The sequence below is a fragment of the Kaistia nematophila genome (genome assembly GCF_026343855.1).
GTDB lineage: Bacteria > Pseudomonadota > Alphaproteobacteria > Rhizobiales > Kaistiaceae > Kaistia > Kaistia nematophila.
Window position 1 is genome coordinate 396,138 of sequence record NZ_JAPKNK010000002.1, and the last position, 454,162, is coordinate 850,299.

The 454,162-nt window shown below is 66.7% G+C and carries 430 protein-coding genes, 3 tRNA genes, 2 riboswitches and 1 other annotated feature (1 of these 436 running past the window's edge); of the genes, 190 read left to right on the forward strand and 243 right to left on the reverse strand.

Features of this window, described 5'->3' with window-relative positions; all coding sequences use genetic code 11:
- Positions 1-253: 253 nt before the first annotated feature.
- The 4 genes from kdsA to tpiA all read right to left on the reverse strand — a co-directional run bounded on the left by kdsA (position 254) and on the right by tpiA (position 4,504).
- Positions 254-1,087, reverse strand: a complete 834-nt coding sequence (kdsA, locus tag OSH07_RS06145; RefSeq protein ID WP_266337734.1) for a 3-deoxy-8-phosphooctulonate synthase — start codon at positions 1,085-1,087, stop codon at positions 254-256.
- A 247-nt stretch (positions 1,088-1,334) separates the two neighbouring features.
- Positions 1,335-2,963, reverse strand: coding sequence for a CTP synthase (locus tag OSH07_RS06150; RefSeq protein WP_266337735.1), 1,629 nt, complete (start codon positions 2,961-2,963; stop codon positions 1,335-1,337).
- Between the two features lie 162 nt (positions 2,964-3,125).
- Positions 3,126-3,614 carry a preprotein translocase subunit SecG gene (gene secG, locus OSH07_RS06155; RefSeq protein WP_266337736.1) on the reverse strand — a complete coding sequence of 163 codons (489 nt, stop codon included), beginning with the start codon at positions 3,612-3,614 and terminating at the stop codon, positions 3,126-3,128.
- Positions 3,615-3,733: 119 nt separating this feature from the next.
- On the reverse strand, positions 3,734-4,504 hold the full coding sequence (gene tpiA, locus OSH07_RS06160; protein ID WP_266337737.1) for a triose-phosphate isomerase: 771 nt from the start codon (positions 4,502-4,504) through the stop codon (positions 3,734-3,736).
- A gap of 243 nt (positions 4,505-4,747) precedes the next feature.
- Here tpiA and OSH07_RS06165 point away from each other — a divergent pair, with 243 nt between their 5' ends.
- From OSH07_RS06165 to OSH07_RS06205, 9 genes are all read left to right on the forward strand, one after another.
- Positions 4,748-6,637: a SurA N-terminal domain-containing protein gene (locus tag OSH07_RS06165; protein WP_266337738.1), complete on the forward strand. Its 1,890-nt coding sequence runs from the start codon at positions 4,748-4,750 to the stop codon at positions 6,635-6,637.
- Positions 6,638-6,927: 290 nt separating this feature from the next.
- Positions 6,928-8,442, forward strand: a complete 1,515-nt coding sequence (gene trpE, locus OSH07_RS06170) for an anthranilate synthase component I (RefSeq protein ID WP_266337739.1) — start codon at positions 6,928-6,930, stop codon at positions 8,440-8,442.
- A gap of 23 nt (positions 8,443-8,465) precedes the next feature.
- Positions 8,466-9,077: an anthranilate synthase component II gene (locus OSH07_RS06175; RefSeq protein WP_266337740.1), complete on the forward strand. Its 612-nt coding sequence runs from the start codon at positions 8,466-8,468 to the stop codon at positions 9,075-9,077.
- Positions 9,078-9,090: 13 nt separating this feature from the next.
- Positions 9,091-10,104 (forward strand): anthranilate phosphoribosyltransferase, encoded by a 1,014-nt coding sequence (gene trpD, locus OSH07_RS06180; RefSeq protein WP_266337741.1) that lies wholly within the window; start codon positions 9,091-9,093, stop codon positions 10,102-10,104.
- 4 nt (positions 10,105-10,108) lie between these two features.
- A complete protein-coding gene (gene trpC / locus OSH07_RS06185; RefSeq protein WP_266337742.1) occupies positions 10,109-10,909 on the forward strand; it encodes an indole-3-glycerol phosphate synthase TrpC in 801 nt (266 codons plus the stop codon).
- Between the two features lie 2 nt (positions 10,910-10,911).
- Positions 10,912-11,427, forward strand: coding sequence for a GNAT family N-acetyltransferase (locus OSH07_RS06190; protein ID WP_266337743.1), 516 nt, complete (start codon positions 10,912-10,914; stop codon positions 11,425-11,427).
- Positions 11,427-11,921 carry a cyclic pyranopterin monophosphate synthase MoaC gene (moaC, locus tag OSH07_RS06195; RefSeq protein WP_266337744.1) on the forward strand — a complete coding sequence of 165 codons (495 nt, stop codon included), beginning with the start codon at positions 11,427-11,429 and terminating at the stop codon, positions 11,919-11,921. Before OSH07_RS06190 ends, moaC begins: the two co-directional genes overlap by 1 nt.
- Positions 11,921-13,135, forward strand: a complete 1,215-nt coding sequence (locus tag OSH07_RS06200; protein WP_266337745.1) for a molybdopterin molybdotransferase MoeA — start codon at positions 11,921-11,923, stop codon at positions 13,133-13,135. The genes moaC and OSH07_RS06200 overlap by 1 nt, the downstream gene beginning before the upstream one ends.
- Before the next feature lie 165 nt (positions 13,136-13,300).
- Positions 13,301-13,543 carry a hypothetical protein gene (locus OSH07_RS06205; RefSeq protein ID WP_266337746.1) on the forward strand — a complete coding sequence of 81 codons (243 nt, stop codon included), beginning with the start codon at positions 13,301-13,303 and terminating at the stop codon, positions 13,541-13,543.
- Positions 13,544-13,609: 66 nt separating this feature from the next.
- Here the strand turns inward: OSH07_RS06205 and OSH07_RS06210 are convergent, their stop codons facing one another.
- The 3 genes from OSH07_RS06210 to OSH07_RS06220 all read right to left on the reverse strand — a co-directional run bounded on the left by OSH07_RS06210 (position 13,610) and on the right by OSH07_RS06220 (position 16,281).
- The gene (locus tag OSH07_RS06210) at positions 13,610-14,395 is read right to left on the reverse strand and encodes an endonuclease/exonuclease/phosphatase family protein (protein ID WP_266337747.1); all 786 of its coding nucleotides are present in this window, start codon (positions 14,393-14,395) and stop codon (positions 13,610-13,612) included.
- 103 nt (positions 14,396-14,498) lie between these two features.
- Positions 14,499-14,861, reverse strand: coding sequence for a hypothetical protein (locus tag OSH07_RS06215; RefSeq protein ID WP_266337748.1), 363 nt, complete (start codon positions 14,859-14,861; stop codon positions 14,499-14,501).
- Between the two features lie 76 nt (positions 14,862-14,937).
- Complete coding sequence (locus OSH07_RS06220) at positions 14,938-16,281, reverse strand: UDP-glucose dehydrogenase family protein (RefSeq protein WP_266337749.1); 1,344 nt, start codon at positions 16,279-16,281, stop codon at positions 14,938-14,940.
- A 225-nt stretch (positions 16,282-16,506) separates the two neighbouring features.
- Between OSH07_RS06220 and OSH07_RS06225 the strand changes: the two genes are divergently transcribed.
- Together OSH07_RS06225 and OSH07_RS06230 are read left to right on the forward strand one after the other, a co-directional pair.
- Positions 16,507-16,582: transfer RNA gene (locus OSH07_RS06225), tRNA-Lys, on the forward strand.
- Positions 16,583-16,706: 124 nt separating this feature from the next.
- Positions 16,707-17,030 (forward strand): YnfA family protein, encoded by a 324-nt coding sequence (locus OSH07_RS06230; RefSeq protein ID WP_266337750.1) that lies wholly within the window; start codon positions 16,707-16,709, stop codon positions 17,028-17,030.
- A gap of 6 nt (positions 17,031-17,036) precedes the next feature.
- Here OSH07_RS06230 and OSH07_RS06235 read toward each other — a convergent pair whose 3' ends face one another.
- Entirely contained in the window at positions 17,037-17,519 is a 483-nt protein-coding gene (locus OSH07_RS06235) for a hypothetical protein (protein ID WP_266337751.1), read from the reverse strand.
- Positions 17,520-17,657: 138 nt separating this feature from the next.
- On the reverse strand, positions 17,658-17,894 hold the full coding sequence (locus tag OSH07_RS06240) for an Lrp/AsnC ligand binding domain-containing protein (protein WP_018184528.1): 237 nt from the start codon (positions 17,892-17,894) through the stop codon (positions 17,658-17,660).
- A 509-nt stretch (positions 17,895-18,403) separates the two neighbouring features.
- Between OSH07_RS06240 and OSH07_RS06245 the strand changes: the two genes are divergently transcribed.
- Positions 18,404-19,039, forward strand: coding sequence for a MarC family protein (locus tag OSH07_RS06245; RefSeq protein WP_266337752.1), 636 nt, complete (start codon positions 18,404-18,406; stop codon positions 19,037-19,039).
- 126 nt (positions 19,040-19,165) lie between these two features.
- Here the strand turns inward: OSH07_RS06245 and tgt are convergent, their stop codons facing one another.
- From tgt to coaD, 6 genes are all read right to left on the reverse strand, one after another.
- On the reverse strand, positions 19,166-20,296 hold the full coding sequence (gene tgt / locus OSH07_RS06250) for a tRNA guanosine(34) transglycosylase Tgt (RefSeq protein WP_266337753.1): 1,131 nt from the start codon (positions 20,294-20,296) through the stop codon (positions 19,166-19,168).
- Positions 20,293-21,375: a tRNA preQ1(34) S-adenosylmethionine ribosyltransferase-isomerase QueA gene (queA, locus tag OSH07_RS06255; RefSeq protein WP_266337754.1), complete on the reverse strand. Its 1,083-nt coding sequence runs from the start codon at positions 21,373-21,375 to the stop codon at positions 20,293-20,295. Before queA ends, tgt begins: the two co-directional genes overlap by 4 nt.
- 73 nt (positions 21,376-21,448) lie before the next feature.
- The gene (yddG, locus tag OSH07_RS06260) at positions 21,449-22,357 is read right to left on the reverse strand and encodes an aromatic amino acid DMT transporter YddG (protein ID WP_266337755.1); all 909 of its coding nucleotides are present in this window, start codon (positions 22,355-22,357) and stop codon (positions 21,449-21,451) included.
- Between the two features lie 182 nt (positions 22,358-22,539).
- A complete protein-coding gene (locus tag OSH07_RS06265) occupies positions 22,540-23,013 on the reverse strand; it encodes a peptidylprolyl isomerase (protein WP_420909602.1) in 474 nt (157 codons plus the stop codon).
- A gap of 54 nt (positions 23,014-23,067) precedes the next feature.
- Entirely contained in the window at positions 23,068-23,616 is a 549-nt protein-coding gene (locus OSH07_RS06270) for a peptidylprolyl isomerase (protein ID WP_478293582.1), read from the reverse strand.
- Between the two features lie 43 nt (positions 23,617-23,659).
- Positions 23,660-24,154 carry a pantetheine-phosphate adenylyltransferase gene (gene coaD, locus OSH07_RS06275; protein ID WP_266338184.1) on the reverse strand — a complete coding sequence of 165 codons (495 nt, stop codon included), beginning with the start codon at positions 24,152-24,154 and terminating at the stop codon, positions 23,660-23,662.
- 203 nt (positions 24,155-24,357) lie between these two features.
- On the opposite strand from coaD, the gene OSH07_RS06280 reads away from it, so the two are divergent.
- A complete protein-coding gene (locus OSH07_RS06280; protein WP_266337756.1) occupies positions 24,358-24,588 on the forward strand; it encodes a hypothetical protein in 231 nt (76 codons plus the stop codon).
- A gap of 99 nt (positions 24,589-24,687) precedes the next feature.
- On the opposite strand, the gene gyrA is transcribed toward OSH07_RS06280, so the two are convergent.
- A complete protein-coding gene (gene gyrA / locus OSH07_RS06285; RefSeq protein ID WP_277614170.1) occupies positions 24,688-27,459 on the reverse strand; it encodes a DNA gyrase subunit A in 2,772 nt (923 codons plus the stop codon).
- A gap of 179 nt (positions 27,460-27,638) precedes the next feature.
- Complete coding sequence (locus tag OSH07_RS06290) at positions 27,639-28,508, reverse strand: porin family protein (RefSeq protein ID WP_266337757.1); 870 nt, start codon at positions 28,506-28,508, stop codon at positions 27,639-27,641.
- Positions 28,509-28,703: 195 nt separating this feature from the next.
- On the opposite strand from OSH07_RS06290, the gene OSH07_RS06295 reads away from it, so the two are divergent.
- The 3 genes from OSH07_RS06295 to OSH07_RS06305 all read left to right on the forward strand — a co-directional run bounded on the left by OSH07_RS06295 (position 28,704) and on the right by OSH07_RS06305 (position 30,788).
- Positions 28,704-29,357, forward strand: coding sequence for a MarC family protein (locus tag OSH07_RS06295; RefSeq protein WP_266337758.1), 654 nt, complete (start codon positions 28,704-28,706; stop codon positions 29,355-29,357).
- A gap of 68 nt (positions 29,358-29,425) precedes the next feature.
- Positions 29,426-30,349, forward strand: a complete 924-nt coding sequence (locus OSH07_RS06300; RefSeq protein WP_266337759.1) for a CHAD domain-containing protein — start codon at positions 29,426-29,428, stop codon at positions 30,347-30,349.
- Positions 30,350-30,470: 121 nt separating this feature from the next.
- Positions 30,471-30,788 (forward strand): hypothetical protein, encoded by a 318-nt coding sequence (locus OSH07_RS06305; protein WP_266337760.1) that lies wholly within the window; start codon positions 30,471-30,473, stop codon positions 30,786-30,788.
- A gap of 7 nt (positions 30,789-30,795) precedes the next feature.
- On the opposite strand, the gene OSH07_RS06310 is transcribed toward OSH07_RS06305, so the two are convergent.
- The 3 genes from OSH07_RS06310 to OSH07_RS06320 form a co-directional block, all read right to left on the reverse strand.
- A complete protein-coding gene (locus OSH07_RS06310) occupies positions 30,796-31,572 on the reverse strand; it encodes a glycosyltransferase family 25 protein (protein ID WP_266337761.1) in 777 nt (258 codons plus the stop codon).
- Positions 31,573-31,592: 20 nt separating this feature from the next.
- Entirely contained in the window at positions 31,593-32,360 is a 768-nt protein-coding gene (locus OSH07_RS06315; protein ID WP_266337762.1) for an MOSC domain-containing protein, read from the reverse strand.
- A 63-nt stretch (positions 32,361-32,423) separates the two neighbouring features.
- Complete coding sequence (locus tag OSH07_RS06320; RefSeq protein WP_266337763.1) at positions 32,424-32,954, reverse strand: mismatch-specific DNA-glycosylase; 531 nt, start codon at positions 32,952-32,954, stop codon at positions 32,424-32,426.
- A gap of 137 nt (positions 32,955-33,091) precedes the next feature.
- Here OSH07_RS06320 and OSH07_RS06325 point away from each other — a divergent pair, with 137 nt between their 5' ends.
- Positions 33,092-34,219: an iron-containing alcohol dehydrogenase gene (locus OSH07_RS06325; protein ID WP_266337764.1), complete on the forward strand. Its 1,128-nt coding sequence runs from the start codon at positions 33,092-33,094 to the stop codon at positions 34,217-34,219.
- A 238-nt stretch (positions 34,220-34,457) separates the two neighbouring features.
- On the opposite strand, the gene OSH07_RS06330 is transcribed toward OSH07_RS06325, so the two are convergent.
- Positions 34,458-34,958, reverse strand: a complete 501-nt coding sequence (locus OSH07_RS06330) for a single-stranded DNA-binding protein (protein WP_266337765.1) — start codon at positions 34,956-34,958, stop codon at positions 34,458-34,460.
- Between the two features lie 288 nt (positions 34,959-35,246).
- On the opposite strand from OSH07_RS06330, the gene uvrA reads away from it, so the two are divergent.
- Positions 35,247-38,174 carry an excinuclease ABC subunit UvrA gene (gene uvrA, locus OSH07_RS06335; protein ID WP_266337766.1) on the forward strand — a complete coding sequence of 976 codons (2,928 nt, stop codon included), beginning with the start codon at positions 35,247-35,249 and terminating at the stop codon, positions 38,172-38,174.
- A gap of 257 nt (positions 38,175-38,431) precedes the next feature.
- On the opposite strand, the gene OSH07_RS06340 is transcribed toward uvrA, so the two are convergent.
- The 6 genes from OSH07_RS06340 to OSH07_RS06365 form a co-directional block, all read right to left on the reverse strand.
- Entirely contained in the window at positions 38,432-38,758 is a 327-nt protein-coding gene (locus OSH07_RS06340) for a hypothetical protein (RefSeq protein ID WP_266337767.1), read from the reverse strand.
- Positions 38,755-39,642, reverse strand: coding sequence for a DUF2092 domain-containing protein (locus OSH07_RS06345; RefSeq protein WP_266337768.1), 888 nt, complete (start codon positions 39,640-39,642; stop codon positions 38,755-38,757). The genes OSH07_RS06340 and OSH07_RS06345 overlap by 4 nt, the downstream gene beginning before the upstream one ends.
- Positions 39,643-39,813: 171 nt before the next feature.
- Entirely contained in the window at positions 39,814-40,833 is a 1,020-nt protein-coding gene (locus tag OSH07_RS06350; RefSeq protein ID WP_266337769.1) for an ABC transporter permease, read from the reverse strand.
- A gap of 19 nt (positions 40,834-40,852) precedes the next feature.
- Positions 40,853-42,415 (reverse strand): sugar ABC transporter ATP-binding protein, encoded by a 1,563-nt coding sequence (locus OSH07_RS06355; RefSeq protein WP_266337770.1) that lies wholly within the window; start codon positions 42,413-42,415, stop codon positions 40,853-40,855.
- Positions 42,416-42,771: 356 nt separating this feature from the next.
- Complete coding sequence (locus OSH07_RS06360; RefSeq protein WP_266337771.1) at positions 42,772-43,731, reverse strand: substrate-binding domain-containing protein; 960 nt, start codon at positions 43,729-43,731, stop codon at positions 42,772-42,774.
- Between the two features lie 225 nt (positions 43,732-43,956).
- On the reverse strand, positions 43,957-44,790 hold the full coding sequence (locus OSH07_RS06365; protein ID WP_266337773.1) for an aminoglycoside phosphotransferase family protein: 834 nt from the start codon (positions 44,788-44,790) through the stop codon (positions 43,957-43,959).
- A 131-nt stretch (positions 44,791-44,921) separates the two neighbouring features.
- On the opposite strand from OSH07_RS06365, the gene OSH07_RS06370 reads away from it, so the two are divergent.
- From OSH07_RS06370 to OSH07_RS06380, 3 genes are all read left to right on the forward strand, one after another.
- Complete coding sequence (locus OSH07_RS06370; protein ID WP_266337774.1) at positions 44,922-45,704, forward strand: LOG family protein; 783 nt, start codon at positions 44,922-44,924, stop codon at positions 45,702-45,704.
- 101 nt (positions 45,705-45,805) lie between these two features.
- Entirely contained in the window at positions 45,806-46,432 is a 627-nt protein-coding gene (locus OSH07_RS06375) for a LysE family translocator (protein WP_266337775.1), read from the forward strand.
- A 43-nt stretch (positions 46,433-46,475) separates the two neighbouring features.
- A complete protein-coding gene (locus tag OSH07_RS06380; RefSeq protein WP_266337776.1) occupies positions 46,476-47,594 on the forward strand; it encodes a winged helix DNA-binding domain-containing protein in 1,119 nt (372 codons plus the stop codon).
- A 30-nt stretch (positions 47,595-47,624) separates the two neighbouring features.
- Here OSH07_RS06380 and OSH07_RS06385 read toward each other — a convergent pair whose 3' ends face one another.
- Together OSH07_RS06385 and OSH07_RS06390 are read right to left on the reverse strand one after the other, a co-directional pair.
- Entirely contained in the window at positions 47,625-47,960 is a 336-nt protein-coding gene (locus OSH07_RS06385) for a hypothetical protein (RefSeq protein WP_266337777.1), read from the reverse strand.
- 134 nt (positions 47,961-48,094) lie between these two features.
- Positions 48,095-49,576 (reverse strand): SulP family inorganic anion transporter, encoded by a 1,482-nt coding sequence (locus OSH07_RS06390; protein ID WP_266337778.1) that lies wholly within the window; start codon positions 49,574-49,576, stop codon positions 48,095-48,097.
- A gap of 75 nt (positions 49,577-49,651) precedes the next feature.
- Positions 49,652-49,707: a sequence feature (sul1 is cis-regulatory element that is thought to sense ions involved in sulfur or methionine metabolism; They are found in Alphaproteobacteria), on the reverse strand.
- A 184-nt stretch (positions 49,708-49,891) separates the two neighbouring features.
- Between OSH07_RS06390 and OSH07_RS06395 the strand changes: the two genes are divergently transcribed.
- A complete protein-coding gene (locus OSH07_RS06395) occupies positions 49,892-50,662 on the forward strand; it encodes a VOC family protein (RefSeq protein ID WP_266338186.1) in 771 nt (256 codons plus the stop codon).
- 7 nt (positions 50,663-50,669) lie between these two features.
- On the opposite strand, the gene OSH07_RS06400 is transcribed toward OSH07_RS06395, so the two are convergent.
- The 3 genes from OSH07_RS06400 to OSH07_RS06410 are packed head-to-tail and all read right to left on the reverse strand — an operon-like array spanning position 50,670 to position 53,280.
- On the reverse strand, positions 50,670-51,074 hold the full coding sequence (locus OSH07_RS06400; protein WP_266337779.1) for a VOC family protein: 405 nt from the start codon (positions 51,072-51,074) through the stop codon (positions 50,670-50,672).
- A 35-nt stretch (positions 51,075-51,109) separates the two neighbouring features.
- The gene (locus tag OSH07_RS06405; protein WP_266337780.1) at positions 51,110-51,871 is read right to left on the reverse strand and encodes a slipin family protein; all 762 of its coding nucleotides are present in this window, start codon (positions 51,869-51,871) and stop codon (positions 51,110-51,112) included.
- Positions 51,868-53,280: an NfeD family protein gene (locus OSH07_RS06410; protein WP_420909603.1), complete on the reverse strand. Its 1,413-nt coding sequence runs from the start codon at positions 53,278-53,280 to the stop codon at positions 51,868-51,870. The genes OSH07_RS06405 and OSH07_RS06410 overlap by 4 nt, the downstream gene beginning before the upstream one ends.
- 333 nt (positions 53,281-53,613) lie before the next feature.
- Here OSH07_RS06410 and OSH07_RS06415 point away from each other — a divergent pair, with 333 nt between their 5' ends.
- Positions 53,614-54,360, forward strand: coding sequence for a DUF2189 domain-containing protein (locus OSH07_RS06415; protein ID WP_266338188.1), 747 nt, complete (start codon positions 53,614-53,616; stop codon positions 54,358-54,360).
- A gap of 396 nt (positions 54,361-54,756) precedes the next feature.
- Here the strand turns inward: OSH07_RS06415 and OSH07_RS06420 are convergent, their stop codons facing one another.
- Positions 54,757-55,347 (reverse strand): hypothetical protein, encoded by a 591-nt coding sequence (locus OSH07_RS06420; RefSeq protein ID WP_266337781.1) that lies wholly within the window; start codon positions 55,345-55,347, stop codon positions 54,757-54,759.
- A gap of 262 nt (positions 55,348-55,609) precedes the next feature.
- On the opposite strand from OSH07_RS06420, the gene OSH07_RS06425 reads away from it, so the two are divergent.
- The 3 genes from OSH07_RS06425 (at position 55,610) to OSH07_RS06435 (ending at position 59,295) form a co-directional block, all read left to right on the forward strand.
- Positions 55,610-55,768, forward strand: coding sequence for a DUF1127 domain-containing protein (locus tag OSH07_RS06425; RefSeq protein ID WP_277614172.1), 159 nt, complete (start codon positions 55,610-55,612; stop codon positions 55,766-55,768).
- Positions 55,769-55,965: 197 nt separating this feature from the next.
- Entirely contained in the window at positions 55,966-57,378 is a 1,413-nt protein-coding gene (gene trmFO / locus OSH07_RS06430) for a methylenetetrahydrofolate--tRNA-(uracil(54)-C(5))-methyltransferase (FADH(2)-oxidizing) TrmFO (RefSeq protein WP_266337782.1), read from the forward strand.
- Positions 57,379-57,540: 162 nt separating this feature from the next.
- On the forward strand, positions 57,541-59,295 hold the full coding sequence (locus tag OSH07_RS06435) for a B12-binding domain-containing radical SAM protein (RefSeq protein ID WP_266337783.1): 1,755 nt from the start codon (positions 57,541-57,543) through the stop codon (positions 59,293-59,295).
- Between the two features lie 290 nt (positions 59,296-59,585).
- On the opposite strand, the gene OSH07_RS06440 is transcribed toward OSH07_RS06435, so the two are convergent.
- From OSH07_RS06440 to yajC, 5 genes are all read right to left on the reverse strand, one after another.
- Positions 59,586-60,428: a phytoene/squalene synthase family protein gene (locus OSH07_RS06440; protein WP_266337784.1), complete on the reverse strand. Its 843-nt coding sequence runs from the start codon at positions 60,426-60,428 to the stop codon at positions 59,586-59,588.
- 13 nt (positions 60,429-60,441) lie between these two features.
- Positions 60,442-60,840 (reverse strand): Mth938-like domain-containing protein, encoded by a 399-nt coding sequence (locus OSH07_RS06445; protein ID WP_266337785.1) that lies wholly within the window; start codon positions 60,838-60,840, stop codon positions 60,442-60,444.
- Positions 60,841-60,846: 6 nt separating this feature from the next.
- The gene (secF, locus tag OSH07_RS06450; protein WP_266337786.1) at positions 60,847-61,785 is read right to left on the reverse strand and encodes a protein translocase subunit SecF; all 939 of its coding nucleotides are present in this window, start codon (positions 61,783-61,785) and stop codon (positions 60,847-60,849) included.
- Positions 61,786-61,806: 21 nt separating this feature from the next.
- The gene (secD, locus tag OSH07_RS06455) at positions 61,807-63,408 is read right to left on the reverse strand and encodes a protein translocase subunit SecD (protein WP_266337787.1); all 1,602 of its coding nucleotides are present in this window, start codon (positions 63,406-63,408) and stop codon (positions 61,807-61,809) included.
- Between the two features lie 64 nt (positions 63,409-63,472).
- Entirely contained in the window at positions 63,473-63,811 is a 339-nt protein-coding gene (gene yajC, locus OSH07_RS06460) for a preprotein translocase subunit YajC (RefSeq protein WP_266337788.1), read from the reverse strand.
- A 328-nt stretch (positions 63,812-64,139) separates the two neighbouring features.
- Here yajC and OSH07_RS06465 point away from each other — a divergent pair, with 328 nt between their 5' ends.
- Positions 64,140-65,024, forward strand: coding sequence for an ATP-binding protein (locus tag OSH07_RS06465; RefSeq protein WP_266337789.1), 885 nt, complete (start codon positions 64,140-64,142; stop codon positions 65,022-65,024).
- Between the two features lie 171 nt (positions 65,025-65,195).
- Here the strand turns inward: OSH07_RS06465 and OSH07_RS06470 are convergent, their stop codons facing one another.
- The 15 genes from OSH07_RS06470 to OSH07_RS06540 all read right to left on the reverse strand — a co-directional run bounded on the left by OSH07_RS06470 (position 65,196) and on the right by OSH07_RS06540 (position 81,859).
- Positions 65,196-66,623 (reverse strand): peptidoglycan DD-metalloendopeptidase family protein, encoded by a 1,428-nt coding sequence (locus OSH07_RS06470; protein WP_266337790.1) that lies wholly within the window; start codon positions 66,621-66,623, stop codon positions 65,196-65,198.
- Between the two features lie 442 nt (positions 66,624-67,065).
- Positions 67,066-67,758 carry a protein-L-isoaspartate(D-aspartate) O-methyltransferase gene (locus OSH07_RS06475; protein ID WP_266337791.1) on the reverse strand — a complete coding sequence of 231 codons (693 nt, stop codon included), beginning with the start codon at positions 67,756-67,758 and terminating at the stop codon, positions 67,066-67,068.
- A 154-nt stretch (positions 67,759-67,912) separates the two neighbouring features.
- Positions 67,913-68,671 (reverse strand): 5'/3'-nucleotidase SurE, encoded by a 759-nt coding sequence (surE, locus tag OSH07_RS06480; RefSeq protein WP_266337792.1) that lies wholly within the window; start codon positions 68,669-68,671, stop codon positions 67,913-67,915.
- A gap of 78 nt (positions 68,672-68,749) precedes the next feature.
- The gene (gene serS / locus OSH07_RS06485; RefSeq protein ID WP_266337793.1) at positions 68,750-70,060 is read right to left on the reverse strand and encodes a serine--tRNA ligase; all 1,311 of its coding nucleotides are present in this window, start codon (positions 70,058-70,060) and stop codon (positions 68,750-68,752) included.
- Positions 70,061-70,282: 222 nt separating this feature from the next.
- Positions 70,283-71,095: a twin-arginine translocase subunit TatC gene (tatC, locus tag OSH07_RS06490; protein ID WP_266337794.1), complete on the reverse strand. Its 813-nt coding sequence runs from the start codon at positions 71,093-71,095 to the stop codon at positions 70,283-70,285.
- The gene (gene tatB / locus OSH07_RS06495; protein WP_266337795.1) at positions 71,092-71,742 is read right to left on the reverse strand and encodes a Sec-independent protein translocase protein TatB; all 651 of its coding nucleotides are present in this window, start codon (positions 71,740-71,742) and stop codon (positions 71,092-71,094) included. The genes tatC and tatB overlap by 4 nt, the downstream gene beginning before the upstream one ends.
- A gap of 81 nt (positions 71,743-71,823) precedes the next feature.
- Entirely contained in the window at positions 71,824-72,048 is a 225-nt protein-coding gene (locus OSH07_RS06500; RefSeq protein WP_266337796.1) for a twin-arginine translocase TatA/TatE family subunit, read from the reverse strand.
- Between the two features lie 99 nt (positions 72,049-72,147).
- On the reverse strand, positions 72,148-73,263 hold the full coding sequence (locus tag OSH07_RS06505; protein WP_266337797.1) for an ABC transporter ATP-binding protein: 1,116 nt from the start codon (positions 73,261-73,263) through the stop codon (positions 72,148-72,150).
- 73 nt (positions 73,264-73,336) lie between these two features.
- Entirely contained in the window at positions 73,337-74,317 is a 981-nt protein-coding gene (locus tag OSH07_RS06510) for a TAXI family TRAP transporter solute-binding subunit (protein WP_266337798.1), read from the reverse strand.
- Between the two features lie 104 nt (positions 74,318-74,421).
- Positions 74,422-75,096, reverse strand: coding sequence for an SMC-Scp complex subunit ScpB (gene scpB / locus OSH07_RS06515; RefSeq protein WP_266337799.1), 675 nt, complete (start codon positions 75,094-75,096; stop codon positions 74,422-74,424).
- Positions 75,089-75,910: a segregation and condensation protein A gene (locus tag OSH07_RS06520; RefSeq protein ID WP_266337800.1), complete on the reverse strand. Its 822-nt coding sequence runs from the start codon at positions 75,908-75,910 to the stop codon at positions 75,089-75,091. The genes scpB and OSH07_RS06520 overlap by 8 nt, the downstream gene beginning before the upstream one ends.
- Before the next feature lie 17 nt (positions 75,911-75,927).
- Positions 75,928-76,962: a beta-N-acetylhexosaminidase gene (nagZ, locus tag OSH07_RS06525; RefSeq protein ID WP_266337801.1), complete on the reverse strand. Its 1,035-nt coding sequence runs from the start codon at positions 76,960-76,962 to the stop codon at positions 75,928-75,930.
- A gap of 69 nt (positions 76,963-77,031) precedes the next feature.
- The gene (locus OSH07_RS06530; RefSeq protein WP_266337802.1) at positions 77,032-78,777 is read right to left on the reverse strand and encodes an SPOR domain-containing protein; all 1,746 of its coding nucleotides are present in this window, start codon (positions 78,775-78,777) and stop codon (positions 77,032-77,034) included.
- A 63-nt stretch (positions 78,778-78,840) separates the two neighbouring features.
- The gene (argS, locus tag OSH07_RS06535; RefSeq protein ID WP_266337803.1) at positions 78,841-80,595 is read right to left on the reverse strand and encodes an arginine--tRNA ligase; all 1,755 of its coding nucleotides are present in this window, start codon (positions 80,593-80,595) and stop codon (positions 78,841-78,843) included.
- Between the two features lie 46 nt (positions 80,596-80,641).
- Positions 80,642-81,859 (reverse strand): deoxyguanosinetriphosphate triphosphohydrolase, encoded by a 1,218-nt coding sequence (locus OSH07_RS06540; RefSeq protein ID WP_266337804.1) that lies wholly within the window; start codon positions 81,857-81,859, stop codon positions 80,642-80,644.
- 110 nt (positions 81,860-81,969) lie between these two features.
- Between OSH07_RS06540 and erpA the strand changes: the two genes are divergently transcribed.
- Positions 81,970-82,308: an iron-sulfur cluster insertion protein ErpA gene (erpA, locus tag OSH07_RS06545; RefSeq protein WP_266337805.1), complete on the forward strand. Its 339-nt coding sequence runs from the start codon at positions 81,970-81,972 to the stop codon at positions 82,306-82,308.
- Positions 82,309-82,312: 4 nt separating this feature from the next.
- Here erpA and OSH07_RS06550 read toward each other — a convergent pair whose 3' ends face one another.
- The 4 genes from OSH07_RS06550 to OSH07_RS06565 all read right to left on the reverse strand — a co-directional run bounded on the left by OSH07_RS06550 (position 82,313) and on the right by OSH07_RS06565 (position 85,084).
- Positions 82,313-82,735 (reverse strand): type II toxin-antitoxin system VapC family toxin, encoded by a 423-nt coding sequence (locus OSH07_RS06550; RefSeq protein WP_266337806.1) that lies wholly within the window; start codon positions 82,733-82,735, stop codon positions 82,313-82,315.
- The gene (locus OSH07_RS06555; RefSeq protein WP_266337807.1) at positions 82,735-82,995 is read right to left on the reverse strand and encodes a type II toxin-antitoxin system Phd/YefM family antitoxin; all 261 of its coding nucleotides are present in this window, start codon (positions 82,993-82,995) and stop codon (positions 82,735-82,737) included. The genes OSH07_RS06550 and OSH07_RS06555 overlap by 1 nt, the downstream gene beginning before the upstream one ends.
- Before the next feature lie 84 nt (positions 82,996-83,079).
- Positions 83,080-84,567, reverse strand: a complete 1,488-nt coding sequence (locus OSH07_RS06560; protein WP_266337808.1) for an AMP nucleosidase — start codon at positions 84,565-84,567, stop codon at positions 83,080-83,082.
- A gap of 91 nt (positions 84,568-84,658) precedes the next feature.
- A complete protein-coding gene (locus OSH07_RS06565; protein WP_266337809.1) occupies positions 84,659-85,084 on the reverse strand; it encodes an OsmC family protein in 426 nt (141 codons plus the stop codon).
- A 135-nt stretch (positions 85,085-85,219) separates the two neighbouring features.
- Between OSH07_RS06565 and xth the strand changes: the two genes are divergently transcribed.
- The 6 genes from xth to OSH07_RS06595 all read left to right on the forward strand — a co-directional run bounded on the left by xth (position 85,220) and on the right by OSH07_RS06595 (position 88,843).
- Positions 85,220-86,002 carry an exodeoxyribonuclease III gene (gene xth, locus OSH07_RS06570; RefSeq protein ID WP_266337810.1) on the forward strand — a complete coding sequence of 261 codons (783 nt, stop codon included), beginning with the start codon at positions 85,220-85,222 and terminating at the stop codon, positions 86,000-86,002.
- Positions 86,003-86,007: 5 nt separating this feature from the next.
- Positions 86,008-86,421, forward strand: coding sequence for a GFA family protein (locus OSH07_RS06575; protein WP_266338190.1), 414 nt, complete (start codon positions 86,008-86,010; stop codon positions 86,419-86,421).
- Positions 86,422-86,431: 10 nt separating this feature from the next.
- On the forward strand, positions 86,432-87,481 hold the full coding sequence (locus tag OSH07_RS06580; protein ID WP_266337811.1) for a DUF2332 domain-containing protein: 1,050 nt from the start codon (positions 86,432-86,434) through the stop codon (positions 87,479-87,481).
- A gap of 87 nt (positions 87,482-87,568) precedes the next feature.
- Complete coding sequence (locus OSH07_RS06585) at positions 87,569-87,871, forward strand: hypothetical protein (RefSeq protein WP_266337812.1); 303 nt, start codon at positions 87,569-87,571, stop codon at positions 87,869-87,871.
- Positions 87,872-87,875: 4 nt separating this feature from the next.
- Positions 87,876-88,580 carry a helix-turn-helix transcriptional regulator gene (locus OSH07_RS06590; protein WP_266337813.1) on the forward strand — a complete coding sequence of 235 codons (705 nt, stop codon included), beginning with the start codon at positions 87,876-87,878 and terminating at the stop codon, positions 88,578-88,580.
- Entirely contained in the window at positions 88,577-88,843 is a 267-nt protein-coding gene (locus tag OSH07_RS06595; protein ID WP_266337814.1) for a TfoX/Sxy family DNA transformation protein, read from the forward strand. Before OSH07_RS06590 ends, OSH07_RS06595 begins: the two co-directional genes overlap by 4 nt.
- On the opposite strand, the gene era is transcribed toward OSH07_RS06595, so the two are convergent.
- The 9 genes from era to rpoZ form a co-directional block, all read right to left on the reverse strand.
- Positions 88,840-89,763: a GTPase Era gene (gene era / locus OSH07_RS06600; protein WP_266337815.1), complete on the reverse strand. Its 924-nt coding sequence runs from the start codon at positions 89,761-89,763 to the stop codon at positions 88,840-88,842. The genes OSH07_RS06595 and era overlap by 4 nt on opposite strands.
- The gene (gene rnc, locus OSH07_RS06605) at positions 89,753-90,451 is read right to left on the reverse strand and encodes a ribonuclease III (protein WP_266338191.1); all 699 of its coding nucleotides are present in this window, start codon (positions 90,449-90,451) and stop codon (positions 89,753-89,755) included. Before rnc ends, era begins: the two co-directional genes overlap by 11 nt.
- Positions 90,452-90,471: 20 nt before the next feature.
- Entirely contained in the window at positions 90,472-91,227 is a 756-nt protein-coding gene (gene lepB, locus OSH07_RS06610; protein ID WP_266337816.1) for a signal peptidase I, read from the reverse strand.
- 154 nt (positions 91,228-91,381) lie between these two features.
- Positions 91,382-91,786 (reverse strand): holo-ACP synthase, encoded by a 405-nt coding sequence (gene acpS / locus OSH07_RS06615; protein WP_266337817.1) that lies wholly within the window; start codon positions 91,784-91,786, stop codon positions 91,382-91,384.
- Positions 91,783-92,547 (reverse strand): pyridoxine 5'-phosphate synthase, encoded by a 765-nt coding sequence (locus tag OSH07_RS06620; RefSeq protein WP_266337818.1) that lies wholly within the window; start codon positions 92,545-92,547, stop codon positions 91,783-91,785. Before OSH07_RS06620 ends, acpS begins: the two co-directional genes overlap by 4 nt.
- A 27-nt stretch (positions 92,548-92,574) precedes the next feature.
- Complete coding sequence (locus OSH07_RS06625) at positions 92,575-93,141, reverse strand: DUF2062 domain-containing protein (RefSeq protein ID WP_266337819.1); 567 nt, start codon at positions 93,139-93,141, stop codon at positions 92,575-92,577.
- Positions 93,142-93,171: 30 nt separating this feature from the next.
- Positions 93,172-93,750, reverse strand: a complete 579-nt coding sequence (gene pyrE, locus OSH07_RS06630; protein WP_266337820.1) for an orotate phosphoribosyltransferase — start codon at positions 93,748-93,750, stop codon at positions 93,172-93,174.
- A 37-nt stretch (positions 93,751-93,787) separates the two neighbouring features.
- Positions 93,788-95,995: a RelA/SpoT family protein gene (locus tag OSH07_RS06635; protein ID WP_266337821.1), complete on the reverse strand. Its 2,208-nt coding sequence runs from the start codon at positions 95,993-95,995 to the stop codon at positions 93,788-93,790.
- Positions 95,996-96,118: 123 nt separating this feature from the next.
- Positions 96,119-96,493 carry a DNA-directed RNA polymerase subunit omega gene (rpoZ, locus tag OSH07_RS06640; RefSeq protein WP_266337822.1) on the reverse strand — a complete coding sequence of 125 codons (375 nt, stop codon included), beginning with the start codon at positions 96,491-96,493 and terminating at the stop codon, positions 96,119-96,121.
- Between the two features lie 259 nt (positions 96,494-96,752).
- Here rpoZ and OSH07_RS06645 point away from each other — a divergent pair, with 259 nt between their 5' ends.
- From OSH07_RS06645 to OSH07_RS06655, 3 genes are all read left to right on the forward strand, one after another.
- A complete protein-coding gene (locus tag OSH07_RS06645) occupies positions 96,753-97,355 on the forward strand; it encodes a LabA-like NYN domain-containing protein (protein ID WP_266337823.1) in 603 nt (200 codons plus the stop codon).
- An 8-nt stretch (positions 97,356-97,363) separates the two neighbouring features.
- Entirely contained in the window at positions 97,364-98,014 is a 651-nt protein-coding gene (locus OSH07_RS06650) for a uracil-DNA glycosylase (RefSeq protein ID WP_266337824.1), read from the forward strand.
- 574 nt (positions 98,015-98,588) lie between these two features.
- Positions 98,589-99,794, forward strand: coding sequence for a porin (locus OSH07_RS06655; protein ID WP_266337825.1), 1,206 nt, complete (start codon positions 98,589-98,591; stop codon positions 99,792-99,794).
- Positions 99,795-99,983: 189 nt separating this feature from the next.
- On the opposite strand, the gene smpB is transcribed toward OSH07_RS06655, so the two are convergent.
- Positions 99,984-100,460: an SsrA-binding protein SmpB gene (gene smpB, locus OSH07_RS06660; protein ID WP_266337826.1), complete on the reverse strand. Its 477-nt coding sequence runs from the start codon at positions 100,458-100,460 to the stop codon at positions 99,984-99,986.
- A gap of 12 nt (positions 100,461-100,472) precedes the next feature.
- Positions 100,473-101,348: a 4-hydroxy-tetrahydrodipicolinate synthase gene (gene dapA, locus OSH07_RS06665; protein ID WP_266337827.1), complete on the reverse strand. Its 876-nt coding sequence runs from the start codon at positions 101,346-101,348 to the stop codon at positions 100,473-100,475.
- A gap of 325 nt (positions 101,349-101,673) precedes the next feature.
- On the opposite strand from dapA, the gene OSH07_RS06670 reads away from it, so the two are divergent.
- Complete coding sequence (locus OSH07_RS06670) at positions 101,674-103,800, forward strand: lytic transglycosylase domain-containing protein (protein ID WP_266337828.1); 2,127 nt, start codon at positions 101,674-101,676, stop codon at positions 103,798-103,800.
- Between the two features lie 119 nt (positions 103,801-103,919).
- Here the strand turns inward: OSH07_RS06670 and OSH07_RS06675 are convergent, their stop codons facing one another.
- The 4 genes from OSH07_RS06675 to OSH07_RS06690 all read right to left on the reverse strand — a co-directional run bounded on the left by OSH07_RS06675 (position 103,920) and on the right by OSH07_RS06690 (position 108,200).
- Positions 103,920-104,813 (reverse strand): hypothetical protein, encoded by an 894-nt coding sequence (locus OSH07_RS06675; protein WP_266337829.1) that lies wholly within the window; start codon positions 104,811-104,813, stop codon positions 103,920-103,922.
- A complete protein-coding gene (locus OSH07_RS06680) occupies positions 104,810-104,947 on the reverse strand; it encodes a hypothetical protein (RefSeq protein ID WP_266337830.1) in 138 nt (45 codons plus the stop codon). Before OSH07_RS06680 ends, OSH07_RS06675 begins: the two co-directional genes overlap by 4 nt.
- Before the next feature lie 10 nt (positions 104,948-104,957).
- On the reverse strand, positions 104,958-107,093 hold the full coding sequence (locus tag OSH07_RS06685) for an OmpA family protein (RefSeq protein ID WP_266337831.1): 2,136 nt from the start codon (positions 107,091-107,093) through the stop codon (positions 104,958-104,960).
- Between the two features lie 282 nt (positions 107,094-107,375).
- Positions 107,376-108,200: a tetratricopeptide repeat protein gene (locus OSH07_RS06690; RefSeq protein ID WP_478293583.1), complete on the reverse strand. Its 825-nt coding sequence runs from the start codon at positions 108,198-108,200 to the stop codon at positions 107,376-107,378.
- A gap of 560 nt (positions 108,201-108,760) precedes the next feature.
- On the opposite strand from OSH07_RS06690, the gene parE reads away from it, so the two are divergent.
- The 3 genes from parE (at position 108,761) to OSH07_RS06705 (ending at position 112,984) form a co-directional block, all read left to right on the forward strand.
- Positions 108,761-110,809, forward strand: coding sequence for a DNA topoisomerase IV subunit B (parE, locus tag OSH07_RS06695; protein WP_266337833.1), 2,049 nt, complete (start codon positions 108,761-108,763; stop codon positions 110,807-110,809).
- A gap of 100 nt (positions 110,810-110,909) precedes the next feature.
- Positions 110,910-111,350 carry a hypothetical protein gene (locus OSH07_RS06700; RefSeq protein WP_266337834.1) on the forward strand — a complete coding sequence of 147 codons (441 nt, stop codon included), beginning with the start codon at positions 110,910-110,912 and terminating at the stop codon, positions 111,348-111,350.
- 146 nt (positions 111,351-111,496) lie between these two features.
- Positions 111,497-112,984 (forward strand): DEAD/DEAH box helicase, encoded by a 1,488-nt coding sequence (locus OSH07_RS06705; protein WP_266337835.1) that lies wholly within the window; start codon positions 111,497-111,499, stop codon positions 112,982-112,984.
- Between the two features lie 252 nt (positions 112,985-113,236).
- Here the strand turns inward: OSH07_RS06705 and OSH07_RS06710 are convergent, their stop codons facing one another.
- The 4 genes from OSH07_RS06710 to OSH07_RS06725 are packed head-to-tail and all read right to left on the reverse strand — an operon-like array spanning position 113,237 to position 117,177.
- Positions 113,237-113,851 (reverse strand): ABC-type transport auxiliary lipoprotein family protein, encoded by a 615-nt coding sequence (locus OSH07_RS06710; protein ID WP_266337836.1) that lies wholly within the window; start codon positions 113,849-113,851, stop codon positions 113,237-113,239.
- 23 nt (positions 113,852-113,874) lie between these two features.
- The gene (locus OSH07_RS06715; protein ID WP_266337837.1) at positions 113,875-115,245 is read right to left on the reverse strand and encodes an MlaD family protein; all 1,371 of its coding nucleotides are present in this window, start codon (positions 115,243-115,245) and stop codon (positions 113,875-113,877) included.
- The gene (locus OSH07_RS06720; RefSeq protein WP_266337838.1) at positions 115,245-116,039 is read right to left on the reverse strand and encodes an ABC transporter ATP-binding protein; all 795 of its coding nucleotides are present in this window, start codon (positions 116,037-116,039) and stop codon (positions 115,245-115,247) included. Before OSH07_RS06720 ends, OSH07_RS06715 begins: the two co-directional genes overlap by 1 nt.
- A gap of 1 nt (position 116,040) precedes the next feature.
- Entirely contained in the window at positions 116,041-117,177 is a 1,137-nt protein-coding gene (locus OSH07_RS06725; protein WP_266337839.1) for an ABC transporter permease, read from the reverse strand.
- 150 nt (positions 117,178-117,327) lie between these two features.
- Here OSH07_RS06725 and dgcN point away from each other — a divergent pair, with 150 nt between their 5' ends.
- Complete coding sequence (gene dgcN / locus OSH07_RS06730; RefSeq protein WP_266337840.1) at positions 117,328-118,341, forward strand: N-acetyltransferase DgcN; 1,014 nt, start codon at positions 117,328-117,330, stop codon at positions 118,339-118,341.
- Positions 118,338-119,321 carry an N-acetyl-D-Glu racemase DgcA gene (dgcA, locus tag OSH07_RS06735; RefSeq protein WP_266337841.1) on the forward strand — a complete coding sequence of 328 codons (984 nt, stop codon included), beginning with the start codon at positions 118,338-118,340 and terminating at the stop codon, positions 119,319-119,321. The genes dgcN and dgcA overlap by 4 nt, the downstream gene beginning before the upstream one ends.
- Here dgcA and OSH07_RS06740 read toward each other — a convergent pair.
- From OSH07_RS06740 to OSH07_RS06760, 5 genes are all read right to left on the reverse strand, one after another.
- Positions 119,290-120,477: an MFS transporter gene (locus tag OSH07_RS06740; RefSeq protein WP_266337842.1), complete on the reverse strand. Its 1,188-nt coding sequence runs from the start codon at positions 120,475-120,477 to the stop codon at positions 119,290-119,292. The genes dgcA and OSH07_RS06740 overlap by 32 nt on opposite strands.
- Before the next feature lie 107 nt (positions 120,478-120,584).
- The gene (locus OSH07_RS06745; RefSeq protein ID WP_266337843.1) at positions 120,585-121,556 is read right to left on the reverse strand and encodes a threonine ammonia-lyase; all 972 of its coding nucleotides are present in this window, start codon (positions 121,554-121,556) and stop codon (positions 120,585-120,587) included.
- 34 nt (positions 121,557-121,590) lie between these two features.
- Positions 121,591-122,625 (reverse strand): glycosyltransferase family 4 protein, encoded by a 1,035-nt coding sequence (locus tag OSH07_RS06750; protein WP_266337844.1) that lies wholly within the window; start codon positions 122,623-122,625, stop codon positions 121,591-121,593.
- Positions 122,622-123,431: a UDP-2,3-diacylglucosamine diphosphatase gene (locus OSH07_RS06755; RefSeq protein ID WP_266337845.1), complete on the reverse strand. Its 810-nt coding sequence runs from the start codon at positions 123,429-123,431 to the stop codon at positions 122,622-122,624. Before OSH07_RS06755 ends, OSH07_RS06750 begins: the two co-directional genes overlap by 4 nt.
- 76 nt (positions 123,432-123,507) lie before the next feature.
- Positions 123,508-124,101, reverse strand: a complete 594-nt coding sequence (locus tag OSH07_RS06760) for a LysE family translocator (RefSeq protein WP_266337846.1) — start codon at positions 124,099-124,101, stop codon at positions 123,508-123,510.
- 197 nt (positions 124,102-124,298) lie between these two features.
- Here OSH07_RS06760 and OSH07_RS06765 point away from each other — a divergent pair, with 197 nt between their 5' ends.
- On the forward strand, positions 124,299-125,147 hold the full coding sequence (locus tag OSH07_RS06765) for a fumarylacetoacetate hydrolase family protein (RefSeq protein WP_266337847.1): 849 nt from the start codon (positions 124,299-124,301) through the stop codon (positions 125,145-125,147).
- A 370-nt stretch (positions 125,148-125,517) separates the two neighbouring features.
- Positions 125,518-126,771: a mechanosensitive ion channel family protein gene (locus OSH07_RS06770; protein WP_266338192.1), complete on the forward strand. Its 1,254-nt coding sequence runs from the start codon at positions 125,518-125,520 to the stop codon at positions 126,769-126,771.
- 10 nt (positions 126,772-126,781) lie between these two features.
- Here OSH07_RS06770 and thiD read toward each other — a convergent pair whose 3' ends face one another.
- From thiD to OSH07_RS06785, 3 genes are all read right to left on the reverse strand, one after another.
- Positions 126,782-127,579 carry a bifunctional hydroxymethylpyrimidine kinase/phosphomethylpyrimidine kinase gene (gene thiD, locus OSH07_RS06775; protein ID WP_266337848.1) on the reverse strand — a complete coding sequence of 266 codons (798 nt, stop codon included), beginning with the start codon at positions 127,577-127,579 and terminating at the stop codon, positions 126,782-126,784.
- 19 nt (positions 127,580-127,598) lie between these two features.
- Positions 127,599-128,540, reverse strand: a complete 942-nt coding sequence (locus OSH07_RS06780) for a DMT family transporter (protein WP_266337849.1) — start codon at positions 128,538-128,540, stop codon at positions 127,599-127,601.
- A gap of 219 nt (positions 128,541-128,759) precedes the next feature.
- Positions 128,760-131,081, reverse strand: a complete 2,322-nt coding sequence (locus OSH07_RS06785; RefSeq protein WP_266338193.1) for a xanthine dehydrogenase family protein molybdopterin-binding subunit — start codon at positions 131,079-131,081, stop codon at positions 128,760-128,762.
- 230 nt (positions 131,082-131,311) lie between these two features.
- Between OSH07_RS06785 and OSH07_RS06790 the strand changes: the two genes are divergently transcribed.
- A complete protein-coding gene (locus OSH07_RS06790) occupies positions 131,312-131,734 on the forward strand; it encodes a DUF2155 domain-containing protein (RefSeq protein WP_266337850.1) in 423 nt (140 codons plus the stop codon).
- Here the strand turns inward: OSH07_RS06790 and aat are convergent.
- The 6 genes from aat to OSH07_RS06820 all read right to left on the reverse strand — a co-directional run bounded on the left by aat (position 131,671) and on the right by OSH07_RS06820 (position 137,151).
- On the reverse strand, positions 131,671-132,348 hold the full coding sequence (aat, locus tag OSH07_RS06795; protein WP_266337851.1) for a leucyl/phenylalanyl-tRNA--protein transferase: 678 nt from the start codon (positions 132,346-132,348) through the stop codon (positions 131,671-131,673). The genes OSH07_RS06790 and aat overlap by 64 nt on opposite strands.
- A 156-nt stretch (positions 132,349-132,504) precedes the next feature.
- Positions 132,505-133,848, reverse strand: coding sequence for an acetyl-CoA carboxylase biotin carboxylase subunit (accC, locus tag OSH07_RS06800; RefSeq protein ID WP_266338194.1), 1,344 nt, complete (start codon positions 133,846-133,848; stop codon positions 132,505-132,507).
- Positions 133,849-133,862: 14 nt separating this feature from the next.
- Entirely contained in the window at positions 133,863-134,330 is a 468-nt protein-coding gene (gene accB / locus OSH07_RS06805) for an acetyl-CoA carboxylase biotin carboxyl carrier protein (protein ID WP_266337852.1), read from the reverse strand.
- Positions 134,331-134,364: 34 nt separating this feature from the next.
- Positions 134,365-134,802: a type II 3-dehydroquinate dehydratase gene (aroQ, locus tag OSH07_RS06810; RefSeq protein ID WP_266337853.1), complete on the reverse strand. Its 438-nt coding sequence runs from the start codon at positions 134,800-134,802 to the stop codon at positions 134,365-134,367.
- Between the two features lie 140 nt (positions 134,803-134,942).
- Positions 134,943-135,710: a DsbA family protein gene (locus OSH07_RS06815; RefSeq protein WP_266337854.1), complete on the reverse strand. Its 768-nt coding sequence runs from the start codon at positions 135,708-135,710 to the stop codon at positions 134,943-134,945.
- Between the two features lie 52 nt (positions 135,711-135,762).
- Positions 135,763-137,151 (reverse strand): M48 family metalloprotease, encoded by a 1,389-nt coding sequence (locus tag OSH07_RS06820; protein WP_266337855.1) that lies wholly within the window; start codon positions 137,149-137,151, stop codon positions 135,763-135,765.
- Positions 137,152-137,302: 151 nt separating this feature from the next.
- Here OSH07_RS06820 and OSH07_RS06825 point away from each other — a divergent pair, with 151 nt between their 5' ends.
- A complete protein-coding gene (locus OSH07_RS06825; RefSeq protein WP_266338195.1) occupies positions 137,303-138,463 on the forward strand; it encodes a pyridoxal phosphate-dependent aminotransferase in 1,161 nt (386 codons plus the stop codon).
- Between the two features lie 4 nt (positions 138,464-138,467).
- Here the strand turns inward: OSH07_RS06825 and OSH07_RS06830 are convergent, their stop codons facing one another.
- On the reverse strand, positions 138,468-139,742 hold the full coding sequence (locus OSH07_RS06830; protein ID WP_266337856.1) for an ROK family protein: 1,275 nt from the start codon (positions 139,740-139,742) through the stop codon (positions 138,468-138,470).
- A 215-nt stretch (positions 139,743-139,957) separates the two neighbouring features.
- Here OSH07_RS06830 and pgi point away from each other — a divergent pair, with 215 nt between their 5' ends.
- From pgi to OSH07_RS06855, 5 genes are all read left to right on the forward strand, one after another.
- Entirely contained in the window at positions 139,958-141,610 is a 1,653-nt protein-coding gene (gene pgi, locus OSH07_RS06835; RefSeq protein WP_266337857.1) for a glucose-6-phosphate isomerase, read from the forward strand.
- Between the two features lie 660 nt (positions 141,611-142,270).
- On the forward strand, positions 142,271-143,326 hold the full coding sequence (locus OSH07_RS06840; RefSeq protein WP_266337858.1) for an ABC transporter permease: 1,056 nt from the start codon (positions 142,271-142,273) through the stop codon (positions 143,324-143,326).
- 99 nt (positions 143,327-143,425) lie between these two features.
- Complete coding sequence (locus OSH07_RS06845) at positions 143,426-144,403, forward strand: sugar ABC transporter substrate-binding protein (RefSeq protein WP_266337859.1); 978 nt, start codon at positions 143,426-143,428, stop codon at positions 144,401-144,403.
- 139 nt (positions 144,404-144,542) lie between these two features.
- A complete protein-coding gene (locus tag OSH07_RS06850) occupies positions 144,543-146,117 on the forward strand; it encodes a sugar ABC transporter ATP-binding protein (protein ID WP_266337860.1) in 1,575 nt (524 codons plus the stop codon).
- Complete coding sequence (locus OSH07_RS06855) at positions 146,114-146,893, forward strand: SDR family NAD(P)-dependent oxidoreductase (RefSeq protein ID WP_266337861.1); 780 nt, start codon at positions 146,114-146,116, stop codon at positions 146,891-146,893. Before OSH07_RS06850 ends, OSH07_RS06855 begins: the two co-directional genes overlap by 4 nt.
- Positions 146,894-147,079: 186 nt before the next feature.
- Here OSH07_RS06855 and OSH07_RS06860 read toward each other — a convergent pair whose 3' ends face one another.
- The 3 genes from OSH07_RS06860 to OSH07_RS06870 all read right to left on the reverse strand — a co-directional run bounded on the left by OSH07_RS06860 (position 147,080) and on the right by OSH07_RS06870 (position 149,744).
- Positions 147,080-147,976 (reverse strand): hypothetical protein, encoded by an 897-nt coding sequence (locus OSH07_RS06860; protein ID WP_266337862.1) that lies wholly within the window; start codon positions 147,974-147,976, stop codon positions 147,080-147,082.
- 98 nt (positions 147,977-148,074) lie between these two features.
- A complete protein-coding gene (locus tag OSH07_RS06865; protein WP_266337863.1) occupies positions 148,075-148,944 on the reverse strand; it encodes an aldose 1-epimerase in 870 nt (289 codons plus the stop codon).
- Positions 148,945-149,141: 197 nt separating this feature from the next.
- Entirely contained in the window at positions 149,142-149,744 is a 603-nt protein-coding gene (locus tag OSH07_RS06870; RefSeq protein WP_266337864.1) for an SDR family NAD(P)-dependent oxidoreductase, read from the reverse strand.
- Between the two features lie 207 nt (positions 149,745-149,951).
- Between OSH07_RS06870 and OSH07_RS06875 the strand changes: the two genes are divergently transcribed.
- Positions 149,952-152,411, forward strand: a complete 2,460-nt coding sequence (locus OSH07_RS06875) for a thiamine pyrophosphate-dependent enzyme (protein ID WP_266337865.1) — start codon at positions 149,952-149,954, stop codon at positions 152,409-152,411.
- A gap of 11 nt (positions 152,412-152,422) precedes the next feature.
- A complete protein-coding gene (locus tag OSH07_RS06880; RefSeq protein ID WP_266337866.1) occupies positions 152,423-153,130 on the forward strand; it encodes an E3 binding domain-containing protein in 708 nt (235 codons plus the stop codon).
- Positions 153,131-153,212: 82 nt separating this feature from the next.
- Here the strand turns inward: OSH07_RS06880 and OSH07_RS06885 are convergent, their stop codons facing one another.
- The gene (locus OSH07_RS06885) at positions 153,213-153,992 is read right to left on the reverse strand and encodes an SDR family NAD(P)-dependent oxidoreductase (RefSeq protein ID WP_266337867.1); all 780 of its coding nucleotides are present in this window, start codon (positions 153,990-153,992) and stop codon (positions 153,213-153,215) included.
- 187 nt (positions 153,993-154,179) lie between these two features.
- Here OSH07_RS06885 and OSH07_RS06890 point away from each other — a divergent pair, with 187 nt between their 5' ends.
- The 7 genes from OSH07_RS06890 (at position 154,180) to OSH07_RS06920 (ending at position 164,275) form a co-directional block, all read left to right on the forward strand.
- Positions 154,180-154,992 carry a GntR family transcriptional regulator gene (locus OSH07_RS06890; protein WP_266337868.1) on the forward strand — a complete coding sequence of 271 codons (813 nt, stop codon included), beginning with the start codon at positions 154,180-154,182 and terminating at the stop codon, positions 154,990-154,992.
- Between the two features lie 193 nt (positions 154,993-155,185).
- Positions 155,186-156,244 carry a sugar ABC transporter substrate-binding protein gene (locus OSH07_RS06895; protein WP_266337869.1) on the forward strand — a complete coding sequence of 353 codons (1,059 nt, stop codon included), beginning with the start codon at positions 155,186-155,188 and terminating at the stop codon, positions 156,242-156,244.
- Between the two features lie 193 nt (positions 156,245-156,437).
- Positions 156,438-157,943, forward strand: coding sequence for a sugar ABC transporter ATP-binding protein (locus OSH07_RS06900; protein WP_266337871.1), 1,506 nt, complete (start codon positions 156,438-156,440; stop codon positions 157,941-157,943).
- Positions 157,940-158,980: an ABC transporter permease gene (locus OSH07_RS06905; protein ID WP_266337872.1), complete on the forward strand. Its 1,041-nt coding sequence runs from the start codon at positions 157,940-157,942 to the stop codon at positions 158,978-158,980. Before OSH07_RS06900 ends, OSH07_RS06905 begins: the two co-directional genes overlap by 4 nt.
- Complete coding sequence (locus tag OSH07_RS06910; protein WP_266337873.1) at positions 158,977-159,957, forward strand: ABC transporter permease; 981 nt, start codon at positions 158,977-158,979, stop codon at positions 159,955-159,957. Before OSH07_RS06905 ends, OSH07_RS06910 begins: the two co-directional genes overlap by 4 nt.
- Before the next feature lie 8 nt (positions 159,958-159,965).
- The gene (locus OSH07_RS06915; RefSeq protein ID WP_266337874.1) at positions 159,966-160,847 is read left to right on the forward strand and encodes an SMP-30/gluconolactonase/LRE family protein; all 882 of its coding nucleotides are present in this window, start codon (positions 159,966-159,968) and stop codon (positions 160,845-160,847) included.
- Between the two features lie 209 nt (positions 160,848-161,056).
- Positions 161,057-164,275, forward strand: coding sequence for a cellobiose phosphorylase (locus OSH07_RS06920; RefSeq protein WP_266337875.1), 3,219 nt, complete (start codon positions 161,057-161,059; stop codon positions 164,273-164,275).
- 3 nt (positions 164,276-164,278) lie between these two features.
- Here the strand turns inward: OSH07_RS06920 and OSH07_RS06925 are convergent, their stop codons facing one another.
- The 3 genes from OSH07_RS06925 to OSH07_RS06935 are packed head-to-tail and all read right to left on the reverse strand — an operon-like array spanning position 164,279 to position 166,706.
- Positions 164,279-164,815, reverse strand: coding sequence for a P-loop nucleotide/nucleoside kinase family protein (locus tag OSH07_RS06925; protein ID WP_266337876.1), 537 nt, complete (start codon positions 164,813-164,815; stop codon positions 164,279-164,281).
- A 4-nt stretch (positions 164,816-164,819) separates the two neighbouring features.
- Positions 164,820-165,761 (reverse strand): ROK family protein, encoded by a 942-nt coding sequence (locus OSH07_RS06930; RefSeq protein ID WP_266337877.1) that lies wholly within the window; start codon positions 165,759-165,761, stop codon positions 164,820-164,822.
- A 30-nt stretch (positions 165,762-165,791) separates the two neighbouring features.
- Positions 165,792-166,706, reverse strand: coding sequence for a tagatose-bisphosphate aldolase (locus OSH07_RS06935; protein WP_266337878.1), 915 nt, complete (start codon positions 166,704-166,706; stop codon positions 165,792-165,794).
- Between the two features lie 294 nt (positions 166,707-167,000).
- Here OSH07_RS06935 and OSH07_RS06940 point away from each other — a divergent pair, with 294 nt between their 5' ends.
- Positions 167,001-167,891, forward strand: coding sequence for a sugar-binding transcriptional regulator (locus OSH07_RS06940; protein WP_266337879.1), 891 nt, complete (start codon positions 167,001-167,003; stop codon positions 167,889-167,891).
- An 80-nt stretch (positions 167,892-167,971) separates the two neighbouring features.
- Here OSH07_RS06940 and OSH07_RS06945 read toward each other — a convergent pair whose 3' ends face one another.
- The 4 genes from OSH07_RS06945 to OSH07_RS06960 form a co-directional block, all read right to left on the reverse strand.
- Positions 167,972-168,736: an ATP-binding cassette domain-containing protein gene (locus OSH07_RS06945; protein WP_266337880.1), complete on the reverse strand. Its 765-nt coding sequence runs from the start codon at positions 168,734-168,736 to the stop codon at positions 167,972-167,974.
- Complete coding sequence (locus OSH07_RS06950; RefSeq protein WP_266337881.1) at positions 168,737-169,771, reverse strand: ABC transporter permease subunit; 1,035 nt, start codon at positions 169,769-169,771, stop codon at positions 168,737-168,739.
- 71 nt (positions 169,772-169,842) lie between these two features.
- A complete protein-coding gene (locus OSH07_RS06955) occupies positions 169,843-170,826 on the reverse strand; it encodes an ABC transporter substrate-binding protein (RefSeq protein WP_266337882.1) in 984 nt (327 codons plus the stop codon).
- Between the two features lie 509 nt (positions 170,827-171,335).
- Positions 171,336-172,067, reverse strand: coding sequence for an SDR family oxidoreductase (locus tag OSH07_RS06960; protein ID WP_266337883.1), 732 nt, complete (start codon positions 172,065-172,067; stop codon positions 171,336-171,338).
- A 340-nt stretch (positions 172,068-172,407) separates the two neighbouring features.
- Between OSH07_RS06960 and OSH07_RS06965 the strand changes: the two genes are divergently transcribed.
- Complete coding sequence (locus OSH07_RS06965; protein ID WP_266337884.1) at positions 172,408-173,445, forward strand: LacI family DNA-binding transcriptional regulator; 1,038 nt, start codon at positions 172,408-172,410, stop codon at positions 173,443-173,445.
- A 10-nt stretch (positions 173,446-173,455) separates the two neighbouring features.
- Here the strand turns inward: OSH07_RS06965 and OSH07_RS06970 are convergent, their stop codons facing one another.
- The 16 genes from OSH07_RS06970 to OSH07_RS07045 form a co-directional block, all read right to left on the reverse strand.
- Positions 173,456-174,124, reverse strand: a complete 669-nt coding sequence (locus OSH07_RS06970; protein WP_266337885.1) for an HAD-IA family hydrolase — start codon at positions 174,122-174,124, stop codon at positions 173,456-173,458.
- Between the two features lie 82 nt (positions 174,125-174,206).
- The gene (locus tag OSH07_RS06975; RefSeq protein WP_266337886.1) at positions 174,207-175,142 is read right to left on the reverse strand and encodes a sensor domain-containing diguanylate cyclase; all 936 of its coding nucleotides are present in this window, start codon (positions 175,140-175,142) and stop codon (positions 174,207-174,209) included.
- Positions 175,143-175,305: 163 nt separating this feature from the next.
- Positions 175,306-176,796: a sugar ABC transporter ATP-binding protein gene (locus tag OSH07_RS06980; RefSeq protein WP_266337887.1), complete on the reverse strand. Its 1,491-nt coding sequence runs from the start codon at positions 176,794-176,796 to the stop codon at positions 175,306-175,308.
- Positions 176,797-176,875: 79 nt separating this feature from the next.
- Complete coding sequence (locus OSH07_RS06985; protein ID WP_266337888.1) at positions 176,876-177,880, reverse strand: sugar ABC transporter substrate-binding protein; 1,005 nt, start codon at positions 177,878-177,880, stop codon at positions 176,876-176,878.
- A gap of 49 nt (positions 177,881-177,929) precedes the next feature.
- Positions 177,930-178,883: an ABC transporter permease gene (locus OSH07_RS06990; RefSeq protein ID WP_266337889.1), complete on the reverse strand. Its 954-nt coding sequence runs from the start codon at positions 178,881-178,883 to the stop codon at positions 177,930-177,932.
- Between the two features lie 3 nt (positions 178,884-178,886).
- Positions 178,887-179,657 carry an enoyl-CoA hydratase/isomerase family protein gene (locus OSH07_RS06995; RefSeq protein ID WP_266337890.1) on the reverse strand — a complete coding sequence of 257 codons (771 nt, stop codon included), beginning with the start codon at positions 179,655-179,657 and terminating at the stop codon, positions 178,887-178,889.
- Entirely contained in the window at positions 179,654-180,847 is a 1,194-nt protein-coding gene (locus OSH07_RS07000; protein ID WP_266337891.1) for a CaiB/BaiF CoA transferase family protein, read from the reverse strand. The genes OSH07_RS06995 and OSH07_RS07000 overlap by 4 nt, the downstream gene beginning before the upstream one ends.
- A gap of 139 nt (positions 180,848-180,986) precedes the next feature.
- The gene (locus OSH07_RS07005; RefSeq protein ID WP_266337892.1) at positions 180,987-181,739 is read right to left on the reverse strand and encodes an SDR family NAD(P)-dependent oxidoreductase; all 753 of its coding nucleotides are present in this window, start codon (positions 181,737-181,739) and stop codon (positions 180,987-180,989) included.
- 176 nt (positions 181,740-181,915) lie between these two features.
- Positions 181,916-183,094 (reverse strand): aldose 1-epimerase family protein, encoded by a 1,179-nt coding sequence (locus OSH07_RS07010; RefSeq protein WP_266337893.1) that lies wholly within the window; start codon positions 183,092-183,094, stop codon positions 181,916-181,918.
- A 115-nt stretch (positions 183,095-183,209) separates the two neighbouring features.
- The gene (locus OSH07_RS07015; protein WP_266337894.1) at positions 183,210-184,124 is read right to left on the reverse strand and encodes a sugar phosphate isomerase/epimerase family protein; all 915 of its coding nucleotides are present in this window, start codon (positions 184,122-184,124) and stop codon (positions 183,210-183,212) included.
- Between the two features lie 21 nt (positions 184,125-184,145).
- On the reverse strand, positions 184,146-185,234 hold the full coding sequence (locus OSH07_RS07020) for a Gfo/Idh/MocA family protein (RefSeq protein WP_266337895.1): 1,089 nt from the start codon (positions 185,232-185,234) through the stop codon (positions 184,146-184,148).
- 19 nt (positions 185,235-185,253) lie between these two features.
- Positions 185,254-186,321 carry an ABC transporter ATP-binding protein gene (locus OSH07_RS07025; RefSeq protein WP_266337896.1) on the reverse strand — a complete coding sequence of 356 codons (1,068 nt, stop codon included), beginning with the start codon at positions 186,319-186,321 and terminating at the stop codon, positions 185,254-185,256.
- Positions 186,322-186,323: 2 nt separating this feature from the next.
- Entirely contained in the window at positions 186,324-187,415 is a 1,092-nt protein-coding gene (locus OSH07_RS07030; protein ID WP_266337897.1) for an ABC transporter ATP-binding protein, read from the reverse strand.
- Positions 187,412-188,374 (reverse strand): carbohydrate ABC transporter permease, encoded by a 963-nt coding sequence (locus tag OSH07_RS07035; RefSeq protein WP_266337898.1) that lies wholly within the window; start codon positions 188,372-188,374, stop codon positions 187,412-187,414. Before OSH07_RS07035 ends, OSH07_RS07030 begins: the two co-directional genes overlap by 4 nt.
- The gene (locus tag OSH07_RS07040) at positions 188,371-189,231 is read right to left on the reverse strand and encodes a carbohydrate ABC transporter permease (RefSeq protein ID WP_266337899.1); all 861 of its coding nucleotides are present in this window, start codon (positions 189,229-189,231) and stop codon (positions 188,371-188,373) included. The genes OSH07_RS07035 and OSH07_RS07040 overlap by 4 nt, the downstream gene beginning before the upstream one ends.
- Positions 189,232-189,542: 311 nt before the next feature.
- Complete coding sequence (locus OSH07_RS07045; protein WP_338149874.1) at positions 189,543-191,165, reverse strand: extracellular solute-binding protein; 1,623 nt, start codon at positions 191,163-191,165, stop codon at positions 189,543-189,545.
- A gap of 417 nt (positions 191,166-191,582) precedes the next feature.
- Between OSH07_RS07045 and OSH07_RS07050 the strand changes: the two genes are divergently transcribed.
- The 3 genes from OSH07_RS07050 to OSH07_RS07060 all read left to right on the forward strand — a co-directional run bounded on the left by OSH07_RS07050 (position 191,583) and on the right by OSH07_RS07060 (position 195,714).
- Positions 191,583-192,623, forward strand: a complete 1,041-nt coding sequence (locus tag OSH07_RS07050; RefSeq protein WP_266337901.1) for a LacI family DNA-binding transcriptional regulator — start codon at positions 191,583-191,585, stop codon at positions 192,621-192,623.
- A gap of 233 nt (positions 192,624-192,856) precedes the next feature.
- A complete protein-coding gene (locus OSH07_RS07055; protein WP_266337902.1) occupies positions 192,857-193,954 on the forward strand; it encodes an alcohol dehydrogenase catalytic domain-containing protein in 1,098 nt (365 codons plus the stop codon).
- Positions 193,955-194,079: 125 nt separating this feature from the next.
- Positions 194,080-195,714, forward strand: coding sequence for an FGGY-family carbohydrate kinase (locus OSH07_RS07060; RefSeq protein ID WP_266337903.1), 1,635 nt, complete (start codon positions 194,080-194,082; stop codon positions 195,712-195,714).
- Between the two features lie 1,020 nt (positions 195,715-196,734).
- Here the strand turns inward: OSH07_RS07060 and OSH07_RS07065 are convergent.
- From OSH07_RS07065 to OSH07_RS07085, 5 genes are read right to left on the reverse strand one after another with little or no spacing between them, the layout of a single operon-like run.
- Positions 196,735-198,537: an adenine deaminase gene (locus OSH07_RS07065; protein WP_266337904.1), complete on the reverse strand. Its 1,803-nt coding sequence runs from the start codon at positions 198,535-198,537 to the stop codon at positions 196,735-196,737.
- A gap of 20 nt (positions 198,538-198,557) precedes the next feature.
- The gene (locus OSH07_RS07070; RefSeq protein WP_266337905.1) at positions 198,558-199,187 is read right to left on the reverse strand and encodes a glutathione S-transferase family protein; all 630 of its coding nucleotides are present in this window, start codon (positions 199,185-199,187) and stop codon (positions 198,558-198,560) included.
- On the reverse strand, positions 199,184-199,873 hold the full coding sequence (locus tag OSH07_RS07075) for a Rieske (2Fe-2S) protein (RefSeq protein ID WP_266337906.1): 690 nt from the start codon (positions 199,871-199,873) through the stop codon (positions 199,184-199,186). The genes OSH07_RS07070 and OSH07_RS07075 overlap by 4 nt, the downstream gene beginning before the upstream one ends.
- Before the next feature lie 38 nt (positions 199,874-199,911).
- Positions 199,912-200,172: a hypothetical protein gene (locus OSH07_RS07080; RefSeq protein WP_266337907.1), complete on the reverse strand. Its 261-nt coding sequence runs from the start codon at positions 200,170-200,172 to the stop codon at positions 199,912-199,914.
- Entirely contained in the window at positions 200,169-201,134 is a 966-nt protein-coding gene (locus OSH07_RS07085; protein ID WP_266337908.1) for a helix-turn-helix domain-containing protein, read from the reverse strand. Before OSH07_RS07085 ends, OSH07_RS07080 begins: the two co-directional genes overlap by 4 nt.
- A gap of 287 nt (positions 201,135-201,421) precedes the next feature.
- Here OSH07_RS07085 and add point away from each other — a divergent pair, with 287 nt between their 5' ends.
- The 12 genes from add to OSH07_RS07145 all read left to right on the forward strand — a co-directional run bounded on the left by add (position 201,422) and on the right by OSH07_RS07145 (position 216,325).
- Positions 201,422-202,486, forward strand: a complete 1,065-nt coding sequence (gene add, locus OSH07_RS07090; RefSeq protein WP_266337909.1) for an adenosine deaminase — start codon at positions 201,422-201,424, stop codon at positions 202,484-202,486.
- Positions 202,487-202,512: 26 nt separating this feature from the next.
- Positions 202,513-203,637 carry a BMP family ABC transporter substrate-binding protein gene (locus tag OSH07_RS07095; protein ID WP_266337910.1) on the forward strand — a complete coding sequence of 375 codons (1,125 nt, stop codon included), beginning with the start codon at positions 202,513-202,515 and terminating at the stop codon, positions 203,635-203,637.
- 75 nt (positions 203,638-203,712) lie between these two features.
- On the forward strand, positions 203,713-205,290 hold the full coding sequence (locus tag OSH07_RS07100) for an ABC transporter ATP-binding protein (RefSeq protein ID WP_266337911.1): 1,578 nt from the start codon (positions 203,713-203,715) through the stop codon (positions 205,288-205,290).
- Between the two features lies 1 nt (position 205,291).
- Positions 205,292-206,374 carry an ABC transporter permease gene (locus OSH07_RS07105; RefSeq protein ID WP_266337912.1) on the forward strand — a complete coding sequence of 361 codons (1,083 nt, stop codon included), beginning with the start codon at positions 205,292-205,294 and terminating at the stop codon, positions 206,372-206,374.
- Positions 206,375-206,383: 9 nt separating this feature from the next.
- Positions 206,384-207,319 (forward strand): ABC transporter permease, encoded by a 936-nt coding sequence (locus OSH07_RS07110; RefSeq protein WP_266337913.1) that lies wholly within the window; start codon positions 206,384-206,386, stop codon positions 207,317-207,319.
- Positions 207,320-207,395: 76 nt separating this feature from the next.
- The gene (locus OSH07_RS07115; protein WP_266337914.1) at positions 207,396-208,265 is read left to right on the forward strand and encodes an aromatic ring-hydroxylating oxygenase subunit alpha; all 870 of its coding nucleotides are present in this window, start codon (positions 207,396-207,398) and stop codon (positions 208,263-208,265) included.
- Positions 208,266-208,327: 62 nt separating this feature from the next.
- Entirely contained in the window at positions 208,328-209,656 is a 1,329-nt protein-coding gene (locus tag OSH07_RS07120) for an amidohydrolase family protein (protein ID WP_266337915.1), read from the forward strand.
- Between the two features lie 22 nt (positions 209,657-209,678).
- Positions 209,679-211,046 (forward strand): guanine deaminase, encoded by a 1,368-nt coding sequence (gene guaD, locus OSH07_RS07125; RefSeq protein ID WP_266337916.1) that lies wholly within the window; start codon positions 209,679-209,681, stop codon positions 211,044-211,046.
- Between the two features lie 216 nt (positions 211,047-211,262).
- Positions 211,263-212,303, forward strand: coding sequence for a substrate-binding domain-containing protein (locus tag OSH07_RS07130; protein ID WP_266337917.1), 1,041 nt, complete (start codon positions 211,263-211,265; stop codon positions 212,301-212,303).
- A gap of 208 nt (positions 212,304-212,511) precedes the next feature.
- Positions 212,512-213,768: an LVIVD repeat-containing protein gene (locus OSH07_RS07135; protein ID WP_266337918.1), complete on the forward strand. Its 1,257-nt coding sequence runs from the start codon at positions 212,512-212,514 to the stop codon at positions 213,766-213,768.
- Positions 213,765-215,309, forward strand: coding sequence for a sugar ABC transporter ATP-binding protein (locus OSH07_RS07140; RefSeq protein WP_266337919.1), 1,545 nt, complete (start codon positions 213,765-213,767; stop codon positions 215,307-215,309). The genes OSH07_RS07135 and OSH07_RS07140 overlap by 4 nt, the downstream gene beginning before the upstream one ends.
- Positions 215,309-216,325 (forward strand): ABC transporter permease, encoded by a 1,017-nt coding sequence (locus tag OSH07_RS07145; protein WP_266337920.1) that lies wholly within the window; start codon positions 215,309-215,311, stop codon positions 216,323-216,325. The genes OSH07_RS07140 and OSH07_RS07145 overlap by 1 nt, the downstream gene beginning before the upstream one ends.
- Positions 216,326-216,678: 353 nt before the next feature.
- Here OSH07_RS07145 and mtnK read toward each other — a convergent pair whose 3' ends face one another.
- Together mtnK and OSH07_RS07155 are read right to left on the reverse strand one after the other, a co-directional pair.
- Positions 216,679-217,941 (reverse strand): S-methyl-5-thioribose kinase, encoded by a 1,263-nt coding sequence (gene mtnK / locus OSH07_RS07150; RefSeq protein WP_266337921.1) that lies wholly within the window; start codon positions 217,939-217,941, stop codon positions 216,679-216,681.
- A gap of 154 nt (positions 217,942-218,095) precedes the next feature.
- On the reverse strand, positions 218,096-219,142 hold the full coding sequence (locus OSH07_RS07155) for a substrate-binding domain-containing protein (RefSeq protein WP_266337922.1): 1,047 nt from the start codon (positions 219,140-219,142) through the stop codon (positions 218,096-218,098).
- Positions 219,143-219,383: 241 nt separating this feature from the next.
- On the opposite strand from OSH07_RS07155, the gene mtnB reads away from it, so the two are divergent.
- Positions 219,384-220,052 (forward strand): methylthioribulose 1-phosphate dehydratase, encoded by a 669-nt coding sequence (gene mtnB, locus OSH07_RS07160; RefSeq protein WP_266337923.1) that lies wholly within the window; start codon positions 219,384-219,386, stop codon positions 220,050-220,052.
- On the forward strand, positions 220,049-220,606 hold the full coding sequence (locus OSH07_RS07165; RefSeq protein ID WP_266337924.1) for a 1,2-dihydroxy-3-keto-5-methylthiopentene dioxygenase: 558 nt from the start codon (positions 220,049-220,051) through the stop codon (positions 220,604-220,606). The genes mtnB and OSH07_RS07165 overlap by 4 nt, the downstream gene beginning before the upstream one ends.
- A gap of 47 nt (positions 220,607-220,653) precedes the next feature.
- Here the strand turns inward: OSH07_RS07165 and cdd are convergent, their stop codons facing one another.
- Positions 220,654-221,628, reverse strand: a complete 975-nt coding sequence (gene cdd / locus OSH07_RS07170; RefSeq protein ID WP_266337925.1) for a cytidine deaminase — start codon at positions 221,626-221,628, stop codon at positions 220,654-220,656.
- Positions 221,629-221,967: 339 nt separating this feature from the next.
- On the opposite strand from cdd, the gene OSH07_RS07175 reads away from it, so the two are divergent.
- Together OSH07_RS07175 and OSH07_RS07180 are read left to right on the forward strand one after the other, a co-directional pair.
- The gene (locus tag OSH07_RS07175; protein ID WP_266337926.1) at positions 221,968-223,005 is read left to right on the forward strand and encodes a LacI family DNA-binding transcriptional regulator; all 1,038 of its coding nucleotides are present in this window, start codon (positions 221,968-221,970) and stop codon (positions 223,003-223,005) included.
- A 22-nt stretch (positions 223,006-223,027) separates the two neighbouring features.
- The gene (locus OSH07_RS07180) at positions 223,028-223,804 is read left to right on the forward strand and encodes a glutamine amidotransferase (RefSeq protein WP_266337927.1); all 777 of its coding nucleotides are present in this window, start codon (positions 223,028-223,030) and stop codon (positions 223,802-223,804) included.
- Positions 223,805-223,979: 175 nt separating this feature from the next.
- Here OSH07_RS07180 and OSH07_RS07185 read toward each other — a convergent pair whose 3' ends face one another.
- A complete protein-coding gene (locus OSH07_RS07185; RefSeq protein WP_266337928.1) occupies positions 223,980-224,714 on the reverse strand; it encodes a GntR family transcriptional regulator in 735 nt (244 codons plus the stop codon).
- A 37-nt stretch (positions 224,715-224,751) separates the two neighbouring features.
- On the opposite strand from OSH07_RS07185, the gene OSH07_RS07190 reads away from it, so the two are divergent.
- The 10 genes from OSH07_RS07190 to OSH07_RS07235 all read left to right on the forward strand — a co-directional run bounded on the left by OSH07_RS07190 (position 224,752) and on the right by OSH07_RS07235 (position 235,825).
- On the forward strand, positions 224,752-225,888 hold the full coding sequence (locus OSH07_RS07190; protein ID WP_266337929.1) for a mandelate racemase/muconate lactonizing enzyme family protein: 1,137 nt from the start codon (positions 224,752-224,754) through the stop codon (positions 225,886-225,888).
- A gap of 69 nt (positions 225,889-225,957) precedes the next feature.
- On the forward strand, positions 225,958-227,232 hold the full coding sequence (locus OSH07_RS07195) for an ABC transporter substrate-binding protein (RefSeq protein WP_266337930.1): 1,275 nt from the start codon (positions 225,958-225,960) through the stop codon (positions 227,230-227,232).
- 273 nt (positions 227,233-227,505) lie between these two features.
- Complete coding sequence (locus OSH07_RS07200; RefSeq protein WP_266337931.1) at positions 227,506-228,435, forward strand: carbohydrate ABC transporter permease; 930 nt, start codon at positions 227,506-227,508, stop codon at positions 228,433-228,435.
- 7 nt (positions 228,436-228,442) lie between these two features.
- The gene (locus tag OSH07_RS07205) at positions 228,443-229,276 is read left to right on the forward strand and encodes a carbohydrate ABC transporter permease (protein WP_266337932.1); all 834 of its coding nucleotides are present in this window, start codon (positions 228,443-228,445) and stop codon (positions 229,274-229,276) included.
- A 215-nt stretch (positions 229,277-229,491) separates the two neighbouring features.
- Positions 229,492-229,821: an L-rhamnose mutarotase gene (locus OSH07_RS07210; protein ID WP_266337933.1), complete on the forward strand. Its 330-nt coding sequence runs from the start codon at positions 229,492-229,494 to the stop codon at positions 229,819-229,821.
- 388 nt (positions 229,822-230,209) lie between these two features.
- On the forward strand, positions 230,210-230,452 hold the full coding sequence (locus OSH07_RS07215) for a hypothetical protein (RefSeq protein ID WP_266337934.1): 243 nt from the start codon (positions 230,210-230,212) through the stop codon (positions 230,450-230,452).
- Positions 230,453-230,486: 34 nt separating this feature from the next.
- Positions 230,487-233,333: a hybrid sensor histidine kinase/response regulator gene (locus tag OSH07_RS07220; protein ID WP_266337935.1), complete on the forward strand. Its 2,847-nt coding sequence runs from the start codon at positions 230,487-230,489 to the stop codon at positions 233,331-233,333.
- Complete coding sequence (locus OSH07_RS07225; protein WP_266337936.1) at positions 233,330-234,271, forward strand: diguanylate cyclase; 942 nt, start codon at positions 233,330-233,332, stop codon at positions 234,269-234,271. Before OSH07_RS07220 ends, OSH07_RS07225 begins: the two co-directional genes overlap by 4 nt.
- Before the next feature lie 106 nt (positions 234,272-234,377).
- Positions 234,378-235,121: an SDR family oxidoreductase gene (locus tag OSH07_RS07230; RefSeq protein ID WP_266337937.1), complete on the forward strand. Its 744-nt coding sequence runs from the start codon at positions 234,378-234,380 to the stop codon at positions 235,119-235,121.
- Positions 235,122-235,192: 71 nt separating this feature from the next.
- Complete coding sequence (locus tag OSH07_RS07235) at positions 235,193-235,825, forward strand: GNAT family N-acetyltransferase (protein WP_266337938.1); 633 nt, start codon at positions 235,193-235,195, stop codon at positions 235,823-235,825.
- Positions 235,826-235,911: 86 nt separating this feature from the next.
- Here OSH07_RS07235 and OSH07_RS07240 read toward each other — a convergent pair whose 3' ends face one another.
- From OSH07_RS07240 to OSH07_RS07255, 4 genes are read right to left on the reverse strand one after another with little or no spacing between them, the layout of a single operon-like run.
- A complete protein-coding gene (locus tag OSH07_RS07240; RefSeq protein ID WP_266337939.1) occupies positions 235,912-236,874 on the reverse strand; it encodes an alpha/beta hydrolase in 963 nt (320 codons plus the stop codon).
- Entirely contained in the window at positions 236,861-237,508 is a 648-nt protein-coding gene (locus OSH07_RS07245) for an RraA family protein (protein WP_266337940.1), read from the reverse strand. The genes OSH07_RS07240 and OSH07_RS07245 overlap by 14 nt, the downstream gene beginning before the upstream one ends.
- A gap of 30 nt (positions 237,509-237,538) precedes the next feature.
- Positions 237,539-238,789 (reverse strand): UxaA family hydrolase, encoded by a 1,251-nt coding sequence (locus OSH07_RS07250; RefSeq protein WP_266337941.1) that lies wholly within the window; start codon positions 238,787-238,789, stop codon positions 237,539-237,541.
- Entirely contained in the window at positions 238,786-239,148 is a 363-nt protein-coding gene (locus tag OSH07_RS07255; RefSeq protein WP_266337942.1) for a UxaA family hydrolase, read from the reverse strand. The genes OSH07_RS07250 and OSH07_RS07255 overlap by 4 nt, the downstream gene beginning before the upstream one ends.
- Before the next feature lie 119 nt (positions 239,149-239,267).
- Between OSH07_RS07255 and OSH07_RS07260 the strand changes: the two genes are divergently transcribed.
- From OSH07_RS07260 to OSH07_RS07275, 4 genes are all read left to right on the forward strand, one after another.
- Positions 239,268-239,948 carry a GntR family transcriptional regulator gene (locus OSH07_RS07260; RefSeq protein ID WP_266337943.1) on the forward strand — a complete coding sequence of 227 codons (681 nt, stop codon included), beginning with the start codon at positions 239,268-239,270 and terminating at the stop codon, positions 239,946-239,948.
- Positions 239,949-240,070: 122 nt separating this feature from the next.
- Complete coding sequence (locus tag OSH07_RS07265) at positions 240,071-241,087, forward strand: sugar ABC transporter substrate-binding protein (protein WP_266337944.1); 1,017 nt, start codon at positions 240,071-240,073, stop codon at positions 241,085-241,087.
- 157 nt (positions 241,088-241,244) lie between these two features.
- Entirely contained in the window at positions 241,245-242,756 is a 1,512-nt protein-coding gene (locus OSH07_RS07270) for a sugar ABC transporter ATP-binding protein (RefSeq protein ID WP_266337945.1), read from the forward strand.
- Positions 242,753-243,775, forward strand: coding sequence for an ABC transporter permease (locus OSH07_RS07275; protein WP_266337946.1), 1,023 nt, complete (start codon positions 242,753-242,755; stop codon positions 243,773-243,775). The genes OSH07_RS07270 and OSH07_RS07275 overlap by 4 nt, the downstream gene beginning before the upstream one ends.
- A 79-nt stretch (positions 243,776-243,854) precedes the next feature.
- Here OSH07_RS07275 and OSH07_RS07280 read toward each other — a convergent pair whose 3' ends face one another.
- Positions 243,855-244,916 carry a hypothetical protein gene (locus OSH07_RS07280; RefSeq protein WP_266337947.1) on the reverse strand — a complete coding sequence of 354 codons (1,062 nt, stop codon included), beginning with the start codon at positions 244,914-244,916 and terminating at the stop codon, positions 243,855-243,857.
- A gap of 746 nt (positions 244,917-245,662) precedes the next feature.
- Here OSH07_RS07280 and OSH07_RS07285 point away from each other — a divergent pair.
- Entirely contained in the window at positions 245,663-246,931 is a 1,269-nt protein-coding gene (locus tag OSH07_RS07285; protein WP_266337948.1) for a porin, read from the forward strand.
- A gap of 72 nt (positions 246,932-247,003) precedes the next feature.
- On the opposite strand, the gene OSH07_RS07290 is transcribed toward OSH07_RS07285, so the two are convergent.
- Positions 247,004-247,312, reverse strand: coding sequence for a hypothetical protein (locus OSH07_RS07290; RefSeq protein WP_266337949.1), 309 nt, complete (start codon positions 247,310-247,312; stop codon positions 247,004-247,006).
- Between the two features lie 262 nt (positions 247,313-247,574).
- Here OSH07_RS07290 and OSH07_RS07295 point away from each other — a divergent pair, with 262 nt between their 5' ends.
- Positions 247,575-247,832, forward strand: coding sequence for a YjhX family toxin (locus OSH07_RS07295; RefSeq protein WP_266337950.1), 258 nt, complete (start codon positions 247,575-247,577; stop codon positions 247,830-247,832).
- 43 nt (positions 247,833-247,875) lie between these two features.
- Here OSH07_RS07295 and OSH07_RS07300 read toward each other — a convergent pair whose 3' ends face one another.
- The 3 genes from OSH07_RS07300 to gatC all read right to left on the reverse strand — a co-directional run bounded on the left by OSH07_RS07300 (position 247,876) and on the right by gatC (position 250,056).
- Entirely contained in the window at positions 247,876-248,226 is a 351-nt protein-coding gene (locus OSH07_RS07300; RefSeq protein WP_266337951.1) for a chorismate mutase, read from the reverse strand.
- Entirely contained in the window at positions 248,189-249,670 is a 1,482-nt protein-coding gene (gene gatA, locus OSH07_RS07305) for an Asp-tRNA(Asn)/Glu-tRNA(Gln) amidotransferase subunit GatA (protein WP_266337952.1), read from the reverse strand. The genes OSH07_RS07300 and gatA overlap by 38 nt, the downstream gene beginning before the upstream one ends.
- A gap of 98 nt (positions 249,671-249,768) precedes the next feature.
- Complete coding sequence (gene gatC / locus OSH07_RS07310; protein WP_266337953.1) at positions 249,769-250,056, reverse strand: Asp-tRNA(Asn)/Glu-tRNA(Gln) amidotransferase subunit GatC; 288 nt, start codon at positions 250,054-250,056, stop codon at positions 249,769-249,771.
- Between the two features lie 212 nt (positions 250,057-250,268).
- On the opposite strand from gatC, the gene OSH07_RS07315 reads away from it, so the two are divergent.
- From OSH07_RS07315 to pgm, 4 genes are all read left to right on the forward strand, one after another.
- A complete protein-coding gene (locus OSH07_RS07315) occupies positions 250,269-251,546 on the forward strand; it encodes a DNA polymerase IV (protein WP_266337954.1) in 1,278 nt (425 codons plus the stop codon).
- An 87-nt stretch (positions 251,547-251,633) separates the two neighbouring features.
- The gene (locus tag OSH07_RS07320; RefSeq protein ID WP_266337955.1) at positions 251,634-252,098 is read left to right on the forward strand and encodes a DUF1801 domain-containing protein; all 465 of its coding nucleotides are present in this window, start codon (positions 251,634-251,636) and stop codon (positions 252,096-252,098) included.
- 13 nt (positions 252,099-252,111) lie between these two features.
- Positions 252,112-252,534 (forward strand): DUF1801 domain-containing protein, encoded by a 423-nt coding sequence (locus OSH07_RS07325; protein WP_266337956.1) that lies wholly within the window; start codon positions 252,112-252,114, stop codon positions 252,532-252,534.
- A 119-nt stretch (positions 252,535-252,653) separates the two neighbouring features.
- Positions 252,654-254,309: a phosphoglucomutase (alpha-D-glucose-1,6-bisphosphate-dependent) gene (gene pgm / locus OSH07_RS07330; protein WP_266337957.1), complete on the forward strand. Its 1,656-nt coding sequence runs from the start codon at positions 252,654-252,656 to the stop codon at positions 254,307-254,309.
- Between the two features lie 178 nt (positions 254,310-254,487).
- Here pgm and OSH07_RS07335 read toward each other — a convergent pair whose 3' ends face one another.
- The 5 genes from OSH07_RS07335 to OSH07_RS07355 all read right to left on the reverse strand — a co-directional run bounded on the left by OSH07_RS07335 (position 254,488) and on the right by OSH07_RS07355 (position 259,252).
- Positions 254,488-254,976 (reverse strand): hypothetical protein, encoded by a 489-nt coding sequence (locus OSH07_RS07335; protein ID WP_266337958.1) that lies wholly within the window; start codon positions 254,974-254,976, stop codon positions 254,488-254,490.
- A 57-nt stretch (positions 254,977-255,033) separates the two neighbouring features.
- Entirely contained in the window at positions 255,034-255,480 is a 447-nt protein-coding gene (locus OSH07_RS07340; RefSeq protein WP_266337959.1) for a hypothetical protein, read from the reverse strand.
- Positions 255,467-257,809: a hypothetical protein gene (locus tag OSH07_RS07345; protein WP_266337960.1), complete on the reverse strand. Its 2,343-nt coding sequence runs from the start codon at positions 257,807-257,809 to the stop codon at positions 255,467-255,469. Before OSH07_RS07345 ends, OSH07_RS07340 begins: the two co-directional genes overlap by 14 nt.
- 602 nt (positions 257,810-258,411) lie before the next feature.
- Positions 258,412-258,915: a hypothetical protein gene (locus tag OSH07_RS07350; RefSeq protein ID WP_266337961.1), complete on the reverse strand. Its 504-nt coding sequence runs from the start codon at positions 258,913-258,915 to the stop codon at positions 258,412-258,414.
- Between the two features lie 10 nt (positions 258,916-258,925).
- On the reverse strand, positions 258,926-259,252 hold the full coding sequence (locus OSH07_RS07355) for a YcgJ family protein (RefSeq protein ID WP_266337962.1): 327 nt from the start codon (positions 259,250-259,252) through the stop codon (positions 258,926-258,928).
- A 233-nt stretch (positions 259,253-259,485) separates the two neighbouring features.
- Here OSH07_RS07355 and ada point away from each other — a divergent pair, with 233 nt between their 5' ends.
- Genes ada through OSH07_RS07370 form a run of 3 tightly spaced genes read left to right on the forward strand, consistent with a single transcriptional unit; the run spans position 259,486 to position 261,917 of the window.
- Positions 259,486-260,649, forward strand: coding sequence for a bifunctional DNA-binding transcriptional regulator/O6-methylguanine-DNA methyltransferase Ada (ada, locus tag OSH07_RS07360; protein WP_266337963.1), 1,164 nt, complete (start codon positions 259,486-259,488; stop codon positions 260,647-260,649).
- Positions 260,646-261,389 carry a 2OG-Fe(II) oxygenase gene (locus OSH07_RS07365; RefSeq protein ID WP_266337964.1) on the forward strand — a complete coding sequence of 248 codons (744 nt, stop codon included), beginning with the start codon at positions 260,646-260,648 and terminating at the stop codon, positions 261,387-261,389. Before ada ends, OSH07_RS07365 begins: the two co-directional genes overlap by 4 nt.
- A gap of 3 nt (positions 261,390-261,392) precedes the next feature.
- Complete coding sequence (locus tag OSH07_RS07370; protein WP_266337965.1) at positions 261,393-261,917, forward strand: methylated-DNA--[protein]-cysteine S-methyltransferase; 525 nt, start codon at positions 261,393-261,395, stop codon at positions 261,915-261,917.
- Here OSH07_RS07370 and OSH07_RS07375 read toward each other — a convergent pair.
- Positions 261,909-262,406, reverse strand: coding sequence for a MarR family winged helix-turn-helix transcriptional regulator (locus OSH07_RS07375; protein ID WP_266337966.1), 498 nt, complete (start codon positions 262,404-262,406; stop codon positions 261,909-261,911). The two genes, OSH07_RS07370 and OSH07_RS07375, sit on opposite strands and share 9 nt — an antisense overlap.
- An 84-nt stretch (positions 262,407-262,490) precedes the next feature.
- Between OSH07_RS07375 and OSH07_RS07380 the strand changes: the two genes are divergently transcribed.
- The 3 genes from OSH07_RS07380 to OSH07_RS07390 all read left to right on the forward strand — a co-directional run bounded on the left by OSH07_RS07380 (position 262,491) and on the right by OSH07_RS07390 (position 265,752).
- Positions 262,491-263,369, forward strand: coding sequence for an EamA family transporter (locus tag OSH07_RS07380; protein WP_266337967.1), 879 nt, complete (start codon positions 262,491-262,493; stop codon positions 263,367-263,369).
- Positions 263,370-263,419: 50 nt separating this feature from the next.
- On the forward strand, positions 263,420-263,785 hold the full coding sequence (locus OSH07_RS07385) for a DUF488 domain-containing protein (RefSeq protein ID WP_266337968.1): 366 nt from the start codon (positions 263,420-263,422) through the stop codon (positions 263,783-263,785).
- A 164-nt stretch (positions 263,786-263,949) separates the two neighbouring features.
- Complete coding sequence (locus tag OSH07_RS07390; protein ID WP_266337969.1) at positions 263,950-265,752, forward strand: heavy metal translocating P-type ATPase; 1,803 nt, start codon at positions 263,950-263,952, stop codon at positions 265,750-265,752.
- Between the two features lie 88 nt (positions 265,753-265,840).
- Here the strand turns inward: OSH07_RS07390 and metE are convergent, their stop codons facing one another.
- Positions 265,841-268,201 (reverse strand): 5-methyltetrahydropteroyltriglutamate--homocysteine S-methyltransferase, encoded by a 2,361-nt coding sequence (gene metE, locus OSH07_RS07395; protein WP_266337970.1) that lies wholly within the window; start codon positions 268,199-268,201, stop codon positions 265,841-265,843.
- Positions 268,202-268,306: 105 nt separating this feature from the next.
- A riboswitch (cobalamin riboswitch) is annotated at positions 268,307-268,529 on the reverse strand.
- A 58-nt stretch (positions 268,530-268,587) separates the two neighbouring features.
- Positions 268,588-268,938 (reverse strand): ArsC family reductase, encoded by a 351-nt coding sequence (locus OSH07_RS07400; RefSeq protein ID WP_266337971.1) that lies wholly within the window; start codon positions 268,936-268,938, stop codon positions 268,588-268,590.
- Positions 268,939-269,268: 330 nt separating this feature from the next.
- Between OSH07_RS07400 and OSH07_RS07405 the strand changes: the two genes are divergently transcribed.
- From OSH07_RS07405 to OSH07_RS07515, 23 genes are all read left to right on the forward strand, one after another.
- Positions 269,269-270,696 carry an efflux transporter outer membrane subunit gene (locus OSH07_RS07405; RefSeq protein WP_420909610.1) on the forward strand — a complete coding sequence of 476 codons (1,428 nt, stop codon included), beginning with the start codon at positions 269,269-269,271 and terminating at the stop codon, positions 270,694-270,696.
- Between the two features lie 111 nt (positions 270,697-270,807).
- Positions 270,808-272,034: an efflux RND transporter periplasmic adaptor subunit gene (locus OSH07_RS07410; protein ID WP_266337972.1), complete on the forward strand. Its 1,227-nt coding sequence runs from the start codon at positions 270,808-270,810 to the stop codon at positions 272,032-272,034.
- A 4-nt stretch (positions 272,035-272,038) separates the two neighbouring features.
- Positions 272,039-274,015, forward strand: a complete 1,977-nt coding sequence (locus OSH07_RS07415) for a MacB family efflux pump subunit (RefSeq protein ID WP_266337973.1) — start codon at positions 272,039-272,041, stop codon at positions 274,013-274,015.
- 346 nt (positions 274,016-274,361) lie between these two features.
- The gene (locus OSH07_RS07420) at positions 274,362-275,843 is read left to right on the forward strand and encodes a 4-hydroxyphenylacetate 3-hydroxylase family protein (protein ID WP_266337974.1); all 1,482 of its coding nucleotides are present in this window, start codon (positions 274,362-274,364) and stop codon (positions 275,841-275,843) included.
- A 6-nt stretch (positions 275,844-275,849) separates the two neighbouring features.
- Positions 275,850-277,055 carry an amidase gene (locus OSH07_RS07425; protein ID WP_266337975.1) on the forward strand — a complete coding sequence of 402 codons (1,206 nt, stop codon included), beginning with the start codon at positions 275,850-275,852 and terminating at the stop codon, positions 277,053-277,055.
- Positions 277,052-277,975: a polysaccharide deacetylase family protein gene (locus OSH07_RS07430; RefSeq protein WP_266337976.1), complete on the forward strand. Its 924-nt coding sequence runs from the start codon at positions 277,052-277,054 to the stop codon at positions 277,973-277,975. The genes OSH07_RS07425 and OSH07_RS07430 overlap by 4 nt, the downstream gene beginning before the upstream one ends.
- A complete protein-coding gene (locus OSH07_RS07435; RefSeq protein ID WP_266337977.1) occupies positions 277,972-279,480 on the forward strand; it encodes an amidohydrolase family protein in 1,509 nt (502 codons plus the stop codon). Before OSH07_RS07430 ends, OSH07_RS07435 begins: the two co-directional genes overlap by 4 nt.
- Complete coding sequence (locus tag OSH07_RS07440; RefSeq protein ID WP_266337978.1) at positions 279,477-279,989, forward strand: flavin reductase family protein; 513 nt, start codon at positions 279,477-279,479, stop codon at positions 279,987-279,989. The genes OSH07_RS07435 and OSH07_RS07440 overlap by 4 nt, the downstream gene beginning before the upstream one ends.
- Complete coding sequence (locus tag OSH07_RS07445) at positions 279,986-280,708, forward strand: maleate cis-trans isomerase family protein (RefSeq protein ID WP_266337979.1); 723 nt, start codon at positions 279,986-279,988, stop codon at positions 280,706-280,708. Before OSH07_RS07440 ends, OSH07_RS07445 begins: the two co-directional genes overlap by 4 nt.
- 245 nt (positions 280,709-280,953) lie before the next feature.
- Positions 280,954-282,408 carry an FAD-dependent oxidoreductase gene (locus OSH07_RS07450; protein ID WP_266337980.1) on the forward strand — a complete coding sequence of 485 codons (1,455 nt, stop codon included), beginning with the start codon at positions 280,954-280,956 and terminating at the stop codon, positions 282,406-282,408.
- A gap of 24 nt (positions 282,409-282,432) precedes the next feature.
- On the forward strand, positions 282,433-283,449 hold the full coding sequence (locus OSH07_RS07455; protein WP_266337981.1) for a hypothetical protein: 1,017 nt from the start codon (positions 282,433-282,435) through the stop codon (positions 283,447-283,449).
- Positions 283,450-283,469: 20 nt separating this feature from the next.
- Positions 283,470-284,447 carry a hypothetical protein gene (locus tag OSH07_RS07460; RefSeq protein ID WP_266337982.1) on the forward strand — a complete coding sequence of 326 codons (978 nt, stop codon included), beginning with the start codon at positions 283,470-283,472 and terminating at the stop codon, positions 284,445-284,447.
- 19 nt (positions 284,448-284,466) lie between these two features.
- On the forward strand, positions 284,467-285,432 hold the full coding sequence (locus OSH07_RS07465) for an AraC-like ligand-binding domain-containing protein (protein ID WP_266337983.1): 966 nt from the start codon (positions 284,467-284,469) through the stop codon (positions 285,430-285,432).
- A 127-nt stretch (positions 285,433-285,559) separates the two neighbouring features.
- Positions 285,560-286,936 carry an aminotransferase gene (locus OSH07_RS07470; RefSeq protein ID WP_266337984.1) on the forward strand — a complete coding sequence of 459 codons (1,377 nt, stop codon included), beginning with the start codon at positions 285,560-285,562 and terminating at the stop codon, positions 286,934-286,936.
- Positions 286,936-288,057 carry a class II histone deacetylase gene (locus OSH07_RS07475; protein WP_266337985.1) on the forward strand — a complete coding sequence of 374 codons (1,122 nt, stop codon included), beginning with the start codon at positions 286,936-286,938 and terminating at the stop codon, positions 288,055-288,057. The genes OSH07_RS07470 and OSH07_RS07475 overlap by 1 nt, the downstream gene beginning before the upstream one ends.
- Before the next feature lie 15 nt (positions 288,058-288,072).
- A complete protein-coding gene (locus tag OSH07_RS07480; protein ID WP_266337986.1) occupies positions 288,073-289,500 on the forward strand; it encodes an aldehyde dehydrogenase family protein in 1,428 nt (475 codons plus the stop codon).
- Between the two features lie 11 nt (positions 289,501-289,511).
- Entirely contained in the window at positions 289,512-290,870 is a 1,359-nt protein-coding gene (locus OSH07_RS07485) for an 8-oxoguanine deaminase (RefSeq protein ID WP_266337987.1), read from the forward strand.
- 33 nt (positions 290,871-290,903) lie between these two features.
- Positions 290,904-291,749, forward strand: a complete 846-nt coding sequence (locus OSH07_RS07490; RefSeq protein WP_266337988.1) for an ABC transporter ATP-binding protein — start codon at positions 290,904-290,906, stop codon at positions 291,747-291,749.
- Positions 291,746-293,299: an ABC transporter permease gene (locus OSH07_RS07495; RefSeq protein WP_266337989.1), complete on the forward strand. Its 1,554-nt coding sequence runs from the start codon at positions 291,746-291,748 to the stop codon at positions 293,297-293,299. Before OSH07_RS07490 ends, OSH07_RS07495 begins: the two co-directional genes overlap by 4 nt.
- A complete protein-coding gene (locus OSH07_RS07500) occupies positions 293,296-293,754 on the forward strand; it encodes a VOC family protein (RefSeq protein ID WP_266337990.1) in 459 nt (152 codons plus the stop codon). Before OSH07_RS07495 ends, OSH07_RS07500 begins: the two co-directional genes overlap by 4 nt.
- Before the next feature lie 330 nt (positions 293,755-294,084).
- A complete protein-coding gene (locus OSH07_RS07505; RefSeq protein ID WP_266337991.1) occupies positions 294,085-295,071 on the forward strand; it encodes an ABC transporter substrate-binding protein in 987 nt (328 codons plus the stop codon).
- Between the two features lie 23 nt (positions 295,072-295,094).
- Positions 295,095-296,198, forward strand: coding sequence for an NADH:flavin oxidoreductase/NADH oxidase (locus OSH07_RS07510; RefSeq protein ID WP_266337992.1), 1,104 nt, complete (start codon positions 295,095-295,097; stop codon positions 296,196-296,198).
- On the forward strand, positions 296,195-297,226 hold the full coding sequence (locus tag OSH07_RS07515) for an aldo/keto reductase (RefSeq protein WP_266337993.1): 1,032 nt from the start codon (positions 296,195-296,197) through the stop codon (positions 297,224-297,226). Before OSH07_RS07510 ends, OSH07_RS07515 begins: the two co-directional genes overlap by 4 nt.
- 4 nt (positions 297,227-297,230) lie before the next feature.
- Here the strand turns inward: OSH07_RS07515 and OSH07_RS07520 are convergent, their stop codons facing one another.
- From OSH07_RS07520 to OSH07_RS07555, 8 genes are all read right to left on the reverse strand, one after another.
- Positions 297,231-298,859 carry an ABC-F family ATP-binding cassette domain-containing protein gene (locus tag OSH07_RS07520; protein ID WP_266337994.1) on the reverse strand — a complete coding sequence of 543 codons (1,629 nt, stop codon included), beginning with the start codon at positions 298,857-298,859 and terminating at the stop codon, positions 297,231-297,233.
- A gap of 146 nt (positions 298,860-299,005) precedes the next feature.
- Positions 299,006-300,487 (reverse strand): MFS transporter, encoded by a 1,482-nt coding sequence (locus tag OSH07_RS07525; RefSeq protein ID WP_266337995.1) that lies wholly within the window; start codon positions 300,485-300,487, stop codon positions 299,006-299,008.
- Between the two features lie 69 nt (positions 300,488-300,556).
- A complete protein-coding gene (soxR, locus tag OSH07_RS07530) occupies positions 300,557-301,024 on the reverse strand; it encodes a redox-sensitive transcriptional activator SoxR (RefSeq protein ID WP_266337996.1) in 468 nt (155 codons plus the stop codon).
- A 61-nt stretch (positions 301,025-301,085) separates the two neighbouring features.
- Positions 301,086-301,502, reverse strand: coding sequence for a GFA family protein (locus tag OSH07_RS07535; RefSeq protein WP_266337997.1), 417 nt, complete (start codon positions 301,500-301,502; stop codon positions 301,086-301,088).
- A gap of 25 nt (positions 301,503-301,527) precedes the next feature.
- Positions 301,528-302,007: an SRPBCC family protein gene (locus OSH07_RS07540; protein ID WP_266337998.1), complete on the reverse strand. Its 480-nt coding sequence runs from the start codon at positions 302,005-302,007 to the stop codon at positions 301,528-301,530.
- Between the two features lies 1 nt (position 302,008).
- Complete coding sequence (locus OSH07_RS07545; RefSeq protein WP_266337999.1) at positions 302,009-302,323, reverse strand: ArsR/SmtB family transcription factor; 315 nt, start codon at positions 302,321-302,323, stop codon at positions 302,009-302,011.
- Positions 302,324-302,420: 97 nt separating this feature from the next.
- Positions 302,421-302,939, reverse strand: coding sequence for a VIT1/CCC1 transporter family protein (locus OSH07_RS07550; protein ID WP_266338000.1), 519 nt, complete (start codon positions 302,937-302,939; stop codon positions 302,421-302,423).
- Positions 302,940-303,073: 134 nt separating this feature from the next.
- The gene (locus OSH07_RS07555) at positions 303,074-303,958 is read right to left on the reverse strand and encodes a LysR family transcriptional regulator (RefSeq protein ID WP_266338001.1); all 885 of its coding nucleotides are present in this window, start codon (positions 303,956-303,958) and stop codon (positions 303,074-303,076) included.
- A gap of 92 nt (positions 303,959-304,050) precedes the next feature.
- Between OSH07_RS07555 and OSH07_RS07560 the strand changes: the two genes are divergently transcribed.
- The 4 genes from OSH07_RS07560 to poxB all read left to right on the forward strand — a co-directional run bounded on the left by OSH07_RS07560 (position 304,051) and on the right by poxB (position 307,813).
- Complete coding sequence (locus tag OSH07_RS07560) at positions 304,051-304,464, forward strand: CidA/LrgA family protein (protein WP_266338002.1); 414 nt, start codon at positions 304,051-304,053, stop codon at positions 304,462-304,464.
- Positions 304,436-305,149: an LrgB family protein gene (locus tag OSH07_RS07565; RefSeq protein ID WP_266338003.1), complete on the forward strand. Its 714-nt coding sequence runs from the start codon at positions 304,436-304,438 to the stop codon at positions 305,147-305,149. The genes OSH07_RS07560 and OSH07_RS07565 overlap by 29 nt, the downstream gene beginning before the upstream one ends.
- Positions 305,150-305,215: 66 nt before the next feature.
- Positions 305,216-305,995 carry an acetoin reductase gene (locus OSH07_RS07570; RefSeq protein WP_266338004.1) on the forward strand — a complete coding sequence of 260 codons (780 nt, stop codon included), beginning with the start codon at positions 305,216-305,218 and terminating at the stop codon, positions 305,993-305,995.
- Between the two features lie 90 nt (positions 305,996-306,085).
- Positions 306,086-307,813: a ubiquinone-dependent pyruvate dehydrogenase gene (gene poxB / locus OSH07_RS07575; protein ID WP_266338005.1), complete on the forward strand. Its 1,728-nt coding sequence runs from the start codon at positions 306,086-306,088 to the stop codon at positions 307,811-307,813.
- 26 nt (positions 307,814-307,839) lie between these two features.
- On the opposite strand, the gene OSH07_RS07580 is transcribed toward poxB, so the two are convergent.
- Genes OSH07_RS07580 through OSH07_RS07590 form a run of 3 tightly spaced genes read right to left on the reverse strand, consistent with a single transcriptional unit; the run spans position 307,840 to position 309,104 of the window.
- Complete coding sequence (locus tag OSH07_RS07580) at positions 307,840-308,253, reverse strand: hypothetical protein (RefSeq protein WP_266338006.1); 414 nt, start codon at positions 308,251-308,253, stop codon at positions 307,840-307,842.
- Positions 308,254-308,265: 12 nt separating this feature from the next.
- On the reverse strand, positions 308,266-308,631 hold the full coding sequence (locus OSH07_RS07585; RefSeq protein WP_266338204.1) for a hypothetical protein: 366 nt from the start codon (positions 308,629-308,631) through the stop codon (positions 308,266-308,268).
- Positions 308,628-309,104, reverse strand: a complete 477-nt coding sequence (locus OSH07_RS07590; protein WP_338149870.1) for a DoxX family protein — start codon at positions 309,102-309,104, stop codon at positions 308,628-308,630. The genes OSH07_RS07585 and OSH07_RS07590 overlap by 4 nt, the downstream gene beginning before the upstream one ends.
- 543 nt (positions 309,105-309,647) lie before the next feature.
- On the opposite strand from OSH07_RS07590, the gene OSH07_RS07595 reads away from it, so the two are divergent.
- Positions 309,648-310,154 carry a helix-turn-helix domain-containing protein gene (locus OSH07_RS07595; protein WP_266338007.1) on the forward strand — a complete coding sequence of 169 codons (507 nt, stop codon included), beginning with the start codon at positions 309,648-309,650 and terminating at the stop codon, positions 310,152-310,154.
- Between the two features lie 41 nt (positions 310,155-310,195).
- Here the strand turns inward: OSH07_RS07595 and OSH07_RS07600 are convergent, their stop codons facing one another.
- Positions 310,196-311,005 (reverse strand): bestrophin-like domain, encoded by an 810-nt coding sequence (locus OSH07_RS07600; RefSeq protein ID WP_266338008.1) that lies wholly within the window; start codon positions 311,003-311,005, stop codon positions 310,196-310,198.
- A gap of 425 nt (positions 311,006-311,430) precedes the next feature.
- Positions 311,431-312,240, reverse strand: coding sequence for a SphA family protein (locus OSH07_RS07605; protein ID WP_266338009.1), 810 nt, complete (start codon positions 312,238-312,240; stop codon positions 311,431-311,433).
- 345 nt (positions 312,241-312,585) lie between these two features.
- On the opposite strand from OSH07_RS07605, the gene OSH07_RS07610 reads away from it, so the two are divergent.
- Complete coding sequence (locus tag OSH07_RS07610; RefSeq protein WP_266338010.1) at positions 312,586-313,668, forward strand: hypothetical protein; 1,083 nt, start codon at positions 312,586-312,588, stop codon at positions 313,666-313,668.
- A gap of 106 nt (positions 313,669-313,774) precedes the next feature.
- Here the strand turns inward: OSH07_RS07610 and OSH07_RS07615 are convergent, their stop codons facing one another.
- From OSH07_RS07615 to guaB, 6 genes are all read right to left on the reverse strand, one after another.
- Complete coding sequence (locus tag OSH07_RS07615; RefSeq protein WP_266338011.1) at positions 313,775-314,230, reverse strand: hypothetical protein; 456 nt, start codon at positions 314,228-314,230, stop codon at positions 313,775-313,777.
- 270 nt (positions 314,231-314,500) lie between these two features.
- On the reverse strand, positions 314,501-316,063 hold the full coding sequence (gene guaA / locus OSH07_RS07620) for a glutamine-hydrolyzing GMP synthase (protein WP_266338012.1): 1,563 nt from the start codon (positions 316,061-316,063) through the stop codon (positions 314,501-314,503).
- A 138-nt stretch (positions 316,064-316,201) separates the two neighbouring features.
- On the reverse strand, positions 316,202-316,660 hold the full coding sequence (locus OSH07_RS07625; protein ID WP_266338013.1) for a hypothetical protein: 459 nt from the start codon (positions 316,658-316,660) through the stop codon (positions 316,202-316,204).
- Between the two features lie 111 nt (positions 316,661-316,771).
- A complete protein-coding gene (locus tag OSH07_RS07630; protein ID WP_266338014.1) occupies positions 316,772-318,085 on the reverse strand; it encodes an RsmB/NOP family class I SAM-dependent RNA methyltransferase in 1,314 nt (437 codons plus the stop codon).
- A 12-nt stretch (positions 318,086-318,097) separates the two neighbouring features.
- On the reverse strand, positions 318,098-318,505 hold the full coding sequence (locus tag OSH07_RS07635) for an MAPEG family protein (RefSeq protein ID WP_266338015.1): 408 nt from the start codon (positions 318,503-318,505) through the stop codon (positions 318,098-318,100).
- Between the two features lie 283 nt (positions 318,506-318,788).
- Positions 318,789-320,279, reverse strand: a complete 1,491-nt coding sequence (gene guaB, locus OSH07_RS07640) for an IMP dehydrogenase (RefSeq protein WP_266338016.1) — start codon at positions 320,277-320,279, stop codon at positions 318,789-318,791.
- Positions 320,280-320,675: 396 nt separating this feature from the next.
- Between guaB and OSH07_RS07645 the strand changes: the two genes are divergently transcribed.
- From OSH07_RS07645 to OSH07_RS07660, 4 genes are all read left to right on the forward strand, one after another.
- A complete protein-coding gene (locus OSH07_RS07645) occupies positions 320,676-321,503 on the forward strand; it encodes an ATP-grasp fold amidoligase family protein (protein WP_266338017.1) in 828 nt (275 codons plus the stop codon).
- Between the two features lie 139 nt (positions 321,504-321,642).
- On the forward strand, positions 321,643-322,674 hold the full coding sequence (locus tag OSH07_RS07650) for an ATP-grasp fold amidoligase family protein (protein ID WP_266338018.1): 1,032 nt from the start codon (positions 321,643-321,645) through the stop codon (positions 322,672-322,674).
- The gene (locus OSH07_RS07655; protein ID WP_266338019.1) at positions 322,671-323,684 is read left to right on the forward strand and encodes an ATP-grasp fold amidoligase family protein; all 1,014 of its coding nucleotides are present in this window, start codon (positions 322,671-322,673) and stop codon (positions 323,682-323,684) included. The genes OSH07_RS07650 and OSH07_RS07655 overlap by 4 nt, the downstream gene beginning before the upstream one ends.
- Before the next feature lie 78 nt (positions 323,685-323,762).
- A complete protein-coding gene (locus OSH07_RS07660) occupies positions 323,763-325,214 on the forward strand; it encodes an MFS transporter (protein ID WP_266338020.1) in 1,452 nt (483 codons plus the stop codon).
- Positions 325,215-325,269: 55 nt separating this feature from the next.
- Here the strand turns inward: OSH07_RS07660 and OSH07_RS07665 are convergent, their stop codons facing one another.
- From OSH07_RS07665 to OSH07_RS07690, 6 genes are all read right to left on the reverse strand, one after another.
- Positions 325,270-326,019: a proteasome-type protease gene (locus OSH07_RS07665; protein ID WP_266338021.1), complete on the reverse strand. Its 750-nt coding sequence runs from the start codon at positions 326,017-326,019 to the stop codon at positions 325,270-325,272.
- Positions 326,020-326,037: 18 nt separating this feature from the next.
- Positions 326,038-326,877: a transglutaminase family protein gene (locus OSH07_RS07670; RefSeq protein ID WP_266338022.1), complete on the reverse strand. Its 840-nt coding sequence runs from the start codon at positions 326,875-326,877 to the stop codon at positions 326,038-326,040.
- 1 nt (position 326,878) lies between these two features.
- Complete coding sequence (locus tag OSH07_RS07675; RefSeq protein ID WP_266338023.1) at positions 326,879-327,814, reverse strand: alpha-E domain-containing protein; 936 nt, start codon at positions 327,812-327,814, stop codon at positions 326,879-326,881.
- Between the two features lies 1 nt (position 327,815).
- Positions 327,816-329,225 (reverse strand): circularly permuted type 2 ATP-grasp protein, encoded by a 1,410-nt coding sequence (locus OSH07_RS07680; RefSeq protein ID WP_266338024.1) that lies wholly within the window; start codon positions 329,223-329,225, stop codon positions 327,816-327,818.
- Between the two features lie 229 nt (positions 329,226-329,454).
- Positions 329,455-330,219, reverse strand: coding sequence for an RlmE family RNA methyltransferase (locus tag OSH07_RS07685; protein WP_266338025.1), 765 nt, complete (start codon positions 330,217-330,219; stop codon positions 329,455-329,457).
- Positions 330,216-331,631, reverse strand: coding sequence for a Ppx/GppA phosphatase family protein (locus tag OSH07_RS07690; protein ID WP_266338026.1), 1,416 nt, complete (start codon positions 331,629-331,631; stop codon positions 330,216-330,218). Before OSH07_RS07690 ends, OSH07_RS07685 begins: the two co-directional genes overlap by 4 nt.
- A 427-nt stretch (positions 331,632-332,058) precedes the next feature.
- On the opposite strand from OSH07_RS07690, the gene OSH07_RS24510 reads away from it, so the two are divergent.
- The 3 genes from OSH07_RS24510 (at position 332,059) to acuI (ending at position 334,861) form a co-directional block, all read left to right on the forward strand.
- Positions 332,059-333,204, forward strand: coding sequence for a transglycosylase SLT domain-containing protein (locus tag OSH07_RS24510; RefSeq protein ID WP_420909604.1), 1,146 nt, complete (start codon positions 332,059-332,061; stop codon positions 333,202-333,204).
- A gap of 79 nt (positions 333,205-333,283) precedes the next feature.
- Complete coding sequence (locus OSH07_RS07700) at positions 333,284-333,769, forward strand: VOC family protein (RefSeq protein ID WP_266338027.1); 486 nt, start codon at positions 333,284-333,286, stop codon at positions 333,767-333,769.
- A 105-nt stretch (positions 333,770-333,874) separates the two neighbouring features.
- On the forward strand, positions 333,875-334,861 hold the full coding sequence (acuI, locus tag OSH07_RS07705; RefSeq protein WP_266338028.1) for an acrylyl-CoA reductase (NADPH): 987 nt from the start codon (positions 333,875-333,877) through the stop codon (positions 334,859-334,861).
- A gap of 48 nt (positions 334,862-334,909) precedes the next feature.
- Here acuI and OSH07_RS07710 read toward each other — a convergent pair whose 3' ends face one another.
- Complete coding sequence (locus OSH07_RS07710) at positions 334,910-335,803, reverse strand: LysR family transcriptional regulator (RefSeq protein ID WP_266338029.1); 894 nt, start codon at positions 335,801-335,803, stop codon at positions 334,910-334,912.
- Between the two features lie 150 nt (positions 335,804-335,953).
- Between OSH07_RS07710 and OSH07_RS07715 the strand changes: the two genes are divergently transcribed.
- The 4 genes from OSH07_RS07715 to OSH07_RS07730 are packed head-to-tail and all read left to right on the forward strand — an operon-like array spanning position 335,954 to position 339,877.
- Positions 335,954-337,144, forward strand: coding sequence for an MFS transporter (locus OSH07_RS07715; protein ID WP_266338030.1), 1,191 nt, complete (start codon positions 335,954-335,956; stop codon positions 337,142-337,144).
- On the forward strand, positions 337,141-337,611 hold the full coding sequence (locus tag OSH07_RS07720; protein ID WP_266338031.1) for a cyclophilin-like fold protein: 471 nt from the start codon (positions 337,141-337,143) through the stop codon (positions 337,609-337,611). Before OSH07_RS07715 ends, OSH07_RS07720 begins: the two co-directional genes overlap by 4 nt.
- A 26-nt stretch (positions 337,612-337,637) precedes the next feature.
- A complete protein-coding gene (locus tag OSH07_RS07725) occupies positions 337,638-338,654 on the forward strand; it encodes a zinc-dependent alcohol dehydrogenase family protein (RefSeq protein ID WP_266338032.1) in 1,017 nt (338 codons plus the stop codon).
- Positions 338,655-338,674: 20 nt separating this feature from the next.
- Positions 338,675-339,877: a (R)-mandelonitrile lyase gene (locus OSH07_RS07730; protein ID WP_266338033.1), complete on the forward strand. Its 1,203-nt coding sequence runs from the start codon at positions 338,675-338,677 to the stop codon at positions 339,875-339,877.
- 27 nt (positions 339,878-339,904) lie between these two features.
- On the opposite strand, the gene OSH07_RS07735 is transcribed toward OSH07_RS07730, so the two are convergent.
- The 11 genes from OSH07_RS07735 to OSH07_RS07785 all read right to left on the reverse strand — a co-directional run bounded on the left by OSH07_RS07735 (position 339,905) and on the right by OSH07_RS07785 (position 351,683).
- A complete protein-coding gene (locus tag OSH07_RS07735) occupies positions 339,905-340,636 on the reverse strand; it encodes a creatininase family protein (RefSeq protein ID WP_266338034.1) in 732 nt (243 codons plus the stop codon).
- A gap of 5 nt (positions 340,637-340,641) precedes the next feature.
- Positions 340,642-341,595, reverse strand: coding sequence for an ABC transporter permease (locus tag OSH07_RS07740; protein ID WP_266338035.1), 954 nt, complete (start codon positions 341,593-341,595; stop codon positions 340,642-340,644).
- On the reverse strand, positions 341,592-342,662 hold the full coding sequence (locus tag OSH07_RS07745) for an ABC transporter permease (RefSeq protein WP_266338036.1): 1,071 nt from the start codon (positions 342,660-342,662) through the stop codon (positions 341,592-341,594). The genes OSH07_RS07740 and OSH07_RS07745 overlap by 4 nt, the downstream gene beginning before the upstream one ends.
- The gene (locus OSH07_RS07750) at positions 342,659-344,230 is read right to left on the reverse strand and encodes an ABC transporter ATP-binding protein (RefSeq protein ID WP_266338037.1); all 1,572 of its coding nucleotides are present in this window, start codon (positions 344,228-344,230) and stop codon (positions 342,659-342,661) included. Before OSH07_RS07750 ends, OSH07_RS07745 begins: the two co-directional genes overlap by 4 nt.
- Before the next feature lie 231 nt (positions 344,231-344,461).
- Positions 344,462-345,442: a BMP family protein gene (locus OSH07_RS07755; RefSeq protein WP_266338038.1), complete on the reverse strand. Its 981-nt coding sequence runs from the start codon at positions 345,440-345,442 to the stop codon at positions 344,462-344,464.
- A gap of 126 nt (positions 345,443-345,568) precedes the next feature.
- The gene (locus tag OSH07_RS07760) at positions 345,569-347,446 is read right to left on the reverse strand and encodes an adenine deaminase (RefSeq protein WP_266338039.1); all 1,878 of its coding nucleotides are present in this window, start codon (positions 347,444-347,446) and stop codon (positions 345,569-345,571) included.
- A gap of 120 nt (positions 347,447-347,566) precedes the next feature.
- Positions 347,567-347,851: a hypothetical protein gene (locus OSH07_RS07765; protein ID WP_266338040.1), complete on the reverse strand. Its 285-nt coding sequence runs from the start codon at positions 347,849-347,851 to the stop codon at positions 347,567-347,569.
- 2 nt (positions 347,852-347,853) lie between these two features.
- Positions 347,854-349,086: a zinc metallochaperone GTPase ZigA gene (zigA, locus tag OSH07_RS07770; RefSeq protein WP_266338041.1), complete on the reverse strand. Its 1,233-nt coding sequence runs from the start codon at positions 349,084-349,086 to the stop codon at positions 347,854-347,856.
- Positions 349,087-349,159: 73 nt separating this feature from the next.
- Positions 349,160-349,888, reverse strand: a complete 729-nt coding sequence (locus OSH07_RS07775; protein WP_266338042.1) for a DUF4198 domain-containing protein — start codon at positions 349,886-349,888, stop codon at positions 349,160-349,162.
- Between the two features lie 243 nt (positions 349,889-350,131).
- Complete coding sequence (locus OSH07_RS07780) at positions 350,132-350,638, reverse strand: L-2-amino-thiazoline-4-carboxylic acid hydrolase (protein ID WP_266338043.1); 507 nt, start codon at positions 350,636-350,638, stop codon at positions 350,132-350,134.
- A 187-nt stretch (positions 350,639-350,825) separates the two neighbouring features.
- A complete protein-coding gene (locus OSH07_RS07785) occupies positions 350,826-351,683 on the reverse strand; it encodes a class I SAM-dependent methyltransferase (protein ID WP_420909605.1) in 858 nt (285 codons plus the stop codon).
- Between the two features lie 436 nt (positions 351,684-352,119).
- Between OSH07_RS07785 and OSH07_RS07790 the strand changes: the two genes are divergently transcribed.
- Positions 352,120-353,112 (forward strand): AraC family transcriptional regulator, encoded by a 993-nt coding sequence (locus tag OSH07_RS07790; protein WP_266338044.1) that lies wholly within the window; start codon positions 352,120-352,122, stop codon positions 353,110-353,112.
- On the opposite strand, the gene OSH07_RS07795 is transcribed toward OSH07_RS07790, so the two are convergent.
- The 5 genes from OSH07_RS07795 to OSH07_RS07815 all read right to left on the reverse strand — a co-directional run bounded on the left by OSH07_RS07795 (position 353,113) and on the right by OSH07_RS07815 (position 359,139).
- Positions 353,113-354,708, reverse strand: a complete 1,596-nt coding sequence (locus OSH07_RS07795) for an FAD-dependent monooxygenase (protein WP_266338045.1) — start codon at positions 354,706-354,708, stop codon at positions 353,113-353,115.
- Positions 354,709-354,956: 248 nt separating this feature from the next.
- Positions 354,957-356,054 carry an ABC transporter ATP-binding protein gene (locus OSH07_RS07800; protein WP_266338046.1) on the reverse strand — a complete coding sequence of 366 codons (1,098 nt, stop codon included), beginning with the start codon at positions 356,052-356,054 and terminating at the stop codon, positions 354,957-354,959.
- A gap of 25 nt (positions 356,055-356,079) precedes the next feature.
- Positions 356,080-356,940: a carbohydrate ABC transporter permease gene (locus OSH07_RS07805; RefSeq protein ID WP_266338047.1), complete on the reverse strand. Its 861-nt coding sequence runs from the start codon at positions 356,938-356,940 to the stop codon at positions 356,080-356,082.
- The gene (locus OSH07_RS07810; RefSeq protein WP_266338048.1) at positions 356,937-357,791 is read right to left on the reverse strand and encodes a carbohydrate ABC transporter permease; all 855 of its coding nucleotides are present in this window, start codon (positions 357,789-357,791) and stop codon (positions 356,937-356,939) included. Before OSH07_RS07810 ends, OSH07_RS07805 begins: the two co-directional genes overlap by 4 nt.
- 55 nt (positions 357,792-357,846) lie before the next feature.
- Positions 357,847-359,139 (reverse strand): ABC transporter substrate-binding protein, encoded by a 1,293-nt coding sequence (locus OSH07_RS07815; protein ID WP_266338049.1) that lies wholly within the window; start codon positions 359,137-359,139, stop codon positions 357,847-357,849.
- Positions 359,140-359,632: 493 nt separating this feature from the next.
- Here OSH07_RS07815 and OSH07_RS07820 point away from each other — a divergent pair, with 493 nt between their 5' ends.
- Entirely contained in the window at positions 359,633-360,721 is a 1,089-nt protein-coding gene (locus tag OSH07_RS07820) for a LacI family DNA-binding transcriptional regulator (RefSeq protein WP_266338050.1), read from the forward strand.
- A gap of 6 nt (positions 360,722-360,727) precedes the next feature.
- Here the strand turns inward: OSH07_RS07820 and OSH07_RS07825 are convergent, their stop codons facing one another.
- Positions 360,728-361,492, reverse strand: a complete 765-nt coding sequence (locus OSH07_RS07825) for an enoyl-CoA hydratase-related protein (protein ID WP_266338051.1) — start codon at positions 361,490-361,492, stop codon at positions 360,728-360,730.
- Positions 361,493-361,660: 168 nt separating this feature from the next.
- Between OSH07_RS07825 and OSH07_RS07830 the strand changes: the two genes are divergently transcribed.
- A complete protein-coding gene (locus OSH07_RS07830; protein WP_266338052.1) occupies positions 361,661-362,839 on the forward strand; it encodes a glycoside hydrolase family 88 protein in 1,179 nt (392 codons plus the stop codon).
- Positions 362,840-362,887: 48 nt separating this feature from the next.
- On the opposite strand, the gene OSH07_RS07835 is transcribed toward OSH07_RS07830, so the two are convergent.
- The 8 genes from OSH07_RS07835 to OSH07_RS07870 form a co-directional block, all read right to left on the reverse strand.
- On the reverse strand, positions 362,888-363,796 hold the full coding sequence (locus OSH07_RS07835; protein ID WP_266338053.1) for an NAD-dependent epimerase/dehydratase family protein: 909 nt from the start codon (positions 363,794-363,796) through the stop codon (positions 362,888-362,890).
- 25 nt (positions 363,797-363,821) lie between these two features.
- Positions 363,822-364,910, reverse strand: a complete 1,089-nt coding sequence (locus OSH07_RS07840; RefSeq protein ID WP_266338054.1) for an ABC transporter ATP-binding protein — start codon at positions 364,908-364,910, stop codon at positions 363,822-363,824.
- A gap of 86 nt (positions 364,911-364,996) precedes the next feature.
- Positions 364,997-366,232, reverse strand: coding sequence for an ABC transporter substrate-binding protein (locus OSH07_RS07845; RefSeq protein ID WP_266338055.1), 1,236 nt, complete (start codon positions 366,230-366,232; stop codon positions 364,997-364,999).
- Positions 366,233-366,358: 126 nt separating this feature from the next.
- Positions 366,359-367,207 (reverse strand): ABC transporter permease, encoded by an 849-nt coding sequence (locus OSH07_RS07850; RefSeq protein WP_266338056.1) that lies wholly within the window; start codon positions 367,205-367,207, stop codon positions 366,359-366,361.
- Positions 367,208-367,213: 6 nt separating this feature from the next.
- Positions 367,214-368,122, reverse strand: a complete 909-nt coding sequence (locus OSH07_RS07855) for an ABC transporter permease (protein WP_266338057.1) — start codon at positions 368,120-368,122, stop codon at positions 367,214-367,216.
- 29 nt (positions 368,123-368,151) lie between these two features.
- Positions 368,152-369,228: an ABC transporter ATP-binding protein gene (locus OSH07_RS07860; RefSeq protein WP_266338058.1), complete on the reverse strand. Its 1,077-nt coding sequence runs from the start codon at positions 369,226-369,228 to the stop codon at positions 368,152-368,154.
- Positions 369,229-369,380: 152 nt separating this feature from the next.
- Positions 369,381-370,352 carry a cyclase family protein gene (locus tag OSH07_RS07865; RefSeq protein ID WP_266338059.1) on the reverse strand — a complete coding sequence of 324 codons (972 nt, stop codon included), beginning with the start codon at positions 370,350-370,352 and terminating at the stop codon, positions 369,381-369,383.
- Between the two features lie 31 nt (positions 370,353-370,383).
- The gene (locus OSH07_RS07870) at positions 370,384-371,193 is read right to left on the reverse strand and encodes a carbon-nitrogen hydrolase family protein (RefSeq protein ID WP_266338060.1); all 810 of its coding nucleotides are present in this window, start codon (positions 371,191-371,193) and stop codon (positions 370,384-370,386) included.
- 263 nt (positions 371,194-371,456) lie between these two features.
- Between OSH07_RS07870 and OSH07_RS07875 the strand changes: the two genes are divergently transcribed.
- Both OSH07_RS07875 and OSH07_RS07880 read left to right on the forward strand, forming a co-directional pair.
- Positions 371,457-372,185: a GntR family transcriptional regulator gene (locus OSH07_RS07875; RefSeq protein WP_266338061.1), complete on the forward strand. Its 729-nt coding sequence runs from the start codon at positions 371,457-371,459 to the stop codon at positions 372,183-372,185.
- 249 nt (positions 372,186-372,434) lie between these two features.
- Entirely contained in the window at positions 372,435-372,695 is a 261-nt protein-coding gene (locus OSH07_RS07880; protein ID WP_266338062.1) for a BrnA antitoxin family protein, read from the forward strand.
- A 424-nt stretch (positions 372,696-373,119) separates the two neighbouring features.
- Here OSH07_RS07880 and OSH07_RS07885 read toward each other — a convergent pair whose 3' ends face one another.
- Positions 373,120-373,824 (reverse strand): hypothetical protein, encoded by a 705-nt coding sequence (locus tag OSH07_RS07885; RefSeq protein ID WP_266338063.1) that lies wholly within the window; start codon positions 373,822-373,824, stop codon positions 373,120-373,122.
- A 375-nt stretch (positions 373,825-374,199) separates the two neighbouring features.
- Here OSH07_RS07885 and OSH07_RS07890 point away from each other — a divergent pair, with 375 nt between their 5' ends.
- From OSH07_RS07890 to OSH07_RS07900, 3 genes are all read left to right on the forward strand, one after another.
- A complete protein-coding gene (locus OSH07_RS07890; RefSeq protein WP_266338064.1) occupies positions 374,200-374,475 on the forward strand; it encodes a BrnA antitoxin family protein in 276 nt (91 codons plus the stop codon).
- A gap of 146 nt (positions 374,476-374,621) precedes the next feature.
- A complete protein-coding gene (locus OSH07_RS07895) occupies positions 374,622-375,062 on the forward strand; it encodes a hypothetical protein (RefSeq protein ID WP_266338065.1) in 441 nt (146 codons plus the stop codon).
- Positions 375,063-375,386: 324 nt separating this feature from the next.
- Positions 375,387-375,686 carry an HdeA/HdeB family chaperone gene (locus OSH07_RS07900; RefSeq protein WP_266338066.1) on the forward strand — a complete coding sequence of 100 codons (300 nt, stop codon included), beginning with the start codon at positions 375,387-375,389 and terminating at the stop codon, positions 375,684-375,686.
- A 315-nt stretch (positions 375,687-376,001) separates the two neighbouring features.
- On the opposite strand, the gene OSH07_RS07905 is transcribed toward OSH07_RS07900, so the two are convergent.
- Both OSH07_RS07905 and OSH07_RS07910 read right to left on the reverse strand, forming a co-directional pair.
- Positions 376,002-376,430: an invasion associated locus B family protein gene (locus tag OSH07_RS07905; RefSeq protein WP_266338067.1), complete on the reverse strand. Its 429-nt coding sequence runs from the start codon at positions 376,428-376,430 to the stop codon at positions 376,002-376,004.
- Between the two features lie 421 nt (positions 376,431-376,851).
- Positions 376,852-376,925, reverse strand: a tRNA-Gln gene (locus OSH07_RS07910).
- A gap of 754 nt (positions 376,926-377,679) precedes the next feature.
- On the opposite strand from OSH07_RS07910, the gene OSH07_RS07915 reads away from it, so the two are divergent.
- From OSH07_RS07915 to OSH07_RS07930, 4 genes are all read left to right on the forward strand, one after another.
- Positions 377,680-378,762: an ABC transporter substrate-binding protein gene (locus OSH07_RS07915; RefSeq protein WP_420909611.1), complete on the forward strand. Its 1,083-nt coding sequence runs from the start codon at positions 377,680-377,682 to the stop codon at positions 378,760-378,762.
- Between the two features lie 188 nt (positions 378,763-378,950).
- A complete protein-coding gene (locus OSH07_RS07920; RefSeq protein ID WP_266338069.1) occupies positions 378,951-379,835 on the forward strand; it encodes an ABC transporter permease in 885 nt (294 codons plus the stop codon).
- Complete coding sequence (locus OSH07_RS07925; protein ID WP_266338070.1) at positions 379,832-380,617, forward strand: ABC transporter permease; 786 nt, start codon at positions 379,832-379,834, stop codon at positions 380,615-380,617. The genes OSH07_RS07920 and OSH07_RS07925 overlap by 4 nt, the downstream gene beginning before the upstream one ends.
- A gap of 22 nt (positions 380,618-380,639) precedes the next feature.
- Entirely contained in the window at positions 380,640-381,710 is a 1,071-nt protein-coding gene (locus OSH07_RS07930; RefSeq protein ID WP_266338071.1) for an ABC transporter ATP-binding protein, read from the forward strand.
- Positions 381,711-381,859: 149 nt separating this feature from the next.
- On the opposite strand, the gene OSH07_RS07935 is transcribed toward OSH07_RS07930, so the two are convergent.
- The 8 genes from OSH07_RS07935 to OSH07_RS07970 all read right to left on the reverse strand — a co-directional run bounded on the left by OSH07_RS07935 (position 381,860) and on the right by OSH07_RS07970 (position 390,358).
- On the reverse strand, positions 381,860-383,296 hold the full coding sequence (locus tag OSH07_RS07935) for an aldehyde dehydrogenase family protein (protein ID WP_266338072.1): 1,437 nt from the start codon (positions 383,294-383,296) through the stop codon (positions 381,860-381,862).
- A gap of 118 nt (positions 383,297-383,414) precedes the next feature.
- Entirely contained in the window at positions 383,415-384,419 is a 1,005-nt protein-coding gene (araD1, locus tag OSH07_RS07940; RefSeq protein WP_266338073.1) for an AraD1 family protein, read from the reverse strand.
- Between the two features lie 75 nt (positions 384,420-384,494).
- Positions 384,495-385,274, reverse strand: a complete 780-nt coding sequence (locus tag OSH07_RS07945; RefSeq protein ID WP_266338074.1) for a FadR/GntR family transcriptional regulator — start codon at positions 385,272-385,274, stop codon at positions 384,495-384,497.
- Positions 385,275-385,554: 280 nt separating this feature from the next.
- The gene (locus OSH07_RS07950) at positions 385,555-386,265 is read right to left on the reverse strand and encodes a glutathione S-transferase N-terminal domain-containing protein (RefSeq protein WP_266338075.1); all 711 of its coding nucleotides are present in this window, start codon (positions 386,263-386,265) and stop codon (positions 385,555-385,557) included.
- Between the two features lie 171 nt (positions 386,266-386,436).
- Positions 386,437-386,685, reverse strand: coding sequence for a hypothetical protein (locus OSH07_RS07955; protein ID WP_266338076.1), 249 nt, complete (start codon positions 386,683-386,685; stop codon positions 386,437-386,439).
- Between the two features lie 35 nt (positions 386,686-386,720).
- The gene (gene gatB / locus OSH07_RS07960) at positions 386,721-388,202 is read right to left on the reverse strand and encodes an Asp-tRNA(Asn)/Glu-tRNA(Gln) amidotransferase subunit GatB (RefSeq protein WP_266338077.1); all 1,482 of its coding nucleotides are present in this window, start codon (positions 388,200-388,202) and stop codon (positions 386,721-386,723) included.
- Positions 388,203-388,320: 118 nt separating this feature from the next.
- On the reverse strand, positions 388,321-388,839 hold the full coding sequence (locus OSH07_RS07965) for a CreA family protein (RefSeq protein WP_266338078.1): 519 nt from the start codon (positions 388,837-388,839) through the stop codon (positions 388,321-388,323).
- 82 nt (positions 388,840-388,921) lie between these two features.
- Positions 388,922-390,358, reverse strand: a complete 1,437-nt coding sequence (locus OSH07_RS07970; RefSeq protein WP_420909612.1) for an MATE family efflux transporter — start codon at positions 390,356-390,358, stop codon at positions 388,922-388,924.
- A 290-nt stretch (positions 390,359-390,648) separates the two neighbouring features.
- Here OSH07_RS07970 and OSH07_RS07975 point away from each other — a divergent pair, with 290 nt between their 5' ends.
- Positions 390,649-391,728, forward strand: coding sequence for a DUF2865 domain-containing protein (locus tag OSH07_RS07975; protein ID WP_266338080.1), 1,080 nt, complete (start codon positions 390,649-390,651; stop codon positions 391,726-391,728).
- Positions 391,729-391,932: 204 nt separating this feature from the next.
- Entirely contained in the window at positions 391,933-393,171 is a 1,239-nt protein-coding gene (locus tag OSH07_RS07980; protein ID WP_266338081.1) for an AGE family epimerase/isomerase, read from the forward strand.
- A gap of 61 nt (positions 393,172-393,232) precedes the next feature.
- Here the strand turns inward: OSH07_RS07980 and gltX are convergent, their stop codons facing one another.
- Positions 393,233-394,615, reverse strand: a complete 1,383-nt coding sequence (gltX, locus tag OSH07_RS07985; protein WP_266338082.1) for a glutamate--tRNA ligase — start codon at positions 394,613-394,615, stop codon at positions 393,233-393,235.
- Positions 394,616-394,658: 43 nt separating this feature from the next.
- Positions 394,659-395,756 carry an ATP-dependent DNA helicase gene (locus OSH07_RS07990; protein ID WP_266338083.1) on the reverse strand — a complete coding sequence of 366 codons (1,098 nt, stop codon included), beginning with the start codon at positions 395,754-395,756 and terminating at the stop codon, positions 394,659-394,661.
- Positions 395,757-396,167: 411 nt separating this feature from the next.
- Between OSH07_RS07990 and OSH07_RS07995 the strand changes: the two genes are divergently transcribed.
- Positions 396,168-396,983 (forward strand): L,D-transpeptidase, encoded by an 816-nt coding sequence (locus tag OSH07_RS07995; RefSeq protein WP_266338084.1) that lies wholly within the window; start codon positions 396,168-396,170, stop codon positions 396,981-396,983.
- Positions 396,984-397,084: 101 nt separating this feature from the next.
- On the opposite strand, the gene OSH07_RS08000 is transcribed toward OSH07_RS07995, so the two are convergent.
- The 3 genes from OSH07_RS08000 to OSH07_RS08010 all read right to left on the reverse strand — a co-directional run bounded on the left by OSH07_RS08000 (position 397,085) and on the right by OSH07_RS08010 (position 400,422).
- A complete protein-coding gene (locus OSH07_RS08000; RefSeq protein ID WP_266338085.1) occupies positions 397,085-398,752 on the reverse strand; it encodes an NAD+ synthase in 1,668 nt (555 codons plus the stop codon).
- Between the two features lie 88 nt (positions 398,753-398,840).
- Positions 398,841-399,635 carry a DODA-type extradiol aromatic ring-opening family dioxygenase gene (locus OSH07_RS08005; RefSeq protein ID WP_266338086.1) on the reverse strand — a complete coding sequence of 265 codons (795 nt, stop codon included), beginning with the start codon at positions 399,633-399,635 and terminating at the stop codon, positions 398,841-398,843.
- Between the two features lie 109 nt (positions 399,636-399,744).
- Positions 399,745-400,422 (reverse strand): TetR/AcrR family transcriptional regulator, encoded by a 678-nt coding sequence (locus OSH07_RS08010; RefSeq protein ID WP_420909606.1) that lies wholly within the window; start codon positions 400,420-400,422, stop codon positions 399,745-399,747.
- 23 nt (positions 400,423-400,445) lie between these two features.
- On the opposite strand from OSH07_RS08010, the gene OSH07_RS08015 reads away from it, so the two are divergent.
- On the forward strand, positions 400,446-401,720 hold the full coding sequence (locus OSH07_RS08015; RefSeq protein ID WP_266338087.1) for an MFS transporter: 1,275 nt from the start codon (positions 400,446-400,448) through the stop codon (positions 401,718-401,720).
- A 124-nt stretch (positions 401,721-401,844) separates the two neighbouring features.
- Positions 401,845-402,333 (forward strand): DUF992 domain-containing protein, encoded by a 489-nt coding sequence (locus tag OSH07_RS08020; RefSeq protein WP_266338088.1) that lies wholly within the window; start codon positions 401,845-401,847, stop codon positions 402,331-402,333.
- Between the two features lie 53 nt (positions 402,334-402,386).
- Here OSH07_RS08020 and OSH07_RS08025 read toward each other — a convergent pair whose 3' ends face one another.
- The 4 genes from OSH07_RS08025 to OSH07_RS08040 form a co-directional block, all read right to left on the reverse strand.
- Positions 402,387-402,803: a GFA family protein gene (locus OSH07_RS08025; protein ID WP_442907399.1), complete on the reverse strand. Its 417-nt coding sequence runs from the start codon at positions 402,801-402,803 to the stop codon at positions 402,387-402,389.
- A gap of 10 nt (positions 402,804-402,813) precedes the next feature.
- Positions 402,814-404,199 (reverse strand): class II 3-deoxy-7-phosphoheptulonate synthase, encoded by a 1,386-nt coding sequence (locus tag OSH07_RS08030; RefSeq protein ID WP_266338090.1) that lies wholly within the window; start codon positions 404,197-404,199, stop codon positions 402,814-402,816.
- Between the two features lie 134 nt (positions 404,200-404,333).
- Positions 404,334-405,152: an LssY C-terminal domain-containing protein gene (locus OSH07_RS08035; RefSeq protein ID WP_266338091.1), complete on the reverse strand. Its 819-nt coding sequence runs from the start codon at positions 405,150-405,152 to the stop codon at positions 404,334-404,336.
- Between the two features lie 26 nt (positions 405,153-405,178).
- Positions 405,179-405,979 carry a helix-turn-helix domain-containing protein gene (locus OSH07_RS08040; RefSeq protein ID WP_266338092.1) on the reverse strand — a complete coding sequence of 267 codons (801 nt, stop codon included), beginning with the start codon at positions 405,977-405,979 and terminating at the stop codon, positions 405,179-405,181.
- Between the two features lie 117 nt (positions 405,980-406,096).
- On the opposite strand from OSH07_RS08040, the gene OSH07_RS08045 reads away from it, so the two are divergent.
- Positions 406,097-406,498: a hypothetical protein gene (locus OSH07_RS08045; RefSeq protein WP_266338093.1), complete on the forward strand. Its 402-nt coding sequence runs from the start codon at positions 406,097-406,099 to the stop codon at positions 406,496-406,498.
- A 68-nt stretch (positions 406,499-406,566) separates the two neighbouring features.
- Positions 406,567-406,929: a nuclear transport factor 2 family protein gene (locus tag OSH07_RS08050; RefSeq protein WP_266338094.1), complete on the forward strand. Its 363-nt coding sequence runs from the start codon at positions 406,567-406,569 to the stop codon at positions 406,927-406,929.
- Here the strand turns inward: OSH07_RS08050 and OSH07_RS08055 are convergent.
- The 4 genes from OSH07_RS08055 to rpiA form a co-directional block, all read right to left on the reverse strand.
- The gene (locus OSH07_RS08055) at positions 406,926-407,816 is read right to left on the reverse strand and encodes a DNA-3-methyladenine glycosylase 2 (RefSeq protein WP_266338095.1); all 891 of its coding nucleotides are present in this window, start codon (positions 407,814-407,816) and stop codon (positions 406,926-406,928) included. The genes OSH07_RS08050 and OSH07_RS08055 overlap by 4 nt on opposite strands.
- A gap of 130 nt (positions 407,817-407,946) precedes the next feature.
- Complete coding sequence (gene gor, locus OSH07_RS08060) at positions 407,947-409,326, reverse strand: glutathione-disulfide reductase (protein ID WP_266338096.1); 1,380 nt, start codon at positions 409,324-409,326, stop codon at positions 407,947-407,949.
- A 29-nt stretch (positions 409,327-409,355) separates the two neighbouring features.
- A complete protein-coding gene (locus OSH07_RS08065) occupies positions 409,356-409,862 on the reverse strand; it encodes a DUF2059 domain-containing protein (RefSeq protein WP_266338097.1) in 507 nt (168 codons plus the stop codon).
- A 28-nt stretch (positions 409,863-409,890) separates the two neighbouring features.
- A complete protein-coding gene (gene rpiA / locus OSH07_RS08070; protein ID WP_266338098.1) occupies positions 409,891-410,589 on the reverse strand; it encodes a ribose-5-phosphate isomerase RpiA in 699 nt (232 codons plus the stop codon).
- Between the two features lie 154 nt (positions 410,590-410,743).
- Here rpiA and gph point away from each other — a divergent pair, with 154 nt between their 5' ends.
- On the forward strand, positions 410,744-411,415 hold the full coding sequence (gph, locus tag OSH07_RS08075) for a phosphoglycolate phosphatase (protein WP_266338099.1): 672 nt from the start codon (positions 410,744-410,746) through the stop codon (positions 411,413-411,415).
- A gap of 76 nt (positions 411,416-411,491) precedes the next feature.
- Here gph and OSH07_RS08080 read toward each other — a convergent pair whose 3' ends face one another.
- Positions 411,492-412,367 carry a cell envelope integrity EipB family protein gene (locus OSH07_RS08080; protein WP_266338100.1) on the reverse strand — a complete coding sequence of 292 codons (876 nt, stop codon included), beginning with the start codon at positions 412,365-412,367 and terminating at the stop codon, positions 411,492-411,494.
- A gap of 182 nt (positions 412,368-412,549) precedes the next feature.
- Between OSH07_RS08080 and OSH07_RS08085 the strand changes: the two genes are divergently transcribed.
- The 7 genes from OSH07_RS08085 to sigJ all read left to right on the forward strand — a co-directional run bounded on the left by OSH07_RS08085 (position 412,550) and on the right by sigJ (position 418,862).
- Positions 412,550-413,014 (forward strand): RidA family protein, encoded by a 465-nt coding sequence (locus tag OSH07_RS08085; RefSeq protein WP_266338101.1) that lies wholly within the window; start codon positions 412,550-412,552, stop codon positions 413,012-413,014.
- Positions 413,015-413,020: 6 nt separating this feature from the next.
- Positions 413,021-413,791, forward strand: coding sequence for a glycerophosphodiester phosphodiesterase family protein (locus tag OSH07_RS08090; protein WP_266338102.1), 771 nt, complete (start codon positions 413,021-413,023; stop codon positions 413,789-413,791).
- Between the two features lie 142 nt (positions 413,792-413,933).
- A complete protein-coding gene (locus OSH07_RS08095) occupies positions 413,934-415,208 on the forward strand; it encodes a GNAT family N-acetyltransferase (protein ID WP_266338103.1) in 1,275 nt (424 codons plus the stop codon).
- A gap of 5 nt (positions 415,209-415,213) precedes the next feature.
- Positions 415,214-416,896, forward strand: coding sequence for a sulfatase-like hydrolase/transferase (locus tag OSH07_RS08100; protein ID WP_266338104.1), 1,683 nt, complete (start codon positions 415,214-415,216; stop codon positions 416,894-416,896).
- A gap of 21 nt (positions 416,897-416,917) precedes the next feature.
- Positions 416,918-417,346 carry an HIT family protein gene (locus tag OSH07_RS08105; protein ID WP_266338105.1) on the forward strand — a complete coding sequence of 143 codons (429 nt, stop codon included), beginning with the start codon at positions 416,918-416,920 and terminating at the stop codon, positions 417,344-417,346.
- A 76-nt stretch (positions 417,347-417,422) separates the two neighbouring features.
- Complete coding sequence (locus OSH07_RS08110; RefSeq protein WP_266338106.1) at positions 417,423-417,893, forward strand: carboxymuconolactone decarboxylase family protein; 471 nt, start codon at positions 417,423-417,425, stop codon at positions 417,891-417,893.
- A 66-nt stretch (positions 417,894-417,959) separates the two neighbouring features.
- The gene (gene sigJ / locus OSH07_RS08115) at positions 417,960-418,862 is read left to right on the forward strand and encodes an RNA polymerase sigma factor SigJ (RefSeq protein ID WP_266338107.1); all 903 of its coding nucleotides are present in this window, start codon (positions 417,960-417,962) and stop codon (positions 418,860-418,862) included.
- Between the two features lie 72 nt (positions 418,863-418,934).
- On the opposite strand, the gene clpA is transcribed toward sigJ, so the two are convergent.
- From clpA to OSH07_RS08130, 3 genes are all read right to left on the reverse strand, one after another.
- Positions 418,935-421,370 carry an ATP-dependent Clp protease ATP-binding subunit ClpA gene (clpA, locus tag OSH07_RS08120; RefSeq protein WP_266338108.1) on the reverse strand — a complete coding sequence of 812 codons (2,436 nt, stop codon included), beginning with the start codon at positions 421,368-421,370 and terminating at the stop codon, positions 418,935-418,937.
- Positions 421,371-421,379: 9 nt separating this feature from the next.
- On the reverse strand, positions 421,380-421,709 hold the full coding sequence (gene clpS / locus OSH07_RS08125; RefSeq protein WP_266338109.1) for an ATP-dependent Clp protease adapter ClpS: 330 nt from the start codon (positions 421,707-421,709) through the stop codon (positions 421,380-421,382).
- Between the two features lie 404 nt (positions 421,710-422,113).
- A complete protein-coding gene (locus OSH07_RS08130) occupies positions 422,114-422,425 on the reverse strand; it encodes a phasin family protein (protein ID WP_277614177.1) in 312 nt (103 codons plus the stop codon).
- 506 nt (positions 422,426-422,931) lie between these two features.
- Between OSH07_RS08130 and OSH07_RS08135 the strand changes: the two genes are divergently transcribed.
- Positions 422,932-424,428, forward strand: a complete 1,497-nt coding sequence (locus tag OSH07_RS08135) for a D-alanyl-D-alanine carboxypeptidase (RefSeq protein WP_266338110.1) — start codon at positions 422,932-422,934, stop codon at positions 424,426-424,428.
- A 54-nt stretch (positions 424,429-424,482) separates the two neighbouring features.
- On the opposite strand, the gene OSH07_RS08140 is transcribed toward OSH07_RS08135, so the two are convergent.
- Complete coding sequence (locus tag OSH07_RS08140) at positions 424,483-425,115, reverse strand: DnaJ domain-containing protein (protein ID WP_266338111.1); 633 nt, start codon at positions 425,113-425,115, stop codon at positions 424,483-424,485.
- A 192-nt stretch (positions 425,116-425,307) separates the two neighbouring features.
- On the opposite strand from OSH07_RS08140, the gene panC reads away from it, so the two are divergent.
- Positions 425,308-426,156, forward strand: a complete 849-nt coding sequence (panC, locus tag OSH07_RS08145) for a pantoate--beta-alanine ligase (protein ID WP_266338112.1) — start codon at positions 425,308-425,310, stop codon at positions 426,154-426,156.
- A 5-nt stretch (positions 426,157-426,161) separates the two neighbouring features.
- Here panC and OSH07_RS08150 read toward each other — a convergent pair whose 3' ends face one another.
- The gene (locus tag OSH07_RS08150) at positions 426,162-426,599 is read right to left on the reverse strand and encodes a DUF1489 family protein (RefSeq protein WP_266338113.1); all 438 of its coding nucleotides are present in this window, start codon (positions 426,597-426,599) and stop codon (positions 426,162-426,164) included.
- Positions 426,600-426,830: 231 nt separating this feature from the next.
- On the opposite strand from OSH07_RS08150, the gene OSH07_RS08155 reads away from it, so the two are divergent.
- The 3 genes from OSH07_RS08155 (at position 426,831) to OSH07_RS08165 (ending at position 428,090) form a co-directional block, all read left to right on the forward strand.
- Positions 426,831-427,022: a hypothetical protein gene (locus OSH07_RS08155; RefSeq protein WP_266338114.1), complete on the forward strand. Its 192-nt coding sequence runs from the start codon at positions 426,831-426,833 to the stop codon at positions 427,020-427,022.
- 73 nt (positions 427,023-427,095) lie between these two features.
- Positions 427,096-427,800 (forward strand): DUF599 family protein, encoded by a 705-nt coding sequence (locus OSH07_RS08160; protein ID WP_266338115.1) that lies wholly within the window; start codon positions 427,096-427,098, stop codon positions 427,798-427,800.
- The gene (locus tag OSH07_RS08165) at positions 427,797-428,090 is read left to right on the forward strand and encodes a DUF3253 domain-containing protein (protein WP_266338116.1); all 294 of its coding nucleotides are present in this window, start codon (positions 427,797-427,799) and stop codon (positions 428,088-428,090) included. The genes OSH07_RS08160 and OSH07_RS08165 overlap by 4 nt, the downstream gene beginning before the upstream one ends.
- Here OSH07_RS08165 and OSH07_RS08170 read toward each other — a convergent pair.
- The 5 genes from OSH07_RS08170 to OSH07_RS08190 all read right to left on the reverse strand — a co-directional run bounded on the left by OSH07_RS08170 (position 428,087) and on the right by OSH07_RS08190 (position 433,151).
- A complete protein-coding gene (locus tag OSH07_RS08170) occupies positions 428,087-428,878 on the reverse strand; it encodes a YdcF family protein (protein ID WP_266338117.1) in 792 nt (263 codons plus the stop codon). The two genes, OSH07_RS08165 and OSH07_RS08170, sit on opposite strands and share 4 nt — an antisense overlap.
- Positions 428,879-428,895: 17 nt before the next feature.
- Positions 428,896-429,714 (reverse strand): aldo/keto reductase, encoded by an 819-nt coding sequence (locus OSH07_RS08175; protein ID WP_266338118.1) that lies wholly within the window; start codon positions 429,712-429,714, stop codon positions 428,896-428,898.
- Positions 429,715-429,775: 61 nt separating this feature from the next.
- Complete coding sequence (locus tag OSH07_RS08180) at positions 429,776-430,927, reverse strand: GGDEF domain-containing protein (protein WP_266338119.1); 1,152 nt, start codon at positions 430,925-430,927, stop codon at positions 429,776-429,778.
- A gap of 107 nt (positions 430,928-431,034) precedes the next feature.
- Positions 431,035-432,189 (reverse strand): DegT/DnrJ/EryC1/StrS family aminotransferase, encoded by a 1,155-nt coding sequence (locus tag OSH07_RS08185; RefSeq protein WP_266338120.1) that lies wholly within the window; start codon positions 432,187-432,189, stop codon positions 431,035-431,037.
- Positions 432,189-433,151 carry a Gfo/Idh/MocA family protein gene (locus OSH07_RS08190; RefSeq protein ID WP_266338121.1) on the reverse strand — a complete coding sequence of 321 codons (963 nt, stop codon included), beginning with the start codon at positions 433,149-433,151 and terminating at the stop codon, positions 432,189-432,191. Before OSH07_RS08190 ends, OSH07_RS08185 begins: the two co-directional genes overlap by 1 nt.
- A gap of 257 nt (positions 433,152-433,408) precedes the next feature.
- On the opposite strand from OSH07_RS08190, the gene OSH07_RS08195 reads away from it, so the two are divergent.
- Positions 433,409-434,380 carry an alpha/beta hydrolase gene (locus OSH07_RS08195; RefSeq protein ID WP_266338122.1) on the forward strand — a complete coding sequence of 324 codons (972 nt, stop codon included), beginning with the start codon at positions 433,409-433,411 and terminating at the stop codon, positions 434,378-434,380.
- Here the strand turns inward: OSH07_RS08195 and mgtE are convergent.
- Together mgtE and OSH07_RS08205 are read right to left on the reverse strand one after the other, a co-directional pair.
- Positions 434,339-435,754, reverse strand: a complete 1,416-nt coding sequence (gene mgtE, locus OSH07_RS08200; protein ID WP_266338123.1) for a magnesium transporter — start codon at positions 435,752-435,754, stop codon at positions 434,339-434,341. The two genes, OSH07_RS08195 and mgtE, sit on opposite strands and share 42 nt — an antisense overlap.
- A gap of 210 nt (positions 435,755-435,964) precedes the next feature.
- Positions 435,965-436,049, reverse strand: a tRNA-Leu gene (locus OSH07_RS08205).
- A 225-nt stretch (positions 436,050-436,274) separates the two neighbouring features.
- Here OSH07_RS08205 and lipB point away from each other — a divergent pair.
- Positions 436,275-436,973, forward strand: a complete 699-nt coding sequence (gene lipB / locus OSH07_RS08210; protein ID WP_266338124.1) for a lipoyl(octanoyl) transferase LipB — start codon at positions 436,275-436,277, stop codon at positions 436,971-436,973.
- A gap of 285 nt (positions 436,974-437,258) precedes the next feature.
- Here the strand turns inward: lipB and OSH07_RS08215 are convergent, their stop codons facing one another.
- Both OSH07_RS08215 and OSH07_RS08220 read right to left on the reverse strand, forming a co-directional pair.
- Entirely contained in the window at positions 437,259-437,540 is a 282-nt protein-coding gene (locus tag OSH07_RS08215) for an acylphosphatase (RefSeq protein WP_266338125.1), read from the reverse strand.
- Between the two features lie 12 nt (positions 437,541-437,552).
- The gene (locus OSH07_RS08220; RefSeq protein WP_266338126.1) at positions 437,553-438,215 is read right to left on the reverse strand and encodes an HAD hydrolase-like protein; all 663 of its coding nucleotides are present in this window, start codon (positions 438,213-438,215) and stop codon (positions 437,553-437,555) included.
- Positions 438,216-438,466: 251 nt separating this feature from the next.
- Between OSH07_RS08220 and OSH07_RS08225 the strand changes: the two genes are divergently transcribed.
- Entirely contained in the window at positions 438,467-439,609 is a 1,143-nt protein-coding gene (locus OSH07_RS08225; protein ID WP_266338127.1) for a ceramide glucosyltransferase, read from the forward strand.
- A 21-nt stretch (positions 439,610-439,630) separates the two neighbouring features.
- Here OSH07_RS08225 and OSH07_RS08230 read toward each other — a convergent pair whose 3' ends face one another.
- Positions 439,631-441,646 carry an acetyl-CoA carboxylase biotin carboxylase subunit gene (locus OSH07_RS08230; RefSeq protein WP_266338128.1) on the reverse strand — a complete coding sequence of 672 codons (2,016 nt, stop codon included), beginning with the start codon at positions 441,644-441,646 and terminating at the stop codon, positions 439,631-439,633.
- Between the two features lie 247 nt (positions 441,647-441,893).
- On the opposite strand from OSH07_RS08230, the gene folP reads away from it, so the two are divergent.
- The 5 genes from folP (at position 441,894) to OSH07_RS08255 (ending at position 444,285) form a co-directional block, all read left to right on the forward strand.
- Complete coding sequence (gene folP, locus OSH07_RS08235) at positions 441,894-442,733, forward strand: dihydropteroate synthase (RefSeq protein ID WP_266338129.1); 840 nt, start codon at positions 441,894-441,896, stop codon at positions 442,731-442,733.
- Positions 442,730-443,101, forward strand: a complete 372-nt coding sequence (gene folB, locus OSH07_RS08240) for a dihydroneopterin aldolase (protein ID WP_266338130.1) — start codon at positions 442,730-442,732, stop codon at positions 443,099-443,101. Before folP ends, folB begins: the two co-directional genes overlap by 4 nt.
- A complete protein-coding gene (gene folK, locus OSH07_RS08245) occupies positions 443,094-443,576 on the forward strand; it encodes a 2-amino-4-hydroxy-6-hydroxymethyldihydropteridine diphosphokinase (protein ID WP_266338131.1) in 483 nt (160 codons plus the stop codon). Before folB ends, folK begins: the two co-directional genes overlap by 8 nt.
- A gap of 81 nt (positions 443,577-443,657) precedes the next feature.
- A complete protein-coding gene (locus tag OSH07_RS08250; protein WP_266338132.1) occupies positions 443,658-443,900 on the forward strand; it encodes a FitA-like ribbon-helix-helix domain-containing protein in 243 nt (80 codons plus the stop codon).
- Positions 443,887-444,285 (forward strand): type II toxin-antitoxin system VapC family toxin, encoded by a 399-nt coding sequence (locus tag OSH07_RS08255; RefSeq protein ID WP_266338133.1) that lies wholly within the window; start codon positions 443,887-443,889, stop codon positions 444,283-444,285. Before OSH07_RS08250 ends, OSH07_RS08255 begins: the two co-directional genes overlap by 14 nt.
- A 20-nt stretch (positions 444,286-444,305) precedes the next feature.
- Here the strand turns inward: OSH07_RS08255 and OSH07_RS08260 are convergent, their stop codons facing one another.
- The 7 genes from OSH07_RS08260 to OSH07_RS08290 form a co-directional block, all read right to left on the reverse strand.
- The gene (locus tag OSH07_RS08260; protein ID WP_266338134.1) at positions 444,306-445,838 is read right to left on the reverse strand and encodes an acyl-CoA carboxylase subunit beta; all 1,533 of its coding nucleotides are present in this window, start codon (positions 445,836-445,838) and stop codon (positions 444,306-444,308) included.
- A gap of 9 nt (positions 445,839-445,847) precedes the next feature.
- Positions 445,848-446,666 carry an ATP12 family chaperone protein gene (locus OSH07_RS08265; protein WP_266338135.1) on the reverse strand — a complete coding sequence of 273 codons (819 nt, stop codon included), beginning with the start codon at positions 446,664-446,666 and terminating at the stop codon, positions 445,848-445,850.
- The gene (locus OSH07_RS08270; protein ID WP_266338136.1) at positions 446,659-447,660 is read right to left on the reverse strand and encodes an RluA family pseudouridine synthase; all 1,002 of its coding nucleotides are present in this window, start codon (positions 447,658-447,660) and stop codon (positions 446,659-446,661) included. The genes OSH07_RS08265 and OSH07_RS08270 overlap by 8 nt, the downstream gene beginning before the upstream one ends.
- A 32-nt stretch (positions 447,661-447,692) precedes the next feature.
- Positions 447,693-448,079, reverse strand: coding sequence for a fluoride efflux transporter CrcB (gene crcB, locus OSH07_RS08275; RefSeq protein WP_266338137.1), 387 nt, complete (start codon positions 448,077-448,079; stop codon positions 447,693-447,695).
- Positions 448,080-448,173: 94 nt separating this feature from the next.
- Positions 448,174-448,249, reverse strand: a riboswitch (Fluoride riboswitch).
- 45 nt (positions 448,250-448,294) lie between these two features.
- Positions 448,295-449,308 carry a 2-hydroxyacid dehydrogenase gene (locus tag OSH07_RS08280; protein WP_266338138.1) on the reverse strand — a complete coding sequence of 338 codons (1,014 nt, stop codon included), beginning with the start codon at positions 449,306-449,308 and terminating at the stop codon, positions 448,295-448,297.
- A 3-nt stretch (positions 449,309-449,311) separates the two neighbouring features.
- Entirely contained in the window at positions 449,312-450,424 is a 1,113-nt protein-coding gene (locus OSH07_RS08285; protein ID WP_266338201.1) for an AAA family ATPase, read from the reverse strand.
- 75 nt (positions 450,425-450,499) lie between these two features.
- Positions 450,500-451,612 (reverse strand): S-(hydroxymethyl)glutathione dehydrogenase/class III alcohol dehydrogenase, encoded by a 1,113-nt coding sequence (locus tag OSH07_RS08290; protein WP_266338139.1) that lies wholly within the window; start codon positions 451,610-451,612, stop codon positions 450,500-450,502.
- Positions 451,613-451,786: 174 nt separating this feature from the next.
- On the opposite strand from OSH07_RS08290, the gene OSH07_RS08295 reads away from it, so the two are divergent.
- Together OSH07_RS08295 and OSH07_RS08300 are read left to right on the forward strand one after the other, a co-directional pair.
- Entirely contained in the window at positions 451,787-453,310 is a 1,524-nt protein-coding gene (locus OSH07_RS08295) for a DHA2 family efflux MFS transporter permease subunit (RefSeq protein ID WP_266338140.1), read from the forward strand.
- Between the two features lie 95 nt (positions 453,311-453,405).
- Positions 453,406-453,975, forward strand: a complete 570-nt coding sequence (locus OSH07_RS08300) for a nucleoside 2-deoxyribosyltransferase (RefSeq protein ID WP_266338141.1) — start codon at positions 453,406-453,408, stop codon at positions 453,973-453,975.
- A gap of 34 nt (positions 453,976-454,009) precedes the next feature.
- Here OSH07_RS08300 and OSH07_RS08305 read toward each other — a convergent pair whose 3' ends face one another.
- On the reverse strand, positions 454,010-454,162 hold the 3' portion of the coding sequence (locus tag OSH07_RS08305; protein ID WP_266338142.1) for a glutathione S-transferase family protein. The gene runs 477 nt beyond the window's last position; the window shows 153 of its 630 coding nt (coding positions 478-630); the start codon falls outside the window, past its right edge; it ends in the stop codon at positions 454,010-454,012.

The following is a 454,162-nucleotide window of genomic DNA, read 5'->3' on the forward strand; positions in this document are numbered from 1 at the left end:
CGCCTGATAGCGCTCCATGTCCATCTCGCCGCCCTCGGGCGTGCAAGTGGCTCGGATCGTGCGCTCGACCCTCTCATAGACGCGTCGACGCCCATCGGCGGACGGATCCGGAAGGTTGGAGATCGCCCGATCGAGAATGACTACGAGTTCGTTCGGGTCCATCGGGCTGGGCTCTTCCAGAGTGGGCGCAGGAGAACATCCTGCGTTCGTTTCACATCATCCCGCAAGTCGCTTCGAAACGACGGGGCGAGCCCTATCCCTTCGCAAGCCGGTCAAAGGCCATCAGGCGCTCCAGCAGCGCCGGCAGGTCGTCGATCTGGATCATGTTCGGGCCGTCGGACGGTGCGTTGTCCGGATCCTGGTGCGTCTCGATGAAAACGCCGGCGACACCGACCGCGACGGCGGCGCGCGCCAGAACCGAGACAAATTCGCGCTGGCCGCCCGAGGACGAACCCTGCCCGCCCGGCTGCTGCACCGAATGGGTGGCATCAAAGACGACCGGCGCGCCCATGGCAGCCATGATCGGCAGCGAACGCATGTCGCTGACGAGCGTGTTGTAACCGAAGCTGGCGCCGCGCTCGGTCAGGAGCACGTTCGGATTGCCGCTGTTGACCAGCTTGGCAAGGACATTCTTCATGTCCCAGGGCGCCAGAAACTGGCCCTTCTTGACGTTGATCACCCGGCCCGTCTCGGCTGCTGCGACTAGAAGGTCGGTCTGGCGGGACAGGAAGGCCGGGATCTGCAGGATGTCGACGACTTCGGCGACCACGGCGCACTGTTCGCGCTCATGGATATCGGTCAGCACGGGAACGTCGAATTCCTTCTTGATATCGGCGAAGATCGGCAGCGCCGCATCGAGGCCGGCGCCGCGCTTTCCGGAAATGCTGGTGCGATTCGCCTTGTCGAAAGACGACTTGTAGACGAAGCCAATACCGAGTCTGGTGGTCATCTCCTTGAGACGGCCGGCCATGTCGAAGGCATGCTGCCGGCTTTCCAGCTGGCAGGGGCCGGCGATCAGCGTCAGCGGCAAGTCATTGCCGAAGGTCGCCTTGCCGGCGGAGACATGCGAATTGGTTTCAGTCGTCATTCTTCACCGTGCCTGGAGGTCTGGCGTGCGCGGCCAGACCCTTACAACGTAAGCGTCGGCGATGCGACCCTTGATCCGCCAGCGTCGAGCGACCTTCGAGGACGCTTAGCCGGACAGCGCGGGATCGCGACCTGCCAGGCGAGAAGACACGCCGAGATCGCGGCGGATCCAAGGCCATCGCACGGAAGCCGAACGGCAATTCTGCGGGGCGAAACGGGTCGCCGTCCCCGGCGACCCGGAATCGGCCTCAGACGAGGCGCGACTGTTCGATGGCTGCCGCAATGAACGAGGCGAACAGCGGATGCGGATCGAGCGGCCGCGACTTCAGCTCGGGATGATACTGAACGCCGATGAACCACGGGTGATCGCGCAGTTCGACCGTCTCCGGCAGCACGCCATCCGGCGACATGCCGGCGAAATGCATGCCGCAGGCCTCGAGCCGGTCCTTGTAGTCGATATTGACCTCGTAGCGGTGGCGATGCCGCTCGAACACGGTCGTGTCGCCATAGATGCCGGCAATCTTCGAGCCGGGCTCGAAATGCGCCTCATAGGCGCCGAGGCGCATCGTACCGCCGAGATCGCCGGCCGAATGGCGCTTCTCGAGCATGTTGCCCTTGAGCCATTCGGTCATCAGGCCGACAACCGGCTCGTCGGTCGGGCCGAACTCGGTCGAGCTCGCCTTCTGGACGCCGGCCAGGCTGCGCGCCGCCTCGATGACGGCCATCTGCATGCCGAAGCAGATGCCGAAATAGGGCACGTTGCGACGACGGGCGAAACCGGCAGCCTTGATCTTGCCTTCCGAGCCGCGCTCGCCGAATCCGCCGGGCACCAGGATGCCGTTGACGCGCTCCAGATAAGGCGCGGGATCTTCCTTCTCGAAGATCTCGCTCTCGATCCAGTCGATGTTGACCTTGACCGTGTTGGCGATGCCGCCGTGCTGTAGCGCCTCGATCAGCGACTTGTAGGCGTCCTTGAGGCCCGTGTACTTGCCGACGACCGCGATCGTGACCTCACCCTCGGGATGGCGGATCTTGTTGGTCAACGCCTTCCACTTGTCGAGGACGGGCGGCTGCGCGTCGGTGATGCCGAACGCGGCCAGCACTTCGTCGTCGAGGCCTTCGGCGTGGTAGCTCGTCGGCACGTCGTAGATGTGGGCGACGTCGAGCGCCTGGATGACGGCCGATTCGCGCACATTGCAGAACAGCGACAGCTTGCGGCGCTCTTCCTTGGGGATCGGGCGGTCACTACGGCAGAGCAGGATGTCGGGCTGGATGCCGATCGAGCGGAGTTCCTTGACCGAGTGCTGCGTCGGCTTGGTCTTCAGCTCGCCCGCGCTCGGGATGTAGGGCATCAGCGTCAGGTGGATATAGACGACATTGCCGCGCGGTAGGTCGTTGCCGAGCTGCCGGATCGCCTCGAGGAACGGCATCGCCTCGATGTCGCCGACCGTGCCGCCGATCTCGCAGAGCACGAAGTCGACATCGTCGTTGCCGGAGAGCACGAACGACTTGATCGCGTCGGTGACGTGCGGAATCACCTGCACGGTGCCGCCGAGATAATCGCCACGGCGCTCCTTGGCGATGATCTCCTGGTAGATCTTGCCGGTGGTGACCGAATCGGCCTTCGAGGCCGGGCGCCCAGTGAAGCGCTCATAGTGGCCGAGGTCGAGGTCCGTCTCGGCGCCGTCGTCGGTGACGAAGACTTCACCGTGCTGATACGGACTCATCGTGCCCGGATCGACGTTCAGGTAGGGATCGAGTTTCCTCAGGCGGACCTTGTATCCACGCGACTGGAGCATTGCTCCGAGCGCCGCGGACGCGATGCCCTTGCCAAGCGAGGAAACCACACCGCCGGTTATGAATACGTACCGCGCCATGGGCCTCTACCTCAGTTTCCGATCGAACGTTTCATACGACAAAGGCTAGCCGTCGCGCCAGAACGACGACCCAGCCTCCATTCACCAAACTCCCCTTCCCCAAATAAAACGTCGCCGCACGGGACCGCGCGGCGACGCGAAGGAAAAGGGCCTTTACGCGCTTTACTGCGAACTCGGCACCGCCGGAGCGGCAGGCTCGGCCGGAGCCGGTGCAGCCGGGGCCGGGGTTGCCGGAGCGGCTTCCGTCGCGGCCGGTGCCGCAGCGCCGGCCGGAGCGGCCTCGCCAGCAGGAGCCGGCGTCGAAGCCGCAGGCGTCGCCGCCGGCTTCTGGCCGGGCAGCTGATCCAGGATGCCCTGACCCGAGCCGCCCGGAACGGCCGGCGCCGAGGTCGACTGACCCTGGATCTGGTCGAGGATCGAGGCCGGCCGCTCACCATAGCGGCTGAGCAGGGCAAGGCCCATCGACGTGACGAAGAAGATCGCCGCCAGGATGGCCGTCGTACGGGTCAGCACGTTGGCCGAGCCGCGCGCCGTCATGAAGCCGCCGCCGCCGCCGATACCGAGCGCGCCACCTTCGGAGCGCTGCAGCAAAACAACGGCGACGAGCGCGACGACCACCATGAGGTGGATCACGATGATGACTGTCTGCATCGATGTCTCTGATCAGAATTCAAAAAAGCTGGCGGCCTTGTACACGATCGTTTTGGCGGTTTCCAGTGCCGCGCCCCTGATATGGAGAGTGGAACGCCGGAGACAAGCCGCACGCCGTGTCACGCATAGGCCGCGGCGATACCGAGAAAGTCAGCGGCCTTCAGGCTGGCGCCGCCGACGAGCGCGCCGTCGACATCGGCAATCTTGAGTATTTCGCCGGCGTTGGAAGGCTTTACCGAACCGCCATAGAGAATGCGGACGCGCGCGCCTTCAGCGCCAAAGCGCGCCACGAGACGCTGGCGGATATGGCCGTGCACCTCGGCGATGTCGGCGTTGGACGGCGTGAGACCCGTGCCGATGGCCCAGACCGGCTCATAGGCGATAACCAGATTGGCGGCCGTCGCACCGTCGGGAATCGACCCGGCGAGCTGCGTGTCGACCACGGCGAGCGTGGTGCCGCCGCGCCGCTCGGCTTCGGTCTCTCCGATGCAGAGGATCGCCACCAGATCGGCCCGCCAGGCGGCTTCCGTCTTGGAACGGACGATCGCGTCCGTCTCGGAATGGTCCGTCCGGCGCTCCGAATGACCGACGATCACATGGGTCGCGCCGGTATCGGCGATCATCTCGGCCGAGATGTCGCCGGTATGCGCTCCGCTCGCCTTGACGTGGCAATCCTGCCCGCCGATCGAGATGCGGCTTCCGAGCGCGACGACCGCGAAAGGCACAAGCTGCGTCGCGGGCGGGCAGATGGCCAGATCGACCTTGCCCCGAAGCTCCGCACCATAGCCCGCGACGATATTGCCGAACTCGCTCGCCGAGGCCTTCAGTCCATTCATCTTCCAATTGCCGGCGATCAGCGGCTTCGGACGCGGGGATTGGGTGCTGGACATGAACGCTTCCTGATTTCCGGTGTTTGGATTCTTGTTGGCTCTTTTGCATAGCGACGGCGCGCCGAAGTCAAGGACCTGCCCGAATCGCACCCGCGGTCAGACGGCTGTCGGGGGCCGCGGAATCCCGGACGGAAGGTATGCTCGATGTTCCGTCACCGCGCGCCTTGCCCCGGCGAGGGGTCCTTTCTATGATCGCGCGCCCGAAGCGGGGCCGGTAAAGCCCCCGCGCGTTAGAGGACGTCGATGCTCAATACGATGCGCAAATACGCTGCCGGCTGGGTAGCGCAGATCTTGCTCGGCCTGCTCGTGCTGAGTTTCGCTGTCTGGGGCATCGCTGATGTCTTCAATGGTGTCAGCAAGCATTCCGTCGCCCGCGTCGGCGGCACGGATATCTCGTCGGTTAATTTCGATCGCGCCTATCGCCGCGAGCTGCAGGCGATGAGCCAGCGCGTCGGCCAGCAGATCACGCCGGACCAGGCCAAGATGCTCGGCATTCCGAACCAGGTGCTCGGCCGCCTCGTCACCGAGGCTTCGCTCGACGACCAGGCCAAGGACCTGTCGATCGGCGTTTCGCGCGACATGCTGATCCGCGAGATCGCCCAGGACCCCGCCTTCAAGGGCGCCGGCGGCACCTTCGACCGCAACTATTTCGTCTCTCTGCTGCGCAACAACGGCATGACCGAGGACGCCTACGTCCTGGAGCGCCGCGCGCAGGAGAAGCGCCAGCAGATCGCCGAGTCGATCTCGGGCGGCGCCACCGCGCCGGAAGCGCTCGCCAAGGCCCTGCACGAATACCAGACCGAGCAGCGGGACATCCGCTACCTCGTCCTCCCCGCCTCTTTGGTCGGCGAGATCCCGGCGCCGAACGCCGACGAGCTCACCAGCTATTACAATGACAACAAGGCGGACTGGCGCGCGCCGGAAGTGCGCTCGATCTCGCTGATCAAGCTCGGTCCCGACGAGGTCGCGCGGCCGGACGACATCACCGATGCCGACGCCCAGAAGGCCTATGACGCCGAAAAGGCGCGCTTCACGACGCCTGAAACCCGCCATGTCTTCCAGGCGGTGTTCGCGGACGAGAGCAGCGCCCAAACTGCGGCCGACCAGCTCAAGGCCGGCGAATCGTTCGAATCAATGCTCGAAGGCATCGGCAAGAAGCTTGGCGACAGCGATCTCGGCGTCATCACCCGCGACAAGCTGATCGACCCCAAGGTCGCCGAGGCCGCCTTCTCGCTTCCGGCGAACGGTTCCAGCGACGTCGTCAAGGGCAGCTTCGGCCCGGTCGTCATCCATGTCTCGGACATCGTTCCGGCGACGGTTAAGGCGTTTGACGAGGTCAAGGCAGATCTGAAGAAGGAACTGGCCCTGAATGCCGCCAAGGCGGACATCAACGGCCTGCGCGATTCGATTGAGGACGCCCGCGCTGGCGGAGCTTCGCTCGACGAGATCGCCACCAACAACAAACTGACGGTGAAGAAAATCGCCGTCGACCAGACCGGCAAGGACGCCGCTGGCAACGCGGTCGCCGACATCCCGGCACAGGCGCAGCTGCTGAAGGATGCCTTCGCCAGCGATGTCGGCATCGACAACGCCGCGATCCCGACTGAGGATGGCGGCTATGTCTGGTTCAGCGTCACCGACATCAACGAAGCCCATGACCGCCCGCTCGACGAGGTCAAGGATAAGGTAATCGAGGCCTGGAAGAAGCAGGCCACGACCGACAAGCTGATCGCCAAGGCCAAGGACACTAAGGATCGCCTCGGCAAGGGCGAGACTCTCGACCAGATCGCCACCTCGCTGAACCTGCCCGTGCAGACGCTCGACAAGCAGACCCGCAGTTCGCGTCCGGCCGACAGCTTCTCGACCGAAGCGCTCAAGGCCGCGTTCGCCGGCCCGAAGGGCTCGGCCGACGTCGCTCCGGGCGCCCAGGACGGCGAGCAGATCGTGTTGCAGGTCGCGGACGTCACCGAAACCCCGTACACTGAGGGCAGTGGCGACAGCGGCCAGATCACGCAGCAGCTTGCCGACGCCATGCAGAACGATCTTCTGCAGCAATATGTAGCCGAGTTGCAGCGCCAGCTCGGCGTGACGGTCAATCAGAGCGTCCTGCAACAGATCACAAGCGCCATCTGAGGGTTGATTGGAAACAATGTCGCCAAGCCATTTGCCCGATACGCAGTTCCGTCGGCCCTGCCCCGCGCAGGCCGCCGGCGCCGCTTTCGACGGAACGCAGGCCCTCGCCGGGGCCCGCGTCTGGCCGTCCTCGGGAAATGAGGCCGCGGCGACATGGTGGCGGCGCACGCAAACCTGGCGATGGCGTTGATCGCCTCCGGCTGACGCCGGGACGAGGAATGTCATCGCCGCGACCGCGTCGCGCACCAATCAAGGCTCCAGGAGCCTTCCCGAACTGATGGACTGAAACCATGTTGATCGAGCCGTCGCTGGAGACGATTTCGCCTGCCTACGAACAAGGGCGCGCGCAGGTCGTCTGGACCCGAATGGTTGCCGATTTGGAGACGCCCGTCTCCGCCATGCTCAAGCTCTCGGCCGGAAGGTCGAACACCTTCCTGCTCGAATCGGTCGAGGGCGGCGCCGTCCGCGGCCGTTACTCGATGATCGGCATCGAGCCGGACCTGCTCTTCCGCGCCTTCGGTGACCGCGCCGAAATCAACGTCACGCCGGCCGCCGATCCAGAGGCATACGCACCGCTGGAAGGCCGCTCGCTCGATGCGCTGCGCGACCTGATCGCCCGGTCGCATATCGACCTTCCGAAGACGCTGCCGCCGATGTCGGCCGGCATCTTCGGCTATCTCGGCTACGACATGGTCCGCCAGATGGAAGAGCTCGGCGCACCCAATCCCGACGCGCTCGGCGTTCCCGACGCGATCATGATGCGCCCGACGGTCATGGTGATCTTCGACGCGATCAAGGACGAGATCACCCTCGTCACCCCGATCCGGCCGGCGGCCGGCGTCACCGCCGCCCAGGCTCATGCCCGGGCGATCGAGCGGCTGACGGCGGCGGTCGACACGCTGGAAGGCCCGCTCAATCGCGGCGCCTCCCATTCGGACATCGATCTCGACGTGCCGGTCGTCTCCAACACGACGCATGAGCGCTATCTGGAGATGGTCGCCAAGGCTAAGGAGTACATTGCTGCCGGCGACATCTTCCAGGTCGTGCTGTCGCAACGCTTCGAGGCGCCGTTCAGCCTGCCGCCCTTCGCGCTCTACCGCGCGTTGCGCCGGACCAACCCGTCGCCCTTCCTGTATTTCCTCGATTTCGGCGGCTTCGCGGTCGCCGGATCGAGCCCGGAGATCCTCGTCCGCGTGCGAGATGGCGAGGTCACCATCCGCCCGATCGCGGGCACGCGCCGTCGCGGCGCCACTCCGGAGGCCGACAAGGCGCTGGCGGCGGAACTCCTCGCCGACCCGAAGGAACTTGCCGAGCACCTGATGCTGCTCGACCTCGGTCGTAACGATGTCGGCCGCGTCGCCGAGATCGGCACGGTGAAGGTCACCGACAAGTTCTTCCTCGAATATTACAGCCAGGTCATGCACATCGTCTCGAATGTGATCGGCCGGCTGTCGTCCGAATATGACATGCTGGACGCGCTCGCAGCCGGCTTCCCGGCCGGCACCGTCTCGGGAGCGCCGAAGGTCCGCGCCATGCAGATCATCGACGAGCTCGAGTGCGAGAAGCGCGGCATCTATGCCGGCTGCGTCGGCTATTTCTCCGCCGACGGCGCGATGGACACCTGCATCGTGCTCAGGACCTCGATCGTCAAGGACGGCAAGATGTACGCGCAGGCTGGCGCGGGCATCGTGGCGGACTCGGTGCCCGAGAGCGAACACCAGGAATGCGTCGCCAAGGCGAGCGCGCTCTTCCGTGCGGCTGAGGAAGCGGTAAAGTTCGCTTCTCAGGCTGGTCGCGGACAGTAGTCGAAGCGGAGGGACACGACATCATGGCCTTTCTCGTCATCGATAACTACGACAGCTTCACCTACAACCTCGTCCACTATCTGGGGGAGCTTGGCGCGAAGCTGATCATCAAGCGCAACGACAAGATCACCGTCGAGGAAGTGATCGCCCTCGATCCCGAGGGGATCGTGCTTTCACCCGGCCCCTGCACGCCAAACGAGGCCGGCATCTGCCTCGACCTGATCGAGCGGGTCGGCGACACCATTCCGATCTTCGGCGTCTGCCTCGGGCACCAGGCGATCGGCCAGGCGATGGGTGGCGATGTCATCCGCGCGCCAAGCCAGATGCACGGCAAGATCTCGACCATCACTCACACTGGCAAGAGCGTGTTCCGGGGCATCAACGGTCCGTTCAAGGCCACCCGCTACCACTCGCTGACGGTGAAGCGCGAGACCATGCCGGCGGTGCTGGAGATCACGGCAGAGTCGGAAGACGGCGTTGTCATGGGCGCCATGCACAAGACCCTGCCGATGCATGGCGTTCAGTTCCACCCGGAGAGCATCGCCTCCGAACATGGGCACCTGATGCTGAAGAACTTCCTCGACATGGCGGCCGAGTGGAATGCGAAGAACCGCACTCCCCGGTCGGTCGCGTGAGGTAGATCGCAGAATGACCGACCTCAAATCCCATATCGCCAAGATCGCCGCGGGCAAGTCGCTAGAGCGGGCCGAGGCGGAATCGGCCTTCGACGTGATCATGTCGGGGTCGGCGACGCCAGCGCAGATCGGCGGCTTCCTGATCGGACTGCGCGTACGCGGCGAGACTGTCGACGAGATCGCCGGCGCGGTCGCGACCATGCGATCCAAGATGCTGCCGGTTGACGCGCCGGCCGACGCGATCGACATCGTCGGCACGGGCGGCGACGGAGCTCATACCTACAATATCTCGACCGCCTCGGCTTTTGTCGTGGCGGGCGCGGGCGTGCCGGTCGCCAAGCATGGCAACCGGGCTGTCTCGTCGAAATCCGGCGCCGCCGACGTGCTGGCGGCGCTCGGCGTGAACGTTGACATCCAGCCGGAGAAGATCGGCCGAGCCATCCGCGAGGCCGGCATCGGCTTCATGTTCGCACCGATGCATCATTCGGCGATGAAGCATGTCGGCCCTGCCCGTGTCGAACTCGGCACGCGGACAATCTTCAACCTGCTCGGGCCGCTCTCCAATCCCGGCGGGGTCAAGCGGCAGCTGGTCGGCGTCTATTCGGCAGAATGGGTTGAACCGGTGGCGCAGGTGCTGGCGGCGCTCGGATCGGAAAGCGCCTGGGTGGTACATGGCGCCGGCGGCGTCGACGAGATCACGACGGCCGGCGCGACGAAGGTCGCCGCGCTCAAGAACGGCAAGGTGGAGACCTTCACGGTCGAGCCCGGCTCGGTCGGCCTTCCCGTCTCGCCCGTCGAGGCGATCCGCGGCGGCGACGCCGAACATAACGCGGCGGCGCTGCGCGCCCTGCTCGAAGGCGAGCCCGGCGCCTATCGCGACACGGTGCTGATGAATGCCGGCGCGGCGCTGATCGTCGCCGGCCGCGCCGCCTCGCTGGCCGATGGGGTGGCGCTCGCCGCCGCCTCGATCGACGAGGGCCGCGCCCACGAACGCCTCGATCGCCTGGTCGCGATCACCAACGGATAAGCCGATGACCGATATCCTGCAGAAGATCGAAGCGACCAAGCGCGAAGAGATCGCCGCCGCCAAGGCGGCGGTGCCGATGGCCGAGATCGTCGCCCGCGCCAAGGACCAGCCGCCGGCGCGCGGCTTCGCCGACGCCATCCGCAGAAAGCTCGCCGCCAGCGAGCCGGCGCTGATCGCCGAAATCAAGAAGGCCAGCCCCTCCAAGGGCCTGATCCGGCCGGATTTCGACCCGCCGTCGCTGGCGCGCGCCTACAAGGCAGGCGGCGCCGCCTGCCTGTCGGTCCTGACAGACATGCCTTATTTCCAGGGTTCGCCGGATTATCTTGTCGCAGCCCGCGAGGCGGTCGATCTGCCGGCGCTGCGCAAGGATTTCCTCTACGAGGACTATCAGGTCTACGAGGCGCGGGCCTGGGGCGCCGACTGCATCCTGATCATCCTCGCCGGCGTCTCGGACGATGTCGCGAAATCACTCGAGGATACGGCGCTGTCGCTCGGCATGGACGTCCTGCTCGAGGTCCATGACCAGGACGAGCTGGAACGGGCGCTGAAGCTCGCCTCGCCGCTGCTCGGCATCAACAACCGCAACCTGCGCACCTTCGAAGTATCGCTAGAGACCTCGGAACGGCTGGCGCCGCTGGTGCCGGACGACCGCATTCTTGTCGGCGAGAGCGGCATATTCACGCCGGACGACATCGCGCGCATGCGCCGGGCGCGCATCGGCACCTATCTCGTCGGCGAAAGCCTGATGCGGCAGGAGGATGTGGCGGCGGCCACCGCGCATCTTCTGGGCCGCGCATCGGCCTGATCATGACCATCTCCATCCGTCCGGCCCACCCGGACGAATGCCCGTCGCTGCGTACGGTCGAACGCGACGCCGGCCAGCGCTTTCGCGAGGTCGGCCTCGCAGCGGTCGCCGACAGCGACACCACCAGCGAAGCCTTCCTGCGCTCGCTCTTCGCGCATGGCGTCGTGCTCTGCGCGGCCGAGGGCGACGATGCGCCGGTCGGCTTCCTTCTGGCCGGGCGGCTCGACGACGCGCTGCATATCTACGAGCTCTCCGTCGCTACCGCTTATGGCGGCCAGGGCGTCGGCAGCGCGCTGCTGGCCGCTGCCGAGCACGAAGCCCGCCGGCGCGACCTGTCGCGGCTGACGCTCGCCACCTTCCGCGACGTGCCGTGGAACCGTCCCTTCTACGAGCGGCGCGGCTTCCTCGAAGTGCTGCCGGACGATTGGACGCCGGCTTTCTTTCTGTTGCATGCTGGCGAGGAACTCTCGGGTCTGCCGCTCGAAAACCGCCTGTTCATGCGCAAGGAGCTTGGCTGATGCCCCCTCGCCTCACTCATCTGGACGAGACCGGCGCCGCGCACATGGTCGATGTCTCGGCCAAGGCGATCACTGAGCGCACGGCGGTCGCCGAAGGCACAGTGACGATGCAGCCGGCGACGCTCGACCTCATCCGCTCCGGCACGGCCGCCAAGGGCGATGTCATCGCGACCGCCCGGATCGCCGGCATCATGGCGGCGAAGAAGACGCATGAGCTGATCCCGCTCTGCCATCCGATCATGCTGTCGAAGGTGAAGATCGAGATCGAGTTCGAGGACACGCTGCCAGGCCTTCGCATCCGCGCGACGACCAAGGTGGCCGAGCGCACCGGCGTCGAGATGGAGGCGCTGACCGCCGTTTCCGTCGCCTGCCTCACCATCTACGACATGGCCAAGGCCGTCGACCGTGGCATGACGATCGGCGGCATCCGCCTGATCGAAAAGACGGGCGGTCGGTCCGGCGACTGGACCGCAGAATCCGAAAGCGCCGGCTGATGGCGGGTGATCTTCTCCCGGTCGGGGACGCGATTGCCCGCGTCACGCAGGACGTCGAACCGACCTCGGCCGAGACCGTGCCCCTGGGCGCGGCGCTGAACCGTGTCCTGGCGGAGCCCCTGGCCGCAAGGCGTACGCAGCCACCGTTCGATGTCTCCGCGATGGATGGCTATGCCGTGCGCGCCGCCGACGTCGCCGCCCTGCCCGTTTTGCTGACCCAGATCGGCGCGGCGCCGGCCGGCCACGCCTTCGCCGGCACGGTCGGCCCGGACCAGACGGTGCGCATCTTCACCGGCGCGCCGGTTCCCGACGGCGCCGACGCCATCCTGCTGCAGGAAGATGCCGTCGTCGAAGCGGATGGCCGCATCCGCGCGACAGAAACAGTTCGTCCGCGTCAGCATATCCGCGCCAAAGGCCTCGATTTCGTCGAGGGCGATATCCTGCTCCCGCCTGGCGCCCGGCTCGGCATGCGCCAACTGACGCTGGCCGCCGCGCTTAACCACGGCGAAGTTCCGGTCCGCAGCCGCCCGCGCGTCGCCATCATCGCCACCGGCGACGAATTGGTGGCGCCCGGCTCTGAACTCGGCCCGCACCAGATCGTCGCTTCCAACAGCTTCGGCATCGCGGCCCTGGTCGAACTCCTGGGCGGCACGGCGATCGACCTCGGAATCGTGCCGGACGACCGTGCCAAACTCGCCGCCACCATCAATCGCGCCACGGCCAGCGGCGCCGACATTCTGGTGACGCTGGGCGGCGCCTCGGTCGGCGAGCACGACTTCGTGCGCGAGGTGCTGGTCGAACGTGGCATGAAGCTCGATTTCTGGAAGATCGCCATGCGCCCCGGCAAGCCGCTGATGTTCGGCCGGCTCGGCCCCATGCGTGTGCTGGGCCTGCCCGGCAACCCGGTCTCCAGCCTCGTCTGCGGACTGCTGTTCCTGAAGCCGCTGATCCAGAGACTGCTCGGGCTGCCGCTCGTCGACGAGAGCGAAATGGCAGAACTCGGCGGCGCCATCGCCGCCAACGACCGCCGTCAGGACTATGTCCGCGCCAGCCTTGTGGACCTGCCGGATGGACGCCACATCGCGACGCCGCTGCCGCGCCAGGACAGTTCGATGCTGTCGACCTTCGCGCAGGCCCTTTGCTTGATCATCCGCCCACCTTTCGCGCCAGAGGCGGCCAAGGGAGCGCCCTGCCGGATCCTGCGTTTGCCCTGAAATTCGGCGATTCGACAAATCGCCGATTTTTTTCGCAAAAGGTCAAGACTCTTTCTTCACACGGCCGGATTCTGCTCTAATATGTCGCCGTTCCATCCTCGGCCGAGGAACCACGCGCCGGTGCAATAGTTGCACTGGAGCGGTTAGGGCCGTGGGAGGTGTTCTATGGCCAACTCGATCATGAAGCTGCCCTTGAGCAAGCGTACGCTGCAGTTCGGCTCGAGCTTCGCCGCAGGCGCCATGATGCTGTCGCGCATGAATCGATCCGAGCTGTCCCGCTACGACGACCTCGTCACCGACCTCTGCTGCCTGCCGACATCGGCAAGCGGGTCGTCGCATCATCGCAAGGCGCCCGTGGACAAGAGGCGCACGCGCTGGACGATCTGGACGCTTGCGGCCGGCAAGTAGAAGTCGCGAACTCAGAAACACCGGAAGCCGGGCTCTTATTCGATCGGCTCGCTCTTCGCGATAGCGTCAGGCAGCGCCCATGGCGGCATGCGGCGCGGCGGGCTTGGCGTGCGCGCGAAAATCGAGGTCGACCACCAGCGGCAGATGATCCGAGGCGACACGGGCAAGCGGCGTGCGCACGACCTCGACGTTCTTGACCGCCGCCCGGCCGCGCAGCCACACATGGTCGATCCGGAGCGTCGGCAGTCGTCCCGGAAAGGTCGGCTTCGCCTTCCGCTCGCCCCAGACCTTCTGCACATCGACAAACTCCGACGCGAGCCGACGATATGGCGAAAGTCCGGGAGGCGCGTTGAAATCACCGAGAAAGACGACCGGCTCTCGGCATTCGGGATGACCGAGCCATTCCGGCCCGAGGAGCGTGGAAAGCTGCAGCATCTGCTCATGCGGCCAGACGCCGAGATGGGTATTCACCACCTGTACCTCGACTCCGCCGACCTGCACCGAGGCCCAGAGCGCCCCGCGCGGCTCGACCTTGATCCGGTCATGGAAGCCCGGCAGCACACCCATCTTCTTCATCGAATAGGGCAGCCGGGTCAGAATGGCGTCGCCATAATGCTCGTCCGGACCGATCCGGGTCGAGGGGTGGAAGCGCACCTCCATGCCGAGCATTTCGGCCAGCACCTGCGCCTGGTCGACCCGGCCGCTGCGCGGTCTCCCCACATCGATCTCCTGCAGCGCGACGATATCCGGCGCACAGTCCTGGATGACGTGGGCGATGCGCTCCGGCGACAACTTCTTGTCGATCCCGACGCAGGCATGGACGTTGTAGGAGAGGATGCGGGCGGTGCTCATGAGAACCAAGTTAGCGAAGGCCGTCGGGAACACAATTCAACTTAGTCCAAATCCGTAGACATCCCGCGAGTTCCCTCGCCCGGCCTGCGACCACCGGCTCGGCTCAGGAGCGACGGCGGTGGACCGAGGCGCCGAGAGCCGCCACCCAGGTGCGAGCGGGCTTGAAATCCGGCTCGCGCTGCCCGGCCTCGAGCTCGGCGATCAGCGTGGCCAGCTTGCCGGCCAGCACGTCCAGCGTCTCGATGTCGTACTTGTCGGTCTTGGGATCGGCTTCCATCTCGCGGCGAATGACGGTGAATGCCTGCATCCAGCTCTCGGTATCCTCGACCGAGGCGCCGGGTTGAAGGGCATTGTGCAATGCGCCCAAAAGCTCGAGAACGTCCATGTGACCCATGCCCACTGCTTGTGATGGCCCCTTATCCATCGCAAGCAGCCCGCCATCAAGGGCCGCACCGTTCTCAATCAAGTGCACATCTGCGTGCGCCCGCCATGCCGGGCGCGCCGGCATGGCGCCAGGCGATCGGTCCGGAGAGCCGGCGGCGCTATTCGGCGGCGACGTCAAGGTGGAACGCGGCATCGTCGCCGGGACGGCCAACGCTGAAATAGCGGAAGCCTTCGCGAACGACATCCTCGCGACGATAGATGTTGCGCAGGTCGACCATCAACGGCGTGCGCATAGTCGCCTTCAGCCGCTTCAGGTCGAGCGCCCGGAAGATATCCCACTCCGTCACGATGACGAGGACATCGGCATCCTGTGCAGCGTCATAGGCATCCGTGGCGTAATGGACGTCGGCAAGGACCTGGCGAGCCGGCTCGATGCCTTCGGGGTCGAACGCCGAAACCCGCGCGCCCGCATCCTGCAGCGCCTGGATGATCGAAAGCGACGGCGCTTCGCGCATGTCATCGGTATTCGGCTTGAAGGTCAGGCCGAGGACGGCGACCTTCTTGCCGCGGATCTCGCCCCCCGAGGCCTGGATCACCTTGCGCGCCATGGCACGCTTGCGCTGGTCGTTGATCGAGACGGTGGTTTCGATCAGCCGGAGCGGCGTTCCCTGGTCCTGAGCCGTCTTGACGAGGGCCAGCGTATCCTTTGGGAAGCACGAACCGCCATAGCCGGGGCCGGCATGCAGGAATTTCGAACCGATGCGGTTGTCGAGGCCGATGCCGCGCGACACCGCCTGGACGTCGGCGCCGACGCTCTCGCAGAGATCGGCCATCTCGTTGATGAAGGTGATCTTCATCGCCAGGAAGGCGTTGGCGGCGTACTTGATCAGTTCGGAGGAGCGGCGAGATGTGAACAGGATCGGCGCCTGGTTCAGGTAGAGCGGCCGATACACGCCCGCCATCACATCCTTGCCACGCTCGCCTTCGACGCCGACGACGATTCGGTCGGGCCGCTTGAAATCGGCGATCGCCGCGCCCTCGCGCAGGAACTCGGGATTGGATACCACCGCCACGTCCGCATCCGGATTGGTCTCCCGGATGATCCGCTCTACCTCGTCGCCGGTGCCGACAGGCACGGTCGACTTGGTAACGACGACGGTGAAGCCCTTGACCGCCTGGGCGATCTCGCGCGCCGCTGCATAGACATAGGAGAGATCGGCATGGCCATCGCCGCGCCGCGACGGCGTGCCGACCGCGATGAAGACGACATCCGCCTCGCCGACAGGGCCCGCCAGTTCGGTGGTGAAGGAGAGGCGGCCGGCCCGGACGTTGGAAGCGACCAGCGCTTCGAGCCCGGGCTCGAAGATCGGGATATGGTTCTGCTTCAGAGCCTCGATCTTGGCCGCGTCCTTGTCGATGCAGGTGACGTCGTGGCCGAAATCCGCGAGACATGCGCCGGAGACGAGGCCGACATAACCAGAACCGATCATCGCTATGCGCATGCTGACGCCTTCACTTTTGCCGTGATCCCGAACCTGGAACCATTGTAACGGACGAATATGGCGGCTTGATACCCTATCCCGGCGCAGCAATCGCCCGCAAACATGCAGGCGCCGGCCGACGATCGACGAAATCCGTGGACCGTTGGCCATACTCGGCCAGTGGGACTATTGACCCATCCGCCCGCGACGACTAGGTTCCGCCCCAATTCGAGGCACTGCCTCGATGAGCCCGTAGCTCAGCCGGTAGAGCACGTGACTTTTAATCATGGGGTCTCGGGTTCGAATCCCGACGGGCTCACCACTCCCCTGCTTCGTCCCATTCGACAAGACTGACCACCCAAGGCGATCCCGCCTTGCGGGGGCCGAGCGGATGGGATCCGCCCACATGTCGGCGGCCGCGCCGAAATGATCCATACGGGGCTGCCATGGTTTCGATCGCGATCTACGTCGCAGCCGGGCTGGCGGAAATCGCCGGTTGCTTCGCCTTCTGGGCGTGGCTGAAGCTCGATCGCTCCCCCTTGTGGCTCGTGCCAGGCGCCCTGTCGCTCGCCCTCTTCGCCTATCTGCTGACATGGATCGACAGCGCTGCCGCCGGCCGCGCCTATGCGGCCTATGGCGGCATCTATATCGCGCTGTCGATCCTGTGGCTCTGGATCGTCGAGGGCGCCCGGCCCGATCGCTGGGATTTCGCCGGCGCCGCCATCTGCATCGCCGGCGCGTCGGTCATCCTGTTCGCGCCGCGCGGCTGAAGCCGCTTATTGCTGCGCCTTGGGCGGCTTGCCGTTCGACTTGAACGAGCCCGTGAAGGTGCCTTCCGCCGTCTTGGCCGTGCAGGTGACGATCGCCGGCTTGCCGGAATAGGGATCGCTGAACTTGCAGAGCCCCTCGGTCGCGTGAAGGATCTTCGGCTCCTTGCCGGAGCGGATATTGACGTCGACCACCGGCAATCCGGCAATGCCCGTCTTCTTGTCGCCCGAAAGCTTGGTCGCGTCGCCGGTAAAACCGATCAGCGTCTTGCCCTGCGTGAAGATGAACATGACGGCGCCGCCCGGCATGGGCTGGCTTGCCACCTCGTTGCGGCACTGCTTCGTGGCGTCCTTGCCGGCGACGACGAGCTTGTCGCACTTGCCGGCGCTGACCATCAGCGGCGGCGCGACCGGCTTGTTCTGCGCCTGCGCCGCCGGCGGCGCCAGCATCAGTGCGGATGCGATCAGGCTCGTCTTCATCATCGTCGTCATGTCGTCTCGCTTCAGCTCGTCTCGCGTCAGGACTACCCGCTCCTTCCTGAGGCAAGAAGCAGGCGAAAGATGGATGCGACTCTCCTTACGCGGGCCCGGCTGATTTGCACAGCACCTGATGATCTGGCTGGCCTGACCCTAGAAGGCCCGGAACGTCATGATCGTGCGCGTATCGCGAATGCCGTCGAAACGCTGCACCGATTCGGTGACGAAATGGCCGGGATCGGCGTCGTCCGGCAGATAGAACTTCACCAGGAGGTCGAATTCGCCGGCGGTCGAATAGATCTCCGAGGCGATCTCCGCGTCGGCGATGGCATTCGCCACCTCATAGGCACGCCCGAGATGGCATTTGATCTGGACGAAAAGGGCTCGCATCAGGGCCTCCGGCAGGGCGTCATGTGAGGGATGGGGATATCAGGTCCGTCCCCCTCCCGGCAATCCACTCCGCTCCGGCGGCATCGGCGCCTGGCCGTCCCTCCGGCCGCGCGCGAACCTCGCCGGAAGCGCCAGGCAGGCGCAAAACCTTGCCATTCTGCCGCGGGCGGCTAGTTCAAGCGATGGATCCACGAGATCCGACGCGTTGCCGGAGTGCATGATGTCCCGCATTGCCTTCACGACGATCGTCTTCCTGCTGGCCGCCTCGCTGTTTTCGACCGCCGCCATCGCCGCGGAATCGGCTGCCGACAGCACCAAGGCGATCCGACTGTTTCCATAGTCCTCCCAGCCTCCCTCCCCATCCGACCGGTCGAAAACAGCGTCATCGGAATGCAGTCTCGGCATGCGACGGGACGGCACGCCTGAATAGGCGGTGATCCTCTTGACCAACCCTGAAGCGAAGGAAAGGATGCACCGCAACAAGCGGATGCACAGGAGACCGGGGGCCGATGGACGTCACATTTGCGATCAAGATTTTTTCGGCATTGTTTGCGATCATCAACCCGATCGCGGGTGTACCCATATTCCTCTCGCTGACAGCGGGCATGGCCCCGGGTGAGCAGCGCCGGACCGCCATCCTCGTCACGATTACCGTCGCAATCGGCAGCGTCGTTTCCGCGCTTGCCGGAACCGCGATTCTGGAATTCTTCGGTCTGACGGTGAATAATTTCCGCCTCGCCGGAGGCCTCGTCGTCCTCCTGCTGGCCCTATCCCTGCTCAACGGCGAGGACAGCCCCGCACATGCCGGATCGGCTGCGGAACAAAAGACCTACAAGACCGCAAGCAATGTCGCGTTCTATCCGATGAGCATTCCGCTCCTGCTTGGCCCGGGTTCCATCGCAACCCTGGTGGTCTATGCCCACGAGGGAAGATCGACCGGCCAGGAGATGGCGTTCTGGATTGGCCTCGCCGCTTTCCTCATCGTCCTCGCCGCAATGATGATAACGGCCCCGTTCATCGGACGCGTCGTTTCGCCGACGGTCATGAGCGTGACCAAGCGCCTCATGGGGATGATCCTCGCCGCGATCGGCGTGGAAATGATGGTTACGAGTCTGACGGCGCTGTTCCCGGGCTGGACGCACTGACGGCGCCAACAGCCGGAGCCCTTCGCCTCCCTCCGCCCGGCGGAGGGAGAGGGTCGATCGAAGCTGCGGGGGCAGGATCAAAGACCATTTAAAGAGCGCGCCCGCGACCGCGGCGAGAGGAAGCCCTCAGAGCGCGGGGATGTCGCCCCGCGCCCAGCCTTCCTTGGTCGCCAGGCGGAATTCCTCGAACCGGCCCTCGTCGATCGCGGCGCGGATGCCGGCCATCAGGCTCTGGTAATAGGCGAGGTTGTTCCAGGTCAGCAGCATCGACGCCAGCGTCTCGCCCGACTTGAAGAGGTGATGCAGGTAGGCGCGCGAATAATCGCGGCTCGCCGGACAGTCCGACGCCTCGTCGAGCGGACGATGATCTTCCGCATGGCGGGCGTTCTTGAGGTTGACCTTGCCGAAGCGGGTGAAGGCGAGGCCGTGCCGGCCGGCGCGCGTCGGCATCACGCAGTCGAACATGTCGATGCCGCGCGCCACCGATTCGAGGATATCGTCCGGCGTGCCGACGCCCATCAGGTAGCGCGGCTTCAACTCCGGCATTTCCGGCGTGGTGATCGACAGGATGTCGAGCATCACTTCCTGCGGTTCGCCGACGGCGAGGCCGCCAACCGAATAGCCCTTGAAATCCATGGCGGCGAGCGCCCTGGCGCTCTCGATCCGCAGGCGCGGATTGTCGCCGCCCTGGACGATGCCGAAGATCGCCTTGCCCGGCTGGTCGCCGAAGGCGGCCTTGGAGCGCTCGGCCCAGCGCAGCGACAGGTTCATCGCCCGCTCGATTTCCTTCTCGGTCGTCGGCAGGCCGACGCATTCGTCGAGCTGCATCTGGATGTCGCTACCGAGCAGGCCCTGGATCTCGACCGAGCGTTCGGGCGTCAGCTCATAGCGGCGGCCGTCGACATGGCTCTGGAAGGTGACGCCCTTCTCGTTCAGCTTGCGCAGCTTGGAGAGCGACATCACCTGGAAGCCGCCGGAATCGGTCAGGATCGGGTGCGGCCACTGCGCGAAGGTGTGCAGGCCGCCGAGCTTCGCCACCCGTTCCGCGCCGGGGCGCAGCATCAGGTGATAGGTGTTGCCGAGGATCACGTCGGCGCCGAGGTCGCGCACCTGACCCGGATACATCGCCTTGACGGTGCCGGCCGTGCCGACCGGCATGAAGGCTGGCGTGCGGATGGTCCCGCGCGGCATGGAGATCTCGCCGCGTCGCGCCATGCCGTCCTTGGCGAGCAGCTTGAAGGTGAATTGCTCGGTCATGGTGTCTCGTTCGGGAAAAGCAGCGACGCATCGCCGTAGGAATAGAAGCGGTAGCCGGTGGCGATCGCATGCTCATAGGCCGCCCGCATCGTCTCCAGCCCGGCAAAGGCCGAGACGAGCATGAACAGGGTCGAGCGCGGCAGGTGGAAATTGGTCATCAAGAGGTCGATCGCCCGGAAGCGGTAGCCCGGCGTGATGAAGATGCTGGTCGGGCCGCGGAACGGCCGGATGATCTTGTCTTCGCCGGCGGCGCTCTCGAGCAGTCGCAGGGACGTCGTGCCGACGGCGATGACGCGGTTGCCGCGCGCCCGCACCGCATTGAGCGCATCCGCCGTCGCGGCCGAGACCTCGCCGATCTCGGCGTGCATCTTGTGCTCTTCAGTATCGTCGGCCTTAACCGGCAGGAAGGTGCCGGCGCCGACATGCAGCGTCACGAAATGCCGCTCGACGCCCAGCGCGTCGAGACGCGCGAACAGGTTCGGCGTGAAATGCAGGCCGGCGGTCGGCGCGGCGACGGCGCCCTCCTCGCGGGCATAGATCGTCTGGTAGTCCTGCCGGTCCTCGTCGTCCTCGTGGCGCTTCGAGGCGATGTAGGGCGGCAGCGGGATATGGCCGACAGAGGCGATCGCCTCGTCGAGCGCCGGACCGCTGAGGTCGAAGGCGAGCACGACTTCGCCCGCATCGCCCTTTTCGGCGACGGTCGCGGCGAGGCCCGCAAGCAGGCAGGCGCGATCGGCGCTCTCGCCGAACTGGATACGGTCGCCGAGCTGCAGCTTCTTGGCCGGACGCACGAAAGCCCGCCAGCGGTCCGCCGCCTCGCGCATGTGCAGCGTCACGCCGATCCGCGCCGCGACGCCATCACGCACCCGCTCGCCAAAGAGCTGGGCCGGGATCACCTTGGTGTCGTTGAACACGAGCGCATCGCCCGCGCGCAGCATGTCCGGCAGCTCGCGCACGATGCGGTCCTCAAGCGGCTCACCCTGGCGGACGACGAGCAGACGCGCGGCATCGCGCGGCCGGGCAGGCCGCAGGGCGATATTCTCCTCGGGGAGCTCAAAATCGAATAGGTCGACGCGCATTCTCTCGTTCCGCTGCGTATGCGCGCCCTTCCTAACGGGCGAAGGCCCCGATCTCAACCTTCGCCGGCAAGGCTTATTGCCGCGAGGCGAACCAGCAGACGAGCGAGCCGCCGGTGACGAGCAGCGCGCCGCCCCAGAAATTCATGCCCGGCATCATGTTGAGCAGGATGCTGGACAGCATCACCGACAGCAGCGGCGTGAAGTAGGAGGCCGTCGCCATAAGGGTGAGGTTGCCGTGGGAGACGCCATGGGTCCAGGCGGAATAGGCGAGCGTCGTCAGCACGCCGAACAGGAGTGTCATGGTGAGGCCGCGCAGATCAAAATGCAGCGGCGGCTGGTTGCTGGCGAAATAATAGACCCACAGCAAAGCCGCCGTCATCAGCAGGAAAGGCGGCACGGCGCTCTTTCCGCCCGACAGGCGCCGGGTGAAGATGGTGTAGAGCGGCCAGGTGATCGCGGCGACGAGCGCCAGGAAATAGGGCAGCGGGTTGCCGGCGACGTTATCGAGCATCGAATGCAGCGAAAAGCCGGAGCCGGACGACGCCAGCAGCACGCCGGCGAGCGAGAGCATCACCCCCGGCACCAGCAGAAGATCCGCCCTCGCCTGCCCGACCATGACGGCGAGCGCGATGGTGAAGCACGGCCAGAGATAGTTGATCATGCCCACTTCGACCGTCTGGGTCCGGTCCTGGGCGAGGCCGACGGCGAGCGCCAGCGCGATCTCGTAGGTGACGAACATCGCGCCGCCGACGAGCAGGTAGAGGCGCGAATGACCGCGGAAGGCGGCGCGGCCGCCATAGAGCGTCGCGACGATGCCGCTGAAGGTGAAGATCAGGGCGGAGCCGCCGACGGCGCCGAAGGTCTCCGAGATGTTGCGATAGAGGCCGATGGTGGCGCTCCACATCAACACCGCGCTGATACCGATGAGCGTGGGCGGCTCGATCCGCGCACGAGGAAAGCCCGCCACCGAGACGCCGAGCATGATCCGTTCCTGTGAAATTCAGCTTGGCGCGAGGGATGGTCGGCCAGACGGTTGCGCCGCAATAAGGTCAGGAAGGCACGCGGCATGGCCCCCGACTACAAGAAAGCGCGCCCCGGCGATGGCCGGGACGCGCTGCATTTCAACCTGGGCGGCCGGAAAGACCAGCCGCGAACCGCGACGGCTTACGCCGCGTCGGCGGCAACCTTCATCGAGACGATCTTGTCCGGGTTCTGGACGGGCTCGCCGCGCTTGATCTTGTCGATGTTCTCCATGCCCTCGATCACCTGGCCCCAGACGGTGTACTGGCCGTCGAGGAAGCGCGCATCGCCGAAGCAGAGGAAGAACTGGCTATCGCCCGAATCCGGGTTCTGGGCGCGGGCCATCGAGGCGGTGCCGCGGACATGCGGCTCACGCGAGAACTCGGCCTTCAGCTTCTTGCCCGAACCGCCCATGCCGGTGCCGGTCGGATCGCCGGTCTGCGCCATGAAGCCGTCGATCACGCGATGGAAGACGATGCCGTCATAAAAGCCCTCGCGGGCCAGTTCCTTGATGCGCGCGACGTGGTTGGGAGCGAGGTCCGGACGCAGAGCGATGATCGCCGTGCCCTGGGTGGTCTCGAGGATGAGGGTGTTCTCCGGGTCCTTGATTTCGGCCACGGTTATCTCCTTCTGTAGGGCCGCGCCGGAAGACGGCGCAGCGAACGTGCCGACTTACTTGGCGTCGGCGGCGATCTGCATCTTGACGATCTTATCGGGGTTTGCCGGCGGCTCGCCCTTCGCGATCTTGTCCACATACTGCATGCCGTCGACGACTTCACCCCAGACGGTGTACTGGCCGTCGAGGAAGCCACCATCGGCGAACATGATGAAGAACTGCGAGTTGGCCGAATCCGGGTTCTGCGCGCGCGCCATGCCGAGCGTGCCGCGGGCGAAATGCGCCTTCGAGAACTCGGCCTTGAGGTCGGGCTCCTTCGAGCCGCCCATGCCGGTGCCGGTCGGGTCGCCGGTCTGCGCCATGAAGCCGTCGATCACGCGGTGGAAGACGATGCCGTTGTAGAAGCCCTCGCGCGTCAGCTTCTTGATCTGCGCGACATGGTTCGGCGCCAGGTCCGGGCGCAGCTTGATCACGACGCGACCATCCTTCAGGTCGAGATAGATCGTGTTCTCGGGGTCGAGCTTCTCGCTCGCGGCCTGGGCGGGCGCGGCAATGAAGAGAAACGCAGCGGCGATCGCCGCGAACAGGCCAAGGAAACGGGTCACAGAGACCTCCGGTCGGTGGACGGTACCGCCCTTTGCGGCGACGTCAGGAACTGAATTTTTGTGTCAGCTTTCGGGCAACGGCCGCCGGAACGAAGGCAGAAACGTCGCCGCCCATCTTCGCAATCTGGCGCACCAGCGTCGCCGTTATATGACGCGTCGCGGACGTTGCCGGCAGGAAAACAGTCTGGATATCGGCTGCCATGCCGTCATTCATGCCCGCGAGCTGCATCTCATAATCGAGATCGGTGCCGTCGCGAAGCCCGCGGATCATCACCGAAGCGCCGCAATCGCGCGCCGCATCAATGGTCAGCCCATCGAAGGACATCACCTCGATTCGCCCCGCCCCGCCCTCGATCTGGTCCGCCAGCTCGCGGATCAGCGCCACGCGCTCATCGAAAGAAAAGAGCGGCGTCTTGCCGGGATGGACGCCGATCGCCACCACCAGCCGATCGACCACCGCCAGCGCCGCGCGCAGCATGTCGAGATGGCCGTTGGTCGGCGGATCGAAGGAGCCCGGATACAGTCCAACACGCGCCATGTTCACGTCCCGCTCCCGGAATGACACCGGATTCTCACGCAAGGTTTACGAAGGAAAGAAAGACTTCATCAAGGAACCAACTTCACAAACCCGCATTGCTTCCCCAGATGAATAGTCAATGAACAGCCAGTTGTGATGCGGTTCATAGGCAGAAGAGCAGGTTGCGTCCACATATCGGCGCAACAGCACACGGAGGGCAAGCCATGACATCGTGGTTCCACACCGCCATTCTCGCAACTTGCGCCGCAGCCACCATTGCGGTTGGTTTCGCCAGCGCAGCCGCCTATTCCGACCGGGACGTTCCCGCAGCCAAGAAGGGCGATCGCCTTTCCGTCTCGGCCATGGACAATGCCGGAGCCCCGATGATCGCCGTCGTCGAGCGGCAGGAGGGCTACTCCGTCATCACTCGCGTTCCCCTCCCGGGCGCGAACTGAGGGTTTCCCCTCACACCCTGACGACCTCCAAAACCTAGCCTCCCCCGAAATGACGCCGGCCTGACCCCTGAGGCCGGCGTCACTCATTTGGAGAACCGGCTAGCCTTCCGTCGGCGCCTGCGGCGCGGATTCCGCTTCCGGACCGTCTTCCTCGACATCGGTGAGGCGGTCGACCGAAACGACCTTCTCCGTGTCATTGGTGTTGAAGACGATGACACCCTGCGAACCGCGGCCGACGATGCGGATCGGCTTGTCGCCGCCGACCGGCATGCGGATCATCTGGCCGCCATCGGTGACCAACATGATCTGGTCCGCATCCTCGACCGGGAACGAGGCGATCAGATCGCCGTTCCGCTCGTTGACGGCCATGGCGACGATGCCCTTACCGCCGCGACCGGTGATGCGGTACTCGAAGGACGAGGTCCGCTTGCCGTAACCGTTCTCGGAGATGGTGAGGACGAACTGCTCGGCGGCGCTCATCTCGGCGTAGCGCGCCTGCGGCAGCGTGGCGCTGCCCGGCGTCTCGTCGGCATCGTGCTCGATGACCGTCGCGTCCTCGACCTCGCCGCGCACGGCGCGGCTCATCTTCAGATAGGCCGCGCGCTCGTCGCCATTGGCGTCGAAGTGATGCAGGATCGCCATCGAGATGATGCGGTCGCCTTCGGCCAGCGAGATGCCGCGCACGCCGGTCGAGTCACGGCCCTTGAAGACGCGGACATCGGTGACGGCGAAGCGGATGCACTGGCCCTTGGCTGTCGTCAGCAAGACGTCGTCATGCTCGGAGCAGAGCTGGACGTCGACGATCGCGTCGCCCTCTTCGTCGAACTTCATGGCGATCTTGCCATTGCGGTTCACCTGGACGAAGTCGGACAGCTTGTTGCGGCGGACCGTGCCGCGCGTCGTCGCGAACATCACGTCGAGCGTCGACCAGCTGTCCTCGTCCTCCGGCAGCAGCAGGATCGAGGTGATGCGCTCGCCGTCCTGCAACGGCAGCAGGTTGTTCAGGAACTTGCCGCGAGCCTGGGGCGCCGCGAGCGGCAGGCGCCAGACCTTCATCTTGTAGGCGATGCCGCGCGAGGAGAAGAACACGACCGGTGTGTGCGTATTGGTGACGAACAGGCGGGTAACGAAATCCTCGTCCTTCGTCGCCATGCCGGCGCGACCCTTGCCGCCGCGATGCTGGGCCCGGTAGGTCACCAGCGGCACGCGCTTGATGTAGCCCTCGTGGCTGACGGTGACGACCATGTCCTCGCGCTGGATCAGGTCTTCATCTTCGAAATCGACGCCGCCGTCGAGGATCTCGGTCTTGCGCGGGGTGCCGAACTCGTCGCGAACGGCGATCAGTTCCTCGCGGACGATCGCGACGATGCGGGCGCGCGAGCGCAGGATGTCGAGGTAGTCGGCGATCTCGGCGCCCAACTTGTTCAGCTCGTCGGCGATTTCGTCGCGACCGAGGGCTGTCAGGCGCTGCAGGCGCAGGTCGAGGATGGCGCGGGCCTGCGCTTCCGACAGCTGGTAGGTGCTGTCGTCGGCGAGCCTGTGGCGCGGATCGTCGATCAGAGCGACCAGCGGCGCGATGTCGGCCGCCGGCCAGTGCCGCTCCATCAGCCGCTCGCGCGCGGTCGACGGATCGGGCGCGGTGCGGATCAGGTGGATGACCTCGTCGATATTGGCGACAGCGATGCCGAGGCCGACCAATATATGCGCGCGGTCACGCGCCTTGGCGAGCAGGAAGCGCGTGCGCCGCGCGACCACTTCCTCGCGGAAGACGACGAAGGCCTGGATCAGGTCCTTCAGATTCATCAGCTGCGGCTTGCCGCCCGTCAGCGCCACCATGTTGACGCCGAAGGACGTCTGGAGCGGCGAGTAGCGGTAGACCTGGTTTAGCACGACGTCGGCAACGGCATCGCGCTTCAGCTCGATGACGACGCGCATGCCCTGGCGATCGGACTCGTCGCGGATGTCGGAGATGCCCTCGATCCGCTTGTCGCGGACGAGTTCGGCGATCTTCTCGATCATCGTAGCCTTGTTCACCTGGTACGGGATCTCATGGATGATGAGAGCCTCGCGTTCCTTGCGGATCGTCTCGACCGTCACGCGGCCGCGCATCAGCACGGAGCCGCGGCCTTCGTGATAGGCGGCACGGATGCCGGCTCGGCCGATGATCAGGCCGGCGGTCGGGAAATCCGGACCCGGAATGATCTCCATCAACTCATCGATGCTGATTCCGGGGTTTTCGAGATAAGCGACGCAGCCGTCGATGACTTCGCTGAGATTGTGCGACGGGATGTTGGTCGCCATGCCGACGGCGATGCCGCCGGCGCCATTGACGAGCAAGTTCGGGAAGCGCGCCGGCAGGACGACCGGCTCGCGCTCCGAATTGTCGTAGTTGTCCTGGAAGTCGACCGTATCCTTGTCGATGTCCTCCAGCAGCGAGTGCGCCGGCTTGGCGAGGCGGACCTCGGTATAACGCATGGCGGCCGGGCTATCGCCATCGACCGAGCCGAAGTTGCCCTGGCCGTCGGCCAGCATGACGCGCATCGAGAAGTCCTGCGCCATGCGCACCAGCGCCATGTACACGGACTGATCGCCATGCGGGTGGTACTTACCGATCACGTCACCGACGATACGGGCCGACTTGCGATACGACTTGTTCCAGTCGTAGCCGTTCTCGTTCATCGAATAGAGGATGCGGCGGTGCACCGGCTTGAGGCCGTCACGCGCATCCGGAAGCGCGCGGCTCACGATCACGCTCATCGCGTAATCGAGATAGCTCCGCTTCATCTCATCGGTGATCGAGATCGTTTCGAAGTCGGAAGGGCGGCCATCACCCGGCTCGTCGGGGCTTGGCGGCTCGTGGGTATCGGACAAGTTATTTTCCGGAATCAGTTTCGATTGCCGACATCATAGAGGCCGCATGTGGCAGACTCAAGGAATCGCGCCGAAATGCCGGATTTCCCTGCATTTCGGCGTGGTCGGGATCGGCAATGCGCAACGCCGGCAAAAGGCGACCCGCCGGCCCCGCCAGAGTGCGCTGCGGCAGCGCCGGGCTAGAAGCGAACCGACGCGCCGATGACTGGGCCGTGCTGGGTGACGTCCCAGTCGAATCCGCCCTTGGTGTAGTCTTGGTAGAGCGCGCGATAGCCGATCCGCCACATCGTCTCGTGGCCCAGGATCTGGGTGCGATAGCCGAGATAGGCCTGCCCATTAAGGCTGATGCGCGAGCCGATGTCGAAGCCGCCGACATCGCCTTCGATCGCCAGGTTCCAGCGCGGGGTCAGGTCGATGTCGACGCGCGCACCGACGAACGGATCGACCCACTGCACGCTGTCGGAAACGTCGCGAGAGGCCACGTCCGGCACCTCCACGCTGAGGTTGCCTTCGAGCCGGGTCCAGCGCAGGCCGGCGAGCGGCGAGATGGCAAGGACGCGTGCCCCGCCGAATGCGTTGTCGCCGCCGAGCGGCGCTTCGAAGGCCCGGTAATAGGCGCCGGCGGAGACGATGGTGGTCGTCGTGCCCGCCCCAACATTCACTTCGGTCTGGCCGATGACGGGAAGCTTGGGACGGAACGTCTTCTCGCTGGTGACGTCGACATACTCGCCGTTGACGAAGACGCCGAACGCGCCGTTCGTTACCTCGACGACGCCCATCAGGCCGATGTCGAGATTCTTGAAGGTCTCGCTGAAGGGCACGTCGACATTGACCGGAATACCGCGCAGCGCGCCCTCGCCCTGCAACGACGCGGCCCAGAGATAGGGGCTGACGATCACCGACCAATCGCTCTGGCGCGCCGGCGCCGTCTCCTGCGACACGCCAAGATCCGCGGCCGAGGCAGAAGCGCCGGACGCAGCGACGATGGCGAGCAGGACGGCGGTCGCCACCGCATGGCGCAGGCGGCGGCCCGAATGCGACGAATTCAAGGTTTGATTCCCCCGGAAGTCCAAAGTCGGCGACAAGCTGGCGTCGTGGCGAGCCGGCGTCAACAACCCAAGGCCGCCGACGCCGCATCTGTCGCACGCGGCCGGCGACTGCCCCCTAGGGAACGAGCGGCGGGCCGGATGACAGCCACCGGCCTACACTGCTATGACCAGATCAGCTTGGCGGGGCGTAGAAACGTGCTCGACTACCTTCTCAACGCGCTTGTCACCCTGTTCGTCACGATCGACCCGATCGGCCTCGCGCCGATATTCGTCGGGCTGACGCGCGGCATGACATCCGGCCAGCGCCGGCAGACGGCCGTCCGCGCCACCCTCACCGCCATCGCCATTCTCTACGCCTTCGCGCTCGTCGGCGAAGGCCTGCTCAATTTCCTCGGCATCTCGCTCGCGGCCTTCCGCATCGCAGGCGGTCTGCTGCTGTTCTGGATCGGCTTCGAAATGGTGTTCGAGCGGCGCGACCAGCGCAAGCTCGCCAACGCGACCCGCGCCATTGAGGAAGAGCAGCAGCACGACCCCACCGACGTGCACCATCTCGCCGTGTTCCCGCTCGCCATTCCGCTTATGGCCGGGCCGGGCGCGATTTCGGCGACGATCCTGATCTCCGCCTCGGCGCCGAGCACCATCGGGCTGCTCGGGCTGCTGGTGATCATCGCCATGCTGATCGGATGCTGTCTGCTCGTCTTTCTGCTCGCCGGCCCGCTCGATCGCATGCTGGGCAATACGGGGCGGATCGTGCTGACCCGCCTTCTCGGCGTGCTGCTCTCGGCGCTGGCCGTGCAGTTCGTCGCGGATGGCGTCACCGCCATCGCCCGCGCAGCAATCGGCAGCTGAGGTCCCTTCCGGCCAGCGCCGGAACGATCTAGAGAGACCCGGAAATCCCGTTCCGCCGGACGCCCGCCATGCCGAAACGCAAATCCCCCGAGGGTAACGCCCTGCTCGCCGCCGGCATGACTGCCGACGCGGCCATCGCCGCGATCCTGACGACGGGCCAGGCGGAGCTGGTGACGGCGGTGCGCGCGGCGCTCGACCGGCCGCGACCGGACACGGTGCACGCGCTCCGAATGGCGCTGCAGCGGCTCGGCGCCGGGCTGGAGCTCTGCGCCGGCTTCGCGGCGGAAGCTCCGTTCGAGACGGCGCGCCGCGATGCGCGCGCCCTCTCCGACGGCCTCGGCGAAGCCCGCAACTGGGACATCTTCATCTCCGAAACCCTGGCCCGGCGGATCGAGGAACTGGCCGGTACGGCCGATATCGCGGCGCTCACCGAAGGCGCGGCCGCCGCACGCCATGAGAGCTATCGACGGACCGGCGACCTGCTCGCCGGGCCGCTGCCGCAGAAGGCGCTGCTCGGCGTCGCCTTGCTGCTGTCTCAGACGCCCTGGCGCGAAGCCGACGGCCGCATGCCGAAGCGCCTTGCCGCCCGGATCGACGGACGCGCGCGCCGCGAGATCGCCCGCGCGGACCGTCGCCTGCGCGGGAGCGGCAAGCGGCTGTCGCGCCTTTCGGACGAGGAGCGACGCGAGGTGGACCGGGCCGTGCGGCAGTTCGCCCATGCGCTCGAATGCCTGGCGCCGCTCTGGCCACGTTCGGCCCGCCTGAAACGCTATCGCGACCGGGTCCTTGGCCTACGGGCGGAACTCGACGAACTCGCCGTCATGGCCACGACGCAGCGCCTGCTCGAGCATGTCGCCGCCGACGATTTTTCGCCGGGGGTGCAGCGCGCCGCCGGCGCCATGACCGGCTGGGCGGCGCGCGACAAGATCGACCGCCTTGCCGCCCTCGACGCGCGCTGGCGCGACTTTCGAAACGCCAAGCGATTCTGGTAGTCGCGCGTCCGGTAGTCGCGCTGGCCGCGCCACACAGACGTGAAGTTCGGCCCCTCCTTCCGCATGGTAACCTCGGGTTGCCGTCATGGCGGACGGCGATTTCCGCTTCGGAGGACCGGTCATGTTCATTGCACGCTGGCAGATCGACGCTCGCTTCGGACACAAGCAGGAAGCCCTCGAACTGATGAAAGAATGGGAGCGGGAAATCGGCGCCAAGGTCGGCGTGGATCCGGGCCGCTCGTCCGTCGTCACCGGTTCGATCGGCGCGCTGGAGGCCACGATCGAGAACAATCTTACGGTCGAGAACCTGGCGGAGCTGGAACGACTGTTCGAGGCGATCTCGAAAATCCCCGCCCATGTCGAATGGGGTAAGAAGCTGGAGCCGCACGTCGTTTCCGGCACCTCGCGCTGGAGCATCCTGCGCGTCGTGCCGATGTAGGAAGCGCTCAAGCCTCGAGGAACGGCACCACCAGCCGGCGAGAGCGCAGGATGGCCTCCCGCGACGCGTTCACCCGCCCGGCGATCTGCCGTCCCACGCGCAGGATCTCGCGCGAAAGCCTCTGTCGCTGCGTTGCCGGCGGCGGCCGAACCAGAGCCGACGAATGCTCGATCAGGCTCGGATGCAGGGGCGCGCTACCGGCGCGCGCCGCCAGCAGATGCTCCTGGATGCAGAGCGCCGGCACCGCCTGGTGAATGCGCAGGCCACGGACAGCTTCGTCGCGGGGATCGAACACCACCACGTCGATCGGCCGCCTGAACCCTTCCGTCCGCTGCAGGAGACGAATGGCCGCGCGGCGCGAGATGACATAACCCGCCGATCCCCGGTGCCGCGACCGCATCCTGTGCAGCGCGAAGCCGTCGAACGCCAGCGCGCGTGGCGCGATGGTGACCGTATCCGGAAAGGCCTCCAGCTTGATCAGGTCCGCCCTGGCCGGAAACCGCCCCGGCGCCGCGAGGAAGCCGGTGACGGCAGCCGCGAGCACCACATCGTCCTCGAACACCGCAAGCCACGGATCGCCGCTCTCCACCAGGTATCGCCAGGCCGCACGGTGGCTCTCGAAACAGCCGACCTCGCCGGCTGTCAGCCGACCATGCCGCGCGGCGTTCGCCTGCGTCTCCACCGCCACCAGCCGCTCGAATGCAAGACCGATCCGCTCCGCCTCGACGCGAAAGGTCGCCAGGCGCTCGGGCGAACGATCGAGGTTGATGACGACGACGCGCATTTCGCCCCCCCCCCCCCCGATCAGCCGGTCTCGATCTCGTGCAGATGCAGCGTGTCCCCGATGGCGACGTCGCCACCGGCAATCACCTCGGCATAGATGCCGCAATCCGTGTGGTCGAGGTTGCGCAGCAGCGTGCCGGGAATGTCGAGGTCCCGCGCCGCCGTCGCGGGATTCACATTGGTCGCGGCGCAGCGCTGGGTGCGCTTGGCGAAGCGCACCCGCGCGCCGCCTAGCGTCGCTTCCCTGCCGACGAGTTCGAACTCCTGCCAGGGCTCCAACCCGTCCAGATAGAGGTTGGCGCGAAACCGCAGGGGATCGACATCCTCGCCCACCAGGTCAGCGACCGCCGCCACAGAGGAAAGGTTGATGAAGGAGATGTAGGGCTTGCCGACATCGGTGAAGGCGTGTCCCGGCGCCGAGAGCACCTTGAGTGGCCCGCGCCGTTCGTCGCCCATGAAGCCTGTCAGGAACGCCTCCGTCGCCGCCCGGCCTGCCGGGTCGGAGAGGTCGGCGGCAAATGGCGCTCCATGCCCGTCGATCGACCACACATGCGTCGCCGGATCGAAGCGGGTCTCAAGCCCCGCCAGCCGTGCATTCTTCATGAGGCAGAGGAACTTGGCCTTGGGCTGATAGCTCGGTGCGGCCGGATCGAAGCCGGATGGTCCGTTCTCGATGGCATAGATGCGGTCGGCGTCGAAGCGGCGATGCGGATGAAGCGCCGTGCCGCCAAGCGCCTCGGCGGAGAATCCCTTGACCGGATAGCGATAGAGCGAGGCGATCGACGCCATGGATGTTCCCTCGCCGTCGTCTCGCCGCGCCACCCCGGCCGGCGCCGCCCTCGGCGTTCCCGGCTATTGAGCGGCGAAACCGGCCGCTTGTCCAGCGTCCCGGCCGGCGGCCCGGGCGAGCGCCCGCCACGGCTCGATCGACCAGTGCGGACCGGCCTGGCCGGAAGGCGACGTCAGCACATGCAACCGCGTCAACCCGATCGGCGACGCCTGCTCGCCATAGGGAAGGTGAGCGGTCGGGAGGCCGAGGAACAGGCTCGCCGCACGCTTGCTGGTGAAGGCGAAATGGCGCGGCTGGAACCGCTCGATCTTGTCGCGCAGCGCCGCCGCATCGACCCTCTCGAGGTCGATCTCGGTATCCTGGCCGACATGCTCCTTGGCGACGTCGGTCAGGCCGATGCCGAAGGCCAGCACGTCCTGAAAATCGGCCGGCGAGATCCGGCGCGGCGTCAGCCCGACGGCGTGAAGCGTCGGCCAGAACTTGTTGCCCGGATTGGCGTAATAGGCGCCCACTCGCGCCGACCAGGCGCCGGCGCCGGTGCCGCAGAAGACGATATCCAGCCCGGGCGCCAGTACATCCGGCAAGATCGGCATCGATCGGTTCCCTTTCACGCACGGGCGGCGGACGGTGAATGCACCCGGCCGGCAAAAACCATCTGTCGCTCGCCGGCCAGACCTGCCACTCTCCCGCCGGGCCGCCGGCCCGCGCGACCATACGGGAAGAGAGACGGATGAGTACGATAAACTACCTGACGCAAATCGAATTCGGAGCCGGCGTCGTTTCGGAGCTGCCTGGCGCCCTCGCCGCGCTCGGCGTAACAAAGCCGCTCGTCGTCAGCGATCGCGGATTGCAGGCCTCCGGACTGCTCGGCCGCGTCACCGCCCTCCTTCCCGCCGGCGCACCGGTCTTCCTGGACATACCGACCAACCCGACAGAGGCCGCCGTGCTCGCGGCGCTGGAAGCCTACAAGGCCGAGGGCTGCGACGGTGTCGTCGCCGTCGGCGGCGGCTCGCCGATCGACCTCGCCAAGGGAGTCGCGCTGCTTGCGACGCATGAAGGCCCGCTCGAACCCTACGCCGCCATCCTCGGCGGCATCGCCCGCATCAGCGCCAAGGTCGCGCCGATCATCGCCGTGCCGACCACGGCCGGCACAGGCGCCGAGGTCGGCCGCGCCGCGCTGCTGACGCTGAACGACGGCCGCAAGCTCGGCTTCATCAGCCCGCACCTGATTCCGAAGCGCGCGATCTGCGATCCCGAACTGACCCTGGGCCTGCCGCGCGGGCTCACCGCCGCGACCGGGCTCGATGGCCTGTCGCATTGCATCGAGACCTTCCTGTCGCCGCGCGTGAACCCCGTCGCCGACGCGATCGGCCTCGATGGCGCGCGCCGGATCTGGGACCATCTCGAACGCGCCTTCAACGACGGCAGCGACCTCGAAGCGCGCAGCGAGATGATGATGGGCGCGCTGCAGGGCGGCCTCGCCTTCCAGAAGGGCCTCGGCGCCGTGCATGCGTTGAGCCACGCGCTCGGCGGCCTCAAGAGCCCGAGCCTGCACCACGGCACGCTCAACGCCATCCTGATGCCGTCGATCCTGCGCTTCAACCGCGAGACGGTGCCGGCCAAGATCGATCGCCTGGCCGCCGCGATGGGACTGCCCGCATCGGCCGATCTCGCCGACGAGCTCGATGCTCTGAACCGCCGTCTCGGCATCCCGGCCGGCCTGAAGACGCTCGGCGTCACCGACGAGGTGTTGCCGTGGGTGGTGGAGCGGGCGCTCGCCGACCATTCCTACGCCACCAACCCGCGCGCCGCGACGGCAGAGGAATTCCGCGCCATCCTCGACGGCGTGATGGTCTGATCGGCGCCATCCCGGCGCCAAAAACAGAAGACCCGGGAAGCGGCCGCTTCCCGGGTCTTTCCATTTCTCATCCAAGACGATCTGGGTTCTTCACCTCTCGCTGAGGGAGAGGTCGGCTCGAAGAGCCGGGTGAGGGTTTACGACCTCACCGGATGGTTCCCTGCGCCCTCACCCGCCGGCCTTCGGCCGTCGACCTCTCCCCACGGGAGAGGTGAAGTGCGCCGGACGATCCAAAATCCTAGAACGGGATGTCGTCGTCGAGGTCGGCCGCGTAGGAGGACGAAGCGGCCGGCTGGCGCGACATGCCGCCGCCGCGCGGCGCTTCCAGCGGGCTCGAACGGCCGAAATCGCCGCCGCCCTGGTAGTCCGACTGCTCGCTACCACCGGCGCGACCGTCGAGCAGGGTCAGCTCACCACGGAAACGCTGCAGCACGACTTCGGTCGTGAACTTCTCGGCGCCCGACTGGTCGGTCCACTTGCGGGTCTGCAGCTGGCCCTCGACATAAACCTTCGAGCCCTTCTTCAGATACTGCTCGGCGACCTTGGCGAGGTTCTCGTTGAAGATCACCACGCGGTGCCACTCGGTCTTTTCCTTGCGCTCGCCGCTCTGCTTGTCGCGCCAGGTCTCCGACGTGGCGATGTTCAGATTGACGACCGACTCGCCTGAATTCATGCGCCGCACTTCCGGGTCGCGCCCGAGATTGCCGACGAGAATGACCTTGTTGACGCTTCCGGCCATGGTCTGTTCCTTCTTGCCTCTTTGCTGGCCCCAAACTATCCCGAAATGACACGGCCCGCGCGCGACAATCAGGCCTTGTCCACCAGAACAATCCAGCCGGGGCCATCCGGATCCCCGGCGTTCTCTTTTTGTTCTAGACAATTCCGGCCGAACTGGCAAGATCCCGTCAGGTGAATCAGCCGAAGACCGCGACAATCCCAGCCTGCTCCTTGTATGGAGAGGCCGATAGCCTAAATTTGGGCCTTGGTGTCTCCGGACGCCAGCCCCTTCCATTTGGACAGACGACACATGGCTCAGCATGATGACGCGCGGCTTTCCGGCGCGACCGCCGGCAAGTTCATTTCGGTGCGGGGCGCGCGCGAGCATAATCTGAAGAATATCGATATCGACATCCCGCGCGACAAGCTCGTGGTGCTGACCGGCCTGTCCGGCTCGGGCAAGTCGTCGCTCGCCTTCGACACCATCTATGCCGAGGGACAGCGCCGCTATGTCGAGAGCCTGTCCGCCTATGCGCGCCAGTTCCTGGAGATGATGCAGAAGCCGGACGTCGACCAGATCGACGGCCTGTCGCCCGCCATCTCGATCGAGCAGAAGACGACCTCGAAGAACCCGCGCTCGACGGTCGGCACCGTCACCGAGATCTACGACTACATGCGCCTGCTGTTCGCGCGCGTCGGTGTCCCCTATTCGCCGGCGACGGGCCTGCCGATCGAGAGCCAGACGGTGAGCCAGATGGTCGACCGCGTCATGGCGCTGCCGGAGGGCACCCGGCTCTATCTGCTGGCGCCGATGATCCGCGGCCGCAAGGGCGAGTACAAGAAGGAGCTGGCCGAGCTCCAGAAGAAGGGCTTCCAGCGCATCAAGCTCGACGGCGTCTTCTTCGAGATCTCGGAAGCCCCCGTTCTCGACAAGAAGCTGAAGCACGACATCGACGTGGTGATCGATCGCATCGTCGTCCGCGGCGACATCACCTCGCGTCTTGCCGACAGTTTCCAGACAGCGCTCGAACTCGCGGATGGCATCGCCGTCGCCGAATTCGCCGACGAAAAGGACGAGAAGGGCAACGAGCGGCGGATCCTGTTCTCGGAGAAGTTCGCCTGCCCCGTCTCCGGCTTCACCATCGCCGAGATCGAGCCGCGCCTGTTCTCGTTCAACAACCCGTTCGGCGCCTGCCCGGAATGCGACGGCCTCGGCTCGGAAAAGAAGATCGACCCGGATCTGGTCGTGCCGGACGGCTCCGTCTCGCTCAAGCAGGGCGCGGTGGCGCCCTGGGCCAAGTCGTCCTCGCCCTATTACGCGCAGACGCTGGAAGCGATCGCCCGCCACTACGACTTCTCGATGAACGAGCCCTGGGACAAGATCCCGGAGGCGGCGCAGAACGCCATCCTGTTCGGCACCGGCAAGGGCGAGATCGAGTTCGTCTACAATGACGGCACCCGCTCCTATCGCACGCAGAAGAGCTTCGAGGGCGTCGTCACCAATCTGGAGCGGCGCTGGCGCGAGACGGAATCGAACTGGGCCCGCGAGGAAATCGAGCGCTACCAGGCCTCGACGCCGTGCAAGGCCTGCGGCGGCGCACGCCTGAAGCCGGAAGCGCTGGCGGTCAAGATCGCCGGCAACCACATCGCCCAGGTCTCGCAGATGTCGATCCGCAACGCGGCGACGTGGTTCGAGGGCCTGCCGGCCCAGTTGAACGAGAAGCAGAACGAAATCGCCGTCCGCATCCTGAAGGAGATCCGCGAGCGGCTTTCCTTCCTGGTCGATGTCGGCCTCGACTACCTGATGCTGTCACGCAATTCCGGCACGCTTTCGGGCGGCGAGAGCCAGCGCATCCGCCTCGCCTCGCAGATCGGCTCCGGCCTGACCGGCGTGCTCTACGTGCTGGACGAGCCGTCGATCGGCCTGCATCAGCGCGACAATGAGCGGCTGCTGGAGACGCTGCGCCACTTGCGCGACATCGGCAACACCGTCCTCGTCGTCGAGCATGACGAGGACGCGATCATGACCGCCGACTATGTCGTCGACGTCGGGCCGGAAGCGGGCCTGCATGGCGGCCAGATCATCGCCAAGGGGACACCTGCCCAGGTGATGGCCAATCCGAACTCGCTGACAGGCAAGTATCTGACCGGCGAACTCTCGGTCGAGATGCCGGAGACCCGCCGCGCCATTTCCAAGTCGCGAAAGATCAGCGTGGTCGGCGCGCGCGGCAACAATCTGAAGAATGTCTCGGCCGACATCCCGCTCGGCACCTTCACCTGCGTGACCGGCGTTTCCGGCGGCGGCAAGTCGACCTTCCTGATCGACACGCTCTATGCCGCCGTGGCGCGGCGGCTGAACGGCGCCCATCTCCATCCCGCCCCGCATGACCGGATCGAGGGGCTGGAACTGATCGACAAGATCATCGACATCGACCAGTCGCCGATCGGGCGCACGCCGCGTTCCAACCCGGCCACCTATACCGGCGCATTCACGCCGATCCGCGAATGGTTCGCCGGCCTGCCGGAGGCGAAGGTGCGCGGCTACGGTCCCGGCCGCTTCTCGTTCAACGTCAAGGGCGGCCGCTGCGAGGCCTGCCAGGGCGACGGCGTCATCAAGATCGAGATGCACTTCCTGCCCGACGTCTACGTGACCTGCGAGGTCTGCAAGGGCAAGCGCTACAGCCGCGAGACGCTGGACGTGAAGTTCAAGGGCAAGTCGATCGCCGACGTGCTCGACATGACCGTCGAGGAGGCGAAGGAGTTCTTCCAGGCCGTGCCCGGCATTCGCGACAAGATGGCGACGCTGGAGGAAGTCGGCCTCGGCTACGTCAAGGTCGGCCAGCAGGCGACGACGCTCTCCGGCGGCGAGGCGCAGCGCGTCAAGCTCGCCAAGGAACTGTCGCGCCGCGCCACCGGCAAGACGCTATACATCCTCGACGAACCGACGACCGGCCTGCATTTCCACGACGTCGCCAAGCTGATGGAAGTGCTGCACTCGCTGGTCGACCAGGGCAACACAGTCGTCGTCATCGAGCACAATCTCGAGGTGATCAAGACGGCCGACTGGATCATCGACATCGGCCCGGAAGGCGGCGATGGCGGCGGCGAGATCGTCGCGGTCGGCACCCCGGAGCAGATCGCGAAGGAGCCGCGCAGCTATACCGGCCAGTTCCTGAAGCCCGTGCTGGAGAAGGCCCGTGCCACCGGCCGCAAGCGCAAGGCCGTCGCGGCCGAATAGTAGACTGCCTGCTTCCGCGGCGAGGGCTGTTTCAGGCTGATATGCCGGGAAGCAAGGCCCTCACCCTACCCTCTGCCGCAGGCGGGCGAGGGTTTCGGCCGGCATTGATCGGGAGCCCCGTGCTTTGCCGGCATCGATGGCGAGTTCCATGGGACAGACGCTGCGCTCCCCCTCTCCCGCGAGCGGGAGAGGGTTGGGGTGAGGGTCTTTCTCGGACCACCACGTCCGGCATGCAAGCGCGCCAGCCGGATCGCCCCCTACACGCAGCGCCAGTAGACCCGGCCATAGGCATCGACGACGCGGACGCAGCCGGCGCGGGGCGCCACCGCATAGGGCGCGGCGACATAGGCGCCACCGACATAGGCCCCGCCGACGACGGCGCGGCGCGTGGTCCGGCGCGCAACGCCCGCATAGCTGAGCGGCGTCAGCGGCCGGCCGATGATTGCCTCGGCGCGGCTGAACAGGCCAAAGCCCGACATCTGCGGCGCCGGCGTCTCCGAAAGGGAGAGCGCGCCAAGTCCCAGAATGACGGCCGCGAGCCGGATGGCGGCGCGGCGCGGCGGATGCGAATGAATCGGGATCATTTGCTGTCTCCTGACGCGGGCGTGGTCGAGGCGCCGCTGGCGGATTTCACGTCATTGGGCATGGCGCCCGCCGCCGGAATCTCGTCGATGTCGGCCAGTTGCGAGAAATCGACCTTCCTGGCGCCCTCCGGCGGCTTGAAGGCGAAGGTGCCGGCCGGGAACTGCGTGCCGCTGTGCCAGTCGGTGAAGCGGATCGTATATTGCGGCGCGCCACCAACGGTCTTGCTGGTGATCACCATCTTGCAGGGGATCGGCTGCTCGCCGACCTCGACCCAGAGCTGCCAGTCGGTGTCGTGATTGCGAAACGCGACATGCTCGCAGGCGATGCCGTTGATGACGCCGCGGCCGATATGCTTGGCCTCGACCACATCGGCCATCAGCGCGTTGAACGAGTCGGCGATCATCAGGTCGGCGGCCGGCATGTCGAGCATAAGGTCGCCGCGCAGCTTGTCGACGACGCTGTCCATCGAGCCGCTCATCGGCTCGCTCGCATAGGTCTTGGCGCTCTTGTCGTAAACCGTGACGCTCTTGCCGTCATAGAGCAGTTCGACATCGGCATAGCCGCCGGTGCGGCTGACGCGGAACTCGTCCGGCCGGTGGATCTGCGCCTTGCCGGAGCTGTTGAACTGCAGCTTCTCCATCTGCGGCGTGACGACTTCGAGCTCGCTGTCGAAGGCGAGCGTGATATCGGTCTGGCCGCCGACATAGCGCGCCATCCCCTTGACGATCTCGATCGCGTCCTGCCGGTTCTGCTCGGCGGCCGCGCTGGCGTCCTGCGCCCGGGCTGGCTCGCCGAAGGCCAGCGCCGTCGCGACGCCGACCACCAGGACGCCCGCCCGACGCCATCCCGCCCGCGCCAACGGGCTCAATGCATGCATCCGCATCGCGTCCTCCTCTCGACCGATGAAGTGCCTGAAGCGCGCGGATGCTACCACGGGCCCCGCGGGCGTCCCGTTCGCGATCCCGTGATGCGGAGAGGCGAGCACCGATCCCGGGTGGCCAAATGAAAATGGCCGCGCGAGGCGCGGCCATCTTGCCGGTTCGGTCCAGGGCGATCAGGCCTTGCGGCGACGCGACTTGGCGAAGGTGTCGAAGGCCACCGCCAGCACGATGATCACGCCGATGATGATCTGCTGGATGTAGGACGACACGTTCATCAGCACGAGGCCGTTCAGGAGCACGCCGATCAGGAACGAGCCGATCACCGTACCGAAGATCGTGCCGACGCCGCCGAACAGCGACGTGCCGCCGATGACGACCGAGGCGATGACGGTGAGCTCATAGCCCGTGCCCGCAACGGCCTCGGCCGAGTTCAGCCGCGCCGACAGCACGAAGGCGCCGAGGCCGGCGAAGAAGCCCATGATCACATAGACGCTGCAGATCACCCAGTTGACGTTCAGGCCGGATAGTCGCGCCGCCTCCGGATTGCCGCCGACCGCGTAGACCTGCCTTCCGTAGCGCATATAGCGAAGCGCGATATGGGCCAGCAGCGCCGCGACCAGGAAGATGATGACCGGAACCGGCACCGGGCCAATCTTGCCCTGGCCCCACCAGGTGAAGTCGGGCTGAAAGCCGGAGATCGGGCCGCCGGCTGCGAACAGCAGCGCCGCGCCGCGGAACACCGACATGCCGCCGAGCGTCACCACGAAGGGCGGCACCTTGAGGCGGGTGATGGCGAGGCCCTGCAGCAGGCCGCCGCAGACGCCGACGGCGATCGCCGCCAGAGCCGCGAGTTCCCAGCCATAGCCGATCGCCCCCTCGCCCACCGTGAAGCGGTCCTGCATGCCGCCCTTGGCGACAGCGGCGGCGACGAGGCCGGCAAAGGCGAGCAGCGAGCCGACCGAAAGGTCAATGCCGGCCGTCAGGATGACGAAGGTCATGCCGATGGCGAGCAGGCCGGTGATCGAGACCTGCCGCATCACGTTGAACAGATTGATCGACGACATGAAGCGCGGCTCGAGCACCGCGAATATGATCATCAGCGCGATCAGGAATATCAGCGGCGCAAACCGGGCCAGGGTGCCGAACAGGTCGAACCCCTTCTCCTCCGCCGCTTCTCGTCTCACGTCCGTCATTACCGTATCCCTTGTCTGGTCACGCAGCTCGGCCGGCGGCGCTGAGCGTCATCATCGTCATCAGTTTTTCCTGGGTCGCGTCGGCGCGCATCGTCTCGCCGGTGACGCGCCCTTCGCGCATCGTGACGATCCGGTCGGCGACCGCGAGAACCTCGGGAAGCTCAGAGGAAATGGCGATCACGGCGATCCCGGACCGGGCCATCTCGAACAGAAGATTGTGGACCTCGACCTTGGCGCCGATGTCGATGCCGCGGGTCGGCTCGTCGACGATCAGCACCTTGGGCCGCAACGCCAGCCAGCGCGCCAGCACGACCTTCTGCTGGTTGCCGCCGGAGAGGTTGCCGACGGCCTGGTCCGGGCTCGCCATGCGGATATTGAGCAGCTTGCGATATTCCTCGACGAGGTCGCGCTCCTTGCGCTCGTCGACGAACAGGCCAAGGCGGTCGATTCGGTCGAGCGCCGCGATCGAAAGATTGGTGCGGATCGCCTGGGCCAGGAACAGCGCCTGCTGCTTACGATCCTCCGGCACCAGCCCGATCCCGTATTTGATGGCGTCGCGCGGCGAACGGATGTCGACGGGCTGGCCGTCCACCAGCACGCGGCCGGAATCGAACGGGTCGGCTCCGAAGATCGCTCGCGCCGTCTCGGTCCGCCCGGCGCCGACCAGACCGGCGATGCCGAGGATCTCGCCACGCCGCACATTCAGGGTGACGTCCTGCAATTCTGTCGCGTGAGGATCATGCGCCGAGCGGCGGCGCGTCAGCCCCTCGACCGCCAGCGCCACCTCGCCAGCATCGCTCGCCTCGCGGTGCGAGAACAGCGCATTGACCTCGCGGCCGACCATAAGGCGGATGATGCCGTCGATCGTCGTCTCGCTGACCTTGCCGGCGCCGACATTGCGTCCGTCGCGCAGCACAGTGAGCCGATCGCAGATCTCGACGACCTCCTCGAGACGGTGCGTCACGAAGATGATCGAAATGCCTTCCGCCTTGAGCTGGCGGACGATGCGGAACAGCTTTTCCACCTCGGCGAGGCTGAGTGCCGAGGTCGGCTCGTCCATGATGATGATGCGCGATTGCATGGAAAGCGCGCGGGCGATCTCGACCATCTGCTGCTCGGCGACCGAGAGATCGCGCACCAGCGTCATGGGGCTGCGCTCCAGGCCGATGCGACGGATCAGCTTCAGCGTCTCCGCCTCCATCTTCGCCCAGTTGACGAAGAAGCGCGGGCCCGGCTCGCGGCCGATGAAGACGTTCTCGGCGATCGTCATGTCGGGGGCGAGGGTGAATTCCTGGTAGATCGTGACGATGCCGAGCTTCTGCGCGTCCTGCGGCGTCGCGAGCGTCACTTCACGGCCATCGATCGCGATGGTGCCGCGGTCGGGCGACTGCGCGCCAGCCAGGATCTTCAGCAGGGTCGACTTGCCGGCCCCGTTCTCGCCGAGCAGCGCATGGATCTCGGCCGGTGCGACCTCGAGATCGACGCCGTCGAGCGCCTTGACGCCGGGAAAGCTCTTGGCGATGCCGGTCATCTTCAGAAGGGGATGCGGATCGTTCATCGGTGTTCGCTTGCGATGGAGCACGGGAGCATCCGCCCTCGCCGATAACGGGTGAGGACGAAACGGATAGATCGGCGGGAAAAGGAGCGCCAGCGGCCGGACCTTTCCCGTCCATTCGGGATCCTCGGCCCCAAGACCGGGATCGGCTGCGCGTCGAACCAGGGACCGGAGCCCTCGGCGGGCGCACGCCTTTCCTGCCGGCTCGAAATCCAAGAATTCGCTACGTCGAGTTGCTTGGACAGAGGCAGCCATCCGGCCGCGACGATCGACCGGGATGCCGCGTCGGCAAGGGTGCGTCCCGTTTCGGGATCCCAGAGAGGCCGGAGACGGCGAAGGCGTTCCGCGCCAATGGCACGGAACGCCTTGCCCGGAGTTTCAGACTACTTCAGCTCGCCGAGACGCTCGGCGATGTTGAGGTTGTCCTTGGTGATCGCCACCGGAGTCAGCAGGGTGACCGCCTCGGCCGGCTTCTTGCCGTCCTTGATGAAGGCGACCAGCGTGTCGACGCCCATGGCGCTCTGCTTGCCCGGGAACTGCTCGATCGTGGCGGTCAGGCCGCCGTCACGAACCTGGCCAAGCGCTTCCGGCAGGGCGTCGAAGCCGATGATGGCGATGCCCGACAGATTGCGGGCCTTCACCGCTTCCATCGCGCCGAGCGCCATGTCGTCGTTCGCGGCGACAATCACCTTCGGAGCTTCCGGCAGAGCGGCGAGAGCGGCTTCCGTCACCGAAAGGCCCTTGGCGCGGTCGAAGCCGGCGGTCTGCTCGAACACGATCTTGTACTTGTCGGCGGCCTTGTCGAGGATGTTGTGCAGGCCCTTGTTGCGGTCGATCGCCGGCGAAGCGCCCGACTGGCCCTGCAGGTTCACGATGGTCGCGCCATCGGGATAGAGCTTCTGGATCAGCTCGGCCTGGGCCTCGCCGCCCTTGACGTTGTCGGCGCCGATATGGGCGAGGATGCCCTCGACCTGCGCGACGCGACGGTCGACCGTGACGACCGGGATGCCGGCCTCGACGGCCTGCGCCAGAGCCGGCGCCATGGCGTCGACTTCGTTCGGGCTGATGACGATGCCCTTCACGCCGCGGGCGATGGCGGCTTCGACGTCAGCGGTCTGCTTCGGCGACGAAACCTGGCCGTCGCTCTCGATCGCGGTGACGCCCTGCTTCTCGGCCTCGGCCTTGAAGGCGTTCATCATGTGCACGAAGAACGGGAAAGTCAGACCCGGGACCGAGGTCAGGATCTCGATCTTTTCGTCGGCGACGGCCGGAGCGGGCGCCGTGGACATGGCCGCAAGCGCAAGCGCGCCGGCAGCAAGGACAGACCTTGCGATATTCGACATTTCAGTTCCCTCCCATGCCCTCTTTAAGATGGGGCTGGAGCGGAGCATGCCGCAGGTCGCTCCGTCATTCAAACGGAATTATGAACTTTGCACGCGTCGTCCATAAAATGTGCAACGTCAGCTGCGTCAAGGCAGGCAACCCCGCCCCGGCCGACAGTCCATCCGGCTCGCCTTCTTCGACAAAGGCCGTTCCATTTCGTTGAACGCTACGTCAGAGCGGCGGCGTCATCCGACCGGAATCTCGGCCGCCGCGAGCTCGGCGACGGCGAGCGCCAGGGCCGGATCGCCGTCGCCAGCGAGGTGCCAGGCGGCGGAAAGCCCGGCATAGGCGAGGATCCATCGCAGTAGCCGCGAACGGTCGAGACCGGCCGCCTCCGCCACCATATGAGCTTGACGCGCGAGCCGCCCGGGCGCAAGCGCGACCGCCGCGTCCGGATTGCAGAAGATGTTGGCGAAGTCGAATGCCCGCTCGCCACGCAGGCGCTTCGGATCGATGGCGAGGAAGCCACGCGGCCCGCCGTCGAGGACATTGCCGTGATGAAGGTCGCCATGCAGGATGCGAACGTCGCGGGGATCGTCGAGCAGATTTCGCGCTGTCGCGGTAGCGGCGACCAGCACGCCGCCATGCCGGGCCGCCGCCGGCGGGAGGTCACGGAACCAGAGTTCGAGCGGTGTCGCTTCCGGCTCGGGGCTGCCGCGCGGCGCATGCAGCCGCCCGGCGACGTCGCAGAGTGTCCCGCTCGCCGCGTCGTCCTCGCCGGAACGCGCCATGTCGGCGAGCGAACGCGGTCCCGCAGCGCGCTCCATCAGCATCGCTTCGTCGTCATGATCGAGCACGCGCACGGCGCCATCGCCGTTCCACCACAGCATCAACTGCCCGCCATAGCGTTCCTCCGCCGCGTGCGAGAGCTTCAGCATCAGCAGGGCCCCGTCGCGCCGGACCGGAAGCAGGCGGCTGGTATGCGTTGTCATCGGCGCGCCGTCCACCACGAGTGACCAGCGCCGCAGATAGGACGCGAAATCGTCCAGCCGTCCCGCCTCGGCGTCGACCCGGTCCATTCTGCCCTGCCTCCTGCTGCTCAGGTTCTGCCACGAGACGAGGCCCGCGACGACCCTACGCACCCCGCAAGCTACCCGATGCCATCGTCGCGCTGCATAATCCGGCCTCGATTCAGAAAACGATGGCGTTCATGACCGATACCAAGCCCAATTCCCCGCAGATGGCCTCCCCATCCTATCGCCTGCCGGCGCTCGACCAGGATTTCCTGCTCAGCGATTCGATGCGCGGCGTGCGGTTCCTGCTGGAATATGCCAAGGCCGAGATGGCGCTGCGCAAGTGGGGCGTCCGTTCCACCATCGTCGTCTTCGGCAGCGCCCGGATCGGCGAGAATGGCGGGGGCCATCACGCGCATTGGTATGACGAGGCGCGGGCCGTCGGCCGCATCGTCTCCGAGCGCGGCGGTGCGCTGGTCTCGAACGGCACCTTCCGCGACAATGTCATCGCGACCGGCGGCGGCCCCGGCATCATGGCGGCCGCCAACCGCGGCGCCGCCGATGTCGGCGCGCCCTCGATCGGCTTCAACATCACGCTCCCGCATGAGCAGGAGCCGAACCCCTATTCGACACCGGAACTGACTTTCCGCTTCCACTATTTCGCCATGCGCAAGATGCATCTCGCCATGCGCGCCAACGCGCTCATCGTCTTTCCCGGCGGCTTCGGCACCTTCGACGAGATGTTCGAGCTGCTGACGCTGCGCCAGACCGGCAAGTCGCCGGCGATCCCGATCGTGCTGTTCGACAGCGCCTACTGGAAGCGGGTGATCAATTTCGATGCGCTGGTCGAGGAAGGGATGATTGCCCGCAAGGATCTCGATCTCTTCGAATTCGCCGAGAGCGCCGACGAAGTCTGGCAGAAGCTGACCAAGGCGGGCGTCGGTCTGCACGAGGGCGAGCAGAGCGGCGCCGGTCGTTAGCACGGCATGGCCGGCGGCACGTATCTTGTCGGGCCGCCGGCTGCCGGCTTAGTGTCGCCAGGCGCGGCCGGATCCGCGCGTTTTCGCAATCGGAACCCATCATGACGCCGCTTGCCGCGCTCTTCGCCATTCTCGGCGCCCTCCTCATCGGCGCCATCAGCCCCGGCCCGAGCTTCGTCTTCGTCGTGCGCACAGCCGTCGCCCGATCGCGCGCCGATGGGCTCGCGGCCGCCCTCGGCATGGGTGTCGGCGCGGCCCTGTTCGGCGCGCTCGCCCTGCTCGGGCTACGGACGCTGATGAACGAGGCGGCCGGCCTCTATCTCATCCTGAAGATTGCCGGCGGCCTCTATCTGGTCTACCTCGCCTATCGAATCTGGCGCGGCGCCAGCGAACCGGTCGAAGTCGCTCGCGACGGTGCCAGCGGCCGCACCAGCCTCGGCCGTTCCTTCGGCCTGGCACTCGCCACCCAATTGAGCAATCCGAAGATCGTCGCCGTCTTCGGCGCGGTATTCGCCGCCCTGCTGCCGGCCGATCCGCCGCTCTGGCTCGACCTGACCTTGCCCGTGCTGATCTTCATCCAGGAAACGGCCTGGTATGCGTTGGTCGCCTTCGCCTTCTCGTCCGCCCGCCCCCGCGCCGTCTATCTCGGCGCCAAAAGCTGGATCGACCGCTTCGCCGGCGCCGTCATCGGCGCGCTCGGCATCCGCCTGATCCTCGAGGCGGGCTGACGAACTGGAAGCGGGAGGCCAACAGGGAGGCCGGCCAGACAGAATGACCGCCGACGCCGCTCCGATCCTCTCGACAAGGGCGCTGAACCGCGCCCTGCTCGCACGACAGATGTTGCTGAAGCGCGTGGGGATGCCCGCCGAAACCGCGATCGAGCATCTGGTCGGGCTGCAATCGCAGGTCCCCGCCAATTCCTACACCGCGCTCTGGTCCCGGCTCGAGGGCTTCCGCCCCGAGGATGTCTCGGAGCTGACGGCATCTCGAAAACTGGTTCGGATCGCTCTGATGCGCGGCACGCTGCATCTGGTCACCGTCGCCGATGCGGTGGCGCTCCGGCCCGTCGTGCAGAGGGTCTTTGAGCACACGATGACGCCGGGCAGCGCCTACGGACGCGCACTGGCCGGGATCGATATGGCGGAGCTGATCGCGGCAGGCGAAAGGCTGCTTCGCGAAAAGCCCCTCACCAACAAAGAGTTGGAGGCGGAACTTGCACCACAATTTCCCGGTAGGAATGGCCATGCGCTTTCCCATGCCGTGCGGGCGCTGCTGCCGCTGGTGCAGGTGACGCCGCGCGGCCTCTGGCAGCAGGGCGGCCTGGCGATGTCGACGACGCTCGACAGCTGGACGGGCCGGACGATCTCGGCGGACGAGACGCCGAATACGATGATCCGCCGCTACCTCGCCGCCTTCGGCCCGGCATCGGTGGCGGACCTGCAGGCCTGGTCCGGCCTGACCCGGCTCGGCGACGCGGTCGCGGGGCTGCGGCAAGAGCTGCTGGAGTTTCGCGACGAGGGCGGCAGGGTTCTGTTCGACCTGCCCGACGCGCCGCGACCGCCGGAGGACACGCCCGCGCCGCCGCGGCTGCTGCCGGACTACGACAATGTCGTGCTCGGCCACGCCGAACGCAGCCGGATCGTCCATGACGACCACCGCGATCACTTCAAGAAGGAAAACGGCATGATACCGGCGTTCCTGATCGACGGCTTCGCTGGCGGAAGCTGGCGGATCGACCGGGAGCGCGGCCGGGCGACGCTCACGATCACGCCGCTGATCCGGCTCAACAGCCGGGACCGGCAGGCCCTGTTGCGCGAAGCCGAAGCCTTGCTGGCATTCCAGGAACCGAACGCCAGGATGCGCGAAGTTGTCTTCGCCGACGGAGCCTGAACGCCGCCGGCGAAGGCGATCCGGACAGGCTTAGTAGCCGGCCGCGCGGCGATACTGCGCGGCGCGGGCCGCTGCCTGCGACGCCGGCACCAGCGCGTAGCCGCGATTGCCCATGCAGGCCTCGGCTTCGCGGAGCGCTGCGTTGTCGCCGGGAGCGCGGACGCAATCGGCGCGGTCGGCGGCGAACTGGTCGGCGAGCGCCGGATTGGCCCGGCCGCTCTGGCCGTCCTTGCGCACCCAGGTCAGCGGCTCGGAAGACGGCGTCGAAAGTCCCGGAGGCGGCGCAACCTGAACGGGCCGCGACACGCAGCCAGCCAGCGCGACAGCAGCCAGCACGGCGACCAATGCGGGGATTCTATGATTCATGGGGGAGAGTTCTCTGTTCAAAGCGTTTCGTTCGGGTGCCCACGCCGGACGCGACGTTGCAAGGACGGCGAAGCTTAGCAGGATTGTGACGAAGATGCGACCGATCAACCCCGCGCAGGGCGGCGTTCATCGGGTCAATGAGCCGAAACCGCCACAGTTCCCTCCTTGTCGTGCTTGCCGAAGCGCTCGACCATGGTGGAACTGGCCTCGTTGAGACCGATCACCTCGACGACACGCCCGCGCGACCGCGCCTTCAGCACGACCTTGTCGAGCGCCGCCACGGCCGAGATGTCCCAGAAATGGGCGGCATGCACGTCGAAGACGATGCGCTCGACCTCTTCCTGCAGGTCGATCGAGTCGGCGAAGGTGCCGGCGGAGGCGAAGAACACCTGGCCCTCGACGACATAGGTCCGCGTCTTCCCGTCTTCGGAAAGACTGGACGTGACCCGGCTCAGGCGCGCCACCTTGCCGGCGAAGAAGACGCCGGACAGCAGCACGCCGACCAGCACGCCCTTGGCGAGGTCGTGGGTCGCGAACACCGTCGCGACCGTCGCCAGCATGACGACGGAGGACTGCCACGGATTGCTCCTGAGCTTGACGACCGAGCGCCAGTTGAAGGTGTTGATCGACACCATGATCATGACGGCGGTGAGCGCCGCGACCGGCACGATGGCCAGCAGGTCCTGCAGCGCGACCAGCAGCACCAGCAGGAACGAGCCGGCGACCAGCGTCGACAGGCGACCGCGCGCGCCGGAGGAGACATTGATCACCGACTGGCCGATCATGGCACAGCCGCCCATGCCGCCGAACAGCGCCGACGCCATGTTGGCGAGGCCCTGGCCGGCGCATTCGCGGTTCTTGTTGCTGCGCGTGTCGGTCATGTCGTCGAGAAGCTGCGCCGTCAGCAGCGATTCCAGCAGGCCGACGGCGGCGAGCGTCAGCGACACCGGCATCAGGATGCGCAACGTCTCCAGCGTGAACGGCACGTCCGGGATGCCGAAGCTCGGCAGCGCGGTCGGCAGTTCGCCGAGATGAGCGACCGTGCGCACGTCGATCTTGAAGACGGCGGCGACCGCGGTGACGACGACGATCGCCACCAACGGCGACGGAACGGCCCGTGTCACGCGCGGCAGCAGGTAGATGATGGCGAGGCCGAGCGCGATCAGCCCATAGGTGGCCTTGGGCACGTTCACGAGTTCCGGCAGCTGCGCCATGAAGATCAGGACCGCGAGCGCATTGACGAAGCCGGTCATCACCGATTGCGACACGAAGCGCATCAGCCGGCCGAGCCGGAGCAGCGCAGCGAGAATCTGGAACACGCCCATAAGGATGGTCGCGGCGAAGAGATACTGGATGCCGTGATCGCGGACGAGCCCGCTCATCAGCACGGCGGTCGCCGCCGTGGCGGCGGAAATCATGGCGGGCCGACCGCCGGTGAAGGCGATGACGCAGGCAATCACGACGGAGGCATAGAGCCCGATCTTCGGATCGACGCCGGCGATCACCGAAAAGCCGATCGCCTCGGGGATCAGGGCGAGCGCGACGACCATGCCGGAAAGGATGTCGCCGCGCAGGTTGGAGAACCATTCGCGACGGATGGAGGAAAAGCTGATCATGATGTGGGGTGCTTCGCGGCAGATGCGGAGGTACGCAGCGCTTTCGCGGCGAGAACCGTCCGTTGCTTCAATCTGCGTTGTCCGGCGGATCGGCGGCCGGAAGAGCCACCCGGATTTTCACCGGGTCCAGTCGAATACTTCCCTCTTACCCCCAGTCATCCGCGCCATGCAACAGCATCGGCGCTCAAACATTGTCCCGACACGACGCTGTTGCGTCGAGAGCACTATTCGGGACACGTCGTCGTGAAATTCCGCCATGGCGACATCTCGTGTAGGGTGAAAATTCCCTAACGGAAGGAGTCTGGAATGACCGATCTGGCAAGCCGCTTCGTCTGGTACGAGCTGATGACGACCGACACGGCGAGCGCGCGGCTCTTCTATGGCTCGGTCGTGGGCTGGGGAACGCGCGACGCCTCGATGCCGCAGATGGCCTATACGCTCTTCACGATCGGCGAGCGGCCGGTCGGCGGCTTGATGGATCTGCCGGAACAGGCCCGCCGCATGGGCGCGCCATCGAGCTGGATCGGCTACATCTCGGTCGCGGACGTCGATGCGGCGGCAATGAAGGTCAAGAGCCTCGGCGGCCAGGAGTTCGTGCCGCCGACCGACATTCCGGAAGTCGGCCGCTTCGCGGTCGTCGCCGATCCGCAGCAGGCCGCCTTCGTGCTGTTCCGCCCCCTGCCCGGCCAAGCCGCGCCGGACGATCCAGCCCCCGGAACCGCCGGCCATATCGGCTGGCACGAGCTCTATGCGGTCGACTGGCAGAAGGCGTTCGACTTCTACTCGACGATGTTCGGCTGGCAGAAGGGCGATCCCTTCGACATGGGCGAGATGGGCGTCTACCAGCTGTTCACGGCGGGCGGCCCCGCCATTGGCGGCATGTTCAACAAGCCGCGTTCCATGCCGACCCCGTTCTGGCTGTTCTATTTCAATGTCGACGACATCGACGCGGCGCTGGGGCGGGTCGAAAGCGGCGGCGGCAAGCTGCTGAACGGGCCGATGCAGGTGCCCGGCGGCGACTGGATCGTGCAATGCAAGGATCCGCAGGGCGCCATGTTCGCGCTCGTGGGCAAGCGCGCCGCCTGATCCCCGCTCAGCCGGCCGCGCCGGAAGCGCGGCTGGCATTCGAGATCTCGATCAGGTTGCCATCGGGATCGCGGACATAGACGGAAAGGATCGCACCCATCGCGCCCGTCCGCGAGACCGGCCCGACTTCGACGGCGACGCCCGCGCGCGCCAGATGCGCCTCGACGTCCTCCAGCGGCGTGCTGGTCAGGAAGCAGAGATCGGCGGATCCGGCCGTCGCGAGCCGCGCCTTCGGCTCGAACTCATGCCCGGCCAGATGCAGATTGATCTTCTGCCGACCGAAGCGCAGCGCCACCCGGCCGGTATCGAAAGTTTCGACGGTCATGCCGAGCGCCTTCTCGTAGAAGGCACAGGTGCTGGCGATATCCGCCACCGTAAGCACCAGATGATCCAGGCGATCGATCGTGATCATGGCCGTCCCCTCGGTTCGCTCGTCGCCGCAGCGTCTCACGCCCCGGGCACGGGCGGAAGACGCCTGAACAGATCCAGGAGTTCCGTCGGCAGCGGAAACACGATGGTCGAGGTCCGTTCGCTGGCGACGTCGTGCAGCGCGGCGAAATAGCGAAGCTGCATCGCCTGCGGCTCCAGCGCCAGGATGCGGCCGGCCTCGACCAGCTTCTCCGCCGCCTGATGCTCGCCCTCGGCATTGATCACCTTGGCGCGGCGCAACCGCTCCGCCTCGGCCTGCTTGGCGATGGCGCGCACCATGTTGTCGTTGAGGTCGATATCCTTGATCTCGACATTGGCGACCTTGATGCCCCAGGTATCAGTCTGCTTGTCGAGGATCGACTGGATATCGGCATTGAGACGGTCGCGCTCGACCAGCATCTCGTCCAGTTCGTGCTTGCCGAGAACCGAGCGCAGCGTCGTCTGCGCCAGTTGGCTGGTCGCGGCCATGAAATCCTCGACTCGGATGATGGCGCGCTCGGGATCGATCACCCGGAAATACAGCACCGCATTGACCTTCACCGGCACGTTGTCGCGCGAAATCACGTCCTGCGGCGGCACGTTGTGGACGATGACGCGGAGATCGACCCGCACCATCTGTTGCGCGAACGGGATCAGGAGGATCAGGCCCGGCCCCTTCACGCCGGTGAAGCGGCCGAGCGTGAAGACGACGCCGCGCTCGTATTCGCGCAGCACCCGGATCGCCGCCAGCAGGCAGATGATCAGGATGAGCAGCACAACCAGATAGGGCACAAGGATCATGGACGTTCTCCATCGGGTTCGGCGCGCTTTTCGGGCGGGCGCCGCACGGTCAGGGTGAGACCGTCGATCGCCGCCACCTCGACCGCCTCGCCGGGAAGGAAGCCTTCCGCGCCCCTCGCCTGCCAGCGCTCGCCCTGGGCGAAGACGTGCCCCTCGTCGCCGCGCCAGTCGATGACCTCGGCCGTGGCGCCCCGCATCGCCTCGCCGCCGACCCGGGCCGGATGGCGGCGGATGCGCCAGAGCGCGCGGGCGGTGAGCAGCGAGAGGCCGAAGACGAGGATGGCGACACCGCCGATCACCGGGCGCGACAGGGTGAAGCCGGGCTGCTCGGCGCGCAGAAGCATCGCGGAACCGAGCAGGAAGGCGGCGAGCCCGCCTAGGCCGAGCACCACGGTCGGATTGAACGCCTCGACGGCGAGGAAGGTGAGACCGAGCAGCATCAGCGCGAGCCCGGCATAGTCGATCGGCAACAGGTTCAGCGCATAGAAGCCCAGCAGCAGGCAGATCGTGCCGACGACGCCAGGGGCGACCAGCCCCGGGCTCATGAACTCGAACAGCAGGCCGTAGACGCCGGCCAGCATCAGCAGGACGGCGATGTTCGGATCGGTGATGACAGAGAGCAGGCGGATCAGCCAGCCCGGATCGAAGGTCGCGACCGCGATGCCGCGCGTGGCGAGCGTCCGCTGCGAACCATCGGCCAGCTCGACCTTGCGGCCGTCGATCCGGCCGGTCAGGTCCGGAACGTCCCGGGCGATCAGGTCGATCACCCTCGCCTCGAGCGCGGCATTGGCGGAGAGGCTGGCCGCCTCGCGCACGGCCTTCTCTCCCCAGTCGGCATTGCGGCCGCGCAGCTCGGCCAGGCTGCGAATGAGCGCGACGGCGTCGTTGGTCGCCTTCGCCGTCATCGCGTCGCCACCCGCATTCGGCGCCGGACCTTTCGACGGCTCTCCGCCTTCGCCGCCGCCCGGCAGGCCGGGGATCGGCGCGCCGAGTTCAACCGGCGTCGCGGCGCCAAGATTGGTGCCGGGCGCCATGGCGGCGATGTGGGTGGCGTAGAGGATATAGGTGCCGGCGCTCGCCGCGTGCGCGCCCGGAGGCGCGACATAGCCGACGACCGGCACGGGCGAGGCAACGATGGCGCTGCTGATGGCGCGCATGCTGGAGGCGAGGCCGCCGGGCGTGTTCAGGCGCAGGATCACGATTTCGGCCCGTCGCGCCGCGGCCTCCGCCAGCCCTTCCTGCACGGCCCGCTCGGTCGCCGGGCCGATCGCGCCGTCGATCCCAACCATCAGGGCGAGAGGCGAAGACGGCGCACTCGTCGAGGGTGCCGGCGAAGAGGAGGCCGCCGCCAGCGACGTCAAGATCACAGCCGAGACGGCTGCGAGAAGGGCCACGCGCGCAGGTTTCACGCCCAAAGCTCCTTCCACAACATATGGGTGCCCCGGCGCCGCGCTTCCACAGCATCAATGCGAAAACGGCTGCGAACCGCATCCGCCGTCCTCTGGGAACGACAGGCGATCGACGGCGCCGGACCCGAAATCGTGATCGCCCTTGGCCCGCTTCTGCGCTATTCTGACGCGGGGTGTATCGTGGTGCTGGCGCCTGCGATCGACTGCGATTCATGGCGGGCCTTACGAACGCTCTGCGGGGGCAGACTGGGAGCGCACGTCATGGCGACGCATATGAGCGACTACTCCACCCATTCCCATCTCATCACCGGCTCGACCTCACCCGAGACCGCGATGCCCGTCGTGCGGCGGATCACCGTCGCCGACCTTAGAGACGCCATCCGGCTCGGCTGGGAGGATTTCTCCGCCATGCCGACCCACGCGATCTTCCTGGTCGTGATCTATCCGGTGGTCGGCCTGCTCATCGGCCGCGCCGTGTTCGGGGCGGATATCCTGCCCCTCCTCTTTCCGCTGATGGCAGGCTTCGCGCTGCTCGGGCCGTTCGCCGCGCTCGGCCTCTATGAATTGTCGCGCCGGCGCGAGCAGGGCCTCGACGTTTCGCTGCCGAAGATCCTCGAAGCGCGGCATTCGCCGTCGATGGGCGCGATCCTGATGCTCGGCGTCGGCCTGATGGTGATCTTCTTCGTGTGGATCGCCGTCGCAAACGCCATCTATGTCGCCAATTTCGGCTATGCGCCGGCGGCATCGATCCCCGACTTCCTGCACCGGGTACTGACGACGCGGGCGGGGTGGACGCTGATCTTGGTCGGCAACGGCGTCGGCTTCCTGTTCGCGCTGATGGTGCTGACGGTCAGCGTGGTGTCGTTTCCGCTACTGCTGGACCGCGATGTCGGCCTCGCCCCGGCCATCCTGACCTCGATCCGCGCCGTGATGACGAATCCGGGCGTCATGGCGCTCTGGGGCCTGATCGTCGCCGTGTCACTGGCGATCGGCTCGATCCCGCTGTTCTTCGGGCTCGCGGTGGTGATGCCGGTGCTCGGCCACACGACGTGGCATCTCTATAGGAAGCTGGTGGTCTAGCCGACCCGCTCAGGGACAGGATCCATCGGGATTTCAGGCGCGCGACCATGGCCGCGCGCCGGAAATGGAATTCCTCGCCATCGCGACGGCATGGCGAGGACGGGATGCGGGCAGCGTCCCAAGGGAATATCGGGTCTGGGACGCATCGGGTGGATCCTCACTCGAGGAATCCGTGATCCAGCAACAACATATCCGGCTTCCCTGCTTCTTCGCCGAAGCAGGGAGATGTCCTGGTGGGGAGCATCAGGGCAGGACTTGCGACGACAAGACGACCATGGACATGCGACCAAGACAGACAGGTGCGCCGGTCGGCGGGCGGACATGTCTTGTTGCGAACGGGCGCGGCGCAGCGGAGCCGCTACCGTCGCGGCGGATGGGCACCCGGCTGTAGCTCCCTCAGCCGCGCCGCCCGCCCTCCCGCTTCCAGACATCCAGCGGCTTGATGTCGGGCGGCTCGGCATTGGCGCGCACCCAGCTGTCGACCACCCACCGCTTGCCACCGGCCTTCTCGACGATCGTCGCGGTGTTGTGCGGATAGCGTCCGTCGATCAGGAAGCCCCGATTGGCCGGGCGGCCCGCCTTGTGGTGGCGCAGCCATCCCCGGCTGTCGACGAGTTCCAGCAACGTGGTGGTGTTGACGGTCTCGTCGACGCAGTCGATCTCCGACAGCGGCGTGAAAAGCTCATAGGTGTCCTTGGCGCCGTCATTCGACGTGCCGGTCGCGGCGCCCGCCTTGCGCTCGTACCACTGGTCGGCGCGCGAAATCGCGGCGCGCTCGGCCACCGGGCTACCCTTGCCGCTATCGAGGATGCGCTTCAGGTTGGCGAGATCGGCGCGGGAGAAGGTCACCGGCGATCGCATCTTGCAGCCATAGCCGTGGCAATAGCGGATCGTCACCGGCTGAAACGCGTCGGCGAAGGCCGGCCCCGCCAGGCCCAGCAACAACGGCAAGGCCATCCATCCGGCAAAGGCGCGCTTCCGTGACATGCGGCATCCCCCTTTGCGGAGCGACGAGCGGCCGCTCCGCGATTCCCCAAGCGTCTCATCGTGTCGGCCGCTGCCTCTTTAGGCAATATTGCAGCGCAACATTTAGTCACTTTCACATGCTGCTCTGCATCATCTGCAGCGCAGCCATGCGCATTTACGCAGTGCTCCTGCCAGTCGTCTTCCCCTACATTGAGATCAACAAGGACGGCAGACGAAACAGATTGAGCCGCCCGACCGAAAAGATCCGTTTGTCCGAAGGAATATGACCGTGGCCGTGAACATCCTCGCTTCCTACAAGAACTGGCGCAAGTACCGTGAGACCTACGGTGAGCTGATGCGCCTGACCAATCGCGAGCTCAATGATCTTGGCATCAACCGCGGCGACATCACCCAGATCGCCAAGCAGACGGCCGGTTACTGAGCCGAATACGGAATTCGACGGGAACGAACCTCCTCCCTCGTTCCCGCGATAAGGCGCCAGCGAACCTCCTCCCTCGCGAAGCGCCACCCAAAGAGAACGCCCGTCGACCTCCTCCCCGACGGGCGTTTTCTTTTGTCCGGCCCCAATCGCGAACTGCGCGGTTGTCCGATTGGCCCCGGCGCAATAATCTCCGCGCCATGAAAACAGATCCCATTCACATCATCGGCGGTGGCCTGGCCGGCTCTGAAGCGGCCTGGCAGATCGTCAATCGCGGCATTCCCGTCGTCCTGCACGAGATGCGCCCGGTCCGTGCGACGGACGCCCACAAGACGGACGGCCTTGCCGAGCTCGTCTGCTCCAACTCGTTCCGTTCCGACGATGCTGACACCAATGCGGTCGGTCTGCTGCACGCGGAAATGCGCATGGCGAACTCGCTCATCATGCGTATGGGCGATGCCAACCAGGTGCCCGCCGGCGGCGCGCTCGCCGTCGACCGCGAGGGTTTCTCGCAGGCCGTCACCAAGGCGCTCGAGGAGCACCCCCTCGTCACCATCGACCGCAACGAGATCGCCGGCCTGCCGCCAGCCGAGTGGGACAATGTCATCGTCGCCACCGGCCCCCTGACCTCGCCGGACCTCTCCGACGCGATCCGCGGCCTGACCGGCGCCGACGCGCTCGCCTTCTTCGACGCCATCGCGCCGATCGTCTATTTCGATTCGATCGACATGGACGTCGCCTGGTTCCAGTCGCGCTACGACAAGGTCGGCCCCGGCGGCAACGGCGCCGACTACATCAACTGCCCGATGGACGAGGCACAGTACAACGCCTTCCTCGACGCGCTGATCGCCGGCGACACCACCGACTTCAAGGACTGGGAAGCCTCGACGCCCTATTTCGACGGCTGCCTGCCGATCGAGATCATGGCGAACCGCGGTCGCGAGACGCTGCGCTTCGGCCCGATGAAGCCGGTCGGCCTCACCAATCCGCGCAACCCGACCGTCAAGCCGCACGCGATCGTCCAGCTCCGGCAGGACAATGCGCTCGGCACGCTCTACAACATGGTCGGCTTCCAGACGAAGCTGAAATATGGCGCCCAGACCGACGTGCTGCGCATGATCCCGGGCCTGGAGAACGCGCAGTTCGCCCGTCTCGGCGGCCTGCATCGCAACACCTTCCTGAACTCGCCCAAGCTGCTCGATCCGCTGCTTCGCCTCAGGGCGCAGCCGCGCCTGCGCTTCGCCGGCCAGATCACCGGCTGCGAGGGCTATGTCGAATCCGCCTCGATCGGCCTGCTGGCCGGCCGCTTCGCCGCCGCCGAGCGCCTCGGCGAGGTGCCGGTGACGCCGCCGGTCACGACCGCGTTCGGCGCCCTGCTCGGCCACATCACCGGCGGCCATCTCGTCGACGAGGACGCCGGCAGCCGCTCGTTCCAGCCGATGAACGTCAATTTCGGCCTGTTCCCGCCGGTCGAGATCCCGCGCGAGCCCGGCGTGAAGCTGCGCGGCAACGACAAGGCGATTGCCAAGAAGAAGGCGCTCACCGCCCGCGCCCGCGCCGATGCCTCGGCCTGGCTGAACGGCCCGGCCTCGGTCGCCGCCGCCGCCGAGTAGACCCGCCAGAAGGGCCGGCGCGCGGCATTGCCGAACGCGCCGGCCTTCCGTAAAGTCACTGCACAATCTGATTTGATGCCCAGTCCGAGAATTCGCATGCGCTAATGCCACCGCAAGGGGGAAGCCAGACATGCAGTCCGACGTGCATTGCGGGGCGCTGCCATGAAGCGCCCCTTTCTCCTGGTCCTGATCAAGCCCTCGCACTACGACGACGACGGCTATGTGATCCGCTGGTTCCGGTCGTCGATCCCCTCCAACTCGCTCGCCAGCCTCTACGGCCTCGCCGCCGATTGTGACGCGCGCAAGGTTCTGGGCGACGATGTCATCCTCGACATCCGCGCCATCGACGAAACCAATACGCGCGTCCGGATCGACCGGCTGATCGAGGAATTCCGCCAGAACGGCAATTTCGGCCTGGTCGGGCTGGTCGGCGTCCAGTCGAACCAGTATCCGCATGCGCTCGATCTCGCGCGACCGCTGCGGGAAGCCGGCATCCCGGTGGCGATGGGCGGCTTCCACGTCTCGGGCTGCCTCGCCATGCTGCCGGACCTGCATGTCGACCTGCAGCAGGCACTCGACATCGGCGTCAGCCTGTTCGCCGGCGAGGCGGAGGAGCGGCTCGACCGCGTGCTGCTCGACGCCGCCGCCGGCACGCTGCAGCCGATCTACAACTACATGAAGGACCTGCCGAGCGTCGAAGGCACGCCACCTCCCTTCCTGCCGGCCGGCTACGTCGCCCGCACGCTCGGCGGCAACACCTCCTTCGACGCCGGCCGCGGCTGCCCGTTCCAGTGCTCGTTCTGCACCATCATCAACGTCCAGGGCCGCAAGTCCCGCCGCCGCTCGCCGGATGACGTCGAGAAGCTGATCCGCGAGAACCTGGCGCAGGGCATCCACAACTACTTCATCACAGACGACAATTTCGCCCGCAACAAGGACTGGGAGATCATCCTCGACCGCATCATCGCCCTGCGCGAGCGGGAGGGAATGCGCATCGGCCTGATGATCCAGGTCGACACGCTCTGCCACAAGATCCCCAACTTCATCACGAAGTGCAAACGGGCCGGCGTCACCCGCGTCTTCATCGGGCTGGAGAACATCAACCCAGACAACCTGATGGCGGCGAAGAAGCGCCAGAACAAGATCACCGAATATCGACGGATGCTGCTCGACTGGAAGCGGCAGGGCATCATCACCTATGCCGGCTACATCCTCGGCTTTCCGAACGACACGCCGGAGAGCATCCGCCGCGACATCGGCATTATCCAGCGCGAGCTGCCGCTCGATATCCTGGAGTTCTTCTTCCTGACGCCGCTCCCCGGCTCGGAGGACCACCAGTCCCTGCATCGCAAGGGCATCGCGATGGACGGCGACCTCAACAAATACGATCTCGAACATGCCGTGACCGGCCATGAGCGCATGTCGCAGCAGGAATGGGAAGGCATCTATCGCGACGCCTGGCGGCTGTTCTATTCACCGGAACACATGGTGACGATCCTGCGCCGCGCCGCCGCCACCGGGGTGAGGACGACCAGCATCATGAAGCTCTTGATGTGGTTCTCAACCTCCGTCGACGTCGAGCACGTCCATCCGCTGCAGGGCGGCGTCCTTCGCTTCAAGGACCGGCTCGACCGCCGCCCCGGGATGCCGATCGAGCCCGCCTGGCGCTTCTATCCGCGCGAGGCGCTCGAGACGGTCGCAAAAAGCGCCAGGCTACTGTGGCTGCTCGGCAAGCTCGAATGGAAGCGCCGCCGCATCGAGGCCAGTCCCGACAAGGCGCGCTACATGGACGCCGCGCTGATGCCAGTCGGCGAGGACGAGACCGAGACGCTGGAGATCTTCAACCAGAGCGAGGCCGCGCGCGGCGCCGTCCGCCATGCCCACAACATCGACATCCTGACGCACGGGGCGACGTGAACGGCACCGCCGCTGCTGCAGGACGACAACCGAAGGGCCGTCACGAAGTGTCGAAGGCACTCCATGAAATGGCCCCGTCGACCCGACCACGCGCTCGCCGTCATCCCGGACGCAGCGAAGCGGAGATCCGCGATCGATCTGGCCGATGCCCGCATGGCTGGGCCGCGTGATGGATCGCTGACCAGCCCGTTCGCCGGGCGCGGTGGGCGACCGATGCATGAATCCCTGCTTACGCAGGGATGACTGCGGAATGCGGAAACGCGAGGCTCGCCAAGCGCCAGCCGCCAGGCCTAGAACCGGGCCCGACGCGCCGCGCGCCACAGCCAAAGCTGCCGCTTCCATTGCGGCGGGTCGATCGCTGTCTTGAACGGATCATAATCGGCCCGGTCCATCAGCTTCAGCATCGGCTCGACGAGCGCGATCGGCTGGAACGCCGGCAACGCCACGCGGTCGGCATGCGATATCGCGACGCGACCGGCTTCGAGATGACGGCGGGCGGTGGCGCGCAGGTCGGCCAGCAGCGCCAGCAGTTCCGGCGTCGTCCGGCCCGCGAAGATGTCATCGGCCTTGACGCCATGGCGCTCCATGAGGTCGGCCGGCAGGAACAGTTGCTGCCGGCGGGCATGGAACGGCAGTGCGCGCATCAGCCCGGTCAGCGCCTGCGCGACGCCGGCATGGCCGGCCGCATCCGCCGTATGCGGATCCTCGCCGCCGGCGAGCACGAGCGCGGCCAGCTGGATCAGCACGGAGACCGTCTCGCCGGCATAGCCTTCGAGATCGCCGAGCGTCGGCATCGGATCGTTGTAGAGATCGAAGATGTGCGCCTCGATCAGGTTGTCGAAGGCGGCGCGCGGGAGATGGTGCAGGCCGATGGTTTCGAGCAGGGCGGCGGCGACCGGGTGTCCCGCCACCTCGCCCCTCGCCTCGCCGGCCAGGACATCACGCCACCATTGCAGGCGGATCTCGCCCGGCATCGGATCGCTGACGAGCTCCCGCACCCGCACGATCTCGAGGTTGAAGGCGTGGAGCGCGAAGAGATAGCGCCGCTTCGCTTCCGGGGCGAACAGATCGGCGAGATACCGATCGCGGTCATGCGCGCGCACTTCATCGGCGCAAAGGGCGAAGACGTCCATCAAACGAAACCAATCAGACGACGACGAGCGCCGCCGCGACGGGGCGGCCCTCGGCGAGCAGGATGTTGTAGGTGCGCACAGCCGGGCCCGTGGCCATCACCTCGACGCCGATGCCGGCCGCCTTGAGCTGCTCGCGCAGTTCCTTCGGCACCACCGCGATATCGCGGCCGCAACCGATCACCAGCAGCGCGACGTCGGCCGCCTCGGCGAACACATCCGAGAGCGTCTCGGCGGTGATCTCGGCGGCGCCGGCGACCGGCCATCCATAGATGCCGCTCGGCAGGCAGAGAAGCGAGCCGGAGTGCGACATCTCGGCGAAGCGGAAAACCCCTTCGCCGTAGACGTCGATCGGCGCCTGTCCAGGAAAGTGCTGGGGGCGCAGCGATTTGGATGGCCGCGTGAAGAGCGCCATGCCCGATCAGGCCTTGCCGGCCGCCTCCACGTCTTCCTTCTTCGTCATCTGGTCCGAGCGCACGCCGAAATAGATCAGGATCGGCGCGGCCACGCAGACCGACGAGAAGATCGCCGCGAGCACGCCGAAGATCATGGCGAGCGTGAACGCCTGGATGACCTCGCCACCGAACAGGTAGAGCGAGAACAGCGCGATCAGCGTCGTCACCGTCGTGATGACGGTACGGCCGAGCATGTCGTTGATGGCGCGGTCGATCAGGTCGCCGAGCGGGATCTTCTTGTACTTTCGCAGCGTTTCGCGAATTCGGTCATAGACCACGACCGTGTCGTTCAGCGAATAGCCGATCGTCGTCAGGATGGCAGCGAGCGAGGTCAGATTGAACTCGTGCTGCGTGACGACATAGAAGCCGAAGGTCATCACCACGACGTTGGCGGCCGAGATGATCGAGCCGACGGCGAACTGCCATTCGAAGCGGAACCACACATAGATGGCGATGGCGGCGAAGGTCACCAGCATCGCCATGGTGCCCTTGTAGGCCAGTTCGCCCGAAACGCGCGGGCCGACGATTTCGGTCCGGCGGAACTCCGCCTGATCGGCGAGTGCCGTGCGGATCTTGGCGATGGCGGCCTGCTGGGCCTCCTCGCCGCCGGTCTGCTGGCCGATGCGGATCAGGATCGAATTCTCGGCGCCGATCGTCTGCACCTGGACGTCGCCGAGACCGAGGCCGTTCAGGTTCGAACGCAGGCCGCCGAGATCCGGATGGTCGTCCTTGGTCTGGATCTCGATGACGGTGCCGCCGAGGAAGTCGATGCCGTAGTTGGGGCCGACGGCGAAGAACAGGATCACCGACATCACCGACAGGAAGGCGGCGAGCGGAAACGTCCACTTCCGCATCCGCATGAACGGGATGCTGGTGTTGTCAGGAACGATGCGAAGATGAGCCATGGTTTCTGTCCTCGCTTCGGTTCAGAGCGTGATCTTGGTCGGACGGCGCCAACGCACCCACATCGCGACCAGGAGGCGGGTGAAGGTGAACGCCGTGAACATCGTCGTCGCGACGCCGATGGCGTGCGTGACGGCGAAGCCGCGGATCGGGCCCGACCCCATGTAGAAGAGCACGAGGGCTGCGATCAGGGTGGTCACGTTCGCGTCGAGAATGGTGCCGAGCGCCTTGTGGAAGCCGGCGTCGATGGACGCGATCGCCGATCGCCCTGCGCGATATTCCTCGCGTATGCGCTCATAGATCAGAACGTTGGAGTCCACCGCGGTGCCGACTGTGATGATCACGCCGGCGATGCCGGGTAGCGACAGCGTCGCGCCCAGGATCGTCACGATGGAGAAGATCAGGATGACGTTCACGATCACCGCGATATTGGCGATCCAGCCCAGCACGCCATAGGTCATCACCATGAAGGCGCAGACCGCGGCGGTGCCGATGATGGCGGCGATCTTGCCGGAGCGGATCGAGTCGGCGCCGAGACCCGGGCCGACATTGCGCTCCTCGACGATCGTCAGCTTGGCGGGCAGCGAGCCGGCGCGCAGCAGGATGGCGAGGTCATTGGCCGACTGGATTGAGAAATTGCCGGAGATCTGGCCGGAACCGCCGAGAATGGGCTCGCGGATGACCGGGGCCGAGATCACCTTGTCGTCGAGGACGATGGCGAAGGGCCGGTTGACGTTCTTGGCGGTGACGTCGCCGAAGACGCGCGCGCCGGAGCTCGAAAGGCGGAACGACACGACCGGCTCGTTGGTGCGCTGGTCGAAGGTGGCCTGCGCGTCGGTCAGGTCCTCGCCGGTGAGGAGCGGCGCTTCCTCGAGCACGTAGGGAACCGGCGGGTTGTCGTTCGAGTTCAGGACGATGGTGCCCGGCTTGCGCGTGTCGGCCGTCGGCGAAACGCCGGTGTCGACGAGGTGGAAGGTCAGCTGCGCGGTCTGGCCGACGAGCGTCTTCAGGCGCTCGGGATCGTCGAGGCCGGGCGCCTCGACGAGGATGCGGTCCGAGCCCTGACGCTGGATCGACGGCTCGACGGTGCCAAGCTGGTCGATACGGCGGCCGATGACCTCGATCGACTGATCGACGATCTGGCGGATGCGCTGCTCAAGGCCGGCTTCCGAATAGGACATCTGGACCAGGCCGTCGCTGCCGACGTTCAGGTCGAATTCGTTGACGGCCGTGCCACCGAGCGCGGACGTGGAAAGCTGGTTGCGCAACGGCTCGAGGCGCTTGCGCACCTCGTCGAGCTGCGACAGGTCCCGGACGCGGAGCTGCACGCCCTGCCCCTGGACGCCGAGGCCCGAATAGCCGATGCGCGGCTCCTGCAGCATCGCCTTGCGGATGTCGCCCACGAGCGAACGCAGGCGCTTCTGCACGTAATCCTGCCGATCCACCTCATAGAGGAGATAGGCGCCCCCCTGGAGATCCAGGCCGAGGACCATTTGCCGTTTCGGCACCCAGCTCGGCCAGGATTGAACGGTTTCCTTCGAGAAGAGATTGGGAAGCGCCGCGAGGAGCCCGACCACCACGACGGCCAGGATCGCAATCATCTTCCAGCGTGTAAAGTGCAGCATGGAAACCGTTCCAGTCGATCTCGGCCCCGAGGGGCCGTTGTATCAGGGGGAGCTAAGCGGTGGCTTATTCGCCGTCCTTGGCCGGCTCGCCCTTGGCGCGCACGTCGGCGATGGCAGAGCGCGAGACACGAACGCGGACGCCCTCGGCCACTTCCAGCAGGACTTCGGAATCATCGACGACCTTGTTGATCTTGCCGATCAGGCCGCCCGACATCACGACCGTGTCGCCGCGGCGCGCACCCTTGATCATCTCCTGATGCGCCTTCTGCTTCTGCCGCTGCGGCCGAATCATCAGGAACCACATGATGGCGAAGACGAAGATGAACGGCACGAACTGGATGAGCAGGTCGGCACCACCAGCGGGTGCGCCGGCGGCCTGAGCGAAGGCGGGGGTAATGAACATGGAAATGGATGCTCCCTGTAGCGTTGGCGGGTCCGCTGGCGGCCCGTCGGATCAAGACGCGTGGTTTGCGCCGACCTTCACATAGGGAGAGACAGCGGTACGCGAAACGGCGCGGAATATAACGACGCGGCAGGCCTTTGCAAATGGCCGCACCGGCATGATAGTGGCGATTGTCGTCCGGAACCCTCGCTTGCATGCGGGAAGAGATCGCCCGGAGGGCCGGATGCGGCGTTTCGCCTTCGTCCGGGACGCCATTCACCCCACCCGCCGGCAGGTCCGCGCCCCCTCGACAGAACGAGAGGTAGGGACGGGCCCGAGGAAATGCACTGTGACAGAAGATACGCTGAAATCCGTCGCCGATCGTCTCGACCGGCTGATCGCCCTGATCGAGCGCGCCGTACCGCCGGCACGCCCTGCCTTCGACCCCGACGCCGCCGATGCCTTCGTCTGGCAGGCCTCGACCGGCACGCTGCAGCCGGTGCCGAAGGTCAATCGCGTCGAGATGGTGCTTCTGAAGGGCGTCGACCGCGTGCGCGACATCCTGGTCGACAACACCGATCGCTTCGCACGCGGCCTGCCGGCCAACAACGTCCTGCTCTGGGGCGCGCGCGGCATGGGCAAGAGCTCGCTGGTGAAGGCGGCGCATGCGACGATCAACAGCGACCCGTCCAAGCTGCCGGGCGGCCATCCGATGAAGCTGGTCGAGATCCACCGCGAGGACATAGACAGCCTGCCCGAGCTGATGACGCTGGTGCGCGGGCTCGACCGCCGCTTCATCCTGTTCTGCGACGATCTTTCCTTCGACAACGACGACACGTCCTACAAGTCGCTGAAGGCGGCGCTGGACGGCGGCGTCGAGGGCCGGCCCGAGAACGTCGTGTTCTACGCCACGTCGAACCGGCGCCACCTGCTGCCGCGCGACATGATGGAGAACGAGCGCTCGACGGCGATCAATCCCGGCGAGGCGGTCGAGGAGAAGGTTTCGCTTTCGGACCGTTTCGGTCTCTGGCTCGGCTTCCACAAGTGTAGCCAGGACGATTATCTCGCCATGGTCAACGGCTATGCCGAGCACTTCAAGCTGGATGTGGCCCCGGAGGTCCTGCGCGCCGAGGCCCTCGAGTGGTCGACGACGCGCGGCGCGCGGTCTGGCCGCGTCGCGTGGCAATATGTGCAGGATCTGGCGGGACGACTTGGGGTCGCTCTTACGGGCTGAAGCCGCCCCGCCAGAATGATGACCGGCTAACACCCACGAGACGAGGTCGTACCGGCCAGGACTAGAGCGTTTTCAAGCGAAGTGGATACCGGTTCGCGTGAAGAAAACGCGATCAGACAAGGGACCAAGGCCGTTCAGCGTTTACCAGAAACGATGAACGGCCTTGGTCGGTCAGCCCTGCAGGTAGTCCAGCGGGTTGACCGGCTTCGAGCCCCTGCGAAGCTCGAAATGAAGCTGGGGCGCATTCACCGAGCCGGACGCACCCGCCTGCGAGATGATCTGGCCGCGCCGCACGGAATCGCCGCGCTTGACCAGGATCTTGCTGTTGTGGGCGTAGGCCGAGACCCAGCCGTCGGCGTGACGGACGAGGACCAGGTTGCCGTAGCCCTCGAGTTCATTGCCGGCATAGATCACGGTGCCGGCCTCGGCGGCCTTGATCGAGGTGCCTTCCGGAACGGCAAGGTTGATGCCGTCGTTCTTTTCGCCCGTCGCCGAAGCACCGAAGCCGGTGATGATGCGGCCGCGCACCGGCCAGCGGAACGTCGTGCCGTTGGCGGAACCCGGATCGGCGCTGGCGTTGGTCGCGGCCGGCGCGTCCTCGGTCGGCGGCGCATAGGCCACCGGCTGGTTCGGCGTCGCGGGCTTGGCGATCGAAGCCGTCTCGACCGGCTTGGCGACGCTGGCCGTCGTTGCCGGCTCCTCCACCGACTTCTGCGGCGCGTTTGCGGCGACCGGCTTGGCGTTCGGATCCTCGCCCTGCGGCTTCTCCTCGCGGCGCGACGGATCGGTGCGAAGCGCGACGGCCTGCGGATTGCCGTTGTTGCCGGGAATGCGGAGCTTCTGGCCGGACTTCAGCTGGTTCGTCGAGGACAGGCTGTTGGCGGCCGCAAGGTCCTTGGCGCTGACACCATAGAGACGGGCGATCGAGGACAGCGTCTGACCGGGCGAAACCGTGTGCACACCATTCAACGAGCCCTCGGCGGAGGCGACCGGCTTGCGCTCGCCGGCCGGCGCGGGACCGGCAACCAGCTGGGTGCTGTCACGGCTCTGCGGCGACGAGGCGGCGGGCGCCTCGGCGACGGCGGCGCCGCCGCCCTGGCCATAGGTCGGGATCGTCAGGCGCGTGCCGGCGCCGACCTGCGAGGGATTGCCGATATTGTTGACGCGGGCCAGTTCCTTGATCGGAACGCCATAGCGACGCGAAACGGAAGAGAGCGTCTCGCCGGGGCCGAGCGTCACGACGGTGCCGCCCTCGGTCGACCAGGCGCCGTTGCGGCGCGGCGGCTGGGCAGCGGACGCAACCTGCATCGGCTGGGCGTCGGCCGGCGGCGTATAGCCACGCGGCGCGGGCGTTTCATAGGAAGGGGCTGCCGCCACGGCCTGCGGGTTCTGCTGGGTGCCTGGCAGCATCGGCGGCAGGTCCGAACGGCTCACGGCGCGCGACGGCGGCGGAACCGCAACGACGTCGCTGTTGCTGGCGCCGTAGTCCACCGGAGCGGGCATCGGCTGCGAACCGCCGATGATCTGCCGCTGATTGGCGGCACTGCCGGTGAAGATCGAGCCGTAGCGCGAACCGTCAGCGCTGCAGGCAGCGGTCAAGCCCGAAAGGAGCGCGATGACCGCAACCTGGGAGAGAGTCCGAGACCGAAAAGAGGAGACATTTCTGCACATCGAGCCAACTCGCAACGCCACACCACACATGAGGCCAATAAACGCCGGTAACGTTGATAAAGGCTTAAACGGGACGCAAAACTTCGTCGGCATTGCACAATCCCGCGAATTTTCCGCCGCAGGATGCCGCGCTTCCTGCCCTAGGGCGCCCTGCCGCCCGGTTAAGAATCGTCCGGCAAAACACGGCGGAAAGCCGGCCCCGGTGCGGTCGGCTCAGGCCAGAACATGAAGGCGGAGCGAAGCCGAACACCCGCACGCGGGACGGGAGACATCGGACGGAACCCTGCCTCTGCGAAGCCCGCGTCCGGCATCGCGATTGGGTGCCTACAGGGATATCCAAGAATGAAGGAGGGCGCAGCACCACGCCGAATCAGAGCCGGGCCGCCCTGCCCTTGATCAGCGGCACCATGCGAACCGGGCAAATCGGCGTCGCGACCAGCTGGCGATCGACGCGGATGAACCGGGTCAACGTCTGGATGCCCTCGTCGGGGCCGATCGGCATGACGAGCGTGCCGTTGGTGCTCAGCGCCTCGACGAAGGCCGGCGGCACGGCGGGAGCGGAAGCCGAGGAAACGATGCGGTCGAACGGCCCCTTCTCCGGCCAGCCGTCGAGGCCGTCGCCGAAGACGGCGGTGATGTTGGCGATCCGCAGCATCTCGAAGCGCGACTGCGCCGCCGAAACCAAGGTCCGGAAGCGATCGACCGTGTAGACGCGCCGCGACAGGCGCGACAGCACCGCCGCGAGATAGCCGGTGCCGGTGCCGACATCGAGCACGCGGCAACGGGTCGTCGGCGCGAGCGCCTCGATAATGCGGGCGGCGAGCAGCGGTGGGGTGTCGAGCTGGCCGCAATCGATCGGCTGCGGACGCTCGTTGAACAGCGGGCTGCGCTTTGCGTCCAACGGCTGGAAAGGCTGGCGCGGGATGGCCTCGAAGGCATCGACCATGCGCCGGTCCATGATGCCGAACTGGCGCAGACGCAGCAGGAACTGGGCGATCGGGACGAGATTATCGTCGAACGCCTCATAGTCCATCGGGTGAAACTGAACCGCCTCGAGTGCCATACGCTACGCGCCCTCGCCTTCCGAGACCTACACATGCGGCCGAGGTGGTAAACGGCGTCTTATTGCGCGCAGCGCTGGCGACGATTTTGCGTCATTTCGGGGCAGTTGGCGGATCGCGCCGGAAAGATGCGCGACCCGCGGCTGTCGCGATGCCTCAAGCGAAGAGCGCGTTCAGCTCGTGCGCCTGATCATAGGCGGTCATGTCGATGCGCAGCGGCGTGATCGAGATGACGCCGCGCCGGATGGCATGGACGTCGGTTCCGGCAGCGTGCTCCTCGGAGACACGGTGATGCTTCAGCCAGAAATACGGGTTGCCACGGCCGTCATGGCGCTCGTCGACGCTGAGGCCGTGCGTGACGACGCCCTGCGACGTCACCTCGACGCCGGCGACGAGGCCGGGCGCCGTGTTCGGGAAGTTCAGGTTGTAGAGCACGCCGCGCGGGCAGCCATGCGCCACCAGCTTCTTCAGGATGCGGGGCGCATGCGCCTCGACCGTCTCCCAGGGGATGATGCGGCGGCCGTCGGTGAAGTCATAGGCCTGGCTGAGCGCGATCGACGGAATGCCGAGCAGCGTGCCCTCGATGGCGCCGGCGACCGTGCCCGAATAGGTGACGTCGTCGGCGGCGTTCTGGCCGGAATTGACGCCGGAAAGGATCAGGTCCGGCGCGCGATCCATCACCTTGCGGACCGCCATGATGACGCAATCCGTCGGCGTGCCGCGAACGGCGAAGGTCTGCTCGGAAACCTGCCGCAGCCGCAGCGGATCGTTCAGGGTCAGTGAGTGCGCAAGGCCCGACTGATCGGTCTCCGGGGCGACCACCCAGACATCGTCGGAAAGCGTCCGCGCGATGCGCTCCAGCACGGCGAGGCCGGGAGCATGAATGCCGTCGTCATTGGTGATCAGAATGCGCATTGGGTCAGCCTTGCTATCTCGTCGGATGGCCTTCGCCGCGGTAGCCGCGTGCGAAGACATGAAGCCGGTTCGAGCGCCTCAGGCGTCCACCTTCTCGAGTCCGCCCATATAGGGCTTCAGCGCCGCCGGCACCGTGATGGAGCCGTCCTCGTTCTGGTAGTTCTCGATGACGGCGATCAGGGCGCGGCCGACCGCGGTGCCCGAGCCGTTCAGCGTGTGAACGAAGCGGGTGCCCTTCTCGGCGCCCTGGCGATAGCGCGCATTCATGCGCCGCGCCTGGAAATCGTCACAGACCGAAACCGAGGAGATCTCGCGATAGGTGTTCTGGCCCGGCAGCCAGACCTCGATGTCATAGGTTTTGCGCGAGCCGAAGCCCATGTCGCCGGTGCAGAGCGTCATGACGCGGTAATGCAGGTCGAGCTTCTGCAGCACGGCCTCCGCGCAGGAGAGCATGCGCTCATGCTCGTCGATCGAGGTCTCGGGCGTCGTGATCGAGACCAGCTCGACCTTGTTGAACTGGTGCTGGCGCAGCATGCCGCGCGTATCGCGGCCGGCCGAACCCGCCTCCGAGCGGAAGCAGGGGGTGAGCGCCGTGAAGCGGAGCGGCAGCTCCTTTTCGTCGAGGATCGACTCGCGCACCAGGTTGGTCAGCGGCACCTCGGCGGTCGGGATCAGCCAGTGCTGCTCGCCCGCCTTGAACAGGTCCTCGGCGAACTTCGGCAGCTGCGCCGTGCCGTAGAGCGCGTCGTCCTTGACCAGGAGCGGCGGCTGCACCTCGGTATAACCGTGCTCGTTGGTATGCAGGTCCAGCATGAACTGGCCGATGGCCCGCTCCATCCGGGCAAGCTGCCCCTTGAGGACGACGAAGCGACTGCCGGAAAGCTTGGCGGCTGCCTCGAAATCCATAAGATTCAGGGCTTCGCCGATCTCGAAATGTTCTTTGGCTGCAAAGGGATGCACGCGCTTCTTCGGACGCGCCACAGCGGCCTGCTCTTCGGTCTGGTAGCGGCCGAAATAGGGAACGTTGTCGTGCTCGTCGGCGCCGACCGGAACATCCTCCAGCGGCGCGTTCGGGATCACCGCCAACGCGTCATCCAGTTCCCTGTTGAGCTGGCGCTCGGTTTCCTCGGCATGCGCCAGGAATTCCTTGATCGTGGCGACCTCGGCCATCAGGCGCTGGGCGGTCTCCTCGTCCTTGGCGCCCTTGGCCTTACCAATCTCCTTGGAGGCGGCGTTGCGGCGCTCCTGCGCGGCCTGGACCTGGACGATATGGGCGCGGCGCGCCTCATCCAAGGCGATCAGCTTCGACGAGACCGGCTCAGCTCCACGACTGGCAAGCGCGCGGTCGAGCGCGTCAGGGTTGTCACGGATCCATTTGATGTCGAGCATGATCGTGCCTCGAAGAGAAGGCAGCCGGCGTTCCGGCCGCGGAAGGGCAAAGCATTCGCCGCATGACGGATAGTGTGAGACAGCCGCCGGATCAACCCGGCTACGCGCCCGGCATGGGGGGAAGGCTGCAAATCCGGTCGCTGCGAGCGCCGAAACGAAAGGAGCCACGCAATCCGCTCGGGATGGCGTGGCTCCGGAATACCGACAAGACGGGCGGCCAGGCTACTCGGCCGCCTCTTCCTCGTCCTCGGCGGTAGCTTCGCTGCGCTTGCGCTCGACCATGCGGACCGAGAAGATGGACAGTTCGTAGAGAAGCATCGCCGGAATGGCGAGCGAGATCTGGCTGACCATGTCCGGCGGCGTCAGCACGGCCGCCACCACGAAGGCGATGACGATGGCGTAGCGCCGCTTGTCCTTCAGCATCTGGCTGGTGACGATCCCGGCCCGGCCGAGCAGGGTCAGCACGACAGGCAGCTGGAAGACGATGCCGAAGGCGAGCGTCAGGGTCATGATCAGACCGAGATACTCATTGACCTTGAACAGCGCCTCGATCTGCGCCTTGTGCTCGCCACCCGTCTGCTGGAACGACAGGAAGAAGTGCAGCGCCAGCGGCAAGATCAGGAAATAAACGAGCGCCGCGCCGAGCAGGAACAGGATCGGCGTCGCGATCAGATAGGGAATGAACGCCCGCTTCTCGTGCTTGTAGAGGCCGGGCGCAGCAAACTTGTAGACCTGGATCGCGATCACCGGGAACGCGATGAAGACAGCGCCATAGAGCGCGAGCTTCATCTGCGTCAGGAAATATTCCTGCGGCGCGGTGTAGATCAGCTTCACGTCCTGGGCGGGGCCGACGGCCCACTCATACGGGATGACCAGGATGTTGTAGATGGTGCCGGCGAAATAGAAGCAGACCAAGAAGGCGGCGAGAACCGCCAGCAGGGCCTTGATCAGGCGCGAACGCAGCTCGATCAGGTGATCGAGAAGCGGCATGCGGCTGGCTTCGATCTCGTCTTCGGCCGAAGGCTTTTCGCTCATGTCTTGGGCTCTTCGGTCACGCTGGCGACAACCGGCTCAACAGCGGCGGGCGCGCTGGCGACGGGAACTTCGGCGGAAGATGCGGCGTCGACCGGCGGCTTCGGCTTGCGGGCGCGCGACGGCGCCTTGGCTTCGCCGGAAGCCGCCTCGGCGCCATTGGCCGGCTTGGCCCTGGCCCGCGGCTTCGGCTTGACCTCGCCCTCGCCTTCCTCGGCCGCAGCCTTCTTGGCGGGGCTGCGCTTGGCCTTCGGCTTCGCAGCGGCGGCCGGCTCGGCAGCGACCGGCGCTTCGAGCGGCTTGGCCGGCTCGACGTCGGCCGGCGCCAGCAACTGCGCCGGCTGATCGGCAGGCGGCGGCACCGGAGCCGGCGACGGCTTGGCGATCGGCCCCGAAAGCGGATTGAGGCTGTCCTTGATGTCGTTCAGCGGGTTCAAGCCGCGAAGCTCGTCGAACGACTTCTTGACGTCGTCGAGTTCGGCTTCCTTGAGCGCCTCGTTGAACTGCCCCTGAAACTCGCCCGCCATCTTGCGCATCTTGGAGACGGTTCGCCCCAATGCGCGCAACATGGGTGGCAGATCCTTGGGACCAACCACGACGATCGCCACCACGGCGATGACGAGAATTTCGCTCCAGCCGATATCCAGCATTCTCTCATACCGACCAGCCTACCTCCGACCCGCGCGAGAAATGCGCGGATCCAAGGCAGCTTCGCGGCCCTTTTTCAGGACTTAGCTGGCGCGGGTCTTCTCGTCGGTCGACGACGAAACGACATCGGAAGGCTTGCTGTCGATCGCGGGCTTGGCGACGGGTTCGTCATCGTCGGCGAGCCCCTTCTTGAAGCTCTTGACGCCCTTCGCCATGTCACCCATCACATCCGAAATCTTCCCCTTGCCGAAGAGCAGGAGGACGATCACCAGCACGATCAGCCAGTGCCAGATGCTGAAAGAACCCATCAACTCATCTCCACAAATTCACGCGCTATGCGTTCGGTTGGGGCGACTATCGCAGACGGACCCTGCGGCCGCAACCAACCATGTGACCCGCATGTAAGGTTATCCGGACGCTTTAGCAAACACCAGAACGTCGCGTGGATCTATGGTCAGCCAGACCGTGCTGCCCACGACGAACGGCTCGGCGTTGTCGCGGGTGCGCATGCGGATCGGCACGTCGATGCCGTCGATGGCGACGCTCAGGAGATCGACTTCGCCAAGGAACTGATGCCCGACGATCCGCCCCGGCACACCGTCGCCAGCGAGCGTGAAGCCCACGCCCTGCGGCCGGATACCGATCGAGAGCGGGGAGCCGTCGGCATGGCCGCGCGCACCGAAGGTTCCAAGCGGCGTCTCGACGCGGCCGTTCCTCGCCGTCGCCTCGAACTCGTTCAGTTCCGAGAAGAAGCGGGCGGCGTAGAGGTCGACGGGATGCTCGTAGAGATGCCGCGCCGTGCCGACCTGCAGAAGCTGGCCGCCGCGCATCAGTGCGATCCGGTCGCCCATGCGCATCGCCTCTTCCGGGTCGTGCGTGACGATGATGCAGGTCGCCCGCGTCTCACGGATGATCGCCATCGTCTCCTCGCGCACATGATCGCGCAGCCGCTTGTCCAGGCCGGAGAAGGGCTCGTCCATCAGCAGCATGGAGGGGCGCGGCGCTATGGCGCGGGCCAGCGCCACGCGCTGCTGCTCGCCGCCGGAAAGCGCATGCGGATGCGCGGCGGCATAGCCTTCCAGGCCAACGCGCCCCAGCGCATGAAGGCCCTGGCGCTCGGCCTCGGCGCGCGGCAGGTCGTTGAGGCCGTAGATGACGTTCTTGAGGATCGTCATGTGCGGGAAGAGCGCGTAGTCCTGGAACATCAGGCCGACGCCGCGCTTCTCGGGCGGCACGAAGACGGCGGGCCCCGCCATCTCGCGCCCATTGACCGTGACACGGCCGCCGGAGGGGCGCTCCAGCCCCGCCGTGACCCGCAGCAGCGTCGTCTTGCCACAGCCCGAGCGGCCGAGCAGGCAGACCACCTCCCCCGGCTCGACCTCCAGGCTGATGCCGCGCAGCGACGGCGCATCGCCGTAGTGGTGCGTGACGGCGTCGAAGCCGAGACGGGCGGCGATGGTGACACCGGCGGTGCCGCGACGGCCCCAGGCGGTGCGTTCAATCCATTGGGTGCTTGCGCTCATGCGAGCGGTTTAGCGCCTGATGCCGCCGCCGTCGAGTTCGCCATGCGCCCGGCTGGGCTGCAACCGGCGCGCGTCAGGTCCCTTTCGCCTTGTAGAAGGCCTCGGCGGCGGGATGGAACGGCACGGCGGTCGCCGCCGCAGCGCTTGCGAGAGAAAGCTTCGCCGCCTCGGGATGCAGCTTGTGAATGGCATCGAGGTTGTCGAAGATCCCTTCGAGCAACTCTGTCACCAAGGCGTCCTTCGCCTTGACCGAGACGATCAGCACATTGGCCACGCCGAGGCCCGACACGTCGGCGGCCATCCCGGCATAGGCTGATTTCGGCAGGGTGAGCGGGCGGTAGAGGCCGGGATACTTCTTGTCGATCGCCGCCTGCTCGGCAGCCGTCGAGAGGAACACGATCTCCGGCTTGCCGGCGGCCGCAAGCTCCTGCACGGCGGCGGTGGGCACGCCGCCTGCCCAGAAGAAGGCGTCGATCCTGCCGGCCTTGAGCGCCTCGGCGGATTCTGCCGCGCCGAGGTTGGATCGCTCGACGCCGTGGGCTGGATCGATGCCGGCGGCCTCGAGCACGCGCCCGGCGATCGTCTCGGCCGAAGAGCCGGGCGAGCCGACCGACACGCGCTTGCCCTTGAGGTCGGCAATGGAGGAAATGCCGGCATCCTTCCGCGCCACGACGTGCAGGTAGGAATCATAGAGCACCGCCAGGACGCGCAGTTCGAGCTTGCCGTCCTTGGCATAGGCGCCGGCGCCATGGACGGCGTCAAAGACGGAATCGAAGGTGGCGAAGCCGACATCGGCCTTGCCCGCATGGACGAGCCGCGCATTGTCGACCGAGCCCCCCGTGGCCTCCGCGGTGGCCTTGAGATTGCCGCCATGCGCCGAGAGCACCCGGGCCAGCCCCTCGCCATAAGGATAGAACACGCCGCCCTTGCCGCCGGTGACGATGCGGACCGGGATCGGCGACAAGGCGGACGAGACGCCCGGCAGGACAGCGATGGCGGCTGCCCCTGCCCCAATGGCGAACAATCGACGACGGCTGATCGAAATTTCGGACAAGGCGGCCTCCCCAGGCGGATCGCAGGCCACCTCCCCCGGCAGACCTTTCGCAACGTCAGCATAGGCGGGAGCCAAGCTGACGCAAGCGGAAGCGCTGGACAGGCTTAATCGTGGTCCGTCAGGCCGGCCGCGAGCAGATCCTCGGGATCGAGAGGATCCTCGTCGGCCGTGAGGGCATCGCCGTCGCGCGGCTCCGGCACGGTGAAGCCGGGCGGAATGCGGCCATCGAGCAGGCCCGCGCCTTTCAGTTCCTCCAGCCCCGGCAGGTCGCCGATTGCCTCGAGGCCGAAATGGACGAGGAAGCCCTCCGTCGTGCCATAGGTAACCGGGCGCCCCGGCGTCCGCCGCCGGCCGCGCATACGGATCCAGCCCGCCTCCATCAGCACGTCGAGCGTGCCCTTGGAAATCGAGACGCCGCGGATCTCCTCGATTTCGGCTCGCGTCACCGGCTGGTGATAGGCGATGATCGCCAGCGTTTCGAGCGCGGCGCGCGACAGCTTCTTCTGGTCGCCGGCGTCGCGCTGCAGCAGGAAAGCGAGATCGCTCGCGGTGCGGAACATGTACTTGCCCGCAACCTTCACCAGGTTGACCCCGCGCCCTGAATAGACATGCTCCAGCTCGCGGATCAGCCCGTCGACATCGCTGCCCTCCGGCAGGCGCGCGGCGATCTCGCTGGTGCCAAGCGGCTCGGCGCTGGCGAACAGCATGGCCTCGACCATGCGCAGCGCCATGCGGCGCTCCTCCGGCGCCAGCAAGGTGAGATTTCCGAGATCAGCCATCGTTCTTCACCTCCGCGCCATCGCGGTCCCTGTCGCGCATGTAGAGCGACGCGAAGGGGCCTGTCTGGCGCAATTCGACCTTGCCCTCGCGCACCAGCTCCAGGCTGGCGCTGAAGGAACTCGCGAGCACGGTCGCCCGCATTTCCGGCGTCTGCATCCACGGCGACAGGAACACGTCGACCGGCGTCCAGTCCGCGATGCTGCCGATCATCCGCGTCAGCACCTCGCGCGCCTCGGCGAGCGACCAGACCTGCCGCCGCCGGACATGCACGACCGAGACCATCTGGCGCTGGCGCTGCGAGGCATAGGCTGTCAGCAGGTCGTAGAGCGTCGCCGAATAATCGCTGCGCTGGATCACCTCGACCGGCTCCGGCATGCCGCGCGAAAAGACCTCGCGACCAAGGCGATCGCGGTTGACCAGCTTGGCGGCGGCATCGCGCATCGCTTCGAGCCGGCGCAGCCGGAAGGCCAGCGCCGCCGCCATCTCCTCGCCGCTCGGCTCTTCGTCCGGCGCCGGCGCCGGCAGCAGCAGGCGCGACTTCAGATAGGCGAGCCAGGCCGCCATGACGAGGTAGTCGGCCGCCAGCTCGAGACGGAGCTGACGCAGATGCTCGATATAGGCGAGATACTGCTCGGCCAGAGCCAGGATCGAGATTTTCGCGAGATCGACCTTCTGCGTACGCGCCAGCGCCAGCAGCAGGTCGAGCGGCCCTTCGAAGCCGTCGACGTCGACGACGAGCGCCGCATCGTCATCCTTGCGGTCGGTCGTCTCCCAGAGTTCGCTCTGGCCGTCGATGTCGCGGGTCGCGGCCATCGGGTCTCCCCTGCGCTTCAGGCGGCCGCAGGCGGCCAGCCGGCGCGCTCTGCGAGCGTCGCATATTCCGCCTCGGCAGCCTCGCGGTCCAGCGGATGCGGCGGCTTGCGCGCGCCGCGCGCCGCAGCAGCCCGCTCCGCCGCCCTGCCCGCCAGTTCCGGGACGGAGCGCGCGACGTCGGCCATCTCTTCCATGACGCCGTTGCAATGCAGGACCATGTCGCAGCCGGCGGAAAGCACCGCCGCCGCGCGGCTGGCATAATCGCCGCCGAGCGCCTTCATCGAGAGGTCGTCGCTCATCAGCAGGCCGTCGAACCCGATCCGGCCGCGAATGATCTCGTCGACAACAACCGGCGAGGTCGTCGCCGGACGGTCCGGATCGATGGCCGTGAAGACGATATGGGCCGTCATCGCCATGGGCAGGTCGTTCAGCGCCATGAACGGCACGAAGTCCGTCGTCTCCAGCGTGCGCAGGCTCGCCTCGACGACCGGCAGGCTCAGATGGCTGTCGACCGTGGCGCGGCCATGGCCGGGCATATGCTTCATCACCGGCAGGACGCCGCCGGCGGCGAGCCCGTCGGCCGTCGCGCGGCCCAGGATCGACACCAGTTCCGCCTGCTCGGCATAGGCACGGTTGCCGATCGCCGCATGCGTCTCTGGCCGGCCGACATCCAGCACCGGCACACAATCGACCGTGATGCCGAGATCGATCAGATCGGAGGCGATCAGGCGGCCATGCAGCCACGCCATGCGCCGACCTGCCGCCTGGTCTTCGGCATAGAGGTCGCCTGCGAAGCGCGCCGCCGGGCGATTGCGCCAGTGCGGCGGCGCGATGCGCTGAACCCGGCCGCCCTCCTGGTCGATCAGCACGGGCCGGTCCGGATCGTCGAGGATGTCGCGAAAGGTCGCGACGAGGTCGCAGACTTCTTCCGGCGTCCCGATATTGCGCTTGAAGAGGATGAGGCCCCAAGGCCGCTCGTCGCGGAAGAACGCGATCTCATCGGCCGAAAGACTGCGGCCGGCGCAGCCGGAAATGAATGCTTTGGCGGTCATGCTTCGGCCTTAGCCGCTTGCCGTAAGGACCGCAAGCGGCGGATCCGATCCGCCGCCTGCCAGTCACGGTCAGTTTTTCTGGACGATGCAGTCGCCGCCGGCGGAGCGCAGGCTTTCGCAGAACGAAACGGCCTGGTCGCGCGTCGCCATCGGGCCGACACGAGCGCGGTAGTAGATGCCCTTGGCGCCGAGATCGGCGCGCACGACGTTCGGCTCCTGCGAACCGAACACGCTCGGGAACTTGCGCTGCATCGCCCGATAAGAGGCGATCGCCGCTTCCTCGGTGCGCTGCGAGGCGACCTGGACGACGAAGCCGCCCGAAGCCGGAGCCCGCGTGGCAGCGGCCGGCGCCGCCGCTGGCTTCGGCTTGGCGGGAGCCACGGCAGGAGCCTCGAGTTGCGAGGCATCCTTCTGCGGCGCGGCCGGAGCGGCTGCGGCCGGAGCCGGAGCATCGCCATCGGCGTCATCCGACATCTGGATCGGGGCGTCGTCGGCAGGCGCGGCAGCCTGCGGCGCGGCCGCGACGGTAGCCGGGGCGGCGGCAGGCGCGGCCGGAGCCGCCTGCGCGCCGGTTCCGTTGCGAGGCTGCGCCTCGCTCGAGATGATCGTGCCGTCCGGCTTTACGACGACGGTGCGAACCTTGCGCGGGCCGGCATCGGCATCCGCCGAGGCGGCAGGAGCCGCGGCCGCGCCACCGGCGAGATCGTCGATCGACGACGGCGCGGCGGAATCGCCCGGCGCGCCCGGCAGGATGATGCGCGATATCTCGCGACTCGCTTGCGATTCGTTCGAGGCCGGAGCCTCGTCGATCGGCCCGTCATCCGGCAGCACGAGCTGTTCGTCGCCAGCCAGCTCCGGGCTGGCGCGGTCGTAGATCAACTTGTTCTGGGCGACGTCGTTCTCGGTCGTCGGCGCCGGCTGAACCTTGGTCGGCCCCTCGTCGGCGGCGATGACGCGCGGCGCGCCACTGGTGGCGACGCCGTCGCCGCCCTTCAGCGCGAGTGCGCCGAGGCCGCCCGCCAGCACGATGGCGAGAACGGACGCGGCGATGATCAGGCCCTTGCGCGAACGGCGCGGCTCCGCATAGCGCTCGGGATGCGCGTGGCGCTCCTCGTAGCCCTCGTCGTCATAGCCGCCATTCGCATCATCGCCATATTCGGCGTCGTAACCTGTGGAATGATCGTCGGCGCCGTTTTCCTGGCCGGAATAGTAGTGATCCTGCTGCGCATAGCCGGCGGCAGGAGCCGACTGGCCACGCGGATCGCGTCCATAGTCAGCCGCGCCGGCATAGGCGGTGCCGGCATAGGGATCGGCTTCCTCGACCGCAGGCTGCGCATAGGCTTCCTGCGCATAGCGCGGCTCCTGCGTGTAGCGGGAATCGACCGCGCGCTGCGCCTGGGCTGCCTGCCAGTTCGGCGGCGGCGCGGCGGGCGCGCCGGGTCGCAGGCGCATGTGATCGAATCCCTCGTCGCGCGGCGGAGCGGCGCGCGGCGGCTGCGGCTCGACCTGCAGCGGACGGCCCGCGGCGGCGCGCGTCGCCGGATCGAAGGACGACTGCAAGTCGTTCATCAGCTCGGATTCGAGATCGAACGAGGTATCGCGGACATTGGCCTGCTGCGCAGGCCGCACGACCGGCGCCGCGGGCTGCGCGCGGCCGCCCACGATGTCGTCGAAGCTGGAATTGCCCGAAACCATCCGGGCGAGCTCAACCAGGGGATCTTCCTCGGTAGGCGCAGGCTGCGCATTGCGCCGCGCCAAGTCCTCGCCGAGCGGCGGGGGCCGCCGCGAGAACGAATTATCGTAGCGATCTGCCATCGCGCTCCACTTTCCGCCTCAACCGGAACCTGGCGTCAGAATCGACGTCCAGTCCGAGAGACTTCACCGCATCTCTTCGGGCGCATCGACTCCGAGCACCAGCAAACCGGATGACAGCACCAGCTTTGTGGCATGAACAAGGGCGAGCCGGGCCGCGGTCAACTGTGGTTGCTCAAGGTTAATAAACCGTAATTGCGGCAGATCCTTGCCCCGGTTCCACTGCTGATGGAACTCTGCTGCAAGATCATAGAGGTAGAACGCGATCCGGTGCGGTTCGTGCGCCTCGGCCGCCGATTCGATGATTCGCGGGAATTCCGCCAGCCGCCGCTGCAGGCCGATTTCGCCGGCATCGTCGAGCAGCGAGAGGTCTGCGCCGGCGAGCGCCGAAGCCGAGAGATCGAGCGTCGGCAGCTCCTGCGCGGCGTTGCGCAGGATCGAAGCGGCGCGGGCATGGCCGTACTGGACGTAGAAGACCGGATTGTCCTTCGACTGCTCGGTCACCTTCTGGAAGTCGAAGTCGAGCGGCGCGTCGCTCTTGCGATAGAGCATCATGAAGCGCACCGCGTCGCGGCCGACTTCCTCGACGACGTCGCGCAGCGTGACGAAATCGCCCGAGCGCTTCGACATGCGGACCGGCTCGCCGGCGCGGAACAGCTTCACCAGCTGGCAGAGCAGCACGTCGACCGACGCGGTGCCGCCGGAAATGGCGCGACCAACGGCCTGCAGCCGCTTCACATAGCCGCCATGGTCGGCGCCCAGCACATAGATCATCTGCCGGAAGCCGCGGTCGAACTTGTCCTTGAAGTAGGCGACGTCGCCGGCGAAGTAGGTATAGCTGCCATCCGACTTCATCAGCGGCCGGTCGATGTCGTCACCGACATCGGTGGCGCGGAACAGAAGCTGCTCGCGATCCTCCCAGTCGTCAGGCAGCTGGCCCTTCGGCGGCGGCAGCGTGCCGCGATAGACGAAGCCCTTCTGCTCCATGTCGGCGATGGTCGCGCCGATCTTGCCGCCATTCTCGCCGCTCAGCGTCCGCTCCGAGAAGAAGACGTCATGGTGGACATTGAGCAGCGCGAGATCGTCGCGGATCATCAGCATCATGGCGCTGATCGCCGCGTCGCGGACGATCGGCAGCCATTCGGCGTCCGCCATCTCAAGCAGCCTGCGGCCATGCACATCGGCCAGCGCTGCGCCCACCGGCTTCAGGTAATCGCCGGGATAGAGCCCCTCGGGGATCGAGATCGTCTCGCCGAGCGCCTCGCGATAGCGCAGGAACGCCGAACGGGCGAGGACGTCGACCTGACCGCCGGCATCGTTGATGTAGTATTCCTTGGTGACGTTGTAGCCGCCCCAGTCGAGCAGGTTGGCCAGCGCGTCGCCGACAACGGCGCCGCGGCAATGGCCGACATGCATCGGTCCCGTCGGGTTGGCCGAGACATATTCGACATTGACCTTGAGACCGGCGCCGAGACGGCTGCGGCCATAGGTGCCGCCGGCCTGGATCAGGGCCTTCAGCGCATGGGCGCGATAGGGCGCGGCGAGCGTCAGGTTGATGAAGCCGGGACCGGCCACATCGACCGACGCGACGTCCTCGTCGTCGCGCAGCCGGCCGGCGATCGCCTCGGCCAGATCGCGCGGCTTGAGGCCGAGCGGCTTGGCCAGCACCATGGCGGCGTTGGTCGCCAGATCGCCATGGGCGGCGTCGCGCGGGGGCTCAACGACGATGCGGGAGAGATCGACCGGAGCGCTGTCGCGCGCCGCCAGGATGACCTCGACGGCAGAGGTGACGCGTGCGGTGAAGTCGCGGAAAATATTCATAGCGGGATACAGGCCTTCGGGCGGAAGGAAAATTCGTGCTGCGCGCCTAACCCAAATCGGGCGAAGCGTCAAACAGACGCTGATGCTCGCGCAATGCATAGCGGTCGGTCATGCCGGCGAGAAAGTCACAGATTCGCCGCGCCCGCCGCCAGGAATCGGCCGGGTCGAGCCCGCTCCGCCATTCCGGCGGCAGGGCTTGCGGATCGGTCCAGTAGCGCTCGAACAGCCGCTCGACGACGCCCTCCGCCGCCGTCATCACCTGCATGACGCGGGGATGGCGATAGACGTTGTGCCAGAGATGCGTCTTGATCGCCTTGTCCGCTTCCGCGAGCGCCGGCGAAAAGGCGATCATCGGCCGGCCGGCATGGCGCAGCGCGTCCGCCGAACCCGGCTTCGTCTCGTCGAGCCGGCTGAGAGCCTCGGCGATGACATCCTCGATCATGCGCGTGATGACGCGACGCACCACCTCGTTGACCAGGCGCGGCTTTTCCAGTCCGGGATGCTGGGCTTCGATCGCATCGAGAATCTCGCGGAGAAAATCGACCTCGCGCAGGCCGTCCACCGTCAGCAGGCCGGCCCTGAGCCCATCGTCGATATCGTGCGCGTCATAGGCGATGTCGTCGGCGATCGCAGCGGCCTGCGCCTCGGCCGAGGCATAGGTCGAAAGCCCCAGGTCCTGCTCGGCCGTATAGGCGAGAATCGCGGCTGGCAGTTCCTTGCCTGCATAGGCGCCGACGCCCCTGCCCCCGGCATCGACCAGCGGCCCGTTGTGCTTGACCAGCCCCTCCAGCGCTTCCCAGGAAAGGTTGAGCCCGTCGAAATGCGGATAGCGCCGCTCCAGCCGCGTGACGACGCGCAGGCTCTGGGCGTTGTGGTCGAAGCCGCCATGGCCCGCCATCATCCGGTCGAGCGCCCGCTCACCGGCATGGCCGAACGGCGTGTGGCCGAGATCGTGCGACAGCGCGATCGCCTCGGCGAGATCCTCGTCGAGACGCAGCGCGCGCGCCAGGGCGCGGGCGATCTGCGCCACCTCGATCGTGTGGGTCAGCCGGGTGCGGTAATGATCGCCCTCATCGAACAGAAAGACCTGCGTCTTGTCCTTCAGGCGGCGGAACGCCGTCGAATGGATGATGCGGTCGCGGTCGCGCTGATAGGGCGTGCGGGTCGGGCTCTCGGGCTCGGGATAAAGGCGTCCGCGACTCCCCGCCGGATCGACGGCAAAGACGGCGTGCGGACCGATTCCGAAGCCGATCAGGCCTTCCATTTCAGCTTCCCTCTCCCCATGCCCGGCGCGGCAACGATTGACACCGCCGATCGCATTCCTAACTATCGGGTTCGGGCACCTGCAAGGTACCCCAATTTTCGGAAGCTGCCATGACCACTGAAACGCTCGACGTGACCCTGTCCGACCGCGCTGCCAAGCGCATCGCCCGCATCCTTTCCAAGGAACCGAGCGGCACGGCCTTGCGGGTCTCCGTATCGGGCGGCGGCTGCTCCGGCTTCCAGTATGGCTTCGACCTCGACGCGACGCGCGCCGAAGACGACCTCGTCATCGAGAAGAACGGCGCCACCGTGCTGATCGACCAGATCTCCCTGCCCTATATGGACGGCTCCGAGATCGACTTCGTCGACGACCTGATCGGCCAGTCCTTCCAGATCCGCAATCCGCACGCCACCGCCTCCTGCGGCTGCGGCACCAGCTTCGCGATCTAGGACTTCATACCGGGCGTTCCTGCCAGGGATTGATCAGAGGGACACCTGTTCCCTCGAAATCGCTGATGTTGCGCGTCACCACTGTCATTCCATGGACCCGTGCGGTGGCCGCAATATAGGCATCACGGTCATTCCGGCGATCCGGCACGTGCAGCAGCGCGCAACGCCGTGCCACGGCTAGGTCGATCGGCAGAATTCGATCCGCGAAGAGCGGAAGTACCTGCCGCTCTATCCAGGAAAGTAGGATGCTGCCTTGTCGGCCATCCTTTCGCTCCATCCGCCGCGCTCCGATCTCGAGTTCGAGTATAGTTACGGCCGAAAGATAGAGTTCTGAGGGCGCCTGATCGGCAATCCAGGATTGCACGTTGGGATTGGACCGCTCGGGACGCCTGAGTTCCGAAACGACGTTCGTGTCGAGCACAAACATCAGTCGAAATCGACAGGCTTGAGCCAATTCCCGCCCATCTTCGGCGGATCAAACTCGAAGTCACTGCCGTCTTCCGTCTGCGCAAGCGCTTCCAGAAGCGACCTCCCCGTCCCGGTCAGTCGCCGGTATTCCTCAATGGAGAGCAGGACATGCGCCGGCCTGCCGCGATCGGTGATGATCACCGGACCGGCACTTGCCGCCTTCTTGGCGCGGCTGGTGTCCTGATTGAACTCGCGGCTAGTCAGCGTCGTGATACCCATCGCAAGGCTCCCGTCTTGTAGCGACGTTTCTACATCGCCAATATAGGAGCCTTGCCGACGGACGCCAAGAGACCGCAATCCTCGTTACTGGAACGCCGTCTCGGTAAAGCTCCGGAGCTTGCGGGAATGCAGCCGTTCCGGCGCCATTTCGCGCAGCATCTCCATCGCGCGGATACCGATCTCGAGATGCTGGCCGACTTGGCGGCGATAGAATTCCGACGCCATGCCCGGCAGCTTCAGTTCGCCATGCAGCGGCTTGTCGGAGACGCAGAGCAGCGTCCCGTAAGGCACGCGGAAGCGGAATCCGTTCGCCGCGATCGTCGCCGATTCCATGTCGAGCGCGATGGCGCGCGACTGCGAGAAACGCTGCACCGGCTCGCGGTGGTCGCGCAGTTCCCAGTTGCGGTTGTCGATCGTCGCGACGGTGCCCGTGCGCATGATCCGCTTCAGGTCGTAGCCCTCCAGGCCGGTCACGGCCTCGACGGCATCCTCCAGCGCCACCTGCACTTCGGCGAGCGGCGGGATCGGGATCCAGCTCGGCAGGTCGGCGTCGAGCACGTGGTCCTCGCGGACATAGCCATGCGCCAGCACATAGTCGCCGAGCGCCTGCGTGTTGCGGAGGCCCGCGCAGTGGCCGAGCATCAGCCAGGCATGCGGCCGCAGCACGGCGACATGGTCCGTGATCGTCTTGGCGTTGGAGGGGCCGACGCCGATATTGATCATCGTCAGCCCGGCATTGCCGGCGAACTTCAGGTGATAGGCCGGCATCTGCGGCAGGCGCGGCGGCGCCATGCCGGCGACCGGCTCGGTGGCGCCGGCCGGCGTGATGAGATTGCCGGGCTCGACGAATGCCTCGTAGCCGCCGCCGCCCTCGGCCATCAGCTTGCGGGCGCGGACGCAGAACTCGTCGATGTAGAACTGGTAGTTGGTGAACAGGACGAAGTTCTGGAAGTGCTCGGCATGCGTTGCCGTGTAATGCGCCAGCCGGAACAGCGAATAATCGATGCGCGGCGCGGTGAACGGCGCCAGCGGCAGCGGTTCGCCTGGAACCGGCTCATAGGTGCCGTTGACGATGGCGTCGTCGGTGACGGCGAGGTCCGGCACGTCGAACATGTCGCGCAGCGGCCGCTCGATCTTCTCGGCGAGCTGCCCTTCGACGTGGACACCGTTCGGAAAGGCGAAATGCAGCGGGATCGGCAGGTTCGATGGACCGACCGTTACCGGCAGGCCGTGATTGCGCACGAGCAGCTTGATCTGCTCCTTAAGGTAGTTCCGGAACAGCGAGGGCTGCGTCACCGTCGTGGCGTAGCTGCCCGGCCCCGACACGTGTCCATAGGACAGGCGCGAGTCGATCTTGGCGTAGCTGGTCGTGGTGAAGCGGATCTCGGGATAGGTGGCGCGGACCCGGCCGACGGGCGGATGCCCCTTCAGGAGCGCGTCGAAACGATCGCGCAGATGGGCCGTGTGGAGATCGTAGATCTCCTCCAGCCTGGCGATCGCCAGGTCCGGATCGGTGAAGGTTTCGCTGGCAATCGGCTTCGGCGTATCGAACAGCACGGGATCGGTCGTCATGGCACCCCACTTTCGGGGCGCGACTGTCGGCCAGCCGGCGCACGCGGTCAAGCCACGCGCCGGCTGAACGACACGAGCCCCGAAACCGGAATCAGACCAGCTTGGCGTCGAGCGAGATCGGCACGGCCTTCAGCGCCTTGGAGACCGGGCAGCCTTCCTTGGTCGCCGCGGCGATCTTTTCGAAGGCCTCCTTGTCGATCCCCGGCACCTTGGCCTCGGTGACAAGGTCGATCTTGGTGATCTCGAATCCACCCGCGACCGGCTCGACCTTCACCTTGGCCGAGGTAGCGATCGAATCGACGGTGAAGCCGGCCCCGGAAAGCCCGGCGGAAAGCGCCATCGAGAAGCAGGCCGCATGCGCCGCCGCGATCAGTTCCTCAGGGTTCGTGCCCTTGCCTTCCTCGAAACGCGACGAGAAATTGTACTGCCCTTCCCAGGCGCCGCTGCCCAGGTGAACGGTGCCCTTGCCGCTCTTGAGATCACCCTGCCACTTCGCGTCCGATGTCCTGACCGGCATTCAAGCCTCCTTTGCGCGTTCCTCTCCGGCGCTTGCCGGAGCCCTTAGAGTTAGGCAACGTCCGCAGGTGTGCAAGATGCGCGGCGAGGCGCACGGCCCGGTGGCATCTCCCGATGGATCGGCTAGTCTGCCCGCATGAAGATCGCGACCTGGAATATCAACGGCGTCAAAGCCCGAATCGACACCGCCCTCGCCTGGATCAAGGAGGCGTCGCCCGATATCGCCTGCCTGCAGGAGATCAAATCGGTCGATGAGGGCTTCCCGACCTCGGCCTTCGAGGATCTCGGCTACAACGTCGCGACCCACGGCCAGAAGGGTTTCAACGGCGTCGCGCTGCTGTCGAAGCTGCCCTTCGACGAGGTCAATCGCGGCCTGCCCGGCGACGACGCCGACGAACATGCCCGCTTCATCGAGGGCGTCTTCTCGGTCGAGAGCGGCGCGCTCCGCGTCGTCTCGCTGTACCTGCCGAACGGCAACCCGATCGACACCCCGAAATTCCCCTACAAGCTCGCCTGGATGGAGCGCCTGCGCGTCTGGGCGGCCGAGCGGCTGACCTATGAGGAGCCGCTGGTGCTCGCCGGCGACTACAACGTCATCGCCGAGCCGCGCGACGCCAAGGATCCCTCGCTCTGGCTCAATGACGCGCTCTACCAGCCGGAAACGCGCAAGGCGTTCCGCGCCATCGAGACTCTCGGCCTGACCGACGCGCTGCGCGCCACCACGGACGAGGACGGCCTCTACACCTTCTGGGACTACCAGGCCGGCGCCTTCCAGAAGAACAACGGCATCCGCATCGACCATCTGCTGCTGTCGCCGCAGGCCGCCGATCGCCTCGTCTCGGTCGGCATCGACAAGCATGTCCGCGGCTGGGACAAGCCGTCCGACCATGTCCCCGTCCATGTGGAGCTTCGCATTTGAGCCAGGTGATGAGCGCGGCGCCGATCACGGGCGGTTGCCTGTGCGGTCGCATCCATTACACGATCGACCGGCCGCCTCGCATCGTCTGCCACTGCCATTGCCGCATGTGCCAGCTGGCAGGCGGGGCGCTGTTCCTCACCTGGGCGACCTTCGACGCTTCCGCCTTCCAGCTGACGGCGGGCAGCCCGGCGATCAACGAATCATCCGCCACCGGACGTCGCCACTTCTGCGCCGATTGCGGCACGCCGCTGATGATGACGTCGACGGACGACCCGCTGAAGGTCGACGTCACGCTCGCCTCGCTGGACGAACCCGACCGTTTCCGGGTCGGGCACAATATCTGGGTCGGCAGCCGGCGCGACGCCAGCAAGGGCTTCGACGCCGAGCTTCCCTCGCATCTCGGCGAACCCGACGAATAGGAAAGCGCTCATGGCAGGCGACGGCGGCGAAGTGCTGAAAGCGTTTCGATCCCAGGCCGGCGCCTGCCGCAAGCTCGGCTCGCCCTTCACGGCCGAGGTCTGCGAGATCCTCGCGGAAGATCTCGACGAAAACAGCCGGTTCGGTCGTCGCATTCTCGATTGGCCGGGCGATCCCTTCGCCGATGCGTTGGCGCTCCGGGCAGCCGGCGGCTTCCATGCCCTGAAGCGGGCCGGCAGGTCGGCCGGGCTCGCCGCTGCCTATCCGCCGGCCCCGCCGAACCTCGCGACGCTGCGCGTGGCCATCTGCGACGCCATCGCCGCCGAAGACGACTTCCTGCACGACTGGCTCGACAGCCCGCCGCAGACCAACGAGGTCGCGCGCGCCTCGGTCCTGCTCGGCAGCGCCCTGCTCCTCGCCCGCGAGTTCGGCCTGCCGCTGGACTGGCACGAGATCGGCGCCAGCATGGGCCTCAATCTCGGCCTCGACCGCTATCGCTACGATTTCGGCACCGACCGCTGGGGCCACGCCGAATCGCCCGTGCTCGTCCGCTCGGGATGGCGTGGCGACCTGCCGGACACCTCGACGCCGTTTGCGATCCGCAGCCGCGCCGGCTGTGACCTGAACCCGCTCGATCCGGCCGCGACGCCGGATCGCGAGCGCCTGCTCGCCTATATCTGGGCCGATCAGGCGGAGCGTCTCTCCCGCGCCGGCGCCGCGCTGGATATGGCCGCCGCCGCGCCATGGCGTGTCGAGAAGGCGGACGCCGCCGCCTGGGTCGCAAACCGCTTCTCCGCACCACCGGCTGCCGGTGGCGTGCGCGTGCTCGTTCACACCATCGTCTGGCAGTATCTGCCGGAGGCGACGCGCGCCGCCATCACGGCATCGATCGACTCGGCCGGCCAGTCAGCAACGCTGGAATCCCCCGTCGCCTGGCTGCGTATGGAAGCGGATGGCAAGGAAACCGCTGCCGTTCGCCTGAAGTCCTGGCCCAACGGAGCCGACCGCGAAATCGCCCGCGCCGACTTTCACGGCCGCTTCGTCGAGTGGCAGGCACGATAGCGCGATCGGTGGAGGCAACTGACACAACGCTGTCAGTTGGGTATCCTTATGCTGACAGTATCGACACTGTCCCGCGAGGGTATCGCCATGAATCGCAACATTCTCGAGATCAGCTCCTATTCGCTGGTGCCGGGCATCGAGGAGAGCCAGTTTGTCCGCGCCGCGGACGACGCCATGAGCGTCCTGCGCCGGCAACGCGGCTTTCTCGCCCGCAGCATCGCGCAGGCAGAGGATGGCAGCTGGACGGAGATCGTCCACTGGCTGGATCGCGAATCCGCCCGCGCCGCCGGCGAGCGGCTGGCCGGCCATCCCGACGCCGCCGCCTTCTCCGCCCTGATCGACCGGCCATCCTTCCAGAGCGGCTATTATCCCGTCGCCTATTCCGGCTGACCGGATGCGGCGCGCCGACCGCCTGTTCGAGATCGTCCAGGTGCTGCGCGGCGCCCGCCTCCGCACGGCGCAGGAGATCGCCGACACGCTCGAGGTCTCCGTCCGCACCGTCTATCGCGACATCGACGCGCTGGTGGCGACGGGCGTGCCCATCGAGGGCGAGCGCGGCGTCGGCTATGTGTTGCGCGGCACGCTGCTGCTGCCGCCCCTCGCCTTCTCCCAGGCAGAACTGGAAGGACTGGCGCTAGGCGCCCGTTTCGTCGAGGCCTGGGCCGATCCGGAGCTCGCGGCCGCCGTGCGTGAGGCGCTGGTCAAGATCGACGCCGTGCTGCCGGAATCCCGCCGCGGCGAGATCTGGCGCGATGCGGTGCAGGTGAATTCCCCTGCCCTGATCGGCGCGGCCAACGCGCAGCTAGCCCTGTTCCGCAAGGCGATCCGCCAGAAGCGCAAGATGCAGCTCAACTATCGCAGCGCCAGCGAGGCGCTGACCGAGCGCACGATCCGGCCGCTGGCGATCGAGGCCTGGGGCCATGCCTGGACGGCGACGGCCTGGTGCGAACTGCGCGAGGATTTCCGCATGTTCCGCCTCGACCGCGTCATGGAGGCGAAGATGCTCGACGCCATCTTCCGGCCGGAGCCGGGCCGGACGCTGGCGGACTACCTGAAGCAGCTGCGCGAAGAGCGCAGCCATCAAGGAAAACCGTCATGAGCGACCGCCCAATCCGGCTGGTTCCGGGGATCGGCCCGACGACGGCCGGCTGGCTGGAAGCGGTCGATATCCGGTTCGAAAGCGATCTTCGCCGCATCGGCGCCGTCGAGGCCTATTGGCGCCTGAAGCATCGCGACCCGGACAGGGTCAGCCTCAATGCACTCTGGTGCCTGTACGCCGTCATCGAGGACATTCCGATGCGAGCTGTCGACGCGGAGAGCAAGTCTCGCCTCCGCGCCCAACTCGATTCCGGCAATCCCTAGCGCGGGAACTCGATTCCCATCTCGCGGTAGCGCTCGGGGTCGTCGCCCCAGTTCTCGCGCACCTTGACGAACAGGAACAGGTGGACCGGCCGCTCGGCCATCTCCTGGATCTCCGTGCGCGCCGCCATCGAGATCGCCTTGATCGTCTCGCCGCGGTGGCCGATCACGATCTTCTTCTGGCCTTCGCGCTCGACATAGATCGTCTGCTCGATGCGGGTCGTGCCGTCCGGCAGGTCCTTCCAGAGTTCCGTCTCGACGGTCGACTGGTAGGGCAGCTCGTCATGCAGGCGCAGGAACATCTTTTCGCGCGTGATCTCGGCGGCGAGGTTGCGCATCGGCAGGTCGGAGATCTGATCCTCCGGATAGAGCCATGGGCCCTCCGGCACGCGCTGGGCCAGATAAGCCATCAGGTCGGTGCAGCCATGCCCCTTCAGCGCCGAGATCATGAAGGTCTGCTCGAACTTCACCGTCTGGTTGGCCTTGGCGGCCATCTCCAGCAGCGCCGTGTGCGGCACGGTATCGATCTTGTTGATGACGAGGATCTTCGGCTGGCCGACGGCGGCCACCTTGTCGAGGATCTGGGCCGTCTCGCTCTTCTGGAAGCGCTCGGCGTCGACCAGCACGCAAACGAGATCAGCGTCCTTGGCGCCACCCCAGGCGGTCTCCACCATCGCGCGATCCAGCCGACGCTTCGGCTGGAAGATGCCGGGCGTGTCGACGAAGATGATCTGCGAGGCGCCTTCCAGCGCGATGCCGCGCATGATGGCGCGCGTCGTCTGCACCTTGTGCGTGACGATCGAAATCTTGGTGCCCACCAGCTGGTTGAGGAGCGTCGACTTGCCGGCGTTCGGCGCGCCGATCAGGGCGACAAAGCCGCAGCGGGTCGCGGTCTCCTCGGAATTCACCAGGTCAGACGGCATGCGTTTCTTCTCTCCATACGCCTTGGGCCAGCAGCACGGCGGTCGCCGCCTTCTGCTCCGCCTCGCGCCGCGAACGGCCCGAACCGAGGACGGTCGGCATGCCCTCGATCTTCACTTCAACGGTAAAATGCGGCGCGTGGTCAGGCCCGCTCCGCTCTGCGATTGCATATTTCGGGGCGGCGAGGCCGCGTCCCTGGACCCATTCCTGCAGGGTCGTCTTGGCGTCCCGCAGCGGCCCGGTCCAGTTCAGCATGCGCTTGCGCCAGTGCGTCTCGATGAAGGCGCGCGCCGCCGGCAGGCCGCCATCGACGAAGATAGCACCGATCACCGCCTCGCACACATCGCCGAGGATCGCCGCCTTGCGGCGACCGCCCGACTGAACCTCGCCGCCCCCGAGACGGATCCAGTGGCCAAGATCGATATCGAGCGCCACCTCGGCACAGCTCTCGTTGCGGACAAGGCCGGTCAGCCGGCGCGCCAGCTCGCCCTCGTCGGCGTCGGGGAAGGCGGAGAGCAGCATGTCGGCGATCGCCAGCGCCAGCACCCGGTCGCCGAGGAATTCAAGTCGCTGATAGCTCTCGCCATGCGCCAGATGGCTCTCTGCCACGGCGCTGGCATGGGTCAGGGCCCGAACCAGATGGCCGCGATCGACGAACCGGTGACCGATCCTTTCTTCGAGACGCTGCAGCGGTTCTTCGGAAGCCAAGCTCAGATCACCTTGAAAATGCGGTCGAAACGAACGGTCCAGGGCCATTCCCAGAACTGCCAGGCCTTCGCCCCCTCGTCGACGGAGAAGAAGACCATGCCGGCACGGCCGACGAAATTCTCGAACGGCACATAGCCGACCGCTCCGAGAACGCGGCTGTCCGTCGAATTGTCCCGGTTGTCGCCCATCATGAAATAGTGGTCGGGCGGCACTTCATAAACAGGGGTGTCGTCGGAAAAACTGCGCGGATCGAGATCGAGCACGGTGTAGCTCACGCCGTTCGGAAGCGTTTCCCTGTAACGCGGCACATGCGTCTCGGTTCCGAACTCGTCGGTCGTTACGTAATCCTCGATCCGCTCCTTCGGCACGGCAGTCCCGTTCAGGTAGAGGACGCCGTTGATCATCTGCACCTTGTCGCCCGGCAGGCCGATCACGCGCTTGATGTAATCGACCGAGGGATCGCGCGGCAGCTTGAACACGGCGACGTCGCCGCGCTCCGGCGGCGTAGCCCAGATTCGGCCCGAGAACAGGTCCGGCGCGAAGGGGATCGAGTACTTGCTGTAGCCATAGGCATATTTCGAGACGAACAGATAGTCGCCGACCAGCAAGGTCGGCTTCATCGATCCCGAAGGAATATTGAAGGGCTGGAACAGGAAGGTTCGAACGATCAGCGCCAGGATGAGCGCATTGACGACGATCTTGACAGTCTCGCCCGTGCCGCCGCGCTCGGCCTTGTACTTTTCGCCCGCCACGCTCATGCGTCCTTCCGATCGATCCCGATTGCAACTCGCCTTCCAGCGGAGGTTGGTTCATACAGAGTCGGTGGCATCTGCGCAACGAGTGCACCCGCCCGAGATGGAATTTGCCGGGGCATCACCGGGCATCATCCGGACGGCGCCGCCGCCGCGCCGATCATACCGGGTTCGGCAGCGCCTCGATGATCACGAACGCCTGCGCGAGCGGGTAGTCGTCGGTGATCGTCAGGTGGATCGCGGCATGGTGGTTTTCCGGCAGCATGCGCGCCAGCTGCGCCGCCGCCCCGCCCGTCAGCGCCATGGTAGGCTTGCCGCTCGGCAGGTTGACGACTCCCATGTCGCGCCAGAAGACGCCATGGTTGAGCCCGGTTCCGAGCGCCTTGGCGCAGGCCTCCTTGGCGGCGAAGCGCTTGGCATAGGAGGCGGCGCGCTGGGCGCGCCGGTCGGACTTCTTCTGCTCGATCTCGGTGAAGACGCGCTCGGTGAAGCGCGCGCCGAAGCGCTCCAGCGTCTTCTCGACGCGGCGGATATCGATCAGGTCGCTGCCGAGGCCGATGATCACGAGCGGGCATCCACGGCGTTGCGGGCCTCGTCCATCAGCGCGCGCATGGTGCGGATGGATTCGTCGAGGCCGACGAACACCGCCTCGCCGATCAGGAAATGGCCGATATTGAGCTCACGGATCACCGGGATCGCGGCGATCGGCTTGACCGTGTCGTAGGTGAGGCCGTGGCCGGCATGGATCTCGAGGCCAAGACCGGCGCCGTAATGCGCGGCGTCCTCGATCCGGGCGCGCTCGCGCTCGAACGCCTCGGGGCTCTCGTCGATGGCCTCGCAATAGGTGCCGGTGTGCAGTTCCACCACCGGCGCGCCGAGGGCGACGGCGGCGTCGATCTGGCGACGGTCGGCGGCGATGAACAGCGATACGCGGATGCCGGCGGCGCCGAGTTCGAGCACCATCGGCTGCAGATGCGCCAGTTGGCCGGCGGCGTCGAGCCCCCCCTCAGTCGTCCGCTCCTCGCGCCGCTCCGGCACGATGCAGACCGCATGCGGGCGCTGGCGCAGGGCGATCTCGACCATTTCGCGCGTCGCCGCCATCTCGAAGTTCAAAGGCAGGGCGATCTCGGCCCGCAACCGCTCGATGTCGCTGTCGATGATGTGGCGGCGATCTTCACGCAGATGCGCCGTGATGCCGTCGGCGCCGGCCGATACCGCTACCTTCGCCGCCCGCACCGGATCGGGATGCACGCCGCCCCGCGTATTGCGGATGGTCGCGACGTGATCGACGTTGATTCCAAGGCGCAGTTCATTGCGGACGGTCACGGCAGATTCCCCTCTCGACGATGATCGCTACTTACCATGCAGCGCCTGGCGACGCACGGCGAAGCGATGCCGGCGCGATGACTGGAAGCCCTGCGCGGCGAAATAGACGAGAACATAGGAGATTCCGCCCAGCACCAGGGCGAGCGGCACGGCGCCGACCAGCATCGGCTCCATGATCGGCCAGATTTCGCGCCATGATTCGGTCAGCAGCTTGTGGCGGAGGTCGTGGAAGCCGAGCCGCTCCGGCGACTGCCCGAACCAGCCGAGGACCAGGCTGCCGGTCTCGTAGGTGCCGACCCAGATCAGGGGAAAGGTCAGCGGATTGCCGATCGTCGTGCCGAGCACGGCCGCAAGCACATTGCCGCGAACGAGGAAGGCGACGGCGAAGCAGAGCAGATAGTGGAAGCCGATGAAAGGCGTCATCGCCAGCGCCACGCCGGCGGCGAAGCCCGCCGCGATCGAATGCGGCGAGCCCGAGAGGCGCAGCAGGCGCTTGACGTAATAGCGGATCGCGCGCTTCCAGCCGCCCTTCGGCCACATGAAGTGGTTCAGCTTCTGGTGAAACTTGAGCGGACGGCGACGACGAAAGAGCATGATCTAGGCTTAGACGCCTCGGGGGGAGACTCAGGCGAGACTGCGGCTGCCCGGCTTGACGGGCGGGATGGCGGCGAGTTCCGGCGGCAACTGATCGGCCGGATAGGCCGGAACCTTGTAGCGGGTCAGCGAGATCAGCGGCACGCCGACCTCGGCCTCGCCGTCGGAGCGGTCGATCAGGCAGGCGGCGGCGACGACATCGCCACCAATCGCGCGGATGGCGGTGATGGTCTCGCGGATCGACAGGCCGGTGCTGACGATGTCCTCGACGACCAGGATCTTCGCGTTCGCCGGCAGCTCGAAGCGGCGCAGGCGGAACTCGCCCTGCTCGCGCTCGACCCACATCGCCGGCACGCCCAGATGGCGCGCCGTCTCGTAACCCGGGATGAGACCGCCGAGGGCCGGCGACACGACGAGATCGAACTCGATGCCGGCCTCGCGGATCTTCGCCGCCAGCGCCTTGCACAAGCGCTCGGTCCGGTCCGGATACATGAAGACGCGGGCCTTCTGCAGGAAGATCGGGCTGCGCAGCCCGGAGCTCAGAATGAAATGCCCCTCGAGCAATGCGCCGGATTCGCGGAAGACATCGAGGATTTCGGCTTGGTTCATTCTATGTCCAGTCCAGGTCTTGTCGTGGCGGCGGCCGTCAGGCGTTGACGCGGCTCGCCGCGCTCACGACGTGGCGTTCGCGGAGGTCGCTCAAAAGGCGATTGAGGTGCTTCAGATCCCACACTTCGAGGTCGATGACCAGTTCCGAGAAGTCCGGCGCGCTCTTCACGATCCGCAGATTCGAGATGTTACCGTCATTGTCGGCGATGATCTGGGCGATCTGCGCCAACGTGCCGGGCTCGTTGATCGCCGTCACCTCGATGCGGGCCGGGAAGCGCTCGCGATGGGCGGCGTCGATGTCCCAGCGCACGTCGAGCCAGCGGTCCGGCTCGTCGTCGAACTCCTTCAGCGCCGGCGACTGGATTGGATAGATGGTGATCCCCTCGCCCGGCGTCATGATGCCGACGATACGGTCGCCCGGCACAGCTCCGGCATCGGGCGCGAAGCGGACCGGCATATCGCCATGCAGGCCGCGGATCGGGATCGCCGGCAGCTCCGCCTGCGTCTCGCCCGTCGGGACGCGGAACATCATTCCCGAGCCCTTCTTGAGGCCGAACCAGCCCGGCTCGCCGCCGGTGCCGTTGCCGCCCTTCGGCACGGCCGCGCGCTCTTCCTTGTGGTCGGGATAGACAGCCTTCAGGACGTTGACGGACGGGATCTCGCCGCGCCCGACAGAAGCGAGCATGTCCTCGATGTTCTGCTGCGCGAGGCGCGGCAGCGCCGCCTTCAGCCGGTCCTCGGAGAAGTCGCGGCCGGCGCGCTCGAAGGCGCGCTCGACGATCTTGCGGCCGAGGCCGGCATATTGCTTGCGGATCGCCGTGCGGGCGGCGCGGCGGATCGAGGCGCGCGCCTTGCCGGTGATGGCGATCGATTCCCAGGTCGGCGGCGGCACCTGCGCCTTGGAGCAGATGATCTCGACCTCGTCGCCATTGTGCAGCTCGGTCGTCAGCGGCATCATGCGGCCATTGATCTTGCAGCCGACGCAGGTATCGCCGATGTCGGTGTGCACCGCATAGGCGAAGTCGATCGGCGTCGCGCCACGCGGCAGCGCGATCAGGCGGCCCTTCGGCGTGAAGCAGAACACCTGATCGTGGAAGAGCTCCAGCTTGGTGTTCTCCAGGAACTCTTCCGGCGTGTCGCCCTCGGCCAGCATCTCGACGGTGCGGCGCAGCCAGGTATAGGCGCGGCTCTCGTCGGAGAGGTTGCCGTTGCCCTTGTCCTTGTAGAGGGCATGGGCGGCGATGCCGTATTCGGCGACGTCGTCCATCTCGCGCGTGCGGATCTGCAGCTCGACGCGCTGGCGGCCGGGGCCAACCACGGTGGTGTGGATCGAGCGATAGTCGTTCTGCTTCGGCGTCGAGATATAGTCCTTGAACCGGCCCGGCACGGTCGGCCAGGTGGTGTGGACGATGCCGAGCGCCGCATAGCACTCCGCCGTCGTGTCGAGGATGACGCGGAAGCCGATGATGTCGGAAAGCTGCTCGAACGAGATCGCCTTCCGCTCCATCTTGCGGAAGATCGAATAGGGGCGCTTGGTGCGGCCGAAGACCTTCGCCTTCATGCCGTGCTTCTCGAGCTTGTCGCGCAGGTCCTTCTCGATCGCCTCGATCAGGCTCTCGCTGCGCGAGCGCACTTCGGCGAGGCGACTGGTGACGGCGAGATGCGCCTCCGGGTTGACGACGGCGAAGGCGAGCTCCTCGAGCTCCTCGCGCATGTCGTGCATGCCCATGCGGCCGGCCAGCGGCGCATAGATCTCCAGCGTCTCCTCGGCGATCCGGCCGCGCTTCTCCTCCGGCATGAAGTGGAGCGTGCGCATGTTGTGAAGCCGGTCCGCGAGCTTCACCAGGAGGACGCGCACATCCTCGGAGATGGCGAGCAGCAGCTTGCGGAAATTCTCCGCCTGCGCCGCCTTCTTGGTCACCAGGTCGAGGCGCTTGATCTTGGTGAGGCCCTCGACCAGCCGGCCGATATCCTCGCCGAACATTCCGTCGATCTCGGAGCGCGTCGCGTCCGTGTCCTCGATGGTGTCATGCAGCAGCGCGACCGCGATGGTGGCGTCGTCGAGCTTCAGGTCGGTGAGGATGCCGGCGACTTCGAGCGGATGCGAGAAGTAAGGGTCGCCATTGGCGCGCCGCTGCGAGCCATGCTTCTGCATGGCGTACACATAGGCCTTGTTCAACAGCCCCTCGTCGGCCTGCGGATTGTACCGCTGGACTCGCTCGAGGAGTTCATACTGGCGCATCATGGCGCTATTTCCGAAGGCGCGCGAATAGGCCGGGCAGAACCCGGCCAGAAGACTATCCGTTCATATAGGATAGCGAACGCGGCCAAGCGACAAGCGCTTTGGCCGGATCCGGAGCGTCGGCTCTTAGAAATCGTCCTGCTTGTCGGGCGGGACCATGTTCTCGAGGCCGCGCAGCAGGTCTTCTTCCGACATGCGGTCGAAGGCGACGCCGTTGTCCTCCTCGGCCGAATCCTCGGCGAGAAGCTGCAGGTCCTGCTCGGGCTCGTCGACCTCGACATACTTCTGCAAGGAATGGATCAGGTCTTCCTTGAGATCGTCGGGGTGAACGGTCTCGTCGGCGATCTCGCGCAGCGCAACGACGGGGTTCTTGTCGTTGTCGCGGGCAACCGTCAGCGGCGAGCCGCTGGCGATCATGCGAGCGCGATGGCCGGCAAGGAGCACCAGTTCAAAGCGGTTCTCGACCTTGTCGACGCAATCTTCCACGGTGACGCGCGCCATGTCAGGTCTCCTGTTCGGGAAAGGCTGGGGTTCAAGCGCGCATGAATAAGAGCGCGGCCGATGGAATGCAAGAGAATATGCAGCCGGCCCGCCCCAAGCGCACGCCCGGGATGCCGTCAACAGGCGTCCGCAACCGCACACGCCGAATTGTTTACGCACCCGGCGACGACGATATATTGATGCGGAATTGCCTCCTTCGAGTCGGCCCGTTTGGGCCCTAGCATTCCGCATTTCATTTTCACCGACCGGATATTTTAAAATGTTTGACGCTCGCGAAAAGATCGCCCTGTTCATCGATGGCGCAAATCTCTACGCCACCGCCAAGTCCCTCGCCTTCGACATCGATTACAAGAAGCTGCTCGGCGAATTCCAGAGCAAGGGCTACCTGATGCGCGCCTATTATTATACGGCGCTGTCGGAGGACCAGGAATATTCGTCGATCCGGCCGCTGATCGACTGGCTCGACTACAACGGCTACACGGTCGTCACCAAGCCGACGAAGGAGTTCTTCGACGCCGCCGGCCGCCGCAAGGTCAAGGGCAACATGGATATCGAACTGGCCGTCCATGTCATGGAAGTGGCCGAATATGTCGACCATGTCGTGCTGTTCTCCGGCGACGGCGATTTCCGCTCGCTGGTCGAGGCGGTGCAGCGCAAGGGCCGCAAGGTTTCGGTCGTTTCGACGCTGGCCACCCAACCGCCGATGATCGCCGACGAACTGCGCCGGCAGGCGGACCATTTCATCGACCTCGTCACCCTGCAGAACCGCATCGGCCGCGACCCGGCCGAGCGCGCCCATCGCAGCGTCGAGCGCCAGCAGGTCAGCGGCGGCTTCGACGACGGCTTCGAGGACGAGATCTGAGCCGGACCGTGCCGCTCTCCGCAGCCGATCCCGGGCGCGATTGCCCGCTGTGCCCGCGCCTCGTCGCCTTCCGCGAGGAATGGCGATCGAAGGAGCCGGGCTGGAACAACGCGCCCGTCCCCTCCTTCGGCGTCGACGACGGCCGGCTGCTGATCGTAGGCCTGGCGCCGGGGCTTCGCGGCGCCAACCGGACCGGCCGGCCCTTCACCGGCGACTATGCCGGCGACCTGCTCTACCAGACCATGCTCGACTTCGGCTTCGCGCGCGGCGTCTTCGAGGCGCGGCCGGACGACAGCCTGACACCGATCGACACGGCGATCACCAACGCCGTCCGCTGCGTGCCGCCGGAGAACAAGCCGACCACGGGCGAGATCGGCGCCTGCCGCCCCTTCCTGACCGCGACGGTGGCGGCGATGCCCCGGCTGCGCGCCGTCATCGCCCTCGGCAAGATCGCGCATGACAGCGTCGTCGTTGCCCTCGGCGAACGCATGTCGCGCCATAAATTTGGGCATCGCGCGCGGCATAACATCGGCGCACTTAGTATTTTCGACAGCTACCACTGCTCGCGCTACAACACGAACACCGGCGTCCTCACGCCGGAGATGTTCCGGGACGTCTTCTCCGACGTACGCGAATTCCTCGATTCCGACGCGCGCTGACGCAACCGAAGCTTAGTCCTCCGCCCCATAGATCGCGCCCTCCCGGCAACGGACGGCACGGGCCTGACCTGCAGATGCGCGCCCCTTCCCTGTCGGAAATCCAAGCTTTCTGACGTTTCGGCTCGCCCCATCGCCGGCGTGCCTGGCGACGCAATCAGGCGTTGGCGCCCGCCGAAGCTTGTCCGAAGCGGCACCTCACCACCCTTGCGTGTCCGATCATTCGCAAGCCGGCTCTTATTCACACCCCGGCCGAAGCCGGGTTCCGCACGGGCCTCCGCGGCTTTCCAACCTCCCCAAACGCCCCTTGTCGCAAATTAGCAACTCAAGCTTACAATCATGACTCCATATCGGAGATCTGGCTGTTTTTGAGTTACGTGAATCATCTGCATCGGTAAGTTCAACTCACTTTCGACGAGTGATTTGGAGAAAGTCCTGTCCGTTTCCCATGGGGGGTCGCGGACAGCTCATTGGCTGGGGGAACGAGGCCCGGAAACGCCCGTTCGGCGCGCTGGCGACAGTGTGGACCGAGGGCAGGCTGGCGCCTTCCGATCCCCTGACAACTAGAGGTCAGGTTATGAACTTTAAGTCCCTTCTGCTCGGCTCGGCCGCAGCAATCGTGCTCGCCGGCGGCGCCCAGGCTGCCGATCTGACGATCGCCGAGCCGGTCGACTACGTGAAGGTCTGCGACGCGTTCGGCGCAGGCTTCTTCTACTCCCCCGGCACCGACACCTGCATCAAGGTCGGCGGTTACGTCGAGTTCGGCACCTCGTTCGGCGGCGGCGACTTCGGTGGCCTGAACAGCTCGAACAACAACTGGGGCAACTTCTACACCGAAGTCTCGATCCAGCTGACGGCTTCGTCGGTCACCGAATACGGTAACCTGACCGGCTTCATCGACATGCGCGCCAAGACGGCCAACAAGGGCGGCGAGACGGGCACGTTCTCCGACCTGGTCAACGAGTCGACCAACTCGGCTTACGTCGACAGCGCCTACCTCGAGCTGGGCCCGATCAAGGCTGGTTACTTCACCTCGCTGTTCGACTTCGGCCGCGGCTATGACGACACCGGCATGTTCGGTTCGGATTCGACCACCGACCACATCCAGCTGACCTACGCCGTCAACGGCTTCGGCCTGGCCCTGTCGATCGAAGACCAGCGTGATCGCGGCGCCTATGGCAACGCCATCATCAACGGCGTCGACGCCGGCAACGAGAACATCCCGGACATCATCGCAGCCCTGACCTATACCTCGGGCATCTTCAGCGCGAAGGTCGCCGGCGCCTACACGAACTCGGCGATCGACTACATCACGCTCGAGGGCCAGGACGGCTGGGCGATCGGCGGCGGTCTCGAGATCGCTCTCGACAGCTTCTCGGCAGGCGACCGCTTCTTCGTGTCGGCAGCCTACGGCGACAACGCCAACTCGTTCACCGGCATCTCCGGCGGCACCTCGGTCGCTGGCGCCATCGGCGACTTCGACAACAGCTTCGCATCCGGCACCGGCTCGAGCTGGAGCGCGCTGGCTTCGTACAAGCACGTCTGGACCCCGCAGCTGTGGTCGTCGCTCTCGGGCGGCTACGCGAGCTTCGACGGCTCCGACAGCCTGAACGACGTGTCGCTCGACGCATGGCGCGTTGGCTTCAACACCGCCTACACCCCGGTCAAGGGCCTCGACCTGGTCGCCGACGTCTTCTACACGGACGTCGACGTCAAGGACGCTGGCGTGAGCAATTCGGGCGACTCCTGGACTGCCAACCTGTTCCTGCAGCGCCACTGGTAATCCCAGGACGCCTCGGCGATTTCGTGTCCGGCGGTCTCTCCGCCGGACACACGAAAGCCCCGCTTCGGCGGGGCTTTTTGTTGGCCGCATCGCGGCTCCCGCGCCAGCGGACAAGAGGCCGACGACAAAAAGCCCGACCGCAGGGCGGCCGGGCTTTCGAATGTTCAGTCCGATGAGGGAAAGAGGGCTTCAGCCCTTGTCGCGCATCAGGCGGCCCTTCTCGCGGGTCCAGTCGCGTGCCTTCTCGCTCTGGCGCTTGTCGTGCAGCTTCTTGCCGCGCGCGAGCGCGATCTCGACCTTCGCCCGCCCCTTCTCGTTGAAGTAGATCTTGAGCGGCACGACGGTCATGCCCTCGCGCTGCACGGCCTGCGCCAGCCGTGCGATCTCCTTCTTGTGCAGCAACAGCTTTCGCGGCCGCCGGGTCTCGTGGTTGAACCGGTTCGCCTCGAGATATTCGGGGATATAGGCGTTGAACAGCCAGACCTCGCCGCCCTTCTCGGCCGCGTAGGATTCACCGATCGTGCTGCGCCCGCCGCGCAGCGACTTGATCTCCGTGCCGGTCAACTGGATGCCGGCCTCGTAGGTCTGGCCGATCTCGTAGTCGAAACGGGCGCGACGGTTGTCGGCGGCGAGCCGGTAGCGCGGATCGCCCGTGCCGCTGCTCATGGATTCAGTCCCTTAGTTGACCAGCCCCGCATGCGCCATCGCGCTGCGGATGATCGTCTTGGTCGATTCGGTAATGCCGACGAGCGGCAGGCGAACGCGATCCTCCATGCGGCCGAGCAGCGACAGCGCATACTTAACGCCGGTCGGGTTCGGCTCGACGAAGATGGCGCTGTGCAGCGGCATCAGGCGGTCCTGGTAGGCGAGCGCCTTGGCGAAGTCGCCGGCCATGCAGGCTTCCTGGAATTCGGCGCAGAGGCGCGGCGCGACATTCGACGCGACCGAGATGCAGCCATGGCCCCCATGCGCCATGAAGCCGAGCGCCGTGCCGTCCTCGCCCGAAAGCTGCAGGAAGTCCGGGCCCATGGCATGGCGCTGCAGACTGACGCGGTCGAGCTTGGCCGTCGCATCCTTGACGCCGACGATGTTCTTCAATTCGAACAGCCGCGCCATCGTCTCCACCGACATGTCGATGATCGAGCGCGGCGGGATGTTGTAGATGATGATCGGAATGCCGATGGCGTCATTGATCGCCTTGTAGTGCTGGTACAAGCCTTCCTGGTTGGGCTTGTTGTAGTAGGGCGTGACGACGAGCACGGCGTCCGCGCCGGCCTTCTCGGCGTGGCGGGCAAGGTCGATCGCCTCGGCGGTGTTGTTGGAACCCGCGCCGGCGATCACCGGCACGCGCCCGGCGGCGACCTCGATGGTCACCTCAACGACACGCTTGTGCTCGGCATGCGAAAGGGTCGGGCTCTCGCCGGTCGTGCCGACCGGAACGAGGCCGTGCGTGCCTTCGGCGATCTGCCAGTCGATGAAGGAACGCAACGCATCCTCGTCGACCGAGTCCTCCCGCATGGGGGTGACCATGGCCGTGATCGAACCCTTGAACATCGCGCGCTTCCACCTTTTGCCGTCAATTGGCCGAAATCCGCGCCGAATATGCTCGATGGCGGCCTCGTCCAACATGTTCCGTTTTGCCGTAGCTTGGGCGGCGAACATAATCGTTGCCCATGAGCAGGGCAAGAACCCGAACAGCGGTCCGGGCCTGCGTCAAGCCTTTGTTCACCATGGCGACCGTAAGGTCGAAATTGACGAAACGGGCGCCGCGCAAGGACGCCATTCATCGAGACGAAACTTGCCGGCCCGGATGCCTCCTGCAGGCGGGCGTGTAAAGACAACGAGTGAGGAAGACATGATCAGGAAAGCGGATCGCAGCTTGCAGCGTCGCATCGGAATGCTGACGCAGGTGGCAGCATGCGCCCTGATCAGTCTCGGGATCATGGGCGACGCGCTCGCCCAGTCGGTCCCGGTTCCGCGCTCCAATCCAAGCCGCGATGCCGCCACCGACGACATCACGACGGCAGCCATCACCCCGGTCGCAAAGCCCTCCCGCCCCTCGAAGGCGGGCGTCGCCTCGCCGGCGAACGACCTCGTCGAGAGCTTTTCTCCCAACCAGCTGGGCCTCGAGGCCGCGCTGAAGCTGATCGACAGCGGCCAGATCGGCAAGGCGCAGGCGCTGGCCCGCATGATGCCCGACCGCACCAACCAGAGCATCGTCTCCTGGCTGGTGGCGCAGAGCGGCAGCCCTGACGTCTCTGTCTCGCAGATCACCCAGGTGACGATGGAGCTGCCGGACTGGCCGGGCCAGGCGCTGCTGCGCCGGCGCGCCGAGCAGGCGCTGCTGCGGATGAAGGCTGACCCCGCAACCGTCATCGCGGCCTTCGGCGGCACCCAGCCGGGCTCGGACGAAGGCCTGCTGCTGCTGGCGCGCGCCTATGTGAACGCGGGCCGCACCGCCGACGCCGCTGCCCTCGTCCGCCCGAAATGGCGCAAGGATTCCTTCTCGCAGAGCACGGAAGCGACGTTGCTCTCCGAGTTCGGCTCGCTGCTTACGACGGCCGATCACAAGGCGAGGATGGACAAGTTCCTTTACGACAACGATGCCGACGAGGGCCTCGCCGTTTCCAAGCTCCTGGATGGCGATCAGCGCCAGCTGGCCGCTGCCCGCGCCGCCGTCATCCGCAAGTCGAAGAATGCCGGCGACCTGCTGGCGAAAGTCCCCGCCCGCCTCAAGAAGGATCCGGGCTACATCTATTCGAAGGTCCAGTACCTGCGCCGCGGCGAGAACTACAAGGAAGCCGCGGCCCTGATGCTGACCGCGCCGCGCGACGGCGCCGCGCTCGTCGATCCCGACGCGTGGTGGATCGAGCGCCGGGTGCTCTCGCGCGAATTGCTCGACCTCGGCAACGCCAAGCTCGCCTACAAGCTGGCGGCCGAGCACGCGGCGGAATCGAGCACCAACCAGGCCGACGCCGAATTCCACGCTGGCTGGTACGCGCTCCGCTTCCTGAACAATCCCGCCGTCGCCCGCCGCCATTTCCAGGCGATCCAGCAGGCGTCGACCATGCCGCTCAGCCAGTCGCGCGCCGAATACTGGCTCGGCCGCACGGCCGAGGCGCTCGGCGAACGGGGCGAGGCGCAGGCGCAGTACCGTCTTGCCGCCGCCTATCCGACCACCTTCTACGGCCAGCTCGCCTCGGCGAAGCTCGGCATGAAGCAGTTGGTCCTGTCGTCGCCGCCGGCCTCCGACAGCGCGACGCGCCAGCGCTTCAACAGCCGCCCGATGGTGCAGGCGGCCCAGCGCCTGGCCGCGGCCGGCTATCCGGATCGCGCCCGCCTGTTCTATGTCCGCCTGGCGGAGACGCTGACCAACCCGACCGAGGTAGCGCTCCTCGCCCAGATGGCCGAGAAGCGCGGCGATCACCAGCTGGCGCTGCAGGTCGGCAAGAAGGCCTATACGCGCGGCCTGCCGGTCGAAACGCTCGCCTTCCCGACCGCCGCCATCCCTCGGACGGTCAAGACGACGAGCATCGAGAAATCGATCGTCTACGCGATCGCCCGCCAGGAGAGCGCCTTCAATCCAGGCGCGGTCAGCCATGCCGGCGCGCGGGGCCTGCTCCAACTGATGCCGGCAACGGCGAAGGTAGTCGCCAAGGCGGCCGGCCTGCCCTATTCGCTCGACCGCCTGACCAGCGACGCCGGCTACAACGCCACCATCGGCGCGGCGCACCTGGCCGAGCTCGTCGGCGGCTTCAACGGCTCCTACATCATGTCGTTCGCAGCCTATAACGCGGGCCGCAGCCGCGTGACGCAATGGACCCGGCAATATGGCGACCCGCGCGACCCGAGCGTCGACGCGGTCGACTGGATCGAGCGGATCCCGTTCTCCGAGACCCGCAACTACGTCATGCGCTGCATGGAGAACCTGCAGGTCTATCGCGCCCGGCTGGGCGAACCGGCTCTCGTCATCAATCGCGACCTCAATCGCGGCGGCCGCGGCTAAACCTACGCCGCATTCCTGACACTGCAGGCGCTTGGCCCGTCGAACTGGCGGGCCGGTGCCCGCACGCCTTCAAGCCGCCTACGAAGCCCCCGCAGACACGCGGGCAGCCCGAAGGGGCTCTAGGATTCGGCGCCCTCTTCAGGAGCGATTGCAACGGCCTCAGGCGCCGGCGTGGATGCCTCGTCCGCCTTGACCTGCTGGCTCCCAGGAGCGCGCCTCGGCCTGCGGGCCGGAGATTTCTTGCGACGCAGCGGCGCGTCGCCGCCTTCTGTCCGCTTCACCTTGCTCGTGGACTTGCCCTTGGCCTTGGCAGGCGCCTTGACCGGCACCTCGATCGGCAGGTCCGAGCCGGCGAAATGAACCGCCTGGCCGACCCAGTCCTTGGCGGCGGGCCCATCGCCCGCGCCGAGATAGGCGGCGATCCAGGCAAGCTCCTGCGGCGTCCAGGAAGCAATCTGGCTGAAATGGAAGACACCGACCTGCCCGAGCTTCGCGGCATGGCGCTTGGTGACGCCGCGGATCAGGAAAAGCGGGTCGGCCCGGCCATTGCGCGGCGCGTACAGGGGGATCGGACGGAAACCGGCCGCATCGGCGCGCGCGATGGCCTCGGCCTGGTTCGGCGATGCGGCGGCCTCGGCCCGCGCCGGCTCAAGCCTTGCCGGCGCCGGCGCGTGAAGGACGGAAGGCAGCATGATCGGATCGATTTCGGCCACTTCGGCGCGCGGGGTCTCGTTCCGATAGGGCGCCGGTTCGTCGAGATCAATCAGGACGTGGCCGAAATCGGGCGGCGGCACGGGAACAGTCTGCGGCAGGACCACGGGCACCGCGCCTCGCCAGGGCAGCAGCCGCCATTCGAGCCAGCGGATGACGCGGTCGATGCCGCGGATCAGCCGCGCCTGCGGCCGGCCGAGCGCGGTCAGCGAAATGGCGCGCTGGGCGATCGAGCCGGCGAGCGCGCCGAGCACGAAGCAGGCCGCCAGCGTGAGCCAGACTTCGGCCGCGTGGAGGATCATGAGCCCGCCTCCCCCTCGCCGGCCGTGTCCGGCGAACGCCGGCGCGCCGACCCCATCGCCCACCAGCCGATCACGAAGCCGAGCAGGCCGGCCGCGACGAGGAAGGGGACGTAATGGACGATCACATAAGCCATTCCCGCCTCCTCACTGCCCGACGATGCCGAATTCGATACGGCGGTTCTGCGCGCGGCCCGACGCCTTCGAATTAGAGGCGATCGGACGGCTGCCGCCATAGCCGACCGGATTGAGGCGCTCGCGGCGGACGCCGTCAGCGACCAGATGGTTGACGACTGCATTGGCGCGCTCGACGCTCAGTGCCTGGTTCTTGCGGGTGCCGCCGGAGGAATCCGTGTGCGCGCCGATCTCGACGGTCGCCACGGGACAACGCTGGATGATGGCGGCGATGCGATCGAGCAGGCCATAGCTGCTCGGCAGGATGCGCGCCGTCGCACCGTCGAAATCCACCTTCTCGCGCTCGCTCTCGGTCCGGAGCGCCGCCTGGCATTCCGAACCCGAAAGCGGCTCTCCGCCGACGGCCACCATCAGCGACGGCGCCAGCTCGAACCCGTCGGGCAGATCCGCGCGCACCGTCGCCTCGATGGCGTTGCGCGCGCCCTCCGAGACCGCGACGCCGGAAAGCGAAAGCTTGCTGTCGACCAGGTCGAAGCGCCCCCCCTGCAACCGGCTGATCGCCTGCAGCGCCGTATCGACCGCGTCGACGAAACCGTCCGGCGCGCCGCCGGCGAGCAGCAGGCGCAGCTCGATCCGGTCCGGGCCGAATTTCGGCCGCGCCGCCGCGATGATCTTCTGCACCACCTCGTCGGTCGGGACGTAGCCGCTCAGCGTCAACACCTCCGGCGTGCGCGCCGCCGCGAAAACGAAGGGCGAGACCGCTCCGGGAGACACCGCCTGGCGCCGAAGCTCCATGCTGGCCGGCAGCGTCTTCTTCAGCGCCTCGAGCAGGTTGGAATAGGCCGAGGTCGAAATCGCCTCGCCGACGATGTCGTATTTGCGCCCGGTCAGCGCCACCGAGCCCTTCTCGAGCAGGGAGAGTTGCTCGAGCGCGTATTTGAGGGCGCCAATCCAGTCCATCTTGGGGTCGCCATCGGCGATCCGGACATGGTCGGTGATGGCGACATCCGGAAAAAGCCGCGTCGCCGCTCCCATCACGTCGTCATGCGCCTGCAGCGACGGGACATAGCCTGTGAGCACGAGGGCTTCCGGGGTCCGGTCTGCCCGCCAGACATACGGATCCACCCGCGCCGGCAGCAGGTCGACCGAGCCTATACCGACGCCGATCGCCCGCTTGCTGCGGCGCGCCTCGATCTCGGCGAGCGCCATCTCGTAATCGGCGACGGTCTTGGCCTTGCCCTCGATCGAGAGCTTCGATCCGTCAATCGTAACGGTGCCGGCGCTCAGCCGCGCCATCTGGTAGGCGGCGAAGACCGCCGCATAGGAGAAGCCGTCCGGCCCGCCCGAGGCGAGTTGCGTCAGGTCGATCATCGGCACGCCGGGCAGCGCCACCGCCAGCGCGTCGGAAATATCGCGCCGCACCGCGACGGACGGAACGAAGCCGGTCTGCTCGACCGACTTGCCGTCATAGGTGACGGTCCAGGTGAACGACCGGCTGAGCGGCGGCAGAACGCGGACATTGCGGAACTGGCCGCCGCCCGGCGCGCCGCCGGCGATCGCGCGCGCCGCCGACGCGAAGCGGGCATCGTCGGCCGCGGTTCCATCGATCGACAAGTTGTTGCCGGTCAGCGTCACGCTTCCCCCGGCGAGTTCCGCCACGCGGCGGAGCGCGAAATCCGTCAGCACGAGGAAGCCGACCGGCTGGCCGCGCGCCAGCACGAGATCGTCCTCGATGGCGAGTGTCGGCAGTTCGCGGCTCGCGGTCGCGAGCACGGCGATCTTTGCCTCTTCCGAGGGAACGAAACCGCTGATGCGAAGGCGGTCGGGCTCGCGCGTCGCCGACCAGGTGTAGGGCGCCTGCAGCGGGATGATGCCGCTGCCGTCGACGACGCGGGCGACGCCCCAGACGCGCTCGGCCGATTCGACCGCCAGTCGCTGGGCGAGAAGCGTCGGCGAGGTGCCCATGACGGTGACGGTGCGGCCGCTGATCCCTGCCGAGGCCCAGGGCTGGCCGTCGAGCGCAAGCTGCTGGTCGACGCGGGCGCCGATGTCCGATTCGACCTTTCCCGCCGTGCTGACGAGCGCGGAGATCGCCAGGATGGTCACCAGGACGAGGCCGGGGATGAAGCAGAGCCGCCAGGCGCTCATGGTGACGTACCGGCCGCAAAGCGGCAGCGAGCCGCGCGACGCAACCCAGACAACCAGCCAACCAGGGCCCGTTGAACCGAGCTGCGCGTCATAGCTTCTCCTTCCGGCCGCCCAAGCCGACCGCCCCTTGGGCGGTTGGGGCGACAGACGAATGCAGGAGACGATTCAGACCGCATTCGCGATCCCGCCGCAAGCAATCGAACGCCTAATCCCCGGCAAGCTGCCGGGGAATGACGAGGGAGATAGCGTGTGTTGCCGGAATGTCAGCGCCGGGCGGCGGCGCTACTGGACGAACTGGGGATTCTTGCCCATCCAATCCTCGGCCATGGCAAGCGCCGTGCGGCGCTCCGTCTCGGTCGCGACCGAGAAGGCCTGCTCCTGGAGCTTCATGATCCAGGGATCGGTGGTGCCGGAGCGATCGCGGGCAATGGTCAGGAACATGAGCCCGACGACCGGCTGGCGCTTGACGCCGTCGCCCTCGAACAGCATGTGGCCGAGCAGCGCCTGGGCGCCGACATTGCCCTTGTCGGCCGAGAGCTTGGCCCAGCGGGCCGCCTGGCGCGGATCGCGATCGCCGCCCTCGCCGTCATAGTACATGCGGGCGAGGTTGAGCTGGGCGTCCGAGTCGCCGAAATACGAGGCGGCGTAGGAGAACATCTGCCGGGCGCGGCTGAAATCCGGCTGGATCGAAGAATTGGGAATGCCGTCGCGATAGTAGGAACCGAGCGCCACGAAGGCGTTCGACACGAAGCGGGCGGACGGCGCGTCGGGATTGTCGTCGGCATGGGCGTCGGCAATCTCGCTGAACAGCTCGAACGCCTTCATATCGTCCTTGGTCAGGCCGTCGCCTTCGGCATACATGCGCCCGAGCTTCCACTGCGCGACGGCGTGGCCCTTGTCGGCCGCATAGGTCAGCGCCTCGACCGCGGTCGACTTGTCGCCTTGCTTGTAGGCGTTGAAGCCGAAGCGGAACGCCTCGCCCGGCGACGCGTTGCGGTCCAGCGTCCTGGCGTCGAGCGCCAGCGCCTGCCCCGACCAAGAACCAAGGCCGGCGAGCACGCTGATGCAGAAGAGGGCGGCGCCGCCGAGCGCGTTACACATTCGCATTGTACGCCACACATTCCTGACGCTCGCGCCCACCGGCGGCCGCTTGGCCGCCAGGGTCGTCGAAGCGAAGTTCCCAGCTTGATCCGCGACAGCGCGGAGATTTCGATTTCCCGAAATATGGAATTGGTTTCGGGCGAATCCGAGGCCGATACAGGCGCGTTCTACTATTCGCGCCATCACAGCTACGTGTGCCCTTGAAGACCAACGAGAATTTTTACCGACAATACGCAAGGTTTGTCCTATCCGCCCCCGGATGAAGGGGACGGTCGTTCGACTTTATGGCTGAAAGGCGGCAATTGGGGCCGCTGGCCGTCCCCGCCGGCGGGTTGGTTTCAGACTGTTGCCAGACCGCAACATGGAATCGTGAGGCCCCGGCCAGACTCGCAAAACGCGAATCTTCTCACCACCTTGGCTGCCATCGGCCGAAGCATCGCGGCGAGCCGGTGCCCAGTCGAACAAATGAGGAACACACTCGCGCCGGGTCCCGGGGCGTGGCAAAATTCGATCTTGATTCGCCGCCTCGACCGCGCCATTGAGCGACCTCACAGTTACGGATGACCATGGCAGAGACCGACGACCTTTTCGGATCCGGTGCAACCGCACGAGCGATCAAGCCCGAAGCCGCACCGCGCGAAGCCCCCGCCGCCCGGCGCGCCGCCGCGCCCGCGACGCCCTCCGAAACCAGCTATTCGGCCGCCGACATCGAGGTTCTCGAAGGACTCGAGCCGGTGCGCCGCCGCCCCGGCATGTATATTGGCGGCACCGACGAGAAGGCGCTGCACCATCTCTTCGCCGAGGTGATCGACAACTCGATGGACGAAGCCGTCGCCGGCCACGCGACCTTCATCGACGTCGAGCTCTCCGCCGATGGCAGCGTCACCGTGACCGACAATGGCCGCGGCATCCCGGTCGACCCGCATCCGAAGTTCAAGGACAAGTCCGCGCTCGAAGTCATCATGACGACGCTGCATTCGGGCGGAAAGTTCGACTCGAAGGTATACGAGACCTCGGGCGGCCTGCATGGCGTCGGCATCTCGGTCGTCAACGCGCTGTCGGAATCGCTCGAGGTGGAAGTCGCGCGCGGCAAGCGCCTCTACCGCCAGACCTTCTCGCGCGGCCATGCGACCTCGAAGCTGGAGATGGTCGGCGAGGTCCATAACCGCCGCGGCACCCGCACCCGCTTCAAGCCGGACGAGCAGATCTTCGGCGTCGGCGCGCATTTCCGCCCCGAGCGGATCTTCGCCATGACCCGCTCGAAGGCCTATCTGTTCGGCGGTGTCGAGATCCGGTGGTCCTGCGCGCCGGAGCTGCTCAAGCCGGATGCGGCGACCCCGCCCACGGCGGTGTTCCACTTCCCGGCCGGCCTCAAGGATTTCCTGGCGGCCGAACTCGACAACGAGAAGCTGATCACCAGCCAGATCTTCGCCGGCCGGACCGACAAGGCGAGCGGTCACGGCGCGGCGGAATGGGCGATCGCCTGGTATCCGGGCGACGGCTTCGTCCGCTCCTATTGCAACACCATTCCGACGGCCGAGGGCGGCACGCATGAACAGGGCCTGCGCATGGCCCTGCTGCGCGGCCTGAAGTCCTATGCCGAGTTGACCGGCAACAAGCGCGCCGCCGCGATCACCGCCGAGGACGTGATGACGTCCTGCGCGGCGATGCTCTCGGTGTTCGTGCGCGAGCCGGAATTCGTCGGCCAGACCAAGGACAAGCTCTCCACCGCCGAGGCGACGCGCATCGTCGAGAAGGCGATGGGCGATCCGTTCGACCATTGGCTGACGGCCGCCCCGCAGGAAGCGTCGCGTCTGCTCGACTGGGTGATCGAGCGCGCCGAGGAGCGACTGCGCCGCCGGCAGGAGAAGGAAGTCAACCGCAAGACGGCGGTGCGCAAGCTGCGCCTGCCCGGCAAACTCGCCGATTGCAGCCAGACCGCCGCACAGGGCAGCGAGATCTTCATCGTCGAGGGCGATTCCGCAGGCGGCTCCGCCAAGCAGGCACGCAACCGCACCAGCCAGGCCGTGCTGCCGCTGCGCGGCAAGATCCTGAACGTCGCCAATGCCGGCCGCGAGAAGATGGCGCAGAACCAGCAGCTCGCCGACCTGATGCAGGCGCTCGGCGTCGGCGCGCGCAGCCATTACCGCGACGACGACCTGCGCTATGACAAGGTCATCATCATGACCGACGCCGACGTCGACGGCGCGCACATCGCCTCGCTGCTGATCACCTTCTTCTATCGCGAGATGCCGGCCCTGATCGAAAAGGGCCATCTCTACCTCGCGGTGCCGCCGCTCTACCGCATCAGCCAGGGCGGCAAGACGCTCTATGCGCGCGACGACCGGCACAAGGAAGAGTTGCTGGCGACCGAGTTCAAGGCCAAGGGCAAGGTCGAGATCGGCCGTTTCAAGGGCCTCGGCGAGATGCTGCCCGGACAGCTCAAGGAAACGACGATGGAGCCCAGCAAGCGGACGCTGCTTAGGGTCGGCATCGTTGACGGCGAGATCGCGCTTACGCAGGATGTCGTCGAGCAACTGATGGGCAACAAGCCGGAAGAGCGCTTCCGCTTCATCCAGGAGCGCGCGGTCTTCGCCAAGGAACTCGACATCTGAACGGCCGCGCCGCCGCTCGGCAGATTGACCGGTCGATGGAGCCTGGCTCCATGCCTTGCGGTCCCGCCACGGCGGGGGCGCATCCCAGGGAGGTTCTCCGATGATCCGCACGCTTCTCGCCGCCTGCATCCTGACCGCGGCCGCCGTCGCACCGCTACGCGCCGACACGGTCGAGGACAGCATTTCGCAGCTTGCGCCCTCGGTGCAGGACGTGCGCACGGTCGGCGCCTGGGAGAAGGACGGCCACAAGGGCTTCTATCGGGTTGTCGTTCTGCGGAGCGGCCCCGAGCCGACGGCGCGGCTTTTCGTCCAGTGGCTGGAGCGCGGCGCCGACGGCGCCACCACGGTCGCGCGCAATGTCGACATCAAGGAGATGGCCGACCTCAAACGCAATATCGGCGATTTCGTCATCGAGACGGATGCTGACGGCCTCAGCATCTTCCTGGAGTTGCTGGATCCGGCGGCGAGCGGCGCCAAGGAGAGCTACGAACTCTTCATCGGCGACGACGAGAGCTACCGTTTCGGCCCCGCGAGCAACTAGAAACCGGGCCTCCGCGACGGCAGGATTCGGCCATTCGTCGCGAAACAATTGACAAGTCCATGCAAAAGCTCGTATTTGCGTGCATCTTTCATCGATGGTGACGGGCTTCTTGCCGTCCCGTCGGGCTTTGGGCCCCTTTTCAAAACATGACCTTCTCTACGCTCGGACTGAGCCCCAAAGTGTTGGCTGCCGTTGAGGCAAGCGGATACACCACGCCGACGCCGATCCAGGCCGAAGCCATCCCGCATGTGCTTTCGCGGCGCGACGTCCTGGGCATCGCCCAGACCGGCACGGGCAAGACGGCATCCTTCACGCTGCCGATGATCACGTTGCTCGAGCAGGGCCGCGCCCGTGCGCGCATGCCCCGCACGCTGATCCTCGAGCCGACCCGCGAACTGGCAGCGCAGGTCGAGGAAAACTTCAACAAGTACGGTCAGAACCACAAGCTGAACGTCGCCCTGCTGATCGGCGGCGTTTCGTTCGGCGACCAGGAAAAGAAGCTGGATCGCGGCGTCGACGTCCTGATCGCCACCCCCGGCCGCCTGCTCGACCATTGCGAGCGCGGCAAGCTGCTGATGACCGGCGTCGAGATCCTGGTGATCGACGAAGCCGACCGCATGCTGGACATGGGCTTCATCCCCGATATCGAGCGCATCGCCAAGCTGATCCCGTTCACGCGCCAGACGCTGTTCTTCTCGGCCACCATGCCGTCTGAAATCCAGCGCCTCGCCGACACCTTCCTGTCGAACCCGGTCCGCATCGAGGTCGCCAAGCCCGCCACCACGGCCAAGACGGTGACGCAGCGCTTCGTCCACACGGGGCGCGAATCCTTCGACAAGCGCGAGACGCTGCGCGAGCTGATCCGCGGCGCCGTCGACCTCAAGAACGCGATCATCTTCTGCAACCGCAAGCGTGACGTCGCGATCCTCGCCCGCTCGCTCGAGAAGCACGGCTTCTCCGTCGGCGCGCTGCATGGCGACATGGACCAGCGGGCCCGCATGGCGACGCTGGACGCGTTCAAGAACAACCGCCTGACGCTGCTGGTCGCCAGCGACGTCGCGGCGCGCGGCCTCGATATCCCGGATGTCAGCCACGTCTTCAACTACGATATCCCGACCCATGCGGACGACTATGTCCACCGCATCGGCCGCACCGGCCGCGCCGGCCGCTCCGGCGCCGCTTTCACGCTGGTTGCCCCTTCCGACCAGAAGTACCTGGCCGCGATCGAGAAGCTGACGGGCGATGGCGTCGAGTGGATCGGCGAGCCGGCGACGGCAGACGATTCCGCTCCCGCCGCCCGCCGTGGCCGCGGCAGCAAGGGCGACGAGACGTCGCGTGGCGGCGAGCGCAAGCCGCGCGCCCCGCGCTCGGGCCGCAAGCCGGAAAAGGTTGCCGACGAAGCCGCCGAGAGCGCACCCGTCGCCGCCGAGCCGGTCGAGGCCGAGGTCCGGCAGCCAAAGGCCGAGCCGGCGCCGCGCCGCCAGCAGGATGCGCCCCGCCGCGACCGCGACCGCCCTGCCCGCCAGGATCGCCGTGACCGCAACGAGCCGGACGACAAGGTCATCGGCCTCGGCGATCACGTGCCGCAGTTCCTGCTGCGCCCGGTGCGTATCCCGTCCTCTTCCTCGTCCTGATCGGATGCGGATGCCGCAAGCGGCATCCCGCCATGTCGCCGCCTCCGAGCGCCATGGCCTGTGCGGAGCGCGCCTATCGGCGCCCCGCCACACCGGCCGATGGCGGCCACCTCTCCCAAACCTGAACAATCATCGGATCGACGCGCGCGCGCCCGGCCTCCAGGCGCGCGAAAGTGACGCCGCGCGCCCGCCAGGGACGCAGCCTCAACCGGTCGCGCGTTTTCGCGCGCCGGCGACGGATTGCGAAGAAGCCTAGAGGCGGGGGACGGCCCAGGCGACCATTTCGCCCAGGATCTGGTCCAGTCCGGCATTGAGGCCGGCAACGGCGGCCGGGGCCGAATCCTCGGCGACCGGCACAGAAGCCGTGAACAGCTTCGCCTCGACCACCTTGCCTGTGCGGTCGTTCATGATCTGCGCGAAGATCTCGATCTCGGCGGAGCGGCTCGTCGGCGTCACGTTGAACGCGAAAGTGCGGATATTGGTCAGGAGCTGGTAGTCGATCGACAGCCCCTCGCCCGGCCGGCCGATGGCCCGGACGCCCTTCGACTTCTCGAAGGCCTGGATAACGCGGCTCTGCACCAGGCGCGGCAGCGTGTCGGGATACTGCGCGTTCGGATAGTAGGCGACAAGCGACCCGCGCGTGACGACGATGCGCTGGCTCGCCAGCGTCTGCAGCGCGAACGGCTCCGGCACCAGCACCTGCGCCGAAGCGCGGCGCTTGACCGACGGCGCCGACTCCACCCCGGCGAGGTCATAGGTCACCGGCGGCGGCGAGGTCAGCAGCTTGCTGACGCAGCCCGAAAGCAGCGTCGCGGCGAGGATCGCCGATACCAGCCCCACCGGCAGGGATCGACCTACGGAACGCATGGCTTGCCGTGCCCCAGACATCGTCATTTCCGGTTGTAGTCCTGTACGCTCGGATTGCCAAAGATGAAGCGCTGCGGATTGCTCTGGATCGAGTTCAGCGTCCGGTCGAACTGCGTCGTCGTGCGGCGGAGCTGGTCAACCAGGCCATCGACGTTGCGCAGGCCCGGGCCGGTGAAATTCGCGAGGTTGCTGGCGATCTGGCCGGCCTTGCCGGAGAACGCCTCGGCGACCTTGCGGATCGCGGCTGCGGCGGCGGTTGCCTCGGCGAAGAAGTTCTTGCCGTTCGGGTCGGTGACGAGGTCCTGCACCTTGCCGAGGATGCCATCGATGCGGGTCGAGGCGGCGTTCAGCTTCTGCACCATGTCGCGCGTGTTGTTGACGATCAGGTCGATGTCGCCCTGCTTCGCCTTCACGCCGGCGACGAAGTCCTTGGCGTCCGAGACGGTCTTGCCGGCGTCGGCGACAATCTTGTTGACGTCGACGGTGGCGTTCTGGACGCGGCGGGCGACCGTCGCGATGTCGTTGATCGTGCTCTTGACCGCCTCGACCTGGATCGCGGCGATGATCTGCTGCGCGCCATCCAGCGCCTTTTCGAGCTGCTCGGAGATCTGCCGTACATTGCCGATGATCTCGGGGAAGGCGTCCGAGGAGGCGGACAGCTTTTCCGTGACCTTGTCGATGTTGGCGAGCGTGTCGGCGACCTTGGTCGGGTCGATGGCCGAGATGATCTTGTCGGCCTTGCCGACGACGCCGGCCAGGCTTTCCGACAGCGAGCCGATCCGCTTGGAGAGGTCGCCAAAATTGTTCATGAACTCCTTCACGCCCTCGGAGTTCTGGGCGAGCGCGTCGGTGAAGGTCTGCACGTTCTTGACCGAGGTCGTCAGCGACGGCTCGGCGGTATCGATGAAACCGTTCACCCGGTCGACGGCCTGGTTGACCTTGGTGACCAGGTCCTGGGCGCTCGAGATCAGGTCCTGCAGGCCCGATCCCTGCGCCAGCAGCGTCGGAATCCCGGGCTGGTCGAGCAGGTTCGGCAGGTTGCCCGAGCCACCCTTGAGCTCGATATAGGCGAGGCCCGTCAGGCCCTGGATGCCCAGCGACGCCTTGGTGTCGGCCTTGATCGGCTGGTTCGGGTCGACCGAAACCATCGCCTCGACCTGGTTCGGGTTCTCGGCATTGATCCGGAGCGTGTTCACCTCGCCGACCTTGATGCCGTTGAACAGCACCTGGCTGCCCGAGGCGAGGCCGGCGACGGAACCCGGTATGAGGATGCGCAGCGGCTTGCGGATGCCGCTCTCGTCATAGCGCGCCAGCCAGTAGATGAAGACGAAACAGGCGACGATCACGCCCAGCGTGAACAGTCCGATCGTCGCATAGTTGGCGCGCGTTTCCATTAAGCTTCGTTCTCCACGCGACGCGCCCGCACGCCACGGAAATACTTCTGAACCCAGGGATCGTCGAAATCCAGCATATCCTGCATGGTTCCCTCGACCAGAACATGACGATTGCCCAATACCGCGATTCGGTCGCAGACCGTATGCAGGCTGTCGAGATCATGCGTCACCATGAACACGGTCAGCCCCAGAGTATCGCGCAACGTGGCAATCAGTTGATCGAATTCGTCGGCGCCGATCGGATCGAGGCCGGAAGTCGGCTCGTCGAGGAAGACGATGTCGGGATCGAGCGCGAGCGCGCGCGCCAGGCTGGCGCGCTTGATCATGCCGCCCGAAAGCTCGGACGGCATGCGGTCGGCCGCCTCCGGCGCGAGGCCGACCAGGTCGATCTTGACCCGTGCGAGTTCCGTCATCAGGCGCGGCGACAGCTTCAGATGCTCGCGCATCGGAAATTCGATGTTCTGCAGCACGGTCAGCGATGAGAACAGCGCCCCCTGCTGGAACAGCACGCCGAGCCGCCGGTCGATCGAGGCGCGGGTGTCGGAATCGGCGTCGTCATAGTCGGTGCCGAGGATCTCGACGGAGCCGGCGCGCTTCGCCTGCAGACCGAGGATCGTCCGCAGCAACACCGACTTGCCGGTGCCCGACGCGCCGACAACGCCGAGGATCTCGCCGCGATAGACGTCGATATCCAGGTTCTCGAGAATCAGCCGGTCGCCAAAGCCGACGGTTATGCCCCGCCCGCTGATGACGGCTTCCTTCTGGCTGCCATGGTCGTTCAAGGCCTGCACCATGTCAGTAGTTCACCGCGGCGAAGTAGAGTGCGAACAGGCCGTCGACCAGGATGACCGTGAAGATCGACTTCACCACGGCCGCCGTCGTGTGCTGGCCGAGCGAGGCGGCGCTGCCGCGCACGCTCAGTCCCTCGGAAGCGGCGATGATGCCGATGATCAGCGCCATGAACGGCGCCTTGATCAGGCCGACGAACAGCGTGTTGAGCGCCACGGCGTCGCGGACGCGATCGATGAAGGCTTCCGGCGCCAGCCCGATATAGGCCCAGCTCACCAGCCCCGCGCCGAACAGCGCCGCCATATCGGCGAGGAAGACCAGCAGCGGCAGGACGATCACGAGCGCCACGATGCGCGGCATGATCAGCACTTCGACGGGATCGACGCCGATGACGTTCAGCGCGTCGATCTCCTCACGCATCTTCATCGAGCCGATTTCGGCCGTGATGGCGCTGCCCGAGCGGCCGGCGATCATGATCGCGGTCAGGAGCACGCCGATTTCGCGCAGGACCAGGATGCCGACGAGGTCGACGGCGTAGATCTCGGCGCCGAAGGCGCGAAGCTGGAAGGCGCTCTGCTGCGCGATGATCGCGCCGATCAGGAGCGACATCAGCGCGATGATCGGCACGGCGCGCAGGCCGGTGCGATCGATATGGAAGACGATCGAGGTGAGGCGGAACCGCGCCGGGTCGGCCACCGCGCGGACAAGGCCGCGCGTGACGCCGCCCAGGATGTTGAGGCCCGCGAGGAAGTCCTGCCAGGAGAAGTACATCGTCCGGCCGATCGCCTCGACCAGCTCCTGCGCGACACCGATTTCCGGCGGCGGCGGCGGCACTTCGCGCTCGGTCGGATTGAGCGCCTCCAGCAGACGCTGCGCATTCTCGGAAGCGCCTTCGACAGAAACGCTGCTCTGCTTGGCGCTCAAGCCGCGCTGCAGGCGCGTCAGCAACCAGGCGCCGGCCGTGTCGATATGGTCTATGCCGGAAAGATCGAGGACGGCAGCGCCGGACACGTCGGCGATGGCCTTGTCGATCGACGGCTCGAGGTCGCCCACGGTGCGCACGGTCCAAGGGCCGACGGCCCGCAAGCGGGTCCCACCGTCGACATCCGAGAAGTCCAGTTGCGCCGCTGTTGCCGTTGCCACGACCGCTCCGCGTTCGAAGCTGCATTCCGGAAGCGGAGCACGGGAGCGGCCCTTGTGGCGCCGCCGGGCGCCTCCTAAGCTCCCTCACCTCGAAGGTGATCGCACGAGCGACGAAGCTCGGGCAAGCCCTTGGCCGGAAAGGATGACGGGATGGAGATCGCAACACCCTACCTGTTGTTTTTGGGTGACGTTCCGGACGCCCTGGCGGCGAAGACGGCGCTCGGAATCGTCGACTGGCGGCCGGAATGGTGCCTCGGCCAGTTGCGACTCGCCGGCTGCAAGGCCGATGCGAAAATCCCCGACATGACGGTCGCCGAAGCGAAGGCCGCCGGCGTGCGCACGATGATCGTCGGCGCCGTCAATGCCGGGGGCGTGCTGCCCGAGCATTGGATCGCGTCGATCGTCGAGGCCCTCGACGCCGGCTTCGACGTCGCCTCCGGCCTCCATTCGCGGCTTGGCGACCAGCCGGCGATTCGCGCCGCGGCCCAGCGTTCGGGCGGCAAGCTGCACGACGTCCGCCACTCGACCCAGCGCTTCGCCACCGGCAAGGGCACGAAGCGCGACGGGCTGCGCCTGCTCACCGTCGGCACGGATTGCTCGGTCGGCAAGAAATACACCGCCCTCGCCCTGGAACGCGGCATGCGCGCCGCCGGCTTCGACGCCGATTTCCGCGCCACCGGCCAGACCGGCGTGTTCATCTCCGGCCGCGGGGTCGCGATCGACGCCGTCGTTGCCGATTTCATCTCCGGCGCCGTCGAATGGCTGTCGCCGGCGGCCGATGCCGACCACTGGGACCTGATCGAGGGACAGGGTTCGCTGTTTCACCCCTCCTTCGCCGGGGTGACGCTGGGTCTGCTGCATGGCGCCCAGCCGGACGCCTTCGTCGTCTGCCACGAGCCGACGCGCACCACGATGCGCGGCGTCGCCCATCCGCTGCCGACGATCCGCGAGGTGATCGACCTCACCGTCGCCTGCGGCCGGCTCACCAACCCGGCGATCCGCTGCGTCGGCATCGCCATCAACACGGAGGCGCTCGACGACGAGGCCGCGCGCAAAGCGCTGGATGCAGCGGCGGCGGAACATGGCATTCCCGCCGTCGACCCGATCCGCACCGGCGTGCAGCCGATCGTCGACCGCATCGCGCAGGACTTCCCGAGACCATGACCTTCCCCTTCTCCGTCGAAGTCGAGAGCTGGCCGATCGCCGGCAGCTTCGTCATCTCGCGCGGCGCCCGCACCGAGGCCCATGTCGTCGTCGTCACGCTCGGCGATGGGCAGGCTACCGGGCGCGGCGAGTGCGTTCCCTATGCGCGCTATGGCGAGACCATCGACGGAGTCGTCGGCAGCATCCGTACGGCGCTCGACGGTTTCTCCGCCCCGCCGGACCGCGAGGCGCTGCGCGCAGCGATGCCGCCGGGCGCCGCCCGAAACGCCGTCGATTGCGCGCTCTGGGATCTCGAAGCGAAGACGAGCGGCGTCCCGGTCTCGGCAAGGCTCGGGCTCACCGCGCCGCGCGCGCTGGTCACCGCCTATACGCTCAGCCTCGGAACGCCCGACAGCATGGAAGAGGCGGCGCGGATCGCCGCCCACCGCCCTCTCCTCAAGGTGAAGCTCGGCGGCGACGGCGACCGCGAGCGGATCGCCGCCGTGCGGCGCGGCGCGCCGGAGAGCCGGATCATCGTCGACGCCAACGAAGCGTGGTCGCCGGAAAACTTCGACGCCAACATGGGCGCCTGCGTGGCGGCCGGTGTCGAATTGATCGAACAACCGCTGCCGGCCGGCGGCGACGAACTGCTGCGCCATGCCGACCGCCCGGTGCCGGTCTGCGCCGACGAGAGCCTGCATGTCGCCGACGATCTCGGCCGCCTCGCCGGCAGCTATGACGCGATCAACATCAAGCTCGACAAGACCGGCGGCCTGACCGAGGCGCTGCACCTACGCGCCGCCGCCGAGACGCATGGGTTCGCGCTGATGGTCGGCTGCATGGTCGGCACGTCGCTCGCCATGGCGCCGGCGGTGCTGCTCGCTCAGGACGCCGCCTTCGTCGACCTGGACGGGCCGCTGCTTCTGGCGCGCGACCGTTCGCCGGGCCTCGTCTACGAGGGAAGCCTCGTCAGCCCGCCCGCTCCGGCGCTGTGGGGCTGACCCGACGCCCCTTCGGCAGCATCAGAACCACCACGGCGACCACGCCGGCGATCGTCATCACGGGGAAAGCCGCTGCGCCCAGATGGCCGTAGAGCGGCCCCGCCATCAGCGTGGCCAGCGCCAGCGCCAGGCCGGAGCCGGTCTGCCAGATACCCTGCGCCGAGGCCGTCATCTCCTCCGGCACGTCGCGCGCGACCGCGAGCTGCATGCCGGCATAGACGGCGGCGAAAGTCAGCGCGTGCAGCATCTGCAGCGCCAGCGAGGTCCAGAGATTGGTCGCCAGCGGGAACAGCGACCACCGCACGATCGCGGCGATGGCGCCGAACAGAATCAGCCGCTCGGGCGCCACCTTGCGCAGCGCCCGGCCGGAAATGGCGAACATGCCGATCTCGGCGACGACGCCGGAGGCCCAGAGCAGGCCGATCTCGCCGCCCGTGAATCCGAGCTTCTCCCAGTGGATCGTGCCGAAACTGTAGAAGACGGCGTGGGTCGCGGTGATCAGGGAGGCCGAGATGATGACGACAAGGAAGCTGCGGCTGGTCAGGATCGAACGCGCCGAGACGACCTCCGGCTTCGCGGCGTCGTCGGCCGCCCGGATCTCGGGCGGCGTGACCGGCAGCAGGAAGGCGGAAAGCGTCGCGACGACATAGCTGCCGATCAGCAGCGGCGACAGCACGCCGTTGCCGAAATGGCCGATGATGACGCCGCCGACCAGGCTGACGACGATGAAGCTGATCGAGCCCCAGACCCGCATCTTGCCGTAGTCTAGCCCGAAGCGGCGCACGCCGGTCAGCGCCAGGGCGTCGATCGCCGGCATGGTCATGCCGAGCGTCGCGGTCGCCAGGCCGGTCAGGATCAGGATCGGCCAATAGCCGCTGACGAGCGTCGCCGGGATGAACAGCAGCAGTCCGAGCAACGCGAACAGGATGATGGCGAAGCGGCGATTCGGCGCGCGGTCGGCGAAGGCGCTGCCAAGCGGCATGAACACGAGACGCGCCGCGAGCGGAAACGCCAGGCAGACGCCGATCTGCTCCGGCGTCAGGCCGCGCAGGTGGAGCCAGACCGGAAAGAACGGCGTCACCAGGCCGCCGACGACGAAGAAGCCCGTGTAGAAGAGCGAGATGCGGGGGCCGAAATGGCGCGGCGCGGCAACCATGGATGCCTGTGGAGCTGAAAACCGCAGCAGGGGTTCGCGGCGGAAGATTGGGGGAGCGCGACCGGGGCGCCGGCGGACCGGCGCCTACCGGCGCGGGAGAGTGCCTATCACGCCGCGAGCGCGCGCTCCAGAACCACCGGATCGATATTGCCGCCGGAAAGCAGGATCACCACCGTCTTTCCGCGCGCGTCGATCCGCCCCGAGAGAAGGCCTGCCAGCGCCACCGCCCCGCCCGGCTCGACCACGAGCTTCAGCGTGCGGAAGGCAAACGCCACAGCGGCCAGCGCCTCGGCGTCAGAGACGGCGATCGCATGCGCGCCGGTGGCGCTGTTGATGGCGAAGCCGATCGCCCCCGGCTGCGGCGCCATCAGCGCGTCGCAGACCGAGCCGTCGGTGCGCGGATTGCGCTGGATCGCGCCCGCCGCGAGCGAGCGACCATAGTCGTCGAAGCCCTCCGGCTCGGCGAGATAGACTTCCGTTTCCGGGCTCTCGACGGAAATGGCGAGGCCGATGCCGGCCGACATGCCGCCGCCGCCGCAGGGAACCATGACGATATCGGCATGTTCGCCGCGCTTGGCGAGGTCCTCGGCGATCTCCAACCCGATCGTGCCCTGCCCCGCGATGACGCGGCCATCATTATAGGGGTGGATCAGCTCCGCGCCGGTGTCGGCGACGATCGAGGCGGTCATCGCGTCGCGGTCGTCGGTGGCGCGGTTGTATTCGACGATCGAGGCGCCGCGCCGGCGCGTGCCGTCGCGCTTCGCCGCCGGCGCGTCGGCCGGCATGACGATGGTGGCCGGCACGCCGAACAGCCGCGCCGCCTCGGCGAGCCCCTGCGCATGGTTGCCGGAGGACGAGGCGACGACGCCATGCGAACGCTCCTGATCGCTCAGCGAGGCGATGGCGTTGAAGGCGCCGCGGAACTTGAACGAGCCGGTGCGCTGCAAATTCTCGCATTTGAGGAAGACGCGACCGCCGGTGATCTCGTCGAGCGCGGCGTTCGAAAGAAGCGGCGTGCGGACGGCTTCGGCGGCGATGCGCTTCGCTGCCATGCGGATATCGTCGATGGTGGGTGTCATGACTCTGCCAACGGCCGGGGAGGACCAGGAGAGGTTACACGAAAGCGCGGCCGGTGCAGCTTTTTTGCGCGGCGATGACGTTATCGAGGAACTGCCGCGTCGCCGCCTGCCAGGAATGGCGCAGCGCCACGCTGCGGCAGTGGTCGCGCGGGATGTCGAGCGCCGCCAGCGCCGCCTTGCGCAGGTCCTCGTCGAGCACCCCCGCCCCCGTGCCGCCGACCACGTCGCGCGGCCCGGCGACCGGAAAGGCCGCCACCGGCAGGCCGGAGGCCATCGCCTCCAGCATGACGACGCCGAACGTGTCGGTCCGGCTCGGGAAGACGAAGCAGTCCGACGCCGCATAGACATCGGCCAGCGCCTCGCCGACCTTGGCGCCGAGGAAGGCGACTTCCGGATGGGCCCGCTTCAGCGCCTCGAGCGCCGGGCCGTCGCCGACGACCACCTTGCTGCCCGGCAGGTCGAGATCGAGGAAGGCGCCGATGTTCTTCTCGACGGCGACACGGCCGACATAGAGGAAGATCGGCCCCGGCAGGTCCAGCAGTTGGCGGCGGCGGCGGGCGGGATCGAAAAGCTCGGCGTCGACACCGCGCGACCATCGCATCAGATGGGTGAATCCCCGCCCTGCCAGTTCCTCCTGCAACGAGGCGGTCGCAACCATGCATCCGGCGCCGGAATTGTGGAAGGCGCGCAGCGCAGCATAGGTCCAGTCGACCGGCACCGGCAGACGGGCAGCGAGATATTCGGGGAAGCGGGTGTGGTAGCTGGTCGTGAAGATGCGGCCGCGCTTGCGGCACCAGCGACGCACGGCATATCCGATCGGCCCTTCGGTGGCGATGTGGACATGGTCGGGCGCCGCCTCATCGAGCCGCCGGCCGATCGCGCCCGGGGCCGCGATGGTCAGGCGGATCTCGGGATAGGTCGGGCACGGAACGGTGCGATAGCCTTCCGGCGTCAGCATGATCGCCTCGGCGCCAAACTCCGGCAGATGGCGCGACAACCGCTCCAGCGTGCGCACGACCCCGTTGATCTGCGGATGCCAGGCGTCGCTCGCGATCAGGATGCGGCTCATGCGGCGACCTTGTCGATCTCCGGCTCATCCTCGAACTCCACCGCATATTGGCTGGCAATATCGGCCCAGCGCACCATCTCGATGCGCCCGTCATGATGCTCGACGATCGCCGTGCAGCTTTCGACCCAGTCGCCCGTATTGATGTAGCGGATGCCGAGATCGTCGCGGATGGCGGCGTGGTGGATGTGGCCGCAGACGACGCCATCGGCGCCGACCCGCTTCGCCTCGGTGATCAGCGCCTGCTCGAAGGCGCCGATGAAGGAAACCGCGTTCTTGACCTTGAGCTTGGCCCAGGCCGACAGCGACCAGTATTCGAAGCCGAGCTTGCGGCGAACCTTGCCGACGACGGTGTTGAGCGCCAGCGCGAGGTTGTAGGCATGGTCGCCGAGGAAGGCGAGCCACTTGGCGTGGCGCACGACCACGTCGAACTGGTCGCCATGCATCACCAGCAGGCGCTTGCCGTCGGCCGTCTCGTGCACAACCCGGTCCATCAGCTCGACGCCGCCCATCTGCAGGCCGAGATAATCGCGCAGGAATTCGTCGTGATTGCCCGGTATATAGACCAGCCGGGCGCCCTTGCGGCCCTTGCGCAGCAACTTCTGCACGACATCATTGTGCGCCTGCGGCCAATACCAGCTCTTCTTCAGGCGCCAACCATCGACGATGTCGCCGACCAGATAGATCGTCTCGGCATCGTGCCACTTCAGGAAGTCGAGCAATAGTTCAGCCTGACTTCCGCGTGTGCCGAGATGAATATCCGACAGGAAGAGCGTGCGGAGATGACGGGGTGCGACGCCGCTCGACATGATATTGATTCGTCCTCATCCAAGAGACCGGTGCCGATTGCTTAGCCGACACACGCCACAGATTTGTGACAGTCTCTCAGAACAGGGTCGGCAGGGCCGAAACGACGAGGATCAGCGCCATCAGCGCGTTGAAGACCGCGATGCGGCGGTCGCTGTCGAGAAAACCGGAGATCGCCGTGCCGAACAGGCACCAGGCCGCCGCCGAGGGCAGCGACATCAGCGCGAACACCGCCACCAGCAGCAGCACGCCCGACAACATCGGACTACCGGCCGGCACGAACAGCGCCATCGCGGTGACCGCCATGATCCAGGCCTTCGGATTGACCCACTGGAAGAGGGCCGCCGCCAGGAAGCTCATCGGCCTGCCCTGCCGCGCGCCGTCGGCGTCGTGCCGCCCGGCCCGGGCCAGCTTCCAGGCGAGATAGAGCAGATAGACGAAGGAGACGTATTTCAGGATCTCGTGCAGGACCGGATAGGTCTGGAACAGGCCGCCGAGCCCCATGCCGACGGCGAACACCATCAGCGGAAAGCCAATCGTGATGCCGAGCATGTGCGGCACGCTGGGCAGCACGCCCCAGTTCGCGCCCGACACCATCAGCATCGTGTTGTTCGGCCCCGGGGTGAACGCCATCACCGCCGCGAAGCCAAGAATGGCCAGCAAATGTTCCATGAGGTCCTCCCGAGACCGTGCGATCCATCGCATGCCGGCCCGGATAGGTCAACAATGCTGACATTTATAGCGCGAAGCCGAGGCGCTCCCAGTTGTTCCCTGTGGGCCAAGCTGCATTGCTTCAGTTGTCCGACATCTGCTCTTGCAAGCCAGCGCCCCCTCGACCATGATCCGCGCGCCAACACGGAGAACTATCGATGAAACTCCTACGCTTCGGTGCCGCCGGCTCGGAGAAGCCCGGCCTTCTCGCCAAGGACGGCACGATTCGCGACCTGTCGGGTGTCGTTTCCGACATCACCCCCGAGACGCTCAAGAACGGCGCCATCGACGCGATCGCCAAGGTCGACCCGGCTTCGCTGCCGGTCGTTCCGGCCGGCACGCGCCTCGGCCCGGTCGTCAACGGCACGCGCAACTTCATCGCCGTCGGTCTGAACTATGTCGACCACGCGCATGAGACCAACATGCCGATCCCGGCAGAGCCGATCCTGTTCAACAAGGCTCCGAACTGCATCGTCGGCCCGAACGACAACGTCACGATCCCGAAGGGCTCGGAAAAGACCGACTGGGAAGTCGAGCTGGCGATCGTCATCGGCAAGACCGCGAGCTACGTCTCGGAAGCGGACGCGATCAACTACGTCGCCGGCTACGCCGTCTGCCACGACGTGTCGGAGCGCGCCTTCCAGACCGAGCGCGGCGGCCAGTGGATGAAGGGCAAGGGTTCGCCGACCTTCGGTCCGCTCGGCCCCTACCTGGTCACGCCGGACGAGGTCGCCGACATCCAGAACCTCGACATGTATCTCGACCTGAATGGCCAGCGCGTCCAGACCGGCAACACCAAGACGATGATCTTCGGCGTTGCGCACCTGGTCAGCTACATCAGCCAGTTCCTGCAGCTCGATCCGGGCGACGTCATCACCACCGGCACCCCTCCGGGCGTCGGCATGGGCATGAAGCCGCCGCGCTTCCTGAAGGCCGGCGACAAGGTCCGCCTCGGCATCCAGGGCCTGGGCGACCAGGAGCAGGAATTCGTCGCCTACAAGGGCTGATCGCCCGGCGATAGAGCCTGACGAATTGCAGAACGGCCGACGCCCCGCGCGTCGGCCGTTTTTGTTTGCATGGAGCCTTGATGCGACCCGAGCATTGACGCAGGCGGCTCGGGCAGGCACCCTGCCCCTGCTCGACGCGTCTCCAGGTTGCGCGCGGCTCAGCAAGGCTCGGTGAGCGGGCCTCCATCATGCGGTCGCGACCGGCCTTGTCCAGTCAGCCCGCCTCACCCTCCGGTATTGGCCTGCCCGCCTTGGCGCGCGGCTATGCCCTCTGGCGCCGATACCTCCAACCCGCGCATAGCCGTCCCGGCATAGGCCCTGCCCGGGACCATGCGCCTTTCACGCCTCCTGAGGAGTAACGGTGAACAGCATCAATCGAATTCTCGCGGAATATGTGTGGCTCAGTCCGCTGCTGGCCCTGTTCGCGCTGGTCTTGGCGGCGCTCTTCGCCAACTTTGTCGTCAAGGCGCTGCTGTTGCGCCTCTTCAATCACTTCATCGGTCTGACGGCATACGGCCGCGACCAGCAGATACGTCGCCATGGCGCGATCGAGCGCTTCGCCAACATCATGCCGGCCTTCGTCGTTTCCACGGGCATCGGCCTCATTCCGGACCTGCCGCACGGCGTCGTCACGATCGTTCAGAACGTCGCGACCGCGTTCATTATCCTGTCGCTGGCGCTATCGATCAGCGCGACGCTCAACATCGTCGACACGCTCTATCATCGCCGTCCCTCCGCCCGGCTGAAGCCGATCAAGGGCTACATCCAGGTCGTCAAGATCGCCGTCTATGTGATCGCGACACTGCTCATCATCGCGACGCTGATCGACAAGTCGCCGATCATCCTGTTGTCCGGCCTTGGCGCCATGGCCGCCGTCCTGATCCTCGTGTTCCAGGACACGCTGCTCTCGCTGGTAGCGGGCATCCAGATATCCTCGACGGACATGGTCCGCGTCGGTGACTGGATCGAAATGCCGGACCAGAACGCCGATGGCAACGTGATCGAAATCGCGCTTCACACGGTCAAGGTGCAGAACTGGGACAAGACGATCACGACGCTGCCGATCCGCACCCTGGTCACCGATCCATTCAAGAACTGGCGGGGCATGCAGGAATCAGGCGGCCGCCGCATCAAGCGCTCGCTGCACCTGGACCAGACCAGCATCCGGTTCCTGGATCCGGCCGAATACGCCAAGCTCGCCCAGTTCGGCATGCTGGAGACCTATCTCCAGAACAAGCGAGAGGAGCTGGACGCCTGGAACAGCAAGCTCGGCGAAGCAGCCAGGTTTGCCGCGAACCGCCGGCGTTCGACCAACATCGGCGTTTTCCGGGCCTATGTGGAGACCTATCTCCAGCGGCATCCCGGCATCCGCCAGGATATGACGATCCTCGTGCGCCAGATGGTGCCGGCCGCCGACGGATTGCCGATCGAGATCTACGCCTTCACCAATACGACGGCCTGGGCGGAATACGAAGGCATCCAGTCGGACATCTTCGATCACCTCTATGCGATCCTGCCCGAGTTCGATCTGCGCATCTTCCAGAATCCGAGCGGTCACGATCTCAAGACGCTGGCCCCGAGCCTGCGCCGCGTCGAGCGGGGTGCCGTGGCAGCCACGGCATGATCGACCTCGCTCACCACCATTTGTGAAAATGATGCACCGGTCCGTGGCCGCGGCCGATCTGCAGGCGGTCGGCGGCGGCGATGGCGTCGGTGATGTAGTGCTTCGCCTCGTCGATCGCCGCCTCCAGCGCCAGTCCGCGCGCCAGGCCCGCGGCGATGGCCGAGGACAGCGTGCAGCCGGTGCCGTGCGTGTTCAGCGTGGCGATGCGCGGCGCGTGGAACCAGTGCTTGCCGGACGCCGACAGCAGCAGGTCGGCGCTTTCCGGGCCGGCGCCGTGGCCGCCCTTGATCAGCACGGCGCGCGCGCCGAGGTTGAGGATCGCCTCGGCCTGACGCTCCATGCCGGCGTCGTCTTCCGCAACATCGGTCTGAAGCAGCCGCGCCGCCTCGCGCAGGTTCGGCGTGACGAGGGCCGAGCGTGGCAGAAGCTCGGAGATCAGCACGGCGACCGCTTCCTCGCGCAAAAGCATGTCGCCGCTGGTCGCCACCATGACCGGGTCAAGCACGACGTTTCGCTGCGCATAGCGATCGAGACCGGCGGCGACGACAGCGATCACGCTCGGCTGCGACAGCATGCCGATCTTCACGGCGTCGACGGCGAGATCCGAGAAGACGGCGTCGATCTGCGCGGCGACGAAATCAGCCGGCACGTCGTGGATGCCGGTGACGCCGAGCGTGTTCTGCGCCGTCAGCGCCGCGATCACAGAGGCGCCATAGACGCCGAGCGCCGAGAACGTCTTCAGATCGGCCTGGATGCCGGCGCCGCCGCCCGAATCCGAGCCGGCGATGGTTACGGCGATGGCTGTCATATCGGCATGTCCTCGTCTCTCAGGTGCCGGGCCCTGCCGGCGTCTTGGCGGCCCGCTCGCGGCTCCGCTTGAGGCCGAGCCGATGCTCGCGATAGATCACGAACATGCCGGATGCAATCACGATCCCCGATCCGATCAGCATGGTGGCGCTCGGCGTCGAGTGGAACAGCAGGTAACCGACGATGATCGCCCACAGCATCGAGATATATTCGAACGGCGCGATCAGCGACGCCTCGCCATAGCGATAGCTCTGCGTTAGCAGCACCTGGCCGATGCCACCGAAGATGCCGGCACCGACCAGAAACGGCAGATGCTCCCAGTTCGGCATCACCCAGCCGAACGGCGCCGTCGCCAGCATGAAGATCGCCGTGAAGGTCGAGAAATAGACGACGATCGTGCCCGGCGATTCGACCCAGGTGAGCCGCCGCGTCTGCGTCGCCGCGAGCGCGCCGAAGAAGGCGGCAAGCACCGAGAAGACAGCGCCGAGCGTGCTGCGCTCGGGCCCGCTCTCCGGTCCGACATAGTCCGACAGGATGACGAGCACGCCGATCAGCCCGATCACCACCGCCGTCCAGCGATAGACGCGGATCGCCTCCTTGAGCAGCACGGCGGCGAGCACCACGGTCAGGAGCGGCGAGGCATAGCCGATCGCCGTCGCGTCCGACAGCGGCAGCCGGGCCAGCGCCGAGAAGCCGAAGAACATCGAGGTGGCGCCGGCGACCGAGCGCAGGACGTGGCCGCCGATACGCGGCGTGATGAAGACGGCGGGGAAATTGCCCAGCCACGCCACCCAGATCAGCACGGGGATCAGCGCGAAGGCCGAACGGAAGAAGGCTACCTCGCCGGGCGGATAGAAGTCCGAGATATACTTGATCAGCGTGGCCATCGCGGTGAAGGCGATGGTCGAGATGATCTTGAGCAGCACGCCGAAAAGCGGCTGCCCCCGTTGTGGCGTTTCCATGGACCCGATCGGACCGGGGGGCGGTCCGTTTCTTCATTCGTGGGCCGCGGAAGTTGCGGCCGGCTTCTGGGCTTTGGTTGCGATGGTTCTGCCCGGTTCGAAGCAGGCAGTATCGCAGTCTAGATTGGATTCGCTCGAAGTGGATATGGCCTTGATCGAAGAAATCCGACCAAACTGCGAGTTAGGTTCCTTCCGCCCGCCAAGAAGCGGTCCGGCGCTCTAGTTGGCGTGCAGTGCCGCCCAGACCCGCTCCGGGGTTGCCGGCATGTCGATGTGGGTGATCCCCCTGGCGCGGGCCAGCGCATCGACGACGGCGTTCATCACCGCCGGCGTGGCGCCGATCGTGCCCGCTTCGCCCGCCCCCTTGATGCCCATCGCGTTGGTCGTCGACGGCACGTTGTGCGTGGCGAAGCGGATCTCCGGCAGATGGTCGGCCCGCGGCACGCAGTAATCGAGGAAACTGGCGGTCAGGAGCTGGCCGTCGCCGTCATGCACGGTGCGCTCGTAAAGCGCCTGCCCGATCCCCTGCACGACGCCGCCATGCAACTGGCCGGCGAGCAGGATCGGGTTCACCGTCACGCCGAAATCGTCGCAGATCGAGAAATCGACAACCCGCAGCACGCCCGTGTCCGGATCGATCTCGACCTCGGCGATATGCGTGCCGTTCGGATAGGTGCATTCGTCCTGCACGAACTCGCCGACCGCCGTCAGCAGCGCCGGATCCTTGGCGCGCCTGGCGATCTCGGCGAGCGTGATCGAATGGTCAGTGCCGGCGACGCGGATGGTGCCGTCCGCCACCTCGAGATCCTCGACGCCGACCTCGAGCTCGTCCGAGGCGATCTCCTTCAGTTGCCGCACCAGCCTGACCGAGGCGCGATCCACCGAGACCGCGCCGAGCGGGATCGAGCGCGAGCCGCCGGTGCCCTCGCCGGTCGGGACCTTGTCGGTGTCGCCCTGGATGACGGTGATCCGGTCCATCTCGACGCCGAGATGGGCGGCGATGAACTGCGAATAGGCGGTGGCGTGGCCCTGCCCGTTCGTCTGCGTGCCGATCAGGAGCGTCAGCGTGCCGTCGCCGTTCAGCGTCACCGTGGCCGGCTCGGAGCCCGGAAAGGCGCAGGCCTCGACATAGGTGGCGATGCCGAAGCCGCGCAGCCTGCCCTGCCGTTTCGACGCCTCGGCCCGGGCCGGAAAGCCGGCATAGTCCATGATCTGCAGGTTGCGATCGAGATGGCCGGCGAAATCGCCGGTGTCGTATTTCCGGCCGCCCTGGGTCAGGTAGGGCAATTGCTCGGGCCGGATGAAGTTGCGCTTGCGGATCTCGACCGGGCCGAGGCCGGTCTCGCGGCCGCAGAGGTCGACCAGCCGCTCGATCAGATAGGCCGCCTCCGGCCGCCCGGCGCCGCGATAGGCGTCCGTCGGCGTCGTCGTGGTGAGGACGCCGCGCACGGTCACGTCCATGGCCCGGATGTCGTAGAGCCCGGTCGACATGGTGACGCCGCCGACCGCGATGTCGGCGCCATATTGCGAAACATAGGCGCCGAGATCGGACAGGAGATCGACCCGGAGCGCCAGGAAGCGGCCCTCGGCGTCGAGCGCCATCTCGGCGGTGGTGACGTTGTCGCGCCCATGCGCGTCGATCTGGAAGTGCTCGGCCCGCTCCTGGACCCATTTCACCGGCCGGCCGAGCGTCTGCGCCGCCAGCGCCGCCAGCGGATATTCGTGATAGACGAAGGACTTGGTGCCGAATCCTCCACCAACGTCCGGCGTCACGACACGGATGCGGCCGGGATCGATGCCGAGAATGTCCTCGGCGATGATGTCGCGCATCTTGTGGCCGCCCTGCGTGCCGAGCGTCAGCGTGAAGCGCTCGGTCTCAGGGTCGTACTCGGCCACCACGCCGCGCGTTTCCATGTAGTTGGCGACGAGGCGCTGGTTGACGACCTCGATGCGGACGACGCGCGCCGCCCGCGCGAAGGCGGCGTCAGTGGCTTCCTTGCTGCCGCGATGATGGGTGAAGGCGACATTGGTGCCGAATTCGGGATAGACGAGCGGCGCGCCGGCCGCGACGGCCTCCCGCGCGCCGGTCACCGCCGGCAGGCCGTCATAGTCGATGTCGATCCGTTCCGCCGCCGCCTGCGCCGCCTCGACCGTATCGGCGACGACGAAGGCGACGGGGTCGCCGACATGGCGGGCGATATCGGCGACGAGCAGCGGCCGCGGCGGAAAGAGCCGCTCCGTGCCCGGCACGACGGGCGGGAACTCCTTCGGCGGCGGGCCGGGATAACGGGCGACGTCGGCGCCACCGAGGACCAGGCTCACGCCCGGCGCGGCCCGCGCCGCTTCGAGCCCTCCGACGGAAATGCGTGCATGCGCCATGGCCGAGCGCACGACAACGGCGTGCAACGTCCCGGACGGCGTGTAGTCATCGGTGAAATGACCGCGGCCTGTGATCAGCGCCGGGTCTTCCTTGCGCCGGACCGAGGCGCCCATGCCGAATTTGCGCGGCGCCGCATCCCGTCCTGTCGAGGCATCGCTCATGCCGATCCGGCCGCCCTGGGCCGCCTCCTCGATCGATCCCATGCAACGACGCGATCATAGGATCCGCCCCGAGCGGCGCGCAACCGCGTTGTGCCCCGCCGCGATGCAACGGCCGCGCGCTCAAGCCCGCCGCGACAATCGGAAGCCAGCTATGCGCGCAACGCCTTTTCCCCGCCGGAATCGCGTGTTAAGCACCCACTCGGCGGTGCAGAGGTCATCATCGGAATCCCATGACACGTTTCATTTCACGACGCAGCGGTCCGGCTCTTGCCGCGGCAGCCCTGGCCTCCCTCTTCGTCGGCACGCCCGCCCACGCGGAGCGGATCACGAATCCCGTCGCCGAGTTCGCCGGTCTCGACAAGATCACCGGCCGGATCATCACCTTCGACGTCTACATGGACGAGACGGTGCAGTTCGGCGCGCTGCAGGTGACGCCGCGGGTCTGCTATTCGCGCCCGCCCACCGAGCCGCCGCAGACCGATTCCTTCGTCGAGGTCGACGAGATCACGCTGAACCGCAAGGTGCGCCGGATCTTCACCGGCTGGATGTTCGCCGACAGCCCCGGCCTGCACGCCGTCGACCACGCCGTCTATGACGTCTGGCTCGCCAACTGCAAGACTTCGTCGACCGTCGCCAAGCCGTCCAAGCCATAGAACTCGCCGTCGCTTTCAAGCGCGTCATCGAGGCGGCGGTGATACTCGGCCCGGTCGACCTCGATCGCGCCGAACTGCGACAAATGCTCGGTGGTGAACTGGGCGTCGAGCAGCTTGAAGCCGCCGGCCTTCAGCCGCGCCACCAGATAGACGAGCGCGATCTTCGAGGCGTCACGGGCATGGCTGAACATGCTCTCGCCGAAGAACGCGCCGCGCAGGCGGACGCCATAGAGCCCGCCGACCAGCTTTCCATCCTGCCAGGCCTCGACCGTGTGGCAATATCCGAGCGTGAACAGCTCGTGATAGAGGGTGCGGATGCGCTGGTTGATCCAGGTCTTGTCGCGATAGGGCGTGTCGGCATTGCCGGCGCAGCCGGCGATCACGCCGTCGAAATCCGAATCGATGCGGATCTCGTAGGGCTGGTGGCGCATGGTGCGGGCCAGCCGGCGCGGAACGTGGAAGGTGTCGAGCGGAAAGATGCCCCGGCTTTCGGGCTCGATCCAGTAGAGGCCGGGATCATCGGCCGAGTCGGACATCGGGAAGATGCCGGACGCATACGCCTTGAGCAGGATCTGCGGCGTTATCTCAGGAAATCGATCTGACTTGCGGGCCATCAGGCAACACCGGGATCACGCCTCAGCCGAGCCGCTGCTGCAGCGTCTCTTTCCATCCTGGCCGATCGAATCTCCAGCATCGTGCCCCCTCCTCAGAAGAGCGTGGGAACATTGTCATGTTCCCACGCCGCCTCAAAGGGGGATGTGGCAGCGGACCTAGTGGTCCACAGCCAGCTTCTTCTCCAGCCAATGGATGTCATAGCGACCATCGGCGATGTCCTGATCGTCCACCAGCTGGCGGAAGAGCGGGATGGTCGTATGGATACCGTCGACGACGAACTCGTCGAGCGCGCGCCGCAGCCGCATCATGCACTCGACGCGGTTGCGTCCGTGCACGATCAGCTTGCCGATCAGGCTGTCGTAGTAGGGCGGGATCTTGTAGCCCTGATAGACGCCGGAATCGACGCGCACGCCGAGACCGCCCGGCGGATGGTAGTAGGTGATCTTGCCCGGCGATGGCGCGAAGGTGCGCGGGTCCTCGGCATTGATGCGGCATTCGATGGCATGGCCCTCGAACGTCACGTCCTCCTGCCGGAAGGACAGGCCGCTGCCGGCGGCGATGCGAATCTGTTCGTTGACGAGGTCGATGCCGGTGATCGCTTCCGTCACCGGATGCTCCACCTGCAGGCGCGTGTTCATCTCGATGAAATAGAACTCGCCGTCCTCGTAGAGGAACTCGATCGTGCCCGCGCCGGAATAGCCGAGATCGGCGACCGCCTTGGCGCAGATGGCGCCGATCTTGTCGCGCTCCTCGGCGTTGAGGGCCGGCGAACCCGCCTCCTCCCAGACCTTCTGGTGGCGTCGCTGCAGCGAGCAGTCGCGCTCGCCGAGATGCACCGCATAGCCCTTGCCGTCACCGAGAACCTGGATCTCGATGTGGCGCGGCTTCTCCAGATACTTCTCCATGTAGACGGCGTCGTCGCCGAAGGCGGCCTTCGCCTCGGAACGGGCCGTCGCAAAGGCGATCGCGACGTCCTCGGCCGAGCGCGCCACCTTCATGCCGCGTCCGCCGCCGCCGGCCGAAGCCTTGATCAGCACGGGATAGCCGATCTCGTTGCCGGTGCGGATGGCGTCGGCCTCGTCCTTGAGCGCGCCCGCCGAGCCCGGAACAACCGGAATGCCGAGACGCTGCGCGGTGCGCTTCGCCTCGATCTTGTCGCCCATGATGCGGATGTGCTCGGACTTCGGTCCGATGAAGGTGAGGTTGTGCGCCTCGAGGATCTCGGCGAAGCGGGCATTTTCCGAAAGGAAGCCGTAGCCGGGATGGATGGCGTCGGCGCCCGTGATCTCGCAGGCAGCCAAGAGCGAGGGAATGTTCAGATAGCTCTCGCGCGCGGGCGGCGGGCCGATGCAGACGCTCTCGTCGGCGAGGCGGACATGCATGGCGTCGGCATCCGCCGTCGAATGCGCGGCGACCGTCTGAATCCCGAGTTCCTTGCAGGCGCGGAGAATCCGGAGGGCGATTTCACCGCGATTGGCGATCAGGATCTTGTTGAACATCGGCACCACGACGCTCATTCGATGATCAGGAGCGGTTCGCCATACTCAACCGGCTGGCCGTCCTCGACCATGATGGCCTTGACGACGCCGGAGCGCGGCGCCGGGATCTGGTTCATCGTCTTCATGGCTTCGACGATGAGAAGGGTCTGGCCCTCGCGCACCGTGTCGCCGATCTCGATGAAGGGCTTCGCGCCCGGCTCGGGCGAGCGATAGGCGGTGCCGACCATCGGCGACGGCACCGTGCCGGGATGGTTGGCCAGGCTGACCTCGGCCGGGGCTGCGGCCGCGACGATCGCAGGCGCGGCGGCCAGGACGGGAGCAGCAGCCACCTGATAGCTGGCCGGGGCGACCGTGACGTTGCGCGCGACGCGGATCCGCAGATCCTCGTGCTCGACTTCGATCTCGGTGAGATCCGTCTCCGTCAGCAGCAGCGCCAGCTGCCGGATCAGGTCCTGATCGATCGTCGAATTTTTGCTCGTCATGCCCTTTTTTCTTTCATGGTCCGTTTCTCCTGGCTCACTCGACGAGCGGCTGCAGCGCTTGCAGCGCCAGCCCGTAGCCCGCGGCTCCGAAACCGCAGATCACGCCGGCGGCGACAGGAGAAACATAGGAATGATGTCGGAAATCTTCGCGCGCGAAGACATTGGAAAGATGCAGCTCGATCGTGGGAAGCCCCACGGCGCGGATCGCGTCATGCAGGGCGATCGAGGTATGCGTGTAGGCGCCGGGATTGATCACGATGCCCCGGAACCGTCCGAGCGCTTCGTGGATCCAATCGATCAGCATCCCCTCATGGTTGGATTGGCGGAAATCCACCGCCATGCCCAGCCGCTCGCCAGCAGCCTTGGTATCCGCCTCGATCTCGCCCAGCGTCTTGGAGCCGTAGACACCTGGCTCCCGCTTGCCGAGCATGTTGAGGTTGGGACCGTTGAGAACGAGAACTGCGACTGTCATCGATGATTTTCTACCGAAAGCCACGCAAGGACAAAGAGCCCTTGCGGCGAGGTTGGCAGGTTATAGGGACTCGGGGAATAAAGGAAAAGCCCCGAAACCGTCGCTCCGGGAATCCTCTCCCATGATTCTCGACCGCTCCGTCAGCAGGTCACGGAACCGCAGGCCCTTACCGATTTGATCTTCTCCTTCAGCGCATCATAGCCGACCGCGCCGACCACGACGTCGTTCTGCAGCACGTAGGAAGGCGTGCCGTTGATCCCGAGAACCTGCGCGAGCGCGTACGACTCATTGATCGTGGCGGCGACTTCCGGATCCTTGAGGTGCGCCTGGATTGCGGCCTTGTCGAGACCGATATCGGCGGCAACGGCCATGGCGCGCGCGCCATCGACGGCGCCGCGGCTCATCAGCAGCTCGTCGTAGAAAGCCTTGTATTTCTCAGGCGCCACCTTGTTGACGGCGACCGCAACCTGCGCCGCCTCCTCCGAGCCCTGGCCGAGCACCGGGAACTCCTTCAGGATCACGCGGAGGCCCTTGTCCTCGTCGAGCAGCTTCTGCATATCGGCATGGGCGCGCTTGCAGTAGCCGCAGTTGTAGTCGAAGAACTCGACCAGCGTGACATCGCCCTTCGGGTTGCCGAGCACGACATGGCGCGGCGAATTGAACAGCTGGTCGGCATACTTGGCGACGCCGGACTTGCGGGCCTCGGCCTCGGCCGCCTGCTCCTTGCGCTGGAGCTCTTCCATCGCGTCGCGGATCACTTCCGGATTCTTCATCAAATAATCTTTGACCAGCGCGCCGATCTCGGCCTGCTGGTCCTCGGAGAAGCTCGCGGCCTGGGCCGGCGCGGCGGCCACCAGGGTGATGGCGGCGAAGGCCGCGGCGAGGAAGGGTTTCGACAATGCGATCATTTCTGTGCGTCCGGTTTGGCGATCGCTGGAGGCGATCGGCCGGGTGAGCGGATCAATTGGTCTTTGAAGGCGGTGTATAGGACAGAATGTCGTCGGCACGAAGCCAGGCCGGCGATCCCTCCTTGAACTGCTTCTGCACGCGCCTGGCGCGCGACTTCGCTTCCTTGTAGCGGCCCTCGGCGAATTCGCCCTGCGCGGTTGCGAGATCGGCCATGGCGACGTCGCCCCTGAGCGCATAGGCGCGCGCCAGCGTGCGATGGCCGATCGGCATGTCCGGATCGGTCTGCAGACCGATGGTCAGGTTCTTCACCGCCTCGTCGACCGACTTGGGATCGCCGACCTCGACGAGGGCCTGGCCGAGCATGATGCGCAGCAGGCCGGATTTCGGCGCGGCCGCGACCGCCTTGCGCAGCGGCGCCACCGCCTCCTTCGCGCGGCCGCTTTCCAACAGCACCTGGCCCTGCAGCTCGTAGAAATAGGGGAAGTTCGGACGCGACTTGATCAGCGCGCCGACCTGGTCGATCGCGGCGCGCGAATTGCCGGTGCGATAGGCGAGGATCGCGCGGGCATAGCGCGCCGGCATCGAGGTGTCGCTCGGCGGATAGCGCCGCATCACCAGCATCGAATCCTCGGAGAAGGCGGAGAGCTTGGCGCGCACCATGTCATGGCGCGCCTGCAGCTCCGGCGAATCCTTGGTGTTGTAGAACTTGCTCTTCTTCGCGGCGTTCTCGATCAGGTCGATGCGCTCGTTCGGCATCGGATGGCTCTGCAGATAGGGATTGGCGCCCTGGCTGGAGAACAGCGTGTTGTCGGCGAAACGCTGGAAGGTGGTGATCATGCCCTTGGCCGACTGGCCGCTCTTGTCGAGATAGGTCAGCGCCAGGCGGTCGGCGGCCATTTCCTCCGAGCGCTGATAGGCGAGCAGGCCGCGCCGGATCAGCTCGTTCGAGCCCATCGCGATGCCGCCGCCGGCCCGCGCCGCGTCGCCGGAGCCGGATGCCGCGCCGGCGATCGCCGCGCCCATGCCGACGACGCTGCCGATCATGGCCATCGTCTTGGCGGTCTCGAGCTGCTGGCGGAGCTGGATCTGGTGGTTGCCGGCGAGATGGCCGGTCTCGTGCGCGAGCACGCCGATCAACTCGTTCGGGGTCTTCGAATCGATGATCGCGCCTGTGTTGACGAAGATCTTGTCACCGGCGGCGACGAAGGCGTTGAAGGACGGATTGTTGACGAGATAGAGCTCGACCGAAGTCGCTCGCAGCCCGGCCGCCTTGTAGATCGGGCGCAGGTAATCCTGGATCAGCGCCTCCGTCTCGGCGTCCCGCACCAGGTTCGGCCGCGACTGGGCGGCAGCGGGCTCGACCGCGAGCGGCGCCAGCAGGGCGATGCCGATCACGCCGCCGAGCAGGCCCCGCACCACGCGCTGTACTGAAGTCGTCACAGATCGCCCCTCCTCCAGCCTTTCCCTCGCGGCCGGCGAATTGTATGAAGCCGCCTCGCGCGCGCGCCAGCCGGCATCCCCCTTGGACGGATGCGCAGAAAATGGGGCGATAGCAAGACTTTTAATCCCGCGGACGGAACCCCTTGCCATGATGCCTCCCGATCGCCCCCCGTCGCGCCGCAGCGCCGTCGCCCCCTTCATCGCGATGGACGTGATGTCGGCCGCGTTCGAGCGAATCGCCCGCGGCGAGCGGATCATCCGCATGGAGATCGGCGAGCCCGGCGCGTCGGCGCCGAAGCCGGTGCTGGACGCCGCCCGCGCCGCCCTCGACCATGGCCGCATCGGATACACGGAAGCGCTCGGCTGGCGGCCGCTGCGCGAACGCATCGCGCAATATTATGCCGATACGCACGGCATCGCGGTGCCGGCGTCGCGGATCGCGATCACCACCGGCTCGTCGGCCGGCTTCAATCTCGCCTTCCTCGCCGCCTTCGATCCCGGCGAGCGGGTCGCCATCGCCTCGCCCGGCTATCCCGCCTATCGCAACATCCTCGCCGCGCTCGGGCTGGAAGTGGTCGAGATCGAGACGACGGCCGAAACCCGGCACGCCATCACCCCGGCGATGCTCGAGCGCGTCCATGCCGAGAAGCCGCTCGCCGGCATCCTCATCGCCAGCCCCGGCAACCCGACCGGCACGATGATGACGCCGGAGGCGCTCGCCGCCCTCGTCCGCGCCGCCGACGAGCTCGGCATCCGCTTCATCTCCGACGAGATCTATCACGGCCTCGTCTATGACGGCGTCGCCGAGACGGCGCTCGCGACGAGCGACCGCGCCATCGTCATCAACTCGTTCTCGAAATATTACTGCATGACCGGCTGGCGGATCGGCTGGATGGTGCTGCCGGAGACGCTGGTGCGCCCCGTCGAGCGGATCGCCCAGAGCCTCTACATATCGGCGCCCGACCTGTCGCAGCGCGCGGCGATCGCCGCCTTCGAGGCGACAGAGGAACTGGAGGCGATCAAGGCCGGCTATGCCGCCAACCGCCGGCTGCTGCTCGACCGGCTGCCGAAGATCGGCTTCGACGATTATTTCCCGGTCGATGGCGCCTTCTACATCTATGCGTCGGTGCGCCGCTTCTCGAACGATTCGGCCGATTTCGCGCAGAAGATGCTGGCCGAAGCGGGGATTTCGGCGACGCCGGGCGCGGATTTCGACCGCGTGCACGGCCCCGCGCATATCCGCTTCTCGTTCGCCGGCGCGACGGCGGAGATCGCCGAGGCGGCGGAGCGGCTGGAGCGCTGGCTGGCCTGAACGATCAGGCCTCGGCCGGCTCGCGGGCCGCGCTCGGCTTCGGCAGCACGACCGGATCATGGTCGGAGCTTGCGAACACCTCGCGGTCGAGCCGCTGCATGGCACCGGCCAGGATGCCGACATCGACCAGATCGTCCTCGGCCGAAAGCACCTCGACCTCCGTCATGCGCGCGAGCTCGCTGACAAGGCCCTCGTCGAGGCCGGCGCGGAAGCCCGCTTCCATCAGGTCGAAAGCGGCGACGCCGCGGCCGGTGAAGGCGACCCGCTGCGGATTGAGCAACGCGATCAGCCGCGACAGGCCATAGCCGAGCGCGAGGCCCGCCTGATGATAGGCCATCCGAACCCGATCCTCGCCGGCCCGCGCCCGCAGCTCCAGCGCATGCATGGTCTCGGGTTCCGGATCGATCTCGGTCGGCGACACGTCCGGCGGCAGGTTCTCCACCGCCCGGTAGATCGCATAGTCGGCGACATAGGCCTCGACGCAGCCGCGCCGGCCGCAGCGGCAGAGCGCGCCGCCCGGCATATGGTTGGCATGGCCGAACTCGGCGCCGGAGCCATAGGCGCCGGTGAACAGGCGGCCATTGATGTAGAGGCCCATGCCGACGCCATAGGCGATGAAGATCGTGGCAAAGGTGCCGCCGAACCGCACGGGATCGCGCGAATGCAGCGCCTGCGCCATCATGTTGACGTCGTTGGTCATCGAGGCGCGGATGCCGAGCGCCTCGGAGACCGGTCCTGGGACCGGCCCGACCTCGACCGCCACCACCGGACTCCAGAGCAGCGTTCCCGTGGTCTCGTCCGTGGTGCCGGGAATGGCGATGGAGATCTCGGCGACGCGCGACGGCGAAATGGCGCGCTCGACGAGATAGCCGCGGATGATCTCGATCAGCCGCGCCACGAAGCCGGTCGCCTCTGCTCCCATGGTCGCGACGGCGTAGTGATGGCTATGGCGCAGATGGCCGGAATAGTCGCTGAGCAGCAGCGTCACCGAATTCAGCGAGATCTTGACGCCGAGGACATAGGCGGCCTCGTCGTTCAGCGTCAGCGCCACGCGCGGACGGCCGCGGCCCAGCGGGCGTTCGGCCCGTTCGTCGATGTCGGCGGTGACGAGGATGTGCTCGGCCAGCAGGTCGCCGGTAATGGCGGAGATCGTCGCCGGACTGAGCCCGGTCTCCCGCCCGAGTTCGACGCGCGCCAGCGGCCCGGCGCGACGAAGCGCTCCGAGAACGAGGCCACGGTTCTGACGGCGCACCAGTTCGGTATCGGCTTTGCTCTGCACGATTCTCCTCCGCGCCGGCAGAATGGTCTATCGATAATTGATTTGCAAAGCGCAATTGATGGCTTCACATCAGCCGTGAATAGCAGAATTCGCGTGTGAACGTGGCGCAGTGATGTCCACACCCTGACGAAGGGTGCCGCGCTTGCCGCGCGGGGCCTGCCGTCGTATGTCGTCCTCTGCTCCCGTAGGCCCATCGCTTCGAAGGACGTCCACCCATGACCGTCGCCCGAACCGCCGCTACGGCGGCCGCCATCACAGACGCGTTCGCCACGCTTCGCGCAGAGCGCGACCGCGTGGAAGCGCATACCATGCGCGACATGTTCGCGGCCGATCCGTCCCGATTCAGCCGCCTTTCCGCCAGCGACGACGGCCTGCTGCTCGACTATTCCAAGAACCGGCTCGATACCGCCGCCATGGTGGCGCTGCTCGATCTGGCGCGCGTCGCCGGCGTCGAGGAACGCCGCGACGCCATGTTCGCCGGCGAGAAGATCAACGTCACCGAGAACCGCGCCGTCCTGCATGTCGCGCTCCGCGCCACGCAGAACGAGAGCTATGTCGTCGACGGCAAGAATGTCGTGGAAGACGTTCAGTCGGTCCTCGCCGCTATGTCGAAATTCGCCGAGGGCGTGCGCGACGGCTCGATCGCCGGCACCGGCGGCCGCTTCACCGACGTCGTCAATATCGGCATCGGCGGCTCGGATCTCGGCCCGGCCATGGTGACGCGCGCGCTCAGCCCCTATCACGACGGCCCGCGCCTGCATTTCGTCTCCAATGTCGACGGCGCCCACATCCACGACACGCTGGCCGACCTCGACCCGGCCACCACGCTCTTCCTCGTCGCGTCGAAGACCTTCACCACGATCGAGACGATGACCAACGCCGCCACCGCGCGCCGCTGGATCGTCGCGGCGCTGGGCGAGGAAGCTGTCGGCGCGCATTTCGCCGCCATGTCGACGGCGATCGACAAGGTCAATGCCTTCGGCATCGACGCGTCGCGCGCCTTCGGCTTCTGGGACTGGGTCGGCGGTCGCTATTCGGTCTGGTCGGCGATCGGCCTGGCGGTGATGATCGCGATCGGTACCAAGAACTTCCGCGACTTCCTGGCCGGCGCCCATGCGATGGACCAGCATTTCCGCACCGCGCCGCTCGACAGGAACCTGCCGGTGCTGCTGGCCCTCGTCGGCATCTGGAACCGCAACGTGCTCGGCTTCCCGGCCAAGGCGGTGCTGCCCTACGACCAGCGGCTGGAGCGATTCGCCGCCTATCTGCAGCAGCTCGACATGGAATCGAACGGCAAGCGCGTGACGCTCGAAGGCGCCCCGGTGACGATGCCGACCGGCCCCCTCGTCTGGGGCGAGCCCGGCACCAATGGCCAGCACGCCTTCTACCAGCTCATCCACCAGGGCACCGACGTCATCCCCTGCGATTTCCTGATCGCGGCGAAGGCGCATGAGACCGACGGCGTCCACCACGCGCTGCTGCTCGCCAACTGCTTCGCCCAGACCGAGGCGCTGATGCGTGGCCGCACCACCGACGAGGCGCGCGCCGAGCTCGCCGCCGAAGGCAAGGTGCCGGCGGAGGTCGAGCGCCTCGCCTCGCACAAGACCTTCCCGGGCAACCGTCCGTCCAACACGATCCTCTACAAGACGCTCGATCCCTACACGCTCGGCCGCCTGATCGCCCTCTACGAGCATCAGGTCTTCGTGCAGGGCGCGATCTGGGGCATCGATTCCTATGACCAGTGGGGCGTCGAGCTCGGCAAGCAGCTCGCGCTGCAATTGCTGCCGATGGTCGATGGCCGCGCCGACCCCGCCTCGCGCGATTCGTCGACGGCAGGCCTTATCAACGCGGCCGCCAGCCTGCGCTGACCGGCCTGCCTCGCCCTTGTCAAAGGCGAGGGCGGAACCAGACTTCGAGACGAAAGGTCCGGCGGGGACGCCCGCCGGGCTTTTTTGATTCTGGCGGCTTAGAGATGGTGGGGAAGTACCCTCACCCCAGCCCTCTCCCGCAGGCGGGAGAGGGAGCGGAACGAGCCCTTCGATGCAGAATCAACGGGCGATTCCGGATGAAGCCACGAACCCGACACCGCTTCGGCCCAAAGGCCCTCGCCCGCGCGCGGGAGAGGGTTGGGTGAGTGTCTTGCTTCCTGACCTGACCACCTCTGTTCCTGCAGCATCGTGCTTCCGGCCATGCGCCCTCAGCCCAGCCCTCGCCCGCTTGCGGGAGAGGGAGCGCATCCGGGATCGCCCGCCCCCAACCATCCACAGCCCGGCCACATCCCGTATTCGATCGGCGCGGGCCCAGCTGCCCCAGAAAAACCGCCGCGATCCGCCGGCTTCGATCGGCCTGACCCGCTCGGCCCTTGCGACGTCCGGACAGAGGGCGCTGAATATTTCCGGGGTCGCTCGATCCTGACATTGATAAAATTATAATAGCATGATGTTATGTGAGCCGGCCGCTTCGACGTTCTGAAGCGGCTCCGCCGAGTGCGCGTCGAGGAGGACGCCCCGGTGGCAAGGGAGGAAAACATGGAACGTACCGTTGAGCGGGATTCCGGCTTCGAGGGATCCGGCCGCGCGCTGCGCGATCGACTGACGCGGTTTGTCGCGGTGGGCGAAGTGGGTGTCCTGCTCGCGCTGATCGTGCTGGTCGCCTTTTTCTACATCATGGAGCCGGCGTTCCTTTCGGAGCGCAACATCCGCGCCATCCTGCGCGTCGTCTCGTTCATCGGCATCATCGCCATCGGCCAGACGATCCTGCTTGTCGGCGGCGAATTCGACCTGTCGGTCGGCGCGGTCGCCGGACTTTCCGCCGTCTGCAGCGCCAAGCTGATGACCGCGCTGGCCCTGCCCGTGCCGCTGGCGCTCCTCGGCGGCGTGCTGGTCGGCGCCGGTGTCGGCCTGATCAACGGGCTCGTCGTCGTCAAGCTGAAGATCCCGGCCTTCATCCAGACGCTCGGCATGCTGTTCATCGGCCAGGGCCTGATCCAGGTCGTCACCAACGGCTATCCGGTCTATCCGCTGCCGCCCGTGATCACCGACATCGGCTATGCCGATTTCGTGTTCGGCCTCGGCTGGAGCTTCGTCTTCTTCGTGTTCGCGGCGCTCGCCGCCGATTTCGTGCTGCGCCGGACCGTGCTCGGCCGCAACATGTATGCGACCGGAGGCAATCCGGAAGTCGCCCGCCTCGTCGGCATCGACACGGCCCACTACAAGATCGGCGCCTTCATGACCGTCGGCGCGCTCGCCGCCATCGCCGGCATGTTCGTCATGGCCGACCTCGCCTCGGGCACCACCTCGATCGGCAGCGGCTGGGAACTGAACGTCATCGCCGGCGTCGTCGTCGGCGGCGTCAGCCTGTTCGGCGGCGCCGGCACGATGGCGGGCGGCCTCCTCGGCGTGCTGCTGCTGCAGGTCGTCACCAGCGGCCTCGTCGTCGTCGGCGTCAACGCCAACTGGCAGCAGATCGCCGTCGGCGTGATCATGGTTCTCGCCGTCGGCCTCGACATCCTGCGCCGCCGCTACTTCATCGCCGGCTCCAGCGCCCAGCCGGCGGCCGCCGAGACCACCACCAAGGCATCCTGAGCGTTCCGATCCGCCGCGTCTCCGCCGGGACGCGGCGGGGCGCGGCGCGATCGATCAAAACGCCGGCACCAACGCCGGCACACCAGAGGGAGGACTACCATGAAGACACGTATCACCGGCCTTGCCAGGACGGCGCTGCTTGCGACCGTCACCATGACGGGCGGCCTGTTCGCCATGACCGATGCCGGCGTCGCCGCCGGCAAGAACATCCTCTGGGTCCAGCCGATGCGCGACCACCCGGTCCATCGCCTGATGCAGGCCGGCTTCCTGAACAAGTGCAAGGAGCTCGGCAACAACTGCGAGGTCGTCGGCAATCCGAGCGCGACCAATTACGACGTGCCGGGCTCGATCCCGCTCGCCGAGGCCGCCATGGCCCGCACCAAGTTCGACGCCATCGCCGTCTATGGCCCCGGCCCCGAGATCTATCCGTTCATCGGCAAGCTCGGCAAGGAAGGCTTCCCGGTCGTCACCTGGCACGTGCTGCCGCCGGAAGGCTCGGTTCCCGGCCTGAAGGCCGCGACCGGCGAGGACATCCCGTCGGCCGGCAAGGCGGCGGCGCTCTCGATGGGCGAGAAGCTCGGCGGCAAGGGCGTCATCGCGCTGACGCAGGGCTCGTCCAACGACACCGAGAACGTCATGTCGGACTCGTTCCGCAAGACGATGGCGGAAAAGTATCCGGACATCAAAATCCTCGAGACCCAGATGGAAGGCTTCGAGCCCTCCGCCGCCGAGGGCAAGGCCGTCGCGCTGCTGCAGGGCAATCCGGACGTCGTCGCCGCCTTCTCGACGACGGGCAACGGCGCCCAGACTTGGTCGGGCGCCGCCCGCAAGGCCGAGCGTCCGCTCGTCATCATCGGCATGGACTACATCCGCCAGAACCTCGACATCGTGAAGTCGGGCGCGGCCTATGGCGTCGTGGCGCAGCCGCTCTACGAGGAAAGCGCCCTCACCGCCCAGCTCGCCAACGACCTCGCCGAGGGCAAGGAAGTGGCCTACATGAACCCGCTGCCGGCCTCGGTCATCACCGCCGCCGACCTCGAGCCCTACTACAAGATGCTCGACAGCGCCGGCCAGTAAGCCAGCCCTCCTTCGGCCTCTCCCGCAAGCGGGAGGGGTACTTCCCTCGGCCCTCTCCCGCTTGCGGGAGAGGGTTGGGTGAGGGACTTTCTCCCCTCGCCCTTCGCGCGCAATGAATGGACCTTCGGGGACCGCCGACATGACCGAGACCAACGCCGCCCCGCCCGTCATCCAGACCCGCGCCATCGTCAAGAGCTTCGCCGGCGTGCAGGCGCTGCGCGGCGTCGATTTCGCCGTCCATCCGGGCGAGATCCACGCGCTGCTCGGCCAGAACGGCGCCGGCAAGTCCACCCTCGTCAAGATCCTGAACGGCGTCCACAAGGCCGGCTCCTATTCTGGCGAGATCCTCGTCGACGGCAGGCCGGCGCAGTTCGCCTCGACCTCGGAGGCGCGCGCCCATGGCGTCGGCTACGTGCCGCAGGAAATCGAGGTGCTCGACCAGTTGACCGTCGCCGAGAACGTCTTCGCCGGCCATACCGGCCTCGGCCGCGGCCCGATCATCAACCGCCGCCGCATGGAGGCAGAGACGCGCGCCCTGTTCCAGGAGCTCGGCCTCGCCATCGACCCGCGCATGCTGGTCGCGAGCCTGACCTCGGCGCAGCGCCATCTCGTCATGATCGCCCGCGCCCTCTCCTTCAAGCCCCGCGTGCTGATGCTGGACGAGCCGACCGCCTCGCTCTCCGGCGTCGAGGTCGAGCGACTGTTCTCCGTGCTGCGCCGCCTGAAGGCGCAGGGCAAGACGATGATCTTCATCACCCACCGCCTGCCCGAGGTGCTGGCCATCTGCGACCGCGCCACCGTGCTGCGCGACGGCCGCGTCGCCGCCGAGATCGACCGCGAGCATTTCGACGAGGAGCACTTCATCTTCGCCATGTCCGGGCAGAAGCTGCAGCGCCTCTATCCCGACCACGTGCCGCCGCCGGCCGATACGAAGCCGCTTCTCTCGGTGCGCGGGCTCCAGATCGCCGGCCGCTTCGGCGTCAATCGCGGCGTCAGCGACGTCTCCTTCGACGTCCGCCCGGGCGAGATCCTCGGCCTCGCCGGCCTGCTCGGCTCCGGCCGCACCGAAATCCTGCACGCCATCTATGGCCGCATCCCCTTCTCCGGCCGGATCGAGATCGACGGCCGGGAGGTCGCGATCGCGCGCTCCAGCGATGCGCGCGCCGCCGGCGTGGCGCTCCTGACCGAGGACCGCAAGCGCGACGGCCTGCTGTTCAACCTCCCCGTCGGCGCCAACATCACCATCGGCAACCTGGCGCCGCTGTCGAGCCACGGCATGGTGCGCGAGGGCCGCGAGAAGAGCGCCGTGCTCACCGCCATGCGCGCGCTCAACGTCAAGGCGCGCTCGCCGCAGGCCTCCGTCGCCCATCTCTCCGGTGGCAACCAGCAGAAGCTGCTCTTCGCCCGCGTGCTGATGAGCGCGCCGCGCGTGCTGCTGCTCGACGAGCCGACCAAGGGCGTCGACGCCGCCACCCGCCACGAGATCTACCGGCTGATCGTCGACCTCGCCGACAAGGGCGTGGCGCTCGTCGTCGTCGCCTCCGAGCTCGAAGAGGTGATCGGCATCGCCGACCGCTGCCTGGTGGTGGCGGACGGCCGCATCGTCGATGAATTCACCCGCGGCGAGGGCAGCGAGGACAAGGTGCTGCGCTCCATCACGGCGGCGCAGGCCGAGATGCAGCAACAGGCGCTGGCCAGCGCGGGGCGCGCATGATGGCGAAGCGTTTCGACGGCAAGGTCATCCTCGTCACCGGCGCCGCGACGGGCATCGGCCGCGCCACCGCCGAGCATCTCGTTTCCGAAGGCGCCATCGTGCACGGCATCGGCCTCGACGGCACGGACGGCCGCGCGCTCGCCGCCGACCATGCCGCGCGCCGCCTGCCGCTCTTCTTCACCGAAGTGGACCTAACCGACGACGCGGCGCTGCGCGCCGCCGTCGCGCAGGCGCACCAGGCGAGCGGCCGGCTCGACGCCGTGGTCAACTGCGCCGGTATCTACGCCACCGGCAAGCGGCTGGAGGACGTCACCGACGCCGAATGGGACCTGACCGTCGCGATCAACCTGACCGCGATTTTTCGCGTCTGCCGCGCCGCCCTGCCCCTGATCCGCGCCGCCGGCGGCGGCTCCGTCGTCAATCTCGCCTCGGTGCACGCGATCGCCACCGTGCCGGGCGTGCCGGCCTATGCCGCCACCAAGGCGGCCGTGGTCGGCCTCTCCAAGCAGATGGCGCTCGACTATGCGATCGACCGCATCCGCGTCAACGCGGTGGTCGTCGGCTCGGTGGCGACGCGCATGACGCTCGGCGACGCGCCGGACGCGCGCGAGCGGGTGGAAGCGGCCGGGCTCTATTTCGACGAACGAAAAGTACCGCGCGTCGCCGACCCGTCGGAACTTGCAAAAGCCATCGCCTTCCTGATCTCCGACGACGCCTCCTTCGTCACCGGCAGCGCCTTCACGGCCGATGGCGGCCTGACGGCGCTGCTGCTGTAGGGGATTTCGCATGACGCGGCGGAGACGACCGCGTTGCGCCCCCTTCCCCCTCGCGGGGAGGGTCGAGGTGGGGGTACCGGCGCCGGGCTTGGGTGCAAGCCGCCCCCTGTCAGAGTCCCCCAGCATTCAGCTAGAGGCGCCACCTTCTTCTCTACCGATTAGACAAAGAAACACCAAATTCACCAATCACGTCGAAAAGAAAATCTGCCTATCTCTATCATCATGAAGATTATAATAGGCAGCATGGGTTGGCTTGGCCTTAACATTTTCTGAATAGAGCGAGAACGGCATATCATCGAAGTTAACCTCAGCGACCAATCCGGAAAAATCCTTTTCGTAACAGTCCTTAAGTATATTTAGATTAGTAGAAGGAAAACTATTCTTAAACTCTAGATTGTACTGCGGCAAGAAATAGCGAATGAGAGCTGCCTCGTAGAGAGAAATTCTTTCCGCCTCATTCGTACTGAAAAGCTTGTCTAGTCCGGCACTGATGCGAGCGTCACCGCTCTTAGATTCTATCGCGCGCGGATTGAATGATGTAATTATTCTGTTACTTGGCTCTATAACGAGCATCAATATTTGCAGCTTGTGCCCATCCGGGCACCCCTTAATCGCAATCTCCTGCAACTTCTCGTGCTTAGAAAGTCGATCTAACGCGTTTCTTGAACCATTCTTACCATAAGCTTGACCGATATATTTGACGTGAAATCGAGAAACATCATATCTCAAATGCAACTGCAGCAGACACCAGTCTTCGCTAGGCAGGCTTTCGATATTCTCTCCGTCACTTATGTACCACAGATCGTCAATTAGGACGAGGTCATAATAATCCGGCAGATTCACAAGCAATTCATAGTTCTTGCTCAATATTTCGAAGGCCATAATTAGATTACGTCCGTCCTGTTTAGCGCTGATAAATTCAACAACAGGAATGAAACCCACAACGTAAATATGACTTTTATTAATAATATCTTTGTATTTTTCGAGCTCAGAGCGATCATATAAAGCATTGGCGGGCAAGGTGAAGAAATTCAGCGCATAAAGGCTCAAAGCATGCTCAATATCAAAGCGCTTTCTATCCATAAAACCATCCAATCATCAAATTAGACCCGAAATTCCACTTCGTACGACACCAAACACCAGCACTTCCGTAACCAGCACAATCAGTACACAGCGTCCAGTCACCTCACCCCGAACCTCACCACCCCATCCATCCCCTCGCCCGGCGCGAGCACCACCAGGCCCAGCCCTTCCTCGCCGGTTTCAAACTTATTCGCGGCGCAGGGGACGTTGGTTTGGGGTTCCAGGCAGAAGAAGCTCTGCTTCGGGTCGGCGTAGAGCATCAGGTTTTCGAAGATCGGATCGGCCTCGATCACGAGCGTCACGCCGCGCTTCGGGAAGCGCAGCGTGGCCCGGCCGTCCCAGCCGGAATAGTCGTTGTTGCGCCAGTGCGGCGGCAGTCCCGCGCCGTTCGAGAAATCGAGCTCGGGCGGCGTGGTGATGCGCGAACCGGCGACACCGTCCGGCGCCTCCAGCCAGAAGTTTCTGGCGGCAAAGGTCAGCTCGACATCGGCGTCGCGATCGAACCAGGGATGATGGCCGAAGCCGAACGGCATGCGGACGGGACCGATATTTTCGAGCGTCGTCGAAAGCGTCAGCCCCTCGGCCGAAAGCTCGAAGCGCTGCGTGGCGCGGTATTGATAGGGCTCGCCGGCGACGCGGCGCTCCAGCGTCATTTCGACTGTTGTATCGGAGAGCCGCTCGGCCTCCCAGGCGGAATGCCAGCCGGTGCCGTGCACGTTGAAGCGCTCGGCGCCGTTGTTGGCCTCAAAGCGATAGGTGACGCCTTCGAAGGTGAACCGATTGCCGTCGATGCGGTTGGCATAGGGCAGCATCGGGAAGGAGGCGACGCCGAGCACGTCACCTTTCGCCGCACGCTCCGGCGTCAGCGCCCGCATGACGTCTATGCCGCCTTTCCGGAAGGCGGCGATCGAGCCACCGATCTCCGGTGCGAGGACGAGAGTCAAATCTCCGGCGGCAAGTTCGATCATGCTGGCGTTTCCATGGGTCTTGTTGGTTGTTCGGATGTTAGCCAACCGCCGCGCGGGCGGAAGGTGGGGATCGAGATTTTTCAGTCGTGCGCCAGCGTCCCGGCTCTGTCGGGCTCGGCAGAAAGGTGGATCCCTGCTTTCGCAGGGATGACGGCCAGGGCGGACGGACGAGAGAGCCTTCGACGGGGAACGAAGACTCAGAAATTCCGCCCATACCCCGTGGTCCAGCCGCCGTCGACGGCGAGCGACTGGCCGGTGGTGTAGCTGTTCAGCGGGTCGACCAGGAACAGGACGGCATGGGCGACGTCCTCCGCCGTGCCGGCGCGGCCGAGCGGCACATGGGTGAGCATGGCGGCGTCGCCGGTCGCCTCGCCCGGCCCGTCCGGCTCGATGTGGCCGACAGCGACGGCGTTGACCTGCACGGCCGGGCCGCTCGCCATGGCGAGCCCCCGCATCGCCGCGATGGCGCCGGCATGCCTCGCCGACCAGGCCGGATGGCGGCGCATCGGCACGAGGCCGGCCGCCGAGACGAGATGGACGATGCGGCCGCTGCCGCGCGCCACCATGGCGGCGGCGCGCGCTTCGGCGAGCGCGGCGAGGTCATCGGGGCGGCCCGCGGCATCCGGATGGAGCGGGTGCGACAGGATCAGGATATCCGGCGCGCCCTCGCCCGCTTCCCGGCCGATGCCGGCGCGAAGAACCGCCGCGCCATTGGCGCCGAGCGCCGCGACGACGGCGGCGAGGATCGCGTTCTCCTCGCCGGCAATTTCAGCCGTCTGGCCGGCAATATCGACTTCCATGGAATTTCCCCCGAACCCAACCTATGCGGCAGCTGCCGTCGCCTGGCAACGCCGGTTTTCCGCTTCTGATTTGAGCCTGCCCCACGATTAGACCTTGGCAAGGCGCGGCTCGTTAACATAACATCATGCTATTATAATTTTTGATGCGATGTCCATCACCGGACGGAGGCCGCATCGACCCGCGACAAGCGGGATTTGGGAGGAACAATGAGCGCTCAAGTGATGAACCCGGCGATTCGCGCCGTGGAGATCCACAATCCTGTTTTTCGCAGCGCGGCCGGCAAGACGCTGCCGCGCGGGCTGACCGCTGCGGCGCTGCTCCAGCTCTATGAGCGGATGGTGCTGCTGCGCCGCTTCGAGAGCGTGGCGCAGACCGCGTGCCGCAAGGGCGAGACCCCCGGCTTCCTGCATCTCTATATCGGCGAGGAAGCGACCGCCGTCGGCGTCTGCGCGCATCTCCGTCCCTCCGACTGGATCACCTCGACCCATCGCGGCCATGGCCATGCACTCGCCAAGGGCATGGATCCGAACATCCTGATGGCGGAGCTGTTCGGCAAGCGCGACGGCTGCTGCGGCGGCCGCGGCGGCACCATGCATCTCTATGACCGCTCGACCGGCCTGTTCGGCACCAACGGCATCGTGGCGGCCGGCATCAGCCACGCCGTCGGCGCCGGCATGTCGGCTCGCACCCAGGGCCGCGACGATGTCGGCGTCGCCTTCTTCGGCGACGGCGCGACCAACCATGGCGGCTTCCACGAATCCCTGAACTTCGCCGGCATCCAGAAGGCGCCGGCCGTCTTCGTCTGCGAGAACAACCTCTATGCGACGGCGACGCCGCTCGCCTCCGCGACGCTGAACCCCGAGATCGCCAGCCGCGCCGCCGCCTATGGCATTCCGGGCGTCGCCGTCGACGGCAACGACGTCATCGCCGTCTGGCAGGTGATGTCGGAGGCGATCGCCCGCGCCCGCTCCGGCCAGGGCCCGACGCTGATCGAGGCGAAGACCTATCGCACCGTCGGCCACCACGAGGGCGACCCGGTGACGGGCACCTACCGCACCCAGGCGGAAGTGGACGAATGGGCGAAGCGCGACCCGATCAAGATGCTGCGCGCCCGCATCCTCGACGATTTTGCCGTCGCCTCGACGGCCGAACTCGACGCGATCGACGCGAAGATCGATGGCATCGTGCAGCAATCGCTGGAATTCGCCCGCAAGTCGCCGGAGCCGGACCCGGCGACGACGGCGCTGCATGTCTATGCCGAGCCGCTGAACCCGCCGGAGGCGCTTGTCCAGGCGGCGCCGACGGGCAGCCAGACGCAGAGCTGGCTCGACGCGGTGCGCGACGGCATCGCCGAGGAAATGCGCCGCAACCCGCATCTCCTCTATCTCGGCGAAGGCACGGGCGAGCGCGGCGGCACCTTCGCCCACACCAAGAACCTGTGGGCCGAGTTCGGCGCCCATCGCATGATCGATACGCCGATCTCCGAACAGGGCTTCACCGGCGCCGCGATCGGCGCCTCGGCGACCGGCACGCGGACGATCGCCGACCTGATGTTCGCCGATTTCGCCTTCGAGGCGGCCGGCCAGATCGTGCTGCAGGGCGCGAAGCTGCGCTACATGTCGAACGGCCAGATGAACGCGCCGATGGTGGTGCGCGTCGGTTCCGGCGCGGTGCGCTCGGCCGGCCCACATCATAGCGGCACCTATCATCCGAGCTGGGCCAACATTCCGGGCCTGATCGTCTGCATGCCGTCGACGCCCGCCGACGCCAAGGGCCTGATGAAGACGGCGCTGCGCGCCGGCGATCCGGTGATGATGCTGGAGCCGAAGGCGCTGTTCGCCTCCAAGGGCGAGGTACCGACCGGCGAACACCTGGTGCCGTTCGGCCTCGCTCGAATCGCCCGCGAGGGCAGCGACATCACCATCGTCGCCGCCGGCCAGCTGGTGCATCGCGCGCTGGAGGCGGCGGAGAAGCTCGCCGCCGAGGGCGTCTCGGCCGAGGTGATCGATCTCCGCACCATCATGCCGCTCGATGTCGGCACGGTGGCGAAGTCGATCGCCAAGACGCACCACCTGCTGATCGCCGACGAGGGCTGGGGCGCGTTCGGCGTCGGCGCCGAGGTGGCGCAGGCGATGAACGAGCTCGCCTTCGACGATCTCGACGCGCCGGTCGGCCGACTGCACACGGACGCGCAGCCGCATCCCCTCGCCCCCGCGCTCGAGCGCGCCATGCTGGTCGATGCCGATCGCATCGTCGCCGGCGCCAAGGGCGTGCTCGCCGGCAAGCCGCCGGTGCCGAAGCACTGGCGCTATCTGGGCGGCCAGCTTGCCGCCGCACCCGCTGCGCCGGCGCCGAAGCTCGCCGTCGCGCCGGCCCCGGCGCCTGCCCCTGCCGCCGCAGCGCCTGCGCCGGCAGCCTCGCCCGCCGGCGACGGCGAGCCGATCACCATGCCGTTCGGCGACCTGACCGTCTCCGAAGGCACGATCGTCGGGTGGCTGAAGGCGGAAGGCGACGCAGTCAAGGCCGGCGATGTCGTCGCCGAGATCGAGACCGACAAGGCAGTGGTCGAGATCGAGGCGCCGGTCGACGGCATCCTCGGCCCGATCGAGCAGCAGAAGGGCGCGGTCGTGCCGATGGGCGGCCGCATCGGCAGCGTCCGGCGCTGAAGGGGAAAAGCATGAACGCCCCCTTGAGAACCCTCGCCTCGCCCTATGCGAAAAGGCTCGCCCGCGAGCGCGGCGTGTCGCTGGCGCTCGTCGCCGGCTCCGGCCCGAACGGCCGCATCGTCGCCGGCGACGTGCCGCTGACCCCGGTCGCCGTCCCTGCGCCGGTTGCAGCTGAGGCGCCGGCTCCCGCCGTCGTCCCGGCTCCGGCGGCAGCGCCTGCCGTCGCCGTCGCGCCGGCGCGGTCGATCTCGGCCTTCGCCGCGACGATCGAGCTCGCGCCGCTTGCCGAGTTCATCGCCGCTTCCGGCTCCGAACTCACGATCGACGCCTTCCTGATCCGGGCGGCGGCGCGCACCGCCGGGGCTCATGGCGCGGCGATCCGCTGGATGAAGGCGGAAGGTGGCGCGGTGACGATCCCGCGCGCCGTCGCGCTGGCGCCGACGGAGATCGCAAGGCTGATCGGAACCGAAGGAGAAGCCGCACCGGCGTCGGACGCCGCGATGGTGGTGTCGCGCCTCGCCGTGAAGGGCGTCCGCCCGGTGGCGGGCGGCCTGCCCGCCGGCGTCACGCTGCGCATCCTCGTGGTCGCCGGCGACGACGCCGCCACCGCCGAGGCGCTCATCGTGCATGACGCCGATGCGATCGCCGAGGACGAGGCCGCCGGCATCATCACCCGCTTCCGCGATCTGATCGAGACGCCGCTGCGCCTGCTGGTCTGAGATCACCGCCTCCGGCAACGGATGGTTACCGCGACGCTAACAGAGGGGTTAACACGCGAACCGTGTTAACCCCTTCGTCGTTTCACATCATGTAGCCGGCCGTCCAGCCGCCATCGACGGCGAGGATCTGGCCGTTGATGTAGCCGGATTCCGGCGCGGAGAGGAACAGCACCGCCTCGCCGATCTCTTCCGGCGTGCCGGGCCGGCCGAGCGGGATGTGCTGCATGAAGGCCTGCGTCTTGGCCTGGAACTGGCCGTTCGCGCCATAGAACAGCGCCTTGGTGCCCTCGGTCATGATCGAGCCGGGCGCGATCGCATTGGCGACAACGCCCTTCGGCCCCAGCTCCAGCGCCATCGAGCGGGTCAGGTGGATGATGCCGGCCTTGGCCGCCACGAACGGGCTCTGCAACCGCATCGCGGCGAGGCCAACCACCGAGGCGATATTGACGACCCGCCCGCCCCGGCCGGCCGCCAGCATCGGCGCCAGCGCGCGCCGGGTCATGAAGAACAGGCCGTCGAGATCGATGCCGACGATGCGGTGCCATTCCTCGATCGGGAAGGCGTCGACATCGACGCGGTGGGCGTGGGTGTTGACGCCGGCATTGTTGACCAGGATGTCGAGCCGGCCATAGGCGGCGACCGTCGCGGCAACGGCCCGGTCGATCGATTCCGGATCGCGGATGTCGACCGCCACGGCCAGCGCGTCGGGCAGGGTCGCCGCCACTTGGCGCGCGCCTTCCTCGTTGATGTCGGCGACGACGATCGACGCGCCATTCGCCGCCAGCCGGCTGACGATGCCGCGGCCGATGCCGCCGGCGGCGCCCGTGACAAAGGCGACCTTCCCCGTTAGATCGCTACGCATGCACCCCTGCCCTCCCCGGCATTCGTCCGAACCGGTCGGACTTCATTTATCTATTATGATACTATAATCTATTGTGGAGAGCGGCAACCGTTTGCCCTGCGATACCGCCGCGATCGGCGATTGGTGCGAGGTCGGAAAAGCCGCTATTTTGGCGGCCAAACAAAAGCGATTCTGAGGAATGAGCAGGTTGAAAGCACGCAAGATGGAGCAAGCCGTCGACAGCGCACCCGATTCCGCCGGCACCGCCTCGCTCGAGAGCTTCCAGCCGCGCGCCCTCTCCCGCGACGACGGCCCGCTCTATCGCCAGCTCGTGACGATCCTGCGCGAGCCGATCGCCAACGGCACGCTGGTGCCCGGAACCTCGCTGCCGCGCGAGGCCGACATCGCCGAGCAGTTCGGCGTCAGCCTGATCACCGTGCGCCAGGCCCTGCGCGACCTCGAGAATGACGGCCTGATCAAGAAGCGCGCCGCCAAGCCGGCCGTCGTCTCGACGCCGGAATTGCCGGCCAAGCCGAGCTTCGCGTTCCGCAGCTTCGCCCAGATCGCCGAATCGACCAAGGACCGGGTGCTGACGATTCACTCCTACCGCAAGGAGCGCTCCGCCGCGGCGAGCGCCGCCTTCGGCCTGAAGCCGGACGAGACCTGCCACTGCCTGCGCGCGACGCTGCATCAAAAGGATGTGCCCGCCTGCCAGACGACCTTCTATTTTCCGCCGGCGATCGGCGCCCGGCTGAAGCGGACGGATTTCGACGATGTCGTCGTCTTCCGCGCCGTCCAGCGCCATCTCGGCATCCAGCTTTCCAGCGCGCGGATCACGGTTCGCGCCGATGTCGCCGACGACGTGCTGGCAGAAACGCTCGACTACAAGGTCGGCGGTCCGATCCTGATCATGGAAATGCTGTACTTCTCGGCCTCCGGCGAGCCGGTCGAACTGACCATCAACAAGAACCGCGCCGATCTCTTCAGCCTTTCCTACGACGCGCCGAACGACATGATCTGACGGCGGTCCGCCGTCTGGACAACCACAAGAGATTATAATAGCATATCTTTATTCGCCGCACGGAGGAGATGCGGCGGACCGTCGGTCCCTTGCAAGGCCGACAGCTTATGGTAGCGTTATCATGACGGATGCCGCCTGTCGGAAGAAGCATCCGCGCGCATGCTCGAAAGCATTCCTTGAGGGAGGAAACACCGTGAAGCGCACTGCCGCCGCACTCGCCGCCTTGTCGGCGATCGTTCTGACGTCGGGTCTCGTTCCCCAGGCCAAGGCCGAGGAAAAGAAGCCCTACAAGATCTATCTCTCCAACAATTTCGTCGGCAATGACTGGCGCCAGCAGATGCTGCGCATCGCCGACACCGTCGTGAAGAAGGCGCCGCTGGCCGGTCGCGTCGACCTGAAGGTCGAGAACGTCGAGACCACCACCCAGGCGCAGATCAACTCGCTCAACAACATCATCCGCACCAAGCCGGATGCGATCCTGATCGACGTCGGCTCGCCGACCGCGTTGAACCCGACGATCGAAAAGGCCTGCGCCGCGGGTATCCTGGTCATCACCTTCGACCAGGTCGCCACCGCCGACTGCGCCTACAAGGTGGAATCGGACTGGAGCATGCTGCCGGCCGTCCAGGCCGAGTGGATCGCCGAGAAGATCGGCGGCAAGGGCAAGGTGTTCGTCGATCGCGGCCTCGCAGGCGCGCCGATCTCCGAACAGCTGCAGTCCGGCTTCGAGAAGGTGCTGAAGAACTATCCCGGCATCGAGATCGTCGGCTACTTCAACGGCAACTACGCGCTCGGACCGGAGCAGGAAGGCGTCGCCTCGCTGCTCGCCGCCCACCCGCAGGTCGACGCCATCCTGACCCAGGGCTATGGCTCGGGCGCCATCAAGGCGCTGCAGGATGCCGGCCGTCCGCTCGTCCCGGTCGCCGGCGGCGGCTACAACACCGCCTCGCTCGTCTGCGCCCAGACCGAAGGCGCCCAGTGCATCCTGGAGACCAACCCGGCCTATCTCTCCGCCGAGGCGCTGAAGCTCGCGGTCGACATCCTCGACGGCAAGGAAGCCAAGGAGAAGCACGTCTTCGTCTACGGCCCCTTCCTGTCCACCGATCCGCAGCCGTCGAAGCTCTATCCGGACGTCAAAATGCAGAAAATCGAGGTCGGCACCAACGCCTTCCCGGATCTGGCCCCCGGCCTGTCGCTGCCGATCACGCCCGACTGGGTCGAGATCACGCCGCAGGAAGCTGCTGGCTCGTAAGGCTGGAACGTTTCCGGCAGGGCGAGGGACCCTCTCGCCCCCGCCCTCTCCCGCACGCGGGAGAGGGAGCAGACTGAGCTTGCCTTGCAGTCCTCGCCGCTTGCGGGAGAGGATTGGCTGAGGAGCTTGCTTGGCGCTCTCTGAACCAGGACGCGCCTCGTCCAGAAATTCCAGACTGAAGGTCCGGCCGCCCATGACCGAACTTCTGACTGCCGCCGCCATTCACAAGCGCTATGGCGGCATCACGGCGCTCAGCCGCGCCGACTTTTCCGCGCGCGCCGGCGAAGTCCACGCGCTGCTCGGCGAGAACGGCGCCGGCAAGAGCACCTTCATCCAGATTCTCGCCGGAGCGGTGCGTCCCGATGGTGGCGCGGTGACGCTGGGAGGCATCCCCTATCGCCCGCGCAATCCGCAAGAAGCGCAGCAATCCGGCATATCTCCGGTCTTCCAGGAGCTCTCGCTCGTCCCCGACCTGACGGTCGAGGAGAACATCTGGTTCCGGCGCGAGCCGCTTTCGGCCGTTCGCACGGTCCGGGCGCGCGCCATGCGCGAAGCGACGCTGGCGCTGTTCGCCCGCCATCATTTCCCCGCCATCCGCCCCGACCAGGAACTGCGCCGGCTGACGCTCGCCGAACGCCAGGTGATCGAGATCGCCAAGGCGCTGTCGCGCGATCCGAAGGTGCTCATCCTCGACGAGGCGACCTCCGCGCTGGGTCCGCAGGAGACGGAATGGCTACTCGGCCTCGCCAGGGGCCTCGCCGACGCCGGCTCGCTGGTGATCTACATCTCGCACCGGCTCGGCGAGGTCCGTCAGATCGCCGACCGCATCACGGTGTTCCGCAACGGCGCGACGGTCGCCGCCTACGAGACGAAGTCCGTCGACGACGAGACGATCATCGCCGACATGCTCGGCCGCCGCATGGACCGGCTCTATCCGGAGCTCAAGGCGACATCGACAGGAAAGGTGGCGCTCGGCCTCCGCGATTTCGGCGTCGACCACCGCCTTTCCGACATCGACCTCGACCTGCGCGAGGGCGAGGTGCTCGGCGTCGCCGGCATGCAGGGCCATGGCCAGCGCGAATTGTTCCAGGCGCTGTTCGGCATTGGCAGCGCGCGGGGCCGCGTCGAGGTCTGGGGCAAGCCGAAGACGATCCGTGGGCCGCGCCAGGCGCTGACCGGCCGCGACGGCCTGGCGCTGGTGCCGGAGGACCGCCGCAATCACGGCCTGCTGCTTTCCAAGAGCGTACGCGAGAACCTGACGCTCTCCGTCATCCAGCGCTTCACCCGCTTCGGCATCACCGATCCGAAGCGCGAGGGCGCGCTGGTCGACGAGATGATAGCAACGCTGAAGATCAAGGCCGGCACGCCGGAGCAGCCGGCCGGAACCCTTTCCGGCGGCAACCAGCAGAAGGTCATTTTCGGCAAGATGCTCCTGACCGAAGCGCGCATCCTGCTGCTCTACGACCCGACGCGCGGCATCGACGTCGGCACCAAGGGCGAGATCTTCCAGTTGATGCGCGACCTCGCGGCCAAGGGCTACGCCATCCTGTTCTATTCGAGCGACCTCGCCGAACTCGTGCATGTCGCCGACCGTGTCGCCGTGCTGCGCAACGGCCGCCTCGCCGCCATGCTCGAAGGCGAGGCCAACACCGAGCACCAGATCCTGCGGGCCGCCATGATCGAAACGAGGGCGGCATGAGCGTCGCGGACCCCATCACCCCGGTGAAAGGCCCGGGCGCGGCCATGGCCCGCGACGCCGCGCCGCGGCCGTCGCGCGCCTCCGCCTGGAAAGCGGCGCTGCTCGACCGCGCCTCGCTGATCATTCCCTGCGTGATGCTGGCGGCCCTGCTCGGCCTCTACGCGTCGCTGCGCGACGGCGTCTTCACCATCGACGAGTTGAACCTCGACACCGCGGCGGCGATGACGCTGCTGCTCGCCGCCACCGGACAGACCATCGTGCTGCTGCGCGGCGGCATCGACCTCTCGATCGGCGGCATGATCTCGCTCGGGACCGTGCTGGCCGCAACCCGCTTCGGCACGGATCCGGCGCAGGCCACCGCCTGGGCCTTCGGCATCGTCGCCATCGGCGCCCTCGTCGGCGCGCTGAATGGCATGCTGATCACGGTTCTGCGCCTGCAACCCTTCCTGGTCACCCTCGCCACCTGGTCGATCCTGTCGGGGACGGCGATGATCATCCTGCCGACCGATGGCGGCAGCCTGCCCACCGGCTGGACGATGTTCGGCGTCACCAGCTGGCTCGGCCTCTCGACCTCGGTCTGGTTGCTGGCGCTGCTGCTCGTCTTCTGGTTCTGGTTCAAGCGGACGCGGCTCGGCATCGCCATCCGCGCCACCGGCTCGAACGAGCGCTCGGCCTTCCTCTCCGGCGTCTCGCCGATCGGCATCAACATCACCACCTACGGCCTTTCGGGCCTCTTCGCGGCGCTCGCTGCGCTCTACCTCACCACGCAGACCGGCGCCGGCTCGCCCACCATCGGCAAGGACTACATCCTGCCTTCGGTGGCGGCGGCGGTGATCGGCGGCATCAGCCTGTTCGGCGGCCGCGGCGGCCTGGTCGGCACCGTCATCGGCGCCTTCATCCTGACCATCATCGGCAACCTCGTCTTTGTGCTCGAAGTGTCGAGCTACTGGCAGCCGATCGTCTCCGGCATCATCCTGCTCGTCGCCGTATTGGCGAGCTCGATCGCCGAAAAATCCGCGCGACGGAGCCTCTCATGAACATCCGCCGGCACCGCGCCATCCTGCTCGCCTATCTCGGCATGATCGTCCTGCTGCTTTTGACCAGCGTCGTCGCGCCGGGCTTCCTGTCGCCGACGCATCTGAGAAGCACCGCCGTGCTCGCGGCCTTCATCGGCATCGTCGCGCTCGGCCAGACCTTCGTCATCATCGGCGGCGGTATCGACCTGTCCGTGCCCTGGGTGCTGAATTCGGCCGCCGTGCTGATGACGCTGCTCGCCGGCAGCCAGGACGCGCCGCTCCTCTGGATCGTGCCGATGCTACTCGCCGCCGGCGCCCTGGTCGGCATGATCAACGGCCTCGGCGTTGCCATCTTCGGCGTGCCGCCGATCATCATGACGCTCGCCGTCAACGTCATCCTGCAGGGCGGCATCCTCGTCTATACGGGCGGCGCACCGACCTCGACCGCCCCGGCGGCGATCCAGTTCCTCGCCGTCGGCCGCATCGCCGGCTTTCCCGTCGTGCTGATCCTCTGGATCGTGCTCGCCGCGCTCGCCACCATCCTGCTGTCGAAGACCGCCTTCGGCCGCTATCTCTACGCCATCGGCACCAGCGCCACGGTGGCGGAGTTCTCCGGCGTGCCGACGCTGCGGACCACCGTGCTCGCCTATACGCTTTCGGGCTTCACGGCGGCGCTCGCCGGCATGCTTTTGACCGGCTACACGGCGCAGGCCTATCTCGGCATGGGCGATCCCTATCTCTTCACCTCGATCGCGGCGGTGGCGATCGGCGGCGCCTCGATCCTCGGCGGCAGCGGCCACTATATCGGCACCATCGCCGGCGCCCTCGTGCTGACCATCCTGACCGGATTGCTGCCGGCGCTGAACCTCTCCAGCGGCGCGCTGCTGATCGTCTATGGCGTCGTCATCCTCGTCACCGTCTCGCTCGCCAGCGAGGCGCTCTCCAGCCTCTTCACCTTCCTGCCCCGCTTCGGCCGGCCGCGCGGCCCATCTGCCTGAGGAACCACATGACCGATATCGAATGCGTCGTCGACGCCAAAGCGCAACTCGGCGAGAGCACCTATTGGGACCCCAAGGGCCAGCGGCTCTGGTGGATCGACATCTACGCCAAAGCGATCCACTGCTTCGATCCCGAGACGCGCCGGACCGAAACCTATTTCGCGCCGGAGAAGCTCGGCTGCATCGCGCTCCGCGAAAGGGGCGGCCTCGTGCTCTCGATGGCGAGCGGGTTCTATTTCTTCGATCCGGCGACGGGGAAATTCGACCCGATCGTCGACCCGGAAGCGGACCTGCCCGACAACCGCTTCAACGACGGCAAGACCGACCGGCAGGGCCGCTTCTGGTCGGGCTCGATGTTCGAGGCGCCGGGCAAGCCGGTGGTCAAGAATGCCTCGCTCTACCGGCTCGACACCGACCTCTCCGCGCACCGGATCGTCGGCGGCTTCGGCTGCTCCAACGGCCTCGCCTGGAGCCCGGACAGCCGGACGCTCTATTACACCGACAGCCACGGCCCGGTGGTCTGGGCCTGGGATTTCGATCCCGCGACGGGCGCGGTCGAGAACCAGCGCGCCTTCTTCGATCTTTCCGGGATGGGCGGGGTGGTCGACGGCTCGACGGTCGACGCCGAGGGCTGCTACTGGGCGACCGTTCCGTTCAAGGGCAAGGTGCTGCGCTACGACCCCGCCGGCAAGCTGATGCGGACGATCGAACTGCCGACCGACCTGCCGACCTGCTGCGAGTTCGGCGGACAAGATCTTGACGTCCTCTATGTGACGACGGCGATCTACAACCGCACGCCGGAGCAGCTCAAGGGACAGACCAATCCCGGCGGCCTGTTCGCGCTCGACGTCGGCGTCAAGGGCCTGCCGCTGGTGCCCTTCAAGGGCTGACCGCCGCCAACACCACCAAACAGGAACGGTCGGGCAATGCCCCGCCGTTTTCGTATTCGTCGCGGTCGAGCAGGCCAGAGCAGCGGAATCATAGCCCGCGAGTCGGGGGTAAGCCCTCCTTCGCGACCCCCCTCAGAAGAAATTCGGCAAGGCTGCGCCCGGCCGCTAAGATGGATTGCCGGACGACCGGCGATTCAGGTGAGGCGACGATGTCGGATGCAACAAGCCGCGAGTTCATGACACCGCGCGACGGAGAGCTCGGGCTGCGAACCCTCTCCAATCCGGCGGGCCTCGCGATCTCCGCCCTGCCGAATGGCGCGATCTTCTCGATCACCCATCGCCCGGAGAAGGGCGCGCCGGTGATGATCAACCAGGTGCTCGGCGCGCCGATCGAGGGCGGCATCGGCCGGATCTGGCTGCGCGTGGGAGGCGCGAACCCGTTCGTGGCTCAGTTGGTCGGCCCGCGCGCCAAGGTGGCGTTCGCGGCCGACGAGAACCAGTTCGCCTGGGACGGCGAAACCAACGGCATCGCGCACAGGGTATCGCTGCGCCTCGACGCCGAGACGACGCGCTGGTCTTGGCGGATCGAAGTCACCAACCTTGGCGACAGCGCCATCCCCTGCGACGTCGTACTGGCGCAGGATCTTGGCCTCGGCGGGCGCGGCTTCCTGATGGGGAGCGAGGCCTATGCCTCGCAATACATCGACCATCGCAAGATCGAGCACCCAACTTTCGGTCCGGTCGTGCTGAGCCGGCAGAACCTTTCGCAGGGCGGCCGCTTCCCCTGGCATGCGCTCGGCTGCATCGAGGGCGCCGTCGCCTTCGCCACCGACGCGATCCAGCTGTTCGGCCCCGGTTTCCGCAGCCGCGACGAGATCGGCAGCCCCTTCGGCACCGACCTGCCGGCAGAAATCTGGCAGCACGAGCTGGCCTGCCCGGCGCTGCAGTCGAAGCCGGCGACCCTGGCGTCGGGCGCGACGACGAGCTGGACCTTCTTCGGCCACTTCGTCGCCGACCATCCGCTCGCGTCGAGCGATGCCGATCTCGCCCGTCTCGATGGCATCGCCGCCACGGTCCCAGCCGTTTCACCGGCACCGGCGCCGCTCCCGACCGTGCGCAGCCTGTTGCAGGACGCACCGGTCCAGGCCGTCCTGCCGCTCGCCGGCGATTGGCTCGCAAGGCTCTATCCGGCGCGCCATCTGGAGGAGACGCGCGACGGCGCCCTGCTCTCCTTCTTCGTGGCCGATGGAATGCTGAACCGCCATGTCGTGCTCGCGGGCAAGGAAGACCAGGTGGCCCGCCGCCACGGCGCCATCGTCCGCAGCGGCCAGAGCCGGATGCCGGACGAGGCGACGCTGGCCGCGACCTGCTGGATGCATGGTGTGTTCGCGGCACAGCTCACCATCGGCAACACCTCGTTCCACAAGCTGTTTTCCGTTTCCCGCGATCCCTACAACATCACCCGCGCCAGCGGCCTGCGCATCCTGATCGATGCCGGCGAAGGCTGGCATCTTCTCTCGGTGCCATCCGCCTTCGACATGGGGCTCAGCGATTGCCGCTGGATCTACCGCCTCGCCGACCGCACCGTGACCGTCTCGGCCATCGCCTCCGGCGCCGAGGCCGCCATGCAATGGCGCGTCGCGATCGAGGGCGCCCCGGCGCGCTTCCTCGTCTTCGGCCAGGTCGTGCTCGGCGAGCGCGAATATGAGCAGAGCGGCCGGATCCGCATCGACGCGGCTGCGAAGCGCATCAGCTTCCAGCCCGGCAAGGACTGGCTCTGGGGCCAGAATTTTCCCGACGCCGTCTACCATCTCGTCACCAGCACGCCGGGTGCCATCGAGGCGATCGGCGGCGACGAACTGCTCTACGAGGACGGCACGGCGCGTGGCGGCGCCTATGTCGCTCTGCGGACACGCACGACGAGCGAGCTCGCCTTCGCCGTCGTCGGCTCGATGACCGACGCGACCGAGGCCGCTCGCCTTGCCGATCGCTTCGCCGCCGGCGTCGAGGACGCGGCGCTGCTCGAACCGGCCGGGGCCTCCTGGAGCGGCCTGTTGCGCACGCTGCCCGAGGCGACGGACACGGACCGACTTGCGGCGGAGGCAACGATACTCCCCTGGCTGGCGCATGACGCCATCGTTCATCTGACCGTTCCGCACGGACTGGAGCAGTATACGGGCGCTGCCTGGGGCACGCGCGATGTCTGCCAGGGACCGCTCGAATTCATGCTGGCGCTCCGCCAGGACGAAACCGCGCGCGAGATCCTGACAACGCTGTTTGCCGAGCAGTACAAGACGCGGGGCGACTGGCCGCAATGGTTCATGTTGCCGCCCTATTCCAACATCCGCGCCGGCGACGCGCATGGCGACATCGTCGTCTGGCCGCTGAAGGCGCTCTGCGACTATATCGAGGCAACCGGCGACCTCGCCATTCTCGACGTCCGCCTGCCCTGGCGCCGCGACGAAGACCTGAAGCCGACCGAGGAACAGGGTACGATCCGCGCGCATGTCGAGCTTCTGCTCGCCACCGTGCGGCAGCGCTTCATTCCCGGCACGCACCTGATCCGCTATGGCGAGGGCGACTGGAACGACTCGCTCCAGCCGGCCGATCCGCATCTGCGCGACTGGATGGTGTCGAGCTGGACGGTGGCGCTGCTCTACGAGCAGGTGAGCCGCTACGCCGCCATCCTGGAGAGAGCCGGCGACCCGGCGGAGGCGGCGGCGCTTGCCTCGCTCGCCGGCGTCATGCGCGGCGACGTCAACCACTACCTGATCCGCGACGGCGTCATCGCCGGCTATGGCCTGTTCGATCCGGGGCATGACCGGGTCGAACTGTTGCTGCACCCGACCGACCGGCGCACGGGGCTTTCCTATTCACTGATCCCGATGACGCAGGCGATCCTCGGCGGCCTGTTCACGGCCGCGCAGACCCGCAGTCACCTGGAGCTGATCCGCGAGCACCTGCTCGACCCGGACGGGGCGCGGCTGATGGACAAGCCCGTCGCCTATCATGGCGGCGTCGAGACGCTGTTCCGCCGCGCCGAATCCGCCGCCTTCTTCGGCCGCGAGATCGGTCTCATGTATGTGCACGCGCATCTGCGCTATGGCGAGGCGCTGGCCGTCAGCGGCGACGTTGAGGCAGCGCGCGCGGCGCTGGCGCTCGCCAATCCGATCACGGTGACGGAACGGCTGCCGCACGCCTCGCTCCGCCAGCGCAACACCTATTTCAGCTCGAGCGACGCCGCCTTCCGCGACCGCTACCACGCGAGCGCCGAATGGAGCCGGGTGCGCGAGGGCTCGATCGCCGTCGACGGCGGCTGGCGCACCTATTCGAGCGGACCCGGCCTCTACACGCAGATCTTCGTGCGGCGGATCCTGGGGATGCGGCGGGGGTTCGGCGTCGGGGTGGAGACGACTGGGGCAGCCTAGGGGCTACTCCAGCCTCAGCGCCGGCTCGAGCCAGGCGAGGATCGCCTCGATATCGGTCGGCTGCGTGGTGTCGACGTCGAAGCGCGGACCGCGATCAACCGGCGCGGCGCGCTTGGCGAGTTCGATCAACTCCGGAATGAACGCGGCGCCGGGATGGCCGGCATGGCGCTGGTCGAGCCGGTCGCCATAGCGCTTCGCCAGCACCTCGCCCGGCGCATGGCACCAGATCTCCGCCGTCGCCTCGACGCCGGCTCGCTCGATGTGCGCCTCCAGCACCTCGCGCGGCTGAAAGCCGAACCAGGCGTCAATAATGAAGCTCGAGCCATCCGGCGCGTCGCGGATGATCGACCAGATGGCGTGATAGCTCGCCCGCCCGAGCGCGCGATTGAATTCCCGGTCACCGACCCCGAGTTGATCGAAGAACGGCTCCTTGATGGTGTCGAGCGTCAGGATGATCCAGCCGGTCCGACCTGAAATGGCGCGGGCGACCGTGCTCTTTCCCGTGGCGGGGATGCCGTTGACGAGGACTGCGCGCTTCATGAAGTCACGCGGACCGCTCGAGCAGGTTCGGCGCAGCGGGCATTGCGAGCGCTGGCGGTGGGAGCGGCACGCGATGCTCGATCAGGGCGCAGACGGCGGCGCCGATGACGCCGGCATCGTCGCCGAGTTCGGCCGCCAGCACCGGATACTGATACCAGGGCGCCAGCGCCGGGATCTTGAGCAGCGCCTTGTGGGCAGCCTTGCCGAGACCACCGCCGAGAAGCACGAGGTCGGGATCGAAGGCGGCCGAGGCGCTGTCGATCGCCGCGCGGAGCGGGCCGGCCCAGGCGTCCAGCACCTGGCGGGCAGCCTGGCCGCCTTTCGCAGCACGGCGGAAAATGTCGTCGATCGTGGTATCGGCCGGTAGGCCGGCTTCCTGGATATGGCGGGCGAGCGCCGTGCCCGAACTGGTCGTCTCGACGCAGCCGCGACGGCCGCAGACGCAGGCCGCGCCATGGACATCGACGGTGATGTGGCCGAGCTGGCCGGCGGTGCCACGCCCGCGCAGGATCTGGCCTTCCTGGACGATGGCGCCGCCGATGCCGGTGCCGATCGTGAACATGACCACGTTCTCGCGGCCGCGTCCGGCGCCGACGGCGATCTCGGCGACGAGCGCCATATTGCAGTCATTGTCGATGATGACCGGCTTGCCGGTCGCCGCCTCGACCCTCTCGGCCAGCGCCGCGCCGGCGAGGTTCAGATAGCCGCCGGAAAGCACGGTTCGACGCCGGGCGTCGACGCGGCCCGGCACGCCGATGCCGATCGACGTGACGTCCGGACGATCGAGCTGGCGCACCAGTTCGATGATGCGGCCGATGGCGGTGTCGGCGTCGCGGTCGATCCGCTCGGACACCCGCTCCAGGATCTCACCCGCGGCGGAAACGCGGGCGGCCCGGAGGTTGGTCCCGCCGATGTCGATGCCGATGGCTGTTGACGTATCAGGCATGATGCACCCGGTCGCCGTGAGATGATTGGATCAGGCCGCCTTGCGCGCCTGGGCCGAATAGCGCGCCAGCACTTCCTGGATCTGGCGCAGGCGCGGCACGGCGATCGTCGTCAGCCGCTCGCGCTGGATGTCCCGGTCGAGATGGATGCAGTCCTTCCAGAGCGCACGGCCCGCGATCACGCCCGACGCGCCGTTCTGCATGGCGATCTCGACCTGGCCGAGGAAGGTCTCGTGGTCGACGCCGGCCGAGAGCACGGCCCAGGGCACGTCACCGGCCATGGCCGAGATCCTGGCGCAGGATTCCGCCGTGCCCGGATAGGGGATCTTCAGTACCTTGGCGCCGAGTTCCAGCGAGATGCGCACGCCTTCCTCGATCAGCCAGGGCGTCTTCGCCTTGTAGTCTTCCTTGCTCTCGCCCTCGAGCTGGTAGGTCAGGAACTCGACTACCAGCAGCAGGTCCTCGCGGGAAAAATCCTCGATCGACTGGCGCAGGATCTCGATATTGGCGGTGTTTGCCTCCGGCCTGTCGGCGCGGAGATAGACCATGATCTTGCCGCCCGTGCCGCCGAGTTCGCGGACGCGGCGGGCGGTGACGCCCGGCACCAGCGTCGACAGGCGATAGCCCTCGGGCGAGGTGTTCCAGCCGGAAGCATCAAGGCCGATCAGAAGCGCCGTATCGCGCGCCAGCGAGCCGTTCTCGATCACATGCGGCACGGCGCAGAGCGGGTCGAGCAGCACGCAGGAAGCCTCGTTGGCGAGATAGCGGGTGATGTCCGACTTGGTCTCGCCCAGCATGTCGTTGCTGATCTTCGCCTGTTCTTCCGGAGACGCCGCGAGCAGCGTGCGCATGCCGCCGCGCTGGTCACAGGCGATCACCATCATGGCGCCGTCGCGCCCGCAGATCTGCTGGTAGCCACGGAATTCCGATGTCGACATACGGGTCATGCTGCGCGGTCCGATTTTGGGCACCGGCCTTGCCGGGCGCTGGCGAAGTTCTTCAAGCCACCGAACCGGTCCATTCTACCGCAACTGGCGGCGAAATCCCGATCCCTTGCCGATGCCCGTCGCTTTTATGGACCGCCCCTGCCCGAATGGACTATGCACGGAAGGCTGGCGGTTCGAGCACGCGGCGTCTCTGCGGTGGCTCCCTCAAGCTGATGCGTGTATGTGTATCATCTTTCAGAAAGGAATTTCAAGCTGTCCTCTTCGTCATCCCAGGACACCGCTGCGACCCGCACGATGCTGCACACCGTCGCCAAGCTGCACTACGAGGCCGACCTCTCGCAGGTCGAGATCGCGCGTCGGCTGAACGTCTCGGCGGCGACGATCTCCCGGCTGTTGCGGCGCGCGCGCGACGAGGGGATCGTGCGGATCGAGATCCCCGACATCGCGACGCCGGAAGAGCTCAACCAGCGGCTGGTCGAGGCGCTCGGGCTGAAGCAGGCGGCGGTGGTCGATGCACCCGAGGCGGGCGTCATGGCGGCTCTCGCCGCCCCGGTCGGCAATCTTCTGCGCGATGCCGGGCTGAAACAGGACTCGGTGCTGGCGATCGGCTGGGGCCGCGCCATCCGCGAGGTGATCCAGGCCGGCCTGCCGGGCCTTCCCGGCGTCATCACCGTGCCGGCGACCGGCGGCATGCAGCAGTCGGCCGCGCACTTCCAGATCAACGAGTTCGTCCGCCTCGCCGCCGAGCAGATGGCCGGCACGCCACATTTCATCCATGCGCCCTACCTGCCCTCGCCGGAGACCCGCGACGCCTTCCTGAGCGATCCGATCATCCGCGAGAACGTCGCGCTCTGGGAAAGGCTCGACGCGGCGCTCGTCGGCATCGGCCTGACGCATACGGCCGAGGGCCCCTCCTCGGCGACGCCGCACGAGCAGGCGCTCGCCCACGCCGCCGGCGACGTCGTCCGCCACTATTTCGATGTCGAAGGCCATGCCCTGCCCTGGGAGGGTGAGGACCGCCTGATCGCCATCTCGCCGGACCAGTTGCGGGCGACCCCGCTGGTGATCGGTGTTGCTGTCTCGGCCGGCAAGGTGCCGGCGATCCTCGGCGCCGTCCGGGCCGGGCTCGTCAATGCGCTGGTGACCGACGTCCGCACGGCGCAGGCGGTGCTGGACAGCCTCTGACGCGATATCCGGACGAAAATGGCGGCCGCGCGAAGGCGGCCGCCACAGGCTGGAAGTCGAAACGGTGCTGGAGGTCGATTTCAGCCGCCGACCATCAGCTTGACGATCTCGTCCGGGTTGGTGTCGGCGATCTTGCGTTCTCCGGCGAGCGACCCGCGACGCAGGACGACGATGCGGTCGGCGACCGCGAAGATGTCCTGCAGATTGTGCGAGATGAAGATGATCGCCCGACCCTGCGCCTTCAGGTTCTGGATCAGCGACACGACCTTGCGCTGCTCGGGCACGCCGAGCGCCGCGGTCGGCTCGTCCATGATCAGGACACGGGCGTTCCAGTAGATCGCCCGCCCGATCGCCACCGCTTGCCGCTGCCCTCCCGAGAACCGTCCGACCGGCGCATCGAGCCGGTTCACATGGAAATCGAGCCGCGCCATCGTCTCCTTCGCGGCCTTGGCCATGGCCGGCCGGTCGAGAACCGGGATGAAGCCGAAGACGCGCTTCATCGGCTCGCGGCCGAGGAAGATGTTGGCGCCGATCGACAGGTTATCGGCGAGCGCGAGGTCCTGGTAGATCGTCTCGATGCCATGCGCGCGGGCGGCTTCAGGTGTGGCGAAGTTGACCACCTCGCCGCCGAAACGGATTTCGCCGCCATCGGGGCCATGCACGCCGGAGATCGTCTTGATCAGGGTCGACTTGCCGGCGCCGTTGTCACCGGCAAGCGCCACGACCTCGCCGGGGTAGAGCGACATCGAGACCCCCTTCAGGGCCTCCACGCCGCCGAACCGCTTGTAGACGGAGCGGACGTCGAGCACGGGCTCCTGGGACGGCAGTCTGGTTTGCACGGACATCTAGCGATCCCCACCGAGCTTGCGCTGCGTCTGGTCGACGAGCACGGAGATGATGATGACGACGCCGACGGCGACGAACTGCCAGAACGGCTCGACATTGATGAAGACGAGACCGTACTGGATCACCGCGATCACCAGGGCGCCGGCAACCGTGCCAAGGATGGTGCCCGAGCCGCCGAACAGGCTGGCGCCGCCGATCACGACCGCAGCGATCGAGTCGAGCAGCAATGGTTCGCCGGCCTGCGCCGCACCGGCCGTGAAGCGCGCCGCGTAGAGCACGCCGCCGAGGCCGGCGCAGAGCGCCGAGAGCAGGTAGAGCTTGCGGATATGGCGCGGCACGTTGATGCCGGAGCGGATCGCCGCCTGCTCGTTGGCGCCGATGGCATAGGTGTGCTGGCCGAAGCGGGTCTGCGACAGGACATAGTGCATCAGCAGCACGAACAGGATCGTGATGACGACGATGACGGGGATGCCGAAGATGCGGCCGTTGCCGAGCGAGGCGAACCAGGCATTGGCGACCGGGACCGTGGTGCCGCCGGCAAGCAGGAAGGCGACGCCGCGCGCCACGCCGAACATGCCGAGCGTGCCGATGAAGGGCGGCACCTTCAGCTTGGAGATCAGGAAGCCGTTGACGAAGCCCGGTCCGAGCGCGACCAGGAGGCCGGCCAGGATGCCGACCAGCATCGCCGCGAAGGGCGGCAGCGAATGGCCGGCGAGATTGGTGGCATGCGCCGCGATGACGGCGGCAAGGCCCATGATGAAGCCGACCGAAAGATCGATGCCGCCGGAAATGATGACAAAGGTCGATCCGAGCGCCAGAAGCAGGGGGGCGACGGCGAAGATCGCGATCGACTGGGCGTTATAGGCCGAGAACAGGAAGGTCTGGCCATAGCTGACCCGGGACCATGTCTCGAAGAAGATCAGCAGCAGAGCGAGGAACAGCCAGGCGCGCAGGGCCGCAATGCGAACGATCAGCTGACGTGACCGGGACTGGGTGGGGTCCGCGCGCGATTCCGTAGACGTATGGGCGGACATGCGCCACTCCGTAACAGGTATCGAACAGAAGGGGAGCGCCGCCGGACCGGTGGCCCGACGGCGCCGGCGGCTCAATCCTTGTAGATGAACTGCGCGATTTCCGGCTTGTCGACGTTATCCTTGTCCATCACGGTGAAGCCGGTGCCGATCGAGACCGGGATCGACTGGCCCGTGAGATGGGCGAAGGCGGAGATCAGGCCGTAGTAGCCGATTTCAGCCGGATGCTGGGCGATGGCGATATCGACCAGGCCCGACTTGATGTTGTCCACGATCGACGGCGGTGCGTCGAAGGCGACGACCTTGACCTTGCCGGTCTGGCCGGCCTGCTGGACGCCATTGGCCGCGCCGAGGGCCGAGAACAGGTTGGCGCCGAAGACGCCGGCGAGGTCGGGGTTGCGGGCGAAGACCGACTGCAGCTGCGAGGCAGCCTTGTTCGAGTCGTTGTCGTTGAACTGGGTTTCCAGGACTTCGATTCCCGGGAAGTTCTTCATCTCGTCCTTGAAGCCTTCTTCGCGCTGGTCGGTCGTCGAGACGCCCGGCTTGACGTTCGAAACGAAGACCTTGCCCTTTTCGCCGATTGCCTTGGCGAGCGAGCGGGCGGCGATGCGGCCGCCGAGCACGTTGTCCGAGGCGATGTAGGCGAGCGGGAAGTCGGCATCGCCGGCGCCGGTCTGATAATTGCCGGTGCCGATGAAGGTGTCGACGGTGATGACCGGAATGCCGGCCGCCTGGGCCTTCTTGAGCGGCTCGACCAGCTGGACCTTGTCGGTCGGGGCGATCAGGATCGCGTCGGGCTTGCGGGCGATGATGGCGTCAAGCACCGGAACCTGCAGGACGGGGTTGAATTCCGGCGCGCCCTGGAAGACGAGCTCGGCGCCGACCGCCTTGGCCGCAGCCTCGGCGCCCTTGCGCATGGTGATGTAGAAGCCGTCCGTCGTCAGGCCCGGGATCAGGGCGACGGTGAACTTCTTGTCCTGGGCGTGGGCCGCGATCGAGCTGGTCAGGACGGTCGCCCCGACAGCAAGAGCCGCAAGTGCAGTAACGATTCTCTTCATGGCGTTCCCTCGTGTTTGCCTTGAATTGCAAGCTGTTGCCTAGCAACGGTGGTTCATCCGCCGACGCCCTTCTTCGGGACTGTTCGTGCGGATGGTCTCGGCCGGCAACGGCGCCTGCGGCGACCGATGCGACCTTGATTGGGCGCTGGCGCGCCATGCGCGCCGGAACTGAAAATCGAATAGCGAAGAATTTCGGCAAGCAACGTCACAGACTGACGCATCAAACGTCAGACAAAATAATCCTGATCGCGCCCTATCACAGGCAACGCCGAGACTAATCCAGCAAATCCGGCTGATGGCTCCGCAGAGCCAAGCCCTCCCATTTCTTATTTGTTGAGGGAAGCCTAGATGCGCGCTTCGACGAGGTCAATCCGATATTTTACGCAAGCTAAGTTTGCACGCCTGCCTCTAGGGCATACCCAAGCGGAATTGGCAGATTCCCGCCAATTCCGAGCCGGCCACCTTGCGCGGCGAGCGTTGCCCACCGCGTCCCGGCCGCGAAAAGCGGGTCAGATGTCCTGGTTCTGCGGCAGGATGACCAAGTCGCGGATCGTGACATTGGCCGGCCTGGTCAACATGAACAGCACCGCGTCGGCGATGTCCTCGGACAGCAGTCCCTCCCGCGCCGCCGCCTTGGCGGCGATCACGCCCGGGTCGGAATAGCCCCAGAGCTCGTTCAGAACGACGCCCGGCGCGACGGCGCCAACCCGCACGCCGTGCGGCGCGACCTGGCGGCGCACGCCATGCACGAAGGCCTGCACCGCATGCTTCGTGGCGCTGTAGACCGGCTCCCACGGAATCGCCTGATGGCCGGCGACCGAGCTGGTGACGATCACCTCGCCCGAGCCGCGTTCGATCATGCCGGGCAAGACCGCGCGCACGGCGCGGAACACGGCGTTGATGTTGACGCCGATCACCTCGTCGAAATCGTCGGCCTTGCCGTCGACGAGATCGCCCGAGAGATAGAGGCCGGCATTGGCGAGCAGGATGTCGATCTGGCCGAAGCGGGCGACGGTCTCGGCGATGGTGCGCTCGACCTCGGCCGGCTTGGTCAGGTCGGCGGCAATGACAAGCGCCTCGGCATCCGGGAATTCGCTGCGAACCGCCTGAAGACGTTCCGCCGAACGGCCGACGAGCGCGAGACGCACCCCCTGCCCGGCCAACATGCGCGCCATGGCGCGGCCGATGCCTGAACTCGCGCCGGTAACCAGCGCGACTTTTCCCTTAAGATCACGGCTCATGCTGACCCTCCCCGGTCGCACGACGGAGCAGGCCGCCGGAACGTCCGTCCGTTTCGGCGCTTCGTCGATGATGCGTGCTGGCTTGGGCCCGCGCGCGAGACATTCAGTCCCGCGCCTCCTCCCGGTCCCGCAACCCTTCCCGGAGGCTAACATTCCGCCCCAGTACGTCAACTTGGAAATTTGCACGCGTAAAGCAGTCTGTTAGTCTGCCTTTACGTCTCCCGTCCGGCCTTGCCCGAAAATTCGGCAAGGCGTCACGACGCGTCGACGGGACGTCTATCTCGGCCGCCGTGAAGCACGGCTGCATGCCCCGCCAGAGCCTGAAGTTGAAAGAACGCGAATGACCGATCGCACCATCAAGAACATGGCGGAGTTCTCGGCGCTGAGCGGCATTTCGCGACCGACGGTCTCGAAATATTTCAACGACCCCGACAGCGTGCGCAAATCCACCCGCGCGCAGATCGAGAATGCGCTGGCGAAATACGAGTACCGCCCCAACCTCTTCGCGGTGAACCTGAACAAGAAGCGGCCGAAGATCGTCGGCCTGATCGTGCCGGACACGGCCGACACGTTCTTCTCCGAACTGGTGCGCCGGATCGAGATGCGCTGCGTCGAGCGCGGCTACCTCGCGATCGTGCTTTCGTCGCGCGGCGATGCGCAGCTGGAGGCCCGCTCGATCGAGACGCTGCTGTCGCTGAAGATCGCCGGCGCCATCGTAGCCCCGCTTGGCGTCCACTCCGACCAGCAGTTGATCCGCAGCCTCAGGGCGCGAATCCCGATGGTCTTCCTTGATTCGAGCCTCGACGAGGACACGCCCTTCGTCGGCACCAACAATTTCCAGAGCGTCCCGCTGATCACCGAGTATCTGTGCCGCAGCGGCGACGCGCCGACCTATTTCGACATGCCGGCGGTCAACCAGAACGGGCCAGAGCGCAAGCTGGCCTATGTCACGACCATGCAGCGCCTCGGCCTCAAGCCCGAGGTGGTGGCGGTGACGGCCAAGAATGACTGGCGCTTCGAGGATATAGCCTTCGAGGAAGCGCAGCGCGTCCTGCGGGGGCCGGGCTTCCCGACCCGCACGGTTCTCTGCGCCAATGACCGCTGCGCCGTCGGCGTCATGGCCGCGGCCTTCCAGCATGGTCTCCGCATCGGCCGCGAACCCGGCTGCGACATCCGCATTGCCGGCCATGACGACCAGCCGCACAGCCGCTATGGCTGCCCGCCGCTGACGACGGTGGCGCAGGATTTCGACCAGCTCGCCCAGAACGCCGTCTCGATCCTGCTGGAGCGCGTGGAGAGCGAGGATGCCGCCGTCGGCGATCGGCCGCCGCAGCAGCTACGTCTCGAGGGCAAGCTGGTGATGCGAGCCTCGGCCTGAAGCGGCTCGGTCAGGCCGGGACGCCCTCCAGACAGGCGGCGACGAACGGTCGGAGACGCGGATCGTCGAAATGCGGGATGGCGAGCCCCGCTCCCTCCTGCAGCAACCGTTCGGCCGGCAGGCCCGTCGTAAGGCCGACGACGGCAAGCCCCGCAGCCACGGCGGCGCGGATCCCGGAGATCGAATCCTCGAAGGCGACGCTGTGCGCGGCCGAGCCGCCTAGGCGCTCCAGCCCGACGAGATAGGGCAGCGGATGCGGCTTGGCGTGGGCAAGTTCATCACCGATCACCACCGTCGCGAACCGTTCGGCAAGGCCGATGCCGGCGAGTTCCTGCTCGGCATTCGGACGCGGCGCGTTGGTGACCACGCCGTAGCGCGCGCCGGTATTGTCGACCCAGCCGAGGAAATCGAGCAGCCCTTCGGCCGGCACGAGGTCGGTCGCCAGCGAGCGGAAGAGTACCTCTTTCGCCTCGACCAGCGCCGCTCCCTCCTCGCGGGAAAGCGCGGGCACGAGATCGGCGAGAATGGTTTCGTTCGGAAAGCCCATCACCTGTGTCCGGTAGCGCTGCGGGTCGAGCGCGACACCGAGACGGGCGACCTGTTGCCGCCAGGCCTCGTAGTGCAGGTGATCGATATCGAGCAGCGTCCCGTCGAGGTCGAACAAGAGAACACCGGACATCAGAAGCTCCATTTCGAGGCCGTGAAGATCAAGCCCTCAGCCGAAAGGCTAAAAATATCGGCGATTGTCTGGAAATTGCGGGCTAACGCGCTTCGGCCCAATCGATCGAGCCGTCCGAGGCCTGGACCTGGTTGCGCCCGGACACCTTGGCCCGGTAGAGCGCATCGTCGGCGCGCCGGTAGAAGTCGCTCAACACGTCGTCCGGACGGCTCGACGTGAGGCCGGCGGAGAAAGTGTAGGAAAAGTCGGGATAGTTGGCGAGCGGCTTCGACAGGCGCACAACGGTCAGCATCCGCTCCAGCATCAGCCTGGCGTGTTCCAGCGGCGTATCCGGGAAAGTCAGCGCAAACTCCTCGCCGCCCATGCGCCCGAAACAGTCCGACCGCCGCAGCTGGCCCTGGATCTTGCTGGCAAAGTCCTGCAGCACAAGGTCGCCGGTCTGGTGGCCGAAGCGGTCGTTGACCAATTTGAAATTGTCGAGGTCGATCACCGCGAGGCAGCCGGCATGCTGGGGCGAGACATGGTGATCGGCAAGGATCTGTTCGATCCGGGCGGTCAGGAATCGCCGGTTGGCGACGCCGGTCAGGTCGTCGGTGTAGGACGCCTTGATGGCGACGTCGCGCGCCTGGCGAACCGAGCGCTCGTCGGCGCGGATATGGCTGATGTCGCTGGCGATGCAGAGCATCCAGCCATCGCCTTCGACCGTCTCCGTCATCCAGAGCCAGCGTCCGTCATGCAGGTCCGTCTCGAAGGCGCGAAATCCCGTCTTGCCGCGACGCGACAGGGTGGAGGTCAGCCAGGACTCAAGATCCGGGACACGCAGAACCGTGCCGCGATCGAGCGCATGGTTGCGGCGCATGATCTCCGCCCAGGTCGGCGCCTCGTCCGCCTCGACGAAATAGGCGGCGCGAAAGGCCGGATTGGCATAGCGAAGCCGGTCGAAGCCGTCATAGACCGCGACCAGGACATCCGAAGCATCATAGAGTTGCGCAATCCTCGAGCAGATGCTCGCGTCCAACCAACCGTCTCCACCGCTCCACACGCCGCGCCGGCCTTCGAGAAGGCAGCTTCGGATGCGCGAACTTTGCCGCGCAAAGGTAGCGGAACTGGCAACGCTCTGCCAGCACCGCCGCGAGCGATGTTCGGGACTGCGGCGGGCTCTTCCCAGGCGAAGCTCGCGGTCAGGCCTGGGCGAAGGCGGCGGTCAGGACGTCGTTCTCGGTCAACCCTTGGTTGGCTGCGAGCATGGTCTGCCGGCCGCGCGACAGCACCATGACGGTCGAGGCGAGCGCCAGCACTTCCGGCAGCTCCGACGAGACGAAGACGACGCTCATGCCCTTCTTCGCCAGATCCTGGATCTGCCTGTAGATGTCCGCCTTGGTGCGGACGTCGACGCCATGCGTCGGTTCGTCGAGGAACAGGATATCCGGCTCGGAGGCGAGGCAGCGGGCGAAGATCACCTTCTGCTGGTTGCCGCCGGACAGACGCCGGATCGGCTGCTCCGGCCCCTCGCTGACGATGCCGAGCGCCTCGCGGAAGCGGGAAAACAGCGACTTTTCGGCGCCGAGGTCTAGGATACCGCTGCTCTTCTGCCGCTTCGCCACGGCGACGTTCTCGGCCAGCGACAGGCTGGGCAGGATGCCGTTGGTCTTGCGGCCTTCGGGGAGCAGCGCCAGGCCGCTTCGCCACGCCTCGGTGGCATTCCCCGGCACGACGCCGTCCGGTCGCGAGATCGAGCCAGCAGCGAGCGGCCGCATGCCGCAGAGCAATTCCAGGAGCTCCGTGCGCCCTGCCCCGACCAGGCCGAAAATGCCGAGGATCTCGCCCTTGCGAAGCGCGAACGAAACGGGTCCGACGCGGCCCTTGTCGGCGATCGCATCGGCCTTCAGCCGGATCGGCGCATCGGCCGCGATAGCGGGCGCATCGAGCGCATCGAAGGTGAAGGCGCGCCCGGTCATGTCGGCGATGATGCCGGCCCGGGTGGTCTCTGCCACCGGCCGATCGCCGACGACGCGGCCATCGCGCAGCACCACGACGCGATCGGAGATGGCAAACACCTCGTCGAAGCGGTGGCTGATGAAGATGATGGCGACGCCATGGTCGCGCAGATCGCGCACGATCGCGAAGAGCGCCTCGGCCTCGTGCGGCGTCAGCGAGGCGGTCGGCTCGTCGAGGATGAGCAGGCGGGCATTGCGCGCCAGCGCCTTGGCGATCTCGACGATCTGCTGCTCGGCGGTCGACAGCGAACCGGCCTCGACGCGCGGATCGATATGCGCGGCGCCCACCCGCGCCAGTAGCTCGCGCGCCTTGGCGGCCAGAGACTTGCGGTCGATGAAGCCGGACCTGCCGGTCCTGTAGTCGCCGATGAACAGGTTTTCCATCACCGACAGCGACGAGATCAGCGAGAGCTCCTGGTGGATATGGATGATGCCGGCATCGAGCGCCGAGCGAGTGTCGCGGAACACCGTCTCCGCGCCGTTCCAGGCGATCGTGCCACCGTCGCGCGGCAGCGCGCCGGAGAGGATGTTGACGAAGGTCGACTTGCCGGCCCCGTTCTCGCCGAGGAGCGCCACGACCTGCCCGGCCGAGATATCGAAATCGACCCCGTGCAGGACGCGGTTCTGGTCGAAGGACTTGGCGATGCCGCGGGCGGAAAGAAGGCAGTCGGTCATGGGGATCTCGGATTGGGGACTGGAACCCTCCCCCGCGTACGGGAGAGGGAGTTTGCGATGGGGCGAAAGCGCCGGAGGCTCAGGTCTTGGCGCCCTTGCCGAGCACGACCGGGGCGTCGATCGCGATCTCGGCCGGATAGGTGGCGCCGAAGCCCAGCATATTGTGCAGCATGACGATGCTGTCGAAGGCCTGGCGCGCCGGCGCCTGATCGATCAGCGCGAGGATCTCGCCGCCGTCCTTGTACTGCTGCTTCTCCGGCAGGTTGTCGTAGCCGACGACGCCGACCTTGCCGGTCGCCTTGGCGTCGCGCACCGCCTTGGCCGCCGCTTCCGAACCGCCCGCCGTCACGTAGATGATCGACAGGTCCGGGTTCGAGGTCATGACGTCGGTCGCCTGCGAATAGGCGGTGGCGTCGTCGTCCTTGCACTCGAACGGGCCGACGATGGTGATGTCGGGGTAGTTCTTCTTGATGAGGTCGAGCGCGCCGTTCATGCGGGCGTCGTGCTGGGCCGCGCCGAGATAGCCGGTGATGACGGCGATCTTGCCCTTGCCGCCGGTCTGCTTGGCGATGAACTCGCCCGCCTTCGCGCCGGCGTCATAGGCGAGCATGCCCATCGAGACGTTGCGGTTCGACTTCTCGGCCGAGTCGGCGATGAAGGAGATGAACGGCACGCCCTCGGCGACCACCTCGTTCACCTTGGCGACGGTGCCGTCGAAGATCGGCACGGCGGCGATGCCGTCATACTGCTTGGTCAGCGCGCCATCGATGCCGGCGACCATGACCTCGGCGGTCAGGCCGGTGCCGAGCTGGATGTAGTCGACCGTCGTGTTGAGCGGCTTCAGGTATTCCGTCGCCGCGACGATGCCCTTGTCGGCGGCTTCCCAGAAGGACGAGCCCTGGAACGACAGCACGGCGAGGCGGAGCGGCTTCGGCGCCGGGCCCTGGGCGACGATGGTGCCGCCAACGGCCTTGGCCGCTTCGGAAAGGGCTGCTTCCTCGGCCAGCGCCAGGCGCGGCACCAGCGGCAAGGCGAGGCCGGCTGCCGAGAGCATCAGGAAGCGGCGGCGATCGAATGTAGTCATGGTTTCCTCCAGAGTTGAACTTGGTGAGACGTCGGCGGTCGCGACCGCCTCAGTCTTCTTCGCTGCGGCGGTTCAGGCTGTCCGCGCCGACGGCGAGGATGACGACGAGACCGATGGTGATGGTCTGCCAGTAGCCCGAGACGTTGAGCAGGACGAATGCGTTGCGGAGCAGGCCGATCAGCGCCGCACCGATGACGACGCCGCCGATCGAGCCGCGACCGCCGGAAAGCGCGACACCACCGAGGATGACCGCGGCGATGACGTCGAGCTCGTAGCCGAGGCCGAGATTGGGATTGGCGTTGGTCAGCATGCCGCCGAGCAGCAGGCCGCCGAGACCGGCGAGGCTGCCCGAGACGGTGAAGACGAGAATGCGCGTCTTCGCCACGTCGATACCGGCGAGCCGCGCGGCGCGGGCATTGTCGCCGACCGCATAGACGTTGCGGCCCCAGCGCGTCCGCGTCGCGAACAGCCAGACGAGGATCGTCAGCACGACGAGCAGGATAAACTGCACCGGCAAGCCGCCGATCTTGCCGTAGCCGAGAAACGCCGCCCAGTTGTCGAAGCGCTGCGGATTGCCGTTGGTGATGAGCAACGCCGCGCCCCGCGCGATCGACAGCGTGCCGAGCGTGGTGATGAACGGATTGATCCGTAGCTTGGTGATCAACACGCCATTGGCGAAACCGATCGCCATGCCGATGCCGATCGCGCCGGCGATGCCGAGCGACGGCATGCCGGTTGTCGCCGAGACGATCGCGCCGGTGACGGCCGAAAGGCCGATCACCGAGCCGACCGACAGGTCGATGCCGCCGGCGATGATCACCAGAGCCTGGCCGAGCGCGACGATGCCGACGACAGAGATCTGGCGCGCGACATTGGAAAGGTTGCGCCCCGTCAGGAAGAACTCGCTGGCGAAGGTAAGGCCGATGAAGACGAGAACGAGCATCGCGAGAACGGTCGCCTCGCGGCGCGTCCGCACGAAGCGGACGACATTGGCAGCAGTCATGGATCAGCGTCTCTTGAAGGTGGGCTGGCGCTTTTCCTTGAAGGCGGCGCGGCCTTCCGCGGCGTCTTCGGTGGCGAAGCAGATGGTCTGCAGGTCGCGCTCGTAGTGGATCGCCTGCTCCTGCGGCATGGTGAAAGCCGCCTGCAGGTTAAGCTTCGCCGTCTCGGCCGCGATCGGCGCGCGACTGGCGATCACGTCGGCGATCGCCCGGGCGCGGGCCAACAGGTCCGCCTGCGGCACGACCTCCGACACCAGGCCCCAGGCCAGCGCCTTCTCGGCCGGGATCGGATCGCCGGTCATGATCATCAGCGCCGCATTGGACGGGCCGACCGAATGGGCGAGGAAGGTCGCCATGCCGCCGCCGCCGATCCAGCCGAGCTTGATCTCCGGGGCTGCGAACTGGGCGTTGTCCGAGGCGATGCGGATGTCGCAGGAGAGCGACGTCTCCAGACCGCCGCCAAAGGCGTAGCCGTTCACCGCCGCGATGGTCGGCTTCAGCAGCTTGCGGATCGCGTCGCAATAATCGGCGCGATTGCGGAACTGCCAGGGCGTCTCGTAAGTGTCGAGCTCCTTGATGTCGGAGCCGGCGCAGAACGCCCGCTCGCCGGCGCCGGTGACGATGACGACGCGGATCGTGTCGCTGTCGTTGCATTCCTTGACGGCGGCGACGATCGCCTTCGACATTTCCGGCGTGACGGCGTTGAGCTTCTGCGGCCGGTTCAGCGTGATGGTCGCGACGGGACCGTCGACGGTGAAGAGGATGTCGTCGCTCATGCTGCGCCCTCGCCCACTGCGCCCTTGGCGATCAGGTCGTTGATGGCGGCCTCGTCGAGGCCAGCTTCCGCCAGCACCGCCCGCGTGTGCTCGCCGGTCAGCGGCGCGCCGCGCTCGACGGTCGAGGGCGTCTTCGAGAACTTGATCGCGAAGCCCGGCGTCTTCACATGGCCTTCAGTCGGATGGTCGTATTCGACGAAGGTGCCGTTGTGCTTGATCTGCTCGTCCTCGACGAGATCGGCATAGCCATAGACCGGGCCGCACCAGATATCGGCAGCGCGCAACAGTTCCAGCCATTCGGCCGAGCTCTTGGTCTTTAGCTTCTCGCGCGTCTTGGCGAAGATCTCGTCGCGCTTCTCCCAGGTGTCGATCTCGTCGTCCATGGTGAGGAAGCTGTCCTCGCCGATCACCTGGCCGAGTGTCGCGAGCTTCGGGAACGACACGATGATGTAGCCGTCCGTCGTCGCGAAGGCGCCGTAGGGCGCGCGGATATAGACATGCGCATGCGGCTCGGCCGAGCGGGTCTGCGGCTTGCCGGCGACGGTGAAGACCGAGAGTTCCTGCATCTGGATCGTGGTGATCGCGTCCAGCATGTTGACCTGGACCAGCTGGCCCTCGCCCGTCCGCTCGCGATGCAGCAGCGCCGCCAGCGCGCCCTCGAAGGCGGTGTAGGCGGTGATCGCGTCGACCAGATACTGGCCGGCGGCGGTCGGCGGCTCGCCGTCGCGGCCGGCGGAAAGCATGGCGCCCGACATGCCCTGCAGCACGAGGTCCTGGCCCGGGCGGTGCAGATAGGGCCCGTCCTCGCCATAGCCGGAGATCGAGACGTAGATCAGCTTCGGGTTGATCTTCGACAGGCTCTCGTAGTCGACGCCGAGCCGCTTGGCGACGCCGGGACGATAGTTCTGCAGGAAGACGTCGGCCGTCTTCACCAGCTCCAGCAGCATCGCCTTGCCGTCAGGGTTCTTCAGGTCGATAGCGAGCGAGCGCTTGTTGCGGTTGAGCGACAGGAACGAGACGTTGACCTTATTGCCGCGCGCGCCGCCGGCCGCGACATGGCGCTGCCACTCGCCATTGATCGGCTCGACCTTGACGACGTCGGCGCCGAGATCACCCAGGCGCTGCGCCGCGAACGGCCCCGCCATGGCGATCGAGCAATCGAGCACGCGGTACCCGGAAAGAATGCCCATTTTCTAAAACCTCAAAGATCCGAACTATCCGTCATCCCTGCGAAAGCAGGAATCCATCCGGCCCGTTGGAGGAGGCCACATGGATCCAGGGTCTCCGCTTCGCTCCGCCCGGGATGACGGCGGCGCGCATGCGAATGGGTCACGTCATCCACCAGCCGCCATCGACGTTCAGCGTCTGTCCGGTGACGAAGCCGGAGCCTTCGGAGGCGAAGAAGATCAGCGCGTTGGCGATATCCGCCGGTTCGCCCCGGCGCTTGACCGCCTGATGGTCGAGGACGTGGCGGGTGTAGCCTTCGGGATCGGGATGGATCTTCTCGGCATCGGTCGGGAAGGCACCGGGCGAAATGGCGTTGACGGTGACGCCATAGGGGCCGAACTCGCGCGCCCAGGCCCGCGTCAGGCCGACCAGCGCGCCCTTCGACTGGATGTAGGGCGACAGGTTAGCCCAGCCGCCCGAGAGCGTCACGCTGGCGATGTTGATGATGCGGCCGAAGCCCTTGGCGCGCATCGAGGGCAGCGCGACCTGCACGCAGACGATGCCAGCGTCGACATTGATCCGCTGCACCGCCTGGTGCTCTTCGATCGTGTATTCCTCGAACGGCTTCGAGGGGTAGATCGCGGCGTTGTTGATGACGACGTCGAAGCCGCCGACCTCGGCGGAGATCGCCTCCAGCGCCGTCTTCAGCCCGGCGAGATCGGAAAGGTCGAGCGCCCGGAAGATGAGCCGGTCATGGCCCGCCTCGGCGGCGGCCGCCCGGAGCAGTTCTCCCTTGGCCGGGTCGTTGTCGATGGCGACCACGGTGGCGCCGGCCGCGAGGAACGCCAGCGTCGAGGGCAGGCCGAGCCCGCCTGCCGCGCCGGTATAGAGGATGGTCTTGTTCTGGATGGTCATCTGTCAGTTCCAAATATCGCAAACTCTGCCGTCATCCCGGGCAAGCGCAGCGCGACCCGGGATCCATTCAGCCGTATCGCCAACAGGAGAGGCGCCAGATTCACGACTGAGCAGCCGGATGGATCCCCGCTTTCGCGGGGATGACGGCGAGTTGGGGCGACGGGCAGAAGCGCGCATCAGCGTCCCTTGATCGGACGGTGGTTGCCCGTCGGCTCCGGGTATTCCTCGGTCGGCTGCACGGCGAGACCGGCAATGCGCTTCTCCAGCGCCGCCGTCGCTTCCTTGCCGGCATGGATGCGGAACGTCGTGTCGTAGCGGCGCTCGTCGCCATGCTCGAGCCAGATCAGTTCATTGTGCTCGCGCGCATAGGTCTGGCCGAGCACGTGGTTGGTCGACGGCTCCAGGCCGACGGCATACTGGCCGGCCTGCAGGTTCTGCCATTCGAACTGGCAGGGGAACTGGTCCTTGCGGGTCTCGACCTCGAAGGCGAGGCCCAGGCGGTCATTGACCAGCGCCACCGGCACCAGGCCATTGGCGTCGGCCTTCATCTCGTGCTGCCAGACCTGCTCATGGAAGTTCTTCTGCGGCGCGGGCAGCGTGCGGTAGCCGACACCCTGCTTGCGATAGTCGGCGCCGGCATGGGCTGCCCAGACCACTTCCTCGATCGGCGCGACATAGCGGGCGCCCTCTTCCAGCAGCGGCGCCGCCGGATTGATGTGGTAGCAGTACATGTGCGGCGTCTTGTAGAAGCCGTGATTGACGACGCGGTCGGTGAGTTTGATCTCGTTGGAGCCGACCTTCGCCTCGATGCGGCGGATCAGGTGCAGGTCTTCGCCGAAGACGGTCGACTGCTGCACGACGCCTTCCGCCCACAGCGTGCACTCGTCGCCGTCCCAGGCCTCGCCATAGCCGGTGAGGCGGGCCGGGATGGTGCCGACGCGGCCGTGCAGCGAATGCTTCACGGTCTTGCGCGGGCCGTAGACATAGCTGTCGGCCGGCGCCTCATGCATGAACAGGATGTGGTCGAGGCCGCAGGTGACGAGCAGGCCGGAGAAGGACCGCATCCAGCCGAGGCCGCCCTCGCCCTCATATTCGTGCAGGAAGGCGTTGCGGAAGCCGGCGGGCGAATGCCATCCGATCGAGGTTCCCTGATAGTCGAGATCGGCGATGTCCATCGCCCGGTCGACGAGCACGGTGAAGCGCAGGCCGGCGCCGGTGCGGAATTCGAGCATGCGGATGCCGCGTTCGACGCCGTCGCCAAGCGTCGTCAGCCGGACGCCCGCGAATTGCGACAGCATGCCGGAATGCTCCGCCAGTTCGCGTCGCGAAAAAGTCCGCCCGAAAAGTTGCACCATGGTCGTGTCCTGATTGTCCTGTTTCGTGGAGGGCAAGGAAGTCTCGCCCGCCCCTCCCCCGCGAGCGGGAGAGGGAATTTTTCTGTCTGGCGCCAGGCTCGACGAGCCCGCCGGATCAGAGACCGTTGGCGCGCAGCTTGCCGTCGAGGAACTTCTTGGCGCGCGGCACGTCGTCTTCCGACAGGTGCTCGATGATCACCGGGATGTTCGGGTGCTTTTCCGAGAGGCGCTGCAGGTAGAGGTCGTAGTTGAGCGAGCCGAGGCCCGGTGCCGGCAGTTCGATCTCGCCGACACCGCGGAAGGTGTGGCTCTCGAGCGCGTCGGAATCGCCGATATCGGCGTGCTTCTCGCTCTTGTCGTCGCCCGAACGCTTAACGTCCTTGGCATGGGCGATCTTGATCTTGTCCGTCAGCGTATCGAACACCTGGTTCAGGATCTGATCCATGCGGTCGATGTTGTGCGTCTCGAAGTAATTGGTCGGATCCATCAGCAGGCCGAGGCCGGGATGATCGACCTGCGCGAACATGCGGACGGTCTCCTCGACCGAGCCGACGACGTTGTTGACGTAGGTCTCGAGCAGGAAGACGGCGCCGTGGTCATAGGCCTCCTGCGACAGCTCGGCGATGACCTTGCGGCATTCCTCGAAGCCTTCCTCGGTCTTATTCTTCGGGTCGTGCACCCAGTCGGAGTCGGTGTTGTAGGTGCCGGTTTCCGAGATGACATAGGGGCTGCCGAGATCACGCGCGTTGCGGATGATCTCCTTCAGGTAGCCGACGCGGCGGGCGCGCTCGTCCTTGTCCGGATGGATGATGTTGGTGTAGCCGGAAATGCAGCAGATCGGCAGGTCGTGGTCACGGAACGTGTCCTTGACCTGCTTGGCCTTGGCCTTGGTGATCTGGCCGGCCGAGAGGTCGAGATCCTTGAAGTGCAGGTCGAGCTGGACGGTGTTGAAGCCGAGCCCCTTGATCTTCTTGGCGGTCTCGTCGAGGCCGTAGGGGAAATAGCCGGTGAAAATGCCGGTCTGCATCATGATAGAGTTCCTCCCTGAACTTCAGATAGCGATTTCGGAAAGCTTGACGGCGCGGCCCTCGACCATCGAGCGGTAGCCCGCCTCGATGAGCGCCACGGTCTTGACGTTGTCAGCGACGGTGAGCGCCGGGGCATCGCCCGTCTTCACCGCGTATTGCAGTTGCTCCATCACGCCCTTGAAGGCATGCGGGAACCACATCGTGTCCCATTCCGGCGTGACCCACTGGCCGCCGGTGGTGCGTTTCGAGGCATAGGACAGCGTCGAGGCGGCGCCGGTCGGCCAGCCGATCGTGCCCTGGGCGACGCCGTCCGTGCCCTCGACCCGCCACTTGATGTAGATGTCGCTGTCGAAGCCTTCCTCGCGCGGGCCGGACCAGACGTCCTCCAGCGACACGGCGAAGACGCCCGAGGCGAACTTGATCGTCGAGGCGGTGATGCCGTCCTTGTGTTCGAACTTCGTGCGCGGATCGGTGCGGGCGGCCGTGTAGATCTCGTCGACCTCTCCGAACAGAAAGCGAAGCACATCAAGGTGATGCACGCTCATGTTCGAGAGCGTCAGCCGGTCGTATTCTTCCAGGAAGGTCTGCCAGTGCGGGATGGCGCGCATCTCGATGGTGGCGATGACGGGCGTGCCGAGCTCGCCCTTGTCGAGGATCTGCTTCAGCACGCGCATCGACTGGTCGTAGCGCATGTTCTGGTTGACGGAGAGGATCTTGCCGGCGGCCATGGCCTCGTCGCGGAGCGCGATCGCCTCTTCCAGCGTCAGCGCCAGCGGCTTCTGCGCCAGGATGCCCTTGATGTGCTTCTGCTTCAGCGCATGGCGGATCAGCGCCGGCTGCTGGTCGGGTGGGAACGCAAGGTCGAGAATTTCGACGTTCTCGTCCTCGATCAGCGCTTCCGGCGTCTCGTGCACGGTCGGTATCGACCAGCGCTCGGCCACCTTGGCGGCGTTCGCCTTGGTGCGCGAGGCGATCGCGACGACCGGGAAGCCGGCCTCGTGATAGGCGGCCAGATGGCACTCGGCCATGATCATGCCGGCGCCGATGGCGCCGATCCTCAGATCCTTGACCCGGATCTCCGGATCGGGCGCGAAGCCCTTCGAGTCTGCCATGGGTTCCTCCGTCTTTTTATTAAGCGCGGGCGACGGCCGAGCCGTCCGCCGCGAAGAAGTGGATGTCGGCCGGATCGACCGAGAGGGTGATCTTCTCGTCGGCGGCGAATTTCGGCTGGCCGCGCAGCAGCGCCCGGAGCCGTTCCTCGCCGGCCGTCAGCGTCACCACGGTGAAGCCGCCAAGCGGCTCGACCTCGAAGATCGTCGCCGCCGCGCCGTCGCCGTCGCGCCAGGGCGCGAGCTTGAGGCTCTCGGGACGGATGCCGAAGGCGGTGGCGCGCTCGGGCACGCCGGCGAGCGGCAGGCGGATCACGCCATCCGCGGCTGTTAGCCTTCCGTTAACCGTATCGGCCGTTCCGGCGAGCAGGTTGATGGTCGGCGCACCGACGAGGCCGGCAACGTAGCGGCTGGCAGGACGATCGTAGATGGCGCGCGGCGCATCGACCTGGCGGATGACACCGCGCTCCAGGATCGCCATCCGGTCGGCGACCGACATCGCCTCTTCCTGGTCGTGCGTGACATAGACCAGCGTGTGGCCGAGCTCCTGCTGCAGGCGCTTCAGCTCGACGCGGGTCTCTTCCCGTAACCGCGCATCCAGCGCCGAGATCGGATCGTCCATCAGATAGGCGGCGGGATCGCGCACCAGGGCGCGGGCGATCGCCACGCGCTGGCGCTCGCCGCCGGAGAGCTGCGCCGGCGGCTTGTGCAGGATGTGGCCGATATGGAGCTTCTCGGCGACCGAGGCGAGCTTGGCCGCGATCTGCGCCTCTGGCACCTTCCGCTCGACCAGCGGGAAGCGGATGTTCTCGCGCGCGGTCATGTGCGGGAAGAGCGCCAGGTTCTGGAACACCATGGCGACATTGCGTTCCGCCGGCGTCACCTCGTTGACCCGCTTGCCGCCGATCCGGATCTCGCCCTCGTCCGGCGTCTCCAGCCCGAGGATCAGGCGCAGGATCGTCGTCTTGCCGGAAGATGGCGGGCCGAAGAAGCAGAAGAACTCGTTGTCGCGGATGGTGAAGGAAGCCCGGTCGAGCGCCAGCGTGTCGCCATAGCGCTTCGAGACGTTCTCGAAGGTGATCTCGGCCATGCTCAGCCTCCCCGGATCGCGGCAGTGGAAGCGGCGTCGAACAGGCGGACGGCCTGCGGCGCCGGCACGATCGAGACGACGTCGCCGACCGAGAAGCCGACATCGTTGCCGGCGACGATCTTGGCCGGCTGGCCGCTCTCGACATGCACGATGGTGCGGGCGCCGATCCGCTCGACGAAGGTGACGCGGGCGCGCAGCCCCTGCCCTTCGGCGGCAAGCGTCGCCTCTTCCGGCCGGAAGCCGTATTGCACCGCCCGGCTGCCGGCGGCGCGCGCCGCGGCGGCGAGATCGTCCGGCAACGGCGGCGAGACGCCCCAGGCCCCGAGATCGACGGCAAGGCCGCGATCGGTCTCGGCCAGTTCGCCGGCGATCAGGTTCATGCCCGGCGCGCCGATGAACTTCGCGACGAAGATGTTGGCCGGGTTGTTGTAGACCTCGAGCGGGGTTCCGACCTGCTGCAGCACGCCATGATCCATCACCGCAATGCGGTCGGCCATGGTCATCGCCTCGAGCTGGTCGTGCGTGACATAGACCATGGTCTGCCGGAACTGCTTCTGCAGATGCTTCAGCTCCGTCCGCATCACGGCGCGGAAGGCGGCGTCGACATTCGACAGCGGCTCGTCGAGTAGGAAGATCGCCGGCTCGACGATGGCCGAACGGCCGATGGCGAGGCGCTGCAGGATGTTGACCGAGAGCTTGGCGCTCTTCTGGTCGAGCAGCGGCGTCAGCTGGAGGAAATCGGCGATGTTCTTGACGCGGCGGTCGATCTCCGACCGGCTCATGCCGCGCATCTTCGGGCCGTAGGCGAGATTCTGGCGAACCGTCATATGGGTGAAGATGGCGTAGTTCTGGAACACGAAGCCAACGCCGCGCTTGCCCATCGGCACGCCGTTCATGTCGCGGCCGTCGAACAGGATACGGCCGCCGGACGGGTCCTCCATGCCGGCGATCATGTTCATGGTCGTCGACTTGCCGCAGCCGGAAGGCCCCAGCAGCGCCATGAACTCGCCGTCGCGGATCTCGAGATCCATCGTCTTCAGCGCGGTAAAGTCGCCGAAGCGCTTCACGAGGTTTTCGAGGCGGATGGTGGTCATGCCCGGCCCTCCTTTTTGGCGGCTTCCATCCGCTTCATGGCGAAGACGGCGAGCACGGAAAGGACGATCAGGATGACGAGCGCGATTGCCGCGACATAGCCCCAGATCAGGTCCTGGGTGGTGACCTTGTAGACGTAGACGGAGATCGTCTCGGTCGCGACGCCAGGGCCGCCGCCGGTCATGATGTAGAGCGTGTCGAAGATCTTGAAGATCTCGATGACGCGGATCGCCAGCGCGATCACCATGATCGTCTTGATGCGCGGCAGCATGATCGTGAAGAAGCGCTGCCGCCAGTTGGCGCCGAGCAGCGTCGCCGCCTTCAGCTGGTCCTCCGGCACGCCGACGAGGCCGGCGAGCAGGATCAGGAACATCAGCGGCGTCCACTGCCAGATGTCGGCGATCATGACGGCGACCAGCGCCAGCGTCGGATCGGACAGCCAGGCGATGCGGACATCCATGCCGGAAAGCGCCGAGAGGATGCCGTTGAGCGGCCCGCTCGACTGGAACAACATGAAGAACATGTAGCCGGCGACCGCAGGCACGACCATCATCGGCATCAGCAGGATCGAGTAGAAGATCCGCTTGCCGGGGAAGTCGTCCATGAACAGCGTGGCGAGGCCCAGCGCCAGCAGGAACTCGGCCGGCACGCAGACGGCCATGATGATGAAGGTGCGCCAGAGCGCGCCCCACCAGCGCCGGTCCTCCATGAGATCGGTATAGTTGGCGAAATTGTTCCAGGACTGCCAGGCCTTCCACCAGCTGACGCCGTCGAGCGGCGACCAGTCGGTCAGGCTGATGTAGAGCTGCATCAGCAGCGGGAACACGGCGATGAACAGCACGAGCAACTGGGTCGGCAGCGTCAGGCGGAAGCCGAGGCGGCGCGATTCCAGGTCGACGGGCTGGGCCGCGCGCGGCGGCGTCGCCGAGGCGGCGCTCGGGATGGTTTCGGTGGCGCTCATTGCTTCAGCGCTCCGAAGGTCAGGCCGCGGACCAGGTGCTTCTGGATGGCGATGCCGAGGATGACGGGCGGGATCGCCGCGAGCAGGCCGAGCGCCGCCTTGGCGCCATAGAGCTGGCCGGTCATCGAGGACGACAGGGACGCCATGTAGACCGGGATGGTGACCCAGTTCTTCGTCGTCAGCAGCAGCGCGATCAGATAGTCCGACCAGTTCAGGATGAAGACCAGCAGCGCCGAGGAGGCGAGCGGCGCGCGCATCATCGGCAGCGTGATCTTCATGAAGACGCGGAAGCGCGAGCAACCCTCGACCAGCGCCGCTTCCTCGATCTCGCGCGGCATCTCGTCGAAGAAGGTCTTCATCAGCCAGAAGGCGAAGGGCAGCGTGACGATGCCGTAGATCAGCGCCAGGCCCCACCAGGTATCGATCAGGCCGAGGAAGGCCCACATGATCATGATCGGGATCATCACCGCCATCGGCGGGAACAGGCGAAGCTGGATCAGCGCCAGCGGCAGGTTCTTGCCCGAGCCGAAGCGCGACAGGCCATAGGCGGCGGCGGTGCCGCAGCCCATGGCGATAACCGTGCCGAACACGGCCGAGAGCAGCGACGACAGGATCGGCCGCCAGGCGGTGCGCTCCAGCGCGACGATCAGGTCGGACGTGCTCTCGCCGAAGACGAAGCGGAAATTGTCGAGCGTCGGCGCGCGCGGAATCCAGGTCAGGTCCGCACCGGTCGCCGACCATTCCGGGATCGGCTTGAAGGCCATCGACACCATCCAGAGGATGGGCAGCAGCGTCAGCGCGAGCGCAAGCGCAATCGCGGCATAACGGAAGGTTTCAAAGGCGGGTGAACGCCGCATGGGTCGACTCGTTTCCTCGGCAGCGGCCCTCACCTCTCCCATGGGGAGAGGTCGGACCGCAGGTCCGGGTGAGGGGTTGAGCCCTCTCCGGAAAATTCCCTACCCCCTCACCCGTCGGCTTCGCCGCCGACCTCTCCCCGTGGGAGAGGTGAAAGGGTCCCCACATTCCTGGCCGCCAAGGCCCTCACCCCACCCTCTCCTCGAGGGAGAGGGCTTTCCGCCAGAGCGCTGCATCCGCCTCGCGGCCGGTGAGGAGCGCCCCCTCGCCCGCTGGCGGGAGAGGGTCGGGGTGAGGGTCTCGGCGCAGCGCCTTACGTCACGACCGGGTCCAGCACCGTCGGCCACGAAGCCTTGTTGCTGCGGATCGCATCGAGCAGCTTGTCCTCGCCGATGCGGCGGGCAATGCGCTTCCATTCGCGTTCGGTGTCGGCCATCGCCTGCTCCGGCGTCTTCGCCTTGGTGCAGGCGGCGACGAGGTTCTCGTCGAGCGCGTTGTGGAAGGCGGTCGCGCCCGGATAGTTGATGGTGGGCACCGTGCGGGCGACGACCTCGCGCAGATTGTCCATGTGGTAGGCGTGATACGTCTCGCGGACGAGCGGATCGGCGAAGTTCGCCAGCTGGAACGGGTCGAAATAGCCGCCCGGATTGGCCGTCATCCAGGAATAGATCCGGCTGGAGCCGAGCCACTGCAGCAGCAGGTAGCAGGCTTCGGGATGCTGGCTCTGGGCCGAGATCGAGGCCGACAGGTTGAGCCACAGCACGGAGCGGCGGACCAGCTTGTCGTCGATGACGCGGCCCGGCGGCAGCATCGAGCCGATCTTGCCGGTGACCTTCGAGCCGTCATTCGCCTTGTTGTCGAGGAACTTCGGCAGGTTGGAGAAGGCGCAAGTCATCGCCGCGCCGCCATTGCCGAAATTGCCGTACTGCTCCGGCCAGCCCCAGGAAATCGCGTCCGGCGAGTGATGGGCGAGGCTGTCGACATATTCGGTTGTCGCCAGGATGCCATTGGCCGAGTTGATCAGCGGCGCGCCATTGTCGTCGAACAGGAACTGGTTCGGCGAGGCGGTCGAGACGAAGCGCTGGTACCAGTTGGTGTAGCCCCAGCCCTGGTTGCGCAGGTCGGTCGAGCCGAACAGGCCCTTGTCGGGGCGATGGAAGAACGAGGCGATGTCGCTGTGCTGCTTCCAGGTCGAGGGCGGCGCCAGGTCGTAGCCGAACTTGTCCTTGAAGGCCGCCTGCTCGGCCGCGTCGCCGAACAGATCGGTGCGGTAGACCCAGCACTGATAGTCGCCGTCAAGCGAGACGCCGTAGACGGAGCCGCGATAGCGGTTGAACAGGCTGACGCCAGCGTCGCCGCCCGGATAGCCGCGCTCGGGATTGTCCCATTCCGGCTTATACTGGGCGACGAAATCGTCCATCTTGACGAGACCATTGGTCTCGGCGAGGTCGCCCAGGCGGTTCCACTCGACGGCGTAGATGTCGAACGCGCCGCCCTGGGTGGAGATGTCCTGCATCGCCTTGGTGAATTCCTGGCCGTTGGGCTGGCCGACGATCTCCAGGGTGACGCCGGTCTCCTTCTCCCAAAGGTCCTTGATCGACGGCGCGCCTTCCGGGAACGGCTTGGTCAGCTGGCCGATCGAGCCATCCGACAGGCCGAGCACGATCCTCGACGGCGCCTTGCCGGCGGCCTTCAGCGCCTTGATGCCCTCGATGGCGCGGCCTTCCGGCGTATCGGCGCCATACTGGTAGCGCTCGGCGCCGGCGAAGCCGGTCGGCCCGCCGATCATGCCCGGCGCCAGCGCCGTATCGGCGAAGGCCGGCCGCAGGAACTTCGGCGCGATGCCGACGGCGGCGGTGAGAGCGAAGGCCGAGCCGCCCGTCTTCAGCAGACGGCGGCGGGTGAAGCCGGACGAGCCGGCGGACGAACCGCGCATGGACATGATTTCCCCTCCCAAGGACAGCGGACCGTTTCCCGATCCGTCACATCGGCGGTGATGATTGATATTGATTTGTTTCGATGTCAACAGCCGATGCAATGCATCACAATATGCCCAATCGGATGATGCATTGCAGCAATGACAGGATTCCAACCGATCGCGTGGACCGACGACCGTGCCGGATTTTGCGACGATGCAGGCCATTTTCGGCCGAAATCAGCCGGACATGCTCCGCTGAGGCGTTGAAGCAGCACCGATATTCCGGCGAGAGATCAAAATGATCAAAACCGTCATTGACATCATTTTGCATCAAAGACATCATTTGCCGGCACGCAACCGCTGCCGCTTCCGGTTCCCCCGGCAAACGGCGTAGCTTGCGGTTTCCAAAGCCCTGAAACGACTCGGATAAACGGAATGCGGACGACACTGGCGGACATCGCGAAGGAGGCGGGGGTGTCGACCGCGACGGTCGACCGCGTCCTCAACAACCGCGATGGCGTCAAGGAACGCACGCGCGGCCATGTGCTCGCGATCGCGGGCAAGCTCGGCTACCTCGACGACATGCTGCGTCCCGGCGCGTCGGGCGCCGCGATCGGCGGCGTCCCGCTCGATATCGTCGACCTCGACATCGTGCTGCCGGGCGGCACCAACACCTTCATCAACAATCTCGCCGACCGCTTCGCCGACATCGCCGCCATCCGGCCCGACGTCAACCTGCGCATCCATTCGATAGAGGGCTTCGAGCCGGTGCTCCTGGCCGAGAAGCTGGAGGCGCTGCGCGGCAAGAGCCAGGGCGTCGGCCTGATCGGGCTCGATCATCCGGTGGTGCGCGAGGCGATCCGCTCGCTCGCCGGCTCGGGCGTGCCGGTGATGACGCTGGTCTCCGACATCAGCCATGTGCCGCGCGTCGGCTATGTCGGCATCGACAACCGCGCCGCCGGCAGGCTCGCCGGCTACCTGCTCGGCCGCTTCCTGAAGGCGGAGACCGGCAAGGTCGCCCTCTTCGCCGGTTCGCTCTCCTATCGCGGCCACGAGGAGCGCGAGATGGGCTTCCGCCACATGCTGCGCGAGGAATATCCGGGGCTTTCGATCGTCGAATTGCGCGAGATCCGCGACGACACCGAGCGCGCCTATAGCGAGGCGGTGGCGCTGCTCGCCCGCTATCCCGACCTCGCCGGCATCTACAATATCGGCGCCGGCAACCGCGGCATCTCGCGCGCCCTGCAGGAGGCGGGCCGGGAGAAGTCGGTCGTCTTCATCGGCCACGAGCTGACCGAGCACACGCGCCGCTTCCTGATCTCCGGCACGATGGACGCGGCGATCGACCAGAACCCGCGCGTCGAGGCGCGCGAAGCCGTCGACCGCCTCGCCCGCGCCGCCCGCGGCGAGGAAAACCCGACCGGCCCGGCGACGCGCCTGCAGGCGATCTTCAAGGAGAATATCCCGGAGGTGTGAGGCGGGCCCGGAGCCCCGGCTCGCCCCCCTCACCCGCCCTCGCCGCTGCCCGGACGCGGCGGAGCGGCGATCCGGGCTCCATCTCGCCCCGACCATCAGCGCCCTGTCAAAACCGTATCAGTCGGCGTGCAATTCGGCATTGGCGCGGGAGTCGAACAGCCCCTATCCTCCCGTCCCACCAATCAAAACAGCGCTGCCGCGATGGGCCGCGCCAATGCCCCGGGAGGCCCTCCATGTTTCAATCGCGCTCGATGACGGCGATCGTCTGCCACGGCCCGAAGGACTATCGCGTCGAGGCGGTCGGCAAGCCGGAGCCGCGCCGGCGCGAACTGGTGCTGAAGATCGACGCCTGCGGCATCTGCGCCAGCGACTGCAAGTGCTGGTCCGGCGCCAACATGTTCTGGGGCGGCCAGAATCCCTATGTGAAGCCGCCGGTGATCCCGGGCCACGAGTTCTTCGGCCGGGTCGAGGCGATCGGCGAGGACGCGGCCGAGCACTTCGGCGTCGCCGTCGGCGACCGCGTCATCGCCGAGCAGATCGTCCCCTGCGACAAGTGCCGCTACTGCCGCTCCGGCAGCTACTGGATGTGCGAGGTGCACAACATCTTCGGCTTCCAGAAGCAGGTCGCCGATGGCGGCATGGCGGAATACATGCGCATCCCCGAGACGGCGCGCCTGCACAAGATCCCGGAAGAGATCTCGCTCGAGGACGCGGCGATCATCGAGCCGCTCTCCTGCGCCATCCACACCGTCAATCGCGGCGACATCCAGCTCGACGATGTCGTGGTGATCGCCGGCGCCGGCCCGCTCGGGCTGTTCATGACGCAGATCGCCCATCTGAAGACGCCGAAGAAGCTCGTCGTCGTCGACCTCGTGCCGGAGCGGCTGGCGCTCGCCAAATCCTTCGGCGCCGACGTGGTGATCAACCCGCGCGAACAGGATCCGATCGAGATCGTCCGCGGCCTGACCGACGGCTATGGCTGCGACGTCTATATCGAGACGACGGGCGTGCCGGCCGGCGTCACCCAGGGCCTCGAAATGATCCGCAAGCTAGGCCGCTTCGTCGAGTTCTCCGTCTTCGGCGCCGAGACGACGGCCGACTGGTCGATCATCGGCGACCGCAAGGAGCTCGACATCCGCGGCGCCCATCTCGCGCCCTACTGCTATCCGATCGCCATCGACCTGCTCTCGCGCGGCCTCGTCACCTCGAAGGGCATCGTCACCCACCATTACGGCCTGAAGGACTGGACCACCGCCATCGACAAGGCCTATGGACTCGACTCGATCAAGGTGCTGCTGCGGCCCGGCTATGGAGCGGACGCCGCCGACTGAGACGCGTTTTCAAGCGAAGTGGTGGCCGGTTCGCGTGAAGAAAACGCGACCAGACAAAGAGTGAGAGCATTGCACCGTTTTTACGAAACGGTGCAATGCTCCAAGACGCGAACGGGGACGCTTCCATGAGCTATTTCATCGGCATCGATGTCGGCACGGGCAGCGCCCGCGCCGGCATCTTCGACGCGACCGGCGTGCTGAAGGCCTCGGCCAAGCGCGAGATCACGCTCTGGCACGATCCCGGCGACGTCGTCGAGCAGTCGTCGGAGAACATCTGGCAGGCGATCGCCGCCTCTGTGCGCGAGGCGATGGCGGCGGCCAAGATCCCGGCCGATCAGGTCGCCGGCATCGGCTTCGACGCCACCTGCTCGCTGGTGCTGATCGACGCCGACAACCGGCCCGTCACGGTCAGCCGTTCCGGCGATCCCGCCCGCAACATCATCGTCTGGATGGACCACCGCGCCACCGACCAGACGCGCCGCATCAACGCCACCAGCCATCCCGTGCTCGCCTATGTCGGCGGGGTCATCTCGCCCGAGATGGAGACGCCGAAACTGCTCTGGCTGAGCGAGAACCTTCCGGCAAGCTTCGCGAGCGCGAAGCATTTCTTCGACCTGTCCGACTGGCTGAGCTATCGCGCCACCGGCAGCCTCGCCCGCTCCGTCTGCACCGTCACCTGCAAGTGGACCTATCTCGCGCATGAGAAGCGCTGGGACGAGAGCTACTTCCGGCAGATCGGACTCGGCGCACTCGCCGACGAAGGCTTTGCCCGCATCGGCACGGAGGTGGTCGACCCCGGCACGCCGCTCGGCAACGGCCTGACGGCGCGCGCCGCCGAAGAGCTCGGCCTCAAGCCGGGAATCCCGGTCGGCGCCGCCATGATCGACGCGCATGCCGGCGGCGTCGGCTCGATCGGCGCGCGCGATACGTCGAACCAGCCGACCGACGCCAAGCGCCAGATGGCCTACATCTTCGGCACCTCGGCCTGCGCCATGACGACCACGGTCGAGCCGCGCTTCGTGCCCGGCGTCTGGGGTCCGTATTTCTCGGCCATGCTGCCCGGCCTCTGGCTGAACGAGGGCGGCCAGTCGGCGGCCGGCGCCGCGATCGACCATCTGGTCAAGCTGCATCCGGCCTATCCGCAGGCCGTCGCCAGCGCCAAGGCGGGCGGCAGATCGCTTCTCGGCCTCCTGGAAGCACGCGTCGCCGAACTGGCCTCGACGCCGGAGGCGATCGCCCGCCTCGCCGCTACCATCCAGGTCGTGCCGGAATTCCTGGGCAACCGCTCGCCCAACGCCGATCCCGCCGCCCGCGCCGTCATCGCCGGGCTCGACATGGACGAGGACCTCGACAGCCTCGCGCGACTTTATCTCGCCGGCGTCTGCGGGCTCGGCTATGGCGCGCGGCAGATCGTCGACGCGCTGGCGAAGCAGGGCGCGGAACTCGACACCATCGTCGTCTCAGGCGGCGCGGGCCAGAGCCCGCTAGTCCGGCAGGTCATGGCGGATGCGACCGGCCTCACCATCGCCGTGCCCGAATCAGCCGAGCCGGTCCTGCTGGGCGCCGCCATTCTCGGCGCCGTCGCGGCCGGCGCCTTCCCCGGCACGGTCGCGGCCATCGACGAGATGTCGCGCCTCGCCTCCGAGCATCACCCGGCCGGCGGCACGACGGCCGGCATCCACGACGCCAAGTATCACGTCTTCCTCGCCCTGCAGGACGCCGACCGCAAGGCGCGCGAACTGGTCGCCTCGGCTCTCTAGCCGGGGCCGCTGCCGCCTTCCGCGCCAACTGTGGCGCGCGCGTCACACGACGGCAAACTCGTCGGAAGCAACAGGTCGCCGCGACGTCCGGCAACGATTTCCGATTGCACGGAATCACGAAAGACGGGATGCGTCTCCCGCTTAGTGCATCGGCAAATGGGGGGCACCATGGCCAAGCGTACCTACGAGACTCCGGCACTCGTCAAGCGCGAGAAGCTCGACCGCATCGCGGCCGGCTGCGCCGGCTCGGACTGCAAGTAAAGTCGACAAGGCCTGCCGCGCCACGACCCGGGGGCTGGCCGCAGGCTTTTAAGACATTGGATGCCCCGGTCGCACTTGCGGCCGGGGCATTTTTTCTGTGCGTCGCAGCCTGCGAAGATAGCGTTACAAAACAGCAACTCTGGCGTCAGAACGACCGTGACCGATTTGAATTACTCTCACTAAACGCTTGCGTAGCTTCACCAAAATCAGAAACAATTCAGCCGTCACTATTATTGTGGGGGCTAACATGACCAAGCGTAGCTATGAGACTCCGGTTCTGACCAAGCGCGAGAAGATCGAGCGCATCGCGGCCGAGCCGATCGGCAGCCGGGTTACCTAAGCGCGACTCGCGACCAGCCAGTTGCAGCCATAAGTCGTTCGCGATCCCGTTCCGGGCGGTTCGACACCGTTATTTTCGGAGCGCAAGCTCCAATCAGATGATGAGGCCAAGAATGACCAAGCGCACCTATGAAGCTCCGGTTCTGACCAAGCGCGAGAAGATCGAGCGCGTCGCCGCTGCGCCGAGCAGCAACCCGGTCTAATGCGACCGCCGGCGCCCGATGCCTTGTGCACGGGCGCCGGACATCTCATACCGAATCTAGAGCGAGCACCATGACCAAGAAGACCTATGAAGCCCCGTCTCTGATCAAGCGCGAGAAGATCGAGCGCGTCGCGGCTGTCACCGGCAGCAACGTCGGCTAAAGGACGAGTTTCAACACCCCCGCCGTCACTAGACGTCGGGGGTGTTTTCATTTGGACTCAGGCCGGTTCGAACATCGGCGCGATTTCCATCTCCGGCACCAGCACCAGGCCCTTGTCGGTGATGCGGATCTCGGGGATGACGGAAAGCGGGATCAGGTTGAAGCCCATATAGGGGATCGAGCAGCCGGCCTTCTCCCACTCGATCTTCAGCGCCTTCGTCTCCTCCGCCACCTCGGTGACCCGCTTGTCGGAGAGAAGGCCCGCGATCGGCAGGTCGATCTTCGCCAGCACCTTGCCATCGGCGACGACGCAGACGCCGCCCTGGGTGGCGGCGACAGTCTCGAGCGCCAGCTGCATGTCCGGCTCGTTGGTGCCCGCGATGATGATATTGTGGCTGTCATGGCCGACCGACGAGGCGACGGCGCCATAGTTCAGCGTGAAATTCGACAGCACGCCATGCGCGACATTGCCGTTCGACTTGCCGTGCCGCTCGACCACGGTGACGAAGCAGAGCCCGTGCCGCTCGAACAGGGTCTCCCAGTCGTTCGCCGCGCCGATCTCGATCTTCTCATGGCCGAGCGTGATGCCCGGAAGCTCTGTGCGGATCGCATGCAGCGTACCGGGGCCTGACGGAAGGTCGGGCGTCAGCCTCAAGTTCTTCGGCAGCTTGACCGTCTGATAGGCCGATTTCGGATACTGGTAGCGATCGGAAAGCGCCGCGTCGAGCAGCGGCGTGATCTTGCCACCATCGACGACCAGCTCGCCGCCATACCAGGTCGACTGCGGATCGAGGCCGTCCCCCATCAGCACGAGGTCTGCACGGCGGCCGCCGCCCATGCCGCCGATCTCGCCATCCTGACCGAAGCGGGTGGCGCCATGCAGCGAGCCCATTGACCAGGCCTGCTCGGGCGACATGCCGGCCTTGACCGCCTCGCGCACCACCCAGTCGAGACCGAAATGCAGGAGGTCGTCGGCGTCGCGGTCGTCGGTGCAGACGGCAACACGCTTGTGCGAGGCGCCGAGCTCGGTGACCGTCTTGATCGCCTGCGGCAGGGAATGCCACGGCGTCGTCGGCGGGCCGCCGCGCAGGAACAGCCAGATGCCGGCCTCCAGCATGTCGTCGGCGATCTCGCGGTCGATCGCCTCATGCGTGTCGGTGACGCCGCTGGCGGCATAGGCGGCGACAAACTCGCGACCATAGACATGGCCCGAGACCGGACGGCCGCGCGACAGCGCCGCCGCCAGGATGGCGTGGCTGCGCTCGTCACCCATGGCGACGGGGACGAAATCCATCTTCTCGCCGAGCGCCACAGCCTCCGGCCACTTGTCGAACAGCGCCGCGATCTTCTCCGGCGTCAGGTCGCCGCCGGCCGTCTCAAGCTCGGGTGACGTCGCCGGGACGGTCGAGGGCACGGTCAGGAAGATCGAGAGCGGCGCCTGGCGCGCATCCTCCAGCATCGCCTCGACGCCGGCGACGTCCATGACATTGCCGATCTCGTGGCTGTCGCAGAAGATCGTCGTAGTGCCGTTCAAAAGCGCGGCCTCGGCATAGGCGCAGGCCGTCACCATCGAGGATTCGATGTGAATATGCGGATCGACGAGGCCCGGCGCGACGATGCCGCCCTTGGCGTCATAGATCGACCTGGCACCGCCCTTGTGGGTGCCGGACGGCTTCACGGCGGCGATGCGGCCACCGGAAATCCAGATCTCGCGCTCCGGCAGGATCCGCTCCGAATAGGTCGAGAGCACACGCGCGCCCCTGATGACGAGATCGGGAGCGGCGCGGCCGGAAGCGACGTCGGCGAGGCGCCGGGTCTGGGTGGCGAGCGGCGCGACGGAGAAGCGGGTGAGCCTGGTCATGAAGTGATCCTGCTACGCGATCAATGATAGTCGGGGATGCCCGGCATGGTGATGAAGCCCGGAATCGTACGAACCCGCCGCATCCAGCGCCGGAGAGCCGGATATTCGTCGTGATCGACGCCAAAGTCACGCGACAGCGCGATCGCCGGGAACAGGGCGATCTCGGCGAGTGTCGCATTCTCGCCGACGAACCATTCGAAGCCCTCCAGTTCGCGCCGGGTCATGTGGTCGTCCATGATGCGGAAGGCGCGTCGGGAAGCGGCGATGACCGCATCCCGGTCCGCCGGGACTTCGAGCATGTCATGCAGCCGCGCCAGCGTCGCGGGCGCCAGGTCCTGGCCGGCGAAGAACAGCCACATCATCACCTCGCCGAAGCGGACGGGATCGGCCGGCAGCCACTGGCCATCCCTGTCGTGCAGCCGGGAGAGATAGGCGAGGATGGCGCCGGCATCGCGCAGGGTGGTCGCGCCATCGACGAGGATCGGCAGGTTGCCGAGCGGATTGAGGCGGAGATAGGCCGGCGAACGCTGCTCGTGGCCGGGATGAACGTTGACCGCCACCTTGTCGTATTCGACGCCCAGCACGGAGAGCAGCAGGCGGACCTTGTAGCTGTCGGCGTCGAGTTCGTAGTCGTGCAGGACGAGGCTCATGCCGCCGCTCCCGCATGGCCGGCAACCGGCGCCGCAGCGCCTGCAGGCAGCGCCTCGAGCGCGGCGCGGAGATCCTCGGCCCAGACGGCGATATCCTTCAACGGCACGTCCCCGCCGGTACGGGCGATATGCAGCGCCGTGCGCCCGGCGCCATAGGGCTGCAGCGCCAGGAACACGGTCGCGCCGCCCGGCGTCGCGGCGAAGGTGCTCGGCGACAGCGCGTCGAAGGCACCGGCCAGGCCCGCTTCCAGCGCGTGGGCGACGGCTTCGGGGGCGCGGTCGATATAGAGGCTACGGACGGGCACGGCGGCGATATCCTGCGGCGGCGAACCGCCCGCGTCCGGCGCCGACTGGACCCAGATCATGCCGGCGGCCTCGACCGAGGCATAGGTCGGCACCTTGATCGTCTCCGGCACCTCCAGGCTCGGATGCGCCGGGATGTGGCGGCATTGACCGGCCTCGTCATACTGCCAGCCGTGATAGAGGCAAGCGATGTGGTTGCCACGCACGAAGCCGAAGGAAAGCCGCATGCCGCGATGCGGGCAGCGATCCTCCCAGACATGGCTGGCGCCCGATGCGTCGCGCCAGATCACCAGCTCCTTGCCGAAAAGCTGCGTGCCGGCCGAGGTCCCCACCTCCAGCCCTTTGCCAAGCCCAAGGGCATACCAGCCCGCTGCAAAACCCATAACTGCCGTTCCCCTGTCTTCTGGATATTCCGGAGCGGTCATTGCCGTTCCGTCTTGCGGTGGATGTCGAGCACGAGGCAATCGATCGGTCCGAGGCTGCACGCCATTTCGAACATGTCGACCAGATCGGCCGCCCCCTCGACGGCGACCTCGACCCTCTCGCGGCCGACCGCGCCGAGGCGCAGCACGAGCGACAGGCGAGTGGCGCGATGGCGCATGAATTCCGTGAAGCTCTCCGGCTGGAAATGGCCCAGGAAGGCCATCGTCACCGGCGCGTTCGTCTGCACGGGCTGGTTCATCCGACGCGCTCGTCCTCGAATTCCGCCAATTGCTGGCGGCGATAGTCACGCGGCGCGACGCCGAAGCGCGACTTGAAGGCGCGGCGGAAATGCGCGTCGTTGTTGAAGCCGGAACGCAGGCCGATCTCGTTCACGGTCAGCGCCCTCAGGTCGGCGCTCTCCAGCCCCTTGCGGCTGCGGTCGAGCCGGCGCTCGCGGATCCAGTCGGTGACGGACTGCCCGTCGCCCTGGAACAGATGGTGCAGATAGCGCACCGAGATGCCGTTGGCGCTGGCGATGCGATCGGGATTGAGGCCGTTATCGGCGAGCTCCGCATCGATGAAGGATTTGACCGCGTTCAGACGGCGGCGCTGGATCACCGAGCTCTGGTTCTCCTGCGATTCCGAAAGCATCGCCGCCAGCGCGCCGAGGCTGGCCACCACGCTCTCGGCGAAGGCGTCCCGCGCGCGCTCCGAGGCGATAGCGTGGATATTGGGAATGGCGCGCGCGCTGCCGAGCACGGCGCCGAGGACCGGATCGCTCGCGGCGATGCGCAGGGCGCAGATGTCTTCCAGGCAGGAGACATAGAGGCCGATGCGGTTCGACGGAAGTTGCAGGATGGCGACCGCGCCCTCCTCCGCCTGGACATATTCGAGCGGGCTGGTGGTCAGGTGAAAGGCCGCGTCGCCGGCCTCGAGCTGCACGGTGCGACCGAACTGCGAGAAGCTGCAGCGGCCGTCGAGCGGGATGGTCAGTACAAGCCGCTGGCGATGGGCGCGGTAGATCTCGTGCGGCGTCTGCAAGGCGACATAGCGCGGCGCGTTGAACAGGCGCAGGCCGAGGGTGCCGAGATCCCAGAGATCGAGGCTGGCGCGGAAGCTCGCGCGGTCGCCCGGAGCCACCGTCATCGGGCTGCAGCTCCGCCACATCATGGCTTCCCATTCCGGGTGGTCGAGAAGGGCGCGGGCAGCTGGCGGAAGCATGAAATCCCCTCATGGTCGGCAACGAATGCCGATCGCCTAACATTCAGGCATGTCTAACCTGTAGGCAATGCGACATCAATGCGCCTTCGCGCCGACCGGGCCGAAGCGACCCGCCGCCCAGCGCAAGACGACCGGCGCGAGAGCGCAACGCATCGCCCCCGAATGGCGCGGAAGCCCGGCAACACGCCGGATGGCCCGGGCTTCGGCGCCGACTGCCATGCGCGACGAACGCCGGCGCTGGCCTGAACATTGCTTCGAGAGGAGGCACGGCCCCAGGAGCAAGCCCGATGGACCTTACGAGTTTCGCGCGTCGCCTTCCCAAGATCGAACTGCACCTCCACCTCGAGGGCGCGGTGCGGCCGTCGACCTTTGTCGAACTGGCGCGGAAGAACGGCGTGGAACTGCCCTATTTCGACGAGATCGGCGAGCTCTACCGCTATGACAACCTGCCGGACTTCCTGAAGATCTACGACCTCGTCAGCCGCTCGATCCGCGATGCCGATGACTTCCGTCGCATCACCTACGAGATGCTGGAGAGCTGCGCCGCCAGCAACGCCCGCCATGTCGAGTTCTTCTTCTCGGCCCATGCCCACCAGGCGCATGGCGTCGACTATTTGACGATGCTCGACGGCATCCTGGCGGCGATGGCCGACATCGAGACGGACAAGGGCCTGACGTCGCGCCTGATCCCGGCGCACAGCCGAGAACTCGGCCTCAAGAGCGGCCTCGAATTCCTCGACATGGTGCTGGAGCATCGCAGCGACGCGATCATCGGCATCGGCCTCGACTACAACGAGGCGCCCTTCCCGCCCGCGCCGTTCCGGCCGCTGTTCGAGCGGGCGAAGCAGGCCGGACTGCACGTCACCGCGCATGCCGGCGAAAGCGGCCCCGCCGCCAACGTCCGGGATTCGCTGGAAATTCTCGGCGTCGAGCGGATCGACCACGGCTATCACGTCGTCGACGATCCCGCCCTCGTCGCGCAATGCCGCACGGCCGGCACCTTCTTCACCTGCTGCCCGAGCACGACCGAGGCGACGACGATCTGGCGCGACCTGTCGGCGCCGGACCACGCCATCCGCCGCATGCTCGACGCCGGACTGAACGTCACCATCCACTCCGACGATCCGCCCATGTTCGGCACGGATTTAGCCAATGAGTACGTTCTGGCCGCCGAAAAGCTGCACATGGACGCGCCAATGCTCAAGAAGTGTGCACTCGACAGTATCCGTGCCTCCTGGCTCGACGCCGACACCAAGCGCGACTGGCTCGGCGACTGGTCGAAGGAGATCGACGGGCTGATGGCGGAACTCGACGCCGCGCCCGCCGCGTCGCACCCGGAATTCACTTCCTGAACACCACCGAGAACCGAGGGGAACGAATGATCGACTTCAAGAACATGAACCGCCGCCGCTTCATGGGCCTCGCCGGCATGACGGCTGCGTCGTCGCTGATGCTGCCGCAGTTCGGCCGGCCGGCCTATGGCGCGACACCGCTCGCCGCCGTCAAGGAAGAGGATGCCGTGATCGGCTTCGGCCATGTCGGCCCGATCTCGGACGAGGGCTGGACCTGGAGCCACCACCAGGGCCTCGAGGCGGTCAAGGCCGCCTTCCCGAAGGCGAAGTATCTCGAAGTCGAGAACATCCCCTTCTCGGCCGATTGCACGCGCATCTATCGGCAGATGGTGTCCGACGGCGCCAACATGATCATCTCGACCTCCAACTATGGCGACCTGATCTACGAGGTTTCCGACCGCGCCACGGACGTCGCCTTCATGGAGTGCGACGGCCACCGCAAGGCCGACAACCTCTCCTATTATTACATCCAGCACTGGTTCCCGACCTATGTGGCGGGCGTCGCCGCCGGCCTGCTGTCGAAGACCGGCAAGCTCGGCTATGTCGCCTCCTTCCCGGTCCCGGCCGTGTTCTGCGGCACCAACGCCTTCCTGATGGGCGCGCGCACGGTCAATCCGGAAGCGACGTTGCAGACGGTGGTGATCAATTCCTGGTTCGACCCGCAGGGCGCCAAGCAGGCCGGCACCGCGCTGATCGACAATGGCTGCGACTTCCTGTTCGGCATCATGGACGAGGCCGCCTACCTGCAGGTCGCGCAGGAGCGCGGCGTCTGGGCGGCGATGTGGAACACCGACATCCGCCGCTACGGCCCGGATGCCTATGTCACGTCGATCGTCCTCGACTGGAACCAGTACTACGTCGACCAGGTGCGCAAGCGCCTCGCCGGCGAATGGACCGGCGGCGAGGGCACGCTGCTGCCGATGGGCAAGGGCATCGACCGCGACGCCTGGGGCGCCAAGGTCCCGGCCGAAGTCGCCGCCAAGGCGGACGCCGTGCGCGACCGCATCCTCAACGAAGGCTTCAATCCCTTCGTCGGCGAGATCAAGGACATCGACGGCAATGTCCGCGTCAAGGCCGGCGAGACCATGACTCCGGAAGCCCTCTACACCTGGGACTGGTCGATCGAAGGCGTGTCCGGCCTCAAGGTCTGACGCCCAATCCAAAGGCCCCTTCCCGGCGACGGGAGGGGCCGCTCTCCTGCATGCTGACGACGAGGACGCGCATCGATGCCTGAAGCTCCGGCACGCGACATTCCTGCCAGGCCGATCATCGCGCTGGAAGGCATCGGCAAGGTGTTTCCGGGCGTCATCGCCAATGCCGATATCGACTTCGACCTCCACCCCGGCGAAATCCATGCGCTGCTCGGCGAGAACGGCGCCGGCAAGTCGACGCTGATGAACATCCTGACCGGCATCTACCGGCCGGATTCCGGCCGCATCCTGCTCGATGGCGCGGTTCAGAGCTTCGGCTCGCCGGTCGAGGCGATCGCTGCCGGCATCGGCATGGTGCACCAGCATTTCAAGCTGGTGCGCGCCTTCACCGTCGCCGAGAACGTTCATCTCGGCTGGAAGGATACGCCCCGCTTCGCCTCGGCGCAGGTGCTGGAAGCGCGGACGCGGGAACTCTCCGAACGCTACGGCCTCGCCGTCCGACCCGACGCGCGCATCGACGAGCTTTCCGCCGGCGAGCAGCAGCGCGTCGAGATCCTGCGCGTGCTGGCGCGGCAGGCGCGCGTGCTGATCCTCGACGAGCCGACCGCCGTGCTGACGCCGAGCGAGGCGCGCACCCTTTTCAAGGCGCTGCGGGCCTTCCGCGCCGCCGGCAATTCCGTGATCTTCATCAGCCACAAGCTCGACGAGGTGCTGGAGATTTCCGACCGCGTCACGGTGCTGCGTGGCGGCCGCAAGGTCGTCACCGAACCGACGGCGAACTGCACCACGACGAAGCTGGCGCAGCTGATGGTCGGCCGCGAGATGGTGCTGGGCGGCCTGCGCGAGATGATGACGCCGCGCCACGAACCCGGCCGCATCGTCATCGCGCTCGAAAACGTCTCGGCCGCCGATGATCGCGGCCGTGCCGGCCTGATCGACGCCGATCTTGAGGTGCGCGCCGGCGAGATCCTCGGCATTGCCGGCGTCGCCGGCAACGGCCAGCGCGAGCTCTCCGAAATCCTGACCGGCGTGCGCAAGCCGACCGGCGGCCGGATCCTGATCGAAGGCGTTGCCGTCGACGACCCGTTGCCGGCCTTCTTCCTCGATATCGGCGTCGGCCATATCCCGGAGGACCGACTGCGCAGCGGCGTCGCTCCGAGCCTTTCGGTCGCCGACAACGCCGTGTTGCGCGCCTATGCCGAGCCCCCGATCGCCCAAGGCGCGCTGTTCAGGCCCGGCGCCGCCGACCGGCTCGCCAAGGAGATTGCCGCCGACGCGGAGGTGACGCTGCCCTCGCTGCGCACTCCGATCCGCAACCTTTCCGGCGGCAACCAGCAGCGCCTCGTCGCCCGACGCGAGATGCGCATCGCCAGACTCGCCATCGTCGCCGCCTATCCGAGCCGCGGCCTCGATGTCGGCGCCATCTCGACCCTGCTTCGCTACCTGATCGACCTGCGCAATTCCGGCGTCGCCGTCGTGCTGATTTCCGAGGAGCTGTCCGAATTGTTCGACGTCACCGACCGCATCGCCGTCATGTTCAAGGGGCGGGTGATGGGACTTTTCGAGACGCAGGACGCGGATCTCGAAACGGTCGGCCTGCTGATGGGCGGGCAGACGAAGCAGCCTGCCACCCAAGCCGTCGAGGCTGCCTGACATGAGCGGCTTCCCGTCCCTGCGCCTTGTCCGTAGCTCCACCGTTTCCGGCCGCCGTATCCTTGCCGCTCGCGCGATCGGCTTCATCGCGGCGCTCGCCGTCGGCGCCATCGTGCTCGCCGCATGCGGCTTCGATCCGCTGCATCTCGGCACCCAGATCATCAAGAAGAGCCTCGGCTCGCGCTTTGGCCTCGAAGATCTCGGCCTGCTTCTGACGCCGCTGATCCTGACCGGTCTCGCCGTCACCGTGATGATGAAGATCGGCCTCTGGAACATCGGCGCCGACGGCCAGTTCTATATCGGCGCCTTCGCGGCGACCGCGATCGGCCTGTTCGTCAAGGGACCCGAGCCCTTCATGCTGCTGCTTTGCTTCGCGGCCGGAGCGGCCGGCGGCGCGCTCTGGATCCTCGTGCCGACGCTGGCGCGCGCCTATGGCAAGGTCGACGAGATCATCACGACGCTTCTGCTGAACTTCGTCGCCTTGCTGCTGGTCTATTACGTCGCCACCGGTCCCTGGCGCGACCGCACCACGGGAACCGTCGCCTCGACCGGCCGCGTGCCCTACCAGATGCCGGATTTCTTCGGCTCGCTGCACTGGGGCTTCGTCATCGCGGTGGTCGCGCCGATCCTGTTCGGGCTGCTGCTGCGCTACACGAAATGGGGCTACGAGATTCGTCTGACCGGCGCCAATCCGGAGGCCGCGCACTATGCCGGCATCCCGGTCCGCCGCCGCATGATCACCATCATGCTGCTCTCCGGCGCCATCGCCGGCATTGCCGGCATGCTGGAAGTGACCGGCACGGTGCATCGCCTGCAGGGTGGCATCTCCAACAACTATGGCTATCTCGGCGTCATGGTCGCGGTGCTGGCGCGCGGCTCGCCGGTCGGCGTGATCGCCGGCGCGGCGCTGATGGCGATCATCCTGAACGCCGGCATCATCCTGCAGACGCAGGGCCTGACCACCGCCGCCGTTCTCGCCCTGACCGGCCTCATCATGATGTTCACCGCGGTCGCCGACCAGTTCGCCCATTACCGCCTCGTCCGCGCCCTGCCCCAGGCAGCGCCGGCAACGGCCGCGGGCTGAGGAAATCCCATGGAACTCATTACCGGCATCCTGACGACGGCGATCCTGGCGGGCGGCGTGCTGGCGCTGGCGGCGCTCGGCGAAGTGCTGGCCGAGCGCGTCGGCGTCTTCAACCTGGGCGTCGAGGGCCTGATGGCGCTCGGCGGCGTCACCGGCATCATCGCCGTGACGCTCTACCCCAATCCTTTCTTCGGCTTCGCCATGGCGCTTCTCGTCGGCCTCGGCTTCGGGGCGCTGTTCGCCTTAGCGACGGTCGTCTTCCGCGCCAACCAGGTGTTGTGCGGGCTGGCGCTGACCATGCTCGGCTCCGGCCTCGCCGTCACCATCGGCAAGAGCTATTCCGGCATGCCGGCCAAGGCGACCTTCGAGAAGATCGTCGTGCCCTATCTGAGCGACCTGCCGATCCTTGGCCGCGCCCTCTTCTCGCAGAACATCCTCGTCTATCTGATCTACCTGGTCATCCCGGCGGCGATCTCCTTCGTGCTGTTCCGCACCCGCCACGGCATGAATGTCCGCGCCGTCGGCGAGAATCCGGCAGCCGCCGACAGCGCCGGTATCCCGGTGACGCTGATCCGCTTCTGGTACGTCACCATCGGCGCGGCTCTCGGAGCGGGTGCCGGGGCCTATCTGACGCTCGCCTTCGTGCCCTCCTGGTCGGACGGCGTCGTCGCCGGGCGCGGCTGGATCGCGGTGGCGCTGGTGATCTTCGCCGGCTACCGGCCGTTCGGAGCGGTGTTCGGCGCGCTGCTCTTCGGCGTGATCACGGCGATCGGCTATGTGGGGCAGGCGCGCAACTGGCCGATCTCGCCCACATTCCTTTCCATGCTGCCCTATCTCGGCACCATGCTGGCGATGATCCTGCCGGTATTCCTGTGGCGTCGGCTGCGGCTCGGCTTCACCGCGCCGGCCGGCCTCGGCGTGCCGTTCTTCCGCGACGAACGATGACCCGGCTCGCTCGAAAAGCGAGTGTGTGCAACATTTGGCGGCCTGCCCGCCGCATCTGCCCCTGAGGAGAATGGCCATGGCAAGACCGGCTGAAAAAGCATCCCTCGACCAGTGGTATGTGATCGACATCGCGGCCGATATTCCGGCCGAGCCGAAGCCGAACCGGCTGCTCGGCCGCGACCTGATCGTCTCCCGCGATACGGCGGGAACGGTCGTCGTGCGGGAAAAGCTGGAAGGCGGCGTTCTCGGCGAGGCGCTGCCGACGCGCGATCGCTACGGCTTCATCTGGACGACCCTCGGCACGCCGGAGCGCGAGTTGTTCGATATCCCCGAAGCCGACGAGCCCGACCGGCGGCACGTCGTCTGCGGCGCGGTCGCCGTGCGCGCCTCGGGCCTGCGCATCGTCGAGAACTTCCTCGACATGGCGCATTTCCCCTTCGTCCACACCGATATCCTCGGCGCCGAGCCGCACACGGAAGTGCGCCACTACACGACCGAGATCCGCCGCGACGTCGACGAGGTCTGGGCCACCAATTGCGAGTTCTTCCAGCCGCAGGCAGCGCTTTCCGCCTCAGGCGGGATCATGACGCAGTACATGTACCGCGTCGCGGCGCCGTTTCAGACGCTGCTCTACAAGACCTGCCCGGCGGCGGCGAACCGCTGGGACGTGATCTGCCTGTTCGTGCAGCCGCTCGACCATGACCGCTGCCGCGCCCATCCGGTGATGTTCATCATCGACGACGAGAGCACGCTGACCAGCATGGTGCATTTCCAGCAGCTGATCTTCCTGCAGGACCGGATCATCCTGGAGAACCAGCGCCCGCGCCTGCTGCCGCTGGAGCCGCGCGCGGAGATTCCGACCCGCGCCGACATCTCCTCCGTCGCCTACCGGCGCTGGCTGAAGGAAAAGGGCGTCACCTTCGGCACCGCCGAACGCGCCGCCTGAACCTTCCCGCCGTTCCTTCGCCAAAGCCTTTTTCGAAGCCAGCATTTCGGGGCCGCATTGCCATGACCATCGATATCGCCATCATCAACGGCACCGTGCTTCCGATGGGCGGCGCCAAGCCGATCGAGAACGGCGTCGTCACCCTGACGGGGAGCACGATCACTGCCGTTGGCCCCGCCGACGAGGTCGATATCCGCGGCGCGCGCAAGGTAATCGACGCCTCGCTCTCGGCCGTCATGCCGGGCTTCTGCGACAGCCACACCCACATCGCCTCCAACATGCTGCTGCGCGGCCTGCTGGAGGACGTGAAGCTGTTCGAATGGCTTTCGACCATGTGGCAGCTGAAGCGCAACTTCGACCCCGAGACGCTCTACTGGGCGAGCCTGATGGGCCTCGTCGAAATGGTGAAGTCGGGCATCACCACCTTCAACGAGCACTTCGACGCCTATGCCGTCGAGCCGGAGATCGAGGCGTTGAAGCGGATTCCGCTGCGGGCGACGCTCGGCTACGGCTTCGCCGATCGCGGCCTCTATGCGCCGATTACCGACTGGTCGTGGAAGACGCTGAACAATTTCGGCGACCTCGTTTCCAAGCATCACAAGACACGCGACGGCCTGCTGCAGATCGGCCTGTCGCCGCATGCGCCCTATTCCTGCGGCGAGGAGATGTACCGGCTGACGCGCGAGGTGGCCGACGCCTACAGCGTGCCGATCCACACCCACCTCGCCGAGGGCACGCAGGAAATGGCCTACATGGCCGAGAATTACGGCACCTCGCCGGTGCGCTGGCTGGAGTCGCTCGGCTTCCTGAAGGGCGACATCACCGCCGCCCACTGCACCCAGCTCGACGCGGAAGACATGAAGATCCTGGCGGCGCATGACGTCAAGATCGGCCACTGCCCCTGCTGCAACGCCAAGCTCAACTCCGGCACCATGCCGCTCAAATGCGTGCTGGAGCACGGCATCACCGTCGGCCTCGCCACCGACGGCCCGGCCAGCCACAACACACTCGACATGTTCCAGGAGATGAAGTTCGCCGGCCTGATCCACAAGGACAAGACCAACGACGTCGAGTTCCTGAAGACGGCGGAAATCCTGGAGCTGGCGACCGCAGAGGGCGCGAAGGCGATGAACCGGCCGGAGACCGGCCGGCTCGCGCCCGGCATGGCCGCCGACGTCATCGTCGTGGATCTCGACAAGGCGCACAGCCTGCCCGTCTATGACGCGGCCGCCGCCCTCGTCTATTCGAGCCGGGCCGACGACGTCACCCACACCATTGTCAACGGGCGAATGCTGATGGAAAACCGCTTCGTCGCGGGTATAGACGAGGCGGAAATCCGCCGCGAATTCCGCACCCGCGCCCATGCGCTGCGCAAGCGCAGCCTGGGCTGAGACCACCAGACTGGAACCCGCCTTGACCGACCTGCGCAGCAAGACCATCGCCGGCACGTTCTGCCATGCTCCCGAACTCGGCTCGATCGAGATCCTGAGAGACGCGCTGGTCGAGATCGACGGTCGCGGCACCATCGTGGCGGTGACCCCGGCCGGCGATCCCGGCCATGCCGCGAAGCGCGCGCGGGCAGCGGAATCCGGCGCGCTCGTCGAGGCGCCGGCCGAGAGCTACATCCTGCCCGGCTTCGTCGACCTGCATATCCACGCGCCGCAATATCCGCAGCTCGGCAAGGCGCTCGACGTGCCGCTGGAAGTCTGGCTGCAGCAGCACACCTTCCCGCTCGAGGCGCGCTATGCCGACCTCGCCTTCGCCCGCCGCCACTATGAAGCGCTGGTCGAGGACCTGATCGCCAACGGCACGACGACGGCGCTCTATTTCGCCACGCAGCATGTCGAGGCGTCCAAACTGCTGGTCGACATCTGCCTGGAACAGGGCCAGCGCGCCCTGGTCGGCAAGGTGGCGATGGATAATCCGGCCGAATGCCCGGACTATTATCGCGACGCCTCGGCCGAGGAAGGCATCACGGGCACGAAGGCGCTGATCGACTATGTCGCCGCGCATCCGGAAAACCACGGCCTGGTCCATCCCGTGATCACGCCGCGCTTCGTTCCCTCCTGCACCGATCCCCTGCTGGAAGGGCTCGGCGAACTGGCGCGCCAATGCGGCTGCCATGTCCAGACGCATTGCTCGGAAAGCGACTGGGCACATGGCTATGTGCTCGACCGCTTCGGCCGCACCGACGCCGAGACGCTCGACCGCTTCGGCCTGATGACGCGCAGGACCGTGCTGGCGCATTCGAACTTCCTGACCGACGGCGACATGGAGCTGATCCATGCGCGCGGCGCCGGCGTCGCGCATTGCCCGCTCTCCAACGCCTATTTCGCCAATGCCGTCTTCCCGCTCCGGGCGGCGCTCGCCAAGGGCGTGCGCGTCGGCCTCGGCACCGACATTTCGGGCGGCCCGACCGCCTCGATGATCGAGGCGCAGCGGATGGCGATCGCTGCCTCGCGCATGCTGGAAACCGGCGTCGACCCGACGCTGCCGCAGGCGGAGCGCGGCCGGCCGGGTTCGCGCATCGATTTCGACGTCGCCTTCCATCTCGCCACCGCCGGCGGCGGCGACGTGCTGGACCTGCCGATCGGGCTGTTCCGTCCCGGCTTCCACTTCGATGCCATCCTCGTCGACCCGCATGCGCCGGGCGGAACGATGCGCGTCTGGGACGACATCGACAGCGACGCGGACGCGCTGCAGAAGATCGTCTACACCGCCTCGAAGGGCAATCTGGCCGCCGTCTGGATCGGCGGACGAGAGGTTGCCGGCACGCTTTAGCTGCTGCGACTCCGGCGCTAAGCCGGCTCGCCCCGCAACTCGGCCGATACCGGCAACAAACGACCACGATTCCAGCTTGAATTGAAATTGCTTTTCTTTATGCCCATCGGCGGAACGCTAGCTTGGCAACCAATTGCGAAAGCTTCGCCGGCGGACCCGTTTGACGGTCGCCCTTCGCTGACGCAAGCGACGTTCTGGAACTGACGGGGTATGGATATGGGCAAGAAGCTTCTTTCGCTCGCACTAGCTGCGAGCCTCACCGCGCTCTCCTCGGGCGCCTTCGCCGAAGGCATCGCCGGCGCGCCGGCGCCGTTCGACAAGGGCGGCGTCAAGATCGCCGTCATCTCGTTCCTCGGCTCGGGCGACTGGCTGCAGGCGTTCGAAGCCGGCGTGAAGCGCCAGGCCGACGCGCTCGGCATCGAGGCGAACATCTCGCAGGCCCGCAACGACATCAACGCCGAGCGCGAGCTGATCCAGCAGGCAATCAATCTCGGCGTGAAGGGCATCGTCATCAACAACGGCCAGCCGGAAGCGCTGAAGGACGTCGCGCAGGCGGCCCTCGACGCCGGCATCCCGGTCGTCGCCTATGACGTCAACCTCGACAACGCCAAGATCCCGCAGATCGAGCAGTCCGACGCCGACATGGCGCGCCTCGTTCTGGAGCAGGCGGTCAAGGAGCAGGGCGAGACCTTCGACGGCGGCGCCGTCTATGTCTCCGGCTTCGCGCCGCTCGACCGCCGCTATGCCGTCTGGAAGGAATTCGGCCAGAAGTATCCGGGCATCAAGGAAGTCGCGACCTGGGGCGTCGTCAACGACAGCGTGCCGGCCTCCGTCGCCGACCAGACCAAGGCCGTGCTCGCCGCCAACCCGACCCTCTCCGTCGTCTTCACCCCCTGGGACGAATTCGCCCGCGGCGTGAAGCTCGCCATCGACGAGGCCGGCGTCGCCGACAAGGTCAAGATCTACGGCGTCGACATCTCGACCTCGGACATCCAGGCCATGCGCGAGCCGAACAGCCCGTGGGTCGCCACCGCTGCCACCAACCCGGCCGTCGTTGGCGAGGTGTCGATCCGCGCCCTGGCGCAGCTGATCGCCGGCCAGGACCCCGGCCGCTCGGTCCTGATCCAGCCGACCCTCGTCACCAAGCAGACCCTGGTCGACAACGACATCAAGACGATCGAGGAACTGCAGGACAAGTTCCCGGCCTTCAAGGACAGCGACGCCGCCAAGAAGGACTGGATCCCGGCCGCGAAGTAAGGAAGGGCGCTCCGCCTGAACCCTCCCCTTGAGGGAGGGTCAAAAGTGCGCAGCACTTTTGGGGAGGGGTGCCTGAGATGTCGGGGAGAGGAACGCTTCGGCTTACCGAAGCTGCCCCCTCCCCAAATCCGCCAAGGCGGATTTGACCCTCCCTCAAGGGGAGGGTTTCGCTCGTGATTTCGGCTTCGGCCAAAGTAAAGAAAAGACCATGACCGCCCTCCCCACCCCCGACTATGCGAAGAATATCCGCCTGATCGGCCATTCCGACCAGGGCGGGCGGCCGGACGCGCTGCAGGTCATGGTGCATCGCGGCTTCGCCTATGTGGCTCATCCCTGGTCGCAGGGCTTCTCCATCATCGACGTGCGCGACCCGAAGAACCCGGGCGAGACGGTGTTCGTGCCGGCGCCGCCGAACACCTGGACCATCCACCTGCAGACGCATAACGACCTGCTGCTCGTCATCCATGCGCGCGACCTCTTCGCCGACGCCGCCTTCGCGGTGGACGAGAAGGTCTATTACACCAAGTCGGTCGGCGAGACGGTCGGCACGGCCGGTGGCGCGAAGACCGCCCGCAACTGGTCGGCCGGCATGGCGATCCACGACATCTCCAAGCCGGCGGAGCCGCGCCAGATCGGATTCTTCCCGGTCGAGGGCGTCGGCATCCATCGCATCTGGTATGTCGGCGGCCGCTACGCCTATGTCTCGGCGCTGGTCGACGGCTATAGCGACTACATCTTCATGATCGTCGATCTTCAGGATCCGACGAAGCCGGTCGAGGCCGGCCGCTGGTGGATCCCCGGCATGCATCTCGCAGGCGGCGAGCAGGCAACATGGGGCGAGGGCCGGCGTTATGCGCTGCATCACAGCCTCGTCGAAGGCGACACCGCCTATGCCTGCTGGCGCGACGGCGGCCTCACCATCCTCGACATCGCCGACAAGTCGGCGCCGAAGCTGATCACGCACAAGAACTGGTCGCCGCCCTTCGGCGGCGGCACCCATTCGCCGCTGCCGCTGCCGAAGCGCGACCTGCTGGTCGTCGCCGACGAGGCCGTGCTCGACCACGAGGAAGACGGCCGCAAGCGGACCTGGATCTTCGACATCAAGGACAAGGCGAACCCAATCTCGATCGCCACGCTGCCGACGCCGGCCGAGGCCGACTACACCGCCAAGGGCGGTCATTTCGGCCCGCATAATCTGCACGAGAACCGGCCCGGCAGCTTCGTCTCCGACACGTTGATCTTCGCGACCTACCAGAATGCCGGCGTGCGCGTGTTCGACATCTCCAACCCGTTCGAGCCAAAGGAGACCGGCGCGCTGGTCCCGGCCGCGCCCGAACGCATGGTCGACAAGCGCGGCAATCGCCCGCGCGTGATCCAGTCGGCCGATCTGTTCGTCGACGCCAACGGCATCATCTATTCCACCGACTACAATGCCGGTCTCGCCATCATGGAGTATGAAGGGTGAGCAACACGCCCTCCTCCGCCCGGATCGCCGTCTCCGTCACGGGGCTGGAAAAGTCATTCGGCCCGACGCGCGCGCTCGCCGGCGCGGATCTCGTCGTCGAGGCCGGCGAGATCGTCGCCCTGATGGGCGCCAACGGCGCCGGCAAGTCAACGCTGGTCAAGATCCTCTCCGGCTCTATCTCCGCCGATGCCGGGACGATCCTGCTCAACGGCAAGACCGTTTCCTTCGCCTCGCCGGCAGAGGCGCAGGCCGCCGGCATCGCCACCGTGCACCAGGCGACCGATCAGGCCGGCGCCGCCGGGCTGACCGTGGCCGAGAACCTGACGCTGAACGAGCTCTGCGGCACCGGCAGCTTCTTCGTCTCGCCACGCTCGACCCGCAAGCGGGCCGCCGAAATCGCCGCGCTGATCGACCTCGACCTGCCGCTCGACCGCGACTTCATCGACCTGCGCCCGGCCGAACGCCAGCTGATCGCCATCGCCCGCGCGGTCGCCGCCAAGGCATCCGTGCTGATCCTCGACGAGCCGACCTCCAGCCTGTCCTCGACCGAGGCCGAACGGCTGTTCTCCGTGCTGCGCCGCCTGAAGGCGAGCGGCATCGCCATCCTCTATATCTCGCACCGCACCGGCGACCTGGCGGCGATCGCCGATCGCGCCGTCGTGCTGCGGGGCGGCAAGGTCGTCGCGTCCTTCGCCAAGCCGATCGATTTTTCGGCCGCCGTCGCCGCCATGATCGGCCGCACGCTCGACGCCAGCGCCCATGCCGGCACGGTCTCGGCAGCTCCGATCCTCGCCTCCGTCAAGCGCGCGCGACTCATTCCGGGCTCGCGGCCGTTCGACCTCGACCTGCGCTCGGGCGAGGTCGTCGCGATCACCGGCACGCTCGGCTCGGGCAAGAGCCGGCTGCTGCGCGCCCTGTTCGGGCTCGAGACGCTCGCCGAAGGCTCGTTCACCCTCGACGGCAAGCCCTGGCTCTCCGACGGTCCCGCCCGCTCGATCGACAATGGCGTGTTCATGGTCGCCGAGGACCGTTGGGCCTCGTCTCTGCTGCCGCCCGAAATTCCCGGTGCCTCGATTGCCGGCACCATCGCGCTGCCGCATCTGCCGCGCTGGTTCCCGCTCGGCCTGCTGCGCGAAACGCGCGAGCGTCTCGTCGCCGCCGACGCGATCGGCCGGCTCGGCATCAAGGCGCGCGGTCCCGACGACACGCTCGACCAGCTCTCCGGCGGCAACCAGCAGAAGGTCGTGCTGGCGCGCTGGCAGGCGGCGCCCTGCCGGCTGCTGCTGCTCGACGAACCTTTCCAGGGCGTCGACGTCGGCGCCCGCGCCGACCTGATCGCGGCGATCCGCAATAGCCAGTCCGGCTCGGCGACCCTGATCGCCACCAGCGACACCGAAGAAGCGCTCGAGGTTGCCGACCGCATCCTTGTCATGCGCGACCACTCCCTTTACGAGGCCGACGGCCGCCATGAATCGCTCGCCGCCATGATCGGCCGCGTCGAGAGCGCCGAGACCCAGGCTGCCGGCACAGGACACCCATGATGACCGACCACGCTGCATCTTCGTCGAAGCCGGCTTCGACCTTCGCCGAAACGGCGCGCAAATACGCGCTGTTCGTCCTGCTGGCGGCGATGCTGGTCGGCTTCTGGTCGGCCCAGCCCGCCTTCATCAACTCGGCCAATCTGTTCTCGATCCTGCAGGCTGTCTCCGTCGTCGCCATCCTCGGCGTCGGCGTCTCGATCACCATGTCGGCCGGCGGCTTCGACCTCTCGGTCGGTAGCGTCGCCGCTTCATCCGTGATGGCGGCGAGCTACGCCATGGTCGTGCTGCAGTTGAACGCCTTCGAGACGCTCGGCCTCGTGCTGCTGATGGGCGCCTTCATCGGCCTGGTGAACGGCCTGCTGATCGTCCGCGTCGGCGTGCCCGACCTTCTGGCGACCCTCTCGACCATGTTCCTGCTCGCCGGCCTGCAGCTGATCCCGACCGGCGGCCGCTCGATCACCGCCGGCATGATGCTGCCGAACGGCACCACGGCGGCCGGTGCGTATGACCCGGCCTTCCTGATCCTCGGCCGCGCCCGGCTGTTCGATACCGTCCCCTATCCGGTCATCGTCATGGCCATCGTCGCCATCCTCGCCTGGTTCCTGATGGAGCGCACGCGCTGGGGCCGCGTGTTCTACGCCATCGGCGGCAACGAGACCGCCGCTCACCTCGCCGGCGCGCCGACCAAGGCCTACCGCCTCTGGGCCTATGTGCTTTCCGGCACGCTCGCCTCGCTCGGCGGCCTGATCGTCGCCTCGCGCGTCGGCCGCGGGGACGTCTCGGCCGGCAACTCGCTGCTGCTCGACGCCGTCGCCGCCTCGCTGATCGGCTTCGCCGTGCTCGACAAGCGCCGCCCGCATGTGCTCGGCACGGTGCTCGGCGCCATCTTCGTCGGCGTGCTGCTGAATGGCCTCACCATGCTGAACGCGCCCTATTACACGCAGGACTTCGTCAAGGGCGTCGTCCTCGTCGGCGCGCTGGCGCTCACCTTCGGCCTCGGCAAGAAGAAGCGGTAAGAGCGCTTTCGAGCGAAAGAGATGCCGGTCCGCCCGCCCCAGCCATGTCGACCTGTCTCCGGCCACGGGATGACGACGGAGTTGGACGCCTATCGCCTCGAATCCGGCGCCCAGATCCCGGCGCCACCGCCCGGCGGGACTTCAAGCGGCTGAGGGAGGACGGTGCCCGGGCTGGTTTTGACTGCGCCCGAAATACTGGCGCCGCGTCGCCTGCCGGATGCACCGCCAGGCGACCATCGCCGCCCCGCATATCCGGGCTGCGCACCAGAGCGGCTACGCTTCGCGGCGCCGCCCCCCTCCGGGCGATCATCTCCCGCGTCGTGAGCTGGCTCGAAGGCTACCCCCCCCTCGCCTCAGGCCGCCCTGGCGGCCGCGACGATATCTTCCGGGGTGCGGAAGCTGTGCGGCTCGAGCAGGAAGGTGCGGGCGAGGCGGGCCGCCTTGGTCTCCAGCGGCGCGCGGCGGGCCGGGTCGGCGATACGCTCGAAATCGGCATTGTGGGCGAAGCCAAGAATTCGGCGGATGGTCTTAACGCCGGCATAGCCGACCGCGTCGGCAAAGATGCGATCGAGGAAAGCCTCGCGCCGAGCCGCCAGGACGGCTGCATCCGCCGGGTTGGCGAACATCGTCGCCGGGTAGGCGTCGCCGCGGGCGCTGGTCTCCCAGAGCGCCAGGAAGCGGCGCTTGAACGTGTTCCAGAACACGGGCACCTGGTCGAGCACCCAGTCGGCCTGCGCGCGGCGGTCGTCGCCTGCCGTCGCATGGCCGGGCTGGGCCAGATAGTTCATGACGAGATTGGCCAGGAAGGCGCCGACATCGAAGCCGATCGGCCCGACGAAGGAGAATTCCGGGTCCATGACGCGGGTATCGGTCTCGGTCACCATCACCGAGCCGGTATGCAGATCGCCATGGATCAGCGCCTGCCCGCTGGTCAGGAAGCGCCAGCCGAAATCGGCGACGGCGCCCTTCAGGGCGGAATCGGCGCGGAAATCACGCGCCAGGCCATCCAGTTCCGGGCTGGTCCAGCGATTGCGCGGCGACTGGCTGAGCGGATCGGAGAACACGACCTCGGCCGTGATGCGGATCAGCGAGGTGTTCTTCGCGAAGGCGGCCGTCCACTCGGCCTTTTCCTCGATCGTCGCGCCGAGATCGGAGGTGGCGAAGGTGGAACGGGCGGCGAACTCGCCGACATGCTCGGCGACATGCGGGTAGCGCTTCCCCTCGATCAGGCCGCGCCGCAGGATGATGTGCGGCGACAGGCGCTCCATGACGAAGGCGTAGAGCTCGGGCTGGTAATGGTAGAAGCGCGGCGCCAGGCCTTCGACATGCTCGCCGACCGCCCGGTAATAGGACTGCTCGAAGAAGGCGCGATCGAGCGGCAGCGGCCAGCTCTCGCCGGCAGCGCGCACATAGGGCAGCGACTGCTTCACGCAGACCGAGCCATCCGGGCCATCGACCAGGAAGACGAGGTTCAGATTGCCGTCGCCGACTTCCTGCACCGTCCAGCCGTCCGGGGCGCCACCGAGCTTCTCCCGCATCGCCGGCAAGCCGTCGAGGAAGCTGCGGACGGAGTGGCTGTCGAGGGGATGGTAACCGGCGGGCACGTCGAGGGACATGAAGGCTGCTCTATCGTTCTCGCGCGGCGTCTTCGGGCGCATGGCGCGTCTGACAAGAAAGCGGCGCGGGAGCCAGTCCCGCGCCGCGTCGAAATCAATGGCGGTCAGCCCTAGCGCGTCTCGATCGCGCGCGCCAGAGCCGGCTTACGAGGCGTTACTTCGCCGCCGGGATCCAGGCGGCCGTCGCCGCGTCGCTCTTGCCGAAGGCCGGCAGCTTGGCGTCGAGGTCCTCGACCGTCTTGATCGCGTTGGCGCGCAGGTCCTTCTGCGTGATCAGCACCGGCTTGACGACGATGTTGTGGCCCGGATCCTCGCCGGCGATCAGCTTGGCGACGGCGCGCACCGAAACCTCGCCGACGACGGCGGGGTTGGTGGCGACGGTGGCGACCCACGGGCTGCCCTCGGCGGCGATCTCGGTGATGTCAGCGGTCGAAACGTCGGCCGAGTAGATCTTCACCTTGTCGGAGATGCCGAGTTCGTCAGTGGCGAGCTTCACGCCGCGGGCGAATTCGTCATAGGGCGCGAACACGACGGAGATGTCGGGATTGGCCTGGAAGGCGGCCTTGGTCTGGTCGGCGGTCGACGAGGCGGTGGTGTCGTTCACCGCGCCCCAGCGTGCCTTCTCGACGATGCCGGAATTTGCCTTCTTGGTCTCTTCCCAGACCTCGTTGCGGCGGTCGAGCGGCGCGAAGCCGGCGACATAGACATAGCCGGCGTTGAACGCCTTGCCATTGTCGGAGATCGCCTGCTCGAGCGCGGTCTTGGCCAGCTCGTGGTCCGACTGCTCGACCTGCGGGATAGCCGGATTGCCGAGATCGACATCGAAGGCGACGACCTTGATGCCGGCGTCGAGCGCCTTCTGCGCCACGTCCTTCAGCGATTCCGGCTGGCCGTGATCGATGATGATGCCCTGGACGCCGAGGTTGATCGCCTGCTCGACCTGCTCGCGCTGGGCGGCGGCGTCCTGGCGACCGGAGAAGATCTGCAGGTCGATGCCGAGGGCCTTGGCCTGCTTCTGCGCGCCAGCCTGGTAGGACTGGAAGAAGTCGCCGGCGGAAATGAACGTCACCAGCGCCACCTTGACGCCGCCCTTGTCGAAGGGAGCGGGAGCGCCGGCGAGGCCCTCGCCATAGGCGGGCGCGCCGAGGAGGCTGGTCGCCAGCAGGCCCGCGCCGGCCAGGCCGATTGCAAAACGCTTCATCTATTCTCTCCCATGCGTCCCCAAGGACGGCTACGATCCCGGCAACACGCAGCGCCCCGGCGGCGAAGTTGCAATTTCATTCTGATAGCGCGACGGCTGACGCGCACGGAACGAAGGATTTTCTCTTTATTCGGGACGGCTTGGGAAATTTGATCTACCCCACGCTTGCGCGCGCGTTTTAGTTAGTATGGTGGCGCCCGGCCCGCTTGCCGGGACCGTGCCTTTTAATGGAGTAGCGTGGTTGGCGCAGACGAGTTCCCTGAAATCCGAGCCGCTTGTCGCGGGAGGCGAGAGCGCCGAGGCGAAGGCCGTGGCCGGCGTCATCGCGGCCGGCCGAGCCAGCGCAGCGCGCCACTGGGTGCCGGCGACCTCCGGCAATTTTTCCGTCCGCATCAACGCCCGGACGATCGCGATTACGCGCTCGGGCGTCGACAAGGGCAACCTGCTCGCCTCCGACATCCTGATCCAGCCGCTCGGAGAAAAGCTGCTGCCGGGATCATCGGCCGAGGCGGAACTGCACACCGCGCTCTACAGCGAGCGGCCGGAGCTCGGAGCGATCTTCCACGTCCACAGCCCCGCCGCCACCGTGCTGTCGCGCCTGGCGCTGGCCGAGGGCAGCCTGCGGCTGACCGGCTGGGAACTGCAGAAGGCCCTTGTCGGCGTGCGCACGCATGAGGCGACGGTCGACGTTCCGGTCTTCGCCAACGACCAGGATATCAGCGCGCTTTCGGGCCGCGTACTCGCGCGGCTGGCGCAGCCGGCCGGTGACGCCATCGCCGCGCCCGGCTATCTTCTCGCCGGACACGGCGTCTACGCTTGGGGCGCCACGGAATCCGATGCCGCCCGCCATCTCGAAGCGCTCGAAACGCTATTCGCGTTCGAGCTTTCCTACAGGAGGTTCACGCCATGACCACGCTGACCATCTATCCGGACAAGGATCCGGCCAACCCCGTCGCCGTCACGTCCGACCCGGTGGAAATCGCCGCCGAGCTGAACAAGGTCGGCGTTCTGTTCGAGCGCTGGAAGGCCGGCGCGGAGCTGGCCGCCAATGCCAGCCATGAAGACATCCTCGCCGCCTACAAGGCCGAGGTCGATCGGCTCTCCGCCGCCGAGGGCTACCAGACCATCGACGTGATGCGCATCACGCCGGACAATCCGAACAAGCAGGCCATCCGCACCAAGTTCCTCGACGAGCATACGCATGACGAGGACGAGGTCCGCTTCTTCGTCGAGGGCTCCGGCGCGTTCTATCTGCATCTCGGCGACAAGGTGTACCGCGTCGTCTGCACGCGCGATGACCTGCTCTCGGTCCCGGCCGGCACGCTGCACTGGTTCGACATGGGCCCCGAGCCGAACTTCACCTGCATCCGCCTGTTCATCTCGCCGGATGGCTGGGTCGCGAACTTCACGGGCGACAAGATCGCTTCGACCATTCCCGCCTTCGGCGAACCCGTCGCGGCCTGATCCCGCTGAATATCCCTCTCCCCCGCCCGGCGGGAGAGGGCCTCCATTCAAGAGAGAACCTCCCAGGCCACCCGCCTGAAGGCGGCCTTCGGTGCCACGGTCGCCAGCAGGTTCGGCAGATCGGCCGCATAGTCGACCGCGCCGCGCTCGACGCCGCCCAGCACCGCCAGCTCGATATCCGCATAGGCCCGGCCGGCCGCGATCCAGTTGACCAAAGCCACCTGCAAGGGACCGAGGCTCGGGTTGAAGGCGGCATTTTCCAGCGCAGCCCCCGTGACGACCATTCCATCCGCCGATTTAAGGACGACCGCCGAAGGCGCTCGACTATAGGGAACATAGGCAAGCTGTCCGGCTGCCAGCAGCGCCGCCTCCATTTCCGGCGCATCGGAAATATCCGATCGCAGCACCCGCACCGCCTGTCGCCCCCCGCCCTGCCCGACCGGCGTCACCCCCGCCTCGCCGAGATCCGCCGGCGAGAAAGCCCAGGGCAGCAGGTGCCGCAGTTCGACGCGGTGGCCCTGCATGGTGGTGATCGCGAGATCGAGACCGCCGCTGAACTCCGCAAGGAACTGCCGGCAATGGCCGCAGGGCGGCGCCGCCTCCAGCGCGATCTCGGCGATCGACGTGCCGCGCGAAAAGGCGCGTGCCGACAGGAACTGCTCGCCATGGATCGCCTCGCCGAGATTGGCGCCGGGAAACTCGACATTGCCGCCGAGGATCAGATCGCCGGTCTCGCGTTCCAGCGCAACCGCGCCGATTGTAAAATGGGAGATCGGCGGCCGCGCCACGCCCCGCGCCAGGGGAACCAGCACGAGCATCAGCTCGGAAATGCCAGCGAGCCCGTGCCTCGCGACGAGATCCGCCGCCAGCGCGGCCGGCACGACTAGGCCGTCATGGGAATTTCGGCGCGCGGCGAGCGCATGCGTCACCTCGGCCGAGATCGCCGGCCCCTTGTCGCCAAGTAGCGACTGGCACCGCAGGCCAATGGCTGGATCCGGCTGAAACCGATCGACTGCGATCACCGCACGCTCCTTAGTAAAAATCGAGAATCGATAACAATAGCTTGAACAAAGCCGCCCGACCGTCCGGGAAACGCCGGAAAAACAGACGCATGGCCGTGCGAATCACGGACAAGTTTGCGTCATCGATCTTGCTGACACAGCCCCGAAGGGACTATCTCGCACTGTGCAATCAGGGCCGGGATCGGGCGGACCGGCTAGGTATAACCTGGAATTGTTCTCGCCTGACATACGCACCACGAGTATATATTTCGGCGCGACATCCGACGAATCCGCCATGGTTCCCAGGATCCAGCAGACGGGAATCCAACGCCGTCGGACAGGGGCGATCTCGGAGGCGCGATGAACGACAAGCCGGATCCACCGACGCGAAGGCATGCGACGCTGAAGGATGTCGCCGAGGCCTGCGGGCTGTCGGTCGCCACCGTCTCGCGCTACCTGAACCGGTCGATCAAGCTGCCGCCCGCCACGATCGGGCGGATCGACGCCGCGATCGCGGCCCTGAATTACCAGCCCAACCAGCACGCCCGCAGCCTCAGTCTCGGACGCTCCGAGACGATCGGGCTCGTGGTTCCCGATATCTCCAATCCCTATTTCGCGCATCTCGCCGCATCGGTCGAACAGGCCGCTTCCGAGTTCGGGCTCGGCCTGGTGCTCTGCCCGACACTGAGCCGGACCGACCGCGAGATCGACTATCTGGGCCGGCTGGCCCGCCGCCATGTCGATGGGCTGCTCTTCGCCACCAACAATGGCGACGATCCCGCGCTGGGCCGCGCACTGCAGGGCACCTCGACAGTCGTGCTGGTCGACGACGACATCATCGGCGCCCGCGCGCCGACGATCATGGCCGACAGCGACCAGGGCGGCTTCCTCGCCGCCCGTCACCTGATCGAAATGGGCCATCGCCGGCTCGGCTATGTCGGCGGGCCAGCAGGGCTTTCGAGCAGCCGGGGCCGCCTCGGCGGCTTTCGCCGCGCCGTGGCGGCCTCGGAACGGCCGGTGACGATCGCGGCCGAAATCCAGGGCCCCTATTCGTCCGAGCATGGCCGGCTCGCGGCGGGACAGATCCTGGCGCTCGATCCGGTGCCGAGCGCCGTCTTCGCCGCGAGCGACGAGATTGTGCTCGGGCTCTTGTCCGTGTTCAAACAGCGTGGGGTGAGAGTCGGCATCGACATCTCTGTCGTCGCCTTTGACGACGTCGGTCCGCTGCAACTGTTCGATCCGCCGCTGACGGCGATCCGCCAGCCCGTCGAAAGACTGGGCCGGCGCGCCGTGGAGATGGTGCTCGACCTGATCAAGGGCGAGATGCGGGAGCCCGTGAGCGAGGTGCTGCCGGTCGAACTGATCATCCGCGAATCCGTCAAGCCGCCTCGTTCTTGAGGCGGCACTACAGGGGGTAAGTATGACTGTGAAGAAGGTGCTGCTCGTCGGCGAAAGCTGGATGTCGAGCGCCACGCACTACAAGGGCTTCGACCAGTTCGGCAGCGTCACCTTCCATCTCGGCGCCGAGCCGCTGGTGAAAGCTCTGGCCGGCAGCGAGTTCGAGCTCACCTACATGCAGGCGCACCAGGTGCCGACCGAGCTGCCGCTGACGCTCGAAGGCCTCGACGCCTATGACGCGATCATCCTGTCCGACATTGGCTCCAACTCGATCCTGCTGCACCCCGACGTCTGGCTGCACGGCAAGCCGATGCCGAACCGGCTCAAGCTGCTGCGCGAATGGACGAAGAAGGGCGGCGGCCTCGTCATGATCGGCGGCTACCTGACCTTCCAGGGCATCGACGGACGCGGCCGCTGGTCGCGCACCGCGGTCGAGGACGCGCTGCCGGTCACCTGCCTGCCGCATGACGACCGCATCGAGGTTCCGGAGGGCTTCCGCGCCGAGATCGTCGGCAACCGGTCCCATCCGCTGCTGGCGGGCCTCGACGGCGAATGGCCGATTCTGCTCGGCGCCAACGAGGTGAAGCTGCGCGAGCGGCCGGATGTCGAGCTGCTCGCCCGCCTGCCGGACTCGGAGGGCGGCCATCCGCTGCTCGTCGCCGGCGAATACGGCGAAGGCCGCAGCGTCGCCTGGACCTCGGACATCGGCCCGCACTGGCTGCCGAACAGCTTCGTCGAATGGCCGGGCTATGCCCGCCTCTGGAAGAACGTGCTCGGCTGGGTCACCAAGGCGAGCTGATCCGCACAGCGGCAGGCAAGCCCCTCACCCACCCCTCTCCCGCAAGCGGGCGAGGGCTTTTCGGGCAGCGCCCTTCATTGCCATGGCGCTCTTTTGCGACCGGGTGCGATGCTCCCCTCTCCCGTCCGCGGGAGAGGGTTGGGGTGAGGGTCTCCTGCCCCAGCAACCGAACGTCTTAGAAAATCCCCAGCGTCCGCTGCAGCGCGTTTGAGAAATGCGCCTGCAGCGCCGTCTCGGCCGCGTCCGCGTCGCGTGCCTTGCAGGCCTCCAGCAGCGTCATGTGCTCGCGCAGCGTGCGCATGACGATCGGCGTCGACAGCGTGCGGTCGAGCCGGATCAGTTGCAGATAATTGTGGACACGGCGGTGCGTCGAGACGATCAGCGGATTGCCGAGCGCCGCGATGATCTCGACATGAAGCGCCGCGTCGATCGCGACGATCTCGGGCGCGATCGCCTGGGTGAAGCCGTCGCGCTCGAGCGCTTCGATCGCCCGTTCGTGGCGCGCGACGAGGGCGTCGAGCAGCGCCGGTTCCGCCGTCTCGGCGAAGACCCGCACGGCCGGCCGCTCCAGGATTGCACGCAGCTGGTAGGTATTCCGCGCCAGTTCGAAATCCGCCTTCAGGAAGCGGATGCCGGAGCGCGGATGGATCGTCAGCAATCCCTCCGTCTGCAGCACGCGCAGCGCATCGCGCAGAGGCGCCACCGGCACGCCGATCAGCTTGACCAGGTCGTTCTGCGACACGAAGGCGCCGGCCGGCAATTCCCGCCCGAACAGCATGTCGAGGATCCGCTCATAAGCGACCTCGCTCAGCGACACCGTGACGGTTTCGACGTCGCGTTCGGCTGGCTCGGCGGCGCCGGTGGCTTGCGATGCAATCGGATCTGATCTATCAGATCGCTTACGTGACATATCAACTCTCACTTTTGATCGATTAGGCGACTATAGCATGCGCATCGTGGATTTCCGAATTGTCCGTTTCCAGTTCGCCCGCGACCGTGTCATCGGCGACAGCCAGGTCCGCATCGCGCACGCCCATGTCGCGACCCTCGAGCTGATCGCCGACAACGGCATGGTCGGTCTCGGCTTCGTGCCGTCGCTGTTCAATCCGCTGCCGTCGCAGGCCGAGATCGAGCGCCTCTTCCGCGCTGAGATCTGGCCGGGCCTCGAAGGCCAGTCGCCGGCGGCCCTCGCCCACAAGCTCACCCGTCCGCGCGGCGGCAACATCCGCGGCGCCTCGCTGCCCTTCGGCGAAGGCCTCGACCAGGCACTGTGGGACCTCGCCGCCAAGCAGGTCGGCATGCCGCTTTGGAAGCTGCTCGGCGGCACCAAGAGCCGCGTCAAGGCCTATGCCAGCGGCCTCGACTTCCATCTCTCGGACGATGACTTCTGCGCGCTGTTCGATCACGCCGCGTCGATCGGCTACAAGTCGTTCAAGATCAAGGTCGGCCATCCCGACATCGAGCGCGACCTGCACCGCCTCGACCTCCTGGTGAAGACGGTCGGCAAGCCCGAGGCGATCATGATCGACGCCAACGAGGGCTGGTCGCCGCAGCAGACCGTCCGCAACATGAACAAGATCCGGGATGCCGGCTTCGACATCCTGTGGATCGAGGATCCCTGCCTGCGCTACGATTTCGAAGGCCTGAAGATGATCCGCCAGGGCTGCCCGTTCACCCTGGTCAATTCGGGCGAATATTTCGACGCGCATGGCAAGCGCCAGCTCATCGAGGCGCATGGCACCGACATGATCAACGTGCACGGCTGGGTGTCGCAGGTGATGCGCATCGGCTGGCTCGCGGCCGAGCACGGCATTCCGGTCAGCCTCGGCAATTCGTTCCTGGAAATCGGCGTCAACATGGCGCTCGCCCTGCCCGAGGTCGAATGGCTCGAATACTCGTTCCAGAACTTCGACCACCTGATCGAGAAGCCGTTCGAGATCCGCGACGGCTGGATCTATGCGCATGACCGCCCGGGCCACGGCCTGGTGCTGTCGGAGACGGCGCGCAGCGAATGGGCCGTGCCCGAAGTCGTTGCCAATGAGGATCTGCCGCCGGCGCCGGTGAACACGCGCCTGCCGCACTGAGATTGCAAGAGGGCCCACGGCCGCGCAGGCGGCCGGGGTGGAGAGAGATCTGCTAGGGAGGAAGACGAGATGAAGACGACGAACAGGGTCCTGCGCGCCGGCACGATGCTCGCCACCGCGCTTGTCATGACGCTCGGCGTGGCGGCATCGGCCAAGGCCGAGACGCTCACCGTGTGGGACTGGAAATCGGGCGACCCGACGACGGCGCCCTATTACGACAAGGTGAAGGCCGACTTCGAGGCGGCCCATCCCGGCGTGACGGTGAAGTTCGTCATGCAGCCGCATGACCAGTACTACACCCTGCTCGGCACGGCGATCGCCGCCAGCCAGGGTCCCGACGTGGTGCTCGTGCACGGCGGCTCGCAGGCGAAGGAGCGCATCGCGGCGTTCACCAAGCTCGACGACAAGGTCGCCGACATCAAGGCGCGCGTCGCCGGCTGGGACGAGTTCGCCGGCGCCGACGGCAGCGTCTACGCGGTGCCGATCTCGATCCAGGGCCTCGCCGTCTACTACAACAAGGAACTCTACAAGAAGGCCGGCCTCGATCCGGAAGCGACGCCCAAGACCTGGGCCGATCTGGAGGCTATCTGCGCCAAGCTGAAGGCGGCGGGCACCACCTGCTTCGCCCTCGGCAACAAGGAAGGCTACGGCGCCGACTTCTTCTACTCCGCCGCGGCCGCCAACGCGCTCACGGCAGAGCAGCAGGCTGCCTGGACGACCGGCGACCTCAAGTGGTCGAGCCCGGAAATCAAGGCGATCGTCCAGAAGTGGGTCGATACCCAGAAGGACGGCTGGTACGCCGAGGGTGCCAACTCGACCGCCAAGTTCATGGACGAATACCAGAGCTTCGAGCGCGGCGAGAGCGCCAACACGATCGGCCTGCTGTCGGACGTCGCCCACTGGAAGGAATTCGACGAATTCCTGGAGCCGCAGAATGTCGGCGTCTTCGTGCTGCCGCCGGTCACCCCGGCCGCCTATGACAAGCTGCGCATGCCGCTCGCCGGCGGCATCGGCTACGCCGTGACAAAGTTCTCGCCGAACCAGGACCTCGCCGTCGCGCTCGCCAAGAGCTTCGCAGACACCCCCAACATGCAGGTGTTCTTCGAGGCGGCCGGCGCGGTTCCCTCGGATACGGCCGTCGACACGTCGAAGGTCGAGAGCCCCTCGGCCAAGGTCGTGCTCGGCTCGCTCTCGGACGGCGTGCCGCTGCTGCACAACAACACCTCCACGGCCGAGACCGAGGAATGGCATCGCCAGAGCCAGATGCTCTTCACCGGCGAGACCACCGTCGACAAGGCCGTCGCCCGCCTCGACGAAGTCCAGGCCCAGGCCAAGAAGAAGTAAGCTCCGCCTTCGCCGATCGCAGGCTTCCGCCCTTCACCTCTCCCGTCGGGAGAGGTCGAAGGCGGGCCGGCGAGCGAGGGTTCGGGGAGCCATCCGGCGAGGGCCTGATCCCTCGCGCGACCATCGGTCCGACCTCTCCCTCCGGGGAAGGTCGAGGATGCGGCTCCGCCTCCCGACATCGAGCGTCGCCAGCGGGCGACGCCGCTTCCCCCGACAGAGTTGCGCCCACCTCCCCGCGAGATGAGGCCGCGTTGCATTGACCCGAGGCCCGCGATGACCGAGACCCTGACCGCAACGGACGCAAAGCGCCGGAAGGCCGCCGCCGCGCATGCCGATCCCGGCAGCCGCAGCGTCGAACGCTTCGCCTATCTGTTCGTGCTGCCGGCGCTGGCGCTCGTCGTCGTGTTCCGCATCATCCCGCTGATCTGGGGCCTCGGCTACTCCTTCACCGACTATGACGGCATGTCGGCGCCGCGCTTCGTCGGCCTCGACAACTATATCGGCATCGCCCACGACCCGGTCTTCCTCGACAGCCTGGTCAACATGCTGATCCTGCTCGCGACGCTGCCGATCTGGATCGGCCTGCCGCTGGTGCTGGCGATCCTGATCCACCAGGGCGTGCCGGGCGGCAAGCTGTTCCGCGCCGTCTATTTCTTCCCGGCCGTGCTCTCCTCGGTCATCGTCGGCGCCATCTTCAACGTGCTGCTGCGCTATGACGGGTCGTTCAACCTGTTCCTGAAGGCGCTCGGCTTCTCGGCCGTCGACTGGCTCGGCAATTCCTCTACGGCTCTGTTCAGCCTGATCGCCGTGCAGCTTTGGTCGACCTTCGGCATGAGCCTGCTGATCTTCATCGCCGGCCTGTCGACGGTGCCCTCCGACATGCTGGAGGCGGCGAAGCTCGACGGCGCCAAGCTGACGCAGACCTGGTGGTACATCGTCATCCCGTCGATCCGGCCGATCATCGAATTCGCCGCCGTCGTCACCACGATCGGCATGCTGACCTCGATGTTCGGGCTGATCTACGTGCTCACCGCCGGCGGCCCCGGCACCTCGACGATCCTGCCGGAATTCCTGATCTGGCTCGAACAGGGCAAGATGAACCGGCCCGGCTATGCGAGCGCGATCTCGATGGTGCTCTTCCTGATGATGGGGGGCCTCGCCGCCATCCAGATCCGCATCATGTCCCGCAACGCGAGCATCTGAGGGCGCCATGGCAGAAGTCAAAACCCGCGAGAGGCGCGTCCTCTGGATCATCTCGATCCCAATGGCCCTGCTCGCCCTTTCCGCCGTCTATCCCGTCTTCTTCGCCATCAACGCGGCGCTGAAGACGCGCAAGGGCTACGTGCTCAACCGCTTCGGCCTGACCACGGACCCGACCTTCGCCAATTTCGCCCAGGCCTGGAACCAGTCGCGGCTGTCGGAATATTTCTACAATTCCGTCGTCGTCACCGTCGGCGCCGTGCTGGTGCTGCTCGTCGTCGCCTCGATGGCCGGCTTCGCGCTGGCGATCCTGCGCTTCCGCGGCCGCAAGATCATCTTCATCACCATCCTCGTGTCGCTGATGATCCCGGTGCAGGTGGTGCTGGTGCCGTTCTACCGCACCATGATCGGCCTGCACCTGGTCGACAGCCGGCCGGGCCTGATCATCGCCTACACGGCATTCTTCCTGCCCTTCAGCGTCTACCTGATGACCGCCTTCTATGCCCGCCTGCCGCGCGAGCTGTTCGAGGCGGCGCAGATCGACGGCGCCAGCCTCGTGAAGGTCTGGTGGCACATCATGCTGCCGATGGGAAAACCGGCCCTGCTGACGCTCGGCATCCTCAACACGCTCTATTGCTGGAACGACGTGCTGATCTCGCTGCTCGTGCTGCAGGACCAGCGCACGCTGATGGTCGGAATCGCCGCGCTGCGGGGCGAATACACCACCAACGTGCCGCTGCTCGCGGCCGGCATCTGCCTCGCCGCTGCGCCGATCGTCATCATCTACGTCATCTTCCAGCGCCAGATCGTCAACGGCATCGCCGTCGGCGCCGTGAAGGGGTGAGCTAGCGGGCGCAGCCCACGCCCTGTGCTCCAAGCCAGCCCCTCACCCTACCCTCTCCCGCAAGCGGGCGAGGGCTACTGCTGGTGACACTCGTCAAGTCCGGGCCAATGCAAGAACCAGCGCTGGCCTGCTCCCTCACTCGCTTGCGGGAGAGGTTTGGGGTGAGGGCCGTCCAGCCGTAAGCAATAGCCTCAGCCTGAAGGAGTGAACGAAAAATGCAGCGCATGGGCATGGTGATCGGCGTCAAGCCGGAGGCGGTCGCCGAATACAGGCGGCTGCACGCCACGGGCTCGGCCGAGGTGAACGCCCTGCTCTCGGCCTGCGGCGTGAAGAACTACTCGATCTACCTGCGCGAGCCGGAGAACCTTCTCTTCGGCTACTGGGAATATCACGGCGCCGACTGGCCAGCCGACGCCGCCCGGCTCGACAAGGAGCCCGCGATCAAGGCCTGGCTCGGGCTGACCAGTCCCTGCCAGCAGCCCCTCGCCTCGGCTGCGCCCGGCGAATGGTGGTCCCTGATGGAGGAAGTCTTCCACCTCGACTGACGCCTCTAGCGACTGCAGGAGGACGCCCGCGCACGCATTGCGGGAACCTGCTCGAAGGCGCATCCGAATCGCTCCGACGCAAAGTCAGCCATCACAGCGGCGGTCAGCCTCCGGGGCACGGCGGCGATAGATACCATCCCGCGCACTACCCACAGGCCCACCATCCAGGGTTACGTGACGTCGATCACACCACGCCCGGAAACGCCTGGGCGCTGCGCTCCATCCCTATTGAAATATTATAGTTAACCGGGTTTGATGCCGTCAGCATTCTCATCGACGGGGGCATTGAATTTCTGGCAGGCCTATCGGGCAGACTACCGAACGCGGTAGCTGGACGGATCTGATTCCGGCTGGCCTGCTTCTGGTTGCCAGTGCCATCGCGATCTTTGTGAGCACGCTCACCGCGGACGCAGGCAGCGCGGAAGTCGCCGTGGTCGCGCCGCCTTGGGCAGATGCCGCCGACACGGCCGGCATCGTGGCTCGCTCGGGCGGCAGCATCGTTGCCGGTGGCGGGATTGCCAATGTGATCATCGCCCACTCGGACAGCCCCGACTTCATTTCCCGCCTCTACCACTCCGGCGCCTGGCTCGTGCTAGACGCCATCAAGTTGCGCGGTTGTTTCTCCGTCTGAGCGGTACGCCCAGATTTTTTTCAAGGATTGGCGCATGGCCGAGCTCGACAGGCTGCGACACAAGTTCGGTCTATTCCTCGTCTTCCTGATGTGGATCCACGTGCCGGTGATCGCGCTGGTCGCATGGTCGATCGGACGCAGCATGGTCGCGCCGACGCTGGTGGCGGCGCTGCTGGCCTTGGCGATGCAGGTCTCCTGGACGCTGCGTGGGCCCGCGCCGGTGACCCGCTATGTCTCGGCCGTCGCGCTGATGGGACAGCCGGCCCTGTTCGTCTTCATGTTCTCCGGCCATCCGTGGCAGATGGACATGCACATGTACTTCTTCGCCACGCTGGCGCTCGTCATCGGCTGGTGCGACTGGCGCCCGGTGATCGTCGCGGCCGTGACGGTGGCCGTGCATCACCTGATGCTGAACCTGGTCTTCCCCTATGCGGTATTCCCGCTGGGCGCCGACCTGGAGCGCGTCAGCCTGCACGCCGCCATCGTCGCCTTCCAGACCGTCGTGCTCGTCTGGCTCAGCATGCGGCTGGTCGCGAGCTTCCAGCGCATCGAGGCGATGAGCGCCGAAATCGTGCTCGCCAACGAGACGCTGGAGCAGAAGGTCGCCGACCGCACGCGCGAGGCCAACGCCGCGAACATCGCCAAGAGCCTGTTCCTGGCCAATATGAGCCACGAGATCCGTACGCCGATGAACGCCATCCTCGGCTTCAGCCACCTGGCGCTGCGCACCGACCTCACGCCGAAGCAGGCGGACTACATCAACAAGATCAAGTCGGCCAGCACCGCGCTTCTGGCGCTGATCAACGACATCCTCGACTTTTCCAAGATCGAGGCCGGCATGCTCTCGCTCGAGGGCACCCATTTCAAGATCCGCGAGACGATCGAGAACGCCACCACCATCTCCACCGTCAAAGCGGCCGAGAAGGGCGTCGATATCCGCATCAACATCGACGACAACGTGCCGGCGACCCTGCTCGGCGACGCGCTGCGACTGAACCAGATCATCCTGAACCTGGTCTCCAACGCGGTGAAGTTCACCGAGCGCGGCGCCGTCGTCCTGTCGATCCGCACGCTGGAGAAGGTCGACCGGCAGCTGTTGCTCGAAGTGTCGGTCCGCGATACCGGCATCGGCATGACGCCGGAACAACAGCAGATGCTGTTCCGCTCCTTCAGCCAGGCCGACAGCTCGATGACGCGCAAATTCGGCGGCACCGGGCTTGGGCTCGCCATCAGCAAGCAGCTGGTCGAGCTGATGGGCGGCACCATCCGCGTCGACAGCATCGCCGGCGCCGGCAGCACCTTCACCTTCACCGTCCGCCTGGAGGAAGGCGATACGCTGATGCTGGCCGAGGCGGCCGATGTCGAGAAGCTGCGCGGGCTCCGCGTGCTGATCGCCGACGACAATCCGGCCTCGCGCGAGATCCTGCACACCATATTCGAGGGCTGGTCCGTCCAGGCCGACCTGGTCGCCTCCGGCACCGAGGCGATCGCGCTGCTTGAAAACGCCCAGGCGCGCGGCGTCGCCTACGACCTGATGCTGATCGACTGGAAGATGCCCGGCATGGACGGCATCGAGGCCGTCGAGGCGATGCGCAGCAGCGAGACGTTGACCCGCCTGCCGACCATCATGATGGTCAGCGCCTATGCGCGCGAAGAGGCCATGCAAAACGCCAGCGAGGCCGGCATCTCCGCCTTCCTCGTCAAGCCGATCGACGCTTCGCTGCTGCTGACAGAAATTACCCAGCTCCTGGGGCAGCGGACGGGCCAGGAACGCGCCGCCGCACCCGCCGCGCACGCGATCCCGATGGTCGCGCCGGAGTATCGCGGCTCGCGCGTCCTGCTCGTCGAGGACAACGAGATCAACAGCGAAGTCGCCTCGGAGATTCTGAGCGACGGCGGCCTCGTCGTCGAACTGGCCGAGAATGGCCGCATCGCCTGCGATATGGTGCTCCGGTCCGGCCGCAGCTACGACGTGGTGCTGATGGACGTGCAGATGCCGGAAATGGATGGCATCGAAGCGACGAAGCGCATTCGCCAGGCGTTTCCCTCCGACAGGCTGCCGATCATCGCCATGACGGCGCACGCCTATGAGCAGGAGCGGCAGAACTGCTTCCAGGCCGGCATGAACGACCATGTCGCCAAGCCGGTCGATCCGGCGACGCTGATGCACGCGCTCGAGCGCTGGCTGAAGCCGCGCAGGGCGGAAGGCAGCGGGTCGACGGCGAAACCCGCCGAAGTCCCGGCGGCGGCCGATCTACCGGCCGAGCTGCCGCCCTTCGATCTTGCGACCGCGCTCGTCCGCGTCAACGGCAAGACCGCGCTGCTGCGCAAGCTGATCGTCAGCTTCGGGACCAACTATCGCGGTTTCGTCGCGACGCTGCGCGGCGAGATCGATGCCGGCGCCCTCGACGATGCGCGCCGGCTGGCGCATTCACTGAAGGGCGTTTCCGCCTCGCTGGAACTTCGCAGGGTGTCGGAGGCGTCCCGCCAGCTGGAAGACGCGATCGCCCATCGCGAGATGGCGAATGTCGACGAGCTGATCGAGCGCCTCGATGCCGTGCTTCAGCCGGCCATCGCGGCGGCGCGCACCCTGTCGCCGGCCGAGGAAGCATCCGCCGCCGCGCCGGCGGCAAGCCTCGACGCGGCCGCGCGGGACGAGGCGGCGAAGCTCCTCTATGAACTCCGCCAGCAACTGAGCAAGCGCAGCATGCGGGCCCGAAAGACGTTCGAGGCACTTGAGGCCAGGCTGCAGGGCACGCCCGAGGCCGGACGCCTGGCCGAGATCCGCGACCCGATCAGCCGACTTGATTTCAACAACGCCCTCGCCGGGCTCGACGCCATCGAGCGTCATTTCGTCGATACCAGGGAAGTACAGAATTGAGCGAACGGCCATCGATCCTCATTGTCGATGACGAGGTCAGCAACATCGAGATCCTGAGCGCGACGCTCGAGGAGGATCACGATATCTACTTCGCCACCACCGGAACCGAAGCCATCGAGATCGCCCGCACGACGTTGCCGGACCTGATCCTGCTCGACGTGCTCATGCCGGGTGTCGACGGCTACGAGGTCTGCGCGGCGATCAAGGCCGATCCGCTGATCGCCGACGTGCCGGTGATCTTCACCACGGCGCTGGGCGACCAGGAAGCCGAGGTGAAGGGCCTGATGCTCGGCGCCATCGACTACATCACCAAGCCGATCCTGCCGGTCGTGGTGCGGGCCCGGATACGCAACCATCTCGACATGAAGCGCATGCGTGACGAGCTGGCCGAAATGGCCGTCACGGATGCGCTGACCGGCCTCGGCAACCGCCGCCGGCTGGAAAAGGTGCTGAACCAAGAGACGTCGCGCCTGTCACGCAGCGGCGGCCTCCTCTCGGTCATCATCCTCGACATCGACTTCTTCAAGAAGTTCAACGACCTCTACGGCCACACGGCCGGCGACCGCTGCCTGACCATGGTGGCCGCCGCGCTGAACCGTGCCGTCCATCACGCCAACGACGTCACCATCCGCTATGGCGGCGAGGAATTCGCCTGTGTTCTGCCGGAAATCGAGCACCCCGAGGCCATGGAGATAGCGAACAGCATCCGCGATCGCGTGCAGGCGCTCGGCATCCCGCATTCCGGCTCCGACGCTTCGCCCTTCGTTTCGGTCAGCCTCGGCGTCGCGACGGCGCTGTGCATTCCCGGCAGCCAGCCCGACTCGTGGATCCGCGCCGCCGACGAGCAGCTTTATGTCGCCAAAGCCGCCGGCCGCAACCTGGTGGCGGGCATCGTTTTCGCGACCGACGGCGTCCTGCCCGTCGCGAGTTCCGGCTGAGCCGATCCGAAGCCGGCTTTCAGAAGTCGGAAGACAATCCCGACGGGCTGTGCTTCGATCGGTACAGCCCGCGTCGAATCCGAGAGACGGGCGTGATTTCGGGAGGATGATCGTGGGAGTAGTACTCGTCACGGGCGCGTCGCGCGGACTTGGGGCAGCGATCGCAAAGGGGGTGGGCGCCGCCGGCTGGACCGTCGCCGTCAACTTCGCGCATGACGATGTCGGCGCCGGCAGTGTCGTCGACACCATCACCAGCGCCGGCGGCAAGGCGGCCGCCTTCAAGTTCGACGTCACCGACAAGGCCAGCGTCCGCCACGGCATCGCCGAGATCGACCGCCATCTCGGCCCCGTCGACGTGATCGTCAACAACGCGACCGGCCCGCAGCCGCTGATCCCGATCGAGGAACAGACCTGGGACGACCATCTCGACCAGCTTCGCTTCTTCGTCAAGGCGCCGCTGCTGCTGCTCCAGGCCGTGCTGCCGGAATGGCGGGCCCGTCATGTCGGCCGCGTCATCCATATCGGCTCGGAAGTCGTCGACATGGGCAATCCGGAATTCGGCCACTACGTCGCCGCGAAAGCGGCCATGGTCGGCCTCACCCGCTCCTGGGCGCGCGAACTTGGCCCGGAGGGCATCACGGTCAACCTGGTGGCGCCGGGCTTCATTCCGGTCGAGCGCCATTCCGGCACCACGGCCGACGAGTTGGAAGACTATCGCCGCCTGGTGCCGCTCGGCCATCAGGGCACACCGGACGATATCGCCGGCATCGTTACCTTCCTCGCCTCGCCCGCGGCCGATTTCATCACCGGCCAGACGCTTGCCGTGAATGGCGGGCGGACCCTCGCCTGATCGATCGCCCGACAGGAAACCGGCCGGGACGACCGCTCCCGGCCGTATTCCGATCGCGCAACGGAAATGCCATGGCCTCCCCGAACCAAGCCGATTTTCGCCTGCGCAAGGCCGATCTCCCGGATATGCCCGCCGTCTACAGGGTGTGCCTCCGGACCGGCAATGCCGGGCAGGACGCCACCCAGCGCGAGGATGACCCCGACGCGCTCGGCCACATGTTCATCGGCCCCTATCTCGTGCTGGAGCCCGATTTCGCCTTCGTGCTGGAAGGGCCGAACGGCGTTGCCGGCTATGTCATGGGCGCGCTCGACACGCCGGATTTTTATGGCCGCATGGAACGCGACTGGCTGGCGAAGATCCGCCCCCGCCTGCGCGATCCCGGCGACGACGAGAACCGCTGGTCCGGCAGCGACTGGGTGCGCCGCCTGATCCACCGCCCGCCCTATCTCTATCCGCCGGCGCTGCATCCGTTCCCCTCGCACGGCCATGTCGATTTCCTGCCGGAGGCGCGCGGTCTCGGCTGGGGAAGGCGCAGCTTCGAGCACCTGATGGGGGCGCTCGCCGCCGCCGGTTCGCGCGGCATGCATCTCGACGTCAGCCCGCAGAACCACGCGGCGATCGCCTTCTACGAGAAGCTCGGCTTCGCGCCGGTCGTCTCGGACGAACTGCCGGCCGGCGGCCTGACGATGGCGCGGCGGTTCTGAGGATCCGGCGAGCCTCGCCTTCCGGCCGCCGCCGCTCCCCCTCTCCCGCGCGCGGAAGAGGGTTGGGGTGAGGGTCTTTCTACCCGTTACCCGAGCGACTTCATCCAGTCCGCGACCGCCTCGTAGGTGGAAAGCGTCGCGGGGGGCGGGTTGGGAGCCCCGATGAAGCCGTGGTTGACGCCCTCGACATGCAGATAGGTCGTGGCGACCTCGGCCGATCGGAGGCGAGCGGCGAGCAATGCGCCGTCCTCCGCCAGCACGTCATACGCGGCCGTGATCACCAGCGTCGGCGGCAATTCGCCGAGTTCGGCGAGTTCCGCCGTCAGCGGCGAACAGCGCGGATCGTTCCAGTCGGCAGGATCGGGCGCGTAGAGATCGCGGAACCAGATCATGTCTGCCTCAGACAGCCCAACGGAGCCATCGCCGAACGCCTCATAGGAAACGCCCGCGCCGATCGTCGTCATGTCAGTGACGGGATAGAAGGCGATCAGGCCGGCCAGCACCGGGCCGCGTCCATCCCGCCCGGACAGCGCCGCGGCGATGGCGAGCGTCGCGCCGGCGCTGTCGCCGGCAACGAAGATGCGGGCCGGATCGGCGCCGAGCGCTTCGGCGCGGGCGGCCAGATCGGCGACGGCCGCGGATGCATCAAGCGGACCGGCGGGAAAAGGATGCTCGGGCGCCAGCCGATAGTTGATGGAAACCACCAGCGCGCCTGCCGCATTGACGATGCGCCGCGCATTGCGGTCATGCGTGGCAAAGCTGCCGACGACGAAGCCACCACCATGGAAATAGACGACCAGCGGCGGAAGCGCCTGCGTGTCCGGCCGGTAGAGCCGCGCCTCGAGCGCCCCCTCCGCGCCGGCGACCGTCAGCGCCTCGACCTCGGCGACCGCCGGCAGCCCCTCCGGATTGGCCTGCATCTCCTCGAACAGGCGCTTCGCCGCTTCCGGGCCGATATCGGGAAAGGCCGGCCGCGCGCGCCGCGCCTTCACGCCTTCGGCGAGGATGGGGTGCAGCGGCTCGACCGCGGCGAGATCAGAATTTGCCATGCTTCAGATATGCCTGTTGGGGATCGGTTCCGGCGAGGATCGCCTTGCGGACGAGGTTCTCGGTCGAGATCGCAGTCTCGGCCCGCTCGACGACTTCGGCAAGATGCTCGGCCGGAATCCGGACCAATCCGTCGCGGTCGCCGAGGAAATAATCGCCCGGCCGGATGTCGATGCCGCCGATCACGATCGGCACGTCGGTGGCGACCGGCAACCAGTGGCCGACGATGTCGCGCGGGGTGAAGCCGCGGCACCAGGTCTGGAAGCCCATCTCCAGCAGGAAATTGGTGTCGCGGATGAAGCCGTCGACGATGGCGCCGCGCACGCCCTTGTTCTTCAGCGTCTCGGCCGAGAGTTCGCCCATATGCGCGACGATGCGATCGTTCGGCTGCGAAACCCAGATCGAGCCGGCGGGCGCCTTGGAGAGCAGTCCCGTCCAGGCGAGCAGCGTCTCGTGGCCGTCGGCGTCCGGATCGGCGCGGCCCTCGATGGTGAAGGCGGGGCCGGCGAGCGGGCGCTCCGGCAGGATCGGTCGCAATTCGGCCGGCAGCGTGAAATCGCGCAGGCCCATGGCACGCATGACGTCGTGCACCACGCCGGTGTAGCAGGCCTCCAGCCTGGCGGTCAGATCCGTCAAAACATCCTCCCCGATGTCCCTTCTTCCGTGTCAGACCGGCAGGCAGGCCGGCCCGATCGGCTCGAAGCTCTTGTAGCCGAGCACGAATTCCTGGTGCGCCAGTTCCTCCGACTTCGTGCGCCTGCCCCGCGCGAGATCGACGACCAGATCATGGATCTCGCGGCCGACCTCGTCGAGGCTGGCGCGGCCCTCGATGATGCGGCCGGCATCGACGTCCATGTCGTCCTCCATCCGGCGATAGGTCTCGGGATTGGCGCAGATCTTCACCACCGGCGAGATCGCCGAACCCACCACCGAGCCGCGCCCGGTGACGAAGAGGACCGCATGGCTGCCGCAGGCGATCAATTCGGCGATCTCGGCATTGTCGTTGATGTTGGGAAAGCCGAAGCGGACCTCGCCATCCGGCACGACGTCGAGCAGATAGAGCCCGCCATGCGGCGGCACGTCGCCCGGCTTGATCAGGCCGGAAATCGGCGAGGCGCCCGATTTCGCATAGGCGCCCATCGACTTCTCCTCGATGGTGGTGAGGCCGCCCTCGGCATTGCCGGCGGCGAACGAGCCATAACCGAGCGTCGCGTAGTAGCGCGCCGCCTTGGCGACCGACGCCTCCAGGATCCCGCCCAGCTCCGGCGTTACCGCCCGCGCCGCCATGATGTGCTCGCAGCCGATCAATTCGCCGGTCTCCTCGAAGATGCAGGCGGCGCCCTCGGCGACGAACTGGTCGAAGGCGCGGCCGGCGGCCGGGTTGCCGGAGATGCCGGACGTTCCGTCCGATCCGCCGCAGACGGTGCCGATGACCAGTTCGCTCGGCTCCATCGGCACGGTCGGCGCCTCGTCCAGCAAGGCGCGCTGCTCGGCGACGAAGGCCCTGCCCTCGTCCATCGACTTGCGGGTGCCGCCCGCCGCCTGGATGACGATGGTCTTCACCGGGCGGCCGCTGTCGCGCACCGTCTTCTCCAGCGCGTATTTGTTAAAGCTCTCGCAGCCGAGCGAGATCAGCAGCACCGCGCCGACATTCGGATGCGTGCAGAGCCGCTCCATCATCCGTTCGGCATAGGGGTTCGGATAGCAGCCGGGAAAGCCGATCACATGCACGTCGTGCTCGCGGAACGGGATCGCGATCTCGCGGGCGACGTGGTGGGCGCACTCGACGAGATAGGCGACCACGACCGTGTTGCGGATGCCCTTGCGGCCATCGCTGCGCAGCCAGCCGCGCATGGTTTCCGTCTGGGCCAGCCCCGGCGGAACGGAGGTGGTCCCTGTAGCGATGGCCATGCTCATGCGCCCGCTCCCGCTTTTGCCGCGTCCATCAGGTGATAGGTCGGCGTGTAGTCGCTTTTGACGTTGTGAACATGCACCGGGGTCCCGGCCGCGATCGCTTCCGTCGCCGTGCCGATCGGCGCGCCATATTTGACGATCTTCTCGCCGGCCGCGATCGTACGCCGCGCCAGCTTATGGCCGAGCGGCAGGTCGGCCGCGAGCGTCACCGCCGTCCCCTCGACGGAAACGGCCTCGCCGGCACGGATCCGCATCCGCGCGACCAGCACATTGTCGTCCTCGAAGAGAAGAAGCAGGCGACTGTCCGTGCCGGAAACGGCCGGCGCAAGGTCATGGGAAGGGTCAGGCGAAGGATTGGGCATGGCGATACGGCTCTGCTCAGAATGTCCCGGCTCTTCCTTCGAGCTAGCCCATCATCCGGCCAAAAGAAACAAAAAATTTTTTATTGCATGGCGAGTAAAACCGAGCCTATCGTTGCGGCATGCCCAAGCTGAAACGCGCCACACTCGCAGAACAGGCTTACGAGGAGCTACGGAGCCAGATCGTCTCCGGACGGCTGCCGGCCGGGCAACGATTGCTCGCCGACCAGCTGGCGGGCGAGCTGATGATCAGCCAGACGCCGGTCAAGGAAGCGCTCGCCATGCTGGCGCGCGACGGGCTCATCGAGGGCGCATCGCGCCGCGCCTCCGTCGTTCGCCGCTTCACGCCGGAGGCGATCCGCGAGATCTTCGAGGCGCGAATGCTTGTCGAGCTCGACGCGCTCGCCCGCGGCATCGCAGCCGGTCGCGCCACGCCGGAATTCATCGCCAGGCTGCGCGCGATTTTCGATGCGCACATGGCCGCGGTCTACAAGCAGAGCGACGAGGCGCTCGTCGACGCGATCCGCCTCGACCGCGAATTCCACGAGCTGATCGTCCAGCTCGGCGCCAACGACACGATCGCCAGCTGGCACCGCGTCATCCAGCGCCAGACCCAGACCATCCGCAACTTCACGCTGAAGAGCTACACGCCCGAACGGACGCGGCAGGAACATTCCGCGATCGTCGACGCCGTGGCCGAAGGCGATGCCGAACAGGCCGTTTCCGCGCTCAGGGCCCATCTGGCCGCGAGCCGGGACGCGATGATGTCGCGCGCACCGGAGGACTTTCCGGTCCGCGCGTAGGCGGGCCAAACGGTCAAGCGCGATGTCGGAGGAGGACGTCGCCGCGGGAACGACAGAACCGGGAAAACCGGACGTTTCCCTCGGCGCGGGACTGCGTGACTGAACCAGTGGGAGGAAACCACATGAACATGCTGAAGAAGACCGTGCCGGTTCTCGGCGCGGCGCTGCTTGCCACCATGCTCGGCGCCAGCGCATCGCGGGCCGATGGCGAGAAGGTCGCTGTCGACCTGACGACGCTGACCTCGCCGTTCTGGACCTCGTACAACAAGTACATCGTCGAGGAAGCGAAGAAGCAGGGCGTCGACCTGCTCGAACCCTTCAATTCCGAGTTCGACACGGCCAAGCAGATCACCGGCGTGCAGAACGCCCTGTCGCTCGGCGCCAAGGGCATCATCTTCTCGCCGTTCGAATCCGCCGCCGCCGGCTCCGTGCTGAAGGCGGCCGAGAAGGCCGGCGCCAAGGTCGTCGCCGTCGACGTCGCGCCGGATGCCGGCCCGGTGGCGATCGTCGTGCGCGCCAACAACCTCGCCTATGGCGAGAAGGCCTGCAAATTCATCGGCGACAACGTCAAGGAAGGCCCCGTCGTCCAGATCATGGGCGACCAGGCCTCGATCAACGGACGCGATCGCGGCAACGGCTTCCGCGAGTGCATCACCAAGAACTATCCGAACCTGAAGCTGCTCGAGATCCCGACCAAGGCCTGGTCGGGTGAAGACGCCGCAGCCGGTCTCGACGCGCTCCTCAATGCGCAGCCCGACCTGAAGGCGATCTACATGCATGCCGGCGGCGTGTTCCTCGCCCCCACCCTGCAAACGCTGAAGCGCAAGAACCTGCTGAAGCCGGCGGGCGAGGCAGGCCATATCGTCATCGTCTCGAATGACGGCATCCCGCAGGAATTCGACGCCATCCGCAAGGGCGAGATCGACGCCACCGTTTCGCAGCCGGCCGACCTCTATGCCAAGTACGGCATCCAGTATCTGAAGGAGGCGATCAACGGCACGACCTTCAAGCCGGGTCCGACCGACCACGACAGCAACATCGTCGAGGTCCGCCCGGGCGTGCTGGAAGACCAGCTCGCGGCGCCGCTCGTCACCAAGGAGAATGTCGACGACAAGGCCTTCTGGGGCAACCAGCTCTGATTGCCTGATCCCGGAAAGCGTCTCGCTTTCCCCGCTGGATCAAGCGCTTGGCGCAAGGTGTTGATAAACCGGATCCGTGCCGACGGCATGGATCCGGTCTCCCGAACTCCGGAGACCCCGATGCATTTCTTCTTTCCAGACGCAGGGCGGGGCCATCATGCAGCCGCCTGACACGAGAACGCCGATCGTCGAGGCGCGCGGCGTCTCCAAGCGCTACGGCCCGACCACGGCGCTGCACGAAGCGCATATCAAGGTATTCGCCGGCGAGTCGCACGCGCTGGTCGGCCGCAACGGCGCCGGCAAATCGACGCTGGTCGGCATCCTGACCGGACTGCGCGCGCCGGATTCCGGCCAGGTGCTGTTCTCGGGCGTCCCGGCCCCGGCCATCTCCGATCGCGAGGGCTGGCGCCGCAACGTCGCCTGCGTCTACCAGCATTCGACGATCATTCCCGACCTGACGGTCGCGGAGAACCTGTTCATCAACCGCCATCCGACCGAGCGTGGCTTCATCAGCTGGTCGACTTTGCGACGGCGCGCCCGCGAGGTGCTCGACCAGTGGGGCGTCAACGTCTCGGAGGACGCCCGCGCCGGCGACCTTCGCATCGAGGCGCGCCAGCTGGTCGAGATCGCCCGCGCGCTTTCCTATGGCGCTCGCTTCATCATCCTCGACGAGCCGACGGCGCAGCTCGACGGCGACGAGATCAAGCGTCTGTTCATCCGCATCCGCGAGCTGCAGGCGGCCGGCGTCACCTTCCTGTTCATCTCCCACCATCTGCAGGAGGTCTACGAGATCTGCCAGGCGGTGACGGTGCTGCGCGACGCGCGCCACATCATCACCGCGCCGGTCGCCGACCTGCCGAAGGACCGGCTGATCGAGGCGATGACCGGCGAGCACGTCCATCTCGGTGTCTCCGACGCCGCCGGCCGCACCGTGCCGGAGGGGGCCGCCGTCGCGCTCGAAATCGACCGCGTCTCGGGCGAGGACTTCCAGGACGTCAGCTTCAAGGTCCGTCGCGGCGAGGTCGTCGGCCTCTCCGGCCCGACCGGCGGCGGCCGCATCGGCCTCGCCGAGGCGGTGGCCGGGCTTTCGCCCTATACCGGCGGCACCATCCGCATCGACCAGAAGCCGCTGCCGTCCGGCGACGTGACGGCGGCGCTCGAACTCGGCGTCGGCTGCGTGCCGAAGAGCCGGCACGACCAGGGGCTGGTGCTGTCGCAATCGGTCGCCGACAACGCGATCATGACGGTGAACCGCCATATGGGGCCGTTCGGCTTCATCGCGCCGAGGCGACGGGCCGAATTGACCAACCGGACGATCACCTCGCTCGGCATCGTCACCCAGGGCCCGGACCAGCTCGTTTCCGGCCTTTCCGGCGGCAACCAGCAGAAGGTCGTGATGGGCCGCGCGCTCGCCAACGACCCTTCCGTGCTCGTGCTGATGGATCCGACCGCCGGCGTCGACGTGAAGTCGAAGGAGGCGCTCCTGACCGTCGTCGAGCGGATGCGGCAGGAGGGCAAGGCGATCCTCGTCGTCAGCGGCGAGATCGAGGATCTGAGAACCTGTGACCGCGTGCTGGTGATGCAGCACGGATCGGTCGTCGCGGAACACAAGGCAGGCTGGAGCGACAACGCGCTCGTCGCCTCCATCGAAGGGATCGAGCTCGCATGAACACGCAACCAACCGCCACCGCGGCGGCGCTCGGCAGCAGCGGCAAGCCCGCCCCGCGCCGCTCGCTGATCCGCCTGCACGACCTGGCCCTGCTGCCGGCGCTGGTCATCCTGATCATCATCGGCGCCTTCATCAGTCCGGCCTTCCTGACCCAGGGCAACATCAACACCATCCTCACCTCCTCCGCCGCGCTGGCGCTGGTGGTGCTGGCGGAATCGCTGATCATCATCACCGGCAAGTTCGACCTGTCGCTCGAATCGACCGCCGGCTTCGCGCCGGCGATCGGGGCCCTGCTCGTGCTGCCGGTCGCCAATAACGGGTTCGGCGTCGAGCTGCCGACCTTCGTCGGCATCCTGATCGTGCTCGGCGTCGGCGCGCTGATCGGCCTGATCAACGGCATCCTCGTCGTCCGCTTCACGCTGAACGCCTTCATCGTGACGCTCGCCATGCTGATCATCCTGCGCGGAATGCTGGTCGGCGCCACGAGCGGCCGCACCCTGTTCGACCTGCCCGACGCCTTCTACGCGCTGATGGTGATCACCTTCCTCGGCCTGCCGCTGGCGGTCTGGCTGGCGGCGCTCGCCTTCATCATCGCAGCGGTGGTGCTGCGCTATCACCGGCTGGGCCGCGCCCTCTATGCCATCGGCGGCAATCCGGAGGCGGCGCGCGCCGCCGGCATCCGCGTCGAGCGCGTCACCATCGGCGTCTACATCCTGGCGGGCATCCTGGCTGCCATCGGCGGCCTGGTGATCACCGGCTATGTCGGCGCCATCAGCGCCAACCAGGGCAACGGCATGATCTTCACCGTCTTCGCGGCGGCGGTGATCGGCGGCATCTCGCTCGACGGCGGGCGCGGCACGATGTTCGGCGCGCTCACCGGCGTGCTGCTCCTCGGCGTCGTGCAGAACCTGCTGACGCTGGCGCAGGTGCCGTCGTTCTGGATCCAGGCGATCTATGGCGCCATCATCCTCGGCGCGCTGATGATCGCCCGCATGGCCTCCGGCAAGGCGCAGACCTGAGCCCCGACGGATCACACACATGAAGAAGGCCGCCGCATCGGGGATGCGGCGGCCTTCTCTGTTTCTCGTGCCGACCGGACTAGATCCGGCGGGCCATCTTGCAGAGCTTGACCAGATCCGCATCGAACGAGAACGGATTGCGCAGGATGGTCGGGCACTTGTTGCGCAACGCCTGCTGGTCCGCACCGCTCAGGCCGCTGTCCGAGACGGAAGTCGGTCCGCCCGGATTGCCGGTGCCCGGTCCGCCGGGGCCTCCGGGACCTCCCGGACCGCCAGGGCCTCCCGGACCTCCCGGATTGCGCGTACCGCTGCCACAGGAGCCGCCCACGCTCAGGCAGAGATTGAGCAGCCGGCTCGGCTGCAGCACGGCCAACCGCGTATCGAGCAGGCCGAGAATCTGGTTGCGATCGCCATTGCCGCAGGCCGAACCGCCGCCCGCGTTCAGGCAGACCTTGACCAGGTCCTTCTTCGAAAGCACAGCTGCCTTGGCATTGATGCCGCCGATCAGGTCGGATTTGACCCGCGCATCGGCGAGACCGTTCTTGCCAAGAACATTGGCCGTAACCCGGGTGCCGCCCTTCGCGTTCGGACCGCCGCAGCTGGCGCCGACATTGACGCAGATATTGGCCAGTTGGTCCTTGGACAGCAGCTTGAGCCGCGCATCGATCAGCTTAGTCACCTGATCGCGGCTGCCGCCGCAGGAAGCCTGACCACCGAGGCCGAGGCAGAGGCGGATCAGCTCGCGCTTCGACAACAGGTCGATGCGCGCGTCGATACCCGACACCAGAGTTGACCGCGGCTCGGTGCGCAGGGTCGAGGTGGTGGTGCCGCTCGAATCCGTGCCCGTGGCGCTACTCACGACGCTGCCGACCGCGCCGGTGACGCCATTGGTGATGCTGCCGACTGCCGTCCCGGTATTCGACACCGTATTGCCCAGCGCGCTGCCTGTATTGGTCACGGTGTTGCCGAGGCCGCCGCCGACGGTATTGCCGACCGCCCCGGTGACACCGCTGACGGTGCCACCAACGGCGCCCGTGACGCCGCTAACAACGCCGCCAAGGCCGCCACCGGCATAGGCCGGCATCAGCATGGTTCCCATCAGCAAGGCTGCTGACGTGGCTGCAACTCGAATTCCGATCATGAAGCCCTCCATTGCCGTCTGCTATACGAACCCACCCTACGCTGTGATAACGGCAGCAGTTTTGAGAAAGTTTCATCGCAAATGCAATAATTCTAACGAAGGACCCCGATCGATTACTGCCTGGCGACTCGGACGCCAGAATCTACGACACCGATCGAGCCGAAATCGGGGCCTCTATTGCGATGCAATACGATTGTCTCGACTACACAACCCCATGGGATAGCGACGGTTTCCTGAGAGGGGCGCGAGCGCCTCTACGTCACCTGCGAGAGGACGAGCGATCCGCCGATTCGTATTTCGTCATCCGCCAGAATGAAAATATCCGGTGATAGCGGCAGAAGCTTCTCAACATTACCTTGACTATGACATCAGCTCTCGAACATCGATTGAGTCACGGCCTGATTTTTAGATTTATCCGGATATACTTATAATACATAATTGTGACAAGCCGGCAAATTACAATAACACCTAGCGCAATTAAGCCACTAGTGAAATTCATAAACCTGTAATACTTCAAATTCTGATCATTTTACATTGCAGCTTCCGACCGACCGACTAGGTTGCCGGTGCCTGCCGCGAGGGGTCGCAGCGGGCACCGCACGCAGTGTCCCGAACAGGGATGCGCGGCGGCCAACACGAAACGGGGGTCTGGGGCGCATTGCTGTCGCGACGAGCTGATCTGCGGGTCAGCCTGGGGCCGGAGCGGCTGCGCATTTTACCCTCCCACACTTTTTGGAAGGTCAGAAATGACGTTTAAGTCTCTTATTCTCGGCTCCGCGGCCGCGATGATGGTTGCCGGCGCCGCCAATGCTGCGGATCTCACCGTTGCCGAGCCGGTCGACTACGTGAAGGTCTGCGACGCCTTCGGCAAGGGCTTCTTCTACTCGCCCGGCACCGATACCTGCATCAAGGTCGGCGGCTACGTGAAGTTCGTCACCTCGTTCGGCGACAACGACTACAGCCCCTTCAACAAGCTCTACCGCGACAGCAACTGGAACAACTTCTACACGGAAGCCTCGATCCAGCTGACCGGCTCGACCATCACCGAGTACGGCAACCTCACCGGCTGGATCGACATGCGCGCCAAGACCGGCAACGAGCCGGGCACCGGCACGCTCGCCGACCTGGTCAACGCTTCGACCAACTCGGCCTATGTCGACACCGCCTGGCTTCAGTTCGGCCCGATCAAGGCCGGTCGCTTCGACTCGCTGTTCGATTTCGGCCAGGGCTTCGACGACACCGGCATGTTCGCGTCGGACACCAAGACCGACCACATCGAACTGACCTATTCGGTGAACGGTTTCGGCCTCTCGCTGTCGCTGGAAGACCCGCGTGACCGCGGCGGCGCCGGCTATGTCGACGGCCTCTACGACGTCAACAACAACCTGATCGCCAGCGGCGGCCAGGACAACATCCCCGACATCATCGGCGCCGTGACCTACGCCTCGGGCATCTTCAAGACGAAGGTTGCCGCGGCTTACGTCAAGCATGCCATCGACATCTCGGGCGCCGGCACCCCGTCCAACCCGTATGTCTTCGAAGACAAGAGCGGCTTCGCCGTCGGCGGCATCGTCGAGCTGGCGCTCGACAGCTTCTCGAAGGGCGACAAGTTCCAGATCTCGGCCAGCTACGCCCAGAACGCCAACTCGTTCACCGGCATCACCGGCGGCACCTCGGTGTCGAACCTGTCCGGCTCGCTGACCGGCATGTCGGCGCTCGACTTCGTCCCCGGCGACAGCTGGAGCGGCTTCGTCTCCTACAAGCACGTCTGGTCGGATCGCGTCTGGACGTCGCTTTCGGGCGGCTACGCCAAGTTCGAAGGCACCGCCGACTACGCCGCCTGGAACGACCGCGAGTTCGACGCCTGGCGCGTCGGTTCGACCACGAACTTCACGCCGGTCAAGGGTCTCGACTTCCTGGTCGACGTCTTCTACAGCTCCGTCTCCTCCGACACCTCCAAGGTCAAGGACGGCGACGCCTGGCAGTCGGTTCTCTGGCTGAAGCGTTCCTGGTAATCGATTTGGCTCCAGGCCAAGAGGCCCGGAACCCGAACCCGGCGGAGCGATCCGCCGGGTTTTTCATTGTCTTCAATCGCGCAGAAGGGCGACGACGATCGCCTCGCGCTCCAGAGCAACGTCGCCCTCGCCCGCCGCCCGGCCGGCCCGGCCATACCAGTAGCGCGCATTCCAGAGATCGCCCTCGATGCGATGAACATGCGCGTGGACCCAGGCGCCGGCGCGACTCTCGTCGTCCTGCACCAGAGCGTGCGCGGCGTCCCACTCTCCCTTTTCCAGATGCCAGAGCGCCTGAAGCGGGCCGGAGAGCGCAGATGGCGGCGCGGCATTCCCGAGCGTCGCACGAAAATCCGCCAGCGATCCGATTGGCGTCTGATCCATCTCTTCCTCCCGATGGCGTCGCCGTAAGGCAACGATGGGGTTCCTTCGGCATCCGTTTGCAACCTAGCATGCCAAACCGGCTTGCCCGCGCCAACGGATACCGCTAGAAAACCGGCGTCTCAGGAGTTTGGATGTCGACTACCTCGCAGTCCCGGTGATCCCCTGCCCCCGTTAGGCAGGGTCTGAAGCCCTCGCGCCATCGGCGCGCGGCCCGCGGAATCGCGGCTTCGATCACCCGACTACTTCTGAACGAAATCCCACCATGAATGTCTCGAAGGTCGAGCAGCGCATCCTGCATGCGCTCGCTCAGGGCGGCGTCATCCGCCATCACAAGGACGATTCCGGCCGCATCATCGCGGCCGACTGTGCAACCCGCGACGGCTGGATCCTGACGGATTGCTCGCTCGATCTGTTCCTGCGCCTGAAGCGGCGACGCCTGATCGCGTCGCAAAACGGCGCGCCCTATCGCATCACGCGGGCGGGCCTGGACGCAGTTCGCGCCCAGCTGGACAACCGCTGAAGAAAAAGGCCGGCGGACCTGGTGGTCCGCCGGCCTTCTTGCCTCACTGCCCGAGGCGGGCGGCGATGGTGCGCCGCTCGAATTCGATGTTCCATTCGATCAGCCTGCGCCAGAGATCGCGCGCCAGTTGCTCATCGAGACCGGCTTTGCTGGCCGCGACGGCCACCCGGTCGAGCACTTCATCGACCCGCTCGGGCACCAGCGCCTCGTCCGGCGAAGACTTGATCTCCGCCATCCGTTGCACATAGCCGAAGCGTTCGGCCAGCAGCGCGACCAGATCGGCATCCAGCCGGTCGATCTCGGAGCGGATATGCGCCTTGGTCGTGCAGTCGGCCGGCTTGCGGATGGTCACGGCCTCACCACCACTTCGACGGCGTGAACGTGCCGGCCGCATCCTCGATCACCTGCCCGAGGCGGAACAGCGTCTCCTCCTCGAACGGCCGGCCGATCAGCTGCAGGCCGAGCGGCAGCTTCGACTTGTCGAGGCCGGCCGGAACGGCGAGGCCCGGCAGGCCCGCCATGTTCACCGTCACGGTGAAGACGTCGTTCAGGTACATCTCGACCGGCGAGGCAAGCGCCATTTCCTCGAGGCCGAAGGCGGCCGAAGGGGTCGCGGGCGTCAGCACGGCGTCGACACCGGCGGCAAACGCCAGGTCGAAATCGCGCTTGATCAGGGTGCGGATGCGCTGAGCGCGGACGTAGTAGGCGTCGTAGTAGCCGGCCGACAACACATAGGTGCCGATCAGGATGCGGCGCTTCACCTCGCGGCCGAAGCCGGCGGAACGGGTGTTCTCGTACATCGAGGCGATGTCCTCGCCCGGCACGCGCAGGCCATAGCGAACACCGTCATAGCGGGCGAGATTGGACGAGGCCTCGGCCGGCGCCACGATGTAATAGGCCGGGAGCGCGTATTTCGTGTGCGGCAGCGAGATGTCAACGATCTCGGCGCCGGCCTCCTTCAGCCAGGCGATGCCCTGCTGCCAAAGCGCGTCGATCTCGGCCGACATGCCATCGAGCCGGTATTCGCGCGGAATGCCGATGCGGAGGCCCTTCACCGACTGGCCGACCGCGCCCTCATAGTCGCCGACCGGAACGTCGACCGAGGTGGTGTCCTTGGCGTCGACCGAGGCCATCGACTTCAGCAGGATGGCGGCGTCGCGCACGGTGCGGGCGATCGGGCCGGCCTGGTCGAGCGACGAAGCGAAGGCGACGGTGCCCCAGCGCGAGCAGCGGCCATAGGTCGGCTTGATGCCGACCGTGCCCGTGAAGGCGGCCGGCTGGCGGATCGAACCGCCGGTGTCGGTCGCGGTCGCGCCGGCGCAGAGGCGCGCGGCGACGGCGGCGGCCGAGCCGCCCGACGAACCGCCCGGCACCAGCGGGGCGTTGGAGCCCTCGCGGCGCCACGGATTGACGACCGGGCCGTAATAGGAGGTCTCGTTCGACGAGCCCATGGCGAACTCGTCCATGTTGAGCTTGCCGAGCATGACCGCGCCGTCGTTCCAGAGATTGGCCGTGACGGTCGATTCATAGGTGGGCTTGAACTTGTCGAGGATGTGCGACGCCGCCTGGGTATGCACGCCCTCGGTCGCAAACAGGTCCTTGACGCCGATCGGCACGCCTTCGAGCGCCTTCGCCTCGCCCTTCGCCAGCCGCTCGTCGGAAGCGGCGGCCATCGAGAGCGCCTGCTCCGGGGTCTCGACGATATAGGCATTGAGCGAACGGGCCGCCTCCATCGAGGCGAGATAGGCCTTGGTCAGCTCGGTGGCGGAAAAGGCCTTGTTCGACAGGCCATCGCGGATTTCGGCAATGGTCAGGCTGGTCAGATCGGTCGAGGACATCGGCATCTCGAAATTGGGGAAGCGGAGACGGTGAGCGGCGTCACCGGGATGAGGGCGCGCGCGCCCTCTTCGGAAAACTCGGAGCCCGGCTCAGGCCGTCACTCGACGACCTTCGGCACGACGAAGAAATCATCGTCAGAGACCGGCGCATTGGCGACCACGCGCTCGGCATAGAAGCCGTCGGTGACGACGTCGGCGCGCTTCTTCATCGTCTGCGCGACGACCGAGGTCAGCGGCTCGACGCCCTCGACATCGACCTCGTTCAACTGCTCGGCGAAACCGAGAATGGCGTTGATCTCGCCCTGGAAGGACGCGGCCTCTTCCTCGGTGACAGCGATCCGGGCGAGATGAGCGACCCGCTTGACGGTGGCGATGTCGACGGACATGGCGAGAACCCTTTGGCAAGAGCCGTTGGCAGAACCGGTCGAGCGACCCGGCTACGGCGAAAATGATCCGCTCGCTATATCACCCGCCCTTGCCGCATCGCAACTGAACAGGCCGAAACCGAAGCGGATTGCCGATCGGCGGAACGATTTGCGGCGATGCGGACGGGAGGCTAGTTTGCCCGTTCGCGGCATCGCGCCGCCGCCGGGCCGTCATGTCGATCTCCGCCGCCTCCCTCGCCGGCTTCTGCCGCGACTGCCTGACACCCGCTTCCGGCGCGCGTTGCCGCGCCTGCGGCAGCCCGCGCATCGCCTCGCATCCCGAACTGGGCTCGCTCGCCATCGCCCATGTCGATTGCGACGCCTTCTACGCCTCGATCGAGAAACGCGACGATCCTGATCTCGCCGACCTCCCCGTCATCATCGGCGGCCGCAAGCGCGGCGTCGTCTCGACGGCCTGCTACATCGCCCGCATCCATGGCGTCCGCTCCGCCATGCCGATGTTCAAGGCGCTCGAGCTGTGTCCGGAGGCCGTCGTGATTCGGCCGAACATGGAGAAATACGTCGCCGTTGGGCAACAGATCCGCACCCTGATGCAGGAACTGACGCCGCTGGTCGAGCCGATCTCGATCGACGAGGCCTTCCTCGATCTCTCCGGCACCGAGCGGCTGCATGGTGCCGTCCCGGCGCTGACAATCGCCCGCTTCGCCCGCCGTGTCGAACAGGAGATCGGCATCACCATCTCGGTCGGCCTCTCCTTCAACAAGTTCCTGGCCAAGCTCGCCTCCGACCTCGACAAGCCGCGCGGCTTTTCCGTCATTGGCCGCGCCGAGGCGCAGACCTTCCTCGCCGACAAGCCGGTCAGCATGATCTGGGGAGTCGGCAAGGCGCTGGAGGCGAAGCTGGCCGAGCAGGGCATCAAGACGATCGGCCAGCTGCAGCGAATGGAGGAAAGCGACCTCGCCAGGCGCTATGGCGTCATGGGGCTGCGGCTCGCCCGCCTCGCCCGCGCCGACGACCGCCGCACCGTCGAGCCGCGCCACGAGGCGAAGTCGATCGGCGCCGAGACCACCTTCGACCATGACCGCGCCGACCTCGCGAGCCTCCGGCCGATCCTGCGCCGGCTGGCGGAAAAGGTCTCCGCCCGGCTGAAACGGGCCGAGCTCGCCGCCTCCAACGTCACGCTCAAGCTGAAATCGGCCGATTTCAAGCTGCGCACCCGCTCGCGCCAGCTCGCCGACCCGACCCGCCTCGCCGACCGCATCTTCAGAACCGCCGAGCAGATGCTGGCGCATGAGACCGACGGCACGACTTATCGGCTGATCGGCGTCCAGGTCTCCGATTTCTCCGATCCGCAGCTGGCCGACCCCGACGACCTCGTCGATCCCGCCGCCGCCAAGCGTGCGAAGGCCGAGGAAGCGATCGATAAGGTCCGCGGCAAGTTCGGCAAGGCCGCCGTCGAACACGGCCTCACCTTCCGCAAGCCGGAATAGCCCCCCGCCCCGCCTTGGTCATGTCACGCCCCGCCGCTATGCTTCCCGGCAAGTGCTGGGTGGAACAGCCAGATCGGGAGGAAAACCATGGCCGGAAAGCCGGCGAAACAGCCCGCCAAGGCGAAATCCGCGACAAAAGCGGATCCGTCGCCGCCAAAACTCCTCGCCGGCGGCAATCCGCAGATCGCCAAGGGTTTTGGCGACGAGCCGGTGCAGGCCTATATCGCCGCGATGCCGGCGTGGAAGCATGACGTCGGCAAGCGGCTGGACGCCATCATCACCCGCGCCGTGCCGGATGTGCGCAAGGCGGTCAAATGGAACTCGCCGCTCTATGGCGCCGACGAGGACGGCTGGTTCCTCGGTCTTCACTGCATGACCAAATACGTCAAGGTCGCCTTCTTTCGCGGCGCCGCGCTCGATCCGCCGCCGCCCGGCGCCTCGAAGCAGGAGCATGTGCGCTATCTCGACGTCCATGCGGACAGGCCGTTCGACGAGGCCCGGTTCGAGGACTGGGTGAAGCAGGCGAGCCGCCTGCCCGGCGAGAGGATGTGAAGGGGCACCCATCATGACAGCAGCCGAAGAGGCAACCGAGGTCAGCGCCTCCGAGACCATTGACGCCAAGATCCGCGAACTGGCCGACTGGCGCGGCGAGACGCTGGCCCGCGTCCGCAAGTGGATCCACGAGGCCGATCCGGACGTGGTCGAGGAAGTTAAATGGCGCGGCGTGCCGGTCTGGTCGCATGACGGCATCCTCTGCACCGGCGAGACCTACAAGAAGGCGGTCAAGCTGACCTTCGCGCATGGCGCCGCGCTCGACGATCCCGCAGGCCTGTTCAATGCGAGCCTCGAGGGCAACACCCGCCGCGCGCTCGACATTCCCGAAGGCGCGCCGCTGGACGAGACCGCCTTCAAGGCGCTGATCCAGGCCGCCGTGGCGCTCAACCAGTCGCTCGCCGCCAGGCGGCGAAAGCCGAAAAGCCAATCGTAAACCAAGCGGCGCGGCTTTCCCCGCCCGCGTCGCGGGCCAGCCAAAACGCATATTGCCCGCGCCCGCGCCGCCCCTCATGATCGCCCAACATCAGCCCCGTGGAATCGCAGAGAAAACACATGTCGGAAGCAACGCTCCACCCTCTCGCCGGCAAGCCGGTTCCGCGCTCGGCCCTGACCAACATCCCGCGGCTGATGACCGCCTATTTCACGCTGCAACCCGACCCGGCGATCCCGACCCAGAAGGTCGCCTTCGGCACGTCCGGACATCGCGGCTCGGCCTTCGCCTCCGCCTTCAACGAATGGCACATCCTGGCGATCACCCAGGCCGTCTGCCTGTATCGCCAACACGCCGGCATCACCGGCCCGCTCTTCATCGGCATGGATTCCCACGCGCTCTCGGAAGCCGCGCTTGCCTCGGCGATCGAGGTGCTCGCCGCCAATGGCGTCGTGACCATGGTCGACGAGCATCTCGGCTACACGCCGACGCCGGTCATCTCGCACGCGATCCTCACCTACAATCGCGGCCGCACCGAAGGCCTCGCCGACGGCATCGTGATCAGCCCGTCGCACAATCCGCCCGATGACGGCGGCTTCAAGTACAACCCGACCAATGGCGGCCCGGCCGATGTCGACGTCACCTCCTGGATCGGCAAGGCGGCGAACGAGTTCCTGGCGGCCAAGCTTGCCGGCGTGAAGCGCCTGCCCTTCGCCCGGGCGCGCAAGGAAGCCTGCATCCGCTCCTATGACTACATCACCCCCTATGTCGCCGATCTCGACAGGGTCATCGACATGGACGCGATCCGCGCGGCCGGCGTGAAGATCGGCATCGACCCGCTCGGCGGCGCCGCCGTGCGCTACTGGCAGCCGATGATCGAGCGCTACAAGCTCGACGCCACGGTGGTGAACGACATCGTCGACCCGACCTTCTCCTTCATGACGGCGGACTGGGACGGCAAGATCCGCATGGACTGCTCGTCGCCCTACGCCATGGCGCCGCTGATCGCGCTGGCGGACAAATTCGACATCGCCTTTGCCAACGACACCGACGCCGACCGCCACGGCATCGTCACGCCCTCGGGCGGGCTGATGAACCCCAACCAGTTCCTCGCCGCCTCGATCGCCTATCTCTGCACCCATCGGCCGGACTGGAAGGCTTCGAGCGCCTTCGGCAAGACGGCCGTCTCCAGCGGCATGATCGATCGCGTCGTGGCGAAGATGGGCCGCAAGCTGGTCGAGGTGCCGGTCGGCTTCAAATGGTTCAGCGCCGGGCTGATCGACGGCTCGCTCGCCTTTGGCGGCGAGGAAAGCGCCGGCGCCTCGTTCCTGCGCCGCGACGGCGAGGTCTGGACCACAGACAAGGACGGCCTGATCATGGGCCTGCTGGCGGCCGAGATCACCGCCGTCACCGGCAGCGACCCGAACCAGCTCTACCAGTCGGTCACCGCCGATCTCGGCAAATCCTATTATGCGCGCATCGACGCCCCGGCGACCACGGAGCAGAAGGCGATCCTCGGCAAGCTCGACCCGTCAAAGATCTCGGCCGACGAACTGGCGGGCGAGAAGGTGACGGCGCGCCTGACCCGCGCGCCGGGCAACGACGCCTCGATCGGCGGCATCAAGGTGGTGGCGGAAAACGGCTGGTTCGCCGCCCGCCCCTCCGGCACGGAAGAAGTCTACAAGATCTACGCCGAGAGTTTTCTCAGCGCCGACCATTTGGCGCAGATCCAGGCGGACGCAAGGGCCGTGGTGGCGAAGGTGTTCGAGGGGGGATGAGGAAATCTGGTGCGAACCCGCCGCGTTCGTATCGACAACTGACGAGGACTGCCGTTCATCACAAAACGGCAACTCACGACCCGGTAGTCGCCGTCAGGGAAGTCTCCCGCGCCGCCACGAAGCCTGCTGTTCATCGGGCTTATAGAATGCTGCGATGCGGCGACCTAACACGGCCACTTCATCGCCCGAAGCAATAGTCAATGATTTCGGTGAAGCTCGCTTCTTCTCGGGTCAGTCTTGCTTCCAGTTCGTTGAGGTGTGCGACGCTGGGCAGCTTATCTGTTCTAGATATTTGTACGGAAAAATTGGCGTTGTAGCCCTTGCCCACCCTTGTGAGCCCTGCACTGAGCTGGCTCAGAATATCGTCTCTTAGCACAAGTTGGTTGCGCCGGAATCGGATCAACCGGTGACAATCGAAAAAATCGGAGCGCTTGGAAGAGTCGTACTTTCTGCCGTTCCAACCGGTGGCTCGCGTGGAGCGGTACAGAGCACGCTCTTGCGTATCTCGCCAAACGCTGAAATCAAAATGGTTGGTGGGGTTTGGATTCTCGTGCGAGGCCTGAGGTTGAAAGTCGACTACCCCAAACTGATGCTTGTCTAAGACAGCTAAAGTCCTGTTCTGTTTAGGACGCATGCGCCTGATTGCTTTGGGCATAACAAAGCGCATCACTTTGTCTGAATCGAGAATACGTATCTCTCTGGGAACCTCTTCGTCGTCACGATCTCAATGTCGTTCGGTGCGTCTTGGTACCCACTGAATTTGCGTGCCAAAGAGATGCACAACGCCACTCGAGCCGAACGAAGCTATGTGAATGTCACCACTTTCGGCGACATCCTTCAGGGAATAGTGGACTACACCGAACCAGACAAGCGATTGGGCAATGTCCTCTACCCACTCACAAACTGCTTCATCGGCAAGATGCGATCCGTAGCCGGTATGAACATTAGAGAGCAATCGCTTGGTTAGCTCTTCGTCATTCGAAGAAATGTCAAACAATCTTCCTCTATGTCGGTCGGCGTAGTTGAAAATTCTGGCGAAGTCCTCTTCAAACATTCGCCGATTAAATCCATCCCCCTCTGGTTCCACTTTGCAAAATAGCCGATCAAGAAACCCAGGATGAGCGCTGTCAGAGTGGTAGCGGCGCAGTGGTTCTGCCTTAAATATCTTCACGCGCAAACTCTTCAGGTTTATTATGCAATCGGCGAGCAAGATCAGTGATCTGATGATCTATATCAATGTCCGCGAATTCATTATCCAACAAAATATGCGCCGCAAAAAACAGATGAGACGCTTCAGAATGCGAGTTTAGGAATTCCCTCACGATCTTGTTCGGGTGCTTCTGCCGTCGCGTCATCCCCATTCGGTCCCCAAACCCGTCATGTCGCGCACGCTGTTCGAATGATATTTTCCAGTTGATCCTTATCAATCCACGCGGGGACGCACTCATACTAAAGTTGTGCGGATCAGAGAGCAGTAACATTCTTTTAAGATGCAGTTTCTTGTCCGTGACTTGCCCGATCCAGGCATCGAACCTGGCCAGCGCCGCGTCCGACAATTTCTCGTTGTCGAAGTATGCTCCGTAGAGAATCGCAAATCCTAAGACCGACGCCAAATCGTTGATCACAGTTGAAATGAGATGAAGCCGGAACTCGTCATTAATGTCGAGCAGTGGGTCCGCAAATTTTGAGTCCGACGCCAAAAAAGCAAGAGCCATAAACATCGGGAGAATTTTCTGAAGCTTATATTCGTCGTTTTGCTCAAGAGAACTAATACATGCTTCAGCTAGCTCAAAGTAAATCTGCCCAAAGTGATCTGGAATCTCTTCGTTGTGTTTTGGTTCGAAGATGTGTGCTACCGTCGCTCCGCTGCCGAGCGTTGCAAGTGCGACGTCTCGCGACGCTGCAATTTGCTTGGACATTGCGGTAACGTCGATGGTTGGTAGCAAGTATTGTGCTTCCGTGTAGTGACCGAACTCACGATATCGATCAATCAGCTTGGTCATGTCCTCGAGCCAACGTGAAAGTTTCCAGTGGCCATGCAAGCTTGCAAGGACGACTTGCGTAGCGGCCTCAGACATTTTCAGCTCTATCAATGTGGCCACGAACTCTGGAACCAACTTTTGGTAAAAGTCGCACACCTCCCGCAGGATTTTCGCATAGTGGTGCAAAAGTTTCTGGACCGCCAACTGCTGCACGTATTTTGGCTTGGAAAGACGATGCCCTTCTATCTGTCGCTCAAACTCAATGCGTTCAACGATGAATGCGAGTTCAATTTGTAGAAAAGCGGGTAAAGCACTTAGAGAATCGTTGCTCCAATCATCCGCATCGAAGAATCGCTTCAACTCCACCTCGAATGTAAAAATTCGACGAAGAGCTTCAAAGCATAGATTACTCCCCAACGCAGCCCATGCGTCAGCTATAGAGATCCTTGTCACTGCTAAATTTCTTCGTATCGAGACGCCTTCTGTCGCCAAATCTTGTTCAATGATCTCTTTAAATCTTTTGAGTTCCTGCATACCGAGATCGAACTGGAATTGTGTCGCATACGCAGAAGCTCGGGTCGAAAAGCGACCGAGGAGTTTCAATGCAAGGTCGAAGTTTCCGACCTTGAACGCAAGCTCGATGTGGCCTGCAAGCCGGTCGACGATCTCGTTTTCGAGCCACTGGTGGTCGGCTTTTTCCTCTACCAGCATTTGCTGACTGCTCGTTCGCAGCGCCATAGACGTCGCGGTGTCCCCAGCGAAGAACCATTGCTTGTGCTTGCTACGCCTCGGGAACCAGTAGCTGTCTCGGTCAATTTTATGTTTTTGCTGAAGATAGTGCAGAAGCAAAGCAGTATGGTCGCCGGTCAACGCGGGTAAGTTTTCCTCCAAACTGTCTTCGTTAGCCTTTATCCGGTCATCAATGTACGAGAGTTGTTCAAGAACATGTCGCGCAACCGTTGAATGATGGTTGGCCAACGAGATCGAATTTTTCCGGCTCGCAGCACCTTCGATGTGACGCACAATGCTGGGGAGTATTTCGCTGCGAACAAGTACATTGAGATTAAAGAAATTGAACAATCTCTGGCCCAACGGAAACAAGGCGAGAGAGCTCAACAACGTCAAAACTGTTCCGACGCTGTAGACAAACAGCCCGGGCACAAATCCAAATGAGGGCAAAGCCGTCGCTGCCAAACAGAACATCGCGGCAGCCACTAGGACCCGCGAATAGACACTGCCCACCTGCTCATTGGTAAGCATGTGGATGATGTCGCGGCGAAGTCGCGTGTAGCCAGCACCTAAGATAATGCCAATCGTAGCAAAGTATATTGAGAAAATTGTCGTAAGAAGCTGCGCGTACATTCGCAGTTGTTCAATATTGAATGATACTTCATCGACAGTCAGCGGTGAAAGCCAAGAATGATTATCTCTTGCATAGTTCTCTGCATAAATTAGCACCGCCAATCCCAAAACGATCCAGAATAGGCTCTTCACGCCGACCCAGGCGAAAGAGCCCAAGATGCGAGCGTTTACCTTTGCTACGGTTGCTGAGGCGCTCCTCCTATAGGCGAGACTCTCGAACACAAACCGGATCTTTCCAAGCCCCGCTCGGAATCTCCAAAACCAAGGCTTTGCACCCAACCATATATTCAGCCGATCAATCAAAGGGCGCGCTCTCATTGTTCCACGCAAAACAAGTAGCTGCATCTAATCATATTTACCGCATTCTCGGATCACGAATTCTCCGTCGACATTGCAGACCCTGTAGGTGACCACCTGGCACGTAGATGCCAACTTCTCGGCCTGCGCTTCTGCTGTGCTGAATCAGTGGCGAAGGTGGGCTTTCTACTCTTTCTGCACCTATGGGCCAGCCATAGCCATCATTCGCTGCTTTCGGGTCAGTGCGTGTCCTTCAAACGGCAGAGATTGAGGCGTTGCTGTCAAACTGCAGCGGCACCCGAAATGCCCGCGCTTCCAACCACGTCGCCAAAAGCGATCGAGCAGAAGACCACCAGAGAAGTCTTACACTGAACTCATCCAGTCACAGGTTGCTGTGAGACGTGGGACCTAGATCAAGGCGGCGCCCTACCGGACGCCGCCCCGCTCCTCGCCCAAATACCTTACTCCAGAAACACCGGCGTGCCGTCCGGCTCCGCCTTCAGCTTGGCGGCGGAGGCGCAGAAGTCGACCTTGTCGCCGTGGGCTTCGGCGATGAACAGGCCGTAGCGCGCGCCGAAGGCGACGAGGATCGCCGTTTTCCGCGCTTCGGCGTCGTCATCCGAAAGCTGCTTGTCGCCGCTCGCGATCACGTCGCCGATCGCCTTGCCGAAGGCTTCCTTGGCGAGGGCGTGGCCGTCGCAGACGCGGACCGCCGCCGCCTGGAAGGCGAGGTTGTTCAGCGCCGCGAACTGCGCATCGGCGAGGATGGCGCCCTCGGTCTCGAGAAAATCGGCCCAGGCGGCGTCGGCGCGGTCATTGTCGGCGTCGGGCGCGGGGGCCGTGGCGCCGGCCGGCGGCTGCGGCGCGATGTTGGCCGTCTCGGCGTTGGCCGAGGCGAGCGGGCCGCCGAAAAGGGTTGCGAAAGCGGCGGCGGCGAGCGCGGCGCGGATCGACGTTGCGAACATGATCTTCCCCTCAGCGGCCATAGACGCGCCAGGTCCAGTTGCCACTATAGGCGCCGCCATTGTTGTAGCAGGCGCGCTGTTCCGGATAGCAGATGACGCCGCCGGCCGGCGAGAACGGCGCCGGCGGACGATAGCTCGGCGGCGGCGGCGCGCCATAGATGTCGTTGTTGCGGTTGGCGCTGTCGGCAATCGCCGCGCCGACCGCGAGGCCGGCAATGCCGCCGATGATCGCCGCCGCGTTCTGGCCGTTCTTGGCGTAACTGGCCCCGCCTTGCGCCAGCAGCAGCGCCGGCGCCAGCAGCGCCGCGGCCGCGCAATTTCGAATCGTGTGGTTCATGTCCGCCCCCCAGGCTCCCGGCCTGTATTGAACAGCTCCGCGCCGCAGCGGTCAATTGACGAGGACCGACCCTGCAACCGGGGATTTCAGGCGGGCGAATGCCCGGGATCCGCGCCCTCCCCGCCACGTCGCGCTGGCGCTCCTGTCGCGGAAATTCGAAAGCAAGCGCCGGAGTGCGGGCCTGCCGGCCGGGGCCTACCTAGAGGGCACGATCCATGCGAAGGATGAATGTCATGGCCCAAGCGCTGCACGAGAACGCCCTGCCCCCGAACGCCCCGGCCCGCAACGCCACCGGAGCCGGGACCGAGACCAAGGCTGAAACCAAGGCCGGCCGCGCCGCCGCCGCGGCCCGCGCCGTCGAGCGCGACCCGCGCTGGCAGAAGGTGGTTGCGCGCGACCGCGCGGCGGATGGCGATTTCGTCTATGCGGTCCGGACGACCGGCGTCTATTGCCGACCCTCCTGCGCGGCGCGGCCGGCGAAGCCAGAAAACGTCGCCTTCTTCGCCGGTCCGGCCGAGGCGGAGGCGGCCGGGTTCCGCGCCTGCCGCCGCTGCACGCCGAACGCCGCCTCGCTCGCCGAGCAGCATGCGGCGACGGTGGCGAAGGCCTGCCGGGCGATCGAGACGGCCGAGGCGATGCCGTCGCTGAAGGCGCTCGCCGGCTCGGTCGGCATGAGCCCCTATCACTTCCACCGTGTCTTCAAGGCCGTGACCGGGCTGACGCCCAAGGCCTATGCGACCGCGCATCGGGATTCGCGCGCCAAGACGGAGCTCGCCCGCGCCGGCAGCGTCACCGAGGCGATCTATGATGCCGGCTTCCATTCGAGCGGCCGCTTCTATGCGACCTCGAACGCCGTGCTCGGCATGACGCCGACGGCCTATCGCGCCGGCGGGGTGGATACCGACATCCGCTTCGCGCTGGCGCAATGCTCGCTCGGCGCCATCCTGGTCGCGGCAAGCGACAGGGGCATCTGCGCCATCTCGCTCGGCGACGACCCGGACGCGCTGGCGCGCGAGCTGCAGGACCGCTTTCCGAACGCCAATCTGATCGGCGGCGACGCGGAATTCGAAGCCCTGGTGGCGCGGGTGGTCGGCTTCGTCGAGGCGCCGCAGCTCGGCCTCGACCTGCCGCTCGACGTGCGCGGCACGGCGTTCCAGCAGCGCGTCTGGCAGGCGCTGCGCGCGATCCCGGCCGGCGAGACGGCGAGCTATCGCGACATCGCCGAGCGGATCGGCGCGCCGACCGCCATGCGCGCCGTGGCGGGCGCCTGCGCCGCCAACGCCATCGCCGTGGCGATCCCCTGCCACCGGGTCGTCCGCAACGACGGCGCGCTTTCCGGCTATCGCTGGGGCGTCGAGCGCAAGCGCGCGCTGCTCGAGAAGGAGGCGCAGGCATGAACGCCGCCGCGCCCCGCCTGACCGGCATCGCCGACGCGGCCGAGACCCGCGTCGGCGGCCATGATTGGCAACGCCTCGCCGCCGATCTCGACGGCTACGGCAATGCCGTGCTGGAGGGCCTGCTTTCGGCGGAAGAGTGTCGGACGATCGCCGCGCTCTATGACGAGGAGGCGCATTTTCGCAGCCATATCCACATGGCGCGGCACGGCTTCGGCCGGGGCGAATATCGCTATTTCCGCTATCCGCTGCCGGATCTGGTGGCGAGCCTGCGCACCGCGCTCTATCCAAGGCTGGCGTCGGTCGCGAACGACTGGAACGCGCGGATGGGCGAGGACGCCCGCTATCCGGCGGAACATGCCGACTATCTCGCGCTCTGCCACGCCGCCGGGCAGGTTCGGCCGACGCCGCTGCTGCTTCGCTATGGGCCCGGCGATTTCAACTGCCTGCACCAGGATCTCTATGGCGACCTCGCCTTCCCGCTGCAGGTGGCGATCCTGCTTTCCGAGCCGGGCGCGGATTTTTCCGGCGGCGAGTTCGTGCTGACCGAGCAGCGGCCGCGCATGCAGAGCCGGGCCGAGGTGGTGCCGCTCCGCCAGGGCGACGCCGTCGCCTTCGCCGTGCACAACCGCCCGGTCCAGGGGACGAAGGGCAGCTACCGCGTCAACCTCCGCCATGGCGTCAGCCGCGTCCGCTCCGGCCGCCGACACACGCTTGGGCTCATCTTCCACGATGCGAGCTGAGCCATGCCGATCCGGCTGACTGTCGAGACGTTCCGGACGCCAATCGGCGACATGCTGCTCGCCGCCGACCGTGACGGATTCTTGCGCGCGACGGATTATGTCGGATGCGAGGACCGACTCGATCGCCTGCTGGCGCGCCGGCTCGGCAGGGACGGCTTTTCTCTGGAGCCGGGCGCCGCGCCGGTGGCGATCACGGATGCGATGCGGGCCTATTTCGCCGGGGAGATCGCGGCGCTCGAACGGATCGCGGTGAAGACGGACGGCACGCCGTTCCAGCAGCAGGTCTGGCAGGCGCTGCGCGAGGTGCCGCCGGGCGCGCCGCTCGCCTATGGCCGGCTGGCGGAGCAGCTGGGCAGGCCGCAGGCCCCCCGCGCCGTCGGCCATGCCAATGGCGCCAATCCGTTCTGCGTCGTCATCCCCTGCCACCGGCTGGTCGGCGCCGACGGGGCGCTGACCGGTTATAGCGGCGGCACGGAGCGCAAGCGCTGGCTGCTCGATCACGAGGCGAGGCACCCGGCCTCAACCTAGCTCGCGCGCCGCGATCCCGGCCAGGAAGCTCCGCAGCAGCGGATCGAGCGCCGCCTGCTCCTCGGGCGACAGGATCGAGATCAGCCGCTTCTGCGTCTCGACATGCGCGGTCACCGCCGCGTCGATCGTGGCGAAGCCCGCCTCGGTCAGGGAGATCAGCAGGCTGCGCCGATCGTCCGGGTTCGGCAGGCGCACCACCAGTCCGGCCTTCTCGAGCTGATCGATCCGGTTGGTCAGCGTGCCCGAGGTGACCATCATCGTCGCCAGGAGATCCCCGGGCGAAAGCCGGTAGGGCGGCCCGGAACGGCGCAGCGGCGCCAGCACGTCGAAACTCGCCGCCGTCAGCCCGAACTGGGCGAGATTTTTGTCCATCTCGCGGGTGAGGTAATGCACGATCCGGCCCAGCCGGCCGATCGGTCCCATCGCCTCGACATCGAGGTCGGGCCGATGGTGGTTCCATTGCTTCAGGATTTCGTCGACGGCATCCATGGGACGACCATCGCCTCTGCGATATCTTGACGTCAAGACAAACTGATTTATCTTGAAGTCGAGATATCCCGCGAAAGTGCCGTCATGTCCCGCAATCTCGACCTGCTCCTGACGGCAATCGCGCCGACGATCTGGGGCACGACCTATCTGGTAACGACGGAACTGCTGCCGCCGGGGATTCCGCTCACGGTCTCGGTGCTGCGCGCCCTCCCTGCCGGCCTGCTGCTGCTCGTGGCGGTGCGCAGGCTGCCGCACGGCATCTGGTGGCCACGCGTCTTCGTGCTCGGCGCGCTCAATTTCTCGATCTTCTGGGCGATGCTATTCGTCTCGGCCTATCGGCTTCCCGGCGGCGTCGCCGCGACGGTGGGCGCCGTGCAGCCGCTGATCGTCATCCTGCTCGCCCGCCTGCTGCTCGGCACGGCCGTGCGACCGCTGGCGGTGCTCGCCGCCATCGTCGGCATGGCCGGCGTGGCGCTGCTGATCCTGACGCCGCAGGCGGCGCTCGATCCGATCGGCATCCTCGCCGGGCTCGTCGGCGCCGTGTCGATGGCCTGCGGCAACGTGCTGACGCGGCGCTGGCAGCCGCCCGTCTCGCCCCTGACCTTCACGGCCTGGCAGCTGACCGCCGGCGGCATCCTGCTGCTGCCGCTCGCGCTGTGGCTGGAGCCGATGCCGGCAGAGCTGACCGGCGCCAATGTGCTGGGCCTCGCCTATCTCGGCCTGATCGGCGCGGCGCTGACCTACACGCTGTGGTTCCGCGGCATCGAGCGGCTGGGGCCGCCGACCGTGTCGCCGCTCGGCTTCCTGAGCCCGCTCACCGCCGTCATCCTCGGCTGGGCCGCGCTCGGCCAGACATTGAGCCCGGCGCAGCTGATCGGCATGGTCGCCGTGCTCGGCAGCATCTGGTACGGCCAGCGCGTGCAGCGGCAACCGGCGAAGGCCGTCGCGCCGGCCACCGGCTGACGACGCTCCCGCGCTCTGGACCGAATGCCGCATTCCGGCGATGATCCGGCATGATCCTGCTGAAACGCATCTATGAGCCCGCCTCTGCCGCCGACGGCTTTCGCGTGCTGGTCGACCGGCTCTGGCCGCGCGGGATCAGCAAGGCGCGCGCCGGCGTCGATCTCTGGGCCAAGGAACTGGCGCCCTCGACGGAGCTGCGCACCTGGTTCCACCACGAGGCAGCGAACTGGGACGAGTTCGTCATCCGCTATCGCGCCGAGCTGGCCGCACAGCCGGACGCCGTCGCCGCCCTCCGCGCCCAATGCGCCGGCCGCACGACGACACTGCTGTATGGCGCCAAGGACGAGACCCACAATCAGGCGGTGGTGCTGAAGGCGATCCTGGAATCCGGGGATGCAGCCGGAGAAGACCGCTAGCACCGCCCCTCGCCCATCGACAGCCGCGAGAAAATGCGCTGCTGTCGCCAGACAGGTGCAACCGGGAGCCGAGCGGCTTTCCCGGGGAAGCTGCGCCGAAGCGAACGGGGCTGGGGATTTCGGGCAAGATGGAGCAGACGCGGCGACCCATCTGGTCGAGCAACATGGCGCTTCTCGCCGCGGCGCTCGGCGGTCTCTCGGCCGGCGCGCTGCTTTATCTCGTCGGCGGCCGCGGCGCGGCGTCCTTCGTCTGGGGCCTGGCAACGCTGCCGGTCCTGCTCAGCCTGCTGATCCAGATCGTCACCTCGCTCCGGCGCGGCGATGCCGGGCTCGACATCATCGCAGCGCTTTCCATGTCGGCGGCGCTCGCCTTCGGCGAGCCGCTCGCCGGCAACGTCGTAGCCCTGATGTATGCAGGCGGCCAGTTTCTCGAAAACTTTGCCGAGCGTCGCGCCCGCCGCGAGATGACCGCGCTACTCGGCCGGGTCGCCCGCACGGCGATGAAGCATGGCCCGGACGGGCTGCAGGAGGTGGCGATCGAGAGCCTGGCGCCCGGCGACCGGCTGCTGATCCGGCAAGGCGAGGTGCTCCCCGTCGATGGCGTCGTCGCCAGCCGGAGCGCCACGATCGAAACCTCGGCGCTGACCGGCGAATCCCTGCCCGTCACGGTCGAAAGCGGCGGCGAGGCGCTGAGCGGCACGACGGCGATCGGCCCGCCTTTCGATCTCACCGTGCTGCGCCCCGCCGCCGACAGCGCCTATGCGGGCATCGTGCGGCTCGTCGAGTCGGCGCAGCAATCGAAGGCGCCCTCGGTCCGCCTCGCCGATCGCTACGCGCTCTGGTTCCTCGCGCTGACGCTGCTGCTCTCCGGCGGCGCGTGGATCTGGACCGGCGACCCGATTCGCGCGCTTGCCGTGCTGGTAGTGGCGACACCCTGCCCGCTCATCCTCGCCGTACCCGTCGCGATCATCGCCGGCATCTCGCGGGCGGCCGGCGTCGGCGTTCTGGTCAAGGGCGGCGGCGCGCTGGAAGCGCTGGGCCGCGCCCGCGTCGCCGTGCTCGACAAGACCGGCACGCTGACCCATGGCCGCGCCGGACTCTCCGACATCTGGGCCGCGCCCGGCTTCGAGGCCGACGAGATCCTACGCCTCGCCGCCTCGCTCGATCAGGCTTCGACCCATGTCATGGCCGAGGCGCTGATCGAGGCCGCGCGGGCGCGCTCGCTCCGCCTCTCAACGCCGCAGAACGTGCTGGAGACGGCGGGCGCCGGGCTCGCGGGCATCGTCGACGGCCGCAAGGTCGCCGTCGGCGGCTCGATCTATGCGCGCGACCATGTCGGCGACAATGGCAGGATCGGCAAGCCGGCCTTCGCAAGCGGCGCCGCTACCGTCGACGTGGTCGTGGACGGCACGCTGGCCGGCGTGCTGGTGCTAGCCGATCCGATGCGCGGCGACGCGGCGACCGTCATCCAGCGCCTGCGCAAGGCCGGCATCGACCGCATCGTGCTGGCGACGGGCGATCGCGCCGCCGTGGCGAGGCCGCTGGTCGAGGCCCTGCGCATCGACGCGCTCAAGGCCGACCTGACGCCGCAGGAAAAGGTCGATGTCGTGCTGGAGGCGCGCAAGATCGGCCCCGTCATGATGGTAGGCGACGGCGTCAATGACGCACCGGCGCTCGCGGTCGCCGACGTGGGCGTCGCCATGGGCGCGCGCGGCGCGGCCGCCTCGTCGGAATCGGCCGATGTCGTGCTGCTGGTCGACCGGCTCGACCGCCTCGCCGATGCGATCGGAATCTCGCATCGCTCGGCAAAGATCGCGATGCAGAGCGTGGTCGTCGGGCTCGGCCTTTCGATCCTCGCCATGATCGCCGCCGCGCTCGGCTACCTGCAGCCACTGCAGGGCGCACTTCTGCAGGAGGCGATCGACGTCGCCGTGATCCTGAACGCGCTGCGCGCCCTGCGAGGATAACCGCGCAAGCCGTTGGCCGGACTCGCCTTTGTCGGCCTCGCCTTTCGCCATGCCGGAGAGGGCTCCCCGGCATGGCTGACACCCGGAGTTACTCCGTGGCTTCGGCGAAGCGCGCCCGCAATTGCCGGGCGGCTGCCACCATGTTGACGAGCGCCGGGCGGACTTCCTCCCATTTGCGCGTCTTCAGCCCGCAATCCGGATTGACCCAGATCTGGCTCGCCCGCAGGCGCTCGACCGCCTTGTCGAGCAGGTCGGTCATCTCTGCTACCGCCGGCACGCGCGGCGAGTGGATGTCGTAGATGCCCGGCCCGATGTCGTTCGGATAATTGTCGCCGACGAAGGCTTCGAGCAGCTCCATCTTCGAGCGCGACGTCTCGATCGAGATCACGTCGGCATCCATCGCCGCGATGGCGTCGATGATGTCGTTGAACTCGGAATAGCACATGTGGGTGTGGATCTGGGTCCGGTCAGCGACGCCCGAGGCGCAGAGCCGGAAGCTCTCGACGGCCCAGGCGAGATAGGGACCCCATTCGCCGCGCCGGAGCGGCAGGCCCTCGCGCAGCGCCGCCTCGTCGATCTGGATCATGCACGCGCCGGCCTTCTCGAGATCCTGCACCTCGTCGCGGATGGCGAGCGCGATCTGCCGGCATGCGACACTGCGCGGAACGTCGTCGCGCACGAACGACCAGTTCAGGATCGTCACCGGTCCGGTCAGCATGCCCTTCATCGGCTTGCTCGTCACCGACTGGGCATAGCGCCACCATTCGACCGTCATCGGCTTCGGCCGCGACACGTCGCCGAACAGGATCGGCGGCCGCACATAGCGCGAGCCATAGCTCTGCACCCAGCCGGACTTGGTGAAGGCGAAGCCGGCGAGCTGTTCGCCGAAATACTGCACCATGTCGTTGCGCTCGAACTCGCCATGGACGAGCACGTCGAGCCCGATTTCCTCCTGCCAGCGGATCGCCGCCTCGGTCTCATGGCACAGGAACGCCTCATAGGCGGTGTCGTCCAGGGCGCCCTTGGCATGCGCGGCGCGCGCCTTGCGCACCTCTGACGTCTGCGGGAAGGAGCCGATCGTCGTCGTCGGGAAGGCCGGCAGGTCGAGCACGCCCTGCTGCAGCGCGTGCCGCTCGACAAACGGGCTCGCCCGCCGCGCTTGCTCGGCGGTGACGGCGGCGGAGCGGGCCGCCACGGCGGCGTCATGAACCCGGGGCGACGTCGAACGCGTGCCGACGGCAAGCACCGAGGCGGCGATCTCGGCGGCGACGCTCTCGCGCCCGCCCGCCAGCGCCCGGCCGAGGCTCGCCAGTTCGCCCATCTTCTGGACGGAGAAGGCCAGCCAGCTCTTCAGCTCGGCGTCGAGTTCGGTTTCCTGTTCCAGGTCGATCGGCACATGCAGCAGCGAACAGGACGAAGCGATCTGGATATGATCCGAACCCCGGCGCGCCACCACCGGCTCCAGCCGGTCGAGCAGGGTGGCGAGATTGGCGCGCCAGATGTTGCGGCCGTCGATGACACCAAGCGACAGCACGAGCCCGCGCGGCGCCTTCGCCAGCACGGCATCGAGCTGCTCCGGCGCGCGAACGAGATCGAGATGCAGGCCCGCGACGGGCAGCTCCAGCGCGGTGTCGAGATTGTCGCCGAGCGCGCCGAAATAGGGGGTGAGCATCAGCTTCAGCTTGGGCAGCGCATAGGCGAACATGCCGTAGGCGACGCGGAGCGCCTGCCGGCTCTTGTCGTCGAGGTCGAGGACGAGGCAGGGCTCGTCAATCTGCACCCATTCGGCGCCGTTCGCCGCCAGCCGGCGCAGCATCTCGACATAGGCCGGCAGCAGGCCGGGCAGCAGCGACAGCGGATCGAGCGAGGCATCCTTGCTCTTGCCGAGTTTCAGATAGCTGACGGGACCGAGCAGCACCGGCCGCGTCTCGTAGCCGAGCGCCTTCGCCTCCAGATATTCGTCAAGCGGCTTGGTCGCGGCGAGGCTGAAGCGCTGCCCGGCCGTGAATTCCGGCACCATGTAGTGGTAGTTGGTGTCGAACCACTTCGTCATTTCGAGCGCCGGCACGCCCTGCCCCGCGCCGTGATGATGATGCCCGCAATCCGCATGCGCGCCATCGCCCTGGCTGCCGCGCGCCATGGCGAAATAGGTGTCGAGCGGCACCGGGCCGCCGGTCCAGCCATAGATCTCCGGGATCGCCCCGACCATGAGGCTGGTGTCGAGCACATGGTCATAGAGCGAGAAATCGTTCGACGGGATGTTGGTGACGCCGAGCGCATGCTGGCGCGCCCAGTTGGAGGCGCGAAGCGCGGCGGCGCTGGCGAGCAGGTCATCGGAGCGGCTCTTGCCGGACCAGTAGCTTTCGAGGGCAGACTTGAGCTCGCGGCGCGGACCGATCCGCGGCGTACCGAGCGTGCTGACAGGCAGCGTGGAAGGAGAAGGAGACATCGGCTTACCCCAAATGTTTGGGGGCAAAGGCCGAGCGGACGCATGCGTAGAATCCCGGCGCGAAGAACGGCGGGCGCAAGCGCACCACCGGGACACCCCGCCCAGGGACGTTATGAGGTCGCGGCAGGTCTCCTGGCTCGCGGGTCGCCGCCCCGGCCCGGCCTTCCCGAAGCTCTCGCTTCAGTGACACGGAATGGACCCGGGCTCGCCGCTCACAGTTGCGGGGGCAGCTCCGGCATTGCCCGCCCCTTCGGACAGACGCACCGGATTCCCTCTTAGCCCTGGCGCCGCGCAGACGGCCCAGGGAACCACGACGCCCGACTCCTAGGCGTCGTGCCGCCCTCCGTCAAGCGGGATATAAAGATATCCTTATATCAACATGAGGCCTATTCGAACGCCGCCGCATAGATCTCCGGCTTGAAGCCGGCCAGCAGGCGACCGTCGCCGAGATCGAGGATCGGCCGCTTGATCATCGAGGGCTGCGCCTGCATCAGGCCGATCGCCTTGCTGGCGTCGAGATCCTGCTTGTCGGCGTCTTCGAGCTTGCGGAACGTCGTTCCCGCCCGGTTCAGCACCGTCTCCCAGCCCAGCTCGCCGACCCAGCGATCGAGATGGGCGCGATCGATGCCCTCGGCCTTGTAATCATGGAACGCATAGGAAATGCCATTGGCATCAAGCCACTGCCGGGCTTTCTTCATCGTGTCGCAGTTCTTGATGCCGTAGATCGTGACCGTCACGCCGTCTTTCTCCTGTGAGGCAGGCTGGCTGGATCCAGCCGCCCGCGATTCCCTGCGCCGATCATAGCGGCTGCCACGCCAGACATGCAGATCCGGCCTCCGCGAAGGCCGCGTGCAAGACGCCGCAGCGCAATCTGCATGCGGCCATGCGCCCTGCCGGGCGGCGTTGACGGGCCGTCGAGCCGACGAATATAGCTAGCCTTCATTATAATTAATTTGGATTCACACTTGCTTCTTCAAAGGCTTCCGGTCGCCCGGCAATTTGCGGAACCGCGCTCCGGACAGGCTCCATCCGGAGCATCCCAGCGCACGTCCGCCAGACTGTCCCGTCTGGGGCTGCTGCTTGCCCTGACGACGGCGCTCGGCGGCTGCGTCGTCGTCGGGCCGGATGTCGAGAAGCCGACAGTCTCGCTGCCGATGAAATGGAGCGCCGGCTCCGCGGTCAAGCCGTCGAAGCCGCCGGAGCTGTCGCAATGGTGGCAACACCTCGGCGACCCGATGCTCGATGATCTGGTGAACGAGGCCGTCGCCGGCAATCTCGACGTCGCCACCGCCAAGGCCAGCATCCGCGAAGCGCGCGCCAGCTACCGCCAGACGGTCGGCACGCTTCTGCCGTCGGCCAATGGCAGCGGCGCCGCCACGCGCAGCAAGAGCAATGGCGACGTCTCCAGCCAGTTCCAGGCCGGGCTCGACGCCAGCTGGGAGCTCGACCTCTTCGGCGGCAACAAGCGCGCCGTCGAGGCGGCCCGCTATGGCATGGATGCGGCCGAGGAAGAATTGCGCGCGGCTCTGCTCACCATGATCGGCGACGTCGCCAGCAACTATGTCACCGCCCGCGGCTACCAGGCCCGCATCGCGCTCGCCAGGCGCACGGCGGCATCGCAGCGCGAGACGGCGGCGATCACCCGCAACAAATTCGAGGCCGGCGGCGCCACCGCCGCCGACGTCGCAACGGCCGAGGGCCAGGCCAGCAGCACCGAGGCCGGCATCCCGTCGCTCGAAGCCGCCTATGCCGAGACCGTGCACCGCCTCTCCGTCCTGACCGGCCGCGCTCCCGGCGCCCTGGTCGAGCGGATGAAGAAGCCGAAACCGGTCCCGGCGCCGCGCCTGCCCATTCCGGCCGGCATCCCGGCCGATATCCTCACCGCCCGCCCGGATGTCCGCCTCGCCGAGGCGCAATATGCGAGCGCGACGGCGAAGATCGGCCAGGCCGAGGCGGCGCGCTATCCAAGCGCCAGCCTGACCGGCAACATCGCCACCAACGGTGCCAAGCTCGGCGATCTCGGCAAGAGCTCGTCGATCAGTTGGGCCTTCGGTCCCACCCTGACGGTGCCGATCTTCAACGGCGGCCAGCTGAAGGCCGCGGTCGAGGTGACGCAGGCCCAACGCGACCAGAGCTTCATCGCCTATCAGGCGGCGGTACTGACTGCGCTCGAAGACGTCGAGAACGCCATCGTCGCGCTGTCGCAGGAGCGCATCCGCTCCGGCAAGCTCGCCTCGGCCGCCCGCTCCTATGGCGAGGCCAACACCGTCGCCCGCACGCTGTTCCAGGCCGGCTCCTCCAGCTTCCTCGACGTGCTGACCGCCGAGCGTTCGCTCTATTCGGCCTCGGACGCCCTGATCGAAAGCCGCGTCGCCATCGCCACCGACTATATCGCGCTCAACAAGGCGCTCGGCGGCGGCTGGAGCGGCACGATCGACAGTTCGAAGCCGGTCATCGTCGACAAGCGAACGGGCCCGCATATTGCCCGGCAATAGTCGCCAGCGCCGCCGCTTTCTCCACCCCGACATCGCCTCGCCGACACCGTGCGCCGCTTCCCTGCGCACCCGGCCCAAGGCAGTCCAGCCCTATTTCGGAAAACGCCCCGCATGAGCACGAACCCCAAAGGCAGGCGCTCCCGCCTCCCCCTCCTGATCCTCGCGCTCATCGTGCTGGCGGGCGCCGGCTACGCCTTCCGCTCCAGCATCACCGGCGCCAAGGCACCGGCGATGATGACGGCAACCGTCTCGACCGGAAACGTCGAGGAGACGGTCCTGGCGACCGGTACGCTGAAGCCGTCCAAGCTCGTCGCCGTCGGCGCGCAGGTCTCCGGCCGCGTCACCGCGCTCAAGGTCGAGCTCGGCCAGCAGGTGAATAAGGGCGACCTGATCGCCGAGATCGACTCGGTCACGCAGGAGAACGCGCTCCGCACCTCCAAGGCCGCGCTCGCCAATATCCGGGCCCAGCGCGTCGAGAAGGAAGCCTCGCTGCTACTCGCCGAGCAGACGCTGGCGCGACAGAAATCCATGCTGGCGCAGAAGGCCGTCTCGCAGGCCGATTTCGAGACGGCGGACGCCAACGTCAAGACGACCCGCGCCCAGATCGAGGCGCTCGACGCTAGCATCATCGAGGCGGAAGTCGCGGTTTCGACCGCCGAGGCCAATCTCGGCTACACCCAGATCACCGCGCCGATCGACGGCACCGTGCTCGCCGTCGTCACCCAGGAAGGCCAGACGGTCAACGCCGCCCAGTCGGCGCCGACCATCGTCATCATGGGCCAGCTCGACGTGATGACGGTGCGCGCCGAAATCTCCGAGGCCGACATCGTCCGGGTCAGCGCCGGGCAGCCGATCTATTTCACCATCCTGAGCGATCCGGAGCGGCGCTACGAGGCGACGCTCGCCTCGATCGAGCCGGCGCCGGAATCGATCCGCAGCGACAGCAGCTTCTCGACCTCGTCGACGACGACCTCCTCCTCGTCGACCTCGTCGGCGATCTACTACAACGGCATCTTCAACGTCCCGAACGAGGACGGCCGGCTCCGCACCTACATGACGGCCGAAGTCCATATCGTGCTCGGCAAGGCCAACGATGTGCTGACGGTCCCGGCCGTGGCCCTCGGTCCGCGCAACGCCGATGGCAGCTACACCGTTCGTGTCGTCGAGGGCGACAAGATCACGCCGCGCAAGGTAGATATCGGCCTCAACGACAAGGTCATCGCCGAGGTCAAGTCGGGCCTCAAGGCCGGCGACAAGGTCGTCACCGGCGAGGGCTCCGCGACCGCCTCCGCCGCCGGTTCGCGCCGGATGGGCGGCCCGCCGCCGATGGGGTTCTGAGCGAATGCACGCCCCGAACACCGCCGAACCGCTGATCACGCTATCCGACCTGCGCCGGGAGTTTCCCTCCGGCGACGGCACGATCGCGGTGCTCAAGGACGTTGACCTCTCGATCGCCGCCGGCGAGATGGTGGCGATCGTCGGCGCGTCCGGCTCCGGCAAGTCGACGCTGATGAACATTCTTGGCTGCCTCGACCGGCCGACCTCCGGCAGCTATCGCATCTCCGGCCGCGAGACCTCGCTGCTGGAGCCGGACGAACTGGCGGCGCTGCGACGCGAGCATTTCGGCTTCATCTTCCAGCGCTATCACCTGCTCGCCGAACTGACCGCGCTCGGCAATGTCGAGATCCCGGCCGTCTATGCCGGCCAGTCGCCACAGGACCGGCAGGTCCGCGCCGCCGCCCTGCTCGGCCGCCTCGGCATGGCCGACCGCACCGACCACCGCCCCGGCCAGCTTTCCGGCGGCCAGCAGCAGCGCGTCTCGATCGCCCGCGCCCTGATGAACGGCGCCAACGTCATCCTCGCCGATGAGCCGACCGGCGCGCTCGACAAGCACAGCGGCGAGGAAGTGCTGAAGATCCTCGAGGAGCTGCACGCCGAGGGCAAGACGGTCATCATCGTCACCCATGACATGGCGGTCGCCGCGCGCGCCGAGCGCATCATCGAGATCAGCGACGGAGTCATCATCTCCGATACGCGCAAGCCGAAGGAGCCGCTCTCCCCGGCCATCGGCCACGCCGCGCCGAAGGCGCAGAGGAAAGGCAGCCGCTGGGGCTCGATCCTCGATCGCGGCCGCGAGGCGCTGCGCATGGCGCTGCTCTCCATGCGGGCCCACAAGCTGCGCACCTTCCTGACCATGCTCGGCATCATCATCGGCATCGCCTCGGTGGTCAGCGTCGTCGCGCTCGGCGAGGGATCGCGCCAGAAGGTGCTCGCCAACATCTCCGGGCTCGGCACCAACACGCTGGAGATCTTCGCCGGCAAGGATTTTGGCGACATGCGCTCGGGCAAGATCACCACGCTGGTGGTCGCCGACGCCAACGAGCTTGCAAAGCAGCCCTATGTCGCCGCCGTCACGCCGACCGTCTCCACCTCGAGCTCGGTGCGCTTCGGCTCCAAGGAGGCGAGCGCGCTCGTCAACGGCGTCAGCGAACAGTATTTCGCCGCCAAGGGCACGACGCTCGCGGCCGGCCAGTTCTTCGACGCCGCAAGCGTCCGCTCGATGGCGCAGGACGTCGTCATCGACGAGAACACCCGCAAGGCGCTGTTTTCCGACTTCGACGGCAGTCCCGTCGGCCAGGTGATCCTGATCGGCCAGGTCCCGGCGCGCATCGTCGGCATCGCCAAGCCGCAGCAGGGCGGCTTCGGATCGAGCCAGAACCTGTCGCTGTTCCTGCCCTACACCACCGTGCAGGCCCGCTTCCTCGGCAGCACGTCGCTGCGCAGCATCACGGTCCGCGTCGCCGACGATGTCGCGACGGACCTCGCCGAGGCCGCGGTCACCACCTTCCTGACCCAGCGCCATGGCACCAAGGACTTCTTCGTCCTCAATACCGACGACATCCGCCAGACCATCACCGCGACAACGGCGACGCTGACGTTGCTGGTCGCCTCGATCGCCGTGATCTCGCTGATCGTCGGCGGCATCGGCGTCATGAACATCATGCTGGTGTCGGTGTCGGAGCGCGTCTCGGAAATCGGCGTGCGCATGGCGGTCGGCGCGCGGCAGGGCGACATCCTGCAGCAATTCCTGATCGAGGCGATCCTGGTCTGCCTGATCGGCGGGCTGATCGGCATCGGCACGGCGCTCGGCTTCGGCGTCCTGTTCAGCATCTTCAGCTCGAATTTCAGCCTGATCTATTCGACCACCTCGATCGTCATGGCGTTCCTGTGCTCCAGCCTGATCGGCGTCGTCTTCGGCTATCTGCCGGCCCGCAACGCCTCGCAGCTCGATCCCGTCGTGGCGCTGGCGAAGGGTTAGTCCAGCCCGTCGCGGCCTGCGATTTGCTTGGCATGGATGAGGTTCGGATCTTCGCGTGCGCACCACGCGTCGATCCGGGCCGGTCACGATGCCCGCAGATCGGACGACACAATGCCCAGAAGCGCGCCCTGCCTGATAAAGCAGCAACTGCCTATCGCACCTGCTCGCTGCCGAGCTTGACGCGTGAGGCGGCCAGCGCATAGCTTTCGGGGAGCAGCGCCGAACCCGATATTGGGCGGCCAAGCTTCCTGCCTCGGCAGAGCGTCTTCTCCCCCTCTATCCGCTTACGATCGCGGAGGGCAAAAGCCCGGCATCGTGGCCTCCAGCTCGCTCAGCAGGAACAGCCATGGTCAAGAACGGCAAGACACACATCGAAAGCCTGCGCGACGGTCGCTCGATCTATATCGACGGACGGCGCGTCGCCGATGTGACGACGGATCCCGCCTTTGCAAACGCGGTCGCGACCGCCGGCAGCTTCTACGATTTCCAGGCGGCGCCGGAAAACATCGAGGCGATGACCTTCCGCTCGCCGAAGACCGGCGAACAGGTCAGCCGTGGCTGGCAACTGCCGAAGAACCATCGCGAGCTGGTGGAACGCCGCAAGGCGCTGGAGCAATGGGCCGGGCTGACCTGCGGCATGATCGGCCGCTCGCCCGACCACGTCGCCTCGACCTTCGCCGGCTTCCGCATGGGCCTCTCCGCCTTCCGCGACCATGACCCGGCCCGCGCCGACGCGCTCGAGGGCTATTACGACTACGCCCGCGACAACGACCTCTACCTCTCCTACGTCATCATCAACCCGCAGTCCGACAAGGCGAAGACGGCGAGCGGCCAGCCGGACCCGCACCTCGTCGCCTCGATCGTCGACGAGGACAGCACCGGCATCACCATCCGCGGCGCCAAGATGCTGGCGACCAGCGGCGTGATGGCGAACGAGATGATGGTCTCGGGCTTCAACGCGCTGCAGGCCGGCGACGAGGCCTATGCCTTCACCGCCGCGCTGCCGATCGGCGAGAAGGGCCTGACGCTGATGTCGCGCCGCAGCTACGAGCAATCGGCGACCTCGACCTTCGACTATCCGCTTTCGTCCCGCTTCGACGAAAACGACGCCGTCGTCCATTTCGACGATGTGAAGATCCCGTGGGACCGCGTCTTCGTCCACAAGGACCTGAAGATGGCGCAGGCGCAGTGGCACGACACGCGCGCGCACGTCTTCCAGAACTACCAGTGCATCATCCGGTTGATGGTGAAGGTGAAGTTCCTGCTCGGCCTCGCCCGCAAGATCGCCGAGCTCAACAACATCATCAACTATCCGCAGGTACGCGAAACGCTGGGCCTGCTCGCCGCCAAGGTCAACAACATCGAGGCGCTCATCATCGCGATGGAAGCCTCGGGCGAATATTTCAACGGCTACTACGTGCCGAACCGGACCATCCTCTGCACGGCGCAGGTGATCGCGCAGACGACCTATCCCGAGATCATCGAGGCGATCCGCACGCTCTCGGGCGGCGGCATGATCATGGTTCCCTCCTCGATCGCCGATTTCGAGACGCCCGAGACGCGCGCCATCATCGAGAAGACGCAGCGTTCCGTCGTCACCGACGCGGTCGGCCGGGTCAAGCTGATGAAGCTCGCCTGGGACGCGGTCGGATCCGAGTTCGGCTCGCGCCACCTGCAATACGAGATGTTCTATTCCGGCCCGACCTTCGTCACGCGCGGCAACGCCTTCCGCTTCTTCGACTGGGACGGCGTCAAGGGCTTCGTCGACGAGTTCCAGGCGACCTACGGCCTGCCGGAAAACCCGTCCCTGCTGTCGGCGGCCGAGTGACCGGCCATGAACGCACGTATTGCTGACCCGGCGGCGGAAATCCGTTCGCTCGCCTTCGTCGACCATGGACCGGCGCCGTTCCGGTTCTCCGAGACCGGGCCGCTCGCCGACCTGAGCTTCGCGGTCAAGGACCTGTTCGATGTCGCCGGCAGCGTCACCGCCTGCGGCAACCCCGACCGGCTGCGCGACGGCCAGCCAGCGGTGGCGACCGCGCCATCCGTGCTCGTCCCGCTCGTCGCCGGCGCAAGACTGGTCGGCAAAACCCATACCGACGAAGTCGCCTGCGGCATGTTCGGGATGAACCCGCATTTCGGCACACCGATCAACCCGAACGCGCCGGACCGCGCGCCCGGCGGCTCGTCGAGCGGCTCGGCTTCCGCCGTCGCGGCCGGCCTCGCCGATTTCGCGCTCGGCACCGACACGGGCGGCTCGATCCGCGTTCCAGCGAGCTTCTGCGGGCTCTATGGCCTGCGCACCACCTTCGGCCGCGTCTCGGTCGCCGGCATCATGGCGATGGCGCCGAGCTTCGACACGGTCGGCTGGCTGGCGCGTGATCCGAAGACGCTGCGACGTGTCAGCGAGGCCTATTTCGGCGCCATAGGACCGCAGGCCGCGCCACGCCTGATGATCGCCCGCGACGCCTTCGACATCCCCGTCAACGGCATAGGCGATGCCCTGCTGCCGATCGCCCGCTCGCTCGGCGCGGCGACCGAGATCCGCCTGTTCGAGGACGGCATCGCGCCCTGGCTCGATACCTTCCGGCCGCTGCAACTGCACGACCTTTGGTCGACCCTCGGCGCCTGGGGCACCGCGCCGGGCCGAAACCTGAGCCAGGCGGTCGAGGAGCGCATCGCGCTTTCGGCGACGGTTCCGGCCGAGGCGGTCGCCGCCGCGATCCCGCGCCGCGAGGCGCTGACCGACCGGCTGGTCGACTGGCTCGGCGACGACGGCATGATCGTCATCCCGACGGCGCACGACCTGCCGCCACGCCGCGATGCGCCCGTCTCGGCGCAGGTGGAATTCCGCGAGAAGACGCTTGCGCTGACCTGCGTCGCCAGCCTGACACGGCTGCCGCAGATCGCGATTCCCGCGACCGTGATCGACGGCTGCCCGGTTGGGCTCTCGCTTGTCGCCGGACCGCGCGGCGAGGCGCGCCTACTCGCCTTCGCCGAAGCGCTCGGCAACCTGCTCGCCGATCGGCCGCGCCCATGAGGCCCGTCCCGAACGGAGCGCGCGACTTCGTCGGCTATGGCCGCACCCCGCCCGACCCGAAATGGCCGGACGGCGCGCGCCTCGCCGTCGTCTTCGTGCTTAATGTCGAGGAAGGCGCCGAGCCGTCGATCGCCGATGGCGACGCCGGCTCCGAGACGGGCCTGACCGACGCCATTCCAGGCGAGGTCGCGGCCGGACGGCGCGACTTCGTCGCCGAGACGCTGTTCGAGTATGGCAGCCGCGTCGGCTTCTGGCGCCTGCACGATCTCTTCATCGACCTTGGCGTCCCCCTCACGATCAATGCCTGCTCGCAGGCGCTGGAGCGCAACGCGGAAATCGCGGGCGCCATCCGCGAGGGCGACCTGGACCTCTGCTGCCATGGCGAGCGCTTCGTCCGGCCCTACCGCATGGACGAGGCAGAGGAACGCGCGGCGATCACCCGCGCCGTCGCCAGCCTGAAACGGACGGTCGGCCGCGCTCCGCTCGGCTGGCAGAGCCGCTATTCGTCGAGCGAGAACACCCGCGCCCTGCTCGCCGAGCATGGCGGCTTCCTCTACGATTCCGACTCCTACGCCGACGACCTGCCCTACTGGGTCGAGGTATCGGGCGCGCCGCATCTCGTCGTGCCGCACAGCTTCACCCACAACGACAACCGCCTGGCGACGGCGAAGCTCGCGACGGCGGCCGAGTTCACCGATCATCTCTCCAGCGCCTTTCGCGTGCTCTACGCCGAAGGCGCGCGCCACCCGCGCATGATGACCGTCAGCCTGCATGGCCGCATCTCCGGCCAGCCGTCTCGCTTCGAGGGCATCCAACGCTTCCTCGATTTCGCGCTTGGCCACGACGACGTCTGGTTTGCCGGCCGCTCGGAGATCGCACGGCATTGGATCGCCAATCATCCGCCGGAGGTCGGTGCATGACCACCTCGCGCATCCTGATCACCAACGGCCTCGTCGCCGATCCAGCATCCGAGGCGGTCACCACCCGCGATTTGCTGATCGAGGACGGCCGCATCCGCGCCATCTCAGCGCCCGGCAGCATCGACGCCGGCGACGCGATCCGCCATGACGCGACCGACCGGCTGATCCTGCCCGGCCTCGTCAACGCCCACACCCATGGCCACGCCAATCTGATGAAGGGCGTCGCCGACCGCTGGACGCTGGAAGCCTCGCTCACCAACGGACCCTGGCTCGGCGGCGCGCGCGACCCGGAGACGATCTATCTCTCGACGCTGGTCGGCGCGCTCGACATGCTGTCGAAGGGCTGCACCGCCTGCTTCGATCTCGTCTACGAGTTTCCCCGGCCGACGCCGGAAGGCTTCATGGCGGTAGCGCGCGCCTATGCCGACGCCGGCATCCGGGCCGTGCTCGCGCCGATGGTGGCCGACAAGACGCTTTTCACCGCCATTCCGGGCCTGTTCGACTCCCTCCCAGACGATCTGCGCCAGGCGGTTGGCGGCTTCGCGCTCGGCTCCGGCGACGAGACCATCGCCGCCATCGAGGCGATCGCGGCGATGCGCAACCAGCTTCCCCTCGGCATCGAACTCGCCATAGCGCCGACCATCCCGCACCACTGCTCCGAGCGCTTTCTGCGCCAATGCGTCGATCTGGCCGATCGCCGCGACCTGCCGATCCACATGCACATCGCGGAATCGCGGTTGCAGGCGACGGTGGCGCGTGAGCTCTGGGGCGTCTCGCCGGTCCGCCGCCTCGCCGATCTCGGCGTGCTGCGCCCCGACTTCATCGCCGCGCATGCGGTCTGGCTCGACAATAGCGATCTCGACCTGCTGGCGACGCACCAATGCGCCGTGGCCCATATCCCGGCCAGCAACTTCCGGCTCGGCTCCGGCGTCGCCCATGTCCGGCCGATGCTCGAACGCGGCATTCCGGTCGGTCTCGCCACCGACGGCGCCAATTCCTCCGACGCGCTCAGCATGCTGCAGGCGATCCGGCTCGCCTCCTACGCCTCGCGCGCCTTCGACAGCCGGCGCGAGGACTGGCTCGGCGCAGCGGAAACGCTGCGGCTGGCGACCGCCGGCAGCGCCGGTCTGCTCGGGCACCACTCGGGCGGCCGGATCGCGACCGGTGCCAACGCCGATCTTGTCTTCTTCGATCTCGGCCATATCGACTTCATGCCGCTGACCGATCCGCTCAACCAGGTGGTGACGGCGGCGGACTCGGCCTCCGTCACGGACGTCATGGTCGCTGGCCGCTTCGTCGTCGCCGACCGACGTTCGACGACGATCGACCCGGCCTCGATCCGCGGCCGCGTCGCCGAGGCCGTCGCCCGGCTCGCGACCGACCTCGCCGGGGCCAGGGCGCTCGCCGGCCGCATCGAGCCGCACGCGGTCGCCTTTGCCCACGCTGCGCGCAGCCAGCCGCTTCCGATCTCCCGCCTGCTTCCGCTCGAAGGCGACAATCCATGACAGCCCTGACCCAGACCTTCGACACGACGCAGTTCCGCCAGGCCTGTTCGACCTTCCTGACGGGCGTCGCGGTCGTCACCACCGCGCTCGGCGAGGTGAAGACGGCGATGACGATCAACTCGTTCTCGTCCGTCTCGCTCGATCCGCCGCTGGTGCTCTGGAGCCTGCGCGACCGGGCCTGGTCGCGTCCGGTGTTCGAGGAAGCCGGCCACTTCGCCATCAACATCCTGGCCGCCGACCAGATCGAGACGGCCCGGCAGTTCGCCCGGCCCGGTCCCTATGCGCCGGACGGCCACGCAATCACGGACTCGCAACGCGGCCTGCCATTGCTGACCGACGCGCTCGCCCATCTCGAATGCGAGACCCGCCAGATCCTCGACGGCGGCGATCATCGCATCCTCATCGGCGAGGTCGTCGCGCTTTCCTGCCGCGACGGCGCGCCGCTCGCCTTCTACCAGGGCCGGATGACGGCCGGCCTTCCCGCCCTCGAAACTTCCGGATTGTCATGACCATCGCCCGCATCGGCCATATCACCCCCTCTTCCAATACGGCGCTGGAGCCCCTCACCTACGCGATGAACCGTCCGCTGGACGGCAAGCTCGCGCATCATTTCTCCCGCATCCGTGTCACCCATCTCGCGCTGGAGGCGAGTTCGGAGGCGCAGTTCCAGATGGAGCCGATGCTGGCCGGCGCGCGGCTGCTGGCCGATGCGCCGCTCGACGCCATCCTCTGGAACGGCACCTCGGCAAGCTGGCGCGGGCTCGAACACGACATCGCGCTCTGCCAGGCGATCACCGAAGAGACCGGCGTCGTCGCCTCGACCTCGACCATCGCCTTCTTCAAGGCGTTTCGCGAGAAGGGCTGGAGCCGCATCGCGCTCGCCGTGCCCTATACCGAGGACATCACCCGCCAGATCGCCGTCGAATATGGCCGTCAGGGCTTTCCGGTGGTCGGCTCGGCCCACCTCGGCGTGCGCGAGAACATCGAGATCGGCGCCACCGGCCCGGAGCCGATCCGTGCGCTCTTGCGCGAAGCGGCGAAGAGCAAGCCGGACTGCATCGCCGTCGTCTGCACCAATTTCAACGCCACCGAGCTCGTCGAGGAAATGGAGGCCGAGCTCGGCATACCGATCGTCGACTCGATCGCCGTGACTTTCTGGGAGGCGTGCCGGCTCGCCGGCATCTCGACACCAATCGCCGGCTGGGGGCGGCTTCTGGCCGAAGGCTAGGCAAGCGCCTCGGGTCGGCTGCGGCGGAAAGCGGCGAATGCCCAATCCGGCAGCATCGCCGGCAACCGCCCCCGCCAGCCGGCGGGACTTTGAACTGGTACGGCAATTGCTTCGCTGAAACTGGCCCGAGTGACCGGAAAACCGGATCGGTCCAACCCCATCCATCCGACGCCACCAGCGCCGCGACTTGCGGCGGCATGCGGATTTTCGGCCGGGGCCAGACGCAGGAAGTTGGAGCACAAGGCATGACACAGGAAGCCCGGGATCTCGACGAACTGGCGCAGCGCGCCCGTTTCGAGCTCGATTGCGTGAACTATCCGGCGCGCGAATGGGTGAGGCCGCGCGAGGCGGACGGCCGCCCGGTCCATGACGTCGTCATCGTCGGCGGCGGCCAGAACGGCCTGTCGCTCGCCTTCCGGCTTCTCCGGGACCGCGTCACCAATATCCGCGTGCTCGACCGCAGCCCCTCCGGCTTCTCCGGCCCGTGGGTGACCTATGCCCGCATGCACACGCTAAGGACGCCGAAGACCGTCTCCGGTCCCGAGCTCGGCATCGCGGCGCTCTCGGTCCGCGCCTGGTACGAAACGAAATACGGCAGGGAAGCCTGGGCGGCGCTCGGCAAGATCCCCCGCGGCGACTGGAACGACTATCTCGAATGGCTGCGACGGACGGCCGGGATCGACACCACCCATGATGCCGAGGTGGTCGGCATCCAGCCGCGCGACGACGGCTATCTGGCGATCGAGACCCGCATCGCCGGCACGGTCGAGACGATCCTGGCGCGCAATGTCGTGCTGGCGACCGGCATCGAAGGATCCGGACGCTGGGCGGTGCCCGCGATGATCGAGAAGGCGCTGCCGCGCGAGCGCTACGCCCACACCTCCGAGGCGATCGACTTCGAGGCGCTGCGCGGCAAGCGGGTCGCCGTTCTCGGCGCCGGCGCCTCGGCCTTCGACAACGCGGCGACCGCGCTGGAGCATGGCGCCGCCTCGGTCGATCTCTTCGCGCGCCGCCGCGCCCTGCCCCGGATCAACCCGAACCGCTGGATCGAATTCGCCGGCTTCATGCGCCATTTCGGCGATCTCGACGATGCGCGCCGATGGTCTTTCATGCGCCACTTCCTCGGCATGAACCAGCCGCCGCCGCAGGACACGTTCGAGCGCTGCGCCCGCTTCGACGAATTCGATCTCCATCTCGGCAGCCCGTTCGAGAGCGTCGATTTCGACGGCCGCTCGGTCCGCCTGAAGACGCCGCGCGGCGTGTTCGAGTGCGATTTCCTGATCGTCGGCACCGGCTTCGTCATCGACCTCGCCAACCGGCCGGAGACCGCCGGCTTCGCCGACAAGATCGCGCTCTGGTCCGATCGCTTTGAGCCCGAGCCGGGAGAGGCTGACGCGACACTGGCCGGCTACCCCTATCTGACGGGGAGCTTCCAGTTCACCGAGAAGGTGCCGGGCAGCGCCCCGTGGCTGAAGAACATCTATAGCCACACCTTCGGCGCCATGGCGAGCCTCGGCGGCGCCGCCGGCATCTCGCAGCTGAAATTCTCGACCGACCGGATCGCGCTCGGCATCACCCGCCAGCTCTTCCTCGACGACGCCGACGAGTACCTGCCGAGCCTCAAGGCCTATGACGTCGCCGAACTCGACACCTCCGCCTTCGACGCCGCGCGCGCCGTCCGCCAAACCAAAGTCGCCTGAACCCGCAATCGAGAAGAGTTCGCCATGGTCACCGTCACCGACCGCGCCCAGCGCATCCTGGAATCGGCAGAGAAGATCCAGAGCCCGTTCGAGCTGGATCCGTCGCTCTGCCTCTACAGCCCCCAGGACAATGTCGACTCGCTCGCGCATCCCCGCATCGCCGCCTGGCTGGACTTCATCCGCGACGAATACGAGCCGAAGCTTCCCGAGGCGAAGCGGCGGGTGCTGCTGTTCATGCCCTGCACCAAGACCAAGCCCTACCCGTTCTCGTCCGAGCACAAGGCGATCAACCAGCGCCTGATCGATTCCGGCTTCCGCCCGACCGAGCGGCTGGACCTGCCGCAGGAGCTTCAGGCCCGGCTGGAGCCGGAGTTCTCGAACGACGTGCTCAACCTGTCGCCGCTGATCGACGACGCCGGCACGGTGATCCACCGCATGGTGATCTCGGAGCCGATGGCGCTCGTGCCCTACGAGCACATCGTATCGTTCAAGGGCCTGCCGTCGCCGGCGACCGCCTATGACGATCCCGGCCTGTTCGAGAAGCGCGGCAATGCCGTGTCGCCCTGGCGCGCCAATTCGACCGCCATCGCCATTTCGGCGACGCGCTGGAAATGGGGCGACGAGGAGCGCCGGCACTATGCGCTGATGCACAACGCCATGTCCGAGGCGCTGGCGCATGTGATCGCCCGCATCGGCCATCACTACGATGACATCGTCGCCTGGGTCGCGCCGGGACTGACGCATCGCAGCTTCGTCATCGGCCGCGGCGAGCGCGCCGCCAACAACGTGCCGGCAGCGAAGAAGGTCGGCACCGGCCGCGTCGAGCTGGTCGGCGCCAACGACCACCTGCCGGCCGGACAGCCGATCGCCTGCCTGCCGACGCTCGACGACTGCAAGGACGCCGTCGAGCGCCTCGCCGCCCGGCTCGGCACCGACATCACCCAGGCGACCGGCATCTACGCACGCGGCGGCGCCAACGCGACGCCGCTGGCGCTGCCGGAACTGCTCGATGTGCTCGTAGCCCGCTTGCGCCCGCTCTGAACCAAGGAATGCCCAAGACGATGACTTCCCTGAAACTGAAGATCGGCGTCAGCGACAGCGACCGCACCCGCCCCCTCGCCTTCGGCGAGGCGAAGATCGCGGGCGTAGACGCCGATATCGAACTGATGGGCGTGCAGGCGCTGTTCAACAAGCAGTTGGCCGAGCACACCTATGACGTCTGCGAATTCCCGCTCGCGACCTATCTGCGCACGCTGGAAAGGCCCGACCGGCCCTATCTCGGCATCCCGATCTTCCCGTCGCGCCACTTCCGCTTTTCGAGCGTCTTCGTGAACAAGGCCGCCGGCATCACCAAGCCGGCCGATCTCGCCGGCAAGCGCATCGGCCTGATGGTGTTCGACATGGCCGCCGCCGTCTGGCAGCGCGGCATCTTCGAGGAGCATTACGGCCTGCCGCGCACGGCGCCGATCTATGTCACCGGCGGGCTGGAGGCGCCGCGTTCCGGCGACGAGCACCCTCAATATTATCCCGACCAGTTCACCATCGAGCACCGCACCGACAAGAGCCTGGCCGCGATGCTTTCGACCGGCGATATCGACGCGCTCTACACGGCGCGCGCGCCGAGCACCTGGCCGTCGGAGACGGTCGGAAGGCTGTTCGAGAACCCGATGCCGGTCGAGCTCGACTACTACCAGCGCACCGGCATCTATCCGCCGATGCATATCCTGGCGATCAAGCGGCCGATCGCCGAGGCCAATCCCGGCGTCACCAAGGCGCTCTACGACGCCTTCGTCGCCGCCCATGCCGTGGCGCGGGCCAAGATGTACGAGGCCGCCGCACTCTCGACCATCCTGCCCTGGCAGCTGGAGGCGCTGCTCGACGCCGAGGCGAAGCTGGGCAAGGACTACTGGCCGGCCGGCTTCGCCAGGAACAGGGCCATGCTCGAAGTGATCATCCGCTACCTGCGCGAGGACGCCCTGATCACCACCGACTTCAGGCCGGAAGACCTGTTCGACGGCGCCGACATTCTCGCAACCTGACGATGGAGCGGAAGCAGCCATGACGGCATCGGGATTCGCCTGGCAGGAGCTTCACACGGACGCGGTGGCGGCGTCCGACCGGCTAGACTATTGGTGCGAGGCGACCAACAGCCTGTTTCCGCCGACCCGGCTCAGCCGGGCCGATGCATCGGGCTTCTATGGCCAGGTCTCGTGGCTCCGGATCGGCGAGCTGACCGTCGCCGACATCCGCTCGACCAAGCTCGACGTCATCCGCACCGAAAAGGAGATCGGCGCCAGCGACGACCGCTGGTTCGAGCTGACCATCCAGCTCGACGGTCAATGCGCCTTCAGCCATGACGGCCGCGACCTCGTGACCGCGCCGCGCTCCATGGTGCTCTATGACAGCCGCAAGCCCTATCGCATGGGCTTCGACGGTCCCTACCGGCAGATCTCGCTGAAGGTGCCGCGCGACGCGCTGCGCGAGCGCGTGCCGGCGGTGGACCGGCTGGTGGCGCACGAGCTTTCCGCCGATGGCCTCGCCGGCCGCTTCATCTTCGATTTCGTCGCCGGCCTCTGCCTGCAGCCGATCGAGGTGCCGGCGGCCCTGGCCGGCCGGCTGGAGAGCCACATCGTCGAGCTGATGGCGACGGCGCTCATCGGCGCCGACGCGCAGGCGCCGCTGACCGCGAGCGGCCTCGCGCTCGTCGATCGCATCAAGGCTCATATCCTGTCGCGCCTCGACGACCCCGACCTCGCCCCCCGCGACATCGCCGCCGCGCAGAACATCTCGCTGCGCCGGCTCTACGAGCTGTTCGAGGCCGAGGGCCAGCAGGTCGCCCGCTGGATCCAGTGCCAGCGGCTCGACCGCATCCGCCGCGAACTGGCCGACCCGCTGCAGCGCGGCCTGCCGATCAACACGATCGCCCTCAGCCGCGGCTTCAAGGAATTCTCGCATTTCAGCCGCGCCTTCCGCCGCCAGTACGGCGTCAGCCCGCGCGACTACCGCAACGGGCAGCTCAACTGACCGGCGCACGCAGAGCCATGTTTTTGCGCCAGACCGGACCAGGCGCGGCGATGGCGCCCGCCCCGTCGGCGCGGTTCAATCAGGTCATGCCGCGGCGTGCGTTCGCCGTCCGAAATCCGAGGAAGACATGACCTATCAAGAGATGGATACGCAGGCCTGGCAGGTGCTCGACCGCGCCCATTATCTGCACCCGTTCACCGACCATGCCAGCCTGCGCCAGACGGGCTCGCGCGTCGCGGTGCGCGGCGAAGGCGTCTATGTCTGGGACACCGAGGGCGAGCGGATCATCGACGGCCTCTCCGGCCTCGGCTGCGTCAATGTCGGCTATGGCCGCCCCGAACTGGTCAAGGCCGCCGCCGACCAGATGTCCGAGCTTTCCTACTGCCAGTCCTTCTTCAAGACGACGCATCGCTCGGCCGTGACGCTCGCCGAGAAGCTGACCTCGATGCTGCCGGACAGCCTCAACCACGTCTTCTTCCAGTCGTCCGGCTCGGAGGCCAACGAGACCGCCGTGCGCCTGCTGCGCCGCTACTGGAACCTCGTCGGCAAGCCGCAGAAGCGCGTCATCATCGCCCGCGAGCTCGCCTATCACGGCAGCACGCATATGGCCGCCAGCCTCTCCGGCATCACGCCGATGCACTTCGCCGGCGGCGACCTGCCGCTGCCGACCGTCACCCACATCAAGACGCCCTACCAGTACCGCAACGGCTTCGGCATGGATCCCGAGGCGTTCGGCATCCTGGCTGCGAGCTGGCTGGAGGAGCGCATTTTGGAGATCGGCGCCGACAACGTCGCCGCCTTCTATGCCGAGCCGGCCCAGAGCGCCGGCGGCGCCATCTGCCCGCCGATGAGCTACTGGCCCGAGATCCAGCGCATCGGCCGGAAATACGACGTGCTGCTCGTCGTCGACGAGGTCGTCATGGGCTTCGGCCGCACCGGCAAGTGGTTCGGCCGCGACTTCTACGGCATCGTTCCGGACATCATGCAGGTCGGCAAGGGCCTGACCTCGGGCTACCTGCCGCTCTCCGCCACCATCATCTCCGACCGCGTCGCCGACGTGCTGATCGAACAGGGCGGCGAGTGGGCGCATGGCTACACCTATTCCGGCCATCCCGCCTGCTGCGCCGTCGCGCTGGAAAACATCCGCATCCTCGAAGAGGAAGGCATCGTCGAGAACGCCGGCAAGGTGCTCGCCCCCTATTTCAAGGCGAAGCTGGAGACCTTTGCCGACCACCCGCTGATCGGCGATGTCCGCAGCGTCGGCCTGATGGGCGGGCTGGAGATCGTCAAGAACAAGGCGACGCGCGAAGCCTATGACTACGAGGCGCATATCGGCGACCATTGCAGCGCCGAGGCGCTGAAGCGCGGCCTCGCCTTCCGCGCCAATGGCGACACGATGAGCCTGATGCCGCCGCTGGTCATCACCACCGAGCAGCTAGACACGGTGTTCGACATCGCCCGCGAAGCGCTCGACGCCACCGCCAAGCATTTCGGTGTGATCTGATGCCGCTTCCGACGGGCCTCGTCTGGCACGAACTGCTGATGTGGCACGACACGTCGGCCTTGGCCGGATTCCTGAAATCCGGCCGCGGCGTGATCGAGCCGGACGAGCCGTCGGAGAGCGCTGGCGGCAAGCGGCGCATCAAGAACCTGCTCGATGTCGCTGGCCTGACGGAAGAACTTCTTCTTATCAAGCCGAGGCCCGCGACCGACGCCGAGCTCACCCGCGTGCATGCGCCGGCCTATCTCGAAACGCTCAGGATGATGAGCGCCGGCGATGGCGGCGACGCCGCGCTCGGCCATGTCGGCGGCGAAACTCCGTTCGGGCCGGGCGGCTTCGAGATCGCGGCGCTGGCCGCCGGGGGCATCCTCGCAGCCGTCGACGCGGTGGTCGAACGGCGCGTCGCCAACGCCTATGCGCTCGTGCGCCCGCCCGGGCACCATGCCGAGGCGGAACACGGTTTCGGCTTCTGCATCTTCAACCACGGCGCACTCGCCGCCCGCCATGCGCAGCAGGCGCATGGGCTGAAGCGCGTCGCCATCCTCGACTGGGACGTCCACCACGGCAACGGCGCCGAGCACATCTTCTGGGAAGACCCTGATGTGCTGACGATCTCGATCCACCAGGACGGCTGCTATCCCGCCAACTCCGGCGCGATCGACGCGATCGGCGGCGGCGCGGGCGAGGGCAGCAACCTGAACATCCCGCTCCCGCCTGGCAGCGGCATCGGCGCCTATCTCGCCACGATGGAACGCGTCGTGCTGCCGGCGCTCCGGCGCTTCGCGCCCGACATGATCGTCGTCGCCTCTGGCCTCGACGCCGGCGCCTATGACCCGCAGGGCCGGATGATGCTTGCGGGCAGCACCTTCGCGTCGATGACGCGGATGCTCATGGCGGCCGCCGACGAACTCTGCGACGGACGCCTGCTGATGACGCATGAGGGCGGCTATCACCGCCCGTCCGTGCCCTTCCTGGGCATGGCCATCCTCGAAGCCCTCTCGGGCCTGAAGGGCACAGTCGAGGACCCGTTCGAGCCGCTCATCGCCGGCATGCCGCACCAGACCCTTCAACCCCACCAGGACGCCGTCATCCGCCTCGCGGAAACGCATGTCCCGCTGATCTGACACGAGGCGCCTCCCTTGGCCGATACGACGCATTTCTACATTGACGGCAGCTGGGTGGCGCCGGTATCGCCCGCGATTGCGGACGTGATCAATCCGGCCACCGAAGAGCCCGCCGGCCGGATCGGCCTCGGCAGCGCCGCCGACGTCGACAGGGCCGTCGCCGCCGCGCGCCGCGCCTTCCCCGCCTTCTCCGCTACGAGCCGCGAGGAGCGGCTCGCTTTGTTTACCCGCATCGTCGAGAGCTTCAAGGCGCGACGGGCCGACATGGCGAAGGCGGTCACCGCCGAGATGGGCGCCCCCGCCTGGCTCGCCTGGGAGATCCAGACCGCCTCCAGCATCATCTATTTCGAGGATGCCGCCGCCGTTCTACGGGACTTCGAATTCGACACGCTGAAGGGCAACACGCTGCTCACGCACGAGGCGATCGGCGTCTGCGGCCTGATCACGCCCTGGAACTGGCCGCTGAACCAGATCGTCACCAAGCTCGCGCCGGCGCTCGCCGCCGGCTGCACCGTGGTGCTGAAGCCATCGGAGCTGTCGCCGCTATCGGCTCACATCCTCGCCGAGGTGCTGCATGACGCCGGCGTGCCGAAGGGCGTCTTCAACCTCGTCAACGGCACCGGCCCGGTCGTCGGCGAGGCGATCGCCGCCCATCCCGACATCGACATGGTCTCTTTCACCGGCTCGACCCGCGCCGGCGTCCAGGTCGCCAAGGCGGCCGCCGATACGGTGAAGCGCGTGCACCAGGAACTCGGCGGCAAGTCCGCCAACATCATCCTGGCCGACGCCGATCTCGACCTCGCCGTCACCGATGGCGTCAATCGCTGCTTCATCAATTCCGGCCAGTCCTGCATCGCGCCGACGCGCATGCTGGTCCCCCGTGCTCTGCTCCCCGAGATCGTCGAACGCGCCCGCGCCATCGCCGAGACCGTCGTCGTCGGCGACCCGACGCTCGGCGAGACCGGCATGGGCCCGGTCGCCGGCATCGCCCAGTTCACCAAGGTGCAGGGCATGATCGAGACCGGCATCGCCGAGGGTGCGACGCTCGTCGCCGGCGGCCCCGGCCGGCCGGACGGCATCGAAAGCGGCTATTTCGTCCGCCCCACCATCTTCGCCGACGTCGATCCCGACATGACGATCGCCCGGCAGGAGATCTTCGGGCCGGTGCTCTCGATCCTCGCCTATGACGACGAGGAAGAAGCGATCCGGATCGCCAATGATTCCGTCTACGGTCTCGCCGGCTATGTCTATTCCCGTGACGAGGAGCACGCCCGCCGCACCGCCGCGCGCATCCGCGCCGGCCGCATCTTCATCAACAACCCGCCCTTCGACTTCAACGCGCCGTTCGGCGGCTACAAGCAGTCCGGCAATGGCCGCGAACTCGGCGACCACGGCATGCGCGAGTTCCTCGAAGTGAAGGCCGTCCTCGGCTATGCGCGATGAAGGGACAGACCATGGCTGACACGTCAGAGAAGCGCGTCTGGCTGCGCGACCCGATTGCCGTCTTTGCCGAGGGCGCTGAACGCGGCCTGGTGATTTCCGGCGGCAAAATCGTGGAGCTGGTCGGCAGCGAAGGCCCGACCGCGCCCTGCGACGAGATCGTCGACGCCAGCCGCCACGTCGTGCTGCCGGGCCTCGTCAACACGCATCACCACTTCTTCCAGACGCTGACCCGCGCCCATCCGGACGCGATCAACAAGGAACTGTTTCCCTGGCTGAAGGCGCTCTATCCGCGCTGGGGTGCGCATCTGAACCGCGACCGCTTCCGGCTCGGCGTCCGCCTCGCCCTCACCGAACTGCTGATGTCGGGCTGCACCACCGCCTCGGACCATCTGTTCGTCTTCGGCGTCGACATGCCGGATGCCGTCGACATCGAGGCCGAGGAAGCCGAGCGGCTCGGCATGCGCATCGCGCTGACGCGCGGCGCCATCAATTTCGGCTCGAAGAGCGGAGGCATCGCCGACGAACGGCTGATGCAGGACTACGACACCGTCATCGCCGACTGCGAGCGTGTGCTGTCGAAATATCATGACGCCTCGGAGGGCTCGTTCCGCTGCGTAGCGGTCGCGCCCTGCGCGCCGTTCAACGTCACCAAACAGCTGATGATCGACAGCGCGGCCCTGGCCGAGAAATATGATTGCCGGCTGCATACCCATCTCGGCGAGACGCTGGACGAGGACGAGTTCTGCCTCGCCCATTTCGGCTGCCGCCCGCTCGACTATCTCGAGGAAGTCGGCTGGCTGAACGAGCGCGTCTGGCTGGCGCATGGCATCCATTTCGACGACGACGAGATTCGCCGCCTCGGCAAGCACCGGATCGGCGTCTGCCACTGCCCGACGTCCAACATGGTGCTCGCCTCGGGCATCTGCCGGACCAAGGAACTGGAGGCGGCCGGCGCGATCGTCGGCCTCGGCGTCGACGGCTCGGCCTCCAACGACAATTCGAACCTGATGGAGAGCATCCGCCACGCGCTGATGCTAGGCCGGCTGCGCTATGGCGCCGAGGCGGTCACCCACCAGGACGCGATCCGCTGGGCGACGGAGGGCTCCGCCGCCTGCCTCGGCCGCAAGGACATCGGCCGCATCGAGGCCGGAAGGCAGGCGGACCTCGCCCTCTTCACCCTCGACGAACTGCGCTTCTCCGGCGCCGGCGACCCGATCGCCGCCCTCGTGCTCTGCGGCGCCCACCGCGCCGACCGCGTCATGGTCGGCGGAAAATGGCGTGTCCTCGACGGCGCGCCTGTCGGCGTGGATCTTGCACGGCTTCGTCACGAGCATGGCGCGGCCGCCCGCGCCTTCCTCGAAGCGGTCTGAACCAGAAACATCGAAAGGTCCGGCCCAGCCATCATGAACGCCCTTCCCGCCCGCGACTATCCAGCCCTGGAACCGGTCGACAGCCGCGAAACGCGGCCGCAGCCGCCGGTCGACCTCATCATCGACCAGGCCGGCAAGACCTTTGAGACCGCGCGCGGACCGATGGTGGCGCTGGCGCCGATCTCGCTCAAGGTGGCGAAGGGCTCGTTCGTGGCGCTGATCGGCCCGTCCGGCTGCGGCAAGTCCACCCTGCTGCGCATGGCGGCGGGTCTGGAGCAGCCGGACAATGGCGCCGTGCTGATCCGCGGCAAGCATCCGGAACAATTCCGCAGGGAGGGCGAACTCGGCATCGCCTTCCAGGACGCCGCCCTGCTGCCCTGGCGCAGCGTGTTCCGGAACATCGCCTTTCCGCTGCAGATCCTCGGCCGCTCGGTCAAGGCGCACACCGACAAGATCCACGAGCTGATCGAGCTGGTCGGCCTCAAGGGCCATGAGGATTCGCTGCCCGGCCAGCTTTCGGGCGGCATGCGCCAGCGCGTCGCGATCGCCCGCTCGCTGGTCAGCGACCCGTCCGTCCTGCTGCTCGACGAACCCTTCGGCGCGCTCGACCAGATCCTGCGCCGCACGATGAATGTCGAGCTGCAGAGGATCTGGGCGGCGCGCCAGACGACGACGATCCTCGTCACCCACGGCATCGACGAGGCGGTGTTCCTCGCCGACGAGGTGGTGGTGATGCAGGCGAAGCCCGGCCGCATCGCCGAGATCATCAAGATCCCGTTTGCCCGCCCCCGCACGCCGGAGCTGTTCAGCCATCCGCACTTCCACGCGCTGTGCGACCGGCTGATGGCGAGCCTGCACGGCGAGGGCCACACCGAATGACCGATCTCGCGACCCGGTCGAATGCCCGCATCCTGTTCGGGACGCTGCTCTTTCTGGCGGTCTGGGAGTTTCTCGGCCAGACGACCGCCTGGGGCGTCGCCATGATGCCGGCGCCGTCGCGCATCCTCCTGCAGTTCTTCGCCGACCGCGAGCTCTACTGGCTCCACGGCCTGGCGACGATCCAGACCTCGATCATCGGCTTCGCCATCGGCACCGCCGTCGCCATTCTCGCCGCCTGCCTGTTCTGCCTGCTGCCGGGGCTGGAGCTTGCCTTTCGCGGCGTCAACATCGCCCTCTTCGCCATGCCGGCGATCGTCGTCGGCCCGCTGCTGGTGCTGTTCTTCACCGGCAACTGGCCGCAGACAATCCTCGCCGCTCTGATGGTCTATTTCCCGGCCATGTCGGCGACGCTGCTCGGACTGCGCGAGACCGACCCAAGGCTCGCCGACGTCGTCACCACCTATGGCGGCAATCGCTGGACGATGTTTCGCCATGTCCGCCTGCGCGGCTCGCTGCCGTCGCTGTTCGCGGGGCTCCGCGTCGCTGCGCCGATCGCCGTGCTGGGCGCGGTGCTCGGCGAGTTCGGCTCCGGCACGCGCTGGGGCCTCGGCTCCTTCCTGCTCTCGTCGCTGCCGCAGGGCAATCCCGCCAAGCTCTGGGGCATCGGCCTGTTCTCCAGCGCCATCGCGCTCACCGGCTACGGCATCTTCCTGCTGCCGGCCCGGCGCCTCGCCAGTACGACCTCCGCCGTCACCCTCGCCGCCCTGCGGCCATCCTTCGCCGCCACCAGCATGCGCACGCGGCTGATCCGCCTGGCGCTGATCGCCGCAGCCTTCGTGCTTCCCTTCGCGCTCTGGTCGTTCGGCCTCTGGCTCAGCAAGCTGAACCCGATCATCGCGCCGGGCCCCGTGCAGACGGTGCAGTTCCTCTTCCAGGGCCACGGCGCCGCCGCGGCACGCGCGGCGATCGGCCATGCGCTGGCGCAGACGCTACCAATCGCTGCGCTTGGCCTGATCGCCGGCCTCGCCGTCGCCTTCGTGCTGGCGGCGCTCTCCGTGCTCGCTCCGGCGCTGGCGCGGGCCATGCTGCCCTTCGCCATGGTGGCGCAGAACATGCCGCTGGTGGCGCTGGTACCGTTCGTCGTGCTGGTGTTCGGCCGCGGCACCATGGCGTCCGTCTTCATGGCGGTGATCGTGGTGTTCTTCCCGGCCTATGTGATGCTCAACCAGGGTTTCGCCATGGTGCCGCGCGCCGCCGGCGACCTCGTCAGCGTCTATGGCGGCAGCCGGTTGAAGCGGCTCGTCTTCGTCACCGTGCCGTTCTCGACCGGGCATCTCTTCGCCGCCGCGCGGCTGGTGGCACCGCAGGCGCTGCTTGGCGTGCTGCTCGCCGAATGGCTGCTCTCCGGCGTCGGCCTCGGCAACCTGCTCAACATCTCGCGCGGCCGGCTCGACTACGACATGATCTGGGCCGGCGCGCTCGTCAGCATTCTGATCTCCGTCGCCGCCTATGAAGCGGTCGGCCTGCTCGAACGCACGGTGCGCCGATGAACGCGCCCGCCGGCATGCGCTGGCACCACGCCTCGCTGACGGTCTCGGACATCGATCCGGCGATCGCCTTCTTCGGCGCGGTGTTCGGCTTCGCGCCGCTCTTCATTGAACGGGGAATGGCCGACGACATCGCCGCGATGACAGGAAGAGCCGGCCTTGCCTGCGATTTCGCGCAGCTCCGCGCTGATGCCTATCCGCTGATCCTCGAACTGATCGCCTTCCGTTCCGAACAGGAGGAACGGCCCGAGCCGGACGCCCTGCCCTGGCGGCCGGGCGCCGGCCATGTCGCCTTCCATGTCGATGATTTCGAGGGCACGGTCGCGGCGGCGGTGGCCGCAGGAGCGCGCATTCTCGGCCGGGCGATCGATTTCCCCGGCGGCCGGGCGATCTATTGCCAGGCGCCCGGCGGCGCCTTCTTCGAGATCGAGTTCCTCGTGCCTGTTACGGAGGCTTGAGAGCAAACCGCTGCATCGACCCGTCGCGACTGATCGAATCTTGTGCAAATCCGGCAATGCAATTGCTTCAAATTTGGGATCGCACAAAACAAAATCATGTTGATCTGGCAAATCGCGTCGATAAAATCATCCTATACGGTTTGATAGACCGAAAATTCGGATCGAGCCGACAGCATAATATTTCCAGTTGCAGGACGAATACTGCTACGGATCGTTGTCGCCAGTCGCTCCATGAACATCCCGTTCCTCTTCAAATAGACCCATATCCGCCCGGAACAGGCATGCGCCCTGTCCCGCCGCCCCGCTTTGCCGAACTGAAGGACGCAGAAGATGAAATTCGTGCAGTCGCGCCGTGATTTCGCCAAGACCCTGTTCGCCGGCGCCGCCCTCGTCGGCCTCGGGCCGCTCGGACGCGCCCAGGCTGCCGAAACCACGCCGCTGAACTTCCAGTCGATCTGGATCAACGATCCCGAATTCATGGGTTACTTCATCGCGATCGACGAAGGCTACTACAAGGCCGAGGGCCTGGATGTGAATTACATCCCGGGCGGCCCGGACGTGATCCCGCCGGCCTCGCTCCTGACCGGCAAGGCCGATGTCGCGCTCACCTCGCTGATGGAGACCGCCTCGGCCGTCGCCGAGAAGGGCGCGCCGTTCAAGATCATCGGCTGCCAGTTCCAGAAAAGCCCGGACAGCGTCATCAGCCTGGAAGCAAGCGGCATCAAGTCGATCAAGGACCTCGTCGGCAAGACAGTGGCCTGCCCGCCGCTCAGCCTTGGCACCTTCAACGTGCTGCTCGGCCTCAACGGCGTCGATCCGAGCACGGTGAAGATCGTTCCCTACGCCTTCGACCCGACGCCGCTCGCGACCGGACAGGTAGACGCCGTCGTCGATTTCATGACCTCGCTGCCCTACATCGTCGAGCAGACATCCGGCAAGAAGGCCAACTACATCCTCTTCTACGATTCCGGCCTGCCCTTCGGCAAGGACTTCGTCACCGTCACCGACGACACGTTGAAGAACCGCCGCAAGGATCTGGTCGGCTTCCTGCGCGCCAGCCGCAAGGGCTGGGACGAAGACTTCAAGAACGGCGCCACCTACCTGAAGAAGTACGAGGACACCTGGTTCAAGGGCAACGGCTACACGCCGGGCGCTTCCGAGTTCCACAGCAAGGCGCAGAACCCGCTGATGCAGCATCCGAACGGCGTGTTCGCGCTCGACGACGCCGCGATCGAGCACAACATCGCCACGCTGGAAAAGGTCGGCATCAAGGTCACCAAGGACATGTTCGACAACAGCCTGCTGGCCGAGATCTGAGCATCGACCGGCGGAAATCCCGAATGGCTGGACTTTTCACGCCCCTGAAGCTCAGGGGCGTCACCTTCAAGAACCGGGTCGTCCTCTCGCCCATGTGCCAGTACGCGGCAGAGGACGGCCGGGTCGGCGACTGGCATCTGGAGCACCACGCCCGCTTCGCGCTCGGCGGCGTCGGCGGCGCGCTGGTGGAATCGACCGGCATCCTGCCGGAAGGCCGCATCACGCCGGATTGCCTCGGCATCTGGGACGATGCGCAGATCGACGGCCTGTCGAAGATCGCCGCCATCTATCATCGCCAGAGCGCCGTCGTGGGCATCCAGCTCGGCCATGCCGGGCGCAAGGCCAGCTCGACGCCGCCCTGGTCCGGCGGCTGGGCGCTGCCGGCAGAGGATCCGCGCGCCTGGACCACCGTCGCGCCCTCGGCGATCGCCTATCACGAGGACTGGCCGGTCCCGCACGCGCTCGAAATCGACGAGATCGCCGGCATCGTCGCCGCCTTCGCCGCCGCGGCGCGCCGGGCGGTGGCGGCCGGCTTCGACTTCGTCGAGATCCACGGCGCACATGGCTACCTGATCCATAGCTTCGTCTCGCCGATTTCCAACCAGCGGACCGACGCCTATGGCGGCTCGCCGGAAAACCGCATGCGCCTCGCGGTCGAGGTGGCCGAAGCGGTCCGCGCCGCGATCCCGGCCGACATGCCGCTGTTCTACCGCGCCTCCTGCATCGACCGAGTTCCCGGCGAGGGCCTGACGCTCGACGACGCCGTAGAACTCGCGAAGGCGCTGAAACCGGCCGGCGTCGACGTGATCGACTGCTCCGCCGGCGGCATCCTGGTTCGCACCAATCCCGGCCACATCAAGGAAGGCCCCGGCTTCCAGATCGGCTTCGCAGAGCGGATCCGCGCCGTGGCCGACATCGCGACCATGGCGGTCGGCGCCATCACCGATCCGGAACAGGCGGAGGGGATCGTCGCCTCCGGCAAGGCGGACCTCGTGGCGCTCGGGCGCGAGTTGATGGCGGATTCCGCCTTCGTCTGGCGCGCCGCCCATGCGCTCGGCCTCGACAGACCCGATTTCGTGCTGCCGGAGCGCTATGCCTTCTACCTGCAGTTCCGGAGAAAGGCATGAGCAGCCCGCCTGCCCGCGTCCCGCTCGGCCGCACCGGCCTCGAGGTCTCGCGCATCGGGTTCGGCTCGGCGCCGCTCGGCGATTTCTTCGAGAGACTCGACGAGACCACCGCCATCGACACGGCCAAGGCGGCGATGGCCGCCGGCATCACGCTGATCGATACCTCGCCGCATTATGGCAACGGCCTCGCCGAGCATCGCATCGGCACGGCCCTGCGCTCCGTGCCGCGCGACAGCGTCGTGCTCTCGACCAAGATCGGCCGGGTGATGGACGCCGCACGCCATTGCGGCGAGCCGCTCGCGAAGCCGGCGGGCGGCTTCGTCGGCAGCCTGCCGCACCGCGCCCGCTTCGACTATTCCTATGACGGCACGATGCGCTCGTTCGAGCAGTCGCTGCTGCGGCTCGGCACGGACCGCATCGACATCCTGCTGATCCACGACATCGACGGCTGGACGCATGGCGAAGATGGCGTCGAGGCGCGCTATTGCGAGGCCATGAAGGGCGCCTACCGGGCGCTGAGCGACCTCCGGCGCCAGGGCCTCGTCCGAGCGATCGGCGTCGGGCTCGATGATCATGAATGGTGCGAGCGCTTCCTGCGCGACGGCGATTTCGACACCATCCTGCTCGCCGGCCGCTATTCGCTGCTGGAGCAGCCTGCGCTGGCGACGCTGATGCCGCTGGCCCTCAAGAAGGGCGTCGGCGTCATGCTGGGCGGAATCTTCAATTCCGGCATCCTCGCCACCGGCGCCATCGAGGGCGCGCGCTATAATTACGAAGCCGCGCCGCCCGAAATCCTGAAGCGCGTCGCGCGGATCGATCTGGTCTGCCGGTCGCACGGCGTGCCGCTGGCGCGCGCCGCCGTCCAGTTCTGCCTCGGCCATCCGGCGGTATCGTCGCTGCTGCTCGGCGCGGTCAATCCGGCCGAGATAACCCGCAACCTCGCGGCGCTGGACGAACCGGCGCCGAGAGCGCTCTGGGCCGACCTGAAGTCGGAAGGCCTGCTCGATCCGGCCGCGCCAACGCCGTAATACCCTACCCGGCCGGATGCAGGCCGGGCGCTTCGCTGCCGGTGCTCGCGACATATTCGGTATAGCCGCCGCCATATTGGCGGACGCCGTCCGGCGTCAGTTCCAGCACGCGATTGGAAAGCGCCGCCAGGAAATGGCGGTCGTGCGAGACGAAGATCATCGTGCCATCGAAATCCTGAAGCGCGGCGATCAGCATCTCCTTGGTCGCCATGTCGAGATGGTTGGTCGGTTCGTCGAGGACAAGGAAGTTCGGCGGATCGAACAGCATCTTGGCCATGACGAGACGCGCCTTCTCGCCGCCGGAAAGGACCCGGCAGCGCTTGTCGATGTCGTCGCCGGAGAAGCCGAAGCAGCCGGCGAGCGCCCGGAGCGAACCCTGTCCCGCCTGTGGGAACGAGCCCTCGAGCGACTCGAACACCGTCTCGTCGCCGTCGAGCAGCTCCATCGAGTGCTGGGCGAAATAGCCCATCTTCACGCTGCCACCGAGCGTCACGCTGCCCTGGTCCGGGTCGGCCGTGCCCGCCACCATCTTCAGCAGCGTGGATTTTCCGGCGCCGTTGACACCGAGGATGCACCAGCGCTCCCTGCGCTGAACCTGGAAATTCAGCGCCTCGTAGATCGACTGGCTGCCGAAGCCCTTGTGGACATTCTTCAGGCTGACGACGTCGTCGCCGGAGCGCGGCGCCTGGCGGAACTCGAACTGCACCGACTGACGGCGGCGCGGCGGCTCGACCCGGTCGATCTTCTCGAGCTTCTTCACCCGGCTCTGCACCTGCGAGGCATGCGAGGCGCGCGCCTTGAAGCGCTCGATGAACTTGATCTCCTTGGCGAGCATCGCCTGCTGGCGCTCGAACTGCGCCTGGCGCTGCTTCTCGCCGAGCGCGCGCTGCTGCTCGTAGAAATCATAGTTGCCGGAATAGGTGGTGAGCGAGCCGCCGTCGATCTCGACGACCTTGCCGACGATGCGGTTCATGAACTCGCGGTCGTGCGACGTCATCAGCAGCACGCCGTCATAGCCCTTCAGGAAATCCTCCAGCCAGATCAGGCTTTCGAGATCGAGATGGTTGCTCGGCTCGTCGAGCAGCATGCCGTCGGGGCGCATCAGCAGGATGCGGGCGAGCGCCACGCGCATCTTCCAGCCGCCCGACAGCGAGCCGACGTCGCCGTCCATCCGCTCCTCGCTGAAGCTCAAGCCGGCAAGCACTTCCCGCGCGCGCCCTTCGAGCGCGTAGCCGTCCAGTTCCTCGAAGCGGCCCTGGACGTCGCCGTAGCGGGCAACGATATCGTCCATCTCGTCCATCCGGTCGGGATCGGCCATGGCCGCCTCGAGCTCGGCCATCTCCGCCGCCAGCTCGCTGACCGGGCCGGCGCCGTCCATCACGGCCGACACGGCGCTACGGCCCGACATCTCGCCGACGTCCTGGCTGAAATAGCCGATGGTCACGCCCGGATCGATCGACACCTGGCCGTCGTCCGGCAGCTCCTCGCCGGTGATCATCCGGAAGAGCGTCGTCTTGCCGGCGCCGTTCGGCCCGACCAGTCCCACCTTCTCTCCCTTCTGCAGCCCCATCGAGGCGTCGATGAACAGGATCTGGTGGCCGTTCTGCTTGCTGATGTTGTCGAGACGAATCATGGGTCCGCAGCGTCTGGAAGGATCGTTGGCGGCCTTATAGCCAGTCGGCGCGGACGACCCAACCATTGCAGTGCAGCAAGGCCGGAAACGACAGGGGCCGGCGCCGCTTTCGCAGCGCCGGCCCTTCCCGATCGGGCAGCCGGAGGTCAGGCGGTCCGGCGCACCCGCCGGGTCGTCAGGCTGACGGCCCGCACCGCCACGACGACGCAGAGCGCCGGCGCCAGCGCGAAGACGCCGCCGAGCCAGCGCGCCGCGTTCGACGCGCCCTCCACGCCGCCGGGCTCGGCGATGCCGGCGAAGTTCGCGACCATGCCGGCGCCGGCGGTGCCGAGCGCGATGGAGAAGAGCTGCACCGTCGTCACGCCGCCGGCAGCCAGGCCCTGCTCGCTTTCGCCGACGCTGCCATAGACGCGCGTCACCAGGTTCGGCCAGGCCAGCCCGATGCCGAAGCCGACCAGCACGAGGCCGAGGCAGATCGGCAGCAGATAGGCGATCTCGCCGGCGCTGTGGACGGGCATGAACAGCGCGAACAGGGCGAGGCCGGTCACCACCAGCGCCGGACCGCCGACCACCAACCAGTCGCCATGGCTCTCCTGCCAGCGCGAGCTCAGGAGCGACGCCGTCGTCCAGCCGAGCGCCATCAGCGCCGCCAGATAGCCCGCCCAGATCGGCGACTGCCCATGCAGCTGCCGCAGCAGGTAGGGCACGAAGACCTCCGGCTGCATGCCGATCATCAGCAACGCGATGGTGAGGTAGAGGGCGCCGAGCGGCGTGGCGATGCTGAAGGCGCCGCGCGGCAGCAGGCGAGCGCCGCCCATGCCCTCGGCCGCGGCGATCAGCACCGTCATCCCGATGCCGGCGACGAGGCCGGCGAGGTTCCAGAACAGCGACGAAGAGAGGCTGCCCGCCGAGACGGCCAGCACCGCGCCAGTGAGGAAGACGAGCTGCAGCAGCGGCACGGGCGTGCCGGCATCCCGGTCGCGGCTCGCCCTGGGCAGGGTCGCATAGGCGACGAGAGCGAAGACGGCGGTGACGGGGATCAGCGACCAGAAGGCGGCGCGCCACGCGCCATATTGAGCGAACACGCCGCCCACGGCCGGGCCGATCAGCGTGGCGATGCCGAACATCGCCGAGATCAGGCCGATGGCGCGGCCCCAGAGCCGCTCCGGCAGCACCAGCCGCGTCAGGCCATAGGCGAGCGCATAGAGGAAACCGCCGCCCAGCCCCTGCACGCCGCGCCCGACCAGCATCACCGGCATGCTGGGTGCCAGCGAGCAGAGCAGCGTGCCGCCGCCGAACAGCAGCGAGGCCACGACATAGGCGCCGCGCGGGCCCGCGCCCTTCAGCAGCTTGGCGGTCAGCGCCGCGCCGAGGATGGAGGCCACGACGAACAGCGTCGTCGCCCACGCATAGAAATCGAGGCCACCGATATCGACGACCACCGACGGCATCACCGTGGTGGCGATGTAGATGTTGACGGCGTGCAGCGTCACGCCGCCGGCGAGCGCCAGCGCGTAGACGGCATTCTTGCCGGAGAGCAGTTCGCCCCAGCCGGCGGGCGCGCTTGGCTCGGCGATCACCATCAGTTCGCCAGCCTTCGGCGCTGGCACATCCAGATCAAAATTCATGTCGGCACTCCATTGGCGACGATTCGTCGCCGACCGACACGGCTTATAGAACCTCAACCAAAGTTGAGGTCAAGAGAGCAGCTCTTCATCCGGAAGAAGGCGGCGCGGGCCGGCGCCGCGCTTGCCGAGCTCGTCGTCCGGATTGCGCAGCGGGCAATCCTCCAGCGACAGGCATCCACAGCCGATGCAGCTGGTGAGCTGGTCGCGCAGCTGGATCAGCCCGGTGATCCGCTCCTCCAGCATGTCCTTCCACGTCTCGGTGAAATGCCGCCAGTCGCGCGCATTCGGCGTGTGGTCGTGCGGCAGGTCGCGCAGCGCCTCGTTGACGGTAGCAAGCGGAATGCCGGCGCGCTGGGCGATGCGGATGATGGCGATCCGGCGCAGCACCGAACGATGATATCGCCGCTGGTTTCCCTGCGTCCGCTCGCCGGCGATCAGCCCCTTGGACTCATAGAAATGCACCGTCGATACCGCAATGCCGCTGCGCCGGGCCACTTCGCCGACCGCCAGCATCACCCTGGTTTCGCCATCGCGCATCGCAAACCTCATCGTTGGATGAGGTTTATAGCGCAAGCCTCTGCCGAAGCGAAGGAAGCGCTCAGCCCGGCGGCATCCTGTCGAAGCGCCGCAGTCCCGGATCCATCCGGTCCCAGGGCTGGGCACGGATGCCATAGGTGACGAAGCCCGGATTGAACCGGCCGGGGTCGTCCAGGCTTGCGGCATGAACGGCGATCAGCTCCGGCATGGCGGCGAAGGTCAGGTAGACGGGCGCGCCGCAGACGGGACAGAAGGCATGGATCTTTTCGTTGCCGCTTTCACCGGCGACGCGCCAGCTCGTCGCTTCGCCGGTGATGCGCATCGCGGAGCGCTGCGCGAAAGTCAGGTAGGAGGAATGGCCGGTGCCGCTTCGCCGCTGACAGTCGCGGCACTGGCAGTGGAGCTCGACGATCGGCTCGCTCGTTGTCTCATAGCGGATCGCGCCGCAGGCGCACCCGCCCCGATAAGGATCCTTCATGCGACGCGCTCCTCGCCTCAAGGGTTCAGGCGGCCCGGCCGGCGTCCTCGCTCGGCTTGGCGTAGACATTGAGCCCCTCGCCCCTTTCGAGCAAGGACTTCAGGCTCGACAGCACGATCGGCCAGCCCCGGGTAATGCCCGCTTCCATGCGGCTGCCCGCCTGCAGGTCGTCATGCATCACGGTCAGCCGCACCATGCCGTCATACGGCACGACTTCGAAGGTGACGCGACTGTGCTGGGCGGGATCCTCGGACGCCGAGGGATCGAACCAGCTGATCACCAGCCGCCGCGGCGGCTCGCTCTCGATCACCTTGCCGGCGATATCGACCTCGCGCGCCGCGCTGTTGCGGACATGCTCCCACCGGGAACCCGGCCGCCAGTCGGAGACGTTCTCATGTGCCCAGTAGCGGCGGGCGACATCCGGCCGCGTGATGGCCTCGAAGACCTTCTCGGGCGTCGAGGCGATGTAAGTCACATAGACAAAGCTCTTCGTGTCGCCGGTCATCTTACTCTCCTTCCAGTTCCTTTTTGAGGTCATGAAGCAGGCTCAGGCGATGATGCTCGAACTTCCGGACCCACCGCTCGTAGACTTCCTGGAGCGGAACGGGGTTGATGAAATGCAGCTTCTCGCGGCCGCGCCGGATCGTTGCGACCAGATTGGCCGCCTCCAGGATCTCCAGGTGCTGCGTGGCGGACTGCCGGGCCATATCGAGATTCTCGCAGAGCTGGCCAAGCGTCTGCCCGTTCCTCTCGCAGAGAAGGTCCAGCAGCTTCCTGCGGGTCGGATCCCCCAGCGCCCTGAAGACCTTGTCTGCGTCCATCGTTCTCACCCGATTGCCGGATCATAATATGCAGGCATTTACCTGCATGTCAACGCGAGCCTGGTCCATCGACGAGGATGGCGTCCTGCCGCCTCGCTCAACCCGCGCCGATCTTGCCGAGCCAGACGCCGATGGCGAAGACGATGGCACCGCCGATCACCACCTGGACGATGGTGTTGAGTAGCCTGCCGCCCATGAAGTGGTAGCGGATGAAAGCAATCGCGATCAGCTCGAAGGCGACGACCGCATAGGCGGCGTTGAGCGCGATCTGCAGGTTGGGGATCACGAAAGGGATGGTGTGCAGCATGCCGCCGATCCCGGTCGAGACGCCGGTGATCGCGCCGCGCCGCACCGGCCCCCCGCGCCCCGTCACGCTGCCATCGTCGGAAAGGGCTTCCGAGAGGCCCATGCTGATGGCCGCGCCCAGCGAGGCGGCCAGCCCGACGAAAAACGCGCTGAGCGGCCTTCCCGTCAGCCCCGCCGTCGCGAAGATCGGCGCCAGCGTCGAGACGGACCCGTCCATCAAACCGAGCAGGGCCGGCTGGATTTCCTGCAGCACGACGTCTCGCCGCGCCTTGGCCGGATCGTTCAGGGTCGATTGGATCGGCTCGTCCATGTGGAGATCTCCCGTCGTGGCGGGCGCCCCCGGCGATCGGAAGGGATCGTCTCGCATCGGCGCGCCGGCGATAGGAAAGCTACGCTGCACTGCGACATGGCGAAAGCGGGTCGTTGGACGCCCTGTTCGCCGCCTCAGTCGCCGTTATGGATCTCGCGCACGAGATCGAGCCAGGCCTGCGCGGCGGCAGACAGGAAGGCGCCGCGGCGCCAGGTCATCGCCATGTGCCATTCCGTGCCCGGCTCGTCGAGAAGGAGGTGGCGGACGGCGGACTGGCGCCTCTGCGCCGCGATCATGCGCGGCAGGAAGGCCGCGCCGAGCCCCGCGCCGACCAGCTCGATCATGAAGTCGATCTGGCTGCTCTGCGCCACGATATTGGGCTCGAAGCCGGCGCGCTGGCAGGCATCGAGCACGACCCGGTGCAAGGCGAAGCCGCTTTCGAAGAGGATGAACGGCGTCTCCCGGAGATCGACAAGCGTTACGGAACGCCGGCCGACCAGGGGATGGCTCGCCGGCACCAGCGCCACCAGCGGCTCGCGCCGGACCACCTGCCAGTCGAACTCCTCTGAGGTCGGGATCAGCGCGCCCGCGAAGTCGATCTCTCCGGCTCGCAGGCTTTCCGCCAGCTGCGCGCTGCCATGCTCGACCAGGCGCACGTCGATGCCGGGATAGCGCTGGCGATAGAGGGCGAAGAGCGGCGCGAACAGCGTGCTGCTGCCGACCGGCGGCAGGCCGAGCCGCAGCGCGCCCCGCTTCAGGCCGCGGATTTCGTCCAGCTCCGCCAGCAGGTCATCGCGATCGGCGAGCAGGCGGACGCCGCGCCGATAGACGACCTCGCCGGCAACGGTGAGGACGCTCCGATGGCCGATGCGGTCGAGCAGCGGGACGCCGATCTCTTCCTCGAGCTGCTTCACCGCCTTGCTGACCGTGGACTGGGTCGCGAACACGGTCTTGGCGGCCTGGGAGAAGCCTCCCTGGCGCACAACCTCGACGAAGGCGCGGAGCGTACGGAATTCCATCCCTATTCCGTATCTGAATATACGCTAGTCGATCAATTCATTTTCATCATGCTGCAGCGCCACATATCCTGGAGAACGAAGGAGCTTCCCCCATGAGTCCGCAGCAGAAGGCCGCCCGGTTCGTTCGCCACAGCGCATGTCTGCAGGCCGGGCTCGTGATCGCCTTCTGGCTGGCGGGCGAAGCCCTGGTCCGGCTGCTGGCCCTCCCCGTTCCCGGCGCCATCCTGGGTCTGGCCTTGCTGCTCGTCCTGCTTGCGACGGGAAGTCTCAACCCGCGCAGCATGCGGCGCGGCGCCGATTGGCTGCTCGCCGACATGCTCCTCTTCTTCGTCCCGGCTGTGCTGGCCGTGCTCGACCATCGCGAATTTCTCGGCCTCGTCGGGCTCAAGGTCCTGTTCGTCATCCTGATCAGCACGGCGGCCGTGATGCTGGCGACCGCCTTCGCCGTTGATCGCTGCTATCGGTGGAGGCTCGGCCATGCCCGCGCTGAACCAGATCCTCGCTGAACCCCTCTTCCACGCGCTATTGTGGTCGGCCGTCACGATCGGCTTCTACGCACTCGCCAAGCGGATCTACAGACGCTGGCCGCGCTGGTGGCTGATGCCGCTGGCCGTCGCGCCTGTCCTCATCGCCATCGCCGTGCTCTCGTTTCACGCGAGCTACAGCGACTATATCCGCGGCACGAGGTGGCTCGTCGTGCTGCTCGGCCCGGTGACGGTTGCCTTCGCCGTGCCGATCTACGAGCAGCGCGCGATGATCCGCCGGCAGTGGCCCGTCCTGCTCGTCGGCATGCTCGCCGGCAGCCTGACCGCCATGGTTTCGAGCTGGGCGCTGGCGACGCTGGTCGGCCTCGACGGAGCGCTGCGTCTCAGCCTGCTGCCGCGCTCGATCAGCACGCCCTTCGCCATGGAAGTCTCCAGCGACATCGGCGGCATCCCCGATTTGACGGCCGTCTTCGTCGTCGTCACCGGCCTTGCCGGGGCCGTCATCGGCGACATGATCCTGGCGCGGATCCCGTTTGCCTCGGCCTTGGCGCGCGGCTCGCTCTTCGGGGTGGGGGCCCATGGCGCGGGAACCGCCCGCGCCCACCAGATCGGCGAGACCGAGGGCGCCGTCGCCGGACTCGTCATGGTGCTGGTTGGTCTCCTCAACCTGCTGGCGGCGCCCCTCGTCGCCTACCTGCTGAGATAGGGCCGCCCCGGCGACCCATTCCTCCCGTCCGCAAGTCGAATGCGGCAACATGAAAGGACCAAGGATATGTCAGTTAAAGGAAAGGTCATCCTCGTGACCGGTGCGAGCCAGGGCATCGGCCGTGGCATCGCCTTGCGGCTGGCGAAGGACGGGGCCAACCTCGCTTTGGTCGATCTCAAGGCCGAGAAGCTGGAGGCCGTCCGCAAGGAGGTCGAAGCGCTCGGCGTCAAGGCGACGACCGCGATCGCGGATGTCAGCAAGCGCGACGAGGTGTTCGCTGCCGTCGACCACGCCGAAAAGACGCTCGGCGGCTTCGACGTGATCGTCAACAATGCCGGCATCGCCCAGGTCAAGCCGCTCTCGGAGGTGGAACCAGCCGATCTCGAGCGCATCTTCCGCATCAATGTCGACGGCGTGCTCTGGGGCATCCAGGCGGCCGCCAGGACGTTTCAGGCGCGCAAGCAGAAGGGCAAGATCATCAACGCCTCTTCGATCGCCGGCCATGACGGCTTCGCCATGCTGGGCGTCTACTCCGCCACCAAATTCGCGGTGCGCGCCCTGACCCAGGCGGCGGCCAAGGAATATGCCAGCCAGGGCATCACCGTGAACGCCTACTGCCCGGGCATCGTCGGCACCGACATGTGGGTGGAGATCGACGAGCGCTTCTCCGAGATCACCGGCACGCCGAAAGGCGAGACCTACAAGAAATATGTCGAGGGCATTGCGCTCGGCCGCGCGCAGACGCCGGCCGACGTCGCCGCCCTGGTCGCCTTCCTCGCCAGCGACGATTCCGACTACATCACCGGCCAGGCGATCCTGACGGACGGCGGCATCGTCTATCGCTGACGCCCATCGCGGCGGCGCCGTCGGCCGGTTGCTTTCGACGGCGCCACCGTGTTCGCTGCGGGAGGGACGAAGGAAAGAAGGGATAGCGACATGCCGACGAAGACGATCGCAGACTTCCTCGCCGAGACCCTCGCCGAGATCGGCGTCGAGCGCATCTGGGGCGTGACCGGCGACAGCCTGAACGGCCTCAACGACAGCCTCCGCCGTCTCGGCGGCATCCGCTGGATGCATACGCGCCATGAGGAGACCGCCGCCTTCGCCGCCGGCGGCGAGGCCGCCGTCACCGGGAAGCTCGCCGTCTGCGCCGGCAGCTGCGGCCCCGGCAATCTCCATCTCATCAACGGGCTCTACGACTGCCATCGCAACCACGTGCCCGTGCTCGCCATCGCGGCGCACATCCCCTCCTCGGAGATTGGCCTCGGCTATTTCCAGGAGACGCATCCGCAGGAGCTCTTCCGCGAGTGCAGCCACTATGTCGAGCTCGTCTCCAGCGCCGAGCAGTTTCCCCGCGTGCTCGAGACCGCGATCCGCACGGCGATCGGCAAACGCGGCGTCTCCGTCCTCGTGATTCCAGGCGATGTCGCGCTGAAGCCGATGCCGGCCGGCGCGCGGATCGACCTCAGCGCGGTGAAGCCGCCCGTCATCCGCCCGGCCGAGGAGGATATCGACCGGCTGGTCGCGCTGCTCGATTCCTCCGCCGCCGTGACGCTTCTCTGCGGCAGCGGCTGCGCCGGCGCCCATGACGAGGTCGTGGCGCTCGCCGATGCGCTCGGCGCGCCGGTCGTCCATGCGCTGCGCGGCAAGGAACATGTCGAGTGGGACAATCCGTTCGATGTCGGCATGACCGGCCTGATCGGCTTCTCGTCCGGCTACCACGCGATGCTCAACTGCGACACGCTGGTCATGCTCGGCACCGACTTTCCCTACCGCAACTTCTATCCCGACAAGGCGAAGGTCGTGCAGGTCGACACGCGCGCCGAGGCGATCGGCCGCCGCGCGCCGGTCGATCTCGGCCTCATCGGCGATGTCCGCGCCACGATTTCCGCGATCCTGCCGCGCCTTGCAAGGCGCACCGACCGCACCTTCCTCGAACGCGCCAGGGCCCATTATGCCGAGGCCCGCGCCGGGCTCGACGACCTGGCGCGGCCGAAGGCCGGCGACCCGCGCATTCACGCGCAGCATCTGAACCGCCTGCTCAGCGAGTTCGCCGATGACGACGCGATCTTCACGGCCGATGTCGGCACGCCGACGGTATGGGCAGCGCGCTATCTGGCGATGAACGGCAAACGCCGCCTCGTCGGCTCGTTCAACCACGGCTCGATGGCCAACGCGATGCCGCAGGCGCTCGGCGCGCAGGCCGCGTTCCCGGGCCGGCAGGTGATCTCGCTTTCCGGGGATGGCGGCTTCTCGATGCTGATGGGAGACGTGCTGTCGCTGAAGCAGCTCAAGCTGCCGGTGAAGCTGGTCGTGCTCAACAATGGGTCGCTCGGCTTCGTCGCCATGGAGATGAAGGCGGCGGGCTATCTCGACACCGGCACCGATCTCGACAATCCGAACTTCGCCGCCATGGCCGAGGCGATCGGCATTCGCGGCATCCGCGTCGAGGATCCGGCGGCGCTCGAAGACAGCGTCAAGGCGGCGCTCGCCCATGACGGGCCGGTGCTGCTCGACGTCGTCGCCGCCAAGCAGGAACTGGCGATGCCGCCCAAGATCCAGCTCGAACAGGCCAAGGGCTTCAGCCTGTTCCTGCTGAAGGCGATCATCAACGGCAGGGGCGACGAGGTGATCGAGCTGGCCCGGACCAATCTGCGCCGCTAGCCGGCCAGACTTCCGCGAGGCCCCCCCTAGTCGGCGGGCTTCTTGCCGGACGGCGTGCCGTCCGGCTTCATGCCGTAGCGGCGATAGAGTTCCTGCTCGTCGCGCGCCAGCTGGGCATCCATGCGCGCGTCGGCGCTGCGCGCCATGGCGTTTCGCGCCGCGAGCGCCACCGGCGCCTTGACGAAGCTGGAAATGCCGGTCGGGTCGGCGGACGCCGCGAGGCTGGTCGCGCCCTGGGCGGCGCCGAACGCCGTGGCCTCGGCGTTCAACTGCTTCTCCAGGGCTCTCGTTTCGTTCGAGAAGTTCGGGCCCTGGAAATTGGACGGCGCGCTCTGGCATGCGGCCGTCGCGAGACAGGCCAGCAACGCCAGCGCGACACCGGGCGACTGGCCGTTTCGATATGGGTTCATCGATGCCTCGACGGGGGAGGATGCGGTCATGTCGAGCCTCGACTAGTAGCAGGCGACGCTGAACGGCTGGTCCCGCGTCGCCGCGGCGGCCACCGGCGCCATCGTGCGGGCCGCCATCGCGCCGCCCGGCCCGGCAAAGCTGACCGCGGCCATCGCGCCCGTCGCCGCCATGTGCTTCGCCTGCGCCGCCTTGCCATGCGCCTGGATCTGATCGATGCAGGATTGGGCGGAGGCGTAGCCGCGAGCGCGTTCCTTGTCCTCGGCCGTAGCGCCGGGACGACTGGCCGCGACCTCGGCGGCCGCCTGCCGGCTGGCCAGGTCGGCCCGCACCGCCCCCATCCGCGCATCGCTGGTGCAGCCGGCCGTAAACAGGCACAGGCCGGCGATCAGAAGCTCTTTCATGTTCATGACTGGGCGCCCTTCTTCCGGATCGCGGAGGCATAGATCGCGACCAGCAGGCCTCCCACCACGGTGACGTGCTCCATCGCCACGTGGAACTCGATGGTCCGGAAAGACTCCTCCATGGACCAGAAGCCGTGGGCGATCGGGATGGTCAGCAGGGTGAAGACGGCGAGCGCCCCGGCGCCGAGCCAGGTCCAGCGGTCGAGGATGACCAGCAGCGAGCTGCCGAGCACGACGACGACCGTCGCCCAGTAGAACAGGATGGCCGGCTCCAGCCCGAAATGCCGCATTTCGGCGACGCCCGCATCCATGTCGAGCAGCTTTGCCACGCCGCTCGACCAGAACATGAAGGTCAGCAGGACCCGGGCGACATAGCCGACCCAGCTCATGCGAAGGATCTGGTCCAGCTTCGTCCAAAAGCGCGGCGGCGCCGCGGCGAGGCTCTCGGAGCCGGAACGGCTCGATAGATCGATGCTCATGGTCATTCCATTTCATTGGCTGATAGGGCGGACGATGCCGGCGCGAGGCCGACATCGTTCCGGCGTCCTGGTCGACGGGCCCGGAGGCCGGCGCGCAGGACGGACACGGGTCGCGGCCGCCGGGAGGGCGGGATCAAGGGTTCCAAACGGCAATTCCATGCTCCGCGTTGTCCGGCGCAGACAAAGCTCCGCCGGCGACGGGAGCCGGGGCTCCCGAAGGATGAAGAGATCCATGCTTGTGTTTGCTGCCCGCTCCCGCCGTCAGGCCGGGCGCGCAGGCTATAGGGACCGGTGCCCCTGCCCGACGCGAGATCGCGAAGCAGGAAGAGCCGGCCTCATCGAGCGTTAGCGAAGGTCTGCGCGGAACCAAAGACCCAATTAGCTACAATTCTTCGCCTATTCTTTCCGGGCCGCCCCGTCGGCCTCCGCCGCGCCATTCCGTCGGCAACAGGTGTGACGACGCTCACAGCCAGCCGCCGCAAGACGTGCGAAACGGCATCCCCCCGATCGCAACCGCCGTTCCCAGAGCCGGAAATCCAACGCATGACCAAGCTCGCCACCGGGATCACGCCTAGCGGGATCCCCAATGACGTCCTGCGGATCGAAGAGCATGCGGAAGTGGCGCTCGACTTCGAGCAACGCGCCCTGCTGGCGTTGGACGTATCCTGGCTCGAATACCGGGCCGAATTCCGCCGGCAGATGATCAAGCAGGGCTTCCTGAAGCATCCCTGGCGCAGCATCTTCGAGGCCGACATGATCTTCACCCTGATCGGCCACAAATGGCTGCAGGGCGAGATCCTGACCGTGAAGCAGGTCGCGACCTATTTCGAGGCCTTCACCAGCGACGTGACCATCACCCGTCACATCGACGACATGGTGGTCTCCGGCACGCTGGTGCGCACGCCCGACCCGAAGGATCGCCGGCGCCTCCTCCTGATGCCGACGCAGCGCCTGTTCGAGATCGGCCGCATCTTCCTCGAGGCGCGCAAGGCAATCGCCCGCCGACACGGCTATGTCTATGACCCGGCGCGCGCCGCCTCCGGACAATAGGCGTCAGGCCGTCACGCTCTCCGGACGGCCCGCTCCAGCCTTTATGGCGCCGGCAGCGGCGGCACCGTGACACCGCCCTTGAAGCCGGTTTCCGTCCAGTCATAGACGATCGAACCCGTGCGGAACGTCCCGAGCCGGGCCGCCGACAGGTCGAGGATCTCGACGATCACGATGGTCCACATGAGCGAAAGCAGCGCGATCAGCAGGCGCGACGGTCGCTCCTTGAGCCCGAGCTGATAGCCGAGGCACCCCATGCTGAGCATGGTCATGGCCATCAGCAGCCAGAAAATCTGCGGCGGCAGGCGCGTCTCGAAAGCAAAGCGCGAGCTGGTCGCGGCGTCGAACGCCTCGTTGAGCGACGCCATCAGCGACGCGCTGATCGGGTTCGGCTGCTCGCGAACAAGACCGGCGAGCTGGCCCCAGATCTGCGATTGCAGCGCATTGGTGCGGGTGTTGAGCGCCTCGACGCTGCCGCCGCGACCGCCCTCGGCGAGCACGAACTCCTTGCGCAGCGCGGTATAGTCTTCGAGCAGCCTGGCGATCTCCTCGCCGCGCGGCGCGCCGATCGCCTTGGCGCGCAGCCAGGCGGTGCCGATCGCGTTCGCCTCGACGATCGTCCCCTGCCGGCGCTCGCTGAAGCGGGTCGTCGAAAAGGAAAGCGTCAGCGCCAGCACGAAGGCGAGCAGGCCCAGCATGCTGCCGACGACGACGCCCACCGTCTCGCCGGGCGCCGACTGTCGCCGCCGCAGGCCGATGCGATAGCCGACCTCATGCACCAGCAATTGCAAGAAGAGCAGAACGAGGCCGAACAGGACGATGCTGAACTCGGCAATCTCAATGAGAAGCGCCATGACGGCGGAGCTCCTGAAAGCTGCAACGGTGTAATCGGGGGAACAGGCAGATCGCCGCGGAGCAGGCGCCCGAGCCTCGGCCGCTCTCCGGGTTCTCCGCCCGATGGCGAGACATATCCGGAGGTTGACCGTCCGGGTGGCGATCGTCAATCGCCGGATCAGACGGTTCAGCGACAAAATCCCCGAATTATGCAGGAGACCTCGCAGCCAGGGATCAGCTCGCAGAGCAGAGACAGATCCCCTGAAATCAACGCCGGAATCATGCGTTGCCAAAAGGCTCGCCAGCATGGCGGGCGGTCCGACAAGCAGGCTCGCAGTGGCGACCGGATTATTTCAGCGTTTCGCGGAAACGCCGAAACGATCCAGCTCCTTGTTCTATCGCGCTTTATTCACTCGAACTGGCATCCACTTCGCTCGAAAGCGCTCTAGTGGGACGACACGCCGAGCGGGAAAGACAGGGTCACGAACCCGGACGTGCCCTCGAGACGGTTCTCGACGGCAAACTCGCGGTAGACCTTGGCGCGCAGCGTGACGGGCGTGTTGCCTGCCTTGAAGTTCCAGGCGACCGTGCCGCCAAGCGCCGCGACCTGGCCCTCGAAATCCCCGAGGCTGGCGCCGGGGCCGCTGTCGCCGGTGATCTGCTTGTAATAGTAGCCGACGAGGCCGGCAGAGAACGCCGGCGAGAAGTTCTTCACCGCGGCCCACTCGGCATGGAATTCCGTGCCCGTCGTGTAGTCGGTGTCCGGGTTCTCGCCATTGAAGGTCACGCCCACCACGCCCGAGAGATCGATACCGATCGTCGGATCGAGCCAGGTCAGCGCGCCGGAGAGGTCCGTTCCCCAGCGATGGAACGCGATATTGGCGATCTGGCCTTCCTGGTAGTCGCCGATGGGAACATTGACCAGGGTCGTGAAGTTCCAATGGAAATTGTCGTGGTTCCAGCCGATCTGCGCGCCGAGAACCGGATCGCCGACGGTGAAGACGCTGTCGCTCACGGAACGGCTCGGTCCGCCGACGAGCGAGGCAGAGGCGCTGACGTCCTGCCCGCCGATCGGCAGCGTGCCCTGGAACGCCAGCGTGCCGCCCAGCACCGACAGGTCGGTTGACCAGAGGACGGTGGCCAGATTGATGTAGGCGTCGGCATCGATATTGGCGACGACCTTGCCGCCGATCGGAATCTCGCGGCTGGCGCCGGCGGAGCCGGAATAGAAATAGAAATCGTCCTGGATATACACGCCCTCGGGCGGCGTGATGCCGGCGAGCGGTCCCTTCGAACCCAGCAGGTAGAAGCCGACGCCCCCTCGGCAGCGAAAGCCGCAGGCGCGGCCGCCACGCCCACGAAAATGGCCGTCAGGAGTGCCGAAAAGCGCCGCAGCTTCTGATCCATGGAGGTGCCTCTCGCAAATCAGGTCTGATTGTCGATGGGTTTGCGATCGCCGAAGATCGCCGGCAGGGAGTGCTGCGTTCTTCACCCGGCGCGGGCCGCCGCTGCAAATAGGCGTCAAATTGCAGTCGATCCCGTTTGCTCCGACCCGCCGCCGCCCCTAGGCGTGACCTTCTACAGCCACAGGGAAGAGACCATGCCGAAACGCCCGATCATCCTTTCCGCCATCTTCGCCATGCTCGTCCCGGCATCTCCAACGCTCGCCGACGACGCGACCTGCTCCTGCCGCCATCTCGAAAGCATCCAGCAGGAGCTGAAGAATGCCGAGGCGCTGCTGGAGCTGCAGAAGAAGATCGCCCGGGAGCTCGAGGCGATCGAAGCGCCGCTGATCGAAGCGAAGAAGGACCCGACCCACCCCGATTCGGACGTCAACATCTACGATCGCTCGCTCCGCGAGCGGACACGGATCGTCAGCCGGTTCCAGTTTCCCTATCCGAAGGTCAAGGGCTACACCGGTCCGGAGGAAATCAAGATGCGCTACGGAACCTGCGAGCAGCCGACGCAGGATCTGGACGCCCTGCGGTCAGGCTCGCAGTGCCGGGAACTCGCCGACATCAACCTCGCGCATGAGGCGGCGCACCGGGCCGAATGCACTGCGATGGGCGCAGCCGAATACTGGAAGCGGCTGCCGAGCAAGATGGCGGCGGAGGAAGTCGCCCGCTACCAGGAGCAGGCCGCCGCCCTGCGGCGCCTCCTGAAAAAGGTGCTCGACGACGGCGAGATGACCGTCGAGGCGCGCATGGAGCCGCGACTCCAGGGCCCGCAGTTCGATGTGACCTATTCCTACGTCACCGGCCCGATCCAGCTTAAGGGCAAGAGCAGCGGCGCCGACGAATGGTCGCTGGAGGGCAAGGGCGTCCAGGTCGGCCGGATCGCCCGGATGCGCCTCGCGGGGATGACATGCAGCTCGACCGGCCAGCTCAACACCGGCGTCGACCTGACGATGCGGACCGACGGCCTCACCATGGCGCTGACCGGCAAGTCGACGAGCGCGCCGGGCGACGTGAAGGTGCAGTGCCGGGGCGGCCACGGCATGTCGATGCGCCCGCAAAACGAGGTCGGCAACGGCGCCTATTTCTCCGGCCTGGAGGTGCGGACGGAAACCAATTTTTCCCGCGAGGTCAAAGACATGGAGTTCGCCAAGCGGCTCGCTGGCGGCGGCCTCTCGGCCTCTGGCAAGGAGACGATCCGGGTAAAGCTGATCTGCCCGGGCGACTAGCGACAGCCCAGCCCGGACATCCGGTTCCGGACAGGACCTGAGCTTGAAGACGAAGCTGACCCTGCGCTCCCAAAGGAGCGCAGCGTCACCACCATGGAGAAAGCGGTCAGCGCTTCGTCACGTCGAGGCAGGTCACGACGGCCGGCTTGTCCGCAGCCTGCTTGGCGCCGGCCTGGACATAGCAATAGGAGAGCGTATTGCCCTCGACGTCCCCGAAGAAATAGCCATCCGTATCGGCCATCATCACGCTGTCGCCCCCCTTGGAGACGGTTCCGATGAATGGTTCGGTGGTGACCGCGCCGCCCGACGCGGCGTCGCCGGCGATGATGCTCTGGCCCCAGAAGCGGCGATCGCTCTGGCCGACGATGCGGAGCGTGATGTCGCGTTCCGCTAGCAGCGGTTTTTCCCAGGTGCCCTTGCTGTCGGGCCAGTGCGGTCCGCCCATGCCGGCAATGATCGTATTGGTCTTTCCAACCCAATCCCCCTTCATGTCTGGGGTCTCAGCGATCGCCGCAGAAATCGTCATCACATTGCAAAGAAAAAACCAGCCCAGGGACTTCATGGTTCCTCGCGCATTGTTCGGTTTTCGAGTCGAATTGCGCCGTATCCTGCCATTACGTCCGGGGAAATGACAACGGCATGTTGTATTGCCGCAAACGTCGCGACCCGCCATTGCCGGCCCGCGCCGCATCCTGACCTTCGCGGCAGGACTATTCTGCGAGGATTGCGCCGAGCTGGCAGGTTAGGACAAGAAACCGGCGGCCCGGGCGGATCCCGAACGACACGCGCTCGATAGCAAAACGGCGGCAAACTTGCCGCCGCCCGTATCTCCTCACTCCCACTCGATCGTGCCGGGCGGCTTGCTCGTCACGTCGTAGACGACGCGATTGATGCCCTTGACCTCGTTGATGATGCGGGTCGCGGCGCGGCCGAGGAAGTTCATGTCGTAGGGGTAGAAATCCGCCGTCATGCCGTCGACCGAGGTGACGGCGCGCAGCGCCAGTACCGAGTCATAGGTGCGGCCGTCGCCCATCACGCCGACCGTCTGCACCGGCAGCAGCACGGCGAAGGCCTGCCAGATCGTGTCGTAGAGGCCGGCCTTGCGGATCTCGTCGAGATAGATCGCGTCGGCCTTGCGCAGAATGTCGAGCTTTTCGCGGGAGACGCCGCCCGGAAGGCGGATCGCCAGGCCCGGGCCCGGGAACGGATGGCGGCCGACGAAACTGTCCGGCAGGCCGAGCTCGCGGCCGAGCGCCCGCACCTCGTCCTTGAACAGCTCGCGCAGCGGCTCGACCAGCTTCATGTTCATGCGGGCCGGCAGGCCGCCGACATTGTGGTGCGACTTGATCGTCACCGACGGGCCGCCCGAGAACGAGACGCTCTCGATCACGTCGGGATAGAGCGTGCCCTGGGCCAGGAATTCCGGCGCCCCCTTGCCGTCGGCGGCGATCTTCTTCGCCTCGGCCTCGAACACGTCGATGAACAGGCCGCCGATGATCTTGCGCTTGGTCTCGGGATCCGAGACGCCCTCGAGCTTGCCGATGAAGAGATCGGAAGCATCGACGCTGACCAGCGGAATATTGAAATGCTCGCGGAACAGCGAGACGACCTGGTCGCCCTCGTTCAGGCGCATCAGGCCGTGGTCGACGAAGACGCAGGTCAACTGGTCGCCGATCGCCTCATGGATCAGCACGGCCGCGACGGCGGAATCGACGCCGCCCGACAGCGCGCAGAGCACCCTGCCCTTGCCGACCTGTTTGCGGATCTTCTCGATCATCTGCTCGCGATAGGCCGACATCGTCCAGTCGGACTTCAGGCCGACGATCTTGTGCACGAAGTTCGAAAGCAGCTTGGCGCCGTCCGGCGTGTGAACGACTTCCGGATGGAACTGCACGCCATAGAAGCGGCGTGCTTCGTCGGCGATCGCCGCGAAGGGCGCGCCCTCGGAGACAGCGATGACCTCGAAGCCCTCCGGAATCGCCATCACCTTGTCGCCATGGCTCATCCAGACCTGGTGACGGCTACCCTTGTCCCAGACGCCTTCAAAGAGCGGCGACGCCGTTTTCACCTCGACGAAGGCGCGACCGAATTCACGGTGGTCGCTGGTCTCGACGCGGCCGCCGAGTTGCGCCGTCATGGTCTGCTCGCCATAGCAGATGCCGAGGACCGGGATGCCGGCGGCGAACACCGCCTCGGGCGCGCGCGGCGAGCCGATGTCGCCGGTGCTGGCCGGGCTGCCGGAAAGGATCACGCCCTTCGGCTGCATCCTGGTGAAGGCGGCCTCCGCATTCTGGAACGGATGGATCTCGCAATAGACGCCCGCTTCGCGAAGACGGCGCGCGATCAGCTGCGTTACCTGCGACCCGAAATCGATAATGAGAATGCTGTCGGTCATGGAAGCGGCCCGGCGTCTGAGGGGAATGGCCCCTCGGTTAAGCGATCGGGCCGAAAACTGCAATCGCGGAGCTGCCATCCGCCGATGCATAGGTAAAGAAAACGGCCCGCTCCGGGTGGAGCGGGCCGAAAATCGCTATCAGGGCGCGGCGGTATCGGGCGTGTCGGTCGCCGGAGCCGGCGTTGCCGGAGCGGCGGGCGCCGGGGTTTCGGCTGCGGGTGAGGGCGTAGCCGGTGCCGGCGTTGCTGCCGGGGCGGTTTCGGCCGGAGCCGCGGGAGCGGGCGTCTCGGCGGCCGGTGCAGGGGTTGCCTCGGGTGCTGCCGGAGCCGGCGTTGCAGCCGGAGCGGGTGCCGGAGTCTCGACGACGGGCTCGGGAGCCGGGGCCCAGAAGGCAAACTCGGCGCAGCCTTCCGGCGCCTTGGCGTCGGCGAAGCGTTCCTTCAGCTTCTTGCAGGCGAATTCGCGCGCGGCGGTCGGCAGCACCTTGTTGATCTGCACGCCGAACTGGTCGTTCGGGTTCGCCGCGGCGAACACGTAATAGGCCCAGTATCCCGCGAGCAGGACAAGGATGATGGCGATAAGCCTGAGCAGGCGCATAAGTCTACCTCCGTAATCGGGGAAACCCCGGGGCCGTCCTTCTATCGGCGCAACCACGCCGTGTCGAGACGAACGCCCGGGAACACCGGGAGGGCTCACAGATGAATGCGGTCAGGTGGTCCGCGTCAGCACGGAAACGAAGAACCCGTCTGTGCCGCTGGCAAGCGGGGTCATCAGAAGACCATTCGAGAGCAGGCGCACGGCCGGGCCGAGAATGTTCATCGATTCCTGCTCATAGGCTTCGACCACCTTCTGCGGCGGCACCATCTGGAAACCGGGATGCGACTTCAGGAAGGCGGCGATCTGGTCGGTGTTCTCTTCCTCCAGCACCGAGCAGGTGATGTAGGCGAGACGACCGCCGGTCTTGACGTAGCGGGCTGCCGTTTCGAGCACCAGCGCCTGGTCCTTGTTGCGCTCGGCGAGGCTGCCGGGGCGAATGCGCCACTTGGCGTCGGGATTGCGGCGCCAGGTTCCGGTCCCCGTGCAGGGCGCATCGACCAGCACCAGATCCATGCGATGCTCGAGATCGTCGAGCACGTCGCTGTTCGGACGCGGCGTGCGGACCTGGACGTTACGCACGCCGGCGCGCGCCAGCCGGTCATGGATCGGCGCCAGACGGCGGCGATCGCTGTCATGCGCGAAGATCTGGCCGTGGTTCTGCATGGCCGCCGCGAGCGCCAGCGTCTTGCCGCCGCCGCCAGCGCAGAGGTCGAGCACCTGCTGGCCCGGACGCGCGCCGGCAAACTCGGCCGCGAGCTGGCTGCCGAGATCCTGGATCTCGATATGGCCCTTCAGGAACGGCTCGGTCGAGGCGATGTGCGGCTCGGCCGAGCCCGGCTCCAGCGGCAGGCGCAGGCAGAGCGTCGAGAGCGCCGGACGTTCGGGGGCACGGCCGATCGCGGCGGTCAGCTCGGAGGCGGCATGGTCCGCCTCGGCCTTCAGCGTGTTGACGCGAAGGTCGAGCGGCGCCGGGGTCGCCAGCGCCTGCATCTCGGCCACGACATTGTCGCCGAACACACGGGCAAAGTTCGGCGCGATCCACTCCGGATAATCACCGCGGACAAAATCCGGCGCGCCCGCGAGCGGGTCGGCGGAAAGCACGGCGCGCTCGTCGTCGGTCAAAGGCGCCGGGGCGAAGCGCTCGCCGGAGAAGAGCTTCTCGATCGCCGCGATGTCGAGACCGCGATGCCGACGGAACAGGCCAAGCAGGATCGAGCGGCCATCGTCGCCGCCGCCGACAGCCGCCGACGAGTTCTTGTGCCGGAGCGCGTCGAAGACGAGGTCGCCGATGGCGCGGCGATCCTTCGAGCCGGCGAAGCGGTGCGCGAGGCCCCAGTCCTTCAGGGCGTCGGGCGCCGGGCGGCGACGGGTTGCGATATCATCGAGGACCTCGATGGCGGCGGAGATGCGTGCGGCTGGGATCATGGTTCCGCGCTTCTAGAGGATACGGACGGCAAGGTCGAGCCAGAGCAGGCAGACCAGGACGAAGCCGATGAAAAAGCTGGCATGACGCAGCGCCAGCAGCCCGCGGAGCGAGGCGATGGTGTGAACGAAGCGGCTCGCGACGAACAGCCAGGCGACGACGAGTTCCAGGATCGAGACGCCGTCGACGCCGAACAGGAAGCCGACCACGACGAAGAAGAGCAGCGGCAGTTCGAACTGGTTGGCCAGGTGGCGGCGGGCCGTGGCCGAGGCATCGGGCTCCGCCACGCCGGGCGGAAAGTCCGTCGACGCGACGGCGCCGCTCGTGACGGCGTTGCGGCGCGTGATGCCGAGCCAGAGATAGCAGAGCGCGATCAGCGCGAACTGCGCGATCGCCGGCCAGAGAATGACGGTCTTCAGCATGGTGCCCCCGATCGATGCGCCGAGGCTCGCCGCATTTCCAGCGCCCGGCAAGGCGCAAACACGAAAAAGGGCGGAAGGTTCCCGCTCCCACCCGGCTCGACGCCGGACCGTCTTGGCTATTGGCGCATCACATCGCCTGCCCCACCCACCGCCGTCATCCCTGCGAAGGCAGGGATCCATGCAGCCGCCGAGCTGGTGGATTCAGGAATCGCCAACCCGGCTGGATGGATCCCGGGCCAAGCCCGGGATGACGGCGAGTGTGGGAAGACGGGAAGCGGACCGATCAGCCCACGCCGGGGTAGTTCGGGCTCTCGCGGGTGATGGTCACGTCATGCGTGTGGCTCTCGCGCAGGCCGGCCGTCGAGATGCGGACGAAGCGCGCCTTGTCGCGGAAGACCTCGAGGTTCTCGGCGCCGACATAGCCCATGGCGGCGCGCAGGCCACCGGCGAGCTGGTGCAGCACGCCGCCGACCGGGCCCTTGTAGGGAACCTGGCCCTCGACGCCTTCCGGAACGAGCTTCAGCGTGTCGCGCACCTCGGCCTGGAAATAGCGGTCGGCCGAGCCGCGCGCCATCGCGCCGACCGAGCCCATGCCGCGATACGACTTGAACGAGCGGCCCTGGTACAGATAGACGTCGCCCGGGCTCTCCTCCGTGCCGGCGAGCAGCGAGCCGATCATCACGCAGCGCGCGCCGGCGGCGAGCGCCTTGGCGACATCGCCCGAATACTTGATGCCGCCATCGGCGATCACCGGCACGTCGGCCTTCTCGGCGATCGCGACGGCTTCCATGATGGCGGTCAGCTGCGGCACGCCGACGCCGGCGACGACGCGGGTGGTGCAGATCGAGCCGGGGCCGATGCCGACCTTGACCGCGTCCGCGCCGGCGTCGATCAGCGCCTGCGCGCCTTCGGCCGTCGCCACGTTGCCGGCCATGACCTGGACCCGGTTGGACAGCTTCTTCACCAGCGTCACCGCGTCGAGAACGCGCTGCGAATGGCCATGCGCGGTGTCGACGACGATCAGGTCGACGCCGGAATCGATCAGCCGCTCGGTGCGCTCGATGCCGTTGTCGCCGACCGTGGTGGCGGCAGCGACGCGGAGCCGGCCCTGCTCGTCCTTAGCGGCGTTCGGGTTGAGCTGGGTCTTCTCCATGTCCTTGACGGTGATCAGGCCGATGCAGCGATAGGCGTCGTCGACGACGAGCAGCTTCTCGATGCGGTGGCGATGCAGCAGCCGGCGCGCCTCGTCCTGGCTGACGCTCTCCTTCACCGTCACGAGACCCTCGCGGGTCATCAGCTCATAGACCTTCTGATTCGGGTTGGAGGCGAAGCGCACGTCGCGGTTGGTCAGGATGCCGACGAGGCGGCCGGGCGTGCTCTCGCCCTCGACCACCGGAATTCCGGAAATGCGGTGCTGCTTCATCAGCGCCAGCGCCTCGGCGAGCGTCGCGTCCGGGCCGATCGTCACCGGGTTCACCACCATGCCCGATTCGAACTTCTTCACCTGGCGGACTTCTTCCGCCTGCTGCTCGGCCGAGAGGTTGCGATGGATGACGCCGAGGCCGCCGGCCTGGGCCATGGCGATGGCGAGGCGCGCCTCGGTGACCGTGTCCATGGCGGAGGAAATGATCGGAATGTTGAGCTCGATCTCGCGCGTCAGCCGCGTCCGGATGTCGACCGCGCCGGGCATGACCAGCGAATGGCCGGGCTGCAGCAGCACGTCGTCGAAGGTGAGGGCTTCGCGTCCGGTCGACAATTCTAGGATCTGGGCCATGGCCAACGCTCCGAATGCAAAAGACCGGCCGAGGGACCATAGGTCACCGGCGGGTCGAGGTTTCATCGAATAGAGTTGGCGGTGGTCTCTATCACGGTTGGGCCGCCCGTGAATAGTCTCGCACTGCACAAATTATCCCATATGTGGTGGCTGCGACGCGGGAAACGGCCCGCCGCGGCTGTGACGTGCGTAACAGACGCCGCAGAAGTTGTGCCGTCCAATGCGGCCCGATATGCAACAACCTCCCCGTCACCGCGAAAGGCAGCCATGGCAGACCGCGCGCCCCCATCCGCGTACAAGCGGCTCCGCCACGCCGCCAGACGCTGGCTTCGACGCTCCCCCGTCATCGGTCCGCATCTCGTCCGTTCCTGGCACAGGCGGCGCTTCGAACAGCGGATGGAGCGCCCGCTTCGCCTCGACCCGCCCGTCGACCTCAACGAACACCTCGTCCATCGCATTCTCTATGACCGCGATCCGCGCCTGAAGATCGTCTGCGACAAGATCGCCGTGCGAGAGCTCATCCGGGAGCGCGTCGGCGAGGCGTTCGTCGTCCCGCTACTCGGCGTCTGGAGCGATCCGCGCGAGATCGAATGGGAGGCGCTGCCGGAACGATTCGTGCTGAAGCCGAACCACGGCTCCGGTTCCGTAGCCCTGGTGCATGGCGAGCCGGACCGCGACCCGGAGGCCCTGGCCCGGCAGGCCGCGGACTGGCTGCGCGACGACTATTTCGACGTCTCGCTCGAGTGGGGTTATCGCGATCTTCCGCGGCGGATCCTCGCCGAGCCGCTGCTGGACGGAGAAGGCGGCGCGGCGGTGACGGAGGCCGTCGCGATGACCTTTGGCGGCAAGGTCGCGGCGATTCGCGTCTTCACCGGCGGCAAGGGCACCCCGGAGCGGAGCGATACCTGGTTCGACAGGAACGGCGCTCGCCTGCCCTTCCATTCGCTGAAATACCAACCCGGCGACTATGCCATCGACCCCGATACGACCGCGCGCATCATCGCCGCCGCGGAAGCGGTTTCCGAGGGCTTCAGCCATCTGCGGGTCGATTTCTACCTGACCCGGGACGGCCTGCGAATCGGCGAGCTTACCCCCTATTGCGGCGCCGGCCTGATCCCCTGGAACCGGCGCGGCTGCGACAACGTCTTCGGGCGCATGTGGGACGACCCCGACTGGATCGACCGGATCGACGATCTCGGCGCCGTCATCGCCGCCTCGGACTGAGGGGGCGCGGGCGGCGGGAACGGGCCGCCCGGCACAGCCTGGCCTTGCGGAAACGCGCAGCCTGATCCAGAGGACAGAAAGAGCCTTCCGAACCGGCGGCAGATTCGCGCCGCCCCACAGCGCAGTCCTGATGTTCCCGATGCATCTCCCCGCCCAGCTCGCAATGTCGGCCCGCAGGATCGAGCGGACCTACAAGCGGCTTCGTTCCGACGCCTGGCGGACGGCGCTCCGATCGGACTGGATCGGCCAGCGCATCAACCGGCCCTGGCTGGCGCGGCGCTATCTGGAGATCATGAAGCAGCCGCTCCGGCTCGCCCCGCCAATCGGCTTCAACGACCGCGTCGTGCACCGGATGCTCTATGACCGGGACCCGATGCTGAAGCGCATCTGCGACAAGGTAGCGGTGCGCGAGGTGATCCGCGAACGCGTCGGCGCCGAATTCATCGTTCCGCTGCTCGGCATCTGGTCCGACGCCGCCGACATCGCCTGGCCGTCGCTGCCGGACGGTTTCGTGCTGAAGCCGAGCCATGGCTCCGGCATCGCGGTGCTCGTCCGGCGGACGGCCGAGCTCGACCGGGATGCGCTGGCGCGGCAGGCGCAGACCTGGCTGCAGAGGGACTATTTCGACCAGAGCTTCGAATGGGGCTATCTGGGCGTTCCGCGCCGGATCCTCGCCGAGCCGTTGCTGCGCGGCCCAGACGGCGAGCTGCCGGCCGAGCCGCAGGTGATGACCTTTGGGGGCAAGGCCGCCATGATCCGCGTCCTCACCGGCCCGAAATCCACCCCGCAGCGTCGCGACAACTGGTTCGACGCCGAGGGCGCGCCCCTCTCCTTCCATTCGCTGAAGATCCCGCGTGGCGACTACCGGCTCGCTCCGTCCGTCGCCCGCCGCCTCGTCGAGGTCGCCGAGCGTGCCGCGAAGGGGTTCCAGCAGCTGCGCGTCGATTTCTATCTCACCGCCGACGGACTGCGGATCGGGGAGCTGACACCCTATCACGGCGCGGGTTTAAACCGGTGGAGCGAACCCGGCTGCGACCGGCTGCTCGGCCGATTGTGGCAGGAGCCGAACGCGATCGGGATGATCCCAGACCTTGGCCAGGCGATCCGGGACGCCGCCCCGCACGACCCCTCTCCCTGGATCGAGCAATATCGGAAGCGCGCCGTCGCATGAGCCGCCCGGCGCTCCTCGCCCGGCATTGGCAAAGCCTCAGGCGCCGCATCCTGCGCAAGCTGCGGCGCCTGCCCGTCCTGGGCAGCCCGTTCCTTCGGCACTGGCATGTCCGGCGCTATGCGGCCGGCATGGGCGAGCTGCCACGGCTCGCGCCGCCGGTCACCTATTCCGAGCACCTGCTGCATCGCATCCTGTTCGATCGCGATCCGCGCCTGAAGATCGTTTCCGACAAACTCGCCGTACGGGAGTTGATCCGCGAGCGGGTCGGCGAGACCTTCCTCGTGCCGCTCATCGGCGCCTGGACGAGACCGGAGGAAATCGCCTGGGACAGCCTGCCCGACCGCTTCGTCCTGAAGCCGAACCACGGCTCCGGCATGGTCGCGCTCGTGCCCGACGCCACCCGGCTGGATCGCGCCGCCCTCGTGACGGAGATGCGGCGCTGGCTGCGCCAGGACTATTTCGATTGTGCCTGTGAATGGGGCTATCGAAACCTGCCGCGGCGGATCATGGCCGAGGCCCTGCTCACCACCGAAACGGGCGAGACGCCGCCGGAGGTCCAGGTGATGACCTTCCACGGCCGGGCCGTGATGATGCGCATCCTCACCGGCCGGAAGGGGCGCGAGACGCGTCACGCGAACTGGTTCGATACCGACGGCGTCGAACTGAGCCTGAAGTCGAAGGACATTCCGGTCGGCGCCTATCGGCTCGCCCCGGAGTTGGCGCGCGCGCTCGCCGATGTCGCCGGGCGCGTCGCAGCCGGCTTCGGCCATCTGCGGGTCGATGTCTACCTGACCGATCACGGGCTGAAGATCGGCGAACTCACGGCCTATCATGCGAGCGCGATCGTCGAATGGAACGACCCGCGCTTCAACGAGTTGCTCGGTCGCTGCTGGCGCGATCCCTCGGAGGCCGAGGCGATGCGCTGCCGTGCAGCGTTGCGCGAGCTTCGCCTCGCTCCCATCCACAAGGACGGCGTGTCCGCGCTGCATCACGCGATGGTGAAAGCCTGACGGTTGATTTCGCGGCTACGAAAGCGACGCGGACCGTCCTAAGGTAGGCTTAGGATAAGCGCCCGCCCAAGAGGCCCCATGGTTCCGCATCGCCCCCCCGCCCGGATCCTGCTCCCGCTGATCGTCGCCTGCGCGCTGTTCATGGAGAATCTCGATTCGACCGTCCTCTCGACATCCCTTCCCGCCATCGCCCGCGATTTCGGCGTCAGCCCGATCGACCTGAAGCTGGCGCTGACCTCCTATCTGCTGACCATCGCCATCTTCATCCCCGCCTCCGGCTGGGTGGCGGACCGGTTCGGCGCCCGCTCGGTATTCCGCCTCGCGATCGTCCTGTTCACCCTCGGATCGATCTGCTGCGGCCTGTCGAGCTCGATCCCGGAAATCGTCGCGTCGCGCGTGCTGCAGGGCATCGGCGGCGCCATGATGGTGCCGGTCGGGCGACTGGTGATCCTGAAATCGGTGTCGAAGTCCGAGCTTGTCGGGGCGCTCGCCTGGCTGACCGTGCCGGCGCTGATCGGACCCGTCGTCGGGCCCGTCGTCGGCGGCTTCATCACCACCTATTTCGAATGGCGCTGGATCTTCTGGATCAACGTGCCGATCGGCGTGCTCGGCGTGGTCCTCGCCACCCTGTTCATCCCCGACATACGCGGCGAGCAGCAGGTACGCTTCGACGTGCCCGGCTTCCTGCTCACGGCCTTCGGCATCGCCGGCTTTATCACCGGCTCGACCTCGCTCGGCCTGAACCTGATGCCCTGGCCCTATGTCGCCACCTGCCTGCTCGGCGGCGCGGCGCTGCTGACGGTCTATTTCTTCTACAGCCGCCGGGTCGCCGACCCGATCCTGGACCTGTCGCTGTTCGCCATACCGAGCTTCGCGGCCAGCGTCATCGGCGGCATGCTGTTCCGCATCGGCATCGGCGCCCTGCCCTTCCTGCTGCCGCTGATGCTGCAGCTCGGCTACGGGCTGACGCCGTTCCAGTCCGGCACCATCACCTTCGTCTCGGCGATCGGCGCCATCGCCATGAAGTTCGTCGCGCCGCCGCTGCTGCGCCGGCTCGGCTTCCGCACGGTGCTGATCGCGAACTCGTTCATTGCCGCGTTCTTCGTCGGCATTCCGGCGGCGTTCTCGATCGGCACGCCAATGCATCTCATCACCGGCCTGCTGTTTGTCGGCGGCTTCTTCCGCTCGCTGCAGTTCACCAGCGCCAACGCGCTGTCGTTCGCCGACGTGCCGCAATCGAAGATGAGCCGGGCGACCAGCATGACCAGCGTGTTCCAGCAATTGTCGCTGTCGCTGGGCATCTCGACCGGCGCCATCTCGCTGCAGTTGACGATGAAGGCGCATGGCGGCACCCATCTCGACCTCGCGGCGTTCCACCCGGCCTTCATCGCCATCGGCCTGATCGCGGCGAGCTCGGTGATCTTCTTCGTCAGGATGCCGAAGGACGCCGGAGAGGAAATGTCCGGCCGCCAGCGCGCCACCAAGGAGCTTGCGCCCGACCCGGTCACCGCGATGCGCGAGCGCGCCTGAGCGTGCCCGCAGCAAGGACGAAAGGCACGGCACCCGCCCGCGCCGTTCGGGCGATTCAGGTCGCGATGCGCGGGATGATGTCCGGCACGCCGGAGAAGGCGCTTCGCAGCGCGGCGCCCCAATGCTGCGAGATCGCCTGGAATTTCGGATCGCCGGCCTCGATCCGCTGCCGCACGTCGAAGCGGTAGCTGTCGCGGCGGATGACGCAGAGGTCGAGCGGCATGCCGACCGAAAGGTTGGAACGCAGCGTCGAGTCCATCGACACGCACACCGCCTTCACCACGTCCTCGAGAGAGGTGGTGGAGGAGACGACGCGATCCAGGATCGGCTTGCCGTATTTGTGCTCGCCGATCTGAAAGTAAACGGTGTCGTCGGTCGCCTCGATGAAGTTGCCGGCGGCATAGACCATGAACAGCCGCAGCCGCCCGCCCTTGCGCTGGCCGGCGACGAGCATCGTCACGTCCGCGCCGGCGCCGTCCGCCTGGATCGACTGGCGATAGCGGTCCTGCAGCCCCTGCATCGCCTCGCCGACCAGTTCGGCGGCATGATAGAGGCTGTCGACGTTCAGGATGGTCTCGATCGTCGGATCCTCAGCCGAGCGCTCGATCGCCTGGTTGATCCGCGTGATCACGCCCTGGGCGATCGAGAGATTGCCCGAGGTCATCATAACGACGGCGCGCTCGCCCGGAACCTCCCAGGTGAACATCTTGGAAAAGCGCGAGAAATTGTCGATCCCGGCATTGGTGCGGGTATCCGACAGCAGCACCAGGCCGGAATTGACGCGCACGGCGACGCAATAGGTCATGTCAGTTCAGGCCCCGGATCACTGCTGTTGCTGCTGGATAGCGTCGACATCGCCATCGCCCCGCGCGATGCGGACATCGGCCACGACCGTGCCGGCATCCCCGCCCGTCACCACGCCGCGCACCGGAGCCGCATCATGGGCGTCGAGCCCGGTGCAGAGCCGGACATAGTGGTCGGTCGGGCACAGGCCGTTGGCGACGTCGAAGCCGACCCAGCCGAGGCCCTCGACAAAGGCCTCCGCCCAGGCGTGCGTCTCGAACCGCTGGTGCTCGGCATCGCCGGCCAGCAGGTAGCCGACGACATAGCGCGACGGAATCCCGCGCGACCGTGCGGCGGAAATGAAGATATGCGCGTGGTCCTGGCAGACGCCGCCTTCGCCAGCGAGCGCGGCGGCGGCCGTCGTCGTGCTATCGGTGACGCCGCTGACATAGGGCAAGGCCTCCTGAACGCGGGCCGACAGGGCATGCAGGCCGGAAAGCGTGTCGCCCCCCGGCTCCAGTTCCCCGCCGAGCGCACGGATCGCCGCGTCGGCGAGCGTCAGCGGCGTGTCGCGCAGGAAGACGCCGGTCGGGCAGGCCCGGCGCAGGCCGGCGACGATGCCGGCGCGATCCTCCGTCTCGACCCGGCCCCAGGCCAGGATCTCGAGCTCGGTGCGCTGTCCCTGCGACAGCCATTGGGCGCTCCGCTCGCCATAGCCGCCGACAATGGAGCGCTCGATCTCCTTGCCGTCGACGCTGACGTGCCAGTCGATCACGCGCTGGCCGTCGAAGCTCTGCGGGAACAGCCGAAGCCGCAGCGCCACGCTGGTGGCACCGAGGGGGTACTGCATCTGGGTGAGGTGGCGAACAACAAGCAGCATGTCAGTTAAAATGGTAGGCCTGCGCGATCTCGCGCGACAGCCGGTTGGTGACGCTGAGGGCGGTCTGCACGAACTCGTGCAGGCCCTCTTCGAAGATCTCGCCGTTCTCGCGATCGCGCAATTCGGAGCGCACCATGGCGACGGTGTCGTGCGGCGGCTTGTTGCCGCCATGCGCATCGGCCAGGCGTTCGAGATGCCAGCCGATCTGGCCGAAGCAGAACGCCACGGAGCGCGGGAACTGCCGGTTCAGGATCAGGAGGTCGGCGATCCGCCACGGCGTGTAGCTGCCCCCGCCATAAACATGGAGATAGGCCCGCGCCGCCGACAGGGCGTGCAGCACCGAGGTCCACTGATAGTGGTCCCGCCCGCCGCCGACGACCGAGGTCTCCGGCAGCAGCACGTAATATTTGACGTCGAGCAGGCGCAGCGTCATCTCGGCCCGTTCCAGCGCGCCGCCGATGCGCAGGAAGTCGTGCCCCTCGTTGCGAAGCTGGCCCGTCTCGGCCGCGCCGCGGAAGGTCGAGGCGCGGGTCTTCACCCAGTCGAGCAGTTCCGGCAGGTCGCGGCGGGCGCGGGCGGTGTCGTAGCTCTCCAGCCGGCGCCAGTCGTCGTTCAGCGCCTCCCACATGTCCTGCGTCAGCGCGGTGCGGACGGCGCGGCCATTGCCGCGCGCCCGCATCATGCAGGAGCGGATCGAGGAAGGGTTGGTATCGTCGAGCAGCAGAAGGCGGACGATGTCCGCCTCGGAGACGCTGCGGCCGCCCTCGATCAGCGCGTCGCAGCCCGTGACGCGCAGCACGGAGCGCCATTCCTCGCGGTGGATCGGTCCCGGCAGGATGGTCATGCGCTGACCCATCTGGATCAGGCGGGCGGTGCTTTCGGCCCGCTCGATGTAGCGGGCCATCCAGAAGATGTTCTCGGCGGTACGACTCAGCATGTCAGTCTTCCAGCACCCATGTGTCCTTGACGCCGCCGCCCTGGGAGGAATTGACCACCAGGGATCCTTCGGTGAGGGCGACGCGCGTGAGCCCGCCGGGCGACAGCCGCATCTCCTTGCCGACCAGGCAATAGGGCCGGAAGTCGACATGACGCGGGACGATACCCTTCGCGCCCAGCACGGGCGCGGTGGAAAGCGCCAGCGTCGGCTGGGCGATGAACTCGGACGGATTGGCACGGATGCGCGCGGCATAGGCGTCGATCTCGGCGCGGGTCGAGCGCGGGCCGATCAGCATGCCGTAGCCGCCTGAGCCGTGCACTTCCTTGGCGACCAGTTCGTCGAGATGCTCCAGCACATAGGCGCATTCGTCCGGCACTGCGCAGCGCCAGGTCGGCACGTTGTGCAGGATCGGCTGCTCCGAGAGGTAGAAGCGGATCATGTCCGGCACGAACATGTAGATCGCCTTGTCGTCGGCGATGCCCGCGCCCGGGGCTGAACAAAGCGTCACGCCGCCGGCGCGATAGGCACCGAACAGCCCCGGCACGCCGAGCAGGGAATCCGGCCGGAAGGTCAGGGGATCGATGTAGTCGTCATCGATCCGGCGATAGATGACGTCGACCCGCTTCGGCCCGTGCGTCGTCTTCATCCAGACCCGATCGTCGTCGACATAAAGGTCCATCGGCTCGACCAGCTCGACGCCCATCATGTCGGCGAGGAAGCTGTGCTCGTAATAGGCCGAATTGAACGAGCCCGGCGTCAGCACCACCACGGTCGGGTCACCGCCGGCGCCGGCCGGCGCCACTTCCTTCAGCGTCTCCAGCAGGTCGTTCGGATAGCTGTCGACCGGCGCGATGCGGACCGAGCCGAACAGTTCCGGGAACATGCGCTGCATCGTCTCGCGGTTTTCGAGCATGTAGCTGACGCCGGAAGGCGTGCGGCAATTGTCCTCGAGCACCTGGAAGCCGCCCTCGGCGGTGCGGATGATGTCGATGCCGACGATGTGGCTGTAGACCCGGCCCGGCGGATCGAAGCCGATCATCTCCGGCTCGAAGGCGCGGTTGCGGTAGATCAGGTCGGCCGGGACGATGCCGGCGCGGATGATCTCGCCGCGATGATAGACGTCATAGAGGAAGGCGTTGAGGGCCCGCGCCCGCTGGCGGATGCCGCGGTCGAGGGTGCGCCATTCGTCGGCGGCGAAGATGCGGGGAAGAAGGTCGAAGGGAATGAGTCGCTCCGGATCGCCGCCCTCGCCATAGACCGCGAAGGTGATGCCGATCCGGCGGAAGATGGTCTCGGCTTCCTTCAGCCGGCCCCTCAATCCCTCGATCCCGACCTCGTCGACCCAGCGCTGCACTTCGGTATAGCAGGGGCGTACTACACCAGACGCATCGGTCATCTCGAAGAGGGCCATTCGGTCTCCTTGTTCTGCATAGAACCGTAGCCAAGCGCTGCTCGACAACGATGCAAGCACCATACCAAGGAGATGGCAATCGCGATGTTCGCAACCAGGCGTCGCAGGCCGCGCGCCCGCCTACCGGCGGGCACCCGGACGGGCGCTCGCCGCCGCGCCGCACAAATGAAAAACGCGATCCAACGGCTTGCCGGATCGCGCTTTTTTTCTCGGGATGATTGTGCGGGCGTTAAGGCCGCCAGCCGCTTTCGTCCTCGCCGCCCTCGGCGGCTGCCGCCGTTTCCGGCGCGGCCTTGCGACCCTTGAAGCCCTTGGCGAGCAGGAACAGCTCGACCGAACCGGCGCGGCTCGCCGGCGGCTTGATGTGATAGACGGAGGCGAAGTTTTGCTTCAGCTGCGTCAGCACCGTGTTTTCTGCACCGCCACGGAACACCTTGGTCAAAAAGTGACCACCGGGCTTGAGCACATTGAGTGCAAAATCGACAGCGACCTCGCAAAGATAGATCGTCCGCAGGTGATCGGTCTTCTGATGACCGGTCGTCGGCGCCGCCATGTCGGACATGACGACGTCGGCAAGTCCACCCAGCGCCTGCTCCAGCAGAGCCGGCGCATCCTCGTCCAGGAAATCCTTCTGGAACAGGATGACGCCCGGAAGCTCGTCCATTTCCAGATAGTCGATCGCGACCACCCGCTTGTCCTCGTCGGTCGAGCCGACGCGCTCGATCGCAACCTGCGACCAGCCGCCCGGCGCGGCGCCGAGGTCGACCACGCGCATGCCCGGCGCGAGGATGTGGTGCTTGTCGTCGATCTCGATCAGCTTGTAGGCGGCGCGCGAGCGATAGCCCTCTCGCTTCGAGCGCGCGACATAGGGGTCGTTCAGCTGCCTCTCCAGCCAGCGTTGCGACGAGGCCGTGCGGCCGCGCGAAGTCTTGACGCGGACCGTGAGCTCGCGCCCGCCCGATCCCCTGCCCGAATTGTTCTTGGTGCCGGTCATGACGGCCTTCCGTTCTGCCGATGCGGCGAGCGGCGCCAGACGCCGTCCTCCGCCATCATTTCCACCAGAATACCTTCCCGCAAGCCACGATCGGCCACCCGCAGCCGCTGGCAGGGCCAACGCCGGCGGATCGCCTCGAGAATGGCACAGCCCGCCAGCACGAGATCCGCCCTTTCCTTGCCGATGCAGGGATTGGCGATCCGCGCGGCATAGTCCATGCCGGTCAGCGTATTCATCATCAGATTGACTTCGTCGCCCGTCATCCAGGTGCCGTCGACCCGGCGCCGGTCATAGCGCTCCAGGCCGAGATGGACGCCGGCGAGCGTCGTCACCGTGCCGGACGTGCCAAGCATATGGAGATTGCCCGCCGCCACCGCATGGTCGAGCGCTTCCGCCTCCGGGAAGTCGCGCAGCATGTCGGTCACTTCCACGACCATCGCCTCGAACACTTCCGGCGTCACCAGCTCGCCGCCATGCCGCTCGCTCAGCGTCACGACGCCGACCGGCAGTGACGCCCAGGTGCGGATGCGGTCCGACATGCGCCGCCGCCTGGCCTCGGCAGGGCGCGTCAGGTCGATCCAGACCAACTCGGACGAACCGCCGCCAATATCGAACAAAAGCGCGCCGTTCGAGTTCGGGTCGATCAGCGAGGCGCAACCCGAGACGGCGAGCCTCGCCTCCGTCTCGCGCGAGACGATCTCCAGCGACAGGCCGGTCTCGCTGCGCACACGCTCCAGGAAGATCGCGCCATTCTCGGCAGAGCGGCAGGCCTCGGTCGCGATCAGCCGCGCGCGGGCGACGCCGCGATCAGCGAGCTTCGAGCGGCAGATGCGCAGCGCCTCGACGGCGCGGTCCATCGCCGCCTCACCGAGGCGGCCGCTGCGGCCGACGCCCTCGCCGAGCCGCACGATGCGCGAAAACGCATCGACGACGCGAAACCCGCGTTCGCGCGGCTGCGCGATCAGCAGGCGGCAATTATTGGTGCCGAGATCGAGTGCGGCATAGAGCGTGTCGGTCGGCGCGGGCTCCTCGGCGCGCGAACGCGCGTCAGGCCTGCCTGGCCGTGCATCCTGCCCAGACGGCCCCTGATGCGGATGTGCGCCATTGTGCCCCTGCGCATGGTGCTGCGGGCGGGAGGCGTGGCCGGCGGGGCGCGCCGCTCCCGACCGTCCAGGACGGCCCGCCGACGTCGGCTGCGTCCGCGCCGCCGGACCGCGATCGCTGGAATCCGACCGCAGGGCCTCCGCCGGCTTGCCGCCATTCCTGGCGTCCGGCTTCTGCCCGGATGCATAGACCGGCCCGCGCTTCTTGCGCCGCCTGCCCTTCTTCTTGCCTGGATGTCCTGGGCCATTGCCACCCTGTGGCTGGCCAGAACCATCGGCGGTCCCGACATGGTTCCGTGGCGTGGCCACGGAATCCCTGACGGGCGCACCGGAATCCGCGATCCGCGGATCCTCGCCCGAGATTGTCACATCAAATCCTTTGGCCGCGCGGACACAGGGCAAATAGGCCCGGCGCGCAGCTCATCGCGTGCCTTGTTGGGACCAAGTGTAGCAGCAAGCGGCGGCGGCACAAGCGCGCGCCGGCAATGAGCTTCGCCCCAAATGGGGCAAAAGCGCCCGGATCGCAGGATCCGGTCCCGGCAACCATCATGATTAACAGAATAATCCGGCTTCTTGGAAAAGCCACAAATCACCGTTCTTTCAACACATGTGCGGCGGCGCCATGCGTCGGTTCGCGCGCATTTCGGCAGGTGACTTGCCTCATCGGCCTTCGCGTGAGAGTCTTATTGAACGATTAACCAGGCTTGGAGCCTCCTTGATCCGACCCTTGCTCCCGATGCGCCGACGATCTGGCCGCACCTCCCCCGCCGTCCGCGGCTGGAAACGCGCCGTCCTCGCGCTGCTCGTCTGTGTCGGAATTCCCGCCGCGGCGCTCGCCGACAGCACCACGTCGCGGGACGCCATCGAGGCCCGCATCGCCTACTACGCCAAGACCTACGGCCTGCCGGTCGATCTGCTGCGCAAGGTGGTCCGCACCGAGAGCACCTTCAATCCGGGCGCGCGAAACGGTCCCTATTGGGGCCTGATGCAGATCCGGCACGACACGGCCAAGGGCATCGGCTTCGAGGGACCGGCCTCCGGCCTGCTCGACGCAGAAACCAACCTGATCTATGGCGGCGCCTATCTCGCCAACGCCTATATCGTCGCCGGCGGCAACTCGGCCCGCGCGCACGCCCTCTACAAGAACGGCTATTACTACGAGGCCAAGCGCAAGCGCCTGCTCTCGAAACTGATCCGCGTGCCAATGGGCGAGACGCCGGTGCTGGTCGCCGGCAAGCTCACGACGCGGCCCTCCAACGAGACGATGCTGGCGCTCGCGACACCCGCGCCGGCGCCCGTCGCCGACAAGGCCGCGACGCCGAAGCTGGTCCTCGCCGAGGGCGCCAAGCCGGAAGCCGCGGCGGCCGAGCCGACGGCCGCCATCGTGGCCAGCGCCGAGGACGCCATCGCGCCGAAGCCGCTCCGGCGGCCCGTCGTGGCGCAGCCCGTGGTCGAGATGGCCGAGATGGTCATGCCGATCCTGCCACGCCACAAGCCGGCGCTGCCCGTTCAGGCAGTCGATGCCGTTGCGACGGTCGAGCCGATCAAGGGCCCGGTCCGCGGCCTGGTCTACGCCACCGCGCTGGTGTCGCCGCCGACGGGCACCGTCGCCGATTTCGCCGAAAGCACGATTGCCCGGCCGGAGCTGGCGCTGGCCAGCGCCTCCTCGTCGCGCTTCGCCAAGGATGCGACCGCCCTCGCCTTCGCCGCGCCGGTCGCCTCGTCCCGCTTCCCCTCGGCGCAGCGGCTTCCCGCCTCGATCCGCGTTGCCTCGACCGACGACGGCATCCGCTCGGATGCGGCGCCCTGCTGCAAGGTCGGCGCCGTTTCGGTCGCCGAGGCGCCGCTGCCGCGCCCTCGTCCCGGCCATCGGGTCGATTGATCCGCGCCGCTTGACCCTGCACAACCCCCAAGCCTAGCTTGACGCAGGGAGATGCGCGTCAAGAAGGGGGAGGCACGGGATGCGAAGCTTCAAGGAAGGCGGCACCATGCAGGTCGCCTATGTCGTCCGCGATCTCGAAGCGGCGATGAAGCGCCATTGGGACACGTTCGGCATCGGCCCGTGGGACATCTACCAGTTCGAGCCCGGCAAGGTTCAGAACTACATCTATCGCGGCAAGCCGGCCACCCACACCTGCCTGATCGCAGTCACCTGGAGCGGCGACACCCAGCTCGAGCTGATGCAGCCGCTGACCGGCTACAGCATCTATGATGAACACCTCGAGAAGCACGGCGAAGGCCTGCACCACATCAAGCTGTTCTATGCCGATTGCGCGAAGGCGGTCGAGAACTTCACCCGCCAGGGATATCCGGTGATCCAGAGCGGCCGGATCGACGAGGATGAGCACTACTATCTCGATACGGAAAAGGACTTCGGCTACGTGATCGAGCTCGGCAATGCCGGCCGGATCCGAGCCGCCGAACGCGTTTATCCGCCCACGGCCTAGTTCTCCGGGCCAGAGGTCCTGGCGGGTAAAAAGCTAAGGTCCCCTTGCGATCCGATGCGAAAGCCGCCACCTGTCCGTGGCAACAGCCATGCATCGGAGCGAGCAATGACTTTCAACGGCCTCTGGGCAACCAAGACGGACGACGCAATATCGGTCGCCCTCGCCCGCCTCGAAGACGACCAGTTGATGGACGGAGACGTCACCGTCGCAGTCGACTATTCGACCGTCAACTACAAGGACGGCCTCGCGGTCACCGGCAAAGGCGCCATCATCCGCAAGTTCCCGCTGATCCCCGGCATCGATTTTGCCGGCACGGTCGAGAGCTCCCGCAATCCCGGCTTCAAGCCCGGCGACCGCGTCGTGCTGAACGGCTTCGAATTGAGCATGACGCATCATGGCGGCTATGCGCAGCGCGCCCGCGTTCCGGCCGAATGGCTGGTGAAGCTGCCGGATTCGATTTCCGCCAAGGACGCGATGGCGATCGGAACCGCCGGCTACACGGCGATGCTGAGCGTGCTGGCGCTAGAGCATGGCGGCATCACGCCGGATCGCGGCCCGGTGCTGGTGACGGGCGCTTCCGGCGGCGTCGGGTCGATCTCGGTCGCGCTGTTGTCGAAGCTCGGCTACCGCGTCATCGCCTCGACCGGACGCGTCCAGGAGGCGGACTATCTGAAGCGCCTCGGCGCCGCCGAGATCATCGACCGCGCGTCGCTGTCGGAGCCGGGCGCGCCGATCGCCAAGCCGAAATGGGCCGGCGCCATCGACAGCTGCGGCGGCCACACCCTCGCCAACGTGCTGGCCCAGACCGACTATCGCGGCACGGTTACGGCCTGCGGCCTCGCCGACAGCATGGAGTTGCCCGGCTCGATGGCGCCGTTCATCCTGCGCAACGTCACGCTCGCCGGCATCGACTCGGTCAACGCGCCGCAATCCGTCCGCAGCGTCGCCTGGACCCGCCTCGCGACCGACCTCGACCTCGGCAAGCTGGAGACGACGGTGCAGGAGATCGGCCTCGCCGAGGTGCCGCAGGTCGCGGCCGCCATCCTCGAAGGCAAGGTGCGCGGCCGCACGCTGGTCGACGTCAACCGCTGACTTCGGCGCGCCGCCCGCATCGCCGCGGCGGCGCGTCCTTCCCTGCCATCACCTGGCGCTATAGCGCAGCGCGTTGACGATGACCTTGAACGCTTCCGAGTTCTGCCGGCTGCTCGGAAAATAGAGGTAGTAGCCGGCGAATGGCGGCGACCAATCGTCGAGGACGATCTGCAGGCGCCCAGCCGCGACATGCTCGTCGACAAGATCCTCCGGCACGTATGCGATGCCGTAACCGGCCAGAGCGGCATCGACCATCGGCAGCGTGGTGTTGAAGCGCAGCTGGCCCTCGACGCGCATGCGCATGTCCCGCCCGTCCTTCTCGAATTCCCAGGCGTAGAAGCCGCCGCCGGACGTCAGCCGCAACATCATGCAATTGTGCGAGACGAGGTCCTGCGGCGTGAGCGGCACGCCGCGCTCGGCGAAATAGCGGGGCGAGCCGATGGCGACCAGCCGCCAGTCGGGGCCGATCCGCACCGCCACCATGTCCTTCTCGACGGTTTCGCCGAGCCGCACGCCGGCATCGAACCCATCCTCGACGATGTTGCGCAGTCCGTTATCACGGCTGAACTCGACACGGATGTCGGGATAGTCGAGCAGCAGCGGCCTCAGTTTCGGCCAGATGAGCTTTTCGAGCGCATGGTCCGAAACGGTGATGCGCACAGTGCCCGACGGCCTGTCCCGGTCATCGGTCAGCGCGGCGATGTCGGTTTCGATCGCGGCGATGCGCGGCGCCAGCGACTGGCGCAAGCGCTCGCCGGCTTCCGTTGTGGAGACGCTGCGCGTCGTCCGCGCCAGCAGACGCAGTCCCATCCGCGTCTCGAGGCGCTTGATGGTGTGGCTCAGTGTCGATTGCGTGATCCCGATCTTGGCCGCTGCCCTCGTGAAGCTGCGCTCTTCGGCGACGACCAGGAACCACAGCAGATCGTTGAAATTGTCGCGCACGGGTTCGCTCCGCTGTTGGTCCGGCCGGCATCAATTTATGGCCTATATCGATAAGTTCAAACGAGGCTTTCCGTCTAATCACAGCAATTGCATCCGACTATGTTGCACGCAATAGCGCCGCCTGCGCGGCGGTTTTCGCGTGGTGGATGGATGACGACGACCTATGACAGCGAACTGATCGAACCTCGGGCGGCCTGGGGCGCGGTATTCTCGATGGCGCTTTGCGTCGCAGTTCTGCTCACCTCGGAATTCATGCCGGTGAGCCTGCTGACGCCGATCGCCGGCGACCTGGGCATCAGCGAAGGCCGCGCCGGCCAGGCGATTTCGGTTTCCGGCATCTTCGCCGTCGTCACCAGCCTGTTCATCGCCGGGCTGGTCCGGCGGATCGACCGGAAGCTCGTCCTGCTCTCCTTTTCGGCCCTGCTGGTCGTCTCCGGCCTGATCGTCACCTTCGCGCCCGGCTATGCCGTGCTGATGGTCGGCCGCGCCCTGCTCGGCATCGCCATCGGCGGCTTCTGGTCGATGTCCACGGCGATCGTCATGCGCCTGGTGCCCGAGGATGCGGTGCCGAAGGGCCTGGCCATGATCAACGCCGGCAACGCTATCGCCGCGACGATCGCGGCGCCGCTCGGCAGCCTCCTCGGCCAACATGTCGGCTGGCGCGGCGCGTTCTTCCTCGTCGTTCCGCTGGCCCTGCTCGCCCTCGTCTGGCAGTGGATCGGCATGCCGGCGCTGCCGCCGGCCGGCGCGAGGCGATCGAGCAACGTGTTCGGATTGCTGCGGCGCCGCCAGGTGGCGCTCGGCATGTCGGCGATCTTCCTGTTCTTCATGGGCCAGTTTTCGCTGTTCACCTATCTGCGGCCGTTCCTCGAGACCGTTACGGGCGTCAGCATTCCGGCGCTCTCGGCGATGCTCCTCCTGATGGGGCTCGCCGGCGTAGTCGGAACCTGGGCCATCGGCCGGCTGCTGGGCGCACGGCTCTACAGCATCGTCATCGCCATTCCGCTCGTGATGGCGCTCGTCGCGACGGCGCTGATCGCCTTCGGTTCCACGCCCGCCGCCGTCGCGATCCTGCTGGTCGGCTGGGGCTTCTTCGGCACCGCCGCGCCGGTCGGCTGGGGCACATGGCTGAGCCGCGCCCTGCGCGACGACGCCGAGGCCGGCGGCGGCCTGCAGGTCGCCGTCATCCAGTTCGCCATCACGCTGGGCGCCGCCCTCGGCGGCCTGCTGTTCGACGCGCAGGGATGGTGGAGCCCGTTCGCGCTTGCCGCCGGGCTGCTGCTCGCCTCCGCCGTCGTCGCCACCGTCGCCGCGCTCGATACCCGGCAGGCCGCCCGATGAGATCGCCAGCCCCCAACCGTCGAGCCCTGCTGAAGGCCTGCCTGCTCGCGGCTGCGCCCTTGGCGCTTGCCGGAACGACGCCGGGGGCCGCACAAGGCCAAGGATCCCTTGCCATGAAGATACGGATTTCGTTCGGCGATCGGGACCTGGCGGCGACGCTGGAGGACAACCCGTCCGCGCGCGATTTCGCGACGCTGCTGCCGCTCCGCGACCTTTCGATCGACGACTACGCCAACAACGAAAAGATCAGCTACCTGCCGCGCAGGCTGACGGAGGATGGCAGCGGTCCGTTCGGCGACGAGCGACCCGGCGACCTCTGCTACTACGCGCCCTGGGGCAATCTCGCCTTCTTCTACGCCGGCTATCGCTGGTCGCGCGGGCTGATCCGGCTCGGCCGCATCGACGGCGGCTTCGAGCCGTTGCGGACACGCGGAAAATTCCCCCTCCGCATCGAACCCCTTTCCTGATCCCCATCCTGCCAGAGGAGCTTTCCATGCTCGGAACCGTTCTCCACGCCCCCGGCGACATCCGCTGCGAAGAGGTCGAGGATCCGCAGATCCTCCATCCCACCGACGCCATCATCAAGCTGTCGGCCAGTTGCATCTGCGGCTCGGATCTGTGGCCCTATCGCGGGCTGCAGCCGATGAACCAGCCCATGCATATGGGCCACGAATATTGCGGCGTCGTGGTCGAGGTCGGCAGCGCCGTCCGCACCGTGAAGCCGGGGCAGTTCGTCGTCGGCTCCTTCTGCCTTTCCGACAACACCTGCCCGCATTGCCGCTTCGGCTTCCAGTCGTCCTGCGAGCAGCGCGAATTCATGAGCCGAGCCCAGGCCCCCTATGCGCGGGTGCCGCTCGCCGACGGCACGCTGGTCGCCACGCCGGAAATGCCCGCCGATGACCTGATCCCGAGCCTGCTCGCGGCATCCGACGTTCTCGGCACGGGCTGGTACGCCGCCGACGCGGCGCGCGTGCAGCCGGGATCGACGGCCGTGGTCGTGGGCGACGGCGCGGTCGGCCTGATGGGCGTGCTCGCCGCCAAGCAGATGGGCGCCGACCGCATCATCGCCATGAGCCGGCACAAGACGCGGCAGGACCTGGCGCTGGAATTCGGCGCCACCGACATCGTCTCCGAACGTGGCGATGCCGGCGTGGCGCGGGTCAAGGAACTGACCGGCAATGTCGGCGCGGAATCGGTGCTCGAATGCGTCGGCACGCAGGAATCGATGACCCAGGCCATGAACTGCGCCCGGCCCGGCGGCAATATCGGCTTCGTCGGCGTGCCGCATGGCGTCCAGCTCGACGGCCAGGGCCTGTTCTTCGCCCAGAAGAGCCTGCTCGGCGGTCCCGCGCCGGTGCGGCGCTTCCTGCCGCACCTGATGGATCTGGTGCTGAAGCGGGAGATCAATCCCGGCAGGGTCTTCGATTTGACCGTGCCGCTCGAGGACGTCGCCGAGGGCTATCGCGCCATGGACGAGCGTCGCGCCATCAAGACGCTGCTCCGCGTCTAGTCCGAGACCGAAGTTCCGCCATGAAGAACATCGCAGCATCCATCGCCATCTCGACCCTGGCCGCAACCGGGGTCGAGGCCAGGGAGGATACCATGACCCGCATCGCACCCGCCGCCGTCTACGAGGTCGCCCCCGGCCTCGGCCAGTTCACCGACGAGGTCCTGTTCGGCGACGTCTGGAAGCGCGGCGAACTGGCGCCGCGCGACCGCAGCCTGGTCACCGTCGCGGCGCTGGTCTCGACCGGCCGGACGGCGCAGATCGGCGCCCATGTCGGCCGCGCGCTCGACAACGGCGTCCAGCCGGGGGAGATCGGCGAGCTGATCACCCATCTCGCCTTCTATTCCGGCTGGCCCAACGCGATGTCGGCCGTCGCCGAGACGAAGAAGGTCTTCGACGAGCGCAAGATCGGCCCCGTCGCCGACAGCGACGCCGCCCGCATCGAACTGGAGGCCGCCGCCGAAGCGGCGCGCACCGCCACCGTCGACGCCAATGTCGCCCCGACCGCGCCGATCCTGGCCGAGCTCACCAACCGCGTGCTGTTCGGCGATCTCTGGCGGCGGCCCGACCTGTCGGCGCGCGATCGCAGCCTCGTCACCATGGCGGCGCTCATCGCCATCGGGCAGCCCGAGCAGCTTCCCTTCCACGCCAATCGCGCCATGGACAACGGCCTGACGCGCGCCGAGGCCGCCGAAGTGCCGGCCCATCTCGGCTTCTATGCCGGCTGGCCGCGCGCCATGTCGGCGGTGCCGGTGCTGCAGAAGGTGTTTGCCGCCCGCGAGGAGAAGGCCGCCGAGCCGCCCGCAGCCGAGCTGCAGATCGTCCGCGCCGATCCGAATGGCGGCGATGCCGGGCCGGAGGCCTATTTCAGCGGCCAGGTCCGCGTCGCCACCCGCTACCAGGGCGACGCGCCGGCGCGGATCAGCGGCGCGACCGTTTCCTTCGCCGCCGGCGCCCGCACGGCCTGGCACACCCATCCGCTCGGGCAGACGCTCTATATCGTCTCCGGGAAGGGCTGGGTTCAGAAGGAAGGCGGGCCGATCGAGGAGGTCCGTCCCGGCGACGTCGTCTGGATTCCGCCGCAACTGCGCCACTGGCACGGGGCGAGCGCCACCGAGCCGATGGTGCATTTCGCGGTGGCCGAGGCGCAGGACGGCAATGTCGTGACCTGGCTGGAAAAGGTCACCGACGAACAATACCGCGCGGGCCCGGTCGCCGCGCGATAGGGCCGTGACGGCGGGAGATCGCGGTCCCTAGCCGAGCTTGGCCAGGAACAGCCGGATCAGGCGGACGCTCTCTTCGGCGATGCCGGCGATGAGCGTCTCGCCCTTTTCCGCCGTTGACGGGCGCGGGTCGCCGAAGACGCCGGACTTGTTGAACGTATCGAGGCCCATCGGCTCCAGCCCGAAGGTTTCGGGGAATACAGGATACTCCGCCGCCGCCTTGTCCATGCGGACGAGCTGCGGCTCTAGCGCCAGCACCATCGAGGTCTCGACCTCGTCGGCGTGATAGAAGGTCGGCGCAGCCGGCTCGCTGTCGCAGATCTTCGAGGCGATCGCCTCCATGCCGGGATAATCGAGATACATGACCGGGAAGCCGGCCTCGACCTTCAGCGCCTGCGCGGCCTGCGTGATCGCGACGCGGTTGCCGAAATGGCCGTTGACGATGATCAGCGCCTTCACGCCCATCCGCTTCAGGCCGTGGCCGATATCGAGGAAGATCGCCCGCATCGTATCGGACGACAGCGACAACGTGCCGGCGAAGCCCTCATTGTTCCAGGCGTCGCCATAGGCGATCGGCGGCAGCAGCAGGCCGTCGATCTCGGCGGCGATCCGCCGGGCAACACCCTGCGCCATGATCGTGTCGGTCGAAAGCGGCAGGTGCGCGCCATGCTGCTCCAGCGCGCCGACCGCCAGCACCGCGACCGCGCCCTTTGCGAGCGCTTCCTTCACCTCCGGCGAGGTGGCGGCATGAAGATCGAGCATGGCAATCAGTCTCCGGAGCGGCCGCGCCGGAACGGCACGCCGAGCGCGGCGGGTGCGCCGCCGCGTCCGACGAAGCCTGCCAGCACGATGATGGTGAGGACATAGGGCAGCATCAGCATGAACTGGAACGGCACGCCGGTCGGCAGCAGCTGCGCTCGAAGCTGCAGCGCATCGGCCGCGCCGAAGAGGAGCGCCGCCAGCAGCACGCCGACGGGATGGCGGCGGCCGAGGATCAGGATCGCCAGCGCGATATAGCCGCGTCCCGCCGTCATGTTGTCGATGAAGATGCCGGTCGCCGACAGCGACAGGAAGGCGCCGCCGAGGCCGGCGAGCGCGCCCGAGATGGCGACGGCGAGATAGCGGATGCGATAGACGTCGAGGCCGAGCGTCTCGGCCGCTTCCGGATGTTCGCCAACGGCGCGGATGTTGAGGCCGAGCCGGGTCTTCGCCATCACCACCCAGGCGACGACGACGAGGCCGAGCGCGACATAGGCGAGAAGATCCTGCCGGAACAGCAGCGGCCCGACGATCGGGATATTGGCCAGCGCGCCAAGATCGAGCGGCGGGAAGGCGTCGATGCGCGGGCTCTGCGTGCCGGAGCCGAAGATCAGCCGGTAGAAGAAGGCAGTGACGCCCACCGCGAGCAGGTTCATGGCGATGCCGACGACGACCTGGTTGGCGCCGAGCGTGATCGTGTAGAAGCCGAGGATCAGGCCGAAGACGATGCCGGCAAGGATCGCCGCCACGACGCCGATGGCGAGGCTGCCGGACAGGAAGGCGGCGACGAAGCCGACGAAGGCGCCGATCAGCATCGCGCCCTCGAGGCCGATGTTCAGCACGCCGGAGCGCTCGGAGAACATCCCGCCCAGCGCCGCCAGCAGGATCGGAATGGCGAGCCGCATCGAGGCCGCGAGGAAGCCGGCGAGCACGGGATCGGTGAGGAAGGCGAGCGCGTTCATCGAGCGCCTCCCTTCGCGAGCCTAGCCCGCAGCATGGCGAGCGCCGGGCGGCCGAGCAGGAACAGCACGACGAGGCCCTGGATCACGGTGGTGAGCGTGCCCGGCACGCCGGCCGCCGATTCCATCGTCGTGGCGCCAATCTGCAGCGCCGCGAACAGGAAGGCGGCGGCGAGCACGCCGAACGGGTTGGTCTGGCCGAGCAGCGCGATGATGATCGCCGTGTAGCCGAAGCCGGGCGACAGGTTCTCGATCATCCGCCGCTGCACGCCGGATACCTCGGCGAAGCCCGCGAGACCCGCCAGAGCGCCGCAGATCAGGAAGCCGAACAGGATCGTGCCGCGCACGTTCATGCCGGCGTTCAGCGCCGCGCGCGGATTGAGCCCGACGACGCGCAGGCGGAATCCGTTGGTGCGCTTCCAGAGGAAGAGATGGGCGAGGATGACGGCGATGACGACGATCAGGATGCCGGCATGCAGCCGCGTGCCGGAGAGTAGCACCGGCAGGCGCGCATCGGCGGTCAGGCGCGCCGTCTGCGCCAATGCCGCGTTCGGATCGCGCAGCGGCCCGTGCAGCAGAAAGCCGACGAGATGGATCGCAACATAGTTGAGCATGATCGTGGTGATCAGCTCGTCGGCGCGGAAGCGCAGCTTCAGCCAGGCGGCGAGGCCGGACCAGAGCGCGCCGGCCAGCATGGCGGCAAGCGCCATCGCCGGCAGCAGGACGATGCCCGGCAGCCCCGCCCCCGCGACGCCCATGGCCGCCGCCGCCGTGCCGCCGAGGAAGAGCTGGCCCTCGGCGCCGACATTGAACACGCCGGCGCGGAAGGCGAGCGCGATGCCGAGGCCGCAGAGCGAAAGCGGCACGGTGCGCAGCAGCGTTTCGGCCAGTCCGTTGCGGCTGCCGAGCGCCGCCTCGAACAGCGCCGAATAGGCGGTCAACGGATTGACGCCGACGGCGGCGATCAGCGCCGCGCCGACGACGAAGGCGGCGAGAACCGCGAAGACGCTGCCGGCAAGCGCCGGCGGTAGCCTGAACCTCGAGGCGGGCATCGGTTCGACCGCGCTCATGCCGTTCGTCCCGCCATCATCAAGCCCAGCTTCTCCACGGTCACGTCGGCGCGGGCGAGTTCGCCCATGATCGCGCCCTTGAACATCACGACGATGCGGTCCGACAGCGCCAGGATCTCGTCGAGCTCCGTCGAGATCAGCAGCACGCCGGCGCCGGCGGCGCGGCGCGCCAGCAATTGCCGGTGCACGAAGGCGGTCGCGCCGACATCGAGCCCGCGCACCGGCTGCACCGCGACGACGAGGTTCGGCGCGCGCGACAGCGCCCGGCCGAGCACCACCTTCTGCTGGTTGCCGCCCGAGAGCGTGCCGACCTTCTGACTCGCGCCGGTTGCCCGCACGTCGAAGGCGGCCATGATGCGGCGCGCATTGTCGGCGATGGCGCGGCGGTCGAGCCAGCCGCGCTTCGAGAGCGGCGGCTCGACCGCCTGCTCCAGGATGAGATTGTCCTCGATCGACATCGGCCCGACGATCGCCGTGCGGTGCCGGTCCTCCGGGATATGCGCCAGGCCGAGCGCGATGCGGCGCGCCACGGAGGCCGCCGTCACGTCCTCGCCCATCAGCCGGATCGCGCCGGCCTCGACGCGGCTCAGGCCGACGATCGCCTCCGCCAGTTCCTGCTGGCCGTTGCCGTCGACGCCAGCGACGCCGACGATCTCGCCCGGCCGCACGGCGAGGCTGGCGCCATCGACCCGCACCGCGCCGCGGACATCGCGACAGACGAGGCTTTCGACGGCGAGGATCGGCGTCGCCGCCGCCCGCGCCGGCCTGCCCATGGCATCGGGCTCGGTGCCGGCCGCTTCCAGCGAGGGAACGTCCTCCAGCTTCGGCAGCTCGATCTCGGAGCCGACCATCATGCGCGCGAGGCCGCGCGCGTCGGTGTCGGCCGTCTTCGCCGTCGCGACCACCCGCCCCTGCCGCAGCACGGTGACGCCGGAGGTGAGCGCCATCACCTCGTTCAGCTTGTGGCTGATGAAGAGGATCGCAGTGCCCTCGGCCGCCAGCGAGCGCAGGATGCGGAACAGGCCCTCCGTCTCCTGCGGCGTCAGCACGGCGGTCGGCTCGTCGAGGATGAGGATGCGGGCGCCGCGATAGAGCGCCTTCAGGATCTCGACGCGCTGCTGGCCGGCGATCGAGAGATCGGCGACGCGCGCATTCGGATCGACATCGAGGCCATAGGTCGTGGCGAGGTCGCGGATCTTCGCCGCCGCGGTCTTCAGGTCCGGGAAGACGCGGCCGGTCGAGGCGAGGCCGAGGCAGACATTCTCCGCCACCGTCAGCGTCGGCACGAGCATGAAGTGCTGGTGCACCATGCCGATGCCAAGCCGCATCGCCTCATGCGCCGAGCCGAGAGGCTCCAGCCTGCCATCGATGCGGATCTCGCCCGCCGCCGGCACGAGCAGGCCGGCGAGCGCGCGCATCAGCGTCGACTTGCCGGCGCCATTCTCGCCGAGCAGCGCATGGATCTCGCCCCGGTCGACCACCAGGTTGACGTCGTCATTGGCGACGAGCGGCCCGAACACGACGCGGATGCCGCGCATGTCGAGGAGTGGCGTGGAGGATGGTGGCAATTCGGTCCTCTCACCGTCTGGTGGGACGGGAAGCGTAGAAAGGTCTTCGTGGGGGAGGCAGAGTCGGCCCCACAAAACTCCGTCATCCCTGCGAAGGCAGGGATCCATGCAGCCGAACCGTCGCCGCCTTAGGCGCGGTCAGCGACGGCTGAGTGGATCCCGGGTCAAGCCCGGGATGACGGCAAGTGCGTCGTGGCGGCCGGACGTAAGCCCGGCCGCCGAAAGCAAGAATTACTCGGCGTTCGAGGTGTCGAGCGGCACGGTGAAGGCGCCGGACTTGATCGCGTCGAACTTCGCCTGGACGGCCTTCAGGACCTCCGGCGGGACATTGGCGTCGAGGCCGTGGAAGTCGGCGAGCTTCACCGAGCCCTCGGCGATGCCATAGGCCCAGTTCTCGCTCTTCCAGCTCTTGTCCTCGACCGCCTTGCCGACAGCGGTGACGAGCGGGCCGAGATCCCAGAGCACGCTGGTCAGCACGACCTTCGGGCCGAGATGGTTCTGGTCGGTCATGGCGCCGAGCGCGAAGACGTTCTTGGCGATGGCGGCGTCGATGACGCCGACGCCCTGGGCGGAGAGCACGTCGGCGCCCTGCTCGACCTGGGCGATGGCGGCTTCCTTGGCCTTCGGCGGGTCGAACCACGAGCCGATGAAGGTGTGCAGCACCTTGGCGTCCGGCACCATCTCCTTCGCGCCGGCTTCATAGGCGTGCAGGTTGGCGAGCATGTTCGGCGCCGGCATGCCGCCGACCCAGCCGATCGTCTTCGACTTCGACGCGCCCGCGCCGAGCATGCCGGCGAGATAGGCGCCCTGGTAGTCCGGGTTGGAATAGGTGCCGAGATTGGGCGCCAGTTCCTTGGCCGTGCCGGCCATGAAGACAGTGTCCGGGAAATCTTCGGCGACGTTCAGCGCCGCGTCGCCGAACGAGAAAGAATGAGCGAAGACGAGGCCGTAGCCGCGCGAGGCATAGTCGCGCAGGATGCGCTCGGCGTCGGCGTCGGTGACGTTCTCGGAATAGGCGACTTCGGCGCCGAGCGCCTTGGCGGCCGCCTGCAGGCCGTTATAGCCGACCGAATTCCAGTCATTATCGCTGATCGGGCCCGGCAGGATCATGGCGATCTTCAGGCCGTCCGCCTCGGCCACGGACATGCCGCCGACGGCGATCGGCAGCGCAACCGCCGCGACGCGAATTCCCTGCTTCAGTCTCTCAAACATGTCGTTCCTCTTTCCCTGCTGCGGGCCAGGCGCCCATTCGGTCGAATGCTCTAATCCAAGCACAAATTTTAGCCAGCCTAAATCGCAGGCTTTAACAGCCTCAAATCGTGCCGCCTGCCGGCATGGTTACCAGACGACCGGATGGGTCGCGCCGGTCGCCACGTTGACGAAGCCTTCCGGCGCCAGCGGCGACGGCGCCACCAGCACCCAGCGCCAGGGCGCGCAGGTGAGCGTGGCGAAGGAGAGCCGCTCCGGGAAGCCCGGCCACCAGCGCGGCGAGAAGGTCGGCTCGTACATCCAGTCGATCTTCGCCCCCTCGACATAGAGCGCCTGCATCTCGGCATCGAGCACTTCGGCCGGCCGCGCTGTCATCAGCCCGCCGACCTCGTAGAAGACGCGCGCCACGACCTTGCCGCCGGAGACCAGAACCCAGCCGCCCTGCTGCGCCGCCAGTTCGTTGGCGACCATCGCCATCGCCTCGTCCGAGGAGCCGACGACCCAGATGTTGTGCTTGTCATGGCCGAGCGTCGCACCGAGCGCCGTATCCGGCGTGCGCGGCCCCGTGCCGAGCCAGAACATCTTCGACACCTTCGCCTCGCCGGAGAAGCGGTCGACGATGGCGAACTTGGTGACGTTGCGCTCGAAGTCGCGCTGCACCGCGCCGTCCTCGACCGGAAGCTCCATGGTGATGAAGTCGTCATGCCAGTGGAACGGCCGCAGCAGCGCCGCCTGGGCGGTGGCGCCCTCTCCCGGCGCCGGAATGCGGAAATCCGCCGCCGTGACGGTGCGGTCGATCTTCACCGTCCGCGTCGCCCATTCCGGCCAGTCGATTTTTGGTAGCTCGCCGACGAAGCTGGAGCCTTCCGAGGCCGGCCGGCCATCGGCCCAGACCTTGGCAATCTTGAGCGAGGCGACATCTTCCAGCAGCACGATGTCGGCGAAACGGCCCGGTGCGATCGAGCCGACCCAGGGCGTCAGCCGCATGTGGCGGGCCGGATTGATGGTGACGCACTGGATGGCGATCTCCGGCGACAGGCCATTCTCGATCGCGAGCCGCATGTTGTAGTCGGTCGCGCCCAGCTTCAGCGTATCGGTGGCGCTGCGGTCGTCGGTGACGAAGGCGATCTGCGACCAGTCGGAAAGGCCCTTGGCGATCAGGCCCTTGATGATGTCAGGCAGCGAATGCGGGCGCAGCTCGACGAACAGGCCGTGCGTCAGCTTCTCCCAGACCTCCTCCAGGAACCAGCCCTCGTGGTCCGACGCCATGCCGGCGGCGGCGAAGGCGTTGATCGACGAAAGGTCGCGCAGGCCGGCGGCATGGCCCTCGACGACGCCGCGCTTCTCGAAGGTGGCGCGGATCATGCCCCAGAGCCGGTCATAGGACGGGTTTTCCGGGTTCCAGACCGAAGGCCAGTCCATCACCTCGTCGAGACCCGCCACCATCAGGCTCTCGCTCAGGAACTGCTTCTGCTCGTCATAGCCGAAATAGCCGCCGCCCCACTCATAAGCGGTCGGCGGCACGGCCGAGCCCGGCAGCGGGAAGATCTTCATCGGCGAGCCGCGCCGGCGCGCCTCCAGCCAGAATTCGAGATTGTTGGCGCCGTTGACGTTGGAAAATTCGTGGCTGGCCTCGCAGACCCAGGTGACGCCATGCGGCATCACCAGCGCCGCCTCGTATTCCGGCGTCAGGTGCGAGCTCTCGATGTGCTTGTGCGCCTCGCCGAAGCCCGGCACGGCGGCAAGATCCGGCTCGTGCACGCGTGTCGCCGCCTCGCCGGTCCAGGAACCCGCCGGGCCGACATAGGCGATGCGGCGTCCCTTGATGACGATCTCCTGGTCGACTGCCCAGGTGCGCGAATGCACGTCGAGCAGCCGGCCGACGCGCAGCACGCGGTCGGCCGGGCGCTTGCCGAGCGCCACCAGCGTCAGGTCCTGGCGGATCGCGATCTCATCGGTGGCGTCGATCAGGAGATCGGCGGGAAGCTGTGCTGCGGGGGATGCCATCGGTCTGCGCCTGCGAGGATATTTCGGAGGGCCGCAGAGGTAGAAGCGTGGCACCGCGCTGTAAAGCGCTTCGGCGCGCCAAGCTGCCGACTTCTTGGGCGCCGCCGCCGCAAAGGCGTTCTAGGGCACCCCCTCCCTGCTAGCCCAGGCCTGCGCCAGATCGTCCTCGCTCAGATCGTCCATGGCGCTGTGCAGGGCGAGCTTGAAGGGCGGCGCCTCGGCGGGGACGACGAGGATCACCGTCTCGCGCGGCGGGCAGTTGGGTCGCGAGCAGGCGAGCTCGTGCACCAGCACCCGCGTCGCCGCGTCGAGGCCGAGCGCCGCGCGGGTCCAGTCCTTGATCCGGGCCGCGGCCTCGGCGCGCCGGGCGGCATCGCGCGGCGCGAACGGGTTGAACAGGCGCAAGATCAGGCGACCCGCTGGCGCCGCCAGGACGGAAACGGATCCGGCAGGCTGTCGAAGGCGCCGAAATCGAAGCGGGCCGGATTGGACGGGCCGACCAGGCATTCGTCGAGCGCTGCCCGGATCGCCGCCTCGTCGAGCCCGATGCCGATGAAGACCAGCTCCTGCCGGCGGTCGCCCCAGACCGGCGCCCAGTTGCGGCGGAGCATCGACGTCCATTCGGGATCATCCGGCCAGCGCTCCTTCGGCACCGCCGCCCACCAGAAGCCCATCGGCCCGGTGCGGCAGAGCGCGCCGGCAAGGCTCATGTCGCCGACCCATTCCGGCCGCGTCGCCAGCCAGAACAGCCCCTTCGCGCGGACGAGCCCCGGCCAGGTCTTGTCGAGAAACGCCTGAAATCGGGCCGGATGAAACGGCCGCCTCGCCCGGTAGACGAAGCTCGACACGCCATATTCCTCGGTTTCCGGCACATGGTCGCGAAAGCCGTTCAGCTCCTTGAACCAGAGCGGATGCTCCTCGGCCTTGTCATAGTCGAACAGGCCGGTGCCTAGCACCGCGTTGATGGCGACGCGGCCGAACGAGGCGAAGACGATGCGCGCGTCGGGATTGAGCGCCTTGACCACGGCGGCGACCCGGTCGCGCTCGAAGTCCAGCACATCCTCGGCCTTGTTGATGACGACGACGTCGGCGAACTCGATCTGGTCGACGAGGAGATCGACCAGCGTCCGCTCGTCGCCCTCGCCCGCCGTCTCGCCGCGATCACGCAGGAAGTCGTGGCTGGAATAATCGCGCAGCAGGTTCACCGCATCGACCACCGTCACCATGGTGTCGAGCCGGGCGACGTCGGCGAGCGAAAGCCCGGCCTCGTCACGAAAATCGAAGGTGGCGGCGATCGGCAGCGGCTCGGCGATGCCGGTGCCCTCGATCAGCAGGTAGTCGAACCGCCCCTCCGCCGCCAGCCGGCGCACCTCGGCCAGAAGGTCGTCGCGCAATGTGCAGCAGATGCAGCCATTCGACATCTCCACCAGCCGCTCGTCGGTGCGCGACAGGTTGGCGCCGCCGTCGCGCACCAGCGCCGCGTCGATATTCACCTCGCTCATGTCGTTGACGATGACGGCGACGCGCAGGCCGTCGCGGTTGTTCAGGATGTGGTTCAGCAGCGTGGTCTTGCCGGCGCCGAGAAAGCCGGAAAGCACGGTGACAGGCAGGCGGGCATCGTCGGGACGGGACGCGGGCATCGGCGGATCCATGGTGAGGAAGAAGTCGGGGGGAAAGGACCCGGCCGGGGACGTCGCCCCCGGCCGGAAGGCATCAGTCTTCGTGATGGCCGTTGACGAAGGAGAGCGTGGCGAAATGGTTCGCCGTGTCGGCCTTGCTCGGATCGGCGAAAGGCACGGCATGCGAGACCGCGATGACGTTCAGCCCTTCATTGCGGATCAGCACCTCGGCGACGCCGTCGGCATCCGTCTTGCCGAGCTTCGCTTCCGACGCGTTGACATAGTCGGGCGTGATGGCGACGCCCTCGACCGGCTTGCCGTCATAGAGCACCCGCACCTTGAACAGGTCGCCGGCGGCAAGCTCGGTCGGGTTTGAAAGCGGCACGATCTGCAGGGGCTGCGGCGGCAGCGCCGGCACGGCGTCGCCATGCAGGTGGCGGATGGTGACATTGTGCTTCCAGTTGTCGCCGGCCTCCGTCGCGCCCGGCACCTCGTCCTTCGGCCTGGCTACCCATTTGCCGTCGGCGCCCTTCGAATAGAAGCCGTTCGCGAAATCGACGAGCAGGATCGCGGCGTCGTCGGCGGCCTCGATCACGGCGCGACGGTCGCCCGAAACCGCCTTGGCCTCGACGGCCTCGCCTGCCTTGTCGATGGCGCGGACGGTTTTCACCCTGGCCGGATCATAGGCTCCGTCCTCGGCGCCGTGGCCGTAGACGATGCCGGTCTCGCCCCAGCGTTCCGCCGTCCAGACGCCATGCGCCGAGGCGGTGAGCGAGCCGAGCAGCAGGGCGGCGGAAGCGAGGAGAAGGCGTTGGGTCCGCATCAGGACACTCCGTATATGTAATGTTATAACATGACACTCATACGAAACGATCCCGCCGCTGGCAACCGCTTTTCGACCGGCCTGTTGGTACGCGCGCCTCGCCCATCCGCTGAGCAACGCCGCCCAATCGCCTGACGCGACTCATGAACCCGCCGCGAGCTATGCGTCGGCAAACCCGCAAACGGCGGAGCAAAAGACGGGGAAAGGCAGGAAGGGACTGTCGGGCGGCGCGGAAGCGCGCCGCTACGTGCCGTCGGGATGGAACGTGTAGCGGAAGTCGCAGTGCTCGGCGCCTTCCATCAGCGTCTGCGTCCGCTCCAGCGTGATGCGCGGGTCATAGCCCTGGCAGAAGACGCCGTCGCGGTTGCAGGAGAGCAGATGGCCGATCTGGCCGAGCCCCATCTCGCGATAGCTCTCGGCATAGCGGCAGCGATGGACGTTGTAGTCGAAATGGGTGTCGGTCGCCCGCACCACCTCGATCTCGAGCGCGTCGTCCTGGGTCCAGAGCGATTGCAGCTCCTGGAAGGTCCGGAGGCTGGTGCCGCCCTCGGTCCGCTCGGCGAAGGCGCGGCCGGTATCGATCGCCGCCTGGCTGATCGCGGCGTCGAGGATCGCCTGCGCCCTCGCCTCGCCGATCTCGCGCACCATGCCGGCATAGATCGGCGCGATGATCGCCGCCTCGATCCGCCGCCGTTGCAGGATGCCGATCTCGCCCCCGGTCGCCGCCTTGCCGCTATCCGCGTCCGCCATGGCTGGCCTCCATTCCGTCCGCCGCGCCATCGCACGGGCGAAGGACGATCCTAGTCCAGTTGCCGGCAAAACGTCAGCCTTCAATGCCGCAGCATGCTGCCCGGCGGACAATGAAAAACGGCGTCGCGGATTTCGCCGCGACGCCGCTTCAGCCGGCTATCGATGCATTGCGTCGTCCTTCAGGCGCTCAGCGCCGGGTAACGACGATTTCGAGATAATCCGAGGGCACCACCAGCGTACCGTCCTCGGCCTTGTTGAAGCGGGCGATCAGCGCCGCGATGTCGTCCGCCAGCGCCGTCTGGCCCGCTGCGTCCAGCGCGCCGAAGGCCTTCAGCGTCGGCCCGTAGAAGCGGCGGAAGATGTCGAGGAAATGCACCGGCGAGCGGTAGCGGAACACGAACTGGCGCGGCTCGGCGGCGATGGCGCGCGCCGCACCGCCGAACATTTCGTCGATGCGCGGCCGCGTGCCCCAGAGCGCCGGCGATTTGGCGCCCGGCGGCGGCGCGACATGCTTGCCGATCGTCTTGAACATCTGGCCGATAAAGCCTTCCGGCATCCAGTTGGCCATGCCGATCTTGCCGCCGGAGCGGCAGACGCGAACCATTTCCGCCGCGGCCCGGTCGTGATCGGCAGTAAACATCACGCCAAAGGTCGACATCACCGCGTCAAAGGCGCCGTCCGCGAAGGGCAGGTTCTCGGCGTCGGCATGGCGGAAGGTGACCGCGAGACCCTCCGCGTCGGCGCGCCTGCGGCCGAGTTCCAGCAGCGCGTCGACATAATCGGTCGAGGTCACCTCGCACCAGCGCCGCGCGGCGGCGAGCGTGGCGTTGCCGTTGCCGGCGGCGACGTCGAGCACGCTCTGCCCCGAGCGCAGGTCCATCGCCTCGCAGAGGCTTTCGCCGACGATCTGCAGCGTCGTGCCGACGACTGCATAGTCGCCGGAGGACCAGGTCGCCTGCTGCTTCGCCTTCAGCGCGGCGAGGTCGGGGGCCGCAGCCATGGCGGCGGGGTTCATGGTTTCGCTTCCAATCGAGGTCATGGTCATGCTCGTCTCCTGGACGGTTTGCGCACGAGGTGCTTTGTCGAGCGTTCGATCGGCCGCCTGGCGGCCGTGACGGGTGAAGCGCGGCCGTGCCGCCGGTCGCCCGGCGGCACGTCGAAATCGGCTGCGTCGTGAGGGCGCCGATGTGTTCCCCGGGACCATGCCAACCCGACTGAGGCTGCTCAGGCCTTCCGCGCGGATCTGCCCGACACGATGTCCCTGGGGCGGCGCATGGAATAGCGCTGTTGCCGTCGGGGCAGATTGATCGCGCCGCCGGATTTCTTGCCCGAGCGTCCAGACCTGCTATTCTCGGATTTACCCAACGTCATCCGGACGGCATCAGGGCCGCCGTGCGGCGCCCTCCGACCGGCTTGGTCGGCGATCGGCGACCGCCTCACATCTCGATATTGGCCTGCCTGCGGCGTTTTCGGTTTCGCTCATGAATGTCGACGACAAGATCGACGTCCTCTCGGACGTGCTTTCCGCCATCCGGCTCACCGGCGCGGTGTTCTACGACGTCTCGGCGCGCGCGCCCTGGGTGGCCGAGGCGCCGCCGACGGAGCGGTTCGGCAGTCTCGTCATGCCGGGCGCCCAGCACACGATCGAATACCACGTCGTCACGCGCGGTTCGTGCTGGATCTCGATCGTCGATCGCGGCGCGTTCGAGCCGGTCGAGCTGCGCGAGGGCGACATCGCCGTGATGCCGCAGGGCGACCCGCACGCGCTGTCGAGCCGCCCCGGCATGCGGGCCGAGCCGGAATGGAGCCTCCACCGCCGCCCGCCGGATGAATCGATGCTGCCCTTCGTCCTGAAGGCCGGCAGCGACGGCCCGGTCGAAACGCATATCGTCTGCGGCTTCTTCAGCTGCGACGCGCGGCCGTTCAATCCGCTGCTCGCCGCCCTGCCCCGCTTCATGCGGCTCGGCCGTTCCGCCGGCACGCCGGAGAGCCGGCTCGACCAGTTCATCCGCCTCGCCACCAGCGAAGCGGAGAACAGGCGCCCCGGCAGCCAGAGCATCCTGAACAAGCTCTCCGAGCTGATGTTCCTCGAGGTCGTGCGCCAGCACATGGACGAGCTCGGCACCGAGCGCACCGGCTGGCTCGCCGGCCTGCGCGATCCGCTGGTCGGGCGGGCGCTGGCGCTGCTGCACGGCGAACCGGCGCGCGCCTGGACGCTGGAGGATCTCGCCTCCGCCGCCGGCGCGTCGCGCTCGGCCCTGGCCGAGCGCTTCACGCAGCTGGTGGGCTGCCCGCCAATCCAGTACCTGACGCAGTGGCGCATGCAGATCGCCGCCCGCCGGCTTGCCGAGGGCGGCGTCAAGGTCGCGGCGGTGGCGCAGGAGATCGGCTACGATTCCGAGGCCGCCTTCAGCCGCGCCTTCAAGAAATATGTCGGCCAGTCGCCCAGCGATTGGCGCGCCGCCGCGGGCTGATCAGGTCAGGCCGATCGTCTCGCGCAGATAGTCGAGCACGGCGGCGACCGACCAGTCGCTCGCGTGATAGCCGACATACTTGTCCGGCCGCACAAGCCAGGCGACATCGGTTTGCGGGCCGAAGGCGGCGCTGAACGTCCCATCTGCGTCATGCACCCATTCGACGCCGAGGGGCTGCGCATCGGACGGCGCAGCCGTCACGGCGACGACGCGAACGAGACCCGGCCAGGCGGCCTCGAACGCGGCGGCCGCGGCTTCCGCCTTGTCGAGGTCGCCTTCGCCCGCCGCGACCAGCAGCACGAAGCGCGGCCCGCGCAGCAGGTCGAACAGCCGCAGCGGATAGCCGAAGCCGGCGCGGCGCAGGCCCTGCGCATCGGGAACCCGGTCGCCGGCCTGCACAGGCCCCTCGCCCGCCGAGACGCTGAGCGGCCCGTCGCGATAGGCGACCAGCAGCTGCGTATCCTGCAGCCGGTTGGGCGGGGCGCGGTCGCGGCCGAAATTGACGCTCTGCTCGGTCGTGCGCGCCACGACGTCGGCGGCGACCGGCAACCGCTCGCCCTCGTAGCTGTCGAGCAGGCCGGCGGAGGCCTTGCCCTCCGCCACCAGCGCCAGCTTCCAGGCGAGGTTGTAGGCGTCCTGGATGCCGGTGTTCATGCCCTGACCGCCGGTCGGCGGATGGATATGGCCGGCGTCGCCGGCGATGAAGGCGTCGCCGACGCGGTAGCGATCGGCGAGCCGCATGCTGATGCGGAAGGTCGAGGACCAGCGCATGTCGGAAAGGACGGCCGGCTCCGGCAGCAGCCGGTCGGCGACCGCCTGCAGATCGGCGAGCGTCGCGCCGGGCCGGTCGGTCTGGATGCCGTGCTCGACGCCGTCGGCAGCATCGGCCGGCCCCGCTTCCGGCGCCATCATCGAGACCCGGTAGCGGCCCTTGCCGGGCAGCGGAATGGCGATGAAGAAATCGGGCGGGCCGTTCTCGACAAGGCGCATCGCCCGCATGGCGAGACCGCGCGGCAGGTCCCAGTCGATATGAACGTCGCCGAGCATGAACCCCATCGGGAAGGCGTCACCGTCGAAGCCGATGCCAAGCGCTTTGCGCACGGCGCTGTGCGCGCCGTCGCAGCCGATCACATAGCGATAGCGCCCGCGCGTCGCGCCCTGCGGCGTGTCGAGGCCGACCTCGATGCCGTTCCCGGTGAAATCGAGGCTGGTGAGCGCCGTGCCATGCTCGACCACGACGCCGAAGGTGGCGAGATGGGCTGTCAGCACCGCCTCGGTCGCATATTGCGGCACGCCGAGCGAGGAATAGGGCAGATCGGAGAAATCGTGCAGGACGTCGCGGGTCGGGCTGCCGGCAATGGCGAGCCGCAGGCCGGTCAGCCAGAGCCCGGCGTCGATCAGATCGCGCGCGATCCCCATGTCCTCGAACACTTCGAGCGAGCGCGGCGTCACGCCGATCGCCCGGCAATACGGCAAGGGCGCGCTGCTCCTGTCGACGATGCGGGCGCGCACGCCGTGCCGCGCCAGTTCCGCCGCGAGCGTCAGCCCGACGGGGCCCGCCCCCACCACCAGGATTTCCGCCCGTAGATCCTCCATCGCAGCCCCCTGTCCATCTTTCGCGGGATCGCCTCACGACGGCGCACCATCGAACCATGGCCGCGACGGAGACCGGAACATCGCCTGGAATGCACGTAGGAAGGCTGCGACTGCAGCCGGCGCGAGACTATCACGACGCCGGCACGCCCAAAAGGTCATCCGCCCGGCAGCGTTGGCGCGCGCCGGGCGGACGAGATTTTCAGGCCACGGCTGCGGCTTGCACCCGAGCCGGCCGAAGCCGCCTTCGTTCAGCGGATGGCGGCCTCGGTCTTGGCGTCGAAGAAGTGCATCGCCTTCGGATCGACCCAGAACGGCGCCTGCTCGTGCACACGCAGTTCCGTCTCCGGCGCGATGCGCGACGCCATGATCAGCGTGTCCGCCACTTTGGTGCCTACCACGAGTTCCGATCCCAGCTGCTCGGTGACGGTCAGCCGACCATTGAAGCTGGTGCCGAGATCCTCCGCCGGCGTGCCGAGATGGATATGCTCGGGCCGGATGCCGAGGATGACCGAACGACTGCCCTGCCCCGAAAGGCTCGCGACCTGGCGCTCCGGCACGGCGATCGAGAGATCCTTGGCGACGGCGCGCGTCCGGCCGCCCTCGTCGACGAGGTCGACATGGATGAAGTTCATCGCCGGCGAGCCCATGAAGCTGGCGACGAAGCGGTTCTTCGGCCGGTTGTAGATGTCGAGTGGCGTGCCGACCTGCTGGATGTATCCATCCTTCATGACGACGACGCGGTCGCCCAGCGTCATCGCCTCGACCTGGTCGTGGGTGACGTAGACGGAGGTGGTGGCGACGCGCTCGCGCAGCGCCTTCAGCTCGATCCGCATCTGCGCCCTGAGCTTGGCATCGAGGTTGGACAGCGGCTCGTCGAACAGGAACACCTGCGGATGGCGCACGATACAGCGGCCGAGCGCCACGCGCTGCTGCTGGCCGCCCGAAAGCTGGAACGGCTTGCGGGAAAGCAGCGGCGCGAGGCCGAGTATGTTGGTCGCGTGCTCGACCTCCTTCTTGATCGTCGGCTCGTCGACCCGGCGGTTGCGCAGGCCGAAGGCGAGATTGTCGTAGACGGTCATGTGCTGGTAGAGCGCGTAGTTCTGGAACACCATCGCGATGTCGCGATCCTTCGGCGGCAGGTCGTTGACGACCTTGCTGCCGATCTGGATCGTGCCGGACGAGATGGATTCGAGCCCCGCCACCATGCGCAGCGTCGTCGACTTGCCGCAGCCGGACGGGCCGACGAGCACGACGAACTCGTTGTCGGCGATCGTCAGGTTGACGTCATGGACAACCGGATGGCTGCCATAGGCCTTGCCGACATTCTTCAGGATAACTTCAGCCATAGCGGCCTCCAGAAAGCTGAGGGAATTACATCCGCAGGCCGCGAATGACGTATTTCTGACCGAAGATCGTCACCAGCAGCGCCGGCAGCATCGCCAGCACGGCGGTCGCGCTCATCAGGTTCCATTCCGTCCCGGTCTCGGTGACGAACTGGGCCATGGTCGAGGTGATCATCGGCGTGCGCTGGCCGGTCAGGATCAGCGCGAACAGGAACTCGTTCCAGGTCCACAGCCAGGACAGGATCGACAGCGCCGCGATGCCCGGCATGGCCGACGGCAGCGCCACCCGGCGGAACGCGCCCCAGCGGGTGCAGCCATCGATCAGCGCCGCATGCTCCATCGACGGATTGATGCTGTCGAAGAATCCCTTCATCAGCCACGAGAAGAAGCAGACATGCACGGCGATGTGCGGCAGCAGCAGGCCGAGATAGGTGTCGTAGATCCTGAGGTTCGTGGTGACGAGATAGAGCGGCAGCACGAAGGAGATGTAGGGCACCGTGCGGAACACGTAGATCGTCGCGAACCACGTCTTCTGGATGCGGCCGGTGAAGCGCGACAGCATGTAGCCGCTGCCCACCGTGACGCCGAGCGAGACGACGGTCGCCAGCGTCGCCATGACGAAGCTGTTGAACATCGCATGCAGGATCTGCGGCTGCTGCAGCACCTCGACATAGTTCTGCAGCGTGAATTCGCTGCCGCGCCAGATGTAGTAGATGCCGGATGGCGGTCGGATCGAGGTCACCATCAGGATCGCCACCGGGCCGATGAAGATCAGCAGCACGGCGACGACGATCAGGACCAGGAAGACCCGCCAGGCGCCGGGCGCGAAGCGCTCGAACAGGGTCGGACCCGGCGCAACGATCGGAGTCGAGAAGGTTTCGACGGTCATCGGGAAACCTCCATCAGGCGGTTGACGAGCTTGTAGAGGCCGATGCCGACGACGAGCATGATCAGCGCGCCCAGGCCTGCGGCCGCGGCACCCTTGCCGTAGTCGAGATGCACGAAGGCCTCGACATAGGCGTAGACGCTGAACACCTCGGTTTCGCGCGCCGGTCCGCCGCCGGTCAGGATCCAGACCTGGTCGAAGGTGCGGAAGGCGTCGATCGAGCGGATCAGCACGCAGACGATGATCACCGGCTTCAGCATCGGCAGCGTGATGTGCGTGAAGGTCTTCCAGGGACCCGACGCATCGATCTGCGCCGCCTCGAACGGCTCCTTGGGCAGCCCCTGCAGCGCGGCGAGGATGATGATCGTGAACCAGGGCGCCCAGATCCAGACATCGGTCAGGATGATGAGCGAGAAGCTCGGCCACTTGTCCGAGAGCCAGCCGACTTCCGGAAAGCCCAGCACGTTCAGCAGCGTGGTGATGACGCCGAACTGGTCGTTGAACGACCAGCGGATCATCGTCGCCGTGATCACCGGCGCCACCGTCAACGGCAGGAGGATCACGGTGCGGACGACGGGCCGGCCGAGGAACGGCTTGTTCAGGAGCAGCGCCAGGCCGAGGCCGGACGCCAGCGACAGCACCACCGAGGACACCATCAGCAGGAAGGTGTTCGGCAGTACGGTATGCAGGAAGACCGGATCGCTGAGGACGTCCTTGTAGTGCTTGAGGCCAATCCAGGTCTTGGCGGGGTTCACCAGGGACCAGTCGCGGAAGCTCGCATTCATGCCGATGAAGATCGGGATGATCTGGAAACAGACGAGCACCAGCGCTGCGGGGGCGACGAGAAGGAGCATGAATCGCTCCCTCTCGCCGAGGCGTGACGTTTTCGCCGCGACCCGTTTCATCGGCTTACTTCGGTGCGCCGTCGTGGATCGGCTGGACGCCGGCTTCCAGCGTTGCCTGGATATCCTCGCGGCTACCCTTCATCGCCTTGATCATGACGTCCGAATAGACCTTGTGGGTCGCCGCCCAGTTGCGGAAGTAATAGGCGTCGTGGACATGGGCGGAGTCGAACAGGATCTTGCTCATCTTGACCCAGTTCGGATCCTTCTCGTCGAGCACCTTCCAGACCTTGGTGTTCGGCGGCGGGCCGCCGGTCAGGTTCCACTGCTCGATCTGGCCATCGACGTCGGTCATCATGGCGCCGAGCAGCTTCTTGGCCGCCGCCTGCTTCTCGGCATCGATCACCTTGGGGATCGACCAGCCCCAGATGTCGATCCAGTTGCGGTGGCCGCTGCTGTTGGGGCCCTGCGGGAAGCTGGCGATGCCGACCTTGCCGGCGATCTTCGACTTGTCGGGATTGTTGAAGTTGCCGAGGAAGGTGGTGTCGGCGACCGTGAAGGCCGCGTCGCCCGCCTGGAAGATGGCGTTGGCCTCATCGCGCGAATAGGTGGTCATGCCGGGCGGGCTGATCTTGTTGGCATGCAGTGCATCCCACCAGAATTCAGCGGTTTCCTTCTGGCAGGCCGACGCCGTCATCGGCTTCCAGCCCGCCTCGCCCATCTTGACGTTGTCGCGCTCGTAGAGCGGCTCGTAGATGTCGCAATTGTTGTTCCAGAGCGTCCACCAGAAGCTGAAGAACGTGTTGGTGTAGGACATGCCGCCGACATAGCCCCAGCGGACCTTGTCTTCTTCCTGCAGCTTCTTGCTGACGGCGACCAGCTCGTCCCAGGTCTTCGGCACCTGGTCCTCGGGCACGAGGTCGGTGCGGTAGAAGAAGATGCCGGCCGTGGTGACGATCGGCACCGCCGTCGTCTGGCCTTCCTTGTTGTGGAACGGCTCGAGCTGGCCCTCGGCGACGTTGCGGACCTCGGTCACGTCCTCGACGGAGGCGAGATAGCCCTCGAGGTCCTGGCCCCAGTCGTCATTGTTCCAGATGATGTCGCACTGGTCGGTCGCGCCGGCGCTCAGCATCTGCGTGATCTTCGGCAGGTAGACCGAATAGGAAACCGGCGTCTTGTTGAGCGTGACGCCCTGCTCCTTGGCCCATTTCTCCAGGATCGTGACGTTCGCCGCGATCACCGGATGGTTCATGTAGCAGAGATTGAGCGTCGTCTCGGCGCGCGCGCCAACCGCCGACAGCGCGGTCAGCGACGACGCCAGCAGCAGCACCCTGGCCACCGATCGGCTTAGAATTCTCATGCGTTCCCTCCGCAGTAAAATCGGCGCCCTTGCGCCTTCTCGCCGCGCTGCGGACACAGCACGGCCCTTTGCCGGACAGCGCAGCCGCCGGACACCCTGCCTTCATTCCTGTTGGTCGAACCCCGGACGACGGACGGCTCCTCAACCGCCTTGCCGCCGGGGACATCGGACGCCGGCACCCCGGCCGTCCTTCTCCGCCGATCTCCCCGATCACGCGGAACACTCGCTCCCAGGCAGCCGCAATCCACGCGCCAGGGCGTCGCGGAAACGACTGGATCGCAGCGCGCCGACGAGCCGGAATGCGCGTCTCGCCGCCTTCTGAAATCGTTTTCAGATTGGCGCGCGAGTTTCAGCAGGTCAAGCGCCTTTTTTGGACAATTGCGAAGCGGGCTGCGTTCGGTTGCGGTGATGGACCCGGACACCCAATTCGACGATAGTGCCGCCATTCGCTCCGTGGCGGTCGTTCGGCTGCCCAAAGCCGTGTTCAACGTCCATGACCAAGAATAAGAGCAGCGCGCCGACGACAACACGATCGGACAGCAAGGTGAAACTCGGCGACGTCGCCCGGAAGGCCGGCGTTTCGCCGGCAACGGTGTCGCGCGTCCTCAACCACCCGGAGATCGTCAGCCCCGAACTGCGCGAGCGTGTCGGGCGCGCGGTGACGGCGCTCGCCTATACCCGCGACAGCGCCGGCCGAGCACTGAAGTCGCGCCGCACCCGCACCCTCGGCGTCGTCGTGCCCACGCTCGGCATCAGCATCTTCGCCGAAGGCGTCGAGGCAATGCAGAACCGGCTGAGCGAGCATGGCTACACGCTGCTGATCGCCAATTCGCAATATGAAGCGCGCCGCGAACTGCAGGAAGTCGCGAGCCTGCTGGAGCATGGCGTCGACGGCCTCGCTTTGGTCGGCGACGCGCAACTCCCTGAAACCCATCAGCTAATTCGCCAGCACGGCGTCCCCTACCTCACCACCTACGTCGCCACGGCGCGCGATGCGGTGCAGGCGATCGGCATCGACAATGAAGGGGCGGCGGCATCGATGGCGCGCTATCTGCTGGAGTTCGGTCACCGACATTTCGGCATCATCGCCAACCTGCCGGAATCGAATGACCGCTCGATGTCGCGCTATCTCGGCATTCGCGCGGCGCTGGCCGAGGCCGACGTGCCCCTGCCCCATTCGCATGTGATCAGCATCAGCCAGACCCTGCAGCACGGCCGGCAGGGCCTCCGGCAGCTGATCCAGGCGAATCCCGAGATCACGGCGGTGATGTGCACGACCGATACGCTGGCGATCGGCGCGCTGGCCGAGGCGCGATCGCTCGGCCTCAAGGTGCCGCAGCACATCTCGATCACCGGCTTCGACGACATCGAGCTGGCGAGCCAGTTCGACCCGCCGCTGACGACGATCAGCGTCCCGGCCAGCGAGATCGGCCGCGCCGCCGCCGATCACCTCGTCAATGCGGCGGCCGGCGTGCGCATTCCCGTGATCACCACCCTGCCGCACCGGCTCATCATCCGCGGTTCCGCCGGACCGCTGCCGGGCGCGATCCGCCGCCCAAAACTCGGCAAAACCGCGGAATAGCGGCCGCTAGCGCCCCGTGAACCGCGCGGGGCGCTTCTCGACGAAGGCCCGCATGCCCTCGCGCTGGTCCTCGGTGGTGAAGGCATGCCGGATGGCGCCGCGCTCGACCGCGAGGCCCATGGCAAGCGGCGTCTCATAGGCGGCCAGCACCGCCTCCTTGGCGAGGCGCGCCGCCATCGGCGCCTTGGCCGCGATCGTTTCGGCCACGGCGAGCGCGCGCGCCACCGCCTCGCCGTCCGGGCAGATCTCGGCGATCAGCCCCGCCTGCAGCGCCGCCTCGGCCGAGATCGGTTCGCCGGTCAGAACCATCCACATCGTCAAGGACTTGCCGACCGTTCTCGCCAACCTCTGCGTCGCGCCGTCGCCGGGCAGGATGCCGATATTGATCTCGGGCTGGGCAAAGCGGGCGCTGGCGCCAGCGATGGCGATATCGCCCAGCATCGCCAGTTCATGCCCGCCGCCATAGGCGATCCCCTCGATCGCCACGACGATCGGCTTGCGGAACCCTTCGACCACCCGCCAGGCGGCGATGCGCGAGGGATTGTCGATCGCCGCGAACCCGTCGCGCTGCATTTCCTTGATGTCGGCGCCGGCCGAAAACAGGGAGGGACCGCCGGCCAGCACGACGCAGCGCACCGTGTCGTCGAGCGACGCCGCCGTCAGCGCGTCGGCGAGTTCCTGCAGCAGGGCGTTGCTCAGCGCGTTGCGCTGGGCCGGCCGGTTCAGGCTGACTTGCAGCACATGCTCGGACGGGCGCGCGATTGCGATCAAGGGGGCCGGTATCTGCAAGATGAAAACTCCAAATCGAGCAAGATGAAAAAACGCGCTTCAATTCTGAAAACGTTTTCTGATACAGGATGACAAAGCGGCCCTGAGGAGGCAAGCCCGGCACTTCCGCGCCGGCTTGGACACCGCGACATAACCGGAGGACCCTGCCCGATGTCGACTGCGCCCTACCACGAGGCTCTCGACCTTCTCGCCGCCAAGCTCATCGAGGACGAGCGGACGATCGGCGTCGCGTTTCCCTATGTCACCGCCCCGGACGGCGCCTGGCAGACCATGCCGGCCTCGGTCTCCGCCGGCTATACCGGCGCCAACTGGAGCCATGGCAACTGGTTCTGCGGCTTCTGGGTCGGCCTGCTGCTCGCCGCCTACCTGCACACGCGCGACGAGAGATTCCTGACGCTGGCGCGCGAGCGGATGCTGCTGGTCGAACAGCGCGCCGAGGACGGCAACACGCACGACATCGGCTTCATCTTCCTGAGCTCGGCGATGCCGTTCTACCGCATCACCGGCGAGCGCCGCTATCGCGACATCGCGCTGCGCGCCGCCGCCCGCCTGCGCGACCGCCTCGTCGTGACGCGAAAGGGCGCCTACATCTCGTCCTGGGGACCGATGAGCGACCCGCGCGGCCGTGCCAGCTCGGCGATCGACACGATGGCGAACATCCCCCTGCTCTACTGGGCGGCGACCGAGAGCGGCGATGCGAGCTTCCTGCTCGCGGCCGAGGCGCATGCCCGCATGACCGACCGCGCCTTCACCCGCCCCGACCTGACGCTCTATCACGCGGTCGAATACGACACGACGAGCGGCGAGCGGCTGCGCGGCTACACCTATCAGGGCCAGCACGATGAATCGTCCTGGTCGCGCGGCACCGGCTGGTCCGTCTACGGCCTGGCGGCGACCGCGGGCGCCACCGGCGATGGCCAGTATCTCGCGCGCGGCGGCGTCATCGCCGACAAGTGGCTGCAGCAGTTGGGCGACGACATCGTGCCGCCCTGGGATTTCAACGACACCGCGCCCGACGCCGCGAAGGATTCGTCCGCCAGCGCGATCATGGCGGCCGGCCTGATCGATCTCGCCCGCCTGCACCGCGACGAGGCCAAGCGCGCCAAGTGGCAGCAGCAGGCCGACCGGCTGCTGACCGGCCTCTGCCGCGACTATATCGCCCGCGAGCCCGCCCATCGCGGCCTCTTGACCAAGGCCTGCTATTCGATGCCGCACCAGATCGGCGTGCAGTCGGCGGTGCTGTTCGGCGATTACTTCTTCGTCGAGGCGCTGATGCGCGTCGTCATGCCCGGCGCCTTCAGCATCGAGCACCGGCAGATCCAGGGCTGAGGCAACAGGCGCCTGGCTCGGAGCCAGGCGCCCTTGTCACGAACAGGTTCACCCCGCCGCGCGCATCGCCTCGACGAAGCGGGCGATGCCTTCGGGAAGATCGATCGCGGGCCGGTAGCCTAGGTCACGGCGGGCGGCTTCGATATCGATCGGTCCATGATGATCGTCGAGCGGGTCCGGTCCCTCGCGAAGCGTGATGCGCGCGCCCGGAACCTGTTCGGCCACCAGCTCGGCGACACGGTCGAGCGTGTCGATCCGGCCGCCCGTCACGTCGTAATAGGTCCGCGGCAGCGCAGGCGCGTCGAGGGCGGCAACCAGCGCCGCGGCGGCATCCTCGACATGGATGTACTGGCGCGGGAAGCCGGCACCGAACGGCAGGTCGAGCGCCTCGCCGGCGAGGCCTGCCGCGATCATCCGGCGCAGGATGCAGGACGTGCTGCGCTCGGGCCCGTAGATCCACGAAAGCCGCAGGCTGACGCCGGAAACGCCATGCTCGCGCGCATAGGCGTTGACCAGTTGCTCGCTCGCCACCTTGCTGGCGCCATAGACCGTCGAGGGCTGCGGCGGTGTCGCGGCGTTGATCGGCGCGCCGCCGGTCGAGCCATAGACGCTCGCCGACGAGCAATAGACGAAGCGCGGGACACCGTGGATCCGCGCCAGCTCCAGCATGTTGGCCGTGCCGACGATGTTGGTCTCGACGATGGAGAAAGGCTTCTCCTTGCCGACCATCGGGCCGGAGATCGCGCCGCAATGCAGGATGCCGGCAAGCTTCTGCCTGCCCGCCAACGCATGCAGCGCGTGCGTCTCGGTCAGGTCGATCGCAACAACGTCGACACCGGAAATTCGGGTCGAGACGCGGTCGATGGCGAGCACGGGTCGGCCGGCGGCGGTCAGCTGGCGCAGCAGCGCGCGCCCCACCAGCCCGGCCGCGCCGGTGACGAGAACCGTATCGGTCATGGTCTTGCCTTTCCCTGCCGTCGGCTCAGGCCGCGATCACGGTGGCCCGGTCGGGCAGCCAGGTCAAAACGAGGTCGCGACCGTCGGCGAACGTGTCATCAGGATATTTGTCGACATGCGCCTCGAGCGCGACGGTGCGCTCGTCCGGCAGCACCACGGCGAGACGACGGACATTGCCGACCCGGTGGCTGCGGGTGATTTTTGCCGCGATAGCGTTGCGCGGCGGCGCTTCGCCCGAGACCGGCACCTTGAGGTCGATCGCCTCGGCCGGAATGACGACCTTGGCGCTGGAGCCGCCGGCGACCGCGCCATTGGCGACGCCGACCAGCCGGCCGATCGGCGTATCGACGGCGACATGCTCGCCCTCGACCTGGCCGATGACGCCTTCGAAGATGGTGTTGCGGCCGATGAACTGCGCCACGAAGGCGGTGTTCGGGCGGGTGTAGAGCTCGTGCGGGCGGCTGATCTGCTCGACGCGGCCGCGATTCATCACAACGATGCGGTCGGAGAGCGACAGCGCCTCGGACTGGGCGTGGGTGACGAAGACGAAGGTGACGCCGAGCTCGCGCTGCAGCAGCTTCAGCTCGTTCTGGATCGACTTGCGCAGATTGGCATCGAGCGCGCCGAGCGGTTCGTCGAGCAGCAGGATATCGGGCTCGACGACGAGGCCGCGGGCGAGCGCGATGCGCTGGCGCTGGCCTCCGGAAAGCTTGTCGGGGCGACGGTCGGCGATGTCCTCGAGCCCGAGATTGGCGATCATGCGCTCGACCTTGGCGTCGCGCTCGGCCTTCGCCATGCCCTTCACCTCGAGCCCGTAGCCGATGTTGCGGCGGACGGTCATGTGCGGGAACAGCGCGTAGCTCTGGAAGATCGTCGAGGTCGGGCGCCGCTCCGGCGGCAGGTCGTTGACGCGCTGGCCGCGAATGCGGATGTCGCCCGACGTGATGGACTCGAAGCCCGCGATCATCCTGAGCGTCGTCGTCTTGCCGCAGCCGGACGGCCCGAGAAAGGCGATGAACTCGCCCTTGGTCACCGACAGGTCGAAATTGGCGACGGCGGTGGTGCCATCGTCATAGGTCTTGCCGAGATTGATGAGTTCGAGATCGTAGGCCACGGGATGCTCCTGGTGCGCGGAGGACGTCGCGCATTCGGTTGGAGGAGCGGCGTTGAACAACGCCGCTCCAGTTGGTCGAAGCCGCGTCAGGCGCTGAGGAATTCGTCCCACTTCTGGACGATGTGGTCATATTCTTCCGGCCACTGGTGCCAGTAGGCGACATTGGCCGCGCGCTGCTCCAGCGAACCGCCGTCGCGCAGGTCGCCTTCCTTGATGCCGCGCTCGGGCGCGCCGACCCAGGGCTTGCCCTCGTACCAGAAGGCATACTTCTCCGGCGACATGAACTGCTTCAGATTGGTCGAGGGCGAGTAGTAGCCCTGCTCCGAAACGGCGATGCCCGGAGGACCCGACAGCCAGTAATCGGCATAGGCGGCGACGGCTTCCTTGTTCGGCGAGGAGGCGAGCATGGCCGGGCCGATGGCCCAGCCGCGATAGCCTTCCTTCGGCACGGCGTAGCGGCAGGCCTTGCCCTGCGCCTTGACGGCCATGACCGCCGGCTGCCAGGCGTCGCAGACGACCATTTCGCCGGAAGCCAGCAGGTTGACGAGCTCGCCGAAATCGCCCCAGAGCGCGCGGAACTGGCCGTCCTTCTTCTTGGCGATCAGGAACTTGATCGCCTCGTCGATTTCGGCCTGCGAGGGGTTCGCCGGGTTCTTCACGTCGGAGAGGCCGAGCGTGTTCATCGCCATGAAGACCTGGCCGAACGCGGTCAGCGGATCGGTGTTGAGGCCGGACTTGCCCTTCCACTTCGGGTCGAACAGCGCCGTCCAGCTGTTGGCTTCCTCATCGGAAACGACCTCGGGATTGTAGCCGACCGAGTCGTAGTTGTAGACGGCGGGCACCAGCCAGAGCTTGGTCTGGCCTTCATCGGCCCAGATCTGGCCGGTGATCTGCGCGTTCGGCGCCCACTTGGCGTCCGGCTTGGTGAAGGTGTCGCGGATATTGGCCCAGTTCTTCAGCGAGCTGACCGGCACGGCCTCGACATTGTTGGTCATGACGACGGCGGGAAGCCGCTCGACATTGGTTTCCCAGCAATCATAGTCGGCCGATCCGGAAAGGATCTTGGTCTGCGCGTCGGGATGGGTCGAAGCCGTGCCCGAAACCGAGCCGACGCCGGACGCCGTCTTGAAATCGGCCAGGATGCGTTCCTGCACCGTGACCGACAGGCCGATCGTGCGCAGGCTTTCGTTCGCCAGCGCGCTCTCCGCCGCGAAGGCCCGCGAGGCCGAGGCGAACGGCACGCTGCCCGCCGCAACCGCCATTGCGCCCGCGCCCGCACCCTTGAGCAGGAAGCGACGCGTCATCTCCATCTGTTTGTTCATGCTTCACCTCGGTCTGGTTATGCCTGCTGCTTTTGTTCTGACCGGCGTCCGTCAGGCGGCGGAGCCGGAACACTGGGAAGACGGAGGCGGATCAGGCCGCCTCCTCGCTGGTTCGTATGGAGGCGGTCAGGCCGCCTCCTCCTGGATCGCAACCTGCTTGGCGCGCCGCACGGACAGCCCCATCAGCACCCCGTAGACGCTGAGCAGCGCGAAGGAGAACAGGGTCGTCAGCACGCCGAAGGCGAAGATGTTGGGATGGATCTCGACGGAGAACGTGCCGTAGATCGCGAGCGGCAGCGTCAGGTCGCGGCCGGAGGCGAACAGCGTGCGCGAGAACTCGTCATAGCTGAGCGTGAAGGCGAACATCATCGCCGACAGCACGCCCGGGAAGATCAGCGGGAACGTCACCTTGCGGAAGGTCCGCACCGGCGACACGCCGAGCGACCACGACGCCTCCTCGACGCTCTGGTCGAAGCGGTTGAAGATCGCCAGCATCACCAGGAAGGCGAAGGGATAGGTGTAGACGACGTGCAGCACGAAGGCCGTGCCCCACCAGTGGCGGTCGATGCCGAGCACGTTCGAGACCAGCGACATGCCGAGGCCGACGAGCAGGCCGGGCACCATCATGCCGAGCACGATCAGGTAGAAGACGACGCCCGAGCCCTTGAAGCGGCTGCGGAAGGCCTGGGCCGACATGACGCCGAGCGTGGTCGAGACGACCATGGTCATGAAGGCGAGGACCAGCGAGCGCAGCAGGCCGGAGCCGACCGGCAGCGGCGCGATGCGGCTCGGCGGCACCAGGCCGAGCAGGTGGCGATACCAGTAGGTCGACCACTCGACGATGGGAAACTGCGGCCCGCCTTCCGGTCCCGTCTGGAACGAGATGATGGCCAGCACCACCATCGGCGCATAGAGGAAGGTCAGGAACAGGACGGTGTAGACGCCGAGCGCGGGCTTCACGAATGTCGACTGCATGATCGCTCAGAGCTCCTTGCGCAGGTTCACGACGCGCAGCAGACCCGCCACGACGACGCCGATAATGAGGGTGAGCACCACGCCGATGACGGAGGCGAAGGCCCATTTCAGCGAGCCGACCTGGGTCACGATGATGTTGCCGAGCAGGTTGACCTTGCGGCCCGAAAGAGCGGCAGAGGTTGCGAATTCGCCCAGCACCATGACCGAGACGAAGATCGAGCCGACGACGACGCCGGGCAGCGACAGCGGCAGGATGATCGTGCGGAAGATGCGGCCGAAGCCGGCGCCGAGATCGCGCGCCGCCTCGATGATGTTGGGATCGATGCGGCCGAGCATGAAGGCGATCGGGCCGACCATGAACACGCAGTAGATCTGCGTCATGCCGATGACGACCGAGAGCTCCGAGAACAGCAGCGCATCGATCGGCGCGCTGGTGATGCCCAGCCACTGCAGCACGATGTTGATCGCGCCTTCCTTGCCGAGCATCGGCCGCCAGGCCAGCACGCGGATCAGGAACGAGGTCCAGAACGGGATGACGCAGAGCGTCAGCAGCACCGTCTGCAGCGTCTTGTTCTTGACGAAAAGACCGACGAAAAGCCCCGCCGGATAGCCGACCAGGATGGTCGCGAACAGCACGGTCAGCCAGATCCGGACCGTCGTCCAGAGCGCCGAGAGATAGGTGTCGCTGGAGAAGAAGGTCGTCCAGCTTTTCGTCGTCAGGATGGGCTGGATGGCGAAGGTCGTCTGCGTCCAGAACGAGACGTAGAGGATCATCGCGATCGGCAGCACGAGGAAGAGCAGCATCCAGAGCGCGCCGGGCGCGATCAGCCAGTAGGCCGTGCGGTTGCTCTTCCGGCGGGCGGTGGATTTGGCGGCCGGGAGTTCAGCGGCAGCGGCGGTGTTGGTCATCGTCATGGAAGGCGGTCCCTTGTCCAACGGCGCGCTCACGCGAACACCAGCGCGTCGCGCGTCTGCCAGGTCAGGCGGTAGCGCTGCTTCTCGGCATAGGCCGGCGCCTCGCGAAGGCTGAGATGGTCCTCGACCTCGATCACGCGGCCGTCGTCGAGGGCGAAGAAGGAGAGCACCGCGGCACCCGAATATTCGCTAGCGATGAAGGTGCCGCCGACGCTCTCCTCGCCGTCGCCCGCCCCTGCCCCGTCCGGCCTCACGGCGATCTTGTCCTGGCGAATGGCATAGGCGGGCGCCGATTCCGCCGCGCGGACGGAGGCGGCGGAAATGGCGAAGCGGCCGGCCGGGCCGACGAAGTCGCCGCCGTCGCGCGTGCCGGAAAAGATGTTGTAGCAATTGAGGAAGCGCGCGATCTCGGCGCTGGCGGGCTGACTGTAGACCGTGTCGGGCGCGTCGGCCTGGGCGATGCGCCCGTTGGCGAGCACGATGACCGTATCGCCCATGGCGAGCGCCTCGGTCTCGCTGCCGGTCACATGCAGGAAGGTGACGCCGAGCCGCTCGCGGATGGCGCGCAGCTCGTCGCGCATGCGGGTGCGGAGGTTGGCGTCGAGCGCGCCGAGCGGCTCGTCGAGCAGCACCAGCTTCGGCTCGGTGACCAGCGTCCGCGCCAGGGCGACGCGCTGGCGCTGGCCGCCCGAGATCTGCGCGATGCCGCGCTCCTCGAGGCCCGTGAGGCCGACCAGCTCGATCATGGCGGCGACCCGGTCGCGCCGCTCGGCCGCCGGCATCGCGCCGATGGCGCGGTTTTCCAGCCCGAAGCCGATATTGCGCGCCACGCTCAGATGCGGAAACAGCGCGAAGTTCTGGAACACGAAGCCGATGTTGCGCTGGTAGGTTGGCACGTCGTCGATACGCTTGCCATCGAGGATGACGTCGCCGCGATCCGGCTCGTCGAAGCCGGCGATGACGCGCAGGAGCGTCGTCTTGCCGGAACCGCTCGGCCCCAGCAGCGAGATGTAGCTGTCGCCGCGGAGCGCCAGGTTGATGCCCTTCAGCACGGGGGATCCGCCGAAGCCCTTTTCGACGGCGTGCAACTGCAGCAATGGTGACATGGCCTGTGTTCCCTGCATTCGACGTCCTTGCGAAGGCCACGTCTCTGCGGACGCAGTTTCCCTTCGCGGCGGCGGCCTTGCGGGCCGCTGCCGGTTCTGGATGCGGTGTTGGTTCGGAGGCGGCCGCGCCCAAGGGCGCGGGCCGCGATCGTTCAGTGCGACAGCGGCATCGCCACCGGGCGCATCGGCGCGCCCGTCGCGCCGCGCAGCTTGATGCAGGCGCCGAAGAAGGCAAACTCGTAGCAGCGCTCCTGCGACATCTCCTCGAGATTGACCATCTCGAGCAGTGGCACGCCCGCCTCGGCCAGCAGGTAGGTGTGGACCGGGAAGAAGTTGAGCGGATCGGGCGTCGGCGTCTGCTCGACGGTCAGATTGTCGGCGCCGACCATGATGGCGCCGTTCTTCGCCAGGAATTCCGCGCCCTCGCGGTTGATGCCCGGCGTGTTGGAGACGAAGGCCATGTCCGGCCAGAGCCGCATCTGGCCGGTGCGGATCAGCACGACGTCGCCAAGGTTCAGCTTGATGTTCTGGTGCGCCAGGCAGCCCTTCAGATCGGCCTCGCCAATCGCGTGGCTCGGCGGCAGGACATCGACGCCATGCAGCGCCGCGACATCGAGCAGCACGCCGCGTGCAAAGATCGGCGGATGCAGTTCCGGGCCCGCGACATTCCAGTTGCGGCTGCCGAGATGGTCCTTGGCGCTGAATTCGTTGAAGATCTTACCGTTGTAGCCGAAGTGGTTCAGCGTATCGATATGCGTGCCGCAATGGGTGTACATCGAGATGCCGTCGCCGGAATAGGCAACCAGCTGGTTCGCCTCGAGACCCTTCTTCATGCTGTCGTCGACGATCTCGCCGGCCGGCGTATGCGTCATCCAGATCTGGTAGGGCTGGTCGCCGGCGCCGAACCAGCCCGGCATGCCGATGAAATGATCGACAGAGAGATCGAAGACCTTGCTGGCGTCGGCCCGGCTCAGGATCGCCGAGCGCGACTCGCCGTCGATCAGGTTTAGCATGCCGATCTGGTCGTTCTTGCCGAAGGGACTCTTCGTTACCTTATGGAACTCGGCGTTGTAGGCGATGATCTTGTCTTTCGTCGCCGCATCCACGTAACAAGCAACACACATAACGATATCCCCTCTTGGTCTTTTATTGGTCTCAGAGTCGATAGGTTTCGGGCTTCCGGTCCTTGAACGGCGCGATCTCGAATTCCCCCGACTCGAAGATGATCGTCTTGTTCCGCGCCCGCTCCAGGTCGACATCGGCCGAAAACAGGCCGGTCTCCGTCCCGGCATGAGCAATAACCTTGCCGATCGGATCGACGATCTGGCTCGATCCGAGGAAGGCGGTGCCGTCTTCGTTGTCATTGCGGTTGGCGGCCAGGAAATAGACGAAGTTCTCGGCGGCCCGGACCGGCGTGAACAGATCGGCGAGAATGCGCGAGGCGACCGGCCAGTTGGTCGGCAGCACCACGATCTCGGCGCCGCTCAGCACCAGCGTGCGCACGACCTCCGGGAAGCGGATCTCGTAGCAGATCGCCAGGCCGACCTTACCGACAGGGGAATCGAACACCGCCGGCTCGATCCCTTCCGGCTGGTCGACGAAGCGGTCGCCGCCGAGGAACGGCAGGTGACGCTTGCGATGGCGGCCGATAACGCCGTCCGGCCCGATCAGCAGCGCGGTGTTGTAGACGCGCCCGCCATCCGCCTCGAACAGGCCGACCACCGCATGCATCGAAGCCTCGGCGCAGGCGGCGCGGATCCGCTCGATCTCGGGACCGTCCGCCGCGATCGCCGCCGCCTCGAGTTCGGCGCGGTCATTGTAGACGTAGCCCGTGAGGCAGCATTCGGGAAAGACCGTGAGGACGATGCCCTCGCCCGCCGCCTGCTCGATCCAGCGGACGACCGCCTCGGCGTTTTCCGCCGCCGCGCCCTTGATCGATCCGACTTGTGCAACCGCGATTTTCATCATGGCTCCGTACGTGTATGATGGGAGTAGCATGTCACACTACACATGCAAGTCAACGACTCGAATGCACAGAATCGCGGCGGCCCGCGACGCCATGTTGAGCGACCGCTGAAATCCTGGTCATTCGAGTTGATCCACGGGGGCGACGGCGCGAAAACGTCGGGTTTCCGGACACAATCTTGCGCTGCATGGGTGTGATCCATGCGACCTACCGGTATCGTGTCGCGAAAATCGACCGCCGGCTCACCGAGAAGCGAACCTTGATGAAAAGCACAGACCTGCATCAGAAGAGCCTGGCGACACGGGTCTTCGAGATCGTCCGCAATGCGATTGTCGTCGGCGAGTTCGCACCCGGCAGCCTGCATTCGGTCCAGGAGATCGCCGAGAAGCTCAACGTCTCCCGCACCCCGGTGCGCGAGGCGATGCTGAAGCTCGAGGAGCTCGGCATGATCAGCTTCGAGCGCAATCGCGGCGCCCGCATCCTCGAAACGACCGTGCATGACCTGGAGGAGATCTTCAGCCTGCGCGTGCTGCTCGAGGTGCCGGCCGCCTACCGAGCCGCGATGCGCATCACTCCGCCGGAACTGCGCAAGCTGCGCCAATCGCTCGACGAGGTGCAGGAGGCCTACAAGTCGACCTCGACCAATGTGCGCGCCCATCTGGAGCCGGACGCCCGCTTCCATCGCAGCATCGCGCTGATCTCCGGCAGCCGGCGTCTGGCCGGGATCCTCGACAATCTCTTCGACCAGCAGATGATCGCCGGCGGCACGTCTGGCGGCTTCACGCGCGAGATGGATTCGATCTATCGCGACCACGAGCGGATCTACGAGGAAATCGCCAGGCAGAACCCGAACGGGGCGGCGGCGGCGATGCGCGACCACCTCGTCACCAGCGTCCGCGCTCTGGTGGAGAAAGAAACCGGCGACGCCGAGGCCGGCACGGTCTTCGGCCCTCTCTATGTCGACGTCCTCTCGCTCAACACGGAAGGCTGAGGACGGCGGATGGTCTCGAACCGGTGGAAGCGATGGAGATCGCCGCCCGGCCGTTGGGCGGCGCAACGCGCAGGGATAGTAGAGCCATAGGGGGCCGACGCTCGAGCTGATTGGTGGCGATCGGTGACGGCCGGATCGACGCCACGCCTTGTATCGCCGGGCTGACTTGCGCATTGATGAGCTTCATCCGCCGAACGCGGGCCTCGCGCCTGCAACCGGCCAGCAGGCCGAATAAGCCGAGGAACACCCATGCCGTCAGACAGGCCCCGCCGCCCCCAGGATCCCTTCGCCGCCGCGGAGGCGATGTTTTCCAAGAAGAAGCCAGCGGCGCCGGAGATCAGGCCGAGCGCGCTGCCGCGTGTGCGCGAACCGGTCTCGCTGCGGATCGACAGCGACGTGCTGGAGCATTTCCAGGCCGACGGCCCCGGCTGGCAGGACCGCATGAACGAAGCCCTTCGCGCCGCCGCCATCGCCGCCGGACTGGAGACGCCGACGGACAAGGATGGCTGAGGGGAGAACCAAAGGAGGTAGAGATCGCGAGCCGGACATCGGCACTGTTTTGAATCACGCTTTTGGTGTGGCGCCGATCAAGCGGATTTGAGGGGCTCCGATCTGCTCCATGACCCACCACGCCCGTGATAAGTTTCCGCGCTCAGCACGAAGTTTTGCCCGCAGTCGGGGCAGCGGAAGCGATAGTGCACGATATCGTCTAGCAGCCCCTCTTCGGATAGATCGGAGAATGCCAGCGCACTGCTCAGTGGGCCAGCATCGATCTCTTCGATGTATCCATCAGTCAACGACCGTCGTATCGTTCCGATTGCGCGAAACAACTCGCCAGGCGTCCTCAAGTGCACAACCTCGTCCAGATGCTCACAGCGCGAACAAGTCATTCCAAATCCTCTCATCGAGCCGCTCCCCGTGCGACCGCGCTACCCTAGTCCTGCATCTGCCGCGCCGCGTCTCTCATGCAGAGTTGGTAGTAGGACCAGCCATAGTCTCTGATCTCCTTCACAAACACACGCAGCTCATCCGGATCTTTGAAATCGGAAGCCCACTGCCCGAGCGGAATCTTCGAGTGCACCCCCGAAGCCGAAGCTTCGTTCCGCAGCTTCAGAAGGTTGGTACTGCAGTAGGCAACGAATTCTCTGCCCAAACCGAGATCCTCGGACAGTTGAACCATTCGATCGGCGTCGGCAGCAACATCTTCCGATACGATCTCCTCCCTCTCTTCTTCGGTCATGGATTTGACCGAAGCCGCCAAGACAGCCCGATCGACGGCGTCCTTGAGACATAGCCTCAATTGAAGCTCATCGTACTTCGAACGCTTGCCTATTTCGGTGTGGAATTGCGGCAGGTCCGTCCAGCCTTCTGGATTCTTCCAGTCCACGTTGAAGGGCCAGTCTTCAGCCGCATCTGCCTGACCATATCGAGCGAATTGCTGGTTGGCGCAGACCTCTGCCTCACGACCATCCAGCCCCAGCCGCATTTGCCGATCCCAGGATACCCACCTGAGGGTCCACTCGTAGAAGTTCGACACGCCTTTCATGCTCGCGACGCTGAGCGGACCCGTTGGCACATATCTGGTCGGCTCGGCAGCCAGAGCGGTTGAGTGTATCGCGACGAGGAGGCCAATCGCCAACGCAATTCTCATGCAAGCTTATTCCCGGAGACTGTTTGGTCAGTAGAAGACGACGCCGCGGCATCGGTGCGTCGGATGAGGCAGGCAGCACTTGGTGCCACCGAGAGCTACGAACGCCGCGCCTATTCCATCCCGGTCGCTCCCGCTTCTCGTCTCGCGATCACCTTCGCCTCTAACAGGGAATAGGAAGATCTGGAGCCCTAACCAAGCCAGACTGGGTCTGAAGTCGGCCGCCCCCCCCGGAACCAGCGCACCCATTGTTCTGAGCCCTCAGGAAACCTGACAGACCTACGAACATCATCGCAACGCCCATGCAAATGTTGGCAATAGTGCACATTAGTCACATGGCGCACGCAGAACGTGTCCGAGAACGAGATGCACGTCAATACGGCAATCCCCCGGAATGCGCCGCAGAGCACATGGCCGGCTCCCGGTCCCTCTTCCAGGGTCGAGGAAAAGAAGCCGGCGGCGCCGGAGATCAAGCCGAGCGCGCTGCCGCGGGTCCGCGAGCCGGTTTCGCTCCGGATCGACAGCGACGTGCTGGAGCATTTCCAGGCCGACGGCCCCGGCTGGCAGGACCGCATCAACGACGCCCTGCGCGCCGCGGCGATCGCCGGCGGCCTCGCGACGTCCACCGACAAGGAGACCTGACCCGGGAGATCGCGGCGCAGGATTGAGGCCGGCGCCATGCCGGGCGCCCATCGCCGCGCCGGCCGTGCCCCCTTGCCTGCGGAACCGCAAACCGCTTTGATGCCCGCGTGAATTCACCCGGATTGCTTCGGATCGGGAGAGCATTCATGACGTCGCCCATCGACAGCCCTTTGCTGCCCTATCAACTGCATGGAGAATTCCTGCTGACGAGCTACTCCCTGCGCCCGAGCGACCCGACCTTCGGAACGACGCAATTCCTCGGCGCGCATTTCTCGCACAAGAGCTCGGATTTTCCGTCGGGCGGGCCCGGAACCCAGCACAAGCTCGGCGGCGACGTCATCGTCTCCCCCACGGTCGGCGCAACCGTCACCGTGTCGCTGAACCGCGACGACAATTTCCATGTCGAGTACGAGATCGATTTCAGCGGCAACATCCGGAAGGGTTCGGTCGTCGTTCCGCCGGGCGCCGTCGTGCCGTTCATGCTGAACGCCAAGCCGTTCGAACTCGGCGCCACCCTCGCCAACCGCTCCGCCGTCCTGCAGGGCACGCTGAACGCCAGCAAGAGATCCGCGCCCTTCACGCTTTGATCCCTGCCGACAACCACCGCGAACAATATCGGAGCTCGCGAGCACCGTGAATGAGGCTACGCGTGCGGACATCGACACAAGAACGCCATCGCCGGACCGATCTTTCCTCTAGCGAGGACGATCACTTTCGATCGATCCGCCAGACGATGGATAGTCAAGTACTACCTGAACGAGATCAGATCCCCGATCGATAGTATTTTTAGTCTGGCTTCTTGCTATCGATCCCGGAGGTCAATTTCATGTGATCGTCGCGCTTGTTATCGGAACGTGAGTTCCGCGCGCTCTATTTTGTCGACGGGGGGCTCTAGAAGGGATGCCCTGACCATGACACGTCATTTCCTAGGCATGATCGCATCTGCGTGTGTTGTCCTGGCCGTTCCGGCCGTTCCGGCCATGGCCAAAGAAGTCGACGTCTCGAAATTGACCTGCAAGGAGGTCGGCGCCATGGCGCCCGCCAAGATCGTCGGCATCGCCCTGTGGGTGAGCGGCTATGTCCATGGCAAGGCCGGCAATGCCATGATCGATACGACCAAGGCTCATGCCAACGCCGAAAAGATCGCCGGCTACTGCAAGAGCAACGCCAGCGCGACGCTGGGAAGCGCGGTGGAGGCCGTCTTCAAATAGCGGCGGACTGCCGGGAGATCGGCCAGAGATTGTCGAGTGATCGTGAAGAGATCATCGGCCGGGCGACCTGCGGGCCGCCTGGCCGGCCGCAGGTCCAGCACCGACCGAAGGCTCGACGACGACGCCGCGGCAGGTCCTTAACTCGCATCCGCTCCGGCCAAAGGCGGTCCAGGCGCGAGGGTTCGTGAGGGCGGTCGGCATTCTCGTCATCGGGCGGCTCGGCCTGATCCGGGCCGCCATCCGCGGCGGCCCTTTGAATTCAGGAAGGCCCCGTGCCCGCACGAGGACCGCGTTCCAAAACCTGGCGACTTTCCGTCAAGAGCAGGCGTTGCTCGCCGCCCTCAAGGCTGCTGACACGCCCTTCAGGGAGTAGGTGTCCGTGGTGTTCGTGCCCCGCCTGGAAAGTCCGTGGACGGACATCTGGCTTCCTGCCCTCATGGCATCGACCAGCCGCCGCTCTTCAGATGTCTGATCAATCCAGGCGCCGTCGCCCTGGGTGAAAAGCCTGAACTTCTCGCCATCCACGCTCACTGTAGCGTAGGAGCCCGCCTTGAACGGGTAGCCGATGGCTACGGACACTTCGTCGCGGACTCTTTCACCCGGCCGGGTGCTCACCATGAAAAAGGTGGGATCCCGATTCACGCCGGTTGGCCGCTGCGAGGTAGGTGTTGCCGTCGCGAAGCAGACCTTCCCCTTGTTGCTCGGGTAGGTATACAAGGTCCAGTCAGAATAGGTTTGGACCATCTTTGGAGTTTGTGCAGCAACGCTGCTGGCGATTACACAGATTGCTCCTGCGAGAAGCGTTCTTTTCGCGGTCATTGATCCTGTCAGCACGATCCCACCGGACTTTTATAGAATGCTGCCCGGGAGGGATGTAGGCCGAACAGCCAAGGAAAGCTGGCCGACGAGTCTTAATAATGCATGAATTTCAATTCAAAAATCGGACAGACGGAATGCACCCTCTGCCGCGTGGAAAACTGAACTCGGCCCCTCGCCAAACGTGACGACAAGCGCGCGAGCTGCCGGCGCGCCTTCGCCATGTCGCAGGGACTTGCGGGCAACCAACCGCAATCGTTGGAAGCCTTGAACAGCGCCCTGCTGCAGGACCGACGTCAAAGCGCATCGGCCCAAGGCCGTAGATCGTTGATTTTAGTGAAGAAGAGAGTGGCTGGGGAACCTGGATTCGAACCAAGACTAACGGAGTCAGAGTCCGTCGTTCTACCGTTAAACTATTCCCCAACGAGGATGCCGGAGCATCCGGAGCGGCGGGCCAGCGCCCGGCGCCGCGTTGATGGCGTTCGTATAGGCCGCGCCCCTTTTGCCGTCAACCACCCTTTTTATCCATCCGATGACAGAGCCGATTTGTTCACAGGCTAGTCGACCGGGCGCTTGCCGCCTCCACGTCCGACGGCAGCGCTTCTGAGCAGGCTTGCGGTACCAGGCCGTCTCGAAGGACGCGCTACCTGTGGGCAAGCCTTGTTGCCTGCGCCGACCTGCAGGCTTCGAGGCGGCTTCCCGGCCTCCTCGACATGTCTGGGGACGGCGTCATGGGAAGAGCCCTCGGAAAGAGGGCAGAGCACGCCTCGGCCCCGCCCCAGGCGAGCCACGACGAAACGAGGGAAAGCAGATAGCGGACTGTCCAAAAATGCGCCCCGCGCCCGCTCGGGAGCGGCCCAGCCGTCCCCGGCGGACAAAACAAGACGGCTTACGGGTTTCGAAGGCCTGCGCTAAGCTCACGCCCGTCCGGGCTTGCTTCCGCCCGCGACGCAAAAAGGGGAACGCATGCATTCGGGATCGCCCGGGTCGCGCGGAACGTCGGCAAAACAGGCCAAAGCCGCGACGCGCCTCGACTTCGAGCGACATCCAAGCTTCAAGAATGCATGCTAGCGTCGAAACTAGACGGCTTATCATCAGGCCGGCCAGGGGGCCGTGCCGGGGCAACTGGGCGTTGATTCGCCGAGGGAGAAAAAGCATGAAGACCAACTGGATGCGGATGACGGTTTCCGCACTCGCCATCTGCGCCTCGAGCAGCCTGGCCTTCGGCCAGGGCATGGACGAGCTGATCGCGGCGGCCAAGAAGGAAGGCCAGCTGACGACGATCGCGCTCCCGCATGACTGGTGCGGCTATGGCGACATCATCGAGGGCTTCAAGGCCAAGTACGGCATCGCGGTCAACGAGCTGAACCCCGACGCCGGCTCGGGCGACGAGATCGAGGCGATCAAGGCCAACAAGGGCAATACCGGCCCGCAGGCGCCCGACGTCATCGACGTCGGCCTCTCCTTCGGCCCCTCCGCCAAGGCCGAAGGCCTGCTGCAGCCCTACAAGGTCTCGACCTGGGACACGATCCCGGACAGCGCCAAGGACGCCGAAGGCTACTGGTACGGCGACTATTACGGCGTGCTCTCCTTCCTGGTGAACACCGACATCGTCAAGAACGTGCCGAAGGACTGGCCGGACCTGCTTTCCGACGAGCTCGCCAACTCGGTCGCGCTCGCCGGCGATCCGCGCGTCGCCAACCAGGCGATCCAGGGCGTGTTCGCCGCCGGCCTCTCCGGCGACAAGGGCGACATCGCCAAGGCGGGCGAGGAAGGCCTGAAGTTCTTCGCCGAGCTGAACAAGAAGGGCAATTTCGTGCCCGTGATCGGCAAGTCGGCCTCGCTGGCGCAGGGTTCGACCCCCGTCATCATCGCCTGGGACTACAACGCGCTTTCCTGGCGCGACATCCTGAAGGGCAACCCGGCCGCCGAGGTCGTCGTGCCGAAGACCGGCGTCGTCGCCGGCGTCTATGTCCAGGCGATCAGCGCCTACGCGCCGCATCCGAATGCCGCCAAGCTGTGGATGGAATATCTCTATTCCGACGAAGGCCAGATCGGCTGGCTGAAGGGCTATTGCCACCCGATCCGCTTCGACGATCTCGCCAAGAACGGCAAGATCCCGGCCGACCTGCTCGCCAAGCTGCCGCCAGCGGACGCCTATGCCAAGGCGGTGTTCCCGACCGTCGAGCAGCAGAACGCCAACAAGGAAGTTATCTCCAAGCAGTGGGATTCGGTCGTCGGCGCCGAAGTCGCCAAGTAGGCGGTCCCAAAGTCCCTTCCAGGGACTGACGCGAGACGGAAGAGCCTGGTTCCCGACCAGGCTCTTTTTCGTCTTTTTGCCGGCTAAGGGCGGCCTTGCGGGCCGGGTTATTTTCGGCCGCGCCCTTGCCTCTTGCCGGGTGCCCCAGCATCCTGCATTCCAGAACCGACGGCCAGCACAGGTTGCCCATGGCTCAATCGACAGTCGAGATCGCCCCAGCGAAGCCGCGGCCCTTGCCGCTGAGCTGGCTTGGCGTCGCGCCCTTCCTGATCTTCGCGCTGATGTTCCTGATCCTGCCGGCTGGCTATCTGGTGATCGGCGCGTTCCAGACGCCGGATGGCAGCTTCACGCTGCAGAACATCGCCAATCTGAACCAGCCCAACATCCTCAAGGCCTACCGGCTCAGCATCTCGATCAGCGCGGCCTCCGCCTTCCTCGGCTCGCTGCTCGGCTTCGGGCTGGCGCTGGCCATCGTGCTCGGCAAGCTGCCGCGCTGGGTGCGGCCGATGCTGATGACCTTTTCCGGCGTCGCCTCGCAGTTCGCGGGCGTGCCGCTCGCCTTCGCCTTCCTGGCGACGCTCGGCCGCACCGGCCTCGTCACGGCGCTGCTGTTCAACGTCTTCGGCATCAACATCTACCGCTACGGCTTCAACCTGTTGAGCTTCACCGGGTTGACGGTCACCTATCTCTATTTCCAGATCCCGCTGATGGTGCTGATCCTGACCCCGGCGCTGGACGGGCTGAAGCGCGAATGGCGCGAGGCCTCGGCGATCCTCGGCGCAACGACCTTCCAGTACTGGCGCATGATCGCGCTGCCGGTGCTTTGGCCGAGCCTGCTCGGCGCCTTCATGCTGCTGTTCGCCAATTCCTTCGGCGCGATCGCCACCGCCTATGCGCTGACCGGCTCGTCGCTCAACATCATCACCATCCTGCTCTACGCGCAGATCCGCGGCGACGTGCTGCATGACCCCAATCTCGGCTATGCGCTTGCGCTGGGCATGATCCTGATCACCGGCATCTCCAACGGCGTCTATATCTGGCTGAGCTCGCGCACCGGGCGGTGGATCCGATGAAAGAATCCCGTTTCTTCCCCTGGCTCGGCGTCATCTTCGGCGCGGTCTATTTCCTCGTGCCGCTGATCGCGACGTTCGAGTTCTCGCTGCGCATGGAGCGCGGGCGCTATTCGTTCGAGGCCTATCGCATCGTCCTGGCGGATCCGTACTTCCAGCAGAGCTTCGGCTATTCGGCGGTAATCGCGGTCTGCACCATCCTGGTCGGCGTCGCGCTCTGCGTGCCGACGGCCTATGTCGTGCAGCTGAAGCTGCCGCGCATCCGCCCGCTGATCGAGTTCCTGACGCTGCTGCCGCTCGTCATCCCGGCGATCGTCATCGTGTTCGGCTATCTCAGGATGTACAATTCCTCGTCGTGGCTGCCCCTGACCTCGAGTGCGCGTGGAACCGATCTCCTGTTGACCTTCAGCTACGTCACGCTCGCCCTGCCCTACATGTATCGCTCGGTCGATACGGGGCTCCGCGCGATCGACGTGCGCACGCTGACGGAGGCGGCCCAGAGCCTCGGCAGTTCATGGCCGCGCATCCTGCTGACGGTGATCCTGCCCAATGTGCGCGTCGCGGTGCTCTCGGGCGCGTTCCTGACCTTTGCCATCGTCATCGGCGAATTCACCATGGCGAGCCTGCTGAACCGCCCGGCCTTCGGTCCGTATCTGCAACGGATCGGCGCCAACCGCGCCTACGAGCCGGCGGCGCTCGCCATCATCGCCTTCGCCATCACCTGGGCCTGCATGGGCCTGATCAATCTATTCGCGGCGATGGGTCGGCAGACGACCCGCCGTTGAACGAGTTTCCAAGGAAGCGACCATGGCATTCCTGACGATCGAGAAATTGGTCAAGACCTTCGGCACCCAGACCACGGTCAAGGGCGTCGACCTGGCCGTCGAGAGGGGCGAGTTCGTCACGCTGCTCGGCCCCAGCGGCTGCGGCAAGACGACCATCCTGCGCATGATCGCGGGCTTCGAGAGCGCCACCAGCGGCACGATCCGGATCGACGGCAAGGACATCACCGACCTGCGCCCCAACCAGCGGCATATCGGTATGGTGTTCCAGGCCTATGCCCTGTTCCCGAACATGAGCGTCGCCGACAACATCGCCTTCGGCCTCAAGGTCGCGAAGAAGTCCTCGGCCGAGATCGCCGCGCGGGTGAAGGAGATGCTGGAGCTGATCAAGCTGCCGCAGCTTGGCGACCGCTATCCCTACCAGCTTTCCGGCGGCCAGCAGCAGCGCGTGGCGCTGGCCCGCGCCCTCGCCGTCAAGCCGCAGATCCTGCTTTTGGACGAGCCGCTTTCCGCCCTCGACGCGAAGATCCGCATCTCGCTGCGCGAGGAAATCCGCGCCGTGCAGCGGGCGCTGGGGATCACGACGATCTTCGTGACGCATGACCAGGAAGAAGCGCTCTCCATGTCGGATCGCATCTGCGTCATGAACGACGGCAATATCGAGCAGCTCGGCACGCCCTTCGAGATCTACAACTATCCGAAGACGCGCTTCGTCGCCTCCTTCGTCGGCACGCTCAACATCCTGAACGGCCGGGTGCTCGATTCGACCTCCGGCCGGCTTTCGATCGACGACCAGGAAATCGTCACCGCCCGCGAGCTCGGCGGCGCCAGCACCGGCGACACGCTCGCCCTCGCCCTGCGGCCGGAGGCGCTGTCGATCGGCCACGCCAATGGCGGCAGCAACAACCTTACCGGCACAATCGACGAGGTGCATTTCCTCGGGTCGGTCGTGCGCATCCGCGTCCGCTTCAAGGACAATGTCGTCTCGCTCGACACCTTCAACCGCCCGCACGCCGCCCCGCCCGAGCGCGGCCAGCCGGTGACGGTCAATTTCACGCGGGAGGATATTCTCGTGCTGGACCGCCCGGCGATCTAGGCGCCTCTCCGGCGGATCGCCGCCATCGCCGCGATGCGCCGGTGGCGGCGCTAACGGCCCGTTACCAGGCGGCTAACGCGTTAACCCCTCTAGGCAAACGAAAACGGGCGCCCGAAGGCGCCCGTTCCGAAGCCATTGGCGACAGCCGATTACGGCTGCGTGTAGGACGTCTTGACCGTGGTGAAGAACTCGGCCGCGTACTTGCCCTGCTCGCGCGGGCCGTAGCTCGAACCCTTCCGGCCGCCGAACGGCACATGGTAGTCGACGCCTGCCGTCGGCAGGTTGACCATCACCATGCCGGCCTCGGCATTGCGCTTGAAGTGGGTGGCATGCTTCAGGCTGGTCGTGACGATGCCGGCGGCGAGGCCGAACGGCGTGTCGTTGGCGACGGCCAGCGCCTCTTCGTAGTCCTTGACCTTGATCACGCTGGCGACCGGGCCGAAGACTTCTTCCTTGTTGATGCGCATGTCCGGCGTGGTGCCGGTGAACAGCGCCGGCTGCAGGAAGAAGCCGGGGTTCTCCCGCTCGACGAGATGGCCGCCGGCGACCAGCGTGCCGCCCTCGTCCTTGGCGATCTGGATGTAGTTCTGGTCCTGATCGAGCTGGCTCTTGTCGACGACCGGGCCGATATGCGTGCCCTGCTTGATGGCGTCGTCGACGACGAGGTCCTTCATGCGGGCGGCGAGCGCCTCGACATACTGGTCGTGGATCTTCTCGGTGACGATCAGGCGCGACGAAGCGGTGCAGCGCTGGCCGGTCGAGAAGAACGCGCTGTTCGCCGTGGTCTCGACGGCAACCTTCAGGTCGGCGTCATCGAGCACGATGGTCGGGTTCTTGCCGCCCATCTCGAGCTGGAACTTGCGCATCACGGCGATCGAGGCCTCGGCGACCTTCTTGCCGGTGCCGACCGAGCCGGTGAACGACAGGGCGCTGACCTTCGGCGATTCGAGGATCGCCTGGCCGACGACGGAACCGCGGCCCATGACCAGGTTGACGACGCCCTTGGGCAGGCCGTTGCGGACCAGGATGTCGACGATGGTCCAGGCGCAGCCCGGAACCAGGTCGGCCGGCTTCAGCACGACGGTGTTGCCGAAGGCGATGGCCGGAGCGAGCTTCCAGGCCGGAATCGCGATCGGGAAGTTCCACGGCGTGATCAGGCCGACGACGCCGACCGGCTCGCGGGTGATGGTGACGTCGATGCCCGGACGCACGCTCGGCAGGATCTCGCCGGCCAGGCGGAGGGTCTCACCGGCGAAGAAATGGAAGATCTGCGCGGCGCGCATGGTCTCGCCAATGCCCTCGGGGAGCGTCTTGCCTTCTTCGCGCGACAGCAGGCGGCCGATTTCTTCCTTGCGGGCAAGGATTTCGTCGCCGGTCGCCTTCAGGATGTCATGGCGCTGCTGGATGCCCGACAGCGACCAGGTCTTGAAGGCGTCGGCAGCCGCGTCGATCGCGGCCTTGGCGTCGGCCGCCGTGCCCTGCGCGTATTCGCCGATCACTTCGTTCGTGTTGGACGGGTTGATGTTGGGGCGCGCATCGCCGCCAACCCACTCGCCACCGATGTAGTTCTTGTGAAGTTCGCTCATCAGATGATCCTTGAACGTCGTGAACGGAATCCGCCCGGACGAGCCGGGCGAAAGGGGGTGTTGGGAGCAAGGCTCGGGTTGCCGTCCTTGTATCCCTCCAGCCCCCCTGGGCCAACCCTCAAAGCTGGGTGACCGACACCTTCTCTTCCTTGGCGAAGGCGAGCGGGTTCTTGAGCGCGAGGCCGAAGGCCTCGGATTCGATGTCGAACACGTCGCCGGGCTCCGTCTTGACGCCGAAAGCCACGCTCAGCGTCGCCGTGCCATAGGTGTGGACATGCACCTGGCCGGGACGACGGAAGAAGTCGTACTTGAAGTGATGGTACTCAAGGTTCGCCAGCGTGTGCGACATGTTCGCCTCGCCCGACAGGAAGGGCTCGTCGAAGATCACCTTGTCACCGCGATGGATGCGCGAACGGCCGCGGACGTCGTCCGGCAGCGCGCCGACGAGCAGTTCCGGGCCGACCGAGCAGGGACGCAGCTTCGAATGGGCGAGGTAGAGATAGTTCACCCGCTCCATGATGTGGTCCGAGAACTCGTTCGCGAGCGCGAAGCCGATGCGGTAGGGCTGGCCGTCGTCGCCGACGATGTAGATGCCGGCGACTTCCGGCTCCTCGCCGCCATCCTGCGCGAAGGACGGCGCGGTCAGCGGCTGGCCGGGGCCGACGAGCAGCGCGCCGTCGCCCTTGTAGAACCATTCCGGCTGGACGCCCTGCTGGCCGGCGGCCGGCTTGCCGTTCTCCAGGCCCATGCGGAACATCTTCATCGAATCGGTCAGCACTTCCGCCTCGTCCGGCGCCTTGTGCATGGCGTCGCGCGCCGAAGCCGAGCCCAGATGGGTCAGGCCCGTGCCGGTGATGAGCAGATGCGCGGGATCCTCGTGGTCGATCGGCGCCAGCACGCGGCCGGACGCCAGCAGCGCCGCGCGGTCGACTTCCTCGGTCGCGCCGACTGAGGCCTTCTCGACCATCGACTCGATGCCGGTCTTGGCCGCGATGGCGGCCTTGGCGAGCGCATAGACCGTCTTGTAGCCCGGAACGATGTAGGACCGCTCGCCGGCGCCGCTCGGCACGGTGGCGACGACGGCGCGCTCGCCGGCCTCGGTCTTGATCTGCATCAGTCTCATTCGTTTCTCTCCTGTTGTGCCAGGCGGCCGTCTTCGCCTACGCCCGCGGCCTGCCCTTGATGCGTTGGAATGTCTCTAGCCGGTGCTGATCTCGCCATCGGCGTCGGCACTGCGGCCGACCCAGATGGAATCGAACACATTGCCCTTCGCGTTGCGCAGAAGCCGGCGCATCGCGAGGAAAGCCTCGTCCTGGTTGCGATCGCGAATGGCCTCGAAGACGTCGCGATGCTGGACGACGGCATCGTCCCCCATGACGGTTCGCCAGCCGAGCGAAAAGCTGATCACCAGCCCCGACTCGATCAGGCCACCGACAGAACGCAGCATCGGATTGTGCGACGCCTCCAAGACGGTCATGTGAAAGGCGAGATCGGCGCGGATCTGCTCGACGCTGCCGCGATCCCGATTCCGGATGCCCTCGAGCGCCTTGCCGAGGCGTTCGATCTCCTCCGGCGTGGCGCGTTCGGCCGCCCGCGACGCTGCGGCCGGTTCGATGATCTCGCGCATCTCGAACAGCGAATGGATGAACTCGTCGCTCGGGCGCTGGTCGATCTGCCAGTGCAATACGTCGGCATCGAGCATGTTCCAGTCGACGCGTGGGCGCACCTTGGTGCCGATCTTGGGGCGGGAAACGGTGAGGCCCTTGGCCGAAAGCAGGCGGATCGCCTCGCGCACGGCAGTGCGCGAAACACCGAATTCCTCCTGAACCTTCGGCTCCGTCGGCAGCGTGTCGCCGGGGTTATACAGGCCCGACACGATCCTGCGGCCGAGCTCGGCCGCCAGCTTGTCGGAAAGACTGCCGGAACGTTCCCTGCCCGTCGGGCGAAGCTGTCGCGTCTTGTCCTGGGCGCCTCGCATCGCCGGGGCCCCTCCTCGATCCCTGCCTTCAACCAAGACGCGGCATCCCTCGGGAAAGCCGGTCAAATCCCGTTTTCATAGTATGTTTGATCGGATCAACTTTCAACTTGAATGCGGGAAGCGTCTGTCGTGGCCGCGATTGTAGCCGCTTCGCGCCGCTTTCATCATATGCTTGAAAGCAAAGGTGCTTTTCCGGGCCTCCGCGCGCCCGCCGCCGAAAAGCAAAGCGGGCCCGCCCGCCTCTGCCGAGGACGGACGAGCCCGCGATTCATCGCCGGGATCAGCGAGCGCGCTGGTTGAAGAGAACCTTCTGCGCTTCCTTGTCGTCGGCCAGGCTGACCGGCGCGACGGGCGCCTTGATCGCCATGCCGCGCGCGACACCCGGACGCGCATTCATACGGTCGATCCAGGCCTTCACATGCGGAAATTCCGACGTGTCGAAGCGCTGGCTCTCCCAGCCGGCCGCCCAGCCGAAGATCGCCATGTCGGCGATCGAATACTCGCCGGCGACATAGTCGCGCTCGGCCAGGCGCCTGTTCAGCACGCCATAAAGGCGATGCGTCTCGTCCTGATAGCGCTTGATGGCGTAGGGGATCTTCTCCGGCGCATATTCCGAGAAGTGGTTGCGCTGGCCGAGCATCGGGCCGAAACCGCCCATCTGCCACATCAGCCATTCCTCGACCTCGACCCGGGCGCGCTCGTCGGCCGCCGGATAGAACTTGCCGAACTTGCGCGCCAGGTAGAGCAGGATGGCGCCGGATTCGAACACCGAGATCGGCTTGCCACCCGGCCCCTCGGGATCGAGGATCGCCGGCATCTTGTTGTTCGGCGAAATGGCCAGGAATTCCGGCTTGAACTGGTCGCCCTTGCCGATATTCACGTAGTGGAGGCTGTAGGGAACGCCAAGTTCCTCCAGCAGGATGGTGATCTTCTTGCCGTTCGGGGTCGGCCAGTAATGCAGCTCGATCGGCTGCGTCTGCGTCACGGTCATGGGAAACCTTTGGCTTTGGCTGGAGCTGGATCGATCACCAAGCGGCGAACGACAGGTCGCATCCCCTAATTTGGGTTTCCCGCGGCAGTAAGGCAAGGCTTACAAACCAAGGTTGGAAGCCGGCGCACGCCAGCGGCCCTGCCCTTCGCGGAATGCGGGCTCGCCGAAGCGTCAGCGCCCCGGGTCGCGGATGTCGAGATGCTCGACGGTGAGCCTGCCGACTGTCAGCCTGTCGATGCGGGCTTCCAGGATCCGCAAGCGACCGATCGCCATGGCGCCGAAGGCGATCGCGCCGATCGCCGCCGCGCCGATCGCAAGAGCCCCCAGCGCTGTTGCACCGGTGGCGCTCGCCTGTGTCTTCCGCACAATCCTCGTCATGGTCGCCCTCTCGACGGTTGCTGGAACGTCGAGGGCGACCATAGCGCGGATTTCGATGGATCCGAGACCCGGCCGCCCTATTCGATCCCGAGCTTCTTCTTCAGGATGTCGTTGACGACCTGCGGGTTCGCCTTGCCGCCAGAGGCCTTCATGATCTGGCCGACGAACCATCCGGCGAGCGTCGGCTTGGCCTTGGCCTGCTCGACCTTCTCCGGGTTGGCGGCGATGATGTCATCGACGACCTTCTCGATCGCGCCGGTATCCGTCACCTGCTTCAGGCCACGCGCCTCGACGACGGTCTTCGGGTCGCCGCCCTCGTTCCAGACGATCTCGAACAGGTCCTTGGCGATCTTGCCGGAAATGGTGTTGTCGCCGATCAGGTCGATGATGGCGCCGAGCTGCTCGGCCGAGACCGGGCTCGACGCGATGTCCTTGCCGTCCTTGTTCAGCCGCGCCGCCAGTTCCTGGGTAACCCAGTTGGCGGCGGCCTTGGCGTCGCGCCCCTTGGCGACGGCCTCGAAATAGTCCGCCGTCTCGCGCTCGAGCACGAGCACGCCGGCGTCATAGGCCGAGAGGCCGAGCTCGTTGACGAAGCGCGCCTTCTTGACGTCGGGGAGCTCCGGCAGCGCCGCCTTCAGCCCGTCGATCCAGGCCGGCTCCAGTTCGAGCGGCAGCAGGTCGGGGTCCGGGAAATAGCGGTAATCGTGCGCCTCTTCCTTGGAGCGCATCGACCGGGTCTCGCCCTTGTTCGCGTCGAACAGGCGGGTTTCCTGGTTGATCGAACCGCCATCCTCGAGGATGCCGATCTGGCGGCGCGCCTCGTAATCGACGGCCTGGCCGACGAAACGGATCGAGTTGACGTTCTTGATCTCGCAGCGCGTGCCAAGCGGCTCGCCCGGGCGGCGAACCGAAACGTTGACGTCGGCGCGCATCGAGCCTTCGTCCATGTTGCCGTCGCAGGTGCCGAGATAGCGCACGATGGTGCGAAGCTTGGTGAGGTACGCCTTGGCCTCGTCGGCCGAGCGCAGGTCCGGCTTCGAGACGATCTCCATGAGCGCGACGCCCGAGCGGTTCAGGTCGACGAAGCTCATGGTCGGGTGCTGGTCGTGCAGCGACTTGCCGGCGTCCTGCTCCAGGTGCAGGCGCTCGATACCGACCGTGACCGTCTCGCCGCCGTCGAGGTCGATGACGATCTCGCCCTCGCCGACGATCGGCTGCTTGAACTGCGAGATCTGGTAGCCCTGCGGCAGGTCCGGATAGAAATAGTTCTTCCGGTCGAAGACGCTGTAGGTGTTGATCTGCGCGTTGAGGCCGAGGCCGGTGCGCACCGCCTGCGCGACGCACTCCTCGTTGATCACGGGCAGCATGCCCGGCATCGCCGCGTCGACCAGGCTGACATGGGAGTTCGGCGCGCCGCCGAATTCGGTCGAAGCGCCGGAGAAGAGCTTCGAATTCGACAGGACCTGGGCATGGACTTCCATGCCGATCACGATTTCCCAGTCCCCGGTCGCGCCCTTGATCAGCTTCTTCGGATCGGGCTGGCGGACGATGGCGTTCATGCGAGATGACTCCGAATAGAATACTGATCATCCGGTTAGAGCCTTGCGCGGCTTCCGGCAAGGCTTGTCGGTCAAAACGCGGCGTCGGAGCGCGCTCTGGCGCCCTGACGGCTGCGCGCTACTTGACGAAATCGGCGCATCTCGGCGCCGGCTTGTCGCCCCAGGGCATGATCGGCACGCTGGAGATCGAGTTCTTCGGGCTGCCGTCGACCAGCTTGTCGGAATAGACGAGATAGACCAGCACGTTGCGCTTGGTGTCGCAGCCGCGCACGATCTGCATCTTCTTGAACCAGATCGAGCGCCGCTGGCGGAACATCTCGTCGCCCTGGTCGATCTTGTCCTTGAAGCTGATCGGACCGACCTGTCGGCAGGCGAGCGAGACGTCCGACGTCTCCTCAGCAAGGCCAAACATGCCCGACACGCCGCCGCGTTCCGGCGCGGCGAAATGGCAGGCGACGCCGTCAATGTCGGGGTCGTCGACGCCGTAGACCGCGATCTTGTCGTTCGGCGTCACCCATTTGAAGGTCGTCGATTCCTTGAAGATCAGGTCTGGACCATCGGCCAGCGCAGGCCCGGCGGAGGCCAGCATGGCAGCGGCGGTCAGGGCGACGGCGGTGAGGACGGATCCAAGGCGCATATTGCTCTCCGAGACAAGACAGTGCGCCCAATATAGGTAGGCGTGCCGCCGCAACGAGCCCCGTCGCGGCGGCACGCGGAAATCAATGCGCCATCACGATCGGCTCGGAGCCGCCGCGCAGGAGGCCGAGCCGTTCGCGCCGCAGCCAGCGCGCCAGCAGCAGCCCCGACACGACGGCGAGCCCGGTGGCAAGGCCGATCCATATACCGATGCCGCCGAGCCCCGCCCAGAAGCCGAGCAGCACGCTCGACGTGAGGCCGACGCCCCAGAAACCGAGCGCCGCATAGATCATCGGCACGCGGGCGTCGTGCATGCCGCGCAGCATGCCGCCGGCGATCGCCTGGGCGCCATCGAACACCTGGAACAGGGCGGCGATGCCGAGGAAGGAGACAGCGAGCGCGATCACCTCGGCATTCGAGGGATCCGTGCGATCGAGGAACACGCCGATCAGGGTCTCGGGAATCGCCAGCATCGTCAGCGCCGTGCAGGCCATGAAGCTGACGCCCAGGATGAAGGGCGTCCAGCCGGCGCGGCGGATGGCGTCCGCGTCGCCGGCGCCATAGGCGATGCCGACGCGGACGGTGACGGCCTGTGAGAATCCGAGCGGCACCATGAAGCAGAGCGCGGCGATCTGGATCGCGATCGCATGCGCAGCCACGGCGACGGGACTGATCAGGCCCATCAGGAACACGGCCGCATTGAAGACGGAGACCTCGAGCGCAACGGCGACGGCCATGGGCAGGCCGAGCCGCCAGAGCGCCAGGAAGCGCGGCCAGTCGGCCCGCCAGAAGCGGCCGAAGACGCGATAGCGCCGGAACGTCCGGTCGCGGGTGCAGACCAGCGCCATGCCGAGGAACATCACGGTGGCCGAGAGCGTGCTGCCGATGCCGGCGCCGAACATGCCGAGCTTCGGCAGGCCGAAATGGCCGAACACCAGCGCCCAGACGATCAACGCGTTGAAGGCGACGCCGGCCATGCCGACGACGAGCGACCAGAAGGGCCGCTCCAGCGCGGCGATGAAGGAGCGCAGCACCAGATACCAGAGGAAGGGCAGTAGCGCCCACTGCATGCCGCGCATGTAGGTGGCGGCGAGATGCGCGAGTTCGGCGTCCTGGCGGAGCCAGAGCAGCAGTTCCTCCGTGTGCCAGAGCAGGATCCAGAACGGTATGGCGAGGACGACCGACGCCCAGAGTCCCTGCCGCACGGTGCGTCGGACCTCGCGCACGGCATGGCGATTCCTCCCGCGTTCGCGCGCCACCATGGGCGACACGGCCGAAACGAGGCCGATGCCGAAGATCAACAGCGCGAAATAGAGATTCGTCGCCAGCGCGCTCGCCGCCAGATGCCGCGCGTCGACCCAGCCGAGGATGACCACATCGGTGGCGGTGATGACCGTCTGCGCCAGGTTTGTCAGGATCAGCGGCAGCGACAGCAGGATCGTCGCCCGGATCTCGGCCAGCCAGGGGTGGGTTCTGTCGGCCCCCGCCGGGGCCTGCGCACGCGCGGTCATGATGCGGATTCTCTCGTGGTGAAGGGACGCGGTATCGCCCGCGCCACCAGCGCGCCACCTAGTCACAACCCGCGCCGAATAGCCAACCAAAGATCCTGATATCAGCCATCAGCCTTGTTGCAGATGCCGACCGCCGGCTCGTCTTTGTGGCAAAAGCGCGGCCATGGTGATGACCGTCCGACGCATCCGTGCTATGGCGTCTTGCCCTTGGAACGAGGGGCAGACCGGCACAGCGCACGCGACCAAGGGCCAGTTCCATGCGTATCGAGAGTGTGTTTTCGCGAATCTTGGCAACGGCCATGATCCTCCTCGCGGGCGCCGCAACGGCCGAAGCGGCGTCTAGCGTCTGCACGCGACTGGAGGGTCGCCTCGCCTCGCTGCAGCGCAGCCAGGGCGCGAGCGCGGGCAAGGCCGCCAGCCAGGACAACGCCATCAACCAGCAGCGCGCCGCTCTCAACGCCGCCAACGCCGAAGCGCGGCGCGCCGGCTGCAAGGGCGGCTTCCTGATGTTCAAGTCGACGTCCGCCGCGCCGCAATGCAGCGGCATCCTGAAGCGGATCAACGCCATACAGGCGAATCTCAACCGGCTGGAGCAGCGCCGCAGCGCCTCGGCCTTCGATCCCAACGCCAGTGCCCGCCAGCGCTCGGACATCCTGCAGCAGCTCGCCCTGAACGATTGCGGCCCGCAATACGCCGCCTATGCCCAGCAGCGGCCGCGCAACTTCCTCGAGCGCCTGTTCAACCCGGAAAACCGCGTCTACGACACCCAGCAGGTGGCGCGCGTCCCGGCGGTCGCCGAGCGCGATCCAGGCTACAGCTCCGGCGAGACCGAGCGCGGCTTCGGCGGCGGCAGCTATCGCACGCTCTGCGTCCGCACCTGCGACGGCTATTACTTCCCGATCAGCTTCTCGACGCGCCGCTCGAATTTCGCCACCGACGAGCAGGTCTGCCAGCAGATGTGCCCCGGCACCAATGTCGCCCTCTACGCCCACCGCAATCCGGGCCAGAACAGCGGCGACGCGCGCTCGACGACGGACGAGACCCCCTATAGCGCGCTGCCGACCGCTTTCGCCTACCGCACCAGCTTCAATCCGGGCTGCACCTGCGGCAGCCCGTCCTCGGTCGCGGCGTTCACCGGCGGCTACAGCGCATCGACGCTCGCCACCGAGACCGCGCTTTCTGAGCCGATGCCGCCCGTGCCGGGCACGGCTCCGCCGACCGGCGAGGATCCCGAGACGCTCGCCAACCGCGCCGGTGGACTGGACCCCGATTCCCTCGGCACGGCCAGCGTCGAAACACCGGTCGCCAACCTCGCGCCGCCGCGCCAGGCCGGCGTCTTGCGCCGGGTCGGCCCCTCCTATTTCTACGCCGCCCAGTAGGACCGATCCTGCTGGTTCTCCGGCGATGAAGGATGGGCATGCCCCCCTGCGCGGCATGATGGACGGCCGCATCGACTCAGTGTTCAACTACGCCGCGTTCGCCGACGCTCGCGCCCCTGGGGTGCGCACGGGCGGCGCGCCAGATAACGATTGCCCGACCGCCAGCAAGGCGGAGCGGCATGGACAGGACGGGAGCAGACGCCAATGACCCTCATCACCACGCCGCCCTGGCTCGGGCTGCCGACGCATCGCGCCTGGCTGGACGACCAGATCAACCGTCTGGTCCGCTTCGTCCAGGGCTCCCGGCTGGAAGCCGGCGGCTTCGGCTATCTGCTGGAAGACGGCACCGCCGACCTGACGCGCCCGCGCGAGCTCTATCTCAATTGCCGCCTGACCCATGTCGCCGCCCTCGCCTATATGCGTGGCATTCCGGGCACGGCCCACCTGATCGACCACGGCATCGCAGCGATTACCAACGACTTTCACGACCGCGCGAATGGCGGCTGGTTCTCGGCGCTGGAGCCGGCCGGCGGTCCGATCGCCGGCCGCAAGGCGGCGTATGACCATGCCTTCGTCCTGCTCGCCGGCGCGTCGGCGACGGAAGCCGGCCGGCCGGGCGGACGCGAGCTCTTCGACAGCGCCGTCGCCGTGTTCCTGAAGCATTTCTGGGACGAGGAAGCCGGCATGTCGCGCGAATCCTTCGCGTGGGACTTCACCGACTCCGAGGACTATCGCGGCGCCAACTCCAACATGCACCTGGTCGAGGCCTGCCTCGCTGCCGGCGATACGTCGGGCGACGCTGTCTGGTACGACCGGGCCCTGTCCATGGCCGACCGGCTGATCAACCACGCCGCACGCGAGCGCAACTGGTTCCTGCCCGAGCATTTCGACACGCAGTGGAACCCGCGCCCCGAATACAACACCGACGACCGCGCCCATCCGTTCCGGCCCTATGGCTCGACGGTCGGCCATTGGCTGGAGTGGTCACGCCTGCTGGTGCATATCGAGGCGTCGCTCGCCTCGCCGCCGGCCTGGCTGCGCGAGGCCGCGACGGCGCTGTTCAACCACGCCATCACCTTCGGCTGGTCGGTCGATGGCCATGACGGCTTCGTCTACACGACGGATTTCGAAGGCGCCGTCGTCACCGACGTCCGGATGCACTGGGCACTTTGCGAAGGCATCGCCGCCGCCGCCCTTCTCGGCGCGGTGACGGGCGACGCGCTCTACGAGCATTGGTACCGCAAGCTCTGGGACCACGCCGCGCGATATTTCGTAGAGCAGGAGCGCGGCACCTGGAAGCACCAACTCGCCGCCGACCTCTCCGAGGCCGGCTCCGTCTGGCCGGGTCGCCCGGACGCCTATCACGTACTGAACGCGCTGCTTTTGCCGCAACTGCCGGCCGCGCCGGGCGCGGCGACGGCATTGGCGCGCGGACTGGCCTGACCGTCCGCGAGACAGTTCCAAAGACGATCATCGAGGCCGGCTTTGCCGGCCTCGTTCCTATTCAGGTGGCGAGCGCCGCATCGAGGCGGGCCAGGGCCCGCTCACGGCCGATCAGCGGCAGCATCGCCGCCAGTTCCGGGCCATGATCGAGGCCCGTCAGAACCTGGCGCAGCGGCATGAACAGCGCCCTGCCCTTGCGACCGGTCGCAGCCTTGACCGCGTCGGTCCAAGCCTTCCAGCTCTGGCCGTCGAACGGTCCCGACGGCAGCGCCTCGCGCGCCGCTGCCAGGAAAGCGGCTTCCTCGGCATCCGCCACGACATGCGCCGCGACGGGGCCGGTGACCACCGTCCACCATTCCACCGCGTCCTTGAGGCGAACGAGGTTGCCGCGCACGGCGCTCCAGAAATCCTCGCCGCCGCCGACGCCGAGCGCCTGCAGCCGATCGGCGATCTCGGCATAGGGCTTCGCGTGAAGCAGCTTGGCGTTGAGGCCGTCGAGATCGGCCGGATCGAACTTGGCCGGCGCCTTCGAAACCATCGAGAGATCAACGAGACCGGCGAGCGTCGGCAGATCGGCGACCGGCTCGACGGAGACCGAGGTGCCGATCAGCACGGCGAGCGAATTGACCGCCATCGGCTCATAGCCCGCCTCGCGCAGCGATCCCAGCGAGAGCGCGCCGGTGCGCTTCGAGAGCCCCTCGCCGCTCGCGGTCGTCAGGGTGTTGTGATGGCCGAAGACCGGCAGGGGCGCACCCAGCGCCTCGAACAGCTGCAGCTGCACGCCGGTATTGGTGACGTGATCGTCGCCGCGGATGATGTGCGTGACACCCATGTCCGCGTCATCGACGACGGAAGGCAGCGTGTAGAGATAGGTGCCGTCCTCGCGGATCAGCACCGGATCGGACAGCGAGCCGATATCGACCGTCTGCGGTCCGCGAACCAGATCGTCCCAGGTCACATGGCCGACCGTCTCGTCGAGCTTGAAGCGCCAATGCGGCCGGCGGCCCTCGGCTTCCAGCTTCGCCCTGTCCGCATCGGTCAGCTTCAGCGCGGCACGGTCATAGACCGGCGGCAAGCCGCGCGCGGCCTGGCGCTTGCGCTTGCGGTCCAGTTCATCCGCGGTCTCGTAGCAGGCATAGAGGCGGCCGGCGGCCTTGAGCCGCACGACAACCGCGTCATAGGCGTCCGTGCGCAGCGACTGGCGCTCGAACTGGTGCGGCAGGATGCCGAGCCAGTTGAGATCGCGCTGGATCGCCTCGGCGAACTCCTCCCTGGAGCGCTCTCGATCCGTATCGTCGAGCCGCAGGATGAACCGCCCGCCCGCCTTCAGGGCGAACAGCCAGTTGAACAGGGCGGGCCGCGCGTTGCCGATATGCAGGTAGCCAGTCGGCGACGGCGCGAAGCGGACGATAACGGATGGGCTGGTCACGGATGGGCTGGTCATAGCGAACGCTTTAGCGTGCGCCGCCGACCGCTGCAACGAGCGGCTAGCGGACGATGGTGATGCGCTTGGCGGCGCGGGTCAGGCCGGTGTAGAGCCAGCGGTCGCGATGCTCGCGAAAGGCGTAGCTCTCGTCGAAGAGGACGAGATTGTCCCATTGCGAGCCCTGCGACTTGTGCACGGTGAGCGCGTAGCCATAGTCGAACTCGTCCGAGTTGCGGCGCTGCGCATAAGGCAGGTCCTCGCCGCCATTCTCGAAGAAGTTCGGATGGACCGACACCTTGACCGCCTTGCCGGTGGCGTCCTCTTCCGGCTTCACGGCGAGGCGCAGCAGGCTCTTGCGCGGCGCCGCCAGCTCCGAGACCACCCAGGTGCCGCCGTTCAGGAGGCCCTTCTGCTTGTCGTTGCGCAGGCAGACGAGCTTGTCGCCGACCGCCGGCATCGGGCTCAGCAGGCCCTTCAGTTCGCGGATGCGCTGGTTGTAGAGCCGGCGCGTCTTGTTGGTGCCGACGAGGACCTGATCGGCGGCGAGGATCTGCGCCGCGTCGATTTCGCGGCGCGAGATGACGCGGCTTTCGCCGTGTTCGCCATATTCGACCGGTTCGCCGGCCCGCACCGCCATCGAAAGGCGGATGATCGGATTGTCCTGCGCCTGGCGATGCACCTCGGTCAGCATCTGGTCCGGCTCGGACTCGGTGAAGTAGCCACCGCCCTTGACCGGCGGCAACTGCGCCGGATCGCCGAGCACCAGCACCGGCGTGCCGAAGGAAAGCAGGTCGCGGCCGAGCTCCTCGTCCACCATCGAGCATTCGTCGATGATGATCAGATCGGCCTTGGACGCAGCGCTGTCATGGTTGATCGCGAAGGTCGGCTGCTCGTCGTCGTCATCATTGGCGCGCGGCCGGTATATCAGGCTGTGAATCGTGCCGGCGCCCTCGCAGCCCTTGGAGCGCAACACATGCGCCGCCTTGCCGGTGAAGGCCGCAAAGGCGACGTCGCCGTCGATGCCTTCGGCGATATGACGGGCGAGCGTCGTCTTGCCCGTTCCGGCATAGCCGAACAGGCGAAAGATCGGGCTGTCTCCGCGCCGCAGCCAGCTGGATACGGCGGAGAGCGCATTTTCCTGTTGGGGCGACCAGCGCATGAAGGCTCCGAGGCAATGACCCGCCCCTGATAGCCGATTCATGCGCAGAGCACAGGAATGCGGAGGGCGAATGCCCGCGTCATTTAAGCAACAGTGTCCGGCTTCTCAACCTTTGGAGCCAAAACATGCTTAACGCGCCTTGGTTTCGGCCAATCTCGGCCTCAGACAAGAACGAGCGAGACCACGCAGGGGCGGCAAGCCCTCTCGGATTGGCAATCTGTGTGGCCAAATTGTCATTGCGGCAAAACGCGAAAGTAACCAGTAAGAACAAATATCATTCTTATTGGATCGCGCCGCCAGGGCGTGGGCGGGTTCGGACCAATCGAGACGATCGGGTTCGGGCGCGCCTTGTCAAGGCGTTCCGGTTTTAATTGGGTTCCCCCCCAGCATGATGATGAAAAGGAACAGGCTTTGAACGAGACGAAGCCTCTCAAGACGGCGGGTAAGCTCAGCCGCCGGACGTTCATGATCGGCTTGCCAGTGGTGCTTGCTGCCTGCCAGACCTCGCAGCCGGGCGGCCCCGTGGCGAGCGCGGGCGGCATGGGCAATGCCCCGGTCATCGACCAGGGTTTTGCGTCGATGTACGGCCCGATCACCGACGAGCCGTTCCCCGTCAGCGCGATCGACCTGACCAAGATCAACCCGCGCTTCTACCGCCAGGTCGTCAACCTGCCGTCCGAGATCAATGCCGAACCGGGCACGATCGTCGTCGACCCCTACAACCACTTCCTCTACCTCGTCTTCGAAAACGGAAGCGCGCTGCGCTACGGCGTCGGCGTCGGCCGCCAGGGCTTCGCCTGGTCGGGCGATGCAACCATCCAGGCCAAGCAGCAGTGGCCCAAGTGGCATCCGCCCAAGGAGATGATGGCGCGCGACCCGGAAGCCGCGAAGTGGCCGGACGGCATGCCCGGCGGCCCCGGCAATCCGCTCGGCGCCCGCGCGCTCTATCTCTATCAGGGCAAGGTCGACACGCTCTACCGCATCCACGGCACGACGCAGCCCTGGTCGATCGGCAAGTCGCTCTCGTCCGGCTGCATCCGCATGATGAACCACGACATCATCGACCTCTACAGCCGAGCCCCGATCGGCACCAAGGTCAAGGTCCTCGGCAATTCCACGCCGGATCCGGTCGCGGTCTACGATTCCAAGGGCGGCGCCCGTCCCGATCCCGAGCCGGCCTCGACCGCCGGCTACGTGCCGATCCCGCCGGATAACGTCCACGGCTGATCCAGCTGTCCGAAAACAGAAAGGCCCTCCATTCGGAGGGCCTTTTCTTTTGGGCGATGCAACGAGATTCGGCAGCGGCGGGGAACCGCTCCGCGCCCGGTTCAGGCGCGGTCGCGAAACTTGTTGGTGATCGGGTAGCGGCGGTCGCGGCCAAAGTTGCGGCGGCTGATCTTCACGCCCGGCGCCGCCTGGCGCCGCTTGTACTCGGCAATCGCGAGCAGATGCTCGACGCGCTTCACCGTGGCCTCGTCATGGCCGCGGGCGATCACGTCGCCAACCCGCATCTCGCCCTCGACGAGGCTCTCGAGGATATCGTCGAGCACGTCATAGGGCGGCAGCGAATCCTGGTCGGTCTGGTTCTCGCGCAGCTCGGCCGTCGGCGGCTTGGTGATGATCCGCTCCGGGATCACCTCGCCCGAAGGCCCGAGGCAGCCTTCCGGCAGGTTGGCGTTGCGGAAATGCGAGATGCGGAAGACCTGCGTCTTGTAGAGGTCCTTGATCGGATTGAAGCCGCCATTCATGTCGCCATAGAGCGTGGCGTAGCCGACCGACATTTCCGACTTGTTGCCCGTCGTCACCACCATGGCGCCGAACTTGTTCGAGATCGCCATCAGGATGGTGCCGCGCGCGCGCGACTGCAGGTTTTCCTCGGTGATGTCGGCTGCCTTGCCGGCGAACATCGGCGCCAGCGCGTGCATGAAGCCCTCGACCGGCTCGGCGATCGGCACGATGTCGTAGCGCACGCCGAGCTTCTCGGCGCAGGCCTTGGCGTCGACCAGGCTGTCCTGCGAGGTGTAGCGGTAGGGCAGCATCACGCAGTGGACGCGCTTCGCGCCGAGCGCGTCGACGGCGATCGCCGCCACCAGCGCCGAATCGATGCCGCCGGAAAGACCGAGCACGACGCCCGGGAAACCGTTCTTGCCGACATAGTCGCGCAAGCCGACGACGCAGGCGAGATAATCGGCCTCGTCGCCCTCTTCCACCCGCGCCTTCGGCCCTTCGATGCAGCGCCAGCCGCCCTCGTCCCTGGCGAAGTCGACGAACTCGACCGTCTCGCGGAAGGCCGGCAGCTGCACGGCGAGCGAGCCGTCGGCGTTGAGCACGAAGGAGGCGCCGTCGAAGACGAGCTCGTCCTGGCCGCCGACCTGGTTCAGGTAGACGAGCGGCAGGCCGGATTCCTTGACGCGCGCGACGGCGACGTTGAAGCGCTGGTCCATGACGCGGCGGCGGAACGGCGAACCGTTCGGCACCAGAAGGATCTCGCCGCCGGTCTCGGCGATGCACTCGACCGGATCCGGCCCCCAGATATCCTCGCAGATCGGCACGCCGACCCTGACGCCGCGCAGCACGATCGGTCCCGGATGCGGTCCCGGCGTGAACACGCGCTTCTCGTCGAAGACGCCGTAGTTCGGCAGGTCGACCTTGAAGCGGACCGCCTCGATCCGGCCGTTGTCGCAAAGCGCATAGGCGTTGTAGAGCTCGCCGTCCTGGGCCCAGGGCAGGCCGATCAGCACGGCCGGGCCGCCATCGGCGGTATCGGCGGCGATCGCCTCGCAGGCGGCGCGGCAGGCCTCCTGGAAGGCCGGCTTCAGCACCAGGTCTTCCGGCGAATAGGCCGACAGGAACAGTTCGCTGAACATGACGACGTCGGCCTGGCCGGACGCCGCCGTCGCGCGCGCGGCGCGGGCCTTCGCGAGATTGCCGGCGATGTCGCCGACAATCGGATTGATCTGGGCAAGAGCGATGCGGAGCGTGTCGGGGCGGGTCATGTTCTGCCTTTACCGCGCCGCCCTTGCGGCGGCAACGGGAAGTCGACGGCGGGCCGAAAAACTCCGGCCGGCCGCCCTGCCCCGACATCTAGCCGAAGCGATACATGTCCATCGAGAGCGCAGAATATTCGTAGGAATTGTGGATGCGCTCGCCCTTCGCGCCCTCGCCCGCCGCGCCGAGCGCGACGAAGAAGGGCATGAAATGATCGTCCTCGGGATGCGCCATCACAGCATGCGGCGCCCGGGCGCGATAATCGACCAGCGCGTCGGCATCGCCCGCCGCCGCCGTGTCGGCAACCCAGTCTGCGAATTCGCGCGCCCAGGCGACCGGCTCGGCATCGACGGCCGGCATGCCGCCCGGATTGCGGAAGAGGACGCGCAGATTATGCGTCGCCGCGCCGGTGCCGATCACCAGCACGTCCTGCTCGCGCAGCGCCGCAATCGCCCGGCCGAGCGCCAGATGATGGGCCGCGTCGCGATGCGGCTGGATTGACAGCTGCACCAGCGGCACGTCGGCATCCGGCCAGACCAGCGACAGCGGGATCCAGGTGCCGTGATCGAAGCCGCGCTTCGGCGCGACGTCGACCGGCAGGCCGGCGGCGCGCAGTTCGTCCGCCACTTCGGCGGCGACGGCGGCATCGCCCGGCGCCGGATAGTTGATCTCGTAAAGTGGCCGCGGGAAACCGCGGAAATCATAGATCATTTCGGGATGCGGATCGGCAACGACGGTCGGCTGCTCCGTCTCGAAATGGGCCGAGACGACAAGCACCGCGCGGGGACGCGCAATCGTCGAGGCGAAATTCTGCAGGAACCGATGGGCCGGCGTATCCGTCAGCGCCAACATCGGCGAGCCATGCGACAGGAAGAAGGTGGGAAGCGACATCGGACTATCCTTTGCGTGTTGATCGGAAGGTAGTCCCGGCCGCCTTTACCCAGAAGATGCACAACAAAGCACGCAGTGTTCAACTCTCGTGATCAATCTCCGGAAGGGGCTACGTTTTCAGGCTGGCGTCGATCATCAACCCGGCGGCGATCGCGATCGAGCGCGCCGGCCCGCCTTCGCCGAAGAGCTGGCCGGAGACATAGGCCCCCTCGACCAGCAAAAGCAGGCCGTCGCCGAGCACCTCCGGCTCCCTTACGCCGAGCTGGCGCGCGAGTTCGGTAAGCCGGCGGCGAAGCTCGTGCTTGTTCCCGACCGCCACCAGCCGCGCAGGATTGTTCCTGTCGGGGAATTCGACGGCAGCGTTGGTCATGCCGCAGCCGCGATAATCGGCGCTCTGCGCCCGGACGCTGATCGCGCTCAGATAAGCCATGATCTGCGCGCGCGGATCGCCCGGATGCTTGGATACCGCAGCGTCATAGCGGCCCCAGAATTCCGTGTCGTAATCCCGCATATAGGCGGCGGCAAGCTCGTCCTTGGACGCGAAATTGCGATACAGGCTCGGCTTCGTGACGCCGGCCCGCTCCACGATCTCCTCGATGCCGACGGCACGGATGCCCTGGCGGTAGAACAGTTCGCGTACGGTCGCGCGGATCCGGTCCGCGGCGCGCGGCGGCGCGTCCGCCCTCCCCTTGCTGGCCTTCGCTGCGGGTCGATCGCCGCTGCTTTCCAAAACTTCGTCTCCCGAGCCGCTTGACGATGTAACTGAACGGTACGTATCATGCATCAATCCGAAACGGAACGGTCAGTAACATGAATATGGTCCGCCGTCGGCCCTTTGGCCAGAACTATGCCTTCGTCGTCGCCGGCGTGATCTTCGTCTGCCTGCTCGCCGGCGCCGGTCTCCGCGCCGCCCCGGGCGTCATGATGCTGCCGATCGAATCCGCCTTCGGCTGGAGCCGCGAGACGATCTCTCTCGCGGCGGCCATCGGCATCTTCCTCTATGGCCTGACCGGCCCGTTCGCCGCCGCGCTGATGCAGAGCTTCGGCATCCGCCGCACGCTGATCGGTGCGCTGATCCTGATGTCGCTGTCGACCGGCATCAGCGTCTTCATGTCGGCGCCCTGGCAATATGTCGCCACCTGGGGCGTGCTCTCCGGCGTCGCCTCCGGCTCCGTCGCGATGGTGCTTGGGGCCACCGTGGTGAACCGCTGGTTCGTCACCAATCGCGGCCTGATGATGGGCCTGCTGACAGCCAGCACGGCGACGGGCACGCTGATCTTCCTGCCCGGCATGGCGGCGCTGGCGCAATGGGGCGGCTGGCAGGCCGTCGTCATCACCGTCGCGGTCGTCTCCGCCGTCCTCGTGCCGATCGCCTATTTCTTCGTGCCGGAGCGGCCGCAGGATATCGGCCAGCGTCCCTTTGGCGCGGCGGAAGGCGACCCGGCCCCGGCCGGCCCGCAGGGCAGCGCGCTCGCCAATGCCTTCAACGCGCTGTTCGAGGCCGCCCGCACCAAGACGTTCTGGTACCTGTTCGCGACCTTCTTCATCTGCGGCTTCACCACCAACGGGCTGGTCGGCACGCACATGATCGCCTTCTGCGGCGACATGGGCATGCCCGAGGTCCAGGCGGCCAGCCTTCTCGCCATGATGGGGTTATTCGACCTCTTCGGCACCACCGCTTCCGGCTGGCTGACCGATCGCTTCGACCCGCGCAAGCTGCTGTTCGTCTATTACGGGCTGCGCGGACTGTCGCTGATGTTCCTGCCCTTCACGGATTTCAACGTCTACAGCCTGTCGATCTTCGCGGTGTTCTACGGCCTCGACTGGATCGCCACCGTTCCACCGACCGTGAAGCTCGCCAACGAAGCCTTCGGCGACCGAAAGGCCCCGATCGTCTTCGGCTGGATCGCCGCCGGCCATCAGCTGGGCGCCGCCTCGGCCGCCTATTTCGCGGGATACATGCGCACGGCCCAGGGCAACTATCTCGACGCCTTCATCATCGCCGGCGCGACCGGCATCGTCGCCGCGCTCCTGTCGCTGATGATCGGTCGCCGCAGGCGCGCACCCCAGCTGGCGACCGCCTGACCCAGCGTCCATCAACGAATTTTGCAGTTTTGGGAATGCCAATTCGCACGCTTCGCGTGTAGAAGGAGGGCGACTCATGACCCTTCGCATGAGCCATGCCCAAACAAATTCCACGAGGTCGACTATGTCGAATCTGCATAAGGCGCTTGTCGCCGCCGTTGTCTCCGTTGCGGCCGCGCTCCCGATGGCCACGACCGCCCAGGCCGCCGTCAAGACCGGCGTGCTGACCTGTCACGTCTCGGCCGGCGTCGGCCTGATCTTCGGCTCGCGCCGCAATGTCGAGTGCGAGTATCGCTCCCGCCGCGGCACCACGGAATTCTACAAGGGCCGCATCGACCGAGTCGGGCTCGACGTCGGCGTCACCCGCAACAGCGTGATTGTCTGGAACGTGTTCGAGCCGACGCGCCGCCATGGCGACCTCTCGGGCCGCTACACGGGCGCGACCGCTCAGGCGACCGTCGGCGTAGGCCTCGGCGCCAACGTCCTCGTCGGTGGCGGCGAAAACAGCATCGCCCTGCAGCCGCTGTCGGTGAGCGCCCAGACCGGCCTCAACCTTGCAGCCGGCGTCAGCTCGCTGCACCTGACCCGCGCCCAGGCGCCGGTGCGCCGCTAAACGAAAACCGGCGCGTGCCTCGGCGCGCGCCGGATCCCGTTACGGATGTCGTTCTATTCGGCCGAGGGCGCGGGGCGCCGGACGGCATAGGCGGGAACGCCGTCTTCGATGCCGTAATAGTCGCCCTTGTCCGCGACAAAGATATGCTTGTCCCAGGTGACGCCAGTCGGCCCGTCGAAGCCGCCCATGGCGATCGCGATCCGCGACGAAGCATTCTCCCAGAACAGCACCGAGCCGCAGGTTCCGCAGAAGCCGCGCCGCGCCGTCTCCGACGACGCGTACCAGCGCACATGCTCGCTGCCCATGATCGTGAGATCCGCGCGCTCGACCGAGGTCGAGGCGAGAAAATGGCCGGTCTGCTGGCGGCACATCCGGCAATGGCACCCGACGACGGGGGCCAGCGGGCCGGCGACCCGATAGGTCACCGCCCCGCACAGACAGGCGCCGGAATGCGTCTCCCCGCCCGTCACCGCGTGCGCCTCAGAGGCCGGCGACGGCGCGCTGCTGGACGACGCCCTGGCGGCTCGTCTTCAGCAGCTCGGCGACGAGGAAGGCGAGCTCCAGCGCCTGGTCGGCATTGAGGCGCGGATCGCAATGGGTGTGGTAGCGGTCCGACAGGTCCTCGTCGGTGATGGCACGGGCGCCGCCCGTGCATTCCGTGACGTTCTTGCCGGTCATCTCGATATGGATGCCGCCCGGGAACGTGCCCTCGCCCTGATGCACGTCGAAGAAGCTCTTCACTTCCTGGAGGATCAGGTCGAACGGCCGCGTCTTGTAGCCGCTCGAAGCCTTGATCGTGTTGCCATGCATCGGATCGCAGGACCAGACGACCGAGCGACCTTCGCGCTCGACGGCGCGGATCAGCTGCGGCAGGTGATCGAACACCTTGTTGGCGCCGAAGCGGCAGATCAGGGTCAGCCGGCCCGGCTCATTGTCCGGATTGAGCAGGTCGATCAGCTGCAGCAGGCCGTCGCCGGTCAGCGACGGGCCGCACTTCAAGCCGATCGGGTTCTTCACGCCGCGCATGTATTCGACATGCGCATGGTCCGGCTGGCGCGTGCGATCGCCGATCCACAGCATGTGGCCCGACGTGGCGTACCAGTCGCCCGTCGTCGAATCGACGCGCGTCATCGCCTGCTCGTAGCCGAGCAGCAGCGCCTCGTGCGAGGTGAAGAAATCGGTCGAGCGCAGCGACGGCGTCGTATCCGGATCGACGCCGCAGGCGCGCATGAACGCCATCGACTCGGAGATGCGGTCGGCGATCTCCTGGTAGTGGTGCCCCTGCGGACTATCCTTGACGAAGCCGAGCATCCACTGATGCACATGCTCGAGATTGGCGTAGCCGCCCTGCGCGAAGGCGCGCAGCAGGTTCAGCGTCGCGGCAGCCTGGCGGTATGAATCCTCGATCCGGCGCGGATCGGGCACGCGCGCTTCCGGCGTGAACTCGATGCCGTTGATGTTGTCGCCGCGATAGCTCGGCAGTTCGACGCCGTTGATCGTCTCGGTCGGCGCCGAGCGGGGCTTGGCGAACTGGCCAGCGATGCGGCCTACCTTCACGACCGGCATGGAGCCGGCGAAGGTGAGGACGACGGCCATCTGCAGGAAGACGCGGAAGAAGTCGCGGATGTTGTCCGGGTGATGCTCCATGAAGCTCTCGGCGCAATCTCCGCCCTGGAGCAGGAAGCTCTCGCCACGCGCCACGGCTGCCAAGCTCTTCTTGAGCTTGCGCGCCTCGCCGGCAAAGACGAGCGGCGGGTAGCTCGAAAGCCGTCCCTCGACCGCGGCGAGCGCCGCTGGATCCTGATAGTCCGGAACCTGCTGGATGGGCTTCGAGCGCCAGCTGTCCGGCTTCCAACTCGTCTTCATCGTCGTCACTCCACACCCCTGCCCGCCTTCGCGCGATGCCGCGCGCGACGAGATCACCGGTTCTCGAAAGGTGCGGTCTTATACACGCATGCTTCGGAGGAGGCTACCGCAAGCGACGGCACGTCACCTGCCCGTCAGAACCAGGACGCGACCCAATGCCAGAGGCGATCCTTGAAGCTGACGAAGGCGGGCGGCGGGATGATTTCCGGCGGCTTGGCCGACTTGGCGCCATCCGGCACCAGCCGCGACACCCAGATCTCGCCATCCGTGTAGTAGGGGTCGCCCTCGCCGTTGCGACCGTTCACGGTCGGGCCGATGCCGGTGACCTGATACGTCGCCTCTACCATGCCGGCCTTCTGCAAATCATCGGTCAGTTGGTCGCGCACGGCATCGATGTCGGGGCCGATGTGATGGGTCACCTGGCCGGTGTCGTGGCTGAGACCGACGCCGCGATCGAAGGTGGCGGAACCGAGCCAGACCGGCCGGCCCTCCGCGCCTCTGTCGAGCACCTGCCAGAAGCGGACATGGTCGCGCTTGTCGGCGCTCTCGCCGACCGGCTTCTCGAAGGCGAAATCCTCGCGCCGGCCATCATAGAAGAGCGGGCTGACGGGAGCGTCGTGATAGGGCCGGTCGAGCACGACGCTGCCGACGATCTCGATGCTGGAGCGCCATGTGATCGGATCGGCCGGATACCAGCCCGCGCCATGCATGGCCCGCAGCACGTCCTCCTTGCCGCCGACGAGGCCGACATTGAGCGGGTCGCCGGGAATGCCCTGCGCGGTGTGGGTCACCATCGGCCGGTCGGCAAGGCCCGGTTGGTGCTCGTAATGCGTCCATGCCATCGGCAGCACGACATAGGCGGCGAGGCCATAGAGCAGCAGCACGGCGACGAGGCCCGTGGCCAAGTTGCGCAGCCTCAGCCGCCTGGAAAGCCCCTTGTTCGCCGATGCCATCGCACTGCCCCCCGTGAAGGGTTGCATCATGACGCCGCTGCAAGCCGGCGCAAGGCCTCGGCGGTCTCGTCGTCGGCCGGAAAGAAGGATTCCACCGCCAGTTCCGAAAGCGTCACGTCGACCGGGGTTCCGAACAGCGTGGTGGCCGAAATGAAGGAGAGCGTCTCGTCGCCGAGGCGGACGCGGTAGGGCACGGCGATGCCGCCGAAATCGTCCTCGGCGGCCCGCCCTTTCGGCGCCGGCGGCGCCGGATAGGCGCGCAATTCGTCCAGCAGGTCGGCGAGCCCCGCATCGCCGCACAGGTCGATCTCATGCGCCAGCCGCGCCAGAAGATACGCCCGCCATTCCGCGAAATTGAGCGTGCGCGGCGCCAGCCCGTTCGGGTGCAGCGCCAGCCGCAGGACATTGACCGGTGGCTCCAGCAGGGCCGCATCGACGCCGGCGACGAGCCGCATGATGGCGGCGTTGGCGGCGACGAGGTTCCACTGCCGGTCGATCGCCAGCGCCGGATAGGGCTCGTGTCCCTCGATGATGCGCTCGACCGCCCGACGGGCGGCAGCGAAACCGGCATCGTCCAGCTTTCTCTCGCGGTAGACCGGGGCGAAGCCCGCAGCGACCAGCATCCGGTTCTGCTCGCGCAGGGGAACCTCCAGCTCGGCGGCGAGCCGCAGCACCATGTCCCGGCTCGGTCGCGATCGGCCGGTCTCGATGAAGCTCAGATGCCGCGTCGACATCTCTGCATCGCCGGCAAGTTCCATCTGGCTGAGCCGCCGGCGTTGCCGCCAGTCGCGGATCTGTTCGCCGATCGGGCGGGGATTCGGTTCCATGCGGCGACGATACGGCAAGCCCGGGCGTCGATCCAATTACCTCGGACGTAATCGACTTCATGCCCTCGGCCCGCAAATCTCCGGCCTGTCAGCAACGACGAACCGAGGAACCGGATCATGAACATCACCCGCCACCCCCATTTCCTGCGCCGCCTGCTCCTGGCGGACGCGGCCAGTTGCCTCGCCATCGGCGCCGCCCTGGCGCTCGGCCCCGGGCTCGTCGCAGACCTGCTCGGACTGCCGGCCGACCTGCTGCGCGCGGCCGGCCTGGTGCTGCTGCCCTTCGCCGCCTTCGTGCTGTTCGTCGCCAGCCGGCCGATCCTCTCACGGCCTGGCGTCTGGCTGATCATCGGCTGCAACGCCGTCTGGGTCACCGGCAGCACTGCCCTGTTGATCGGAGGCTTCGCCGCGCCGACGGCACTCGGCATCGTCTTCGTGGTCGCGCAGGCCTTCGTCGTCGCCGTGGTGGCGGAGCTGGAGGCAATGGGCCTGCGCGCCACCTCGCCGATCCCGGCCTGATCTTTCCCCCTCCCCGCGCGAGCGGCGCCCGCTCGCGATCCCTCCCAACTGCCCCCTGGAGATTGACCATGACCAACACCGCAGCACTCGTCGAACGCTACATCGCCAGCTGGAACGAGACCGACGCCGCCAAGCGCCGCGACCTGATCGCCGCGACCTTCACGGAGGAGGCCGCCTATGTCGACCCGATGATGAAGAGCCAGGGCCATGGCGGCATCGACCAGATGCTGGCGGCCGTGCAAGAGCGCTTCACCGGCCTCCGCATCAAGCAGGTCGGCAAGGTCGATGCTTATGAGGATCGGGTCCGTTTCTCGTGGGAACTCGGCCCGGAAGGCGGGCCTTCGGTCGCCGGCGGCACCGATTTCGCAACGATCGAAGCTGGCAGGCTTGCAAGCGTCGTCGGCTTCCTCGACTTCGCGCCGGGTGCCTAGCCGTCGACGAGGCTCGCCCAGAGATGGGTGGTGGCGAGGCTTCGATGCGGGGCAAAAGCCAGCATCGAAGCCTCCTGCGCCTTAATGTCGGGACGCTCGGCAAGGCCATGCAATCGCTGCAGCGCGGTGGCGAGGCCGGAATCGCCGATCGGCGCCATGTCGGGAAAGCCGAAGCCGCGCAGCAGGATGTAGCGCGCCGTCCAGGTACCGATGCCGCGCACGGCGACAAGCGCCGCCTCCGCCTCGACGGCGGATCCGGCGGCAAGCGCATCAAGCGAGAGTTGCCCTTCGACGATCAATCCCGCGACGCCAATCAGGTAGCTCGCCTTGGAGCGCGAAAAGCGTAGTGCGGTCAAATCCTCCATCTCCAGCGCCGCGACGCGGAACGGATCCGGATGGGCATAGAGGCCGCTTGCGGCGTGACGCACCCCGGCGCGCTCGATCATGGCGCGACGGAGCGCGGCGGCGAAGGTCAGGTTGATCTGCTGGCCGATTACCGCCCAGCAGACGGCGTCCCAGATATCGGCCGTCAAGGGAATGCGCAGCCCGCTGCGGGAGCCGACGATGCGGGCGCCATCGGCGCGCGGCGCCACCAGCGCCTCGAAGCCGACGGGATCGCTGCCGAGCCCGAGCATGCGCGAAACGATCCGCTCCACAGCGTCCGAAGACAACGCGTCCGTATCGATGCGGATATCGGCTCTCGGCTCGACGGAATTGTCGGAATGCGCAAGATCGATTTCGAGAAGATGCCCGGTGCCATCGATCAGGAGAGTCTTCGCGATGATCCGCCCCTCGACCCGCTCGCTGACGCTGAGCCGGTCCCGGCCATGATAAGCGAGCGCATATTCCGGCCGGAATCCGGCTGGCAGGCTCAGGGTCCATTCCATTCCGCGCGTTTCCCTCATGCCGCAACATCGGCCGGTCGATTGCGCTGCGCTAGCCCGATGCCGACAGCGCCGCCATCCGGTTCTTGCTACGGAATTCGAAGGCGACGGGAACGGCGAAGCCGGGACGCGGTCAACCGTTGCGGCGGTGCCGGATGCTCGGCTCGCGCATGGTGACGAGTTCCTCGGCGGCGGTCGGATGCAGCGCCATGGTCGAGTCGAAATCGGCCTTGGTGGCGCGCATCTTCAGCGTGATGGCGACGATCTGCACGATCTCGCCGGCATCGGGGCCGAGGATGTGGCAGCCGATGACGCGGTCGCTGTCGGCATCGACGAGCAGCTTCATCAGCGTCTTCTCGTTGCGCCCCGAAAGCGTGTGCTTCATCGGCCGGAAGCTGGTCTGGTAGACATCGACCGCCGGGAATTCGGCCAGCGCCTCTTCCTCGGCAAGGCCGACCGAGCCGATCTCGGGCTGCGAGAACACGGCCTTCGGGATGCCGAGATGATCGACCGAGATGCGCTTGCCGCCGAAAACCGTATCGGCGAAGGCGTGGCCCTCGCGGATCGCGACCGGCGTCAGATTGACCCGGTTGGTGACGTCGCCGACCGCGTAGATCGAGGGAACATTCGACTGCGAGAATTCGTCGACGACGATGGCGGAAGCGCCGTCGAGCTGGACCCCGGCATTTTCAAGCCCGAGCCCGCGCGTATTAGGGATCCGGCCCGTCGCGATCATGACCTCGCCGGCCGGCAGCGCCTCGCCGTTGCGGGTACGCGCCAGCAGGCCGTCCGCCGTCTTCTCGATCGAGGTCAGCACGTCGCCGGTCAGGACGCGGATGCCCTTCTTCTCCATCTCCTCGCGCAGGGTGCGACGCAGGTCGGCGTCGAAGCCGCGCAGGACGGCGTCGCCGCGATGGATCAGGGTCGTCTCGACGCCGAGGCCGTTGAAGATGCCAGCGAACTCGACGGCGATGAAGCCGCCGCCGACGATGACAATCTTCTCCGGCAGGCGCGGCAGATGGAAGGCCTCGTTCGACGAGATCGCCAGTTCTCTACCCGGCAGGTCCGGCTCGATGAACGGCGCGGCGCCCGTCGCGACCAGGATGTACCTGGCCGTGACGAGGCGATCCTCGCCGACGAGCCGCACCGTGTGCGGATCGACGATCTCCGCCCGCGTCTGCACCAGCTTGGCGCCGGAGCGCTCGAGATTGCGGATGTAGATCCCGTTCAGGCGATCGATTTCCGTATCCTTGGCCGCCACGAGGCGCGACCAGTCGAAGGTCGCCTCCCCCGGCGTCCAGCCAAAGCCGACGGAATCCTCGAACTCCTCGGCGAAGCGCGAGGCATAGACGAACAGCTTTTTCGGCACGCAGCCGCGGATCACGCAGGTGCCGCCGACGCGATACTCCTCCGCAACCATGACGCTGGCGCCATGGCCGGCGGCGATCCGGCCGGCGCGAACGCCGCCGGAACCGGCTCCGATGATGAAGAGATCGACGTCGAACTGGGTCATGAGAGGATTTCGGCTTCCGGGGCTTCGACTTAGAAGTCGATGCCCTTCTTCTTCAGGTTCTCGCGGGACTTTTCGAACAGCTCTTCGCCGACGCGATCCGACCAACCCTTGACCGACTGCAGCGTCTCACCGACGACCTGCGGGCCGATATCGGCGAGCTTGGCGCCGGCCGGGCTCTTGTAGAAGGTCGAGATCGCGTTCAGCTCGTCCTCGGAGAAGTGCTTGGCCCAGATGCGGGCGACGTCGTTGTCGAGGTCCTTGCGGCGGGCGACGAGCTCGAGCGCCTGGGCGTCGACCACTTCGGCGATCGCCTGGTGCTGGTCCGGACGAAGGCGGATCAGCTTGTTCTGGGTCTGCTGCGACAGGAGCGGCAGCAGATTGTCGAAGCCGCGCGAGGTCTTGGCCGCATGGACCGCCTCGAGCGCCGCAGCGACGTGGGAATCGGTCACTTCCTGCGCCTGAGCGAAGCCGGCCGAGCCCATGGCCAGGCCGGCGGCCAGCACGGCGGCGCCGATGGATTTGCGGATGAAGGTCATGGAGAAACTCCCGATGGGCGAAATGATGTTAAGCCACCAACCAGCTGATGCCTTCCGGCCGAGCGATGACGGCGGCAGATGCAAGTCCGATGAAGAGACCGTGCTCCACGACCCCCGGAATCGCGGCAAGAGCGAGACTCAAGGCTTCTGGATCGCGAATAAGGCCAAAAGATGCATCGATGATGGCGTGACCACCATCGGTGACGAAGGGAGAGCCATCGGCGGCGAGACGTCGCGTCAGGCTCGAGGGCATGTCCAGCCGGCGGGCCGTATCGGCGATCGCCGCCGTGGTGGCGCCGATGCCGAAATGATTGACCTCGATCGGCAGCGGAAAGGCGCCGAGCGTTTCGACCAGCTTGGAGCCGTCGGCGATGACGATCATCCGGCTTGACGCCGCCGCGACGATCTTTTCGCGCAGCAGCGCGCCGCCGCCGCCCTTTATCAGGCGCAGCCGGATGTCGAGTTCGTCGGCGCCGTCGATGGTCAGGTCGAGATGCGGCAGTTCCTCCAGCGTCGCCAGCGGAACGCCTTCGGCCCGCGCCAGCTCCGCCGTGCGCTCCGACGAGGGAACGCCGACCACCGACAGACCGCCGCGAACGCGCGCGCCAAGACCGCGGATGAAATGATTGGCGGTCGACCCGGAACCGAGGCCGAGCTTCATGCCGTCCTCGACCTGCTCGAGGGCCGCGAGCGCCGCCTGCTTCTTGAGTTCGTCGCTGGAAATCATCTGGCACTTCAGGTTGCGGTGTGATGCCGATCCGGCGCGGCTTGTTAGCATGGGGCGTGGCCGCCGCCAACGCCCACGCGACATCGTCCCGCCTTTCAGGCGATGAATGGAGTTGGTAGGTTCGCGAACCTCCATGAACGGAATCCCCTCCCCGATGCGCCCCATCCTCGTCTTCGATCTCGACGGCACGCTCGTCGACACCGCGACCGACCTCGTCGCGACGCTCAACGTCGTGCTCGAACAGGAGGGCCTCGCCACTGTGCGTTATGAGGATGCGCGGGCGATGGTCGGCCATGGCGCCCGCGTCCTGATCGAGCGCGGCCTCGCCGCCAACAACGTCACCCGCGACACGGCGACGATCGACCGGCTGTTCGACACCTACATCGCCTATTACGCGGCCCATATCGCCGATACGAGCCGCCCCTTCGACGGCGTCATCGCGGCGCTGGATCACTTCGCCGCCGAAGGCTGGCTGCTCGCCGTCTGCACCAACAAGCTCGAGGGGCTGTCGATGCTGCTGCTCGACGAGCTCGGCCTTTCCGATCGCTTCGCGGCGATCTGCGGCGCGGACACCTTCGCGGCGCGGAAGCCCGACCCGCTCGCCCTCAACGAGACCATCCGCCGCGCCGGCGGCGATCCGCGCCGCGCCGTGATGATCGGCGATTCGAAGACCGACATCGACACGGCCAAGGCGGCCGGCATTCCCGTCGTCGCGGTGGATTTCGGCTACACGCCCGTTCCCGTCACTGAGCTGGGCCCCGACGTGGTGATCAGCCATTTCGACGAGCTGAAGGGCGCGGTCGCCGGTCTGGCCGTCCACGCCTGAAAACGGATCGAGCGAGGCGGGGCCCGCCTCGCTCGATCCGACTTATCCGAAAAAGTCTTGAGCCCGGCGACTGCACCTAGTGGCAGCGCTTGGCGGTGACCTTGATCGGCTTCATGTCGAGCCGCACGAGCTTGCCGGTCAGCGCGAAGTCGCCATAGTCGAGCCGCATCCGCCGCGTCACGCCATTCTCGTAAACGATAAACGACAGCTCATAGGCGGGCGACTGTTCTCCGTTCGCCTTCTGGTCGAAGTAGCTCAGCGTGACGGGCCAATGCCGGACATTGGCGATGCCGGCCTGCTTGGCGGTCGCTTCGTCTCCAAGGTCGTCCGCGCCGGAATTCGTCGCGCCGATCACCGCCGCGGTCGCATAGGGCTTCTCGCCCTTCTCCGAGCCGTCGAAGAGCCCGACCTCGACGAAGCGGTCGCCGCGCATCGCCGCATCAATGATCGTTGCGAGATGCTGGTTCGGGAACTGGAACGTCGGGGCGATGTCGAAGCGCTCGGACTTCGGCTTGGCGAGCGTCACATGCAGCTTGCCGCCCTCACGCTCGGCCGAACCGGTCGAATCCTCGGCCAGCGTGCCGTCGACATAGCTCTTGGTGGCGAAGCTGAAGCTCTTGCCGTCGGCATCCTCGAAGGTCGAGGTAGCGACATCGGTGAGCCGGGAATTGCCGTCGCCGTCGCTGATGCGCGTCACGAAACGGAGCTTTGTATTGTAGCCGTCGCACCGCGTGCCGGAGAAGTCATAGACCATCCGCCCCTCGGCATCGCTGACCGTCTCGGACTTGCCGCCGGAGTCGAGCCTGAGGTCATAGACGGCCTGATGCGCGGCGAACGGCAGCTTGGCCGGCGCGGGCGAAAGGGCGACGGCCGATCCCGCCATGACCAGCAAGGATGCGACACCCGCAGCCAGCGCCAGACCCCTGCGACCTGCACCCATTGAAACGCTCATGCTCACTCCCATCGTCGTCAAGCCGACATAGGGCTGACATAGAGCGCATTTCAATCAGCAAAACGGCGAAACGTCTACGCATCACATACACGGCTTCGCCACCCACGGACGGGCGCCGCGCTTGCAGGCGCCGCGGAATCAAGCGAAACCGAGAAAAACCTCAGAAGCCATTGGAGAACCCCATGTCGAGCCAGATCGAAAGCCGCCTCGAAGCTCTCGGAATCGTGTTGCCCGCGGCGGTCGCGCCGGCCGCGAACTACGTGCCGGCCGTGGAGAGTCGCGGCTATCTCTACATCTCGGGCCAGATCCCGATGGGCCCGAACGGCATCGAGTATGTCGGCAAGCTCGGCCGCGAACTGGGCCTGGAGGAAGGCCGCGCCGCCGCCCGCCTCTGCGCCATCAACATCCTGGCCCAGGCGAAGGCCGCCCTCGGCGACCTCGAGCGGATCGGCCGCGTCGTCAAGCTGGTCGGCTTCGTCAACTCCGATCCGGAATTCGGCGACCAGCCCAAGGTGGTCAACGGCGCCTCGGATCTGATGGTCGAGGTTCTCGGCGACAAGGGGCGCCACGCCCGCTCGGCCGTCGGCGTCGCCGCCCTGCCCTTCGGCGTCGGCGTCGAGGTCGAAGCCATCCTCGAGATCGCCTGACCGGTCATGAGCAGCCCCAACTCGACCGCGGCCCCCGCCTGGCTGACCGCGCGCCCGATCGCCCACCGCGCCTACCATGACGCGGCGAGCGGCCGGGTCGAAAACACGCTCTCGGCCGTGCGCGCCGCGATCGACCGCAATTTCGCGATCGAGGTCGACTTGCAGCTGACCGCCGACGGCGCCGTCGTCGTCTTCCATGACGACACGGTCGACCGCCTGCTGCAGGCGAGCGGCCGCGTCGACGCGATGTCGCTCGCCAGCCTCAAGGCCACCGCCTTCAGGCAGGGCGGCGACACCGTGCCCACGCTGGCCGAGCTGCTCGAGACCGTCGCCGGCAAGGTTCCGCTGGTGATCGAGCTGAAGAGCAACTTCGACGGCAACCGCCGGCTGGAAGCGGCCGTCGCGCCGATCCTCGCGGCCTATGCCGGTCCGGCGGTTGTGATGTCGTTCGACCCGGACTCGATGGCCGTCATGCAGTGGCTGCTGCCGTCGATACCGCGCGGCATCGTCGCCGACCGCTACACCGATCTCGACGAATGGGGCTACCTCACGCCGCGCCAGCGTTTCGCGCTGCGCAATCTCTCGGCCGTGCCGAAGGTCGGCGCCGGCTTCGTCTCGTACGACCTGAACGGCCTGCCTTCCTTCGCCCCCTCGATGGTGCGCGCCGGCGGCCTGCCTTTGATCACCTGGACCGTGCGGACGCGCGAGCAGGCCGAGAAGGCCAGGCTCTATACCGACCAGATCACCTTCGAGGGGTTCGATCCCGACCAGGGCTGAGCTGCGGTCGGCCGAAGACGGCTTTCGCGGCCCGGCGCCGCGGAAGCCATTGCGCCGGAGAGCACGGCGCGACTTGCGCTTGCGGCGTTTCGCCATAGATGCTGGGATGTCCCATGCGCTCAAGCGAGATCGTCCTCCCCCCATGACCGCTTCCACCGATGCGCGCCTCAGCGTCCTCTCCTCGCTCGCCGAATTCGATCGGCAGCAATGGGACGCCTGCGCCAATCCCGGCTGGCCATCCGCCCGCCCGTTCGGCGCTGATCCCTCAGCTTTTCTAAAGGCTTACCATCGACGCGCGGTATCCGGACCTGAAGCCGGCGCGCTTGAATCAAAATCTCAGCGACCCGCCTATAACCCTTTCATTTCCTACGACTTTCTGCATGCACTGGAAGAATCCGGCTCAGCCACCGGCCGCACCGGCTGGCAGGCGCGGCATCTCGTGCTCGACGGCGAGGACGGCAAGCCGGTCGGCATCGTGCCCTGCTACCAGAAGCCCCATTCGATGGGCGAATATGTCTTCGACCAGGGCTGGGCCGATGCCTATGAGCGGGCCGGCGGCAACTATTACCCGAAGCTGCAAGTCTCGGTTCCGTTCACGCCGGCGACCGGGCGACGGCTGCTGACGCGGGCCGATGCGCCGCCGGCCGCGCGCGAGCTGCTGGTGGCGGGCCTGCTGGAACTCTGCCGCCAGCTGCGCACCTCCTCCATCCACGCGACCTTCCTGGAAGAGCCCGACGCCGACCTCTTCGACGACAGCGGCTTCCTGGCCCGCATGGACCAGCAGTTCCATTTCATCAACGAGGGCTATCGCGACTTCGAGGACTTCCTCGCCGCGCTGGCCTCGCGCAAGCGCAAGACGATCCGGCGCGAGCGGCGCGAGGCGCTGGCCGGCGGGATCACCGTCGAGCACCTGACCGGCGCCGCCATCACGGAGGCCGACTGGGACGTCTTCTTCAGCTTCTACATGGACACGGGCTCGCGCAAATGGGGGCGTCCCTATCTCAACCGACGCTTCTTTTCGCTGCTCGGCGAGCGCATGGCCGACCGGGTCCTGCTGATCCTCGCCAGGCGCGACGGCATCCCGATCGCCGGCGCCCTCAACCTGATCGGCTCGGACGCGCTCTACGGCCGCTACTGGGGCGCCTCCGAAGACGTGCCCTTCCTGCATTTCGAGATCTGCTATCACCAGGCTGTCGACTGGGCGATCGCGCATAGCCTGCCGCGCGTCGAGGCCGGCGCGCAGGGCGACCACAAACTCGCGCGTGGCTATCGGCCGATCGTCACCCGCTCGGCCCATTTCATCGCCGATCGCGGGCTGCGCCGCGCCGTCGCCGACTATCTGTCGCGCGAGCGCGAAGCGGTTGCCGCCGATCACGAATTCCTCGACGAGCACACGCCGTTCAAAGCTGATACGTGATTGGCATGACAGCGATTCTCCTTTGGGTCGGTGCCGCGGCCATCCTGCTCGTGACCGAGCGGCAAGCGACGAAACCCGCCTCCGCCCTCGTGGCTTTCGCCTTCCTGACCGCCTGCTTCCTGCTGGTGGTCGGCGACCTGGAACGCGCCACCCTGCTGGCGCTGATTTTGGCGCTCACTTTGGTCGGCGCCTCCGCCGTCAAGCATCACCACAGCGGCATGAAGCTCGCCGTCGCCGACCTGGCGCTCACCTTTGCCGGCACCATCCCGTTCATGCTGCGGCAATACCGGCGGACGGCGGCGCTCACCATCGCCGGCGCGGTCCTGCTTTTCCTCGCCGCCCTCGCGACCCTGGCGCTCGTTCGCGGCGGCGCCTTTGCCGTCTCCACGCGACTGCTGATCCTGGCGGCCACCGCCGCCGCGCTCTACGCGCTCTGGCGAGTCAATGGCGGCACGGCCTACCGCACAGACGTGACGCAGCAGAAGCGTTTCTTCTCGTTTTTCATGATGTCGCTGGTCGATGTCGCGAGCTGGTGGCCGACAGGCGGCCTCCGGATGCTCGACGTCGCCGCGACGCCGCTGCCGCTCGCCGCCCCGATTCCGGCGCGATCGGAGATCCGCCCCGACATCATCGTCATCCAGCATGAATCGGTGTTCGATCCCCGCCTCTATGGCCTTCCCGTCGACGACCGCATCGCGGCGTTCCTGACGCCAAAGGACGGGCTCAACGGCACGCTGCATGTCGACATCTATGGCGGCGGCTCGTGGCAGACGGAATTCAGCCTGCTGACGGGGCTCTCCTCCGCCAGCTTCGGCCCGGATTCCTATTTCCTGTTCAAGAAGGGCGTCGGCCGCTTCCACCATTCGTTGCCGGGCGAACTCGCCGCCCTCGGCTACCGGACCATGCTCTCGACGAGTTGCCGGCGCGAGTTCATGAACTACGACGCGTTCTACGCGGGCATCGACGTCGACGAGCGGGTGTTCTCCGACGAATTCCCGCCGCCGTTCGATCTCGCCACCTTCGAGGTCAACAATTCCGACGCGGCCTTCTTCGCGGCGACACAGGGCGCGCTGGAACGCTCGATCGACCGCGACCCGGCGCCGCGTTTCCTGATGGCGCTGACCAATTTCAACCACGGCCCACACGAAACCCGCCTCGTCCCGCCGGGACAGTATGAGGATGAGCGACGCTTCGCGCTCGAAGCGCTGCCGGACGGCAATTACGGCGAATACTGCGCCCGCCTGAGCGAGACGGCCGACAGCTATGCCGCCTTCAAGGCGGCGCTGAAGACGCGCTATCCCGGCCGGCCGATGCTGATCGTCCGCTATGGCGACCACCAGCCGACGATGACGCGGGCGATCGAGGAGGCGCGCGGCATCCAGTCCGACGATCCGCGCCAGTTCGAGACCTTCTACGCGATCGAAGCGCTCCACTTCGATCCGGCGCTGCAAAGCGTGCCGGAGCGGCTCGACATCGCCATGCTCGGCACCGTGGCGCTGCAGGCCTCCGGCTTGCCGCTCGATGCCATCAGCGCGACGCGGGCCGAGTTGATCGGCGAATGCGGCGCGCACTATATGGCGACACAATCGGAGCGAAAGAACCGCTTCCACCGCACGCTGATCGACCAGGGCATGATCGACCTCGGCAAAGCAGCGCCGCAGGCCGCCGCCCTGCCCGAACGGGCCTGACCATCACGACGGGAGACATGCATGACCCAGTATGACGACGCCAACATCTTCGCCCGCATCCTGCGCGGGGAAATCCCGTCCCAGCGCGTCTACGAGGACGCCGAGACGGTCGCCTTCATGGATGTGATGCCGCAGGGACCCGGGCATCTGCTCGTCGTGCCGAAGGCGCCGTCGCGCAACCTGCTCGATGCGGATCCGGCCGTGCTCGCCCGCCTGATCCCGGTGGTGCAGAAGCTCGCCCGCGCAGCCAAGACCGCCTTCGCCGCCGACGGCGTGACGGTGATGCAGTTCAACGAACCGGCCTCCGGCCAGACTGTTTTCCACCTGCATTTCCACATCATCCCCCGCTTCGACGGCGAGCCGCTGCACCCGCATACCGGCGCGATGGAGAAGCCGGAGATCCTGGCGGAGAACGCCGAGCGGGTGCGCGCGGCGCTCAACGCGAACTAATCCGGAAAAATTCGTGCGCGCGCGTCACAGGCGGCCGGTCTGTCTCGTCTAGTCCCGTCAACCAACGGAGACGATCATGACCGAGAGACTGAACGCCTTTGCCGCCGCGCCGGAAGCCTTCAAGGCGATGCTCGAGTTCAGCGCCAGGATCAACGCGATCAGCATCGAGCACGGCCTGCAGGAACTGGTGAAGATCCGCGCCTCGCAGATCAATGGCTGCGCCAACTGCCTGCACATGCACACGGCCGATGCGCGCAAGCATGGCGAGACCGAGGAGCGGATCTACCTGCTCAGCGCCTGGCGCGAGTCGCTGCTCTACACGCCGCGCGAGCGCGCCGCGCTCGGCTGGACCGAGGCGCTGACGCTGGTCGCCCAGACCGGCGCGCCCGACGCGGACTATGAGGCGCTGAAGGCCGCGTTCACCCCCGCCGAGCAGGTCGAACTGACACTCCTGATCGGCACGATCAATTCGTGGAACCGGCTCGCCGTCGGCTTCCGCACCGTGCATCCGAACGACCGCAAGGCGGCCGCCCTCGCGGCGGCGTGATATACCCTCTCCCTGCCGCGGCGGTCATGCCGCGGCCGGGAGAGGCACAGACAGTTACGGAACTCCATGGCCGACGCGTCCTATCCCGAGTTCGAGCAGCACCGACGTTTCCTGACCGCGCTTGCCTATCGCATGCTCGGATCGCTGGCGGATGCGCAGGACATCGTCCAGGACGCGTTCCTGCGCTGGCACGGCTCGGCGCCGGCGGAGGTCGCGAGCCCGCGCGCTTGGCTGGGCACGACCGTCACCCGCCTCTGCCTCGACCTGATGAAATCGGCCCGCGCGCGCCGCGAGAACTATGTCGGCCAATGGCTGCCCGAACCGGTGATCGCGCCGCCGGCGGCGGCCGATGCCGCGCAGGCCGCCGAGGAGCGCATCGACTCGCCGGTCGCGCTGATGCTGGCGATGGAACGGCTGTCGCCGCTCGAGCGCGCCGTGTTCATCCTGCATGACCTGTTCGATTTCGAGTTCCGCGAGATCGCCGGCGCCATCGACCGCAGCGAGGCGGCCTGCCGCCAGTTGCTCGTCCGCGCGCGAAACCATGTCGGCGACACGGAACGACGCTATGATGTCGATGCCACGGAAGCGGCGCGGGTCGTGACCGCCTTCTTCGCCGCGACCTCCAGCGGCGACGCTTCGGCGCTTCGCAACCTTCTGGCGGATGCCGCCCGCCTCCATGGCGACGGCGGCGGCAAGCGCCCCGCCACGCTCAACGTGATCCATGGCGCGGACAAGATCGGCCGCTTCTTCGCGGGTATCCTCCAAAAGCCGGACGCCCGTCCGGTTCAGGTCTGGTCCGGGCCGCTCCGCATCAACGGCCTCCCCGGCTTCGTCTCGCTCGACCCGTTCGGAACGCTTCAGGCGATCGCGCTCGAACTCGAAAACGGCCGCATCGTCGCGATCTACAGCATGCGCAATCCCGACAAGCTCGCCGGTGCGGAAGCCTTCCTGCACCACGCGGACGCGTGATCCCGGAGCGCAAAAAAGAAAAAGGCGGGACTCCATCGCGTCCCGCCTTTCTTCATGTCGCAGCCGGACGGATCACTCCGTCTTCAGCGGCACTTTCGGCACCAGGCCGCCGCGCTTCGGCGGCGTCGGGGTTTCCGGAGCCGCCTTCTTGGCGCTGGCCGCCTTGCGGCGGGGCTTCGCCTTGGCCTTCGGCTCTTCCGGCTCGGGCTTCGGCGTCACCGGACCATCCTCGATCGGCTCGAGATGCAGCCCTGCCTCGCCGTCTTCCTTGGTCTCGACCGTCACCTTGACGGTGCCGCCCTTGCGCAGCTTGCCGAACAGCACTTCGTCAGCCAGGGGCTGCTTGATGTACTGCTGGATCACGCGGCCCAGCGGGCGGGCGCCCATCTGGCGGTCGTAGCCCTTGTGCGCCAGCCAATCGACCGCCTCCGGCGAGAGATCGAAGGTGACGCCACGGTCGGCCAGCTGTGCCTCGAGCTGCAGCACGAACTTCTGGACGACGCTGTGGACGACCTCGATCGGCAGATTGCCGAACTGGACGATGGCGTCGAGGCGGTTGCGGAACTCCGGCGCGAACAGGCGGTTGATCGCCTCCTGGTCGTCGGGGTCGCGCGTCGTCGACTTGAAGCCGATGGCGGGCTTGGCGAGATCGGCCGCGCCGGCATTGGTGGTCATGATCAGGATGACGTTCCTGAAATCGACCTGCTTGCCATTGTGGTCGGTCAGCTTGCCGTGATCCATCACCTGCAACAGGATGTTGAACAGATCCGGATGCGCCTTCTCGATCTCGTCGAGCAGCAGCACGCAATGCGGATGCTGGTCGACGCCGTCGGTCAGGAGACCGCCCTGGTCGAAGCCGACATAGCCGGGAGGCGCGCCGATCAGCCGCGAGACGGTGTGGCGTTCCATGTATTCCGACATGTCGAAGCGGATCAGCTCGACGCCGAGGCTGGCCGCCAATTGCTTGGCGACCTCGGTCTTGCCGACGCCCGTCGGACCGGCGAACAGGTAGGAGCCGATAGGCTTCTCCGGCTCGCGCAGGCCGGCACGCGCCAGCTTGATCGCCGAGGTGACCTGGGCGATGGCGCTGTCCTGGCCGTAGACGACGCGCTTCAGCGCCGCTTCCAGCCCCTTCAGCACTTCCTGGTCGTCCTTCGACACCGTCTTGGGCGGGATCCGCGCCATGGTGGCGATGGTGTCCTCGATCTCCTTGACGCCGATGGTCTTCTTGCGGCGGTTCTCCGGAATCAGCATCTGCGAGGCGCCGGTCTCGTCGATCACGTCGATCGCCTTGTCCGGCAACTTGCGGTCATGGATGTAGCGGGCCGACAGCTCCACCGCCGACTTGATCGCGTCGTTGGTGTAACGGACGCGGTGGAAGTCCTCGAAATAGGGCTTCAGGCCCTTCAGGATTTCGATCGCATCCGGAATGGTCGGCTCGTTGACGTCGATCTTCTGGAAGCGGCGGACGAGCGCCCGGTCCTTCTCGAAGAACTGCCGGTATTCCTTGTAGGTAGTCGAGCCGATGCAGCGGATCGAACCGCCCGCCAGGGCCGGCTTCAGCAGGTTCGAGGCATCCATGGCTCCGCCCGACGTCGCGCCCGCACCGATGACGGTGTGGATCTCGTCGATGAACAGGATCGAGCCGGGATATTCCTCGATCTCCTTGACGACCTGCTTCAGCCGCTCCTCGAAATCGCCGCGATAGCGGGTTCCGGCGAGCAGCGTGCCCATGTCGAGCGAGAAGATGGTCGAGCCGGCGAGCACGTCGGGGACATCGCCCTCGACGATCCGCTTGGCGAGGCCTTCGGCGATCGCCGTCTTGCCGACGCCGGGGTCGCCGACGAAGAGCGGATTGTTCTTCTGCCGGCGGCAGAGGACCTGGATGGTGCGCGCGATTTCGATGTCGCGGCCGATCAGCGGGTCGATCTTGCCCTTCTTCGCCTTCTCGTTGAGGTTGACGCAATAAGCATCCAGCGCGTCAGCCTTCTTCTTGCTTTCCTCGCGGCTGTCGACCGTGGCGGCGTCGTCATCGACGCCGTGCACCGGGCGGCTCTCGCTCATGCCGGCCCGCTTGGCGATGCCGTGCGAGATGTAGTTGACCGCGTCGTAGCGGGTCATGTCCTGCTCCTGCAGGAAGTAGGCGGCATGGCTCTCGCGCTCGGCGAAGATGGCGACGAGCACGTTGGCGCCGGTGACTTCCTCACGGCCGGACGACTGGACATGGATCACGGCGCGCTGGATGACGCGCTGGAAGCCGGCTGTGGGCTTCGAGTCCTCGTCGGGGCCGTGTGCCAGATTGGCCAGTTCGGTATCGATGTAGTCGATCAGGCTGCGCTTCAGCATGTCGAGGTCGACATTGCAGGCACGCATGACGGCTGCCGCGTCCTGATCCTCGATCAGAGCGAGCAGGAGATGTTCGAGTGTCGCATATTCCTGGTGTCGCTCGTTTGCGAAAGCGAGCGCCTGGTGGAGGGCCTTTTCGAGGCTGCGGGAGAATGACGGCACGTTAGGACCTCACTTCCTTTCCATCACGCATTGCAGCGGATGTTGGTGTTTGCGTGCGAAATCCATCACCTGCGTGACCTTTGTCTCGGCCACTTCATAGGTGAAGACACCACACTCCCCCACGCCATGCTGATGCACATGCAGCATGATCTGCGTTGCCTCCTCGCGGTTCTTGTTGAAGAACCGCTCGAGCACATGCACGACGAACTCCATCGGCGTGTAGTCGTCGTTCAGCAGCAGAACGCGATACAGGTTCGGCCTTTTGGTCTTTGGCCGCGTTTTGGTGACGACGCCGATGTCGTTGTCGCCATCGTCGGAACGACGAGTTTCGTTGCTCATAGGGTTCGATCAATACGTCGCGAAAACGGAATCCTGCCGACAATCTCGCTGCGGCGCAATCGCTCATTTCGAGCATCCGCGCCTTAGCGTGCAAGACCCAGCGGGGAGATGTCGAGGTTTTATATGGGGAGGCTTCTCGGGGATGGAAGTGCACCCCGCGCGCAGCGCCGAGCTTCGGTCGGTTTGCGTCACTTTCGCGTCACATCCCGTGGCCCGGCCCCCACCGAAATCCGAGCCTTGAGGCCATGTTGCAAGCGCATAGCGGCAAGGCTGCGCCATCCGGGAGAACAGGGGCGAACCAGAACAAACACCGGCGTCCGGACCACGGCCGGTCACAGCCAATCCGAGGAAACCAGCGAAAAGGCCGGCCACGCTTCGGGCCGGCCCGGGAGAGCCGGAAATGGCTACTTCGGGAATGAGCCGAACACGCGCTCGAACGGCTTGTAGGCGTCGCGCGTCACTTCGGTCATCATCGACCCGAACTTCGTCATCTGGGCCATGTAGCCCTCATAGGACGACTTGACGTAGTCGCTCTGCGCCTCGACGGCCTTCTCGACGCTGGACGAGGTGAGGATCTTCTCGAGCGCCGCCGAACCCGACTCGAAGCTCTTCTTCGAATAATCGGCCGCTTCTACCACGATCGCCTGCAGTCCCTGGGTCATGGAGCCGAAGCTTTCCATGGCCATGTCGATGCCCTGCTTGCTCGCCTTCTGCATACCGTCGAAATCCTTGATCAAAGGAAGGGCCTCCCCGCTCAAACCGTGCCAAAGCTGGCTCAACAGGAAGCACGTTCCAGCACCGCCGTTAGGAAGTCAAGAAATTCTGTTGCACCGCACAAATTCACCGAACCGTTTGCCGACGCTGCGGAAGCTACTCCGGAGGCCCAAATCGGGATCCAAAACCCATCGGTCATTTTTACGGTTTCGTAACGGCGTTTGCCTAGCTTCGATCCGTAAGACCGAAGAGCCCCGCGTTTCGAACGCGGGCAGCTTTCGAAGACAGGACGGAACATCGGAAACCAGGCGCGGCAGCATCGCTTCAGCCCGTGTGGGAACGAAAAATATCCGTTCTTGCCTCAAAAAAGTTCCGGTCTTGCGGTGAATTGGCAATTGGGCACTGCCGGAACGGAAGTTCCGGTTCTGTGAGACGCGGAGTGATCACTCGTATGTTGATGGGTCTGAACCCTCTCGGCCGGCATTGCCTCCGCTCGGTTCGACGCGCCATGGCCGGCCTCCTGGTCGCCGGAGTAGCGCTCACCGCGGTCACGGTGGAAGCGGCCGCAGCCCCCAACTCGTCGATCGTCGTCGATGCCAAGACGGGCAAGGTGCTCTATTCGAAGGAGCCCGACGCGCTGCGCCGGCCCGCCTCGCTCACCAAGATGATGACGCTCTATCTGCTTTTCGGCGAACTGGAGAGCGGCCGGCTCACCATGTCGTCGCGGCTCCGCGTCTCCGAATTCGCATCGCGCCAGCGCCCGACCAAGCTCGGCCTCAAGCCGGGCTCGACCATCGCGGTCCGCGACGCCATGCTCGGCCTGATCACCCGCTCCGCCAACGACGCCGCCGTGGTGATCGCCGAGAACCTCGCTGGCTCCGAAGCCGCCTTCGCCCAGCGCATGACCAAGACCGCCCGGTCGATCGGCATGAGCCGCACCACCTTCCGCAACGCCTCGGGCCTGCCGAATGATGGCCAGTGGTCGACGGCGCGCGACATGGCGACGCTCGGCCGCGCCCTCCAGGATCGCTACCCGCGCTACTACAAGTTCTTTGCCACCAAGAGCTTCGTCTACAATGGCCGCGTCATCAACGGCCACAACCGGCTGCTCGGCCGCGTCAACGGCGTCGACGGCATCAAGACGGGCTACACCAATGCGTCGGGCTTCAACCTGGTTTCGTCGGTGAAGCGCGACAACCGCTCCCTGGTCGCCACCGTCATGGGCGGCAATACCGGTGCCGCCCGCGACAAGCAGATGACCGTCCTGCTCGAGAAGTACCTGCCCGTCGCCTATGCCGGCCCGGCCAAGTCGCGCTCGCTGTTTGCCCGCAACAATGCCCCCGCCGCCGTGGACGATGACGCCGATGTCGCTCCGGTCGCCGTCGCGGCTGCCGAGCCGGTTCCTACCCCCGTTCCCGCCGCTCGCCCGGCCCGCGCCGAGCCGGTGGCCGTTGCCATGGCCACCGCGACGCCGCTGAAGCAGGCCGTGCCGCTCCCGGCGCCCGCCCCCGTCCAGGTCGCCTCCGTCGAGGACGAGCAGCCCGTTTCGGTCCAGGCCTATGCGCCCGAGCCGGTCGAGCCCGCCGCCGCCAAGGGTCCGCGCATGGTGTTCCAGACCGGCCCCGCCGGTCGCGAGATCGCCCGGCCGAGCGTCAAGACGGCCTCGATCATCCAGCCGGTTCCGACCGCGGACGACGAAGCGGCCGATGGCGTCACCGGCAGCATCGCTCCGGCGGCAACGCCTGTCGCCGAAATCGCCGATGGCTGGAAGATTCAGATTGCTGCTGCGCCGGACGAGGATGGTGCTAGACTGATGCTCGATCGCGCCAAGTCGAAGGCCGGCAAGATGCTCGCCAGCGCAACGCCGAGCGTCGAGCCGGTCGCAAAGGGTGCATCGACTCTCTATCGGGCCCGTTTCGCCGGGTTCGACAACAAGGATCAGGCCCGCGCCGTTTGCGCCTACCTGACGAAGCGCGATGTTTCCTGCCTTGCCATCCGTCAATAGCGGCTGGCCGCATACCCGATTTTCGCCCTCCTTCTTTGTATTTGCGTCTGGGAGCTAGCGATGTCCGCCGAGGAGTCTTTCCTTCGCCTCGTTGATTTGGGCGGCCAAGAACGTCGATCCTCCCTGGTCGGGGTGGACGCGTTTCATCAGCCGTCGGTAGGCCGCTCTGATTTCGGCCTCGGAAGCGCCGGCCGAAAGGCCAAGGATCTGGTAGGCCTGCTCATCTGTCATGGCGCCCGCGCGCGCCGTGCGGCGCGGCCCGCCTGCCGGGTCACTCTCGACGTTTTCACGCCAACCGGGAATTCGGCGGTCGAGATAAGCTTCGAGTAGAGCGCGGTCGCGGGCCCTGCCCGCGACTTCGGAATAGAGGACGACGAGTTCGTTACGGCCGAGCGTATCGAGCATCCGGCCGGCGAACCGGCCTTGCTTGACCTGGTTGCCCTCGATCCAGGGCTTCATCGATTCGAGGATCTTCGGCTTCAGCAGCCAGAGTCCGATGGCGAGCAGCGGTATGCCCGCCCCGAGCCGGCCGGTGGCCGCGGTGAAAATGCCCGTCGATATCAGCGCCCCGGCGGCGCCGCGCCGCACCGAGCGCCCCAGCGCATGCGCGCCCTTCTCGCCTCCGAACAGAAAGGCGATGCCGATCGACACGGCAAGCACGCCCAGGAACGGGATTATCAGGCCCATCGGTTCTCCAGACTGGCCGATTCCGTCCGGCCCTTCCCTCTCTATTGCGGACAAGTGTCCGTCGCGGCAAGGGCCGGCGGCCGCGATGGATGACGCGCGCATGATTTGCTAGACAGGCGCCGCACGGTCGCGGGCGCCGCCAACCACAATCCGTGGCGACGCCGGGCCGCGCTCCGCGCAAAGAGGAATGCCATGCCCGCCAGCCCGATCATCCACCGCACCGTCGACGACTTGCGATCCGCCGTTTCCGACTGGCGACGAGACGGCCTTCGCATTGGCATGGTGCCCACCATGGGCGCGCTGCACAGCGGACATCTAGAACTCGTGCGCGCCGCCCGCGAGCGCGCCGACCGGATCATCGTCTCGATCTTCGTCAATCCGACGCAGTTCGCGCCGACCGAGGACTTCGGCTCCTATCCCCGCACCGAGACGAGCGACGTCGCCAAGCTCGCGGAACTCGGCGTCGAGGCGGTGTTCGCCCCCAACGCCAACGAGATGTATCCGACCGGCTATTCGACCACCGTCTCGCTGGCGGGACCGGCGATCGGGCTGGAAACCGACTTCCGGCCGCACTTCTTCTCCGGCGTCGCGACGGTGGTCTCCAAGCTGTTGATCGCCGCCTTCCCGGATGTCGCGATGTTCGGCGAGAAGGACTACCAGCAGCTGATGGTCGTGCGTCAGATGGCCCGCGACCTGCGGCTGCCGACGGAAATCGTCGGACTGCCGACCATCCGCGAAGCGGACGGCCTCGCCCTCTCCTCCCGCAACGCCTACCTCTCGGCCGAGGAACGTCAGGCAGCGACGACGATCTCGCGCGTCATGCGGCATGCCGCCGACGCGATCCGGGCCGACGGCGATGCCGAAGCGGCGCTGGCCGAAGGGCGGGCGACGCTGACGGCGGCCGGATTCCGCGTCGACTATCTGGTGCTGCGCAATGCGGAGACGCTGGCGGAGATCGTCGACATCGCGAACGAGCCACGCCGGATGCTCGCCGCCGCCTGGCTCGGCAAGACCCGGCTGATCGACAACATCGCCGTCTAGGGCGGCTAGAGCAGACCGAGTTCGGCGAGCTCGGCCTTCAACGCCGAGGGCAGTTCGTCGCCCGCGCCGCCGATCGACGCCAGATCGCGCGGCGCGTCCTTTTCCTGGAGATAGCGCCAGCCCTGGAACGGCCGCTTCGGCTGCCATTCGGTCGGGATGACCTGCGGGTCGAAGACGATCCGGCAGCGCTGGATGCCGTCCGCGCCGGTCACCGTCTGAAGATCGCGCAGGCGCTGGCGCGCCTGCACCTGGCCCTTGATCACCCAGTAGAGCGATCCGCCGTCCAGAAGCTCGGGAATACGCTTCGGAATCATGCGGGTGGTGTGGGTGTCCTCGGGTTCGAGCCCCATGCCGCGCTGGCGAACCAGATCCTCCGCGATCCAATCGGTCAGTTGATCGATCGATTCGACACCGACGCAGAGTTTGATGAGATGCAGGGCCATGCGGGGAGACTTGTCCTCAAACGGGCGGGCGGCGAAGGCCGCGTCGATTTTTCCACAAGGATGAAATGGCGCTCGGCTTCGGACTGGCCTATGAGCCTGTCTGGAAACGGCGCAAGCTAGCATAGGCGTTCCGCCCGCCCCGCGAAAGCAGGAAGGGGGAGATCGACAGCGCTGCGGCAGCCCGTTCGACGCCCGTCCGGATCGGCGTCGGTCCCCTAGCACGAGGCGAACATGACGGAACAGAAGCTCCCCATCGACGACAAGGCGAGCCGCGTGGCCATGGTCGGCATTATCGCCGGCCTGGTGCTGACGGCGGCCGGCATGATGTTCCGCCAGCCGATCTTCGGCGGACTCGGCCTCTTCCTTATTGTCGTGCTGGTACTCCTGCGGCGTCCAATCGCGCGATTGCTCTCGTCGCGCTGAGCGGCGTGTTGCTCCGGCCAAGCCGGTTTGGCACCATCGGCGGCAAACCGGCTAGCGGGAGGAGCAGCCAATCGTGTTCGAGATTTCCGCGATCGACATCGTCGCGATCGTCACATTCGGTGCGTCGTGGTTTCTCTATTCCGTGATCCTGTCACGGCTCGCCGCCTCCGGCCGCACGCTGTCTTCGGCGATGGATATCCAGCGCCGGCAATGGATGCGGACGATGATGCACCGCGATCTCCGCATGATCGACACCGGCATCATGAGCGGCCTGCAGAACGGCACCGCCTTTTTTGCCTCGACCTCGTTGCTGGCGATCGGCGGTTGCTTCGCCATGCTCAACTCGGCCGATCACATCAATAGCGTGATGCGCGACCTGGCCCTGGTGCCGACGGTGCCGCGGGGCCTGTTCGAGGCCAAGGTGATCGGGCTGATGCTGATCTTCGGCTACGCCTTCTTCAAGTTCGGCTGGTCCTATCGGCTGTTCAACTATGCCTCGATCCTGATCGGGGCGACCCCGACCGCCGCCCACGCGGCCGAGCCGGAGACGGTCGCCGCCGCCGAGCGCGCCGCGGTGTTCACCATCACCGCCGGCCGCCACTTCAACCACGGCCTCCGGGCCTTCTTCTTCTCCATCGGCTATCTCGGCTGGTTCGTGAACGGCTGGACGCTGATCGTCACCACGCTGGTGGTGGCGCTCGTGCAATTGCACCGGCAGTTCTTCTCGGATTCGGCCAAGATCGTCATCGCCGCCGCCGCGCGCCAGGAAGTCCCATGAAAGTCAGCCACGAGCTCATCGAAACCACCCTGGTCGGCCTCCTCGCCTCCCTGCCCCCAGGCAAGAGCCTGGACCCGACCGAGCTCGCGCGCGCCATCGCCGGCAATGACGAAAAGGTCTGGCGCCTGCTGATGGTGCCGATCCGGGCGGTCGCGATCCGCCTCGCCGATGACGGCCGCGCGACGATCCTGCGCAAGGGCCGGCCGGTCGACCCGCATGATTTCAAGGGCGTCTACCGGATCGGCGCAGCGGCGCCTGCCGAGGGCGGGGACGCGCCGGAGGCCGTCTAGGGGCCAGGAAAGAGGCTGTCGGTGCGGCCCGAAAGCCAATAGGCCAGAAGCCCGATCCACTCCTTGGTCGCGATGTCGACGCGCTCCAGCCCGACGGAGGGTTGCGACACGAACCGCGTCAGGTCCTGCGTGCCGGCCGAACGATAGTCCGATGGCCAGGGCAGGACGTCCCAGCCGATGGCGCGGAAGCATCCGACCGAGCGCGGCATGTGAAAGGCAGAGGTCACGAGCAGCCAGCGCTCGCCGGGCTTCGGATCGACCAGCGCCTTCGTAAAGCGGGCATTCTCGGCGGTGTCGCGGCTGCGATCCTCTATCGTGATGCGGGCTGCGGGTATGCCGATGGAGAGGAAGAAGCGCCGTGCCGCCTCGCCCTCCGAATTACCGTCCGGCACGAACTGATCGGTGCCGCCTGTGAACACGAGGCGTGCCTCCGGATGGCGCAGCGCCAGGGCGACGCCGTCCGTCAGCCGATCGCCGGCATCGGTCAGCGTCACCGACTGCCGCGCCTCGCCGATCCGCTGGTCGATGCCGCCGCCCAGCACGAGGATGCCGGTCACCGGCCCATCTGGCTCGACCCGGTTAAACCGGTTCTCGAGCGGAAGGAGCAGCGCCGCGCCGAGCGGCGAGAAGCCGGCGACGAGCAGCCCGATCGCCGCCACCAGCACCAGGCCGGCGCCGAGTCTCACCGCGCCGAGGCCGATGGCGAGGACGCCGGCGGCGAGTGTCAGGATCAGCGCGGCCGACGGCTGCAGGAAGAACCAGACCAGCTTGGCGGCATAGAAGAACATCGAAAGCGGTTCTCGGCTCAGTCCCAATCGGGCGAGAAGGCCGAATCGCACATGCGCGAACCTTCGGTCTTCAGCGCGTCGATCGCTGCGATGTCGGCCTCCGGCAGCTCGAAGCCCTCGATGTCGAGGTTCTGCCTGATGCGGGCCGCATGGGCGCTCTTCGGAATGGCGACGCAGCCCTTCTGGATCTGCCAGCGCAGCACGACCTGGGCAGGCGTGCGGCCGAAGCGGCCGGCGATGTCCTGGATCACCGGTTCGTCCAGCACGTCGCCACGCCCCAGCGGGCAATAGGCGACAAAGGCCGTGCCATGCGCCAGCGTCGCCGCCCGCAGCTTCGACTGGTCGAGATAGGGATGATGTTCGCACTGGTTGACGACGATCGGCTCCTCGGTCGCGGCCCAGGCCTCGTCGAGCAGGCGGATCGTATAGTTGGAAACGCCGATATGGCGCGCCAGGCCGCGCTGCTTGACGCGGTTCAGCGAGCGGATCGTCTCGGCCGACGAAAGCGTCCGGCTCGGCCAGTGGATCAGGATCAGGTCGAGCTGGTCGATGCGCAGCCGGCGCAGCGACGCTTCCGCCGCGCGCATCATGTCGTCGGCGCCAAGCTGCTCAGGTGGGATCTTGGAGGTGATGAAGACGTCGTCGCGCGCAATTCCGGAACGGCGCAGCCCCTCGCCCACCTCGGCCTCGTTGCCATAGCCGATGGCGGTATCGATGTGGCGGTAGCCCGCCTCGAGCGCCGAGGCGACGGCCGTGGTCGCCGTCTCGCCGGAAAGCTGCCAGGTGCCGAGGCCGATCACCGGCAAAATGGCGCCATGCGCCTTGACCGTCTGCATGAGATTTCTCCAGCGGGGGACAGGGCGGATACCATCCTGCGCTACCGCGACAGGGTCAAGCTCAGCCTGCCGCCTGGAACACCAGATCTCGGCCACCCCGCTTGGCGGCATAGAGCGCCTCGTCCGCCGCGACCATCAACCGCTCGAAATCGACCCCAAGGCCTGTCGCAGTGATGACGCCGACGCTGACCGTGACGGGAATGCGATGGCCGGCATGATGGATCGGATCGTCGGCGAAATTGGCGCGAATGCGTTCGGCGACCTGGCGCCCGCGCTCGGCGCCGCAGCCGACGAGCAGCGCCGCGAATTCCTCGCCGCCGACGCGACCCACGAAGTCCGAATCCGTGACATGCTGCCGGACGAGCGTCGAGAAGCACTTCAGCGCCGTATCGCCGGCCGCATGGCCGTAGCGATCGTTGAGCTGTTTGAAGCGGTCGAGATCGAACAGCAGCAAGGTGACCTCGTCGCCCTCCCCGCTCCTGTGCTCGACCCGCTTCCGGGCGACGTCCATGAAGGCGCCATGGTTCAGAAGGCCAGTCAGGCCGTCCGTCCGCGCGGCGCGCTTCAGCAGGTTCTTCAGCCTTTCATCCGAGAGGCGAAGGCCGATGATCGTCGCGGCGAACATCATCAGGATCGGCTCCAGGATGCCGAGCCCGATGAACGAGCCGCCCTGCATGACGTCGGAAGGAAGGTCGAGCGTGAGCGCGGCGATGGTCCGCAGGACGAGAAAGCCGGCATGGACCGCAGGAACGGCGGCGAAGGGTCCGCGCCAAACGAGCTCGTCCTTGCCGTTCACCCAGATCTCCCAGGCGAGCGCCAGCGAGAGGATGCCGCTCAGCACGGAGCTGAGGGCGATGCGATAGGCAAGCGAATCCGCGATCGCCGGCACCAGCATGGCGAGCATCCAAATCGCGGGCATCACGGATACCGGCCACCAGCTCGCCCGGCGGCCATTGAAGGCGCGCGCGCCGTTCCAGGCGAGGCCGAGGCCGACGAACACGCCGGCATTGCCGACGCCGACGGCAAGCCAAAACGGCAGATAGCTACGCAACACCAGCAGAATACAGCAGAGCGTGCCCAGCTGCAGCGCCAGCGCCCAGTACAGCACATGGACGTCCGGCTTGCGCCTGGCCCAGTTCGTCACCATCGACACGGCGGCCATCTGGGTCATGAAAGCCAGCACAACCAGCAAGGTCGGAACGTCGAGCTTCATGGCGGCGCGCGGATCCCCCCAGTCCACATTGTGGGACTGCGGGGGACCTCATAGATCGAAACCCCTTAAGGAACAATTCCTTCGGGGAAGTACATTGTAGCGGTTGCCTAGGAGACGGCCGCCACCACGGCCGCGATAACCCGATCGACCTCGGCGTCGGTCAGATCCGGGTGCATCGGCAGGCTGATGACGGTCGAAGCGAACCTCTCCGAGACCGGCAGCGGCCGCTTCGGCGCCTCGGCAAAAGCGGGATGCTGGTGCAGCGCCAGGCGGTAGAAAAAGGCATTGCCGATGCTCTGCGCGTCGAGCGCCGCCTTCAGCGCATCGCGGTCCTCGACCGTGATCGTGTAGATCGCATTGGCGCTGAAATAGCCGGCGGGCCGCTTCTGCACGCCGACCTTGCCGGTCAGCGCCGCGTCGTAGCGCCTGGCGACCTGGTCGCGCCGCTCCAGCTCTTCCTCGAAGATCGTCAGCTTCGAGAGCAGCACGGCGGCCTGCAGCGTGTCGAGACGGCCGGTGATGCCGTTGCGGACGGCGACGTCGCCGGTGCCCTGGCGGCCATGCGAACGCAGCGTGCGCACCGCATCGGCGATCTCGTCATTGTCGGTCAGGATCGCGCCGCCATCGCCATAGCAGCCGAGCGGCTTGGTCGGGTAGAAGCTCGTGGCCGAGATCGGCGCCATGCCGCCGACGCGGCTGTTGCCGGAACGGCCGCCGAAGCTCTGCGCGGCGTCCGAGAACACCGTCATGTCGTGCTTCGCCGCGATCTTGCCGATCGCCTCGTAGTCCGCCGGCAGGCCGTAGAGATCGACCGGCATGACGACGCGCGGCTTCAACTCGCCCTTCGCCACCACTTCGGCGATGGCGCGCTCGAGATCGGCCGGATCCATGTTGCAGGTCGCCGGATCGACATCGACGAAGATCGGCGTCGCGTTCACCGAGCAGACGGCGCCCGCCGTCGCGGCGAAGGTGAAGGCGGGAACGAACACAGCGTCGCCCGGACCGATGCCGAGCGCCATCAGACCGATCATCAGCGCGTCGCGGCCGCTCGAAACGGCGATTGCGTGCGGAACGCTGGCAAAGGCAGCCAGCTTGGCCTCGAGCTCCGAAACCTCGGGGCCGAGGATGAACTGGCCATGCGTCAGCACCGCATCCATCCGCCGGCGGACATCGTCGTGAATCCGGCGCTGCTGGCGCTGCAGATCGAAGAAACCGATGCGGTCGGAAGCGACGGCGACGGTCGGTTGCGTGGAAGCTGCCATCAGTGCTGGTCTCCAATAGAGACGGTCGCGCCACGGCGCGACGTCTGTGCAATTCGCTGAATGATCATGTCGGCGACGACCAGGGCGTCGAGCCCGGCCTTGCCGTCGACGACGGCCCGGCCCCGGCCGGCGACCGCGTCGAGGAACGAGTCGATTTCGAGCGCGAGATTGTCGCTCGGCGGAACGGCGATCTCCTCCTGCGCCAGCACGGTGTGTCCGCGCGCGACGGAGGTGACCGTGCGGGCGGCGAGATCGGCCACCCAGTAATGCCCGGGCTCGACCACCTTGACCGTGCGCTCCGAACGGTCGGCGATGCGGCTGGCCGAGAGATGCGCCACGGCGCCATTGGCGAAGCGCAGCTGCGCCTGCGCGAAATCATTGGTCGGCGCCAGCACGGGAGAGCCCATCGCCTCGACGGCAATGACCTCGGAACCGACCAGCGCCAGGACCAGGTCTATGTCGTGGATCATCAGGTCGAGCACGACGTCGACGTCGATGGCGCGGCCCTTCCAGGGACCGATCCGCGTGCACTCGACCGTGAGCGGCGTCTTCACCTTGTCGCGCAGCAGCCCGAACACCGGCGAGAAACGCTCGATATGGCCGATCTGCAGGACGACGCCCCTGGCCTCAGCCCGCGCGATCAGGTCGCGCGCCGCATCCGGCGAATCGCAGATCGGCTTCTCGATCAGGACATGCACGCCGGCATCGATGAATTCGGCGGCGACGGCATGATGCAGCGAGGTGGGGACCGTGATCGACACGGCATCGACCTTGCCGATCAGGTCGCGGGGATCGGAGAGCGGCGTCGTACCGTGCTGAGCTGCGACCGCTTCGGCGCGCTCCCGGTCGGCATCCACGACGGCCACGAGGCGGCCCTTCGGATTGGCGGCGTGCTGCCGCGCGTGGAAGGAACCGAAATAACCGAGCCCGATGACCCCGGTCCTGATTTCGCTCGTCGTCAATCCCACTACTTTCTGCAATCCGCGATAGGAACGAAGCAGCCCGCCTCGCCCGCACCGGTCTAACGAATTCTCGCTCAAAGTCGATCAATGGCCGCACAAACACGGTCACATTTTGTCCATCTGGGAAACATGGCGCGACACGGGGGGCTTGGTCATCACGTCCGCGTGACAGATCGCCGCCGAGGATGCCCCGAAAGCCTCGGCCCCTATATCATCGGCCGTGTGCCGGCCGTCCCCGGCAGTTCGGAACCCTTAACATGCCCCAACGAATGTTCGCCGTCCTGTGCCGCTCGCTCCTCTGCGGCGCCGGGATGATCGGTGCTGCCCAGGCGCATGGAATCGTCGAGCGCCACCTGACGGCGCCCAGCGCCGCCCTTGGCCATGCCATCCCCTATTCGCTCTACAAGCCGGCGGCGGAGCCGGCCGCCGGCACGCGCTGGCCGGTGCTGTACCTGCTGCATGGCGGTGGCGGCGGCGACCAGGACTGGCTCGATTACGGCAAGATCGCCGCGACGCTCGACGACGAGATCGCAGCGGGCAAGATGCCGCCGCTGGTCGTCGTCATGCCGGATGGCGGCGGCGAGAGCTGGTTCGTCGACAACACCGACCCCGGCGGGGCCGGCAAGGTCGAGACCGCGCTGTCGACCGATCTCGTCGAGGCGATCGACACGACGCTGCCGACCGCTGCCTGCCGCTCGGGAAGAGCCGTCGGCGGCCTCTCCATGGGCGGCTATGGCGCGACCTTGTTCGCCCTCGATCATCCGGACCGTTTCGTTGCGGCAATCAGCCTCTCCGGTGCGATTGCCCAGCCGATCGACCCGGATGACGCGGTGCGGATCAAGAGGGGCGACGAATATTACGACGGCGCCTTCGGCAAGCCCTTCGACGTCGAGCGCTACAACGCCGCCAACGTCTTTCCGCGCGTCGACAAGGATGCCGACCTTCCGGACAAGCCGAGCTTCTGGATCACCGCCGGCGACCGCGACGGACTCGGCATCATCACCGGATCGGCGGAACTGCATGTCGCGTTGCGGCGCGCCGGCTATGACACGACGCTGCGCATCGGCGCGGGCCAGCATGACTGGACCAACTGGGCGCAGTCGATCGTCCCGGCGCTCGACTGGCTGGCGCCGCAACTGCGTGATTCGTGCCCGCCGATGCGGTCGACCGCCGCCGCCGGCCCTGCCCTAGGTCAGTCCGAACCAAAGGGCGGCGAAGCCCAGAAATGAGAAGAAGCCGACGAGATCGGTGATCGTCGTCACGAAGGAGCTGGAGGCGACCGCCGGATCGATCTTCAGCCGGTTCAGAGCGAGCGGGATCAGAATGCCGCCGAGCGCTGCGGCGATCAGGTTGATCACCATCGCCGCGGCGATGACGAAGCCAAGATCAAAGATTCCGAAGCGGTAGACGGCCATCGCGCCGACGATCGCGGCGAACACAAAGCCGTTGAACATGCCGACCACGAGTTCGCGTCCGATGACGCGGAGCACATTGTGCGGCCCGAGTTCGCGCATGGCGATGGCGCGGACCGCCACCGTCATGGTCTGCGTGCCGGCATTGCCGCCCTGGCTGGCGACGATCGGCATCAGCACGGCGAGCGCCACCATCTTCTGCAGCTGGTGCTCGAACAGGCCGATGACGAAGGACGCCATCACGGCCGTGATCAGGTTGATGAACAGCCAGGGAAACCGGCTCTTGGCGATGTACCAGACCTTGTCCGACACTTCTTCGTCGCCGACGCCGCCGAGGCGCTTGATGTCCTCGTCGGCTTCCTCCTGGATGACGTCGACGATGTCGTCGATGGTGAGCAGGCCGACGAGACGGTCCGATTCGTCGACGACGGCGGCCGAGATCAGGTTGTAGCGCTGGAAGGTACGCGCCGCCTCTTCCTGGTCCTCGGTAGCGCGGATCAGGTGATGCGCCTCGCTGACGAGGTCGGCGATCTTGATCGGGCGCTTGGTGCGCAGCAGGCGGTTCAGCGAAACCGTCCCGAGCAGGTGGTAGCCCGGATCGATGACGAAGACCTCGTGGAACTCCTCCGGCAGGTCCTCGGCCTCGCGCATGTAGTCGATCGTCTGCCCGACCGTCCAGAACGGCGGCACGGCGATGAACTCGGTCTGCATGCGCCGGCCGGCGCTGTCTTCCGGATAATCGAGGCTGCGCTTCAGCGCCAACCGCTCGACGGACGGGATCTGGGCGAGAATCTCGTCCTGATCGGCCTTGTCGAGATCTTCCAGAATGTAGACCGCGTCGTCCGAATCGAGTTCGCGCACGCCTTCGGCGACGGTCTCGGAAGGGAGCTCCTCCAGGATCTCGACGCGGAGGGCCTCGTCGAGCTCGGTCAGGGCGGTGAAGTCGAAGGCGTCGCCGAGCAGCTGGATCAGCGCCGGGCGCTGGTCCGGCTCCAGCGCCTCGAGGATCGCGCCGACATCCGACTCGTGCAGATCCTCGGTCAGCGCGCGGGCGCGCTCCTGGTTGCCCGATTCGATCGCGGCGCCGAGCGCTTCCAGGAACGACGACGAAATATTGTCGTTCTCGTCGCGCAATGGCGGCAGGTCGTCCGGCACGCGATTGTCGCGCTCGATGATCATCTCGTCCGACATGGCCCCTCAACGTGCCGCCAACCCTGCGAGGGCGAAGCGGAGAAATGCGCGGTTGCGCGCATTCTCGCGAACAATGTGTTCCCAATGGGCTCACATGCGCCTCGGTCCGCGCAAGCGCCGAACCGAGATTCTTTCCAGACCCGACCTGGCCCAGAAACAAAAACAGCGGCCCGAGGGCCGCCGCTTTGCGAGGATTTTTGCATTTGGGTTTGGTGCGGTCGAGAAGACTCGAACTTCCACGCCTTTCGGCACAGCGACCTCAACGCTGCGCGTCTACCAATTCCGCCACGACCGCGAAACCCAAGCCGGTGTGTTGCCCGGCGCGAGGTGGGATGTAGCAAATGACCTTCGACGAAACAAGCGCCTTCGAGAACTGTTTCATTTCATCCACAGGCAGCCCGTGCGAGACGGAAATTGGCCGGCAGGTGAACGACGCGCCACCTTGCGCTATGACGGGATCGACCGACATGAGAACTGAAACAATGAAAGGTCGGCTCGCCTGCCGGCCGAGAGTGCTGACATGACCCTCCGCGACGACCTCCCCGCTTCGCTCCTGCCGAAAGACGGCAGCCCGCCCGTCGAATGGGTTATCGCGGAAGCGCCGGTCGCCTATCCGGATGCCGTCGGTGAAATGGAGGCCCGCGTCGCCGCCATCGCGGCCGGCACGGCGCGCGAGCGCATCTGGCTGGTTGAACATCCGCCGCTCTATACGGCCGGCACCAGCGCGCATGACGAGGACCTGATCACGCCGGACCGCTTCCCCGTGTTCCAGACCGGGCGAGGCGGCCAGTACACCTATCACGGCCCGGGCCAGCGGGTGGCCTATGTCATGCTCGACCTGAACCGTCGCCGGCCGGACCTGCGGCTGTTCGTGGCGACGCTGGAACAGTGGATCATCCGCACGCTGGACGGCTTCAACATTCGTGGCGAACGCCGCGACGACCGCGTCGGCGTCTGGGTGCGCCGGCCCGACAAGGGCGCCGAGGCGGAGGACAAGATCGCCGCGATCGGCATCCGCGTCCGCCGCTGGGTGACCTTCCACGGCATCTCGATCAATGTCGAACCGGAACTCGACCATTTCGATGGAATCGTGCCCTGCGGCGTCAAGGGCCACGGCGTCACCAGCCTGGCCGATCTCGGCCGGATCGTCACCATGCCGGAGGTCGACGCCGTGATGCGGCGCGAGTTCGAGGCGCTGTTCGGCGAGACGGTACGCTAGGGTCCGGACTCCATTAGGAGTGGGGCAGCGTTGGGCCAAAGTCGCGCGCGGGCAGGAGCCGACCACAGCCGATGGCTATCCATCGGCGCGGATCGGCGACGCACTCGCGCACGACTTTCGCCCAACCCGAAGGGCTTGATGGAAACCGGCGCATTTCGGCGTCGCTGCCGGCTCGTTGGGAAAGACCCAACGTCGCCGACATCTCCTGGAACTGCCTTGGTTTCCATCAAGCGCTGCGCCGCTCCTAATGGAGTACGGACCCTAGTCCATTCCGGGCGGCGGCGATCAGTCGCTCGGCAGCACCCGAAACGGCCCGGTCTCGGCCTCGTCCCGATCGTTCGCATCGACCGCGCTGACGCGGGCCAGGCGCGGCCCTGTGGCGCAGGCAGCGAGCATGGCGGCGACATCCGCCTCCGCGCCGGAAAAGACGGCCTCCACGGCCCCGCTCCGACGATTGCGGACCCAGCCAGAGAGCCGGCGCACGGTGGCCTCGCGCTCGACCCAGGCGCGATAGCCGACGCCCTGGACGACACCCGAAATCAGGACATGGGACGTGCGGGTGGCCATGTTCGAGCCTCCTCAGCCAAGCAGATCGAGCACCGTCGGCGCGAGATCGGGCACGCGCGCGACGATCGCGTCCGGCGGAAACGCCATGAACTCCTCCGCCGTCCCATAGCCCCAGCCGACGGCAGCGACCTTGATCCGGTTCGACCGTGCGCCTTCGATGTCGTAGCGGCGATCCCCGATCATGACGCAGCGCTCGGGATGGATCGCCTCGACCGAGAGGATATGGGCGATCAGCTCGCTCTTATCGCCGTTGCGGCCGTCGAATTCCGAGCCGTGCACGACGGTGAAAAACTTCGTCAGGTCGAAATGGTCGAGGATCCGCTCGCAGAAGACGCGCGGCTTCGAGCTCGCCAGGAACATCTCGACGCCCGCGTCGCGCAACGAGCCGAGCGCTTCCGGAATGCCGTCGAACACGGCGTTCTCGTAGAGGCCGATCGTGCCGAAGCGCTCGCGATAGTGGCCGAGCGCCTGCTTCGCCAGGATCGGATCGCCATCCAGCATCGCGGCAAAGCTGCCCTCCAGCGGCGGGCCGATCGCGGCGCGCAGCGCCAATTCGTCGGCGGCCGGGCGGTTGAGCTTTTCGAGCGCATAGAGGATCGAGGCGCTGATGCCGGGATAGGGATCGGTCAGCGTCCCGTCGAGATCGACGAGCGCGGTGAGCTTGGCAGCGGTCATGGCAGCATTCCGTTTGGCACGGGGGACGTCGCCCGGAGTGCGCGCTTCACGGTCGCGCGTCAAGCCTCGCCCCGGGCCGGCTTCATCAAAACGTCACCCAGTTGCGCGACGAGAGCAGAAGCGGAGCCCTCGCGAATCGTGGGCCTGCCGCTGGGCATGCCGCCGCCTGCCCTGGTCCGACCTTCCTTGGTCAAAGGAGCCGATACCGCCTTGTCGCGATCCTCAGCCCTTCTCCAAGCGCAGGCGCCGCGATGAGCATCGCCATCCTTCTCGCCCAGGTCTTCTGCGGGCTCGCCGCCCTCGTCCATTTCGGCAGCATAGCGCTCGTGGCCTGGCGCAGCCGCACCAACCGGCCCGACGATGCCGAACCGCACGGCCAGCCGCCGGTCAGCATTCTGCGCCCCGTATGCGGCATCGAGCACGCGATCGAGCGCACGCTCGGCTCCGGCTTCGCGCTCGACTATCCCGATTATGAGCTCGTCTTCTGCGTCGCCAGCCCGGCCGATCCGGTGATCCCGCGCATCCGCCGCCTGATGGCGGCGAACCCGGCCGTGCCGGCGCGCATCCTCGTCGGCGACGATCGCATCAGCATCAATCCGAAGCTGAACAATCTGGTGAAAGGCTGGGCGGCGGCCAAGCACGAGTGGATCATCATGGCTGACAGCAACGTGCTGATGCCGCCCGACTACATCGACCGCATGCTGGATCGCTGGGACGCCGCCACCGGCCTCGTCTGCTCGCCGCCGCTCGGCAGCGAGCCGGATGGCTACGGCGCGGAGTTCGAATGCGCCTACCTCAACACCTACCAGGCCCGCTGGCAGCTTGCCGCCGACGCCGTCGGCCAGGGCTTCGCGCAGGGCAAATCGATGTTCTGGCGGCGCGAGAACCTCGACCGGCATGGCGGCATCGCGGCGCTCGCCGCCGATCCGGCCGAGGATGCGGCCGCGACCAAGGCGATCCGCGCCAACGGCCAGCGCATCCGTCTCGTCCGCCAGCCCTTCGCCCAGCCGCTCGGGCCGCGCGCGCTGCGCGCCGTCTGGAGCCGGCAGCTACGCTGGGCCCGGCTGCGGCGGGTCACCTTCCCCGCCTTCTTCTGCCTGGAACTCCTGACCGGCGGCCTGTTCCCGATCGCGCTCGCGACCTGGCTCGCCTTCAACGATGCCATTCCCGGCTGGATCGCGCCGCTGCTGGCGGTCGCCTGGTATGGCGCCGAGGCAGTCCTGGCGAAGAGCCTCGGCTGGCACTATTCGCGCCGCTCGCCGCTCGCCTGGATCCTGCGCGACCTGTCGCTGCCCGTGCTCTGGATCGCCGCCGTCTGCGGCAGCGGCTTCGAATGGCGCGGCAACCAGATGAACGTCAAGAAGGACAGCCTGCTCGCCACCGAGGCGGACTGAGGCTGTCCATCCCCGGCGCCGTCAGGCGAATTCCATGATGACGGCATCGACGGCAAGGCTGTCGCCCGGCTTGGCGGCGACGCGCTGCACCGTCAGGTCGCGCTCGGCACGCAGCACGTTTTCCATCTTCATCGCCTCGACGATCGCCAGCGTCTCGCCCGCCTTCACCTCCTGCCCTTCCTCGACCGCCACCGAGACGACGAGGCCCGGCATCGGGCAGAGCAGGAACTTGGACGTGTCGGCCGCCTTCTTCTCCGGCATCAGGCTATGCAGCGCGGCGATGCGCGGCGTCATCACCCGCGCCACCACGTCGATGCCGCGATAGAGCAGACGATAGCCGGATAGCGCCGGCCGAACCTGCACGGCGAGCGCGGCGTCGTCGATCGTGCCTTCCCAGACCGGATCGCCCGGCATCCAGTCCGACGTCACCGTGACCGGCTTCTCTGATCCTGGCAGCACGATCTCGACTTCCAGGGGTAGCAGCGCGACCCCGGTCGGGCTCGCCAGCACCACCGTCGTGCCGCCGATCGAAACGACCCAGTTCTCGCGCCAGTTGCCGGCATGCGGCGCCAGCCGGCCCGAGAGCCTGTCGAGCCTGTCCTTGCGCAGGATCTCCATCGTCAGCGCCACGGCGGCGAGCCGCGCGAGCGTGGCGGCATCGGCGCCGGCGCCATGGAACCCTTCCGGAAACTCCTCGGCGATGAAGCCGGTCGAGAGCTCGCCGGCGCGCCAGCGCGGATGCGCCATCAGCGCCGACAGGAACGGCACATTGTGCTGGATGCCCTCGACGACGAAATCGTCCAGCGCCTCGCTCATCGCCTCGATCGCCTCGGCGCGCGTCGGCGCGTGCGTGCAGAGCTTGGCGATCATCGGGTCGTAGAACATCGAGATTTCCGAGCCCTCGACGACGCCGGTATCGTTGCGCACCGTCACGCCGTCGCTCAGCGTCTCGGCCGGCGGGCGATAGCGCGTCAGCCGGCCGATCGAAGGCAGGAAGTTGCGATACGGATCCTCGGCATAGATGCGGCTCTCGATCGCCCAGCCCGTCAGCTTCACGTCATCCTGCGTGATCGAAAGGCGCTCGCCGGCGGCGACGCGGATCATCTGCTCGACCAGATCGATGCCGGTAACCAGCTCCGTCACCGGATGCTCGACCTGCAGGCGGGTGTTCATTTCGAGGAAGAAGAAGCTCTTGTCCTGTCCGGCGACGAACTCGACCGTGCCGGCCGAATCGTAGCCGACCGCCCTGGCCAGGGCGACGGCCTGCTCGCCCATCGCCTTGCGGGTCGCGGCGTCGAGCAGCGGCGACGGCGCCTCCTCGATGACCTTCTGGTTGCGGCGCTGGATCGAGCATTCGCGCTCGCCGAGATAGATCGCATTGCCGTGCTTGTCGCCGAGAAGCTGGATCTCGATATGGCGGGGATTGACGATGAACTTCTCGATGAAGACGCGATCGTCGCCGAAGGAGGAGCGCGCTTCCGAGCGCGACAGGCGGAAGCCCTCGCGCGTCTCGGCGTCGGAGTGGGCGATGCGCATGCCCTTGCCGCCGCCGCCGGCCGAAGCCTTGATCATTACCGGATAGCCGATCTGGCGAGCGATCTCGACCGCCTCGTCCTCGCTCTCGATGACGCCGAGATGGCCCGGAACCGTCGAGACATGGGCGGCGGCTGCCACCTTCTTCGAGGCGATCTTGTCGCCCATCGCCTCGATCGCCTTGGCGTTCGGGCCGATGAAGACGATGCCGTTCGCGACGAGCGCCTCGGCGAAGGCCGCGCGTTCCGACAGGAAGCCATAGCCGGGGTGGATCGCGTTCGCGCCGGACTGCTTGGCCGCCGCGACGATCTTGTCGATCAGGAGGTAGGACTGCGCCGCCGGCGCCGGGCCGATATGGATCGCCTCGTCAGCCATCTCGACATGCAGGGCGTCGCGGTCCGCGTCCGAGAAGACCGCCACCGTCCGGATCCCCATCCGCCGCGCCGTCTTGATGATCCGGCAGGCGATCTCGCCGCGATTGGCGATCAGGATCTTGTCGAACATGCGAACTCCCCGGCGAGAATGCCTTTTCTGGACAGATGGTTTCTATGCTGTCTGCCCCAAGGCGGCAATCAGGGCGCGACGGAAACCGGCCCCCGGAGGCGCCTGCGCATGCTGCCGGATCCCTGCCCTGCCAGCCTGCGTCGAACCAGCGCCCGACAATCCGTTGACAGGCCAACGGGTTTGGGTGCTGTAACAGCGGCGCGCCGCTCGCGGCCGCCTGAATCGCAACCCTTGCCGGGAACTCCAGATGGCGCCTGCCGCCCCCATCGACATCGATCACCTCGACCGCCGGACCAGCGGCCGCAGCCTGATCATGGGCATCGTCAACGTCACGCCGGACAGCTTCTCCGATGGCGGCGACCATGCCGAGGCCGGCCCGGCGGTTGCCCATGCCGAGCAGCTGATCGCCGAGGGCGCCGACATCATCGACATCGGCGGCGAATCGACCCGTCCCGGCGCGGCCGAAGTCGACGCCGAGACGGAAGCCGCCCGCGTCATCCCGGCCGTCAAGGCGCTGGCAGCGGCGACCCGCACGCTGATTTCGGTCGATACCTACAAGGCCTCCGTCGCCGACATGGCGCTCATGGCCGGCGCCCATATCGTCAACGACGTCTGGGGCCTGCAGCGCGAGCCGGAGATCGCGCGCGTCGCCGGGGCGCATGGCGCCGCCGTCATCGCCAGCCACTGGGAGCGCGAGACCTATTCGCAGGCGACGATCCTCGACGCCATGAAGCGCTTCTTCGACCGCTCGATCGCGCTGGCCCGCGGGGCCGGCATCCCCGACCACCGGATCGTGCTCGATCCGGGCATCGGCTTCGGCAAGGGTCTGGCCGAGAACCTCCTGATCCTCGACCGCATCGACGAGATCGTCGCGCTCGGATTCCCCGTGCTGCTCGGCGTCTCGCGCAAGCGCTTCATCGGCGAGATCACCGGCCGCGAGCCCAAGCAGCGTCTCGCCGGCACGCTCGCCACCAATGTCCTGGCCGCCGCGAAGGGCGTTTCCTCCTTCCGCGTGCATGACGTCGCCGCCCACCGCGACGCACTCGCCGTCACGGACGCCATTCTCTCCAGCCGCGAACCTCAATGACCGACCGCATCTTCATCAACGACCTGCGCTTCTTCGGCTTCCACGGCGTGCTGCCGGAGGAGGCCGTGCTGGGCCAGCGTTTCCGCGTCGACATCACCGCCGAACTGGACCTCGCCGAGGCCGGACGCACCGACGACCTGACCAAGACCGTGCACTATGGCGAGATGGCGGTGCTGATCGAGGAGATCGGCCGCACGCACCGCTACAAGCTGATCGAGGCGCTGGCCGAGGCGATCGCCAAGGCGGTGTTCGAGACCTACCCGCCCGTGGAGCGGCTGACCGTGCGCGTGACCAAACCGGAAGCGCCCGTGCCGCTGGCGACCGGGGTGATCTCGATCGAGATCGAGCGGGAGCGCCCCCGTGACTAAGGTTTACCTCGGCCTCGGCAGCAATCTCGGCGACCGCGAAGCGATGCTGCGCGCCGCCATTTCCGCGCTGGCGGCGACGCCGGGCGTGCACGTCACGGCGATCTCCTCGCTTTACGAGACCCCGCCCTGGGGACCGGTGCCGCAGGGACCGTATCTCAACGCCTGCATCGAGCTCGATACGACGCTGTCGGCGCGCGCGGTGCTCGATCTCAGCCTGCGCATCGAGCGCGACCACGGCCGCGAGCGCGCCATCCGCTGGGGACCGCGCACGCTCGATATCGACGTGCTGCTCTATGGCGATGCCGCCATCGACGAGGAAGGCCTGATCGTGCCGCACCCGCGCATGATCGAACGCGCCTTCGTGCTGGTGCCGCTCGCGGAGATCGCGCCGGAGGCGACGGTGGCGGGTCGTACGATCCACGCCATCCTCGCCGAGGTCGAAACCGACGACATCCGCAAGGTCGGCACGCTCTAGCCGAATTGCCCTGCCCGAGGGCCGGCTTGCGAAATACGCCGTGAAGGACCATGCTATCACCAAGATAGCATGGAGCTTTTCATGGCACAGATGCTGGTCCGAAATATCGAAGACGACGTCGCCGCGCGCTTCAAGCAGCGTGCACGATCCGAAGGCAAGTCGACCGAGCAGGCGCTGCGCGATCTCGTCGCCGACTATGCCCGCGACCGGAAGGCAGAGGCGCTGGCCCGGCTGCAGGAATTGCGCGCTCGAATGGAGCCGGCAATGCCCGACCCGACGCCGTGGATTCGCGAGGATCGAGACGGCGATCATGGCCGTCGTTGATGCGAGCATACTGGTCCGCGCGCTCGTCCGCACCGAGGGCTCCGCGGCTGCTGTCGAATGGATCGAAGGGCACCCGTTGAGCGCCCCCGACATAATCCTGGTCGAAACGGCCAACGCGCTCTGGCGCTATGTTCAGGCCGGCCGTATGGACTGCGACATGGCGCGCCTGCTCCTCAAGGAGGCGCCCCTTGTCATCGACAGGATCGTCCCATCCGTGGAGTTGCTCGACAGCGCGATCGCCATTGCCTGCGACGCGCAGCACCCGGTTTATGATTGCCTGTATCTGGCGCTGGCCGGCGCCGAACAGGCAGTGCTTGGCACAGCGGACCGAAAGCTGGCATCGATCGCCCAAAGTCGTGGCGTCGCAACCGAACTGATCGCCTGACGACTAGCTCGCCAATCGGCTCAGAGTGGGATGTTGTCGTGCTTCTTCCAAGGGTTCTCCAGCGCCTTGTTGCGCAGGAGGCGGAGGCCGCGGGCGATGCGGCGGCGGGTCGAGTGCGGCATGATCACCTCGTCGATATAGCCGCGCTCGGCCGCAACGAAGGGCGAGAGGAAGCGATCCTCATATTCCTTGGTGCGCGCCGCCAGCCCCTCGGCGTCGCCCGTCTCGGCGCGGAAGATGATCTCGACCGCGCCCTTGGCGCCCATCACCGCGATCTGCGCCGTGGGCCAGGCATAGTTCAAATCGCCGCGCAGATGCTTCGAGGCCATGACGTCATAGGCGCCGCCATAGGCTTTTCGCGTGATGACGGTGATCTTGGGTACCGTCGCCTCGCCATAGGCGAAGAGCAGCTTGGCGCCGTGCTTGATCAGCCCGCCATATTCCTGCGCCGTGCCCGGCAGGAAGCCCGGCACGTCGACGAAGGTGACGATGGGAATGGAGAACGCGTCGCAGAAGCGCACGAAGCGGGCCGCCTTGCGCGAGGCGTCGCTGTCCAGCACGCCGGCGAGCACCATCGGCTGGTTGGCGACGAAGCCGACCGTGCGGCCCTCGATGCGGCCGAAGCCGGTGACGATGTTGCGGGCGAAGGCTGCCTGGATCTCGAAGAAATCGCCCTCATCGACCGTCTTGAGGATCAGTTCCTTGATGTCATAGGGCTTGTTGGCGTTGTCGGGCACGAGCGTGTCGAGCGACATCTCGATGCGGTCGGCCGCATCGAAGCTCTCGATCTCGGGAATGTCGCCGCCATTGTTCAGCGGCAGCAGGTCGATCAGCCGCCGCATCTCGAGCAGCGTCTCGACATCGTTGTCATAGGCGCCGTCGGCGATCGACGAGCGCGCGGTGTGGATCGAGGCGCCGCCCAGTTCCTCCGCCGTCACCGTCTCGTTGGTGACCGTCTTCACCACGTCCGGGCCGGTGACGAACATGTAGCTCGAATCGCGCACCATGAAGATGAAGTCAGTCATGGCCGGCGAATAGACGTCGCCGCCGGCGCAAGGCCCCATGATGACCGAGATCTGCGGGATGACGCCGGAGGCCAGCACGTTGCGCTGGAACACCTCGCCATAGCCGCCAAGCGCCGCGACACCTTCCTGGATGCGGGCGCCGCCGGCGTCGAACAAGCCGATGATCGGCGCGCGGTTCTTCAGCGCCATGTCCTGGATCTTCGTGATCTTGGCGGCATGTGCTTCCGACAGCGAACCGCCGAAGACGGTGAAGTCCTTGGCGAACACGAAGACGGCGCGGCCGTTGATCGTGCCCCAGCCGGTGACGACGCCGTCGCCGGGGATCTTGGTCCTGTCCATGCCGAAATCGGTGCCGCGGTGCTCGACATACATGTCGAACTCCTCGAACGACCCTTCGTCGAGCAGCACGTCCAGGCGCTCGCGCGCCGTCAGCTTGGCCTTGGCATGCTGGGCCGCGATCCGCTTCTCGCCGCCGCCGAGCCGAGCCTCGGCGCGACGCTTCTCGAGTTCAGCCAGGACGTGCTTCACGCTTGTCTCCTATCCCCGTGCGGCCAGAACCAGCGCCGCGGCCTGCATTTCCTTCCAGCGCCCGGCCCTGCGCACGCTGGCTTCCTCGTCCTCGCCCCAGAGGCCGATCTGGTAGTCTTCGTCGACATGCGCCGCCGCCCAGGCCTCCTCGGCCGTCAGGCGGCGATGCAGCACGGCGACAGCCAGAATGGCGGAGCCGGTCAGCGTCGTGATCGTGTTGAGCGCCGCCAGGCGAAGGATGTCGAGATCGCCGAGCGCCACGTCGACCGCCTCGATCGTCTCCGGGAACTGCTCGACATGCACGATGCCCTGGGCGAGCACGAAGCGGGCATGGAAGCGTTCCTGCATCCAGCCGATCAGCGGCGACCAGAATTCGTCCTGCAGGGCATCCAGCTTGGCGGGTCCGTCGGCGCGATAGCAGAGCAGGTCCGACCCGGCATAGCGCAGGATCTCGGCGCGCGTTGCCTCCGGCTCGCGGGAGACGCCGTCGAGCGCCGAATTGACGAGGCGCGTCACAGGCATCGAGCCGGGATCGATCACCTCGCCCTGCCCGGCCCATTCGGCGACGATCGCGGCCGCGATCGCTTCATCCGGCACGGCGAGCACGGCCTTCGAGGGCGTCCGCAGTGAGCGGCCGTCGAGCTGGACCAGATAGCCGCCGCCCTCGGCGGGGGCTATGGCGGCGTTCGCGTAGAAGCGCTTCGGCAGCTTCGGAGCGTCGAGCTTTTCCGGCGCGACAAGCGGCTTCGCGCCCTCGTCGTCCGGACCGGCGCCGATATCGGCAAGCCGGCCGCCCTTCGGCCCCGTGTCCTTGCCGGGCTCACTCATCCTCTTCACCCGTATCGCCCAGGTCCTTGTCGAAGCCGAGCAGGTTCCAGCTCTGGACCATGTGCGGCGGCAGGGGCGCCGTCACGTCGAGCACGCCATTGCCCGAGGGATGCGGGATGATGATGCGACGCGCGTGAAGATGCAGCTTGTTCTGGATGCCGCCCGGGAATTCCCAGTTCGTGTCCGCCTCGAAATATTTGGGGTCGCCGATGATCGGATGGCCGATATGGGCGGCGTGGGCGCGCAGCTGGTGCGTGCGGCCGGTGACGGGGCGCATGGTCAGCCAGGCGAGCCCCTGCCCGGCGATATCGACCACCGAGTAGAGCGACACGGCATGGCTGGCGTCGTCCTCGCCATGGCGGGCGATCTTCATCTTGTCGCCGGCCGGGCCGCCGTCGCGCGCAAGCCAGGTCGAGACCCGGCCCTGCGGCGGGCGCGGCACGCCCTTCACCAGCGCCCAGTAGATCTTCTTGGTCGTGCGGGCGCGGAAGCTCGCCGCGAGCTTCGAGGCGGCAAGGCGCGTCTTGGCGACGACCAGCACGCCGGTCGTCTCGCGGTCGAGCCGGTGCACGAGGCGCGGCTTCTGGTCCTTGGTGTCGCGCAGCGCTTCGAGCATGCCGTCGACATGCGTCGTCAGGCCGGAACCGCCCTGGACGGCGAGGCCCTGCGGCTTGTTGAAGACATAGACCTGGTCGTCTTCGTAGAGGCACATCGCCATCAGCGCGTCGGCGGCGCTGCCGCGCGCGCCGAGCGGGCGCGCGACATGCGGGCTGCCGCCGGCCGCATCGACGCCGAGCGGTGGAATCCGCACCACCTGGCCCGGATTGACGCGGTCATTGGTCTTGGCGCGGCCGCCATCGACGCGCACCTGACCCGATCGCAGCAACTTCTGCAGATGCCCGAACGACAGGCCCGGATAGTGTTCCTTGAACCAGCGATCGAGGCGCATGCCGGCCTCGTCGGGCCCTACAGTCTTGGAGACGACGGTCGCCATGAGAAAAGTCCTTCTATTGAAGGCGCCTCATATCACCCGGCGAGCGTCCTGACGAGCCAAAGCCCCGCAAACAGCGCGAGAACCGACACGATCAGCGACACGAGCGCATAAATCGTAGCGCCGCCCGTCTCGCCGCGCTCCAGCAGGACCACGACATCGAGCGAAAACGTCGAGAAGGTGGTGAAGCCGCCGAGTACGCCGGTGGTGAGGAACAGCCTTGCGTGCTGCGTCCAGTTCATGCCGTCGCGAAAGGCGAAATAGCCGGCGAAGAGCCCCATGGCGAGCGAGCCGACGACGTTGACGGTGAGCGTGCCCCAGGGAAATCCGGTTCCGAACAGGCGCGCCGCGGTCAGGTTGACGCCATGGCGCAGCACGCCGCCAAGACCGGCACCGAGGAAGACGAGGACGGTTGGAAACATGGAATCTCCTTCGGGCCTGGCGCCCGATCTCGCGAGGTCCAGCCCGACATACCGTGACAGGAAGCTAGACGGATTCCTGCCATGGGCCCGAAAGCACAAAGCAGGAGCCATCAGCCGATCCGGCGGTTCAGGTCTCGGGGACCTCGGGAGACTCCATTCCCGGAAGAGAGAATTAGGCGCGGCGCTGCCGAAAAGCAATCGGGCCGCGGCGAAGACTAGTGGCCGACCACAGCCTGCACGACCACGCGGTTTTCGAGCACACCTCCCGCCTCGAAGGCGGCGATGTTGTCGAGCGTCGTCTCGCTGATCGCCATCAGCGCCTCGGCGGTGAGAAAAGCCTGGTGGCCGGTGACCAGCACGTTCGGGAAGGTCAACAGGCGCTGGAACACGTCGTCCTGGATGATCTCGTTCGAGAGATCCTCGAAGAAGAGATCCGCCTCCTGCTCGTAGACATCGAGCGCCACGCCGCCGACCTTGCCGCTCTTCAGACCGTCGACCAGCGCCTCGGCGTCGATCAGCGCGCCGCGGCTGGTGTTGATTAGGAGGAAGCCCGGCTGCGCCCGTTCGATCGCGCCGGCATCGACGAGGTGATGCGTCTCCGGCGTCAGCGGGCAATGCAGCGTGAGGATGTCCGCCGCCGTCAGCACCTCGTCGAGCGGGCGATATTCGATGCCGATCTCGACCAGCGCCGGATCCTGCCACTGGTCGAAGGCCAGCACGCGGCAGCCGAAGCCGAGCTTCAGGCAGCGCGCGACCAGACCGCCGATCCGGCCGGTGCCGACGACGCCGATCGTCTTGCCATAGAGGTCGTTGCCTATCAGGCCGTCCAAGGCGAAGTTGTTGTCGCGCACCCGCGCCCAGGCACGCGGGATGCGGCGATCGAGCGCGAGGAGCAGCGCCACCGTGAACTCCGCCACCGCATGCGGCGAATATGCGGGCACGCGCACGACCTCGATGCCGAGTTCCGCCGCGGCGACGAGATCGACATTGTTGAAGCCGGCGCAGCGGAGCGCGATCAGCCGCGTACCGGTCGAGGCGAGATGGGTCAGCAGCGGCCGGTCAAGCTGGTCGTTGACGAAGACGCAGACGGCGGGAAATCCGTCCGCCAGAGGCGCGGTGGAAAGGTCGAGCCGCGGCTCGAAGAAGACCAGCTCATGGCCGAAGGCGGCGTTCGTCTCGGAGAGATATTGCCGATCGTAGGGCTTGGTGCTGAAGACGGCGACCCGCATGTTTCACTCCTGATCGGCGAACTCACCGAAGAGCTTGAGCCCTTCGATCCATGTCGCGCCATCCTCCTTGACGACAACGCGCGATGCAACGCCGGTCTCGCGCTCCAACGCGTCGGCGAGCGCCTGCGAATGCGTCACGACCCAGACCTGCGTCCGTCCGGCGGCGCGCGCGATCAGGCGCGCCAGCGGCTCGACGAGATCGGGATGCAGGCTCGTCTCCGGCTCGTTCAGGGCGATGAAGCCGGGGAGCCGATATCCGGACAGCGCCGCGACGAGGCAGAGGAAGTGCAGCGTGCCGTCGGAAAGCTCGTGCGCGCCGAGCGGGCGCGGCAGGTCGGAAAATCTCAAGCCGATCGAGACGGTGCCCTTGCCGAACTCGGTCACCAGCACCGCGCCCGGAAAGGCATCCTCTATCGCCGCTTCGATTTCGGGCGCCTCGCCGCGAATCTCGATCACGCTCGCCAGCGCGGCCGCCAGGTCGTAGCCGTCCGAGGAGAGCGTCGGCGTGGTAATCGCGAGCGCCGGCTGGCGGATCGGCGACGCCTTGTCGGTGCGGAAATCATGATAGAAGCGCCAGTCGAGCAGCGCGCGGCGGACGAGGTCGAGTTCGGTGAACCGCCCCTGGTCACGAAAGCCGGCGAGCGCCGTCTCGGAGGGAACCAGCGCCTCCTCATAGGACTGGCGGCGGCCGTCGCCATCGCGCAGCCATGCGCTCGGTCCCTGCCGCTTCATCAGCGTCACCGCCTTGCCGCGGAAGCGATGGACCAGTTCCTCGGCTTTGACCATCGGCTCGGTTGCCGTCAGCGCCGCCTCGTCGATCGGCGCCGGCAGGCCGATCTCGATCGAATATTCATAGTCGCCGAATTCGGCACCGAGCTTCAGCCGAACTGGGCCTTTGGCGCGCGGGCCAGCCCACAGGACGGAATCGAAACCGCCCTCCTCCGCGATCTCACGCGTGACCGTGCCCCGCGCGGCGGCCGCCAGCAATTCGAGCGAGCGGTAGAGATTGGTCTTGCCGACGCCGTTCTTGCCGACGAGCACGGTCAGCTCTTCGACCGGCAGGCGGATGCGCCGGATCGAACGATAGAGCTCGGCCGAAACGGAGGTCAGGCGCAGCGGCAAGGCGGGCCCCGGTGGCTCGGAGTTTGAGCGGCGGGCAGCCAGAAAGGGCCGCCCGCCTCCGTCAGGCGATCAGAATACGACGACGCTGCGGATCGACTTGCCTTCATGCATCAGGTCGAAGGCGGTATTGATCTCGTCGAGCGGCATGGTGTGCGTGATCAGGTCGTCGATGTTGATCTTGCCGTCCATGTACCAGTCGACGATCTTCGGAACGTCAGTGCGGCCGCGCGCGCCGCCGAAGGCCGAGCCCTTCCAGACGCGGCCGGTGACGAGCTGGAACGGACGGGTCGAGATCTCGGCCCCCGACGGCGCCACGCCGATGACGATGCTTTCTCCCCAGCCGCGATGGCAGCATTCCAGGGCCTGGCGCATGGTGTGAACATTGCCGATGCACTCGAACGAGAAATCGGCGCCGCCGCCGGTCAGGTCGACGATCGCCTGCACGACCTTGTCGCGGCCGACCTCGTCCGGATTGACGAAATGCGTCATGCCGAACTTCTTGGCCATCGCGACCTTGGACGGATTGAGATCGACGCCGATGATCTTGTCGGCGCCCACCATGCGGGCCGCCTGGATCACGTTGAGGCCGATGCCGCCGAGGCCGAACACGACGACATTGGCGCCCGGCCAGACCTTGGCGGTGTGGATCACCGCGCCGACGCCCGTGGTCACGCCGCAGCCGATGTAGCAGATCTTGTCGAAGGGCGCGTCCTCGCGAACCTTGGCGACGGCGATCTCGGGCAGCACGGTGAAGTTCGAGAAGGTCGACGTGCCCATGTAGTGGAACACGGTCTCGCTGTCGCAACGGAAGCGCGAGGTCGAATCGGGCATCAGGCCCTGGCCCTGGGTAGAGCGGATCGCCGTGCAGAGGTTGGAGCGCTGCGACAGGCAGGTTTTGCACTGGCGGCATTCCGGCGTGTAGAGCGGAATGACGTGGTCGCCCGGGCGCACCGAGGTGACGCCGGCGCCGACCTCGCGGACGATGCCCGCGCCCTCATGGCCAAGAATGGCCGGGAACTTGCCCTCCGAATCAAGGCCGGACAGCGTGTAGGCGTCGGTGTGGCAGACGCCCGTCGCCATGATCTCGACCAGCACTTCGCCGGCCTTCGGACCTTCCAGATCGATCGTCTCGATCGTGAGCGGCTTGTTGGCTTCCCAGGCGACGGCGGCGCGAGTCTTCATTTGGGATGTTCCCTCTCTGCGGGCCGCGAGCGGCCCTTCCACATGGCTCGGCCGCTTATACGCCAGCCTTGCGACGATAAAATACCCTGTCGCACGCGGATCACCAGACGCGTGGCGGAAGATGCATCCGCGCCAATCCATGCTAGCGTAACGGCAGGGGTGGGAGAGGCATGCATGAATGAACCGCTTGGACTGAGAGATAGCGGCCCGGCGGATGCGCCGCGACCGACGGCGGCCACGTTTCGCGAACGGCTGGCGGCTCGGCCCGCCTATCCCTGGTATATCGTCGGCGTCACCTGCATCGGCAGCTTCATGGGTCAGTTCGACGCCAGCGTCGTGCAACTGGCGCTGCCTCATCTCGCCGAGGTCTTCCACACGCGCGAGACGCTGACGAGCTGGGTCGCGCTCGCCTATCTGCTCAGCTTCTCCGCCTCGCTGCCTGTCTTCGGCTGGCTCTGCGAACAATTTGGCCGCAAGCCGCTCTACCTGATCGGCATGGCGGCGTTCCTCCTCGCCTCGGTCCTCTGCGGCATCGCGACCAGCCTGCCGCAACTGATCGCCTTCCGCGTCCTGCAGGGCCTCGGCGGCGCCCTGCTCGGCGCCAATTCGGTCTCGATCCTGGTCCGCGCCGCCGGCAAGGAACGGCGCGGGCGTGCCATGGGCATCTTCTCGGCCGCGCAGGCGATCGGCGTCAGCCTGGGGCCGATCGTCGGCGGCCTGCTGATCGGCTCGCTCGGCTGGCGCTCGATCTTCTGGGTCACCGCCCCGATCGGCGTCGTCGGCGTCCTGCTCGGCTGGCTGATCCTGCCGCGCGACGAAGGCCGCGCCGAGGGCCGGTTCGACGCGCTGGGCGCGCTGCTGCTGCCGCCGGCGCTGCTCTGCATCGTGCTGGCGCTCAACCAGGCCGCCGACTGGGGCATCGCCTCGGCATCGTTCATCGGCACCAGCCTCGCTGGCATCGCGCTGCTGGTGCTGTTCGTCAGGCACGAACGGCGGACCGATTCGCCGCTGGTCGATCTCAAGCTGTTCCAGTCGGAGGCTTTCTCGCTCGGCATCGTCGCTGTGATGCTGAGCTACGCCATGCTCTACGGCATGTTCTACCTGATCTCCTTTGCACTGGTGCGCGGCTTCCACGACACGCCGGAACTGGCCGGCCTGCGGCTGGCGGCGATCCCGATCGCGCTTGGCATCGCCGCGCCGATCGCCGGCTCCTTCGTCAACCGGCTCGGCGCCACGACCCTCAACCTCGCCGGCATGGCGCTCTGCGCCGCCGCTCTGCTCGCGCTCTCGCTCGTGGCGCTGGAGCCCGCACCCTCGCGCCTGTTCGGCATTCTGTCGCTGGCGGTCTTCGGCGCCGGGCTCGGCATGTTCATGGCGCCGAACAACAGCGCCACCATGGGCGCAGCGCCGCCGGCGCTTTCCGGTGAGGCCGGCGCCATGCTCAACCTCGCCCGCATGCTGGGCGTCAGTCTCGGCGTCGCCAGCGCCGCGTCGACGCTCGCCTGGCGCATGCAGGTGATCGGGGGCGCGCGCACCGACGATGTCATCTTCTACGGCCATCCGATCCTCGGCGCGGTCGAGACGAGCTTCCTTCTGCTCTTCCTCTTCGCCCTCGCCGCTACGATCTCGACGCTGAAGCGCCGCCGGCTACCGGCCGAGGACGCCTCACCCTTGCCGGCGACCGACGGGAAGGCCTGACGCCCCGCCCGCTTACGCTTTCTTCACGCGCGCCGGTATCGCTGGCGGGCAGCATCCATGGCGGTCCATCCGTCCCCAGCAAAGGGCATCCAGTCTTGTCGAAAAAGATCTACCTCGCGGGCCCCGAAGTCTTCCTCGCCAACGCCCGTGAGATCCTCGACCGCAAGGCGGCGCTGACCCGCGCCGCCGGCTTCACGCCGATCTCGCCAGGCGACCTCGATATCCCGCCCTCCGACACCAAGAAGGGCTTCGGACTGGCGATCAGCGAAGTCGACGAGCAGATGATGCTGGCGTCCGACGCGATCATCGCCAACCTGACGCCGTTCCGCGGCATCGCCGCCGACACCGGCACGACCTTCGAACTCGGCTTCATGTGCGGGCTCGGCAAGCCCGTCTTCGCCTACACCAACGTCTCCGCCAACCACTTCGCGCGCGTGCTCGAATATTACGGCGGGGCCGTCGCCGAGGGCGAGGACGGCCACAAGCGCGGTCCGGACGGGCTCTCGGTCGAGGATTTCGAAATGATCGACAATCTGATGCTGCATGGCGGCATCGAGCGGCGCGGCGGCGCGGTCGTCGTCGGCAATGCCGATCCGGCCGCGCTCTACACCGATCTCGCCGCCTTCGAGGCCTGCCTCGCCATCGCGGTCGAAAAGCTCGCCTGAAGCCGGTCAGGCCAGACGGTTCAGGCCAGACGGTTCAGGCCTTGGGCGGCGACACCGCCTGGGAATTCTCGGCGAACACCGAAAGCGCCTCGCACTCGGCCGAAAGCGCTTCGACGCGCGGCCAGTGCCGGTCGCCGAGCAGGCCGGGATGGGCCTCGGTGGTAAAGCGATAGGCGCAGGCGACCGC

Bases quoted from the DNA above. Each gene is read 5' to 3' on its own strand.
- kdsA (WP_266337734.1), bottom strand. From the start codon at position 1,087: ATGACGACTGAAACCAATTCGCATGTCTCCGCCGGCAAGGCGACCTTC.
- OSH07_RS06150 (WP_266337735.1), bottom strand. From the start codon at position 2,963: ATGGCGCGGTACGTATTCATAACCGGCGGTGTGGTTTCCTCGCTTGGC.
- secG (WP_266337736.1), bottom strand. From the start codon at position 3,614: ATGCAGACAGTCATCATCGTGATCCACCTCATGGTGGTCGTCGCGCTC.
- tpiA (WP_266337737.1), bottom strand. From the start codon at position 4,504: ATGTCCAGCACCCAATCCCCGCGTCCGAAGCCGCTGATCGCCGGCAAT.
- OSH07_RS06165 (WP_266337738.1), top strand. From the start codon at position 4,748: ATGCTCAATACGATGCGCAAATACGCTGCCGGCTGGGTAGCGCAGATC.
- trpE (WP_266337739.1), top strand. From the start codon at position 6,928: ATGTTGATCGAGCCGTCGCTGGAGACGATTTCGCCTGCCTACGAACAA.
- OSH07_RS06175 (WP_266337740.1), top strand. From the start codon at position 8,466: ATGGCCTTTCTCGTCATCGATAACTACGACAGCTTCACCTACAACCTC.
- trpD (WP_266337741.1), top strand. From the start codon at position 9,091: ATGACCGACCTCAAATCCCATATCGCCAAGATCGCCGCGGGCAAGTCG.
- trpC (WP_266337742.1), top strand. From the start codon at position 10,109: ATGACCGATATCCTGCAGAAGATCGAAGCGACCAAGCGCGAAGAGATC.
- OSH07_RS06190 (WP_266337743.1), top strand. From the start codon at position 10,912: ATGACCATCTCCATCCGTCCGGCCCACCCGGACGAATGCCCGTCGCTG.
- moaC (WP_266337744.1), top strand. From the start codon at position 11,427: ATGCCCCCTCGCCTCACTCATCTGGACGAGACCGGCGCCGCGCACATG.
- OSH07_RS06200 (WP_266337745.1), top strand. From the start codon at position 11,921: ATGGCGGGTGATCTTCTCCCGGTCGGGGACGCGATTGCCCGCGTCACG.
- OSH07_RS06205 (WP_266337746.1), top strand. From the start codon at position 13,301: ATGGCCAACTCGATCATGAAGCTGCCCTTGAGCAAGCGTACGCTGCAG.
- OSH07_RS06210 (WP_266337747.1), bottom strand. From the start codon at position 14,395: ATGAGCACCGCCCGCATCCTCTCCTACAACGTCCATGCCTGCGTCGGG.
- OSH07_RS06220 (WP_266337749.1), bottom strand. From the start codon at position 16,281: ATGCGCATAGCGATGATCGGTTCTGGTTATGTCGGCCTCGTCTCCGGC.
- OSH07_RS06230 (WP_266337750.1), top strand. From the start codon at position 16,707: ATGGTTTCGATCGCGATCTACGTCGCAGCCGGGCTGGCGGAAATCGCC.
- OSH07_RS06235 (WP_266337751.1), bottom strand. From the start codon at position 17,519: ATGACGACGATGATGAAGACGAGCCTGATCGCATCCGCACTGATGCTG.
- OSH07_RS06240 (WP_018184528.1), bottom strand. From the start codon at position 17,894: ATGCGAGCCCTTTTCGTCCAGATCAAATGCCATCTCGGGCGTGCCTAT.
- OSH07_RS06245 (WP_266337752.1), top strand. From the start codon at position 18,404: ATGGACGTCACATTTGCGATCAAGATTTTTTCGGCATTGTTTGCGATC.
- tgt (WP_266337753.1), bottom strand. From the start codon at position 20,296: ATGACCGAGCAATTCACCTTCAAGCTGCTCGCCAAGGACGGCATGGCG.
- queA (WP_266337754.1), bottom strand. From the start codon at position 21,375: ATGCGCGTCGACCTATTCGATTTTGAGCTCCCCGAGGAGAATATCGCC.
- yddG (WP_266337755.1), bottom strand. From the start codon at position 22,357: ATGCTCGGCGTCTCGGTGGCGGGCTTTCCTCGTGCGCGGATCGAGCCG.
- coaD (WP_266338184.1), bottom strand. From the start codon at position 24,154: ATGGCGCGTGTTGGACTGTATCCGGGCTCCTTCGATCCGCCGACCAAC.
- OSH07_RS06280 (WP_266337756.1), top strand. From the start codon at position 24,358: ATGACATCGTGGTTCCACACCGCCATTCTCGCAACTTGCGCCGCAGCC.
- OSH07_RS06300 (WP_266337759.1), top strand. From the start codon at position 29,426: ATGCCGAAACGCAAATCCCCCGAGGGTAACGCCCTGCTCGCCGCCGGC.
- OSH07_RS06305 (WP_266337760.1), top strand. From the start codon at position 30,471: ATGTTCATTGCACGCTGGCAGATCGACGCTCGCTTCGGACACAAGCAG.
- OSH07_RS06310 (WP_266337761.1), bottom strand. From the start codon at position 31,572: ATGCGCGTCGTCGTCATCAACCTCGATCGTTCGCCCGAGCGCCTGGCG.
- OSH07_RS06315 (WP_266337762.1), bottom strand. From the start codon at position 32,360: ATGGCGTCGATCGCCTCGCTCTATCGCTATCCGGTCAAGGGATTCTCC.
- OSH07_RS06320 (WP_266337763.1), bottom strand. From the start codon at position 32,954: ATGCCGATCTTGCCGGATGTACTGGCGCCCGGGCTGGATATCGTCTTC.
- OSH07_RS06325 (WP_266337764.1), top strand. From the start codon at position 33,092: ATGAGTACGATAAACTACCTGACGCAAATCGAATTCGGAGCCGGCGTC.
- OSH07_RS06330 (WP_266337765.1), bottom strand. From the start codon at position 34,958: ATGGCCGGAAGCGTCAACAAGGTCATTCTCGTCGGCAATCTCGGGCGC.
- uvrA (WP_266337766.1), top strand. From the start codon at position 35,247: ATGGCTCAGCATGATGACGCGCGGCTTTCCGGCGCGACCGCCGGCAAG.
- OSH07_RS06340 (WP_266337767.1), bottom strand. From the start codon at position 38,758: ATGATCCCGATTCATTCGCATCCGCCGCGCCGCGCCGCCATCCGGCTC.
- OSH07_RS06345 (WP_266337768.1), bottom strand. From the start codon at position 39,642: ATGCGGATGCATGCATTGAGCCCGTTGGCGCGGGCGGGATGGCGTCGG.
- OSH07_RS06350 (WP_266337769.1), bottom strand. From the start codon at position 40,833: ATGACGGACGTGAGACGAGAAGCGGCGGAGGAGAAGGGGTTCGACCTG.
- OSH07_RS06360 (WP_266337771.1), bottom strand. From the start codon at position 43,731: ATGTCGAATATCGCAAGGTCTGTCCTTGCTGCCGGCGCGCTTGCGCTT.
- OSH07_RS06365 (WP_266337773.1), bottom strand. From the start codon at position 44,790: ATGGACCGGGTCGACGCCGAGGCGGGACGGCTGGACGATTTCGCGTCC.
- OSH07_RS06370 (WP_266337774.1), top strand. From the start codon at position 44,922: ATGACCGATACCAAGCCCAATTCCCCGCAGATGGCCTCCCCATCCTAT.
- OSH07_RS06375 (WP_266337775.1), top strand. From the start codon at position 45,806: ATGACGCCGCTTGCCGCGCTCTTCGCCATTCTCGGCGCCCTCCTCATC.
- OSH07_RS06380 (WP_266337776.1), top strand. From the start codon at position 46,476: ATGACCGCCGACGCCGCTCCGATCCTCTCGACAAGGGCGCTGAACCGC.
- OSH07_RS06385 (WP_266337777.1), bottom strand. From the start codon at position 47,960: ATGAATCATAGAATCCCCGCATTGGTCGCCGTGCTGGCTGCTGTCGCG.
- OSH07_RS06390 (WP_266337778.1), bottom strand. From the start codon at position 49,576: ATGATCAGCTTTTCCTCCATCCGTCGCGAATGGTTCTCCAACCTGCGC.
- OSH07_RS06400 (WP_266337779.1), bottom strand. From the start codon at position 51,074: ATGATCACGATCGATCGCCTGGATCATCTGGTGCTTACGGTGGCGGAT.
- OSH07_RS06405 (WP_266337780.1), bottom strand. From the start codon at position 51,871: ATGATCCTTGTGCCCTATCTGGTTGTGCTGCTCATCCTGATCATCTGC.
- OSH07_RS06415 (WP_266338188.1), top strand. From the start codon at position 53,614: ATGCCCGTCGTGCGGCGGATCACCGTCGCCGACCTTAGAGACGCCATC.
- OSH07_RS06420 (WP_266337781.1), bottom strand. From the start codon at position 55,347: ATGTCACGGAAGCGCGCCTTTGCCGGATGGATGGCCTTGCCGTTGTTG.
- OSH07_RS06425 (WP_277614172.1), top strand. From the start codon at position 55,610: ATGACCGTGGCCGTGAACATCCTCGCTTCCTACAAGAACTGGCGCAAG.
- trmFO (WP_266337782.1), top strand. From the start codon at position 55,966: ATGAAAACAGATCCCATTCACATCATCGGCGGTGGCCTGGCCGGCTCT.
- OSH07_RS06435 (WP_266337783.1), top strand. From the start codon at position 57,541: ATGAAGCGCCCCTTTCTCCTGGTCCTGATCAAGCCCTCGCACTACGAC.
- OSH07_RS06440 (WP_266337784.1), bottom strand. From the start codon at position 60,428: ATGGACGTCTTCGCCCTTTGCGCCGATGAAGTGCGCGCGCATGACCGC.
- OSH07_RS06445 (WP_266337785.1), bottom strand. From the start codon at position 60,840: ATGGCGCTCTTCACGCGGCCATCCAAATCGCTGCGCCCCCAGCACTTT.
- secF (WP_266337786.1), bottom strand. From the start codon at position 61,785: ATGGCTCATCTTCGCATCGTTCCTGACAACACCAGCATCCCGTTCATG.
- secD (WP_266337787.1), bottom strand. From the start codon at position 63,408: ATGCTGCACTTTACACGCTGGAAGATGATTGCGATCCTGGCCGTCGTG.
- yajC (WP_266337788.1), bottom strand. From the start codon at position 63,811: ATGTTCATTACCCCCGCCTTCGCTCAGGCCGCCGGCGCACCCGCTGGT.
- OSH07_RS06475 (WP_266337791.1), bottom strand. From the start codon at position 67,758: ATGGCACTCGAGGCGGTTCAGTTTCACCCGATGGACTATGAGGCGTTC.
- surE (WP_266337792.1), bottom strand. From the start codon at position 68,671: ATGCGCATTCTGATCACCAATGACGACGGCATTCATGCTCCCGGCCTC.
- serS (WP_266337793.1), bottom strand. From the start codon at position 70,060: ATGCTCGACATCAAATGGATCCGTGACAACCCTGACGCGCTCGACCGC.
- tatC (WP_266337794.1), bottom strand. From the start codon at position 71,095: ATGAGCGAAAAGCCTTCGGCCGAAGACGAGATCGAAGCCAGCCGCATG.
- tatB (WP_266337795.1), bottom strand. From the start codon at position 71,742: ATGCTGGATATCGGCTGGAGCGAAATTCTCGTCATCGCCGTGGTGGCG.
- OSH07_RS06500 (WP_266337796.1), bottom strand. From the start codon at position 72,048: ATGGGTTCTTTCAGCATCTGGCACTGGCTGATCGTGCTGGTGATCGTC.
- OSH07_RS06505 (WP_266337797.1), bottom strand. From the start codon at position 73,263: ATGAGCGCAAGCACCCAATGGATTGAACGCACCGCCTGGGGCCGTCGC.
- scpB (WP_266337799.1), bottom strand. From the start codon at position 75,096: ATGGCTGATCTCGGAAATCTCACCTTGCTGGCGCCGGAGGAGCGCCGC.
- OSH07_RS06520 (WP_266337800.1), bottom strand. From the start codon at position 75,910: ATGGCCGCGACCCGCGACATCGACGGCCAGAGCGAACTCTGGGAGACG.
- nagZ (WP_266337801.1), bottom strand. From the start codon at position 76,962: ATGACCGCCAAAGCATTCATTTCCGGCTGCGCCGGCCGCAGTCTTTCG.
- OSH07_RS06530 (WP_266337802.1), bottom strand. From the start codon at position 78,777: ATGGCAGATCGCTACGATAATTCGTTCTCGCGGCGGCCCCCGCCGCTC.
- argS (WP_266337803.1), bottom strand. From the start codon at position 80,595: ATGAATATTTTCCGCGACTTCACCGCACGCGTCACCTCTGCCGTCGAG.
- OSH07_RS06540 (WP_266337804.1), bottom strand. From the start codon at position 81,859: ATGGAAGGCCTGATCGGCTTCGGAATCGGTCCGCACGCCGTCTTTGCC.
- erpA (WP_266337805.1), top strand. From the start codon at position 81,970: ATGACCACTGAAACGCTCGACGTGACCCTGTCCGACCGCGCTGCCAAG.
- OSH07_RS06550 (WP_266337806.1), bottom strand. From the start codon at position 82,735: ATGTTTGTGCTCGACACGAACGTCGTTTCGGAACTCAGGCGTCCCGAG.
- OSH07_RS06555 (WP_266337807.1), bottom strand. From the start codon at position 82,995: ATGGGTATCACGACGCTGACTAGCCGCGAGTTCAATCAGGACACCAGC.
- OSH07_RS06560 (WP_266337808.1), bottom strand. From the start codon at position 84,567: ATGACGACCGATCCCGTGCTGTTCGATACGCCGAAGCCGATTGCCAGC.
- OSH07_RS06565 (WP_266337809.1), bottom strand. From the start codon at position 85,084: ATGCCGGTCAGGACATCGGACGCGAAGTGGCAGGGTGATCTCAAGAGC.
- xth (WP_266337810.1), top strand. From the start codon at position 85,220: ATGAAGATCGCGACCTGGAATATCAACGGCGTCAAAGCCCGAATCGAC.
- OSH07_RS06580 (WP_266337811.1), top strand. From the start codon at position 86,432: ATGGCAGGCGACGGCGGCGAAGTGCTGAAAGCGTTTCGATCCCAGGCC.
- OSH07_RS06585 (WP_266337812.1), top strand. From the start codon at position 87,569: ATGAATCGCAACATTCTCGAGATCAGCTCCTATTCGCTGGTGCCGGGC.
- OSH07_RS06590 (WP_266337813.1), top strand. From the start codon at position 87,876: ATGCGGCGCGCCGACCGCCTGTTCGAGATCGTCCAGGTGCTGCGCGGC.
- OSH07_RS06595 (WP_266337814.1), top strand. From the start codon at position 88,577: ATGAGCGACCGCCCAATCCGGCTGGTTCCGGGGATCGGCCCGACGACG.
- era (WP_266337815.1), bottom strand. From the start codon at position 89,763: ATGCCGTCTGACCTGGTGAATTCCGAGGAGACCGCGACCCGCTGCGGC.
- lepB (WP_266337816.1), bottom strand. From the start codon at position 91,227: ATGAGCGTGGCGGGCGAAAAGTACAAGGCCGAGCGCGGCGGCACGGGC.
- OSH07_RS06625 (WP_266337819.1), bottom strand. From the start codon at position 93,141: ATGCTCTTTCGTCGTCGCCGTCCGCTCAAGTTTCACCAGAAGCTGAAC.
- pyrE (WP_266337820.1), bottom strand. From the start codon at position 93,750: ATGAACCAAGCCGAAATCCTCGATGTCTTCCGCGAATCCGGCGCATTG.
- OSH07_RS06635 (WP_266337821.1), bottom strand. From the start codon at position 95,995: ATGATGCGCCAGTATGAACTCCTCGAGCGAGTCCAGCGGTACAATCCG.
- rpoZ (WP_266337822.1), bottom strand. From the start codon at position 96,493: ATGGCGCGCGTCACCGTGGAAGATTGCGTCGACAAGGTCGAGAACCGC.
- OSH07_RS06645 (WP_266337823.1), top strand. From the start codon at position 96,753: ATGTTTGACGCTCGCGAAAAGATCGCCCTGTTCATCGATGGCGCAAAT.
- OSH07_RS06655 (WP_266337825.1), top strand. From the start codon at position 98,589: ATGAACTTTAAGTCCCTTCTGCTCGGCTCGGCCGCAGCAATCGTGCTC.
- smpB (WP_266337826.1), bottom strand. From the start codon at position 100,460: ATGAGCAGCGGCACGGGCGATCCGCGCTACCGGCTCGCCGCCGACAAC.
- dapA (WP_266337827.1), bottom strand. From the start codon at position 101,348: ATGTTCAAGGGTTCGATCACGGCCATGGTCACCCCCATGCGGGAGGAC.
- OSH07_RS06675 (WP_266337829.1), bottom strand. From the start codon at position 104,813: ATGATCCTCCACGCGGCCGAAGTCTGGCTCACGCTGGCGGCCTGCTTC.
- OSH07_RS06680 (WP_266337830.1), bottom strand. From the start codon at position 104,947: ATGGCTTATGTGATCGTCCATTACGTCCCCTTCCTCGTCGCGGCCGGC.
- OSH07_RS06685 (WP_266337831.1), bottom strand. From the start codon at position 107,093: ATGAGCGCCTGGCGGCTCTGCTTCATCCCCGGCCTCGTCCTGGTGACC.
- OSH07_RS06690 (WP_478293583.1), bottom strand. From the start codon at position 108,200: ATGCGAATGTGTAACGCGCTCGGCGGCGCCGCCCTCTTCTGCATCAGC.
- parE (WP_266337833.1), top strand. From the start codon at position 108,761: ATGGCAGAGACCGACGACCTTTTCGGATCCGGTGCAACCGCACGAGCG.
- OSH07_RS06700 (WP_266337834.1), top strand. From the start codon at position 110,910: ATGATCCGCACGCTTCTCGCCGCCTGCATCCTGACCGCGGCCGCCGTC.
- OSH07_RS06705 (WP_266337835.1), top strand. From the start codon at position 111,497: ATGACCTTCTCTACGCTCGGACTGAGCCCCAAAGTGTTGGCTGCCGTT.
- OSH07_RS06710 (WP_266337836.1), bottom strand. From the start codon at position 113,851: ATGCGTTCCGTAGGTCGATCCCTGCCGGTGGGGCTGGTATCGGCGATC.
- OSH07_RS06715 (WP_266337837.1), bottom strand. From the start codon at position 115,245: ATGGAAACGCGCGCCAACTATGCGACGATCGGACTGTTCACGCTGGGC.
- OSH07_RS06720 (WP_266337838.1), bottom strand. From the start codon at position 116,039: ATGGTGCAGGCCTTGAACGACCATGGCAGCCAGAAGGAAGCCGTCATC.
- dgcN (WP_266337840.1), top strand. From the start codon at position 117,328: ATGGAGATCGCAACACCCTACCTGTTGTTTTTGGGTGACGTTCCGGAC.
- dgcA (WP_266337841.1), top strand. From the start codon at position 118,338: ATGACCTTCCCCTTCTCCGTCGAAGTCGAGAGCTGGCCGATCGCCGGC.
- OSH07_RS06740 (WP_266337842.1), bottom strand. From the start codon at position 120,477: ATGGTTGCCGCGCCGCGCCATTTCGGCCCCCGCATCTCGCTCTTCTAC.
- OSH07_RS06745 (WP_266337843.1), bottom strand. From the start codon at position 121,556: ATGACACCCACCATCGACGATATCCGCATGGCAGCGAAGCGCATCGCC.
- OSH07_RS06750 (WP_266337844.1), bottom strand. From the start codon at position 122,625: ATGAGCCGCATCCTGATCGCGAGCGACGCCTGGCATCCGCAGATCAAC.
- OSH07_RS06755 (WP_266337845.1), bottom strand. From the start codon at position 123,431: ATGTCGAGCGGCGTCGCACCCCGTCATCTCCGCACGCTCTTCCTGTCG.
- OSH07_RS06760 (WP_266337846.1), bottom strand. From the start codon at position 124,101: ATGGAACATTTGCTGGCCATTCTTGGCTTCGCGGCGGTGATGGCGTTC.
- OSH07_RS06765 (WP_266337847.1), top strand. From the start codon at position 124,299: ATGAAACTCCTACGCTTCGGTGCCGCCGGCTCGGAGAAGCCCGGCCTT.
- thiD (WP_266337848.1), bottom strand. From the start codon at position 127,579: ATGACAGCCATCGCCGTAACCATCGCCGGCTCGGATTCGGGCGGCGGC.
- OSH07_RS06780 (WP_266337849.1), bottom strand. From the start codon at position 128,540: ATGGAAACGCCACAACGGGGGCAGCCGCTTTTCGGCGTGCTGCTCAAG.
- OSH07_RS06785 (WP_266338193.1), bottom strand. From the start codon at position 131,081: ATGAGCGATGCCTCGACAGGACGGGATGCGGCGCCGCGCAAATTCGGC.
- OSH07_RS06790 (WP_266337850.1), top strand. From the start codon at position 131,312: ATGACACGTTTCATTTCACGACGCAGCGGTCCGGCTCTTGCCGCGGCA.
- aat (WP_266337851.1), bottom strand. From the start codon at position 132,348: ATGGCCCGCAAGTCAGATCGATTTCCTGAGATAACGCCGCAGATCCTG.
- accC (WP_266338194.1), bottom strand. From the start codon at position 133,848: ATGTTCAACAAGATCCTGATCGCCAATCGCGGTGAAATCGCCCTCCGG.
- accB (WP_266337852.1), bottom strand. From the start codon at position 134,330: ATGACGAGCAAAAATTCGACGATCGATCAGGACCTGATCCGGCAGCTG.
- aroQ (WP_266337853.1), bottom strand. From the start codon at position 134,802: ATGACAGTCGCAGTTCTCGTTCTCAACGGTCCCAACCTCAACATGCTC.
- OSH07_RS06815 (WP_266337854.1), bottom strand. From the start codon at position 135,710: ATGATCGCATTGTCGAAACCCTTCCTCGCCGCGGCCTTCGCCGCCATC.
- OSH07_RS06825 (WP_266338195.1), top strand. From the start codon at position 137,303: ATGCCTCCCGATCGCCCCCCGTCGCGCCGCAGCGCCGTCGCCCCCTTC.
- pgi (WP_266337857.1), top strand. From the start codon at position 139,958: ATGACCGTCGCCCGAACCGCCGCTACGGCGGCCGCCATCACAGACGCG.
- OSH07_RS06840 (WP_266337858.1), top strand. From the start codon at position 142,271: ATGGAACGTACCGTTGAGCGGGATTCCGGCTTCGAGGGATCCGGCCGC.
- OSH07_RS06845 (WP_266337859.1), top strand. From the start codon at position 143,426: ATGAAGACACGTATCACCGGCCTTGCCAGGACGGCGCTGCTTGCGACC.
- OSH07_RS06850 (WP_266337860.1), top strand. From the start codon at position 144,543: ATGACCGAGACCAACGCCGCCCCGCCCGTCATCCAGACCCGCGCCATC.
- OSH07_RS06855 (WP_266337861.1), top strand. From the start codon at position 146,114: ATGATGGCGAAGCGTTTCGACGGCAAGGTCATCCTCGTCACCGGCGCC.
- OSH07_RS06860 (WP_266337862.1), bottom strand. From the start codon at position 147,976: ATGGATAGAAAGCGCTTTGATATTGAGCATGCTTTGAGCCTTTATGCG.
- OSH07_RS06865 (WP_266337863.1), bottom strand. From the start codon at position 148,944: ATGATCGAACTTGCCGCCGGAGATTTGACTCTCGTCCTCGCACCGGAG.
- OSH07_RS06870 (WP_266337864.1), bottom strand. From the start codon at position 149,744: ATGGAAGTCGATATTGCCGGCCAGACGGCTGAAATTGCCGGCGAGGAG.
- OSH07_RS06875 (WP_266337865.1), top strand. From the start codon at position 149,952: ATGAGCGCTCAAGTGATGAACCCGGCGATTCGCGCCGTGGAGATCCAC.
- OSH07_RS06880 (WP_266337866.1), top strand. From the start codon at position 152,423: ATGAACGCCCCCTTGAGAACCCTCGCCTCGCCCTATGCGAAAAGGCTC.
- OSH07_RS06885 (WP_266337867.1), bottom strand. From the start codon at position 153,992: ATGCGTAGCGATCTAACGGGGAAGGTCGCCTTTGTCACGGGCGCCGCC.
- OSH07_RS06900 (WP_266337871.1), top strand. From the start codon at position 156,438: ATGACCGAACTTCTGACTGCCGCCGCCATTCACAAGCGCTATGGCGGC.
- OSH07_RS06905 (WP_266337872.1), top strand. From the start codon at position 157,940: ATGAGCGTCGCGGACCCCATCACCCCGGTGAAAGGCCCGGGCGCGGCC.
- OSH07_RS06910 (WP_266337873.1), top strand. From the start codon at position 158,977: ATGAACATCCGCCGGCACCGCGCCATCCTGCTCGCCTATCTCGGCATG.
- OSH07_RS06915 (WP_266337874.1), top strand. From the start codon at position 159,966: ATGACCGATATCGAATGCGTCGTCGACGCCAAAGCGCAACTCGGCGAG.
- OSH07_RS06920 (WP_266337875.1), top strand. From the start codon at position 161,057: ATGTCGGATGCAACAAGCCGCGAGTTCATGACACCGCGCGACGGAGAG.
- OSH07_RS06925 (WP_266337876.1), bottom strand. From the start codon at position 164,815: ATGAAGCGCGCAGTCCTCGTCAACGGCATCCCCGCCACGGGAAAGAGC.
- OSH07_RS06930 (WP_266337877.1), bottom strand. From the start codon at position 165,761: ATGCCTGATACGTCAACAGCCATCGGCATCGACATCGGCGGGACCAAC.
- OSH07_RS06935 (WP_266337878.1), bottom strand. From the start codon at position 166,706: ATGACCCGTATGTCGACATCGGAATTCCGTGGCTACCAGCAGATCTGC.
- OSH07_RS06940 (WP_266337879.1), top strand. From the start codon at position 167,001: ATGCTGCACACCGTCGCCAAGCTGCACTACGAGGCCGACCTCTCGCAG.
- OSH07_RS06945 (WP_266337880.1), bottom strand. From the start codon at position 168,736: ATGTCCGTGCAAACCAGACTGCCGTCCCAGGAGCCCGTGCTCGACGTC.
- OSH07_RS06950 (WP_266337881.1), bottom strand. From the start codon at position 169,771: ATGTCCGCCCATACGTCTACGGAATCGCGCGCGGACCCCACCCAGTCC.
- OSH07_RS06955 (WP_266337882.1), bottom strand. From the start codon at position 170,826: ATGAAGAGAATCGTTACTGCACTTGCGGCTCTTGCTGTCGGGGCGACC.
- OSH07_RS06960 (WP_266337883.1), bottom strand. From the start codon at position 172,067: ATGAGCCGTGATCTTAAGGGAAAAGTCGCGCTGGTTACCGGCGCGAGT.
- OSH07_RS06965 (WP_266337884.1), top strand. From the start codon at position 172,408: ATGACCGATCGCACCATCAAGAACATGGCGGAGTTCTCGGCGCTGAGC.
- OSH07_RS06970 (WP_266337885.1), bottom strand. From the start codon at position 174,124: ATGTCCGGTGTTCTCTTGTTCGACCTCGACGGGACGCTGCTCGATATC.
- OSH07_RS06980 (WP_266337887.1), bottom strand. From the start codon at position 176,796: ATGACCGACTGCCTTCTTTCCGCCCGCGGCATCGCCAAGTCCTTCGAC.
- OSH07_RS06985 (WP_266337888.1), bottom strand. From the start codon at position 177,880: ATGACTACATTCGATCGCCGCCGCTTCCTGATGCTCTCGGCAGCCGGC.
- OSH07_RS06990 (WP_266337889.1), bottom strand. From the start codon at position 178,883: ATGACTGCTGCCAATGTCGTCCGCTTCGTGCGGACGCGCCGCGAGGCG.
- OSH07_RS06995 (WP_266337890.1), bottom strand. From the start codon at position 179,657: ATGAGCGACGACATCCTCTTCACCGTCGACGGTCCCGTCGCGACCATC.
- OSH07_RS07000 (WP_266337891.1), bottom strand. From the start codon at position 180,847: ATGGGCATTCTTTCCGGGTACCGCGTGCTCGATTGCTCGATCGCCATG.
- OSH07_RS07005 (WP_266337892.1), bottom strand. From the start codon at position 181,739: ATGACCATCCAGAACAAGACCATCCTCTATACCGGCGCGGCAGGCGGG.
- OSH07_RS07010 (WP_266337893.1), bottom strand. From the start codon at position 183,094: ATGGTGCAACTTTTCGGGCGGACTTTTTCGCGACGCGAACTGGCGGAG.
- OSH07_RS07015 (WP_266337894.1), bottom strand. From the start codon at position 184,124: ATGATGCAGACCGGCATTTTCACCGGCTATTTCCCCTACGGCCTCGAC.
- OSH07_RS07020 (WP_266337895.1), bottom strand. From the start codon at position 185,234: ATGGCAGACTCGAAGGGCTTCGCGCCCGATCCGGAGATCCGGGTCAAG.
- OSH07_RS07025 (WP_266337896.1), bottom strand. From the start codon at position 186,321: ATGGCCGAGATCACCTTCGAGAACGTCTCGAAGCGCTATGGCGACACG.
- OSH07_RS07030 (WP_266337897.1), bottom strand. From the start codon at position 187,415: ATGACCACCATCCGCCTCGAAAACCTCGTGAAGCGCTTCGGCGACTTT.
- OSH07_RS07035 (WP_266337898.1), bottom strand. From the start codon at position 188,374: ATGAGCGCCACCGAAACCATCCCGAGCGCCGCCTCGGCGACGCCGCCG.
- OSH07_RS07040 (WP_266337899.1), bottom strand. From the start codon at position 189,231: ATGCGGCGTTCACCCGCCTTTGAAACCTTCCGTTATGCCGCGATTGCG.
- OSH07_RS07045 (WP_338149874.1), bottom strand. From the start codon at position 191,165: ATGCGCGGTTCGTCCGCCGGCTCGTCCGGCTTCACCCGCCGCCGTCTG.
- OSH07_RS07050 (WP_266337901.1), top strand. From the start codon at position 191,583: ATGCGGACGACACTGGCGGACATCGCGAAGGAGGCGGGGGTGTCGACC.
- OSH07_RS07055 (WP_266337902.1), top strand. From the start codon at position 192,857: ATGTTTCAATCGCGCTCGATGACGGCGATCGTCTGCCACGGCCCGAAG.
- OSH07_RS07060 (WP_266337903.1), top strand. From the start codon at position 194,080: ATGAGCTATTTCATCGGCATCGATGTCGGCACGGGCAGCGCCCGCGCC.
- OSH07_RS07065 (WP_266337904.1), bottom strand. From the start codon at position 198,537: ATGACCAGGCTCACCCGCTTCTCCGTCGCGCCGCTCGCCACCCAGACC.
- OSH07_RS07070 (WP_266337905.1), bottom strand. From the start codon at position 199,187: ATGAGCCTCGTCCTGCACGACTACGAACTCGACGCCGACAGCTACAAG.
- OSH07_RS07075 (WP_266337906.1), bottom strand. From the start codon at position 199,873: ATGGGTTTTGCAGCGGGCTGGTATGCCCTTGGGCTTGGCAAAGGGCTG.
- OSH07_RS07080 (WP_266337907.1), bottom strand. From the start codon at position 200,172: ATGAACCAGCCCGTGCAGACGAACGCGCCGGTGACGATGGCCTTCCTG.
- OSH07_RS07085 (WP_266337908.1), bottom strand. From the start codon at position 201,134: ATGCTTCCGCCAGCTGCCCGCGCCCTTCTCGACCACCCGGAATGGGAA.
- add (WP_266337909.1), top strand. From the start codon at position 201,422: ATGGACCTTACGAGTTTCGCGCGTCGCCTTCCCAAGATCGAACTGCAC.
- OSH07_RS07095 (WP_266337910.1), top strand. From the start codon at position 202,513: ATGATCGACTTCAAGAACATGAACCGCCGCCGCTTCATGGGCCTCGCC.
- OSH07_RS07100 (WP_266337911.1), top strand. From the start codon at position 203,713: ATGCCTGAAGCTCCGGCACGCGACATTCCTGCCAGGCCGATCATCGCG.
- OSH07_RS07105 (WP_266337912.1), top strand. From the start codon at position 205,292: ATGAGCGGCTTCCCGTCCCTGCGCCTTGTCCGTAGCTCCACCGTTTCC.
- OSH07_RS07110 (WP_266337913.1), top strand. From the start codon at position 206,384: ATGGAACTCATTACCGGCATCCTGACGACGGCGATCCTGGCGGGCGGC.
- OSH07_RS07115 (WP_266337914.1), top strand. From the start codon at position 207,396: ATGGCAAGACCGGCTGAAAAAGCATCCCTCGACCAGTGGTATGTGATC.
- OSH07_RS07120 (WP_266337915.1), top strand. From the start codon at position 208,328: ATGACCATCGATATCGCCATCATCAACGGCACCGTGCTTCCGATGGGC.
- OSH07_RS07130 (WP_266337917.1), top strand. From the start codon at position 211,263: ATGGGCAAGAAGCTTCTTTCGCTCGCACTAGCTGCGAGCCTCACCGCG.
- OSH07_RS07135 (WP_266337918.1), top strand. From the start codon at position 212,512: ATGACCGCCCTCCCCACCCCCGACTATGCGAAGAATATCCGCCTGATC.
- OSH07_RS07145 (WP_266337920.1), top strand. From the start codon at position 215,309: ATGACCGACCACGCTGCATCTTCGTCGAAGCCGGCTTCGACCTTCGCC.
- mtnK (WP_266337921.1), bottom strand. From the start codon at position 217,941: ATGTCCCTCGACGTGCCCGCCGGTTACCATCCCCTCGACAGCCACTCC.
- OSH07_RS07155 (WP_266337922.1), bottom strand. From the start codon at position 219,142: ATGAAGCGTTTTGCAATCGGCCTGGCCGGCGCGGGCCTGCTGGCGACC.
- OSH07_RS07165 (WP_266337924.1), top strand. From the start codon at position 220,049: ATGACCACGCTGACCATCTATCCGGACAAGGATCCGGCCAACCCCGTC.
- OSH07_RS07175 (WP_266337926.1), top strand. From the start codon at position 221,968: ATGAACGACAAGCCGGATCCACCGACGCGAAGGCATGCGACGCTGAAG.
- OSH07_RS07180 (WP_266337927.1), top strand. From the start codon at position 223,028: ATGACTGTGAAGAAGGTGCTGCTCGTCGGCGAAAGCTGGATGTCGAGC.
- OSH07_RS07185 (WP_266337928.1), bottom strand. From the start codon at position 224,714: ATGTCACGTAAGCGATCTGATAGATCAGATCCGATTGCATCGCAAGCC.
- OSH07_RS07190 (WP_266337929.1), top strand. From the start codon at position 224,752: ATGCGCATCGTGGATTTCCGAATTGTCCGTTTCCAGTTCGCCCGCGAC.
- OSH07_RS07195 (WP_266337930.1), top strand. From the start codon at position 225,958: ATGAAGACGACGAACAGGGTCCTGCGCGCCGGCACGATGCTCGCCACC.
- OSH07_RS07200 (WP_266337931.1), top strand. From the start codon at position 227,506: ATGACCGAGACCCTGACCGCAACGGACGCAAAGCGCCGGAAGGCCGCC.
- OSH07_RS07205 (WP_266337932.1), top strand. From the start codon at position 228,443: ATGGCAGAAGTCAAAACCCGCGAGAGGCGCGTCCTCTGGATCATCTCG.
- OSH07_RS07210 (WP_266337933.1), top strand. From the start codon at position 229,492: ATGCAGCGCATGGGCATGGTGATCGGCGTCAAGCCGGAGGCGGTCGCC.
- OSH07_RS07220 (WP_266337935.1), top strand. From the start codon at position 230,487: ATGGCCGAGCTCGACAGGCTGCGACACAAGTTCGGTCTATTCCTCGTC.
- OSH07_RS07230 (WP_266337937.1), top strand. From the start codon at position 234,378: ATGATCGTGGGAGTAGTACTCGTCACGGGCGCGTCGCGCGGACTTGGG.
- OSH07_RS07235 (WP_266337938.1), top strand. From the start codon at position 235,193: ATGGCCTCCCCGAACCAAGCCGATTTTCGCCTGCGCAAGGCCGATCTC.
- OSH07_RS07240 (WP_266337939.1), bottom strand. From the start codon at position 236,874: ATGGCAAATTCTGATCTCGCCGCGGTCGAGCCGCTGCACCCCATCCTC.
- OSH07_RS07250 (WP_266337941.1), bottom strand. From the start codon at position 238,789: ATGAGCATGGCCATCGCTACAGGGACCACCTCCGTTCCGCCGGGGCTG.
- OSH07_RS07255 (WP_266337942.1), bottom strand. From the start codon at position 239,148: ATGCCCAATCCTTCGCCTGACCCTTCCCATGACCTTGCGCCGGCCGTT.
- OSH07_RS07260 (WP_266337943.1), top strand. From the start codon at position 239,268: ATGCCCAAGCTGAAACGCGCCACACTCGCAGAACAGGCTTACGAGGAG.
- OSH07_RS07265 (WP_266337944.1), top strand. From the start codon at position 240,071: ATGAACATGCTGAAGAAGACCGTGCCGGTTCTCGGCGCGGCGCTGCTT.
- OSH07_RS07270 (WP_266337945.1), top strand. From the start codon at position 241,245: ATGCAGCCGCCTGACACGAGAACGCCGATCGTCGAGGCGCGCGGCGTC.
- OSH07_RS07275 (WP_266337946.1), top strand. From the start codon at position 242,753: ATGAACACGCAACCAACCGCCACCGCGGCGGCGCTCGGCAGCAGCGGC.
- OSH07_RS07280 (WP_266337947.1), bottom strand. From the start codon at position 244,916: ATGATCGGAATTCGAGTTGCAGCCACGTCAGCAGCCTTGCTGATGGGA.
- OSH07_RS07285 (WP_266337948.1), top strand. From the start codon at position 245,663: ATGACGTTTAAGTCTCTTATTCTCGGCTCCGCGGCCGCGATGATGGTT.
- OSH07_RS07290 (WP_266337949.1), bottom strand. From the start codon at position 247,312: ATGGATCAGACGCCAATCGGATCGCTGGCGGATTTTCGTGCGACGCTC.
- OSH07_RS07295 (WP_266337950.1), top strand. From the start codon at position 247,575: ATGAATGTCTCGAAGGTCGAGCAGCGCATCCTGCATGCGCTCGCTCAG.
- OSH07_RS07300 (WP_266337951.1), bottom strand. From the start codon at position 248,226: ATGCGGCCGGCACGTTCACGCCGTCGAAGTGGTGGTGAGGCCGTGACC.
- gatA (WP_266337952.1), bottom strand. From the start codon at position 249,670: ATGTCCTCGACCGATCTGACCAGCCTGACCATTGCCGAAATCCGCGAT.
- gatC (WP_266337953.1), bottom strand. From the start codon at position 250,056: ATGTCCGTCGACATCGCCACCGTCAAGCGGGTCGCTCATCTCGCCCGG.
- OSH07_RS07315 (WP_266337954.1), top strand. From the start codon at position 250,269: ATGTCGATCTCCGCCGCCTCCCTCGCCGGCTTCTGCCGCGACTGCCTG.
- OSH07_RS07320 (WP_266337955.1), top strand. From the start codon at position 251,634: ATGGCCGGAAAGCCGGCGAAACAGCCCGCCAAGGCGAAATCCGCGACA.
- OSH07_RS07325 (WP_266337956.1), top strand. From the start codon at position 252,112: ATGACAGCAGCCGAAGAGGCAACCGAGGTCAGCGCCTCCGAGACCATT.
- pgm (WP_266337957.1), top strand. From the start codon at position 252,654: ATGTCGGAAGCAACGCTCCACCCTCTCGCCGGCAAGCCGGTTCCGCGC.
- OSH07_RS07335 (WP_266337958.1), bottom strand. From the start codon at position 254,976: ATGCGCTTTGTTATGCCCAAAGCAATCAGGCGCATGCGTCCTAAACAG.
- OSH07_RS07350 (WP_266337961.1), bottom strand. From the start codon at position 258,915: ATGTTCGCAACGTCGATCCGCGCCGCGCTCGCCGCCGCCGCTTTCGCA.
- OSH07_RS07355 (WP_266337962.1), bottom strand. From the start codon at position 259,252: ATGAACCACACGATTCGAAATTGCGCGGCCGCGGCGCTGCTGGCGCCG.
- ada (WP_266337963.1), top strand. From the start codon at position 259,486: ATGGCCCAAGCGCTGCACGAGAACGCCCTGCCCCCGAACGCCCCGGCC.
- OSH07_RS07365 (WP_266337964.1), top strand. From the start codon at position 260,646: ATGAACGCCGCCGCGCCCCGCCTGACCGGCATCGCCGACGCGGCCGAG.
- OSH07_RS07370 (WP_266337965.1), top strand. From the start codon at position 261,393: ATGCCGATCCGGCTGACTGTCGAGACGTTCCGGACGCCAATCGGCGAC.
- OSH07_RS07375 (WP_266337966.1), bottom strand. From the start codon at position 262,406: ATGGATGCCGTCGACGAAATCCTGAAGCAATGGAACCACCATCGGCCC.
- OSH07_RS07380 (WP_266337967.1), top strand. From the start codon at position 262,491: ATGTCCCGCAATCTCGACCTGCTCCTGACGGCAATCGCGCCGACGATC.
- OSH07_RS07385 (WP_266337968.1), top strand. From the start codon at position 263,420: ATGATCCTGCTGAAACGCATCTATGAGCCCGCCTCTGCCGCCGACGGC.
- OSH07_RS07390 (WP_266337969.1), top strand. From the start codon at position 263,950: ATGGCGCTTCTCGCCGCGGCGCTCGGCGGTCTCTCGGCCGGCGCGCTG.
- metE (WP_266337970.1), bottom strand. From the start codon at position 268,201: ATGTCTCCTTCTCCTTCCACGCTGCCTGTCAGCACGCTCGGTACGCCG.
- OSH07_RS07410 (WP_266337972.1), top strand. From the start codon at position 270,808: ATGAGCACGAACCCCAAAGGCAGGCGCTCCCGCCTCCCCCTCCTGATC.
- OSH07_RS07415 (WP_266337973.1), top strand. From the start codon at position 272,039: ATGCACGCCCCGAACACCGCCGAACCGCTGATCACGCTATCCGACCTG.
- OSH07_RS07420 (WP_266337974.1), top strand. From the start codon at position 274,362: ATGGTCAAGAACGGCAAGACACACATCGAAAGCCTGCGCGACGGTCGC.
- OSH07_RS07425 (WP_266337975.1), top strand. From the start codon at position 275,850: ATGAACGCACGTATTGCTGACCCGGCGGCGGAAATCCGTTCGCTCGCC.
- OSH07_RS07430 (WP_266337976.1), top strand. From the start codon at position 277,052: ATGAGGCCCGTCCCGAACGGAGCGCGCGACTTCGTCGGCTATGGCCGC.
- OSH07_RS07435 (WP_266337977.1), top strand. From the start codon at position 277,972: ATGACCACCTCGCGCATCCTGATCACCAACGGCCTCGTCGCCGATCCA.
- OSH07_RS07440 (WP_266337978.1), top strand. From the start codon at position 279,477: ATGACAGCCCTGACCCAGACCTTCGACACGACGCAGTTCCGCCAGGCC.
- OSH07_RS07445 (WP_266337979.1), top strand. From the start codon at position 279,986: ATGACCATCGCCCGCATCGGCCATATCACCCCCTCTTCCAATACGGCG.
- OSH07_RS07450 (WP_266337980.1), top strand. From the start codon at position 280,954: ATGACACAGGAAGCCCGGGATCTCGACGAACTGGCGCAGCGCGCCCGT.
- OSH07_RS07455 (WP_266337981.1), top strand. From the start codon at position 282,433: ATGGTCACCGTCACCGACCGCGCCCAGCGCATCCTGGAATCGGCAGAG.
- OSH07_RS07460 (WP_266337982.1), top strand. From the start codon at position 283,470: ATGACTTCCCTGAAACTGAAGATCGGCGTCAGCGACAGCGACCGCACC.
- OSH07_RS07465 (WP_266337983.1), top strand. From the start codon at position 284,467: ATGACGGCATCGGGATTCGCCTGGCAGGAGCTTCACACGGACGCGGTG.
- OSH07_RS07470 (WP_266337984.1), top strand. From the start codon at position 285,560: ATGACCTATCAAGAGATGGATACGCAGGCCTGGCAGGTGCTCGACCGC.
- OSH07_RS07475 (WP_266337985.1), top strand. From the start codon at position 286,936: ATGCCGCTTCCGACGGGCCTCGTCTGGCACGAACTGCTGATGTGGCAC.
- OSH07_RS07485 (WP_266337987.1), top strand. From the start codon at position 289,512: ATGGCTGACACGTCAGAGAAGCGCGTCTGGCTGCGCGACCCGATTGCC.
- OSH07_RS07490 (WP_266337988.1), top strand. From the start codon at position 290,904: ATGAACGCCCTTCCCGCCCGCGACTATCCAGCCCTGGAACCGGTCGAC.
- OSH07_RS07495 (WP_266337989.1), top strand. From the start codon at position 291,746: ATGACCGATCTCGCGACCCGGTCGAATGCCCGCATCCTGTTCGGGACG.
- OSH07_RS07500 (WP_266337990.1), top strand. From the start codon at position 293,296: ATGAACGCGCCCGCCGGCATGCGCTGGCACCACGCCTCGCTGACGGTC.
- OSH07_RS07505 (WP_266337991.1), top strand. From the start codon at position 294,085: ATGAAATTCGTGCAGTCGCGCCGTGATTTCGCCAAGACCCTGTTCGCC.
- OSH07_RS07510 (WP_266337992.1), top strand. From the start codon at position 295,095: ATGGCTGGACTTTTCACGCCCCTGAAGCTCAGGGGCGTCACCTTCAAG.
- OSH07_RS07515 (WP_266337993.1), top strand. From the start codon at position 296,195: ATGAGCAGCCCGCCTGCCCGCGTCCCGCTCGGCCGCACCGGCCTCGAG.
- OSH07_RS07520 (WP_266337994.1), bottom strand. From the start codon at position 298,859: ATGATTCGTCTCGACAACATCAGCAAGCAGAACGGCCACCAGATCCTG.
- OSH07_RS07525 (WP_266337995.1), bottom strand. From the start codon at position 300,487: ATGAATTTTGATCTGGATGTGCCAGCGCCGAAGGCTGGCGAACTGATG.
- soxR (WP_266337996.1), bottom strand. From the start codon at position 301,024: ATGCGCGATGGCGAAACCAGGGTGATGCTGGCGGTCGGCGAAGTGGCC.
- OSH07_RS07535 (WP_266337997.1), bottom strand. From the start codon at position 301,502: ATGAAGGATCCTTATCGGGGCGGGTGCGCCTGCGGCGCGATCCGCTAT.
- OSH07_RS07540 (WP_266337998.1), bottom strand. From the start codon at position 302,007: ATGACCGGCGACACGAAGAGCTTTGTCTATGTGACTTACATCGCCTCG.
- OSH07_RS07545 (WP_266337999.1), bottom strand. From the start codon at position 302,323: ATGGACGCAGACAAGGTCTTCAGGGCGCTGGGGGATCCGACCCGCAGG.
- OSH07_RS07550 (WP_266338000.1), bottom strand. From the start codon at position 302,939: ATGGACGAGCCGATCCAATCGACCCTGAACGATCCGGCCAAGGCGCGG.
- OSH07_RS07555 (WP_266338001.1), bottom strand. From the start codon at position 303,958: ATGGAATTCCGTACGCTCCGCGCCTTCGTCGAGGTTGTGCGCCAGGGA.
- OSH07_RS07560 (WP_266338002.1), top strand. From the start codon at position 304,051: ATGAGTCCGCAGCAGAAGGCCGCCCGGTTCGTTCGCCACAGCGCATGT.
- OSH07_RS07565 (WP_266338003.1), top strand. From the start codon at position 304,436: ATGCCCGCGCTGAACCAGATCCTCGCTGAACCCCTCTTCCACGCGCTA.
- OSH07_RS07570 (WP_266338004.1), top strand. From the start codon at position 305,216: ATGTCAGTTAAAGGAAAGGTCATCCTCGTGACCGGTGCGAGCCAGGGC.
- poxB (WP_266338005.1), top strand. From the start codon at position 306,086: ATGCCGACGAAGACGATCGCAGACTTCCTCGCCGAGACCCTCGCCGAG.
- OSH07_RS07580 (WP_266338006.1), bottom strand. From the start codon at position 308,253: ATGACCGCATCCTCCCCCGTCGAGGCATCGATGAACCCATATCGAAAC.
- OSH07_RS07585 (WP_266338204.1), bottom strand. From the start codon at position 308,631: ATGAACATGAAAGAGCTTCTGATCGCCGGCCTGTGCCTGTTTACGGCC.
- OSH07_RS07590 (WP_338149870.1), bottom strand. From the start codon at position 309,104: ATGAGCATCGATCTATCGAGCCGTTCCGGCTCCGAGAGCCTCGCCGCG.
- OSH07_RS07595 (WP_266338007.1), top strand. From the start codon at position 309,648: ATGACCAAGCTCGCCACCGGGATCACGCCTAGCGGGATCCCCAATGAC.
- OSH07_RS07600 (WP_266338008.1), bottom strand. From the start codon at position 311,005: ATGGCGCTTCTCATTGAGATTGCCGAGTTCAGCATCGTCCTGTTCGGC.
- OSH07_RS07610 (WP_266338010.1), top strand. From the start codon at position 312,586: ATGCCGAAACGCCCGATCATCCTTTCCGCCATCTTCGCCATGCTCGTC.
- OSH07_RS07615 (WP_266338011.1), bottom strand. From the start codon at position 314,230: ATGAAGTCCCTGGGCTGGTTTTTTCTTTGCAATGTGATGACGATTTCT.
- guaA (WP_266338012.1), bottom strand. From the start codon at position 316,063: ATGACCGACAGCATTCTCATTATCGATTTCGGGTCGCAGGTAACGCAG.
- OSH07_RS07625 (WP_266338013.1), bottom strand. From the start codon at position 316,660: ATGCGCCTGCTCAGGCTTATCGCCATCATCCTTGTCCTGCTCGCGGGA.
- OSH07_RS07630 (WP_266338014.1), bottom strand. From the start codon at position 318,085: ATGATCCCAGCCGCACGCATCTCCGCCGCCATCGAGGTCCTCGATGAT.
- OSH07_RS07635 (WP_266338015.1), bottom strand. From the start codon at position 318,505: ATGCTGAAGACCGTCATTCTCTGGCCGGCGATCGCGCAGTTCGCGCTG.
- guaB (WP_266338016.1), bottom strand. From the start codon at position 320,279: ATGGCCCAGATCCTAGAATTGTCGACCGGACGCGAAGCCCTCACCTTC.
- OSH07_RS07645 (WP_266338017.1), top strand. From the start codon at position 320,676: ATGGAGCGCCCGCTTCGCCTCGACCCGCCCGTCGACCTCAACGAACAC.
- OSH07_RS07650 (WP_266338018.1), top strand. From the start codon at position 321,643: ATGCATCTCCCCGCCCAGCTCGCAATGTCGGCCCGCAGGATCGAGCGG.
- OSH07_RS07655 (WP_266338019.1), top strand. From the start codon at position 322,671: ATGAGCCGCCCGGCGCTCCTCGCCCGGCATTGGCAAAGCCTCAGGCGC.
- OSH07_RS07660 (WP_266338020.1), top strand. From the start codon at position 323,763: ATGGTTCCGCATCGCCCCCCCGCCCGGATCCTGCTCCCGCTGATCGTC.
- OSH07_RS07665 (WP_266338021.1), bottom strand. From the start codon at position 326,019: ATGACCTATTGCGTCGCCGTGCGCGTCAATTCCGGCCTGGTGCTGCTG.
- OSH07_RS07670 (WP_266338022.1), bottom strand. From the start codon at position 326,877: ATGCTGCTTGTTGTTCGCCACCTCACCCAGATGCAGTACCCCCTCGGT.
- OSH07_RS07675 (WP_266338023.1), bottom strand. From the start codon at position 327,814: ATGCTGAGTCGTACCGCCGAGAACATCTTCTGGATGGCCCGCTACATC.
- OSH07_RS07680 (WP_266338024.1), bottom strand. From the start codon at position 329,225: ATGGCCCTCTTCGAGATGACCGATGCGTCTGGTGTAGTACGCCCCTGC.
- OSH07_RS07685 (WP_266338025.1), bottom strand. From the start codon at position 330,219: ATGACCGGCACCAAGAACAATTCGGGCAGGGGATCGGGCGGGCGCGAG.
- OSH07_RS24510 (WP_420909604.1), top strand. From the start codon at position 332,059: ATGCGCCGACGATCTGGCCGCACCTCCCCCGCCGTCCGCGGCTGGAAA.
- OSH07_RS07700 (WP_266338027.1), top strand. From the start codon at position 333,284: ATGCGAAGCTTCAAGGAAGGCGGCACCATGCAGGTCGCCTATGTCGTC.
- acuI (WP_266338028.1), top strand. From the start codon at position 333,875: ATGACTTTCAACGGCCTCTGGGCAACCAAGACGGACGACGCAATATCG.
- OSH07_RS07715 (WP_266338030.1), top strand. From the start codon at position 335,954: ATGACGACGACCTATGACAGCGAACTGATCGAACCTCGGGCGGCCTGG.
- OSH07_RS07720 (WP_266338031.1), top strand. From the start codon at position 337,141: ATGAGATCGCCAGCCCCCAACCGTCGAGCCCTGCTGAAGGCCTGCCTG.
- OSH07_RS07725 (WP_266338032.1), top strand. From the start codon at position 337,638: ATGCTCGGAACCGTTCTCCACGCCCCCGGCGACATCCGCTGCGAAGAG.
- OSH07_RS07730 (WP_266338033.1), top strand. From the start codon at position 338,675: ATGAAGAACATCGCAGCATCCATCGCCATCTCGACCCTGGCCGCAACC.
- OSH07_RS07735 (WP_266338034.1), bottom strand. From the start codon at position 340,636: ATGCTCGATCTTCATGCCGCCACCTCGCCGGAGGTGAAGGAAGCGCTC.
- OSH07_RS07740 (WP_266338035.1), bottom strand. From the start codon at position 341,595: ATGAACGCGCTCGCCTTCCTCACCGATCCCGTGCTCGCCGGCTTCCTC.
- OSH07_RS07745 (WP_266338036.1), bottom strand. From the start codon at position 342,662: ATGAGCGCGGTCGAACCGATGCCCGCCTCGAGGTTCAGGCTACCGCCG.
- OSH07_RS07755 (WP_266338038.1), bottom strand. From the start codon at position 345,442: ATGTTTGAGAGACTGAAGCAGGGAATTCGCGTCGCGGCGGTTGCGCTG.
- OSH07_RS07760 (WP_266338039.1), bottom strand. From the start codon at position 347,446: ATGGCATCCCCCGCAGCACAGCTTCCCGCCGATCTCCTGATCGACGCC.
- zigA (WP_266338041.1), bottom strand. From the start codon at position 349,086: ATGCCCGCGTCCCGTCCCGACGATGCCCGCCTGCCTGTCACCGTGCTT.
- OSH07_RS07775 (WP_266338042.1), bottom strand. From the start codon at position 349,888: ATGCGGACCCAACGCCTTCTCCTCGCTTCCGCCGCCCTGCTGCTCGGC.
- OSH07_RS07780 (WP_266338043.1), bottom strand. From the start codon at position 350,638: ATGGCGGACGCGGATAGCGGCAAGGCGGCGACCGGGGGCGAGATCGGC.
- OSH07_RS07785 (WP_420909605.1), bottom strand. From the start codon at position 351,683: ATGACCATGACCTCGATTGGAAGCGAAACCATGAACCCCGCCGCCATG.
- OSH07_RS07790 (WP_266338044.1), top strand. From the start codon at position 352,120: ATGAATGTCGACGACAAGATCGACGTCCTCTCGGACGTGCTTTCCGCC.
- OSH07_RS07795 (WP_266338045.1), bottom strand. From the start codon at position 354,708: ATGGAGGATCTACGGGCGGAAATCCTGGTGGTGGGGGCGGGCCCCGTC.
- OSH07_RS07800 (WP_266338046.1), bottom strand. From the start codon at position 356,054: ATGGCTGAAGTTATCCTGAAGAATGTCGGCAAGGCCTATGGCAGCCAT.
- OSH07_RS07805 (WP_266338047.1), bottom strand. From the start codon at position 356,940: ATGACCGTCGAAACCTTCTCGACTCCGATCGTTGCGCCGGGTCCGACC.
- OSH07_RS07810 (WP_266338048.1), bottom strand. From the start codon at position 357,791: ATGCTCCTTCTCGTCGCCCCCGCAGCGCTGGTGCTCGTCTGTTTCCAG.
- OSH07_RS07815 (WP_266338049.1), bottom strand. From the start codon at position 359,139: ATGAGAATTCTAAGCCGATCGGTGGCCAGGGTGCTGCTGCTGGCGTCG.
- OSH07_RS07820 (WP_266338050.1), top strand. From the start codon at position 359,633: ATGACCAAGAATAAGAGCAGCGCGCCGACGACAACACGATCGGACAGC.
- OSH07_RS07830 (WP_266338052.1), top strand. From the start codon at position 361,661: ATGTCGACTGCGCCCTACCACGAGGCTCTCGACCTTCTCGCCGCCAAG.
- OSH07_RS07835 (WP_266338053.1), bottom strand. From the start codon at position 363,796: ATGACCGATACGGTTCTCGTCACCGGCGCGGCCGGGCTGGTGGGGCGC.
- OSH07_RS07845 (WP_266338055.1), bottom strand. From the start codon at position 366,232: ATGAACAAACAGATGGAGATGACGCGTCGCTTCCTGCTCAAGGGTGCG.
- OSH07_RS07850 (WP_266338056.1), bottom strand. From the start codon at position 367,207: ATGCAGTCGACATTCGTGAAGCCCGCGCTCGGCGTCTACACCGTCCTG.
- OSH07_RS07855 (WP_266338057.1), bottom strand. From the start codon at position 368,122: ATGACGATGACCAACACCGCCGCTGCCGCTGAACTCCCGGCCGCCAAA.
- OSH07_RS07860 (WP_266338058.1), bottom strand. From the start codon at position 369,228: ATGTCACCATTGCTGCAGTTGCACGCCGTCGAAAAGGGCTTCGGCGGA.
- OSH07_RS07865 (WP_266338059.1), bottom strand. From the start codon at position 370,352: ATGTGTGTTGCTTGTTACGTGGATGCGGCGACGAAAGACAAGATCATC.
- OSH07_RS07870 (WP_266338060.1), bottom strand. From the start codon at position 371,193: ATGAAAATCGCGGTTGCACAAGTCGGATCGATCAAGGGCGCGGCGGCG.
- OSH07_RS07875 (WP_266338061.1), top strand. From the start codon at position 371,457: ATGAAAAGCACAGACCTGCATCAGAAGAGCCTGGCGACACGGGTCTTC.
- OSH07_RS07880 (WP_266338062.1), top strand. From the start codon at position 372,435: ATGCCGTCAGACAGGCCCCGCCGCCCCCAGGATCCCTTCGCCGCCGCG.
- OSH07_RS07890 (WP_266338064.1), top strand. From the start codon at position 374,200: ATGCACGTCAATACGGCAATCCCCCGGAATGCGCCGCAGAGCACATGG.
- OSH07_RS07895 (WP_266338065.1), top strand. From the start codon at position 374,622: ATGACGTCGCCCATCGACAGCCCTTTGCTGCCCTATCAACTGCATGGA.
- OSH07_RS07900 (WP_266338066.1), top strand. From the start codon at position 375,387: ATGACACGTCATTTCCTAGGCATGATCGCATCTGCGTGTGTTGTCCTG.
- OSH07_RS07905 (WP_266338067.1), bottom strand. From the start codon at position 376,430: ATGGTCCAAACCTATTCTGACTGGACCTTGTATACCTACCCGAGCAAC.
- OSH07_RS07915 (WP_420909611.1), top strand. From the start codon at position 377,680: ATGACGGTTTCCGCACTCGCCATCTGCGCCTCGAGCAGCCTGGCCTTC.
- OSH07_RS07920 (WP_266338069.1), top strand. From the start codon at position 378,951: ATGGCTCAATCGACAGTCGAGATCGCCCCAGCGAAGCCGCGGCCCTTG.
- OSH07_RS07925 (WP_266338070.1), top strand. From the start codon at position 379,832: ATGAAAGAATCCCGTTTCTTCCCCTGGCTCGGCGTCATCTTCGGCGCG.
- OSH07_RS07930 (WP_266338071.1), top strand. From the start codon at position 380,640: ATGGCATTCCTGACGATCGAGAAATTGGTCAAGACCTTCGGCACCCAG.
- OSH07_RS07935 (WP_266338072.1), bottom strand. From the start codon at position 383,296: ATGAGCGAACTTCACAAGAACTACATCGGTGGCGAGTGGGTTGGCGGC.
- araD1 (WP_266338073.1), bottom strand. From the start codon at position 384,419: ATGAGACTGATGCAGATCAAGACCGAGGCCGGCGAGCGCGCCGTCGTC.
- OSH07_RS07945 (WP_266338074.1), bottom strand. From the start codon at position 385,274: ATGCGAGGCGCCCAGGACAAGACGCGACAGCTTCGCCCGACGGGCAGG.
- OSH07_RS07950 (WP_266338075.1), bottom strand. From the start codon at position 386,265: ATGACCGTGACGCAGACGCAGCCGATCGAGCTGCATTACTGGCCGACC.
- OSH07_RS07955 (WP_266338076.1), bottom strand. From the start codon at position 386,685: ATGGTCGCCCTCGACGTTCCAGCAACCGTCGAGAGGGCGACCATGACG.
- gatB (WP_266338077.1), bottom strand. From the start codon at position 388,202: ATGAACGCCATCGTCCGCCAGCCCGATCCGAAGAAGCTGATCAAGGGC.
- OSH07_RS07965 (WP_266338078.1), bottom strand. From the start codon at position 388,839: ATGCGCCTTGGATCCGTCCTCACCGCCGTCGCCCTGACCGCCGCTGCC.
- OSH07_RS07975 (WP_266338080.1), top strand. From the start codon at position 390,649: ATGATCCTCCTCGCGGGCGCCGCAACGGCCGAAGCGGCGTCTAGCGTC.
- OSH07_RS07980 (WP_266338081.1), top strand. From the start codon at position 391,933: ATGACCCTCATCACCACGCCGCCCTGGCTCGGGCTGCCGACGCATCGC.
- gltX (WP_266338082.1), bottom strand. From the start codon at position 394,615: ATGACCAGCCCATCCGTGACCAGCCCATCCGTTATCGTCCGCTTCGCG.
- OSH07_RS07990 (WP_266338083.1), bottom strand. From the start codon at position 395,756: ATGCGCTGGTCGCCCCAACAGGAAAATGCGCTCTCCGCCGTATCCAGC.
- OSH07_RS08000 (WP_266338085.1), bottom strand. From the start codon at position 398,752: ATGACCCGCCCCGACACGCTCCGCATCGCTCTTGCCCAGATCAATCCG.
- OSH07_RS08005 (WP_266338086.1), bottom strand. From the start codon at position 399,635: ATGTCGCTTCCCACCTTCTTCCTGTCGCATGGCTCGCCGATGTTGGCG.
- OSH07_RS08015 (WP_266338087.1), top strand. From the start codon at position 400,446: ATGAATATGGTCCGCCGTCGGCCCTTTGGCCAGAACTATGCCTTCGTC.
- OSH07_RS08020 (WP_266338088.1), top strand. From the start codon at position 401,845: ATGTCGAATCTGCATAAGGCGCTTGTCGCCGCCGTTGTCTCCGTTGCG.
- OSH07_RS08030 (WP_266338090.1), bottom strand. From the start codon at position 404,199: ATGAAGACGAGTTGGAAGCCGGACAGCTGGCGCTCGAAGCCCATCCAG.
- OSH07_RS08035 (WP_266338091.1), bottom strand. From the start codon at position 405,152: ATGGCATCGGCGAACAAGGGGCTTTCCAGGCGGCTGAGGCTGCGCAAC.
- OSH07_RS08040 (WP_266338092.1), bottom strand. From the start codon at position 405,979: ATGGAACCGAATCCCCGCCCGATCGGCGAACAGATCCGCGACTGGCGG.
- OSH07_RS08045 (WP_266338093.1), top strand. From the start codon at position 406,097: ATGAACATCACCCGCCACCCCCATTTCCTGCGCCGCCTGCTCCTGGCG.
- OSH07_RS08050 (WP_266338094.1), top strand. From the start codon at position 406,567: ATGACCAACACCGCAGCACTCGTCGAACGCTACATCGCCAGCTGGAAC.
- OSH07_RS08055 (WP_266338095.1), bottom strand. From the start codon at position 407,816: ATGGAATGGACCCTGAGCCTGCCAGCCGGATTCCGGCCGGAATATGCG.
- gor (WP_266338096.1), bottom strand. From the start codon at position 409,326: ATGACCCAGTTCGACGTCGATCTCTTCATCATCGGAGCCGGTTCCGGC.
- OSH07_RS08065 (WP_266338097.1), bottom strand. From the start codon at position 409,862: ATGACCTTCATCCGCAAATCCATCGGCGCCGCCGTGCTGGCCGCCGGC.
- rpiA (WP_266338098.1), bottom strand. From the start codon at position 410,589: ATGATTTCCAGCGACGAACTCAAGAAGCAGGCGGCGCTCGCGGCCCTC.
- gph (WP_266338099.1), top strand. From the start codon at position 410,744: ATGCGCCCCATCCTCGTCTTCGATCTCGACGGCACGCTCGTCGACACC.
- OSH07_RS08080 (WP_266338100.1), bottom strand. From the start codon at position 412,367: ATGAGCGTTTCAATGGGTGCAGGTCGCAGGGGTCTGGCGCTGGCTGCG.
- OSH07_RS08085 (WP_266338101.1), top strand. From the start codon at position 412,550: ATGTCGAGCCAGATCGAAAGCCGCCTCGAAGCTCTCGGAATCGTGTTG.
- OSH07_RS08090 (WP_266338102.1), top strand. From the start codon at position 413,021: ATGAGCAGCCCCAACTCGACCGCGGCCCCCGCCTGGCTGACCGCGCGC.
- OSH07_RS08095 (WP_266338103.1), top strand. From the start codon at position 413,934: ATGACCGCTTCCACCGATGCGCGCCTCAGCGTCCTCTCCTCGCTCGCC.
- OSH07_RS08100 (WP_266338104.1), top strand. From the start codon at position 415,214: ATGACAGCGATTCTCCTTTGGGTCGGTGCCGCGGCCATCCTGCTCGTG.
- OSH07_RS08105 (WP_266338105.1), top strand. From the start codon at position 416,918: ATGACCCAGTATGACGACGCCAACATCTTCGCCCGCATCCTGCGCGGG.
- OSH07_RS08110 (WP_266338106.1), top strand. From the start codon at position 417,423: ATGACCGAGAGACTGAACGCCTTTGCCGCCGCGCCGGAAGCCTTCAAG.
- sigJ (WP_266338107.1), top strand. From the start codon at position 417,960: ATGGCCGACGCGTCCTATCCCGAGTTCGAGCAGCACCGACGTTTCCTG.
- clpS (WP_266338109.1), bottom strand. From the start codon at position 421,709: ATGAGCAACGAAACTCGTCGTTCCGACGATGGCGACAACGACATCGGC.
- OSH07_RS08130 (WP_277614177.1), bottom strand. From the start codon at position 422,425: ATGCAGAAGGCGAGCAAGCAGGGCATCGACATGGCCATGGAAAGCTTC.
- OSH07_RS08135 (WP_266338110.1), top strand. From the start codon at position 422,932: ATGGCCGGCCTCCTGGTCGCCGGAGTAGCGCTCACCGCGGTCACGGTG.
- OSH07_RS08140 (WP_266338111.1), bottom strand. From the start codon at position 425,115: ATGGGCCTGATAATCCCGTTCCTGGGCGTGCTTGCCGTGTCGATCGGC.
- panC (WP_266338112.1), top strand. From the start codon at position 425,308: ATGCCCGCCAGCCCGATCATCCACCGCACCGTCGACGACTTGCGATCC.
- OSH07_RS08150 (WP_266338113.1), bottom strand. From the start codon at position 426,599: ATGGCCCTGCATCTCATCAAACTCTGCGTCGGTGTCGAATCGATCGAT.
- OSH07_RS08155 (WP_266338114.1), top strand. From the start codon at position 426,831: ATGACGGAACAGAAGCTCCCCATCGACGACAAGGCGAGCCGCGTGGCC.
- OSH07_RS08165 (WP_266338116.1), top strand. From the start codon at position 427,797: ATGAAAGTCAGCCACGAGCTCATCGAAACCACCCTGGTCGGCCTCCTC.
- OSH07_RS08170 (WP_266338117.1), bottom strand. From the start codon at position 428,878: ATGTTCTTCTATGCCGCCAAGCTGGTCTGGTTCTTCCTGCAGCCGTCG.
- OSH07_RS08175 (WP_266338118.1), bottom strand. From the start codon at position 429,714: ATGCAGACGGTCAAGGCGCATGGCGCCATTTTGCCGGTGATCGGCCTC.
- OSH07_RS08180 (WP_266338119.1), bottom strand. From the start codon at position 430,927: ATGAAGCTCGACGTTCCGACCTTGCTGGTTGTGCTGGCTTTCATGACC.
- OSH07_RS08185 (WP_266338120.1), bottom strand. From the start codon at position 432,189: ATGGCAGCTTCCACGCAACCGACCGTCGCCGTCGCTTCCGACCGCATC.
- OSH07_RS08195 (WP_266338122.1), top strand. From the start codon at position 433,409: ATGCCCCAACGAATGTTCGCCGTCCTGTGCCGCTCGCTCCTCTGCGGC.
- mgtE (WP_266338123.1), bottom strand. From the start codon at position 435,754: ATGTCGGACGAGATGATCATCGAGCGCGACAATCGCGTGCCGGACGAC.
- lipB (WP_266338124.1), top strand. From the start codon at position 436,275: ATGACCCTCCGCGACGACCTCCCCGCTTCGCTCCTGCCGAAAGACGGC.
- OSH07_RS08215 (WP_266338125.1), bottom strand. From the start codon at position 437,540: ATGGCCACCCGCACGTCCCATGTCCTGATTTCGGGTGTCGTCCAGGGC.
- OSH07_RS08220 (WP_266338126.1), bottom strand. From the start codon at position 438,215: ATGACCGCTGCCAAGCTCACCGCGCTCGTCGATCTCGACGGGACGCTG.
- OSH07_RS08225 (WP_266338127.1), top strand. From the start codon at position 438,467: ATGAGCATCGCCATCCTTCTCGCCCAGGTCTTCTGCGGGCTCGCCGCC.
- OSH07_RS08230 (WP_266338128.1), bottom strand. From the start codon at position 441,646: ATGTTCGACAAGATCCTGATCGCCAATCGCGGCGAGATCGCCTGCCGG.
- folP (WP_266338129.1), top strand. From the start codon at position 441,894: ATGGCGCCTGCCGCCCCCATCGACATCGATCACCTCGACCGCCGGACC.
- folB (WP_266338130.1), top strand. From the start codon at position 442,730: ATGACCGACCGCATCTTCATCAACGACCTGCGCTTCTTCGGCTTCCAC.
- OSH07_RS08250 (WP_266338132.1), top strand. From the start codon at position 443,658: ATGGCACAGATGCTGGTCCGAAATATCGAAGACGACGTCGCCGCGCGC.
- OSH07_RS08255 (WP_266338133.1), top strand. From the start codon at position 443,887: ATGGCCGTCGTTGATGCGAGCATACTGGTCCGCGCGCTCGTCCGCACC.
- OSH07_RS08265 (WP_266338135.1), bottom strand. From the start codon at position 446,666: ATGAGTGAGCCCGGCAAGGACACGGGGCCGAAGGGCGGCCGGCTTGCC.
- OSH07_RS08270 (WP_266338136.1), bottom strand. From the start codon at position 447,660: ATGGCGACCGTCGTCTCCAAGACTGTAGGGCCCGACGAGGCCGGCATG.
- crcB (WP_266338137.1), bottom strand. From the start codon at position 448,079: ATGTTTCCAACCGTCCTCGTCTTCCTCGGTGCCGGTCTTGGCGGCGTG.
- OSH07_RS08280 (WP_266338138.1), bottom strand. From the start codon at position 449,308: ATGCGGGTCGCCGTCTTCAGCACCAAGCCCTACGATCGGCAATATCTC.
- OSH07_RS08290 (WP_266338139.1), bottom strand. From the start codon at position 451,612: ATGAAGACTCGCGCCGCCGTCGCCTGGGAAGCCAACAAGCCGCTCACG.
- OSH07_RS08295 (WP_266338140.1), top strand. From the start codon at position 451,787: ATGAATGAACCGCTTGGACTGAGAGATAGCGGCCCGGCGGATGCGCCG.